Origin of the sequence: Floridaenema evergladense BLCC-F167, assembly GCF_041929205.2 — a bacterium.
GTDB classification, from domain to species: domain Bacteria; phylum Cyanobacteriota; class Cyanobacteriia; order Cyanobacteriales; family Aerosakkonemataceae; genus Floridanema; species Floridanema evergladense.
In genome coordinates this window covers 566029-1027401 of record NZ_CM171625.1, presented here as the reverse complement: position 1 = coordinate 1027401, position 461373 = coordinate 566029, and the positions used below count along the sequence as shown (strand labels likewise).

Here is a 461373-nt window from a genome sequence, read left to right as displayed (position 1 = left end):
GGCAAAACCGATCGCAGCGATCGCTTTTACCCACTGTACAGGTAACAACTGTGCTGCACCTTCGCCAGCAATTACGCCTAAAAAACTGGTGAGTAACAAGGCTCCAGCTGTACCTAAAAACACCGCACGGGGAAACTTAGTACTTCCACTCAGAGCGATCGCAGCCAGTTGGCTTTTGTCTCCTAACTCTGACAAAAACACCGTAATAAAACTTAGTCCTAAAAGATGCCAGTCAATCATCGCAATTTTGGATTTTAGATTTTAAATTTTTAAAATTGGGAGTTAGGAATTGAGATTGGGAGTATATCCCCAGTCCCCAGTCCCCAGTCCCCAGTCCCCAGTCCCCATTTCAAGAATGAAAAATTTCCCAAACTAACTGCACGGTAATTAACAGCATACTTACGCCAGCAGCTTTATTTAAAATTTGCGGGGATACCTTAGTTGCTAACCACCTACCGAGTAAAACTCCCAATAAACTTGTTGCTATTAGCGCTGAAGATGCGCCAGCAAAGACTAGCCAAGGAGATTGAGATTCCGCACTCATCAGCAAGGTAGCTACTTGAGTTTTGTCTCCCATTTCTGACAAGAAAATAGTCAAAAAGGTAGAGCAAAACACTGCTAATGCTCCTTTGCTTAAATTCTTGCTTGACTGTGGCGTTGGTGCCAGTTTCAGGGAATCAGTGGTTTCTAGCGTTGACTCCATGAGAGTTAACTGTGTATCCTTAGTCAGATTCAGTGACTCAGGAGCAGACAAGGTTGGCGGTGCAGAAGAGAGTTTCACAGGCAATAGTAAAGTGCTAGGTAGTTTTCATATTTCTCTCATTTTATCCCCAAGAGTGCATTTTCAAGTTATTTTTATTACTTATTGTTCGGAAGTTTTGCCACTCATGCGATCGAACACCATCCGCGACAGCATGGGAAATAGCTGCCAGTCCTTAGAGTAAGCTTCATCCGCACCCAAAATCGCCAGAATATAAATTGGGCCATCTTCCTCCCGACTTCTGACAAAAGCTACCTCATGACGACCTGTTTCCGTCCAACCTGCTTTAGAAGCAAAATCCACTTCAGCGGGCAATCCTTGCCCCAAAAGTCCGCGAATTGGATTAAAACCACCGAATCTGGCAGTATTTTCCCGCCAAGAAGACAATCGTAAATCTCTCGCCAAGAACTGTATCATTTTGGCACTTGCTTCTGGAGAAACAGCTTTTCCCGTGACAATTTCATACATTAATCTAGCAGCGTGTTCGCTAGAAATTTGATTTTTCAATTCTTTAGGATCGTTCCACATTTGCAAATCTCTACCCTCTGGTATTTTATGGCGCAAATAAGCGATCGGGTAAGTTTTTTGATAGATGGCAATCCCTTCGTATCCAGCTTTGCTGAAAAATTCACTAATTTTGCGGCGCTTATTCGCCCATTTATCATACTTTTCACCCCGCAAAAAGTAACCAGATTCTGTATTAGTTACAGCATCAACTAATCGACTAGCAGCATCATTAGAAGATTGTTGAATCATCCGATTTAAATCGGCACTATAAACAGGTTCATTGGGCAAAATCCCTCGGTGCATTTCGTCAAAAACACTGACCATCCAAAACATTTTGACGACACTTGCGGGATAGAGTAGTGTGTTTTGTTGAAATCCAGATATTTCTCCGGTTTTCACATTAATCAATGCGATCGATAGCGGTTGGGTGGGTAATTTTCTGGATTGAATTAATTGCACCATTTCATCAACAATTCCTTGTAATTGTTGACTTGGTTTTAAGTTATGAGGAGTTGTGACGTTATAAACTAATTCAGTTTCTTCTAAATTAGAATTGATTGGTGTTGGTAGTGCGATCGCATTAGTTCTCGGAGGAATATCCGGTGGCAGCAAAGGCGTACTAGGTAGCTGCTGTAGCAGCACTGTACTTTGTTCGTTCGTGACGGTTTGATGCCGATTAAATGATTGCACAACCGAAGAAATAGCGGAGATAATTATCCACACAACTGTCGCTGCTGCTAATACCAACCCCACTATTCGTAGCTGATAATTTTTCTTCGCTCTTTGGCGATATCTGCGATTTCTAAGATAACTTGTATTTGCTAAATCTCGATAATTAGAAGAATGCCTTCTTTTTCTGGGTGTGGCTCTTTCTAACCGCAAACGGGAAAAATCATCAGCTTTCATGGGAGACTGAGATTTATTTCCTTGCTTATCCCAACTAACTTGTTGTTGAGGTTTGCTGTTCTCCGGCTTGAGTCCAGTAATTGCAGGTTTTGGGCTAAATAAAAGCGCTTTTTGTGGAAGGTTGCCATTTTCCTGCCTAAGCCGTTGAATGTGTTCGCTCACAAGGTTGAGTTTATCTTCGAGATCGGCTAGCTGTTGATAAGGGCTTTGCGATCTTTCTTGCACGAGCTACTCCTCTAAAACACCTAAGTTTACCTCATCGAAAGGATACATCAAATCAGTAGAAAATCATAACCTAAAATGCAACTTTTTGATTAAAACCTTGCATTTCCGGGCTATCACTGCCGTAAATGTCTGCTATATGCTCTTGACAACATTCAATGGCAAAATCGTTAAGTTCTGCTGCTGCTACACCAAACATATCCTGAAATGTTTCTGGCTCGACGCGGCAAAATCGCGGACGATTTGAGTAGATGCGACATTCGCGGGTAGTGCGATCGAAATTCATACACCATCCCTCTTCCCCCACCATGCCAAGATACTGCTCTAGCTCCTCTGGGGTAAGATACTCTTCTAAGTCGGGACGCTCCGAAGGCTCTAGATAACAGCAAGCACCACATCCTTTGACGCAATACCAAGTCGCCATAATTTTCTACATATTCCTTTATGTCAATGCTTTTAGAGTCTAGCAACTATGCCAGCAAATGCGAGAAAGGAAAAAGACGCAGTTTGTCAAGTGACACTTGACAGTCAGTGCGGAACTATGTAAAGTGTTACTTGACAGAAGACAGGCGAAACGATGAAAAACCGACTGAAAGAACTTCGACAACTGCACCAATGGTCGCAATCTGACCTAGCAAGAGAATTAAGAGTAAGTCGTCAAGCAATCAATGGATTTGAGTCGGGGAAATTTGACCCTAGCTTAGACATGGCATTCAAAGTTGCCAACCTGTTTAATGTCGCAATCGAAGACGTTTTCATTTACGAGGCAAAGAATTCTATGCAAATACTTGTGGAGCGGGTCAAAAATTTCTTTGGCTTTGATTTTGGTTTCGAGCGGTTCGCAGAAAAGGCAATCGATGCCATCAAGTTTGCTCAAAATGAGGCAGTACGATCGCAGGAGTCACAAGTTGAGCCAAAACACCTGTTAGCTGGATTATTAGCCGATGCAACGACTACTTCGGCTCAATTGCTACGGGCTAACGGCGCAACACTGGAAATTGGCACCAACGAACATTCTTTTGCATCTGGCGACAATCTGAAGTTCAGTCCACAAAGTAAGTTTGTTCTAGAGCTTGCCTTGCAAGTAGTTCGAGTTCAGGGCAAAAAGTCGATCGGGACAGAACATCTTTTGTGGGGTTTAGTCCGACTGGCTGACACAAACAACATGAATGTGACCGACCTATTTGAGTGTTACAAAATTAATCTCGAAGCACTGAATCATCAACTCGCGGAAATAGTCTGATCGAGTCCAAAAACAGCCAAAAGTACCAGCTTCATGTTTGTTTATAGTTTCTTATAGTTTTGTTAAGTAGCTTAAAAGAAGTGAACTTTAGCCAGGTAATATAAGAGACGGATTTTAATGTAGCGATTCAAGCCTATCTGGGTTAGTTCGGGAGGAGAAATGGGATCGGTTATTGACTCTGTTACCACTGTTGTTACCAGTATTAACTGGGAAGTGATTGCCCAGCTGACTTTGGTAGCTTTAATTATGCTTGCTGGACCAGCCGTGATTGTAGTACTAGCTTCTCGCAACGGCAACTTGTAAAAGCTTCTGCGAGTTCAGTCCTTAACAATTTACAAGGGGGGAGTTAATCCCCCTTTAATTTTTTGGGCTACAAACCAGGTTCGTTGTGAGGACTTCAGTCCTTTTATTTTAGAAATGTACGACTAAAGTCGCTACAACGAACAATCATGATAATTTATTTAAATTTTTCTAAGGCTATTTGTGCAATTTCCACTAAAGTAGAGAAAGGTGGTTGGAAAATATTTACTTCTACTGCTTCTTCGCGAGTTTTACCTAACAAACCAGTGGTTTTTCCTAAAGGAACGGCTAAAACTTTGCCTTCTGCATTTCTAATTCTTAATTCGGTTAAAGAATCATTGGGATATAATCCGCAAGTGTAACGCTTTTGATTGTGGTAAAACTCTGCTTTTAAGGAAACATTTTTGGCGGTGAAGGTTTGCCAAGATAATGATTTTGCTTGTCTGACACCTAATAATTCTAATTCTACAGTTTTATTGCCGTTAAAATTGTTTTCTCTGAGTCGATAGGCGATATCAACTCTGTTTGGTAGGGGGAAATAGTCGCGCCAACGCCATGCGATCGCTTTAACTTTCTCCGGTGAGCTAAACTGAGAAATAGTTAACTTCAAATGACCTTTCCCAACTATTTGTTGTTCCACAATTCGTACATCAGACATCCAAAAAACTGGCGCTGAATTCTCAATCCCACAAGGTTGTAAAGCCTGGATTTGTTGGTATAATTCTAAATTAATATCGGTAATTTCTGCTTTGGCATCAATTTTTAATAACGGTTTGAGATGTTCTGGTTGGAGTAATTTATGAGCGAATTTACTCAGTCTGCGCCGAAACTCTGCTAAGTTTTCCGCAGGTAAGGAAAAGCCACCTGCTGCTTTATGTCCGCCAAATTTTCCCAGTAAATCTTCACAAAATAACAAGGCTTCAAAAACATCAAATTCGGGAATTCCCCTAGCTGAACCGCGAATGCGTTCTTCATCTTCTTCTTCATAAGTACCAATAAAAACCGGAACTCCGTAGCGTTCCACTAAACGAGAAGCGACGATTCCAATTACGCCATGATGCCAGTTTGGTTGGACAATAACTAAAACTCGTTCTTGCTGTAGATCGATTTGACTTTGTTCGCACCAGGCGATCGCTTCTTGCTCAATCTCTTCACAAAGTTGCTGACGTTTTTGATTTAATTGTTCGCACTGCATAGCTCTTTCTAAAGCTACACCCATATTATCAGTAGTTAACAGTTCAATAACGATTTGTGGATCGGAAATTCTGCCAATTGCATTAATTCTTGGCCCAAGTCGAAAGCCGATATCATCTGGATTTAGAGAATTTTGAGTTGAAGAGTTTGAATTACGGCAACCTTCTACTCCAGACATTTGAATTAATGCTTGTACTCCGGCTAATTGAGAGTAAGGTAAAAGTTTTAAACCGCGTTTTACCCAACGACGATTGACTCCGGTTAAAGGTGCTAAATCGGCAATTGTTCCTAATGTGAATAACTCTAACATTGGTTTGACTAAACCTTTAGCAAGCCCAAGTCTTTGAGCTAAACAAACTGCTACAATATAAGCAACTCCTACGCCAGCAATTCCTCGATAAGGCGACGTTTCTCTAATTAATTTTGGATTAAGAATGGCATTAGCTGGTGGTAATTTGGGTGGGATATCGTGGTGATCGGTAACGATGATTTGTAAACCTAATTCTCTGGCTCTTTGAATTGGTTCAAATGCGGCAATTCCGTTATCTACTGTTAAAATTAATTGTACGCCTTCTCTATGAAATTCTTCAATAATTCGGCAATTTATGCCATATCCTTCAGTCATGCGACTGGGGATGGCATAATCGACATCAGCACCTAAAGTACGGAGCGATCGCAACAACAAAGCAGTACTAGTCATGCCATCAGCATCGTAATCTCCACAAATGGCAATTTTGCCTTGGGAAGCGATCGCATTTTCTAACAATTCTAAACTAATTCCCAATTCAGGAAATTCATCGATAGGCTCAGGCAAAAATTGCGTTTCTGGCTCTAAAAATTCTCTGACTTGGGTTGGTGTTTCCATTCCTCGATTAATTAGTACTTGCGCTAATAAAGGAGAAACATGGAACTTTTCGGCTATTTCTTTAACTTGTTGAGGTCTTTCTGGGTAAAATTCCCAACGTTGCAAAGGTAATCGATACATTAGGTGTTTAAAAAACCAATACTTGACCCGGACTTTCTGTGTCGTAAATTGCGCGATCGTCTTCTTTTGCAAAATTACCAGGTTGTAAGTCTAAAAGCACTGTTTGAGAATTCGGTTTGTTGACTTTTCCTAATAATGCTTGCTCTCCTGTGGGACTCCAATATAAAACTGAAAGACCATACTCTTTATTCCGCAGTTTAAAGCGAAGTTTCCGCATTTCTTTCGGTTGCATAGTAATTTGGTCGGTATAAGATGGAATTTCCATATTAATCGGATTTGGCGTTTGATTCCTTACCTGTAAGGTAATAAAATCATCTTGTTTTAGCGTTTTCCCAGTCTTGACAAATTTTGGCTCTGCTATAGTTTCCGTTGTGATGATAATACCAGCTAAAACTAAGCAAGCTGTCCCTAAAATTCTCAGTAAGTTCTTATACATAAGTTTATCTACTTGGGTGCTTTTGTTTTTGGCAAAAGATGATTCTGCAAGCGGAAACATTATCTCATCAAAAAAGGGAATATGGAAGAGGGAACAGGGAAAAGTTTTGCCAAATTCTCGCCTTTTTCTAAAAAATAATTACTCGACCATCATCGCGGATGTAAAGTGCGCGATCGCCCGGAAGTCCACCTGGCGTTATCTCCACTCGTAGCGTATTGGCATTAGGTTTAGAAAGTCTCGCTCTTAATAAATACGGCACAGCATTCCAAGATAATGAAGAAAGATTTGGTTCGGTTGCTGCTTGTCTGGAAAAATTGACTTGTTCTCCCGGACGTAAAAAAATTACAGGAGTTCTTGGTACATTTTGTAACTCAACGATAAAACCTGTACGATTAACTACTTCATAATTAATCCATTGTCCGGGTGTAAAACCAATTGGTGGAGGTGGACAACTACGACCTGCACAAGTTCCTCCTAATGTTACGGTAGAAGGCAGAAGATAAAAGGTCAGAAAGGCAATAATTTTAGTAATTAAGAATTTGGGTTTCATCTTTCACTCTAACTCTATCAACATTTCCACTGTACTAGGACGGAAACCACATTCTGAGAATAACTTTCTCGCAGTTTCATTAATTGCCGCAGTATCGAGGCGAATTTGTACTACTCCCATCTTTTGAAATTGCTCAATAGTTTGCGTTACTAACTGTCGCGCCACACCACTACGACGATATTCTAGTTCTACCCAAAGATCCTGAATAAAGGCATATTCTTTGAGTCGATAAATGGGTATTTCACGCTCAATTGTTGCTACTAAAAATCCGGCTAATAGCGCTTTGGTTTCGTCTTCTGCTACTAAAAAGACTGCGCGATCGCTCTTTACCACTTTACTCAACCACCATTCATAACGTTGCGCTGGATTAGGCAAAAATCCGTACTTCGCTCCATCCCAAGTTTCATGCAAAGCACAAATTTTCCCCACCATTGGCAAAACCGCTGGAATATCCGATTGTTTTGCAGGGCGAATCAGCATGGAAAGCCCATGATTTACTTCCTCAGTCAGTGTAGCTGATTCCTGCACTAACTATCGGTGTTTTTGCCAACGCTCTGATTTACTGCGCTTATATACCTAATCAATCTTTTTTAGTCAAGATATAGTTGACAATTTGTAACAAACTGTTATATTAGTTTACATAAGGAAACAAACGAGAGGGACTATAGATCATGACTATCCTGATTGCTTTATTTATCGTTGGTTGGTTAGCTGCATCTGTAATTGGAACTCAAGCTTATTTTCGTGGCGAACAGTCTAAACCAATTCACGATCGCAACTGGCGTTCTGAGTCTTTTGAAAAGTTAGCTGAGTCGATTACTGGTACTCAAATTGATTACAACGAGCGCGTTCCCGCTTACAGAATGGATGCTTTTGCCAGCAACAATTTACCTGGTTAATAAGTAAGTTGTTGCGCTTCAGCGCTCTTATTTGCACTACCGGAGGTGGAACCTCCCAGATCCTCGTTCTCAGGTTCAACCTGGGAACGAAGAATGGAGGCTCTGCCTCTTGCTGCAAGAGTCTGCATTCTCTGAGTGTTGGCAAAAAAGAAAGAGCTAAATAAAATAATCAAATAAACAACCCGTCCAGACAATAGGCAGATTTTTTTTCCAGCCTAAATACTACTTGTAGCTGCCGAAACTACTTCCTTTGAAAGAGTATATGGTAATTTCAGTTTTCTAGACTGAGTTTAGTAAAGAATAAATTTTTTAATGGGAAAAAGATCATGGAAAACCAACAAGAGAAGCAGATAGAACAACCTGTAAGTGTAGACTGGCATTCTAAAGAAGAACCCAGAGCAAAGGAAAAGAATTTAACAGCTAATCCGGGCGATCGCATCGCTGACGAACCTCAATCTATAGAAGAAAAAGCGAAACAAGTTGCTGTTGATTCGCCTGATATTACTGGGGATCATATTACAGTTCCGACTTACTTTATTGTCGAAGACTCCGATGGTAACAAAGAAGCACTCCACCACGTAAAAGATGCAGAAGAAATCTCGGATGTAATTAGACAAGCGAGAGTTGACGAAAACGGAAATCGTGTTTGGTGGTAACAGTTTTCGAGTCCTCACTATTTAAATAAGTGAGGACTTTTCATAGTTGACTTAATGAATTTAATGAAATTTGGAAAAGTCCGATTCCGAAGGATTAATCCTAAAATCTTAATAATTAATCCTGAACATCATGTAAATCCTTAAATCCTGATTGTGTTTTTTATTCCAGACGACGCAGCAATACTAGCGATCGCCCAACCACAGGCACAGCTTGGTTGCTAGTGTAAATTTTTTCTTCCCGAATAAAGCGTGGTTCCTTAGTATCAATTACCAACGACCAATCACACTTATCTAGCCCAAAAACAGTAGGTAAATTAAACTCAATTGTTTCATGGTGAGCATTAAAAAACATTAGGAAACTATCATCACTAATTCGCTCACCTTTAGGACTAGGACAGGCAAGTTGATCGCCATCTAGAAAAACTGCGATCGCCTTAGCGTAACCAATATTCCACTGTTCATCTGTCATCTCAGTGCCATCAGGATTGAACCAAACAATATCACTAACTCCCTTACCGTGAATCGGACGACCTTGGAACCATTTGCGCCGCCGAAATACCGGATGTTGACGACGGAAATAAATTAATTCACGGGTAAAATTGACCAAATCTTCATTGTCTTGATTTAAATTCCAATCAAACCAAGAAAGCTCATTATCTTGGCAATAAGTATTATTATTTCCCTTCTGCGTCCGTCCCATTTCATCCCCACCTAGTAGCATTGGGATACCTTGAGACAGCATCAAAGTTGCTAAGAAATTTCGCCTGAGTCGTTCCCGCAAATCCAAAATTTCTGGGTCATCTGTTTCGCCTTCAACACCACAATTCCAAGAACGATTGTGTTCGTCGCCATCACAATTGTTTTCCCCGTTTGCTTCGTTATGTTTCTTTTCGTAACTAACTAAATCATTCAGAGTAAAACCATCGTGAGCAGTGACAAAGTTAATACTAGCATTTGGTCGTCTTCCATTCAACGAATATAGATCTGGACTGCCAGTAAAACAGTAAGCAAATTCCCCTAAAGTTTCATCCGCACCACGCCAAAAATCTCGCACAGTATCCCGATATCTGCCATTCCATTCAGACCAAAGAACAGGGAATTGACCTACTTGATAACCACCTTCTCCTAAATCCCAAGGTTCAGCAATTAACTTCACATCTGCTAACACCGGATCTTGGTGAATAATATCGAAGAAAGCTGATAAACTATTAACTTCAAATAACTCCCTTGCCAAAGCCGCTGCTAAGTCAAATCGGAAGCCATCAACGTGCATTTCTGTCACCCAATAACGTAGGCTATCCATGATTAACTTTAAGACTTGCGGATGACCAACATAAAGAGAATTTCCGCAGCCTGTAAAGTCCATGTACAAGCGTTTATCATCGTCTATCAACCGATAGTAAACAGTATTATCAATGCCTCGCAAAGACAAGCTTGGGCCTAAATGATTTCCCTCTCCAGTATGGTTATAAACCACATCCAAAATAACTTCTATTCCTGCCCGATGTAGCGCTTTCACCATTTGCTTAAATTCGGTTACTTGCTGTCCCAAAGTACCACTAGCACTGTAGCCAGAAAAGGGAGCAAAGTAATTAATTGAATCGTAGCCCCAATAGTTAGTTAACCCTTTATCTGTGAGATATCCTGGTAGGGCTATAAAGTGGTGTACGGGCATTAGTTCTAGGGCTGTAATTCCCAATTTTTGCAAATGTTCAATTGCTGCTGGATGGGCAATTCCGGCATAAGTACCGCGCAGTTCTTCAGGAATATTTGGATGTAATTTGGTAAAGCCTTTGACGTGAGTTTCGTAGATAATAGTTTCGTGCCAAGGTGTTCTTAATAATTCATCTCCTTCCCAATCAAAAGATTGCTCGATTACTACAGATTTTGGCACTAAATGAGCATCATCTAACTCAGAAAAAACTAAATCTTTTTCTGCCTCTTCCGTTTTCCAAGAATAACCAAATATTTCCGCACCATTACCCCGAAGTAAGCCATCAATTGCTTTGGCATAAGGGTCAATTAACAATTTATTAGCATTGAAGCGATGACCTTCTTGCGGTTTCCAGGGACCATGTACGCGAAATCCGTAACGTTGTCCGGGGCTAATTCCTGGTAGATAACCATGCCAAATAAAGTTATTAACTTCTGTTAGTTTGATGCGTGTTTCTTTGTCGTTGCGATCGAACAAACAAAGCTCAACAGCTGTGGCATTTTCACTAAACAACGCAAAGTTTGTTCCTTTGCCATCCCAATATGAGCCTAAAGGATAAACATTTCCAGGCCAAAGTGCTACGTACATAGATTTATCCTAAATCAATGCTAATGGTTTTTCTGAACTTTTTTGACAAAATAGTTTTGTAGCTTTTTGTAGCTAGTTGAAAAACACAGTTTTACTTACAATTTGCTGATTTTGCTGTTGAGTGCATGACTTTTGATAAACGATCTGCTGATTAGTTTTGTCTATTGCTTACACAATGTAAAGAAATATATCGGTTCCTACCATCTGTCACAAGAGGTAAATTTTTGTAAAGTTACTTTTTTCAAATTAGAAATAGTTACCTGGAAAAGTCAGAATCATGCTTTCCAGGTAAGCTATATTGAGTTGGTTAAATCATGGGATAGACACTAGTGAACTTAATCTTTTTTAGGTCTAAAAAAAATCTCCCTAAAGATAGGTTCTTTAGGGAAATAGGTTTGTGATTACTAATACAGTTTGAGCATTTGACTTTGGGAAAATTTCTACTTTGTTCTAAACAAAAGCATTTTATGTTACAGAATTTTCTGGGAGATCGGTTTTTAATTTAAAAAACAGGATTCCCAAAGGTGGTAAGTGAAGATTTAGTGAGAAAGCGCGATCGTGACAAGGATTTTCTTCAGCTGTAACACCGCCAAAATTCCCCACACCGCTACCACCATAATCCCCCGAATCGCTGTTGAGTAACTCTTGCCAAAAACCATTATTCGGCACGCCTAAACGGTAATTGTAGCGAGGTACAGGAGTAAAGTTTGCCACTACTAAAATAGTTTCATCGGTTGATTTTGATTTACGAATTAAACTCATTACGCTTTGTTGCGAATCATTGCAATCAATCCACTCAAAACCTTCCCAAGAAAAATCTAATTCATGCAAAGCTTTTTCTTGGCGATAAATGTGATTTAAATCTGTTACCCATCTTTGCAAACCTGCGTGCATTGGGTAATCTAAAAGATGCCAATCTAAACTTCTGTCATGACTCCATTCTTGCCACTGTCCAAACTCTCCGCCCATGAACAAAAGTTTTTTGGCAGCTTGGGCGTACATATAGCCAAATAACACCCGTAAATTAGCAAATTTCCGCCAATAATCTCCCGGCATTTTGCCAATTAAAGAACCTTTGCCATGCACAACTTCGTCGTGAGAAAGTGGTAAAACAAAGTTCTCATTAAAAGCATAAAGCATTCGGAAAGTTAGCAGGTTATGATGATGTTTTCTAGCAATGGGATCGAGGGACATATACTTTAAAGTATCGTGCATCCAACCCATGTCCCACTTTAAACCAAAACCTAAACCACCATCATAAATTGGTCGAGAAACTTTTGCCCAAGCTGTTGATTCTTCGGCAATAGTTTGGACATCGGGAAAGTGTTGATAAACTGCTTGGTTGAAACGTTTTAAAAAGTCGATCGCTTCGAGATTATCTCTCCCACCATATTTATTAGCAACCCATTCTCCTTTTTTGCGGGAATAATCCAAATAAAGCATCGATGCAACTGCATCTACTCGCAATCCATCAATATGACATTTATCCAACCAAAAGAAGGCACTACTAATTAAAAAACTGCTGATTTCATTCCGCCCATAATTAAAAATGCTACTCTTCCAATCTGGGTGAAAACCTTGTCGAGGATCGGCGTGTTCGTAAAGATGAGTACCATCAAAATAATTCAATCCATGTTGATCTGTAGGGAAATGAGAAGGCACCCAATCTAATATTACGCCAATACCTTCTTGATGCAAACGATCTACCAAATACATGAAATCTTGGGGAGTTCCATAGCGACTAGTCGGGGCAAAATATCCAGTAGTTTGATATCCCCAAGAAGCATAAAAAGGATGTTCTGTTATTGGCATTAATTCCACATGAGTAAAGCCCAAACGCTTCACATATTCCGCCAATTTAGTAGCAATTTCCCGGTAAGTTAAAAAGCGATTTCCCTCTTCCGGTATCCGCATCCACGAACCTAAATGTACTTCGTAAATGGAAATTGGCGCATCAAAAGAATTAGCTTTGGCGCGGTTTTCCATCCATTCGCGATCGTGCCAAGGATACTCAGTATCCCAAACAATTGATGCAGTTCTTGGCGGAACTTCTTGATGGGAATTAAAGGGATCGGCTTTATCTACTGCATAGCCATTGTAACGGTGAATAATGCGATATTTGTAGAGGCTACCTTTGGTCATTCCCGGAATAAAACCTTCCCAAATTCCTGATTGTTCTCTTAGGGTGAGAGGAAAACCTTCGTTACTCCAATCATTGAAATCACCTTTAACAAATACCTGTCCGGCATTAGGTGCCCAAACTGCAAAATAAGTGCCTTCTACACCATTAACAACTAGTGGATGAGAACCCAGTTTTTCATATAAATGATAGTGAGTTCCTTCATTGAACAAATAAATATCATGGTCAGTAATTAAACTGACACGATCGGAGGTAGTTTCCAGTTGATTGTGGTTAAGTGTTAGTTGAATCATGGTTAATTAGTAGTAAATTAGGTTCGTTGTAGCGACTTTAGTCGTACATTCCTAAATAAAACGACTAAAGTCGCTACAACAACCCAGCTTTAAACTCATCACTAAAATTGCAGCAATCTTTGTAAAGAAATTCCTACCCAATTTGGTCGATTTTTCAGTTCATAACCTAAGTCGTAGATCAATTTTTCCAACAAGTAAGCATCTAAAAGTACTTGTAATTCGGCTTTAGTTTTTGGTAAGAAAGAATCCTGACTAGCAATTTTCAAATAACTATTTAAGAAAGTTGCACTCACCCAGCGATACCAAAATTCAGCCCATTGTTGCATTAAAGGAAGATTTTCGGAACTAATTGTGCCATTTTCCACTTCATTATGAAGGGCTTGAATTGCAGCGTAATTGAAAGATTGTAACATTCCGGCTACGTCTCGCAAAGACGATCGCTTCATCCGCCTTTCACTTAAACTCCGCCCAGGTTCTCCTTCAAAATCAATGATAATAAAGTCTTTTCCTGTGTAAAGCAATTGCCCTAAATGATAATCTCCGTGATAGCGTGTTCTCTTAGCAGTGATTTTTTGATTGAGAACTAATTGATAGCGTCCAAAAAATTCTTCTTGGCGGTTTAAAACACCTTGGGCTAATTTTTGTGTCTCAGGTAGTAAGGTTTTTAGCTGCTTTTTCAACTCCAGTAAAACCTGTCCTGTGAGGTTACGCGCATACTGGTAAATTGAACGTTGGTAGAAAGAAGAAAAAGGTTCGGGTGCAAAATTTGGATCTTCGGCATTAGCGGCTAAAGCAATGTGTAAGTCGGCGGTAACTTCACCGATTAAACTAGCGCTTGCTAGATAAGAACCGATCGTTTGTTGTGCTAATTCTGGTAAATCTTCTGGTTGTAAATCTAACGGCGAACCTGATGGTACAGTAAGCAATGAAGCTTCAGATTGTTGAACTATAATTCGCTCAAAATAATCGCGTAAACTATCAAGAGTATAATCCCAAGTATTCCTCGCATCAGGAATAAAGTCTTGCAATAATCCCACAGTTTGAATACCTTTGCCATTACGGTATTCTAATGCACCTGCAATGCGGGCAAAGTGTTGCAACTGTTTTTGTTCGCTAAGGAAACGTCGCACTTCTAAATCTGGGTTAATACCTTCTTCAATTTGATGGTAAATCTTCAACATTAAGCGACTTTGAAGAACCGATCCGCTTTTTGTTGGATCGCTATAAAGAGCACAAGTGTTTTTCTGTTCTCCCTTCATTAAAACAGGGTTTAAAGGGGGTATTTCTGAGGGGAAAATATCAGTTTTACTGGCGATTAATTCTCCTGCCATTCCTTTATAGGAACGACTATTGGCGATCGCATCTAACATCGTATTCAGGAAGTTACTATCTGCGATCGCATCAAACAAAATCCCCGCTTCCTCTTTCCCATCTTCTTGCAAGAGGGCTACTATATTTTGGGGCATTTCTGCTTCGATGGCGATCGCTTTTTCCCCTTCTGTGTAAGCTAAAGGCAACAGATAAGTATCTGGTTCCCCTTGAATATAATCGACTTTTAACCAAATAATCTGCGCTGCCAAATCTTTGTAAATTACCGGAATAGCTTCCATAATTTGTGTAGACTGAATCGTGCGATCCTTCCCATTAAACCAGCGACAATTATACAAATAATCAGAGAGAATTAACTCCAAAGTATTTTTTAAACTGCGTTGAGAAAAAATGTTTTGCCACTTGCCAGTAACTGCCAAAGTTGTTAAATTTGTCTGCCGTTTTGGTAAAGGAATTAAACTTGGTTGTAACTTCAAGCTAAACCAGTAAAAAGCGTAAGGGGCAATACTTAGAAAATAACCTGAATCGGTAATTTGAGGGAATTGAGTCCGACCAAAAATTTCTATTGGCACCATTCCTTCAAATGGCGATAAATCCAATTCTACAGTTTGCACAAACCGAGATAAATTCGCCACTATTAAAATATGTTCTTCATCATAAGTGCGGGTAAAAGCCAACACTTTGCGATTTTCAGGATGCAGTAATTCAAAAGTCCCTTTTCCTAATGCTTGCAGATGTTTACGAGTAGCAATTAGGCGTTTCATTGCGTACCACAAAGAATTCGGATTTGCCCTTTGTGCTTCTACGTTTACTGTGGCATAGTGATATTCGGAATCAACATTTACTGGTAAATAAAGTTTTTGGGAACTAGCCCGACTAAACCCGGCGTTTCTGTCAGCGTTCCATTGCATAGGCGTGCGAACACCGTTGCGATCGCCAACATAAACATTATCTCCCATGCCAATTTCATCACCGTAATAAAGCACAGGAGTTCCCGGCAAAGATAGCAACAAACTATTCATTAATTCGATCTGACGACGGTCATTTCCTAATAGCGGCGCTAACCTTCTCCGAATCCCTAAATTAACCCTCATATCTGGGTCTTGGGCATAAACGCGATACATATAATCTCGGTCTTCATCTGTTACCATTTCCAAGGTTAATTCGTCATGATTGCGAAGGAATAACGCCCATTGACAATTATTTGGAATAGTCGGAGTTTGTTGTAAAATATCCGAAATTGGAAAGCTATCTTCCATCTTTAATGCCATAAATAAACGCGGCATTAATGGGAAATGGAAATTCATGTGGCACTCATCGCCATATCCATAATATTGTGCCGCATCTTCAGGCCATTGATTAGCTTCCGCAAGCAACATTCGGTTAGGAAATTTTTCGTCTACATGGCGGCGCAATCTTTTTAAGAATTCATGGGTTTCGGGGAGGTTTTCGCAATTCGTTCCTTCCCGTTCGTAGAGGTAAGGAACCGCATCCATCCGCAGTCCATCAACGCCCATCGCTAACCAGAAATCTAATACTTCAAACACTGCTTTTTGCACTGCTGGATTATCATAATTCAAGTCTGGTTGATGGGAGTAAAACCGATGCCAATAGTAAGCTTGGGCAACTGAATCCCAAGTCCAATTAGAAGTTTCAAAGTCTTGGAAAATAATCCTGGCTTCTCTATATTTGTCTGTGGTGTCACTCCAGACGTAAAAATCTCTTTCTTTACTACCTTTGGGCGATCTACGGGATCTTTGAAACCAAGGATGTCGATCGGAAGTATGATTAATAATTAACTCGATAATTACCCGAATGCCTCTTTGATGGGCAGCTGCTAAAAACTCTTGAAAATCTGCTAGATTACCATAGATAGGATTGACATCTGTATAATCAGCAATGTCGTAACCATCATCCCTCAATGGTGAAGGAAAAAATGGCAAGATCCATAATGCTGTAACTCCTAAATCTTGCAGGTAATCTAGTTTTTCTGTCAACCCCCGAAAGTCGCCAATCCCATCACCGTTGCTATCGGCAAAGGCACGCACTGGTACTTCATAGATGATGGCGTTTTTGAACCAAAGGGGGTCGTTATTTAACATTGAGTTTTGCATTTTCAGGTTTCTACCTTAACGGTTTCGCAAATAATCTACTTTCTATTATTGTTAACATCTTTGGTTAACTATTTTAAATAAATTGGTAGAGATAAACATCTGACTAGAGTTAGAATCTACTAACTTTTAAGCCAGATCCCCGACTTCTTCAAGAAGTCGGGGATCTAGATTCAAGAACAAGCATCAACCTTTAGGTATAAATTAAACCTAAACCTATTAACATTTGAATTCCTAATTTTAGCTAAATTTAATTATTGCGAGATAGGGAAGGATTCACTTGGTTTTTACCTACCACAGGCTGAAATAATGGTTCTTGGGCAAGTTTTTCCATACCCACTGACTTTAACAACTCTTGCCAATCTCTGATGACAGTTGGATCGTTGGGATTGCTTCGTCGCAGTTCGGCTAAATTACTTAAAGCATCGTACCAAATCCCAGCGTTTGCATAGACGATCGCGCGATCGATTACTGTTTTTGCTGCCTTTAACTCTTGCTGCACGTTAGCATTGGGAGTGACGCGCCGAATCACTCCTGATACTACTTTATTTCCAGACAAATCGCCCATTTTTACATCCTCTGGATTACAGATTAAAGTCACTGACCAGGAATAATTTTTATTCAATTCTAAAGCTGATAAATTGCTAGTATTAGGAAGAATAAAACTAATAATTCCTGCCCCTCGATTAACCATAAATTTAGTTTTGTAAATCTCCTTTCCCTCCGCTGTTTTTAGTACAAATTCTATCTCTGGTTTACTTTCTGGCAATAGGGGAGGCAGATAAACTGAGAATGTGGGATATTCAGTTGTAGTAGCGCCAAAACCATTAACTGGCACTAAAGCTATGACTTTATCATTGGCACTGTTTTGAATACAAGGGCCTCTTGTACCTCCACCTTCTCGTCTACCAGGACTACCAATATTAGCACCTGGTTCGTAAGCACCCCAATTTGTTGGTAAACTTTGATTGTTTGGTCTTGATGATTGTGCCTCAACTCGGAAGGGGATGGGAGAAGCGATCGCCAAAGCCAAAAATAATAAAATCCAAGGATTAGGAAACTGTAAAATCCGAATCATAGCTAAAATAACAGTACCCTTAAAGTACTGAACAAGGGTTTACTAGTAATAGACGAGAGAATCTAAGTTAGAGTTTCTAGTTGTTAGCAGCAACTTACTCCCAAGACCCTCTCTCGTCTTCACCCAAATGAAACACCAATTTGGAAATTTAAGCTACTGGATAGATTTATTTTTAATATCGACTCTTTAAAATAATGCTACGGGTTAACCTCCGCATTAGAATATCCTCTAGTTGGAGTGTGAATTATCTTTAGCAAAATTAAAGAGAAACGATATCACTTCCTTTTGGTGTTCCCTCTGAGCAGTTCAAAAGCCACGAATTTGGATAAAATCTTATCTGGCTTTGTTCTCCTCACAGACCATTTAGCTTATATTGTTAAGGTAGCTAGTAGTCAATAGCTTATTGTAACAAATTTAACTGTTGACCATGAGCAAGCCATTCTCAAACTTGGACAAGGATGCCATCTTTACCAGTTTAAGAATTTAACAAAGGGGCGCGTACTAACCAACTTTTACCGAATCTGGCTATGGTTTCTTCAACACAAGACTTTATGTTTAGAACAATTAGACCTTTTGCCGCTTATGCAATTCAAGATATTAGCTGTTTAGGCGATCGCTTAATTGCCTTAGATAATACAACTGGATATTTATTACAAATTAATTCAAAAAATGACGATAGTACTATTTTAAATCCCCATCAAACAGAGGAATTTTTAGATGCTACTGGGTTAGCTGTTTGGGAAGAAAAGTTATGGTTTACCAAAGACGAAGATGTGTATTTTTGTAGTTTGACAGACTTTATACCTCAGCTTTTTGTAAGTTTACCTTACACTGCCAATGGGATAACAGTTTGGGGATCGACTATTTATGTTAGTTGCCAAAAATCAGGTTACATTTATATCTATGATGCTGATAAAGCCAGCTTAATTACAAGATTTTATACACCGGGAATTGGTCGAGAACATTTGACAATTAGGGGTGAAGAAATTTGGGTTGCTGATGATGAAGAACAAACAGTATTTTGCTTGGAACGGGCAACAGGAGAAATTAAGTTTAGCTTATTAACTCCTTTTGAAAATCCCACCGGATTAGTTTTTTATCATGACCCGGAAACTGACAAAGAGGTGCTTTATGTGGCTTATGCTTATAAAGAAGCTTATGTGAGAGATGACCCAAACTCTGACCCACCACAAGAATTGGATTATCGCGATCGCACTTTCATTCATCCCCTCTATTTCCAGTATTATCCTGAAGGAAATTACGCCTTATCTAACGGTTATTTAATGGAAGTCAGCTATGTAGAAGAACTTTCTCAACTAGAAGATGTAAATTTAGAAAACTTAGAATGGCGAATCGCTTTGCCCTCAGAAACATTGCGCCAAAAAATTCGGGAAATTTACTCGATCGGTCGTCCTTTTACTGAAGAAATTATTAACGGACAAAGGGTAGCAGTGTTTAAATTTGACAAACTTGCCCCCCAAGAAAAACACATTTTTGGTTGGAAAGCCCTGCTAGAAGTTTACAGCATTAAATATCGCTTGACTCCCAGAGATGTAGAAGATTTGCCGGAATTAGCACCAGAATTTCAAGAGAAATATTTGGTAGATAATGACGATTTGGCAATGGGTACAGAAATTATCCTTAATGCTGCCCAAGAAGCGATCGGAACAGAAACAAATCTATTGCGAAAAATCTATAAAATTCGCAACTTTGTTTATGATAAACTTTCTTATGGCATCAAACCCCACATCGATCCCCCAGATGTGGCTTTAGAAAGAGGAGTCGGTTCTTGCGGCGAATATTTAGGCATTTTATTAGCCCTTTCTCGCCTAAACGGAATCGCCTGTCGCACAGTCGGGCGTTACAAATGTCCGAAAAATCCCGAATATCAAAATGTACCTTTGTCCCCCGATTTTAACCATGTTTGGATGGAATTTTACGTCCCTGGTTTTGGTTGGTTGCCAATGGAATCTAACCCCGATGACATAGCAGAAGGAGGGCCATATCCCACGAGATTTTTTATGGGCTTATCTTGGTATCATGTAGAAATTGGCAAAGGCATTTCTTTTGAAAATATCAGTTCTAATAGTGTACTTTTGAATAAAGAATCTGTTTCGATCGGAGATTTAGCCCTAAACCACATCCGGTTTACAATTCTCTCAGAACTACCACCTTCTTAGGGGAATGGGGAGATGGGGGGATGGGGAGATGAGGAGATGGGGAGATGGGGGGATGGGGAGATGGGGAGATGGGGAGATGGGGGGATGGGGGGATGGGAGAATTTCCTTAATTTACATCAACAACTCTCCCCACCTCCCTACCTCCCCACCTCCCTACCTCCTCACCCCCCCACCTCTTCTTCCCAGTCTCCAGTCCCAACTCAAAACTCAAAACTCAAAACTCAAAATTCTTAGAAATGGAAGTTATCCCAGCGATTGATTTATTAGATGGTAAATGTGTCCGACTGTATCAAGGAGATTATTCGCAGTCGCAAGTTTTTGATGAAAATCCGGTTGCTGTTGCCAAACAGTGGGTAAAACAAGGGGCGACTCGATTACATTTAGTAGATTTAGATGGGGCAAAAACTGGAAAATCAGTTAATTTAAAAAGTATTGAAGCGATCGTCAAAGCAGTAACAATCGATGTAGAAGTGGGTGGGGGATTGCGCGATCGCACCAGCGTTGCCACATTATTAAATATGGGAGTTCGCTGGGCAATTTTGGGAACCGTTGCTGTAGAAAAACCAGAATTAGTTCAACAACTTTGTCAAGAATTCCCCGGTAAAATTATCGTCGGAATTGATGCCCGAAATGGTAAAGTTGCCACCAAAGGTTGGTTAGAAACATCCGAAGTTTCCGCCCAAGATTTAGCCCAACAAATGGCAAAAATGGGTGCAGCAGAAATTATTTATACTGACATTCATCGCGATGGCACTCTCGAAGGGCCAAATATAGAAGCATTGCGAGAATTAGCAAGTAATCTTTCCATTCCCGTAATTGCTTCTGGTGGCGTAAGTTCTTTAACTGACCTTTTCAGTTTACTTGCTTTGGAATTTTTGGGTGTGCGAGGTGCGATCGTCGGACGCGCTTTGTATACTGGAGATGTTTCCCTCAAAGAAGCAATTCAAGCAGTAGGTTCTGGACGTTACCAAGATGTACCCCCAGATTTAGGAAATTCTACTTTTGCTTAAGTGGGAGAAGTTTTCTCCATCAAACTAATCTAGTTAACAAACTTCTCTAAATGAAATTTATCACGTAATTATTGCGATCGGCTTTAAAATCAATGTAGTAACTTTTGAATAATTTGTGTTATAATAACAAATCTGAGGACGCATAGCTCAGTTGGTTAGAGCACTACGTTGACATCGTAGGGGTCACTGGTTCGAGTCCAGTTGTGTCCATTCCCCCAATCCCTTTCCGGTAAAGCTTTTTGTCATTTAAAGTCTGTTTTTACCGCTCCGGCAAACTTATGCCTGAAAACCGGAGCGGCAAAACCATGCCTGAAAAATATGAAGAGAAATTATTGATGTGGATGAGTAACCAACTCATCCATATTGAAAAATCACAACCTGCTTAGAGTAGATTGAATTTCTTGCTTATAGAGTAGCCGAACCTTCTGATAACGAAAATAGCCAGGGTTGCTAATCAGTTCACAGACGCGGGACTCGGTTGGGTATTCTCCTAATTGGCGGAGTGAGGCGATCGCCTCTTTAATTTCTTGACAACACTGCTTAATAGCAGCTAAGTGACACATACGTATATAACTGCGGCGTTTAGTGACAATTTGGTGGCATAATTCAGGAAAATGCTTTGAAAGAACTCGTCTATTAACTTTCAACTGTTTGGCTATCTCTGTAATTGTTGGTAATGTCTCTTCTGCTTGAGACAAAATGATGCTCAGGGTATTCTCAAGATGATTCAAATCCAGTGTTCTCGCAGATGAGCGCCTGTTCTTAGGATATTGCATCTCAAGTTTCAGATTTCGATCGTATATACTTGATAGATTTAAATCTTGTGCCAAAAACTGTAATAGAGAAATTCTAAGGTTATAACAAATTTGCACTAAAGCAGATAAAGGGGGACGGTTTTTACCTGAATACCAACCCCAAAAAGTATTTTTAGGAATTTTGTGCATTGCAGCAAAAGCAGCTATATTGTCTTCCGTAACTTGATGCACTGCATTAATAAAAGATTTTTGTATATGCTCTTGAGTAAGTACAGAAGATAACTGCTCTGTATTAGCAATCAATTCTCCCAAAGTTTCGGCTATCCATCTCTCCTGAGTAACTACTGAAGTATTAGAAGATCTTCCTAACCACTGAGAACATTGTGAACAATAGCCTAAACTAGATTTCCAGTTTAACCAAAGTAATAGGCGATGACAATAAGGACAATTTTGCACAAGAGGATGTTGATGTATTAAACAAACCTTGACATCATTGAGTGACCATAGCAGGGGGTCATAAATAACTTGTTGATTTTGCTTCCACTGTTGGTAGCATATTGGACACCAAGCTTTATAACGACGTAGTAAGCCCTTTGTAACTAAAATATTTGTGAAGGGTATTAATGTTAAAAATTCTAACTTATTAGACAAGGTTAATTGATTAAGAACCTCAACAAAATCTGTAGCAATCGTTCCATATCCATTTAGAGCATGAGAGCAGTTAAAAAATGGTTCTAATCTTCTACTGGTAGAATTTTTAATAAAAGTTCGCTGTAAAAGGGGATTAATTATTCTCGATAGTAATGTGCTGACAAAAACTCCATGAGAATGAGCTAATCGTGTGACATAGCTGGTTAGACTCTCAACCATCTGAGTTCCTACACCAATCGGCTCTAAATGATGCAAACAACTTCGGGGAGGCATAAGAAACTTTTCTGGACTCCATAGATCATCATTCGCGTAGGGTTTTATTTGCATTACATTAATATCCATAGCCATTCATTTTTACTTAAACAAGCTTAAATTTTATTGAAATTTAGGCGTACATAGTTCTAAACTAGAAAACTATATTCTATGATATGATAATTAAATTGTTAGTAATTAGCAAGAAATTTAATGACCATTTTTAAATTTCATCTATGACAGATACATTTATTAACAGTGAAGAATATTTGGATTTAACATTTAGGCTAAGAGGCGCACCGATTCCTTTTGATAATGGTTATCCTATCTATTCGGCTTTGTCCCGTATTTGTCCTCCCCTTCATGAACTAGACTCTATTGGAATTCATCCTATTGCCGGAATACCAACCAGCAACAATTTCCTTGAACTCACTGCTCAATCTCGTTTAAAAATTCGGATTCATCATCAACAAATTCCTTTAATCTACCCTTACCTAACGGGTCAAACTTTTCAACTAGGTCAACATTCTTATCAACTAGATATTCCCGATTACAAACCGTTAACTTCCTCAGAAAGCCTCTATTCCCGCTTAGTGGTAATTACAGGATATCAAGACCCTACTACATTTATTGAAGCTATTCAACGTCAGCTAGATAACTTAGGAGTCCGAGGAAAAATTGAACTTCTTACGCGACGAGATGGAACACCTCAACGACGACAATTGACCATCAATAAACAAGGGGAAAAGTTTAAAGTAAGAGGATTTGGCGTAAAAATTAGTGAACTCAATCCAGAAGATTCCTTAACTTTACAAGAACAGGGAATTGGCGGGAAACGAAAGATGATGTGTGGAATATTTGTTCCGGCGACTCGTAGCAAAGAAGAGGAGGAAAGCTCATGATAGTTGCTACTCAACCCAAAATTTCCCTATCTCTCCATGCTTCGGATACGACAATAATGCACCGCGCAGGAATGGCGGGACTCTACATGACCTTAAAGCGATTAGAAGCGCAATATCCCTCATCTTGTCAACGTGGAGGATATTTATCATGGTCGTTGAGTGCTGATACCATTGAATTATTTTGGGAGGGAAGTGATTTTGCTGCTCTATCGTGGTTATTTAAGGAATCTTTTCAACTCGATGATACAGGTTTAATTCATTTAGCAGGATTAGATAATAATGCAACAGATTTAAGCCAGAAAATTCATATTCATGAGGGAATGTGTGCTGTTTTTCTGCGACATAATCAGTTTTATCAAGCAGGGAAGCAAGTAAAGACTGAACTAACGGTTGAAGGAAGAAACGTGGAGTATCAATACAAACCCCTAACATGGTACGCACATCAAACTTTTGCAGATAAGTTATGTGAAATCGATACTCAACAACTGAAACAGGATTATGTTCAAATTACCAGTTGGTTGTATTTAGGGGGAATTGTACGCCATGCCAGAACGCCAAATATTACAAAGCTGGAAGAGAAACCTGAATATGCCTTAGCGTTATTATTTCTACCAGTTGTTTGTCAATATTTCTTACTTCATCTTCCATCAGAAGACTTAAAGGAAAGAAAACCCCATCGCTACCTGGTGGTGATTCCAGAAATCAAGGATTTTGAAGATGCTTCTCAAAGGAGATGGCGATTACAGCAATTAGAAACTAAACGGCTTCATGTTAGTAACATTGGTGAGGCTGGATTACTTTATTACAGCTTAGACGATATTCAACCTGAAGACGACTACTATCAAGCTTGTCAAGTTTGGTTATATGAAAAAATGAATCAAGCTTCTCGTCAACGGACTTTGATGAGTATAGAAGACATTGAAATTAATCAGAATACTCTAATCACCTATCAACGGGTTCAACAAAGCTTTCATCCCAATTATCAGAAGATTCAACCTAAGAAAATTTTTGTTACAGTAAATCCAATTCGATCGCTAATTGCTGATAATTTAGTGAAAGGACTTCCTTGGTGGTCTGACTTTTGGGAAAAATTGGTTATAAAGGATTCAAAAGGATATTTATTTAACCAGCTATTTTACAATCCAGAAGGAGTGATAATAATGGCAGAAAATAGTAAAGAAGACGAGCAATATCTTACTTTTGTTAAGGTATTTCAGCAAGCTATGAAGAGCAACTTTGCTAAAATGTACGCCAATACAATGGAAGGGAAAGACCCACCGATTAAGAATAAAGTTGAACGATTAAGGGCAGAACTAAACTGTTGTTACGATCGATTATCGTTTCAGCAGTATTTATCTGACTTTTTAGTAAGAGGGGGAGTAAATAAGCATTTTAATAAACATCAAGAAGAAATTTTACTGCTAATTAGGAAGTCACCTTGGGAAGAATTAAGGATTTGGTCGCTTTTAGCGATCGCCAGTTACAAACCCACAGGAAAGCCTACTGATAAGGATAATAATTCATCCGCAAAAACTCAAGAATTAGAAGAAGTTGATGATGATTCAGAATAATAATAATGACAATAAAATCCCCGATTATTATCTTTACGGAACGGTCGTCACTCGTTATGGTTTAGCCTCCTTAAATCATGGCATCAGACAAGGGAATAAGACTATTCTACAAAAAGGCTATTGGTATGACAAAATTCATTCTTTCGTAAGTTCAAGTTCCCTTCGTTGGGCGTTACGTTTTTACCTTCAAAAGCAAGGTTATTCAGTTAATCGGGTTTGGGATGAGGATGAACATATTAATCGGTTAACCGATGAGGATTTTAACCCGGAGGAATTTTATGATGATGATATTTTCGGGTTTGCTTTATTGGAATCTACTGAAACAGAAGGGGAGACTTCAACGACAAAAACGAGAAAGAAAAAAACAAAACTCACCAATCCTAATCAGCGAATGGGTGCATTAGGGATGAATATGGCAGTTTCGTTAACGCCTTATGATGGTGCATTAAAGTTAGGGGCAAAGAGTGGGAGAGTGAAGGATAGTACATCACTTCATTTTACGGAATATCATGCGACTCGCTATCAATATTACTTTGGAATTAATGCGACTCACCTCAAAGATTTTTCTCGAATTTTACCTCTGATAGATGGGATTATGAATATTCCCAAGGTTGGGGGAAGTAGTAATATATTTGATTATCCTTTTTGTCCTGATAGTTTCGTTTTTCAATGGACAAGTCATTTTGCTTCTTATATCTCCTATTAGACATCTCCAAAAAACAAAGTAAAAAAAAGAGGGATGGTATAATAATGTTTTTAGACAAAGAACTATGAGTGGATTATCAGAGTATATCAACAAACATCCCCAGGAAACCAAAAGATTGATTGGCATCGAATATGAGCAACTTAGTCAGCTAATTAGTCAAGCTGAAAGATTACATCAGGAAAAACTAGCTGTTCAAGAAGCCGAAAAAACAAGAATAATCAAAAAAGGCGGGGGCAGAAAACCTTCCCTACCAGTAGCAGAGCAAATATTGTTAACCTTAGTTTACCTACATCATTTACCAACATTTGGGTGCAGGAGATACTGCAAGAATGGGAATTAGTAGTAGATAGCTGGGAACAAGTCAGAGAAAGACCTCAAGAGTATGAAGAGCAGAAAAAGTATTACTCAGGAAAGAAGAAAAGCCATACCCGAAAAAATCAGATAATTGTACCAGGAAAAAAGTCGGAAATTGTAGATGTAATAGTGGGAAAACCAGGGCCAGATAGTGATATAAACCTCTTTAGACAGAGACAGTCACAATTCGCCGAAAATCAAAAGTTTAAAGGCGACAAAGGTTACGTAGGCGAAAAACAAATAAAAACTCCACATAAAAGAAAGAAGAAACAAGAATTAACCCCAGAACAAAAACAAGAAAATAAAAAATTATCCAGCCAACGTATTGTCGTAGAACACGCAATTAGATTAATCAAAATCTTCCGAATTGCACAGGAAAGATTTCGGTTGAGGCCGTCACATTATGAACAAGTAATTTTGACAGTGTGTGGCTTAGTTCGTTTACGACTTGGCACAATAATACTACCAATAAAATCAGCGATTAGCAGCGGATGAATAGTAGTGCAACTATCTTTATCTTTGAGGTCTAAACTAACTCAAACTAACTCAAAGCCTGATAAATTCAAATTAAGCGGCAGCAATTTCTTCATGGCTTGGGAACTGCCAAATCCTTCCTGGCTAATGCTTTCGTAATTTTTGGAGATGTCTAATGGGCATCGGTTTGTAGAATTCGATCGCATTGAAGGTACTATATCCGATTTCAAACCGCTTTCCGAATTTCCCGATCGAGAAACGATTCGTACTCGTTATGAAAAATGGATTGGGTTTAAGCTAGATGATCCGGTAGCTCAACCCCTGTTAACTCCTTATACGGGTGGGGATTCTGCGGTTCGTTATTACCAAGATGCGGCAATTCGGGCGGTTTTAAAGAAAATTGCCAGATCTGAGAAGGAAGGGACTCCTAAACGCGCTTTACTGTCTCTGGCGACGGGTTCGGGTAAGACTCGGATTGCAGTTCATTTGATGAAACGGATTCAGGATTCGGGACAGCGAGTGAAGGCGCTGTTTGTATGCGATCGCGTGGAATTGCGCGAACAAGCTTCCAGAGCATTTAGCAATATTTTTGGATCGAATGCGGCGGTAGTAACTTCTAAAAACCCCCAAAAGAATGCTCAAGTTTTGATTGCAACTTACCAAACTTTAGGCGTTGAAAAAGAAGAAGACGATGGCAGCTTTTTAATTAATAACTATCCTGAAAATTATTTTAGTCATATTATTATTGATGAATGCCACCGTTCAGCTTGGGGTAGATGGTCTATTATTCTGAGGCGAAATCCTCAAGCGGTACAAATTGGTTTGACGGCAACCCCCAGAATTATTGAAGTAGCTGAACAAACTGAAGAAGCAATAGAAGATGAGCGGATCACTGCTAATAATATTCAGCATTTCGGTGAACCTGTTTATGAATACGATATGCTCCAAGGGGTTGAAGATGGCTACTTAGCTGCTTGTGAGATTAGAGAAGGTAGAGTCCAGCTAGATTTTGATGAACTTTCTGTAGAAGATATTTTGATGTATAACCCCAAAGATCTTGATACAGGTTTGCCGATCGCTGAAGCAGAAGTTCGCCAGATATTCCAAAGAGGTAAAATAAAAAGTCGGATATTTTTACCCAATTTTGAACAGCGAAGGTGTGAAGATTTGTTTAATTACTTGTTGGAAACGGGGGGTGCGGAACAAAAAACGATTATTTTCTGTATGAGCGATCGCCATGCGGATTTAATCACTAAAAATATGAATAACCTCTATGTTGAATGGTGCAAGCAGAATAATCGAAATCGGGTTGAGGATTATGCTTTTAAATGCACTGATAAGGGAGGCGGACAAGAGTTAATCCCAAATTTTCGGGGGAGTTCTCGCAGTCATTTTATAGCCACGACAGTTGATTTATTGACAACTGGGGTTGATGTACCAGTAGTGCGAAATATTGTGTTTTTCAATTACATTAACTCACCAATTACTTTTTACCAAATGGTCGGGAGAGGGACGCGATTGGCTGAAGGAAAATTAATGTTTCGGGTCTACGATTACACCGACGCTACTAGGCTATTTGGGGAAGAGTTTCTGACTAAGTTGAGGACTCCGAGTAGGAGTTCTGGGCTCTCCCGTACTTGTGGTGGAAAACCCTGGTTTTGGGGACTGGGGACTGGGGACTAGGGACTGGAAAACCTTGTGGAGTAAGCACTTTGTTAATTAATTAGGTTTACTTATCACCATGAGTACGGGAGAGCCGGTGGTGCTCAACCTAATGTTAACGCAACTCTATTAAGTGCTATTTTATTGCCAATTCCGCCACTTGAGGAGCAAAAGCGGATTGCGGTTATTTTGAATGAGAAGATGGAAGCGATCGAGCGATCGCGCCAAGCCACCCTAGCCCAATTAGAAGCAATTAACAAACTCCCATCAGCCTTTCTACGCCAAGCCTTTAACGGAGAACTTTAAACCTAAAACAGCCATGACTGACAACATACTTCAACAATTAAAGCAGCAAGCCGATACCCTAACGCTAGAAGAAAAACTAGAATTAATTGCCTATCTAGCTGAAAAAGCTAGGCAAGCAAAACCTACTAACAAACCTCGACAAAAATGGAGCGAAATTCGCGGTTTAGCTGCTGCATCTGCATTAGGTGAAGATCCTCAAACCTGGGTTTCTCGAACTAGACAGGAAGCCGACGAACACCGAGAAAGGCAATTAAAACAAAATGAAATTAACCGATAGCTTGCAGGGAGTTATCCGCCTATTTTTAGACACAGCACCCGTTATTTATTACATTGAAAACCATCCTCAATACTTTTCAGTCGTTGAACTGATTTTTGATCGCATAGATAATGGCTTGTTAATAGCGGTTACTTCACCCGTTACCTTAAGTGAATGTTTAGTCATACCTTACCGCTTGGGACAACCCCAAATTCAGCAGTTATTTATTAACCAGCTTGTCCACGGAAACAATACACAATTCAGACCCATTGACTCGGACATTGCCCAACAAGCAGCCGAATTGCGATCGCGGTATAATTTAGCCTTACTTGATGCCTATCAAGTGGCTATTGCAATTGAGACTAAAAGCGAAGCATTTTTAACCAATGATATCGCCTTGAAGCGGGTCACTGAATTGCGCGTCTTAGTTGTAGATGAATTAGAACTATAAAATTATCCCTAATGGCTCGAACTCGTAAAAATAATACAGCAAACGGTAATGGTAACGGCAACGGTCGCAAATACACCAGCCAACAAAGCCTTAACAGCTACATCAAAAGCATCTGCGACATCATGCGCCGTTCCAACTGTGCTGGGGCGCTGCAATATGTTCCCGAATTAACTTGGATTCTATTTTTGCGAATTCTCGACGAACGAGAACAACAAGAAGCAGAATACGCCGAAGCTGTGGGAATTGATTTTTCCCCCTCTCTCCAATCTCCCTACCGTTGGCGCGACTGGGCAGCACCTTTTGATGATTCCCTCTTTGCCCTAGATAGCGAACAACACTTTCAAGGTTGGAAACGTTTGCAACTTTGTGAACACACTAAGGAAGCAACTGAACTGCAAGAACTGAAAGAAAAGGGATTTATCTCAGACCTATCCCAACCCTTCAAAACTTGGGTAGATTTCTTTCTCATTCCCCATCTCAAACAACTCAAAGACCAAGAAAACGCCACCCCCAAGCAAAAAATTATCAGCGAAGTGATTTCCGGTGTGGAACGAGTCCGCATCGACACTCAAAAAAACCTGCTGGACATTCTAGATAAAGTCCATGAAATTAGCAGCGAAAACGTAGACGATACCCACATTTTCCCCCTCTCCCAAGTCTACGAAGGGCTGTTACTGCAAATGGGAGAAAAGGGCAACGACGGCGGACAGTTTTTCACCCCTCGTATTGTTGTCCGCTTTATGGTGCAAGTCATCGACCCGCAAATTGGCGAAACTGTTTATGATGCGGGACTCGGTACAGGCGGTTTCCCGGCACAGTCTTACGAACACATGGCGGGAAAAGATAACTGCAAAATCACCGACCCCCAACAGTTAAACATTCTTAAGCATCAAACCTTCTACGGACGGGAAAAAGATAACCTAATTTATTCCATTGCCCTAGCTAACTTAGTTTTACACGGCATTGACGAACCCCATATCTGGCACGGTAACACCCTCACAGGCGGCGAAGCTTACGGCGGTTTGTTCGCAGACGCACCGGATCAATATGATGTCATCTTAATGAACCCGCCTTTTGGCGGAAAAGAAGGCAAGGAAGCCCAAACAGGTTTCGACTATAAAACCAGTGCTACCCAAGTGCTATTTCTTCAGCATCTTCTCAAAAGCCTCAAACCTCATGGACGCTGTGGCATCGTGCTAGATGAAGGAATTTTATTCTGTACCAACAAAGAAGCTTTCGTGGCAACCAAGCGCAAATTGCTGCAAGAATGTAACCTTTGGTGCATCGTCAGTTTACCTGCTGGAACCTTTGTCGCCGCAGGAGGAGGCGTAAAAGCCAATATCCTCTTTTTCGAGAAAGACAAGACAGACGAAACCAAAGACAGCACAGAAAAAATCTGGTACTACGATTTATCCGATATTAAAGTCGGCAAGCGCACCCCTTTGACTGAGGCAGACTTTGAAGACTTCTTCCGCCTGCTACCCACAAGAGGAGATAGCCCTAAAAGCTGGACTGTAGACATCGCCGCACGCAAAGCCGAAGCCGCAGTAAAAGCCGCACCGTTAGAGGAACAAGCGGAAACCCTGAACCAACAAGCAACCGAGTTGCGCGATCGCCTCGCCGCCTTGAAAAAAGCCAAAAAACAAGACACCGAAGAATACAGCGAAATTGAACAAGCTGTCAAAGAGATAGAAAAAGAGGCCAGAGAGTTTAAAAATCAAGCTCAAGCTATTAAAGATGCTGTCTACGATCTCAAAGCAGTAAACCCGAATGCTAAAGCAGAAGAGGACAATCGCACCCCAGATGAACTGCTGGACTTCATCGAAGCCAAAGGCAGCGAAGTTGCCGAAATTTTAGCGAACTTGAGGAAGAAGGGTAGATAAAGCTACAACTGAAACCAAGTCATAGAGACAAACTATTCTGCATTTATTGAGTAAATCAGAGGTGCAATTTTTATTAATTAAGGGACAAGAAGCGATCGCCTCACTTGTCCTTTTTCCCCTGACTCAGTTAAATTTTTCCTTCATCTTCAGCCTTTTTAATCGCTCGTTTGAGAATTAACACCGCCATTTGAGACAAGGAACGCTCCTCTGCATCTGCTAACTTTTGCAGCGCGTCCTTGTCATCTTCTTCCATATAAAGGGTCACAGTCACTTTTGCCATGTCATCAATCATAAGTTCTATTGTGTGTTTTCCATGATAGAACATAAAAAAAAATAAAAAGACATAAAAACTATTTGGTTTTATGTTATTCTATGTGCTATTAACGTCAGAAGCCAGCGCTCACTTTTGCAGGGCTGACGCTGGCTCTGGCTCCCTAAATAAGGAGACAATAACCATGTTAAAACCTATGAGCGACAAAGCTGATAGGCTCTGTACCTATCAGCAAGCTCTGGATGATTTTGCCATTCCCGAACTTCTAGAAAAACTCAGCAATTACTCTGACCCAGACTTTGATGCCACCAAGGAGCATTTAGAGGAAGCAGAAGTTGAAGCTCTAGCTGCTCTCCTGATTAGTTATCTAACCACGAACTTATCTGGCAAGTCGATCGCAGGTTATCTCAACATTTTAAGAAGCGGTAGTCAGGAAGTTTTCTCAGACTTACCTGCTATTGAATTTAAATATCTACACCAACCCATTACACTGCCAGAAAACTTCCCTCAGCAGGCAAAAACACCCCTTTACTGGATTGGCGATCGCATACGTTGGAAAATCATTAACAATAAAGAACAAACCGATTTTGGAATAGTCATTGGCAAGTTTTACGCCTACGCTCGACATCGAGCCTCTTGGGAGTGGAAATACCTGATTTGGCTAGACCCCAACTCACCCAGTTCTTGTGTTACTGACACCGCCTGGGAATTTGACCTAGAACCCTTTGGGGAGGGAACAGTATGACTTTTCCTCCCTCCCGTCCTCGTCCTCTAAGCGACAGAGAACGGCAGTTAATTCATCTGTATGTTAACTAGGAATGCGCTTTCGTTCTGGCGTTAAAGCGAAAATAGCGCAAGTTTTAGAATCAAAAGGATTGCTGTATTATCCTAACTCTTTAGCCAGATTAGGAAGTTACAAAAGAAGCTGTGAGACAGATTTTTTAGTTTGTGTTCCTACTAATTTAGGATTTCGCTGGGCAATTTTAGAAGTTGATGGCTATTGGCATTTACCGGAGAAACGGGCTAAGGAACATGAAAGAGAGAGAATGTTTGAACATTTAGGAGTGAGGGTTTACAGGTTTGATGCCAAATTGTGCGATCGCAATCCAGAGGCGATAGTTAATGAGTTTATTGAGTTAATCAGTAAGTAATTGATGTTTTAGGAAATTACAAGTAAAAAAAGAGTAAACATTCACCTTTTATGATTAGCGTTAGTCGATTTGGTGCGATCGCTTTTTCCAGATCAAACTCTATAAGGGAATGCGATCGCACCTTGGAAAAATTTTCAGGTTAATCCCCTTCCTTCTTGTCATTGGTTGGAGGCGTTGCGTATCGGTACAAACTATACTTACTTTGGTGTTTCATTGAAATCATTTTTCGTAAAAATTGCATTATTCCTGTTGTTTCAGAAATTCTTGTAATTCATCGCGCAAATTCCGAATAGACTGATTGCGAGGAACAATTGCCAAAGAGCGATTAAACGCCTCTATCGCCGCTTTCCAACTTTCTATTGCTTCATCTTTTTGGGATAATTCTGCTTGTAAGTTACCGAAGTTTTTCAGTGCCTTCCCTTTATTGTTGAGAATTTGGATATAATTTGGTGCGAGATTTAAAGCCAAATCATAAGCAGCGATCGCATCAGTGTAAGATAGTTTTGCCGCATCAGTTTCACTCAGTTGAGTTTGTAATTCCCCCAGACATCGTAGCGCATTCCCTTTATTGTTGAAAGCATAGATATAATTTGGTGCGAGATTTAAAGCCAAATCATAAGCAGCGATCGCATCAGTGTAAGATAGTTTTGCCGCATCAGTTTCACTCAGTTTAGTTTGTAAATCCCCCAGACTTTGTAGCGCAAGCCCTTTATTGTTGAGAACTTCGATATAATTTGGTGCGAGATTTAAAGCCAAATCATAAGCAGCGATCGCATCAGTGTAAGATAGTTTTGCCGCATCAGTTTCACTCAGTTGAGTTTGTAAATCCCCCAGACTTTGTAGCGCATTCCCTTTATTGTTGAAAGCATAGATATCATTTGGTGCGAGATTTAAAGCCAAATCATAAGCAGCGATCGCATCAGTGTAAGATAGTTTTGCCGCATCAGTTTCACTCAGTTGAGTTTGTAAATCCCCCAGACTTTGTAGCGCATTCCCTTTATTGTTGAAAGCATTTATATAATTTGGTGCGAGATTTAAAGCCAAATCATAAGCAGCGATCGCATCAGTGTAAGATAGTTTTGCCGCATCAGTTTCACTCAGTTGAGTTTGTAAATCCCCCAGACTTTGTAGCGCATTCCCTTTATTGTTGAAAGCATTTATATAATTTGGTGCGAGATTTAAAGCCAAATCATAAGCAGCGATCGCATCAGTGTAAGATAGTTTTGCCGCATCAGTTTCACTCAGTTTAGTTTGTAATTCCCCCAGACTTTTTAGCGCATTCCCTTTATTGTTGAAAGCATTTATATAATTTGGTGCGAGATTTAAAGCCAAATCAAAAGCAGCGATCGCATCAGTGTAAGATAGTTTTGCCGCATCAGTTTCACTCAGTTGAGTTTGTAATTCCCCCAGACTTTGTAGCGCAAGCCCTTTATTGTTGAAAGCATAGATATCATTTGGTGCGAGATTTAAAGCCAAATCAAAAGCAGCGATCGCATCAGTGTAAGATAGTTTTGCCGCATCAGTTTCACTCAGTTGAGTTTGTAAATCCCCCAGACTTTTTAGCGCATTCCCTTTATTGTTGAAAGCATAGATATAATTTGGTGCGAGATTTAAAGCCAAATCATAAGCAGCGATCGCATCAGTGTAAGATAGTTTTGCCGCATCAGTTTCACTCAGTTGAGTTTGTAATTCCCCCAGACATCGTAGCGCATTCCCTTTATTGTTGAAAGCATAGATATCATTTGGTGCGAGATTTAAAGCCAAATCAAAAGCAGCGATCGCATCAGTGTAAGATAGTTTTGCCGCATCAGTTTCACTCAGTTGAGTTTGTAAATCCCCCAGACTTTTTAGCGCATTCCCTTTATTGTTGAAAGCATAGATATAATTTGGTGCGAGATTTAAAGCCAAATCATAAGCAGCGATCGCATCAGTGTAAGATAGTTTTGCCGCATCAGTTTCACTCAGTTGAGTTTGTAATTCCCCCAGACATCGTAGCGCATTCCCTTTATTGTTGAAAGCATAGATATCATTTGGTGCGAGATTTAAAGCCAAATCAAAAGCAGCGATCGCATCAGTGTAAGATAGTTTTGCCGCATCAGTTTCACTCAGTTGAGTTTGTAAATCCCCCAGACTTTGTAGCGCATTCCCTTTATTGTTGAAAGCATAGATATCATTTGGTGCGAGATTTAAAGCCAAATCATAAGCAGCGATCGCATCAGTGTAAGATAGTTTTGCCGCATCAGTTTCACTCAGTTGAGTTTGTAATTCCCCCAGTCTTTGTAGCGCATTCCCTTTATTGTTGAGAACTTCGATATAATTTGGTGCGAGATTTAAAGCCAAATCATAAGCAGCGATCGCATCAGTGTAAGATAGTTTTGCCGCATCAGTTTCACTCAGTTTAGTTTGTAAATCCCCCAGACTTTGTAGCGCAAGCCCTTTATTGTTGAAAGCATAGATATAATTTGGTGCGAGATTTAAAGCCAAATCATAAGCAGCGATCGCATCAGTGTAAGATAGTTTTGCCGCATCAGTTTCACTCAGTTTAGTTTGTAAATCCCCCAGACTTTGTAGCGCAATCCCTTTATTGTTGAGAGTTGCTGTATCATCAGGAGTCAGACTTAATTCCCGATTATAAGCTGCAATTGCCTCCAAATATTCCTGTTTCGCCTCTGCGTGTTGCGCCAACCGTGTAAAATAATCTCCTTCAGATTGGGAAATTCTGCCTAACTGAAAATCACTTTTAATGCAAAAATCACTCCTGACTGACAAAAAACTGCGACATAACTGATAGTCACTTCGTTCAAAAGCAGCATTAAATTCCCTTTCCCATTCATCCACACCCCTTTCCCAATCCAAGCGGTTAGCATGATAAACTGCCTCTGGCAAATTTCCTACTTCTCGGTAGTGCGTTTCTAAAACTTCATGCGCCTTGCAAGTTGTCGAATTTTCCCTTTCATAATCCAAACGTCGCAGCAAATCATGGATGCGAAACCAATTTTCACCCCGTTCTTTATCTTGCCAAACAAAAGAAAAACGTTTGAGAATCCGAAAGTTAGCAGCAGTCGCCTGAAAGTGACACTCCTCCCCCAATTTAAAATACAATTCATCATTAAAAGCACGACAAGCACTCAAACAGTGAACCGCCTCTCGCACTTCTTCATCAACATAACGCAACAAGCGATCAATTAATTCCCTAGTTTTGTCTTCCAATTTAGGAATCACCGCAAAATCTGCCGCCTGTAAAGTAATTCCCCGCTTCCTTTCAACTAACACCACATCCGCACACAAACCTAAATAAAACGGATGCACTTGTAAATCTTTTTCCTCCGGGTTAATGCTGGCATATTTAATTAAAGCTGCCACCAAATCAGGTTGAATAATCTCTGTTTTTCGCAGATAATCTTCAGCATCTCCAGCAGAAAGATGCCAAAGCAATTGAATATCTAAAAATTGTTGCGGAATCGGAAACTTAGCAGCTTCCGTCCATTGTAATTGTTCTTTCGGGTGATCTCTTCCCGCAACTACCACCACAATTCCCAATTCTAGCGGCAACCTCCGCAACAAACGGCGAAACCATTCATCTTGATAGAAATACCGTTCTCCCTGTTCCCTGCGTCTTTCCTGCCAAAACCTTTCATGAGTATCAAAAAACAGCACCAATCTAGGGGGTTTATCTCTTTCCGACATCGCCGCTGTTAAATCTTCCCCTAACAATTTCGGCAATTCAAAAATTAACTCAGTATCAACATCTTTAGAACGAATTTCCTCTAATCTTTCTCCTGATAATTGCCGTTGTTGCCAATACAGCGCAATTTTTTGATCTATATCTTTAACAAAAAAGTCTAAACCTGCCTTAGCAAAAGTACCAATAGGATTTTGTGTTACCAAATCAATTACTGGTGCAATCAATCCCGCAACTTCATTTAAGGGAAAAAGTCGCTTAATTTCTTCTGCCGATTTCCCATTCTTATGTAAATACCAAACGCAAGCAAAGTCAAACAAAGGAAACTTAAACTTATATTGTGGCGCAGCTTCCGAGATATTTCGCCGCAACATTAACAACCCATAAAAGGGATCTTGCGGTTGATTTTCCCCCCTTGCAGGCAATCCAAAATCATGCCAAACTGCGGGAATAGCAGTGCAGTTTTCTCTGACTTTGGCATTTTTAATAAATTCCGCGACTACGCGATGATTTGAGTTAACTTTGAGTTGTTCCCAAGTTTTTGGGATAAATCGCTTGCTACAAAAAGTCTGTAAAAATTTCAACAATAATGATTTACCATTCCCGCCATCACCATAAAAATACAAAATACTTTGGCGTGGCGGGTCGTCGTTTAAATAACTAGCAAATAATCGTGTAAACTCATACCTATCGGTGAAAAGTTGCAGTTGGCGGTTTTCCGTCAAACCCTCACTGCCTAAATCTTCATCATCAATACTCATGCTAAGATAACCTAACCAAAGAGCGACTTTTTTTACACTACTTTAAGTATATTCTGTTAACGATCGATAATGCTGTGGCTGCGATCGCTTTCTCTTGGTAGAGACGCACCTCTCAATGCAAGTTTGGGCAGGTATTAGAAGACAGTTCATGTCCAATATTTACAATAAACCGAAAGCGATCGCTAGTAAACAGTTGCCTAAGTCCTATTGCTTACTCTACGCGATTCTTTTATAACGTTAATTTCAGACCTAAGTTCTCGAATAGTGTGTTCCCCAATTCCTGAAAATTTAACAAGAATAACTGGGATATACTAATCTTCGCTTTCTCACAAACAGGAATAATCAATTTCACTAAATGTAATGGTTGATTTTGATTTCGTATTGATGCTATCTTCAGAGATTCTAAGATTTCCCATAGCTCTCCCAAGAAGTTCAAATCTTGCCCCATAGCTTGTTCAAACACTGACGAAATTAATTGTAACTTCCGGGTTAGCTCGATCGGGATGGGTGCATATTTTAATTGGGGAACAAGTGCAATTAATTCACTAATTCCTTGAATATTAACTCTATATTTTTCTATTTCTTCTTCTCCTATCATTCCTTGTCCTAACCACCGATAACAACGAGAACAAAATCCCGGAGGTGAAATCCTAGCCATTACAGGTAAACTGGAACCACAATGAGGACATACTTCTACTAATCGCTGCTTATGAATTAAACAAACTTCTACATCCTTAAATGACCATAATAATGGTTCATATATCGTCTTCTTCTTCTGCTTCCACTCTTCCCAACAACAAGGACACCAAGCGCGATAATTCCGAAATAATCCTTGATCATGAATCATTCCTTTCCAACTTAAAAGAGTCAAAAAACGTAAATTCTGACGCATGGTTAACTCTTCTAAGACGGTGACTAACTTTCCCGTCATTTCCCGCATTCCATTAATAGCTGGTTTGGCATCGCTATTTCCCAATAGGTGACTGAGATTTTTAGACAATAGCTCAGATTTATCCTCATCTTTAAGAATAAGTGGGGCAATTTCTCCCATCACGAGCTTTTGGGAGGTTAAACAATGCGCCTGCGCCAAACGATTTACATAACTACTAAGACTTTCTGTGTAGGGACTTCCCACCGCAATAGGTTCCAGACAAAATAACCGACTCCGTTGTGGAATTTCTAGGGGTTTTGGACTCCAAAGCTCTGAGTAAATACTCATCCTTCTTGATTGATTCCTACTAAGTCTCTACCTACCTTACGCTCTCCAACTCTTCCACCTTTCTTCGTTGATGAACTGTCAGTAGATTCTGTTTTCTTAAGGTTTCCGTCATTATATAAACTGGCTAAAAGTCTTTCTCCTGCTTCTAACTCTTCTTTTATCTTTTTTCGTCTTCCTGCGGATAACTCCCTCGCCTTAAAATCTTTCATTCTCACCGTTTTTGCTCGATCATCTAACGCATTTTTGAGGGCGCGATACCACCAACTTTTGAGAATTCCCACACATCCTATCGAGTATTCCATAAAGTATTCCCAATGTTCTTCTAACTCTGGGGTATTTTCCACTGGGAAATACTGTTGTAACGTTTTAATAACCTTAATAAATTCTTGTTGGTCTTCTACTTTATTTAGATAATAGGGAGGTAAATAATAGTCTTCACTTCTTCTTCCTACTTGACCATTTACTTGTTGACATTTTAAAAGCTCATAGGTTCCAAATAAAATATGAACAGTTTGAGTTTTATTAGCGATCGATTTAAGCCAGTTCATTTGAACATTAATTTGTCTTCCCCCTGCCACATCAAATAAATGCTGTGCTTCATCGAGGGTATAAGCTTTTAACTGACGATGTAAGAAAACTTTTTGCATTGTCCGACGCAAAGCCTTAGCATTCTTTCCTTCATGATCTCCTTTTAAATTATCTTCGTTATCATTTTCTAAATCAATCCCATAATTTTCCTTATAATCAATCAAAACTTCCTTCAAAGACTCCAACACCTGAATATAGTAATCAGAATAGTTAAACTTCCCTCCTTCAGCGCTATCTACCTCGATTCCCCCTACAACTAAACTCCCAGGATTGGAAATAATTTTATCCTGAAAATGTTTAAGTAATCGTTTTTCAAATTCTGCTTTCAACCGAGATTTTCCTACACCTGTTACCCCAAACACCAAATATACTAAAGCATCATCCGGTTCTACTGCATTTTTGAGTAGCTGTTCTAAAATCAACCTGATATTGCGATGAGGAACAATCACATCTTTAAAAGATTTAAGTTTATTATCCGTCGATTCTTGAAGAATTTCTAGAGGAACCAGACGATTATTAGCCATTACCATAATTCCTCATCAGCAAAAGGTTGAATGTTGTCAAGGTTAATTTCTCTAGACAGGCTTGGCTGTAAAACAGCTTCTTCCCTATCCAAAATAGTCTCTTCAATCTCTTTAGTTTTGGGTGCGGAAGGCTGCTTAATATCTACTGAATTTAAAACAGCGCTACTAAGAGTTCCTTCGATTAAATTATAAACTAATTTAGCCGATTGATCTCGACGAATTTGTAGCATTATTTCTTCATGTTCTTCTGCATTATTCAGCAAGTCAACAATCTCTTTAGCTCCCACATATTGACTTTGATTATATCTTTGTTGTTTTGTACGGCAAACAGTTGTTGCTATCTCTACCGCCTTTTCTGAATAGCCTTGAAATTTCATGTAATAATTAGATAAACACTTCACCCAATGATTATTAACATAAGCATAAGCAACCCCATAATCAAGGGGGTCATAGCGGACGGGAACCGATTGATTTTCAACACTGTAAAATTCATCCGACCAATAATCTTGATAGTTAATCCTGATTCCCTTACCCGGAATAACTTTAGCCGTTCCCTTATTGTTTGTCGGCAAAGTTAATATCTTAAATTGCTCATCATACTTGATATATTGATGAGGGCGATGTCCCGTTTTAGCTAATCCCAATTCAAAGGCTTGTTGAGGAGAGATTCCTTCTAAAGCCGGATGTTCGGCGCGATCGTAAACTCCATAAGCATAGCCAAAAGCCAAATAATCGTATAATTCTTCTAAATCCCAAACGGCTAAATTTTTTGGATTATTTTCTTTCTTAACGAGCCGGACGTGCTTCATAATTTGGGTATTACCCCTTAAATTATTAATAAATTCCGTATTCTGTGACCCAAACCAACGTTCAATAATCGAACTAAATTTCGGAACATCTTTGGGACGATGTTTTTTACTAGCTTCAAATCGAGCTAATAAAGTTTCAAAATAAGTAGATAGAAACTCTTTTCCGTTATCTACAACAATCCATTCAGGGAATCGCCCAAACCGTTGCACGCAGATGCGGATAGCCATCATACAAGACCGATAACTTGGATGATCGAAAGTTAGATATAAGGCTAAAATCCGGCGACTATAGGCATCAATCATGCCTGTTACCCAAGGTCTGCCCAAGTTCTTCTTACTGTAGGGACATACACATTGAACATCAAGCTGAGTATGGTCAATATGAACAATTTCAAGAGGGCGATCTCCATGACGGGGGGTAGTGGGTTTAATTAACCAAGGCCCCAAAAGACTATTAGCGGCGCGAGATCCCATCCTTCTTTTAGTTTGTTGATAAGAGTTTCGTTTCTTTAGCCTTTCATAGTAAAAGGTATGGCTAGGAATTGGAGAGGTGAGTCCTGATTCCTCCCATTTATCTCTTAGTATTAGATAAGTTTGCCAAGCATTCTTTTGTTTAAAGGTTTCATAGTGTTCTTCTATTACCTTATCAATGAATTCTAAATCTTCATCAGAATAGCGAGGAGTTGGATTACCTTTATATTGGGGAATTAGACCTACCAAACCAACTCCATGTTCTTGTTTCGCTTTGCGATATTTGGCTTTCCACTGGCGCAAGGTTCGTTCTGGTACATCACAGTTTAGAGAATCATAAGACTCTCCATCTAAAAGTGGTTTAATCGCTTGATATCGTTGATTAGCAATTTCTAAAGCTTTAGGACTGGCTTCTCTAAAGTATTGTTGCCATCCCTCTTCATATAAGGTTGTCTGTTCTGTTGTTTGAAGATGACTAATTTCCCCTAACTCAACTAATTGTTGAAATTCCGCATGAGTCCAACGAATAATTCCTTGTTCTCCTTTGAGAATAATTTTACTTTCTCCAATATGGTCAATAGTCAGGCTTTTTCCATCTAAAAGAAATGATGAACCCACTTTGAGATCGACTATTTGCACACTGCTAGATACAGGTTCACCATAGTCATGGGTAGCAGTAATGTATGCTTCGGCAGTGGCTTGGTCACGGAATAGGTGTACTCTATCTTGTTCGACTAAGGCGACTGTACTTAAATCGACATAAACTTGTTCAAGCGCAATTAAGGTATTAATATCGTCAATGGTGGCATTTTCCGCTTTTTTAAGCAGATTTGTCAGGTTAATACCCGGATTACTAATAATAATCTCTTTAAGATGGAATTCTATCTGTTCGTCAAGGATGTATTTTTGTTCTAAATATCCTTGTTTGTATGGTTGTAAATACTTCTGATTGCGATATTTGACCCAATCAATTTCACTATCTGAGCGAAGGCTGTAATAATATCCTAAGTTTTCAATATATTCTTGGACAATGACATCTACCCATTTTCCTTCCAAATTTTGGTAACGATAAGCCTGTTCCTTGCTGAGTGTGTCAAGTTTTTTCTCTGTTTTCCATTCCTCAAACCCACAGCGATTCTTTCTCATTACAAAGAAATCAGGGTAATGAGCAATAGTGGTGGCTTGTTTCCCTTGAGGTGAGCATTTGATAGTGAATTTAATCGGTTGATCCCAGTATTCTAAAACTGAGTCATCATTTTCATAAAATTGAACGATCGCAGGTAATTCAACGGTGTGGGATTCAAATTGAATTGTTCTGCCCATTTTTTTACTAGCGTAAGGGCCATGAACATTTCTTGAACTCCCTTTGACCTTACGGACGGGAGGAGATGTGCGAATTTGGTTAACCCAATCTCTTTGTTGTTGTGAGAGTTGCAGGCGATCGCACCATGCTTGAAATTCAGCATCGGAGAGCATGGCTATCCTCCCTAAAATTGTTCCTACTTTACCGATAAAAGCATCATAACAAGTCTCTACTATTTCGGCAAACTCAAACTTGAAAATTGCTATTTCGGCAAAATCAGTCTTTAAAAACCTGTCTTGCCAGTATACTTGTAAAACGGGGTTATGAGGGTTTCAGAGAGTAATGCGGCAAAACCAAACTTTAAATCTCGGCAAAACCAAACTTTAAAGCACAATCACCACCATCAGATCCACAATCACCTTGAAGCCTTACGCAGTAAGCTATTAATTCCTCTTACCCTTCAAAAATGAGCGAACGTACAGTTAATAAGCCCCCTCCTCGTAGGCGGGGAGGGGGTTGGAGGGTGGGGTAAATTAAACTAATGCAGCGGCTTTTAATTGGAAGATTTTTTCGATCGCATCTTCCACAACTTTATCCGGTGTCGAAGCACCAGAGGTAATTCCCACGACAATTTTGCCAGCAGGTAGCCAATTTTCTACTACTTCTAAATCGCTGTGTAAAATTTTATGTTCAATGCGATTTCCAGGGCCAATTCTCTCAGCGCAATCGATATGATAAGAGGGGATTTTTCTATCAATCGCTATCTCTTGTAAGTGCGTAGTGTTGGAAGAATTATACCCGCCAATTACTACCATTAAATCCAATTTTTCATCTACTAATTTGAACATGGCATCTTGCCGTTCTTGAGTAGCATCGCAGATTGTATTAAAACTTTGGAAATGGTCATTTAACTGATCTGGGCCATACTTTTTCATCATCGTATGTTCAAACAATTTCCCAATTTGCTCAGTTTCACTTTTGAGCATGGTAGTTTGGTTAGCAATACCGATAAATTCTAAATCTTGATCGGGATCGAAACCCTCAGAATAAGCACGGTTGAATTTAGCTAAAAACTCTTCGCGATCGCCACCATTCAAGATATAATTTGCTACATATTCGGCTTGTGCCATATTCAACACAATCAAATATTTATCAGCAAAAGAACTCGTTGCGATCGTCTCTTCGTGATTATATTTGCCGTGAATAATTGAGGTATAACTCTTTTTCTTGTGCTTTTCAACAGTGTTCCAAACCTTCGACACCCAAGGACAGGTAGTATCAACAATTGTGCATTTCTTTTCAGAAAGCAATTCCATTTCTTGCACGCTGGCACCGAAGGCAGGTAAAATTACCACATCACCCTCACCAACTCCAGAAAAATCCTTTTTACCCTGTTCTACAGGAGTAAATTCAACCTTCATTTCCCGCAATCTTTGATTTACCGAAGGATTGTGGATAATTTCATTAGTAATCCAAATTCGTTCTGTGGGGAAATGCTGACGAGTTTCATAAGCCATTGCTACCGCACGTTCCACACCCCAGCAAAAGCCAAACGCCTCTGCTAGTCTGATGGTGACATCTCCCTTTTCCAGAATGTAGTTATTTTCGCGGATTTGCTGAATTAGGCTGCTTTGATACTCGGATTTCAGAACTCCAGCGACTTCCTCTTGATGACCGAATCCTTTACGATGATAATTTTCTGATTGTTGCAGCGAACGTTTAAAAGCTTTTGTATCCATCTTTATCCCTTGTCTGAAAAGTCTATGTGCAGATGTTTTCATCTTAGAAGTATATGGCTCCAATTTTAAAAACCGCACTCCAAACAGAAATGCGGTTTTTAAAAACTACCGAGTTAATAAACGAAAAAGTTGTTTAACTCCCCGCGCTGCCGTGTGGCTAATGACCAAAGAACCGTAACCTTTACGGGCTTCCATCGGCGTGGGTTTTTTCTCCTCTTCCATCAGCAGTGGAAGTTGTTTTTCCACAAGTGCAAAAACTTCATCCGAAAGTGTCGATCGCAAAGTGTTGATCGCCTTTTTCACAGCTGAATTACGCTGACTCGCTACCCAGTCGTTATAGTCATACTTTGCCATTCGAGCGTCGTAAAACTCACACAACTGCTTAAATTCTGCTGACATTACTTTAGGTCTGCGGGCTTGGGCACTGATTTTAGTCAGAACCCACAAGTAAAGAGCCTTGCGTGAAAGTTTAGAGCCGAAAGCTTTTCGCTGTTCCTTATCACCAGAGTCGGACTGTTCGCCACCATACCCAAGCCGTTGTTTAAAAGCAGCCAGTGATTTTGTGTAATTGAAACTGCCAGTAATTCTATTGAACCGGGCAAATTTTTCTACTGGGTACACTTGGGCCAGGATAATCGCCCTGGTTCTGAGTCCGAACTCTAACTTATTGAAGGCGGCGGTATATTTTGCGAACTCTGGATTAGCAAGTAGCTCAGATAATTCTGCTTCCAGCGTCGCTTCCCATAAATGCAATTCGCATTGTTGATTCGCTAAACGCCGGGTGAAAGTAGAAATCTCAATCTCATACTGCGGCGCGATCGAAGCTGAGTACATCTGTTCGTATCTAGCTGTTCTTTCTGCTGGAAGTTCTGCCAACCATGCAGCAAAAGGCGAAAATCCCTGCACTCCCGGACGGATGGAATGACCAGCAGCTTCCGGGAACTCAACCGCAAGCTGCTGGCGCAATCTATTCACTATTGGGTTTTGGATGCGTGCCAAGCTGCCTAATTGTAGGTAAAGCTGTCGTATCCGAGAAATAGCCTCCACATCTAGAGTAAGGTAATGTGCCTCATCTTGGTAAGTGAGTAAGTAATAGTAAATTGCTACTGCATCAGCAGCATCGTTTTTATTTGGCAATCTATTGGATCTGCGAAAATTGGCTACTTCAATGTGACCAACCCACCGAATTGGGATGCCTTCAGTCTCACAAATTTTCGCCCACACAGCAGAGTAATTTGTACCCGTTGGTTCCATTGCCAAACTAATAATTTTGTAAGTCTGAGCTAAGTGACGAAGTACTACCGCACCCTCAGTATTGGCATACAAACGTAACAGTTCGTACCTGCGTTTAGCTTCTCCAAATTCTTCTAGTAAATCCTTGACATCTTCCCAGTAACTTTTAAGTTTCCCTGGTGCATTGGTAGCAGAGTCTACCCAAATGCAAATGTTATCTTTACTAACATCAGCCCCAATGAAAACATCAGCACCAGGGGTCAAAAATTTGCGCCACAAAGTTAAGAGATTTTGTATTTTATTTTCTAGGTTCATAAGTTGGGATTTGGTAGAATATAGGCAGATTTAGAGACACGAATCCCCAAGCGGTTAGCAATTCATCTTTAATCTCAACTGCCTTAGTTAGTGCTGTCAATTAGCCGATTGACAGCAGATAACTACCCAGTAAAATGGGAACGAGTAGACGAGAAAACATGAAGCTTAAAAAAGCCTTTTCACTCTGAATCCCTCGTTCCCTTGCGGTGTGGGCTAGACCCCGCGACACCCCTTTAAGGGGTGTTTCGACTGTGCTAGGTCACAGTCTCATCAGGCGGGTTAATATTCGTTATCGTCGTCGTCTTCTTCTTCCTCTTCTTCCTCTTCCTCCTCTGGTTCTTCGCCAATCAAAGTAAAATTTGGTTCTTGGGGGAAAGATGCCTCTATTTGGTCGATGCGAACTTGAGAAAGTCCGACCGATTTAAACATGGCGATTAATTCTTGCCAAGATTTTGTCGCATCCTGCCAACGTTTTTTAGCCGATTTAATTCGGTCATTTATCCACGATATGCGACGTTCAGCTGTCAATTTTTGCTCAAAAATATCGTCAAGATCGGTTCTTCCTCTGTGGACTGCCTTAACCATTTGCTTGAGGATTTCTAGAGATTTTAAAGGATCTTCCCAGTCCTCAAGTTCAGCTTCAAAGTAAGGTTTCATATTCTCGTAATTCCCTGTGCTAATTGTTTCGCCGTAACCAATACGAACTATTTTCATTTTTTGCTGTACTCCTGCAATGTTTGAATGATTTTCTTTGATTCAGCCGGGGTAAAACCCTGAATTCGACCGTCGGCCCAAAGGATAGAAACTCGATCGCCATTTTGGACGATACTTTGGGCATGAGCTAGGTTCAGCCAAGTGCTGCCAATATTGCAAAACACGGCTTTTTCCTTTATGATGATTTCCATTGGTAAATACAAAAAAAGAACATTTGTTATGCGATCAAACTTTGCGAGAAAGTTCGATCGCATTTTCAATTAAAGAAGTGCCTCTGCGATATCAGCAGTAAACATCTTAGAAAGCATATCAGCAACGATTTCAGGATGAGAATTTTCGATCGTTATGCGTGCTTTCTCAAACAAGCGCCGCTTCCAATCTTCTGCCCTTTGAGCATCGCCTTCAGCTAAAATCTCAATAGCTTCCCCCAAAGCCAAACAGCAAGGTGCTAAATAAGCAGTTGCTAACTCCTTATCACCAACTAACTGTAAAGCAGGAAAAACATCCTTTTGGTAAAACTCAGACTTCATTCGCAGCAAAGCCGCTTGAAATAAAGGCATCATCCGTCCGTCTGTGATGCGAATCAGCAATATGCCTTTTTCGCCACACTCAGCTAAGTTTTTGCGAATGTCCGTCACAACATCCTGAAACTTACTAATAGAATCCGTCACTTTGTTATTACCTCCAAATGTATGTAAACCCCCATAAAAGGGTGAATCCAAAAACACCAAAGAGTGCATTTTTCCATTGCGAACTTATCGATCTGAACGCCAAGCAGAATAGTCCGCCAACTCAAACCACCAGAAAAGTGAGAAATCTTCATCCTTTTCTCCTTGGTTCAAACAGCATGATTCTGATAGCAATCAGCGGAAAGGGATAAATCCAAATGATTGCTCCCCTGCCAATGACTACAGGTTTTAGACAAACCCCAATCATTAGGTTTCGCCAACTGAACTGAACGCTAATATGTCCTTGCATTAGTCGATCGCATTACCTCCGTTTATAAAGTTTGGTAAACCATCCCGCTGGCTTTCTCCTTTAATTAAAAAAGGCTCTCGATCGCGATCGGGCCGATCGCACCGAGTAACGGGGACACTCGCAGTCAGAAAACGCGGGTAACAGATAGACAGCTGTTGACCGTCACAGAACAGGTTGGTTCTGGGGTTATCTGTTATTGCATTACAATACATTTTTACCTTACATTGCATTACAATCAGTGTCAAGACTAATTGCATGACAAAATGGAGTAACGATTGTATGACAATAAGCGAACATGGCAAAGACAAAACACGCAGTACATGGGGAAAAGAAGTCCAAACAGTTGACAGTGAGGATAACGCCCACAGCTTACGAAGTTATTCAACAGACGAAAGAAGTGATGGGAACGACCAGCGATGCGGAAGCCCTGGAGCAAATATTGAGAGGACAAGCGCCACCTCTATCTCCATCACAGTTAATGGGAAACTTGCCCGCCAACTGAGAAAAACTTTAATGTCTCAGTTGGCAGAACATGAAGAGAGAAAGCAGAAAATAAAGGATCGCCTTGTTACTTATGACCAAAAAATAGAAGACCTACGAAACGATCTAGAAAATATTGAGCAAATAATTCAGGAATTAGAAGAAGCAGAAGAAGAATCAACGATTGAGGGTGCATAAAACTTAAGCCAGCGGCGCGTTCGCTGGCTTAACCACATCTAGCGTCTAACACAGCTTCCCTGCACACTAAATATGGATGAACTATTCGACACCAGTATCTACGTAAAAGTCAAACATCCAGATGATATTGATATATATCCAGAACTTATCGATTCACCCGTAAGCTCAGAAAGCGTTCACCCGTTGTATAGCAGTGATACAACGGGTGAACTGTCACAAGCGCAAAACCAAAGTACGGGTGAACTGTACCAATGGACAGAAACCTACGAACGCGGCAACCATACCTACGTCAGGTATTGTTACTCACTCAACAGAGTCACCGGGTCAAAAAAAACTGTACATATTCCTGGAGGAAATGCCCACACCCAGCGGACGCGGGAACGCTGGGTAATGGTCGAATCTCTGATCCAACGAGGCAAAAGTCCAGAAGAAATTACCAAAATTATACGAGCTTGGAAATAACTAATGCTCAACTCTAGACACAGTGTTGGGCAGAGGCCACCCCCGCTGCAAACCTCTAGAGCAATGAAAATCCTGGCAAGTTTGTGGGCGCTGTTCATATATAGTACACAACCTCTTATCACGGTCTAAGCAGGTACAAAAACCATCGCATTCCCGCTTCATTTCGTAGCGTCCATGTACATCGTTCAATATGGTTTTACCCAAAAGTTCTGTCAACTCTTCCATGTGAACCACCGTACCCTTAAGACTACAGCACTGAGCCTTACACCAAGGAAGAGCATCAAGACAGTCGCAGTCAAAAACCAAGTAAGTCGCGTCCGCCCCCGATTCCGTCCTAATTTCACCGGATGGAACCGTAACTAGAACAGTTTTTCTGGGGACTACAGGAGCAGATTCAATATCCTTTTGCGTACCAATTTTTGTGTTAACTTCTATCGATTCAATCAAACTTGGGTCAATCATAATTCTTCGTATTCCCAAACATTCAAGCTAACAGATTGTGTCCAAGATTTAGTATAAATCTTCAGTCCATAAACCGATGTTTTTGTAGGATAAATTAATAAGTTATTTCCCACATTTAAAGGAAAGAAATTAGCTATAGCATTTCTACCATTAACAGAAAAGTTTTGCCAACAGCCACCAACAATCCAGCGAGTAGTCGCCATTGGAGCCGAACTACATTCAACTAAAATAACCCGGCTTGATAGCGAAAAAGCCTCACCATAAACATCAGTAATGATAAGGCTTCCCGCAAAATTCCAACTGCCAGTAGTTAAATCAATCACGCCGCTTCTAAGTCCTCATCCTCTTCTGGCGTTTCCACTGGTGGAGTAGGAGCAGAAGCGATGGGATTAGCATAAGTAAAAGTAAATTTTTCCAAAGATAATTCACTTTCATTTTCCCGCAATCTGTCCATATACAAATTACTCATCAATCTGTAAGCAGCCGGAATTTCGCGCTTATTAAAATAGTAAGGAGAAAATTGAGCCGGATGCTCAAAAGCATTACCTGTCCAAACATTGATTAATGCCCCACTCTTCTTTTCACACAAAACATAAACTTCAAAATCCACAATTAAACCTCCCAAATAATTGAATCAGATTGCCAAAACATTAAGGAGTTGTAGTAGTAGTAGGACTATCCCACATATAACTCATCCCATCATCAGAAATAAACCCATTAATTTTAGTCTTCAAGTTAGCAAAAGCATACTTGTAAAACTCTGTAACCGACAGCGAGGAGGGGACAGGAAGATCAACAGTTTTTACTGTCACTCCCCCTACTTCAGTCGGGGTTTTAAGAACCAAAGTAAAACTTTTCGTGCCCTTAGCACCACGCTTGAAGTATTTCACCCCATTTTTTCCCGTTTTACCTTCAGGCAACTCTGATAAAGGATCAAGCCCCAAAGCCTTAGCTGTCCCTTGCTTGACTCTAATGATTACCTCGTTAGGACTACCACTCGTATCTTTCTGGCCTCCTTTGCCACCATCGTTGATGGTCATTTTACAAAGCACCCGTTTCCCGTTCGGTCTGTTGGGCATAAACTTCCCCCCTGAATACCTCTAAAGCTCATCATATAAGAGATTTTGGCAAAGATTACCACAACGAAACCTTAAGGTTTCGTTGTAGTTAATTAGAGATTATCGCTTGTGGGAAGGTTCCAGTTTTATCAACCAAAATAGGATCTTTTGCCAATCCACAAATAGAGATGTTGGCAAATCGAAACCGCACCGTACCTGTAGGTCGCCATCTCCTACCCTTTCTTGGTTTACCTAGAATTGTCTTTGTCCCTGGCGAATTGTCTGAGCTTAATCTAGGTTTATCTTTAACATTTAAAAATTTATCTTCTATCGTATGCCCTTGAATACTTAGAACATCTTGGATAACGTTAAGTCCTTCTGACTCAGAAATAGCATTAATAGATAATCGGTATCCTTTTGAAGGGTCTGTATATGTAGTTTTGATTTTACCTTTATTAAAATCATAAGTCCAAAATTTAGTCCTAATTTTATTAGCTAAAAGTGAAAGATCTCCATTCGAGATTGTCTCAGAAGTTTCGTTCATTAACCTAAATGAAATCTCTTGCCTAATTGGTGGTAAATCATTAGGAACAGCCGCTAAATCTTGGGAAAAATATAAGCGAACCATTGGGCGGTAAGACACCTCAAATTCTTCTTGGAACTGATCGACAGGCATTCCATAAATTGGAGCTTGCAGTGAACGAGCATTTCCTACTGAAAATTCAAAGAACATCATTCGCACTGCTGTAATGATTGCCGAATCTTTATCTTTGAGTAAACAAGCTTGTTTTAGGCTACCTCTAGGTGAAGAAATATCATCATCCTGATCAACATCAGCAAAAAATTCCCGCACTCGCTCATTGTGCAAGCGCCTAACTTGGTTTTGTAAATGTTCCCATTCCGAGAAGTTTTGCGGTAAAGGCATAACATTTTTATCGAAATAAAAATATCAGCTTGATTCTATCAATAAAACCTATTAAAAGTCCGAAGCTGATATTCCCGGATACTCGATCTATTCTGCTGGTTTAGCATCATCCCTAGTAGAATCAGCCCCTTGCGATGCAGTTTTGCTTTCGGTTTCTTGGCCTGAAAGAGTTTGCGCTCCATCTCTAATCGCGTTCTTAAATTCCTGGCGACTTTCATCCAAATCCCTTTTAGTTTCTTGGATGTCCAGTACACCTGATGCCATCGTTTGAAAAAACACAGCGGTATTAACAACGCCACTCTCCTCAATTCTCTCTAGCTTATCCAAAAATGCCGATCGTCTACTAACATTCTCTGCCATCCAGTTGCCATTTTCATCTAACACCCCAGCTTTAATGAGGGCATTATTAACTTTAGCTATCCTCTCAGCAGCCATTTCTGCTAAATCGCCATGACAATCTCGCAGATCTTTCATGTTCATTAACATGGTATTGCCAGTGCGAATTATGTTATTAAAAGCTGCCCATTTAGCTTTAGCTTGTTCCCAAGTTTCCACCCCAAAAGCTGCTTTACCTACCTCATCCAATTTTTTAACTATCAACTCTTTAGAATCAAAGCCTTGCCATTCTTCTGTCTCAAAGAACCCTCCGACTAGGGGAATATCATCAAGGATTCTAGGGATAGAATCAATGACAAAAAATATTGAATCAAAGAAAGTTTCGCTAATATCGGCACTGATCATCATTGCATTATGAATATTCAAGAAAACATCAGTGATGTTTAAAATTTGCATAATTCTTGTCATCACTTTGGCTCTACGTGCTTGATTAAAAGCGTGTGCAGTTCGCTTTTTAATTTCAGCCAACAGATTAAACTGTTCCTTGATAGCTTCTTGAGTTCCAGGTAAGCAGAAAACAGTCTTCATTCCCGTTGAATCAACGGTCAGGAGATCTCCGGTAGGCAACTTTGTAATACTTGTTTGATTAACTGGTATAGTTGCTCGCATAGACCGCAAGTACCAGATCATCTCTTCTGCACGGCATCGATCGCACGGCATATCGTCTTCATCTAACTCTGTATCATTATCATAATCTATGCTTGTGTTTGTATTAGTCCAAGGATTTGGGGAATTGAGAGGATTTGCCGGAATTGTTTCTACCGTTACTGTGACCCTTGACCAACCCTTGTTGATAGTTTCACCTATCCTTAATTGTCCGTTTTGGATGTATTGGTATGTGGAATATCCAAAACTTGAGCTTTCATTACCAATCCCAAAATTTTCATAAGGAATTTGATAAACGGGAAAACCAAATTGAGTAATCCTAGTCCAGTTAACATACTGAAGGCTACTCGCAATTATGTAGTAATAGCTGTATTGATTAAATGAGTAAGCATCTGTACTGTCACTAATAGATGCTGAAGCAACAGATTTATAGATACCTCTAAAATTCTCTACATAAACTTCAAAAACTCTTTCTGAAGTAGAAAAGCCATGAGGGAAACTTCCTCTGATAGAATCTGAGTAAAAATTACCTACTTCCCTCGTTACTTTTATTTTTATATCCCCAGTGAATACAAAACCAGCATCAATCTGAATACCGCCTGAAGGTTGCTCGGGAAATCTTTCAGTATTATTCCCCGTTGGCGGTGGTGTAGTTGTTTGAGCTTGCGGTTGTGATTGCGATTGAGGTGTCCTCCTGTCTTGCCTCGATCCTCGGTTGGGTTGAGAAGGTGGATTGAAAAAATTTGGTAATGGGGGAAAACTCAAGTTTGGAAATCTTGGATTAGGTAGCCTGAAAGTACCTCTAAAATCAGGAAATCTAGGTAGTCGTAGATCCACATTTGGAACTCGATTTGGCAATCGAGGGGCACGAGGAAAACGCACAATATTATTTAATCCCGGCAGTCGAGTAGGTCTTGATCCACCTCCGCCGTATCCACCGCCGCCACGACCGCCACCATAAGAGCCGCGACCACTACTATCGGGCAATCGAAAGCCTCCGCCGTATCCACCGCCGCCACGACCGCCACCACCAAAACCACCACGACCGCCACCACCAAAACCACCAAAACCACCGCCGCCACCACGACCGCCACCGCCATAAGGATTCCGTCCCAAAATCTGCCCGTCTGGAGTAAAAACACGACCCATAATAACTGCCTAACTTAAATATTTAATAGCTAATTCATCAATGGTTGGCTCTTTAATTTCTTCTCCCATTATCCATAATGAAATAGTATCATTATTACCTAATAAGCCACTGTTATTGGCTTCAATTCTTACTTTAATTTTTGTTCCAAAAGCTATACCTAGTTTCCCTTGAGTTGTTAAATACTGCATCATTGATTCTGTGTAATTTGGCGACTGACGGTAACACAAAATAGAAGTAGCCGTAATAGTAATACTGCCTACTTCGTAATAGATACTAAAAATTTTAGAAGGTGAATCACTAGTGCGCTCGTTGAAATCTCTGTCTAACTCTTCCTTTGTCCACAAAGCACCGCCTTCCGGTTTAGGTACATAAGGAAGTTCATCAATTGATTTTAAGTCGAATGTTACAAAAAAATCATAGATAATTGCATCGCATTGATAACCATCAATCATTGCAGGCGTATAAATGTCAACGTATTGGTTGTTGTTAGCGCTAGTAATTATTTTAGGGATATTGATGATTTTTTGTGGCATGATTGGATAAAATAATAATTGCTTTCTTTAATTCTAAAACAAGTGTTAAAAGAAGATATTACCACAGTTCAAAAACTAACTCTGCTAAAAGTGCTGAAAAATGTAGAAGTCGATCTAACACCTGTTCAAGTTCAGTTAGCTACAATTGCAGAACAAATAGATTTAATTCCCACAACCGACTTAAGCTCGGTTATGACTAGATTAACAACGATTGAATCTAAAATAGACAACCTCCCCTCAATAACAGGAGGTGTGACATCTGGAGGTGCAACAGTTTTTGCACCTAAAGTGATTAATTTACAGTTGAACGAGGCTTACAGCCAATCAGCTTACAATATCAATTTTGCTTACTTTTATGGTGTAGAGTGCGATCGCTCTTGTCGGGTCAGAGCTTACACCAGTATCGAAAATCTTTTGCAAGATGCTAATAGAACGACTGATGTTCGACCTTTAAATAATCAATGTGTATTTGACATATTAATTAACAAAAATGATGGACTCAGTAGAGCAAACTTTTACCTAAATCCAGTAGCCATATTTACTGGAGAAGTGCTATATTTGCGCTTAGAAAACTTATCTGATGAAACCTTGAATTTTTCGCTTAAATATATGGGGTAGTATGCCAGTAGCTTTTACACAAGAAATTATTCCTCAGCAGTGGAATGCTGCCTTATTAAGAAGTAGCATCACAAATAAAATGATTGCTTTAGGCTACCTTAATGAGAGTACTTCGGAAAATGATATGTATTTCTCTTTCGATCTCCCTACTGCTGCTCCAAAGGATAAAGGATATTTGCGAATAAATGTTAGTCAACCATCTGGTACGAGTATTAAGATTCAGCAATGGTTTTCTGATGCTTACACTACTAACAATCTTGTTAACAGCGTTAGCTCATTTAGTGATACCACTGGAAATTCTGTGAGTATTGGATATGGGTCTAATGAAAACTTCCCTATTAAATTTTGCACTTTTAAGAGTCCAGAAATAGCTTTATTAGCTGTAATACGAAGTGACAATAATGCTTCTAATTTTAATCTTGGCTTTGTATTTCCATCAGTTCGTCCTAGCTGGTGGGATAATAATTCACTTTATGGGTTTTGTGGAGCAGGAAACGATTACTCTATTTTAAAAAGCTGCATAGCCAATCAAATTAATAACAATTCTATAGATATATCCTATTTTCTTCAATCCGCTCCAAACGTTATTAACCCAGGCGGTACTAGGGACTTAATAAGAAGAATAATACTTAGTAGCTGCACTGGGGGAATAATTGTAGGTGCTACTACTACCGATATTGGAATAATAGGTGCTAGTGGGATTCCCCCCTTAACTCAAATCCAAGATTCTAACCAAGTTTGGGTTAATCTAAAAACTAATAATAGTATGGCAATAAGGATTGTGTAGGTAATGAATTACTTCGATAATGGTGAATTTTTGTCATCTGCTTTGATGCTTTCTCTAAGCAGTCTGCCATCCAATCAAATTATTGGATGGCAGATAATTGAAGAATCTCTAGCTTGGCCTAGACCTGTAATGAGCAATGCAATCATGAATCTAGCGACTACTTCTTTTATTCAAATTCACCCTTGAGAAACTACAGAAGGTTTAATTTGAGGCTTGATAAAAAAACAACAGATTTATTACTTATGTTGGAAAAAACACACAAAAAAACCAGAACTCAAATAATTATCGAAGCTATAATTTTGTATGCTAAAAGTACAGACATACAAGAAAATACAGACGGCTTGTAATTCTCTCTACTATTAAGAGTAATTATAAAGTTTTAAATAAAATCAAAAAATAAAGCGGTATTTAAAAAAAATATGGGTAAAGTATAGTAGAAATGTGATATAAAGCCATGAATGAAGTTAAAGAAATACCTCCAAGTTCTTACATTCCTACATACCCTCATTTAAAAGAAATGCCTAGTAGTCCAGCGCAAGGTTTATGGATTATCTCAATGGCTATATTCCCCCTTGTTTTGTGGGGGTTAAAATCTTTCGTGGATGCCAAGATTGAGTATATGCGAGAAATGAATCAAGCAAAACTTGAAGAGTACAAACGGGAACTAGAGCAACGAGACGAGCTTGTTAAGCACGTTCAAGATCAGAACGCTGTTTTACTGAATGAAATAGTTATTATGCGTAGAACGATGGACTTTAGCGGCGAATTGGAGGTTAAACCGTATGTCAAAAAATGAGGAACATCAATTAGTCTTTTCTATGAAGTTGCATGACACTAGTCAATTAGTTTATGGAAATTTAGCACTAATTTATCCTAGTGGCGAAACAATTAACTATCTCTGTACTTCCGGGTGTACGGGTTTTCAAGATAAAGACGATCAATGGGTACGAGCTAGAGGCCCAATTCCCCAAAGAGAAGATTACTTTGTACCGACAAAACCCTATTACTTACCTACCAAAGGAATTGAGGGCAACTTTTACCACATCCAACCAGACCCAGTGAAAAATGCAGCCGGAATAATTAGAGGAGAATTTGGCATCCACTTTGATGCTAACGTTCCCGGCAGCGCAGGGTGTATTGTCTTTAAAAATAGATCTGGCTGGAGAGCTTTTGAGGAACGTATGATAGCAATTCACAAGTTGGGAATAAAAACTATTTCTTTAAAAGTCGAGTACAACTAATCTGCTAAGTTTTCAGACTTAGGGGAGAAATAGGGTAAAAGCATGAAATCAACCGAAATAATTCAGTTGTTTGCCAAAAATTACTCGGTCTGGTTAAAGCAGTCACAGGGCGATCGCCTTTATTACCAAAAGACTTTAACCGCAAATCAAACTAAATGGTTTTTAGATACTTACAACCGGGAACGGAACTTATCGGTATATCAGACTGATGTTAGCGGTGAGATAGAAATTAACTCTAAACCTTGTTACTATCACCTGATTCGCTTCCGAGATGGGATGAGTATATTTCGAGTCGAACCCCTAGAAAATCAAGACTTTGCGCCAATTGCAGAATAAATATCGTCTAGAGAAAAATATTCAGATTGATTTCTGGCTACATGAGGATAACGCCCAAACTGCCAAGATTTTCGCAATAACCAGAGGCATATTCGCAATAGTCAGAACAATTGGGGATAAACTTCTGTAAAATGTACCGTCTTTGTAGGTGTTTAGCGCTCATATCGGAATAAGTATCTTTCCCGAAGTTTAAAATTTCAAGTTTGCGATCGCATTTTTGACCTGCTCTGGTGAAACCTCCAAATATTTCTGAAGTTCGTTCAGAGAGCGATGTCCAGACACTTCTTGTATTACTCTCAATGGTACCCCAGAAGAGCTCAAAGCGGTTAAAGCAGTCCTTCTAAAACTGTGGGTGCTAACACCCTCTAAACCAGCTTTTTGGCAAGCTTGCCTTAATATCCAGTCTGCTGAGTCCGGGTCTATATGTTTCCAAAAGTGCGACCGACTTTGAAACACCCAAAGCTTCCCAGGAACGTGCTTAATTAACAATTCCCTTAATTGTGGGTGAGTGTCGATCGTTCTAGTGGCAATCTTCCCCTTGGTAGCAGCGCGACGAATTTGGATTTGCGATCGCACTTCCCGATCGACTTCGCTGTACACATCGGCAGTCTGAAGGCTGCAAGCTTCGCTGATTCTACACCCCAGGTAAAGACAACATCCAAAAAGGGCACGATTCCGGTCGCTACCCAAACACTCAAACAATTGATTGATTTGTTCCCGGTTCAGGACTGATGCTTTACCGTGTCGATCGATCTTTGGCATAGATTCAATTTACCTATTTAGTTTCGTGGGGATTCTGCTTAGTAGAAATATCTGCTATTTTCCACACTCGCCCTTGACAGTGAACTTCATCATTGATGATCCGAACACCAAAAATTTGACGTTCTAACTCTCTCGATTCTTTTCGTTCTTCATCAGTCATGTAGTCATCGCCTTTTAAACCACTTGGACAACCCTTGGGATCTCCCCCAGCATCCAAATAACGCTGTTTTGCTATGGCAGTCAATTCTAGCAATCTTGCGTACTGCTTTTTCTCTTGTTCCGTCGGTTCTCTCATACTTATAATATCCACTCAGGAGGGACAATATCACCGTTTGGTAAGATGATAGCAATTGGTAAAACAGGACTGAGAGTGTGAATTCGCCAACGTCCTGTTTCTTCATCACAAAGTCTCCATTCAAGCAATTCAAGGGTTTCCAAAGCATTAATTATTAAATACTGTGCTTCGGTTGGTTCCATAAGTTTTTAGTTCTTAATTTTGACTCTAGTTATCGTACCAAAACGAGCCATATTTTTTTCCAAAGCTTTGAGTAGAAGGAGCATGACTACAGTTTTTTAGCCTAATTTTGTAGCAAAACTATTAGTTAATTACGATATGCTTACAGCAGGCTACGCCAAAGCACCCTACCCCAAAATATGTGCGATCGCTTTTATACAATTTCACTTCATCGAAACTTCTTTAAATTCACGCAGACGTTTTTCATACTTTTGTGCGAACGCCTCTCCCATCTCACAAAGTTCTCTAGCTTTCTGTTCAGTAACTTTCGCCAGTTCCAGCATTTCTCCCAGTTCTGCTAGTTGCTTTTCATTTAATTCCGGTTGTGTCATAGCCAGTTTTCCAAACAAGTTTGAGCCTATTAGCATATTACTGAGAAGCTAACTCCAATTCTTCAGCATAAAAATCACCAATCTCCACTGGAAATTTTAAACTCTTTCCCTCGCGCATCTGTGAAACCAGCTTATAGATTTCCACTCCCAAATTCTGATTAAATCTAAACAGATACAAAAAATATTCATCTCCTCTAATACCTTGAATCTGGCGATCGGCAATCGTAGCAGTTTCAACATTTAAAATAAATTCATGTTGCTCCGTACCAATTAACACTACAACATTGAAACCCAGATTTCTTGATGTAGATTCGATAGAAATAACTTGTGTTTTCATTGTTCTATCCAGTAAACAGCTTGTCCATTCCAGTATTCTAAAAAATCATCTTTTCTCATCCTGTATTTTGTCCCATCCCAAGGATCGCGAATGAGAACAGTCTCATTGTAAATACCATCCACTACTACCATGTGTCCTATTCTAGCTCCTGCTCCCCAAAGTACAGCAATCCAAGACCCCGTAGCGTTTAAAGCATCGAAAGATGAAGTACTAACAAAGTTACCTAACCATTTTCCCCGATTATCTGGATTAAGTTGGTTAAGTGCATCTGCCAACAATTCAGGCCAAGTAGGTGATGTTGCTAGTTTTTCAATATCAGCTTGACTAATATTATTAATCCCTCGACTTTTCAAGATCATTTCACCGCAGGCAGAACCGCAAGAGTGAATACTTTGTTGTTGTACAATGGCAGGGTCAGTAACTTCATCAATAACTCGCCAATTACCACCCGCACCAGAAAGTTTAAGGTGCATTTTGTTTAACTTATAACTACAAAATTCACTTTATTGATGTACTCACTCCGGTTTCCTCCCGAATGCCGATCGAGAAAAATCAAAACTTCATCATCAAGATCGATCGTTACTTGTTTAGTCATTTTTATTCTAGCCGATCACTTCTGGAAAGATTTTATCTTAAACTTTGGCTATTAAACTTTGGCTATTAGCGATATGCTTACAGCAGGCTACGCCAAAGCACCCTACCCCAAAATATGTGCGATCGCTTCCTGAACATCACAACTTATCTATTTAACTTCCGATTTCACATCCTTTTTTATCTAAGTAGCGTTGTCGCACTATCTGACAAAGTTCGATCATTCTTTGATATTGTTGATTTGACAATTGGGTTACATGACTTTACTTTAAACTATTTATTCCTTTAATTGCCATATAACTCAACAACCAATTAGCAGCTGTTGCTCTCCTAGCTTGTTCAGGACTAAATTCCCCGACTTTATAACCTTTAAAGCCCAATTTTTCCTTTAATAATTGTTTGTTTTCTTGGGGAATAGAACGAGTTAATTTAACTGTTGGGGGACGACAACCAATAAAATCTGGAGGTTCGGGATATTCGTTTTTCCACTCATCAGCAACGGCGGAGTTATCCCATTTTCCGGTTGCTTCGTCGTAGCGATATCCTAAGTAATACCAAAGTAGTTGGTTAACTGTTTGGGTGTCAATTTCTTCGTTGATAATTGACCAAATCGTTTCTGTGTTTAATGGTGGGAGGTTGGACATTTTTTTAGAACGCAGATAAATGCAGATGAACGCAGATGAACGCAGATGTTTATGAGAGTTTTTGGCTTCGGTTTCTATCTTAGTTTTTTTTACCACAGATGCACACAGATGATTTTTTTAGATAGCTTGTTTAGACGAATTCGCCTTTGGCTATCATAATGGATTTTCCGCCGACAAATACTTCAATTCCTGTGTTGCTTCTTTGGGATTTTAGCAGTAGTAAAGAGGGTCTACCAATTTCATAACCTTGCTCAACTCTTACGTCAACTGGTTTTTCACCAAAATAATTATACTCTACTAAATACCCAGCTAAACAACCGTTAGCGCTACCTGTTGCGGGGTCTTCTGGTACACCCATATAATCAGCGAACATTCGCACGCTCAAATCATTTTCCGGCTTATTTGTTTCAGGACAAAAGACTAAAATTGCTTTAGCGTTTGTCTTACTCACTAAATCGAAATACTTATCTTGATTCACCTTAATTCGTTTCAAAGCTGCGTGATTTTTCAAAGGTACAATAATAAAAGGTACACCTGTAGAAACTTCTTCAATGGGATACCGAGAATCAATTTCCTCAACTTCCAACTTTAACACAGGTGCAAGTTGATTTGGCGAAAAACCCTGACCAAAAGTAGGAGTTCTCTGCTGCATCCACAACCATTCCACCCCATCATTCTGATAATTCAAAGTCACCGGAATTTGTCCCACCTTTAAATTTAAAACTACCTTTTCCACCGAACTTTTAATGATTTCCTGCTGTAAAATAAACGCAGTTCCCAAAGTCGGATGACCAGCAAAAGGTAACTCCTGTCCCGGCGTAAAAATTCTGACATTGTAACCACCATTTATCGCCTCATTAGAAGTAATAAAAGTCGTTTCCGAAAAATTCATTTCCTTAGCAATCTGCTGCATTTCCTCATCAGAAAGATGCGCCACTCCATCACCAGCAAAAACAGCCAACTGATTACCAGCGTACCTTTCCTCAGCAAACACATCAACAATATAAAACTGTAACATCACACCCCCTTTCTTCCTCTTCTCTTTGCGTCCTTCGCGTCTTACGTGCTACGCACACGCTACGCGAACGCGGTTCAAAAAAAACCTACCTTAAACAGCGAATAGCTTCCAATAAACCCCGCGCCTTATTCAAAGTTTCCTCATATTCCTTTTCCGGGACAGAATCAGCAACTAAACCTGCGCCAGCTTGCACAGAAACCGAATGCTTACCATTTCCCTCACTACGAACAACCATAGTTCTGATTGCGATCGCACTATTCAATTGTCCCTCAAAATCATAATAACCATAAACCCCAGAATAAGGCCCCCGACGACAACCTTCCAACTCAAAAATAATTTCCATTGCGCGAATTTTCGGCGCACCACTAACAGTTCCCGCTGGAAAACAAGCCTTCAACAAATCCCAAGCCGTCTTATTATTCCCCAACTTTCCAATCACATTACTAACGATGTGCATCACATGAGAATAACGCTCAATTACCATCAACTCATCAACAGTAACCGTACCACTTGCACAAACCCTACCTAAATCATTCCTGCCCAAATCAACCAACATAACGTGCTCGGCGACTTCCTTGGGATCTTGCAACAACTCTTCACCCAAAGCCACATCTTCCGCAACAGTTTTACCCCGTTTTCTTGTCCCTGCAATAGGTCTTAAAGTCGCCACCAACTCACCTTCTGCGTCAAGTTCTGCCTTCACCATAACTTCAGGACTCGACCCAATAATTTGCCAATCACCAAAGTTAAAATAAGCCATATAAGGCGAAGGATTAATTAACCTTAAAGACCGATAAAGTGCAAAAGGATCGCCAGAATATTCTGCCGTTAATCGCTGGGAAAGTACTACTTGAAAAATATCCCCAGCTTTAATGTAATCTTTTGCTTTTTGCACATTTGCACAAAAATCTGCTTGGGAAATATTGCTAGTATAAGTAATTTCTCCCTCGCCAGTTCCGGGAGGTTTCCAAGCAATTAAAGTACTTTGCTGGGATAAGGGAGATTGTAATTTATTCACTAGCTGGGAAACGCGATCGCAAGCCTGTTGATAAGCCTTTTCTAAATTTACATCAGGATCTCTTAAATCGGCGTATGCGATCGCCCAAATCTTCCGTTTCACCTGATCGAAAATCAACAGATTATCCACCTGCATAAACAACCCATCAGGTAAATCTTTTTCCAAAGCAGGATAAACCGGAACGCGAGGTTCAATCCACTTAATTAACTCATATCCCCAAAAACCAAACAACCCACCAATTCCCGGAGGTAACTGCGGTAATTTTACCGGACGAACTTGTTTTAAACAATAAGTTAAAGCTTGAAAAGGATCGCCTTCAAAAACTACACTCGTTCCATCTCGATAAGTTTGCGTAGTTTTTTCTCCCCTTGCCTCCAAAATCCACAAAGGATCGCAACCTAACAAACTATAGCGCCCAATATTTTCGCCACCTTCCACAGATTCCAACAAAAAACTATAATTTTGTCCCGCACAAACACGATACCAAGCAGAAACCGGAGTATCTAAATCAGCCACCCATTCTTGATAAACTGGGACAAAATTACCTTGTTTAGCTAATTCGGAAAACTGTTGAAAATCTGGAAATATCATAACTTTTACCTTTGGGATGGCAACCCATCTCGACAACCTGAAGTCTTAAATTTTTGTACCATTGGTGGTATATCTGGTCTATTCATTCTAGCCCTATTCATAAATTCACTCATAGTTAGAGGAATTCTGGGATTCATATAAGGAGGTGTGACAAAGATATCCGGTTGATTATTTCTGACACTAGCTACTCCTAAATAATTTCCCTGTTTAATAATTACTTCTTTTCGATTAGTGCGAATTTCTCCATCAATTACATTGCCAAAAAATAATTCATTTTCCCCCAAACCTTCATAAATTATACAAACACGACCTTTACTATTTCCCGGATAAACTAACAAACTTTCCTCATATCCTGACCAATATCCCAAAAAAGGCGCGACAATGCGATCGACTTTTGCCCAAGCTGAAACAAAAGAATTGTAGCGTTGTTTATCAGCTGAAATGCGAGAATCTTTAAATTCATTCTCATTTTCTCTGGTGCGAATTTGTCCCCGCAACTTTTCTCGCAACCTCATCAATTCTGCATTTGTAGGATATCTTTCCGAATATGATTGAGCAAAAACTTGCCAAGAACATACATTTAACGCAATTATACTCAATCCCAAACTAATTATTAATTTGCCATTCATTAACTTTTTTATTAACCACAAATGACCAATGACAAATAACACTAATAACTCAAGCCTCGGAAAGAATGTCCCCTCCAAGACTTGAGTAATTTAAGGGTAATGGACTATTGCCAATTTATTTGGACATTCCCTACAGATAATTTCTGCAAGATTCTTAGTTATTGAGGTTTTTTCACCCCATTCCCAAGCATTTTACCAGATTAAAAACCTGGAGGTTTCCGTTTGTCCTGCGGCACCTTTTCCTAAAACAGTTTTGCTTAACTAGGCGTTGTAAGTAGCTACACCGCTAAATTTCAGTTTTGCAGGTTCGGGATTTTGACCGATACTGCGGTCTTTCTTCCCATTGTATGGACGACCTGGGTTCACTTTTTCAGGGAACACGCCATCCGCAGGATGCAAGTATTCGATTTCGCCGTTGGGGAAAACGCGGTAAATCTTGTAATTGTTGATTTTAAATTTAGCGCGGAGTTGCTGACCGCCCAAAGCGATACATTGTTCCTTGCGGGCTAAGTATAGCAAGTTGTCGCCTTGAAGCATTACAGCAGCGCCACCAGTGGGCATTTCAAATACTTGTTCCTTGGGGCTAGTCCAAGTAATAGCGTACTTTTCTTCGGTTTCTGCTTTGCTCAGTAAGCCGCCTGTGCTGCCACCGAACAGAGGTGCTTGTCCTTTAAGCTCTTCTGTCATAGGTTCCTTTCTGAACGTTTTAGGGAATCCTATCACTCTGTTAGCGCTAGTATTACTACTCTGATAAGAACTGTAACAGTTCTTTAGGGTTTGGTCGGGGATTGGGGATTGGGGACTGGGGATTGGGGACTGGGGATTGGGGACTTGGGGATTGGGGACTGGGGATTGGGGATTGGGGACTTGGGGAAATTATTTAACTCAAAACCTGGATCAGGATTTATGGATTTACATTCTGGATCAGGATTAAGGAACAGGATGAATCAAAAAATCTAGTAAATCTGTAAATCCTGGTCAAAAACTTTCCCTCTTCCCCAGTCCCCAATCCCCAATCCCCAGTCCCCAGTCCCTCAGTTTGATTCTGCGATCGGCACTGTAAAATGAAACTGAGTGCCTCGATCCTTACCAGCGGACTCTGCCCAAATTTGACCGCCCCAAGCAGTGACTATTTGGCGACAAATTGCTAGTCCTAAACCTGTACCGCCTGTGGTGCGCCGCAATGCGCCTTCTTCTTGGTAAAATCGATCGAACACTCTCTCCAATCTATTCGGTTCAATCCCTCTTCCCGTATCCGCTACTGTCACTTCCAACATTTGATTACCGTTGGTTTTAGCTTGAATCGTCACTTCTCCTTGGGGAGAGGTAAATTTACAGGCATTATCAAGCAGCTTATTCAGCACCTCCACTAACCATTCCCCATCTGCTTGCACTAAGGGCAATTCAGCCGATACTTTGGTGGTAATTTGCGGTAATTCTTCCTTGGTACTTCGCACTCTCGTACTGCTGAGGGCTAAGTCTACGCATTCTTGAACTTGTAAGGCTTCGGGATGCCATTCTACCCGACCGCTTTCTAGTTGGGAAAGGGTGAGAAAGTCTTGAATTAATTTCCGCATTCTTTCTGCATCAGACAATGCTGAACTCAACATTATCTGTTGCAAATCGGGGGGCATATCTGGTTCACTGGCTAAACTTTCCAGGCAAACTTGAATTGTGGATAATGGAGTTCGCAGTTCATGTCCGGTAATGGCAATCAGGTTGCTGCGCGTGCGTTCTAATGCTTCTAGTTGTTCGTTGAGGTCTTCTAGGTTAGTGTATGCTTCGGCTTGAATTAAGGCAACTCCGAGTTGAGATGCGATCGCTTCTGTTAACTCCAACGCCTCTTCTTCCCACTCATGAGGTACCACCCCACAATGGTGTAACTCCAACATCCCCAGCAATCTACCTTTATCCAACACTGGCACTAACAACCAAGAAATAATTCCAAACCGTTGCACCAAATTTTGCAATACTAGCGAATTTTGTACTCGCACATCTATCTGAGTGTTTGCCACATAAACTCGTTCCTGCTTCGTTACCACTTCCTGAAACAAAGGATTATCTTGTAACGGCCAATTTTCCCTTGCTAACGAAGAAACTCCATGACTCAAAAATTCATGGTGATTTGTGGCACATTTGTCTGTCTGTTTACAGCGATAAATCAAGCATCGACAAACCTGCATTGCTTGTCCTAACTCTTCGGCAGCTTTTGAAAGAATTTCATGAGTGTTGAGTGATTGCCGAATTGCTGCTGTAATTGAATTGACTAAGCGTTCTTTCCGTTCCTGTTCGCTAATTGATTTATAAGCTTTTAATAATTTATATTGACCTGCTTGCAAATAGGTAACTAAACGTTGTACGAAGGGATCGGGATTGGGAATTGGACATTCCGCTGCTTCATTAATTTTGGGTTTTGCTTCTTTTACTTGTAAAAACTGTTTTTGTGCCTGCTTAATTTTACTCTTTAACTGCGGTCGGTAAGCTAAAATCCGCTTTAGTAATAATTCGGCAGCTTTTTTAGCTACTTGGCGATCGAACGTCCAAATCCCCTCAAATCGGCGAGAAGTATCTATATCTAATAAATTTTCCTCTGATTCCGACAATGTTGCCACAGAGCATTCCTGACAGACAAGACAGCTGGCATACTGCTGTCCAATCACTACCAAATGCCATTCCTGCGATAAGCTATCCTCTGGGTCGAAAGCTACCATCTCGTAGCGATCGTAACCGCTAGAAAAGCTAGTTTCTGGTGCCGCTAGTACGTAGATTTGCTCGCTTTTTTGGGCGATTCTCTGATATCGGTGCGCTTCCTGACGGTAAAAGCGTTCTTGCTGAAAACTCGCAATTACTAAAGGTGCGTCTGAACTCGCCAAAACTTGGTCTTCCATTGCGTGCGAAAGCGCCGTTAAGGAAGACTTAAAGTACATTTGAGGCCGCAAATCGGGCAGTCCTTGCAGCAAATCTCCCAGCACAGAATCGTTGATTATCATGGATTTCTTCGATCGAATCCCGGCAAAGTCCATGTCACAAGCAGCAAAGTCAGCTCCTTCCGAATCGCTCAAATCATCTTCACCTAACAGATCCATTCAGATTTTAGCCTAAAACAAATCTTGGTTCGCCCAATTTTCTCGATCGCTAACTGACTTCATTTCTATTTTGAGCCAGAAGCGCTTCTCTGTGAAGTTGACAAACCGGAATCAAACTTGTTATCTTATATGTAGTCGTAATGACTACGATTTGGAACGATACAAACCATCTGGTAGAGGGCAAAAAGCGGCACAAGTAGTTAAGTGAAGTTAAATATTGTTGCTTTTAGTAAAGAGCATCTTGACAAACAAGGAAGAATAGTATGGTGAAAATAGTTGGCATTGGTGGTAGTTTGCGAGAAGACTCCTACAGTCAGTTAGCGCTAGAATTAGCCGCCCAAAGAATTGAAGCTTTAGGTGCAAAAGTAGAAATTCTCGACTTACGGGAAATGGAATTACCATTTTGTAATGGAGAGGATAACTATCCAGATTATCCCGATGTGGAAAAGTTGCGAAATGCAGTGCAACAAGCGGACGGTTTAATATTAGCAACACCGGAATATCATGGCAGTGTTAGCGGTGTGATGAAAAACGCTTTAGATTTGATGAGTTTCGATCAACTCAGTGACAAAGTTACTGGTTTAATTAGTGTTTTGGGTGGTCAATCAAATAGTAATGCGTTGAATGATTTAAGGGTGATAATGCGTTGGGTTCACGCTTGGGTGATTCCCGAACAAATTGCGATCGGACAAGCATGGAAAGCTTTTAATCAAGACGGCAAAATAGTTGATGAAAAACTCTCCAAACGCTTCGATGAATTTGCCCAAAGCTTAGTAGAAAACACCCAAAAACTACGAAAAGCCGCTTAAATGTAGGGTGCGTTACGCTGCGCTAACGCACCCTACGAATTTTAATGATGATGATGATGATGATCGTGGTGGTGATGATGATGAGTAGCGGAATGCAAATTCACCGCTAAAGCTTGTTCGGATAACAAAGCTTCAATTTGGGGATTTGCCCATTCTGCTGCCATTTTCAAGAATTCTGAATGGTCGTTGACACAAGCCATTTGAACAAAGTTAACATCTGAATTTTGACTTTGTAAACCATGAATAATATGATCTACATCTAGTAGAGTTTCGTGGTTTTCAGTAGCAAAACCAATGGGCATAAAGACGATCGCCTTAGCACCCAAATCAATTAAGTTTTGCGCTGCTACAGTAGCATTCGGTTGCGTCCATTCAATCAACGGCGTGTCATGATTCAACCAACCCACAGAAATCAAAGGATAACGGTTAATTAATTTTTCCCGCACTAACTCATAAAGCGCTTCACTTTCCATAATTCCCGAAGTGAAACCTTTTGCTTTGTGAGGACAACCGTGATTCATTAACACGATGCCAATTTGAGAAGGCAAGTAAGAATTTGCTAATTCTTGAGCAGTCTTTTCTTCTACTAATTGAGCCATCAAATTAATGTAAGCTGGCTCATTGTAGAAAGAGGGAATGTAACGCTGTCCTTTTACCCAATGTTCGTCGCCATCTGCTAATGCCAGAGCTTTGTTAACTTGCTCAACAGCAATGCCGCTGGTAAAGATAGAATCAACAACTAACAAAGGATAAATTAGGATTTTATCAAAACCTTCCTCTTTAATTTGCGCGATTACTTGTTCTGGTAAAAAGGGAGCGCAAAAGTTAAAAGCTTTAAAAACTTTGATTTTGTCGCCCCATTTTTCTTGTAAATTCTTTTCAATTCCGGCTCTTTGTTGTTCAAAAATCGCGTTGTGCGGGGAAATAAAATGGTCGTGTTGATGTCCCCACTCATGGCGATCGAACATTGCCAAAATCTTCGCTAATGGCGGATAAATCCAGGTTGGTACCGGAGCAAACTTAGCAGTAAGTAAATTTAACGCTTGTTCGTTGTAGTTAGCAAAGTCTTCGTAACTTTCAACTTCACCATAACCCATCAGTAATACAGCAACCCGATCGTTGGCATTTGACTGTAGAGGTGATTGTTGCAGTTTTTCCGGGGTAGCAACCATGTTAGATTCCTCTAGAAAATGATGTAAAAGCAAAGTGGGATTCCAGGTTCTAACCTTGCGCTACAGTTAGCGATCGAAGGCAGAAGGCAGAAGTCAGCAGAAAAGAAGGCTAAAATAAAGTTTTTTCTCTTGTTTTTAACTATATATTTCTACCAACCTGCATTTTCCCTGAAGAACGCCACTCATCCCTCTAGGTTAACATCCCCTCCCCCAGGATAGGATGTTGACATCTAAATAATTCCTTAAGGCAGAAAAGGGACAAGGTGACAGAAGAGTTCTCAAGAGTCTCCCTTGCTTAACTAGCGACAACTACGCGATCGCGCCCCTCCGCCTTAGCTTTATATAAAGCTGAGTCAGCTGCTTGAATTACCCTCTCGCCTGTTATGCCATGCAGGGGGAAAATTGCTACTCCTAAAGATAAAGTAATTCTTCCTAATTGTTGATGACGACTATGCAAATTTAAGTGCTTAATTCCTTTTGTATTTCTAGTTGGCTTTTGGTAAATATAAAGAATAATGCTTGCTTAATGATGAGCTTAATTATTTGTCCGGGAATTCACGAACCAAAATTAACAGAGAGCTTCCTAGCAGGATTACAATTAAACAATAGCCAAAACCCGCCTGATATTTTGATTTTTCCAACACAAGATTACCCAGCCTATTCATCAGGGCATATTTTGCAGTTTTTGCGCCAAAATCATCCTTTATCTTCACCAATCTTAGTTATTAGCTTCAGTGCTGGGGTTGTGGGAGCAATAGCAGCGGTTTGGGGATGGCAACTTCTAGGAGGTAAAGTCACAGCTTTTATTGCCTTAGACGGTTGGGGTGTCCCTTTAGCAGGTAACTTTCCCATTCATCGCATCAGCCATGATTATTTTACTCATTGGAGTTCAGCTTTATTGGGAAGTGGGGAAGATAATTTCTATGCTGCACCTTCAGTAGAACATTTGGAACTTTGGCGACAACCCCAAACCGTTTCCGGTTGGTGGATACATTCGCAAAACCACACCGAACAGAAAACCCCAACCACAGCCGCCCAATTTTTAACTATGTTGTTAGACAGATACAAAACGTAAAAGTTTTAGATAAAATTAAGCTTAAGCTAACGAGCAGGAAATTCTATGTAAAAAGTCTAGACAACTGAAAAATTTTTGTGGCAGCATGATGGTTATTTGCTATTAGCTCAAGCCATGTTTTGGTCAATTGCCTTTCTAGTAAGCACTTTCAGCTTTTTCTAATGCGGCAATCCTGTTTAATTCCTGGCGATCGATTCAAGAAATATTAAAAAGATGGGTATGTTTAGTTTTAACCAAAAAAATCCATATAAAAATTGTAAGTAGGAACACAAATCAAGAGAGCTAATCCTAAAGTATTATTAAATACAAATTTGCTCGGCAAATTTAGATGTTGTTTATGGAGAGGTATGTGAATCGTGTCTACTCAAACCTTGACTGCTAAAGAATCTAGTGGTGGGGAGGATAACTCCTCATCTCATGCCATCCGTGCTACAGGTGCGTATGCTTTACTCGATAGTCTCAAACGTCATGGCGTAAAGCATATTTTTGGTTATCCAGGTGGGGCAATTCTGCCGATTTATGATGAAGTATATCGTTTTGAAGCAGCAGGCTACATCAAGCATTTCCTAGTTAGACATGAACAGGGTGCGGCTCATGCTGCCGATGGTTATGCGCGGGCAACTGGTCAGGTGGGTGTTTGCTTCGGTACTTCTGGGCCGGGAGCGACTAATCTAGTAACTGGGATTGCTACGGCTTACATGGACTCAATTCCGATCGTAGTCATTACCGGACAAGTACCACGCGCCGCAATTGGTACTGACGCTTTCCAAGAAATTGATATTTATGGAATTACTCTACCAATTGTTAAACATTCTTATGTAGTCCGCGACCCAAGAGACATGGCGAGAATAGTGGCAGAAGGATTCCACATCGCCAGTACAGGTCGTCCGGGGCCAGTTTTAATTGATGTGCCTAAAGATGTAGGATTAGAAGAATTTGATTATGTACCAGTAGAACCGGGTTCGGTGAAATTGCACGGTTATCGACCAACATTTAAAGGTAATCCCCGGCAAATTAGCCAAGCAATTAGTTTAATTCGGGAAGCACATCGACCGTTATTATATGTGGGTGGAGGTGCGATCGCAGCCAGCGCTCATTCCGAAATCAAAGAATTAGCCGAATGCTTCCAAATCCCAGTGACTACCACTTTAATGGGTAAAGGTGCTTTTGATGAAAATCACCCCTTGGGATTAGGAATGTTGGGAATGCACGGCACCGCTTACGCTAACTTCGCCGTTACAGAATGCGACTTGTTAATCGCTGTGGGTGCCCGTTTTGATGACCGAGTAACAGGTAAATTAGATGAATTTGCCCCCCGTGCTAAAGTAATTCACATTGACATTGACCCAGCAGAAGTAGGCAAGTGTCGCGCCCCTGAAGTACCCATTGTTGGTGACGTGCGCCAAGTTTTGATGGAGTTGTTGCGCCGTTGTCAGGAAACAAACGTTTGTGGAGATGCTGTTCAAACTAAGGAATGGTTGGAACGGATCGATCGCTGGCGAAATGATTATCCTTTAGTAGTACCTCAGTATCCTGACGTGCTATCTCCCCAAGAAGTGATTGTGGAATTGACAAAACAAGCACCTTATGCCTATTACACCACAGATGTTGGTCAACACCAAATGTGGGCAGCACAATTCTTGAAAAATGGCCCCCGGCAATGGATTTCCAGCGCTGGTTTAGGCACAATGGGTTTTGGAATGCCTGCGGCTATGGGTGCTAAGGTGGCGCTACCAAATGAAGAAGTAATTTGTATTGCCGGAGATGCCAGCATCCAAATGAATATTCAGGAGTTGGGAACTCTCGCCCAGTATGGCATTGATGTTAAAACCGTGATTATTAATAACGGTTGGCAAGGAATGGTGCGCCAGTGGCAAGAAACTTTCTATGATGGGCATTATTCGGCATCGAATATGGAATCGGGAATGCCTGATATCGTGAAGTTGGCGGAAGCTTACGGACTCAAGGGTGTGGTAGTTCGCACTAGGGAAGAGTTGAAAGATGCGATCGCCCAAATGTTAGCGCACAAAGGTTCTGTGTTGCTAGATGTTCATGTGAAGCGCGATGAAAACTGCTACCCAATGGTAGCTCCTGGTAAGAGCAATGCACAGATGATCGGTTTGCCAGAACTTCCGAAAACAGATCAAGCAGCTGAGTTAATTTACTGTCATCATTGCGGTGCGAAGAATGTTTCTACTAACCATTTCTGCCCAGAATGCGGCACGAAATTGTAGGTTGATTTGCACTAATTAATGTTAGTCTAGGGGCGTGAACATTCACGCCTCTTTTTATCAGGAGAGTGGTTCTCATTTCAAGCAATTTTTGTTAGCAAGTGTATTTTTTCTATTGAGAGTTAGCGATGGGACAAGAGCATAATCACCAACATCATCATCATGGACACGCTCACGGTTTAACTAATTACAGTCGAGCTTTTACAATTGGTCTAATTCTTAATCTAAGTTTCGTATTTATTGAAGCTTTTTATGGTTTCTTAGCTCATTCAGTAGCTTTACTTGCCGATGCTGGTCATAATTTAAGTGATGTATTAGGTTTAGTGTTAGCTTGGATTGCGACTATTCTTTCTCAGCGTAAGCCATCACGCCGTTATACTTATGGTTGGCGACGTTCTTCGATATTAGCTGCTTTATTAAATGCCATCTTTCTACTAATAGCTGTAGGTGCAATTTCTTGGGAAGCAATTGGGCGTTTTATTCATCCTGTATCTGTAGCTGGAGGAATAATTATTGCAGTTGCAGCTGTGGGAATTGTAATTAATACGGTAACGGCTTTAATGTTTTTATCTGGGCGAAAGTCGGATTTAAATATTCGGGCGGCTTTTCTGCACATGGCAGCTGATGCGCTGGTATCAGTGGGTGTGGTGTTAGCGGGAATTATCATTACTGTTACTGGCTGGCTATGGTTAGATCCGACAATGAGTTTAATAATTAGTGTGGTAATTATTGCCGGAACTTGGCAATTGTTGAAGGATTCTTTTAATTTAGCGATCGATGCTGTACCCGCAGGAATTGAACCATTAGCTGTGTTAACTTATTTGCGAGAACGTCCCGGAGTTAGTCAAGTTCATGATTTACACATTTGGGCAATGAGTACAACAGAAACGGCACTTACTGCTCATTTGGTAATGCCTGCTGGACATCCCGGCGATGCTTTTTTAGCTCAAACTTGTCATGAAATTCACGATCATTTTGGCATTGAACATACAACATTACAAATAGAAACTGGCGATCCAAATCATCCTTGTTTATTGGAACCAGATCATGTAATTTAAAAAGATTCTGGCAGTTAAAACCGCGACTTAATTAGCTCTAAAAACCTATTCATCAATTCAAGATTAGCCGCACCAATCAAAGTGGTAGCAGTATAATCAAAAGCTTCGCCTGTCAATTGTTGAAATACTGCTCCCGCTTCTTTTGCTATCAAATACCCTGGCATAATATCCCAAATATCGTAGGAATAAACCAAGTAAATATCGGTTTTTCCAGAGGCGAGAGAAGCTAAATCATAACAAGCTGCACCCCACATTTTTAGCCGATTTATGTGATTGACGATCGCACAAACTCCCCCCAATCTAACTCGGTTTTTCTCAGCGCGATCGCTTCCCTTACTAAAATCTCCCATCGATGCGATCGCCTGACTCAAATTCTCACAAGAACTAACATAAATTCTACTACCATTCAAATAACTTCCTTGATTCACCGCAGCAGAATACATCTCCTCAAGTTCCGGTAAATAAATCGCCGCTACCACAGGTTCTTTATTAATTAACAATGCCATTTGAATCCCATAAATCGGAATCTTTCTCGCATAATTACTAGTACCATCCAAAGGATCGATTACCCAAGTCCTCTCATCAGTAATATCTGCTATATGTGATTCTTCCGAAATAATCCGATCGTTGGGAAATTTCCTCAATAACTCATCAATTAAAAATTTCTCAATTGCATAATCTGTAGAAGTTACGCGATCGAATTCACCTTTTTGATAGACAATGACTGGGGATTCTCGTACTTGTATACATAAGCGAGAAGCTTCTTTAATAATATGGGTAGCAAATTCTAATTCTGCTGTAAAATTATTCATCTAATAACCAATCACAAATTACAACTTATACCCAATCTTTCGCAAAAATTCCTTCCTTGCTTTTACATCATCTGCACTTTCCACACCTTTGGGTGAAAAGCCATCGACAACCCCTAAAATTCCCCGTCCTTGTTCGGTTTCAGCAACGATTACTTGCACAGGATTTGCTGTAGCACAATAAATCGTGCAAACTTCCTGACACTGTTTAATTGCATTTAAAAAATTAATTGGAAAAGCTTCTTTTAAAAGAATTACAAAACTGTGTCCAGCAGCAATATCCTGTGCATTTTTGGTAGCAGTTTCTTCCAAGGTTTTCTCGTTTCCTGCTACTCTAATTAAGCATGGGCCAGAGGCTTCACAAAAAGCAATACCAAATTTCACCTGTGGCGAAGTTCCCACCATTATTTCATACAAATCTTCTACGGTTTTAATAAAATGACTTTGACCAATAATGATGTTACTTCCTTCAGGAATTTCCACTGGAATTGCTTTAAGTTCCATTGTAATTTATTTCACCTCACTAACCAAATTTTACTTTTTTATGCTTAGTTTTTTTCAGGTTACTAATCTTCCGACCAATCTTCTCGACCTAGTAAATCAATGATGCGATCGCGCAATAAATAACCGTTAAATTCTAACTCTTTTTCCACATAAACCCATTCCCTTGGCGGGATAAATTGACAAAGCGTATAAATTGGCTGATTTCGGCTGACTATTCCCTTTTTGACTAATTCTCGCGCTTCTTGTTGAATCACATCTATCTCATAACGAATGGTAGTAATCATTAGTTTGCTCCTGGTTTACTCAACAATAATGAGTAAAAACACTCAAAAGTTTGACTCACAATTTAATTTAGCAAATTAAAGTCAACAACTTATGAATAGGTAACGAGTCTTAGCATAATTATTTAGTTTTGTATCAAATTTCAATCAAAATTAATTTCTTATTGTTCAAACTAATGGTAAAGTGAACCAAAAGGTCGTTCCGATTCCTAATTCACTTTCGACTCCAATAGCGCCGCCATGTGCTTGAATAATGTGCTGGCAAAGATAGAGTCCTAAACCTAAACCTACGGATTGGCGTTTTTGATTTCCTTGAAAGTAAAGATCGAAGATATTTTCACATTGTTCTTTGCTAATACCTACACCATTGTCTGCAACAGTACAACGTAACCATTCATTTTCAACTTGAGCATCTAAAGTTAAACGAAATCCTGGTGGGTTATGTTTTAAGGCATTGCCAATTAAGTTCTGATAAACTCTTACTAAGTGGAGAGAGTCAGCTTTAATTAAAGGTAAGTTGGGAGAAATGCGATCGCACAACACCACTTCTTCTTTGTCTAACATTGGCTGTAAATCTATTAATGCTGATTGTACCAATGACTTTAATTCTAAAGGTTGATAATTTAACTTCAATCCCCAAACTTCTGCTGCATGAGTTTCAATTAAAGAATTAATTAATCCCAATTGTCGATCGTTACTTTCTTGCATTCTTTCTAAAATTTTACGAGGTAATTGAATTGTTTCTCCAACTTGATTTGTTAAATTATTCAACACCATTTTAGTACCAATTACTGGATTTCTTAAATCGTGGGAAACTGCATGGAGAAACACATTTAATTGTTGCCGTAACTGAGTTTCCAAAGCTTTTAATTGAGCATTTGCTTCTTCTGTTGACAAGCGATGACGAATCTCTTCTTGCAATTGGGAATTTTGCTGTTGTAATTGTTTTTGCAATTTTCTAATATTTAAATGAGTATTAACTCTGGCTAAAACCTCTTCTACCTGAAAAGGTTTAGTAATATAATCAACCCCACCAGCCTGAAAAGCTTTTACCTTATCAAAAACATCATCCAAAGCACTAATAAAAATTACCGGAATTTCACGAGTTTTATTTGCCGCTTTTAAGCGACGACAAACTTCATAACCATTCATATCCGGCATATTAATATCAAGCAAAATTAAATCCGGTATTACTACCTCTACCGCTTGTAAGGCTCTTTCTCCATTAATCACTTTTCTCGTTTTATATCCATTTTCAGTTAACATCAAAGATAACAGACGCAAGTTATCAGGAGTATCATCAACTAATAAAAGATCCGCACAGACAGCTTGACAAGTATTCATTGGCAAAGATTAGTACTATTTTAAAAACTAGTTAGTGGTTAGCTGTAGGTTAAAAAAAACAATTAACCACTAACTAGTTTATCCTTAAAAATTATAGCTGGTGCGAACTACTCCGACATATTGGGTATCATTTGGATTAAAAATTACCCAGAAGCCAGAAGTAACAGTTATGTAGAAAAAATATTGATGGATTTTCTATCTTAAGGAAGATCTGCTTTAGTAATATCACTAATTGTATCTAGGCGATATTTATCAATTAAAATTGATAAAGCATTAGCTAAATTATTGTGTTCTTGAGGAATTTGTTTAATTAACTCATTAGCAAAAGCATCATCACCGCTAACAGATGCTTGGTGTAATTGGGAAATCCATGCAGATGGCATGACTTGTAAGACTTCGGAAGTTAGTTGAATATTTGCGTGATTACTATTAGTTAATGGGGAATTTGTTGCTTTTTCATCTTCATAGATATAACGCAATCCTAAGTGCTTTGCCATCGCTTCCCAAATTGTTGCGTCTCGAAAAGGTTTCCTGACAAAATCATTGCATCCTGCTGCTAAAACTAAAGAACGATCTTCTTCTAAAGCGCTAGCAGTCACGGCAATAATAATGGTATCTTGTCCTTCTGGTTGACTTTTGATTTTTTTAGTAGCTTCGTAGCCATCCATTACAGGCATTCGCATATCCATCCAAATTAAATTAGGTTGCCATTTTTCCCATTGATTAACAGCTTCTAAACCGTTTTCTGCTTCTTTGATTTCAAATCCTAAAGGTGCTAACAGTTGATGCAAAAGTAATCGATTATCTTCGACTTCATCAACTATTAAAATACGATATTTTGGTTGATTTGGCGCTAATTTAATTACTTTTTGAATGGCTTTTTTGTTAGAAATATCAGCAAGTTCACCTACGTTTACTTGAATATCAAATTTAAAATTGCTGCCTTCATTTAGCTTACTTTTGACAATAATATCTCCTCCCATTAACTGGACAAACTTGCGGCTAATAGCTAATCCTAAACCTGTACCTTGTTGGCATCTTCTTCCGGTTTCTGTTTGCACAAATGGATCGAATAATTTTTCTATTTCATTGTCTGCGATTCCGGCACCCGTATCTTCGATTTCAAAAGTTATTAAAGATGAGGATTTATCTAATTTTTTATTACTTGTTTGTAAAGTAACTCTGCCTTCTTGAGTGAATTTAATCGCATTTCCTAGCAAATTTAATATGACTTGACGTAGTTTATTTTCGTCGGTTTTTATATATTGAGGAACTTCAGGCGATCGCACGCACACCAACCGCAATCCTTTAGCTTTAGCTTTTAGTTGTAGCATCTCTTCTAAAGTATCAAGTAAATCATATAAGTCAAACCAATTTTCATTTAGCGTAATTTTCCCTGCTTCTATTTTCGACATATCTAAAACATCATTAATCAAGGATAATAAATGTTCGCCGCTGCGACTAATGATGTCTAACTCTTTAGTTCCACAGGCAAAAGCGGGATTTTTTGCCATCAACTGTGTAAAACCTAAAATCGCATTTAATGGCGTTCTTAGTTCGTGACTCATGTTAGCAAGAAACTGGCTTTTGGCTTGATTTGCGGCTTCTGCGGCTTCTTTTGCTTGCTGAAGTTGCATTTCTGATTTTCGTAAAGCTTCTTCTGTTTCTTTGCGAAGGGTTATATCTTTAACTGTACCTTCATAGTAAAGTAAATTGCCTAATTTGTCTCTGACAGCACGGGCATTTTCCGAAATCCAAATAATGCTGCCATCTTGCCGATAGATTTGGGCTTCAAACTCTAATAATATGCCTTGTTTTTCTAATTTTTCAATAAATCTTTCCCGACTTGTCAAATTAACATAAAGCTGTTTAGCATTAAGATTTTCCATCAAGGATTCAGGAGAATCATAACCATAAATTTGTGCTAAAGCTGGATTGGCACTAATAAAAACTCCGTCGATTGTGGTTTGGAAAATTCCTTCGGTGGCATGATCGAAAATACTGTGGTATTTTCTTTCTGATTCTTGCAGTGCGTCTTCGGCGCGTTTGCGATCGCTAATATCCCGAATCACAAAAATCGACCTCTGCCAATCGCCAATATTAATTAATTCGATCGAAATTAATGCCGTAAAAATTTCCCCGGATTTCCGCCGAAATAACACTTCTCGATCTCGAACTGACTCTCCATTGAGAACTTTTTCAATTAATTGAAACCGTTGTTCGGGATTTACCCAAATATTTAATTCTAATGTGGTTTTACAAAGAGCTTCTTGCCTAGTATAACCAATAATTTTCGGGAAAGCATCATTAACTTCAATCATTAATCCATTGCTAGGATTAGTAATCACAATTGCATCAGGACAAGCTAAGAAAGCCTTAGAAAATTTCTCTTCCGAAAGTCGCAATTCTGCTTCTATTCTTTTGCGATCTTCAATTTCTGATTGCAGCATCGCATTAGTTTCTTTAGTTTTGGCGATCGCTTCGCGTAACTTAGTAGGATCGCGCATTAAAATAAACACTTGAATCCCACTAACTATCGCCAAAACTAACCCAATTGTAGTAATTAAAATGTTGTTTGGTGCGATCGTATCCCATCCCTTTTTGGGAATTGCCACCAATTGCCAATAACCATTAGGCAAATTAACTCTTACTATCACCGGATTTTGCTGAAAAATCGCCTCATCTCCGAAAAATACTTGCCCTTTTTCCCCCAATCCATCTTTCCCCCGCAAAGCATATTTTAAATTAGCTTTTTCGTCTAAAAGACCTGCTTTTTTATACAAATCTTCTGGCTTAATGACAATATCCACAAATCCCCAAAACTTCCCACTAGCAGATTTACCTTTAGCTGGAGTTATAAAAACAGGCGTATAACTAATTAATCCCATACCCCCTTCTATTAATTTTACAGGGCCAGTAACCATCGTTTTTTTAGTATCAATAATTCGCTGCATCGGTTGCCAACGTCCGGGAATTTTCTTTAAATCAATACCAACTAAAGATTGATTTATTTCCGGTGGGTAGCCAAAAGCAATTATACTACCTTTAATTGCACTAATAGAATAAACTTTTTCTTGTTCTAAAACTACCCTAGCAATCTGATTAAATTCACTCGCAGTCACATCAGGATTAACTGAAATATAAGCAGATAAACCACTTTTTGTCGCTAGTTGAGTATTCAAAGCATTTTCTAACTTTGCCCTCACAGCATCGAGTTTATTTAACACTTCACTGCGTTGATTTTGGCGGTATTGCTTTTGTTCAGTTTTTGCCAAAAACCAGACTCCGGTTAATATTAATATTGCCGTAGAAAAGGCTGTTAGGTAAGGGAAAACTTTGGCTTTCATTGGGGATTGGGGATTGGGGATTGGGGATTGGGGATTGGGATTGGGGATTGGGGACAAGGAGACAAGGAGACAAGAGGACAAGTTAAATCTCCATTTTTCGTTCCCAGGTTCAACCTGGGAACGAGGATTTGGGAGGTTCTACCTCCCCTGCCGCAAGATCTGAGACAATTTCAATAAGTGATTTAAAGGCGTAAAAGTTTAAACTCGTCCCCATAACTCGAAACTACTATAGTTTCCATCCTAAACGAGTTGGTTGTTGATAAACTCGCTTCAAAGTATTAATGTCTCTTGGGGAAATTGGTGGGGAATTGCGAACCTGAGAAAAATATAACGCATCGGTTTCTACAGGACTGTGACCCCAAATACCCAAAGCATGACCGAGTTCGTGGCGCATGGTTGGTAAAATGTAATCGCTTACTTTATTGGGATTTACTTGAATGGTAAATCTTTGAGATAAAACTGTTTCGCCTTTGCCAGTTTGACGGCGATAAAATTCGTAACGAGTCTCAGCAGTGCTGGCGCGAGGTAACTCAAATCTACCTGTGTTACGATCGAAACTCGGTTTCCAAGTTGGCGCAGAACGCCAAATTAAAATATCGGCAATATGAGAATCTTCAACTACTTCTAAAGGTAAATAAACATTCCATTCTTTAACAGCTTCTAATGCTGCATTTACCCATTTTTTCGCTTTTTCAGCATTAAAAGAAACTTCTTCCGCGTTTTTTTCCGGTTCTATAAACACTTTAATCGGAAATTCCGACCAAACCAAATAACCTGCTGGCGTTGGCTTAATTTCTGTGAAATAATCGCCACTATTGCTGTTATCTTGCCATTGCGCCAGAGAGGGCGGTAAAGGATGCGGTTGCAAAGGGGGTAATTTCTCGATCGTTTCCCCCCAAACCGTAAAGGCAAACAAGAGGATGCAGATCCAAACTGCTATCACTATAGCCGAGAGTTTTCGCATCCTATTTGCCTTTTTAACCGATCGGGGGACGAGGGGCTAACCAATTGGCGCTTAAAACGATCGTTAAACCCATAAAAACGATCGTCAACGCCCAAGTCACTCGGTTGAGAGTAGTTTCGGCGCTTTTGGTGCTGCTAAATAATTGCGCTTGTCCACCAATAGCCCCAATTCCATCGCCTTTGGGACTATGCAGCAACACTAATACAATCAAAGCTAGGGCAGAAAAAGCCCAAATTCCTTCTAAAACATTAATAACAGTCATTGGTAATTGATGATCGGTAATGGGTGATTAGCGAGGAGCGAATCTTAAATAGTAGATTTTAAAATTGTCGATCGAATCTTCGATCGCCAACTTCAAATCACAAATTTAAAATCGCCCATTACCCAATTATAGGGAAACACGGACAGGGGTGCGATTAGCTTTCATTTGATATTCTGCGGGAAGGATCATCGAACGACCTGTCATTTCCGGGGGTTGAGGAATCTTTAGAATTTCCAGAATTGTGGGTGCAATATCCGATAACCGACCATCTTCGCGCAAGGCGACTTCTGTTCCATGTCCGGGAATTTTTAAACCTTCTCCTTCAACGAGGATAAAGGGAACTGAGTTGGTAGTGTGAGCAGTCCAAGGGTCTCCTTTTTCATCCCACATCAATTCGGCATTACCGTGATCGGCGATAATTATTGCGGTTCCGCCAGCTTTGTTAATGCTTTCCAATAGTTTTCCGAGTTCTCGATCTACCGTTTCGATCGCTTGAATCGCTGCTTCCATTTTTCCGGTATGTCCTACCATATCTGGATTAGCATAGTTAATTACGATCAAAGAGTAGATGCGTTTTTCCACTGCTTCGGTTGCTACTTTCGTCACCGCTTCCGCTGACATTTCCGGGGCGCGATCGTAAGTTGCTACCATTGGACTTTGTACCAATTCCCGGTCTTCACCCGTATATGGTTCTTCTAAACCACCATTAAAGAAGTAAGTAACGTGAGCATATTTTTCCGTTTCCGCCGTGCGAAACTGCTTTAAACCACGCTCAGAAATTACTTCCCCCAATAACTTGGTCAAATTTTGCGGTTCAAACGCCACCGACACAGGAAATTCTGAATCATACTGTGTAAAAGTGACATAACTCAAAGGCTTAATTTGTTCTCTGGGAAAACCATCAAAGTTTGGACTAACAAAAGCGCTGGTAATTTCCCTAGCTCTGTCAGGACGGAAGTTAAAGAAAATAATTCCATCTCCAGATTCTACTGCTCCCGGAGCAACGCGAGTGGGGAGGATAAATTCATCGGTAAGGTCTGCGGCGTAGGAATTGAGCACGACTTCTACAGCACTTCGCCCATCACCCGCACCATCTTGCGTCATAATATCGTAGGCTTTTTGCACTCGATCCCAACGCTTGTCCCGATCCATTGCGTAGTAACGACCGCTGATAGTTACAATGCGTCCTACACCGATGCGATCGATATAATTTTGAATTGTTTGAATTACTTGTACACCATCTTTCGGGTTAGTATCCCGACCATCAGTAATCGCATGAACGCAAACTTCAGATACACCTTGCGCTTTGGCAAGGTCTAGCAGTCCTAGTAAATGGCTGATGTGAGAATGTACCCCGCCATCGGAACATAAGCCCATTAAATGCAGCTTACCTCCGCGACTTTGTACCTCCTGACAAATTTTTACCAAAGCCGGATTTTTCAGCAAAGAACCATCTTCTACCGCATCAGAAATCCGAACTAACTCTTGCGGTACTACCCGCCCAGCCCCGATGTTCAGATGCCCCACTTCCGAATTACCCATTTGACCTTCTGGTAGTCCCACTGCTTTCCCAGAAGCACTGATGAGGGTGTGGGGATAAGCTGCCCACAGGCTATCCATTACGGGTGTCTTTGCCGCAGCAATAGCATTGCCATCTGTTTCTTCACGAAATCCCCAGCCATCTAGAATTATTAGTACCACTGGAGAGACGGGGACTTGAGCCATGATTTTATCACTCTTAGTTCAGATATTCATCCGAAATGATATCACTTTGTTATCTTTAAGAACTCAGTAATAATTACTATTTGTCAAGGCTTGCACACATAACTTTAGAAGGTAGAAGGAAAGCCAGCTTTTTGTTCAATTAAAGGCAGAAGGCTTTTTGTTCAATTTTCTACTTTATTTATGGGTTTGGATTTTTTGGCTGAGTATTTTACGAACTACTCTCTATATGTTTTACTTTAGTGACAAATAACGAACTATTAAGATAACAAAAATTAATGTTTTTCCATCATATTTAAATTGCTTAACCTATCAATTAAAAAACATTTCTTTGTTTTGCTCCTCTGCCCTTAGAGTCATTTAATCTGGAGATTTCTGGACGCTGAGCCAACTTTTGGCGATCGCCATATAAGTTTTTGCTGAGTGTTCCGAAACTTGACAGTTTGCACTTAACCAAGTTAACCATTCGGACTCAGGTAATAAATTTTGGGCTTGCAACAACCATTCTCCAGCATTTCTGGCGTACAACATGGCTGCGGCTGGTGTAGCGAGCGATCGCTGATATTCCCGATTAATTAAATTCGCTAATTCTAACAATTCTTCAGGATAAGACTCCTGAGCTTGTGGCTGTTCAATAACTACTGTTTCTATCGGGATTTCGGGAATTATTTCTGCTGCGATCGGAGTGGCGATCGTTTCAGTAATTGGTGTAATAAATACTGCTTCTTTCTCCGCAACTTCCGCTGTTTTAGCAGGTAACAATACTTCGGGATAAACGGCAATAATTTGTTGCTTATTTTCCTGAAATTGCGGATTCTCCATATCAATTATCCGACCATTCCAGATGGGGCGATCGGCAATATGAATTTCGACTAAATCCTCACCTTTTTCATACCAATGTAACACCGGAGACATAATAAATTTTAAACTATCATCTCGAATAATCCCGCCTTCTACTAATCCATCCATGACAAATTTAGCAGCCGCAGAAATATTATCAGGATCGCGGCGAAAATTTTTGATTTTCCAGATAAACTCAACCCAAACACGGTCAGGAAACGGCTTTCGACCAAAACATTCTACAGCAATTCTATTTGTCCATGCCCGTTTTTCTTTAGCACTGGCATAAATATTGCTTCTGGCAGTCCCAATAATTTCATTTAATGTCGGGGGAAGAGGGAAAACAAATTTTGACAACATGAAATTTTTACCGTCTTGTCAAGTCAGAGGATATGGTATCTTTTATTGAAGATCTCAACTATAGTTCATATCTTAGGGTAACAAAGTGAAGGTTTTAACTACCGAGCAAGGAGAAAAACTCAGAGAAATAGGAACATATCTCCGCCGATTAAGAAAAGAGCAGTCAATTTCTTTAGAAGAAGTAGCTGCTAATACTTACATTCGCGTTAGTCTCTTAAAGGCGTTAGAAGAAGCACAAGAGGAGAGTTTACCGGAAGCAGTTTATATTCAAGGTTTTATCCGGCGATACGCAGATTTTCTGGACTTAGATGGTAACGCTTTAGCCATGACTTTTCCCATAGAATTACCACCCATAGACTTAAGCGAGCAACTATTAGATTCGGAAGTAATCGGCGGGAAAAAGTATGATGTAAATAATGATAGTGAATCTTTTAAGGAAGAGTCAGCTTCATTACTAAAACAATTCTCCTTGCCCTCCCTACCCGAACAATTTTCTCTTTCTAATATTCCCTACTTGCCTTACATTTTGGCAGGAACAGTAGTGTTTCTAGGAAGTATTTTTTACTTAGTAACTCGTCCGCACACATCACCATCTGTTGTCCAAAATCAACGATCGTCAACTGTCGAACCGAAAAAAGTAAAAAACACTGCAACACCAACCACACCTAAAAGTAATCCTGATTCGCCTACCAGTTCTACACCATCTCCGACTCCAGTGCAACCAGTGACAGCAACACCGAACACTACACCCGCTACAACTTTCCAAGTAGCTGCACAATTTCAAGATGATTGCTGGGTACGAGTAACTGTTGATGGCAAAGTGGAATTTGAGGGAACTTTAACTAAGGGAACGCAAAAATCTTGGAATGCTAAAGAAAAAATTGTGTTTCGTGCAGGTAATGCAGGTGTTGTCTTAGTCTCTCTGAATAACCAGGAAGCAAAACCTCTCGGAGAAGTAGGCAAAGTAGCGGAAGTTACTTTAACTCCTCAACAGTAATAAAAAATCCTTTTAGTTGAGCAGATAGATATGAGTGTATTTCGTGTAGGAATTGCTGGCCCTGTGGGGTCAGGAAAAACTGCTTTAGTTGATGCTTTGTGTAAAAATTTACGAGAAAATTTCAGCATTGCTGTAGTGACAAATGATATTTATACTCAGGAAGATGCTCAGTTTTTAGTACGTTCTCAAGCTTTGTCTAGCGATCGCATTTTAGGCGTAGAAACAGGCGGCTGTCCACATACCGCTATCCGTGAAGATGCTTCGATTAATCTGGTGGCGATCGAACAACTCGAACAAAAATTTACTAACCTTGATTTAATATTTGTCGAAAGTGGTGGTGATAACTTAGCCTCAACATTTAGTCCCGAATTAGTAGACTTAACAATTTACGTAATTGATGTCGCCGCAGGTGATAAAATTCCCCGCAAAGGTGGTCCCGGAATCACTAAATCTGACTTAATGGTAATTAACAAAATTGACCTCGCCCCAATGGTAGGCGCAGACTTAAGCATAATGGAACGAGATGCTAAAAAAATGCGCGGCGATAAACCTTTTGTTTTCACCAATTTAAAAACCCAAGAAGGACTATCTAAAATAATTGAATTTATTCGCCTGCACATGGGTTAGTGTTGTCCAGAATCAGAAACTTTAGTTTGCTCAGATCTTAGACCAAGAGGCAGAGCCTCCTTTTTTTCGTTCCCAGGTTCAACCTGGGAACAAGGATCTGGGAGGTTCTACCTCCTTATTTCCCTTTGATGGATTAATCCCCAAAAAACACGCTGTCAATCCTGACACTCACTATCGTTTACTAAGTCAAAGTAACTTTAGCTGAATTAGGCATACCCTGTCCCAAATACGAAAGTTACAATTTGCGAGAAATTAGCCTTGATGATATTAAGTTACCTCAAGAGTTTCCCTATTTAATTAAAACATCTCACGGTCTCTCATGTGAAGGGACTTATATTATTAAAAACTCTGGTGATTTACAATATTCTTTGTTGGAATTGAGAAAATATTTAGATATTAATTTATTAGATACAATTATTTTTTCAGAATTCGTTAAAGATGAAGTTGAAAATTACTGCGTACAATTTTATGTTAACAAAGCAGGAGAAGTTTCTTTAATTGGCGTGACTGGACAGTTAGTTACTTCTATGGTGAACTACACGCGATCGATACTAATTTTCGTGTTAATGGTTCAACTCCTTTATGTTTACAACGTCATACCTTATTAAATTTAGGAAAACAAGTAGCAAAGTATTCCAGTGATTACCGCATGGATGGTACATTGGATTCAATTTTAGAAACTCTAAAATCGGAATTAGAACGTAAAGACTTTTTAATTTTATCAGCTTTACAAAAGGTGAAATACGGCAAAATTTACACTGAAATTTATGGAATTGTAGCTGGAGAAACTATTGAAGATATGCAAACTATTGAACAGAAATTACAGAGTAAAGGGTTATTCTTAACTTGAGTTCGGGTAATTACAGATCCCCGACTTCTTCAAGAAGCTGGGGATCTGCGAATTTACGGGAATCTATTTATGTACTCACTAGATCAACCCCTGTATTCAATACTTACTATGGTGTTGATGATGACGATTTTCTGGGTCGTCCACCTTTTTTTCCATTTTCTCTAGAGGCAGATGCTTTAACAATAGAAGTCTTTTTGCCACCTTTTCTTCCTAGTTCAGCCATCCAAGCTTTTGTCCCAAAAATTCCTGATATAAGCCCAGGAATACTAAAATCAGCGTCTAAATCTTCCCAGTGGATGCTATCACCATGACCGGATAATTGAACGTTCTTCAATTGTTCAGGAGAAGCTTCTGTTAACCCCTGAATTAACTTGGGACTTAACCCAACATAGTCACCATTGGTTAATGTAATGATGATTTTATCTTCAGATTGGTCGTATCTAACTGATTTTGCACGAGGTTCAGTTAATGATGCTTGAATCCAAACATCATTAGCTTTTGCAATTTGAGCATCTATTTTTTCATCCGTCAGATCTTCCATCGTCCATTTCTTTTTCTCCATGTATATCTCTCCATTTCTCTAGTAACAAATCTTTGTTATTAACGATCAACAATAACGCTTCTTTTATGAATTTTTTGTCAAAGCTTGGATTAACTTTTATAATCTCTGGAGCGTTTTCATCATCCCCTAAGTTTATTTTTACGTTTTCCTGATCCCAACTCTTTTTTCTTCCTATAAATACATGAACATGAGATGGTTCATGATCGTCGAAATATATATAGACATAGAGATTGCGTTTTTGATCGCTCAAGACTAATGGCATATTTGATTCCTCTTTTAATTAAGAGTTGTGTGTGTATAAAAAACATTTGTTTCTCCAAAAGAAAGTACGAGTTTTGCTGTATGCTATATCTGTTCTAACCTAACGCTTTGGTTTTGTGTGCTGTTTAGAAAAGAACTCTTACAAAACTTAACATCGTGTCCTATTTGCGGGTATCTCGGCTTAGGTTCCATACCTTGCACTCTACTGTAAACTAGATACTCTGCCAACCTGACGAGTTTATAAAGCAGGTTTAAATAATTTAAACACTGCGTACTAAAATTACAGTACAATTACAACCACGAGCGATCGCTTCCGGTATATTACCCTTAATTGCTTGTTGTAATAATCCATCACGACTCGCCCCCAAAATAATAGCATCGCATTGATCTTTACAAGCAATATCAATCACAGCATCCGGTACAGAAGCAGCACATACAGGGATAGTAATTACCGGATGATTAATGCGATGAGACAGGAATTTAGCAGCTTTTTCTAAACCTTTAGTATCTGGTAAAGATTGAGATTTAGAAAATACCTGAGTTATTCTTACTTCGCAATCATTAGATAGTTTACATAAAGCTGGTAAAAGCTGAATTGCTTCTTGAGCATTGGGTCCACCTGCTGTAGGTAATAACCAACGATTAAATGTTAGTTGATCTTTGGTCAATTCAATTTTACGGTTAAATGATAAAAACCCATTAACAGATGTGGAATGACCTAATTTAACTACTACTACTTCACAAGATGCTTGGCGAATTACCGTATCAACTACATGACCAAAAATCCGACCTCTGGTTGGTTTATCAGCATTCCAACCCATAACAATTAAATCTATATGTTCGGCTTTTATTGTTTCTAAAATTGCTTGGGCTGCATCATGGGCTACGCGAATTTGGGTATGGATAGGAATGCCCCATTTTTTCGCTGTTACTTCCGCTTGACGCAACAAACGACGACTTTTTGTAGTTCTGATTTCTGCTTCTGAAGGTGCGGTATGACGGGGAGCAATAATAACTTGTAAACAGTCTAATTCATAATCTCGATCGCGAGCAATTGCCGCTGCTATTTGTAATAATGATTGTGCAGTTTGGGGATTAGCTAAAGGTATCAGTAAACGCCCTTTTCCTGTACTTGGCGATCGCGTTTGATAAACTATATAAGATGGTTCAGGTTGTGGTCCTGTTTGCAATCCTACTAAATGATCTGCTTCCGCCCGAATAATATCTGCCCTGGTAATAATTCCTACTAATCTGCGCCCTTCAACCACTGGTAAACGACTTAATTCATAACGATTTAGCAGGAAAAGTACATCTGTTAGAGAAGTTTTTGGCTCTACAGAAATCGGTTGCGGAGTCATAATTTTATCTAAAGTAGTATTAAAATCTAGCAACCGCTGACCAATTTTTGCTAAATCACTTTGGGTAATAATGCCCACTAATTTACCATGATCGATAACTGGAAACCCGCGATGATGAGATTTAGAAAATGCCTGAACTACTTCATCCAAAGTCATTTTACTAGTGAGAGTTTCTACTCGCCTTTGCATGACATCTGTGGCGGAAAGTTGTTCTAAAAGTCCCTGTTTTGGTGTTTCCTTATATTTATCTAAATCAATTCCATTCCATTCTAAAATGCGATCGTACAGCGATCGCGGCATCAATACCTCTGCTACCCAAAAAGCAGTGCAAGCAGCAATCATCAAAGGCAACACCAAATTGAAATCCGTCGTCATTTCAAATACAATCACAATTGCCGTGATTGGTACTTTAGAAACCGCACTAAAAAACGCCCCCATTCCGGCTAAGGCGTAGGTTGTTGGTGTACCGAATCCGAAAAAATAGTTACTTCCTAACCCGATTAAATAACCTAAAGTAGAACCCAGAATTAGCGATGGTGCAAATAATCCTCCCGGAACTCCCGAACTAAAGGCGATCGCAGTTAAAATAAACTGAGCGATAAATGCTTGAGCAGCGATCGACCAATTAGCATCACCAGTTAATATAAATTCCCGCAATCCCGTGTTATCGCGGAAGTGAATTGGTAACATGGCAATTACTAATCCAGAAAGTAACCCTGCCATGCCAATTCGCCAAGGTAAACTTAACTTTAATTTATAACGCCAAAACTTCAAAAATAAAAATATCCCTTGACAAAATATAGCCGAAAATATCCCCGCTAAAGCACCTAAAAATAAAAAACTGGGAATCTCTGGAAAAGAAAAAGTAGTTTTACTTTTGACTAATTCTGTTGTTAATTCTAAACTTCCACCCCCCAAAAGTCGCGACACCACACCACCAATAAAAGAAGCCAGTATTGCCGTTCCCAAAGTAAAACCTGAAACATCATGCAAGAGTTCTTCCACAACGAATAAAACCCCCGCTAAGGGTGCATTGAAAGCAGCAGCTAAACCAGCACCAGCACCACAAGCAATTAATTGTTTTCGATGTTCGGGAGATGTGGGCACCCATTTACTCATTTGGGCGGCTAAAGCTGCACCTACTTGCACTGTTGGCCCCTGTCGCCCTACAGTCATCCCAGAACCTAAAGCGAGAATATTGCCCATTAGCTTGACAAAAGCTACACGCCATGATAAAGACATAGGAAATCCGGCGAGGGCAGCTTTAACTTGAGGAATCCCGGAACCAGAGGCTTCCGGGGCGAATCTTTCGACTAAAAAGCCAGCTAAAAATCCAAAACAAAAACCAATGGTAGGCAAAGCAATCAAAGGAGATAAGTAATATGAGATGCTGACTCGCCATCCCCCAAGCCATCCTGAGCTAACTTTGAGTAGGACTGATGCTAAGGCAGCAACTAATCCGATTAAGGAGGCTTCGATGATTGCTAAACGTCTTGTTGGTCGTAATAAGTAGCGCATCGAAAATAAATTTTTGAGTTTTGAATGAAGAATTTCTAAGCTGGTTCGTTGTAAGGACTTTAGTCCTGGGGTTCGTTGTGAGGACTTTAGTTCTTACTTTTAAAGCAGAGTAGGACTGAAGTCGATCGCACAAACCCAAAATTCAAAACGCAAAACTTATTCTGCTTTACCTGTAACCGATAATCCTTCGACAATTATGGAAGGAGTATAGCAGTAACCATTCCATTCGGCATCGCCACCTAACGCGATGACTTGTTTTAGTGCCGTGTAGACGTTACCTGCGACCATTGTATCTTTGACGCGACCAATTACTTTACCTTGTTTTACCCGATAACCGAGTTCGACGTTGATGGAAAATTCGCCGGAGATGCCAGCGCTACCGCCTAACATTTGGTCTACGATTAAGCCATCTTCCATCATTTCAGTGAGTTCGAGCATTGTCCCAGTTCCGGGTTTAATCAGGAGGTTAAATAAACTGGGGGTGGGGTAGCTACCTAAACCTGGACGAAACCCATTGCCAGTGGTGTCAGAACCGAGATGGCGACCTGTGGTTCGATCGGTGTAAAACAGTTGCAGGATACCATCTTTGATGAAAGTTAAGGGTTGAGTGATTGTGCCTTCGTCATCAAAGGGACAGCTAAAAGGGCCGATATCTGGTTGTTGGTAAAGGGTGATACTGTGGTGGGTGACGGCTTCGCAGAGACGATCGCTCCAAGGAGATGCTGCTTCCAAAACTCGTTTACCATTTAAAGCAGCAGAAATTGTCCCCCAAAGCATATCAGCAGCTTTAGCGGTAAATAGTACAGGTACTCGACCTATCGGTGGTGAGACATTTTCTTGTGCCCATTCCAAGCGTTCGATGATTTGTTGGGCTAACGATTCCGGGGTGAGAATGTTACGCTGAGTTTGACCATCCGAGACAGTTAAAAAATCATCGCCTCTGATCAATTCAGCTGCTAAATAACAACTAAGAGTGGTATCGGTGTGGGAACAGTCTAGTCCTTTAGAGTTGATTAAGCGGGTGCTTTCGACTTCGCATTCCCATTCGCTACTTACGAGTACTTCGGGATAGCTTTCGCGGATGTGGGCGATCGCTTCTTTCCCCCATCTAACTAACTGTTCTACTTCAACTGCGCTACCTTCATCTGGGTAAGTTTGCTTTGCACCGCTGACTAATTCTACTGCTTCTGGGTGATTGAGCACAGACAGCGCGATCGCTCTTTCTACTAAAGCCGCTGGTTCCACTGCGCCGTAAGCTACTGCTAAACCGGGACGACCATTTTTCCACAGTCGCAGTGCTGTCCCTTCAGATTGAGCTATTTCCAACTGTTTGAGACGGTTAGCCTCAAAAAATACTGGTCTAGAGAGCGATCGCGACTGATAAACTTCAGCTGCTTCTACTCCAGCTTTTACTGCTAGTTCCAGCAATTGTTCTGCTAGTTCTTCTGACTGCCAAGTTTCCCAACCCATACAAGCAAATTTTTCTTTTTTAGAATTTAGATTTTAAATTGAAATTAAAACCTAAATTCTAAATTACTTTAAATTGGACTCATATCTTGCAATAACCAGAAACCTGCAAAGGATTCTGCTTGGGGATCAGACTGAACTGCTAAAAAATGCACGCCGTTGGCTTTTTGTTTTGCTGCTTCAAAGCCTTGGGCTTCTGCGATCGTAGCAGCATCCTTGATATTAGCAAGAATCCAGCTATCATTTACCCCAGTTTCTAACAACAGATTTGCCAGGGGAAGTGCTTCAAATTTCAGACTAGTCAGTTCTAAACCAGATATCCAAGCAGCTAAAGGTAAAGCCCTAGATGAAAAAAAGATCATCCCCGGAATACTGGTATCAGGATTTACGCCAAAATTTTTTAAAGGAAAAGCTTCCTGAAATCCGATTTCCCATTCCGGCATTTCTGCAAAAGCCGCTGCTTCTAAACTTACAAATGCCCATTTTTCTGCTAACAAAGCATCGGGCAAAGTTTGCGGTGTAGGATTTGGCATTAACACCGAAGAATTAGCACCCACAGGTGTATATCCGGGATGACTTGGGTAAACTTCTTCCATCCGTTTTGCTAACCATTGATTCAGGTTAAAAGTCCGACGACTAGGCGCACAGGGAATCCCCAAATCTTTGCCAGCTTTAGTAATCATATTGTTCATTTGGGTGCGAAAGAAGCGAATTTTTTGGGGAGTTTGCCCAGATTTTGCCATTGCTTCTTTAATTGCATTTCCCAACGTAACCGAATTCACTTCTTGATTGGAACAATATTGTGAATAGCGAAATTTTTCCTCTCCTGAATCGTTGATATTTAAAGAACTTTCACAAATCAAAACTTCCCAAATTTTTTTCTTGTTTTCATCCAGAATTGGACGAGAATAAAAATCTAATTCCCAGATAGTTGTCATTTTTTATTAATTCAAGTATGTTGTTGCGCTTTAGCGCTCTTATTATAACTGGGATAAGAGTGCTAAAGCGCAACAACGTACATTATGGTACTTCGATCGGAATCAAAGCATTCTCCGGCAGATAACTGCAATAACGTTCATTATCTGATAAAACGATCGTCAATCGCAAAGGATAATCCGGTTCAATTTGCAAATCTGCCCAAGGTACTGCTATTTCTATACATTGCTTAAATGCCACTTGCGCCCGACTAAAGCGAGGATGCCATTGGAGATTTTCTCCTGCTTCTTGAAATTGCGTACTCATGGTGAGCAAATTCACACCTAAATGGTGATGAAACAGGTAATTTAATGGCGCTTCATCGGGTAAATCTCGCAAAGGAATGGGGCTGTTGTACATTTGGCGATCGGGATAATACCACAACAAATTCAATTCCGGCGGACAACCTTTTCCAGGTAAAATTCCCGTTTGAAAATCTAACCGCAGGTAGAAATTTAAGTGATCTACACCATACCAAAGTCTTTGTACAGCGCTGCTACGGTGCATCGTTCCCCGCGCCCCACCAATTTCGATTCTTCCTGCTTTATCCCAATCTTGTTCGTCACCAACACCATCAATAGTTGGGTGAATAAAACTTTCTGGACGATGATCTCCTCTCGCTTCGTGAATCTCTAAAGGTTTGAGCAAATTATCAGGAACTCGCGCATTTAAAGCTTGATAAATTGCACACAAATGTTCCCTAAACAACTGGTCAAAAATTGCATCTTGGTTAGAAGAATGTCCTTCCCCAAACCACCAAAACCAATCCGAACCTTCAGCAGCATACAAAGCTTCCCAAGCTTGGGGATTAGTTTCTGGTGTTGCTTCGGGATGAGATGCTAAAAACTCTCTGGCATCAGTTAATAAATCCCAAGCCTTATTTTTTATTGGATCTCCTACCCAAGTAGTTAAATTACCATCAACCCAAGAACCTGTATGTAATTTATCAGCAGAAAGTGTGGCGGTAGCAGGGAATTTTTCTAAATATTCAGATACAGTAACTAATTCAATTTCTCGACGATCGCTGAGAGTTTCATACAATGATTCTAAGAAGGGTTTACCATCTAAATGATAATGTTCCCAGCAGTTTTCCCCATCAAGAGCAATTGTTACCAACCAAGGATTTTCTAAAGTTGTAGAATCATCTGGTTGACGATGTTTTAAAATGCGTGCGATCGCTTCTAAATGCCCTACCAAATCAGCTGCCGCTTTCTTCGCTTCCATCGCCCCGTAAGTAAAACCAATTAAATCCGACAAACGGTGATCGCGGAAAACAATTGACAAATCTCCCGCAGGAGTTTCTAATCGATAAGGTTGATAAAGTAACTCCGGTTCGCTAACATTTCCCGATCCATCTCTGTGGAAGAAATGATCGATCGTCCAACCTAAAACCGCCTCATCCGAACAAATCCACTTAAACCCTTGTTTAGCAATATAAGGCAAAATTTGCGGACTAACTGCCTGTTCTGAAGGCCACAAACCGCGAGGTTCGCAACCAAAACATTCCTCATAAATCTCCCAAGCTTTTTCCAAATGTCGAGGAATATCTTCCTCCCATTGAAAGCGATTTTTTGGTAAATTCATGTTAGGAACCGCAACTCTACCCACATCACTATCCGCCAACAAAGGCAAAATTGGGTGAGTATAAGGCGAAGTAATAACTTCTAATTGTCCAGTTTCCTGCATCTTCCGATGTTGCGGAACGATGCGACTCATAATTTCTTGTTGTTTAGCATAAATCTTTTGGCGATCGGCTAAACTAAAATTCCGACCCTTTTCCAACCAATAAGAAATTTCTGGATCTTCCCAAAACAAAGGGTCAAACCAAGCTAAATTATGCCAAGCTAACAAATCGCTGTAATCTTGCCCTTGCCAATTTTCCTTGCACCACGCCCGTCCATTTTCCTGACGCTGGGTGTAAAGTTCGCTATAACGAGGATTAGGGTCGATTAAAGTGTGGTGATTGGCATCAAAGAAATGCTCAATAATAAATAATCGCTGTTGTTCCGTCAAACTTTCTACTGGCGACAAAGCTACAGCTAGGTAAGGATCGAAAGCTACTCCCGCAATATAATCTTCTAATTGCAGAATCAAAGAAGGAACCAAATTAACCGTTTGGCGCAGCTTCGGATAACGTTCCAACAACAACACTAAATCCAAATAATCCTTAGTACCATGCAAACGAACCCAAGGTAAACGGTACTCAGAAGCTAAAGAAACCGAAGCAGAAAAAGCAGAATCTCCTGTTTCCAGAAACTCTCCCTTAACCCTACTCTTGTACAAAGGTTGATGTTGATGCCAGATGAAGGCAACATATAAAGGATGGGGCATAAACTTTAGTCAGGCTTCAAGGATTATCAAAATAAAAAGGCAATCATTGATGTAAAGATTTTAATGATTGCCTTTTCCTTCTAGAATTGCCAGAGTATGATTATCAAATTTCCTTTAGAGAACTTGTTCGACTTCTGCAATTTCAGGGATCATTTCCCGCAATTTCCGTTCTATTCCCATTTTCAGAGTCATAGTTGAACTAGGGCAAGAACCACAAGCACCTTGTAGCCGCAATTTTACAATAGGGCCATCCAATTCAACTACTTCTACGTTACCGCCATCAGCCATTAGGTAAGGGCGTAATTCATCTAAAACGGTTTCAACGTTATCTAATGTTAGTTCCATTGTTTCCATTGGTTAAGACCTCGTTTGCTAGAGCAGTTTAGTAAGTGCTTTTGTGGATATTTCGATCCTAGATCTTTTCTTGATAAAAACCTTAACAAACTTTTCGGGGACTGGGGACTGGGGACTCGGTGAAGTTTTGAGTTTTGAGTTCTGAGTTTTGAGTTAAAGAGAAAGTTTTGACTTAAATAATTTCCCCTTGTCCCCTTGTCCCCTTGTCTCCTTATCTCCCAGTCCCCAGTCCCCAGTCCCTTTAAACCACAGCTGCTTCCAATAGCTTAACGTTGGAATATGTAAACTCGGTACTTGTCTTCTGTCCTTGTTCGTTGGAACGTACTACCTGATGAGTCATGATGTAGTAATTACCAATTTTTTCGTAGTCGTCCTCAAATTCCAACTCATTAGTCACTTCGCCTGTTTGAGGATTGCGGAAAATGGCATCATAGCGAGAGGCAATGTAACCTTCCCCTGTATTCATACTTTCATGGGTGTCAATAGTAAAGGCAACTCTACCCATAACGCGACTAACTTGGCAAATTTCTGTACCCCGAATCTTATAATTAGAACCCATCGCGTCGCCTTTGACCAAAATTTCCATTGCGCCTGTCGAGTCAGTTTCGCCTAAGCTAAACTCATTTTTCCCATGCGCCTGTTCAAAGTTGCCACGTTTGCGGTGAGTAATTACGTCCCGCATCTGAGTGTAGATGCTTTCTTTTACTTGTTCGTCTTCTATACCGCTAACTTCTACACTCATGTCAGGGTTAACGCGCACTTTCCCCGTAAAAACTTCATCTCCCTGCTTCAGTTCAATATCAGCAATAAAGCCTGGAAATTTAGTGTCCCAAGTGTAACGGTTTTCGTAAGCACTACGAAATAGCTCCTTAGCACTCTTTTGCTCAGTCACGGAACTGCTCCTTGAGAAGATCTTTACTCTTTCTTAGTTTAAAGGGTATTGGGGACTAGGTACTGGGGATTGGGTACTGGGGATTGGGTACTGGGGATTGGGTACTGGGGATTGGGTACTGGGTGAAGTTTTGAATTAATAACTTAAAACTCATAACTCAAAACTCATAACTCGCCCCAGTCCCCAGTCCCCAGTCCCTACTGATTAGAAGTAAGTACAGGGTCTTGATACAATGGCACGGTGAAGGTGACGGTTGAGCCAAGTCCTTCGCCCATGCTGTAAAATTCTACTTCTCCCTTCATTGCTTCAACCAGTTTTTGGGAGATGTAAAGTCCTAGTCCTGTTCCGCCGTATTGTCTGTTATGTCCGCCGTTGACTTGGCTGAAGGATTGGAATAGTCTACCTTGCTTTTCTAAGGATACGCCAATTCCTGTGTCTACGACTCGGACGATCGCCATTGCTGGAACTTCTTGGTTGTTGACGGGTTTTTTGCGCTGCACTTCGGCGCTAATCATTACTCCGCCTTCATGGGTAAATTTAATCGCATTCCCTACCAAATTCAACATTACTTGCAATAATCTTTGGTAGTTACCATTGAGGATGATTTTGTCTCTGGTGGCTGGTTTTTGAATGCGGAAACTGAGGTTTTTCTCTTGTGCCTGGGTTTTGGTAAAGTCTTCAACATTGCTAAATAACTCTTCCAAATCTACTGGCCCTAACTCTAATTCCATTTTGCCAGCTTCAATTTTGGCAATGTCTAAAATGTCGTTAATAACGCTGAGTAGGTGCAAAGCTGAACGATTGGCTTCTTGGATAAACTCCATTTGTTCTTCTGGGTCATCAGCCATGCCGTCTATAACTAGTTTGAGGAAGCCTATCATCCCGTTTAGGGGTGTCCGCAGTTCGTGGGATGTGTTGGCTAAAAATTCGCTTTTTAGGCGGGAGGCTTCTTCGGCTTGTTGTCGGGCTTGTTCTAGTTCATGGTATAGGGTAGCATGAGCGATCGCACTCCCCACCAAATCCGCTAACTCCCGCATTAGTTCTATTTCATCAATCGTCCACTGACGATTTTCTTTATAGTCGTATAGGACGATCAACCCGTTCGGTTTATCTTGGTAGAAAGTCGCTACTGCTAACTTAGATTCTGGCTGTTCTTGAGTGTTAAACCCTTGTTCTGTTACTGGTTCTAAAGATTCTATTGCCTTTGACAGGTCGGCTAATTCAGAAATTTTCAGTTTTTGTCCTAGAAAGGAACTGATTGATTCCGATCGATATTCGGCTTTTACAGAAGCTTCCATATTATCGCTTTTATAGGCGCAAATTACACAGCGACTTACATCTAATCCTTTGCCTAAATCATCTACTGTTCTTTGCCAAATAGTATCTAAATCTAAGGTGCGGCGAATGTGGCGAGAGATTTTTCTAATTAGTTTTTTGTAGTGTTGCCCCCAGTGTAATGCTGAGGCTTTGGCTGTGGTAGGTATTTTCTGTGAAGCATTGGCACTCTCTTCTGGCACTTGCCTCCCCATCACTAATACTTTACTGACTGAGCCATCCGCTACTAATATGGGGCTGATGATTAAGTCAAACTTAAATTTTTCTTCTTGGTACTGAAATTCACAACAGAAACGTTCCGGTAACTGATTTTCCAGAATTTGTTGAATTCTCTCTAGGTAAGACGTAGCTGCTACTGGGCCAAATTTTTCATTCAGGCAGCTATTGACGATCGCTTCTGGATCTAATTTATATCGCTCTGCTTGTTGCCAATAAAAGGAAAAGTATTGACCTGCGGCATCTTGAACGTATACTAACTCCGATCCTAATCCTTGTAAACCGCTCGCATGGCTTGTCCAAGCGGGATTTGATTTACCGTAAGACCCTTGCCAATTTTCTACATTAATAGGCACGCTCATTGGAGTCGGTTGTAATTTCTCTAACTTTAAAATTCAGGAAATGTCGCCAATAGCACCCTGTTCGATCGCTTTTCACGTCCGCGTAGTGCGTATCGCTGTTAGCGAATTAGTCCTGGTAATCTTACCATTACTAATTCGAGTTTATATCTTTCACTCCAGAAAGCCAAATTTTTCCCTTTGGATACATGGTACATTAATCATTCCATTCACCACGAGGAGGTACTGGTGTTCTAGTAATGCTACGAGTCAATTCGTCATCTCTTTGGTTAACTCCTCCTTTCAACCATTGCCGAATTGCTGCTTCAATCACTTTGCTGGGATCGTTGGTTAAATGCTCCAACTGACTCAACAATTCTGAATCTAGGTGAATGGATATTTCCACCTTTTCATCTGAACGCCGGGAATCAAGAACTGGTTCTTTCATTTGCAACTGTATATACTGAACTATAGTACAAGCCTTAAACAGGCTATCATCAGTTTAGACTGACTCGCCACTATATCAAAGCGGTCAGTTTACACTACGTCATGCAGTAGCTAAGAATATTTTCTAACAATCTTACTGCTTAGAATATATTTGTTTGAGTTAATCTCAGCCTGAATCTCTATTATAGCGAGTTAGCAATTGCGGAGATAGCTATTTCTGTCACTTTGTTCTAGTTCAACATTAAAATATCTTAAGCAAGATATCGATTTTTTGATTAAAGTTCTGCGCCCCATCTTTGAGCGAAGTTTATGACTGACGTACCCGTTTCTCGAATTCGCAATTTTTGTATTATTGCCCACATTGACCACGGTAAGTCAACCTTGGCTGACCGTCTGTTACAGGCTACCGGAACCGTAGCTGCGCGAGATATGAAGGAACAGTTCCTCGATAATATGGAACTAGAAAGAGAACGGGGGATTACGATTAAGCTGCAAGCTGCCCGGATGAATTATAAAGCAAAGGACGGGCAAGATTACGTTCTCAATTTAATTGATACTCCCGGTCACGTAGATTTTTCTTATGAGGTGTCGCGGAGTCTCGCCGCTTGTGAAGGAGCTCTACTGGTGGTGGATGCTTCTCAAGGTGTAGAAGCGCAAACTTTGGCTAATGTTTATTTGGCGATCGAAAGTAACTTAGAAATTATTCCGGTTTTGAATAAAATTGATTTGCCGGGAGCGGAACCGGAACGGGTAAAAAAAGAAATTGAAGAGGTGATAGGTTTAGATTGTAGCGGTGCGATTTTAGCTTCGGCAAAAGAAGGGATTGGAATTGAGGAAATTTTGGAGTCGATCGTCCATTTAGTACCCCCGCCTCAAGATACTGTAGAAGAACGTTTACGAGCGTTAATTTTTGATAGTTATTATGACAGTTATCGGGGAGTAATTGTTTATTTCCGGGTGATGGATGGCAGGTTGAAAAATGGCGATCGCATCCGTTTAATGGCAAGTGGCAAAGAATATGAAGTTGACGAATTAGGCGTACTTTCTCCTAACCAAATTCGCGTTGACGATCTTCATGCAGGGGAAGTAGGTTATTTAGCCGCTGCTATTAAAGCTGTAGAAGATGCCCGTGTCGGTGACACAATTACTTTAGCAAATGCGGCAGCAAAGGAACCTTTACCCGGTTATACTCAAGCTAAACCAATGGTATTTTGTGGAATGTTTCCCACCGATGCCGATCAATTTCCTGATTTGCGGGAAGCTTTGGAAAAGCTGAAGTTAAATGATGCTGCTTTGTCTTACGAACCGGAAACTTCTAGCGCAATGGGATTTGGTTTTCGTTGCGGTTTCTTGGGTTTATTACACATGGAAATTGTCCAAGAAAGGCTGGAAAGAGAATACAATCTGGATTTGATTATTACGGCTCCTTCGGTGGTTTATAAAGTGACAACTAACAAAGGAGAAGAGTTATTAATCGATAATCCTAGCACTTTGCCAGACCCGCAATATCGGGAGAAAATTGAGGAACCTTACGTGCAAGTAGATATGATTACGCCGGAAGAGTATGTCGGAACTTTAATGGAATTAGGTCAAAGCCGACGCGGTGTTTTCAAAGATATGAAATACTTGACTTTAGGACGGACAACTTTAAGTTATGAATTGCCTTTGGCGGAGGTGGTGACTGATTTTTTCGATCAGATGAAATCTCGATCGCGCGGCTATGCCAGCATGGAATATCATTTGATTGGTTATCGCGTCAATCCTTTAGTAAGATTAGATATCTTGATTAATGGCGATCCAGTAGATTCTTTAGCAATGATCGTTCACCGAGATAAAGCTTATTATGTTGGTCGAACTTTGGTAGAAAAGTTAAAAGAATTAATTCCTCGTCACCAGTTTAAAATTCCTTTGCAAGCAGCAATTGGTAGTAAAGTAATTGCCAGCGAACATATTCCCGCACTGCGAAAAGATGTGTTGGCTAAATGTTATGGTGGTGATATCTCCCGGAAGAAAAAATTGCTTCAAAAGCAAGCTAAGGGTAAAAAACGCATGAAGGCTATTGGTACAGTAGATGTGCCCCAAGAAGCTTTTATGGCAGTGCTACGCTTGGATAAAGAATAGGTGGGAATTAAGCCAAAAAATGAAAGCAGATCTTATTAAGCTATCTGTTTTCATTTCTAACTTTGTCATCATTTCTAGAAAAAAATCTGATGTTATCAAGAAGTGTGAAGAAGTTGTTAGTGAATCCTATTGTTGGATAAAGATTTAATGAATTGAATAAGTAAAGGTAACTTTTCGTTAAATAATCTGCTAATCTTTCTACTGAAGCAGTTAATTTTGATTGAACAAAGACAGCAGTTACACTAGGAATCCATAAATATGAAGCGATTTTCAGATCTACTACTATCTTTCAATTTAAAGATAATTTATAGACTGAGCGGTATTTCTGGAGTTATAGTTGTAGCAGCGGTCTTAACTGCTTAAAATAACCTATCGCTTACTGAGAAGCTATGAGAATTTTGGTCACAGGTGGAGCAGGATTTATTGGTTCCCATCTTATCGATCGCTTAATGGCACAAGGTCATGAAGTATTGTGCTTAGATAATTTTTATACCGGACATAAACGTAACTTGCTGAAGTGGTTAGATCATCCGTATTTTGAACTGATTCGCCACGATGTTACTGAACCGATTCGTTTAGAAGTAGATCAAATTTATCACTTAGCTTGTCCGGCTTCGCCAGTACATTATCAGTTCAATCCCATCAAGACAGTAAAAACAAATGTGATGGGAACAATTAATATGCTAGGTTTAGCCAAACGGGTGAAAGCAAGATTTCTTTTAGCTTCTACCTCAGAAGTATACGGCGATCCAGAAGTACATCCTCAAGTAGAAGAATACAGAGGAAATGTGAATCCGATCGGAATTCGTTCCTGTTACGACGAAGGTAAGCGAATTGCCGAAACATTAGCTTTTGACTATCACCGGGAAAACGATGTAGACATTCGGGTAGCACGGATTTTCAACACTTACGGCCCCAGAATGCTAGAAAATGATGGTCGGGTAGTGAGTAACTTTATAGTTCAGGCTTTGCGAGGAATTCCTTTAACAGTTTACGGTACTGGTTCGCAAACCCGGAGTTTCTGCTACGCCTCTGACTTAGTAGAGGGACTGATGCGACTAATGAATGGAGACTATATCGGTCCTGTAAACTTGGGAAATCCAGATGAATATACTATTTTAGAACTGGCACAAAAAATTCAGCAGATGGTTAACCCGGATGCAGATATTAAGTACGAACCTCTGCCACAGGACGATCCTAGACAAAGAAAACCGGATATTACTAAAGCTAAAAGTTGGTTAGGATGGCAACCTACTATACCGCTGCAAGAAGGTTTGAAGTTAACCATAGAAGACTTTCGCGATCGCATCTACAATTCTCCAGCCTCAGTAGTAAGTAAATAAATTTTGGCGACGATAGCGATCGGATTTGGTGGTCTGGGTACTATAAATAAGCCCTAATGTTAACGATTCCCACCAGATATCGAAATAGCTTAATCGCCATCAAAAAATCTAGAGGTTGGCTGAATAATTTGACAGAAGGCTGATAATTTAATCTGTAAAACTTGTTAGAGGATTACGTAATATGCGGGTTTGTGTAATTGGTACCGGATACGTCGGTTTAGTGACAGGCGTTTGTTTGGCACATATCGGACATGATGTAATCTGCATCGATAACAATGAAGAAAAAGTTAAGTTAATGAAGTCGGGACAGTCGCCAATTTTTGAACCGGGACTGTCTGAATTAATGCAAGCTGCGGCTAAAGATGGAAGATTAGAATTTTCTTCCGACTTAGCTGCTGGTGTTAATCATGGTGAAATTTTATTTATTGCAGTTGGTACTCCGCCTCTACCTACGGGTGAAAGTGACACTCGTTATGTAGAAGCAGTAGCTAGAGGAATTGGCGCTAATCTTAATGATGGCTACAAAGTAATTGTGAATAAATCTACCGTACCGATCGGTTCCGGTGACTGGGTGCGGATGATTGTCATGGATGGGATTAAAGAACGGCAAAAAGTACTCGTAGGTGCTGGTGGCGTTGTCAGCGATGAAGAAGTAGAAAAGATTGCAGCAGAATTTGATGTTGTAAGTAACCCAGAATTTTTGCGGGAAGGTTCGGCGGTTTATGATACATTTAATCCCGATCGGATTGTCTTAGGCAGCAATAGCGAAAAAGCATTATCGATGATGGAAGCGCTATATACTCCGATTACACAGCGGAAGTATGCCGAAGATCCATCTTTACCACCAGTACCAGTGGTGAAAACGGATATCAACTCAGCAGAGATGATTAAGTATGCGGCGAACGCTTTCTTAGCAACTAAAATCAGCTTTATTAACGAAGTAGCAAATATTTGCGATCGCGTTGGTGCTGATGTTACCCAAGTTGCCAGAGGTATTGGTTTAGATTCTCGCATTGGCAGCAAATTCCTCCAAGCGGGAATTGGTTGGGGTGGTTCTTGCTTCCCGAAAGATGTTTCCGCTTTAATTCACACTGCTGATGATTATGGTTATGAAGCACATTTGTTAAAAGCTGCTGTAAGTGTTAACCAACGTCAGCGTTTAATTGCTGTAGAAAAATTACAGCAAGAATTAAAAATTCTCAAAGGTAAAACTGTTGGTTTGTTAGGTTTAACTTTCAAACCTGATACTGATGATATGCGCGATGCACCTGCATTGAATATCATCGAACAATTAAACCGCTTGGGAACAAAAGTTAAAGCTTACGATCCTTTGGTTTCTCAAACAGGTTTGCGTCACGGTTTAACTGGTGTAATTGTGGAAACCGATCCCGAACGGTTAGCTGATGGTTGTGATGCTTTAGTTTTGGTGACTGATTGGGCACAATTCCTGACTTTAGATTACGCTAAAATGGCTAAATTGATGCACTCTCCAATCCTTATTGATGGACGGAATTTCCTCGATCGTAAAGCAATAGAAGCTGGTGGTTTCCGTTATGTAGGTGTTGGCAGATAATATTTTGTTACTCAACTAAAAATTCTTCTCAAATCCGAACTGTAAACTAATATCGCAGTTCGGATTTTTTATTAACTGCTTGTAGTAGCGACTTTAGCTTTTATTAGAATACGTTATTATTAGCAATCCTCCTAATAATGTGGCTTACAACGAACTTTTGGTTTCTACAGGAATTACATCATGAAAACGAGTATAGTCAACTAATCTTGTGCCATCAGGCATGGTAACTAAAATATCAACAAAATGCTGATTCCAGAAAATTTCTTCAGCTAAATATGAGTGGCGAGTGTGAATTGTTTGGGCTACTGTTTCATCCATTCCGGTGAGAATAACGATGATTTCCATGTTGGAATGATGCAGAGATTCTTCGGTTTCGCCATACAAAGGACTAGTTTCATCAATGACGTGCATTCCTGTCCAAGTTAGGACGAAAAGAGGTGATTTTTTACGGACTAATTTTAAGTCATAAAATCGCCGCATTATAGAACCTTCGATACTCACTTCGTCGCGCACTAAACTAACGTGCATTTCGGCTTCAAAAATTTGGTTGTGTCGTTCATTTGCAGCGCGAAACATTAGGGTTAATTTACCATTGTAGTTGGTAACTATTGCTACTTTACTGAACAAAACTTTAGCAGTAGGACGCGAAAAGCGGGCGAACATTAACCCGGTTCCCATTGCTAAACCCATTAAACCAACTAATGCTTCGATCGCCACTACCAAATTCGCATAGTCAGTTTTGGGAAACATCGCCCCATAACCAATAGAAGCCATTGTTTGCACGCTGAAGAAAAAAGCATCAGCAAAAGAACCCGGACGAGCATTTTCGATACAATCTCCTCCGGCTAAATATGCTAAAGCAAATAAAGCATTAGCGATCGTATACGTGATGATAATTACAATGACAAATTTACTCCAAGAAAGAGTCAGTAACCAATGGTAAGTATCGCGCCAATGGGAGTGGGATGAACCTTTACGCAGGATTTTCATACTGCGATCGCGATTCACAACATGAGGTAATTTATGAGGACGGTGAATTTTAGTCATCAGTGTGGCTGATAGTTAAAAATTATTCTACTATTTGTCTAAGTTTTCGTTCATAATTTTATGTCTGTACTATTTCAGTTATTGCTGATCGGTTTAGCCGCAGGTGTGGCTGGTGGGATGTTTGGCATTGGTGGTGGTGCAATCATGGTACCTGCAATGGTGTTATTAATGGGGATGGATCAGAAATTTGCTACTGGTACATCTATTGCAGCACAAATTTTACCGATCGGGATTTTAGGTGCGATCGTCTATTACCGCAACGGCAACTTAAATATTAAACACGCAATATTAATTGCTGCTGGATTAGTAATTGGTAATTTTTTTGGGGCAATATTTGCCAATCAACCATTTATCAGTAGTGCCTTCATGAAAAAACTTTACGGCATCTTTTTGTTACTAATAGGTTTTCGGTATTTGTTTTATCGGTAAATCTTCGTATGTTGTTGCGCTTCAGCGCTACTGGTAAGAGCGCTAAAGCGCAACAACGTACCTATAATTTAGATGCGATCGTGACTACAGGCAGAATTCCCGATGAAATTCCTACCAATTTACAAGAGCAACTCCTTCTAGAAGATGCCAGTATCCCAAAACAGCACCTAAAGACTTTTAGAAAGTATCATTATGAAAATTCGTTGTATCGCCAATACGGGAGATTATCTTCCTGAAAATTACCTCTCTCCTCAACAAGGGTACACAAAACAATTGAAGTTTCCTTTAACAATTGGTAAAGAATATATCGTTTATGCTTTCTCTGTTAAAGAAGGACAAATTTGGTATTACATCTGCGAAGATAATTATATGTATTATCCCATGCGGAGTCCTGCACCATTATTTGAAGTTGTTGATAATAGAATGTCTGCCAATTGGAGGTTGCAACTTTCTGCCAACGGTTTGTTAGAAGTGGCATTTGAACAGTGGTTTTCCGACCCTTATTTTTACGATAAACTAACCGATCGAGAAGAAAGAGAAATTCTAATTTTCGAGAAAGTCAAAGAATTGATGGATACAGAAGCTTTATCCCCTGCACCAGTACCAAACGTTATTGAATCTGCTGTTTTGACAGCGAATATTTCAAGTTAAAACTGGAATTTATAAACCCATACTAAATCCCATAAATAGTACTCCTATTTAAGAGCTATAGATAATAAAGACAATGCTAAACTAATATTAATTAATTTAATTGGACTTAAGTAAGATTTCTGGAGCAAAAAAGCCATGAACGCTCCTACACATAACAGCCACATTACTCTCCCGCCTTTAGAAAATGGAGATTTGCTTTCTCGCGCAGAATTCGAGCGGCGTTATACAGCTATGCCTCACCTCAAAAAAGCCGAACTGATTGAAGGAATTGTTTACATAGCATCGCCTTTACGGTTTGAACCCCACGCCGAACCTCATGCTAATTTAATCGGCTGGCTCTGGAATTACAAAATAGCAACGCCAGGGCTACGTTTGGGTGATAATCCAACTGTAAGGCTCGATACCGATAACGAACCCCAACCTGATGCCGTGCTGCTTATTGATGCCTCTTATGGGGGTCAAAGTCGTTTTGATGAGGAAGGCTATATTGAAGGCGCACCAGAATTTGTTGCCGAAATTACTGCCAGTACCGCTTCAATTGACCTTCGGGATAAAAAACGAGTCTATCGTCGCAATGGAGTGAAAGAATATCTCGTGTGGCAAGTGATGGAGAAGCGCTTCGATTGGTTTTCTTTGCAGAATGGAGAATACATTTCTGTTACACCTGATGTTGCAGGAATTATCCGCAGCCAAGTTTTTCCGGGACTGTGGTTGGCAGTTTCAGCACTTTTGGGAGGAGATATGCTTCAAGTAATTGCTACTTTGCAAAATGGCTTGGCTAGTAACGAATATCAACAGTTTTTACAGCAGTTACTTGATAACCAATGACAAATAAACAAAATTTATGCAGCTAGAAGACTACTTTAATTTTTTAGCCCCCGATGACATTCGTTTAAAAGGTACGCGAGTCGGCATCGAAACTATTTTATATGAATATATCTACCGCGCCCGTACCCCAGAAGAAATCGCTCAAATCTACCCCACTGTGACTTTAGAACAAGTTTATGCCACAATTCTCTATTACCATCACGAAAAAGAAAAAGTCAGTCAATACATCTCTGAATGGCTAGAGTGGAGTCATCAAATGCGAGAAGAACAACGGAAAAATCCTCACCCTGGAGTTAAGAGATTGATGGAAATCAAAGCTGCCCAAAAAGCCCAAGAATAAAGATGGCAATTCAATATCTCATTGATGAAAATGTTAACCCTCTTTATCCTCAACAACTCCGTCGCCGTGAACCCGAAATAGTGATTCAAGTCGTAGGAGAACCCGCCACATCCCCAAAAGGCACTTTAGATCCAGAAATATTAATTTGGTGCGAAACATATAAATTTATTCTTGTCACTAACAACCGCCGTTCCATGCCCGTTCACCTCGCAGATCATCTCGCCGAAAATCGTCATATTCCAGGTATTTTCATCCTGAATCCAGATATAGGTATTGGCGAAACTATAGAAGAATTAATTACTATTACTAAATACTCCTTTGAAGACGAATATCAAGATCGAATTACCTTTCTGCCCATTCCTTAATCCCTCTTAATCCTTCATCAACTAAACAAAAAACCCGCCTTTTTAGACGGGTAATAAAGCTGCTAAATTGTAGCAAGCTTAATTTGTTTTACAACTTTTTACACAATTAAGAAGTCTGTAGAAGACAGGCTGGTTAGACCAGGTTGTAAGAAGAGGAACTGAACCGCTCTATCGTTGCCGCCACTAGTAGCTGCAGCATCTGCATTGTACCAGAGAGAACCATCAGCAGTGTTATATACCAATATGCCCGATGATTGATCGGCAATAACTGATACGTTACTGGTGACATTGATTACTGCTACACCAGGTACCTGATCTGTGGCTAACGTTTGGAATAAAGCTTCACCAGCAGGTAAACCAAATCCAGTAAAACGAGTACCTTTACCATCCAGGACAATCCTATCTGTTCCTGGTAGGAAATCTGTGATTGTATCGATGCCACCAAGCTTACCATTAAGCTCACTAGCATTTGCAGCATTAGCGATCGAACTTATACCATCAGCATTACTAAAAAATGCAGAAGTAACAAAAGTACCACCAACAAAAATGAAGAAGTCAGCGCCATCACCGCCAGTCAAGCTATCAGAACCTGTCCAACCTTGGAGAGAGTCATTACCTGCTCCACCAATTAGGGTATCATCACCATTTCCACCCAGGAAGCTGTCATTACCTTTTCCACCGATCATAGAGTCTCTGCCGTCTGCACCGGAAACAGTACTGCCGCCTCCGCCAGCAACAATTGTATCGTCGCCGCTTTTTGCATTAATTAAGTCAGCACCAGTGGTAGTATCCAGTCCTGGTATCGAATCAGCTCCACCAATAAGAACTTCTGCCTGATCGGTACCTACAAGGTTGTCAGCACCAGCACCACCAACAAGGGTGTCAAAAATATTACCGGGGCCAGTACTTGCTACTAAGGAGTCATTACCTTTATCACCATATAGCAAGGCTCCACCGTTTTTTCCTAACAGGGTATCGTTACCTTGACCACCGTAGAGGGTTGCACCTGTACCTGAAGTTACAGTATCAGCGAAACGGAGAACATCATCTCCCTGGTTCCCGTACATCAGTTTGACACCACCAAAGGCAACGAGGCTATCATTGCCACCACCACCATAAGCGGTATCGTTACCAAAAGCCCAGATGGTGTCATTACCTACGGTAAGTGAGTCGAAGTCAGTTCTATCTCCATACAACTTGGAACCGCCAGTACCAGCACCCATAATGACATCATCACCACCATCACCAGCTAAGGTAGCATTCGGGGCACCACTACTGATTGCCATTAGCGTGTCATTATCTTTACCACCAAAAGCTGCACTGCTTGGGGCAACTATTAGTGTGTCGCTGCCCAGTCCCCCGTAAAGGGTATCAGCAAAAACAGAGAATAAAGAATCGTTGTATGTTACGCCTGATACGCTCGGGTTTCCTCCATCTCCAAATAAGACGCTGCTACTTACGCTTCTCAATGTATCGTTGCCTTGTCCCCCGAAGAGGGTAACTCCCGTACCAGCACCTGTTAGAACATCATTACCTTGGTTGCCATTAGCTATAGAGTTATTGCTAACGGTCAGGACATCGTTCCCCTCATTACCAAATACGAAAGTTCCATTTGGGGCTGTAATAGTATCATTTCCCGTCAGACCATATACTGTATCATCGGGGGCTATAGCCGGAGGGGGGGCTTGATCGTTTCCAGATGTTAATGTAATTAATGCCATCTAAACTTCACTCCTCATTCCAAAAAACTGTACCAAGCATTTATTAGAGATAATACTCAGATTTGCTGCATTTTGGGTTAATTCATTTGTACACCCTAATACGTTCCCTGGTTGTATCTCCTTTGCCTTCAGTAGTATAACTTGCACAATAATTTTCTCCAATTACCTAAACAGTGAATTTGTTAATGGTTTCTTAACGGTCTTTACTACCATTTGACCATCTCACCATTTATATAGTTCCCCAGCTTGAAGGTAAATATTACACTTCCTGCCAAGAAATTGAATGTTCCTAACGATATTTCTGTAAATTACCAGAATTTGGGCTTCTGGAGGTAATCCTGTTGTATGCTTTAATGCAGTATAAGGCTTCTACACAAGTAGATTGGTAGTTGATAGTTTAGTAGTCAGTGGAGGAAGAGTAAAGTAATTTACTTTCCTTCTGGTGCTAAACTTTACATTCTACATTAGTAGTTGTTGGCATAGTTTGGGGTGGTAAGGAACCATTTGCCACATCTTTGATTAGTTGGATATGACCTGGTAGCAACATTTCCAAGGAATATCGTTCTAAGGCTGTTTCCCTGGCTTTTTGGCGCAGTTGGGCCATGCGTGTGGGATGATCCAATACCTCACTAATTCTATCAGCTATTTGCTTTGGAGCAAAGAAATCTACTAACAATCCATTTTCTCCATCGCTGATTACTTCCTGGACTGGTGGGGTATCGGAACCTATGACTAAACAGCCAGCGGACATGGATTCTATCATTGACCAAGAGAGGACAAAGGGACGAGTTAAGTAGACGTGAACTTGAGAGGCTTGTATTACTTTTAGGTATAGTCCATAAGGTAATGAACCGACAAAATGCACTCTGGATAAGTCGAGAGGCACTTTTTTGAGCATATAGTTTTTATAGGTTTCGCCATCGGGTAATGCTTTACCGTAACAAACTCGGTCTGAACCGACTATTACTACGTGAGTGTTGGGACGATGTTCTTGTAGGTAGGCGATCGATTCGATAAACTCAGGAAACCCACGATAAGGTTCCATTCCCCTGGCTACATAAGTCACTATCTCATCAACTTCTGACAAATCCACATTAGGCAACACTAATTTTGCCCCAGGATTCGGCTTAAAGTATTCCGTATCTACACCATCATGTAAGACGCTAATTTTACTCTGGAATTCTTTGGGAAATTGCGACCTTTGCCAATAGGTTGGCGAGATTCCCCAATCACAACTATATAAATCTACTAAAATCGGCGTATTCTTAATCCGAATCCGCGCCATATCATCTACACTCAAAGGGTCTGCTGGGTCAAAATCTGCATCTGACCCAATAGCATGATAAAACCACTCAAAATAACACTTTAATTTAGCATTGGGAAAGGCATCTTTAATAAATAAAGTTGGCCCCCAGCCGGAATGACCGTAAACTATATCAGGGACAAATCCCTCTGCTTTGAGTTGTTCGGCTATCCGAAATACTGCTTGTCCATGTAAAACTCCATTTTCTAAGAATCTCACATAATGATGGGTTTCGGGACGGGCTTCCCGACTCGGCTTAAATAATACTTTCCGAACTCCGGGGATTTGCCATTCTGGATTTTCAAATTTTGTCCCAAACAGCACTTGATTGTTAGGATCTTTAGCTAAAGCTGTCGCTACATGGCGAAATTGGGCAGGAAAGTTAGGATGTAGGAAAAGTATTTTCATAGGTAAGTCACGACTAACTAATCAATTTTAATATCCAGTCGGTCACTCCTTGGCTCTATATTTCGTAGAACAGGCATCTTGCCTGTTTCGGGGCAGGCAAGATGCCCGCCCTACATTACCAATCAAACTTTCCTCCCAAAAACTCTTCTAGTTGTTGATTATATGGCTGAAAATAAGCTTGCAGTTGTTGGCGAATTTCTTGGGTAACTGCTGGGTATTCCCCGGAGTTGTATTTGTCGTATTTAGTAAGTTGATAACTGGGTAATTGCAAAAATTCTAGGACTTGATTTAGTGTTGTATTTGGTTGATTATATAACTTTTCACTGGGTAAAACCAGAAACTGTTCTTTAGGGAAAAATTGCATCCAATGTTTTAGTTGTTCTACATAAATTCCTCTGGACAAATAGGTGTAGTGTTGATGATTGTAGCTGTAATAAGTTTCGTCAGCTACCATTTTGGCAGTTTCTCCTTTTAGTCTAGCGGATTCTTGGGCGATCGCATCCTCTAACCCCAACTTTTCAAACCCCAACCGCACTTCATGATAATAATGAGAAATTGCCCTTTCTACCGGATTTCTCAACAGCGCAATCAACTTTACTTGAGGAAACAATTCATAAACTCGCTGCGCTACTAAGGGATGAAAAATATAATATGGACTAGCTTCCCCAGTTATTAATCCTTGAGAAAGTGGTTTAAACTGTTGTCGATACCAATCCAAACCTTTAGCAAAATTCAAATCAAAAAAATGTACCTCTTTTTGACTACCAGGTACAATTTGCGGATGTTCAATTAAGTACTGATAGAGAGAAGTTGTGCCGCATTTTTGTGCGCCAATAATAATAAAATTAGGTTGACCGCTAACAGAAATTTCAGAAACATTCATTAATTTTTGTACCACTGCTACTTTTTACTTAATCTAAATTTACTTCATAAATCCTTCTGGATCTTACCTCGTAACTTATTCTATTGCTGCACTTAAAATCGTTTCCTTACTTAACAACAAATGTTTGTTTAATTGTGTTGGTAAGTCAAACTTTCTGTTAACTGTCGCATAGGCATTACTTGCCAAACGCGCCGCAACTTCCGGTTCCGATAAACATTGATAAATCGCATCAGCTAAAGCTTTGGGATTACCCGCTTCCACCAAGTAACCCTCCACCCCATTATCAATCATTTCGGAAATACCAAATACATTGGTACTGACAATTTTTAACTCAAACGCCATTGCTTCTAAAATCACTCTGGGAAATGACTCTTCAAAACTAGAACAAACAAAGATATCACTCAAGCAGAAAAAGTCATAAACTTCTCTAGTTTCATGAAAAATTCTAACGTTACTTAACCCCAATTTTTTAATTTGGTGTTCGATATACCGCAGGTAACTAACTACATTTCCGCCAACTATTAAAAAAGATAATTTAGGCATATTTTCTGGAGGGTATTTAGCTTCTAATTCCTTAATTGCTTCAATAAAAATATGTTGTCCTTTGCGTTCGCAAATTGTGCCAACAACAGTTAAAACAACGTCATTTTCGCCTATTCCGTATTTTGCCCTTAATGCCGATTTATCGTGAGTTTGTCGGAAATCATTAATCTCTTTTACGGAAATAGCACCATGAATTTTACGGAAATTATCCCGCGAATTTAAAGGTTGAAAAATCCGGCGCGTAGTTTCTGCTTGAAACACTACTCGACTAGCATTTAAAAAGCAATCTCTTAACAATTTTGGCATTGATTCTTCGCAAGCTTCCCCGAAAAAGTTTTTAATACTTTTATCCAGTGGTGTGCTTTCATGAATATGCCAAATACTAGGAATATTGAACAATCTCGCTAATTCCACACCCCAGAAACAAACGAGGGTATTACAAACAATTAAATCAAAGGAACTAATATCGATCGTTTCGCCCATTTTTTTTAAGCGATTGCGGAAATTTTCTATTTTCTCTTCAGGTAGCGGGAGTTGTTTATTGACTATTTTGACGGGAATATTTAACTCTTCATAAGCATCGCGCAAAACTCCATCTTCGGTAGAAATTACCTGGACTTGATATCCACCTGCTGTTGCGAAGTGACGCGCATAAGTGTAAACGATTAATGGCGCACCTTCTAAGTTTAAGTTATGGGAAACTACTAAAACTTTTAATTTATCTACCCTTTCGGAATGACAATAATGATAGGGATTAATTGCCATCCACATTGATTCCAAGTCGATGCTTTCATTGAAGTAAGGGTCTTTGAATTGCTCGTACCTTTTAATAAAGTTATAGTGTTCTTTATAGTTGTACTCTTTACCTCTAGAAGCACTGGTTAAATGAATTAAAGTTGCTTGGGGTGTGTAGACAATTCTTTGACCTAATTCCCTAACTCGTAAACAGTAATCTACGTCGTTATATTGTACGGAAAACTTTTCTTCATCAAAGCCATTTAACTCTCGATAAAGTGCGGTTGAAGTGAGTAAACAAGCGCCTGTAACTGCACAGACATTTCGCGCTGCATGAGGTAAACAAATATAACCGACTTCCTCTTTTGGTAATTGATGAAATTGATGGTCTGCGAGTCCTTCATGAGGGCCAATTACTACTCCAGCGTGTTGTATAGTTTGGTCAGGATAAAGTAGTTTTCCTCCGACTACTCCCACACCTAGCAGTGACATCCAGCCTACCATATCTTCTAACCAACCAGGTGCGATCGCTTCAATATCATTATTCAAATGTAACATCAAAGGCGTTTCTACATATTTCGCGCCCAAATTCATTAACCGCGCATAATTAAAAGGTTGATTCTCCGTTCTTCCTGAACTCACTACCCGACAATCAAAGACTCGATTTTGTTTTAATTTCTGGAAATAAGCGTGAGTTTTTGCTTCCTGAGAAGCATCATCCACAATAATTAGTTTGACATACCGTTTATCTACGGTTTTTTCCAAGCTAGAAATACATCTTTCCAGCAATTCAACTCTGTCTCTCGTAGGAATAATAATAGTTACTGGATTTTCGGCTAAGTGAGAGTTATCCCACTTTAATTGATATAAACATAATCCGTGTTTTTGTGCGATCGTAGGCAAGAAAGGTTCAGCTTTAATTCCCCGACGTTGCAAAGCTTCCCTAATTCCCTTTTCGGCACTCTCAAACACATAACGCTTTTGCGTACCATGAGAAGCAGTACTCTCGCCATGACACCGCCAATGATAACAAACCTTGGCAATGTGACGAATTTTTTCCTCACTTGTTTGTTCCGCCACTCTTAAATATAAATCTAAATCCTGCGCCCCTGCAAAACCAATTCGCATTCCCCCAACTTTTTCAACCAAACTCCTCCGAATTACCGTAAAATGTTGGGTGTAATTGTGCGTCAGCATCATTTCTGGACTCCAATCACCCTTCATCTGCGGGTCATAATGTCTTCCAGTCTCATCTATTTTATCTTCATCAGTATAAATCCAATCTACCTCTGGATTTTTGACTATACATTCTGCTACTTGTAACAAAGCATCTGCTGACAATAAATCATCATGATCCAACAAACCAATATACTCACCAGTTGCCAATTCCAACGCCGAGTTTGTTGCTGCGGAAATATGCCCATTTTCCTTTCTAAAAACTACCTTAATTCTGGCATCAGCAGCAGCAGCTTTTTGCAGCATTTCTTTCACATGAGGTGCAGTAGAAGCATCATCAGCCAAGCAAAGTTCCCAGTTCGGATAAAATTGGGAAGTCACCGATTGAATCATTTCTGCTAAGAATTGTTCCGGTGTATTGTAGAGAGGAACAATCACGCTAATTTTTGGCCCAATATCTTTAATTTTAGCCCCATCAGCCGCCATTATTGTCGCCAGTTTTGGCGTAATCCGATTAATTTCTACCCATCTTTGATAAGGGTCTTGCTCTTGCCAAGGATGAATTACATTATAATTTTCAATAGCAATTGTTGGATTAGATTTTAGTTGTTTGTAATAACGGCGCAATTTTCGCACCCATTGCACTGGAGATGGCGATAATCGCCCATGTTTATATGCTGCTATAGCTTTCTTGATTGCCCCATAAATAAAAGTATAAGCATTAATCGATTTAACTTCCATTGCTGGTGTAGGTTCCAGCGTCACTCGACGAGAAAAGCAGCAAATTTTTTCCCCAGTTTCCAGCAATACCCAGATTTTAATGACAATATTTCCAGAGAAGTTTTTACCTAAAAATATATTCCATCTAAACCCCGATAAACCTGAGTTTGGTACATCAGGAAAAACTTGGGCGACATCTGGGCGAGGAAGTCCGTAAGTAATTGGTTCTTCCTCGACATCATCAATAGATAATAGTAAAGATTGAATGGATTCACTACGACTACAAAGCCAACCAACTACAGCTAAAGTTCCGCTAACATTAACCTCTTTAATTGTAGGTGCATCCAAACAACCCAATAATCTACCGCTAGGAGTTACTTCAATAAAAGGTGATTCTTGTACACCAATATTCGTCTGTTTTCCCTGTTGCAGGGTAGACTTGGTACTTTGGAGAATTTTTTCAACTACACCGCCAATTTTGTTCATGTTTACTCAATTTTTTTGGTGAAATTATTCCTTACTTCAGCCCTTGCAATATTTTTTTTATTTTTCCGAGTATACCGTTTTTAGGTTGACTAATAATTGTTCGCGCCTCTTGCAATTCTGCTTGAGTGTTGTGAAGTTCTGCTTGAGTGTTGTGAAGTTCTGCTTGAGTTTTTTGCCATTCCCCCTGCATTTGTTGTAACTGTAACTGCACTTTTTCCCATTCAGCGTAAATCAACTTTGTTTGGGCTTGAGATTCTTCCCAAGCGGCGTGAATTGTTTTTGTTTGTTCTTGCGCTTGTTCCCAAGCGACGTGAATTGTTTTTGTTTGTTCTTGCGCTTGTTCCCAAGCGACGTGAATTGTTTTTGTTTGTTCTTGCGCTTGTTCCCAAGCGGCGTGAATTGTTTTTGTTTGTTCTTGCGCTTGTTGCCATGTTAATTGAGTTTGTTGTAACTGTGAATGGGATTTTTCCCATTCAGCATGAATTTTTTTTATTTCTAGTTGTGTTTGTTCCCATTGACTCTGAACTTGTGCTGTTTGAGATTGAGAATGTCGCCATTCTGTATTAGTTTGTCTCAGTTGTTCTTGTGCTGCTTCCCAAGCGGCTTGAATGCGCTGCACTTGCGCCTGTGATTCTTTCCCTGCGGCTTGTGTCTTTTCCCATTCGGCTTGAATTTTTTGCACCTGAGATTCGGCTTTTTCCCATTCGGTATGAGTTAAACGCAGTTCTTTTTGTGCGGCTTCCCAAGCTGTTTGAATTTGGTGCAATTCTTGATGAGAAGTTTCTCCGAAAACTTGCACTTTTTTCATTTCTGCTTCTGCGGCTTCCCAAGCTGTTTGAATTTTCTGCACTTGGGCTTCTGCTGCTTGCCAATTTGCTTGAATTTGTTCTAATTGTTGTCGCGCTTCTTCCCAAGCAGCTTGAGCTTTTTGTAAGCGAAATTCCATGTCTTCGCTACGCAGTCTTTCTCTTAACAAATCTGCGTCTTTTTGGGCCAAAATGTTGGCGAAGTTACTCTTATAAATATCCAAGTGTTTCGTAGATATGTAACGCACTAATTTTTCGTGATTTTCAGGAATTCGACAAAAACTAACCATTGAGTCCTCTCTGACTCGATAATCAAACATGACTTCAGGAATATGATAGAACTTCCAGCCTTGGGTTGCTGCGCCTAACCATAAGTCCCAGTCTTCATAACCTAATTTATCGGGTATTTTATCATCATAACCACCACAATCTAGCCAAACTTGTTTCCGTAAGACGGCACAGGCATCTATATAGTTACCCATTGCCAGTCTATTTATATCAAAATCTGGCACGATCACAATATTTTTTCTTTGATCAAATAGTTGCACGTCTCCGTAAACTACTCCCACTTCGGGAAATCGATCGAGAATTTCGATGCTTTTGGTAATATATTCTGGTCTAATTTTGTTATCGCTGTCTAAAGGTAAGATGTAGCGTCCTCTAGCTTTGCTGATTCCTTTATTTCTCGCTCTAGCTAATCCTTGGTTACTTTGGTCGATCACCCAATAACCATTATCTTTTAAATATTGTAAGACTTTTTTGGTTAATGGCTCGGTTGAACCATCATTGACAATAATGATTTCGTAAACTGCGTCTTGGCAAGTTTCCACGCTGGAAATTGCTTCTAAGATAAACTCTCCTTGGTTATAGCAAGGAATCACCACTGAAACAGGAATTTCTGAGTTTTCTTCATTTGTCCATTCTGTTTCTGCTAGTACTTCTGTTGATGTGGTTGTTACTTGCACGTTCTTCACTTCTGTCAATCCTGCTAATTCCAAAGAAAAATTATCGGGTAAATCTGCTGCTGCTTCTAACTGAGTTAAAAGACTGAGACATTCTGGATATTTATTATAGATATGTTTGACTACTGAACTCTGCCAAGGTAAGTTGGTAAATATCCGCCAGTCGTAAATTTGTTTAAATTTGGCTTCCCAGTCGCTATCGGGAATTTGCAAATTCAACTTAGTTTTTAAGAGTTTGACTAATCGTTCTGGTTGTTCAATAATGGCGCTAACATTGACTAAAATGCTTTGGTCTGAATGTTCCTGGTAAAATTTTAATAAGTGCCGATTGTAAAATGCCCAAACTTGCAGTGCATAGTCAGGGCGTTCGTTAAAAACTAAGGAGTTGGGGCGCACAATTGAGTTTAAGACATCCCAGGGGTAGCGGTAAACAAAGAGGTATTTTACTTCTGGTAATAATTGATGCCAAAAGTCTAACATTAGGGTGGTGCGGGGGTCTTTCCAACCCCAAATTTCATAATGTTCTTGCCGACTTTTGATTAATTCTTTGGCTGGTTCTGTGTATTTGGAAAACTTGCTATAATCAATAAATTCGCTGGTTGTCCATCCCCAGTCATGCCAACCAATTTCTGTATTACGGCAGGAATTTTTGAGTACTTCTCTTTGAAATTCTAAAAAGTCTAAGTCTTCAAAATAGCCTTTGGGATTTAAATAGTCGGATGAAAAGAATCTCTCTCCTAAGTTTACTCCGATCGCTTGAATAAATGAAGCTACCAATGAAGTGCCTGAGCGGTGCATTCCTGTTACTATCAGCGTCAGAGACATGACTAATTTCCTACTTTTGTTTGCATTAAGTCAACTTTTTCCGGCCATTTTTGCGGATGCAGCGCCTTTTCTACTGCGGTGGTTTTTAGGGTAACTTGTTTGCCTTTAATTGCTATAAATGTATTGCGATCGGTTTCTTGGTTTAATCTTTTTCTTTCATAATTAATTACTGGGGGATTGTGACATTCATAAACTGAGGTAAACCCAACTGTTGCCAACAAGTTATAAAAAGAATAGCGGGTAAACCAAAAACTTGTCGGATTATCTAATGATGCCCATAAGGATTTTTCTTTTTCTTCCGGTGTTGCTTCAACACTGTGTTCCACATAGCTGCTACCCCAATATTTCCGATCTTTATAAAGATAGCACTTTTCGGCGTTCGTGCTTACGTGGGTGTCTGCGATCGTCAAATTCTCGCAAACCTCTGCTACACTCTCCATAAAATAAAAAGCATCGGGCAAATCCAAATGGTAAAAAATGCCCAAACACAATACTACATCAAAACTGCCATACTTGACTTTACTAAGATTTCTCACATCATCTTGGACAAACTGAAGATTATCTAAACCTAAGATATGTTTAGCAAAATTTGCCTTAGCAAGATTCGCTTTTCTTCCTTCTATTCCAATTACTTGTGCCCCTTGTAAAGCTAGTTCTACAGCATATAAACCTTCCAAACAAGCTAAATCTAAAACTCGCAACTTTTCCCAAGGTTTATTCACAGTGTCAGCTATTACTTGTAAGACTCGTCTTACCTTATTTTCTGAACCATTACCTTGGTCAGAAATTGTATAAATTCCCTTGCCAAGGTGAATGTTATGATTAGTCCATTCACCATATTCAGCAATTATTTCCTGTTGTTTGAGTTTAATAATTTCCGGTTCCATTATCCTCAACCTAAACCACAAATCACAAATGTTCTCCCAAGGTAATTTCCAGTTCTTCCCGATGTTTTTCAGTTAAATCAGAGTTAATCGTTAAACTCGGTTTAATCATTAAGTCAACAATGCCAGTACTGTAAGAATTAACTTCTGGTTGTACTCTAAACATTGCCGCATCAATGTGTCTTGACAAAAATGTAAAATGCCCGTCAACTAAACCTGTAATACCCGCATTTAAGAAGTAAACTCCTGGGGTTAATAAACATTTGAAATGGAACTTGATTATAACTATTGTTTCCGGTTCAACTTGATAAATCTCTTGGGAAGCAGCGGTAAAAGAAGCACCTCCCAATTCTAAACCGCTGACAGTTTTAATTAACATTCCAAACCGCACTTGTTCCGCAGCTTTGACAAAGGCAACTGAGTAGGTGTAAATGTATTCTTTTCTGCCTACCAAGTTGTTAACTACGGTACCATCGAGCATGGTAATGTGTGGATTAATTATTTTCGCTCCTCGTGGTACATAAGAGATAGTATTTGATGGCACTAATTCTGGATCGAAAAATTCCCGAATTTCCGTTTCTACAACATTTTCAGGTGTAGTTTCACAGGTAACGTCAACAATGGTTTTGTTTTCTATAATGGCAATATTCTGTTTAAATGAATCGTAGCTAACCGTGTTTTGTAATTCCCGAATTTCTTCTCTCAATGTAGTAATTTTTTCTTCAGGAGCATACATTAATTTGTGATATTTATCGAGGACAAATTTCGGATGATGGAAGAGTAGTTTTTCGCCTCTATCCATCAAAATTGCGGCATCACAAATGTCAATCACGGCACTTGCTGAGTGAGAAACAAAGAGAATTGTGCCGCCTCTAGCGCGAATTGATTGAATTCTTGAATAGCACTTGCGTTGAAAAGCTTCGTCACCTACAGATAGGGCTTCATCTACGATTAAAATATCCGGTTCGACGCTAGTAGCAACAGCGAAAGCTAACCGAACAAACATCCCGCTAGAATAGGTTTTTACTGGATGGTCGATAAAATCTCCGATATCAGCAAAAGCAGCTATTTCGTCAAATTTTTCGGCAATTTGTTGGTGACTTAATCCCATTAATTGACCGTTAAAAAATACGTTTTGTCTGCCAGTAAATTCTGGGTTAAAACCACTGCCTAATTCTAACAGGGCGGCGACTCTACCTCTAATATGAACTTCGCCGCTAGTGGGGGTGAGTGTACCGACAATAATTTGTAATAATGTACTTTTACCAGAACCGTTGCGCCCGACAATTCCTAAAGTTTGTCCTTGAGGAATGTCTAAACTTAAATTTCGCAGTGCCCAAAATTCTTGACATTGGGTTTTCCCTGGTAATAATAACTCTTTTAGACGATCGACTGGACGAGCATAACGCTTGAAGCATTTAGAGACGTTTTGGAGAGAAATTACGATTTCAGTCATGGAATTGCCGCTATTATTAAAAACTAATTTTCAGTGGACAAGCGAGATTTTTGGTGACGGTTTCGCTTTCAGTTTAGAGAACATCAGCGAAAGCTGAACGCAAGCGTCGATAAACAGATAAACCGCCATAAAATACAATTAAAGAGAACAGAGAAACCATTCCCCATTCTCCTAAATGCTTGATTGTGCCGCTTAAAATTAACTCTCGATAAACTTCTGCGATCGTTGTCATTGGATTTAGCCAAAATACCCATTGTCGGAACCTTTCAGGAATCACAGTAATCGGATAAACGATGGGAGTCAAATAAAACCACAAATTAGTTAAAACTACCAAAGTTTGCGGTATATCTCGCAGAAAAACTGTTAATCCTGCCACCAAATAACTTAAACCCGCAGTCAAAAGTAACTGGGGAATCCAAATTAGTGGTAACAGCCAAAGGGTAAGATGAATTGTCTTTGTTGTGAGTGCCACTAAAACGATTAAAGACATCATTCCAAGCGTACTTTCCACAAAGGCAGAAAAAACTGGCACCAATGGCAACAAAGCCAAAGGAAATACTACCTTTTTAACTAAATTAGGTTGATTAATTACCGAATTAGCTGCGGGTAATAACCCGCCCACAAACGCATTCCAAGGAATTAATCCCGCAAAGATCCAGATTCCAAAAGAAAGGTTGTTTTCTGGTAGTCCATGTAAGGGCAACTTAACTTTTAAAACTATTGAAAAAACGTAAGTGTAGATCAGTAATTGTGACAACTGGTTGAGTAAAGGCCACAAATTGCCTAAAATAGACCCTTTGTGTCGCGCCTCCAAGTCTCGTATCACCAGCGCCCTGAGTAGATCCAACTTAGCCCGCCATAAAGCATTAATCGGTAGCTTATTGCTTAACCTTTCTGCTTGTTGGGCAATTCCTCTCATTGACCTCAGCAATGCCCGTTTCCTCACTCACAATTAATACACCACACTCCGCGAAAACCTGATTAGTTGCTTGGGATTTTAACTGTGTTTAGATTCAGTTTCCAGCCGCTAAATCGGTTTTTCCTACTAAAGTTAGACAGTATACCAGTGTTCCGATCGTCTAGAAAGTGGCTAAAAGAAGTATTTAAAGAACTATTTAACATCACTACTCTGCCATTGTTCGCAGGCGATCGACTGAATCACATAACGTATTAGGGTAAGATTTTATTCAAATTTTGGCAATTGATTGGGGACTGGGGATTGGGGACTGGGGATTGGGGATTGGGGACTAGGAAAGGCAGAAGGCAGAAGATAAAAATTCTCCTTGTCCCCATCTCCCCATCTCCCCATCTCCCCATCTCCCCATCTCCCCATCTCCCCATCTCCCCATCTCCCCATCTCCCCATCTCCCCTTGTCCGAGAAGCAGACTACCTTTAGACTGTGTAATGGTTGATAGATTGGAGTTGGAATGGAAATCGGTCAAAAAGTGCGGGTACGCCGTCTGAGGGATAGATCCCCTGCAAGTGTGATTGGTTGTTTGGGTAAGATCGGGACAATCAAAGCGTACAAAATGGTAGATGGCAGCGGAGTCGGTGTAGTTGTCCAATTTGATGAGGACAAGTTTACCACTTGGTTCTTTGAGGATGAATTAGAACCCGTAAACGCATAAGGAAGACAAATGTCGTTAATTTTGACTTTTTTGGGCAAAGATGGTACTGGTCGCACTAAAGTTGCGATCGCAGCAGCAAAAAAACTAGCCCTTCAGGGGAAAAAAGTTCTCCTGGCAACACAGGACACTAGTCCAGCTTTTGGGCTGCTGTTGGGTGTTACCCTAAGTCCAGACCCACAGGAACTGAGTCCCAATTTATATGGGGTTCAGTTTCAGACTTCCTTGCTGCTAGAACGCAGTTGGGAAGAAGTAAAAATTCTGGAAGCGCAATATCTGCGAATGCCGCTAATCAAGGAAGTCTACGGTCAAGAATTGGGAGTCCTACCGGGAATGGATAGTGCTTTGGCTCTCAATGCGATCCGGGAGTATGATAAAAGCGGCAAGTATGATGCGATCGTCTATGATGGCATCGGCGATCAAAACACCCTGCGAATGTTCGGAATGCCAGAAGTTCTCAGCTGGTATTTGCGACGCTTCCAAAATATTTTTAGCAATTCCGATTTGGGAAGAACGCTTTTACCCTTTCTGCAACCAATTGCTAGTGCAGTCCTAAATATTAACCTCACCCCTGATAAGTTGTCTCAAACTAACAAAGCTACTAATCTTTTGGAGGAAGGCAGAAAAGCAATAGCTGACCCAAACAGAGTAGCAGCTTATTTAGTAACTACAGGCGACCCAAGCAGCATTGCTACAGCAAAGTATCTTTGGGGTAGTGCTCAACAGGTGGGTTTAACTGTAGGTGGAGTAATTCTCAATCAAGCGATTTTGCCGGATTGGGTAGCAGGAGAACTTGGCGAAGACTTAGGACAAGTTTACGAAAAGTTCGATCGCGATGCCATCACCAATACTGTTACTTCAGAATTTGCTCCCTTACAAATTAGTAGTATTCCTCACCTTGTAGGCGAAGACTGGCAAGCTTTAATAAATGCCATGCCTGATTTCTCCCAAATGGCAACGGTTCCCAGACCAATGGAAGTTGACTTAGCAACAAGGCAAGTAAAACTATTCTTGCCCAGTTTTGACAAAAAACAAGTTAAACTCACCCAAAATGGCCCGGAAGTCACCCTAGAAGCCGGAGATCAACGCCACAATATTGAATTACCTCCCCAACTGAGCGGACAATCAGTTAAAGGAGCGAAATTTCAAAACAATTATTTAATTCTTTCCTTCTAACTAGAAAATCTAGTAGCAGCAATGTCTGACCTCACACAACCCGAACTTACTCCAGAAAAAACCGAACCAATCCCAGACGTTCAACCTAATACTGAGGCGGAACTCGCGCCGAGTCGCGGTGCGAAAACTCGGCAAATGCTGGGAATGAAGGGTGCAGCATCTGGGGAAACTAATATTTGGAAAATTCGCCTGCAACTGATGAAGCCGATTACTTGGATTCCCCTAATTTGGGGAGTTGTGTGTGGTGCGGCTTCTTCGGGTAATTATACTTGGACGTTAGAAAATGTCCTAATTGCGGCTGCTTGTATGTTAATGTCTGGGCCGTTATTAGCAGGATATACCCAAACCATAAATGATTTTTACGATCGCGAAATCGACGCAATCAACGAACCCTATCGCCCCATTCCTTCCGGCGCAATTTCTATTCCTCAAGTCATCACTCAAGTTTGGGTGTTGTTATTAGGAGGAATTGGAGTTGCTTATTTGTTGGATTTGTGGGCGGGTCACACTTTTCCGACGATTACGGTTTTAGCGATCGGTGGTTCTTTCCTATCTTACATTTATTCTGCCCCACCATTAAAGCTAAAGAAAAATGGCTGGTTAGGGAATTATGCCCTTGGTGCCAGTTACATTGCTTTGCCTTGGTGGGCAGGTCACGCATTATTTGGCAACCTCAATTCCACAATAATTGTATTAACACTGTTCTACAGTTTAGCAGGTTTAGGAATTGCAGTTGTTAATGATTTCAAAAGTGTGGAAGGTGACAGACAACTGGGTTTACAATCCCTACCAGTAATGTTTGGCATCACCACCGCTGCTTGGATTTGCGTGTTAATGATTGACATTTTCCAAATCGGAATTGCTGGCTATCTCGTTTATATTCATCAGAATTTGTCTGCCACAATTTTAATGTTGTTAGTCATCCCGCAAATCACTTTCCAAGATATGTATTTCCTGCGCGACCCCTTGAAAAATGACGTAAAATATCAAGCAAGCGCCCAACCTTTCCTAGTTTTAGGAATGTTGGTAGCTGGTTTAGCTTTAGGTCATGCAGGCGTGTAAAAAACAGTTCGTTGTAAGGGCTTTAGCCCGGTTTTGTGGCAGGGGAAAGACTAAAGTCTTTACAACGGACACAGACTATCTTCCTAATGTTTGATGTTTGATTTATAGCTAAATAGATAAAATGTGAGATAGTACACATTCGTCATTCATCAGCGGTAAGTAGCTGTGTTTAAACTGCTTTATCCCCTAGTTCATGCCATTCAACCTTATTTAGTACCGATCTGCTTTGTCTTAGCATGGTCATTAGTAATTATGATTGCTTGGAGTTTGTGGTCAGCTTTTAGTGATAGCGTCTCTAGAGCCAAAAAAATGCACGAAATCCCCTGTACAAATTGTCAATTTTTCACTGCTGACTATCGCCTGAAATGTACAGTACATCCTTCCATTGCTAACACTGAAGATGCGATAAATTGTAGCGACTATCAAGCGAGAAAGTAGATTTATGTTAGTCAGAAAATTAAGTGAGTGTGAGGAATTTATTGCTGGAGATAATACAATTTTACGCGAATTGTTGCATCCAGATAAACAACCTTTGGAATTACGTTATAGTTTAGCACACGCCACTTTGCCAGTAGGAAAAACTTCCACATCACACTCTTTAACAACTTCCGAAGTTTACTACATTATTAGTGGTAAAGGTGAAATGCACATTAATGAAGAAACTCAAATAGTAGAACCGGGAGATGCAGTTTATATTCCTCCCAATGCTAAACAGTTTATTCATAATTGTGGCGATGAACCATTAATTTTTGTTTGCATGGTAGATCCTGCATGGCGTAAAGAAGATGAAACAATTTATCAGTAAACAAGGGAACAGGTAAAGGTTTAAAAAATATTCTAGCAAATAATAAGACTCTGCGGTTGAAACCGCGTCTACACAAACCAAGTCCGCCTACGCGGACTAAATCATAGGTAAATCGGTTATTAACATTATGAAACCAAACAAACTAGCCTTATTTTGCGCCTGTTTCTTAGGAATTAACTTATTTTGTATCCCCATAGCAAACGCCCAAAAAATATCTAGTCCGGTATCCCAACAAAATTACACAACGCCAGAATTTCTGCAAAATCTAACAAAAGCAAACGTAATTTATTTAGGAGAAACGCATACTAGCGAAGCAGATCACAAAGCGCAGTTAGAGATTATTCAACAAATTTATGGGAAAAAGCCAAAAATTGCGATCGCAATGGAAATGTTTCAGCGTCCTTATCAGGGGGCGATCGATCGATACCTAGCTGGAAAAATCACCGAACAAGAACTATTAACTCAAACAGAATATCAACAACGCTGGGGTTTTCCTTGGGAATATTACGCCCCCATTCTGCGTTTTGCTAAAGAAAATCGCCTCCCAGTTTTAGCTTTAAATACTCCTAGTGAAGTCACCCGAAAAGTTGCACGTCAAGGATTAGAAAGTCTTACCCCAGAAGAGAAAAAATACATTCCTCCTATTGCTGAAATTCGCACTGATAACACCGAATATCGCCAAATGTTATTAGATGTTTTCAATCAACATCAAAAAGGTGGACATGGTTCTAGTGCGAGTTTTGAAAGATTCTTTTCCGCACAAGTTTTGTGGGATGAAACAATGGCGGAAAACATTGCTGAATTTGTCAAAGCTAACCCAAATCATACGGTAATTGTATTAGCCGGACAAGGACATTTAGTGTATGGTTATGGTATTCCGAGTCGCGTTGCTAGACGTTTAGGTAATAGTTTAGTCCAAAAAACTATCTTACTAAATTTTGACGCTGAATTACCTTTAAAAAAGAATCAACCCATTGCTGATTTCCTGTGGTCAAATTAATGGTACGTTGTTGCGCTTCAGCGCTTTTCCCACTTTAGTGGGAACAACGAACTATTCTTCGGTATCATTAAAGTTGACTTGTTCGTAAATGTCGTTGAGGTTAATTTGTAAGTTTATTGAGCTTAATTGTACAGTTGCATTTTCTGATTCATACTCACTTAATAACCATTTTTCATCAGGAGTTTTACTATATTGCATCGCATAATATCTGGTTTGGTCAATTAATATATATTCTTTAAATTCAGGAATCGATCGATAATAAAGAAACTTATCTCCTTGGTCGTAATTTTTCGTACTTTTAGATAAAACCTCAACAATTAATGAGGGATTTGTTACAGTAGTTGTATTCGTTCCGGTGTAAATAGGTTCACCTTCAATTACCATTACATCAGGGTAAGTATATTGACGATAACGAGGTATCCACAAACGTACATCAACGAAATAAATATTGTAATTTTGCCCTCTTAAAGCATACTTCAAGAAAGCATAAAAACTCCCGACAATTTTATTATGATTAGTAGTTCCACCTGTCATTGGTACAATTTCCCCATCTCGATATTCATTTTTATATTCTGCTGTTGCTTCTAGTTCTAAATATTCTTCGGGGGTGTAGGAACGTTTGAGAGTTTGGACTTGCATAATTTATCACCTATTAAGAACGGCGAAAGGCGATCGAAATACCGAGTATAAAACCTAGTGCGATCGCTACTGCTAATTTTTCCCAAGGTAGGACAAATAAAGCGACAATTCCCACCAAGGAACCAAAGGATAAACCCCAAAACAGTAGCCTCATTTTATGGAAAGAAAACTGCAATTTTTCTTCGACAGCTTGGAGAGTAATATCAATACTATCCAAATCTTGAATGATTTTTTGAATATCTTTACCTGTTTCTTTTTCTAATCTAGCAATAGCTTCTCGATCGGCTTTTACCGGAGAGATTGACAATCTAAGTAAAGCTTCTTTTAAGGGATATTCTAACTTGGTTTTTAACTTATTATCCATAACTATTTACCTGCAATAAATTAGCGACAAGAAACCAAGAATTTCTACTATCAAACTTTCCTAGTCCCCAATCCCTAGTTCCTAGTCCCTAATCACCTCTTCCCTAAAAATTCTACCAAAGGTTTAAAGGTTGAGATTAATTCTGGGCGACTAACTACTAGGGTGGGATAAGATCGATCGCCATAATCTTCACCTGCTTGTAAAGGAAAAGGTACTTCCTCTCCTAAATTAACAAAAACTCCTCCAGCTGCTTGCACGATCGACCAAACTGCTGCTAAATCCCACACTTTTGGGGTACTTTCTACACCGCCTAAAGCTGCACCATTAGCAACAGAAAGAAAATCATAAGTTGTCACACCTAACATTCTAATTTTACAAGGAATTGGGCTTTGTAAAATTGCTGTACTCCGGGCGCAAATATTAAAAAAGTGATTGTTACTTGGATTATCTTTACTAGTGTGAATTGGGATGTTATTTAAAAATGCGCCATTAGCTCGATCGCTTTGAGAATTACCGTACCAATAACCGTGAAAGGATTGGTTAATATTAGGGAAATGCACGTAACCAAAAATCGGCATTCCTTGATAAACTAAACCTAAAGAAATTCCCCAAATTGGAATTCCTCTAGTAAAATTAGTTGTGCCATCAATGGGATCGATTACCCAACACCATTCCGCACCAGAAAAGACGTGAGATCCTTCTTCTGTTAAAACATCGTGACTGGGAAAATGGTCATAAATTGCATTTTGAATTTCCCGATCGGCCCATTTATCAGCTTGCGTTACCAAACTACCATCAGCTTTAAAATCTGGTTCTAGTTGCCCATAATCTGTTAACAACTTAATACCAATTCTGGTGGTTGTTGTTTGAGCAAAATTATATATTTCCGTCCAAAATTCAGTCATTGCATTTTAGATGTTTGAATTTTTTCAACAGATAAAACTAGGTGATTAGATTTAGTTTAGGTTGGCGATCGGTAATCGCTATTGATGATTAACTAATTACCAATCACCAAATATTTTAAGGCAATTTTGGCGCAAAAGATAGATTTAGTCTAGGTCATTTTGCATGAGAGTTGCGATCGCTTCCTTAGCACTAGTGCGAAACTCTTGGACATTGACTCGATTTAACAACCAAATTGCCAGTAACATTCCCACTGCTTGCAAAGCAAACACCGATCCATAAGCTAACACTGGTGCTTTAAATAAAGTCCGACCCATATCCAAAATTACGCCACCAGTTATGGTTGCTGTTCCCCTTGCCATTGCTTGAGACAAACCCCAAGCACCCACAAAAGTTCCAGCTGTTTCTGCTGCGGTTAAGTCTAACATTAAACTGAGCGCTCCAGTAGTAGCAATTCCAGCAGACAAACCAAACAAAACTAATGTACCTTGAAAAACCTTGGCATTACCTGTAAATCCAGAGGCAATGATTAAAATAAAGCAAATTGCCACTAATAAACAACCAAGTTTAGTAGTTTTTTGCTTACCGATGCGTGGCACAATAAAGAAACCTGTTGCACCCAAACTCATTAACATTCCAATTCCCCAAAAAGTATTTAACAAAGAAGTTTGCGGAATTGATAAACCGAATACTTCTCCACCGTAAGGTTCTAAAACAGCTTCTTGCATAAACAAGCTAATTGTCATTACCAACAAGAAGGTGAAAAACAAACCTGTTTGCCGACTTGCTGTTAAGATTTTCAGGGCTTTTCCTAAAGTAATGCTATCTTCCCTAGCGATCGAATTTGTCCGATAAGTATAGCGAGAATACTTTTTCTCTACTCCAAGAGTTGCAATTATTGCCAAAACTAAAACGATCGCAGGGACAACAATAAAAAACCAGCTAATTGACGATCGCACAACATCCAAAGAAGCATTATTTTCTAATCTTCTAAGTAAAATTTTGCTGGTAATCCCACCTACAGCAATGCCCACAGTCATCATCGACCAGACAATCCCGATTAACTTTCCGCGATCGTCTTCATCAGAAACATCTACCAAAAGAGCGAAAAAAGGAGTAGAACTAATACTAGTTGCAATCCCATACAAAGCAAAAACTAAACCAGCTAAAGCAGTCCAACCAATAGTTTGAGTTGTCCATAACCACTCTTTATTCAGTTGTACTAAATCACCTAATTGCCAAACAACCTGCACTGCTAAAGATAATATCAGCGTAAATAAAGCAGCACCAATCCAAACATAACCTGTCCGATGAAAACCAAAAATAGTTTTGTTATCAGACATTTGACCAAACCAAACTCTTGTGGGTGACATAAACTGAGAAATTGCTAATATCCCCGACGTAATTGTTGCCGGAATTACTAACTCATCAATCATGACTCGATTGAGAACTCCCAGCGTTAAAACTGCCAAAATACCCAATCCCATTTGAAATAATGCCAACCGAAACATTGTCAGCAAATTAAGCTTGGGAAGAGGTTGGTTGAATTCTTTTAGTTGTGAGTTAGATAAATCACCTGTTGCCATTTTTCTAAAAGTCTAATTTTATAAGCCTACTAATCTTTAAGATAATCTCTGTTTGGGCGCTAGGAGAGTTTTGAGTTCTGAGTAGGGGCAATTCATGAATTGCCCCGGAGTGAGTTTCCTTGCCCCCCTGCTGGCTTTTCTGACGATACACTAAAAGAGTATGAAGAAGTGTAAAGAAAAGGTAAACAGCCGTGCAAACCATCAATTTAGGTCAAAATGGCCCCACCGTCACACCCTTATGTGTAGGAACTTGGGCATGGGGTGATAAACTGTTTTGGAGTTACGGCAAAGATTACGGTTCCGAACAGTTACGGGAAGCTTTCCATGCTTCAGTAGATGCGGGGGTAAACTTTTTCGATACTGCGGAAGTTTACGGCATGGGAATTTCCGAAGAATTGCTGGGAGAATTCATCAAAGAAACGGATAAACCCGTGCAAATAGCCACAAAATTTGGCCCTTTTCCTTGGCGATTTACGGGAGGTGCAGTTTCCGACGCGCTAACAGCTAGTTTAAGACGTTTGAAGTTAGAATCAGTAGAACTTTATCAAGTTCACTGGCCTTTTACCTTTTTTCTGAGTCAACAAACTTTAATGCAAGCTTTAGCTGAAGAATACAGAAGAGGGAGAATCAAAGCAATAGGAGTCAGCAATTATTCGGCAGAAGAAATGCGCCAAGCTTATCAATATTTAGCTGATTTTGGTGTACCTTTGGCGGTAAATCAAGTGCGCTACTCGTTACTTTCTCGCAAAGTAGAAAGCAAAGGAATTATTTCCACAGCCAAAGAATTAGGTGTAACGATTTTGGCATACAGTCCTTTGGCGCAAGGGTTGTTAACTGGGAAGTATGTGCCTGAGAATAATAACCAACCAACTGGGGCGAGAAAAACTGATTCTCGTTTTAGTAAAAGTGGCTTAGAAAAGATCGCTCCTTTAATTAGTTTAATGCGGGAAATTGGGAACAAGTACGATCGCACACCCGCCCAAGTCGCCCTAAATTGGTTAATCGCCCAAGGAAACGTAATTCCCATTCCCGGCGCAAAAACCGCCGAACAAGCAAAACAAAATGCAGGCGCTTTAAATTGGCAAATGACTCAAGAAGAAGTCGCCGCATTAGAACAAGCAAGCCGCCCTTGGTTAGAATAAAAAATTAATAGACCTCTGGCAAAAGCAGACAATCTCCATATCATCTGTGGACATCTGTGGTAAAAAATCCGAGATTTCTAACTTTTGCCAGAATGTTGTTAGGCAAAGGCAATTTTTCAAATGAGTTTAACGGACTTATTCTGAGTTTTAATTATATTTATTGTCTTGAATGCGAAGGCAAGTAAAGAAGAGGCTTGGTTAAGTGATAAATTTTCTGAAATACAGAATATCGGCAAAGAGTGAAAAAGTTGATTCCTTGGTTGTAAGCTGTTAATCATTTAAATAGGGTAAAATGGAAAAGTCAACCGAGCAAAATGAGTCAGGAAATGCCAGCAAAGAATCATCTGAGCTTAGAACAAGTAGAGAAGCTACAAAAAGCCCTAAAAGAAGAAGAAAATGGAAACATTAGAGAAAGAATTCTGATGTTACTGTTGCTAAATGATGGAAAAACTCAAGCTAAAATAGCGGAATTTCTGGGCTGTTCAATAAATAAAGTATCTTATTGGTGCGTACATGGAGATCCAGATAATCTAGAAAGCCTAGTCGATGAAAGGATGAAGGGTAATCATCAAAAAGCTACAGATAAATATAGAGAAATATTATTAGAGACAGTAGATAAAGAACCCAAAGAATTAGGATACGAATTTGGCAGATGGACGGCACAAAGGTTAGCAACATATTTAGCAGAAACGACAGGAATAAAATTAAGTGGGTCGCAAGTTAGGAGAATATTAGAGCAAAAAAAGTTCGTTTACCTCTGGGCGAAGTACAGCTTAGAGGGAAAGCGAGAGCCGGAAAAAAGAAAAGAATTTAAAAAGAAGATAACCGAATATTTAAAAATAGAAAAAGAGAATCCAGAACGTTTACAAGTATGGTTTTGGGACGAAAGCGGTTTTAGTTTAAGCGTGATAAAAAGAAAGAATTGGTGTAAAAAAGGTAGCCGAAAAGAGGTGAGAGGAGATCGAAGAAAGGGTCGGATTAATGTAATGGGAGGGCTGAGGTATTCCGACAAGAAAAGGTTTGTGGAATTTCTGGATAAAAGCAATTCAGAAAGTTTTTATCAAGTGCTAAAACTGTTTTATCAAGAATTGATTGGTGAATGGGTAGCTGCTGGCAATGAAGCCGATGAATTTGCTGAAAAAGGAGCCAAAATAGTGATAATTCTCGACAATGCTAGTTTTCATAAAAAGGCAGAATATCTCCAGAAAGTTGCCGCTGAAATGCCCAATATTCATTTAGAGTTTCTCCCGAAATATAGCCCGGATTATAACTTAATTGAATTAGTTTGGCATTCAACAAAAGAATTTATTGCTAATCGACTATTTAAATCAATCGAAGAATTAGAATATTTATTACATCAACTTTTAAATGAAGGACAGTTAATTATTAAATGGGAGCGAAAACTTAAAAATAAAGGTAATGCTCTTATCCCTGTTTAAATGCTTAACAGCTTACCAGTAGTTGAAATTCTGCCATCTGCGGCGATTAATGGGGCGAATGGCGCGTTTGCTAGTGTAACGAATACGATTTATTTAGCGAAAGAATTTGTTGAGCAAAATGCAGGTAATCCAGGTGCGATTACGAGTGTGTTGCTGGAAGAAACGGGGCATTATATAGACTCGAAGGTAAATGTTGCTGATGCTGCTGGGGATGAAGGAGATATTTTTGCGCGAGTTGTACAAGGTAAGGCGATAAGTGCAAGCGAACTTTTAGAGTTAAAAGGTGAGGATGATACGGCGATTGTCACTATCTGTGGTAAAGACATTTCTATTGAAAAGTCTCAGATTGCAATGGCTTCTTTAGGTGGCAAACTCTACCAGTCTCACCGGGGGATGGACAACAAAATCTATACTCGTTCTTATGATGGAAGGCAGTGGAGTTCTTGGAATACCAACTATGATGGAGAAACACCGAGTGCGCCAGCCTTAGCAGGTTTGAACGGCAGACTTTATCAATCCCACCGAGGCTTCAACAATAAAATCTATACCCGTTCTTCCACAGATGGAGTTAATTGGAGTCAATGGTATGAGAGCAGTGGCTGGCAGACACCAAACACCCCGGCATTAGAAGCCGATCCTTGGACTGGAAAACTTTATCAGTCTATCCGAGGCTTCGACAATAAAATCTATACCCGTTCTTCCACAGATGGAGTCAAGTGGAGTCCTTGGAATAGTAACTTGGATGGGGAAACACCGAGTACACCAGCCTTAGCAGCTTTCAATGGTAAGATTTATCAGTCTCATCGAGGCTTTGACAATAAAATCTATACCCGTTCTTCCACAGATGGTGTTAACTGGAGTCGTTGGTTTGAGAGCAGTGGCTGGCAGACATCCAGCGCTCCAGCACTAGAAGCTTTGGATGGTCAACTCTATCAGTCCATCCGAGGCTTGAACAATAAAATCTATACTCGTTCTTCCACAGATGGAATTAAATGGAGCGCTTGGAATAGTAACTTGGATGGGGAGACTCCTACTGCTCCATCACTAGCGGGCTGGAATAGAACACTTTACCAGTCTGCCCAAGGTCTGGATAATAAAATTTATACCCGTTCTGCTACTTCCTTGGATGGAGCCAATTATTGGACTGGGTGGCAGCAAACAGGTGGCGAAACTCCTACAGAACTAAATGATCTAACGGTAACGCGAATAAGCTCTGCTGGTAAAACGTTTGACGTTAGTTTGAATATGTTTGATGGTAATGGTAAAAATGAAAGCAAAGGACTTGATTCTAGGAAAGATACCATCGTAGTCATTCATGGCTGGAATGGTAACGATGATCCTAATAATACGATTGGTAATCTCGCCGCTAAAACTGCGGCAAGCAATTTCTATCCTAATGCTCAGGTTATAACATTAAACTGGAGCGGAGGCGCATCTGACAGCACTCCACAGTCGGCATCAGGTCGAATTTCAGCAGTAGCACGTTGGGGAGTAGATCGTCTTCGGGAACTTGGTATTGATCGTAACAAAACTATCCTTTTCGGTCATAGCCTTGGTTCTTATGTTGCAGCCAAAATGGGTGAGTTTTTTGGAGGTGTTAAGGAAATCGTTGCTCTTGACCCGGCTGCTGGATTTACAAATTTGGATGTGGATGGCGATCAATCGGGCATCCAAGGAGTCCCTAATTTACGTAATGTTGCCAGTAGTTCTATTGCATTTGTTGCATCAGACAAAGAGGGAGGGGCAGCAGGAGACAATGATTTTGCTAGAACAGCCAATACTTCTCTCATCGTTTCTTTCTCTAACTATCCCTTCTTGAATCTAAATCCTTTCCAACGAGACAGTGATTATCATAGTGCTGTAGCAAAAGTTTTTGCTAATCAGATTACACGCAACCTCCGTTTCCCTTCTTTTAATCGTAATGGTTGGTATAGCAACTTTGGAGGAAAGCGGGATTGGTTTGTACCCAATTTTGATTTCTCGCATGAAGGAGTGATTGACGCTGACCTTTCAGATCGCAATAATCCTAAGATTTCTCGCTTGCGGTATGTGTCTGATGATTGGGGTACTCAATCATCAACTTGGACATAAAGTGCAAGCCATAGTATCAATAGATCACCTTTTCTATTTATTTACTCAAAATGCGATCGCTTTTTGTACGGGTTTGAAAATGCGATCGCTTTTGCAATTGAGTAGGAGTGAATTAAACTCTATAATATAATTCTTAATTTACACTTCAATTTTCCCAGGAGAGCAGATATTGAATGCTCCCATTCAATGGAATTCTAAGGGATCTGGCACAGACCTAATTCGCTCCACACAGATTAATGGACGGACTCTTAAAATTAAAAGCGGACATGGTTATAACCGTCCTCATATAACTGGTGATGTCAGCAACATCGGTACAATGGACGAGATTGACTATGCGATCGCATTGGACATTCAGCTAACTCTCACTTCTGGGATCAATTTCCCGACCATAACTGCTAACCCACCTTATATTGAGAGAGATATCATTGTTAATGGGCAAAGCATCACCTACAGGGCGCTGGAACTGCCGTCGGGTGCGATCGAAGTTACTACTTATTTCCCTACCCCGTGAAATAACGATGAGCGAAACTCTCTATGATTTGGCAAAACAAATTAAAGCTTTAATGGAAGCCGATTGGCAAAATAACTCGGCTGAACTATCATCGCAAATGGCTGAAATGAAAGTTCGTTTCCTTCAGGAAATTATTCAACTTAATCAGCCTGATATGCTCCAAAAAATTATCGAATTAGATACCGATTTAGAAATGCCATTTGATATAATTAAAGCCACATATCAACAGTTACTAAAACTAGGTTATCGGGATACTAACACTCTGCGTAACTATGCACATTACTTATTGCTTCATGGGCCTGATTGGGATGCAGAAGCAAATAATATTCTAGCAAAATTGTCATCCGAAAAAGCAACGATTAATCAGGTTTAATTTGGAAAAGGTGTAATTGAATTTTATAAATAGGGTCTACATTTTCATCCAATAGATACTTCAGACTCATTTGCTTTTTTCATTGCCTCTCTTTCTGCTTTTAATTTCCGCAATCGCACTACAGCTGGAGGAGGATTTAATTCTTGAGCTTTACGCTGTTGTTCTCCCCACTCTAACCAGTTAGCTAAATATTGACTAATTGCGTCTTTATTATGCAGATAATAAAGGATTGTGGCATAAACTTGCTCTAGTGTTAGTGAAGGATAACTTTGAGCAATTTCTTCGGGGGTTCGAGAGCGATGAATGAAATCATAAAGAACAGTTTCAATTCCTACTCTTGTGCCTTTGAGTCTAATATCATCGGGACGTTGAAAGTCGAAATAGTCTTCTAATTGCATTAGTTAATTCTCCGATTATCATGGCTGATTTGAAAGTATTTTATCTTTTTTAAAGTGCGATCGCATTTCCCTTTTACTCAGAATGCGATCGCCTGCAAAACAAATTTCCTACTTCAATTAGAAGACTGTTGTTGTGCCGCTTGCCTCACTTCTTCCTCAGATAAATCTAACGCTTCAGCAATCTGATTTACAGCTAATCCTGCTGCCAATAATTTTGGCACAGTTTTTAACTTACCTCGGATTTCTCCTTCTTCCAAAGCTTCCTGATAAACTCGTGTTTGACGGATATCACCTAAACCTAACATGGCTTGTATTTCCTCCCGACTTTTTTGGGTAAACTTGTAAATAATTATCGTTTCAATCAACTGGAGTAGTTCCCGCTGTTGAACTTCATCGCTGAGTTCCTCCCTAGCTTTTTCGATCAAATGTCTAGCAAAGCTAGCAGCAGTCTCTTCTGGTTCTATTACTAATTTTACTGTTTCGATACCAATTGATTGCTCGGTTGTACCCAGTTCATCTAGATAAATGCGTCTAACTCGCGTGGGAGTGAGTAATTCTCGATAGCGGAATATATTGCTAGATTCTGTGTTCCTGGTAGGATAAATTACCACGCCTCGCCAATCATTTGTTAGTTCGGTTTTGTCCAAATAAAGGAAGATTTCGGCAAAAAATCGCGAGTAAAAGGTTTTGTCTGATTGAAACTGCACTTCAGCAAAATAAATGGGTGTTTCGGGAGCATTTTCTAAGGGGAGAAACACGCCATCAATGCGAAAGGAAAGTTGTTTAACTTCCACTGATGAGAATTGATAAGCATTAGCTGATTCTGGTGATTGATCTAGCAATTCAAAGAAGATGCTGGGGAATGATTGGAATAAGCGATAAAAGATTGTGTCAGTTTTCAAGGTTAGGAATATTTTGGTTTTTTATTATTTTTTATTTTACTACGTTTTTGATTAAAAAGCGATCGCCTAACTCTTTCATTAGTGCGATCGCTCTGATTTCACAACAGTTAATTCTAAGTTTTTTGAGATGTGCCAACAGGTTGCACTTCCAAGACTCCGCGAAACATATTCATGCCACAAGTAAAGGTATATTGACCCGGTTTTTTCGGGGTGAATTCGATCGGAGTAACATGATTTAAGTCTAAATCTTTGGCAATTTGAAAATCGGGAATTAAGACTTTTTCCAAACAGCTACTTGGGTCACGACGGAAGAAATTTAATCGGACTGGTTGACCTGCTTGCACTACTACTCGACTCGGTTCATAACCTCCATCAACAGTAATAGTCATTTCTTGAATTCCTTGATTTGCTTCAGCTTTTTTGGTTTTAGTTTTACTGAACATAAACCACCATAATTCCAGTCCAATTAAACCTAAACCACCTAAAGTAACGCCTATTTTTAAACCTAAAGGTTGCTCGATTTGGCGAAATTGCACGTTTTTTTCTGTTTCCGAAGCTGGCATTTCCATTGACATTTGGTTTGCTACTACGCCGGAACTAATACCTAGCAAAAATCCTAATCCAACCAAATTGCCAAAAATCATTTTCTTGCTCAACATTGGCGACTTTCCTTACATTGTTTTGGGTTGAAAATTACGCAAACGCAAAGCATTTGTGACTACAGAAACGGAACTAAATGCCATTGCACCTCCAGCTATAATTGGATTGAGTAACCAACCAAAGAAGGGGAATAAAATTCCAGCAGCGATCGGGATTCCCGCAACATTATAAATGAAGGCGAAAAAGAGATTTTGGCGGATATTTTGCATGGTGGCGCGAGATAGTTGAATCGCGGTGACAATGCCTTGTAAATCTCCAGAAATTAAGGTGATATCGGAAGCTGCGATCGCTACATCTGTTCCAGTTCCAATGGCAATTCCTACGTCTGCTTGTGCCAAAGCTGGTGCATCATTAATCCCATCTCCTACCATCGCCACAATTTTGCCTTCGGATTGAATTTCTTGGACTTTAGCTGCTTTTTGATCGGGGCGAACTTCGGCAAAAACTCGGTTAATTCCGACTTCACGGGCGATCGCTTCCGCAGTTTGGCGGTTATCTCCGGTTAACATTACTACTTCTAAACCTAACCGTTTTAATGCTTTAATTGCCGCAGGTGAAGAAGGTTTTATTGCGTCAGCAATTCCCATTAATCCTTCAATTTCTCCATCTACAGCAATCCAAATTGCTGTTTTTCCTGCTGATTCCCATTCTGTTTTGAATTGCTGCAAAATTGTGGTGTCAATTCCTAATTCTGACATCCAGCGAGAAGTGCCAATTTGCACTAATCTGTCAGAAACAATTCCTTGTACGCCGCTACCTGCGATCGCTTCAAACTGCTCTACATCTCCTAAACTTACTTGCTGAGTTTCCGCATATCTTACCACTGCTTCCGCTAAAGGATGCTCAGAATTTCGTTCTACAGAAGCAGCTAATTTAATTAGTTTTAGCTCGTTTTTGTTGGCAGTACCATTTACAGTGATAAAGTCTGTAACTGTTGGTTTTCCTTGGGTGACTGTGCCAGTTTTATCTAACACAATGGTTTTAATTTTATGTGCCAGTTCTAAACTTTTTGCACCTTTAATTAAAATGCCATTTTCTGCACCTTTTCCAGTTCCTACCATTACAGATGTTGGAGTAGCTAAACCTAATGCACAGGGACAAGCAATAATTAAAACTCCCACTGTGGTAATTAATGCTAGAGTTACATTTCCCATGAAATTAAACCAGATGATGAAAGTGGCGATCGCGATCGCAATTACCACAGGTACAAACCATCCAGTTACTCGATCGGCTAATCTTTGAATCGGCGCTTTAGAACCTTGTGCTTGTTGAACTAACTGCACAATTTGAGCTAAAACTGTATCTTTTCCAACTCTAATTGCTCGGAATTTAAAGCTCCCGGTTTTATTAATCGTTGCACCAATTACTTCATCTCCGGGTTGCTTTTTCACGGGAATACTTTCACCCGTTACCATTGATTCATCAATGGTAGAACTACCTTCAATTACTTCTCCATCAACCGGAATTTTTTCACCAGGACGTACTAAAATTACATCGTCGATTTGTACTTCTTGAATTGGAATATCTACTTCTTTTCCGTTGCGAATTACTCTGGCAGTTTTTGCCTGTAAACCAATCAGTTGTCTAATCGCTTCTGAAGTTTGTCCTCTGGCACGATTTTCAAAGAATCGCCCTAACAGAATTAAGGTAATCACAACCGCAGCAGTTTCATAATAAACTTCTGGCATCAATCCTTGGTTGATGAAAAAATTAGGAAACAATGTGGCAAATAATGAATAGAAAAATGCTGCACTAGTGCCGAGTGCAATTAGTGTATCCATTGTTGCCGCATGACGTTTAAAAGCTTTCCAACCATTGATATAAAAACTGTAACCGCACCAAAATTGTACAGGCGTTGTTAACAGTAATTGGAACCAAGGATTGTGCAACCATGCCGGAATGAAAGGTAAATTAAGCCCTGTCATCATTGGTAAGGAACCAACAATTAAGATAATGCTAATGATGCCACCAAAGACAACTTTTAAAATTAATTCGCGAGATTCAGCTTGACGAGCAGCTTTTTCAGTGTCATCTTCTCCAGTAATCATTTGTTGTTCTTGGAGAGAGTAGGCAGAATATCCCGCTTCTTCTACTGCGTTTTGAATTGACTCTACATTGGTCTTTTGTGCATCATAAATAACGTTAGCTTGCTCTGCTCCAAAGTTAACGTTAGCTTCTTTAACTCCGGGAACAGAACGAATTGCATCTTCAATGTTTTTCGCACAGGAGGCACAACTCATGCCTCGCAATTTGAGGGTGGCGTTGTCCATAATTCAATAGAGATGTTCTTAATCAACTAAATCTATTTTGAATCCTCTAGTTAACTGGAGAGTCAAGAGGTAAATTCAATTTCTTTGAGTATTTTGTTAAAAATAAGTATCATAATATATAAAAATCCTAATTAACAGCAAGGTGAATAATGGAAGAAAAAGTTAAAGTCAGTTGTAAAATTCCCCAAGAATGGGAAGCAAAAATAGAACTTTTGGCGAAAGAAAGGAAGACGCAGCCAAGTAAAATTATTTATGAAGCTTTGGCGCAATACTTGGGGGAAAATGCTAACACTGATGACAGTCGCCTCAATGCGTTGGAAGTAGAGGTAACAATGTTAAAAAGGCAAATAGCAGAACTAACTATTTTAGTAAGAAATCGGCAACCAAACTCTTTAACAAAGTTGCCGGAAGTTCCAGCAAATGTAGAAGATGATCATGATTTTATAGAAGATGAACCTGATGAAATTCTTTATGATTTCTTACCACCGGAAGAAAGATAAATTGTTATAGGTACGTTGTTGCGCTTCAGCGCTATATAAGAGCGCTGAAGCGCAACAACGTACCTTTTTGAATTTTGCATTAGTGCATTTTTGTAGCTACATCGATGCCGTCACTAACTAAACAACCATCTTCCATGTAAAGGATACGATCGGCAATATCTAAAATCCGATTATCATGGGTAACTAATAGAATTGTTATCGCTTCTTCTTTGGCTAATTTATACATTAATTCCACTACATCGCGCCCGGATTTTTTATCAAGGGCGGCTGTTGGTTCGTCGGCTAAAACTATTTTCGGGTGACTTACTAAGGCTCTGGCGATCGCTACTCTTTGCTTTTGTCCCCCTGATAAATTTTCAGGATAATAGTTAATTCTTTCTCCTAAACCAACTTTTTCTAATATAGCGCTTACAATTGCATCCATGTCTTGTTTTAACATTTCATCATGCAATTCTAAAGACATTCGCACGTTTTCTTTTGCTGTTAAAAACTTCATTAAATTATGTGCTTGGAAAATATACCCAATTTGGCGACGAACTTTGGTTAACTTTTGTTTACTCGCGCCACACATCTCTTGACCTAAAATTTTCAAACTTCCTTCTTCCGCAGAACGTAACCCGCCTAAAAGAGTTAATAGTGTGGTTTTTCCTGAGCCTGATGGCCCAGTTAAAAGCACAATTTCTCCTGCTTTAATTTGTAAGTTGATATTGAATAATACTTGTTTTCGTAGCGAACCTTTACCAAAATAATGGTTAAGATTGCTCACGGAAATTACTGGTGCATTAGTAATTTCTTGTATTGATTGATTGTCAAAGATTAAGTTTTGCATGGTTGAGGTTTAGCTAATTTTTCAGATTTAAAATACATCAGCAGGGTCGGCAGAACGGAGTTTTCGCATGGCGATCGCACCCGAACCAACACACATGACAACTGTCATCAAAAAAACAGTGGTAGCTCGATTTATTGTCATCTCAATTGGTAAAAGTGTGGCAGCATAAGCAAGTTGATATAGCCCGAAAGAAAGAGCAAACCCAGGTAAAAAACCCAAAACTCCCAAAATCAAAGATTCTTGAATTAACACAATTAGCAAATATTTATCTGTGTATCCCATTGCTTTTAAAGTGGCGTATTCTGGTAAGTGATCGGATACATCTGAGTAAAGAATTTGGTAAACAATGACGATTCCCACAATAAATCCTACGCCTACACCTAAACCAAAAATAAACCCAATTCCTGTACCATTCGCCCAGTAAGCTTGTTCAATTTGGGCAAATTCTTCGGGGGTAAGTACGGAAACATCTTTGGGTAAACCTGCTTTTAATTGGGCTTGTACTTGTGCTAAATTTGCATCTGGTTTTAGATGAATTAATCCAACTTCTATGTCGTCTGGTTTGCGATCGGGAAATAATGTCAAAAAAGTAGAATCACTAGCAATTACATTTCCATCAGCTGCAAAAGATGCGCCATTGATAAATAAGTTAGATACTTGAATTCCTTTCCCATTTAATTCGGTGGTAAAAGTACCTGTTTTATCAAAAGTTTCTACTACTCCGTATTCAGGGCGACCTGCGCGATCGAACAGCACATTATTTAATTGCTTCAAACTATCAAGATTTTGCTGCACTTCGGGAAACTTAAATGCTGGAGATGCAGGATCGATTCCCCAAACTAAAATTGCCCGTTCTAAGCGAGTGTCAGGATTGCGCCATTGTCCGGTAGAAATGTAAACGTAACTGACAGATTTTACACCGTCATAAGCTAAGGTTTGATATAGTCTTTCTCTGGAAAAACTCTTCACAGAAAAGAGCGTTTGAAATTGAGGATTAATTAATACTAAATCAGCCTGAAGATTGCGATGAGGCTTGATTGCGGCGTTAAATAATGCTCCTTCAAATCCCATTTGAATAAATATCAGCATATCGGCAAAGCCAATACCTGCAACTGCAACAGTTAAACGGACTTTTTCTTTCATTAACTGTCGCCATGCTAGGGGAGTTTTGCGAAATAGTTTGAGAAACATAGATTTTTGGGGATTGGGGACTGGGGATTGGGGACTGGGGACTAGGGACTAGTGATTGAGAATTAAGTTGATAGTTTCAGTTTTTTGTTGTTGTTTTCTTTCTCGCATTAAGAGGAATAATGGTAAGGCTAAGGAGACTCCAACTAGTAGATTGCTAATTATGTAAACCCACAGGTTTTTCATTTCTAGTCTTCTACCTTCAACAAATACGAATAGCCAGAGAATTAAAGAAGTAACTATTAAATCCATTGCAAAAAAGCTGGAAATTCGATTGCTAAATAGTTGCTCGAAAAATAGTTGAAAGTCAAATCCATGCTCCATTAAAAAGGGGATGAATTGGCTGTAAGGAAGGATTGTACCTAGAATACAAAAAGTGAGAAATGTTACTTGCAGCATTTGTTTTTAACTCCCAATAGTTTTATATTGGTCATCCGTTATAAAAAAAGCTAACAGTAATTTACTGTTCAATTGCTGTTTGAACTTGCAAGTTAGTAAACCCTGCAACTCTCTGACTATGCTCAGGAGTTAGGCGAATTTTTACTTCTACTACTCGGCGGTCTAAGTTTTCTCCGGGTTGATTGCTAAAAACATTTTGGCGCTCAACTTGTAAACCAATTATTTCTACAATTCCAGTTAATTCACCGGGAAAAACTTGACTGGTTATTGTTGCTTTTTGCCCGATTTTTACTTTGCCAATATCGGTTTGATACACTTCTGCGATCGCCATCATTCGATCGGTTTGTGCTAATTCCACAATTCCTGAACTGGATATTTTCTCTCCGGGTCGAGTATGAATTTTCAGAATTACGCTGTCAATTGGAGCGCGAATATAAACCAAATTTAAATCAGTTTGGGCTCGTTTAACTGCGGCGATCGCATTATCAACTTCGCTTTGTGCTGCTTGCACATCAACTGGACGAACTTCCGCAATTTGTGTCAACGTAGCTTGCGCTTCGCCAATTTGTTTATTACCAGTAGCGTTAATCCGTTCCAAAATTACTTTAGCTTCCCGCAATTGCTTACTATTGGTAGTGTTAATTCTCTCTAAATTCGCCCTAGCTTCGTTCAATTGTTGGCGAGTAGTTTCTACACTTAAACGCTTGCTATCAAACAAAGAATTAGAAATAGCACCTTGGGAAAATAACTGTTGATAACGGCGCAATTCTGCTTCAGCGTTATTGAGTTCTGCTTCTAATTTTCTAATAGTAGCTGTTTGGGCTAATTTTTCTCCTTCCCATTGCGCTTCTATGCGTGCGATCGCTTGTGATTGCGCCGCTTTATCTCCTTCCAACTGTGCTTGTAAACGCTCTACAGTCGCTTTTTGCGCTTGAATTTGTCCACTTTTCGCACCAGCTTTTACTTGTGCTAATTTCGATCGAGCAACTTTTACTTGTTCTTGCGCCTGTTCTAAAGCACTTTGTAAACTTGCTCTCGAATCCAAAATTGCAATTATTTGTCCTGCTTGAACCCGATCGCCTTCTTTAACTAATAATTCGCCAATGCGATCGCCATCCAACGACAAAGGAGCAGACAATTTAATTATTTCCGCTTCTGGTTCTAATCTTCCTAAAGCTGTTACCTTCTTCACAACTGGTGCGGTTACTACAGTGGGAACAGGAGCTTTTTGGCTAATAAAACCAGACTGAGAAAGCGCATAATAAATAACTCCCCCAGTGGTTGCAGTAGCAGCAACTATTAATCCAATTAACCACTGATTTGTAGGTTTGGATGGCAAGTTTATATTCATGATTTTTCCTCATTTTGTAAGTTTTTCTTTTCTAAGTACATGGCGATCATCTGTCCTAAAATTTCAAACTGCTCGCTAATCGAAACTTCTTCATTTTCCCAAATTTTTTGAAGTAATAAACCATCAATATGCGCCATTATAAATGCAGCTAACGCTCGATCTTCAAATCCTAAAAATTCACAAACAGCTTGCAAAGTACGTTCAATAGTTAATTTAAATACGGGATTACCTTTGATTTCTTGAGCATCACTACTTTGACAAAAATCAATCATAATGAATGTTTGTTTAATAAAGTAATCTTCATTTTTTTGGATAAATCTTCCGCAAGCTTCAATGCGCTCTTGCAAGGTTTTAGTTCCTTCTAATTCAGCAGCCGCCTTCAATAAATCCTGTCTATTAATTTCTTCTACTAACTGCTCATATATAGCTTTTTTGCTGGGAAAATAATGATATAAAGTACCAGTTGAAACTCCTAATCCATCGGCTATTTGCCGCATCGTAATCGAGCCATAGCCCTTTTCTGCAAATAAGTCAAAGCACTTATTTAACAGTTCTCTACGATATTGTTCGTGGTCAACAATTTTCGGCATAAGTTGCAAGAAGTAAATAAATTTCACTTGTTAGTTATATAGTATTAATCTACATACCTAACTAACAAGATTGCAGAAACCTCGATTTATATCGAACATCCGTTATTATATAGCTTAACAAAACTAAACGCAATACCCTTTAACATAGTTTTTCCTTTAAGTCTGCTATAGACGATCGCCAGGGAAACGCAGGGATGCGGGAAACCCCAGCGGAATTAGCGAAACATTAGAATTGATATTAAACTGATGCTGTACTTTGGTTATCTATGTTATGAACAACCGTCCTCAAATTGGCAGTATCAGCCCGTTAATTCCCGCAGGCGATGACTTAGAAAAAGCTATTGAATTTTATGAAAAAAAACTAGGATTTAGCACCATTCATCGAGAAGGCAATCCCATCAGAATGGCAATAGTTAAACGTGACAATGCAGAGATTTTTTTAGTCAAAAGCGATTATCATGATTTAGCTAAAGAAATATCCTTACGCTTGCAAGTAACAGGCATCGATCGACTTTATCAAGAGTTGCTTTCTCAAGACAGCGAGATAATTCATCCCAACGGTAAACTAGAAACTAAACCTTGGGGGCCAAAAGAATTTAGCGTCATAGATTTAGTAGGAGTTTGTTTAACTTTTTACGAATTTCCTTAGTAAAAACCGATCGTCCTATTTCCAGTCGGTTTGAAGGTGGTACTGCTACGGTTAATTCCCGACTGCAAGCACTCCGAAAATTATATTAAATTTGCAACTACTGCCAGCGAGAACCTGATTTCTTCAAGAAATCGGGGTTTTGTGTAATTTAACTTACAGTATAAAGTGACTTTCTATACTATGTACTCAAGTAAGTTTTCTAATTAAATCAGATTAAAAGGTGTTTATATAGAGTAATAAAAGATTAACATTTTGACAAAAAATTCAGTTTGTATTGATGGTAATATTGAAAATGAAAGTGGGAAAAATAAACCTAGAGATAGGAAGAGACGCTATGTTTAATTTAGAAGATAACTGGATTGTTGTTCAAGGCGATCGCCGCTACCGCGATACACTTTTAAATTGTCTGAAAGCTTTGAATGCTGCACTCAACCCCCAAATTCTTGAAATCTGCTTAACTACAGGATTTTTTAGCAGTTCTCAATATCGTATTTATCACGAATTTTGGATGGAAGATTAAGTTAAATATTAGTTAACTTTCATTTAATGTAGAGTTGCTATAAATTGACGATCGGATAACCTCTCTTTAGTTAGAGGTAGGAAAAGCTGGAGTTTTCTATGATGAATGCGAGTGTACCAGCTGTGTGCTAACAAATATCGCTATTCACCAAAAAGCAAAATATGACTACCGAAAACAACGAATCTTCCAGCCAATCGCCTACTGAAAGTAACCCAGAAATCAATCAAACTTCGCAATTCGATCAACCAGAATCTGGTTATAGAACAGAGGAAGAGGAAGAACTTAGACAAAGTTCTCCTCTTAACCCAAGAGTAGCAGAAAAGTCAGAGGAAGCAATGGAAGAAGCTTAAAGAAAACTAATTATCGACTAATTTCTTGATGCACAACCTTCCATTACCTGATTACCTAAAATCAAAATAGCTTCGTAAGGATAGGCTTTATCTGACATTCCATCACTACAGGATTTAACTTTTTTTATAATCAATGTTCCGTTTGGTTGTCCGTTGAGTCGGTATACTCGGACAAAATCAACAGAACGAGCTTGTGCTGCTATTGGTGCAACATAAGGGTAAATTCGTTTGCTTGCGTCTGGTGATGAATAAACTATGCCATTGCGATTAATAGTTATATTCCAAAAAGGTTCTGTACCGATGGCGGTGAAGGTTTCTACTTTAGCCGGAGTTTGAGAAATTAATAAATTTTCTCTTGATATATTGTTATTAACATAATTGCGATTTCCTTGACGATCGGCTAACGCCGCATCACTTCCCAAGCAACTAACAGATAATGCTAATATAGCGCTATAAAAGCATAAAGATTTCATAATCACCTACTCCAAAGTTACAACAATTACGATCGCCAACTTCAACCCATACCCACAGATTCCTGTTTGGGATCGATCGAAAATCTAAAATCGAATGACGTACTTGTTTTGCAATAGTGCCTAGAGTTAAACTATGGGTTTTAATTCTCACCCATTCTCCGCCCTTTTGCTCAAGTATTAAGTATGAATCCAAACTTAAAACTGCTAATTTCTGAGTCAGAGATTGCTGACATTGTGAAACGACTGGCGCAAGAAATAGATCGAGACTATGTAAATCGTTCTCCTGTTGTCGTTGCTGTACTTAAAGGTTCATTCATTTTTTTAGCAGATTTAATTCGCCAAATCCAAACCCCTATTAAAAATGTGGAATTATTTCGCTTATCAACCTACGTTAATGGTACAACCAGTTCGGGACAAGTAAAAATGCTCATGGGATTATCAAACGGAAGTATTAGCAAACAGGATGTAATTTTAGTCGAAGATATAGTTGATACAGGGCTTTCTACCTCAATAGCATTGCAACTGCTAAAGGCGCAATATCCAGCTTCCTTGAAATTGTGTGCATTACTTGACAAACCAGCAAGACGGAGAATTTCTGTTAAGATTGATTACTTGGGAAGGACGATCGGCGATCGGTTTATTGTCGGGTATGGTACAGACATCAACGAACAATACCGCCAACTTCCAGCCATTTACGTATTAGAAGAATAGCTCAACTATAGGAATAAAATATTAACCCAAAATTTCTGCATAATAAGTTACAGTTAAGTAGCAAATCTTTCGAGGAAATATTTCATTATTTAAATTTGTATCAAACTGATTAACAAATTGGTTTACAGCTGGGGATTTACAAGTAAAATTTGCTTACTTAGCTAAAACTTTCCTTAAGATATGGCACCAGAGAGCCAGCCTCGTTAGAAAATCCATCATAGCTATCGTTAACAGCTTTCCACTTTCAGCATGAAACAACAGAACCTTAGTAGTAAATTCCTATCCATCTTTAATATCATTGCAGCCGATGTGTTTGCTAACCTTGCCGATATTGCTCAAAGAGTCTATCCCAACAGATAAACTGAACAAATCAGGAAAGTGGCAAGGCGACAATTAAGTGTTACCTATTTCTACAAAACACTTATTGGATAAAGCTTTTAGAAAATTTTTGATTTGTTCCTTATTCGTTGAATAAGCAAGATTCTCACCATGATTTGACCAGGATTTAAGGATTATAAGATGAGCAGGATTGACTTACATTAAGTATGACATCTGCCAAGTCTTTAGTTATTAGTCAAATTCTGGTCGTTACAGACAACGCACTTTATATACTATTTGATGATGAACAGTAACACAGTACCTCAAACACAAGGCTTATACGATCCGCAATTGGAACATGATGCTTGCGGTGTGGGATTCATTGTCCATCAGAAGGGCAAAAAATCCCATGAAATTGTTGAACAAGGATTAACAATTCTCTTAAACTTAGATCACCGGGGCGCTTGCGGTTGTGAAGCAAATACCGGAGACGGCGCAGGTATTTTGCTGCAAATACCGCACAAGTTTTTCCAGAAAGTTGCAGCAGCAGAAGGATTTTCCTTGCCAGAACCGGGACAATATGGAGTAGGGATGATATATTGTTCTCCAGATCCTGCGGTTCGGCAAAAAGGTCAAGAATATTTTGCAGGAGTAGTTGCGGAAGAAGGACAGAAAGTGTTAGGTTGGCGTGACGTACCCACAGATAACTCTTCATTGGGTAACACAGCAAAGTCTAGCGAACCCTTCATGCGCCAGGTTTTTATTCAACGTTCTGCTAATCTTGTTGATGATTGGGCGTTTGAGAGAAAATTGTATGTGATTCGCAAGCGCACGCACATGGCGATTCGTGCATCTCACATCGATCCGATGTGGTATCCTAGTAGTTTATCTTCGCGGACGATCGTCTACAAAGGAATGTTGATGCCTGTGCAAGTAGGACAATATTACCCCGATTTGCACGATCCCGATCTCGAAAGTGCATTGGCGTTAGTTCACTCGCGCTTTAGTACCAACACTTTCCCCAGTTGGGAACGCGCACACCCCTACCGCTACATCGCCCACAACGGCGAAATCAACACATTGCGGGGTAACATTAACTGGATGCACGCTAGACAATCTTTGTTTGAGTCGGAATTGTTTGGCGATGACATTAAGAAGATCAAGCCAGTTATTAATATAGATGGAAGTGACTCGCTGATTTTCGATAACGCCTTGGAATTAATGGTTTTGGCGGGACGTTCCTTACCTCATGCGGTAATGATGATGATACCAGAACCTTGGACGGCGCATGAATCAATGAGTCCAGAGAAAAAGGCGTTTTACAAGTATCATTCTTGTTTGATGGAACCTTGGGATGGTCCGGCTTCGATCGCCTTCACTGATGGTACGATGATGGGAGCAGTTCTCGATCGCAACGGTTTACGCCCTTCTCGTTACTACGTCACCAAAGATGACTTAGTAATTATGGCATCAGAAGCCGGAGTATTACCCATTGAACCAGAAAGGGTAGCTTTGAAAGGACGGTTAGAACCGGGAAGAATGTTCCTCGTCAATATGGAAGAAGGAAGAATCATCGCCGACGAGGAAATCAAAAATAAAATTGTCAGCGAACATCCTTACGCCGAATGGATTAAGGATAACATGGTAGAACTGGCGAAACTAGAAACTCCCAATGTAGGACAGGCATCCTGCCTGTCATCCCCAGTCCCCAACCTAACACAACGTCAAACCGCATTTGGTTACACCTTTGAAGAGTTGCGGTTGCTGTTAACTCCGATGGCGAGAGATGGAGTGGAAGCAGTTGGCGCGATGGGTGCGGATACACCTTTGGCGGTATTGAGCGATCGACCAAAAATACTCTACGATTACTTTAAGCAATTATTTGCTCAAGTGACAAATCCGCCGATCGATTCTATCAGAGAAGAGATTATCACATCGGCAGAAACTACGATCGGTGCAGAAAGAAATTTACTCAACCCAGTTCCAGAAAGCTGTCATTTAATTGAGTTGAAAAGCCCAATTTTGAGTGATGAAGATTTGGTGAAACTCAAATATATTAATGAAGGCGGATTTAAATCCATTACCTTGCCAATTTTGTTCGATCCCAAAGCGGGAGTCAAGGGATTGGAAAGTGCGATGGAAGAGATTTTCCAGAAGGCGGATGCGGCGATCGCAGATGGAGTGAGTATAATTATTTTGAGCGATCGAGATATCGACAAAGATAATGCACCCATTCCCGCACTTTTAGCAGTTTCCGGTTTACATCACCACTTGATTCGAGAAGGTACGCGCACCAGAGTTGGATTAGTTTTAGAATCAGGTGAACCGAGAGAAGTGCATCATTATGCAACTTTGATTGGTTACGGTTGCGGCGCGATTAATCCATATCTGGCATTTGAGACGATCGCAGATATGATTAACGAAGGACTAATCCTCAACGTTGATTATAAAACCGCTTGTAAGAATTACATCAAAGCAGCAACCAAAGGTGTAATCAAAGTCGCTTCCAAGATTGGGATTTCTACCATTCAAAGTTATCGCGGTGCCCAAATTTTTGAAGCCATTGGATTGAACAAAGCAGTCATCGACAAATATTTTACTTGGACAGCATCGCGGATTGAAGGCGCAGATTTAGAAGTTATTGCTCAAGAAGCAATTTTACGACATTCTCATGCCTTTCCCGATCGCGAAGTCAACGGACACACCCTCGACGTTGGTGGCGAATATCAATGGCGCAAAGAAGGCGAAGCGCACTTATTTAGTCCCGAAACAATTCACACCTTACAAAAAGCAGTTCGTACCGGAAACTACGAAACCTTCAAACAATACGCCAAACTAGTAAACGAACAAGGGAAAAAACATTTCACCTTGCGCGGATTGTTAGAATTCAAACCACGTAAACCAATCCCCATTGACGAAGTTGAACCGATAGAAGAAATCATGAAACGCTTTAAAACAGGCGCAATGAGTTACGGTTCAATTTCCAAAGAAGCCCATGAAAGTCTTGCTATTGCCATGAATCGCATTGGAGGCAAGTCTAACACAGGAGAAGGCGGAGAAGATCCCGATCGTTACACTTGGACAAACGAACAAGGCGACTCCAAAAATAGTGCTATCAAACAAGTAGCTTCAGGACGTTTTGGCGTAACGAGTTTGTACCTTTCCCAAGCGCGGGAATTACAAATTAAAATGGCGCAAGGGGCGAAACCTGGAGAAGGCGGACAATTACCCGGACGAAAAGTGTATCCTTGGATTGCGAAAGTGCGTCACTCAACCCCCGGAGTAGGTTTAATTTCCCCACCGCCTCACCATGACATTTACTCAATTGAAGATTTAGCCGAACTGATTCACGATTTAAAGAATGCGAATCGGGAAGCGAGAGTTAGTGTAAAATTAGTTTCGGAAGTTGGAGTTGGTACGATCGCAGCAGGAGTAGCCAAAGCCCACGCCGACGTTGTGTTAATCTCCGGTTATGACGGAGGAACAGGCGCATCACCGCAAACCTCCATCAAACACGCAGGTTTACCTTGGGAACTCGGACTCGCCGAAACTCACCAAACCCTAGTTTTAAACAACTTACGCAGTCGCATCGCCGTAGAAACCGATGGACAAATGAAAACCGGAAGGGATGTAGTAGTTGCAGCATTACTAGGTGCAGAAGAATTTGGTTTTGCAACCGCACCTCTGGTTACACTCGGTTGCATCATGATGCGTGTTTGTCACCTTAACACCTGCCCCGCTGGAATTGCAACTCAAAACCCACAGTTACGCCAAGCCTTCACAGGCGACCCCGAACATACGGTAAACTTTATGAAGTTCATCGCCACAGAAGTTCGGGAACTAATGGCGCAACTAGGTTTCCGCAGCATCAACGAAATGGTAGGACGAACCGACATTTTAGAACCGAAAAAAGCCGTTGAACATTGGAAAGCCAAAAACATCGACCTTTCTAAGATTTTATATCAACCGGAAGTCGGCCCGGAAGTCGGTCGTTATTGCCAGATTCCCCAAGATCACGGTTTAGACAAATCTCTCGATATTACAGTATTGTTGGATTTGTGTCGTGGTGCGATCGAAAAAGGCGAAAAAGTTAAAGCCACCCTACCCATCAAAAACATCAACCGAGTCGTCGGAACAATCTTAGGAAACGAAATCACCAAACGCCACTGGGAAGGACTTCCAGAAGACACAGTACACCTACATTTCCAAGGAAGTGCAGGACAAAGCTTCGGCGCATTCGTACCCAAAGGCGTAACCTTAGAACTAGAAGGCGACGCAAACGACTACTTAGGAAAAGGCTTAAGCGGTGGAAAAATCATCGTTTATCCCTCCAAACTTTCCACCTTCGTCCCCGAAGAAAACATCATCATTGGAAACGTCGCCTTCTACGGCGCAACAAAAGGCGAAGCATACATCAACGGTATAGCTGGCGAACGCTTCTGCGTCCGCAACTCCGGCGTAAACACCGTCGTCGAAGCAGTCGGAGATCACGGTTGCGAATACATGACAGGCGGAAAAGTCGTAGTCTTAGGAAAAACCGGACGCAACTTCGCCGCCGGAATGAGTGGAGGAGTAGCCTACATCCTCGACGAAACAGGCGACTTCGCCACCCGCTGTAACACCCAAATGGCGGACATCGAACCCCTCGACTTAGAGGATATCGAAACCATCCACCAAATGATCCAAAAACACCGCGAGTACACCGGAAGCAAAAAAGCCGCCAAAGTACTTGACAATTGGGAAGAAATGGTATCCAAATTCGTCAAAGTCATGCCCCGCGACTACAAACGAGTCCTCGAATGCTTAAAACGCGCATTTGAATCCGGCTTAAGCGGAGACGAAGCATTAGCCGCAGCCTTTGAAGAAAACGCCCGCGACGTTTCTCGGATAGGCGGAAGCTAAAACCTTTTTTGGTAGTAGGTAATAGGTAATAGGAAAACCAACTACCTATTACCCACTACCAAATCTCTTTCTTCTTCTTCCTTCGTGTCCTTCGTGTCTTCGTGGTTCAAAAAAAATCTTATTTTCACCATAATAAACTCCTCTTTCTTCTCTCTGCGTCCTCTGCGTCTCTGCGGTTTCAAAAAAAGATCTTTTTTAACCACGAAGACACGAAGGACACGAAGAAAGAGAAGAAGAATTTTATGGGTGCAACCGCCTGTATAATTGTTACTTGCATAATATCGCGTTTCTAAACTTGTTTATTAGTAAAAATTTGATTTATTTAAGAGGTGAAAAGTTGCCTAGAAATAGTAGACAAAAAAAACAACCAGAAGATCCTTTGGCAAAATGGCTAGCTTTGGATTGGGATCGACCTGAGCGATCGTACAATCCAGACGTGCGAGACTTTTTAGCAGCATTACTGAACTATCCAAAAGAGCGAGTAGTCACAGAAGATTCAAGTGGTGGTGGCTATCCAGATATTAAACTCCTAACTCCCGAAAAAATTTCTTGGGTAGTCGGAGATTTGAAAAAAGATGATACTGAACTAACGACTAAAAAAGGCCGAACAAAACTCTGGAACCAAAAACGTAAATATGTTGAAGGTTTAACTCGATATGTTTTATTTTTAACGGCTCATTATCTTTGGATTGTTTTGCCAAATGGCGAACCAGTTGCAGGTTTTGAAAACCCGTTGGACTTATCCACAACAACTTTTGAGCAATTAAAAGAAACACTTCAATTTATTTCCTCAGAACAAGCAGAACATAGTAATCTGTGGACTACTTTTATTGAAGGAAAGTTGCCATACATTTATTTAAAACTTAATGATGCTGATACCTTAGAAAGACTACGGGAAGACTTACAAATTAGTTTTGCTGAATTAAGTGAAGCAGGAGAACAAGCAATTTCTCAATTGCAGGAACAATACAAAGAATTCAAACAGGACGAAAATCACATACAACGTAATCTCATTGCTGCGGTAGATAGCCAACGTCGCTCCTTAATGCGATTACGAAATAAGTTTAGTTTTCATCGCTATCTATTTGATGATATTTTACCTCAGTTTGAAGACCAATATGGTCGAGAAGTTAGCGCCAAAAATAGCAACCAAGCTAATGATAGAATTCGTGAAGCATTTGTTGCTGATTCGGTAGCAGTATTGATTGCTCGTGTATTATTTCTGAGACTTATTGAGGATTTGGAATTAACCAAAAAACGACGACTTTCCAATGGAGGGCCAAAAGATTGGGCGGCTTTTGTAGATCAGTTAACTGGAGATGCTCGTGCGTTGGTGCGGCTGGTAGCTGAAGATGTGGGAAAATTATATAAAGAACCTTTTGAACGTAATGTTTTTGATTGGCTTTATCAGGCAAATGGCATTTTAGATAGAGCATTGCAACGAGTGATTTTACGGTTTAATGCTTATGATTTTTCAGGATTATCTGAAGAAATTTTAGGTGATATTTACCAAGCTTTTTTACCTACAGCAAAACGGAAGCGATTAGGAGAATTTTATACTCCTCCGTCAATTGTAAATTGGTTATTAGAGCAAACTATCTTTAGTCATGGTGATGGTAAATTGCTCGATCCTTCTTGTGGCAGCGGTTCTTTTTTAGTGCGTTATGTTCATCGTTGTTTAGAAGATGCTAAAACTAGAGGGCTGTCTCCAGATGATGTTTTGCCAGAACTACAAACTAATGTTTGGGGCTTTGATTTAAACCCTTTTGCTGCTTTCATTAGTCATTTCCAATTGATGTGGGCATTGCTTAGATTTAAACCTGTAACTGAACCTCCACAAATTCATGTTTATAACTTAAATAGTTTGCTCAAAGATGCCGATCTTATCCCTATTTTGGGAGAAGGTTTTCTTCCTCCAGGTTCTAAAGAACGGGATGAAGGACAGTGGAAATATATTCTTGGCAACCCGCCTTACATCCGGGGTGAACGGATAAAATATAACGAAGAAATGCGGGGTTTATGGCAGCAAGTTTGGGGACAAAATTCTGATACGGGTTTAGTTTTTCTTTATCGCGCTTTAACTGAGTCTCTGGAATCTGGCGGTTTTCTGGGAATGGTGGTAAGTGGGGGTTATGCCAATTCTGAAGCAGCTGCAAAGGTTTGGAAATTACTTTATCCTAATCAAGAAGCTGCTTTAAGAAAATTAGTTTGGTTGGAATTTACAGATCAACCTATTTGGGAGGTATCGCGTATTCCTTTGATTTTAGTAATTGAGAAAAAACCAGCCCAAGATGATGATCAAATAGAGCTATATGTTCCTTCAAAATGGCCTAGCAACGAAGCACCTGTTAAAGTTAAGTACAAAGATTTTTTTGATTACAAAGTTAATCCAAGAGTTACTGAAGAGGCAAATCGTAACACGCGGGAAGGACTCTATGGCGAATATTTATTAACGCTATTACATCCCGAAGATGTGCCAATTTTGCGAAAGTTATATCCTAATGGCAATGGTGGTAATTTTGTTGAATTGAAGGAAGCTGTTTCTCAACAATTAAGTCGGAATAATCGCCCGTTTTCTTGGACTTATGGAATTCAAAGGGGAGGAGCCGAAGTAACTTCAGAAGCAACAGGAGATAAGCCTATTCAAGTGATTGCTGGACGCAGTTTAGCAGTAGGATGGCATGGTGAAGTAGCAGGATGGGTTGATCTGGAAGTAGTTAAAAATAGACCAAATGGAAAGTTGAGTTTATGGGCTGATCGAGAACATCAAAACTTCTTAGCAGTGGCTAAGTTTACACAAGCTCCTACTGCTGCTGTTATTGGATTTAGCTCAGAAGAAAATTTTGCCGGATTAGATACTTTAATTGTTTCATTACCCAAAAATGATGGAACTCCGGCAGAAGCTATAGCAGCTTATCTAAATAGCAAGTTAGCACGATTCTATTGGGCAACTAAACTAAGAAGTGGAGTTATTCAAGGATACTATGCAACTTTTTATCCTCGTACTCTTGAAGCAATGCCTTGGGTGAGAAATCTAGATTCTCAAATTGAGCAACAATTAGTAGATAGTTATAATAATTTAGCTCAATTAGCAGCGATCGCCAAAAATAACCCTGATGAATGGTTATTGTCTGAGGTGGAAACTCGAATTGAAACGAGTCGGTATAAATTAAGCGATCGCTCTTTAAATATTAATTTCACGTACTGGAGTACTGAAGATGTACAAGTTGAGGAATTAAGTTTAGATGGAAACTCGCTGCGAGCAGGTTTATTTTACATTCAACTAGTAGATGCTAATCTGGCAGAACTGGTATATAAACTACTCACTCTCAATAGTGACGAAAATACTTCTATTTCTAGAAGCACAATTCAAAAATTATTAGTTCCCCAAAACTATGCTGATTTAATGGCAGAGTATAAACAACGCCTAGCTAGTTTTCAACAGGTAGAATCAGACTTTTTTGCAGTTCTCGATCGGATCGATCGAACAGTCTATGAAATGTTTAGTATTACCAATGAAGAAAAACAGCATATTGAAACTCGCCTTGCCAGTTTCCCCTTGAATAAACTTCAACCTAGATATCCCTGGCAAACAGTCAGACCCAGACCAATTAGAGCTTACACTGAAGATCGGTTTTTATGAAAATCAAGAAGAAGTAGAAATGAAGAGTAATACTTGGCAAGAAACATTTGTTGAACAAAAAGTTAATTATACTCTGGAAATGGAGGGAAAATTCTTTATTATTGAGAACGTACCAGCACGAGTTTGTGTGGAAACTGGGGAACAGTTATTTTCTCCTGAAACAGTACAACGTATTCAGCAAATGATTAGAGGAAAAGAAAAACCATCACGAATTATTGAAACACCAGTATACGAGTTTATGGCAGGTTAATAACTTATGGATTACCAGAAAATTATTACAATTGAACCGGGAAAACGCAGTGGCAAACCTTGTATTCGGGGAATGCGAATTACTGTGTATGATATTTTGGAATATCTTGCTGGTGGGATGACTGAAGAGGAGATTTTAGAAGACTTTTCTGAACTTACATCTGAGGATATCAAAGCCTGTCTTGCTTTTGCAGCAGACACACGCCCTAAATTTGGGAGTGCAAAAGGCTTAATTGAAATGTCAAGAAGCGATCGGATACAAGGAAGGAAACACACTGTTTATTCATGGAGAGGAATATGAATTATGAAAAATGTTGTAATTTCTGAAGATTCTGCTGAAATTCGTGCCTTATTAGAACAAGCCCGTGATGAGGATATAATTGTGCAACTCACTGATGGCAGTAAATTTATTTTAAGTGCGGTTAATGATTTTGAAGTTGAGGTAGTAAAAACACGCCAAAACAAAAAGTTAATGGCACTATTGGATGAACGCGGTCAGCAAACACAAACAATTTCACTTGCTGAAGTCAAGCGAAAATTGAATCTCAGCGACTGAATAATAATAAAGTTTTGTAATTTTTGAGGTAACAAACAATGGGAAAGCCAACAGGATTTATCGAATTTCTTCGGGAAGTGGCATCGGAAGTTGAACCGATCGATCGCATTCGCAATTGGGACGAGTTTCACTTGCCAATGGCAGAGGAAAAACTCCGCACCCAAGGCGCAAGATGTATGGACTGCGGTGTGCCTTTTTGCCACACGGGAACTGTGATTAGTGGGATGGCAAGCGGTTGTCCAATTAATAATTTGATTCCAGAATGGAACGATCTAGTTTATCGCGGACTTTGGCGAGAAGCACTCGATCGCCTGCACAAAACTAACAACTTTCCTGAATTTACCGGAAGAGTTTGTCCTGCACCCTGCGAAGGCGCTTGTGTTTTGGGCATTAGCAACCCACCAGTTACGATTAAAAATATTGAATATTCGATCGCCGAAAAAGGCTGGGATGAAGGCTGGATCGTCGCAGACCCACCTACTAAGCGGACTGGGAAAAAAGTTGCGATCGTGGGATCTGGCCCAGCCGGACTTAGTGCAGCTGCCCAACTTAACAAGGCTGGACATTGGGTGACTGTGTTTGAAAGGGCCGATCGTCCAGGCGGACTGCTCATGTACGGAATTCCTAACATGAAATTGGACAAAGAGCAAGTTGTCCTCCGTCGTCTGAAAATCTTGGAAGATGAAGGTGTGAAGTTTGTCTGCAACACCGAAGTTGGCAAAGATATTACTTCCGAGCAATTGCTGAAAGAATTCGACTCGGTAATACTTTGCACAGGTGCGACTAAACCTAGAGATTTGCCGATCGAAGGACGCGAATTAAAAGGCATTCACTTCGCAATGGAATTCCTTTCTGCCAACACCAAGGCAATTTTAGACAAGAGTCAAAATGGCAATTTCATCTCTGCTGAAGGTAAAGATGTGGTAATTATCGGTGGTGGTGACACCGGAACGGACTGCGTAGGAACTTCCATTCGTCACGGCTGCAACAGCCTTGTGCAATTGGAAATTTTACCTAAGCCACCCTCAGAACGCGCAGCTGACAACCCTTGGCCCGAATGGCCGAAAGTTTACAAAATGGACTACGGTCAAGAGGAAGCAGCGGCGAAATTTGGTGACGATCCCCGTGTTTATACTACTACGGCGACCAAGTTTGAAGGCGATGAAAACGGCAATGTCAAAGCCGTTCATAATGTACAGGTGCAATGGGAGAAAAATGAACAAGGTCGCTTTATTCCTAAAAATATTCCTGGTACAGAAAAAGTGATTCCCGCCCAACTCGTTCTGTTAGCAATGGGTTTTCTGGGTCCCGAACAGCCTTTGCTGGATGCCCTTGGTTTGGAACGGGACGCACGCAGCAATGTCAAAGCTGACTACGGTAAATATACCACCAGTATTCCTGGTGTTTTTGCTGCTGGTGATTGTCGTCGCGGTCAAAGCCTTGTAGTTTGGGCTTTTAACGAAGGTCGAGGTGTCGCCCGTGAGTGCGACCTTTACTTAATGGGAAGTACCGACTTACCGTAGTTTGATGCCAAAGGAGGCAGAGCCTCCCGGATCTCGTTCCCAGGTTCAACCTGGGAACGAGAAACAGAGGCTCTGCCTGTTGGTAAAAGATCTGTATAACTTCCTTTACCCTTTCTTTCTTCTGCTTTCTGCCTTCAAATTAAGCTGTTCTTAATGCTTGATCGACATCTTCTAATGCGCCTAATTTGTCACCGATCGCAAATCGAGCTAATCCCCGATTAATGTAAGCTGAATTTAAGCTGGGATCGAGTTTTAAAGCTTGGTTAAAATCGGCGATCGCTTGGCGAGAATCACCCAATCTATAGTAGACAAATCCCCGGTTATTATAAGTTTTAGCATCATTGGGGTTAAGTTCTAAAGCTTGGTTAAAATCTTTAATTGCTCCTTGCTTATCTCCTAAATCTGCACGAACTAAGCCTCGGCTAACATAAGCTTCGGCTAATTGGGAATTTTGTTTTATAGCTTGATTAAAATCTTCTAGGGCTTTTTGAATGTTTCCTTGCACCCGAAAAGCTAATCCGCGATTATTGTAAGCTTCTGCATAATCAGGTTTGTAAGTAATTGCTTGGTTAAAGTCAGCAATTGCTTTAGCGAAATCTTTTTGGTAATAATGTGCTAAACCCCGATTATAGTAAGCATTTGCTTTTTGGGGATTGATTTTGATGGCTTGAGTGTAGTTTTCAATTGCTGCTTGGTATTCTCCTTTCAAAGTGCAAATATTCCCGCGATTATTGTAAGCTTCTGCATTAGTAATGTTAATATTTAAAGATTGATTATAATCAGCGATCGCTCCCGATTTATCGCCATTTTCATGCTGCACTAAAGCTCGATTATAGTAGATTGTTGCTAAATCAGGAGCTAATTCTAAAGCTTTTCGGAAATCTGCCATTGCTCCTGCTCGATCGCCTAATTGCAGACGTACATTGCCTCGATTATTATAAGCTTCTACAAAGGTAGTATCGATTTGTATTGCTTGATCAAAATCGACGATCGCACCGGAAAAATCACCCAAATAACAAAGTGCCATTCCTCGATTATTATAAGCCTGTACTTCTAACGGATCTATACTTAAAGCTTGGTTATAATCTGCTATGGCAGCAGCAATTTCCCCTAAGTATACCTGTGATAATCCTCGACTAATATAAGCTATTGATAGCTGAGGATTTAAATTGATTGCTCTGTTAAAATCTGCGATCGCTTCTTCTAGAGCTTCTAAATCAAAATAAACTAATCCTCTGCTTAAGTAGCCATTAGCAAAAAGTGGGTTGAGTTGCAAAGCATAATTAAAATCAATTAATGCTGTTTTATACTCTCCCAAATAATAGTAAGCCTGCCCTCGATTATAATAGGCTGCATAGTTGGATTCAAGTTTAATAGCTTGATCGAACTTGTCGATCGCTGCTGCGTAATCCCCTTTTTTCACGTTAGCGAGTCCTTGATTTAATATGTTTTGCAAACTCATGGCCTGACGATGGTATTTACTGAATTTTTGGGTAAAAGGTTAGGTAATTTGCTAAAATTACCTGGGAAATTACATTCCTAAAGTTAGCAATCTGAAGCTATTAAATCAGAGTAAATTTCTCAAAAGTTCCATTTACCCATTAAGTTCACTGCTAGAGATTTGTCGATTAATTTGTCAAATCTCAGCTTTACTCAATTCGCCTCATCAGTGTTAACTTACTATTGTTTATACAGCGATTACTCCCAAAAATTGCGGTTGACAGGATGTACTTTACTTAATCTTTAAAACTTACTTCAGCAGATTTACGGTAACTTCACACTGGTACTATAACAAGTACTTAGACGAATATTAAAAAATTCAGGAGCTTCAGACTTCTCAACTCCTGAACTGTTATTGTTATCACATTTTTGGAAATTACCTAAGTAGTTTCCGAGGCAGTATCAGCAATAAAACTATAGATTTTTTGAGTTTCTAAATGGTCGCAGATCGAGGAAGGTAACTGAGTCAGAGGGAAGCTTTGACGGTTGAGATTTACCTGCAAACTAGTCAGGGGATCGTTACCAGAAGAAACCAGAAAATCTAGACTTTGTAAGTCAGACCAAGAAGCTATACTATCAAGAATTTTGGCGATCGCTTCCAGGTAAGGATGACTTGGTTGTTGATACCAATCAGGTGCTGCTAATTTAGGTTGATCGAAACCCAAGTGAAACGTGAGGTAAGGTTGACCAAAAAGGGCGATCGATACAGGTCTAGCTTCTTCCTGCAAAAGTAAGTCATGAACGCCGACCATCAAACGCAATTTCTCCAACCGTTCATAACGTTCTTCAATAGAAGACTCACCTCGCCATTGAACAGCTACAGTCACCAAATAGGTTTGCAGCAACAAATGACCTAACTTTTCCGCTTTTGTAGCCAGATAGGTAGAATTATAAGAATTGGCTTCAATTAATAATGGCACTCTTTCCACCACTTCTAATCCATACCCCTTCAATCCAGCAATTTTGCGCGGATTATTAGTAATTAAGCGAATTTTTTGCACGCCCAAATCGTTGAGAATTTGCGCCCCAACTCCGTAATTTCGCAAGTCAGCAGGGAAACCTAATCTTTCGTTTGCTTCTACAGTGTCTAAGCCCAAATCTTGCAAAGAATAGGCTTTTAACTTGTTAATTAAACCAATTCCTCTACCTTCTTGGCGCAAATAAACTACCACGCCACTACCAGCATTTTCAATCATTTTTAAAGCTGCTTGTAGCTGCATTCGACAATCACAACGCAGCGAACCCAAAGCATCGCCAGTTAAACATTCCGAGTGCATTCGCACCATTACTGATTGTTCCGCAAATTGATTAGGATTGCCTTTCACAATCGCAACGTGCTCGGAATTATCTAAACTATTGCGGTAAGCGTAGATTTCAAAATTGCCAAATTCTGTGGGTAGTTTTGCGATCGTTTCCCGACAAATAAACCGATCGTGCCGCAATCGATAACTGATTAAATCGGCGATCGAAATAATCTTCAAATTGTGTTTTTTTGAGTATTCAATCAACTCCGGCAATCTCGCCATTGAACCATCAGGGTTTTGAATTTCGCAAATTACCCCCGCTGGATAAAGTCCACCCAATCTAGCCAAATCTACCGCTGCTTCCGTATGACCAGCCCGTTTAAGTACACCACCAACTCTCGCCCGAATCGGGAAAATATGACCGGGACGACGTAAATCCTTCGGTTGAGTAGCTGGATTAATCGCTACTTGAATGGTGCGGGCGCGATCGTCAGCGGAAATCCCAGTAGTAACACCTAAATGACTGCCAGCATCAATACTCACAGTAAAAGCAGTTTGGTTGCTGTCAGTATTTTGGCTAACCATCAACGGCAAATTCAGTTCATCCAGACGTTCCCCGGTCATTGACAGACAAATTAGCCCTCTGGCATTTACTGCCATAAAATTAATTAAGTCCGGCGTGGCAAACTGCGCCGCACAAATTAAATCGCCTTCATTTTCCCGATTTTCATCATCTACTACCACTACCGCTCTGCCTGCTTTAATCTCTGCTAAAGCGGTGTCAATAGAGTCAAAATTAAAAGGTTGGATAGGAGTTTCTTCCACTAATATCGTAAAATTTCGTAAAGTTTTTCCTCTTTAATTTTACCCCGTTCCTCTGTTTAAAATATCAGGCAGTTGGACAGGCAGGAGATTGGGGATTGGGGACTGGGGATTGGGGATTGGGGACTGGGGATTGGGGACGTTCGGCTGAGCGCTCACGTCGAAGCCTGGGGACTGGGGACGAGGGGACAAGGGGACAAGGGGGAGACGATAAATTCTAAATCAGCAAAATCTAAAATCTAAAATCGATTGGTTCTACCAAACAGAGGTTTTAGTACTACAATGCAGCAAAAGTTGTACCTGATTTAAACTAAAAACGCACAAAGGTCAAGGATCATGGGTAATATGGGGCGCGTGCCCGTTGGTATTATCGGCGCATCAGGTTATGGTGGTGTGCAATTAGTGAGACTCCTTAAGGAGCATCCAGGGGTAGAAATTGTTTACTTGGGCGGTGAAAGTAGCGCTGGGAAACCTTTTTCTGATTTATACCCACATTTGAGTCCGTTTGTGGATTTGAAGATTGAGGCGATCGATTTAGAAGAAATTGCCAACCGTTGTCAGGTAGTTTTTCTTTCCTTACCTAATGGGTTAGCTTATCAAATGGCACCAACCTTATTGGCGAAGGGATGTAAAGTCCTCGATCTTTCGGCAGATTACCGTTTTTTTGATGTTAATACTTATACATCCTGGTATGGTGGCGATCGCCAAGATCAAGAAATCGCCTCTACAAGTGTTTATGGCTTACCAGAACTGTATCGCGATCGCATCGCGCAAGCCCAACTAATCGGCTGTCCCGGTTGCTATCCCACAGCTAGTCTTTTGGCATTAGCACCCCTGCTCAAACAAGCATTAATTTTGCCGGAAACCGCCATTATTGACGCGAAATCTGGCACTTCCGGTGGTGGAAGACAAGCAAAAATTAATATGTTGTTAGCAGAAGCAGATAGTTCTTTAGGTGCTTACGGAGTCGCCCGTCACCGTCATACGCCGGAAATTGAACAAATTTGCAGCGATTTAGCCGGAAGTGAAGTCATGGTTCAATTTACGCCGCACTTAATTCCAATGGTGCGAGGTATTCTGGCTACAGTGTATGCCACCATGCGCGATCCGGGGCTACAACTGACTGATTTCATTACCATTTACAATGCCTTTTACCGCAATGCCCCTTGGGTGAAAGTTTTACCCAGTGGCACTTATCCCCAAACTAAATGGGCTTGTGGTACTAATCTTTGTTATATCGGTTTAGAAGTGGATTCGCGCACCGGACGGGTAATTGTCATGTCTGCGATCGATAATTTAATGAAAGGTCAAGCCGGACAAGCCGTTCAGTGCTTAAATCTCATGATGGGCTGGGAAGAAACCTTGGGCTTACCTCAATTATCTTTCTATCCCTAGAGGAGCAGGGGAGCAGGGGAGCAGGGGAGCAGGGGAGCAGGGGAGATAACTTAAAACTCAAAACTTCCCCAACTCTTCCTAACTCAGAACTCAAAACTCAAAACTCAAAACTTTCCCAGTCCCCAGTCCCCAGTCCCCAATCCCTATACTGGCCCAAAACCCACTGTGCCAGCGTAAACTGCTTGACTGCCTAACTCTTCTTCAATTCGCAATAATCGGTTATATTTAGCAACTCGTTCGCTGCGACAGAGGGAACCTGTTTTAATTTGTCCTGCCCTGGTTGCTACTGCTAAATCTGCGATCGTCGTATCTTCAGTTTCTCCCGATCGATGACTAATTATAGAGCGATAACTATGACGATTTGCTAAGTCGATCGTTTCCAAAGTTTCCGTTAAAGAACCAATTTGATTTAATTTAATCAAAATTGCATTGCCAGCTTTTGCCGCTATACCTTTTTTTAATCGATTGGAGTTAGTGACAAATAAATCATCGCCCACTAATTGCACTTTTGACCCTAATTTTTGCGTTAACAAAGTCCAATTAGGCCAATCTTCTTCCTGTAATCCATCCTCTATAGAAACGATCGGATATTGTGCCACCATTTTCGATAAATATTCAATTAATTCCCCAGCAGAATGGGCAGCACCATCATAAATATACTTACCATCTTTGTAAAATTCACTAGCGGCTACATCCAAGGCTAAAGCTACCTCTTTGCCTGGATAATAACCAGCTTTCTCAATAGCTGTAACCAATAATTCTAAAGCCTCTACATTTGACTTTAAATTAGGAGCAAAACCACCTTCGTCTCCTACTCCTGTTAGTAAACCTTTATCTTGTAAAACTTTACTTAAAGCTGCAAATACTTCTGCACCCCAGCGCAATGCTTCCCGAAATGAATCTGCACCAATGGGGACAATCATAAACTCTTGAAAGTCAATGTTATTAGCAGCATGAACGCCACCATTAATTACGTTCATTAACGGCACTGGTAATAAATTAGCTAAAGGGCCACCTAAGTAACGATATAAAGGTAATGTTAATGCCGCTGCACTAGCTTTTGCTACGGCGAGAGAGACTGCTAAAATTGCATTGGCTCCCAAGTTAGATTTATTTGCTGAACTATCTAATTCGATCATGGTGCGATCGATAAATTCTTGATTAACTGCATCTAAACCAATTAATTTAGGGGCAATTTTTCCAATGACATTTTCTACTGCGGTGAGAACTCCTTTCCCACCGTAACGACTTTTATCCCCATCCCGCAGTTCATGAGCTTCAAAAGTACCAGTAGAAGCACCACTAGGAACTTGCGCTAATCCCATAATCCCATTAGCTAAGTAAACTTCCGCTTCAATTGTCGGTTTTCCCCGTGAATCTAAAATTTCTCGTGCTTGGATAAAATCAATAGCAGTATCGAGCGTGTTGGTCATAATTTTTTACCTCAAGTAACAGCAAAGGAAAATCGCTCACAATCAGATAGCAGCGCTACACAAGACGCAACTCTACAGTAAGCCCAAATTGAAGCAAAATCGCTTGCTCGTTTAGCATACTTTGAATCAGGTTGCTCAAAGAAAAATTTTTCGGCGATCGCTCGAAAGCAGAAAATTTTAGTAGGGGAAAGAAAACAGAGAACATATTTGTCCCAATAATGTTTGGCAGCCAATTCTCCCATTCCCACTACCAACTACCCACTACCCACTACCAACATTTATAAAATGGAAAGCAATTGTGGCATTTGGAGTTAATCATGCGGCTACTACACACGATGTTGCGCGTTGGCAATTTGGAAGAATCGCTAAAATTCTACACTGAGATTCTGGGTATGAAGTTGTTACGGCAGAAAGATTACCCAGATGGTAAGTTTACGTTGGCTTTTGTCGGTTATGGTGACGAGTCAGATCATACGGTTTTGGAATTAACTTATAACTGGGGCGTTGAGCAGTACAATCTGGGTGATGCTTATGGTCATATTGCGATCGGAGTTGATGACATTTACGCCACCTGTAACCAAATTAAAGCTCAAGGTGGCAAAGTAGTCCGGGAACCTGGCCCGATGAAACATGGTTCCACAGTCATCGCTTTTGTACAAGACCCCGATGGTTACAAAGTAGAACTAATTCAATTAGGCACACAAGGAACTGCCTCCGAAAAACAAGAAGATCAACCCGAAATGGTTGCTCAGTAGGGTACTCTCGGAGCAAGGGAGAATGTAAAACTAAAAACTCTCCAACTCTTCCTAACTCAAAACTCAAAACTCAAAACTTTCCCCAAACGTGCTATCCTGATATCAGACCTGGACCTATGCGATTACAACGCTCAAACCTTGTCAGGACCGGAAGGTAGCAGCAATACGGGATGCTTGTGATAGGCGTAGACTCCGGGTCGCCCTTTTTTGGAAAAGATTCAATAGTTATGGCTGGTTTAGGAGATCTGGTTAAGAAAGCGTTTTACCTGGGAGTTGGGGTAGCTACTTATGCCGCTCAGTCAGCAAGTGAAAAATTAGCAGAATTAAGAGAACAATCTCAAAAGTTGGCAGATGAAATGGTCGCCAAGGGCGAAATTACCACCGAAGAAGCTAAACGTTTGGTAGATGAAATGGTAAATCGCGCTCAACAGCAACCAATTAATCCCAGTAACAATACTAGTAGTAATAATCGATCGGAACCACGCCCTATAGAGATTTCTTCAGATGAAGATTTACCTGTCAAGGCAGAAGGGCAAAATGTAGATAATTTGCGACAACAAGTTATGCAGCTACAAGAAGAGTTGCGTCGTCTCAAACAAGAATAAATCGGCTACTAGCTATTTGCAAAGGACAAGTTAACAGAAATTTATTCCCGGTTCCCTGTTAGCCGTTCTCTTCCTTACCAAAGCGTTAGACTTTAGAGCGATCGCCAACAATTTAAAATAATTGTGTATGATTGAGTTTAAATTATCAAGTTTCTCTGCTTGCTACAAACATAAATTTTGCGGGTAAGCTCAACATTAAGAATTATGGAAGATTGGCAAAAAAATTGGTTTGCTATGTTAGAAACAATGGTTGATGAAGTAGAAAAGTTCCTTGATGAAGTTCTTGGGGAAGTTTCGCAAGCTGTCTCAGAAGCGTCCGACGTTTTTGTAGAGGCTTTTGACGCTTTTACTAAAAATCCAGAAGAATTTGTTAATCAATTACAAGGTAATATTAATCTTGAGTTTGAGCAGTTTTTCACGGATATATTTGAGCCTGGTTTTTTAGATTTCGACGAGATTCATTTTGAAAGTGATTGGCCGATAACTGATTGGGTAGAACCTTCGGCAGATTTACATCCAGCTTGTATTGGTTGCCGTCATTTTCATGGTCAAATGTATGGTGGTAATCTTTTAGTTTGTGGAATGCACCCTTACGGTTGTGAAGGGGAAACTTGCCCTGATTGGGAAGAGGATTTAAGAGGTTTTTAAGCAGTTAATTGATTTATGACAATTCAATCTTTTAATCAGCCTAATTCTGAGTTAGAGCTAACTTCAGAAATTAAGTATGGCGAACGTCTGATTGCGGAAGGAGAGTTAATTATTTTCCCTAATCCTCGGATCGGCAGACGTTACGATATTAATATTACTTTGCCTGAGTTTACTTGTAAATGTCCGTTTTCTGGCTACCCTGATTTTGCCACAATCTATCTGACTTATGTACCTAATGAAAAAGTTGTGGAGTTGAAATCTCTGAAGCTTTATATTAATAGTTTTCGCGATCGCTATATCTCCCACGAAGAATCGATTAATCAAATTTTAGATGATTTTGTCGCTGCTTGCGATCCTTTAGAGGTCACAGTTAAAGGAGATTTTGCACCCAGAGGAAATGTGCATACAGTGATAGAGGTGCGCCACCAGCGTCATTCTTAGGGCAATAGGCAAAGGGAAATAAATAGTAGCTCCATAGCCGCTGATTTGTGAGGTGAAAAAGTTTTTTCACCTCACTTTTTTTGGTAAATTTTGTATTTTTTTTAACAAATTGGGTTAGGCAATAATTTTTTTGCTAATAAATACTTTGATTTCTAAAAAGTAGAATGTTTTTACTTAATTGAGATTATACTGAATTGCTATATGTTTAAATTTTGAAATAAGTTGTAGGCACAACTGAGTGAATGCAGCAATGAATAATGTAGAGATTTTGGCACAGGTTAAGCGGGATTGGCAAAAAACGCGACCTGATATCGATCCTGGGTCAATGGTAACTGTTTTAGCCATTCGCCGCACTGCCTTGGAAGAGGAAAAATTTCTGGAAAAACTGTTCTCCAAATACGATTTGAATGCTGCTACTTTTGGATTACTCGCTACCCTGCGGTGTTCTGCACCCCCGGAGGGTATGACTTTAACTCAAATTGCCCAATTTGTGTTAGTAACTCCGGCTTCTATTACTAATCGAGTCGATCGCCTAGAAGAGAGAGGTTTAGTAAAACGCCAAGCTGTAGCAGGAGATCGAAGACGTTGGTTAGTACAATTAACACCAACAGGAGAAGAATTAATTGATGAAATTATTCCTAAATACTTAGAAAATGAACGTCAGTTACTTTCAGTGTTAAATGATAAAGAACAGCAGCAATTATATTTTTTATTACTGAAGTTGTTATCAAGTTTCACAGATTTTGATGGTGATTAAACAAAAGTTTCGGTTGCACTGATTTCAGGAGAAGATGTTTTTAATTCCTGCAAAACCTCAATAATTTCTCGTTCAAAAGCAACTTGAGCACGATTAGTTCTGCCGCCAATATATAGTTTACCTTCTTTTTCTAAAGCCCAAATTTGGGAGTGAGAAATATAACTCATAATCACGCCTAACATCAGCAACCCAAAGCCAGTATAAACTATGGGAATACCGGGATCGGCTTTAATTTGTAATCCAGTACTACCGAGAACTTCTAAAATTTTGAGTTTTACACCGTTGACTTCCGTAGTCATTCCGGTACGGGCGGTTGATATGAGTTTGCCGTTAGTATCATAAATTAATAAAGTTCCCTGCAAATCTTTAGTAACTAAGGAAACGCCTTCACTTAGATCGGGTTTGGTGGGAATCCAAGTTCCCCAAATTCTGCCTTTACCATTGGTGTCTAATTGCGCCATTGGTAACTGAAAGATGGGGCTGTTATTGAATTGAAATTTGACTGCGGAAATTCCCCAATCTGTTTGATATAAAGTCACGCCTTGATGACGTAGAGGTTTGTTGACGTAAATGGTTTGGCGATCGACTTCTTTACCTTGTTTATCTACAACCGATAAATCAGAATAAAATTGGTCAATATTGCCTTCTGGTGTGTAATCAATCCAAAAACGGTTAACTTTGACTGCCCAATTTTTAGGAACTTGTGCTGCTGCTAAAGGCCCAGCATCTACTATATTTTTTATTTGAAAAGTTTGTCCGCTGGGAATCATTTCTTGGGCAACAAATCCGGTGATGCCACCCCAAATCGACCCGGCTAAAATTATCAGCATACTAGCATGAACTACGATCGGGCCAATGCGTCCGGCTATACCTTTTCGCGCATATAAAGAATTGCCTTCTTGAAAGATTAAGTAACTGCGCTTTTGTAATTCTGGCAAGAGAGAACTCAAGGAACTCCTGTCTAACTCTGCACTCAAAGCTAGTTTTTCAAATTGCCGAGGTTGGTCATAAAATTTCCAATTTCTAGCTGCTTTTAATGCGGGAAACTGGCGAGTAAAAGTACAAGCGGTGAGACTAGAACCAAATAAAATTAATAATGATAAAAACCACCAAGTTCGGTATACATGATCCAAGCCGATAATCACAATAACTTTCCAAGTGAGAAAGCCAAATAAAGCGGGATGTTCGGGATAGTTAGCTTGATAAAATGGAATAGATTGACCTTGTTCGATTACTGTACCGCTGATGCTGAAAAGTGCGATCGCCAACAGTAGCAAAATTGCCAAACGCAAATCTGCTAACAAAGGCAGTAACTCACTCCGCCAAAACTTTTGCACTTGATTAAATGGATTTTGTGAATTTGTAACAGTCATGCAATTTTATATTTTAGATTTACCAAAAACAGCCCTATCATTATGTGAAATCAACCTCTCTAAACTCCGTTCTCCGCGTTCTCTGCGCCTGTAGCGGTTCAAAAAAAAGAAATTTCACCGATCGTAGAACTGCCAAATCAAATTATCGCACAATTGATTTACCAAATTACCCCAGGAATACGCGACAGCAGAGAAAACACCCCAAAACCTACTAACAACGACCCGCTAATTGGATTAATCCAACTTGACCAACGACGCAATTCTAACAACTTTTTAATTGAGGCGGTAAAAGTTCCCGCTAAAATCAAAGGTGCCACATATCCAGCAGTATAGGAAAGTAACAAAATTCCCCCTAAAATTAAATCTTTTGTTGATGCCACCCAAGCCAACAATGTAGCTAAAACTGGAGTACTGCAAGGAGAAGCAACTAAACCAAAAGTTAACCCTAATAAATAAGAACGTACCCCATTAGGCAGATCTTTAGAAATCAAATCTATGCCACTAAAAGAAGGAAAGCGTAAAGGTAAAGCTTCTAATAAATTCAAACCCATAATAATCGCAATGATGCTGACAATAATTGGTAAACCAACCCCAACTTTACCGTATACTTGACCGACAAAAGCAGCAACAATTCCCAAAGCTGCTAACGTAGTAGCTAATCCTAGAGAAAACCAAGTAGATTGTGCAGCAGCTTGCCAGCGACTTTTCGCTTCATAACCACCAATGTAACCAATAGTTATCGGTAACATTGAAAGCATACAAGGTGTTAAACTGGTGAGTAATCCAGCAGCAAAAATAATTGCCACACTTACCCAACTTAGCTGTAAAAGTTGAGTTTGTACTAAGCGATCGGCATATTGTCCCAGTTGATAAAGATATGTCTGTAGTGTTTCCCACATAAAGCTAACAGAAAGGTAAATATTTAACTCGATCGTATTGTAACTTACAGAAGGTTTTTTTACTTTAGTCCTTCGTGCCTTCTTGGTTCAAAAAAATATACCTCTTAGAGCCCAAACAGAATTAATATATTTTTAGCCAATAATTTAGCAAAAATAGTTTCAACCCAGAATTACCATGACACCAGTTTATTCTACTAATTCCCCCAACTTCAAAACTTCTCCCACGCAGTTTTACACTTGGAACAATTACCGTTGTGCATACGAAGTTCATACCCCAATTGATGCCGAGAACAATCACAAAATTGCGCTGTTATTAATTCATCCCATTGGTGTGGGACTATCTCGGCATTTTTGGCAGCGATTTTATGAGTTATGGTATCAAACAGGGAGACAAAATTTAATTTATAATCCCGATTTATTAGGATGTGGGGAAAGTGATATGCCTCATGTAGCTTATACTCCTAATGATTGGGCGGAACAGTTGCAACACTTTTTACAAAATGTTGTGAAAAGACCTGTAATTTTAGTAGTGCAAGGTGCTTTGTTTCCAGTGGCGATCGAACTCGTCCAAAACCTCAATATATCCGATTTAGTCAAAGGAATTATATTATCTGGCCCTCCAGCTTGGCCCGTAATTACCAAACAAGCTAAAAAATGGCAGCAGAAATTAACTTGGAACTTGCTAGACTCTCCTTTAGGTAATGCTTTTTATCGCTATGCCAGAAGTGAAAAATTCTTACGTTCCTTCTCTACTCGTCAGTTATTTGCGGAAGAAAAACAGGTAGATACCGAATGGTTAAATATGCTAAATTTGGGTGCGGAAAATATAGCGAGTCGTTATGCAGTCTTTGCATTTTTAGCAAGATTTTGGCAGCAAGGATACGAACCAGCAATTACTAAAATTAACCAACCAACTCTCGTAGTTTTAGGAGAAAAAGCCTCCAGCATTAGTAAATCTGGTACTCAAGAAACCCCAGAACAACGCAGTCAAGCTTACTTACAACATCTACCAAAAGGCGAATCTATTTTTATTTCCGGTCGAAATGTTTTACCTTACGAATCAACAGCAGAATTTGTCAAAGTAGTAGCTAATTTTACTGATAAAATAGAATCAACATATTAAGAAATTTAAGAAATCATCCCCATTACCCATCATGCAAACTACTACTCAAACTCCGATCGCAGCTTTAATTCCTGGTAGCTTGCGCCGAGTTCATCACATTGCTTTAAACGTCCGAAATATGCAAGCATCTCGCCATTTTTACGGCAATATTTTGGGACTTTACGAACTCACAGGTGATGAAGTTCCTGAAACTTTAGTTGACTTAGTTGCTGCGGGAAAAGTTGCTAATTTTGTTACTCCAGACGGTACAGTTCTAGACTTATTTTGGGAACCAGAACTTAATCCACCAAACCCCGACCCCACACAACAATTTACTCGCGCCAATCATTTAGCATTCGACATCGACCCTAACTTATTTGATACCGCAGTTGAAGTCCTCAAACAACATCAAATTCACATCGATCATGGCCCAGTGACTCGTCCCACAGGCAGAGGAATTTACTTTTACGATCCTGACGGTTTTCTCATCGAAATTCGTTGCGATCGCATTAATTAAGAACTGGGTAATTTTGGGTGTTTATTGCTTAGATCTGGGATTCGATCGATTCAAGCTGACTATTTTCCCTCTTCCCCCTTTACCTTTGGAATCCTCCGCACCTTTGCCATTTTGAGAACGACGACGTTCTGCCAAAGAAACAACTTCAGCTTCATTACTTTCTCTAGCCACCCGAATTAATAAACCAGCAGCTAATAAACTGGCAATCATCGAATTACCACCATAACTAAACAAAGGAAAAGGTAAACCCGTTGTTGGTAAAGCCCCCGTTGCCACACCAATATTCATTAAAGACTGTCCTACCATTAAAATCATTGCACCGATCGCCACCAATCGATGTACAACCTTTTGGGCTCTTTGGGCTACAAATAACGCTAAAGTTCCATAAACAAACAAAAATCCAAACAACACCAAACAACCAACAAAACCAAACTCTTCCGCAAAAACAGCAAAAATAAAATCAGTATATTGAATCGGTAAATAAAATAACTTTTGTTGCGACAAACCAAACCCAGTTCCCCAGATTCCCCCAGAACCAACAGCCAACAAACTTTGTACCAGCTGATAACCACTGCCGAAAGGATCGATCCAAGGATTTAAAAACATCATAATCCGTCGTTGCTGATATTCCCGCAGACTAATACTCAGGAAAGCTAACAAAAATCCCCCTAAAGCTGTCGCCCCCAACTGCAAATAAGGCAAACCCGCAGCCAAAGCGATCAGCCAAATAGTAATCCCACAAAATGCCGTCGTACTTAAATTAGGTTGTAACAAAATCCCTAAAAGTACAAAAGCAAAAATGAACAGCCATGTCAGGCGAACTCTTAAATTTAGCTGTTCCCATTTCCCAAAAACTCTAGCACTTTGTAAAACTAAAAAAGGCTTAATCAACTCCGATGGTTGAATCGGAATCCCACCGATTACCAACCAGCGAGTAGCCCCATTAATAGTGGTTCCCACCCCTGGAATAACTGTCACGAAGATTAGGAACAAAAGCAATAGTACAGCCCAATCAGCGATCGCTACAATATAACGCAAAGGTGAATGGACAACCAAATTAAACACCACCAAACCCACCAAAACCCAAAGGATTTGTCGCTTAAAATAGTACAGCCCATCTCCATAAGCCGCATCAGCGATCGAATAAGAAGCCGAAAATAAAATCACTAACCCGATAAATAACCACAGGAAAGTTAACCAGCGCAGCAACCGAGCCGTAACTGCCCATTCTTCTACAGTATTATCTAAAAAAGGAATTAATAAGCCTAACTTCACTTGACTAACATTAAAACTTTGCCGTCTTTCATCTTATGACTAAAAGCCAAGAGATGAAAGACGGCATTAATTAAAATCGCTATTACCCGATCGGCATAGCTAACTTTAAGCGAAAATTTGGCAAACTTAGGGAAAAAATTACAGCAAACCTGTATTTGTACCCTGTTTGCCAGTTGCCAATTCAACTTTGACGATTTTGCCACCCATTTTCATAATTCTTTGTTGTTCGCGAAACCAGTTATCGTAGGGAACCAATTTAGTGAAATAGGTGTTTTGTAATTCTCTTTGAGTACGAATTCTCGTTTGGCTAGGAACACAAGCAGTGATCTTAAACATCCGCATGATTTCTTATTCTCCAAATGTTAGGAAACAAACCTTTGGGTCTTGATAAACCAAGGTCTGGGAGTCAAGAATAAATACTAACCGCCAAAACTCATCATTTGATTGAGACAAGTCTTTAACGCCCTAGCATTGACTCCTGACTTCCCAGACCATGCTTGCATAGAAGACAGAGCTATTTAACCTTTGTCTTCAATGGCAAAAGAGCGATCGATTAGCTCAAGCCAGAGCTGATGTAGTCGAAGTAAACACCCATTTCTTTACCAGCGTCAGCACCAACCAAGCTAGCAGTTACTTCCTTCATTGCTTGGATAGCTTGCACGGTAGCACCGACGGGTACACCCAAAGAGTTGTAGGTTTCCTTCAAGCCATTCAGAACGCGCTCATCCAAAATGGAGGGGTCGCCAGCCAACATTGCATAGGTAGCATAGCGGAGGTAGTAGTCCAAGTCGCGGATGCAAGCAGCATAGCGACGGGTGGTGTACATATTGCCACCAGGACGAGTGATATCAGAGTACAACAGAGACTTAGCTACTGCTTCTTTAACAATGGCAGCTGCATTAGCGCTGATAGTGGTAGCAGCACGTACCCGCAATTCGCCAGTGCTGAAATAGCTTTTCAGCTTTTCCAAAGAGCTAGTATCTAAATACTTACCTTGAACGTCAGAGGAGTTAATAACAGATGTAATTGCGTCTTGCATTTGTTTGCTTCCTTCAAGTCACCTAACAAGAGAAATCCTAAATCTGAAAAATGCTCGCCAGCAGAAACTTTGTCCTACTGCATAGCACCAATTACGTAATCGAAGTAGGAGCCAGCTTCAGCAGCATCTTCAGAAGATAGCAGAGAAGAAGCAACATTCTTCATAGCACGAACACCTTCAGCCACCGCAGGAATTGGGGTACCCAAAGAGTTGTACATTTCCCGAACACCAACAATACCGATTTCTTCGATCGGAGTTACATCACCAGCTACGATTCCGTAGGTAACTAAACGCAGGTAGTAGTCTAAGTCGCGTAAGCAAGTAGCAGTCATTTCTTCCCCGTAAGCATTACCACCAGGAGAAACAACATCAGGACGCTTTTGGAACAGTTGGTCGCCAGCTTGCTTAACAATGCGCTCGCGAGATTCACTCAGAGTTTGAGCAATGCGGAGACGACGTTCGCCGTTTGTTACAAAGCTCTTGATCCGATCCAATTCACCAGGGCTGAGATAGCGGGCCTCAGCATCAGCATTCACGATGGATTTCGTGACGATACTCATTAACGGAATCCTCCAAAAAAAATATCTAACCAGAATGTTGGAACTGGCTTTGGCAACCGAGTAGCTGAGTGACTTCCGAAGCAACCTAAAACTCGACAGCTTAGTTAAGTCTATTCTGAGGAGCAGGTTTAGTAAACTTCAATCTTTTCTCAGGTAAAGCAAAGTATACCTGATTTCAGACTCAGCAACCTTCCGCAAATATTTTGCGACATTGCGTTCACATTCTGATGCCTCTTGTAATAGTTTTTAATAATTTTCCTCATGATTGCCAATTCCAACTTGATTTTCTTAAAATTGGTCACTTGTCAATAGTTATTAACAAAAGTTACTTAAATTAATGACAAAAAACCAACAAGAAACGCCCTATCCCCAAAAAGGAGATAAGGCTATTTCCATCAATAAATAAAGTTAAGAGAGCAGGGGAGACAAGGAGCAAGGAGAATTTTTTACCTTCTGCCCCTGGAACTCCTCGAACCCCTCTGCCTTCTTTCTAGACTCGACCACCCAAATAAGAAGGTGACAGACTCGACCAAGGGGTTTTCACCAAGTCTGTAGCTGCTTTCACGCTGCCCAAGTAGTTACCCGCAGGCAACGATGGGAAGCGATTGTAAGGCACCACATCCTCGCCAAAATATTGAGCATATTCCATGCTCTCAACCATCGCCTCAACTGCCGCTTTTAAGCCCGAAGAAGCCAAAATTTGGTTGTATTGACGAATTTCTGCTCCAGTTGCTGGAGCACGTCCCAACAAATGCCGGAACAAGAACTCAATCACCTTAGTGTTCGGGTAAGGAGTATAGAATCTGCGACGGTAAATTTCCGAACCCGCCAAAGAACGGACAAACTCTCTTACAGAAATTTCCCCATTCCGCAATTTACTTTCTAGGTCTGTACGACGGAACTCAGCAGGCACTTGACCGCTGAACACATCCATCACTTGACAGTAAATCGCGTTCAGCAAGCTTGCCGTCTCTACCTGATTCATGCCTGGATTCATACGGTAAATCCGCGCTGGCTTGCGGCGGGTAGTACCCACGCCCACTTCTACCGATTGTCCAGCACCATTACTGAAGGAACGACCTAATTCAATAAACAAAGGTTTGGATTTATCCATTTCCCTTGCTTGACGTTCCAAATCACCCATCGCCTTACTCATCAAAGGCATCTTGGTGTTATCCATTCTCCCCTTCACAGGAGTAAAGCTAGGTACAACCAAATCTTTATTCTGTTTAGTCAGTTGGTTATACAACCTTTGAGAATTCGGGAAATTCGCCGCAGGTAAAGTCAAATAGCGATTGTAAGGAACCGTATCCTCACCAAACGCCTCGGCATATTCCGCACTGTTAGTCATCGCATTAATAAATGCCTTAATCCCACCAGTCGCCAGAATTTGATTGTACTTGCGAATTTCTGCTTGGTCTAAAGGTGCGCGACCCAAGAAATGCTTAGTTCCCAGTTCAATTACCTTAGTATTCGGATAGGGTGCGTAGAACTCCTTAATGTAAAGCGGCGATTCACCCAAAGCCGTAATAAACTCCTTGAGGTTAATCTCGCCATTACTCAGCTTAGTTTCCCAAACCGTGAACTGATTCTTCACAATGTATGGTTCGATATCGCGCTCAAAGACTTGCCGATAAGCTGCTCGAATCAACGTTTGCACAGCTTGCTTATCTTCATTACCTGTGAGCTTGAAGACCTTAGTTTGCTCCCGTTTCTTAGAAACACCTTGGTTAATGCGGAAATCTACGCTAGGCTCAGTTCGCATTTCGGAAACTGCACCTAGTTCGATAAACCTTGGTGTTTCCAAGGTGTCAACTCTGGCTCCAGTTTCACCGATACTACCAACTCGTAAAGACCGTAGAGCTAAACCTGCTGGCGTGATGTAGCGTTCATAAGGAACAGTATCTTCGCCAAAAGCTTCGTTGTACTCGTCTGAGTCAATCAAGGCATCGATTAAGCCGTATAAACCTTTCTTAGAGCAAATATCGAAGTACAAGTTATTCTCTTGACGACCGTAAGTTGGTCTACCCAATAAGCGGCGATGGATATACTCAACGGCTTTACAAACGTACAACGGAGTCCAATAGAGCTTGCGGAACAAGTCGGATTTAGCTAAAGCCCGAATAAATTCCCGAACTGTAATTTCTCCGTTTTCTAGCTTGATTTCTTGCACTTTCAGGCGTTGCCCTTCGTAGACATCGCGCCCGAATACTTGCAGGTAACAAGCTCGAATTACTGCTTGGGTGGAACTTTCGGAGAATTTAACGCTAACACCTTGGCTCTTGTTACCCCGCTTGCCACCTAAACCAGTGAAGCTGGGGAGTTGGTCAAGTTTAAATACTTTTGGCCCTAAAGATCCAGGTGCTTTACCCCTTGCCGCTGGGTTGCTCAATTGGTTTTCAATTCCGGCTCCTCGACGAATTAAAATCCGTCTGGTATCTTTACCGAAGGGTGCGGGACTGGCGCTGGGGTTTCTGGTTTCTTTGGGGAAGATTGCGCCGAATTGAATTTCTAATGGGTCGTTGCCCGAACCGTAGGGATGTTGGTCTGGTAAGGGGCGGTTGTAGGCGGCGAAGGTGGTGAGGAATTGTGGGATTTTGCGGAAGGGGGCGCTGTAGTTGAATAGGTCTTGTTGTGGTCCCCAGTTCCGACATTCTTGGGCTTCTTGTCCTAATCCCCGCAGGTAAGGAACGGTTTCTTCGCCGAAGTAGTCGGAGTATTCAGGTGAGTCTACTAGTGCGTCGATTAATCCGGGTAAGCCTTTAACGGATACGATCGCAAAATATTTTTGCACTTCTTCCCGTGAAGATGGCCCTCTACCTAAAAAGTGCCGGAAAGCTAATTCTAATGCCCGACTGTTGATATATGGCTGATAAAAATTTTGCCGATATAAAGGTGATTTACCCAAACGGCGAATAAATTCCTTCATGGAAATATCGCCATTTTTAACCTTTGATTCTAAATCGGAAATCCCTAAAGAGTAAGCACGGGTAATATCCCGTTCAAACACCTGTCTGTATGCGGCTTTTACTACTTCTTGCTTCTCGGATGCAGATAGTCCCGGCTTCATCACGAATTTGGGGCGAGCGCCTGAAGAAAGAAAGTAAATTTGTGGCAGTTGTAACCCTTGCTGGTCTCCAGAAGGACGTTGCCGCAATTTGTCGGAAGGTGTGGGAGCTTTAAACTCGGAAATTAGGACATCAAAATACTGACCCACTGTAGTTGTGCCTACTTCGTCTTGCCGGAAATAACCTAAAGCGGCTGCTTTCATTTCCTGCAAGGCTACTAGAGTCGCTTCTCCAGAGCAGGCGTTTTCAATGATTTCCCGCAATCCTCTGGTATTTACGACGATAATGTTGGGGTCTCCAGCTACGATCGCATAAGTCAGATAACGCAAGAACCAAGACAAATCCCGCAAGGATTTGGTCATGTTTCCGGGGCCATATCTGGCTACGTTGATCGGGCGAAATCCGGCTGGGGAAGGCCCACCACTAGTAGCAGAAAATAGCGACCTGATTCCTTCAAAGAAACCGCCACTACTTTCTATGTATGTCGCGGTTCCCAATTTCATCGCTTCTCTGGTATCCAAGGCGGTACCAGCCATTGTCATTACGGCTGCCTCTTGTGGTTTTTCCAAGAATGCCATTGGCGAGCCACCCACGAAAATCCGGTTAGCTGCCCTAGATACAATGATTTCCGAATTCTTGGTTAAGATTTGGGCAATTTCTAACCGCTTACTGCCAGAGCTGAAGTAGCTGGCTAGCTCGTTCAGTTCGCCACGCTCTAAAAAGCGGTCTTGTTGTTCCGCTTGGGATATTGTTGCTACTGGCAGGGTTTGGTAAAGCTGCGGACGTGCAACTGAGCTTCCACCACTTGCTTTAACACTCATTGGATCTCAAAAGCTCCCTATAGTTTCTACCCTTTGTTGAATTAGGGGTTGGGGGTTGGGGAAAGAGGAAGGTGGTTGGGGGTTGGGGGATAGGGAAAAATACTCTTCCCTATCTCCTATCCCCTGACCCCTATCACCTAAATTCTCCCTAACACCTACACCCTGACCCCTAACACCTTCCTTTGTGTTAAACCCGACTGGTTACGCCTGATTGGGGTCAAAGTTTCATGATTAGAATGCTTTGTCCCTACTCCTAAACAATCTCTAATTCTTTGCCGCCTCGAACCAGGCGGCTTGTGAACCAGGCTATCAAGATTGTTTGCAGTTAATCAACCCAGTCTTTAGATTAGAATGTTTCGTGCTTGTCACACTCATTTATTAAGAAGTGTGTACAAATATATTCGGCTGTTGCCCAAATATCATAACTTTATCTTCGTTCATTTTCTGAGAGAAAAGATAAGTTTTGTTACAGTTGGTCATTTGCCTAAATGTCATTTGTGTTATTTGTCATTTGTCCTTTGTCATTTATCCTTTGTTAAATTCTTACCAACGACTAATGACGAATGACCTCTTGACTTCTTGACTTCTTGACTTAATGACTAATGACCAATGACTAACCAAGAAATTAGCTCTGCTGTTCAGCGTCTCTACGATACTTATCCTTTTCCACCAGAACCGCTGCTGGATGCTCCGCCTCCGGGATACAATTGGCGCTGGAATTGGTTAGCAGCTTATAACTTTTGTACGGGAAGGAAACCACCAAAGCAAGATATTCGGATTCTCGATGCTGGATGTGGTACTGGTGTGGGTACTGAGTACTTGGTTCATTTGAATCCGCAAGCTGAGGTAACGGCGATCGATCTCAGTGCAGGTGCCCTAGCTGTAGCAAAAGAACGCTGTCAACGTTCGGGTGCTAACCGCGTTCAATTCCATCACCTCAGTTTATACGATGCGGAAAAACTGGATGGTGAATTTGAGCTAATTAACTGTGTGGGAGTTTTACATCATTTGCCAGACCCAAAACGGGGAATTCAATCTTTAGCTGCTAAATTAGCTCCAGGTGGATTATTTCATATTTTTGTCTACGGGGAATTGGGACGCTGGGAAATTCAATTAATGCAAAAAGCGATCGCTCTCCTCCAAGGTAACAAAGTCGGCGATTACCATGATGGTGTCCAAATAGGTCGGCAAATCTTTAATTCACTACCAACAGATAACCGAATTGTCAAACGAGAGAAAGAACGTTGGTCAATGGAAAATCAGCAGGATGAATGTTTCGCTGATATGTATGTTCATCCCCAAGAAATTGATTACAACATCGAATCTTTATTTGAATTAATCGATGCTTCCGGTTTGGAATTTGTTGGTTTTTCTAATCAAAAAAGTTGGGAATTAGAAAGATTATTAAGTAAAAGTTCTGAGTTAATGGCGAGGGCAAAAAGTTTAAGCGATCGCCAACGTTATCGTTTAACTGAATTATTAGACCCCGAAACTTTCACCCATTACGAATTTTTCTTAGCACGTCCACCATTCACCAAATTAGATTGGTCTGACGATCGCACTTTACTAGCAGCAATTCCCGAACGTAACCCTTGTATGGATGGATGGCCCAGTAAATGTTTGTTTAACTATGATTATCAAATAGTTAATCTTACGGAAGCCGAATTTCAGTTTTTGCAAGCTTGTGATGAAAATACTGAGAAACAGCAAACTTTATCCGAGATTTTACTAGGTATGGATTTCAGCTTGGAGAAAGTGCGATCGCTCCTACAACAGCAACTAATTTTATTAACTCCATAAGGGTCTAAGGGAAGAAAGTTTTGAGTTAATGAACTCTCTCCCCTTGTTCCTCCTGCCTCCCTACCTGTCTATGACATAAGTCACAAAATAGTTAAGGAATTATCACTGTTTTCTGAGGAAGTTGTTATCAAACTAGAAGAACAACAATAAGGTTATTATTTTTCAAATTTACTTAAGAAAGGGCAAATAGGTGCAAAACATGAAATCATACTACAACTGGCATTGCATTACTTTAGAAGCTCTCTGCGGAAAAATTATGGTCGCTGGTCAGATTACCATTAGCGATCGCTATCAAATTAGGTCTGCCTTATTAAATGATACTTTGAGCGAACCAGAGCAGATTCTAATTAACAGATTGCTTTATGGTATCCGACATGGATTACTGAGAATTGCTGACTAGAATTTCCGCCCTGCACTTGCGATACGTGCTACGCACACGCTACGCGATCGATATCACACTCAAATCAGAGTGTTATCACATTTATCATTAATATAAAATCACTTTTCTACAAGTTTAAAGTCACTTGTAAGAGTTTTTCCTGTCACTTATAAAGCTTTCACACATCACTTAATTCCTGGAACAAAAGATTCATAGTAATAATACCGAGTTCCAGGTCTCAAAATGTCACGGCAATCTCTTTTACCACAACTAACAGTTAACTCCAAGCAAGTTTTGACTCAACTAAATAGCGGGCAAGTGCTAAAAATAGATAGTCGCTGTCGAGGTGGCATCATACTTTGTAAGCGGCATCATGCAGAATTTGCTGGATATGGAGCCGCTGTTGGCGGTAGTTGTGACATAGACTGTAATCGGGTAATTCCTGTAGGTGATGTGAGCTTAATTTATCCTGAATCTTACCAAGAGCGACAAAAAGCTTTTACCACAAGACAGCGATGGTTCCAGTTTACTCAAAAAGCAATGGAAAGTTCTGTTCCCCTAAAAAGGGCATACATGATTTTAATAATGCTTGAAAAGTATTTCGGAACTGAATCTACTAACTCAATACCAGACGATATCATCTCTCAACTAATTGGAGTTTTACCGAAAACAGTTAGTATGGCACGTCAATATAAAGCTAATCACTCACAATCTGAACCATTAAACTTCCCTAGTCTTCAAACTGTAACTATCAGTTAATTTTGGCATACTAAACTAAATTCAACCAACCGACTAAAAACGCCAGCATCGCTACTAAGTTTAGCAACATCATCATTCCCGCAGGCATAAATTTCCGAGTACGAGCAAACCTAGTAATAAAAACTACTAGCAAGACTGCTGCCATTAAAGTTGCTATTCCTAGTCCTACTGTTGGTGTTTTTATTGCTAAGAACCAAGAAAATAATAAAATTAAGCCACTAATCAGCCCTGAGACAAGAGACTTGGCACTTTTGGCTTTCATGTAACCAAAGACACCTCCCAATCCCACAATTAAAGCATATCCAAAGATAGCCCAGATTAATATTTGTTCCATATTTTTTATTTTTGATTTAATCTAAAAAACATACCACAGTCTAGGGTAGTTTTTTATGAATTTACATGATTTGGGAATGTTGTTGTTACTTCTAACTCCAGGACTCTTGCTTTCAATCCTGATTATGGCCTCTTTCGCCGCAGGTGGGTGAGGTAGGGGCAGGGGAGTTCCAGGGGCAGAGACGATGGAAGTTCAAAATTTTGAATTTTCTACTTAACTTAAAACTTTTTCCTCTTGCTCCTGAATTTTGTTACAAGTCTAATAAAACTTTGTTTAATTAGATTTAAAATGGTAAATATAAGCGATATAAGCAGTTGTCTGACAGAGATTTTCCATCAAATTTTTGTCACTTGTTCAGTGTAACTATGTAATGTATTATTATTAACAAAAATTGCAATATACCTTAAAAAGGATTACAACACCTAAAAAACAGATTAAAACAGAAATAGAGAGATATTTGAGACAAGTTTTGGAGAAGTAGATGAACACGAGCGATCGAGAAAATTTTCTTTACCCGCGTAGCCGTTATTACGGTTCAGTAAATCCTGAAAATTTGGTTTTTAATGCTAACTTGCAAGAGTTTACCCAAAGGATTAATTTCATCTGTGCTTTAGAAACTAGTGGAAAGCTTCCTCCTGAAGAAGCTTATCAACAAATCAAGGGATTGTGGAAACAACTGAAACGTTCTAAAAGAGAACTTGGTATTGGTCAACATCCTTTCCAAAATGGTGATGATAACGACGAAGGAAATCGATCGTCACAAGATAACTGACTGGTATATTTTATGAATGACTTCAGATTGTACGGGAACGCCTCTGTTGCACTCCCTGGTTGCCGAAAAACAAAGCAAAAATATTTTTTTGGTCGCGTTGGGATGTTTGAGCTCAACGCGACTTTTATTTTAGTCTAGAATTCGCTTATTAGATGCAAGGATATTTTTGAAGACATGACGAATCAATATCCCATACCCGTTGTGGTTAATGGTGCAGCTGGCAAAATGGGTCGTGAGGTGATTAAAGCGGTAGCTGGTGCAAGTGATATGACCCTATTGGGTGCGATAGACCATAATCCAGAGATGTTAGACAAAGATGCTGGTGAGATAGCTGGATGTGGCACCTTAGAAGTGCCAATTACTAATCAGTTTGAGCCAATGTTGGCAATGGCAGCGCAAGAGAGACAGTTGGGGGTAATGGTAGATTTTACCCATCCTAGTGCAGTGTACGATTCGGTGCGGTCTGCGATCGCTTACGGCGTGCGCCCAGTCGTCGGAACTACCGGAATGAGTGCCGAACAAATCCAAGATTTAGCAGAATTTGCCGAGAAAGCGAGTACTGGCTGTTTAATTATTCCCAATTTTTCCATCGGCATGGTGCTACTGCAACAAGCTGCTATTCAAGCATCAAAATATTTCGATCATGTAGAAATCATCGAACTACACCATAATCAAAAAGCAGACGCTCCTAGCGGTACCGCAATTCAAACTGCTAAACTCTTAGCAGAACTGGGCAAAAATTACAATCCACCTGTAGTTAAAGAAGAGGAAAAATTAGCAGGAGCTAGAGGCAGTTTAGCAGAAGAAGGAATTCGGATTCATAGCGTGCGCTTACCCGGATTAATTGCTCACCAAGAAGTAATTTTTGGCGCACCTGGGCAAATTTACACTTTAAGACATGATACAAGCGATCGAGCCTGTTATATGCCCGGAGTTTTACTAGCAATTCGCCAAGTCACCCAGCTAAAATCGCTAGTATATGGATTAGAGAAAATTTTGTAATTCCTTAGTAGCAGATAAAAATCTGCGTGCAAGATTCAGAATCAAAAGCAAACAGCTCTCCAACACTTGTGGTGAAAAACCCTGGTTTTAGGGACTGGGGACTGGGGACTAGGGACTGGGAAACCTTGTATAGTAAGCACTTTGCTAATTAATTAAGTTTACTTATCACCATGAGTGCTGGAGAGCCAAGCAAACTTTTGCATTCTGAATTTTCCCTAATTAACCATTGTCTATTACTTAACACCTATTAATTATGCTCATTCCCATCACTCGCCAAAAATTTGAACAACTAATCCCTATCCTAGCCACAGGAAGTCAATACAAATATTATTGGGGTAAGCCATTTGATTTTATATTACGGCTACTAATTTCTATAGTCATCGGGATGTTAATCTGGTGGATTGAAGTTAGTTTTTTAGGGCTAGAATATGGTGCTTTCATGCTACTGCTTGGTATCTTTACCTCTTCCTATTTTTTATGGGGGCCAATTTTTCGGGCTACTTTACGCAATTACGAATGTCGCAAATACAAATACAGCGGCTTTTGGAAAGGTGAAGTCTGGGATTTATACGTCACTGAAGAAGTTGTAGGCAAAGAACAAAACGTTAACAAACAAGGCGAATTAGTAATTGTTGAAAACCGCGAAAGAAGATTAAATATAGAAGTTGGAGATGAAACAGGTTTTTCTACTAGCTTACAAGTTCCTCTCAAACGTATTCATAAATCGCTAAGGCGCGGACAAGATGCCCAAATGTTAGTAATGTCTAATAAACCAGATTTAGCCATCATTAACAAAGTGACAGATATTTATATTCCTGACCTCGACTTATGGGTGAGTGACTATCCTTATCTCCAAAGAAAAGAGTTTACTGAACTGAGTTACCAGTTGGAAAAATCCGAAAAAAGGGAAAGTCAAAAGAGAAGAAGACCTGTTGAGCGAGAAACAGAACGGGAAGAAATGCGACCCACAAAGCCACGCAAAAAACCTAAAAGAGTCAATGATTGGTAGATTAACCAAAAAATTCTCTTAAAAAAGTTCGTTGTGACGACTTCAGTCGTTCTTCCCATCAATAAAAGGACTAAAGTCCTCACAACAAACAAGTAATTATTTAGCCACGACTCCGAGAAATCAACAAAAGTTGAATTAATTGTAAAACTGAATAAAAAGCAGTTGCTACATAAGTCCAAGCTGCTGCTTGTAAAACTCTTTTAGCTCCTGTATTCTCTTCTCCTTGGAGAATTCCCAATTGATTAATTAGTTTAAGCGCACGACTAGAAGCATCGAATTCTACAGGTAACGTGACAATATGAAAAGCAATTACACCCAGAAATAGGACAATTCCAATATTGATGAATACTGTAGAAATTGCTCCCATTGAACTTAGGAAAAGCCCAATAATTACTAGAAATGGGCCGATTTGAGAACCTAAATTAGCAACTGGAACTAAAGAGGCTCGTAAATTCATAAATTTATAGCCATTTTTGTCTTGTAGCACATGACCGCACTCATGGGCAGCTACTGCCGCAGCTGCTACAGAATCAGAACTATAAATTCCTTGAGAAAGACGAACTGCTTTGGCGCTGGGGTCATAATGGTCTGTGAGTTCTCCGGCTACTGGTTCCACCGAAACATCATGAATTCCCATTTTCGATAAAATAGCCTGAGCCACTTGTGCGCCAGTCATGCCCATGCTAGAACGAACTTGAGAGTAGCGGTGATAAGTGCCTCTAATTTGACTCTGTGCCCAGAACATTAATAAAGCTCCTGGGATCAGAATTAAATAAGATAAGTAATAAGACATGAGTTTATCTCTCCTGGGGAGGTAGACAGTCAAAAATGAGCATTTGAGTACTAATTTATCTCAACTTGACTAAATGCCGACTGCTCCCTCTTGCCCGTAGGCTTGCCAAGCTAATTCTACTAATCCGTTGACTATTGCTGCTGCTACTACGGCGCTTCCTTTGCGTCCTTCGGTGCGAATGTGGGCAATGAGCGAATCCTGTAATCTATCTTTAGCAACATCTACATCAACAAAACCTGCGGGTGTGCCAATGACTAAAGCTGGTCGAATTTCCTCTTTTTCAATTAACTCTACTAGGGAAGAAAGCGCTGTTTGAGCGTGACCAACTACAAAAATTCCTTCTGGGTAGCGTTTGGCGAGGGTTTCTATTCCCCAAGCTACGCGAGTTCTTTCTTTTTGGGGGCGCGTTAATGCGTCCATGCTACAGTAAACCGGGTTGGCAAAGGTGTTTTGGATGATTGGTGTGATGCCAACTTGTACCATTGGTACGTCTACGACTATGGTAGTGCGGGCGGCTAAAGCTGCTGCGCCTGCTTGCAAAGCTCTTTCGGAAAAGCGAATCAGCGATTTATATTCAAAGTCAGCGGTGGCATAGATTACCCGTCGAACTATTTCGTATTCTGATGGGGAAAAGATGTGTTCGCCGATTTCGCGATCGATAATTGCTAAACTTTGGGCATCTGTAATATGCCATTCCATGAGAAACCGCCCCCAACCTCATATTGATTAAAGCATAATCTAAGTTCGTTGTAAGGACTTTAGTCCTTTAGTTGTAGGAGTAACGACTGGAGTCGCTACAACAAACTTGTTAGTTTACAGCATAAAGGTAGGACGCAAAGAATACAAAATTAACTTTTGCATTTTTTGCGTCCTTAAAAGGGGACTGGGGAATAGGGATTAGGAATTGGGGAAGTTTAGATTTATTATTTTAATCTTCAGTCCCCAGTCCCTAGTCCCTCAAATGTTTAACGACTGCTGGAAGCTTCTGGAGGAGAACCCAGCGCAGGTGTGAGGTAAGCAACTAAAGCTCCAATGACGAATCCTGCCACATTTCGCAGTAGGGGCAACCATTCGGCAGTACGGCTGACTACTGGGCCGATTCCGAAGGCAATAAACAAAATTCCCCACAATGGCGAGAAAATTAATGCCCATTGCCATGCCACCATTTGTCCTGGTTTCCGGGGATGAGCCGCAAATCCTAAGACTGCTCCGCCTACAATTGAGGTAACTAAGGTGAGAATCCACTGTTCTCTGGGTAAACCGGGAACTACGTTGCAACCGCCTTGTATTAGGCAGGTTTTGACTGATTCTAAGGATTGAATGATTGATTGTGCTTCGCCTTGGTCGCGGACGAAGTAGAGGTTGCCGAAGCGAGTTTGCAGTTCAATCCAAAAGGTGCGGGGTAGGAGTTGATAAACGGCATCTCCAACGTTGAAGTTAAGGATATTCCCGCCTCTGGAGTCTGCGATTACCAGAACGCTTTTTTCGTCTAATCCCCAAAAGTCTTTTACTGCTCTACCTGGGGTACGATCGTACTGTGTTAATACTCTAAGTTTCCAGCCTGTGTCGGCTTCAAATTTTTCTATATCTTTTCTCAGTGCTTCCTTCTGAATATCGGTGAAGGTTTTGGCGAGGTCAATTATCGGGGTTTGAGTGGCAGGTAGTAACTCTGGATTGTCGTATGCTTGCGCTACGGCAGGTGCTACTGCCCAAATTGATAAGGCGAGGAAAAAGGCTGCTAAGGATGTCAGAATTCTTTTGACGAAAGGTTTTTGCTGCATTGGCTGTTCTACCAGAATCTCAGGCTTGGACATTTACCAAGAAGTTTTATTAATTAAAGGATAATAGAAAGCTAATATTTCTTTACACTTCTTTACTTTACTCTAATAGTACGCCATTTTACCAGCATTGTCTTAAGAAAGGCAGAAGGCAGAAGGCAGAGGCGCAGAGGACAAATAAATTGTCCCCTTGTCCCCTTGTCCCCAGTCCCTTTACTCTACTCTTTGTCTACTTCTGAGTTTTCTTTGGTGTAAGATTGCGATCGCTCATGAGGAAAATCTAAAGGGATTCTTTGTCCAGGTGGCAGACGGTCTACAGAACGGTGTCCGCTGGGAGGAATATTATTATTAGAACGGTTAAAAGTTTTCCAGGCGGTTTTTATTCCTGTGAGGAAACTACGAGTAGTAACTTGAACTTTTCTCGCTTGAGTTTTAGCACCATCAATAGTTTTATCAACATTTTTTACTACTTGACCTGCACTTTTTACGCCATCGGTAACATCATCTGTTAATTCACTAATCTCCATTCCTGTAAGGCGAATAGATTCTAAAGTGGGTGGTAGTTCTCTATTTAAAGTATCAGCTAATTTTTCTATACTGCGGGCTGCACGGGCAATTTCTTGAACAGCTGGTAAAAGTGCTACTAGAACCGCAGTGAGACTAACGGCAACTAGCACAATAGAAAGTCCTAGCCAAAATAACGGGTCAATCACAAATTTTTTAGTTTAAATAATTATTAGGCTTTTGGTTCAATTCCTGTTAATTTAGAGTCGGTTTTGATTACTGTACTTTCGGAGGTATGGGATTTAAGGATACCTCTGCAAGAGAGTCTTCAACTAATGGTCGATCGGAGGAAGTGGATGTTTCTTGCCGTTGTATATTTTCCTGTTCTTTGGCAGTAGCTTCAACTCCAGCAGCGATCGCTTCTTTGAGTCGCGTTAAGGTGCTATCCCAGTTACGCAATGCTGTTTCAGAAAGGCGATCGGCTTGCAGCTGTACGCTACTAGAAAGGTCTTCTGCTAATTCTGGGAGTGCTTCGGCAGATTTTTTTAGCAACTGGCGAGTTTCTTTCCCAGTGCGGGGCGCTAAGAGCAAGCCTGTAATAGTCCCTAGCGCTGCTCCCAGTAGCATACCACCAATAAAAGCTCCCGAAGATCCCGATCGATTCTCAGACATTTTTTCGCTACCAATCCTTTAACTCAATTTTAGGCAGGTTTTCCTGATTGGTATGATATGCGATCGCATCGCCTGTGCGTTAGCAAGTACCAAGATTATTTCTGAAGAAAGATGTGGCAGCTTTGAGCAAAACTAAGCAAATCAGTATTTCGACAGGGATTTCTTCAGCTTTTTTAATTGTTTATTTTTTCTCTGACGTTTTTGCCAAACTTGTTGGGTAAAGTTGAGTATTCCTAAGACTTGCCCTAGTTTTTCCAGTTGAATTTCTAGCTTTTGGTATTGTTCTCGCAGCGTATTAGCGCCTTTTTGTCCCACACTTATGGTTTTTGGTGCGCTGTGTAACACATTATAAGTGTTGCGATCGGCAGCTAAGATAGCTCTGGTTGCACCTGCGATCGTTCTGCGAATTTTCCAAATTCGCCAAGCTAAGTAAAAGTTAAATAGCGCAATGAGTATGTTGATTGCGATCACAATTACGATCATTATTTTAAGTTTCCCCCAACAAACTCATCTGATTTAATTAATGGCTGTTGGCTTTAATGATAGCGGGTAAAGGTGCGATCGTTACAAAACGCTCAACTTTTTACCAATCACATCAATTCTTAAATCAAGTTTTGGCTAAACTATCCCACTTTTCCACTGTTGGTTTATATAACCATTGCTCTAATCTAGTATCTTCAACATAACCTCTCAATTCAGGATCGGGCCAAATATGGAGCCGATCTTTACATCCCACTTCTTGAGCAGCAGTTTCAATATCATCCCATTGTCTTTTAAAACATTCTGCCCATGATTTTTTCGTCATAACAGTACTGGCAAAATCTAACCCTGCTGCTACCATCCTTTTTCCATTACTTCCACGAGCATTAATTGGTTCCCAAAATATTACCTCTGGATTGATAGCAATAATTTTTTCTAAATGTCTTTTAAAATCATGTAAAGTCATTGTGGGAGGCGTAGGAGCCATTGCTACATACAAACGACAACCAGCTTTATAACCTTTTAGTAAAGCTTCATAACGTCTAGAAGGTGGAGGTGCTTGTGGTTCAATTTTACGACTTAGTTCATCATCTAAGTATGGTAAACTCATGCCAAGCGTCACATTTGAACGAATAAGAATATCTAAATCATCAGTCCATAACAAACCGCGAGTTAAAATTCTCACTCTTTTCTTATATTTGGATAAAATCTCAACCGAAGAACGAGTAATGCTTGCAGTTTCTTTGTTTTGGTAAGGATCTGTTCCTGAACAAAGCATAACCACACCTTGACCTGATGGTGTTATTAGCCAAGTTTTTTTCCGACTTAGTTTTTTTTCCAGTAATTCAGGTACATTTTCACGAACTAAGAGATACTTTCCCCAATCCATTTGAGGATTACTTACTCCTTTTTCGCTTAATTGCGTTTGTCTTGTCCGAATTGCCGGAGTTGATGGCACATAGCAAAACGTACACCCATGCAAGCAACCTGATGCTATATTTATTACATAGTCACATAACCCTTTCTTGTTAAGGGCGCTTTCCTGAAGAGGATTGACTATTTTTTCTGTTTCTTTGATTACTGCCATGATATACACTTACCTTTTGCTTGTAATTAAAAATGGATTTGTAATTTTTTATTCTCATATTTAATTAATACCTTAATAAATAATTATTAACTCACATTACATATTACCATAAATAAGTTTGTTCATAATGTAATTAACTTAGATTATCACTCAAAATTTGACAATAATGTAAAAGCAATGAATATACAAACATTTGGTGGAGATTGGACAGAAAATAAGCTAGTTAAATTGCGTAAATACCTGGTAGCTTATGCAACTATTATGAAAGATTACAATTTCAAATATGCTTATATAGATGCTTTTGCCGGGACTGGATATAGAACAGGAAAAGAAAGTGAAGAAACAGACATATTGATATTCCCTGAACTGATAAATCAAGAATCGAATAAGTTATTTGATGGTTCAGCACGTATTGCGTTGCAAGTAGAGCCAAAATTTGACCAGTATATTTTTATTGAGAAGGATGAAAATAAAGTTTATGAATTAAATAAACTTAAAACAGAATTTACTAATATGGCAGATAGGGTAACTATAATCAATTCGGATGCCAACATTTATATAAAAGATATCTGCTCAAAAAATTGGAAAAGTCATCGATCTGTACTGTTCTTAGATCCTTTTGGAATGCAAGTTCCTTGGGCAACCATAGAGTGTATTGCTAAGACAGAAGCTATTGATTTATGGTATTTATTCCCTGTAGGAGTAGCTATTAATAGACTACTGAAAAAGGATGGTAATATAGATGAAGTAATTAGAAAAAGACTTGATGAGACTTTTGGTACTACAGATTGGTACGATCGATTTTACCAAATTACCAATCAAATAGACTTATTTGGTACATACTCCATAACTGAAAAAACAGCAGATTATAAATTAATTTGTGAATACTTCATTGAGCGTTTAGAGACAGTGTTTGCAGGGGTCGCCAAAAATCCTCTTTTATTATGTAATTCACGTAATACCCCTTTGTACTTACTTTGCTTTGCCGCAGCGAATAAAAAAGGAGCGAAAACAGCAATTAAAATTGCACAAGACATATTGAAAAAATGAATTTTTGTCAATGTATTTGCTATTAAACTCTAAATTTTCTCTTAATTCAAGTTTTTTGTGGTTTAATCAAATAGCGATCGCTCTCTCCCCCCTCTTCAGGGAAAAAGTGCGATCGCTAATTCTAACTACAGTTTCAACTGTCGAATCTACACATCTTGTTCGCTAAATTCGCGAGTTAAGTGATCGAAAGGCTGGTCTAGAAACGAAGTATTCTGAATTCCAGATTCTTCTACTAGCCCCTTAACAATATCCTTCATAATTTGGATACCGCGCACTGTTGGCCCGATTGGTACACCGAGAGAATTATAAGTCTCCCGCAAACCTTGCAACACGCGCTCATCCAATACATAAGTATCCCCTGCAACCAGCGCATAGCTAGCATAACGGAGATAGTAATCCATATCCCGCAAACAAGCCGCATAACGACGAGTTGTATAAGCATTTCCACCAGGACGAATTAATTCCGGCAACTCATCAAATAATTGCGAACCAGCCTGTTTAACAATCTCAGCTGCATTACTATTAATTACACCAGCAGCAGCTACTCTAGCCGTACCCGTTTCAAAATAAGTTTTCAGAGAATCAACAGCATTCCGGTCTAAATAACGACCAGCAACATCGTAATTTCTAATTAAAGTTGTAACTGCGTCCCGCATGAAATTGCTCTCCCAGTGAATGTTACTATCGGGGTTTTACTATTGCTGAAATATTGTTGTATCTAATCCGTATTAGAACATCGGACAGACACACCTGCTCCTAGATTAAAACTCAACTTAACAAAGTTTAATCAAGAAACACAAAGCTTTACCTGTGGCGTAGATAGCCGATTGTAGTTTACAACAAAACGATGCCCCAAAAGTTGCCTTTTACGGCTTTTGTCTGGGAGAAAAACACTAAACCAAAACTTTTTGTTTTGGGCGATTTTTTAGGTGGCAAGAAGGATATTCTGGCTGAAAAGTGATAGCTGATTTAAACCACTCTGTCAACGGTTCAGATAACAAAATTAACTCTTCAGGATAGCGAGGTTGAGGATCGCCCACCAACCAAATTGGCGGTACCATCATCGGGTCATACTCTGCAATTACATCTACTACGCCGGGACGCTGTTTTAACTCTACCCGCAATCCCGGACGATATTGCTGTGCTTCCTGTGTTGTTAAATCTGCCTGTAATGTAAAAGCCATTCTTATCGCAATAATAAACTGTAGTTATTGTTACGATTTTACATAAGGAAAGTTGGGTTGCCAAAGTAATCTGTCAAAGTCGCTACATTTTTTAACTTTTTCTTTAGGCGATCGCCTAACAAGACAAGGATATTCTGTAAACCTGAATACAAAAGATCCTGAAACCTATCTCTAGGATGATGCAGGTATACTATTAAGTCGGCAAAATCGGCTATTTAATTTGAAACAAATCTGTCTGGACATCCCAGAATAACAATGATGGGGAGATCCAGGCAGTAGTCTTAGGTGTCAGATCAAAAAAGACAGACGCACCCAGTAAAATTCTCACAAATCTAGGTTTTCTGCCCCTTGACCTGAACCTTCACCACAGCTGATTATCTATATCCAGACTTTACGAGATCAAAAGTTACGGAGTAATTCATGTTCCAGACCCCGCAAGAGTTCTTAAATTACGTTAAAGAAAAGAACATCCAAATCATTGACCTCAAGTTCATCGATATGCCAGGGATTTGGCAGCACTTATCGGTGTACCACAACCAAATCGATGAAAGCAGCTTCAGCAGCGGTGTACCATTCGATGGTTCCAGTATCAGGGGATGGAAAGCCATCAACGAGTCAGACATGGCAATGGTGCTAGACCCCACCACAGCCTGGATTGACCCTTTTATGAAAGAACCCACCCTCAGCGTTATCTGTAGCATTATCGAACCTCGTACAGGTGAACCTTATAGCCGCGACCCCCGTACCATTGCCCAAAAAGCAGTTGATTACCTAATCTCTACAGGTCTTGGTGACACAGCTTTCTTTGGTCCAGAAGCGGAATTCTTTATTTTCGATGATGTTCGCTTCGATCAAAACGAACACGAAGGCTACTATTACGTAGACTCTGTGGAAGGTCGTTGGAATTCAGGGAAAAACGAAGGGCCAAACTTGGGTTACAAACCTCGGTACAAGGAAGGTTATTTCCCAGTTTCCCCCACCGATACTTCCCAAGATATGCGGACAGAAATGCTGCTAACTATGGCAGAGTGCGGTGTACCCATTGAAAAGCATCACCACGAAGTTGCTTCCGGTGGTCAGTGCGAACTAGGTTTCCGCTTCAATAAGTTAGTCAAGGCAGCAGACGACTTGATGACTTACAAGTATGTAATTAAGAACGTCGCTAAGAAATACGGCAAAACCGTTACCTTTATGCCCAAGCCAGTGTTTAATGACAATGGTTCTGGGATGCACACCCACCAGTCAATCTGGAAAGACGGTCAACCCTTGTTTGCTGGGGACAAATATGCTGATTTAAGTCAAATGGCGCTGCACTATATCGGCGGTATCCTCAAGCACGCACCTGCGTTGTTGGCTTTAACTAACCCCACCACCAACTCTTACAAGCGCTTGGTGCCTGGTTTTGAAGCACCTGTAAACTTGGCTTACTCTCAAGGTAATCGTTCTGCTTCGATTCGGATTCCTTTGTCTGGTACTAATCCCAAGGCGAAGCGGTTAGAATTCCGTTGTCCTGATGCTACTTGTAACCCATACTTGGCTTTTGCCGCAATGCTTTGTGCGGGTATTGATGGGATTAAGAACCAAATCGATCCAGGTGAACCTTTGGATGTGGATATTTACGAACTGAGTCCTGAAGAGTTGAGTAAGGTTCCTTCTACTCCTGGTTCTTTGGAAGGTGCCCTAGAAGCTTTGGAAAAAGACCATGCTTTCTTGACTGAAACTGGTGTGTTTACCGAAGACTTTATCCAGACTTGGATTTCTTACAAGATTGATAAGGAAGTTAACCCAATGCGGTTACGTCCTCATCCTTACGAGTATGCTCTGTACTACGACTGCTAAAAAGTGTTTGTTGCTTAATTAACATTTAGCCACCTCAATGGGTGGCTTTTTTTGTAGCAGTAGGCTCAAAGTATGATATTGATTTTAATTTCTGACTATAAAACTCTCTGGCAGAAAACCTGCGTTAGAATCTAATCTAATATTTGTTTACAAAACGCAATAATTATGACTGTCGCTTACCCAAGAAAATTACAAAACTCTATTGGCGCAAGGGAAATCATGAGACAGGTGGTGCGCGATCGCGAAATCCATATCATCACCCTCAACCGCTACCGTTACAGCGAACAACGCAGCTGTAAAGACTTGACAGAAATTATTGAGGTACTAAATGGAAAACAACCACAATTAATTCGGGATCTTTCTCATCATATTTCGGACGAGGCGCGTCATGCGATGTGGTTGACTGATTTGTTGGTAGATATGGGAGAAAATGTGGGTACACCACCGGGAAATACCTATATCGATGAATTCAATCGTCTGATCGATCGAGAATACTTTGATTCGGACAGTAAGTTGGAAGATGCCATTATTTCGGTGATAGCTGCAATTAATGTTACCGAAAAACGGGGTTGTGAATATTTTTCTGCTCACATTCACGCATTAAAAGAAGCACCACAAACTGAGGAAAATATTAAGATTCGCGAAACAATTGAGCGCATTTTTCCCGAAGAAGCAGGGCACGTTCGTTGGGGAAATCGTTGGTTAGCAGAAATTGCGAAAAAAAGCCCGGAACATAAGCAAAAGGTTGAACAAGCTAAGCGCAAATATGCTGCGATCGAACAAGCAGCTTATGAATCTGGCATGGATATTACCTTGGGTGCAGAACTGCGTCGCTTAGATAACTTAATGGAAATAGCCAATACTATGCCTTTGTGGCAACGTCCTCAATATTTGATGGAACGCATTCCTGAAACCCTTTTAGCACCTCAGTTGCAGATGACTCGAATTGAAGTTGCTCAACGAGCTTGGAAGCGCGATCCTCAAGCATTTATGGAAAAATTTGTGCCAATGTTCCTCACTGGGTTAAATAAAGCTTTTGATAAACAGAAAAAAGCGAATGTTTAAAGTAAGCGAAAACTTGTAAATTAACAACCCGGTTGTTGCAGCAAGTAAACTTAAGTTTTTTACTTACTGTAAAAGCCGGGTTGCTGATTGTAAATATTGGCATAATTAAACATAAGTTTCTGGTTACTCCGAAGTTTTTTCGGAAGAATTATGAGATTGCAAATGTAACAAATAACCACTCAACGCAACGATCAAAATTGATATTGCTAGAATCAGCATATCGGTTGAATTTTGAATGTTGATTGTGATAGCTTTCTTGAAAAAACTCACCACCAAAGCAATCACAATCACTTGCAAAAGTTTAGCTTTCAGTTGTTCCAGTGTTGTGATCTTCAAAATCCGAATGTTTTCATATCGATCGCGAATGTCTATGGGTAAGTATGAGTTTCCGATTCTGAATGTCTCTATTTGTGAAGATTTTGAGGCATAATAAACTAAAGGTTTAATGGCAGATCATGAAAAGCAAAGTTGCGGAAAAATTGTTTACGTTTTATTAATTGCTGATTTTCTTCAGGACAATTTTAAGGCAGAAATCAAACGTTTAGGTTTACCTTGGGTGTGTTTTAGAGAGGCGGGAATCAGAACGGGATGGCGAAAGTCGAGATTATCCGATCTTTATATTGTACCTGTTGAGCAGGTGCGGGAATTTTTGGATCGATCGGCTGTTACTGAAATACCACCATTGTTGGCAGTTGAAGTTGTGAGTCCTGATTCTATCAGTCGAAATTATCGTTTTAAGCGTTCTGAATATGCAGTGTTATTATACTCAGATATTGCACCAAGAGGCAGAGCCTCCATTTTTTGGATCTTGTACCAAGAGGCAGAGCCTCCATTTTTCGTTCCCAGGTTGAACCTGGGAACGAGGATCTGGGAGGTTCTACCTCCTCTGGGTTTAATTAAAGAGGCGATCGCATTCCATCTAGAAAGTTTACAAAAAGATGGTTTTCCGACTCCCGAACCTGTTTCTATTTGTGAATATGTGAAAGCATAAATATAGCTTAGGAGAGGTTAAATATTATGTTCGATCGCATTACTTTCGACCCACACATGATGGGAGGACGCGCTTGCATTCGTGGCATGAGAATCACTGTTTCTCTAGTACTAAGTTTAATAGCTAATGGCATGAATACAGAGGAAATTCTTCAGGAGTATCCAGATTTAGAAGCTGACGATATTAGCGCTTGTTTGAAGTATGCTGCATTCTTAGCTGATGAAGAAAGTCGTCCATATCTCCTTCATCAAGAACAAGTAAAAATTACACAGGTTTAGCCTTTATTAGTTTATTTTCATCGCCGACCAGGGACTCGAACCCTGCTTGCAACCATCCACACCCTCAAAAGTTGATTTCGTCAAGTGGGCAAAGTTTGCCCCTGATGAATGTCAGGACTTGCAACCATCCACACCCTCAAAAGTTGATTTCGTCTAAATGCTTTCAGGTATGTTCAATTCCCTTATAGCTTGCAACCATCCACACCCTCAAAAGTTGATTTCGTCTTTCTTAATCTTTCTTCCTCAGACGCGCCTGGTTTTCTTGCAACCATCCACACCCTCAAAAGTTGATTTCGTCAAAATTATTATTAATCCTTGGGATGAAGCGGCGTTCTTGCAACCATCCACACCCTCAAAAGTTGATTTCGTCAGTTTGATCCCATAGGATAGGCTGGAAATACGTTTCAGGTATCGGATTCGTGAATCCATTTTCCTTTTTTCGGGAATTAGATTTTTTCTTAGGTGCAGGATCATCAAAAAACGCCTCTAATCCAGGCAGTACAGGATTTTCATCAATTGCGAGAATCTCTTTTGACTGCGTGTTACTTTCAAAGCTTTTCGGAGTAAGAGTTTGAGGTTGTTTTTGATCGCTACTAGATTTTGATACCCTCCGTTTCGCGCATTCTTTCTTCTTTTGTCGAGGTGGTTTGCCCCCTTTCGGGGTTGGTTGGGCTGGATAATATTCAGCAGTCAATTCTGCTGATTCAACAACCGAAACTGCTGTGGTGGCAGCTTCCTGTCTCACAGAACTACTCCTCAAGGTTTCGTTCTCTCCAGTTGGCCCGTCTCCAACTGATACAGGCTTAACTTCCCGTCTCCAAGTACGGTAGCTTCTCTCGAAGTCTAATAAGCCACGATCAAAGATGTTTTTTGCGGCATTAACATCAGCGTGGTCGATGTGTCCACATTTGACACACTTAAAATCTTTTTGTGTTTTACGGTTCTCTGTGTCGATATGACCGCATTCATTACAATTTTTTGAAGTGTTCTTTGGGTCAACTTTTACAAACTCTCTAACAGTATAACCAAAATAGTCATTAATAGCCTTAACTTTAGTTTCTAAAAACTGATTACGCCTACCTGGGCTATTTCTTAGTATAGCTTTGTTGAGGCCAGACTTACGTTTTCTCCCATTTTTTGCGTATTCTTTACCGTCTAACTTTGTTTTAGTAGCTGCGGTCATATTTACCAGCTTCAAACTTTCAACAGCAATGCCATCATACTCTCTTAACAACTTAGTCGTGATTTTGTGGTCAGCAGCTATAGAACGTCTACGATCTTTTTCATACAACCTAGCGATTCTTAATTGCAATTTTTCCCAATTTTTAGAACCTAACTTCTTTTTTGCAACTTGTCGTTGGAAACGTGCAATTTTTCTCTCAATTTTAATTTTATATTTTCTTGCTTCAGCTAACCTGCCTGCGTCATCAGCATAAAGACAACCAACACCTACATCAATACCGATCGCCTTAAGATCACCATCTTGACGATTCAAGCTAATTTTTTTAGGCTTAGAGTTAATCTTCTCAGTTAGCTTTATATAATACCCAGACGCTTCCTTACATATTCGATAGCTAACAGCAAAAGCATCACCCCACCTATTAAGCAACTGAGTAGATTTACCCTTAATTTTCACCCATCCAATAAAAGGTAGACGAATTCTATTACGAGTAGAATCTACCTTCAAAGTTGACCCTATTACAGGCATTTTACGAGGTATATATACTGAAGGTAATTCTTCTTTTTTTACCCCGGCTGCTTTTGCTTCTTTTCTCAACTGTTTAGATTCTTTTTCTTTGGCTTTTTCTTCATCAGGTATTCTTTCTGTTTTACCAGCATTGTTATGTATAATAGTCGCCATCATTTCGGAACGAGTATATTTTTTGAACCGGGGTTTACCTCGCTTTCCGTCCTTATACTGCTTCCAGGCATTAGCTAAATTTTGGCATTGACCTGCAATAAATTTACTGTCTAAGTCGGCAATACCGACTTTAACTCCATCTGGTATCGTTGAATAATTAACAAGTTTTTTTTTCCCAAAATAATCAATCAAATCTTTATCAGAAAAACCTTTAATTGGTGGTTCCCCTTTCCAATGTGGTTTATTTTCTGGAATACCGGGAGTATGGAGATAGAAACTAATACCTTTTTTACTTTCTCGCTTTTCAATAAATTGACCTAACGTTAATTTCTTTAATCCAGAATAAATAGCACTGTTATTAAATTGCTCAACAGTCAAATACTTTGCTTCTTCTTTGATTTCTGGATAATCATTTAAACTTATTTTTTTAACTAATGTACATGGACTACATAGCCCAAAAACATCTAATTTTTTTAGTTCTTTCTTTCCTTTTTTGGTAACATGAAAACATTCTATTTGATTAAATTTCCAATCTAATTTAAAAACTGGGCAAGATTGAGGATTGATAAACCCCCATTCATTTAAAGTAGACTGAGGTAATGGAATGCTCTGAGTATTTTTTAATTCAGTAGGATAGTAATTTATTTCCTGACACCGTAACCAATATTCACGCCATTCTAGTAACGCTAATCCGTTGTTCCATATCCAAGTTAAAGTTTTCAACCAATCGTCTATTTTTGATTGCTGAGATTTATTCAAATCTAACTTGAACTCAACTGTTTTCATGGAAATAACCACTTTCTGATACTTGTAAAGTCGTAATTTATCCAACTATGCAAAAAATTAGTTCGCTAAAGAATCATGGGAAAAACATATTTAATTAGAGTAAATAGCTCTCATAAGGTTATGTTGATTTTCTGGAATTTATTAAGTGACTCCCTAAATGTAGCGCCTGCTTAAAAAATTTGGTTGAGAGTTTCCCGTACTAGCAGAGTTCGGTTTACTGCATTGTTACATAACTTTTTAGAATTTTTTAACAACTCATCAATAAAACGATCGCCACCCCTTCCCCCACTCCATACCCCAAAAACAAATACAACCCCCACACCTATCTTGAGGGACGATCAAAAATCTATAAAGATGGGCGACGAGGGACTCGAACCCGCAACCACCAGATTAAGAGTCTGCTGCTCTACCATTGAGCTAGTCGCCCGTAAGATTTATTATAATAGCAAATTTAGTTGAATTTTGGAAGTAGTAGTCAAAGTTTTTTTACAAAAATTTAGGTTTTGGCTAATTAAACAATTTTCAACTATCTTGATTATTGCTTAACTTGCTGCGGAAAACATCTTTTGTTTTTGCCGATCGCTCTCCGGTAAAAAATCATTCTCTCGTAAAATTTCATACAGATTCACATCAGTTTCTAACAAGCAAGCATGACCGCTATCTGGTAAGATTGTCATCTTCGCATTGGGAAAATGCTCTAATAAATATTCTACTTCGGAAACAGATGGTAACAGGCGATCGCTCCCACTACCAATTAATAACACAGGTTGAGTAATTCGGCGCAATTGACTAGGATGAATTTGGAAATCTCGGAGTAAGGAAAGTCGCCAAATCGAAGTTTTTTGGGGGACAATTTGTACTGCTTGGACTAAAGCTTGGCGATCGCTCGGTGCTATCCTACCCATAGCAGCTAAAACAGGTAAACCAATCAACGATCCTAATTGATAAAAAGAATTTGGTACCCATTGAGTTAAAGGAATTGCTGCGTACATCCAAGGACGACGACTAATCGAAGAAGCGGGATTAACTAAAATTATTTTGTCAAACAACCAAGGCGCTTTTACAGCAACCTTCATTGCCAAACAACCACCGAAAGATTCTCCGCATAAATAAACAGATTTACGGTTAGTTTTTTTCAATTCAGCTTCAATTAAATTAATTACTTTTTCTGTCAGTTCATCCCATCCAGTTAAATCATCAGGAGGAATCGCTAAACAACGAATGTCAAAACCTCGTTCTAAACCAGCAGTTTGACAACGTAATAGCTGTCCTGTACCATCCATTCCTGGCAGAAATATGAATAAAGGAAAATCTGGCCTAATTTGTGTGGGAGTTAAAAAACAGGGACTACTTTTAATTTGTGGCATTTTTAAATCGATATAACTATTTTCAATTAAGTTTACCCAAAGTACAGCACAAAACTGACAACTTAATTACAGCCTTGACGCAATAATTCGCTAATTTCAGTTTGGCAGTAATCTATCAGTTCGGTAACGATCGCTTTCATCTGTTTTCCTTTGAATTCTTCTCTGACAGCAGAGGTAATCCAATAAGGACGACCGATTAAAACATTAACTCGTTGATAAACTACCAAAGGATGCCAACCGGAATTATTAAATAATGGTTCCGAAGGATCGAACCAGCTTAACAATTTTAATGGTACGGATGAACTTACACTCTCTTCCACAGAAGCGATCGCAACAGGTAAAACAGATAACCTTTCCACCGGAACTCTTAACGCCAATTGAGCAAAACCTTTGTGAAATTCACCCATCTTTTCCGGTTTGGTAAACTCTACCATTGGTTGCGCTCCTTCTGGAAACAAACCCACCACTTGCTGTGTCTCAAACAAACGGATTGCTTGTTGGAAAAACTTCTTTTGCGGTTTTCCCGTCTCCTCCAAAGGAAAACAGCCTAACTTATCCACTAAATCGCGCATCACTGGCACTTGTCCCATATAATGATGACAAGCAAACCGGATGGGACGACCGATCGCTGACATCAGCAACGGCGCATCCATAAAACTGCGATGATTGCTTACCACTAACATCGGTCCTGATGGAGGGATACGTTCCTGATGATGGAGAAACAGCTTGGTTTTGCTGACAGTTAAGAGTAGCTGTGAAACTAACAGTGGTTCTGAATACATAACTTGCTCAAATTCACTACAACCTGATTGTCGGGGATTAATCAATAAATAATTTTTAGATATTTTGACTAACATTTTTAACTAAGTGTAACTTTACCCCTTAATAATTGTTAACTTTATTTCAGCTAATTTGACAATTGTCTTCCGACAGAGACGCGATCGGTACAGCTGAGGTATTGGAAAAACATTAAACTAGTAATTTTTTATACTATTGTTACAATATCAGTTTAGATTATAATAAATGTAAAAAATACCCATAAAACCTCTATTCAAAACCCTCATGTATGATGAAAAACAGTTTATGAGGGTTTATAGCAATTTTTTCCATGAATTATACCGATAATAAAAAAACCTTTGTACTCACAACCCCCCTGTATTACGTAAACGATGTCCCTCACATAGGTAGCGCTTATACGACGATCGCAGCCGACGTAGTAGCCAGATACCAAAGAATGCGGGGAAAATCAGTGTTACTAATCACAGGAAACGACGAACACGGACAAAAAATTCAACGCGCTGCTGAAGCAAGAGGATTATCACCCCAGGTACACTGCGATGAAATAGTAGCTGGGTTCGAGAAACTTTGGCAAAAGCTAAATATCCAGTACGATCGCTTTAGTCGGACAACAGCAGAACGACATCATGCGATCGTCAAAGAATTTTTTTACCGAGTTTGGGATGCAGGCGACATTTACCTGGATCAACAAAAAGGCTGGTATTGTGTAGCTTGTGAAGAATTTAAAGAAGAACGGGAACTCCTCGAAGGAAGGCGTTGTTCCCTTCACCCCAACAAAGAAGTTGAGTGGCGCGACGAAGAAAACTACTTTTTCCGGCTTTCTAAGTACCAAACTCAACTAGAAAAACTTTATCAGGAACGACCAGATTTTATTCAACCGGAAACTCGCCGTAACGAAGTCCTCAGCTTTGTTAGTCAAGGTTTGCAAGACTTTTCGATTTCGCGGATTAATCTAGATTGGGGTTTTCCTATTCCCACTGACCCCAAACATACCATCTACGTCTGGTTTGATGCTCTATTAGGCTATGTTACCGCCCTTTTAGAACCGGATGAAGAACCGACTTTAGAGAATGCTTTAGCTAAATGGTGGCCGATCGACCTACATTTAATTGGTAAAGACATTCTGAGATTTCATGCAGTTTATTGGCCTGCAATGTTAATGTCAGCCAATGTAACTTTACCAGGAAAAATTTTTGGACATGGCTTTTTAACTAAAGATGGGCAGAAAATTAGTAAAACTCTCGGTAATACCGTCGATCCGATCGATTTGGTCGATCGCTATGGAGCCGACGCAGTTCGCTACTATTTTATGAAAGAAATAGAATTCGGCAAAGATGGCGACTTTAACGAAGCCAATCGGTTTATTCCCATCCTCAACGCCGACCTAGCCAACGACTTAGGTAACTTGCTCAATCGTACTTTGAATATGGCATATAAATACTGCGGTGGCGAAGTTCCCAACGTCAATGGCGCAGACATTTCCCCAGAAAACCCTTTAAAAACAATTGGTTTGACATTAGGCGCACAAGTTGCTCAAGCTTATGAAAATTTAGCTTTCAGCAGCGCTTGTGAAGCCATTCTCAGCTTGATTCGCACTGGTAACAAGTATATCGACGAACAAGCACCTTGGACATTGTATAAACAAGGAAATCAGACCGCAGTTGAACAAGTGCTGTATTCTGTTTTAGAATCTGTGCGATTGGCAGCTTATTTATTGTCGCCAATTATCCCCGGTATCAGCAATGACATTTATCAACAATTAGGTTTTGGTATAGATTTTAATGACAAAACTCAAATATCTAATACAGCAGATTTTACAACCCATGCTAGTTGGGGGAGCTTACCTGCGGAACAAAAATTAAGCAAACCTCATCCAATATTTCAAAAGTTGGAATTTGCGGAAACTAGTTCTTGATAAGATTCCCCAGCCATTCCCGGCTACATAAATCAGGAAGATTTAGGAGTACATTGATTGATTGGATTAATAAAAAATGAGGCATTATAATCATGTTAAATAATTTGGAAAAAGACTCTCTGTTCACGCCAGAACAAGTTCTGGAAAATCGGGGTCGAGTAGCTATCTTTATTGATGGTTCAAATTTGTTTTATGCAGCCTTGCAATTGGGGATTGAAATAGACTATACCAAGTTATTGTGTAGGTTGACGGCTGGTTCTCGGTTGTTGCGATCGTTCTTTTATACAGGAGTCGATCGCACCAATGAAAAACAGCAAGGTTTTTTATTGTGGATGCGGCGCAATGGTTATCGCGTCATTGCTAAAGATTTAGTGCAGTTACCAGATGGTTCTAAAAAAGCCAATTTAGATGTAGAAATTGCCGTTGATATGATGGCTTTAGTAGGCTCTTATGATACAGCAGTTTTAGTTAGTGGCGATGGCGATTTAGCTTATGCGGTAGATGCAGTTAGTTATCGGGGTGTACGAGTTGAAGTTGTAAGTTTGCGTTCCATGACTAGCGATAGTTTAATCAACGTTGCCGATCGCTATATCGACCTAGAAAACATCAAAGAAGACATTCAAAAAACTCAGCGTCAAGGAGGATACATTTATCGCCCATTGTCAGGAATTGGATTGTTAGATGATGAAAAAGACGACGATTAAACAACAAATAAAAACAACAATTTAAAATAAACTTAGATTAGATCCCCGACTTCTTGAAGAAGTCGGGGATCTGTTGAGGAGGTGTCTAGCTATGAGGAAAATTACCCTGAATAAATTAGTCTTTTTTAAACTGATTTTGATTTGGCTATTGTTTGGCACGATCGCCTGCGAGAATGAAGGGAGAACTGCCAGAAAGTTAGCCCAAGATAGTAGACTAGCTCAAGAAAGAGCATTAGCTAAAGAAGCAGATAGTAGCCTGACATTGAACGATGTCATTCTGGATAAATTTGATGATTCGGGGCGCATTTTATGGAAAATAAAAGCTAAAAAAGCTATTTATAGTAATAATAAAAAAGATGCAAAAATGGAAACTCCTAGCGGAGATTTATTTCAAGATGGGAAATTAGTATATCAAGTTAGCGGTCAAACCGGAGAAATTAAAGAAGATGGTAAACAAATTTTTCTCAAGGGTCAAATTGTTGCCGTAGATATGCAAAATGGGGTAATTTTGCGGGGTAATGAATTAGAATGGCGACCGGATGAAGATATTTTAATTGTACGGAATCAATTAACTGGAAGTCATAAACAAGCACAAGCATCGGCGCAAGAAGCAAGGGCTTTTAGTCGGGCGAAAAAGATAGAATTTATTGGTCAAGTGGTAGCAAAAGCGATCGACCCTCCCTTAATCATGAAAACTGAAAGGTTACTTTGGCAAGTTTCCGAACAGAAAATGTCTAGCGATCGCTTTATTCAAATCGATCGTTATAATGGACAAAATATTACCGATCGGGCGACAGGAAATCAAGGAGAAGTAGACTTAAAAAATAAAATTGCCAAACTGGGAAAAAATGGACAAATTACCTTTTCCGAACCTCCCATGCAAATCGCTAGTAACGCCATTGTGTGGAATTTAAATACCAAAATAGTTTCCTCAAATCAACCAGTAACCATTTACCAACGAGAACAACAAATTACCTTAAACGCCAGTCAAGGTAGAGTTGAATTAACTCCACAAATTGCTTACTTAATCGGAGGTGTTCAAGGTACAGGGCAAAAACCACCTTCTAACCTGCGAACTGATGATATGACTTGGTATTTAGAATCTCAGCAATTTGTAGCCAATGGCAATGTTTTTTATCAGCAAACTGACCCGCCATTAACTTTAAATGGCCCCAAAGCTTTTGGCAACCTCAAAGAGCAAAAAATCGCTATTACGGGAAATGGTAGTAATTCTCCAGTCATCACTCAAATTGTCCCTCGTGGGAAGAAGCCAGAGGATTAATCGTAGGGTTAATTCATGAATTGCCCCTACGATTAGTCCTCTTCTTTTCTTTCTGCCTTGATGCCTTTTAAGATTATCTGATTACGATCGCTCGCCCCGATCCGTTTTACGTAGTCAATGCTGGCGGGAGTGGGAAGGACTACGAAAGGGGGAGTTACAGCAGTTCCCCATTTTTGAATCAAACTTTGTAGTAACAGGTCTTGTTTGGTACGAAAACCCAGGACATTGTTACCACGATTGATGATCGCAAACCAAACCAAACCTCGATCGCGTGTGGGCATCACTCCGGCTAAAGCACTGACATCTCGTAGAGTCCCAGTTTTAATCGCAGTTGCTTGGGGAATGTGACGACGGGACATAGTACCATTGCGATCGCGACCAGAAACCGGGAAAAAATCACCGATGGTTAACCCTAAAGGTTGCAATTTTTGCTGTAAAGCCATTAACATTCCACAAACTGCCCTAGCAGAAATCCGATTTTCCACACCTAAACCCGAACCATTAATTAATTGAATTTCTTGCAAAGGTACACCCGCAGCATTTGCCGCTAGTCTCCGTACTACCTGCGCCCCGCCCAAAGATTCTGCCAGACTTTCTGCCATATCATTATTGCTGAAAATATTCATCTCTTTGAGCAATTGAGTCAGAGTTAAAGAACGATGACGCAAGAGTAAATATAGTTTAGTTTGTTGCGGGCCAATTTCGGGCTTTTCCACCTTCACGCCACCCAAAATTTGCAATTGAGGTTTGCGAGTACCTTTAGGCATTTGAGAATATCTAAAGATCAGAGGTCTAGACCAAGTGCGAGAATTAAACGATCGCACAAGCATTTGGCCCGATCGCAAAGCATCATGGTTGCCATTCATCTCAAACCTACCCCGAATCACCAAATTTCCCGTTACTTTTTGGATTCCCAGGCGATGCAAAGAATTAGCCAATGCAATACCATCTTGCCAAACAAACAACGGATCGCCGTCGCCAGTAACCACTAAATCCCCTTGTAGTACCCCCTTTTTTGTTAGCCCTGTGGTACCGATTAGCGTCTCAAATTGGTGGGAGTGTTTCCAGGTAGAGAGGGCAGCCAAAGAGGTAGCAATTTTGGTTAGAGAAGCTGCTGGTAAAGGGATTGAACCTTGTTTATTGGCTAATACGACTGGTCCCGACTGTAGCCAAATTGCTTGTTGTGCGATCGGATTTTGTTTCCCCAACTCTTTTAAATATTGCTCAACTATACTTGCTGTCTGCGGTTCCGGCGCAGCTGAGAGCACAAATCCCGCATTTCCAGGCCAAACCATCTCTTGCTTAGAATTCAACTTAGAACGGTGAATCCCTGCCATATCCAACCACACCGACATCAAACCAGAACTAAACAACTCCAGCACTTTGAAACGCTCCTCAACCCGAACTTGAGATTTAAGGTTCTCAACTTTACATTGAGCAACTTAGATTTTGCCTTAAATTAGTAAATTTGCAAAGATAAAGAAATCAGAAACAGTTATCCCCCAATCCCCTTGTCCCCTTGTCCCCTTGTCCCCAATCACAAGTCCCCTTCCAAAACTTCTTCCGTAAAGGTTGATTTTTCGAGGGAAGCCATCTGGTAAAATTTTTGATGTTTCTACTACATTGATCAATGGGATCAGCTAGGGCACGAATTGCAATAGACGCGATGGGTGGGGATCATGCCCCCGCCGAAATCGTCGCTGGCGCACTTAGAGCAAGAGAAGAATTAGACGTAGAAGTTCTACTGGTAGGCGATTCTTCTCAAATTGAAGCGGCTCTAGGTCAACAAGCACACTCATTTCCGATCGAAATTGTGCCTTCCGAAGGTACGATCGAAATGCACGAAGAACCACTGAGCGGTTTAAAACGCAAGCCGAAAGCTTCCATCAACGTCGCTATGGATTTGGTGAAGCAAAAACGGGCTGATGCAGTGGTTTCGGCTGGGCATTCGGGCGCAGCAATGGCAGCAGCTTTGTTGCGTCTGGGAAGGTTGAAAGGAATCGATCGACCAGCGATTGGCGCGGTTTTACCGACAATCCTGGCAGATAAGTCAGTGTTACTTCTGGATGTGGGGGCAAATGTCGATTGTCGTCCCAAATTCTTAGAACAGTTCGCTGTCATGGGATCGATTTACAGTCAGTATGTTCTAGGTGTGACAGAACCAAAAGTCGGTTTACTCAATATCGGGGAAGAACCTGGTAAAGGTAACGATTTGGCAATTCGCACTCACCAAATGCTCGAACAGAATGACCGAATTTCTTTTGTAGGTAATGCGGAAGGTCGAGACTTGCTTTCCGGTAACTTTGATGTGGTAGTTTGTGATGGCTTCGTCGGTAATGTCTTGCTCAAATTTGCTGAGGCGGTGGGCGAAGTAATGTTACAAATCCTCAAAGAAGAATTGCCTCAAGGTTTGCATGGTTTATTGGGTACTGCTTTGCTCAAACCTAACTTAAACCGGATTAAGCAGCGGGTAGATCATGCCGAACATGGCGGTGGGTTGCTTTTGGGTGTGGCTGGAATTTGTATTATTAGTCATGGAGCGTCACAGGCTCCTTCGATTTTTAATGCAATTCGGTTGGCTAAAGAAGCGATCGATCACCAAGTACTAGAAAGAATTACATCCAACTATCACCAACCTGCTGCACCAGCGGCTGAGGTCGAGTAATAATGTTGCAGCAATTAGGACAAGGTGTTGCCATCACCGGAAGTGGTGCCGCAATACCAACGGTTTCTTTAACTAATCACGATCTCAGTCAGATCGTCGAAACTTCTGATGAATGGATTGTCACGCGCACGGGAATCCGGGAACGGCGCATTGCAGTACCCGGACAATCTCTGTGTGAGTTGGCAAGCATTGCGGGGGAAAAGGCGATCGCAATGGCTGGGATCGCTCCTGAAGACATCGATTTGATTATCCTGGCGACTTCTACGGCAGACGACCTATTTGGCAGTGCGAGTCAAATTCAAGCGAAAATCGGCGCAACTAAAGCTGTAGCGTTCGATCTCACCGCTGCTTGTTCGGGTTTTGTGTTCGCTCTGGTGACAGGTGCCCAATTCATCCGTAACGGCGTTTATCGTAACGTACTGTTAATCGGGGGAGATATCCTCTCTCGTTGGGTAGATTGGTCCGATCGCCGCACCTGTATATTATTTGGTGATGGTGCTGGAGCGGTGGTAATGCAAGCAACTGATTCGGTTTTATATGATTCAAATTCGTTGCTCGATACCGCTAACGCAACGTTGCGCGATACTGCTAACGCAACGCTGCGCGATCGCTTTTTAGGTTTTGAAATTCGCAGTGATGGTAGCCAAAATCATTATCTCAACCTAAGTTACAAAAGTGAAGCGAAAGAATTAGTTGAGGGAGTTGCGATTAATCAAGGCACTTTTCAACCAATTACCATGAACGGACAAGAAGTTTATCGCTTCGCCGTCAAACGAGTTCCAGAAGTGATTGAAAAAGCCCTATTTCGTGCCAATTTAACAGTTGACCAAATAGATTGGTTAATATTACATCAAGCTAATCAAAGAATTCTTGATGCTGTAGCGCAACGGTTGAATATTCCCCCAGAAAAAGTGATTAGTAACCTCGCTAATTATGGCAATACTTCTGCTGCTTCGATTCCTATTGCTTTGGATGAAGTAGTGAGAGTAGGTAAGATTAAGCCAGGTGATACGATCGCGATCGCAGGTTTTGGTGCTGGTTTAACTTATGGTGCTGCAATTTTTCAATGGGGTAAATAAGCTAAAAAAAGCTAATTAACCCAGGAGAATTACTATGATCTTCACTGTGCGGGATTTAGAAAAATTTCGATCGCAACTCTCCCCAGAATATGAGGATTACCAACTAGAGTTGCAAGACGGAAACATCGTCATTATAGGGCCATCAGATATAGTTTCCAGTGAAATTGGAGTACGATTAACCGCCTTTTTATTTACTTGGATTACACCGAGAAAACTAGGGCGATTATTTGACTCCAGTGGCGGTTTTATTCTGCCAAATACTGACCTCAGAGCGCCAGATGTTTCCTTCGTTTCGCGAGAAAGACTCAGGCAAACTGTAAGAGCTTTTGGCGAATTAGTGCCTGATTTAGTAGTAGAAATTAAATCCCGTACAGACAGAATCAAAAAACTCCAAGACAAAATTCAAATGTTTTTGGAATTAGGAGCCAGAGTAGGAATATTAATCGACCCTGATGAACAAACAGTAACAATTTATCATTCTGGGAGCGAAGCAACAGTTTTAAATAATCAGCAAACCCTGACTATCCCAGAATTATTCCCTAGCTGGGAACTGCCTGTAACTGAACTTTGGCCTCCCATATTCGATTAAAATATTTTATGCTTTTTTTGGCTCATTTGTTGCTAAATTATTCACCAATAACCAGTAACCAATAACAAACAATGACAAAAACTGCATGGGTGTTTCCCGGACAAGGTTCACAAAAAATTGGTATGGGAGGAGATTTAGTAGAGTTCCCTAATGCCGAAAATAAATTTTCACAAGCAGAAAAAATTTTAGGGTGGTCAGTTTTAGAAATTTGCCAAAATCCAGAAGATAAAGTTTCTCATACCTTATACACTCAGCCTTGCTTATACGTAATAGAAAGTATTCTGGCTGAATTAATTCAAGAAAAAGGGCATCAACCAAACCTAGTGGCAGGGCATAGTTTAGGAGAATATGTTGCCCTTCACGTCGCTGGGGTTTTTGATTTTGAAACAGGTTTGAAACTAGTAAAAAAACGGGCTGAATTAATGGATAGTGCTGCTGGAGGAATGATGGCAGCATTAATGGGATTTGACGAAAAACAGTTAGCAGAAATAATCAAAAATACTCCAGATTTAGTATTGGCAAATGATAACAGTTCCGGTCAAGTGGTAATTTCTGGAACCCCGGAAGCAGTAGAAACTGCATTATCTCAAGTCAAAGCAAAAAAGGCTGTTAAATTAAATGTTTCCGGCGCTTTTCACTCACCATTAATGGCACCAGCTGCAACAGAGTTTCAAGAATTTTTAGATGCTGTTTCCTTTAACGATGCCGAAGTCCCGGTAATCTCAAATGTAGACCCGACACCAACAACAGAAGCAACTGTTTTAAAACAACGTCTTTCCGAACAAATGACAGGTTCAGTGCGTTGGCGAGAAATTTGTCTAACTTTACCGGAAGCAGGTGTAGAGAAAGTAGTAGAAATTGGCCCCGGAAAAGTTCTCACAGGTTTAATTAAACGCACCTGTCCTAATTTAAAATTAGAAAATATTACTAGCGCCGCCGATTTACCGACCCAATAAACGCTAAAATTTCCCCCTGCTACCCCGCCTCCTACTATGCCTAGAAACCGAGAGCCTTTTGTTAGTTTGATGCTTTACCATGCCTTTAAATGGTCAGTGGTAAGCCCGATGTTACACCTCTATTTTCGGGGGCGAATTTATGGCGCGGAACAGGTGCCAAAAGAAGGGCCATTGTTAGTAGTAAGTAATCATGCGAGTAATTTTGACCCGCCTATAGTTTCCTGTTCTGTGCGCCGTCCGGTAGCTTTTATGGCGAAAGAAGAGTTGTTTAGCGTGCCAGTTTTAGGTCAAGCGATTCGATTGTACGGTGCTTATCCGGTGAATCGTTTATCTGCCGATCGCAGCGCTATTCGTTCTGCACTACAATCTTTAGAGCAAGGATGGGCTACAGGCATATTTTTGCAGGGTACTCGCACACCTGATGGCAAGATTACCCAACCAAAATTAGGCGCAGCTTTAATTGCGGCGAAAGCAAAAGCACCCTTATTGCCTGTTAGTTTGTGGGGTACAGAAAAAATCGAGCAAAAAGGTTCAACCATTCCGCAAGTAGTACCCGTCACGGTACGAATAGGCGAAATCATCCAGCCTCCTAGTTCGAGCAATAAAGAGGAATTGGAAGCAGTAACGCAAAAATGCACTACCGCAATCAATGCGCTACACGATTTGGGACGATAGCTTGGGTTTTAGGGACTGGGCACAGGGGACAAGGGGACAAGGGGACAAGGGGACAAGAGGATAAGGGCGAGTTATGAGTTTTAAGTTGTTAATTCAAAACTTAAAACTTAAAACTCATAACTAACGAAGTGACAAGGGGAGAATTTATTTCTTCTCTGCGCCTCTGCGCCTCCGCACCTTAGCTGAGCATGGCAAAATTCTGTAGTCCGAAAGAGTTCTCTTTGAGAAATAGCAAGTTAGAATAAACCATAATTAGATTTACTAGTCATTAGTCAGCCGTTGTGGGTCACTGATTATTCAGACCAAAGTCTTTAGATTTTGACAAATGACAAAAGACTAATGAGTGGTAAATCAATCAAGTAATACTTTTAACAGATGCCAGATTTAAAAGCAGAATTAACCGCATCTTTGGATGAAGCAGAATGGCAGTGGTTATTGCCTCATGTTGGTCGTGATTCTTTGATCGTTGTTAATCCAGAATTAAGTATAGTGGATGTAGGAGTTGCGATCGCAAATGATAACGTTTCTTTAGTACAAAATTGGATTAATCAACAACTGATTTATAAACCCACTTTAAATCAGATGGAACAATGGCAAGCCAACCTCAATAAAAGATTTAATGCCCTAATAGTGCAGCCATTTGTATTAATCCAAGAATTAGCAGTAACCAACCAAACTTCTCCTTAATCCTAAAGAGTTTACTTACAAGAATCGAAGTCTTTAGCTTTTATTTAAAAACTAGTGGGTATTTAATTGACGAATTAGGAGAAATTGTAGAAAAACCTTAATAATTCTATCTTGCTCCCCTGCTCCCCTGCTCCTTATTTTTGGGCATCTAACTTCAAAAAATATGAGTGAATCACCTCCGCCTAATTTCTGGCAGCGACTTAATAATTTAGTTTTAGTTCGCTTTTTATTACTATTTGCTTCCGGCTGGGCTCTAGTACAATGTTTAGCATACTTTGAAACTATCATTGTTATTTTTAGTTTAGCAGCAGTCCTCGCCTTTCTCCTCAGCTTTCCCGTAAATTGGTTGCAACGGTTCTTACCTCATGGAATAGCCGTTACTTTAGTTTTCTTGTCGAGCTTATTAGTTTTTGGCTGGTTTACTGTTACAGTCGGATTAGCAATTGTTTCTCAAGGACAACAACTCCTTGATACTCTACCTGATTTTGTTAACTCCTTCACCCCATTAGTAGCACAACTAGAAAAGTATCTCCGTTATCGACACTTACAAGTTGATTTTAGTACGCTAGAAAAATCTCTGCGAGATCAATTACCTACCTTTATTAATGCTAGTTTTACTACTTCCCAGATAGTTTTAGATTACTTAGTAAAATTGATTTTAATAGAAGTTGTAGCTTTTTTCATGTTATTAGACGGCGCACAGCTTTGGTCATTTATTGTCCGCCTCATTCCTAAGCATTCAAGAAAAAGATTTACAGTTATAGTAAAGCGTAATTTCTTGGGTTTTTTCCGAGGACAATTGCTGTTAAGTTTATTCTTTATAGTAGCGGCTTTTATTGTATTTTTAATTCTGCAAGTACCGTTATCTTTAATCTTAGCTGTAATTGCGGGATTATTTCAATTAATTCCCGGAATTGGAGCGACATTAGGAATTGGTTTGGTCTGTTTAATTTTATTGCCTAAAAGTGTTAATTTAGCATTTAATGTACTCATAGCTTGCATAATACTTCAGCAAATCAAGGATAATTTATTAGCACCAAGAGTCATGCAAAATTCGCTAAATATTAACCCAGTAATTGGCTTTTTTGCCTTATTAGTTGGTTATCGAATAGCTGGATTACTGGGGATTTTTCTAGCAACTCCTATTGCTGGAGTATTCCTCAGTTGGTTTGGCATTGATAACAAAAAAATCATCAATTGGGATTAAATTAAGAATATCAATGAGAAAAATAGCGGCTGAAATTTTTCCCTGTATTACCAGTAATTACCCATAATATAGCTCTTGCTCCATCGCGAATTGCTTTTTCAATTGGTTCGGGAGATTGTTGAGAGGGAACTGCAACAGATTTAAAGACAATTCCGCGACTTCCTAAAACTACTTCACCGATAACTTGAGCGCGACGAATGTGATAATCAGAGGTAATTAAATAAACACTAGTAACACCTCTAGCCTTTAATTCATCTACTAAGGTTGTAAAATTTGTAACTGTATCTACTGCTTGATTATCGAAGTGAATTTTTTCGGAGTTAATTCCCGCTTTAATAAAAATTTCTCTAGCGTAATTATTATATTTTCCTGAACCGCCCGAAGAAATCCAAATCTCTAAATTCTCTAAATTTGGTTGTTGACTGACAAATTTTGCGGTGAATTTTTCCCTTTCTAAGGCAGAGGTTGAACCACCTAACATTAAAACTGCTTGGGGTGTTTCGCAACTTCTAATTTGTTTATAACTAAACCACAATAATAAAGGTGAAATTAAGGTCAGTATCTTTATGCTGCTACTAAATTTACGAGAAGATTTATCTCGCAATCTTTTTCTTCGCCTGCTGGGTTGAATCTTTAGAACCATGAATCGATCGAAATAATCCGTTAAATTTTCGCAATCACGCAGCAGATGATACCCCACTATAAGGTTTAGCTTCAACCCCAGATGCAATCTGCTGAAAAAATTATGATTCGAGATTGTCATATTACAGCACTGGGGATGAATTTGTGCGATCGCAAATCCAAAATAAATCCAAAATAAATCTAAAATCGATTAACGGGACTGATGGGATTTGAACCCATGACCTAGCGCTTCAGATTCGTGTGAGTTTCCCCACTCTCTGGACTATACCTTCACCATCAGCTAAAAGCTATTAGGTGGTGGCCGTCTCGTCTCTACACCTTCCTGACTTCAACCTCTTTTTTATAGTTTGTCGGAGAGAGTCAGGCTTGGCTCGGTATTGCCATGAAGTGTAAGAAGATTAAACAATTCGATAAGCTTCTTTTCAACTTTTTAGGTTTCACCGACTTTGACCACATTCACACATAGAGTTTCCTGCTATGGTGCCCGAATTTCAGGAGGCGCTCGCTCTATCCAGCTGAGCCACAGCCCCAAGCACAAAGTCATCATAGCAAATTAATCGGACTTACACAGTGAAACCTAAAACCTAGATCCCCCCTACCTTAGTAAGGGGGTTGGGGGATCTGAGTTTAATTCGATTTAGACAGCCAGGGTTGCTCCCAAGGACTACCGCCTACTTCTAATCCACAGAGGGAACTGGTAGCTTTCAGGATAGTTTGAGATTTTTCGCGCAATTCTAAGGTAAGATTTCCCAGCATGGTATCTCGACACACAAATTGCATTCCGTCACGAGTGGGAGCACGTAAAGGTGTTCCGGGTAAGTCAGTAGTTCCTAACAATTCCACTTCGTATTGGGAGTTTTTCGCCTGCATTTGCCATTTTCCCCAAGGTTGAATTTGCCAACTGACTTGGGAGTTCCAGGGAACGAATTCATAAAATTTACCTTGGTGGTGAATTCCGACTAAGGCGACTGACTCCATCCACCAAAGAACGCCACGTCTACCACCACCAGCTGTTAAGGCGAGGTCTGGTTGGTTGTCAAAGCAATTACAATTTAGCCAAAACCATTTTTGAGGAAATGCGCCACCCCAGTTTTTTTCGCCGTATGCTGGCGCGTTGGTAAATTCGTAGCGTTTGCCATTCCACTCTATCCAACCTGTGGCTAAACCATGAGCCATTAATATTTGCCATCCGGGTTCAAATATTTGCAGGAAGGAGAAGAAACCAGCGGTTGATTGTTGTGGTTGTCCGGGGTTTCCCCAGCCGTAAACGGGTTGGATCTCGTATTGCCAACGTGCTGTGTGACCTGTGCCGGGGTCGTGAAGGCTTCCTTGATGGAATTTTGCTGTTCCTTGGTATCCTTGCTGGATGTGGCTTGTAAACTCTTCTGGTGGGAGGTAGCGGGGTTTTAAGAGATCCCCCTCCCGTCCCCCTTGGCAAGGGGGAGGAAAGTTGGTTTGTCCCCAATGTCCTAATCCTAAGCTATCTCGCCATGCCCAAAATTTTTTCATGTCGGGGAAACTGCGGCAAATATACTCATCGTTTGGGCCGAGGATTTGGGCAGTGCCTCCACTGTGAAGTTTACCTCCGATCGGATCTTCGATCGAATACATGAAGGCGAATGTTTGGCGATGTTCGGGTAGGGTAACTCGATAGTACCAACCTTCAAAAAAACGCCTTTCGCTTCCGTCCCAATGATAGCCACTGTGGGGTGTTTGTAAAGTTTTGAGTTGATGGGGAAGTTTGAACATAAGCTTTAGCAGCTACATAGAACATAATTAAGGAATGGGAATTAGGAAGAAATTAATTAAGGGATGAATCTACTCAATCCTCAATCATTATTACTTAGTTTTCAATATGAGTTATTGTCTTAATCCTCAGTGCCAGCAGCTGCTCAATGGTGATGGCGCAAAGTTTTGCCTTTCCTGTGGTTCGAGGTTGCTTTTGGGCGATCGCTATCGTGCTATAAAACCTTTGAGTCAAGGTGGTTTTGGCAGAACTTTCTTGGCTGTAGATGAGTTTAAGCCTTCTCGACCTCCCTGTGTGATTAAACAGTTTTTTCCTCAATGTCAAAATGGGGAAACTGCTAAGAAAGCAGCGGAAATGTTTCGCAATGAAGCTATTAGCTTGGAACAGTTGGGTAATCATCCTCAAATAGCAGAATTGTTGGCATATTTTGACCAAGATAAGCAGCAATATTTGGTGGAAGAGTTTATTGAGGGAAAAAACCTCGATCGAGAATTGGCAGAAAATGGGGCTTTTAATGAAACGCAAATTCGGCAATTATTAAATGATTTGTTGTTGGTATTACGGTTTGTTCATGAGCGCCAGATAATTCACCGAGATATTAAGCCTGCTAATATTATCCGTCGCAGTAGCGATCGGCAATTAGTTTTGGTCGATTTTGGTGCGGCTAAATTAACTTCTGGATTGGCTTTAGAATTGACTGGAACGGTGATTGGTAGTGCGGGTTATACTGCGCCCGAACAGCTTTTGGGTAAGGCAGTTTTCACCAGCGATTTATATAGTTTAGGTGTTACTTGCATTCATTTGCTGACACAGCTTCATCCTATTAATTTATATGATACTAGAGAAGGGGTTTGGGTTTGGCGAAAATATCTTAAACATCCCATTAGTGATGAGTTAACTGCAATTTTAGATAAGTTATTGGAAGCTGCGACGGCAAAACGTTATCCCTGTGTTGAAGAAGTTTTAAACGATTTAAATTTACATTTGTTTGAAGCAAATACAACTATAGATCCAGTTGTTGTTTCGTCATTGATATCTCAGCCTTTAAGTCAAAAATGGAAATATATTGGCACTATCTTTGGGCATTCTAGTAGGGTGCTTTCTTTGGCTTTTAGTCCTGATGGTAAAACTCTGGCTAGTAGCAGCGAAAATGGTACAATTAAGCGATGGTCTTTTGATGCTGAAAAAATTCAAACTGGCTCAATATCGCTGCCTTCTCAAAGTTTTTATGGATGTGCAGGTGCGATTTATACGATCGCTTTCACCCCCGATGGAAAATTTCTGGTAAGTGGCGATCGCGAAGGTAGAATTGAGTATTTGCATTTGGAAACGGGAGAAATTAAAAATAGTTTTATCGGGCATTCAGCACCAATTAAATCCATCGCTATTAGCCATGATGGTTATTTTATTGCTAGTGCAGGTGAGGAAAAACATATTAAGGTTTGGCGACTTAATAATCAAGAATCAGTTTACAAATTTGAGGAAAAGGGTAAGATTAACGCGATCGCTTTCTGTCCAAATCGCCATATAATAGCCAGTGGTGGAGAAACTCAAAATATTAAATTATGGAGTTTAAGGACTGGAAAGTTAATTAAAAGTTTTGAATGGCCTTTTGGTTGGGTTTACGATCTTGCTTTCAGTCCAGATGGTAAGATTTTAGCCGTTGGTGGTTATGGTAGAACCATTCAGTTTTGGGATTGGGGATCTGAAGAATTAGTTAATAGTTTTATGAGTAATTTGTATTCAGTGCGATCGCTTTGTTTTAGCCCAGATGGACAAATGATTGCTAGTGGTGGAGAAGACACTACAATTAAGATTTGGTGCTGGCAAACTGAAAAATTAATTGCTTCTTTTCCCCATCATTTACAGTTAGTTTCATCTCTAGCTTTTAGTCCTGATGGTAAGTTTTTAGTTAGCGGTTCTCACGATAAGAGTATTAAGTTTTGGCAAGGGGTTTGAACCGCAAAGGACGCAAAGAACGCGAAGGAAGAAAGCGAAGGGGTAATTTGTTAGTTATCAATCATTTTTGGGGAATACTGAAAATGTCGCTCAACTTAAAGGAAAGTTAACCATGCAAGATTTGATTTTTGTCAAGACTTTTCAGGGTCATTCTTCTGCGGTGATGTCTGTTGCGTTTAGTCCAGATGGTCAAACTTTGGCTAGTGGAAGTCAGGACAAAACAGTGAAGATTTGGCATTTAGTTAATGGCGAATCTTATACTTTGACGGGACATGGAAAAAATGATTGGTTTGGTGGAGTTAATGCTGTTACTTTTAGTCCTAATGGGCAAATTTTAGCTAGTGGCAGTGATGATAAAACAATTAAAATATGGGATGTGAGTAAGAGAGAGGAAATTTTTACTCTTTCAGGGCATTCAGAAAAAGTTTGTGCTGTTGCTATTAGCCCAGATGAGCAATTTTTGATTAGCGGCAGTAATGACAAAACTATTAAAGTTTGGCGTATAGAAAATGGAAAGCTAATATTAACCCTAAATGGGCATTCTGACGCAGTTTTATCTGTAGCTTTTACTCCTGATAATCAAGGTTTAGTAAGTTCCGGTAGTGGGAATGATAAAACTATCAGGATTTGGTCTTTAGCAAACAAAAAAATGTTTACTCTTACAGGGCATTCTGATTGGTTTGGTGGGATAAATTCTGTTACTATTAGTCCAGATGGTAAAACCATTGCTAGTGGAAGTCAAGATAAGACTATCAAGATTTGGGGGCGAGAAAATGGTAAAGAAATTCGCACTCTTCAAGGTCATTCTGATTGGGTTTGTTCTGTAGCTATTAGTCCAAATGGTAAAATTTTGGCTAGTGGGAGTAAAGATAAAACTGTCAAATTCTGGGATTTAGAAACTGGGGAAATTATTCGTAGTGTCAATTATCAAGAGGCTGTTTATTCTGTAGCTTTTAGTCCTGATGGTAAGCAGTTAGCTAACGGGGGTGCAGATAAGAATATTACGATTTTGCCTGTTGATTTGTAAAAAGGTTATTTCATTGTAAAGTGGCTTGCGTACCTGGTTAAATTATAATAGTAGCGGAAACACTACTATTATAATTTAACGTTGATATTAAAATATTCACTAATCTTTATTTCTTGAAAACATGGCAAAATTAACTCCTGAAATTAGCCAAAATATTGCATTGTTAAAACAACAGTTATTAGATATTGTTGATGAAGCTACAGCAGCTGAATTAACATTATTTGAGCGATTTGGCGAAACATCGGAGACTATGACTCCCCTCAATGATCTCAGGGATATAGCTGAACAAGCATCAACTCGCTTTTCACAGTTTGCTAATATTCAGCTACGGATAGCCCAATCTCAACCAATTGCCGCTGGGGATTTGCTAGAGTTTTTAAATGAGAAAATAACTAACGCCCAAGTTCGCATTCCAGCATTAGAGCGGAGCGTTCAAGAAATGAAACAAGATTGGAGTTTACTATGACTAACTTTACCATGCCCGATCCAGAAAAGGTTAAACAAACTAGTGCCAAAGCTCGTCGTGCTATTCAAGAAATGGAAATAGTTGGTTTAGAACTACAAACAGCTATTGATATGTTAGAACAGCAAAGTCGGCAACAGCGTTTGGAAAGGTTGAAGTCAACGCTGAAAAACAGTAATTGAGAAATTTTTGGGGGTTGAGTACGATCGCACCGTTACATCCAACAAACTCAAGGGAATACTAAGTATAGACTGAGTTAATCTACCTCCCATCATGAGTTATTGCCTTAACCCCAACTGTCAAAAACCCCAAAACCCCGACAATACAAAGTTTTGCCAAAGTTGTGGCACAAGAATTTTACTCAACGAACGTTATCGATCGATTAAACTAATAGGACAAGGCGGTTTTGGCAGAACTTTTTTAGCAGTCGATGAACACAAACCTTCAAAACCTAGATGTGTAATCAAACAGTTTTTTCCCCAAGCACAAGGAACGAACAATTCCCAAAAAGCAGCAGAATTATTTGAACAAGAAGCAGTAAGATTAGATGAATTAGGAAAACATCCCCAAATTCCCGAATTACTAGCCCATTTTTCCCAGGATAACCGTCAATATTTAATTCAAGAATTCATCGATGGGCAAAATTTAGCCCAAACATTAGCAGCAGAAGGAACTTTTAAAGAAAGTCAAATTCGTGAGTTACTTAATAGTTTGCTTCCTGTTCTAGAATTTATCCATTCTCACAATGTAATTCACCGAGATATTAAACCAGAAAACATCATTCGTCGCCCTGATGGGCAATTAGTATTAGTAGATTTTGGTGCGGCAAAATTTGCCACAGGAACAGCTTTGCTAAAAACTGGAACTGTTATCGGTACGCCTGAATATATCGCACCCGAACAAGCAAGAGGAAAGACAGTTTTTGCCAGTGATTTATATAGTTTAGGTGTAACTTGTATTTACTTAATGACTCAAGTTTCTCCTTTCGATTTGTTTGATATTAATGAAAATGCTTGGGTATGGCGACAGTATTTAGTGAATAATTCTGTAAGTCAAGAATTAAGTAATATTTTAGATAAATTGATTAAAAATGCTGTTAATCAGCGTTATCAATCTGTAACAGATATCATCAAAGATTTGCAGCAACAGCAACCGCAAATAAATACTTTACCAATTGCATCTGTAAAACCTAATATTCAACATTCATTCTCGCCTAAAATGTGGCGATGTGTCCATACTATCACCGGACATAGTGCTTCCGTTTTGTCGATCGCTTTTAGTCCCAACGATCAATTTATTGCTAGTGGAAGTTGGGATAAAACTGTTAAATTATGGCAATTAGTTACCAATCAAAACGGAGAAATAGAATCTTCAATGCTAAATACTCTCAATAGACATTCAGATTGGGTGAGAAGTGTTGCTATTAGTCCAAACAATCAAATTATCGCCAGTGGAAGCGAAGATAAAACTATTAAATTATGGCAAATTAGTAACGGTGAATTATTGCAAAACATTCGGGGACATTCTGATTATATTCGCTGCGTAGCTTTTAGCCATGATGGTACAACTATTGCTAGTGGAAGTGATGATAAAACTGTCAAGAGATGGGATATAAATACTGGTCAATGTATTGGTAATTTAAGGGGACATTCTAACGCCGTTACTTGTTTAAGTTTTAGTTTTGACGGGAACATTCTTGCTAGTGGTAGTTGGGATAATACTATCAAACTTTGGCATTTAGAAACGGGGAATTTGATTAGCACTATAAAAGGGCATTCTAACGGAGTTTCTAGCATCGCTTTTAGTCGTGATAGCAACATCCTTGTTACTGGGAGTTGGGATTGTACTATCAAAATTTGGCAACTCAGTAATCAGGAATTAATCAACACTTTATTTGGACATTCTGCTTATGTTTCTTCGGTTGCTATTAGTCCTGATGGACAAACTATTGCTAGTGGGAGTATTGACAATACTATTAAACTTTGGAATTTCAGCAATGGCGAATTAATTTGTACTCTCAAAGGACATTTAGCAGCAGTTAATTGTGTGGCTTTTAGTCCTGATGGTAAATTTATTGTTAGTGGTAGCGAGGATACTACTATTAAAATTTGGCAGTTTGATTAAGGAGATAAAAAAATTAGGATAAATTCCCGGAAGACATTTATAATTAACAGTGTGAACCCACTAATAGCCTATGAAAAGTAAATTAATCAATCTGACTTACGAAATAGAAGTTCAGCCAGGAGACAAAATAACTCTACCAGACTCTTTAACAGAAAGTCTTAGCCCCGGACGATGGTTAATTACAATTCAGCCAATTACAAAAGATGAAACACCAGTCATTGTCCGCAGTAATAATGCTTTTTTAAACGGTTACGCACCAGAAGACGAAGGGCTTTATGATGATTATCCATTGCCATAAAAAATCAGGGTGGGAATCACCCACCCATGATTAATTATTCAGCAGAACCTACAGCAGTACCTGCAACTTTAGCGGGTTCTTGTGCTTGCAAAGGTTCTGGGGTTGAAGTTTGTACCGATTCTTCAGCAATCTTAGTCCATTCTGTGTGGAAAACGCCTTCTTTATCGACTCTTTCGTAGGTGTGTGCGCCGAAATAGTCGCGTTGTGCTTGGGTGAGGTTTTGGGGTAGACGATCGCGCCGATAGCTGTCAAAATAATCCAAAGAAGCACTAAACGCCGGAACTGGAATTCCTAACAACGCCGCTTGTGACAATACTTCCCGCCACGCACCTTGACGATCCAAAATTGTCTGTTTAAACTCAGGAGCTAACAGCAAATTCGGTAACTCTGGATTTTCCTTGAAAGCTGACTTAATCTTATTTAAAAATCCCGCCCGAATAATACAACCACCTTTCCAAATCCGCGAAATTTCACTCAAATTCAATTCGTAAGAAAAAGCCTTCGATGCCGAACTCAAAAGCGCCATACCTTGAGCATAAGAGCAGATTTTTGAGCAGTAAAGCGCATCCCTAATTTGCGTGACAAAAGTGCTAACATCGCCCGTAAATTTAGCAGTTGGGCCAGTCAAAACTTGCGAAGCAGCAACTCTTTCTGTCTTGTAAGAAGACATAATCCGGGCATTTACCGCCGCTGTAATTGTCGGAATACAAACACCCAATTCTAAAGCACTTTGTACAGTCCAACGACCAGTGCCTTTTTGTCCCGCCGCATCCAAAATCATTTCCACCAAAGGTTGTTTCGTGTCTGGGTCAATGTATTTGAAAATATCAGCAGTAATCTCAATCAAATAAGAATTGAGTTCGTCAGTAGTATTCCATTCCGTAAATACTTCATGCAGCTGCTTATCATTCAAACCTGCCGCATTTTTGAGTAGGTCATAAGCTTCAGCAATTAGCTGCATATCACCATACTCAATACCATTGTGAACCATTTTGACATAGTGACCAGCACCACCGGGGCCAATGTAAGTCACACAAGGGCCATCATCAACCTGTGCCGCAATTTTGCTAAAAATTGGCTCAAGATATTGATAGGAACTAGTAGTTCCACCAGGCATTAAACTTGGGCCATTTAATGCCCCTTCTTCACCACCGCTAACACCCATACCAATGAAGCGGAAACCTTGTGGTTCTAACTCACGGGTGCGACGATCGGTATCTTCGTACAAAGAGTTACCACCGTCAATGATGATATCCCCTTCTTCCAAGAAAGGTTTCAATTCTTCAATTACTGCATCCACAGGCGCACCAGCTTTCACCATAATCAAGATTCTGCGGGGACGTTCTAAAGACGCAACAAAGTCTTTAATGGTGTAAGTTGCTACGGCATTTTTGCCTTGGGCGCGTGTCTGCATGAACTCTTCAGTTTTCTTAGCGGTGCGGTTGTACACAGAAATGGGAAAACCATTACGTTCTACGTTCAATGCTAGGTTTTCACCCATCACTGCTAAACCGATTACACCAAAACTCTGTAGTGCCATAGGATTTTTTACTTAATACTGCTGTTCTTGCGAAAGTTGTCTCCTTCAGGTTAGCGGTAACTTTCTGTGTTGTCCTGGAAGAAGAAATTAAGACTGCGATCGAAAAGGTAAAATTAGCGGGTATAAGCCGTTTAACTAGATGGGAGTTTTATGCTCGCATACATCTTGGCATTAGTAGTTGGTACAGGCAGCCTTGCTATTTACCTTGCCGCATTTTTCTTACCAGAAATCCACCGCAAGAGCGATTTTTATTGGAGTGGAGTCGGGTTGTTTTACGCCTTAGTTTTGTGGGTTTGTGCTGGCAGAATTACAGGTGGCGTTCTGTTAGGACAAGTTGCCAGCGTTGCCCTATTAGGTTGGTTTGGTTGGCAAACCCTGACATTACGCAGAGAATTAACTCCTAAATGGCAACAAACCGATTTACCCAACACCGAAGAAGCAACCGAAAAAGTTTTATCTGAGGCAAAACACCTCACCGAAAACCTCAAATCTCAAGCTTCCAAGGTATCCTTACCGGAAACTATTTCTCAACTACCCCAAAAACTTACAGGTTTATTTTCTGGCGGAAAACTGAAAACCCCAAAACCGCCCAAAGTTAAACCAACCGTTACTCCTGCCGCAGCAAGTTCCCCAGAAACAGTAACAACCTCTCCCACAGCTGAGGTGACAATCACCGAAATTACCCCAGACAACCTACAATCGGAGACTACAGAAGAATCTTCGTCAACTAGAGAACCGGAACTAGTTCACCCCAATCCTCCAGATCCTAAACTGGTAGAAGAAGCTGTGAAAGATGCAAAAGAGAAAAATCTACCTAGTTCGCCTCCAGAAAGTCCCTTTGACAAAATTGAAAAGGGATAATTCGGGAATGGGAACTGGTGTCTGAGAACAACTCTGACCAATGACATAATGACATAAGACCAATGACCAATGACCACAGAAACTAAAAGCTACAAAGACACCGTTAATCTGCCCAAAACTGACTTCGATATGCGTGCGAACGCTATCAAGCGGGAACCAGAAATCCAACAGTTTTGGGCAGAAAATCAAATTTACGAAAGATTGTCCCAAAACAATCCGGGCGATATATTTGTATTGCACGATGGGCCACCTTATGCCAATGGTTCGCTGCACATTGGTCATGCCCTAAATAAGATTCTCAAGGATATTATTAATCGTTACCAGTTACTTAAAGGGCGCAAGGTGCGCTACGTTCCTGGTTGGGATTGTCATGGTTTGCCCATTGAGTTAAAAGTTTTGCAGCAAATGAAACCAGAGGAACGGAAAAATCTCACGCCTCTGGAACTTCGCCACAAAGCAAAGGAGTTTGCTTTAAATACTGTGGACGAACAACGTCGCAGTTTCATGCGTTACGGCGTTTGGGGAGATTGGGAACATCCTTATCTGACTCTCAAACCGGAATACGAAGCGGCGCAAATCGGCGTTTTCGGACAAATGGTGTTGAAGGGTTACATCTATCGAGGTTTAAAACCTGTTCACTGGAGTCCGAGTTCTAAAACTGCTTTGGCAGAGGCGGAGTTGGAATATCCTGAAGATGAAAAGGGCAACCCGACTCACGTTTCGCGCAGTATTTACGCTGCTTTCCCTGTGGTCAGCGTAGCAGATGATTTGCAGGAAGCGCTAGAGCCTTATTTGCCAGAGTTGGGTGTTGCGGTTTGGACGACTACGCCTTGGACTATTCCGGCGAATATGGCTGTTGCGGTGAATCCTGATTTGCTTTACGCTGTGGTAGAGGTTGACCAAAAGGGCGAAAAACTTGGGCTTTTTAGGTATTTAATCGTCGCTAATGATTTGGTGGAACGGTTAGCTAATACTTTTGGTGTCAAGTTGACGGTTCGCGCTGTTGGCGTGGGTCGTTCTTTTGAAAATTGTACTTACAAGCATCCACTTTACGATCGCACAAGTCCCATTGTCATCGGTGGCGATTACATTACTACTGATTCTGGTACGGGTTTAGTTCATACTGCACCCGGACATGGGGATGAGGATTTTCAAGTCGGAAAGCGTTACAATTTACCTGCGTTTTCCCCCGTCGATGCTGATGGAAATTTCACCGAAGAAGCGGGACAATTTGCAGGTTTAGATGTTCTGGATAAAGGTAACGCCGCTGTTGTGGAAGCGTTGGCAAAGGAAAATGTGTTGTTGAAAGAAGAACCTTATCGACACAAATATCCTTATGATTGGCGAACGAAAAAACCGACGATTTATCGGGCGACTGAACAATGGTTTGCTTCGGTTTCTGGTTTCCGGGAACAAGCTTTAGAGGCAATTTCCGAGGTTAAATGGATTCCCGCCCAAGGGGAAAATCGGATTACACCAATGGTAGCAGAACGATCGGATTGGTGTATCTCTCGTCAGCGTAATTGGGGCGTACCAATTCCCGTTTTTTATGATGAAAAAACCGGAGAACCTCTGTTAACTGAAGAGACGATTTCTCACGTTCAAAGCATTGTCGCCGAAAAAGGTTCTGATGCTTGGTGGGAACTTTCTGTTGAGGAACTTTTGCCGGAAAAATTACTCAACAATGGCAAGAAGTACCGCAAGGGAACTGACACGATGGATGTGTGGTTTGATTCTGGTTCTTCTTGGGCAGCTGTGGCAGAACAACGCCCGGAATTACATTATCCCGCAGAGATTTATTTGGAAGGTTCGGATCAACATCGCGGTTGGTTTCAATCTAGTTTATTAACTAGTGTGGCAACTAATGGAATTGCGCCCTATAAAACGGTTTTAACTCATGGTTTTGTTTTGGATGAACAGAACCGGAAAATGAGTAAGTCTTTGGGGAATGTTGTCGATCCAATTATTGTGATTGAAGGGGGAAAAAATCAGAAAGAAGAACCGCCTTATGGTGCTGATGTTTTGCGGTTGTGGGTGTCGTCGGTAGATTATTCTACTGATGTGCCTTTGGGGAAAAATCTGCTCAAACAAATGGCTGATATCCGCAGTAAAATCCGCAATACGGCGCGGTTTTTGTTGGGAAATTTGCATGATTTTGACCCTGAAAAAGATGCGGTTCCTTATGAAGAATTGCCGGAATTAGACCGTTATATGTTGCATCGGATGACGGAGGTTTTCTCAGAGGTGGAAGCTGCTTTTGAGAGTTTCCAATTTTTCCGATTCTTCCAAACGGTGCAAAATTTTTGTGTGGTAGATTTGTCTAATTTCTATTTAGATGTGGCGAAAGATCGGTTGTATATCAGTGCGCCTGATGCTTATCGTCGTCGTAGCTGTCAAACGGTTTTAGCGATCGCACTAGAAAACTTAGCAAGAGCGATCGCACCAGTATTATGCCACACAGCCGAAGATATTTGGCAATTCATCCCTTACTCAACTCCTTACAAATCCGTGTTTGAAGCAGGTTGGGTAAAAATAGATGAAAGGTGGAAAAATCCCCAATTAGCTAACAAATGGCAACAATTAAGACAGCTGCGCCAAGAAGTTAATAAAGTCATGGATCAGGCGCGGAGTGAAAAAACTATTGGTTCTTCTTTGGAAGCGAAAGTTTTGCTTTATGTTGCTGATGAAAAACTGCGCGAACAATTGGCGGAATTAACCCCGGAAATTGTCGAATACATACCAGAAGCACCAGCAGAACCAACTCTAATTGATGCCAAAGCATACACGCCACCTGGGTCAATTGTTGCGACTAAATACCCAGTTCTGCAAGAATTGAATGTGAATTTCGGAGAGTTTGTCCGCAATTACAATCAACCTTTAATTACTATTGGTTTAATTCTGGCAGCAACTATCACTCTTTATGTAATAGGGGGAACTTTAGGGGTAATTAACCGAGTTCCGGTACTAGAACCATTTTTCAAAACGGTGGGAATTTTGTACTTTCTGTGGTATGCACGCAGCTATTTACTATTCGCTAAAGACCGCGAAAAATGGGTAGAAAAAGTTAGCACTTTCAAAGAAGAAATTTTGGGTAAAACTGGGGAAATTACCGAACAAAAACTGCTTCCTGAAGCTACTGAACCGGAAGCAATTACTTTGTTAGAAGTTGAGACTGTTCCCCAAGATTTAGGAATTCTTAGAGGTGTGGATGAACTGCGTTATCTGTTCATTTCTTCCCAAGTGGAATTGTTAGATTCACCTGATGCTTTAACCGATTTGCAATATAAATTGCAGACAGAAAATCTAGGTGTTGGAATAGTTAAAGCTGATGGGGAAAAGTGCGATCGTTGTTGGAATTATTCCGTCAATGTAGGCAAATCTCTTTCAGATCCCCTACTTTGTGAACGTTGCATTCCTGCATTACAAGGGAAGTTTTAGTGGTAGGGAACTGGGGTAGAGGCAATTCATGAATTGCCTCTACTCCAGTCCCTTATTCACCAAAATCAATCTTTGCTGGATTCTGTTTTGTATTAGTAGCGACTGTAATTTTTTGGAGAAATTCTTGAGTTAATTGAGTAAAAGCTTTACCTCCAGGTGATTGGGGATTGCACAAAACTACAGGCATAAAAGTATCTACTGCTTTAGAAACATTTACATCAAGAGGAATGCGAGTTTTAAACAATTTAGTAGCACTGTAATCTTCATTAACTCTTCTCATTACTTGATTGTAGTATCTACCAGCTAATAAATTAGCTGACATAGTGAAGACAATTCCTAACATTTGAATTCTGATATTAGCTTCATTTCTGTGAACTTCTCTTTGTTGAGCAATGCGTCTTTCTAGTAGCTGAATACCAATCACGGATAATGGTTCGGGTTTAGCTGGTAAAATGTAAAAATCGCTGGCGAGTAAACCGCTACGAGTCAAAAGGTTATAACCTGGGGCGCAGTCGAGAATGATGAAATCATAGTCTTTAAGTACAGGTTTGATAATGGTTGCTACTAATTCTCTTTCAAAATCAATCCAAATTTGTTCAAAGTTACTGCTACCTGTACGAACTGCTTTCTCATACAGCATTTCCGATACTAAAAATTCATCATATAAATCCAAATCACCTGGTAATAAATCTAACCCTTTTAACGAGCAAACATAAGGATTAATTACCTCTCCGATCGGTATTGTCAATTTAAGATCCGGTTTAATTGCCTTATTTACTAAATGCCTTAATGTTCGTTTATCCCGTCGCCGCTTAGAAAAGTCTTGAGGAGACATTAAACTCAAAGTGGCACTAATTTGATTATCCAAATCTACCACCAAAACTTTTTTGCCGAAATCTTTTACTAAGGAAGCAGCTAAATTTACGGTGAGGGTTGTTTTACCTACGCCGCCTTTCATATTTGCTGTTGCAATTATTAATCCCATTCGTTCAGTCCTCTCAATAATTTCGCCCTGTTTTCAACCTTGTTTAGACTCTTGGATAACACATCGATCGCCACGCTTGAATAAATTTAATATGTTTGTCGTGCAAAAGGGCGTTAACTGCTGAAACTTCCCCCTGGTAGACAAGTCAACGGATGATTTTCCCATGAATCCTAGCTTTTAGGCAACTGGATTATTTTAGCTAATAGGCTCTGTAATCTTGGCAAATTTCCCGCTTTTGGTAAAGCAAATTTTCTTTCTCTAGTTGCTTTTCAGGTAGCAGCAGGCGCAGGAGTGCGGGATAAACAGAGATCCCCGACCTCTTGAAGAAGCCAGGAATCTCGCTTAGAGTGAAATCAGTAGTTTCCCCGTATCGATGGATTGTAGCTCGATCGACAATAGAAAGCAGAGTCAGCTTATCTTTGAGAAATACTGCGCCAGAGAGGAGAAATATTTTGAGTTTTCATCCTCAACTTTGCCGTAATGAAAGCGAAGTTGAAAGTAAGCTTATCGTCAATTATTTGTTACCCAAGTTAGGTTATACACCTGACACCTGGCATCAAGAAGTTTCTTTCGGCAGAATTCGTCTAGATTTTTTAGCTTTTGCCATCCAAAAAATTCCTTTTGTCTTGGATGGTGACTCGCCATCAGGTGTGGTGATGGAAGCGAAACATCCAGGGCAAAAATTGGATAAGCATATTCCCAGACTCAAGCGATACTTAATCAGTTTGAATCTCAGATATGGACTACTGACAAATGCTAAAGAAATTAGAATTTATGAAAGATTCAACGATGATATCCAGTTGATTTTTCAGTGTTCTGGCGAAAAACTTGATAGTCACATAGATGAGATTAAATCTCTAATTGGCAGAGGTAGTCTGAAAGAAAAACCTACGGAAGTTCCTTCTGTGGTAATTAAATCTCAAAATGAACCGATAAAGAAGACTGTTCAAATTGCTAAACCTAATCTTGAAACTAAGAGGAAAAGTACAATGAAGACGATCGCAGTTTACCACAATAAAGGCGGAGTCGGTAAAACAACTGTTGCAGTAAATTTAGCAGCAGCATTGAGTAAGAAAGGAAAAAAAGTGCTTTTAATTGATATAGACTCTCAAGCAAATAGCACTTTTGCTACTGGTTTGATTAAGTTCCAGTTTGAGGAAGACGATAATTTAAGAGATTGCAATATATATCATTTGTTAGAATCCTCAGATTTCTACTTTGTTAAAGATGTAGCAAAGAAATCTAATTATTTTAATACCCCTGAAATTGATGTTATTCCTTCTCATATTAATTTAATAGAAGGGCAGTTTAAATTAAATCGAATGGCTGCAACTAGCATAAATCGGCTAGTTACTAAGTTGAAAAAAACAGATAATGACTATGATATTGTGATTATTGACACTCCACCATCTAGAGATTTGTATGCTCAAGTTGCTCTGACTGCTGCTGATTATCTGATCATACCTTCAGATTTAAAACCATTTGCCAATCAAGGCTTGTCAAGTGTGAAAAACTTTATTAAGGAAATTAATGAAGGTAGAGAAGCTATAGGAAAACCTAGCATAAATGTAATGGGTGTTCTTCCTTCTAAAATTGCAACCAATCAAAAATTTTTACAGTACACTTTTCCTAAACAGAGAAATGCCATACCAGAAAAATATAATTTACCTCTTATGGAAACAGTAATTTATGAAAGAACCGTTTTATCAGAATGTACTAATAAAACTATAACTGTGGGAGAATTACAAATTCCAGATCCTAAATCGATCATGGATTATGCCGAGGTTAAATCTTATTATCAACCTGCTCAGGCTGCTGCTAGCGAATTTGAGCTTTTAGCAATAGAAGTTTTAGAAAAAATGGAGGAATAGACAATGATTTCACTTTCACTTGTAGATGTTAAAAATATTACGTCATCCGTTCCTCGTTCGACTTTTAATGAATCTGACTTAGAACAGTTCGCCCAAATTATTTTAGATTCTGGGGAACTGATAAAACCATTGATTTTAAAAGTAATAGGTTCAGAAAGTTATAGCATAATTGATGGGCATTTAGAATACTATGCCGCTGTAAGAGCTAGAGAAAAAGATACTCGTAAAGGTGAAATGGTTAATGCCTTTGTAGTTTCTGGTGAAAGTGAAGACATTGTTAAAAAACAAGTAGAATTAATCAGAAGCTTAGAGTCAGGTGATAAATTTGAAAAACACAAAGATTACCCAAGTGATTTGGAGCTACGCATTACTAATATTGAATTGCGGATTGAAAAGCAAATCAATGAATTTAGAGAAGAACAAGCAGAACAAAGGCGAAGGTTAGAAGACAAGTTAAAGCATATTGAGTCCCAAACTAGCGAAAAAAATGATCCATTGCTATTACTTAATACGCTTAGTCAAGAACAACTAGCAATCAAACTGCAACGTTCGCGGATTTCTAGTGCAGAAAAAATTGCCAAAGCAATAGAAAATGCTCGGCAGAAGAAGCAAAATCAGCAGTTTGAAGATTACAGGGATGTAGTACAGTCCGTTAAAGGTCTGGGTGAAAAAACAATTTTTACTATTATTGACGAGTGGGGGCGAAATTAGTTGACTTAATAATCTGACAATACAGTTAAGTTTTAGCTAGGTGCAAGTGCTGTTGTGACAAACTAAAGCTATGAAGCTTTATTAATTACCATGAACATCCTCATGCTTTCCTCAACTTTCCCTTACCCACCAACTCGTGGGGGAACCGAAATTAGAACTTTTAATTTACTTAAATATCTGCAACAACGTCATCAAATCACCTTAGTTACTCAACGTCATTCAGGAGTCACTGACACCGAAGTAGAAGAACTGCGTCAGTGGGTGAAAGAATTAGTGATTTTTCCCCTACCAGTAGAACCTACTCAACTAAGTGGAATTAAAGGTTTAGTTGGGAAAGTTTCTCGCTTTTCTGAGTCTTTAATTAAGGCAACGCCACCAAATGTTTTATATCGTTATTCTCCCGAAATTCAAGCTTGGGTAGATGATTTTGTGCGATCGCGAAAATGTGATGTCATCACCTGCGAACATAGCGTTAATGAAATTTATGTGCGTCCTGAATTTAAAAACTCTGTAAAAACAATTGTCAATATTCACAGTTCGGTTTATGGTTGGATACGCGATCATTTAGATATGGGTGCTTCACCGAATGCGCTGCGCGATCGCCTTTACCTCAACCTACTTTTAGAACGCTATGAGAAACGCTACTCCAGCAAATTTAACTACTTAGTTGTCACCACCGAAGACGACAAACAACAATTTCTTAAATACCGCGCTGATGCCAAAATTCCTGTAATTCCCAACGGTGTAGACTTGGAATTATTCCCTTATCGAAATAGCGATCGCACCGGATATAAACTAGCATTTGTCGGCGCAATGGACGCTTCTCATAACATCGATGCAGTGCGATTTTTTGCTTTAGAAGTGTTACTAGAACTGCAAAAAAATTACCCAGAAACTACTTTTAGTATTGTTGGCGCACGTCCTACCCCTGAAGTTTTAGCACTCGCAGAAATTAAAGGAGTTATTGTTACTGGAAAAGTGCCATCAATGGTAGAATATCTCCACGAAAGTACTGTTTGTGTAGTACCTTTGCGTGCAGGTTATGGAATTAAAAATAAAACCTTAGAAGCAATGGCAGCGGGAACTCCGGTAGTTGGTAGCGATCGGGGATTAGAAGGATTAGCCGTTGACACTCCCAATGTACCACTCAGAGCATTAAGAGCTAACACCATCCCAGAATATATTAACGCCATCAGTCGCTTATTTGAAAACCCAGAATTGCGGCAAGAATTATCCAAAAATGGGCGACATTTGGTAGAAACAGAATACACCTGGGAACGTGCAGGACAACTTTACGAACAAGTAATTACCGATTAAGCCAATTACGAATTTTCACTTTTAGATAAGTATAAAATGGCAACTGGTAACTTTCTGCTAACAGCCAAAGAACCAAAATTAAATGGGATAAAAAAGTCAAAAACAGCCAGATTAAAGGAAAAATAGATTGATTACTTCCTTCTTCTGGCGGAAAAATATAAGTAGAAACTCCCACAATTAATGTTGGAAAAATTACCAAAGCCATTCCCAACAACCAAACCACAAAAGATAATTCCGAATCTTTCTGATGCGCTAACTTCCAATTTCGACCAGTCCACCGCCAAGCCATCGGCGGTGTACTATCTGCCATAATCAATGTTTGTTCTTCAATGTTAGCCGTAAAAATATGGCGACAAAAGTCACAAGCAAAAGCCTCTGTGAGAGTCAACACCGAAATATGACCATAGCGACAGACAGGACAACTATAAACATCATGATAGTTAAGTTTTCTGCTCTCCAGGGTTAGTTTGCTCGAATGCTTTGGTATATTCATTATCCGACTGAGGATTTTCAAACTTTTATAAGTGTTATTTGCGTAGTTTAGCGATTGATTAGGCAATGTCGCTACAGGATAAACACTATTTTACAAATATTGCCAAAAAGCTCAGCTGTTATATCAGCTGAGCTTCCATTGGGTCTGTTGTAACGACTTTAGTCGTTTCTTCCCAATTTTGTAGATAGTAACGACTGAAGTTGTTACAACGAACTAATTATTTAGCGTGATGATTCGGAAATGACTCATAGCATTTTTCCGGGTCATACAAGTGACATTCGTCGGTAATCTGTTTCATTAATGACCAAGAAAAAGTGTATTCTCGGACATACTCTCCCCAATTTTCCTTTAAACTGCGATGTGCTAACCGCAAATTGTAGGCAGGAATAGCAGTACAAATGTGGTGGGGAATGTGAACGTTGATATCGTGGCAGAGAAATTCTACCCAGCCGGGATAGTCACAATGAACGCTTCCTGCTAACTGCGCCATTGCTTCGTTCCATTCTGCTTCGTGTTTAAAAGGAATGTCGGGATAGGTGTGGTGTACCAAAGTGAAGGTACTCATCCAGAAATGGTAAAACAACCAAGGCATTAACCAAAACTTGACAAAACCCCAAATTCCAGTGGTAGCGATTAAGGTGGGAAATGCGATCGCAGCAAACCCCAAAACCAACAATACCGAAAATCTGACTTGCGAACGTTCTTTACCTTCAAATCGGTTCCAATTAAAGTGTAAAACCGCCCAATGCCCGATCGATCCTACCCACCAAAAACGACCTCGTACTAATTGATAAACCCATTGTCCCAGCAAGCTGAAACTATCATAAAACTCTGGTTTTAAAGGTTGCCAAGCATTATCCTCATCCATCTTATTTGTATGCGCGTGGTGGTGATTGTGATGAATCCGCCAACTATGAAAAGGATAGATTAAAGGCAGCATCATCAGATGACCCAGCAAATTGTTCACCCATCGACGGTTAGCAAATGAACGATGACCACAATCATGACCGATAACAAAAAAACCAGTCAGCGCCGTACCCGTAAAAATCCAGGCGAATGGTAACAAAAACCAAGGAGAAAAAGCAATGCTGGCATAACCTAAACCAACCAGCAACACATTAATTACCACCGAAGTCCAAGCTTTCCGGCGATTTTTTCGGAAAACCTCTTTTGGTAGAGTCCGCAAAATATCTCTGATGTCAATATTTGCCGAAACTTCCAGAGTAGATTCCAAATCTTGGGATTTTACAAATGATAGTGTCATGAATTAACCAACTTAAACTTCCTGCGGTAAAAATCTGTAGCAAAATATACACAAAAAATTAGCCTACTAAAGAGGGATTGTTAATAGGCAATCTTGAGGAATATTGTGCTTTTTGGCTAAATTTCAGTAATAGTCAGGCTGGGGAACAATACTGGGTTTTTGTGAAAAAACAGATGTGTTCGTAGCAAAACTTTTCTTTTTATACCATAATGTGATGTTGCTGACTACCCATGAGAAATTGAACCTCAGCCAAAATCAAAGCCAGGGTACTCATCTATGTCCCAGGATTGATAGTGTTAATCTCTTCTACCTCAATCCTGACGGTTGATTCCTGGATCTTCTGTCAACCGCTGTTGTTTAATGTTTTGTAGCTGCTGCAATAAACTCTCGACTTCCGCTTGCAGATTTAACAGCTTAAGTTGCTGATCTGCCTGGTATACCGACTTCATCTTTTCCATCAGACGGACTTGATTAGATAGTGCTATGGACATATTGCTCGCTTCTTGAACGGCGATCGCAGGACGTTGGATAGTTGATGCAGATAAACCAGTAGACATTTTTTTTGCTTAGTTATATTTGCTTACTCACACCATTCGGTCATTCTACCCTGTAACGTTAAGCAAAGTTAAGTTGTTATAAAATAATTTTTTCTAAAATCGAACACAGGGAAAACCAGTGGTACTCCAGGGGTTCCAGGGACAGAAAGTAAAAAATTCCCCTTGTCCCCTTGTCCCCTTGTCCCCTCGTCCCCTCCTCCCCTGTACTTCCACAAAAGCGCTAAGAAACGATAATGTTGGTCTAGTACCGCAACAGGAGTAAAGGAAACTTCTATGACTACCTTTCAGCCGAATGCAGAAACGGTTGCTACTCAAAATTTATCTGGCAGCGAACTAACTAATGAGTTGGTTGAAGGAACAGTTAATTACCAAGATGTGATCGAAACTGTAATTTCTAGTTTGGCTCAAGATGATACTGCAATGGTTAACAAAACTGAGGCAGGTCATCTGTGGAAGTTCAAGTACGGTAGTGTTGAGGTATTTGTACAACTTACCGGATCTACAGATGATGATACCTTCACAGTTTGGTCTTCAGTGCTAAAACTACCTGCTAAAGATGAATTAGGATTAATGCGGAAACTTTTGCAAATGAACTGGACGGAAACTTTTGAATCTCGCTTTGCGATTATCGAAGATCAAATAGTGGTGATTACAACTCGTACTGTGGCGGAACTTTCTCCAGGGGAAATCTCTCGAGCTATAACTATTGTTGCCACAATTGCTGATAATAATGATGAAGCTTTACAAGAGCAGTTTTGTTAGTAGTTATGGCTCTCCCGTACTTGTGGTGGAAAACCCTGATTTTAGGGACTGGGGACTGGGGACTGGGAAGCCTTGAGGAGTAAGCATTTCATTAACTAATCAGCTTTACTTATCACCATGAGTACGGGAGAGCCTAACTAATCATAAATGACAAATGACCAATTCCGTTTAATTCCGCTGCTGGAGGCTTCAGGTAAGGTGCAAATGGCTATTGATGAGTGGCTATTAGAACAGCATCGACTGGGTTTACATCCTCCAGCTTTACGTTTTTATACTTGGTCGCCAGGTGCAATTTCTTTAGGATATCATCAGCGACGTTGGCCTGATTTTTGGGAAAATTTATATTGGCAAAATACTAAGTTAGATTTGGTGCGTCGTCCTACGGGAGGCAGGGCGGTTTTACATCAAGGTGATTTAACTTATGCAATAATTACGTCGGGAATTAGTGGGAGTCGGATGCAAGTTTACCAAAAGTTATGTGAGTTTTTAATTGTGGGTTGGCGATCGCTCGGCGTAAACGTACACTATGGTATAGCTGGGCGTGGTTATATCCACAATCCTAATTGTTTTGCTACCGCTACAGGTGCAGATTTATTATTAGATAATGGCTCTAAATTCGTAGGTAGCGCTCAACTTTATCGAGATGGTGCTATTTTGCAACATGGTTCTATGCTCTTGCAACCCGATCGATCTCTCTTCTCTTTAGTGTTTTCTGAAACTGCATCACCAACAATTAATTTATCTATTCAATTAGAAAAAAGCTTAATTCCAAAAGTAATAGAAGCATTAATTTCAGCCGCAGAAACTTGTTTTAATACTCAATTAGTATTGCACCCTTTAACTGATTTGGAATGGCAACAAATTCAGTCTCAATTAGATGGAAGTTATCTTGCTTGTAACTAAGAATTAGAATTAAGATTGTTGGCTGGCAAATTTCCCTTTACTTCAATTTCAGCCTGTTCTTCTTCTGTTAGGGCTACATATTTTTGACATTCCACAGTAGCACCTCTGTAAGTCAGGTGAAAAGTTTGGGGAACTACCACTTCTTCTGGATGATGATTTTTCCAAACTTGCCCTCGATATTTCCCTTCTAATTCAGTATCAGTAACTTCGATATTACTTGGATTAGAAGTGTTATCGTAGTTACTTCCCCGATAAGTTAAGGATGGTTTGTTTTCGATTTCTACCTCTGTTATTGTTTGATTTGGTTGTCGCAATGTCATTGTTGAAAGTGCGGCAATGATTAACAGTAACAGTTGAATTTGCCAAGGTGCTAAGACCAAACTTAAAAGTAATCCTATGATAATGACTACACCACACAAATAGGCTATGTCATCGGATGACTTTTTGAAAAAATACGTAGCCACAAAGACGATCGTCAATGGGATCATGAAAGAGAAGTTCACAGCTTTTACCTCTCGAATAATTCAATTCAAGCGTATCAGTAAGTTTTTAATTTTACTTTCCTATTTTGCTTATTATAACTCTCTATAATTCAAAATTTAGCCCGTATTATTAAGCTTTCTTGACAATCCTTCATTCTTAGTTGGATTTGTCAATATTCAGCAATTTTAATGAAAATCCCACTAAATTTTAAATTTATAAATTTTCAATTTAAAGCTTGGGACTAAGGGTGAAAAATCATCATTCCCAGTCCCCAGTCCCCAATCACTAATTCCCTTATTGGCTATTCTCTATTAATTGAGATTCTGCTGCTTGTTGAGCAAGTGCAGCAATTTGTAATCCTGGAGGATAGCTACCTTCTTCTTTAATTCGCTTAATTTGTGCTTCAGGAATTCGCACATTTAACTTTTGAGCTAAAGCTCTAACTATATCACCTCGATCGATCAAACCAGCGACAGCACCCGCAGGAGAAAGTACAGTAATTCTAGTTAAATTATCAGTTTCTAAACGGTTAATTACATCTATCAAAAGGGTTTTTTCTTCTACATGATTGATTTCTAACAAAGGTTTAACGATGCTATGAACTGTTTGAGTTTCCCATTGACTCCTTTCGATCGATCGCAACTCATCAACCGATATTAAACCCCGATATCGACCATCAGAAGCAGCAAAATAAACTTCTGGTTGATTAGTATTTAGCAAATAATCATCCGCAAATCTGCGTAAAGTTATATCTGCATCAATGACACGAAATTCTCTAGTCATCGCATCAGCAGCAATTAACTGTAATAAAGTTTGCTGTACGCTGGTAACTTGGTCGTAAGCGTTAGCATTTCGCAAAATAAACCAACCAAGTAGAGAAATCCATAATAAACCAGGCACCCATAAACTAAAGATTACCCCAAAAATTATCCCTGCCCAACCGATGAATTTTCCAGTTTTAGCTGCCCAGTGAATAGCTTTAAACCGATCGCCAGTCACCTTCCATACAGCAGCTTTTAAAATTTGACCTCCATCTAAAGGTAAACCAGGAATTAAATTAAACAAAGCCAAAACTAAATTAATTTCTGCCAACCGCTTGACTAACACAACCATCGGACTCAAAGTAGAAAATGGCAGAGCGATCGAAGATAAAATTATAAACAAAATGAAACTAACTATTGGGCCAGCGATCGCCACTTGAAAAGACAAACCTGGGGTTTTTGATTCCCGATCGATCGCGGCAATTCCACCAAACAAAAATAAAGTAATCGAACTAACTTTAATGCCTTGCGATCGGGCAACCAAACTATGACCCAACTCATGCAATAATACCGAAATAAACAGCAACAATGCCATGAAAAACCCAATTAACCAAGCAGTTCCCGAAGACCAACTTGGATAATCTTGTTGTAAATTGATCCCATTGACGAAACTGAAAAAACCCAAAATAATCAGCCACGATGGGTCGATGTACAATGGAATACCGAAGATAGACCCAATTCGCCAGCCTGACTGCATAAAAAACTTCCTTTAGCTTTCTTTACTTATAAATTTAAAATACTATTTAATTTTATAGCGCTCCCCTACTGAAAGTCAGAAAGATTTCCAACTAGATGCTTAGATTCCCGACTTCTTCAAGAAGTCGGGAATCTGAGAAAATCAGTCTCGATTTACAGGACTCCAGAGTTAGTTAGCCCTAAAATTACGCCAGCACCCAAAATATGACCAAAACAGGTACCTGCGATCAATTGTGGCAAACCAAAGCCAGGAACAGGCGAGGCTGGTTTACTGCCCCGGTCTTGGGTAGCATAGCGAACAATTACCAATGCCAGAATATTGCAAAGAATCATCACTACTCCTACCTGTAAAGACCAATTTTCGGAGCGGACGTTGAGGGTTTGAGCGGCTAATAAAATTGAGTTAATCAAAATTCTTTCTCCTGTTTCGAGAAATTTGGTTTAATAGATGGATTTTGACACTACCTGCGACTTTAGTCTAGGGATGAAAGCATTTTTTTCTGATAATATCGATCGCCAGATTAAAGCACGCCTGCATTACCCAAGCCTAAAATTACTCCAGCCCCCAAGATATGACCGAAACTCATGGTCGCTAAGAGTTCAGCCAAAGTAAAATTACGGAATAGTGCGGGTTTATCAACCGGAAGATCGGGGCTTTGTCCCGGATTTTGAATGGCAAAGCGACCGATGGCAATGGCGAGTAGGTTACAGACAATCATCACTGCGCCTACAGCTGGACTCCAACTGGCTGTGGTGGGAGCAGTGTATTCAACCCCTAGTAAAACTGAGTGAATCAAGATGCGTCTCCATTACAGAAGTTCATCAAGAATTATAAAAAGTTCGTATCCAAAAAACGCTTTTTGTTTTAAGAGTTAACATAATCGCCAAATTTTGATACAAATCTAGATAATTTTGAAGGTGAAAGAAAATATGCGGGTCAAGATTTGCGGGATTACTAAACCAGAACAAGGAAATGCGATCGCTCAACTGGGCGCAACAGCTTTAGGATTTATTTGTGTCCCCTCCTCTCCCCGCTATGTTAGTAGGGAAAAAATTTCTGCTCTCACCCAAGGACTTTCCCAAGCAGTCGATCGGATTGGTGTATTTGCTAATACCACTGTGACAGAAATTTGTCAAACTGTAATTACCACAGGATTAAGCGGAGTTCAGTTACACGGTAACGAATCGCCCGATTTTTGCCAACAGTTGCGTCACTCCTTACCAAAAATAGAAATTATCAAAGCTTTACGAGTGCGAACCACCCAATGTTTAACTAACTCAGAAATTTATGCCGATTCTGTAGATATGCTCTTGTTAGATGCTTATCATCCTCATCAATTGGGTGGCACTGGTAAAACTTTAGATTGGAATACGCTACAAAACTATAAACCTTGTTTGCCTTGGTTACTCGCAGGCGGATTAACACCAGATAATGTTAGCGATGCTTTAAGTTTATTACAACCTGATGGGATTGATTTATCTAGCGGCGTGGAGCGATCGCCAGGAGACAAAGACTTAGATAAAGTTGCCCGACTATTTACTAACTTGTTAGCAAAGAACAGCTTTTAATAAACTGAAATTTTGCATCTAGAACCAGAGGCAGAGCCTCTGTCTTTCGTTCCCAGGTTGAACCTGGGAACGAGATTGTAGGTCTGGAAGGTTTATTAGATAAAAGCAGGTTGATGACGAATTAAATTGAGAAATTCTTCACGAGTTTTTTGTTCTTCTTGGAATACTCCTACCATTGCACTAGTAACAGTCCAAGAGCCAGGTTTTTGGACACCTCGCATCACCATACACATATGGGTAGCTTCCATAACTACAGCTACGCCTTTTGGTTCTAAAATAGTTTGCACTGCTTCCGCAACTTGGCGAGTTAAACGTTCTTGAACTTGTAATCGACGGGAATACATTTCCACAATTCTAGCTAATTTGCTAAGTCCGACGACTTTTTGATTAGGGATATAAGCAACGTGCGCTCTACCCATGAAAGGTAGCATATGGTGTTCGCAAAGGCTAAAGAAATTGATATCTCTGACGAGTACCATTTCGTTGTGACCTTCATCAAAAATGGCATCATTGACTAATTCTTCGAGAGATTGATTGTAACCGCTGGTAAGGTAACGCATTGCTTCTGCAACTCGCTTAGGAGTTTTCAGCAATCCTTCCCGTTCGGGATCTTCTCCTACGCCTAAAAGAATTGTCCTGACAGCATCCATCATTGCTTGGTTGCTTTCTTCGGAAGGAGAGTGTAACTTTGCTTCTCGACCGTTTAAGGTGTTGCGATCGGGTCGAGTCGAGACATTCACAGTGCCATTGGTGTTGACAGCAAGGGATTGAGATCCGTTAGAACCGTTGGAAGAAGCGATAGTCATAATTAGCCTTACGTTTAGAGAATTGAGTGAAAACGGGAGTAAGTCGCTAGTGGAATAAGGCAGCAGGCAGAAGGTATCAGGCTTTGATGTTTAGCCTTTCTACCTGTCTTCAACTCCTCAATCATTTCTGCTGCGCTGCATTAGAATGTGCCAGCACTGGGCATTAGGGTTAACTCTTCGATCGCGGCTTGTTCTGGTAATAGTGCGGCGACTAGAATTGTCTGAGCTACGGTTTCTGGGTTGAGCATGGCTGAGCGATCGAAATCAGCATCAACTGTGTCCCAAATCGGGGTATTCACTGCACCTGGACAGATCGCACTGGTTCTAATCCCGTAAGTGCGTTCTTCAGCTGCTAAAGTTTTGGAGAGTGCCATCAAGCCAAATTTGCTCACGCAGTATGGGCCCCAACCAGGAAAAACTTGTTGACCTGCTATTGAGATAACGTTGATAATTGTTCCTCTGTGACGATCGCGCATTTGTGGCAATACACCCTGGATGCACTGAAATACGCTTGTCAGGTTCAGGTCAATTACCTTTTGCCAGTCAGAAAGGGGGGTATCCACTAGGTTTTTGGTGTATCCCATCCCAGCATTATTTACCAAGATGTCGATCGGGCCAAAGTCTGCCGCGATCGCTTGCATTTTTGCTTTTACGTGGTCAATCTCAGCTAAGTCGATCGGATAAGCTTTCGCTTTTACTCCAGCTTTCGCTGCTTCTTGAACCACCGCCTCTAATTTTTCTTGGGAGCGGCTTAATAAGCCTACATGAATTCCAGCTTGAGCAAAGGCTAAAGCTGTTGCTTTACCAATGCCACTACTGGCTCCTGTAATTAGTGCGCGTCTTTCGCTGGAAGCACTCATTGAGTTGAAACATCTCGAAATTTGCTTTAACACCCATCGCTTTCGGTCAACTGCCAAGGGGCAAGTTGAGTTTCCCAAAAGTCTCGATGGTTCGCTCATCTTACTTAGCCAACCTGAGAGTTAGCTGAGTATGAGAGCTTTTGTAAACAAATGTTACGGTTCGATTATATCATTTGACGCAAACTTGAACGGAGGAAAAAATTTTCAGCTGACTATTCGATGAATACGCCAATGCGACGGAACTTTTGATAACGTAAATCCCGACGTTCGCTATTGGTCAGTTGAGAGAGTTCTTTTAGGTGGTGTAATATTGCCTGTTTAAGTGTAGCTGCTGTTTTCAGGGGGTCGGAATGAGCGCCACCGCTCGGTTCTGCTAACAAATCGTCTAAAATTCCTAAATTTTTCAAATCTGCGGCAGTAATTTTCAGGGCTTCAGCGGCTTGGGGAGCTTTGGTAGCATCTTTCCAGAGGATAGAAGCACAGGCTTCTGGGCTGGCAACGGTATAAACTGAGTGTTCAAACATTAGGAGTCGATCGCCCACGCCGATTCCTAAAGCACCACCCGAACCACCTTCACCGATCACAGTACAAATAATTGGCACATCTAAACGAAACATCTCTCTTAAATTGTAAGCGATCGCTTCTCCTTGACCTAATTGTTCCGCTTCCACACCTGCCCAAGCACCGGGAGTATCAATAAAAGTAATAATTGGCATACTGAAGCGATCGGCGTGTTCCATCAATCGCATTGCTTTGCGATAACCTCCCGGAGAAGCCATTCCGAAACGCCGTTGAACGTTATCTTTAGTATCGCGACCTTTTTGATGACCCAACATCACCACCGGACGACCTGCGATACTACCCACACCACCAACTAAAGCGGGGTCATCGCTACCGCTGCGATCGCCATGTAACTCCATCCACTCATCACTAATCGCTTGAATATAATCCAAAGTACTAGGGCGACGAGGATGACGTGCCAATTGTAACTTTTGGGCAGGAGACAAATTACTAAAAATTTCTTGACGCAGTTCTAAAGCCCGTGATTCCAACTGACGGATCTGCTCGCTGACATCAACTCCATTTTCTGTAGCCAGTTCGCGGATCTGTTCGATGCGATTTTCTAATTCAGCCAGGGGCTTTTCAAAATCTAACAGGTAAGGTTTGCGCTCAGAAGTTACCACGTTGCTCAACTATTATTAACTCTTTACAGATCCTACCAAAACAGCTAACTATTTTAATAAAAAGTTGAGAATCTGCTCTTTAACAGCGTATAAATAAACCAGTGAAATAAAGCTCGATCGCCAAAAAGCGATCGCTATTTACCCATCTTTACACAAACCTTAAATTATGATGCCCAGCAAGTTTTTTCTGGGAATTTTCCCTGTTTCCAATGCTGACGGATTTTGATTGCTGCTCTCAGAAATACAGCTTGTGAGTTATTAGTAGGAACTGGCTCCATTTCTTTAATTTCGCCATTACTTTTATCTAACCACAATCTGCCAAATAGTTTTTCGTCAGGGCTAAAACAATAGACGACGCTGGTATCGTCTTCCTTTTCTTTGCAAAGAAACACATAAAAAGCCATGTCAATTTTTTAATGCTCTTTCTACTCTTTTAGTAACAATTTTTCAAAGTAGCTCCCTCGATTCTAATGTAAGGTCTGAGTTCTACTTGTATCTTTGTTTTAACTTCTTGATTTTTCGCTGCTACTTCAAAAGCAAACCTTCCCTTCTCTCGATCGATAATTTCAATATCTTCAACCATTTCAAAGGTAAAGTTAAAAATAGAAACATCGGCAAGTTTTAGATTAATTTGAACTGACTCTTGAATTACATCCATGCCAAAGCGTAGTTTAATACCTGAAGCGTCGGTTACTTCATAACACCAGTATCCATCAGCGGGATTAGCAATTACTGGTTCAGCATAAAACAATTCCAACATTGCCAGTTCATCAAACTTTTGGCGGAGTTTCATAAGCGCAGACCCAGGCAAGCAATTAATAATATGAGCATAACGCTTATGAAGCCAAGGTGTAGTCATCTGCCGTAAATTTCTGCACTGACAAATCTACGAGTTCCATCTGGCATGATTTCCCAAGAACTTTTCACTTGTTCAACAACGTTGTCGGGAGTTTGAACCACTTGCTGAAGATGCTGTGTGACTAACTCTCGATTTTCTGGAGTATCCCAAAAACCCAAACGCTGAATATTACTCTCAAGCCAGAACAAGAGCAGTTTATCCAATCGCAAATTGAACGAGGAATTTTTGCTAATGCAGAAGAAGCGATCGCAGCAGCATTAAACTTATTAGAAGAGCAAAGCACAAGTTACGAGCAGTGGCTAAAGGAAACTCGCGAAAAAGTAGAAATTGGACTGGAAGAACTAGAACGAGGTGAAAAATTCCCTCTTGAAGTGGCGTTTGAAAGATTAGATCAAAAACTTACTAAATTACGTGAGGAGCAACAGTGAGCCAAAATTTTATTTCTCCAGCAGCACTACGCGATCTAGATGACATTTTTGGTTAAAAAATCAGTGAAGATTGTGCTACATACAAATAAACTTCGCTCAAAAAGGTTGGATTTTGGGTAAATTGAAAATTAGTCAAGTGCGATCGCTTATTCTCAGCTATGCTAAATAAAGTAATCTTTATTTCTTATATGAGAATGAACAATGAGATTCATCAACCCCAAAACCGACTTTGCCTTTAAGAAAATCTTCGGTTCTGAACAAAGCAAAGATATTTTAATCAGCTTTTTAAATGCTCTGCTTTATGATGGCAATTCCACCATTGAAGATTTAGAAATACTCAACCCTTATCTAGCACCGAAAATTAGAGGCGTTAAAGATACTTACTTGGATGTCAAAGCCAAAATTACAGGCGACAAAACTGTAATTATCGAAATGCAAGTATTGAATGTTGAAGGTTTTGAAAAGCGCATTTTATACAACGCTGCCAAAGCTTATTCAATTCAACTGGATGTTGGAGAAAATTATCACCTTTTAAATCCTGTAATTGCTTTAACAATTACTGATTTTGAAATGTTTACAAATTGGGATAAAGTAATTTCTCGCTTCGCCCTCAAAGAGCAAGATTACTTGGTTGATTATTCAATTTATGATATTGAGTTAGTGTTTGTAGAATTGCCCAAGTTTAACAAAGAATTGGCTCAGTTAGAAACCCTTACCGATAAATGGATTTATTTTCTCAAAACCGCTAGGAGCTTGGAAACTGTACCAGAGGAAATAGGGGAAATTCCCGAAATTCAAAAAGCTTTTGCAATTGCTAATCGCTGTAATTTAACTCGTGAAGAATTAGAAGATTTAAGCCACCGAGAAATTTACATTCAAGATCAACGTAATGCTATTACAAAAGCTGTCAAACAAGGACGTGAAGAAGGACGTGAAGAAGGACGTGAAGAAGGACGTGAAGAAGGACTTAAAGAAGGACGTAAAGAAGGGATGAAAGAAAAAGCGCTAGAAATTGCCAAGCGATTAATTGATGTGGGATTAGACGACCAAACTATCAGTCAAACAACAGGATTAAACTTGGAGGAAGTGCGAAATTTAAGGGTTAATTAAATACTCTAACAACACTCAAACAATTCAAAAGCGGCGACTCCCTAAAGAAGCCACCGCTTTACTATCAAAAACCCAAAACTTTAGTAACGTTCTTCCTCTTCATACTCTGGCGCTTTCTTCTTCTCAGGAATATTTATCTTGGGGGCTTTGTAAGGTTTAGGCGCTTCATCATCCGCCCAAACGTCTTCCTCTTCCTCATCGTAATTCCGGTTATCATAACGTGGCGGTTCCGGTTCCGGGTAAGCTTTTTGTGCGTAATTGCGTTGCGGTGGTTCGCTCCAATTTGCGTCTTCTAACTCTTCTTCGTAAACTGGTTCTGCTTGCGCCATTTTGCGTAAAGGTTGCGGACGCTCTGCTTCCCAGTTATCATCATCCCATTCTTGTTCTACAACAGGTTTGTTGATGCGAACTGGTTGGGGGTTAGCAGCACGCAAAGGTTCACCTTTGGGTAATTGTTTGTCGGCTTTAATAGCTACAGGCGCAGCAAATTCGTCTTCTTCCCGTTCCCAAGGCGCTCTACCAATACCTAAGCGTTCCATTACCCCAACAGTTAATTGTACCAGTCTTTCTTCGGAACCTTCAAATACGATTAACCGATTTGGGCCACTGCTGACAATTTCTTCAATGGGTAACTCATAAGTACTAATTGTCTCAAAACCCGCAACCCGATCGGGAATTTGTGGTAAACCTACCGAAGCAATGATTAAAGAAGTCAGTTTACCGTCTTCAATATCAAACTTAAAACCTCTTACCCTACCTAAAGGTTCGCCTGTTTCTGTAATTACTTCGCAGTTGACTAGATTACTATATGCTTCTACATCTACATCATCTTCTAAGACGCTATCATCATCTACCAAAATAACGTCGCCTATTTGACGGATGCGTTCTAAAAGCATATTTCTGGGTACACCGCCGATCCCAAGAATATTATCTCGTAAACTGAGCGCGACTATCTCTCGGCGATCGATATCTACCCAAAGTTGACTTACTACACCCAGGCGTTTACCCGTGTCGCGGGTAATTACCTGTGTACCCAATATTTCTGAGCGAAGGCGGATCTGATCAGATGTCATTAACTTATCCCGAATCCTGGTTAAAAATCCTTTTATAATACCAATCTTAATGAAACAAAGTTTAGTTAGGTTTGGTCGCAGTTTGCAACTTAATTCCCAAAACTTGGGTGTATGCTCCTCTTGCTTGAGTCACTCCAATTACTCTTTCTGCTGCTTTGATCATAGGGCCTTTATGACTAACAACGATAAACTGTGCGCGATCGGCCTGTTGTCTAATCATTCTAGCTAATCGTTCGACGTTTGCTCCATCTAAGAACATATCTACTTCATCAAATGAGTAAAAAGGTGATGGGCGATAGCGTTGTAAGGCGAAAATAAAGCTCAATGCGGTTAAAGATTTTTCTCCTCCTGACATGGAAGCTAGTCTTTGTACTGGTTTTCCTTTAGGATGAGCCACTAGGTTAAGTCCGCCAGCAAATGGATCTTCTGGGTTATCTAATGTTAAGCTTCCATCACCTTCAGAAAGTTCGGCAAAGATTACTTGAAAGTTTTTATTTACTGCGTCGAATGCTTCTTTAAAAGCGCGAAATCTCAAGGTTGTAAAGTTTTCAATTCGCAGTAACAGTTCTGTTCGTTCTGCTTCTAAAGTTGTTAGTTTTTCTGTTAGTTCATCTAGGCGTGCTTGGGTGCGATCGTACTCTTCCAACGCTAACATATTCACGGGTTCCATTGCTTGCAACCGCTTTTGCAAACTCCGCATTTCTTTCTGCAATTCTTCTAAATTCGTATTCTCTGGTACGGTTGGCAAAGGTTCGGGTAATTCCCTTTCTTGAGCTTGTCTTTGCGTTTCTACATTTGCTAATTCTTCCCGACGTAAAGCTTGAGTTTCTTGCAGTTTTTGCAGTTCCCATTCGGTTTGTTGGTGGGATTTTTGTAATTGACGCAATTTATTTTCCCTTGCATCTCTTGTCTTTTTCTCTTCTCCTAATTTCGCTTCTGCTTGAATCATCGCCGCTTGAGTTTCGGCAATTTTCGCATTAATTTCCAAGTCTTGATTAGTCACAGTAGTTAACTGTTCTTGTTGCTGATTTCTTTGGGTTTCGTATTCTGCTATTCGACGCTGAGATTCACCAATTCTTTCTTGTAAAAGTTGACTTTGATTCTCTAAATCTTTCAATCTTTGTTCGGCATTTCGCAGATTTTGTTCTCGTTGATTTAGTTCTGCTTCTTGAACTTTGATCGTTGCTTGCATTTGTTGCCATTCGCTGTGAATTTGCGACTGTTCTAACTCAGCTAAACTTTGTCTTAATTGGGCTAAGTTAGCTTCATTCGCTGGCAATTCAGTTTCTAGAACTTGCAAGCGAGATTTGGCGCTAGATAATTCTAAGGTATTTTTGGCAATTTGGGAACTCAGTTGCGATCGCTGTTCGTTCAACCCATTAATTTCTCTCTTCAACTGTTCAAAATGTAACTCCTGTTCCCGGCGTTCCTGTCTCGCTTCACTTAACTGCTGAGTCAGTTGTTTAATATCTTGAGTTAGTTTCCCAATACTCTGTTCGCATCTCTCCAAAACTAACTCGATATCATGCAATCTATTCTTCAAACTCACTACTTCTACCGATTCAGTAGAATGACCTGTGCCAAAGTGTAACCCAGAATTATGACTAACACTTCCACCAGTCATCGCCCCGCTAGATTCTAACAAATCCCCATCCAAAGTTACCATGCGATATTGACCGATATATTGCCTTGCATCACTCAGGGTTTTAAATACGATCGTACTCCCAAAAACGTAAGCAAAAATATCCCGATATCGCGGTTCACATTCTATCAGATTAATCGCATAATCAATGAATCCGTTAGCATATCTTAACGCCACAATCGGCGTAACTTTTTGTGCATGGATTTTGTTCAAAGGTAAGAAGGTCACTCTTCCCGCTTTTTTCTGTTTCAATAATTCAATTCCCGCCGCCGCAATTCCGTCATCTTCAACTACTAAATGTCCCAAACGCCCACCAGCAGCAGTTTCCAAAGCTAATTGATATTCAGGAAAAGCCCTTCCTAATTGAGCAACTAAACCGCAAATTCCCGGCATTCCCGACTGTAAAATTAACTTAGTGGCGTAAGTTCCTTGAGCTTCTTGTTGTGCTTGTTGTTGCGCTTCTAATTTATCGAGTTGACGTTGCTTTTCTCGCTGTTCTTGAGACAGGCGTTTTTGCGTGTCTTGTTGCAATTTCAACTCTTGTTCTGAGTAAGACAATCTTTCCGCTAACTGTTGCACTCTTAACCCAGATTCTTGTAATTGATTTTCAAAATCCACCTCACGAGATTGTTTACTTTCCAACTGCGGTGCTAGAGATTCTAAAATTTGAGTTTGTTCTTCAACTTGGCGTTCTAAATTAGTAAAACGTTCCCTTAATTGCGCTTGTTCTGTACGTTGAGGATCGATGATTGCTAAGAGATTTTCAACTTGACGATTTAGAGAAGTTTGTTGTTGTACCCAAGCTTCTGAAGAAGATGCGATCGCACTAGCACTCTCCCGACTCTGATTAACCGCCAATTGTGCAACATCCCGCAACGCTACCAATCCCACCAACTCATTTCTCACAACCTCCTGTTCTTCAGAAATTCGCCCTAAACTTTGCTGATGTTGTTCAATTTCCTGCCGAGTTTCCCTTAATCGTTTTTCCGTTTCATTAAAACTCGTAGTTAATTCCGTTTGCCGTAATTGTAACTGACGTTTTTCAGCTTCTTGAGTTGCTAAAACCGATTGTAATGATAAAAGTTCCTCTTCACCCAAAGCTTTAACTTTGGCATTCAACTCTTCTAATTCAGCGCTGACTTCCCCAATTTGTTGATTGAGACTTTCCAATTGTTCAGTTAATTGGGTAGAATTGCGATCGCCTAATGCAATTTGCTCTCGTAACTGCCATTCTTGACTTCGCAGAGTTTGCCAAACTAAGACAACCTCCCACTTTTCCTTTTCCTGTAATTCTGCCCGGAGTTTCTGATACTTTTCCGCCTTAATTCTATCTTGGGAAAGGCGATCGCGCTGCGATATTAACTCCCTTTCCACAATCCGACAACTATCTTCTTTTTCCTTAACCGAATCTAAAGTCTCCTTCGCCTGAGAAATCTTCCGGTCAAAAGCAGCAACACCCGCCAACTCATCAATAATTTCCCGACGTTCCTTAGCATTCATCGAAATAATGCTAGTCACATCCCCCTGCAACACCACATTGTAACCTTCCGGGTAAACCCGCAAACGGTTCAACTGCTCGTGCAACTGGGTCAGCGTACAAGACTCCCCATTAATAAAGTAAGTCGAAGTATAACTCCCCTGCTTCGTCACCCGCAACTTCCGCGTCACACTCCACTCTTTCGGGGACTGGGGAGAAGAAGTGGGGGGGTGGGGAGGTAGGGAGGTAGGGGGAGTATTTTCCTCCATCTCCCCATCTCCCCATCTCCCCATCTCCCCATCTCCCCCAATCTCCTCCTGTGCGGTAAAAAACCCAGGTTCATCCGACAAATCAAAAGTCACCGTAACGCTAGCTTCAGCAGTTCCACGACCATTTTGGTGATTGTGGTTAATCAAATCAGGTAAACGTTCCGCACGCATCCCCTTAGAACTAGCAAGACCAAGACAAAACAGTAGTGCATCCAAAATATTCGACTTTCCCGAACCATTTGGCCCAGAAATAACCGTAAACCCCGGCAGCAGAGGTACTTGGGAAGTGCCGCCGAAGGACTTGAAATGGGATAATTCCAGGCGCTTGATGTGAACCATAAACGCTGGGCGAACCAAGCATGAAAATACAACTGTATCCGCCAGTGTAGCGATTCTCAACAGGTTAGCATAGTTACCTTTATGAAAGCCAATCTTCCTGGTAAAAAAAATTCTGCCGAACTTTCCTGATTAAGTTTCAGTTCCCCTGCTTATTAAACTAATAAGTACTTAGTCTTGTTTGTAAAAAACAAAACTTTTTTAGGTAAATACGAATTTTTAGATTTTTCCTGGGAATCATAAATCTGACCAGGAGTAAGCAATCTATCAACCAATCAATGTTTTGAAGCGAAATGAATCCCAAACACATGGGTATCAATAGTTATTTCTTTGTCCACTTTTCTACTTTTACTGCTTAAGGAAAATTTACCATGACAGTCAATATTTACTCAAACCTTCCCGGAGATGGTTTTGAATCTGAAGAAATCAAGCTTTACAATCTAATCAACGAATATCGCGCCCAAAATGGACTAGCACCAATTACCGCTTCCAAAGCGCTAAGTACCGTTGCTAACCGTCATGTCCAAGATTTAGCAGAAAATATTGGTACTTTAACGCACTCTTGGAGTGATGCTCCTTACGACCCCAACAACCCCAGTACTTATTCTGCGATGTGGACAGCACCCCAACGCTTAAACACGGGTTACTCTGGTTATGGTTACGAAAACGCTTTTGGCGGTTCTGGGAATTATATTGCGACGGCGACAGATGCGCTACAAGCTTGGAAAAACAGTCCCGCACATAATGCGGTTATTCTCAACCAAGAAATCTGGCAAAATTTGCAATGGAATGCTTTAGGCGTTGGTCTTTATAAAGGATACGCAGTTATCTGGTTTGGCGAGCAACCAGATTCTACAGGAACTCCTGAGTTAATTACTCCAATTTTAGGCACTGAAGGTAATGATACGCTGTTTGGAACTATTGGGAATGATACTATTCAGGGTTTAGGAGGCAATGACCAGATTTATGGTAGTGAGGGTAATGATATTTTGTTCGGCAATATGGGGAATGACACCCTGAACGGTAATTTAGGCAATGACACCATCTATGGTGGTCAGGATGGCGATATTATTTGGGGTGGCAAGGGTGAAGATGTCTTATATGGCAATCTAGGTAATGATGTTTTATACGGCAACATCGGTCAAGACACTCTCTATGGTGGGAAAGAGGATGATATTCTTTATGGTGGTCAAGACAACGATGTTTTATTCGGTGATTTAGGTAATGATACTCTGTTTGGTGATTTAGGTAATGATATTCTAACTGGTGGCGAAGGTAGCGATCGATTTGGTTTGCAGTTAGATAAAGGTACAGATGTAATTACCGATTTTACCGATGGTGTTGATTTTCTGGGATTAACTGCTGGTTTGAGTTTTGCTAACCTCTCAGTTACTCAGGGTACTGGAAGTGATGCAGCAAATACTTTGATTTTCAGTAATGGGCAATTGTTAGGGGTGTTGCAAGGAGTTCAAGCTAATACGATTACTCAAGTTGATTTCCAGGTTTTTTAAGGCAGAAGGGAAGAAAGTTTTGAGTTCTTAGCTTCGTTTTTTGAGTTAGCTTGGGGAGTTTTGAGTTGTCTCCTCTGCTCCCCTACCCTTCTGCCCAGAAAGTCAGCGACGAGAACGAGAACGTTTATCTCGGTCTTGCCTTCTGCGATCGCGCCAATCTGCTAACGTTAAGTAGATAACGCCACCTGTAACCGTAACTAGCAGCACTAAGGCTGTTACGGCGAGAACATTGTAAATAGGTATTGTTGTTTCCACTGTTTTAGAAACCGTTACGCGCCCAAACTACCATCGAAATCGAATAGGTAAAAAGAACTAACAGAGCAACCCAACCTAAAGAAAGAATATCCATAAGCCTTGTTTAAAACCAAAAGATCGAAAACGACTCCAAGCTTTATCATACTTCCTAGTGGTGGGATCTGAACTTTGGACGACTTAAACGCAGAACGGATAGAATCTCTTAAGGCTGGTATTTTCGGTGCTTTGTCGCTGTCGCTGGCATTCAGCGTCATGATGCTATTGCATTTGTTTTTGGCAAGGCAGTTTCCAGCTGTTGCTCTTTGGCAAACTCCTACGGCAATTAATCTATTGTTTAGTGGGGGAGTAGCTTTTTTAAGTGGTTTCCTCTTCGGTATCACTTACCGTTACATTATTCGCCAAGACGAAAATTCTCATCTCCAAGAAGGTGCTGTATTATCTTTTGGGCTAGTACGAGGTTTAGCCCAGGTAGATGTGGGGTTAAAGTTAGAAAATACCCTTTGGTCTTTAGGTATTCTCTGTGTTGAAAGTCTCTTACTCTTCACTTTCGCCCGCTTTGCCCTCGATTTAGCAATTTATCGTCAGTGGGTTAAACCTGCAAGGTAGGAGGGATGGGGGGGATGGGGGGATGGGGAGAGAGTTGAAAACTCAAAATATTCCCAGTCTCCAGTCCCTAGTCCCTAGAACGCCGATTCAGTATTGTAGTCGGGGATGAGAAACCGAGTTTCTTTCCCTAGCGCAGTCGATATTTTGTTACCCCAAGCCAAAGAAACCCGGTTTCTGCCGCCCAGTCAGAGTGTTCGCCAAATAAGCAAAGTCTACCAGGAATAAATAAATTTAGCCAATCAGATATTTGAAATAAAGGAACTGGAAGCTGATTTTTCTAATTTACTCTGAGTGCTATCATTGTCCAGTAATTCACCCTAATTTGGCTAATACTATTACTCTTTTTGTCCCGATCGGTTCCTCAGCTTATTTTCCAATTATGTGATGGTGCATTATACAGATTGCCGTTAAGCCCTAGAGAAACTCAGATTGTTTGGAATGGCTGTTTAGTCAAGTAAACATTCACCAAATAGCGTTCTAATCCTCAAGATGCAGTGTGGTTTTGGGAGCAAGTCAATCAAGGTATGTGAATTGATGCCAGCTAGTGTACATTGTTACGCTTACACTCCTGGGTCTGATTTTGGCGCAGAGAGTTTACTGGCACAATGCGATCGGAAATTTCTCTGAGTAATGGGACACTGAGTATAAAACTGAGTTGTATTGTGTCATTAAAGCATGATTTATCAAGGCATGATTTTATTTTTCCTGTATCCTTTAATTTACGGGCATTTTCTGCCCTTGCAGATCGCCCTGTTTACTAAATGTCAGCAATTACAGCTGCGTAAGTTTTCGGCATTGGTTTAAACTCCATACATATTTAGAGGAGTGAACAGAATGGATTTACGTAGAGATGCTTTGGAGATTCTTAAAGAAACCAGCCGGACTTTCTACATCCCTATTAGTCGTCTACCGCTAGAACTACAAGCAGCTGTGGCTTCTGCTTATCTCTGTATGCGTGCCATTGATGAGATTGAAGACCATCCAGAATTGGAAAATTCTGTTAAGGCAAAATTATTACGCAGTATTAGCGTGAGTTTACAAGGGGCAGCTGATGGGGTGATTCCTGATGATTTTTCTTTGGAGTTCCACTCTCAGGATGTTTTGTTACCAGAAGTGTCTTTGCGGGTGAAAGAATGGGCTTTACTGGCACCAGAAAGCGTTGCGCCTCGTGTTTGGGATGCGACTGCGGCTATGGCCGATCGCATGGCTTACTGGGCGGAAAGAAACTGGGAAATTCACTCGGAGACAGACCTCGACCGCTATACTTTTAGCGTGGCTGGTGCTGTGGGTTTACTGCTTTCGGATTTGTGGGCTTGGTACGATGGAACGCAGACTAATCGGAGTCATGCGATCGGTTTTGGACGCGGTTTACAAGCAGTCAACATTCTTCGCAACTATAAGGAAGATTTGTTACGTGGGGTAAGTTATTTCCCTGATGGCTGGACTGCTGAGGATATGCAAAACTATGCGCGTCATAATCTCAAGCTGGCTGATGCTTATACTCGGTCTTTACCTAAAGGCCCAGCTTTGGACTTTTGCCAAATTCCCCTAGCTTTAGCTTATGGCACTCTAGATGTGCTGGCTCATGGCGAAAGTAAACTGAGTCGGAGTGCAGTTATGGCTCTGATCGAGCAAGTGACTGGCTCGAAAAAGTAATAGTCAGGGACTGGGGACGGGGGGACAAGGGCGAGTTATGAGTTTTGAGTTATGAGTTTTAAGTTATTAATTCAAAACTTAAAACTTAAAACTCATAACTAACGAAGGGACAAGGGGACAATTTATTTCTTCTCTGCTCCTCTGCTCCCTGCTTCCCTTTACCACAGCTAAAAGGTGAAAAAAGCGATAAGCTAAAGCCATTCGAGCTTTAATGAGCTAAAACTCTAAATAGCATCATCGTTTGTGAGGAGAAATTTTTAGATGACTGCAAAGGTAAAATCCTTTGATTCACCTGTACCAGAGATGACTAGTGGGAGAAAACGTTATGTTCCTCGAAATCATCGGCGGATTCTTTGTGCTTTTCCCAAGTATGCTCCTTCTTTTGGTACTTTTTATCATGCTTATCCCCTTTCCGGTCGTCGGGTGAAGGCGATGATGCCTCCCCAAGGTCTTTTGATTGTGGCTGCTTATTTGCCTCAAGAGTGGGAAATTCGATTTATTGATGAGAATGTTAGACCTATTAAAAAGTCTGATTTCCAATGGGCGGATGTGGTAATTGTTAGTGGAATGCACATTCAGCGTCAAGAAATTAATTATATAAATGAACGGGCGCATCAAGCTGGGAAAATTACGGTTGTGGGTGGGCCTTCGGTTTCTGGTTGTCCAGAATATTACCCGGATTTTGATATTTTAAATATTGGGGAATTGGGTGATGGGACCGATCGCTTAATTGAGTATTTAGATCGACATAATGAACGTCCAAAAAGTCAAATTCGCTTTGAGTCTAAGGAACGTTTACCTTTAAGTGAGTTTCCTATCCCGGCTTATGATTTGATAGATTTACGTAATTATTTTATGGGGGATATTCAGTTTTCTAGCGGTTGTCCTTATCGCTGCGAATTCTGCGATATTCCTGAGCTTTATGGGCGCGATCCTCGGATTAAACCACCGGAACAAGTTTTGGCAGAATTAGATGCGATGTTAATGGTGGGTAGTCCGGGGGGAATTTATTTTGTAGATGATAATTTTGTGGGCGATCGCAAAGCGTTAATGCAGTTATTACCTGCTTTAATTGACTGGCAAAAACGCAATGGTTATCCGGTACAATTTGCTTGTGAAGCAACTTTGAATTTAGCTCAAAGTCCGAAAATTTTAGAAATGATGCGGCAGGCTTATTTTACGACGGTTTTTTGTGGAATTGAAACGCCCGATCCGAAGGCTTTGCACTCAATTTCTAAGGTGCAAAATTTGAGTATGCCGATTTTAGATGCGATAAAGATTTTGAATAGTTATGGCTTGGAGGTAGTATCGGGAATTATTCTGGGATTGGATACGGATACTCCTGAGACGGGCGATCGAATTTTAGAATTTATCCGACTTTCTAATATTCCGGTTTTAACAATCAATTTACTTTACGCTTTGCCCAAAACTCCTTTGTGGCGTAGGTTAGAGGCGGAAGGTAGATTGGTTTTTGATGAAAAACGAGAATCGAATGTAGATTTTTTAATGCCTTACGAACAAGTGGTGGAAATGTGGCGGCGCTGCATTACTAAAGCTTACGAACCTGAGTTTTTATATCAAAGGTTTGCTTACAATATGGAACATACTTATCCCAATCGAATTAAAGTACCAAATAGTCCGCAGCGTGCTTCCCGGGCAAATCTCAAAAAAGGTTTATTTGCGTTGGGAAATATCCTAGTCCGCGTCGGGATATTTGGTAATTATCGCCAGACTTTTTGGCAGTTTGCCAAACCAGCTTTAAAGGCTAAAAAAATTGAAAGTGTAATTCATGTGGGGTTAATTGCCCATCATTTAATTACCTTTGCTCAAGAGTGCGATCGAGGTCAAGAGTCTGCTTCTTTCTATTCTCAAAAAATCCGCAAAGCGGAAATGTTACCAATCAAAGTAGGTTCTCGATAAACTAGCGGGAAATAACCCCAAGGATGAGGAACAAATGAGAAAGATTACGTCTGGTATTAGAGCAGACATTCGCTGGGTAATTCTTACGGGAATGCAGTTTTTCTTTAGCAAATTGAAGCGGTTTATTCGCTGGCTAATTGTTGGAGCAATTCTGTTTTTTTTAATTGGGGTACTGCGAGAACATTGGCAGCAAGTAGCAGCAATTCGGATTGATAAAACAGGTTGGTTATTTTTAACTATTTCTCTAATGGTGACAATGTTAGCTCAAACTTGGGCGGGTTGGGTTTGGAGTTGGATGTTGCAGGATTTCAAACAACCAAGAAATAGTTTATGGATAATTAATGTTTACTTAAAGACTAATATTGCCAAGTATTTACCTGGGAATGTCTGGCATTATTATGGCAGGGTGAAAAAGCTTAGAGATTCTGGAGTACCTACTTCTACGGCAACTTTGAGCGTGTTGATCGAACCAATTTTACAAGCGGCAGCGGCGGTTTTAATGATTATTGTTGGGCGGCAAATCAGCGGCTCAATTTTAGATCAAACAAGTATTTGGAGTTGGCAATTTTTAGGCGCGATCGCAGTTTTAATGTTATTACATCCTTGGGTTCTCAATCCAATTTTGCAAATGTTGGGTAAGTTTGAAAAGCAACCGAAAGGTGCTGAGAATTTCGATCCTTTAAGTTGGAAAATTGATAACTACCCGGTAAAACCTTTGGTAGGATCTCTGGGATTTTTGAGTTTACGGGGGATAGGTTTTTGTTTGATTTTATTGGCTTTTACTAATTATAATTTGAGCCAATTACCCATGCTTTTGAGTGCTTTTAGCATTGCTTGGGTGACATCTTTAATTGTTCCGGGTGCTCCGGGGGGAATAGGGGTGTTTGAAGCAACTGCGATCGCACTTTTAGCACAACCTTTTTCTACTGCTGTAGTTTTTAGTACAGCGGCACTTTACCGTTTAATCAGTATTGTTGCCGAAACTTTAGCTGTTGGTATGGTTTGGTTAGAGGAAAAGCGGGAGAAGTACAAAAAAGCAAATACTTAAACCATCGATCGGCAATACATATTATTACTAGTTCAATCCGATTATTGCTAATCATTAAACTAGTCTAAAGAATCTATAACAATTCTTGATTCTAGTCTGTAATGTATTAGTGTTAGTATTGAGGCGGGTGACTAATTAATCATTTCTTTACCTATTGATAAAGAAGATTAAAGCTGGTTCCCTGTTACTTAGTACTGAATTTCGGTGTGAGCTAAGTAAAAATTTTGACAAAATTTTCATCAACTACGGTTGTCTACCTTAAGGCAGATGAACTAATAAAGTTAATAGTTACAAATAGTTCAAGTGCAACCTAAATCAAAGCAGATTGATTGTAAAATCTGAACTAGAAATTTTTTCAGATTTGTGATAACGTCTGTTAGTTGAATTAGCCAAACTCTGTAGAACTCAAATAGATTAAACATCATGAACCAAGTGTGGTCTAAAACAAAACGTTACTTGCAATGGGTAATGTTAGGAGGAGTGCTATTCTTTTTCGCTAAAGCATTCAGCCGTCACTGGCAAGAAATAGCAGCAATTAGAATAGATGGTTCAGGAATGCTATTTTTGGGACTAGGTGTTACTTTGAGCTTAATAGCTTTTGCCTGGTCTGGGATAGTCTGGCATTGGACGCTAGGAGAGTTTAAGCAAAAACTAAAACCCTTTTGGTTAGTCAAACTTTACCTAAAAACTCATATTGCTAAATATTTGCCGGGGCACGTTTGGCACTATTGCGGGAGAATTTGGGGCGTTAAGCAAGTGGGCGTGCCCGGAGAAATTGCTACTATTAGCGTGATTATCGAACCTTTCTTGATGATAGCTGCGGCTTTAACTACTGCGATCGTCAGTTGTCTGATAGCACGAGAAGGAACTAAAGATTTTCAACATTTAAATAATTGGGGTCTACAAGTTCTTTCATTACTGGGCGTAATGTTAATTGTACATCCCAAATTTTTAAACCCAGCATTGGCAATCTTGGGTAAATTCAAGGGAAACAAAAAAGATTGTCCCGGTGTAGATTTGAAACATTGCCGGATTGAAAGATATCCCGTAAAACTGTTAATTGCTGAATTAATTTTTGTGGCTCTTAGAACTAGCGGCTTTATCTTCACTTTCGCAGCTTTACACCCAGTTGCACCACATCAAATAATGATTTTGGTGAGTGGTTTTAGTCTAGCTTGGTTAGCAGCTTTAGTGTTACCCGGAGCACCCGGAGGTGTGGGAGTATTTGAAGCAGCAGCGATGATGATTTTAAGTAAATCATTTTCGCCTGGAGTAGTTTTAAGTGTAGTGGCTGTATTTCGGGTAGTCACTATTTTGGCAGAAGCAATAGGCGCAGGTTTAGCTTATTTAAGTGAACGTCGCACTAGAGAAGCTTGTCAATTAGCTTTGGTAGAAGAACGAGTTGTAGATAGGGAACTGATTGGTATTAAGTAGACAGAATTAAAGACAGGTGAAAGGAAAAAATTGGTCAAATAAATCAAGTTTGTTGTGAGGACTTCAGCCCTTCTATTTAGGTAAAGAACGACTAAAGTCGCTACAACGAACTAATGACTAAATTCCGAACACGCTGGTAATGGCACGTCCTACGTTGTTAGGCTGCATTGCGTCAACTGCTGCTGTGGGTTCATAGCCGCAATGTACCATGCAATCTTCACATTTGGGATTTCCGCTTTTGTGTCCGTATTTACTCCAATCTGTGTTATCTAGGAGTTCTTGGAAGGTGGCGTAATGACCTTCGTTTAACAAGTAACAGGGTTTTTGCCAACCTAAAACGCTGTAACTCGGACTTCCCCAAGGGGTGCATTCGTAGTCTTTTTCCCCGGTGAGAAAGTCTAAAAATAGGGGGTTGTGGTTAAAGTTCCATTTCTTTTTCCCGGCTTTGTAGGGGGCTAATATTTCCCGGAATAAGGCTTTTGTTTGTTCCCGTTTCAAGAAGTGTTCTTGATCTGGTGCCCATTCGTAACTGTAACCGGGAGAAATCATCATTCCGTCGATATTTAGGGTTTCGAGGAAGTCGAAAAACTGCTGCATTTCTTGAGGGTTTGCACCTTCAAAAACTGTGCTATTTGTGGTGACTCGGAAACCTTTGGCTTTGGCGGCGTGAATGGCTTTTACTGCGGTGTCAAATACGCCTTTGCGATCGACACATTTATCGTGTAATTCCCTTAACCCATCTAAGTGAACGCTGAAAGTTAGGTAAGGGGAAGGTTCAAACTTATCTAAACTTTTCTCCAGTAAAATGCCGTTTGTACAAAGGTAAACGAATTTTTTCCGTTCTACTAAACCTTTAACTATTTGGTCAATTTGTGGATGTAAAAGTGGTTCTCCGCCCGGAATAGAAATTACTGGTGCGCCGCATTCTTCTGCTGCTTTAAAGCATTGTTCTGGAGTGAGATTTTGCTTGAGAATGTCGGTTGGGTGCTGAATTTTCCCGCATCCAGGACAAGCTAAGTTGCAGCGAAACAGGGGTTCTAACATTAAAATTAGCGGGTATTGTTTGCGCCCTTTCAATCGCTGACTGACAATATATTTGCCAACTTCAAAAGCTTGTAATAAGTTAATTGCCATTTGGTGTTTCTCTCCTCGTCACCGTGCGGAATTATACTTTAAATCTAACGCAAAATTTTTACTAAACCAATCTACGGCATTTTTTAATGCTGTGGGAATTGGTGTTTGGGGTAAACCTAATTCGCGGACAGCTTTAGCAGCATCATAATACATTTTTTGAGTGGACATTCGCACGCCATCTAAGGGAACAAAAGGAGGTTTACCTAATGGTGCTAACACACATTCATCAATCCAAGCTACTGTTAAAGGTAAGAAGGGGGGAATGGTGGTTTGTGGTGCGGGTATTCCGGTAATTGTTGAGAGTTCATCTAAGAATTGTTTGAGGGTGAGGTTTTGGTTTCCCAGAATATAGCGATCGCCCTTCCTCCCTTTTTTTAATGCTAACAAATGTCCTTGGGCGACATCTCGCACGTCGATAAAGTTTAACCCAGTATCTAAGTAAAAAGGCATTTGTTGTCGCAGGAACTTTAAAATTATATCACCTGTGGGAGTTGGTTTTATATCCCAAGGGCCGATCGGACAAGTAGGGTTAACAATTACCACGTCTTGTCCTAATTTTACCGCTTTTTGTGCTTCTTGTTCTGCCCAAAATTTCGATTTTTTGTATTCGCCAATTAGCTTTTCTACCGGACTTTGGTAGGTTTCGTCAGCGACTCCGCCTTCTTTTACGCCAATGGCGGCGACGGAACTGGTGTAAACTGTGCGATCGATTTTCGCTTTTCTAGCAGCAGCTAAAATGTTCTTAGTTCCTAACACATTTTGCTGATAAAGGGCTTCTTTATCTGATTGCCAAAGAGAGTAAAGGGCGGCGACATGAAATAATACCTCGCAACCAATCATTTTATCAGCAAGGTCAGGGTCGTTGAGGTCGCCTTTGACAATTTCGATATCTAAGTTTTGCAGGTTATCTAATTTGCTAATCGGACGAACTAAAGCTTTTACTTTGTAGCCTTCTTGCAAAAGTAACCTAACTAAATTCGCACCGATAAAACCCGTTCCGCCTGTGACAAATGCTGTTTTAGTCATGGGTTATTTTAATTTAAACCGCGATCGAAAATCATCTAATAAAGTGTAGACTACGGGAACTACTATCAAGCTTAGTATTGTTGATGATACTAAACCACCTGCGATCGCAATTGCCATTGGCGCACGTAATTCTGCACCTGCACCTTTACTTATAGCCAAGGGTAACATACCCAAAATTGTTGATACTGTTGTCATCATAATTGGGCGGAAACGGACTGGTCCTGCGGTTAAAATTGCCTCATTTCTCTCCATCTTGGCGTTTCGCAATTGGTTGATGTAATCTACCAGCAAAATAGCGTTTTTGTTGCTAATTCCTAATAGAAACACAAAACCGATTAAAGAAATCATTCCGAAATCGCTGTTAGTTAAAAATAGTGCTAGTACAGCACCGACTAATGCTAAAGGCAAAGATAAGCCAACAACAAAAGGATCGCTCCAACTTTTAAACAGCACTAACAACAATATTAAAATACAAAGTGCCGACAAAATTAAAGTTGTGCCAAAACTGGTAAATATTTCATTGCTGCGTGCTGAATCTCCACCTAAACTTAAAGTAACACCCGGAGGAACAATTGGTTTAGCAATAGCGAGGATTTGGTCTGTAGCTTCGCCAATCGTAATTCCTTGACCTAAATTAGCGCTAATATGAACTACTCGTCGTCGATCGGTTCTTTCTATTTGGAAAATCGCACCTTGTTCGTCAGTAGCACCAATTAAAGATACATCTTCTAGACCGGGAATTTTGCTAATTTCGGCTTGAATTTCCCTTGCTGCTTTACTACTAAGGGCTAAATCTTGTCCGATTAAACCAATTTGTAGGGGTTTTTGTCCGCCTGTGTCGATAAATTGAATATCTTCAATGCTGGTAGAAACTCCTGGTAATTGTGGTAATTGTTCGCGAATTTTATCTTGAAATTGGGCGGTAGTAAGTTGGCGTTCTGGCTTTAATTTAACGTAAAGATTGCCGCGATTTGGTTGTTGGGGACGAATCCCGACAATAGTGTAAACTGTTTCTACTTCTGGGGCTTTTAATACTACTGCTTCGAGTTGTTTAGCGACATCTAAAGACTCTTGTAAAGGATCGCTTTCTTCTCCGGGAACTTGTAGCCAAGAAGGAAGTAAGGAAGAAACGGATAATGGTGCTGTGTAACTAATATTAAATTCGCCGCGATCAAGTTTGGGAATAAAACCTTTAGGAATAAATGGAATTAACGCCACGCCTCCAATTAAACTTAAAGTCGCTATTCCAACAACAATCCGACGATGAGTTAAAGACCATTTTAAAACCTGACGATAACCAGCGGCGAACCTTAACCAAATTTTTTGTCCGCGACGCATTCCTTTGTTAGTTGGACATTTAATCCAATAAATTGCTAACACAGGTGATAATGTGCGGGCGACTAGCCAGGAAGCAAGCATAGCAGCGGAGACGGTAATACCAAAAGGCTGGAAAAATTGACCGATTACGCCTTGCATGAAAGCGATCGGCAAAAACACGGCGACAGCTGTTAAAGTACTTGCGGTTACTGTGATGCCTATTTCTCTGGTAGCGTTTAAAGCAGCGTTGCGGGGAGATTCGCCGTTTTCAATGTGACGAGTAATATTTTCCACATCGACGATCGCATCATCGATAATACTACCAATAACTAAGGCTAAAGCTAACAGCGTAATTGTTTCCAAATTGAAGCCAAAAAATGCCATAACGATGAAAGTTCCCAATAAAGAAATTGGGATCGCTAAGGCGGAAATGAAAGTGGCTCGCCAATTCCACAAAAAGGGGTAAATTACAATTACGGATAAAATAATTGCTTCAAATAAAGCATCGATCGTAGCTTGAGTGGCAGCTTTTATATAGTCTGCTTGGGTGGTAGCTAAGATAATTTTGATATCGGGTAACTGCGATCGCAATTCTTCCACTTGCTTTTCTACAGCCGAGGTTACTTCTAAGGCGTTAGCGTCACCTTTTTTCACCACTTGAAAAGCTAGTGCATCGTTTCCATTAAACCTAACTGCGGAAGTTGGTTTATTTGTGTCTCCCGTCATTCCGCCTAATAAGTTAACTCTCTCCACTCCTGATAATTTAGAAATAGTTGGAACAATCTGTTTTTGAGCTATTTCTGTCAACTGGGTGGGATTTTTTAGGGAACTATCAATGGCGTAGCTGACAACAGCAGATTCATTTAAGTTAATCGGAATAACATTCAGCTTTGTACCCGATGGAAAATTTAAAGGTTGGAGTGCAGCTTTTACTTGATTTTCCGCATCATCCAAATTTGTTCCCACCTGAAAAGCTAAATTAACTAATGATTGTTTGGGATAGGAAGAAGAGTTAGTGTTTTTCCGCCTGGGAATATCTTCCACAGACTGTTCGATCGGAATAGTAAGTTTAGCTTCCACTTCCGTCGCTTGGGGGAAAGATGAGGAAGCACTGATGACTACTACCGGAAAAGTTATGTTAGGGAAAAGGGCGAATTTTAGGGAACTAAAAGCCAAAATCCCGGCTACCACAACAGCGATCCAAAAACCAATCGTGAAACGGGGATGAGCGATCGCTACCCTGGAAATGTTAAACTTTTCTCTTCCTGACACCTTGGGAGTTGGCTTTTGCATAGGGAAAATATAGCCCACACTGAGAGTAAGCTTACTAGCAATCCTTTTTTTCCCATGCTAACTACGTGACACTTGATAATCTGTAATAATCGCCATGTAGTTAACAACTCTACCTAAAGACGTAGGTTAGAGAGACAATCAGTGGAGTGTAACGGATGAAAATCGGTTCAGAGGCGCATAAGCAACTATTTTGCCAATCGTTCATGGATAGCCATTTAAAGTATGAACCAGAAAAGTTACCTTGGCCCCAATTGGATGAGGAAGCTTTACAACGCTTGCGGGGGATTCCCTTTTGGGAGGAAGCGCTGTCTACGGAACGGAATGCTGGGACAATGGTGAAAGCTTTTGCAGATACGATCGAAGATCCAAAAATACGAGAAGCGATCGCCTTACAAGGAATGGAAGAAGCCCGCCATGCCAAACTAATTGAATACATGGTAAACCATTATCAAATTGAAACTCCCATGCGTCCAGCCAAAGCTGTACCCGAAAATATTGAAACGGAATTTATCAAATTTGGTTATGGTGAATGTTTTGATTCCTACTTTGCTTTTGGCTTGTTTGGTATTGCCAGAAATTCCGGCTTTGTCCCCGATGAATTTTTCGCCATTTTCGATCCCGTAATTCACGAAGAAGCCCGTCACATTGTCTTTTTTGTGAATTGGATTGCTTACAAGCAAATTAAAGAAGGTAAAGGTGCAAAAATCCTTCGAGGTGTTAATTCTTTGTGGCAATATAGCAACGCATTAAAGCGAAGATTGAGCAGTTTTAAAGGTACTAAAAAAGGCAGCGGCAAAGGTTTTACTGCTAGTGGCGCTAAGTCCGTAACCAGTGGTTTAACTTTTGAAAAGTTCCTCGCTACTTGCATTCAAGAATATGATAAACGAATGAGTGTTTTTGAACCGGAATTATTGCGCCCTGAGTTTCTTTTATCTGCTACTAAAACTGCTTACGGAACTCTGAAACTTTTGCCATCTTAGGGACTGGGGACGTTCGGCTGAGCGCTCACGTCGAAGCCTGGGGACTGGGAAAGATTTTAATTAGTAGGGTGCGAAGCGTGATTAACGTAACGCACCATCCCACTGACTAATCACAAATGACAAATGACCAATGACCAATTAATCATCTTAGTTCCCAAAGGGGCAGAATATAATGCTGTTTGTCGAGGTGTAAAAACTTCCCCATCTGCGCCTTTGGTTTTCTCAATTCCTGTGGGTGTGAAAGCTTTAACTAAATATTTGAAAAATGATTTTTCCCTGTTGCCATCTAAAGTTTTAATTATGGGTTTGTGTGGTAGTCTTTCGCCTAAATATCGGGTGGGAGATGTGGTGTTGTATGAAAGTTGTTTTTACAGAGGAGAGGTGTGGGAGTGCGATCGCATTTTCACCACCAAAATTCACCACCACCTCAAAACCAAAGTTGCTTTAGTCAAAGGTTTAACCAGCGATTCAGTTGTTTTTTGGGCTTCCGAAAAGCGCCGTTTGATGGAAAATTTTCCAGCAGAAGTAGTTGATATGGAAGGTTTTGTTGCTTAAATATTTTGAGTCAAAAAGGAATTTCTGTGGCAATGTTAAGAGTAGTGAGTGATGATTCAACACAATATTCCTAACCTTAACTCAGCAATTGATGATAAGGGAAATTTACAAACTTTGCCTTTAGCTTGGGAAATGATTACCCAACCAATCGCTGCATTTAATTTAGTTAAAGGTTCGCTGCAAGGGCTAAAATTATTACAGCAGGTAGCAAGTGAATTAAACAAATGCCATCTCCTTTCCCTGGAATGAATCCCTATTTGGAACTTCCGGCTTTGTGGTCTGAATTTCACAACCGTTTGATTGTGGCGCTTTCAGATGTACTAACGCCGCAACTGCGACCAAAATATTATGCAGCAATAGAAACTCGGACATATTTAGATGATGGAGAGTCGGATTTACTAGTTGGGATTCCCGATGCAATTGTGTTATCAGTAAAAGGAAATTCTACTCCTTCCGAAACCGCTATTGTTGTTACGAAAAATCACCCAAAGCAAATACAATTACCAATGCCAACAGAGGTAAAAGAACGATATTTAGAAATACGGGAAGTTGGAACTCATGCAGTTATAACGGTGATTGAAGTATTGTCGCCTAAAAATAAGCGTCAGGGAGAAGGGCGATCGATCTATCAAAAAAAACGCCTCCGAATTTTAGGTAGCAGTTCTCATTTTATTGAAATTGATTTGTTGCGGGATAACTCACCAATGCCGATGATTGGTGTTGAAGAATCTAGCGATTATCGAATTATTGTCAGTCGTGCAAATACTCGTCCGATGGCAGATCTTTATAGTTTTAAATTACCAGAATCTATCCCCAATTTTGCTTTGCCATTGAAGTTAGAAGATGCAGAATTAGAGGTTAATTTACAATCGATTTTGCTTGATGTTTACGATCGCGGTAGCTACGATTTCCGCATTGATTATAATCAACCTGTACCACCACCTAAATTATCCGAAGCCGATCGAATCTGGGTCGATCGATTATTAACCCAAGTTGCTAGTTATTAATTATTTCGGAGTTCCCCCCTTAAGTAAGGGGGGTTAGGGGGGATCTTTATCTTGATTACTAGGTTTTGATCCCCCCAACCCCCCTTAAGTAAGGGGGGCTAATAAAGAGCAAGACTATAACTAGCAACTTGAGTTATTAGCTATAATACGGTAGCAAAACCGCGACTTTAGTCGCAGGGAAATTATCATGGTACCAACAATTACAGCCAAAGAAATCACATTACGTTACCTCATCGATAATTTCGGCATTCAATTAGTCACTAACGATGAATTCTTTCGAGAATGGCAAGATGAATTACCAGAAATTAGCGAGTTAGAAAGACAACTTTTAGACAAAGTAAAAGCGGGATATTTCAATCTTCTCACTTACCCACCCTTGCTAGAAGATGGAATTAGAATGGCAATATTAGACCCGATTCTTTTCATCGGAGATTTCTATTTATCCCCTTTCAATGTTACTTCTGAAAAATCTGTAGAATTAGCAGTTGAAGATGAGGGAGTTATCATCACCGGAAGAATTGATACTTTAATCTTGAAAAACCAATTTTGGGTGATGGTAATTGAGTCAAAAAGGGCTTCTTTTTCCATCGAAGCCGGACTCGCCCAAATCCTAAGTTATATGCTGGCAAATCCTCATCCTGATAAACCTTGTTTTGGCTTAATTACCAATGGTGGAAGTTTCATTTTTATCAAGTTAATGAAAGAAGAAATTCCTCGATATGCCACTTCCGATATATTTGAAATTCGCAATCGAGGCAATCAACTGTATGACGTTTTTAAAATATTTAAACGCCTAAGTCAATTGATTAACTGTTAACAGTCGGGTAAACTCTCCCTTTCCAAGCGCCACCTTTTCCGCGCCAATGTCGCCAAGCAGAATCTATGGTCATTAAGTTGTAAAGTAAGGTAATTATTGGTAAACAAAAAGCATAAATTGGCGAACAATTGTATAATTTAATGGTGGGAAAGTAAGCTATTGCCATCAGCAACCAAGTTATTAAGCCAGTTAGTGCGATCGCTAAATTACCCATTAACAACCCACCAATTAAAGCTAATGGTGGAACCAAATAAACTAAAGTCATCCCCAACACAGTTCCTAATAACAAAAACGGTGAATAATTCAATTGAGTATATGCCGTTCTTGCTACCATATCCCAAATACTTTCTAAACTTGGATAAGGGCGCAAACTCCGAGTAGATTGAGTTAAACCTAACCAAATTTTACCAGGATTTTTCACGGCTGCGGCTAAAGCACAATCATCAATTAATGCTTGTCTAACTCTTTCCATCCCACCAATTTTAGTTAAAGTTTCCCGCTTAATTAAAATACAGCCTCCCGCAGCAGCAGCAATAGATTTATTAGGGTTATTCACCAAAGGAAAAGGGTAAAGTTTTTGAAAGAAAAACACAAAAGCCGGAATTAATAGCTTTTCCCAAAAACTCTCGCAACGCAGCAAAACCATTAAAGAAACTAAATCTAAATTATCTTCTTTTGCTTTAGTGACTAATTCGTAAATATTTGTTGAATGATGTTGAATATCTGCATCAGTTAAGAGAAAATAATCAGGTAATGGGCTGAGTCTTTCGGCGTAATTAATACCTTGTTCCATTGCCCAAAGTTTACCACTCCAACCTACAGGTAAAGCTGCACCAGAAATAATATGCAATTGTTGGGTTTTATTTAAATCTTTAGCAAGTTCTTGGGCAATTATAGCCGTATCATCTGTGCTATTGTCATCAACTAAGACAATGGTGAAAGAACCGGGATAAGATTGTTGAAAAAGCGATCGCAAACTGAAAGGAATCATTTCCGCCTCGTTGCGTGCGGGTATGACTGCACAAATTGAGGGATAATTATCGAAATTAGATGTTAAATTCGACAACCTGCGATCGCAAAGCCAAAACTGACCCCGAAAGCAAAGTAAACCAATCCAAATAGCTAAAGATAGAAAACTCAGTACTAACCCAATTTCATTGATAGTCATTTTGCTAATTTAATCACGCTAATGCCAAACTATAACAGATCCCCGACTTCTTGAAGAAGTCGGGGATCTAGAAATTGGGGATGTAGAAATTAATAAGCGCGACGGCTGAATTGATGCCAAAGCCAAATCGCAATAATAGCACCTAAAACTGCCACAAAAACGCCAGGGAGACTCAGAGAAGTAGCCGTAAGTTGCAGCGTTCCTGTTTGCAATAAAGTTGCTAAAGTTCCACCAACGAAAGCACCAATAATACCCAAAACAAGTGTAGCGAGAATGCCACCGCCTTGATATCCGGGATAAATAGCTTTAGCGATCGCACCAGCCAACAAACCTAAAATTACCCAAGCCAAAATATTCATGATTCATGTTCCTTTTTAACTGTTTTGTTTCTATGTTTTTAGATTAGCAAACGCCCGATTATTCACCATCACCCTAACGATATAATCTAGTAGATAGAACTGATAAAGCTTCCCCAAGAAAAGCTGCAAAAAATTAATTTAATTGTGAATACTATTGCCATTGGTGGACTAATTCTGTTATAAAACGCAACAATCCTTTATGCTGAATTTAGGCAGAAGTGAACTAGAGTGAACGGTAAATTATGCAAACTCAAGACAAAACAACAGTGTCCCGCAATAGTTTAGAAGCAGCGATTAAAGCTTCTCAAGACTACCTACTTTCTATTCAATATTCCGACGGCTACTGGTGGGCGGAATTACAATCTAATGTCACGATTACCTCAGAAGCAGTACTACTCCACAAAATTTGGGGAACGGATAGCAGCAGACAATTACACAAAGTCGAAACTTACTTACGAAAAGAACAGCGATCGCACGGTGGCTGGGAATTATTTTACGGCGATGGTGGCGAACTTAGTACCACAATTGAAGCTTACATGGCATTGAAATTACTCGGAGTCACCGAAAATGACCCCGCTATGATTAAAGCGCGAGAATTCATTTTAGCCAGAGGTGGTATTAGTAAAGCCCGGATTTTTACTAAACTTCACTTAGCATTAATTGGCTGCTACGACTGGCGAGGTATTCCTTCCATCCCACCTTGGATAATGTTTTTACCTGAGTATTTCCCTGTCAATATTTACGAAATGTCCAGTTGGGCGAGGGGTAGCACAGTACCTTTGTTAATTGTGTTCGATCGCCAACCAGTTTTTATCACCAATCCCGCCATTAATTTAGATGAACTTTATGCCGAAGGAGTAACAAACGTCAAATTTGAATTACCCAAAAACAACGATTGGAGTGACATATTTGTTTATCTTGATCATGCTTTCAAATTAGCCGAACAATTCAACTTAGTTCCTTTCCGAGAAGAAGGAATTAAAGCCGCCGAAAAATGGGTATTAGAACGCCAAGAAGATAGCGGAGATTGGGCCGGAATCATTCCCGCTATGCTAAATTCCCTCTTAGCATTAAGAACTTTAGGTTACGATGCAGCCGACCCAATTGTAACCCGAGGATTGCAAGCATTAGATAACTTTTCCATTGAAACTGAAGACACTTATCGAGTCCAAGCTTGCATTTCTCCCGTGTGGGATACTGCATTAGTTATGCGAAGTTTAGTAGACTCAGGAATCGAACCAAATCACCCCGCATTAGTTCGCGCCGGAGAATGGTTAATTCAAAAACAAATCCTCGATTATGGTGATTGGGCTATTAAAAATAAAAAAGGGAAACCTGGCGCTTGGGCTTTTGAATTTGTCAATAATTTCTATCCAGACGTTGACGACTCAGCAGTAGTAGTCATGGCATTAAACAGCGTCAAACTACCCAATGAAAAATTGAAACAAGCAACAATAACTCGCGCCGTAGATTGGATTGCTTCCATGCAATGTCAAGATGGAGGATGGGCAGCTTTTGACTTAAATAATAATGCCGATTGGTTAAACGCAATTCCCTACGGCGACTTAAAAGCGATGATTGACCCCAATACCGCAGATGTCACCGCTAGAGTTTTAGAAATGTTAGGAAATTGCCAAATTTCCCTCGACGATTACAACATGAATCGCGCCTTAGAATATCTCAAAAAAGAACAAGAAATCGAAGGTTGTTGGTATGGTCGTTGGGGAGTAAATTACATTTATGGTACTAGCGGCGTATTAGCAGCATTATCTTTAATTGCGCCAAAAACCCATCGAAATCAAATTGAAAAAGGCGCAGCTTGGCTAGTCAGTTGTCAAAATGCCGATGGGGGATGGGGCGAAACTTGCTTTAGTTACAACGACTCCAGCTTAAAAGGCAAAGGAGATAGTACCGCGTCTCAAACAGCTTGGGCTTTAATCGGATTAATTGCAGCAGGCGAGGCGACGGGGAAATTTGAAAAAGAGGCGATCGATAGGGGAGTAAACTATCTTTTGGCAACTCAAAAATCCGATGGCACTTGGGACGAGGATTATTTCACGGGTACTGGTTTTCCTTGCCACTTCTATATTAAATACCACCTCTATCAACAACACTTTCCACTCACAGCCTTGGGTCGTTATCGGGCGTTAAGCCTTTAAAATACTATCAGCAGAGGGGCTTAAGGAGTTAGCGATTTTAGGGTTATGAATCGTTTCCTTGGCTTCTCTGCTGTATTTGAGCTTGAACATACTTAAATTGTGATTCCTATGCTGTTTCTAACCAATCAAAAATTTGGTCTAACTGTGGCAATGTGACAAGTCCATACTGCCAAAGAATCATGTGTAGGAAATCAGGAGTTCCTTCATTGTGCCGTAGGGCAAACTCAATGGAGGAAGATGGAATCGCTAACTCGTCTGTTAAGAATTTAATCATTTTTGCTTGCATAATAGCTCACCTCGCCTTGGGTGGCTAAGTTACTCCCACAACCCAAGATATAAATAATATGCTTCAGAGAAAGTCGGGTTAGAGTGATTGAACTCAAATTTGGTTGTGATATCGATCGCACTAATTTAATGATGAATTATACTTCTAGTCAAATAAATCTAAAGGTAAATGACCGTAAGTACCGCTGATATCTTCTCGCGCCGAAGACTGGCATGAAACAAGCACTCCACGATAATTTCCGGTGTAAGAATCTAAATAATAGCTCTGCTTATTCGTGTTAAATTTTATGTAAACAGACCCAGTAATTTGGGTAAATTCCTGAGTTTCTAAAAGAACATTGTAACCCAATCCACTTAAGTATGCTTGTAAAGCCATAAAACCTTGTTCTGTCGTCTGGGCACAAATGCCAAAGTTCAAGTAATCTGCTAAATCAACAATTAGCTTCAATGCTTGACGCAGCAACGCTTTCTCTGATTCTGATTCTACGACCTTGATATCTGTACAACTGTATTCTTTTAAGATTTTTTGCGATCGTTCTACGGTTAAGTCTGTTGGGTTTTGTTCATTCATAGATTTAAAAGAAGGCAGTAAGGCTATTTAAGCAATTAGAACGCAGATGAATGCAGATGGGTTAAGGTAGCCAAAAGTTTGGTAGGAAAGTTTTAGCTAAATCTCGCGTCCACTGATTCACAGTTCTTGCTACTTGAATGTGTGGTTCATCTGGTTCAACTGGGAGAATTTCGGCTTTATTTCCTAATTTAAATTGTTCAATTACTAAATTCGCTGCTTCCAAACCAGTGACGTAAGCTTTTTCCTGCGACCAAGAACCGTGACGGTTAACAATCCAATCACCACTCATAAACACATTAGCAAAACTCGTCTTTGCTGGCAACATATATTGATAGCTACCGGGGAAGAAATGGGTAACAGCTTTCGGTAAACGAATCACGCTGCTATCAATTACTTTTGCTTCTCGAAAAGCTGGAATACAAGTGGCTAAATATCGCTGCACAATGGGAACAATTTCTTCGTTACTTAAGGGTAAAAACTGGTTGGCATGATAAAAATCTGCTTCAATAACTGTTCCGGGTTCGTCGTGATATTCGTCATGAATAGCATTTAAATCGAAAAACGTCCAACCTGTAGTATTGTCAAATCCAAAGCAAGCGTTAGAAGGTAAGGGAATGTCAATTTTGCTGTCAAACCAAAGTCGAGTTGCTAAGACATCCACTGCTGATAGATTGTTAATATTGCGGAATTCTTGACACTTTTGTAAAGTCGGACTTCCGCTGAGAATTTTCTGCATTCCGGTAATTCCAACGGCAAAAATTACCGCATCTGCATCGAATATTTCTTCGCCGCAAACAACTGCTGTCGCCCTATTGTTACTATCAACTATTAAATCGCTAACTCGGCGTTGAGTTAAGACTTTTCCGCCAATTTTTTCGATTTGTTCTACCCAAGGACGAAAGATTTTTTCTCCCACTGTTCCCCGACACCAAACTACATCAAAGTTGGGTTGATGCGCCAATATGAAATAGTACAACATTCCTAATGCAGCAGCAGCGGAACATTGTTCTCCTGGGGCGAATAATCCTACTAATAACATTGGTTCAAAAGAATCTTTATATAGTCTGGCGGAAACGCCAAATTGTTTAAAAAGTTCTCTTGAGGTTACTGTGTCGTAGCGTCGCCAAGCTGCATCGGAATTATCAAAGTCTATTAAGGTATAAAGTAAAGGTAAGGCGGAAAGTCGATCGATTAATGGTAGGCGTTTAAACTTAGTATAAATAAATGTTCCTAAAGGTGTAGGAAGTAATGGTTCTTGCTGAAAAATGGGAGATTCTACTTCTAATCCTGCGGGGGAATATTGAGAAGAACGAGTCCAATTTGTAAAGGGATTTATTTCTAGTTCGTTAATAAGAGAAAAGATGTTTTTATAAGGATACCAAAAGCCGTGAATTCCTGCTTCTACGGAACGTCCTCCCGGAGTTTTCCAACCAGCAACTAAACCACCGGGATAAGCGCCAGCTTCTAATAATGTTACGTCATATCCTTGTTTTGCCAGGTGATAAGTTGCACCTAATCCTGCCCAACCTGCACCAATAACTACTACTTTTTTATTGTGGGTTTCTGTTACCATTATTTAACCTTGAGCGCGATCGCAAATCTCCATTTCTCCTGGTAAGTTAAGGTGGGAAAATCCCACCCTACTATTCTAGCCTTTCAATGTATCAAATGCGGCTCTAATAGTTTCAATTCGGTTCCGATTCACTCCCAAATCAGATTGTCCTAACCTAGAAGCAGAACGAACATGAATTAATTTTGCTGCTTCATCCAAATAAAATTCTACATCGTCCACAAATCCCATGATTTTAGTTTTAAATTCGGCGTAGATGTAGTTAGGAGATTCGGAAATAATTTTAGTTCTTTCTTGGGATTCAATCACCTTTTTTAAATCCGTCATTGCTTCAGCCGCAGAGCTATTATAAGTTAATGGCTCAATTTTGTGCAGCGTATCTGTGCTTTGGCTGCTAACACAATTAGGCGAACTAGGACAAGGTGCTAACATACCATCTTTGACACCAAGGTTAGTAGGTCTTTTCCCTGCAAACATGGTCATTCCTCCGGGAGAAACTATATTGATTCCAAGCAAAAGAATAGTCGCAATTAACAGAGATAACAAGCTAATAATTAAACGCTTCAGGGGCGATCGTTTTTCTACTTGGCTTTCCACCATAAACTACAATAACCTGGATGTAACTTTTAAATTATCCCACATTCCCCACCAAAAAACCATAGAAAAATTTCAATGAACTAGATAAACATCTGCGTTCATCTGCGTTTATCTGCGGTTTAAATTTTCTTATTCCTACTTCTCAACCCACAAATTTAACTTATTTATAGTCACTTCCCCACGCCGATAAATTTCCTTAGCAAAATCAGTCCACATCCCTTGCCCCCAATAGCGAAAACAACTAGTTTGCAACAACAAATTATACATTAAAGCTTCCCGATAATCAGCTTCTTGAGTTACTTTTTCCGGTAAAAAATCAACTTTTTGATGAAACAAAGCACTCAATTGATTCATCGGAGACAAAACATTTTCGTACCCTTTCACCCAGCTAATATGATTTGTCCAAGAAGCGCCATCCACATGAAAATTATGATGAGTTTCTTTTAACTCTTGAATCGCCTTACTTACAGCTTCGGGAGTACAATTTTCCAGCGCAATCTTTTGCCAAATCAAATGCTGATTAATTGGTTGACAGGTGGGATAACTATCAGGATGACAACCCGCTGCTTCAATTAATTCTAAATATTCCGTACCATTCATCGCCACAATTCCCGATTTTCCCCCGCCATTATTCTTAATTTCATAACAAGCGCGAAAGAAAGCACTAGGAAATTCATTCATCATTACTCCGCCATTTTCACCATCACCAATTTGACTAACTATTGGCGGAATTTCTACACCTCCTAATATCTGTCGAGAAAGGGTTTTTGCTTCATAATAAGGCTGCATTTGTCCGACTAATTTAGTGTCGGAACCTTGAGTTTTAATTAAAGCAGTGATGCTAATCTCTTCCCCTTGGGAATTTCGGGCAATTAAACGATGGGGTAAATGGCGATTTTCTAAAGATTTACCATCAAGAGTTTCGACGGAATGTTCTTGTACTAATAACCATCGATAGCCGCATTCTTTTAAAGCTTTGACAAATTCAAACAAGGTATCGGGATGGTTTGGTAAGTGCATTTCTGGCGGCGAAAAACCCTTGACTCTGGCTAAAGCTTCCCAACCAAATATTGCCGCAAAATGATGTTGCCAAGCTTGAATATGTAATTTAATATCGGGAATGGGAGTGGAAGGAACAACTGAATGACTCCACATTGTACCCAACCATTCTACATAAGGTTGGTAGTTAGGATCGATCGCAATTCGTTTAAGATTTTCTAAGATTTCTCCTCCCCATATTTGTCGTAATCCCCATAAAAGATTGCCAGAATAATCTAACATGACGCGAGGATTGCAGCCATTAGCAACTAATTCGGGAATGAAATCTGCCATGCGTTTATAACAATTGGCAAAGGTGGGTGCGTTGTGATTATCCCCTTCGTTGGGATGTTCAAACATATATTGTAAGTTGCTAATTAATTCCCCATTTTGTCCAGCCGGAATTGTGGGCTGATGCAGATGTAAGGCTATGGCAAATACAGCTTTTACTTGGGGTAAGTTAATATTGGTTTTGGGTAAGAAGACAGGTTGATTGTTTTGCGTCACTGAAAAAAGTTCACTTTCCCAACCGGAAATATTAGGAATTCCGTTAATGATGTCTGGTAGGTTTTGCATGAGTTAATCTGTTAGTAGGAGAGAAGGTTAAATTTAATAGCTGCTGCTAATTTTACATTGTGGGATGGTGCACCCTACAAGGACATCACACAAACAATTCTGGTACTCTACTTTTTAATTCGGCATTTAACCTGGGTAAATCTTCGCGCATCTTTAAATACCAATCCCGACGTTGACGGTAATGTTGCGAAAGTAGGCGGTTGTTTTTCACCCATTCATAAGCATTTTGGGCAATTTTTTGTCGCCATTCTGACTCAGAAATTAACTTTCTCAATTTCTCTTCAAACTCGGTTATTGAACGATAAATTAATCCAGTTTCTCCTTCGATAATTGAACCTTCATAAACTGTTGGACTTGCTAAAACTGCTACTCCATGTCCGGCACATTCAATAAATTTGAGGTCAGATTTCATGCTGTTAAATCTGGTGGGATTTAATGGTAAGATACCAATGTCACAAGTATGAAGAATTTCTTGATATCGTTCGTAAGCGCAGAAATTTTCAAATTCTTTGTGGGGTGTTTCTAAAGCGTTGAAGAACTTTTGATCGTAGATGACTTTTACGCGAATTCGATCGCCAAATTCCCCCAACACTCCATTAATTACAGGCATAATTTCTGCCCAATCTTCTTCCCGATTCAAAGCCCCAAAAAATAAAGTAACTGGCGTATCTGATTGATAGTTTCTCGCTGGCGGTAGATAAGCTAATTGATTCTGAAAAACTGCGACATTGGGATTTATTCCTCGCAAAAACTCCGCCAAAGGTTCGGTAGAAGTTTGTACGCAATGACAAACTTTGTAACTGAAAAATTGATTCTCTCCATGAGCAGGCCAACGTAGTGGATCGTCGTCAATTTCTGCGACAATTAAATAGCCTCGACGTAGCAGTTCTTGAAGTTTCGCTAGATCGTTTTCTTTCTTTAAAAATGCTCGTTGCCAAATAAATACTTTCTCTTCTTCCGGTTTAGCAACGCTTAAATTAGCTGTTTTAACTGTAGCTACTGTTCGCACTCCCGGAATTGTAGCACTTAATTGGTCTGGTTCTAGGACTCGGACACGATCGCACGCCAAAGGAGCCATTAAAATAGTTTGAATTAACAATGGTTTAGATGCGATCAGAGTTTTCGTTGCTCGAACTACATATTGTAAAGCTGCGGTTCTTTGAGCAAAGTCGCTTTCTGACAAACCTAAATTATTAATAACTGGAGCCATTATTTGCTGAAATTTTTGGAAACTTTCCCCTTGATTTCCTCTAGGTTGCACATCGTAAATTTGCAATCCCACATCAGCAAATAATTCCTTAATCGTATCTAAAGCGAAAAATCTTAAGTGAGTTTTATCCAACAAACCTTCTGCTTCATAAGCCCAATTTCCCCGCAATAATCTTAGGATCAAACTCCAATGCTGCACGTTAGGAATACAAGCTAAAACTTGACCATCTGCTTTCAACCATTTTAGATGATTTCTCAGCACTGCCCAAGGATCGACTAAATGTTCTAACACATCGCCATAAACTAAACAATCTGCTATATTTTCGCCAATTTCAGCGGCTATAGATAAGTTTTCTGCACTGCCGATCGCTACATAGTCTAACCTAGTTGCCGCAATTTTTGCCGCTGTTTCATTTAATTCAATGCCGATATATTTACAATGGGGATTAATTCTTTTATACTGCTCTCCTAAAGCTCCCGCCCCACAACCAACTTCTATAATTACTTTGGCATCAGCTGGCAAAAGTCTGAGTAAATCAGGGTTAGCTCGATTGTAATAATCAGGTATGGATGCCGAACTAACAATTTTTGGTTGAATTACTAAATTTGATGATTGAGAAATTTTAATTTCTTCACTTTCCGGGTTGCTGAGTTGCTGGTTTGTTGGTTCGCTGGGTTGCTCTTGAACAGAAATTCCTAAAAATCTCTGACTCCAAGTATTACCGTAATGCTCAACTTCTAAAAAGTTGGCGCTTTGCAAAGCAGGTTTATAAACCCGAAAAGTTCGCATAATTCCCAGAGTAGCAGCACTTTCTAAAGGGCCAATAAAACTAGTGTTGCGATCGAGAAAATGTGGTTGTTCTACCCAATAATTCATTTGTGCAACATTGAGAAAATAACAACCTGAATGGGGATTAGTAGCACGGCGAAAAATTACATTTTGTCCGAGAATTAACCCCTGCAATTCTGGTTGTTCTGCTAAATTTTGAAAATCAGCCGTGATCAGCGGTGACAAATTACCATCTATGTAGATTTTATTACTGTTACCTGGCGGAGCAAGTTCATAACGATTTGGTTGAAGTAAAGCTTCATCTCCAGCTTGTTTATTAAACCAATTAAGTTTGACAAATAACCAAGGGTCGTGCAAAATTAAGTCGTCTTCTAAAAAGCAAAAATAATCGTAGCTACCAAGACAATCTCGGAGTAATGCTTGGCATTCAAAACCGAGTAACATTGGTTCTGCGTTGGTACGGTAGTGTTTATATAGTTCGGGAGGTAGGGAAATTCGATCGAGGAGGTGCTGATTTTTAGTAGTACAAATAACAATATCTATGTTGTGTAGTTGGGACTGATTCGCTGGTTTTGCCACGCTGTTAGCAATATCAATGCTGGCCTGTGATTTGCCGAATAACTTATGTAAAGAATTGATGCAAGCAGTCAGTGCTTGTATCCGAGGTTGAGGGTCTTTACCGTGCGAACCGTACTGACTGCGCTCGCTACTTTGGAAAAAGTGGGAAATTGTAAACAGAATCCGCATGAAGTTTAGTCAGGTTTGTTTAAAGCAGAGATAATTGCTAATAAATTGTAAAGAATTTTCAGCAAGTTTTAGCAATTATCGAAAATAGAGATGTTCTCTGAAAACTTGAGGAATTACTTTTTCGCAGATGAGCCGATACGACTTTACCACAATTTTAGAATGGGATCGGATAGAAGGTTGGTTTAACTTACCGCAAGCTGTGACTTTGCAAACAATTGTTAAACAGTTACCTCCCAGAGCGAAGGTAGTCGAGTTAGGATCGTATAAAGGAAGAAGTAGCGTAGCGATCGCAGCCGTTTTACCTGCTGAAAGCATATTGTACTGCGTCGATCATTTTCAGGGTTCAGAAGAACACATCATATCTCATTTCGATGTCTCCAATTTACTTGCAGAATTTACGCAGAATATAGAAAAATTTGGAGTAAAAGATAAAATTTCTACCTTAGTTATGACTACGAGCGAGGCAGCCACTAAGTTTGATTCTGAATCAGTAGACTTAGTTTTTCTGGATGCTTCCCATGATTACGATTCTGTTAGAGCCGATTTGCTCAACTGGTATCCTAAAATCAAACCGGGTGGATTTCTACTTTGTGATGATTACGAAGTAGGATGGTCGGGAGTAATGCGGGCAATTAAAACAGTGGGTTTAGCGGGTACTGTAATAGCAGAATCGTTGTGGATGCACCAAAAGCCAAAACCATCCTGTTAAAACGGTAGTTTTAAGGGGTACTCTAATAGCAAAATCATTTAATGATACACCAAAAGTCAAAGTAAAACCTATAAATTGGAAGTGATGACAGTATTATTTCAAGCAGGAGAGGAAAAATTTCAACCGCAAGAGTTACTGGAAATGATGACTCGTTACCAGCTAATGCCGCAGTTTTTGCGGGGGTTGATTATCGACAAAGCGATCGCAGACATCCCATACACTGAGGAGGAGATGAACTCAGCAGTCGGTCAAATAGAAGCTCAGTATCAACTCCACACCCCAGAAATTAAAGCAGCTTGGCTACAAGCTCAAGGAATAACCGCCCAACAGTTACAAGAATTATCAGTGCGCCCCCTGCGATTGGAAAAATATAAACAAGCCAACTGGGGAAACAAGGTAGAAAATTATTTTCTTACCCGCAAGCCCTATCTCGACCAAGTAGTTTATTCCCTAATTCGGACTAAAGATTTGGGTTTGGCAAACGAAATTTATTTCCGCATTCAAGAAGGAGAACAAACTTTTGCCGAATTAGCCGAAAAATACTCCGAAGGCCCGGAAGCTAAAACTGGAGGTTTACTAGGGCCAGTTTCTATCAAGCAACCCCATCCTCTCATCGGTCAATTACTAGCCGTCAGCCAGCCCGGTCAACTTTGGCCGCCTAGAGCCTTGGCAGAATGGTTCGTAATTATTAGGCTAGAAAAAAATATTGCGGCTCAACTGGACGATGCCATGCGTCACCGCTTAGTAGACGAAATGTTTGAGAATTGGCTGGCGGAAAAAATTAAGGAAATGGGGCCGTTGCAAGTAGTAGAAAATGAGAATTAAACCGCAGAAATCGGAGAAAATCAAGAAATTTCTAGTCATAAAACCCCCGTTGCCTTAACTAGTGAGGCATGAGAGTAGAAAATAGCCCAAAAAAAGCCGATATGTGCTATTGCAATCAAAATCCCAAGTTTAAAATCTAAAATTCTTATGACCCAAGCAGTTTCTCGATCGCAAATTCAAACATTTCTTACCCAAACAGAACCGTTTAACCAACTGGCAGAAAGCGCACTGCAAAACCTATCCGCCCAATGCCAGTTATTGCGGTATCGGATTGGGCAACCAATTATTCAAAAAGAAATCCCACCCACCCAAGTAGCAATTGTTTACCTGGGACAAGTGCGGGTGTTAGGCTACGACCAACGCACCCAAAATCCTGTCAGCTTGTACATGGCAGGGCCAGGGAAAGTGTTAGGTTGGGCGGGAATAGTACGTGGAGAAGGATGCGAAACAGCGATCGCCTCAGACGAAGTGATCTGTATTACCATTCCCACAGAGGTATTTTTATCATTTATCGACCAAGAACCAGTCCTGCGCCAAACTTTCCGCGACCAACCAACCATTAGCGAAGTATTTGAACTCCTGAGTTTAGAATTACAACGTCGCGCCATAGCCACAATAAATCTGAAAGAACTTGCCGCAGAAGTTTTTCCCCAGGCTAAAGTAGTTAACCTGCCCAACGGTCAAGTAACATTACCAGAACTCGATCGCGAAATGTTATGGATGGTTAGTAGCGGGATGATCGGCGCATTCTCCAACGGTAGCCGTTTTCCGGTTCAAGATGTAGGTAGTTGGATACCCGTCAAAGGCAAACAAGGTGGTCGGTTATTGGGGATACCTTTATCCGCCTTACCAAAAGCAGCAAAAACAATACAAGTAATAGAAGCAGCCACAGAAACGCAGACAGAGACAGCGGAAAAAACTGTCCTATCACCAGTCACTAGTCCTCAGTCTCCCTACGAGGAAATCCCCTACGCGACGGAAACTCCCCCCTCAACTGAACCAGTCATTGTCTCAGAACGCCCCTTTCAATTTTTTAAAGGTAGTGGGCCGATCGAAGCACCCCTAGCTTGCTTTAGAATGCTGGCTAAATATCTAGGTGTAAATTTCCGCCGAGAACTCCTCTACAAAATTATTGACAACCAAAACAAAACCAAAGGCGGATTAACCCTCCTAACCTGTGGTGGCATAGCAGAAATGATGGGCATTAGCGCCCAATTAGTTCAAGTACAAGCCGCCGCAGTTCCCAGATTAAAAGCACCAGCATTGATTCAATGGGAAAATAGCTTTGCCATCCTCTCCAAAATCAGTGAAAAAGAACTAACCTTGGCAGTTCCCGAAGACGGAATTCGCCACCGCACACCCAAAGAATTCGCCGAAACTTGGGGCGCAGAAGGACAAGTATTATTACTGCAACCACGTCCCGAAGGACAAAGAGAAAAATTCAGCCTGCGCTGGTTTTTACCTGCAATTAAAAAGCATAAAAAAGTCCTGATAGAAGTATTTATCGCTTCTTTCTTAGTCCAACTGTTTGCTTTGGCAAATCCTTTAGCTACTCAGGTAATTATTGACCAAGTAATTAAAGACCGCAGCGATAGCATTCTGCATAGCGTCGGATTATTGCTGTTAGTCGTGGCAGTTTTTGAAGCCTTACTAACTTATATCAGGACGACTTTATTTGTTGATACTACCAACCGCATCGATATTAGTTTGGGTTCGGAAGTAATTGACCACATGTTGAAATTACCTCTGAACTACTTTGATAACCGTCGGGTAGGGGAACTAGCTGGACGGGTAAACGAGTTGGAAAATATTCGGCAATTCCTCACTGGGACAGCGTTAACAGTAGTGTTAGATGCGTTTTTCTCAGTGTTTTACATAGCCTTCATGTTGGTGTATAGCGTGCCGCTGACATTGGTAGCTTTATCAACAATTCCGCTATTTGCCATTTTGACTTTAGTAGTTGCTCCGATCGTACAACGCCAACTCCGCACCAAAGCCGAACGCCACGCCGACACCCAATCATACTTAGTCGAAGTATTATCAGGGATTCAAACAGTTAAAGCCCAAACCATTGAGCTAAAATCCCGCTGGAATTGGCAAGAAAGATACGCCCGTTACGTATCAGCAGGATTTAAAACCGTATTAACTTTTAGTACAGCCAGTTCACTGTCCGGCTTCTTCAATAAACTATCTGGTTTATTACTATTGTGGGTAGGGGCTTACATGGTAATTGCCAACCCACCACAACTAACCTTGGGGCAATTAATCGCTTTCCGCATCATTGCTGGTTATGTCACCAGTCCGTTATTACGCTTAGTGCAATTGTGGCAAAACTTCCAAGAAACAGCCTTGTCCATTGAACGACTCAGCGACATCTTGGATGCTCATCCCGAAGTAGATGATTCTAACAGTACCAACATTGCCATGCCACCAATTCAAGGTGCTGTAAGCTACGAAAATCTGTCGTTCCGGTTTAATCCTAATGGCCCATTGCAACTGGTGAATATTAATATAGATTTTGAACCAGGAACTTTTGTGGGCATTGTGGGTCAAAGTGGTTCCGGTAAGAGTACTTTGATGAAATTGCTGCAACGGCTTTATGAGCCAACTGCGGGGAGAATTCTGGTGGATGGCTACGATATTGCTAAGGTAGAGTTGTATTCTTTACGTCGGCAAATTGGGATGGTGTTACAGGATACCTTGTTGTTTAATGGCACGATCCGGGAAAACATTAGTTTAACTAACCCAGAAGCGACAGACGAAGAAGTTATCGAAGCAGCAAAAATTGCTGCTGCCCATGATTTTATTATGTCTTTGTCTAATGGGTATAACACGGTAGTCGGGGAACGGGGTTCCTCGCTGTCAGGAGGACAAAGACAAAGGTTAGCTATAGCCAGAACTGTACTGCAAAACCCCGGGTTACTAATTCTGGACGAAGCTACCAGCGCCCTCGACTATCACTCAGAACGCCTCGTCTGTGACAATTTAGAAAAGGCATTTCAAGACCGCACAGTGTTCTTTATTACTCACCGTTTGAGTACAGTCAAAGGCGCAGATGTAATACTGATGATGGATCAAGGTGCTGTTGTGGAACAGGGTACTCACAAAGAACTGATGGCGCTGAAGGGACGTTACTATTGCCTCTATCAGCAACAGGAATCCGAAATAGGGTAAGTTATTGGTCATTAGTCATTATTGATGGTTATTACCAAAAAGAAATGACTAATGACAAATAGTAATCAAATTATTCCCAATCTAAAATCTAAAATCCACTAGGAGATTAATAGCAAATGGCTACTAAAGAAACAAGCGAACATTATGGAAATGGCAATGGTCATGGCAATGGTCATGGCAATGGTCATGGCAATGGTCATGGCAATGGCAATGGCAATGGTCATGGAAAGCATCATGGTACTACTACTCAATTGAAAGAATTTGAGACAGTTTGGGAACCGAAAGAACAACCAATAATTAAAACTCCTTTACCTTTTCGCCCAGATGACCAACCTGTTATTTTAGAAAGACCTTCTTGGTGGTCGCACGCTTTTGTATGGATGATTATTGGTGTGACTGGTGCTGGTTTATTGTGGGCTGGTTTTGCACCTTTGGATCAAACTGTACCAGCAACGGGTAAGTTGGAAGCAGAGGGAGCGGCGAAAGAATTACGTGCGCCTAATGGTGGGGTAGTTAAAGAGATTAAAGTTAAAGATGGCGAGCGTGTTAAACAAGGTCAAGTGCTATTAGTACTGGATTCCTTAGCACCTCAAGCAGATTTAGATGCCCTGCACAAACAACGGGAAAAGTTGTTGCGGGAAAATCAGTTTTATAATGGACAGTTTGATGGGCAATTAGTTAGCTCAAATATCGCTAACGCTAGTCCCGAATTCCAAGAATTATTAAAGTCAAAAATAGCTTTAGTATCAGAAAATGAATACCTTACTGCATTAGCAAATGGTAAGAGTACGCCAACACAATCTAGCGGCGATGCGTTTTTAGCTAACCAACAAGGACTTTTAGCAGCTAGTCGTGCTGAATCTCAATCCCGTCAGGAAGCAGCTAGATTGCAAATTGAAAGTTTGCAAGCACAATTAGCTCAGGTGCGAACTCAATTGCAGGCGGCAAGTTCGCAAATTCCTATGTATAATGAGCAGGTCAGAACTTCAAAAAATCGGATACAAGCGGCGCAAAGTCAATTATTAGCTGCTAGAGAGCAGTTACCAATTGCTGAAAATCGGGTAAAAAATGCTAAGGATTTGTTAGCTTCAGATGAAGCATTGATGGAAAAAATTAGACCTGTTGTACAGTCGGGTGCTTTGTCGGATTTGCAAGGTAGACGGCAATTGCAACAGATATTAACTCGCAAAAATGAAGTAGTAGCTGGTGAAGCTGAACTTCTTTCCCGAAAAGAGCAAATTTCTAATATTTTAGGGGAAATTGCCGATCGCCAAAATGAACTTTCTTTGCGGGAAACTGAGTTGTTGAAAGTTAAGTCCGAAGCAGAACGTTTGCAAGAAGAGGAACAACGCTTAAATTCAGAAATTGATAAAGCGAAGAAACAATGGCAAAATGCGATCGCTTTTTCTGAAAAAGATGTGCGGACAAAAATTGCTGATAACCACAAACGCATCGCCGAAATTGATAGTCAGTTAGCAAGGTTGCGCTTGGAAAATCAGAAAAAGCTAGACGAAATTGAAGCCCAGATTGCTAAGGCAAGACAAGCCGTAGAATTCCAAGAAATTAAAGCACCTGTGGATGGTGTAGTATTCAATTTGAAACCCACAGGCCCCGGATATGTGGTGCGACAAATTGACACTGAACCCGTGCTGTCAATTGTGCCCGATGATAAATTAGTGGCAAAAGTTTACCTGAGTAACCGGGATATCGGACAGGTAGTTGATAGATTGGCTAAACAGAAGGATTTAACAGTAGAGGTTAATGTGGAGTCTTTCCCATCTACTGAGTTTGGTACTTTGCAAGGGAAATTAACTCCTACTTCTATTGGGTCGGATGTTTTACCACCTAGTCAAGAGCGTCCTTACTATTCATTCCCTGCCACAGTTAAGTTGACAAATCAAACATTAAATATTAATGGCAAGGAATTTCGAGTCCAGTCTGGGATGGCGGTGAATGCCAGCATTAAGGTGCGGAAACGGACTCTGTTGGCTATTTTCACCGAGTTGTTCCAAAAACAAGTTGATAATTTGGAAACGGTGCGTTAGGGACTCTCACGGGTGAGGACAGAGATTTTTGGTTGGTGATGCGATCGGAAAATCTCTCCTGTTTTCTACCCTTGGATAGATGACATTAATTATCGGAATATTAGTCGCATCTCTGATGCAAACGCAAAAAAGCCTTGTAGGATCAGCATTAATGTCCTGCAAGGCTTTTCTTTATATCAGCAGAAGCTTTAAGTTCTCTACCATTTTTTCCAAATACATCTTGTCTTTGGAGATAGAGAGAGGTAAACTGTTAAAAATTTGTAAATAATTTCCTCTCTCTTAAGATTGGTGACAATTATTAGCATCGGTAATCTTCCCAGCTTGGGATATCAAAAAGTATGAAAAAGGTTCAATCGGTGAAGGAGTAACTGATGAATAAGCGTCCCGAAATATGGTATTTAACTGGATTAATTTTGACAATCATTCCGGCTTTTTTAATAGCAATATTAATTTACCAAAATAGCGTGAACATACCATTTTGGGATGATTGGGAGATTGGCTTATTCTTAAATAAAGTTTATCCAGAGTTCAAATTAACTCTAGAATCATTAATTTCTCAGCATAATGAAAGTAGATATGCTTTCCCTAGATTCATTTTTATAGGATTGACTTATTTTAATAATTGGAACTGGGATATCAGGCATCAAATGTGGGTTAGTTTAGTCCTAGCCTGTATCGTTTCAATTAACATATTTAGATTAATTAAATGGACAATAGGTGAAAGTTTAATCAAGGTAATCTTTTTAGCAATTCTCTGTAATTTATTGATTTTTTCGCCAGTTCAATATGAGAATTGGTTATGGGGTCATCAATTAATTGTATTCTTTCCCATTGCTTGCGTGACAACTTGCTTAGTAGCAATTTATTCAGGAATAAACAGGAAAGTTAAATTAGTAATATGTCTGATTTTATGTACTATTAGTACTTATTCGTTTGCTAATGGAATGTTGAGTTGGATAATTGTTTTTCCAGCTTTAGCTATTTCCAAATCTTGGAAGTGGCAAGATATTTTTCAAGATAAATGGTTGTATATTCCTTGGATTGCCACATTTACAGCTAATATGGCAGTATACTTTTATAAATATGAAAAACCACCAGAAACACCAAGTATTACTTATGGAATATTACATCCAAATGAAGCACTACCGTATTTACTTTCTTTTTTAGGTGCTCCTTTAGGGTGGGGAACAATTAAATATAATTGGAAATTTTCTAGCTTGGTTAATAATAATATTTGGATAGGGACGATTTTAATAATTCTATTGTTGGGAGTTTTTAGTTATTTTATCAAGCAGCGAAAAGATCCAACAGTAATTTATAGAATGACTGGTTGGTTGACTATTAGTTTTTATGTGATAACTAGTGGATTAATTACTTCTTTAGGTAGGTCTGGTTTAGGATTAGAAAGTTCTGTTGCTTTGAGATACATGACTTTCTCTGTTTATCTTCCTTTGACTTTGGTGAATTTGATTGCGATCGTCTATGATGATGCTAAAACAAAAGGTTTTTTGATAAACAAAAGCAAAAGAGTTGCTCAAGCAGGAATTTTGCTATTATTAACAGGGTTTTTATACTTTTACATTATCACGGCGGAACTTACTATTCCAAGAATGTATACAATTAAACTCGATCGCTTACAAGCCAAAGCTTGTTACATATTTCTCAATATAGCACCTGAAGAAAAGTGCATTACAGAAAAAGTTTACCCCAGTTTTTCCGGGCTACAAAAGAGAGCTAAACTAATTGATTATTTGGGCATAATTGATGCAAAATTGCTGAACAATGATAAGATCCAAGATATTCAGGCAACAAATAGGGTGACTAATGAAGAATGGGGATATGGCTGGTTCGATCAAGTAAAAAAGGTAGATAAAAATAATTATTCAGCTGGAGGATGGGCAGTTTTACCGGAGAAAAAAGAACCAGCAGATGCCGTAATTCTAACTTATGAAAAAACTCCAGGTGAAGATATAATATTTGCTGTATTTGATAATAGAGTGGAAAGACCAGATGTAGTTAAAGCTATGAAGACGACAAATTACTTAATATCTGGCTGGCAAAAAACTTTTGCAGCTAATAGATTACCAAAAGGTGTGGTGAAAATAAAAGCTTGGGCATTTGACACAGAAAAAGTTAAAGCTTATAAAGTAGGTGGCGATCGTCTAGTGAAAAATTAACTATACTTGCAATCAAGAGGTCAGTTAACTTTAGTATTAATTTAACTATTTTGCATAAATCTTTTCTAAATTAAGCTCAAGGCTAACTTCTTAAATTCAGATATTTGGACGCTGTTGGTTTAATCGCTTCTTGAGGCAATAAGTTAGTATTAAAAAGTTTTTATGAAGATGGAAAGTTAGATATTGTCAATTTGATGATAAACCAAGTATACTTAATGGCTGAAAGGGAAAAATAATTCCCGACATATAAATTACCAAAAGCTTGCTAGAAACGAGCTTTGGCTTTTAATGGTGAAACAGGAAAAGCTTTTTCTCCAGATGGTAGTCACAAATTAGTAATGTATGGAAACTATAGCTACTGAAATCCCTGATGTATTGCTGATTAAACCCAAAGTTTTTGGAGATAGCCGGGGTTTTTTCTTTGAAAGTTACAACCAGAAGGCTTTTGTCGAAAAAACTGGCGCAGAAGTTAATTTCGTCCAAGATAATCACTCGCGTTCTAGTAAAAATGTGCTGCGAGGTTTGCATTACCAAATTGAACAAGCGCAAGGAAAATTAGTGCGGGTAGTGTCGGGCGAAATTTTTGATGTAGCGGTGGATGTTAGAAAAAGTTCGCCGACTTTCGGGCAATGGGTTGGTTATTTGTTAAGTGCGGAAAACAAGCAGCAGTTGTGGATTCCGGCTGGTTTTGCTCATGGGTTTCTGGTAGTTTCAGAAACAGCGGAAGTTTTATACAAAGCCACTGATTATTATGCACCACAGCATGAAAGGTCTATTTTATGGAACGATCCAGATTTAGCGATCGCATGGCCTCTAGATTCCGAACCAATTTTATCAGCAAAAGACCAAGCTGGCAAACCATTTAAAGACGCAGAAGTATACTCATGAAACGCATCTTAGTTACGGGAGTTAACGGACAATTAGGGCAAGAATTAAGCGGGATTCTGCCCACGATTGGCGAAGTTATCGGAGTCGGAAGGGCAGAATTAGATTTAACTCAACCAGAAGCGATTCGTCAGGTAATTAATGAAGTGAAACCTGATGTAGTAGTGAATTCTGCCGCCTACACTGCTGTTGATAAAGCGGAAAGCGAACCAGAATTAGCAAATGCGATAAATGCGATCGCACCTGGTATCATAGCCGAAGAATGTGAAAAGCTAGCAATTCCCTTAATTCACGTTTCCACTGATTACGTTTTTGATGGTAGTAAAGGTTCGCCTTATCAGGATACAGACCCTACCGATCCCTTGAATGTTTATGGTAAAACTAAACTCGCAGGGGAAATCGCCATTCAAAACAGTTGTCAAAATTATCTGATTTTGCGAACTGCTTGGGTTTATGGCGTAGGTGGGAAAGGCAACTTTGTCAAAACTATGCTGAGATTGGGGAAAGATAGACCAGAAATTCGAGTAGTTGCAGATCAAATTGGCAGTCCAACTTATACCTTAGATTTAGCCAATGCAATCACTCAATTAATTACCTTATATCAACCCGAAATTGCCGGAATTTATAGCTACACAAATAGTGGCATTGCTAGTTGGTATGACTTTGCAGTTGCCATATTTGAAGAAGCCAAAATATTAGGATGGGATTTGCAAATTCAGCGAGTAATTCCGATTACTACACCTGAATATCCCACTCCCGCCCGTCGCCCTGCATATTCGGTGCTTGCTGGTGAGAAAATAGCAAAAGTATTGGGAACTTTTGCCCCGCATTGGCGGCAGGGTTTGAGAAAGATGTTAACTGAACTATACGCTCAATAAATTATGAAAGCACTAATTCTATCCGGTGGTAAAGGAACAAGACTTAGACCTCTAACTTACACAGGTGCAAAACAACTTGTTCCTGTAGCAAATAAACCAATTCTTTGGTATGGAATTGAAGGAATTGTAGCAGCGGGAATTACAGATATTGGGATTGTTATTAGTCCTGAAACTGGGGAAGAGGTAAAAGCAAAAACGGGAAATGGCGATCGTTTCGGTGCTAAGATTACTTATATTTTACAAGACAAACCTGCTGGATTAGCTCATGCGGTAAAAGTTGCCCAGCCATTTTTAGAAGATTCACCCTTTATTATGTATTTGGGTGACAACTTAATTCAAAGTGACTTGCATCTGTTTCTCGATCGGTTTAAAAGTCAGCAAACAGATGCTTTAATTTTATTGCGGCAAGTTGTCAATCCCACCGCTTTTGGGGTGGCGCAAGTTGATGAAAATGGGCGAGTTTTGCATTTAGTAGAAAAGCCGAAAGTTCCGCCCTCTAATTTAGCATTGGTGGGAATTTACTTTTTTGCTAACACAATTCATGATGCGATCGCAAATATTCAACCCTCGGCGCGTGGCGAATTAGAAATTACCGATGCCATTCAATACTTAATTACCCAACAAAAACAAGTTGAAGCTTGTCAACTAGAAGGTTGGTGGTTAGATACCGGGAAAAAAGACGATTTACTCGAAGCAAACCGGATTATTCTGGATACAACTTGCCTGAGTGCATCTATTTTGGGTGAAGTAGATGAGAAAAGTCAAGTAACTGGTAGAGTGCAAATTGGTGCAGGTACAAAATTAGTTAATTGTACCGTTCGGGGGCCTGTTGTAATCGGTGAAAATTGTTATTTAGAACATTGTTTTGTTGGCCCTTACAGCAGCATTGGCAACAATGTAAAACTAATCGATGTAGAAATCGACCATAGTGTAATTTTACAGGGGGCAAAAGTAGTAGAAATTCATCAGCGAATTGTTGATAGTGTAATTGGACAGCGAGTGCAATTAGTTGCTGCACCACAACGTCCAAAAGCCTTAAGATTTATGATTGGTGATGACAGTCAAATTGAGTTAACGTGATTTATCTTTTGGCAATTAACTATTATTCCAGCCAGTTAATTGCCAAGTTAATTAACTCAATTTCTCCTAACCAAATTGTTGACTATCAAATTATTATTGTCAACAATTCACCAGATCAACAATCTATTTATGATTTAAAAACTGACAAAGTTGTGATTCTGGAATCAGGAGAAAATCTGGGTTTTGGGAGAGCGTGTAATTTAGGATTAAACTGGATTTATCAGCAAAATCAAAAAGCGATCGTTTGGCTGATAAATCCAGATGCTTATTTATTACCCGAAGCATTAGAAAAAGTTCCAGCACTTTTCCAAAACCATCCCGAAATCTCTATTTTGGGTACAATTATTTACACTACAACTGGCGAAATATGGTTCGCTGGCGGTGAATTTATCCCCCAAAATGGCGCAATTATTCCTAAAACTCAGATATTGCACTCCTGGAGGTGGAACCTCCCAAATCCTCGTTCCCAGGTTCAACCTGAGAACGAAGAATGGAGGCTCTGCCTCTTGCTGCAAGATCTCACTAAAACAATTGACAATCAAAATTCAAATATTCCGTATTTAAAAACCGATTGGGTTAGCGGTTGTAGCTTATTAATTAATCTCAAAAATTTTCCTATTTGTCCGCAATTCGATCCAGAATATTTTTTATATTACGAAGACTTTGATTTTTGCCAACGCTATGCTAAACAAGGACATTTAATTTCCATTACCAATCAGATTGGTGTAGTTCATCAACCCTCAGCGATTACCGGAAAAAATGCGTTTTTAAAATTCAAGCATAGTACTTACAGCTACTTGTTAACTCTCGAAAGATACACAAATAAAATTGTCCTACTATTAAGATTCGTTCGTTTGCTTTTAAATGCGATATACTTACTTCCATTCAACCGAAAAGTCGCTTTGGGAAAATTTGCGGGAATATCGCTTTATTTAAGGAGAGTATTTTAACTTGGCAAACGAACTACTAATAAACTTAGCATTTTTAATGAGTAAACCAACGGGGATTAGTACCTACGCCTTTAATCTTTTTCCCCATTTAAAACCCTTCAATCCGACTTTGTTATCTAGCCGAAATATTCCAGATTTTAACTGTTATCCAGTACCGTCGAACTTAACACCAGAACAAGGAACCAAAGGTAACTTTTCCCGCATTTTTTGGACGCAATTGCAACTGCCGAAAATTTATCAAAAACTGCAAGCTAAACTGTTATTTTCGCCTTTACCAGAAGCACCAATTTATGCTGGTTGTCGATATGTTTTGACAGTTCATGATTTAATTCCCTTGCGTTTTCCCAAGCGATTTTCGCCTTTAACTAATTACGATCGCTATCTGTTACCTTTGGTATTAAAACAAGCAGAACATATTATTTGTGATTCCGTTTCAACTGCTAACGATGTAATGAAATTTTACCGCATTCCAGAACGGAAAGTAACACCTGTTTTGTTGGCATATAATGAAACGCACTTTCGATTTTTGGATTTGCCAAAGCGCAATTACTTTTTATATATTGGTAGACATGACCCTTATAAAAATATTGGTAGATTAATTACAGCTTTTGCTAACTTACCTAATAAAAATGACTATGAATTGTGGATAGCTGGTTCTGTTGATTCACGCTTTACTCCCACATTGAAAGCAGCAGTAACCGAGTTAGGAATCAGTAATCAAGTCAAGTTTTTAGAATACGTTCCTTATAGTGAGTTACCGACAATAATTAATCAAGCAATAGCCTTAGTTTTTCCTAGTCTTTGGGAAGGTTTTGGACTTCCGGTATTAGAAGCAATGGCTTGTGGAACTCCGGTAATTACTTCCAATATTTCCTCTTTACCCGAAGCAGCCGGGGATGCGGCGATTTTAGTTAATCCTTATAATATGGGAGAAATTACCGAAGCAATGCAAAGTTTGGCGAATGATGAAAGTTTGCGGATGCGTTTGCGGGAAGCTGGTTTTTTGAGATGCAAGTTATTTAGTTGGGAGAAAACGGGAGAAGCTACGGCGGCGGTGTTGCGAAAATTTCTTTAAAATTCCTGAGTGAGCAAATAAAGTAGAGTAAACTTGATGATAAATACTATTAAAAATGTACATGACTAGCCAATCTAATATTGAAATTACCATTTCCCTGGTAGATGCCAGTTTAAGTGACGAGGAGTTACAAGAGAAAGTAGAGAATTTGCTCCCAGAGCTTCGACAAGTGGATGGAGTCGAAAATGCTGATTTAGTGCCAGTTGAACAAGCACCACCAGACTCAAAAGCTTTAGGTGGCTACGTTTTAGGAACGCTGAAAACTTTAGTCGATGTGTCAAAGGTTAAGCCTTTGTTTGACTTTCTCGCTGGGATGGTGCGTTCTAAAACTATTGAAACAACGTTCAAAAAACCAGATGGTACAGAACTTACTATCAAAGTCAGTAACCGAGAAGATTTTGAATTTGCCTATCAAAAAGCCGAGAAATTCCTTAAAAGCTAGACTGCATGGCTAAGATAGCGTTGCTGATTGGGGTTAGTGAATATGAACCGGGATTAAACCCTTTGCCTGCGGCTGTTAAAGATGTGGAGGCGATGGGGCGAGTTTTGGCAGATGCGGAAAAGGGTGATTTTACAATTCAGGTGTTACAAAATCCCCAACGTCAACAGATGGAAGAGGCTATTTACCGACTGTTTGCCAATCGCCAAAAAGATGACTTACTGCTATTTTACTTTTCTGGGCATGGGGTGAAGGATGAAAGCGGCAACCTGTTTCTTGCCACCCGTACTACTCGCAAAGATAATGGTAGCTTGGTGGAGCCAACGGCAGTGGCAGCGAGTTTTCTGCACAAAAGCATGAACCAGAGTAAGTCTGAGAGACAGGTGATTATTCTCGATTGTTGCTTTAGTGGGGCAATTGCTAAAGGGTTAACCGTGAAAGATGATGGCGCGGTGAATTTACAGGAACAGCTGGGCGGTAAGGGACGGGCAATTCTCACTTCTTCTAGTTCTACTCAATATTCGTTTGAGCAAGAAGGTTCAGAACTTTCGATTTACACTCGCTATTTAGTAGAGGGAATTGACAATGGTGCGGCTGACTTGGATGGCGATGGTTGGATTTCTGCTGATGAGTTACATGAGTATGCTAACAGCAAGGTGACAGAAGCGGCTCCAGCCATGACTCCCGAATTTTATCCAATGAAGGAGGGGTACAAAATTCTGCTGGCGAAGTCGCCCAAGGATGACCCAAAGCTAAAGTATCGTAAACAATTAGAAGAAATTGCTCATGAGGATGAGGGAGAAATTTCTATTGTTAACCGCTTCTATTTAGATGAGTTGCGAACTACTCTTGATATATCGGCTGAGGAAGCTTTTGTGATTCAGTTAGAGGTTTTAGACCCTTATCAGAAGCGCAAGGAAAAGTTGCAACGTTATGAAGAAGCTTTATCTGAGTTAGTACAGAATCAATATCCAATTAATGAGAAAGAACGAAAAAAATTAGAACGTTTACAGCTACTCTTGCAACTTAGAGAAGAGGATATAGCATCAATAGAGGAACGAGTGCTGGCTCCGAAAAAAGCAGAATATGAGCGAAAACGCCAAGAAGCTGAAAAGCAACAGCAAAAGGTAGAAAAACCTCAGCAGGAACCAGAAAAACCTAAGCTACAACAGACAGCTAACTTTTCCGCAACTCTTAAATCAGAGGAGAAAGTTCAAAAACAGACCTTTGAATTTGAGACTGCGACTATCGCAATAATGAGAAATCCTAGATGGTTTGGATTAGGTGAAAAAGTTACCCATGAAATCAAACGTAGTCGTAAACAAGCAGAATTTTTTACTGAACACTTGGGGAATGGGGTAATTCTGGAAATGGTTGCGATTCCTGGTGGCACATTCGTGATGGGGTCGCCAACTGATGAGTCAGAACGTAGGGATAGGGAAAGCCCACAGCATTCAGTGACTATAAAACCCTTTTTTATGGGTAAGTTTCAGGTTACGCAAGCTCAATGGCAAACAGTCGCAGGTTTTCCCGAAGTTGAAATTGATCTCGATCCTGACCCATCGAAATTCAAAGGTGCAAATCGTCCAGTAGAGCAAGTCTCCTGGTATGAGGTGGTGGAGTTTTGCGATCGACTGTCCCAGAAAACGGGGCGAAATTATCGGTTGCCGAGTGAGGCAGAGTGGGAATATGCCTGCCGTGCGGGAACTACAACGCCTTTTCATTTTGGTGAAACGATTACAACCGATTTAGCCAATTACAATGGCGACTATGTATACGCTTCTGGCTCTAAGGGAATTTATCGACAGCAAACTACAGAAGTCGGCAGTTTTCCCGCTAATGCTTTTGGGCTTTACGATATGCACGGCAATGTTTGGGAATGGTGTGCCGACCATTGGCAGGAAAATTATCGAAAAAATTATCGAAAAGCACCCAATGATGGTAGTGCGTGGTTATCTAGGGACGAAGGAGCGAGAAGACTGCTGCGCGGTGGTTCGTGGAACAACATTCCTGTACTCTGCCGTTCCGCCTGTCGCAGCATCAACGTTGCGGGCTACGTTCTCGACGTTATTGGTTTTCGGATTGTATGTAGTGCGGAGTGGACTTAGTAGCCCTTTATACTTTTACCCTTTTGCCCTTTTCCCTCTTTTCTTTTCCCTGCGCGAAGCGCTTTAAAAATTTTTTTGAATATAAAACCTTTTAGGCACAAGTTGAAGATCCCCCTAAATCCCCCTTACAAAGGGGGACTTTGAATCTAAGGCGACTTTATACACACAAGTTTATGATCCCCCTAAATCCCCCTTAATAAGGGGGACTTTGAAGCTGATTTGAATCTTGAATCCGGTTCCCCCCTTGTTAAGGGGGGTTAGGGGGGATCTAATCTCTAGCAAAAATCAGAGAATTTGAATCTGGTTCCCCCCTTATTAAGGGGGGTTAGGGGGGATCAAACCCTCAATTTCCAAACACACCGCCTCAAAATTATTCAACACCTGATCGTTGGTAAATCTCACCACTTTCAACCCATATCCTTGTAATATTTGTGTTCTTTCTCGGTCATATTCCTGACCTTCTTTAGTAAAATGACTTTCTCCATCAACTTCAATTACTAACTTCAATGCAGCGCAGTAAAAATCAACTATGAAATTATCAATTGGTCGCTGACGCAAAACTCGAAATTTAAAGGTTCTGAGGTAGTTTTGCCAAAGCTTTTTTTCTGCGGGTGTTGAGTTTTTACGAAGTTCTTTTGCTCTTGCTATTAGTTGAGGGTTGTAGGGTAGGTGAAATTCGGTGGTATTGAGGTTTTGGTGATTTGATGATGGCATTTGATCCCCCCTAACCCCCCTTAATAAGGGGGGGACAGGTATTAGTTTGATTCAGGTTTTGGTGATTTGATGATGGCATTTGATCCCCCCTAACCCCCCTTAACAAGGGGGGGACAGGAATTTTTATTTACAAGTTATTGTACCCCTAACGGACGCACGGCAATATTAACAGAAAAGGGTGAACCTATAGAAGAAAATATCCAGATAACAAAAGAAGCTATTCGGCAGCGAGTGGAGGGAGAAAATTTGTTGCCTTAGAACCTGGAGGATGGGCGGGTTATTGAAGTTATTAGGTGGGAAATTTGTCTGGGAAAGTCGATCGCACTTCCCCACAAGAAAAGCTAGGCTGTGCGATCGCAAAAAACACAATTATAATGATTCATCTGGCGAAAAATTTCAATCAATTATTACAAACTTCAGAACGAAGTATCAAAGAGACTGGTGGGATCAATAGTGATGATTTTTGGAAAATTGTCGAACAGTCAGAGTAAGTTTGATATTATTAAGCATAGCTACTCTGATAAAGTGAACTGCCAAACATATTTAATATGCAAAAACAGACCTTTGATTTTGAGACGGCAACTATTTGTGTTGTCAAAAAAGGTGAAGAAATTACTTACGAAATCAAACGCAGTTGTCAACAAGCTGAATTTTTTGCTGAAGACTTGGGGAATGGGGTAATTCTGGAAATGGTTGCGATTCCTGGTGGCACATTTCTGATGGGTTCGCCAACTGATGAACCAGAATCATTAAATGATGAAAAGCCACAGCATTCGGTGACGATCGAACCTTTTTTTATGGGTAAGTTTCCGGTGACGCAAGCTCAATGGCAAATAGTCGCAGGTTTTCCCAAAGTCAAAGTCGATCTCAAGCCTGACCCGTCTGAATTCAAAGGTGCAAATCGTCCGGTAGAGCAAGTCACCTGGTATCAAGCGATCGAGTTTTGCGATCGACTGTCCCAGAAAACGGGGCGAAATTATCGGTTGCCGAGTGAGGCAGAGTGGGAATATGCCTGCCGTGCGGGAACTACAACGCCTTTTCATTTTGGCGAAACAATTACAACCGATTTAGCCAATTACGACGGCAACCATGTCTATGCTTCAGGTTCTCAGGGAACTTATCAAGATCAAACTATAGAAGTTGGCAGTTTTCCCGCTAATGCTTTTGGGCTTTACGATATGCACGGCAATGTTTGGGAATGGTGTGCTGACCATTGGCATGAAAATTATGAAGGCGCACCGTTAGATGGGAGTGTATGGTTAGTTAGCGCTGAAAGCTTATTTAGGCGGCTGCGCGGTGGTTCGTGGGTCAACAATCCTGGAAACTGTCGATCGGCTTGTCGCAACCACTTCCTTCCGGTCTACGATAACGACATCAATATCGGTTTTCGGATAGTCTGTGGTGCGGAGTGGACTTAGAGGATATTTATTCTTTTACCCTTTTCCCTCTTTTCTTTTCCCTGCACAAAGCGCTTAAAAAATTTTTTGTTTTCCATGTTCGACTGAAAGTGGGGATTCTTTCTGAAAATTAAACCAAGTTGGATAACTTAATCAAAGGTAAATTTGAACTGTTGTCTAACTCATCAATATTAACTGTTAAAAAACATTTATTTAGTACCAGTAATTTCCTGATTTTTTCTATCATAACTTCAAAATATATCTATGGGCTAATTGCAGTATCTATCTATAGGTCAGAGACGAAGCTAGGAGATAAAACGTAAACTTAAGTAAAGATTATTCTTATATATACGGAATCGGATACTGAGTTTATGAATTAATAATTAAAAATAAAAGTACTCACTTAATAAATAGTAAATAGCATCTGAAGAAGAATATTTAAAAGACGAGATGGTACAGAAATTGCCATCTAAGTCAACACTCGTCAATATTTTAACTTCACCTGTGAGAAAGCGAAATAATTTATTAGGGATTCAGCAACATGGATAACAGAAAAATAGCATCAATGATTCATATTAGCGAATACCAATATGGACAATTCAAGCAACAACAACATATAGAAAAATCGCCGACAACTAACTTTTCCTCAACCCCTGAATCAGAAGTGAAAGTTGAAAAACAGACCTTTGAATTTGAAACCGTAACTATCATCAACAAGAGAAATTTTCGATTATTGGGATTAGGTGAAGAAATCTCTCAGCAGATCGATCGCACTCGTCAACAAGCCCAATTTTTTACTGAAGAATTGGAGAATGAGGAAATTCTGGAAATGGTTGCCATTCCTGATGGCACATTCCTCATGGGTTCACCAAATCATGAACCGAAATCATTAGAGACTGAAAAGCCACAGCATTCAGTGAGAATCAAACCCTTTTTCATGGGTAAGTTTCCGATTACACAAGCGCAATGGCGCACAGTTGCAGGTTTTCCCAAAGTTAAAATTGACCTCAATCCTGACCCGTCTAAATTTAAAGGTGCAAATCTTCCGGTAGAGTTGGTTTCTTGGTATGAAGCGGTGGAGTTTTGCGAAAGACTGTCCCAGAAAACTGGGCGAAATTATCGGTTGCCTAGTGAGGCAGAGTGGGAATATGCCTGTCGTGCGGGAACTACAACACCTTTTCATTTTGGCGACACCATCAGCCCTGATTTAGCAAATTATAATGGCAACCAAACCTACGCTTCTAGTCGCAAGGGAGTTTATCGAGAGCAGACTACAGAAGTTGGTAGTTTTCCCCCCAATGCTTTTGGAGTTTACGATATGCACGGCAATGTGTGGGAATGGTGTGCCGACCATTGGCAGGAAAACTATGGAAAAGCACCCAATGATGGTAGTGCGTGGTTATCTAGGGACGAAGGAGCGAGAAGACTGCTGCGCGGTGGTTCGTGGCTCAATGCTCCCGATCGCTGTCGATCGGCTTATCGTTTCCTCAACCAGCCTAGTGTGCGTAATGGTTCGATCGGTTTTCGAGTTGTCTGTGCTGCGGCATGGGACTTATAGCCCTTTAGACTAGAGTTTTAAACCGAAATTTCATCGGTTTTGTTGTTGTAAAGATTGGTTTTTTCGATACCATTCGGAGAAGTTTTCACCTCGGAATTGGAAGCGGAAGATTACTTTGCGATCGCTAGGGTCATCTACTTTTTGTTTTGCTTCCATTTCGCCGCGTCCTGCTGCCATAACTTTTGTTCTCAACTCCCATTTTGTGGGAAAATTAAGCTCATTGGAAAAGATGAATTTAGAAACAGCAAGCGCTCTCAATAAGCTGAGCTCTAAGTTAGTATCATAATCTCCTTTTGAGCTAGTATGTCCTTCAATAACCACTCTGGCAATCTCTTTTTTGAAATCTTTGTTGGCAAAAATTACGCGACTGTAAACTGGAATAAATCGTCTAAGAAATATCTTCCCTGCGGGTTTTAATTCTGCACTATTCTCATCAAAAAGAATTTTATCTTGAATAGTTACATCGCCCGTTTCCGGGTTAACATTGACATTAATGTTATTACCTTTCATCTGTTCAACAACCGTACCAACTATAACCCGGCGCGGTTCTTCTCGGTCTTTTAGCTGGACAAGAACTGTAACGAATAAGAGGGCAAAAATCATCAGTAGTCCAGACATCAAATCGCCAATTGATAGCAAGACACTCGACTCTTCTTCGTCTAGCTCTGGTTCCTGTTTTAAGTTATTTAAATTAAACATAATTAATGTTCGCTGTTGTGATTTTTGTGATTGTTCTGGGCAGCTACTAAATAGGTATTTTGTAGTATAGTATGAATATTTGCTAGAGTAGCATTCAGATTTTCTCTAGCTTCATTCATCTGTTGAGAAGCTACATTTCCAACTTGACCTAAATTGTTAGTTTGTCGATCGAAAATTTCCAGGGAACGATTGTGAAATTCTTGCATTAACTCTCGTTCTATTTGAGCCTGAGTTTGGAGAGATTGTTCTAATTCTTCACGAATACCTATGAAAGTACTAACAGTTTGTTTGGCAATCTTAGCTAGGGCATCTCGCTGTACGCGCATTGTTTCAGAAGTGCGATCGCCTAATTGTTGAAGGTTGTTATTCTGTTCGGCAAATATCTCATGAATGTTGTTTTGAAATTGCTGAATTAATTCCTGCTGAATTTCCGCGTGTGCGTTGAGAGATTTTTCTAATTCTTCACGGATCTCTCTGAAAGTAGTAACTGTTTTTTCTGTGTTAGATTCATAAGAAGATTGTTGTTTTTGCATGGCTGCAATACTTTTATCAACTGACCTTTTAAGTTCTGCCGATACTTGTTGCATGACGTTTTTAGTATCAGTCCGAGAATTCCAGAGAATTGCTTCCAAATTGGTAGCAAATTGCTGAAGTTTGCTCAGAGTTTCTGTTTGAAAATTCTCAATAGTAGCGATCGATTCTGATAAACTAATAGTAATACTCCCTAATTCATTTTTCAGATCCAAAACAGCTTCGGAAGCTTGTTTAGTAAGCTCGGCGCTATTACTTAGTTCGCTAATAATTGGTTTAATTAACTTTTCGCGCTGTTCTTCGATTAAATTTCTCAATATTTCTTGACCTTGATCTGCCTTAATTTCTCGCAATGCTGACAGTTCGACTCGAATTTCTTGAAATACAGGTTTGATGACATTTCCTACTTCTTGTCCGATCGCTTTCGGGCTTAATTCTCGCTGAAGTTCTATCAATTCAGCAAATTTCGTTCCAATTATTTCCGCAGCATTAGCGAGTGCTTGAGAAGCTTTCAAGTTAGCTTCGGGATTTATTTTCTCAAGCAGCCGCATTGGTGTTTCCAATATAGTAATTTTGTTTAAATCTTTTTGCAGATTATCTCGATACTTTCTTCGTTCCCGTTCGCAAAAAGCTAAAAATAATGTGAAAATACTAGAGGCTCCCAATCCCATTAATGAGGTAGAAAAAGCTGTTTTCATTCCTTCGAGTAGTTGAACGCTTGACTTGAGTAAGTCACTGCTATTTTGTCCGATATCTCTTAAAGAAATGTCGCTTAATCCTACTTGAATGCCATAAAAAGTTCCTAAAACTCCGATCGCAATAAGTATGCTTTGAATGAAACGCAAAGAACTGCGAGGAACTGGCTGTTCGAGAATTTCTGGATACTTCAAAAGCAAGAATCGCCCAGACTGTAACTGTGCTTGAAAAATCCCGTTTTGTTCAATTCCGACTAGATGTTCGCTCAACCAATTAAATATTTCTTTCCGCCTTTGTTCAGGAATATTTCTAGAATCTAAGTTGACTGTTTTTCTCCCGATTTCTATCACGCCCTCTAAACTCTTAGATAAGTAGGCGATCGCTTCCACTGCAATCCTGCTTTTTGATTTCTGATATCTTTGATATAACTTGGTAGAACGCCACTCTATCCAGACAGCGAACAGCAATAGTCCTAAAGTTGCCCAATGAAATACGCTGTTTTGCCAAATTACCCCAAAAAAGTAGTTCAAATCATAGATAACTACTTTTAGTACTTTTTCCAGTTGATTCACTATTATTCTCCTTAATTTTACTACTCTTTTCTGTGTCTCATTATAAATAAGTTTATTATAGATACTTGACAAGAGAAAGTTAGAATAAATTACTTTCTCTTAGCCTAAGACTTCATCGACAGTAATAACAATCTCAGGAAAAGCGAGTATCGATAAACTTTGTCCCCGAATAAATCTTTGAATATTTTGATAACCATTTAGTGAAGGTTCTCGATAAACTTCAATACATTGCTCATTAAGATCCACTAACCAAACTTCAATAATACCGTTTTCTGCATAAAGAGGAATTTTGATTTGGCGATCGCTTTCCACCGTTGTATCTGCCACTTCCACTAATAATAAAATATCCTGTGGTTTTGGATGTCCCGACTCATAAAAATCAGCTTTTCTTCGCAATAATGATATATCTGGCTGAGGTTCGGAGTTATCATTCAATTCTACTGGATTTTGTACTCCTACTGTTACCAATTGTGTCAAACGTAAAATAAATAACTCATTTAAACGATTGACATGGGATGAATGTCTTCTATTAATTGGTGTCATTTCAACAATTTCTCCTCTAATTAATTCTACGCGATCGTCTTCTGTCAAAATCCCAGCTTCAACCATTTGATGATACTGCTCTACTGTAAATTTCCGTCTCAATAATTGTATAGACATTGCTACCTCCAGCAGTTGATATTAACTTTATCCCAACACTTCATTTACGGTAATAACAATCTCAGGAAAAGCGAGTATCGATAAACTTTGTCCCCGAATAAATCTTTGAATATTTTGATAACCATTTGGTGAAGGTTCTCGATAAACTTCAATACATTGCTCGTTAAGATCCACTAACCAAACTTCAATAATACCGTTTTCTGCATAAAGAGGAATTTTGATTTGGCGATCGCTTTCCACCGTCGTATCTGCCACTTCTATTAATAATAGAATATCCTGTGGTCGGGGATGCCCTGACTCATAAAAATCGGAACGAAGTTGCAGCAATGTTATATCTGGTTGAGGTTCAGAAGTATCATTTAGTTCTATGGGATTTTGGGGCCAAATAATTGCTCTTTGTCCCAAACGAATTATCAATAATTGAACAAAACGAGCAACATAAGCAGCGTGTCTTCTACCAATTGGTGTCATTTCAACAATTTCTCCTCGAATCAATTCTACGCGATCGTCCTCTGTCAAAATCCCAACTTCAATCATTTGATGATACTGCTCTACTGTAAATTTTCGCCTCAGTAATTGTACAGACATTACTACCTCCAAATATTTCAGTTATTTCAGATTTTGCAGCAGCGGAGATAGAATCTCCCAAACCTCGTTCCCAGGTTGAACCTGGGAACGATAAATAGAGGCTCCGCCTCGTGGTGTAAGATATCAGTTATGCAATTTATTCTAGAACTTCTAACACTGCTTTGGGTGAAAGTTTATCTTTAAACCAAATAATTTTTGCTGGGGTATTGCTGATTTTAACTCCCGCTTTTTCTAAGTTCAACCTTTCGGAAACTGCCAAGATCAAATTGTCACATTGAGCTTTTCTAGCTTGAGCAAATTTCTTTTGTAAATATTCTGGTCGCCAGTAACCAACTATTTCTAATAAGTAACTTCTGCCATCAGGATGAACCAAGCGAAAATCAGGAATCATCACACTTCCGGGAATAGGAATTAAGTCAACTTCTCGTTCTAAAACCCAATCAGTTTTTAAAGAATCCCAACGATTAGCAAAACCAGCTTCTAACATACTATCGTAAGGTTTTCCGGGTGGATAATGAGTGACTAAACCGCAATCAGAATTGAGTGTAAATCTACCTGTTTTTTCTTTGCCACTGTAGATATCTCTGGTTTGTAAAGTGGAACTGAGACTCCATTTTGTAACGTGCAAAAGTGCGGGGATGAGTTTTGCGATCGCCAATCCATATCTCGTGCTAGCTTTAAATAAACTAGCTGGTCCATCAATAGTAATAGTAAAACCATGATCGGCATCACCTTCAATATAAGCCATTAATTGAAACAATTTTAGATAGCGAAACAGCAATTTATACTGACCGGGAACATTACGATGAGCATTAATTGTAATCTGACTAGCACGATAAAAAACTCCCTGAACTTGCGAAATATTATAACGATGTATGATATCTTCTGGTGCAGGAGAATCAAACTGAGTTAAAATGCGATTCTCCTGCAAATCTGCATATAAACCAGTGCGAATTTGTTGAGAAGAAACCTCTTTATTTAACTCTTGAGTTAGTTGTTCTGCCAAATTATTCAATACTCTTTGAGATGCTAAAGGATTAGGAATTGATTGTGCAGCTAAAGTAAAAACTCGCTGACGTAATTCCTGCGGTTCCAGAGGACTAACAATCTCAAAAGTAGAAAAATTACTCTTTAACAAATGAGCAAAACCCCGCTTTAAACGATAATCTGGACTATCACCTTCCAACTCCAAAAGTTGCTTATCTAACTCACCTTGAGTTTTACCAACATTCTCTGCAAAACAACTAATTGAATCCGTCGCAATTTCCAAATTTTGATCGTCAATCTTCAGGCGTTTCGGGACGATTGACTCCCCATTTTGGCGATGAATCAGCAACTCGCTTGGTAACATTTTTCTTCTTAGATTTTCGACTTTCCTTAGAATAACTTATCTCTGATTTTCCCTGCTTCTTAACCGAATCATCAACCCCTAATTCCCCCGATTCAGCAACCTTATAAACAGGTTCAGAAGGCAAAAGTTCCAACTGAACAAACTTACTCTCTTCTTCTCTTTCTTTGCGTCCTTCGCGTCTTCGTGGTTCAAATTCCTCTCCTTTTCTCCGTTGAGAAACCCTTTCCTCACTAGTATCTTCCGTCACCACCTCATACAAAATTGCCCGCTTATTATTATCACCTCCTTTCCGCAAAATTCGCCCCAATCTTTGAATATATTCCCTTGGTGAAGCAGTACCAGAAAGGATAATTGCAATACTAGCTGCTGGCACATCAACACCTTCATTTAAAACGTGAGAAGCTACCAAACTTTTATAAATTCCCTGCTTAAAACGAGTCAAAATTTCGTGTCTTTCCTTAATCGGAGTTTGATAAGTAATTGCCGGAATTAAAAACTCTTGAGAAATGCGATAAACTGTAGCATTGTCGGTAGTAAATATCAAAATACGTTCGGGGAAATGTTCGGCTAACAAATCAGCCAAAACGCGAATTTTTCCCTCAGTTCCCACAGCGATTTCCCTCGCTTCTCTATGAGCTAACATAGCACGTCTTCCGGCAGGCGATCGCGCACTCACCATCACAAATCTTTGCCAACCTTCGAGACTGGACAACTGAATTTTTTCCGCCTTCAAAAAGTCATTACGAATTTTAATTAATTCATTATATCTTTCTCTTTCCTGCTGAGATAACTTAACTTTAATCGGGATAATTTGATGATCTGCTAAAGCTTTTCCGGCTAATTCTTCAGGAGTTTTCCGATAAACCTCTGTGCCAATTAAAGTATCTAATTCCTTATGTTTGCCGTCAGTTCTTTCGGGAGTTGCGGAAAGTCCTAAGCGATAAGGTGCGATCGCAAATTCTGCAATTACCCGATAAAATTCCGTAGGTAAATGATGGCATTCATCAAAAATTAACAAAGCATAGCGATTTCCTAAACTTTCGGCATTAATTGCTGCACTATCATAAGTAGCAACAAGAATCGGTGTTTTATCCCTCGATCCACCTCCCAATAAACCAACTTCTGCATCAGGAAAAGCCGCCACTAAATGTGCATACCATTGGTGCATTAAATCCAAAGTTGGCACTAAAATTAACGTGCTACGAGGCGTTGCTTGCATTGCCAATTGTGCCAAATAAGTTTTTCCCGCAGCAGTTGGAAGCACAACAACTCCTTGTCTTCCTGCTAATTTCCACGCCTCCAAAGCTTCACTTTGATGAGGGTAAGGTTCCATTTCTAAACTCGGAACTAATTGCAGAGGTACAAATTCTTTTGCCTCATCAATAAAATTAATTCCTTCTGCTTGCAAAGCTTCTACCAAAGGACGGTAATGAATAGCCAAAATGCGAAATTTTTCTACTCTGTCATCCCAAGTAGCAAATTCCACCCAGCTTTTGCCTCTTGGTGGTGGATGCAGAATTAACGTGCCGCGATCGAAAGTTAAAGTAGGAGTACGAGGCATTATTATCTAAAACATTGATTCCCCTCGTTAATTTTAGATGTTAAGTGGCAATTTGTAACCAAAAGTCATCTTACCTTAACTCTCATTTCCCACCAGTGGCAGAACAGTAATAACTTGCGAAAAACGATTAAAATCAGCCACATTGTTAGTTAAAATTTGATTAATTCCATAAACTAACATTGTTGCAACGATATTTGCATCATGTACCTGTCTATCACCAATGGGAATTTGTTCCATTAATCTTAATAACCTTTCTGTCACCTGTTGATTGTCTTCTGCTATTCGGAATTGGGTTTGGAAAAATCTCACCCTTGCGATTACAATTGCCAAAGGTTGAGGATTGACAAATGCTTGTGGACGGGTAAGAGTTCTCAGATATTCTCGTAAGACTTGGCGGCTAATCCATAAATCAAATCCAGCATCATAATAGTTTTGAATTGTTTGTAGGGCTACTTCATGAAAAGGAGATTCTTGGACATTTGCGTACACTAAGATATTAGTGTCGATAAATACAGCATTAGCTACTCCATTAGTCATACATATCCTCACGTCTTAAAGAAAGATTAGCAGGCCAAGGGCCATAATTGTCTACGGGAAAATTTAAAGGCGATCGCTCTTTCTTTGTTTCCAGCTTCTCTGTTTTAATATTTTCATCAATCACCAATACTACTTGATGTTCTCCTGGGGTAATATCTGGTGGTAATTGCAGCGTAACTTTGCCATCAGCTGTTACTGTAGCAATAGTAGTAATAGTTTTCACGATCGCTTCTCCTAACTGTACATTTCAAATATACTAAAATTATTCCTTAAATTAAGGATTACTCATGATACAAGATAACGAAATTGCTGTTGAGTTTCATAATGTCGCTTATTTACTTAACGATCGCCCTTTAGTATCTAACCTTAATTTCACAGTACAAAGAGGCGAAATTTTGGTATTACTAGGGCGCAGCGGTTGTGGAAAAACTACAACTATGAAATTAATTAATCGGTTGCTGACTCCTAGTAGTGGAGAAGTACGAGTTGAGGGAATTTCTACTACTGAATGGAACCCGATTAAATTGCGGCGAAGTATTGGTTACGTGATTCAAGAAACTGGTTTATTTCCCCATTTTACAATTGCTCAAAATGTGGGACTAGTTCCTAGTTTGGAGGGATGGAAAAGCGATCGCATTTCCCAACGAGTCACTCAACTTTTACAACTAGTCGGACTCGACCCCAAACAATTTGCCCACAGATACCCTAACGAATTATCAGGTGGTCAACGTCAGCGAGTTGGTGTCGCCCGTGCCCTCGCCGCTGACCCACCATTATTATTAATGGATGAACCATTCGGCGCACTCGATCCAATCACTAGAATTGAAATTCAAAAAGAGTTTCGGCAACTACAAAAACAGTTAGGTAAAACAGTCGTTTTTGTTACTCATGACATTCAAGAAGCTTTTCTATTAGCAACGAGAATTGGCTTAATGGAATCAGGGAAAATGTTATTGATTGATACGGCTTCGGAATTTATTAAATCCGAACAAAAGGAAGTGCAAGAGTTTTTACAATGCTTACCTTTTTTCAATCAATCTAAATCTGAGAATAACGATTAACACCGGAACTAAGACAGAGTATCAAAGTATTAACTACCCTCTACCTGTTCCCGCTACTGAAAATTGATGATAAATTTAAGCTGGGAGCGATCGCCATCATCTATCATCTACTATCATCTAGGGTCAAAACACAATAGCGATATGAAAAAGCGGGACTTTATACTACTTTGCGTACTGGGCTTTAGTTTAGCAATGTTAATTGCCAGCTGTAGCGTCAAACCAGACAACTTAATTGCCATTGGCTCAAAAAACTTTACCGAACAGTTAGTTTTAGGAGAAATACTTGCTCAACATATCGAAGCTAATACTAACTTGAAAGTTCAACGAAAACTTAATCTTGGTGACACCTTTGCTTGTCATCAAGCTTTAATTAATGGTAAAATCGACGCTTATGTAGAGTATACTGGTGCAGCTTTTTCCGCCATTTTGCAAAACGAACCGATTAGCAATCCCCAAGAAGTTTACCAGTTAACTCAACAAAAGTATGAGCAAAACTTTAACTTAGAATTAATGCCTCCCTTGGGATTTAATAACCCATTCGCTATTATGATTCGTGGCGAAGATGCCAGAGGATTGCAAGTACAAACTATCTCCCAAGTTGCTCAAAAAACACCACTTTGGCGAGCGGGTTTCGCTGACGAATTTCTCGAACGGAAAGACGGGTTTCCCGGATTAGCTAAAACTTATAATCTACAGTTTGCCGAACCACCAAAAGTCATGGATTCCCAACTAATATATTCTGCTTTAAAAAACCGAAAGGTAGATTTAGTTGCTGGTCATTCTACAGATGGGCAAATTGGACGCTTCGATTTAGCTATTTTACAGGACGATCGCCTTTTCTTCCCTCCCTACCAAGCCGTACCAATAATCCGACAGCAAACTTTAGCAAAACATCCCGAATTAAGAGAAGTACTTCAACAACTAAGTGGAAAAATTTCCGAACCAGAAATCAAACGCTTAAACTTTCAAGTTGAAGGGGAAAAACGCGAACTCAAACAAGTTGTGCAACAATTTCTCCAATCTAAAGGGTTAATTACATAAGTAACAAGGCAAAAGAAAAAACCTCCTTTTTAATTACTTTTGCCTTCCCCTAAATCCTGAAATCTTAGAAGGTTTCAGATTTAGGCAACTTCTGCATCGGGATTTACAAATCTAACTTGCTGTGCTTCAGCAGTGGGTACTAACATCCAACCTGCTCCGAGTAATTTCTGATATGTCGCCCACCCTTTAGAACCCCCTGGTTCTCGGTAGTCAGGAACAGAAAATTGAGGAAACGCTGTATAAGGTCGCCAGTTTTCATGAGAAGCTTTCCGTAAATGTAAAATTTTATTGCCACCTGTACCAACTCCAGGCAACCAACACATCTGTCCAGCCATAACGATCTCCTTTTCTTTCAATTGTGGGAGGTGAAGCTGTAAGCAGGCTGTGTGAGGATGTGCTCCTTAGCTTCTGGTTCCAGCTAACCTACCTTATCTTGTGTAATTTGTCAACCATCGTGGCATAATTTCCTTTGTACAACATCACCCTTAATGAGTAAGTTTACTCTTCTGACTAGATCCGCCCAAAGAAATAATTAAGTCTCGGACTAAATCAGTATGTTAAAGGTTGAGGACTAGCGATTAAGCTGCGAATTACACTTGTGCGGCTATTGTACTCAGTATCAGTTAGTACAGGTGTAGTATTGGCGACAGAAATTTCTTCTTGAAGATCGATCCAAGATTTGCAACCACCATATTCGGCGCGGTAAGGTATTTCTTGGGGTTGGCTGAGTTTGTAAGTGCGTAAAAGTAAAATGTAAATTGGCTGACGTGGTTTCCATTTTAAGCGATCGCTCACAAATTGCTCATTCCAAATATGAAACGGCAACAGCGCTTTAATACTAGGTTCAAAACTTACCATAAAAATATCAGTAATTTTCGCCCAAGCGCCAATCCGAATAGTTTCTGGATGCCAACCTGACGGTACTGGTGTTACTAAATCTGCATATTCCGGCTTTAACAAATCAGGTTGTTGATGTTCAAAAGTCGGGTAAAGTAACACTTCATTATGAGCAACTTTAAAATGATTTCCTTCTTCTCGAATGCCACCTTTCCGAAGCAATAAAATAGTTCTTCCCGCTTCTAAAGCATCAACAGTAACCGCCCATTCTTTCAACGCATGATTAGTTGTGGTTAATTCCATTGAGATTTTTCACCATTGCAGCTAAGGCTATTCTAGCGGCTATAAATAATTTTCCACGCCGCATAAATTACGCCTCCCACAATCACAAAACCTAGCATCATGGAAACAAAAGATACCACCGTAGTTAGTACCCAAATTCCTGCCAATGCTACCGCAGAAAAGGCGATCGCTTTACCCACTTGCCGCATTTTCGCTAATCTTCCTGGTGATTTTTTATCCGACGTTTCGGCAGTTACGGGTTTAGTTTGATACTGGCGATCGAGTTCCGTTTCAATTTCTCTGAGTCGCCGTTCTATGTTATCTTCCGGGGAATTGTTTTTATAATTCATCTAAAATATCATCCTAATCTTTGCTTGCAGACCAATAACCTTAACTAAGCTAACCTGATTCAGTCAATAGACAGTCACTTTCATCCTTGTCAAGGTATAACATTTCACTGTTGAGACGGCAAGAACATTAAGTAATAAAATTAGTCATAATTAAACAAAAATGGAGATAATCATGGAAAAAAGAAAGTTAGGGTCATCTGATATTGAAATTACACCCATTATCATGGGAACTTGGCAAGCTGGTAAAGCTATGTGGGTAGGAATTGAAGACGCGGAAACCGTTAAAGCAATTCGATCGGCTTTTGAAGCGGGAATTACTACAATTGATACTGCCGAAGTCTACGGTAAAGGACACTCGGAACAGATAGTAGCACAAGCTTTGTCAGATGTGCGCGATCGAGTAGTTTATGCCACAAAAGTTTTTGCCAATCATCTCAAGTACGATCAAGTGATAGAGGCGTGCGATCGATCTTTGCAAAACCTCAAAACTGATTATATCGACCTTTACCAAATTCATTGGCCTTCTGGTTCTTTTAAAAGCGAATTTGTTCCCATTGAAGAAACAATGAGGGCATTAAATGACTTGAAACAACAAGGAAAAATTCGTGCCATTGGTGTTTCCAATTTCTCTCGCGCCCAAATAGAAGAAGCTGCCCAATATGGCAGAATTGATAGTTTACAACCTCCCTATTCTTTGTTTTGGCGCAAAGTAGAAAAAGATGCCATGCCCTACTGCGTTGAAAATAACATTTCCATTCTGGCTTATTCACCTTTAGCCCAAGGTTTATTAACCGGAAAATTCGAGTTAGGGCATGAATTTCCCGAAGGAGATAACCGCAGAGATAACAAACTTTTTAAAGGTGAAAATTTCGTCAGGGCGCAAGCAGCTATAGATAAATTGCGCCCCATTGCCGATCGCTACAACGTATCTTTAGCCAATTTAGCAATCGCTTGGTTAATTGCCCAACCCCAAACAAATGCCATTACCGGAGCACGTCACGCCAAACAAATAGAAGAAAATGCGATCGCCGCAGAAGTAAAACTTTCCCCCGAAGACTTAGCTGAAATTGATGCGATCGGACGCACAGTTACCGATCCTTTGGAAAATGAAAATTTAATGTGGGAATGGGGTGGGTAGGTACTGGGGACTGGGGACTGGGGACTGGGGACTGGGGACTGGGGACTGGGGACTGGGGACTGGGGAAGTTTTGAGTTTTGAGTTTTGAGTTAGGGAATGGAGGTAGAACCTCCTTCACCTCGTTCCCAGGTTCAACCTGGGAACGAGAATTTCCCCACCTCCCCACCTCCCCATCTCCCCACCTCCCCACCTCCCCACCTCCCCATCTCCCCACCTCCCCACCTCCCCATCTCCCCATCTCCCCATCTCCCCATCTCCCCATCTCCCCATCTCCCCACCTCCCCATCTCCCCACCTCCCCACCTCCCCATCTCCCCATCTCCCCATCTCCCCACCTCCCCCTAGTCCCCGATCGCCAAATCTGTAATCATCGGCAAATGATCCGAACCTACATCTCTACCAGTTCGCGATCTAATTACCTGAATATTTTCACTCACGAAACAATGATCTATAGGAATTGACAATAAAGGCAGAAAATTCGGCCATGTAGGTTGTACGCCAAAACCAAACCGCCCATTTTTTAATTTAGTTTCTTCAATAAATCGCTTATAAAATGGCGACCACATCGTAATATTAAAATCACCCATTACTATTACTGAATTATTAACTTTTACTAAATAATCAGCCATTGCTTGTAACTGGGAATTTCTGTGAATAAAACCTATTTTTTGTAAAGGATAATTGGGATGAGTTCCCATAACTATTACCTCTTTACCCCGATATTTAATCGTTGCCACTATAGTTTTTCTCGGCCCTTGGAATTGCTCAAGTGATACCTTTTCTAAGGGAAATTTACTAAAAAGAGCAGTACCAAAATTATAAGAATCTTGGGAAATTACCGAATAAGGTAGTAAATCTTTTAAAGCTGCTAATTCCTTTGCCCAAACTTCACTAACTTCTACAAAAACGGCAATATCTGGTTTTTCTTCTCTCACTAGCGAGATGACTTTAGAGTATTTTTTGTTATTATACAAAACATTAGATTGAAAAACTTTTAATTGTCCGACTGTGGTTTCTGCTGCGATCGCACTTTGAGGCAAATACCAAGGGACAATTTCTACTAAATTCAGTAAAATGCAACCAACACTAATCACCAATCCAATTTTGTTTCGCGTCAACAGAAAAAAGAAAAAAGCACAAAACCCGATTACCAAATATTGCAATTTAAAATGAGCAGTCAAGTCTAAAATATAGTTAAACTTGCCTAAATATCCAGTAATACTGAGCAAGATAATCAGAATAGTTACCAGCATAAAACTACTGGAAATCAAATCCTTAAACTTGTAATTAGCAATCATAAGAAATCAATGTTAACTTCTGCTTCAACTAGCTCAACTCCGAAGACTTCCGCAAAGGCGATCGCCACTTTTTGCCGCACTTCTTCTAAACTAATATCAGGAATAAATTGCGCTAAACTACCCACAGGTTTATCCACAATTCCACAAGGAACAATCCTAGTAAAACCAGTCAAATCAGGACAAACATTTAAAGCAAAACCGTGCATTGTAATCCAGCGACTTACTTTAACACCGATCGCCCCCACTTTACACCCTTCCAGCCAAACTCCTGTATAACCCGAAAGTCTTTCTCCCGGCAAATTATAACTCCCCAACACCCGAATTAATACCTCCTCCAATTGACGCAAATACCAATGTAAATCTTGGCGATAATATCGCAAATTCAAAATCGGATAACCAACCAACTGACCTGGACAATGATATGTTACCTCACCGCCACGCTCAATGCGATACACCTGACGATCGCTGTTGTCAAGGTCAAATTTAACAAACTCTCTTTTTGCCCCCGTACCCAAAGTGTAAACAGGGGGATGCTCTAACAAAATTAACAAATCTTCTAACTCTGGCTGTTGCCGACGTTCTGCAACTAGCGATCGCTGCCATTCCCAAGCAACCTTGTAATCTACTAATCCCTGGTTAAATAAGCGACAAAAACGCCGTTTTTCTTTGATATCCAAGCCAAACATTTCATTATTACTCGAAATCATTACCAAAATCAAGACTAAATTGAGCAAAAATCTCAAAAAAGTCTGACAATTAAATCAAGAAATGTCAACAGATGCAAAAGATTTTAAACTTAGGGCAGATTAGGATGTACGCCAGAATACAAAGTGCTACTGTTTTATGTAGAAGGACTTTTGAAATAGGAGGAAGCCTATTTGAAGTAGAAATGCCCATTTACAAGAGAGCGGCTAAGTTGATAGGTTAAAAACCCAAAGTTTGAGTCTCAAAGTGGGCAAGGTAGAACAGCGTCTTGTAGCAGAGAATTTAGGCGTTTGAGATACCAGAAACAGATTTTTAGGCGAGTAAACCCGAAAAAATTCGGCAATATATCCAGCTGATTTCTAATTAACAGACATCAGCATTTTCGCACCTAAAAACAGATAAAAATTTTCCGTCGGGAAAGTAGGACTCTGACCAACTTTCCCTCTAACCAAAGATAGATGCAGGCGAAAGAAAAGCCTGTACAGCATAAAGAAATAAGCGGGAGAATGTGATATGAAGCTTGTTATTCACGGCAAAAATATTGAGATCACAGATGCAATTCGTGAGTACGTACATCAAAAATTGGAAAAAGCAACAAGTCATTATCTAAACGTAACAAATGAGATTGACATACATCTTTCAGTAGCCCGCAATCCTCGAATTGAGAAAAACCAGATTGCTGAAGTTACAGTTTATGCCAACGGTACAATAATTCGTGCCGAAGAAGGTAGTGCAAGCCTATATGCAAGCATTGATTTAGTCGCTAATAAAATTGCCCGCAACCTGAAAAAATACAAAGAAAAACGCCTAGATAAGAAAACCCAAACAAAAACAGTTGAAGTTGTAGAACAACAGCCAGTAACGACAGATTTAATTGGCGATCGCAGTCCCGAACTACCAGGCGAAGTAGTGCGTACCAAATACTTTGCCATGCCACCAATGACGATCGAAGAAGCATTAGAACAATTGCAACTAGTAGATCACGACTTTTATATGTTCTGTAACGCCGAAACAGGCGAAATCAACGTCATCTACGAACGCAATCACGGAGGCTACGGCGTAATCCAACCCCGTCGCAACAACGGTCATACTGGACATAAAAACGGCAAAACCGCCCATAGCACACCTGTTGCTGAAAAGACACAAGCCAAGTAGTTGAGGAGACAAGGGGACAAGGGGACAAGGGGACAAGGTGACAAGGTGAGTTTTAAGTTTTGAGTTTTGAGTTAAACTTCCCCATCTCCCCATCTCCCCACCCCCCCATCTCCCCACCCCCCCATCTCCCCACCCCCCCATCTCCCCACCTCCCCACCTCCCCACCTCTTCCTTAAGCGCGACGCTTCATAGGAAAAACGGGCTTTGCTAACACCTGTTGATAAAGTTCTTCCAACTGAGCGATGTTGCGACTGAGAGTGTATCTTTCCACGATTCTGGCTCTGGCATTTCGACCTAAACTAGAGGTGAAATCCTTGTGGTCGCGCAATAGGGGTAACAAAATTTGTAACTCTGTTTTGACTCGCTGCGGGTTAATAATTACGCCAGCGCCCCCTTCTAAAACTTCGCCATCTGCACCGACATCTGTGGCAATACAAGCTACACCACAAGCCATCGCTTCCAACAAAGATAAGGAAAGACCTTCAGCTAAGGAAGGGAGAATGAATACATCAGAGCCTCGCAGGATGTCGATTCGGCGCTGTTCATCAGCGACAAATCCCAACCAAATGATGCCATATTCAGAATCATAAAACGGTTCTAAAGATGTCCTTAAAGGCCCATCGCCCACAATCAGTAATTTGCAATCAGGCCCCATATTCGCCTTTTGCCAAGCTCTAAGTAAAGCTTCGACATTTTTTTCGGGAGCTATTCGGCCTTGATAAACAAAAATACATTTAGCATTAAATTGAGATTTCAGATGAGAAGTTCCGGGACAGTACTTTGTCTCATCAACTCCATTGGGGATTACAGCTACCTGTGTAGGGGAAACACCCATGCGAGAGAGTAATTCCCGTTGAACTTCAGAAAAAACAATTACGCGATCGTAGTTTGCTAAAAAAGGTGAGTATAGTTGATAAGCCAGATATTGAGTTCCCGACTTAATTTTGGCTCCTTTCCGGGCATAAGGAGTATGGAAAGTTGCCACCAGGGGCAAATTTAGCTCCTGACAGATTTCGGGAAGTATGAAGTCTAAGGGAGACAGAGTAAGAGAGGCGTGTACTAAGTCTGGTCGTAAATCCCGTAGCGATTCAATCAATTTCTTTCTTGATTGTAATGTAGGGATAGTATAAACCTGGGACTTGTATAAAAAGGGCAGGGAAACTTCTTGATATTGAGGCCATTTGTCTGAGTCGGATTCTTCTTCTGCAAAGTGCAGGAAACTAATCTTATGTTTGCTCATTAAAGCATTAGTAATTTCCCGACTGTAGGTGACATTGCCGCAAAAGGGTGTTTTTTTTCCCAGCCAAGCGATGTGAAGCTGACTCATTCAGGTTTTGCCAACTGCTAATTGCCACTAGCTAACTACGACATTGAGCTTATCAAAAGTCAAGAGTTGTTTCGGAATGACCGATAAATTCTGACTGATGAATTTTGGTAGTTGGTAGTTGGTAGTTGGTAGTTGGTAGTTGGAAAAACCCATTACCGATTACCCTTTACCGATTACCCAATGACGCTTTTAGCAATCTTGGTTTGATTTTGTTTGTGTGTGAGAGCTAGTGTTGCAACTATACCAGGTAAATAGCCCTCCTGCGATCGCAGCGGCAGCTAAAGTTAGAAAAACTGCTTTTAAACCAAAGAAGGTTTCTGCCACACCAGCTAAAGCCAAAGGTAAACTCATGGCAATATTGATGGCGTTGTTCTGCAATCCAAATACTTTACCACGCATTTCTGGGGGAGTTTCCCTTTGAATCGTGGTTTGCATTGGTACAGCCACCAAAGCGCCAAAGGTTCCCATAATCATCACTAGTAATAACACCAACCACAAATGATGGGGAAGTAAAGCCAAACCAGTTAAAGCTGCTGCAACTCCTACCGAACCCAATAAACTTAAAACTATATGGGATAATCTTTGACCGAAATGCCCTAAAAGTGTAGAACCTAATCCAATCCCTACTCCACCAGCCGACATTAAAAAGCCGAACTGTGAAGGTTTTAAGCCAGGAATTAATTCTGCAAGACGCACGGCTAAAACCGAGAGGGCGGCAAATACAGAAAATAAGATAATTAATTGTAAAAGGGCGCTGCGAACTCGCTTTTCTTGGCTGAGGTAACGCCATCCTTCCTTTAAATCTGCCAGAACATGGGGTGCTTCGTGGTCTTGAGGGTTGTCTTTTTCGTGGGTTTTTAACCAGATTAGCAGCAGACCTGCTACGCAATAAGACCCACCAACCAACAATTCTTTCCCAATATTTCCCTCGCCACCCAAGTTTAACCATATAGTATCTGCTAGTGCTAAGAGTGGTTCCCCTACAGCAAAACCAATTACCACCAGCGCCATCATTGTTGTAGTGTAAAGCGAATTCGCTGATAGTAAGTGACGACGTTCCACAATCATGGGAATGGCAGCTTGTTCTGCGGGGGCGAAAAACTGAGTTAGTGTAGAAACTAGGAAAGTCACCAATAACAAGATACAAAAACCTGCTGGCAAACTAGCTATAGACATCCAATCTTGAGCTAACCAAAGTAAGGGAGGTAAAGCCAGCACTAAGGCTCCGCGAAACAGATTTGTCGATACTAATACTGTACGCTTCGACCAGCGATCGACAAACACACCCGCCAAAGAACTAAACAACACAGCGGGAATCGTAAAAGCCATCATAATTGCTGATACCCAAGCACTAATTGTCTGACCCCCAACTTGAAATTGAGTATCAATCAGCGCAATCATCAGCACCAAATAAACCTTATCCGCCAGCTGCGAAAAAACTTGACCACTCCAAAGTGCCAGGAAATTACGATTTTTCAGAACTGGAATAAAACCAGTAGATGATTCTTCCTCTTCCTCTAGTTCCGTAGTTTTTGGTGCAACTTGAGCCTTAGTCACCGCCAAAGCATTACCCGGAGAAGCTGACGGAATCAAGCCATTATTTCCCGGAGCCACAACTTGCTGACTAGAATTTAAGGATTTACCAGAGGTAGGAAGTAGAGTTTCCGACGCTAAGAAGTCCTTTAAGTCTCCCTTTTTTTGCATCTGTGTCTCTTCTTTCCCATTCTGGGATTTCCCATTTCCATTAGACTGTTCCAGCTTGCCCGATTGTGGTTTAGCGTGGGACGAAGGAGCATGAGTTGGCATTATCAATGTTTCTCTATCAGAATCAAACCATTCCATGACTTATCAAGAGGAAGTGGACAGGGAGTTTAAATAAGTATCCATTAAAATGGCCGATCGAATCAGCCGTCCAAAATGATATTGACTATACTGGCGTAAAACTTTTTCTATAGATAGCCAGTTAGATTGTTGAAAAAAACCGTCACCTACATTTTCGGCAACTGGCGATAACGCAGGATTTGCTAACTGCTGAAATAAAGACAAATCGCTGGCTGAAAGTTGAGCATCTATTTTCGGAATCTCCTTTTCTTCAGTAAAAGTTGTAGGAACATAAACACCTTTAAATTTGGAATTTTGAATTTGGTATTTTGAATTTCTGGAGCCTTCTGCCCTAGCCTTCGCTAAAGCCAGTAAATTGACTATACCTCCAGCCGCGTTACTAAAACCGACTCGCCATTCGGAAGTTTGCCAGTCTGGTGTCAGAGGTTGCCCAGTTAAGCAACAAAGACGTACTTGGGGGGCGATTCCAGCCAGAGCTAAAGTATGAAATACCGCATGGGCAAGATAAGCTAAGACCATTAAAGACCGATTTACGGTATTTTTAGGTATTTGCTCAATACGTCTCAGGTGTTCTGTCAATAAACAAAACAGTTCTTCTTGGGGTTGTTCGCTCAAGGCGTGACAGAGTACTAATTCTGCTAAGTATTGACTAGCTGAGAGTTTCAGCAAATGATCGCCTAGCTTAGGATAGCTTTCTATAGTTTCTGCTTGAGTTATTTTATCTAGCGATCGCCCCGATGCGATCAATAATTCATTTACCACAAATAACTCACTCCTACCACCTAGCTTTGAGTGATGCTTCCGCGCCCCAGGTGCTACCGCCTGAATTAAACCAAACTCCCTTGTCAAAATCGTTAACAAGCGGTCTGTCTCACCCAAAGGCATACTTTTAAGATTTATACCAGTTGCTTTATACGTTCTACTCATTAAATCTAGGGATTGGGGACTGGGGACTGGGGACAAGGAAGTAGGGGGAATTTGAAGAGGTGGGGGGGTGGTGAGATAGGGGGATGGGGGGAGTTGAAGAGGTGGGGGGTGGGGAGGTAGGGGGATGGGGGGAATTTCTAGCTCCAGATTTCTCCCCATCTCCCCATCTCCCCATCTCCCCATCTCCCCATCTCCCCATCCCCCCATCTCCCTATTCTTTTTCCTCTTCTTCCAGATTATCGCGTTGCCGGAGCAAATCGATACCGCGAGAAGTTCCCAAGCGAGTTGCTCCTGCCATAATTAGGTCAACTGCTTGTTCTAAAGTACGAATGCCCCCTGATGCTTTAATGCCTACGTTGCCTTTAGTGATTTCTTTAAGCAGTTTCACGTCGGCAACTGTGGCACCAGCGTACCATCCTGTACTTGTTTTTAAGTATGCTGCCCCGGCATCCATACATACCTCTGCCGATAGTCGTTTTTCGGCATCTGTCAATAGTGCGGTTTCCAAAATCACCTTGACTACTTGACCTGTTTCTTCACAAATTTCGGCAATTTCTCGGTGTACTGCCTCTGTTTTACCACTTTTTAGCCAGCCAAGATTAATTACCACATCTAATTCGGTAGCTCCATTTTCTACGGCTTCTTGTGCTTCGTAGAGTTTGACTGCGGATGTGGTAGCACCTGAAGGAAAACCAATCACTGTACAAACTCTGGGCGCTTTGTTTTGGAGCAGTTCCGCTGCTAGTCGCACATGAGTAGGATAAACGCAAACTGCGGCAAAGTGATATTTTTCTACTTCTTCACACCACTGCCGTACTTGCTCTGGGGTGGCAGTGGGATTTAGCAACGCATGGTCAATAAATGGCGCAATGTCAATTTCTGGCTGAACTCTCGCCATCTCTGTTTTTCCCCTGACTATCCTTCGGTTTACTTCTATCACAAAATTGGGACAAGGGGACTAGGGCGAGTTATGAGTTTTGAGTTATGAGTTTTAAGTTATTAATTCAAAACTTAAAACTTAAAACTCATCACTAACGAAGGGACAAGGAGAGAATTTATTTCTCCTCTGCTCTTCTGCTTCCCTGCTTCTCCGCCTTCTTATGCTGAGGCGGGTTGGAGTTTTTGGTAATCTCGCTTTCTTGGTTCTACAATGCGGGGGCTAACTTGGTATTTTTCCGCTGCTTGGGTCATGGTTAATTCTAGTAATTTTTCAGATCCTAATTGTTGTTTTTCTGTAGGTTTAATTGGGTCTATTCGTAAAGCTTTAATTATTTCAGATGCGATCGCTTTTGCCAACAAAGGTGGTACGGAATTTCCTACTTGTCTAAAACCATGCCATTTAGTTGAATGAAACCGGAACCAATCAGGGTAAGAATGCAATCTGGCTGCTTCTCTAACTGTAATACACCTGGGACTAAATGGGTGAATTGGTCGGGGTGATGTAAAAGCACCTTGATTACTCGCTGTTCCCGCTCTTAATGTGTTACAAATCCCTTCGGGATGCAATTTGTAAAAACGGCTAACTGGTTCAATTTTGCCGGGATTTGTCTTTTCAAATCTCTGCATTGCTTCGTCGGAATGTTTGGTACGCAAACTGGCGGTAATGATTGTTGAATCAAATTCTCTTGGGTAGCTGTAATCATTTTCTTCTACTATCAAACTGCGGAGTTTAGCGGCATAATTGCTGGGGATACCGTATTTAGTAATTACCCAATCTCTTGTTAATAACTCTGGGTGATTTTGCACTTCTGGTAAATCTCCGATCGCTTCCCAAACTGTAGGAACTAAAGGTAAGGTTGAAGTGGTAATTTGTTTTGTTTTTCCGGCTCGTTTGGAGTTGGTTGCGGTGATTGGTTCGGGATATTTTGGTAAGGGTAAATCTTGCCGACAACCTAATAAAAATACTCGCGATCGCGCTTGTGGTACTCCATAATGAGCCGCATTAAGAACTTGGTAATTTTCGATTAATTGATAACCATTTCCTTGCAATTGTTCAATAATTTCTCCGAGCAATTCCTGATGTTTTCCTATAGTTAATCCTCGGACATTTTCTAAAACAAAATATTTAGGTTTTAATTCTAAAACTAATCTGACAAACTGCTTGAGTAAAGCATTGCGCGGATCTCCTAAATCTCGTTTTCCAATTAAAGAAAATCCTTGGCAAGGAGAACCACCAAATACTATGTCAATTTCGCGATCGCCAATTTGCGAAAGCTGCCTAATTTCTGCGCCAGTTATATTGTTAATATCCCGGCATAAAGTAGTCCAAAAAGGAAAGTTATACTCGTGTGTGGCGCAATGAATTGGATCTATTTCTACAGCAGCTAATACGTCGAATCCTGCTTGTTCAAAACCAAGCGTCATCCCACCAGCACCTGCAAATAAGTCTACACCAATAGGCCGTTTTTTGCTGTTCATGCCATATTCTGCTCAATTTTTCCTGCCTAAGAATAAGCTGCAAATTAACTTATTCTTTGTATAGCTAACCCAGTATTCGGAATAATACAACAAAATCTTTGGCTGTGGCTGAATTTTTGCCGTCAAGTTACAAGAGGTATACTTTAATGCGTGTTTTGTAATCTATCTAGGCAGATTTTGTTACTTGAGGTTGAGTAAATGATTAATATTAATCCCCATCAATACTCTTAGTTAATTCTGACACAAACAGGCGGCTATGCGGCGACTCGGAGAGATTTTTTGGCGATCGCTTAAGTCCGCTATATTTTCTGATTTGGTTGAAATGGTGTATACTTGCCACCTAAAGCTTCGACGATCGCTTTAGTATTAGCAACCATCATTTTTATGTAAGTGTCTCCATCGCTACCAGCTGCGCCAATTGAATCAGAATAAAGTTGCTTTGGTGCTAATTTAACTCCGGCTTCTTGGGCTACAGTTTTAATTAAAGTTGGATTAATTGTGGTTTCGGCAAAAATCGCTGGTACGCCCGATTTTTTCAAAGCATCGACTAATTTTTTGACTGTTTGGGCACTGGGTTGTTCTTCCGTACTAATGCCGATTAATGTGCCGAAAATATCCAGTCCATACCCACGACCATAATATTGAAAAGCATCGTGACTGGTAACTAATTTACGTTTATCTGCGGGAATTGTGCTAATTTGTTGGCTAATCCAAGCGTCTAACTGTTGCAATTCTTGGGTCAATTTTTGGGCATTTTTAGTAAATACTTGTTTGTCTTCTGGTGATAATGCAATCAAAGCGTCACGAATTGCACTCACCATTTGAATGACATTTTTTACATTACCCCAAACGTGAGGATCGGGGACTACTTCCCCTTGACCTTTGTCTAATTGTAAAGGTTTGACTACCTCTCCTGCTGCCAATTTTCGCGCCTGAATACCGGAAGCATTCATTAACTTTATTAATCCCGGTTCTAAGTTATAGCCGTTGTAAACTATTAATTTGGCTTTTTCTAACGCCAAGCTGTCAGCGGGTACTGGTTCGTAAACGTGAGGATCAGCACCTGGTTGCAAAATTCCCTTTAACTGAATTTCGTCTCCTCCTACTTCTGCTGTCAAGTCGGCGAGGATGGTACTAGTGGCGACGACGTTGGGTTTTCCGTTTGTTTGCTGGGGACGGTTAGCGGTTTGGGGGTTACAACTAAGTAAGCCGAAAACTAGGAGGGAAAGGGTTAAAGCTTTAACGGTAAACTTAGCTTGCGTCCTGTTAGAGTTGTGAATAATTAGTTTCATTTATCCTTGCTATTCATTCCTTTTATAGATGTTTTCATAATTGTCTCATTTTTATACTATGCTCAGAGAAGTACGATCGAATCGAGATGATGAAAACTATTAGCTTACCCACAGATGAACATTGGACGCAGCAAGTTTGCCAGATTAGGGATATTCCCAGGATTACGGTCGATCGCTTGGGGGTCAAGTATCGCACGGTAGAGGCGTTGCGCGACGTTAGTTTTACGTTGAATTGTGGTAGAGTGACGGGAATTATTGGCCCAAATGGTGCGGGAAAAAGTACCTTACTAAAAGGGATGTTAGGGTTAATTCCAGTTAGTAATGGTACAACAATTTATCAAAATCAACCTTTGATGGATCAGTTAGCGAAAGTTGCGTATGTACCGCAGCGATCGCAAATTGACTGGACTTATCCTGTTACAGTTTGGGATGTGGTAATGATGGGTAGAGTCAGAAAAACGGGATGGTTTCGCCGCTTTTCTAATGTGAGTCGTAAAATTAGCGAAACAGCGTTAGAAAGAGTGGGAATGAGTGATTTTTGCGATCGACCGATCGGACAACTTTCCGGGGGTCAACAACAAAGGGTATTCTTAGCTAGGGCGTTAGCGCAAGAAGCGGAAATTTTCTGTTTTGATGAACCCTTTGCTGGCATAGATCAAAAAACAGAAACGGTAATATTTGAAATTTTCCGCGAACTAGCTAACGAAGGCAAATTTGTCTTAGTTGTGAATCACGATTTAGGCGAGTCGATCGCTAATTTTGATGATTTAATTTTATTAAATCGAGAATTAATTGCCGCAGGTTCTAGAGAAAAAGTATTTACCCAAGAAAACCTTTATCACGCCTACGGTGGACAAGTGATTTTCTTCCAAGGAAAAGCAGCTTAAATAAGTTTTGAGTTTTGAGTTTTGAGTTTTGAGTTAAAGAGAATTACACAACTACTGCAAAATAACTCCTGTTTTTCCGATCCAAAAAACCTGTGTTTTCTCTGCGTTCTCTGCGCCTCTGTGGTTTCATCACTTAATTAGAGATAAAACCCAGTATATTCCTTCTGCCCTCTGCCTTTCTTCTAAATTATGCTGGAATCCTTAATTGAACCATTACAATATAGTTTCATGCAACGATCGCTAATTATTGCCATATTAGTTGGCTTAATTTGTGCGGTTGTGGGCAGTTATTTAATGGTACAAAGACTAGCTTTGCTAGGAGATGCCATTAGTCATTCAGTGTTACCCGGATTAGCGATCGCCTTCATTTTAGGTGCTAATATTTTCATTGGTGCTTTTATGGCGGGAGTGATTAGTACGATGGCGATCGCATTTATAAAAACTCGATCGCCCATCAAAGAAGATGCCGCAATGGGAATAGTATTCTCCGCCTTTTTTGCCTTGGGAATTACCTTAATTACCATCATCCAAAAAAGCAACAAAATTGACCTCAATCACTTCCTATTTGGCAATATTTTAGGAGTCACATTTGACGAAGTTTGGGACACCGCAATTATTGCTGCAATCATCTTATTTGTGGTAGGATTACTTTACAAAGAACTACTTTTTTATACCTTCGATCCACTAGGCGCACAAGCAGCAGGTTTACCAGTTAATATCCTCAACTTTGGTTTAATGTTACTCATCGCCTTAACCATAGTTGCCAGCATGAAAGCAGTGGGAGTAATACTAGTTTTAGCATTATTAATTACTCCCGGAGCAACAGCATATTTACTAGTAAAACGCCTTCACCAAATGATGATTTTGGGTGCAGGAATTGGAATTGTTTCGAGTATTTCGGGAATGTATCTCAGCTATTTTTACAATTTACCTTCCGGCCCTGCCATAGTCTTAGTCGCATCAGTATTTTTTATCTTAGCACTACTTTTTAGCCCCAATTACGGCATCTTCACACAGAAAAATTTCAATTTGGGACAATCATCACTATGGCGAGAATTAAAGCAACTATTTCGTTAACATACTTCTAAAATCCTATGACTGTTCGCGCTTTTTTTCGATCGACAAAAGTCAAAACTGCTACCTCACCTTACGACACAATTCATCTTAAAGTATTCTATCCCGCCCAGATGTCCGGGAGTGAATTAGAAAAAACTCAAGGTATCATTCCAGCAGATGTAGAAAAAGCACCTTTCCCTGTAGTAATTTTCTTTGGGGGAGTCAACTGTGGGCTAGAAAATTACCAATGGTTAGCCGTTAAACTAGCAGAAAAAGGAATAGTAGTAGTCACCTTTGCTTGGGTAGCAGAAAACTTTCCCGGAATTATCGCCTTAACTCCGGGAGTTGATACCCAAATGTTAAAACCTGACACTTACGGAACTGCGCCCACTGCCTCCGCTTTACCCGCCTTATTAGCTGAATTAGAAAGCTTACAAAAAGAAGGTTTACTAGCAGGAATGCTAAACTTACAACAGGTAATTTTAGGCGGACATTCCGCTGGTGGAAGAGTTGCTTTAGAAAGTGCTAACCCGGAATTTTTCCCCCAAGTTGCTGCCGCTTTTGGCTATGCTGTGCATAGTGCTGCCCCAATAATGTTAGGTTTTCCAGCAGATACTTTTTTACCCCTACCTTCGACATTACCAATGTTGTTAATAGGTGGCACTTGTGATGGTGTCATTACTAACAGCAGACACATTTATGGTATAAAAGAAGATAGTCCTACTAGGTCAATGATGCGAACTTTTCGGGAGGCAATTACCGCAAATCGAAATGATACCTATTTAATCATAATTGAAGGAGCAAATCATTATTCAATTGTTCATCCCCAAGACCCAACTACTGACAGAGCATTTTTAGATTTTCCCAATACCCAACCGCAAGAAAATATCCGTTCTTTAATTGAAGAATCAATTTCTCTGTTTATTGATGCTCATGTTCGCCAACAACCAGAAGCATTACCAGCACTTGATAAAATGAAAAATGAATTGCACCCTTTAATTGCCACTTTTGAGCGCAAATGAACCAGTGTGAATAACAATAAACTTCACGAATACTTTTCTCGTAACTCAGAAAAAACTTGAGATGATGGTTCTCCAATAGCTGTTTTGCGATTAATATCTTCCAATCGTTGGGTTAATTCTATATCCCAAGCAGTTTCTAGATTATCATCTATACCCTCATCAAGAGAATGAATTAAAAAGTAGGCAATTTCAGCCCGCTCTTTTGCAGAAAGCTGAGAAAGTTCGAGTTTAAGTTTTTCCGCAGTTTCACTCATGCTTTAGAGTCTCCCCAACAATTCTAATTACAGACTCAACTATCCGATCTTAAATGGTTTACGGGTATATTGCGATCGCATCCAAAAACCCACATAACCCGCCGTAGTCTCAACCTCTGGTGGAGTATCCTAGTAACTAAGGGTTTAGGAGAAGAAAAATGTTAGCGAGTTACATTGACAAAGCAATGGAATCTGCTACCTACGAGATTATTGAAGAAGATAAGACCTATTGGGGTGAAATTCCAGAACTACAGGGAGTTTGGGCAAATCAGCCAACTCTAGAAAGCTGTCGTCAGGAATTGCGAGAAGCTTTGAGCGATTGGCTTGCCCTTCGTCTTAGATTGGGATTAACCATTCCTGTTATTGCAGAAATTAACCTGAATCTCCTCACTGAACCTCTGACTACCGCTTAAAGATGCCCAAACTAACCCCCATCTCTTGGTTTGGTCTAGTTCAACGACTACGCGAACTCGGTTTTGAGGGACCATTTTCTGGTGGGAAACATCCTCAAATGCGTCGTAATGAACTAACGGTAATTATTCCCAATCCTCATCAAGGCGACATTAATGTAGGACTTTTGCAACGCATTTTACGTCAAGCGGGAATTACACGCGAAGAATGGTTTGGAGAATAGAGACAAACAGTAGTTTCTTTCACTGTCAACATTCAGTTGAATAAAAGGTTAAAGGTGAAAATTCACCTTTAACCTTTTCCTCATTTACCTAACTTTTGTTAGAAGTTTAGTTACAAATCCAGAATCATTTTTACCATTGGTTCGCCTAAAATACGTTCTGCCCGGAAACCTAATTTCTGACTGATACGTTGCATTGCCATATTATCAGTGAGAATGTCGGCTGTAACTCGACTTAAGTTTTCATCACGGGCTATTTGTAATAGTCGCCGCAGAAATTCTGTACCTAAACCTTTATGTTGATATTTGTCAGCAATTAACAGTTTACCGGAAATTTTGTGAGATGTAACAAGACTCAACCATTGGGGGAATATTGCAGGTGTTTCTTCTAGCAAGTCGAATTGATTAATCAACATTTGTACTGCTTGTTCTGTTTTTTCTACTGTCCATCCTAGTCCATTAACAGTTATGGGACGAGTGGCTACAACCCACAATTCCGTGATAACTTGAGCGGTAATAAAGCACTGACCACCTTCTACCAAGATTTGTGAAATAGCATTGCTTATCAGGTTATATTCGGTGGAGTCACTATCAGTAAATCTGAGAATAATATTAGTATCTAGCAAATAGTTGGTCATCTGCCTCGATCGTCATAAATGTTTTCTCGGCGTAGAGCTTCATGAGATAGATTAACATTACTTTTAGGAAATTGAGCAACCCATTTACGAAATTGCTCGGCTTTTTCGATTGACGTTACATTTTTTTGATTGTTTGCCTCTTTTTGTCTACTAGAGAGCTTTTCTTGAAAGAGTTTTTGGTCTTCAGGCGAGAGGTTTAACACCATTTCTACGAGAGAATTAACTAGCTGTACATTCATAGTTTTTTCTGATATTTTTGAGCTTGTACTCTATTATATCGAGTTTTAGATTAAACAAAAAACGCGAAGAATTATCTAAAAAATTCTCCGCGTTTGTGCATTCCTGATGATATAATTCTTTTACAAATCAAGAATCATTTTTACCATTGGTTCACCTAAAATACGTTCTGCCCGGAAACCTAATTTCTGACTGATACGTTGCATTGCCATATTATCAGTGAGAATGTCAGCAGTAACTCGGCTTAAGTTTTCATCACGGGCTATTTGTAATAGTCGGCGCAGAAATTCTGTACCTAAACCTTTATGTTGATATTTGTCAGCAATTAACATGGAAAATTCGGCTTCATCTGTACCATGTAATTTGCTTAATCTGCCGATACCAATAATCTGGGTTTGTCCAGTTTCGGGGTTATTGTATTCTGCTACTAATGCCATTTGCCGATCGTAATCGATAAAACACATCCGCGACAATCTTTCATGAGTCGTTCGCTGACTAAGTTTTACTAAATGTGCGTAACGCAGATAAACTGACTCTTCCGAAACCATTTTATGAAAATCAACCACCAAAGGTTCATCTTCGGGACGAATGGGACGGATAGTAACTTCTGTGCCATCTTTCATCGTCCAAGGTGCAACATATTGGGTGGGATAGGGACGAATAGCTGGTTTTGGCAGTTTATCTTCGCTAATCTCTCTTTCTTCGTGCAGAACTACGCGAGCGTCAAGGGCAATTAACCTGTCTGGTGAAGCAAGTAGCGGGTTAATGTCGATTTCCTTAATCCAAGGTTGTTCGACTACTAACAAGCTGAATTGTACTAATAACTGTTCCAATCTGGCTAAGTCAACTGGTGGACGACCGCGAACTCCTTTCAGGGCGGTGTAGATTTTGGTTTGTTCCATCATCCGCCTTGCCAAGGTAGAATTCAAAGGCGGTAATGCCAAAGCGCGGTCTTTGAATACTTCTACTAGTTGTCCACCTGTACCGAACAGTAGCACAGGGCCAAATTGTGGGTCTACACTACTACCAATGATAATTTCGTAACCTTCGAGGTTGAGCATTGGTTGAACAGTTACGCCTAAGAAGTGTTCTGCACCGACTTTTTCGGCTACTGCTGACTGAATCCCATGATAGGAACGTTTGACTGTTTCGGCATCTTTTAGTAGTAATCTGACTCCACCTACGTCTGTTTTGTGGGTAATGGTTTCGGAATAGAGTTTAAGAACTACTGGATAACCAATTTTTTCGGCAAGACTAACTGCTTCTTCTTCAGTGGTGGCTATTTCTGTGGGAACTGTGGGAATGTTATAACTGGCGAGTAGTTGTTTAGATTCGTATTCGGTGAGGATGGTTCTACCAGTTTGTTTGACTGAGTGTATGATTGATTTTGCGCTTGTACGATCGCACGCTTTTTCCCCACAATTGTCTGGTAATATCGGAGTCTCATATAAACCCCGCAAATTATAACTGTACTGCCACATCAAGTTAAATACATGAGCCGCTGTGTCGGGATAGGGAAAAGTGTAAACGCTGGCGCGGTTGAGAATAGCTTCTCCGGCTGCGACTTCTTCGCCACCCATCCAACTAGCTAAAATTGGTTTGCGCTTAACAGGGTTTGTTTTCAGTTGTTCTACCACATCCTCAGCTGTTTTTGTCGGGTCGGACATGGCTTGCGGTGTCAAAATAATTAATATCCCGTCGCTGTTCGGGTCTTTTAGTGCTATTTCTAGGGATTTGCTGTACCGTTCGGGGTCTGCATCTCCTAAAATATCGATCGGATTGTGAGTACTAGCTGATGCTGGCAATATTGGTTTGAGTTTCTCAACGGTTTCGGAAGAAAGTTCTGCCAGTTCTCCTCCACCTGTAATTAAAGCATCAGTGGCTAATACTCCCGGCCCTCCGGCATTGGTAAGAATAGTTAAGCGTTTACCTTTGGGACGTGGTTGTTTGGCTAAAACTTCCGCCATATTGAACAAGTCGTCAATGGTGTTGACTCGCAATACTCCACTGCGACGGAATGCGGCATTTAATACTTCATCGCTACCTGTAAGGGAACCTGTGTGAGAGGCTGCGGCTTTGGCTGCGGCTTCTGTTTGTCCGACTTTAATCACTATAATTGGTTTACTTAAGGCAACTTCTCTGGCTGCGGAAAGGAACGATCGCGCATCTCCGATCGACTCCATGTATATTACAATGCTCTCTGTGTGGGGGTCATCACCCAAATAATAAATTAAGTCACCCCAATCTACATCTAACATTGAACCAATGGAAACGAAGGCACTAAAACCGACGTTTTCTTGGAAACTCCAATCTAAAATTCCGGTGCAAAGTGCGCCACTTTGACTGATAAAACCTACATTTCCCGGCAAAGCCATTTTACTGGCAAAGGTGGCATTTAATCCTGAAACTGGATTCATTACACCCAGGCAGTTTGGCCCGATAATTCGCATTCTGCCGCGACGGGCTTGTTCGATTACTTGCCGTTCTAATTCTAATCCCTGTGCGCCAATTTCTTTAAATCCGGCAGAAATGACGATCGCACCCTTAACTCCCGCATCCACAGATTCGCTAATTACTCCTGGTACAGTGGCAGCAGGTGTAACTATTACCGCTAAATCTACTTTTTCGGGAACTTCTCCGATGCTGGGATAAGCTTTAATTCCTAATACGCTGGGACGTTTTGGGTTAACCGGAAAAACTGTACCGCCAAAAGGACTACTAATTAAATTCCAAAGTATTGTCCGTCCGACACTACCTAATTTTTCCGTTGCGCCAATTACGGCAACATTTTTTGGCGCAAAAATAGCATCTAATGGTTGATGTTCATATCTCAACACATCATGTGCTGGGTCGTTAGTTGGTTTTATATAAGTTTGCATTGAGCGTTCCTCTTTATCAACTCATTTTTTTGAGTCGCCGCCTCTTCTCCAATTTAACTATTTTGTTTTCCCACTGTCGGTTGGATAGAATACTTTACTAATAAGTTAACAAATCAAATAAAAACGCTACATTTTAGTAGCGTTAAGTTGGTAAATTATACAATTTTCTAACAGAATTTATTGAATTTTTGGGGAATTTCTTTAGGTTTGCTGATTAGCTAGTTTGAGGTTTGGCGACGAATTTTCATAATCGCCAGCAAATTTTACAATTGCTAAATTGCAACCTTTCCATTCACCTCTTACTGAGACTCCCAACTTTTCACAATATCCACCACGTCTTCCAGTTAATTTGTAGTAATGACAACACCGACAATTTGAGGCTGTACTGTTTGACGCTTTCATTTCTGGGATTCCTAATCTATTTGTTTGTGAAACTCAATTCATTGTTCTTCAGTAAATTATGCAAGAGCTTTTTGAGAATTAGGGATAATAAGTTGGGTTTGTATGCAAAATATTGCATTTTTTTATAAAACTTTACGCCATCAAATCATAAATGTATTAATATTGACAATTTCCCTAAAAATAGCTTGGACAATATTCATTTCTCTTACTGCAAAACTATAGCCAGTGTCAGTATTACAGGATACTTTTTGGGAGATAATGATCGTAGGGATTTGGTAGTAGGTAGTGGGATTCCTACTAGCTACTAAGAGCCTGAATCAATTTGAGTTATTAGCAGCGATCGCAAAGGTGTAAACTATGTTATACAGCAGCTTTACGTTGGCGAAGAGCATATCGCAGTTGGCTCAGAAAAAGCCAAGGCTGAGGGGGCGGTTTTTGAAGTTGGAGGGGAAGACGGTGGCGATCGATCTGATGGATTATGCTTTACCTCCTGTAGATTGGATTTTAGGCTTTTTAGTTTGGATGGTGCCAGAGAGGTAATTTAATAGTTGGCTTCTCGTAGATAAAGCGATCGGTAAACTTGATTAAATCCTACTGCGTTACTAAGTTATGAAAATTTTCCAAAGCTATCAAAACTTTCTGACTGAGCAACTATCTAAAACCTCGAAATTTGATGGACGCTTTCTATTACTGGTAATTTTAATCCTGTATTTTCTGCCAATATTATTTACCTCAAAATTTTTCACTTATTACCCTGATTCATGGAGTGATTCCTATTTAATATATCCCTTAGTTTCCAAGATGCTGCCTCCCTTTGCCGATATGCGAGTGATTACTGCTGGCGCTGAATGTATTCGATTAGGCTATGACGTTCTCATTAAAAATCCTTGCGATCCTTGGCACCGTCCAATGAACTATCCACAAATTTGGGCAATTCTTGCAAATTGGGGACTTAATCAAAGTCATACAGTTGCTCTGGGAATCCTTTGTGGATTGCTATTTTTTGCCTTAACCTTTGTTACGATCAAACGCTTAAACTATGTTGAGTCCTTGCTTTATGCACTGGTTTTGTGTTCTCCTTCAGTAATGTTAACTGTAGAACGAGGTAATAACGATCTGATTATATTTATAATCTTAGCTTTATCTTTATTAGCTATAAAAGGCAGGAATTTAATTCAGCGTTCTTTGGGCTACATTCTCATACTATTTGCGGCAATTTTAAAGCTGTATCCAATATTTGCTCTAATCAGCTGCCTCAAAGAAAAAAGGCGTAATTTTTTCTTGATTTTTCTAGCTCTGGTAATTTCTTTTGGTATTTATGTAATTGGAAATCTTGAAAGCCTCTATCTGGTTAGTAAAGCAACTCCTAGAAGCACATTTCTTGCTTATGGAATTAAAGTTTTGTTTAATGTTTTTTTACTAGAACTAAGTAACTTTTCTATTATTGTGTTTAAACAAGGTTTTATAAAATTTTTTCAAATAGTTATGCTAATAATATTTAACATAACTATTTTTATAGTGATACTTAAAGCCTATGATTTAGCCAAAAATGAAGAAGAATTTCATCAGCAAGAAAGTGAATGGGAAACCAATCAAATAGATGTTTTTCGCATAGGAGCGAGTATATATCTTGGCAGTTATTTAATAGGTAATAATTGGGACTATCGGTTGATATTTTTATTATTTACTATACCACAAATATTAGCTTGGATAAAAAGTAGAAATTGCTTTGCAAAAATATCTGGTTTGGCGTTAGTAGGAATTATTTTAACCACTTGGATAAGTTATGATACCTACCGATTTTTTTATTTAGATGAAATCATTAATTGGCTATTGTTTCTTTTTTATGTTTATACTTTGATTTTAACTTTACCAAAGTGGTTGAAAAGTTATATGTATTTGCAACCAAGAGATTTGGAAGCCAGTAGTTAGTAAGGCAGAAGGGATAATTGCTCAGACTGAATAAACGGGATTCGATTGTAGTGCGTGACTTCACAATGTTTCTGGATCGAGTTCTTGAGTTTATTGCCGCGATCGCACTTTCTTCCGAGATAGTCACTAATGTCTTGGGAACTAGCTTATAGGTGGGTACAAAGGCACAATTAGCCGTTTTCTCGATCGCATTCTCCTTTGATCCCCAACCGCTTCCCGCTTGATCCCCTATATTTCACAGGTGAAAACCAGGGGGTTGTCAAAAATCTGTATAGCAGTATACCATAGATACAGAACTAGACAGCGATCCCAAAGAAATTACAAGAAAAATTACAAATGTTGCCAATTTGACCCTTGTCTGGGTTGCCGATCGCTACACTAGGGCTATAAGGAGGAGCGATTTGCGATCGTCATTTCCAAACAAGTTGTTAACAAAATCAGTAAGTATGAGTGTGTTTCCTAATAGTTTAGGAAGCATTCATTGGGAGTTTTTTGTGCTTAAAATTTGAGTGATTTCATCACTGGCAAAAATTCTATATGACTAGCAAGAGGAACTATTTATGGTGAAAGCAATTCAGGAAAGACTTTATCAATTCGCTAAGGAACAAGCTTTAATTCTTTGGTTTGATGAAGTGGGAATTAATGATATTGGTTTAGTTGGGGGAAAAAATGCTTCTTTAGGGGAAATGATTCGGGAATTAACTGCAAAAGGAATCAATGTTCCCAGAGGTTTTGCCACTACCGCTTATGGTTATCGTCATTTTATCCAAGCCGCAGGAGTTGGAGAGAAACTGCAAGAACTTTTTGCCGAATTGGATGTGGAAAATGTGAATAGTTTGCGGGAAACAGGGAAAAAAGCCCGGACTTTGGTGTTAAATACTCCTTTCCCAACTGATTTAAGAAATGCGATTACTAAAGCTTATCAGGAAATGTGCGATCGCTACGGAGAAAACACCGAAGTAGCAGTGCGTTCTTCCGCTACCGCAGAAGATTTACCCGATGCAAGTTTTGCGGGACAACAGGAAACTTACCTGAATGTACAAGGTTTGGCTAGTGTATTGCAAGCTTGTCATAAATGCTTTGCTTCTTTGTTTACCGATCGGGCAATTTCCTATCGTCATCAAAGAGGCTTCGATCATTTTAGCATTGCCCTTTCAGTCGGCATTCAAAAAATGGTACGTTCCGACCTAGCTTCTTCGGGAGTTATGTTTACCATTGACACAGAAACAGGCTTTAAAAATGCTACCTTAATTACAGCAGCTTATGGACTAGGAGAAAATGTCGTCCAAGGTGCCGTTAACCCTGACGAATACTTAGTTTTTAAACCCACATTAAAAGATGGATATCGCCCAATTTTAGATAAAAGATTGGGAAGTAAAGAATACAGATTAGTCTGCGATGACGGTGGCTGCAAGGAAATGAAAAATGAGCGAGTTCCCGATGCAGAACAGAGGCAATTTGCTTTAGATGATGACGAGATTTTACAACTAGCAAAATGGGCTTGTGTAATTGAAGACCACTACAGCAACGTGCGCGAAACTTACACCCCAATGGATATTGAATGGGCGAAAGATGGCATTACCAAAGAATTATTTATCGTTCAAGCTAGACCGGAAACCGTACAATCTCAAAAAGCCGCAAATCTGATTCGCAGTTATGAGTTAAAAGCACACAGCAATGTATTAGTAACTGGACGGAGTGTTGGCGAAGCAATTGGGCAAGGTAAAGCCCGAATCATGCTAGATGTGCAGAAAATTGATTTGTTCCAACCAGGAGAAGTTTTAGTTACAGATAAAACTGACCCCGACTGGGAACCAATCATGAAAAAAGCCAGCGCTATTATTACCAATAAAGGTGGTCGTACCTGTCACGCCGCAATTATTGCGCGAGAAATGGGCATTCCTGCAATAGTGGGTTGTGGCGATGCTACGGAAGTTTTAAAAACAGGTCAAGAAATTACAGTTTCCTGTGCGGAAGGGGAAGAAGGAAGAGTTTACGAAGGTTTATTACCTTTTGAAATCAAGGAAGTTGCTTTAGAAAATTTGCCCCAAACTCGGACTAAAATTATGATGAATGTGGGCAACCCGGAAGAAGCTTTTCGTCTTTCATCTTTGCCTAATGATGGTGTTGGTTTAGCCCGGTTAGAATTCATCATTGCCAATCATATTAAAGCCCATCCTTTGGCTTTAATTAATTACGACAAAATCGAGGATGATGAAATTAAAGTTCCCTTGGCAAAACTCACAGCCCTTTACGAAAATAAACCCGATTACTTTGTGGATAAATTAGCCCAAGGTGTAGCGAGAATTGCTGCTGCTTTCTATCCCAAACCTGTAGTTGTGCGGATGAGTGATTTTAAGAGTAACGAATACGCCAATCTTTTGGGCGGTCAATTGTTTGAACCGGATGAAGAAAACCCGATGTTAAGTTGGCGAGGTGCTTCTCGTTATTGTGACCCGAAATATCAGGAAGCTTTTGCTTTGGAATGTCGGGCGATGAAACGAGTCCGGGATGAAATGGGTTTGAGGAATGTCATTTTGATGATTCCTTTCTGTCGCACACCTGCTGAAGGTGGCAAAGTGTTAGCTGAAATGGCAAAATATGGTTTAGAAAGAGGTGTGAATGGTCTGCAAGTTTATGTGATGTGCGAGTTGCCTAGTAATGTGATTTTGGCTGATAAATTTAGCGAAGTTTTTGATGGTTTTTCTATTGGTTCTAATGATTTGACCCAATTAACTTTAGGCTTAGACCGAGATTCCGGTTTAGTTGCTCATCTGTTTGATGAAAGGGATGAAGCGGTGCGAAGAATGGTAGAATTAGCGATCGCTTCTGCAAAGAAACATCACCGCAAAATCGGTATTTGTGGTCAAGCACCTAGCGATTATCCTGAGTTTGCTCAATTCTTGGTTGAGTTGGGAATTGATTCTATGAGTTTGAATCCTGATTCACTTTTGAAAACGCTGTTAATGGTAGCAGAAGTAGAGAAAATGCAGGAATAAAACCAGTTTAAAAGTTTGTTTGAGGACTAGAAATTATGTGGTGAAATTACTAACAGTAATCTCACCATTTTCTTATTTTGATTACTTTCATGATATTGATTAAGGTGATGCTTTTTCATAGCCAATCTGGGGAGCAGAATAAATAGAGATAAACACGGCATCTTCACTATTTTCATTCACAGCCCCATGAATCTGATTTTTTTCTGCTATGGCAATTTCACCAGCATTCAAGGTTTGACTTTGACTATTACCTAAATAGTAGGTTAAAGTACCCCGAAGCATCACCCAGGTATCTTGTCCATCGGGGTGAGAATGAGCTTGTACAATTTGTCCAGGTTTGACTCCCCAAATAGCGATGCTGGAATTTTCAGTTTGAATAATTTCGGTTACTGTAGCAGCTTCTTCGGAGAAATGTACATGAGTTTCAAAGGCAAAAATTCTTGAATCGATCATTGTAATTACTGTTTTATTTGAGGACAAGTTTTGTTAATAAAATCACATTTATAAATGTATGGTTCTTGCCAATGAAGGGGAATTTCTAGTAAGTCCCTAGCACCAGTCATTCCTTGACCGATAAAGAGTAGTAGAGCTAAAGAGTTAAGAATAATATGAGCTTTACGCCAGCGATTTTGTCGGTCTTGATAGATATCTTGGACGATCGCTACTGAAAAAACCATCAGTAATGCAGCAGTAATACCATAATAAAAATGCGATACAAACCATTCACTATCTCGACGGAATATTTCTGGCTGACAGCCTAAAATAATCAATCCCATGCCTGTGAGACTGGCAAAAATACCCCGATGTCGTTTTGTTTTTGCTCTAAAAAGTAAGACAAAAGAAGCAATGGTTAATAGGAAAATGGCAATTATAAAAAAGACGCGAAAGGGTTCTTTAGTCAGGCTGTTGTTCTCGATCATTTTTGAGAAGATGGGATAAGCCATTCCTAACAAAGTAATCCCTACCACTGCGCCACTTAACCAATTACCGATCGCTACGTGCTCCGAACCCACTACTGGAGGAATTTTACTTTTTTGCCCCTCGGCTATTTGCAGACGACGTTGACGAGTCAGCAGCGCACGATTTGACACAATTCCGATTAAGGGAAAGACGACTATAATGGCGATCGCTGGATGTAATAAAGCTAAGAAATCTTGAAGTTCCATCTTCAAATATCCATTAATTCTCTAATTTGTAAGTTTACGAGATTTTCTCAGTTAAGTTGAGTAATTTTAGCTACTAAATCAAGCGGAGACAAGATAACAAATTAGTTTTCTATGTGAGAGCGTCTGGTGTAAATATCATCATCTATTTTAATTTTTTTGAGAAGTAGGCAAAATAGAATAAGCTATATGCCAGTTTGGAATAGGTGTAGTATGGATCGAATTGCCTGTATGCAGAGCTTTGTTAGGGCGATCGAAATGAATAGTTTTTCAGCGGTAGCACGGGAACAAAAGACAACCCAACCGACGATTAGTAAGCAAATTGCAGCTTTAGAAAAATATTTAGGAGTGCAGTTACTCACTCGTTCTACTACCAATTTGAAGTTGACTGAGGAGGGTAAAAAATATTATCAGTACTGTCAGCAAATCTTGGAAACTGTCGCTGAAGCAGAAGCCAGTTTAACAGGGAAAGAACGAGCAACAGGAATTTTACGTTTAGGTTGCCCTGTACTCTTTGGGCAAATGCAGATTATTCCCCGTTTAAAAGCTTTTATGACTCGCTATCCTGATATCAAAATCGATCTGATGATGGCAGATCATTTTGTGGACATTGTAGAGGATGGTTTAGACCTCTTGATCCGCATTGGTAATCGTCTGGATAGTTCGCTAATTAGCCATCATATTGGCACAACTCGCCGCATCGCAGTCGCAACAAAAAGCTATTTTGAGCAAGCAGGAGAACCGCAACACCCAGATGATTTAGTGCATCATAATTGTCTGGTTTATACTCGTCTGACAACGGAAAATGAGTGGCATTTTCAAGGCAAGAATGGCATTATTAAGGTGCGGGTTGGAGGCAGTTTTCAAACTAATAGTTCAGTTGCTATTCGAGCAGCTGTTTTGTCAGGTTTGGGGATGGCGATCGCACCAGTTTGGATGTTTGGTGATCAGATTTACCGAGGCGAGATCAAAGTTGTGTTACCAGATTATCAGCCAACTCCCTTGCCAATTCATGCGGTTTATCGTCGAAGTCGTTTCTACCCAGCAAAAATCACCTGTTTTAGAGACTTTTTAGCAGCAGAATTTCAACTCGATCCTTGGGTTTCGGACTACGGAGTTTGAGTAACAAACAGGCAGAAAGTGGCTTTTGGGGATTGGCGATCGGCCCAACTCAATCAATCCACAATATATCCTTTTTGTCAATCTGTGAATCGTAAACTTTTGCAAGTTTACCCAGTCGTGAAGATTAACTTTTTTAAAGCTGAAGACTCATTCTGTAATGAAATAACCCCCATTTGCTTAGAATATGAGCTTAAGTTCTTCTGTAGATTTTCAAACAAACAAAGAGGAATATTTAAGTATGACCGACCCTAGAGATGCAGAGTACGTCAAAGCCTATAATGGCGATCCTTTCGTAGGTCACTTGTCCACCCCTATCAGTGATTCCGCTTTTACCAAAACTTTCATCGGTAATTTGCCAGCCTACCGCAAAGGCTTATCTCCAATCCTCCGAGGTCTAGAGATTGGCATGGCTCACGGCTACTTCCTAATTGGCCCTTGGATTAAACTTGGACCATTACGCGATTATGGCGAAGCTGCTAACTTAGGCGGATTAATTTCTGGCTTGGCATTGATTCTCATCGCTACCGCCTGTATGTCTGTTTACGGACTGGCTTCTTTCCAAGAAAATACCTCTTCTATACCCAGCACAAATCCACAAGCTCCTGAAGCACTAAAAACTGCTGAAGGTTGGAGTCAATTGACTGCTGGTTTCTTCGTTGGTGCAATGGGTGGCGCTTTCGTTGCCTTTTTCCTCTTGGAAAACTTCAAAATTGTAGACGATATTTTCCGGGGTATAGTCCATCACTAAACCTCTGTCTTTGGCAAACTGACGGAGATTTTTTAATCTCTAGTCAGTAACATGGTCAGATAATCAATTTGGCAAACATCACTTAAACCTTTTTTGGAGATTCTGAAATGACTGGTTCATACGCAGCTTCTTTCTTACCTTGGATTCTCATTCCCGTAGTTACCTGGCTCCTACCTGCCGTGGTAATGGGTTTGTTGTTTATCTATATTGAGAGCGAAGCTTAATTCTAGCTCTCTCTAAAGGCAGACTCGAAATATTACTTTCAATGTCTCAAAAATCCCTTGCCAAACGGTAAGGGATTTTTTACCCTTTAGGTAGTCGTTACTTGTGACCTATGGTTATTGATATTTCATTTATTGATATTTCTACCTTTGTCAAATCTTTTGTGGCTGTATTTGTCTTAGCTGATGCTTTGGGAAATGCACCTGTTTTTTTGATTTTAACGAAAGGAATGGAACCGGAGCAAAAAAATAAAGTGTTTAATAAAGCAGCTTTGTTTGCTACAGGGGTGCTACTTTTGTTTGCTCTGGTTGGACAAACCGTTCTCAATTATTTACATATTAGTATGGGTTCTTTGCAAGTAGCTGGAGGTCTGTTATTGCTGTTAATTGCTTTGCAAATGTTAGAAGGAAAAATGAATGAACCTATTGTGGAGCCAGAAAGAGATGTGGCTATTACTCCTTTGGCTTTCCCTTTGTTGGCGGGACCTGGTACACTTTCAACAGTCATGGTGTTAATGTCGGAATCTCCTGAAGCAGGTTTAAGTGTTACTTTGGGAATAATTTCTGCGATGTTTATCTCTTGGTTAATTGTCAGGCAATCTACTCGCGTTGACCATTTATTAGGTGCGGAAGGGGCGATAATTATTACTCAAATTTTAGGCTTTTTGTTGGCTGCTTTGGCAATAGAAATTGGTAGTGCTGGAATTCGATCGCTCTTTTTAATTTCTAGCCCTTAAACTGAGTAAAACCAAAAAATTTAGCTCTCAGATACCTGATTAATTGACTCAGCTAAACGTTTAGCCTTTTCCCGACGATAAACATTTATGGGACTGTTGCGAATCTCAACCTCTACCATTGCTATGAGTTCTTCTATTTCTAAAGCTACAGCCTCAAGCTGGTGATTGCTTTCTCGTAGCATTGCAACAGTTTTTTTAACTTTCTCTGGATCGGGAAGTTTTGGTTGTTCAGTCATAGTGTGTTCCAATCCCTTTTACTAACACTGTAGCAGTTGCATCAGTTTCACCGTACTGTTAAAAAATAGCTATTTCTGCTGCTTTGGCTTCATCAATTCCTTCCAAAAGCCTTCTTTGTAAATTTAACACCGTCGTTATGATGTCGTCTGGCAACCTGACCATACAGATTACTTTACTCCAGTTTTTGAGTTATTTTATAAGCTACTCAATGCTGGCGAAAACGAAGACAAAAAATTAATTAATTCAGCAATCAGAGGATGCTGCCGTAAAATATGCAGTTGTTCTTGATTGAGGCTATTCAGAATATTTTCAATAGCTTGAGTATATGAATCAGTAGTTAAGGATTTTAAAAATTGTTTGGGGTTACTTTTGGCAAATTGCCATTCTATATCGGATAACTGTCGATCAATAATTGTTTCTATTAAAGCTTGGTCTTGCAGTAGAATTACTTCTAATTCTGGAACAGCTAAGAAAACTGAGAAGGGAATTCCAGGGGAAGATTGATAAAGTAATTGATTCAGTAAAGCTGACTGTTCTTTAACAGCGGATTCATCTTCTGTATCAGCATTTCTTATCAAAGCTACGGGTAATAATTTAATTGCCAGAATAGTGCTAGCGATAGATAGAGCGCTATATTTACCCGCACCTGCTATAAACTTAGTCTGATTTGCTAAATTTTCCGGGAGTATTTTTTGCAAAATTTCGCGATCGAGTTCACCTTCTGTTATTACATAAACCCTTGTCATAATAATCCTTCCACTGTAATGTTATAGTCTGGTAAACCCCGCTCGATACAGAAGCGATATTTTTTCACCAACGCCATACTTATACACTGATTTTGGATGGCGTAAGCTATTTCATCTCCTCCCCATAAAAGAATAGTTTGAGGGGAAATAAACCGGGCTAAGTTGGTGGCAGATTCAGTAAATCCACAGCGACTAAAAATGCTACCAATAACCGTGACAGGTCTTCTTTGCAACTGATTTCGCAGTTTGGCAATTGGTTCAATATTTGCTCTTTCAGCTGTATCTTTACATTCTACAAGGCAGGCAAGTCCGCTATTGTAAATCACACCGTCAATTTGTTCTAGCTCCTCTCCATCTATTCTGACGCTATAAGGCCAGGTTACATCATAGCCTTCTAGTTGAAAAGTGCGTAAAATTAAATATTCCAGAGCTTTTCCGGGTTGCCATCCGGGAGTGTTTCCTGATTCAATTTGACTCCACAAATCAACGAGTTCTTTCCAATTATAGGTTTTTATTCTTGCTTCATATTCTGTACCAGTAGTCATAAAAATTTTTAGCCTTTCTCAGAACTTTATTGAATCAAAAATCCCCCACCCAAAGGCAGGGGATTTATTAATTACCTAACTACGAAGCTATTTCAGTTAATCACATCAACCGAACTTACCAGCAGTAGAGGCAATCAAGAAGGCTGCGTAGGTGAGGATGTAGCCAACGGTGAAGTGAGCTAAACCAACCAAACGACCTTGAACGATCGACATAGCAACTGGCTTGTCTTTCCAACGCACCAAGTTAGCTAGAGGAGTACGTTCGTGAGCCCATACTAAGGTTTCGATCAACTCTTGCCAGTAACCGCGCCAGCTAATCAGGAACATGAAGCCAGTAGCCCAAACTAGGTGTCCGAAGAGGAACATCCAAGACCAGACTGCTAGGTTGTTCATGCCGTAGGGGTTGTACCCGTTGATCAACTGAGCAGAGTATAACCAGAGGTAATCACGCAACCAGCCCATGAGGTATGTAGAAGACTCATTGAACTGAGCAACGTTGCCTTGCCATACACCGAGATGCTTCCAGTGCCAGTAGAAAGTTACCCAACCAATGGTGTTTAGCATCCAGAACATAGCGAGGTAGAAAGCGTCCCAAGCAGAGATGTCGCAAGTACCACCACGACCGGGGCCATCGCAAGGGAAGGCATAGCCGAAGTCTTTCTTGTCGGGCATCAGCTTAGATCCGCGTGCATCCAACGCACCTTTAACCAAGATTAAGGTGGTGGTGTGCAAGCCGAGTGCGATCGCATGGTGTACCAAGAAATCGCCAGGGCCAATAGTTAAGAACAGAGAGTTAGTTCCTGTGTTGATTGCATCCAACCAGCCAGGTAGCCAAACGTTACCGTGATTGGGCCAAGCGGTAGAAGCAATACTATCTGGGTTGGACAACAGAGTGTCCATGCCATAAATCACTTTACCGTGAGCCGCTTGAATGAACTGAGCGAATACAGGCTCAATCAAGATTTGCTTCTCAGGAGTACCGAAAGCAACCACTACGTCGTTATGTACGTACAAACCAAGGGTGTGGAAGCCCAGGAACAGAGAAACCCAACTCAGGTGAGAGATAATAGCTTCTTTGTGTTGCAACACGCGATCCAATACGTTGCCTTTGTTTTGTTCAGGGTCATAGTCCCGCACCCAGAAGATAGCTCCGTGAGCGAAAGCACCAACCATGAGGAAACCAGCAATATATTGGTGGTGAGTGTACAGCGCTGCTTGTGTTGTGTAGTCCTGCGCCATGAAAGCGTAGGGAGGCAGCGAGTACATATGTTGAGCGACCAGAGAGGTAATCACACCTAACGCTGCTAATGCCAAAGCGAGTTGGAAGTGCAGCGAGTTGTTGATGGTGTCATACAGACCTTGGTGAGGCAGGTTAAATTGACCTTCGCTCTTGCCACCGAACAAACCAGCTTTGGAGTTCAGCATTTCTTTGATGCTGTGACCAATGCCGAAGTTTGTGCGGTACATATGACCAGCAATGATGAAAATCACTGCGATCGCGAGGTGGTGATGCGCCATATCCGTCAGCCACAAGGACTGAGTTTGGGGATGGAAGCCACCTAAGAAGGTCAAAATAGCTGTACCTGAACCTTGGGCTGTACCGAATAGGTGCTGTGCCGTATCAGGATTTGCTGCGTAAACTCCCCAGTTTCCGGTGAAGAAAGGTAGCAAACCAGCTGGGTGAGGCATGGTGCTCAGGAAGTTATCCCAACCTACGTGCTGTCCGCGAGATTCGGGGATGGCAACGTGGATTAAGTGACCAGCCCAAGCCAAAGAACTTACACCAAACAAACCAGCCAAGTGGTGATTCAGGCGGGGTTCAGCGCTCTTGAACCAAGACAAGCTGGGGCGGAACTTAGGCTGTAAGTGTAACCAACCTGCGAACAGGAAGATTGCTGACAGAACTAAGAGGAACAATGCGCCTTGGTACAGGTCATTGTTTGACCGCATCCCGATCGTGTACCACCAGTGATATAAACCGGAGTAGGTGATATTCACTGGGTAGTTAGCACCAGCTTGAGTGAAAGCTTCAACTGCTGGTTTACCGAATTGAGGGTCCCAAATCGCGTGAGCAATGGGACGGATATTTAATGGATCTTTTATCCACTGTTCAAAATTGCCTTGCCACGCAACGTGGAACAGGTTACCGGAGGTCCACAAGAAAATGATCGCGATGTGACCGAAGTGGGAGGCAAAAATCTTTTGATAAAGATTTTCCTCTGTCATGCCATCATGGCTTTCAAAGTCGTGGGCTGTAGCAATCCCGTACCAAATCCGACGAGTAGTCGGGTCTTGAGCAAGGTCTTGGCTAAATTTGGGGAATTTTGTTGCCATAAGCCTTGATGAATGCTGGATCTTGCTTAAATCATCAACGACGTACTGAGCTTCTGGGTTCTGAATTCGGAAATTTTGAGTTGAGGGCAAAACTTTGGTAACTCAAAACCCAGAAGCCGTTTCCGTGCTCTTATCCTAAAGACAGCGATCGAGCGAGGAAGAATGCCCAGGTAGTGACAATTCCTCCCAAGAGGTAGTGAGCCACCCCTACTGCGCGTCCCTGAATAATACTCAGAGCGCGAGGCTGAATCGAAGGAGCCACTTTTAGTTTATTGTGTGCCCAAACGATCGATTCGATCAACTCTTGCCAGTAACCACGACCACTGAATAAGAACATTAGGCTGAATGCCCAAACAAAGTGAGCGCCTAAGAACAGTAAGCCGTAAGCTGACAGAGCCGAGCCGTAGGAGTTAATCACTTGTGAAGCTTGCGCCCACAAGAAATCGCGCAACCAACCGTTGATTGTAATCGCGCTTTGAGCAAAGTTTCCACCTGTGATGTGAGCAACTGTGCCGTCTGGGTCTACAGTACCCCAAACATCGGATTGCATTTTCCAGCTGAAGTGGAAGATTACCACCGAGATACAGTTGTACATCCAGAACAGTCCTAAGAATACGTGGTCCCAACCAGATACTTGGCAGGTGCCGCCACGACCTGGACCGTCGCAGGGGAAACGGAAGCCTAAGTTGGCTTTGTCTGGAATCAGACGAGAGTTACGGGCGAATAGTACGCCTTTGAGCAGGATCAGCACGGTGACGTGGATGGTAAACGCATGGATATGGTGTACCAAGAAGTCTGCCGTACCTAGAGCGATCGGCATCATTGCCACTTTGCCACCTACGGCAACCACATCGCCACCGAAGGCATAGCTGGCAGGTTGTAAAGCGTTAGGAGCAGTACCGCCTGGAGCCAATGTGTGGATGTTTTGTACCCACTGAGCGAATACTGGCTGTAATTGAATGCCAGTATCGGAGAAGGTGTCTTGAGGACGACCAAAAGCACGCATGGTGTCGTTGTGAACGTACAACCCGAAGCTATGGAAGCCCAGGAACAAGCACACCCAGTTGAGGTGAGAAATAATTGCGTCCCGATGACGGATTACGCGATCGAGTACGTTGTTCTGATTCACGGCTGGGTCGTAGTCCCGTACCATGAAAATCGCGCCGTGTGCCGCACCACCAACGATACAGAAGCCGCCAATCCACATATGATGGGTGAAGATTGACAACTGCGTAGCATAGTCCGTTGCCAAGTATGGATAGGGTGGCATCGAGTACATATGCTGCGCCACGATGATCGACAATGAACCCAGCATGGCTAAGTTAATTGCCAATTGCGCGTGCCAAGAAGTAGTGAGAACTTCATACAGACCTTTATGACCTTCGCCACCGATGATCATTGGGTCTCTATGAGCTTCTAGGATTTCCTTCATGCTGTGACCGATGCCCCAGTTTGTCCGGTACATATGTCCAGCAATGATGAACAGAACTGCGATCGCTAAGTGGTGATGAGCAGTGTCAGACAACCACAAGCCGCCTGTTACGGGGTTCAGACCACCTTTAAATGTTAGGAAGTCTGAATAAACTCCCCAGTTCAAAGTAAAGAATGGCGCTAAACCTTGGGCAAAGCTAGGATACAACTCTGTCATCAAATCCTTGTTCAGGATAAACTCATGAGGCAGGGGAATATCTTTTGGAGCTACCCCAGCATCTAAGAGTTTGTTGATTGGCAGAGAAACGTGGATTTGGTGTCCAGCCCAACCCAAAGAGCCGCAACCCAGCAATACTGAGAGGTGGTGGTTCATCATCGACTCCGCATTCTGGAACCATTCCAGTTTGGGAGCGCGTTTGTGATAGTGGAACCAGCCAGCAAACAGCATCAAAGCTGCCATTACTAGCCCACCAATCGCGGTGCAGTATAGCTGGAAGCTATTGGTAAAACCAGCTGCCCGCCAGATGTAGAAGAATCCAGAGGTGATCTGAATCCCGTGGAAACCACCGCCTACATCGGCATTTAAAATTTCCTGACCTACGATCGGCCAAACCACCTGAGCACTGGGTTTAATCCCAGTAGGGTTAGCCAACCAAGCTTCATAGTTGGAGAATTTAGCGCCATGAAAATACATGCCGCTTAACCAGACAAAAATAACTGCCAAGTGACCGAAGTGAGCACTGAAGATCTTCCGAGATACATCTTCTAGGTCACTGGTATGGCTATCAAAGTCATGAACCGTACCGTGCAGGTTCCAAATCCAGGTAGTGGTTTTGGGCCCTTTGGCAAGAGTGCGATCGAAATGTCCAGGCTGAGCCCACTTCTCAAACGAAGTAGGTACCGGATCGTTATCAACTACTACCCTTACCTTTGCCTCTCGCTCTGGAGGACTTATCGTCATGAAGACTCTCCTCTCTCTTTAACTAAGGCACGAGGTTTACCCCGTTGGAACTTATTTTGAGGTGTTTCTTAGGTGTCGTGCTACCCTTCCTCACCCTTTCGAGTTTTGTTAGGGCTTCTCGCTTCTTTGTCCCGTTGAAACGTCGGACTCCACGAGCTTTAACCACGAATTGCACTTCCGCAGTTTTTCACCCCCAGACTAAGCTCTTTCTCATTTTTGGGAAATTACTTAGCTTTCGGTTTTCCAGGGTACCCCAACTTTAAGAAAATTTCACCAAATCAGTGCTTCTAGCTTGTGGCTGGCCTGTGTTTGGCAAGGGGTAGTTCCTTTTGATGAATTATAGGACTAGCTTCCCGTTCTTTCTGAAACCAGTTAACAATAATTCAAATATCCCAGAGCATAGACACCTACTAGCTTTTACCCTATAACTCTTGGTCAAAAAGTCAAGGGGTGTTGCGATTTAGTTTACAAAACTCAAAAATTAGCAAAGTTTAACAATCAAGTTAATTAGTGATTAACACTTAAACCTGAAGGGACTGAGCCATTTTCGGCTATAGTCTCAAATGAATAGCTTACTGAGAAGTCTATTATGGGTTGTTTAGGAGTATTAAAAGGTGTATATGCAAAATTGGCGACAGAGAAAGGCTAAACAGCTATTAAGTTTCTTATTGTCAGCATTGGTAATTCTTAGTTTAGTAAGTTGTGCCAATGGAACCCCAACCAAACAAAGTGAGATAGATAAACCTGAGTCTGGGTTAAGCATAGAAAAAAACATTGTAGAAGTATCGCCTCCCCAAACTATTCAAGAGTTGCGTCAAGGATTAGAAAGTTACCAACCGCAAGTGAGCATACTTAGTCCCCAATCAGGGGAAATTTTACAAGACAATAACGTTACAGTAAAATTTCAGGTTCAGGGTTTACCCATATTCAAAAATTCCGACTTAGCATTAGGGCCACACTTGGAGGTTTTTTTAGACAATCAACCTTATCAAGCAGTTTATGACCCCAATCAACCCTTAGTTTTTTCCGACTTAGCCGCAGGTACTCACACTATCAGAGTTTTCGCTTCACGTCCTTGGCATGAAAGTTTTAAAAACGAGGGTGCTTATACCCAAACTACCTTCCATATTTTTACCAAAACTGAGGAAAATAACCCAAATCCTGACCAACCCCTGCTAACATATATCAGTCCTCAAGGTAGCTACGGTGCGGAACCGATCATGGTGGACTTTTACCTGACCAATGTGCCTTTACATTCGGTAGCGCAAAAAGATGCCGATGATGAAATAGCTGATTGGAAAATTCGCTGTACGGTTAACGGTAAAAGCTTCCTGATTGATAAATGGCAACCAATTTATCTTGAAGGGTTTAAATCGGGGAAAAATTGGGTGAAATTGGAGTTGCTAGACGAACAGGGCAAGCCTTTAGAAAATGTGTATAACAGTACAGTGCGGGTGGTGAGTTATGAGCCGAATGGTACAGATAGTCTAGCGAAATTGGTACGAGGTGAACTTTCTGTTGCCGATGCTCGTGGGATAGTCGATCGCAATTACACCCCACCTAAACCACCAGAACCAGAAGTTACACCAATTCCAGAAACCAAACCAGAAATTCCGCTAGAAGAAACACCCGTAACGGAAGAAGTTTTACCGGAAGTTTTACCGGAAGTTACAGAAATACCAATACCTGAACCGGAAGTTACACCAATTCCAGAAACAAAAGCAGAACTAGAACTACCGATACCGGAAGTTACAGAAACACCAATACCTGAACTGGAAGTTACACCAATTCCAGAAACAAAAGCGGAACTAGAACTACCGATACCGGAAGTTCCAGAAACACCAATACCTGAACCGGAAGTTACACCAATTCCAGAAACGAAAGCGGAACTAGAACCCCTACCTGTACCCGAAGTTACGGAAACCCCAACAGCTGAACCGCTAATTCAGGAAGTATCAGCACCATCAGGAGAAACCTTGGTGGAAACCAAGGTTATAGATACGCCTATTGAGGAACAGGAAATTCCAGCAGAGATAACAGAGACACAACCCAATACCAAACCAAACAAGTGGAATTTTAGAAAGTTGTTGCAACGCTTCGAGTTACCTGGGGGTGATAAGGAGGCGAAATCTCCATCGAGGTTGCCAGTTATTCCTTTAGAAGCGCCTATAGTAGAATTAAAGTTACCAGCACCAGCTTCCGAAGAAAGTCCAGCAACAACAGCAGAAACAAAGGCGGAAGATACAAGTTCTGCGGTTAATACCGAAGAAACAGCAGTAAAAAGTGTTTCTGTGGAATAAATAGTTACCAAAGCGACATTTTTGAGCTACAAACATGGGGAGACAGGAGTCAGAAGACCGAATAAATTTCTGACTCCTGTTTCTGTTTTTTCCGATTAGCTTAATTTTCGGATTGTAGTGATAGGCTTAAGTAATGGAGTAACATGGATGCGATCGCCCCTAAAGAAGGAGAATCTATGGCACCTCGCGTTAGAGCGCCAGAATTACCCCAAAACTTTACTTGGTTAAATACCGATCGGCCCTTATCCTTAAAAGAATTAAAGGGGCGAATAGTAATTTTAGATTTTTGGACATATTGCTGCATTAACTGTCTGCACGTCATCCCCGAATTAAAATACTTAGAGCAAAAATATAAAGATATCCTTACCGTTATCGGCGTTCACTCCGCCAAATTTGACAACGAACAAGAAGTAGAAAACATTCGTCAAGCCATACTTCGTTACGACATCGAACATCCGGTAATAGTAGATCGAAACTTTGAAATTTGGCAACAATATGCTGTGCGTGCTTGGCCTACTTTAGTCATAATCGATCCAGACAGTTATTGTGTAAGTACCGCATCTGGAGAAGGACATCGTGACACATTAGACGAATTAATTTCCCAAATGATTCAAGCAAATCAAGAAAAGGGAAGCCTCAACTTTCAAGAATTCTCACTAAACTTAGAAAAACAAAAACACCCATTAACCACACCATTAGCTTTTCCCGGAAAAGTACTAGCTGACGGCGAAGAAAATCGACTATTTATTGCTGATACAGGACATCATCGGATAGTTATTAGCACATTAGAAGGCGAAGTATTACACATAATTGGTAATGGAAAATCTGGCTTAACTGACGGTAATTTTACCGAAGCACAATTTTTTGCCCCTCAAGGAATGGCATTAGATGAAGAACAACAACTCCTCTACATTGCAGACACAGAAAATCATACTTTACGCCAAGTAGACCTAAAAAATCAACAAGTAAAAACTATTGCCGGAACTGGGGAAAAAGGTCATTATATAAATTCTCATACTGGTCAAGCATTAGAAACAGCCCTTAATTCCCCTTGGGATTTGGAAAAAGTCGGCAATAACTTATATATTGCTATGGCAGGACTACACCAAATCTGGGAATTGGAATTAGAAACAGGTGTAATTCGCACTTATGCTGGTACAGGTGGAGAAGGTTGTGTAGACGGTTCTCTCAGTAACGCAGCTTTTGCTCAACCTAGTGGCATGACTAGCGATCGCAGAGAATTATACATCGCCGATAGCGAGATCAGTTCAATTCGCGCCGTTGGTTTAGCTGATTTAGAAGAAGTCCGCACAGTTTGTGGTAGCGGAGAATTATTCGGATTTGGTGATATAGATGGTATCGGTTCCGAAGTCAGATTGCAACATTGTTTAGGAGTAAGATATATCCCAGATTATCTTTGGATAGCCGATACTTACAATCACAAAATTAAGCGCATAGACCCTCACACAGGTCACTGTCAAACCATGTTAGGAGATGGAGTTGCCGGACATCAAGACGGTCAAGGAAAAAACACCAGATTTTTTGAACCAAGTGGTTTAAGTGCAGTAAGTTTTCACCTATTTATTGCCGATACCAATAATCATGTAATTCGTCGAGTAGAACTAGATACATTTAAAGTAACTACAATAGAATTTCCCAACTTATGTGCCCCTGATGTCTGCATTCCCAAAACTACAATTTAGGTCTGTTGTAACGACTGAAGTCGTTACCTTACTTTAACAAATAGAAGACGGAAATCCTCACAACGAACCAAATTATTTAAGCATCAGGAGGCAACAACAACCGCAAAATTTTATTCATATCTTCTATTTCACCAACAATTCTTTTAATTGGTTTAGGCCAAACTTTGACTAAAGTTGGTGTAGCAGAAACTTGGTCTGCTTCTGCTTGTTCTGGATGCTTAAAAACATCAATTACTTTTAACGTATAAGGACAATTAAGAGATTCTTCTAACAACTTATACAAATTTTGCAGAATTCTTTCTGTAGCTACACTGTAATTTGACACAAACAAACGCAAAACATAACCTTGAGATTCTGGAGGTAAAAGACGAGAATCATCGTTTGTTGAATGAAAATAATTGATTAAACCATTCCTTTCAAACTTAACTACTAAATCATTTTCTTCCCAAAGTTGGGGAAATTGTTCGCGATAAGTAGCCAAAACAATAGAATCACAAAGTCCTTCTTGCCAAGGAGCAACTTGCCAAACTAAATTATCAATACCAAAGACAGCATTTAATAATGCTTGATGTCGCACTACTAAAGGGTAAGCTTCCGCAGAAATTCTTAATTCTTGAGTGCGCGGGTCTAACCATTTATCAATAGTAGCTGTGTAACAAGGAACTAAAAAATGTGGAGGTTCTGATAGTCCTAGCATTTCTTGTAACCCGGCGCATAAATCTAAATGCCATCGACCTTGTTTATTCGGATCAATGCAATAAATGAGATCTCCACCGGGAGTAAACAATGCAATACCTTTAAAAAGTTCTGGCAACTGAGGATGATTTTGATTCAAGGCAACTATTCAACAAGGACAGAAGGAGAAAGACGAAAGGCAAAAGAATAGATGATCGATCGCTCCTTTTGCCTTTTTAATTTTAGTGCTAAACACGACCTCGGAGGAACTGAGCCATTTCGTTAGGTGTTGGTGATTTTTCCAAAGCTTCTTCTTCAGTAATTCGACCTTCTTGATACAAAGCTAAGAGTGCTTGGTTCATAGTTTGCATCCCATCGAATTTGGACTTCAGCATGATCCCAGTAATTTCTTCATACTTACCTTGGATAACGTACTCTTTAATCGCGTCGGTATTGATTAGGATATCGTGATAGCCAGCACGTTTGCCATCTGTGGTTTTACACAATCCCTGAGCAACAATAGCGACTAAAGATTCAGCCAAAGCAACTTTCATTGATTGTTGTTCTTCAGCAGTGTAAAGGTTAAGTATCCGTTCGATGGTTTTCACCGCACTGTTTGTGTGCAACGTTCCCATAACTAAGTGACCTGTTTGTGCTGCTTTGAGGGCGGTGTTAACTGTTTCTTTATCCCGCATTTCACCAACGATAATCAAATCCGGGTCTTCCCGCAAAGCTGCTTTTAAGGCGTTGTCGAATTTCTTGGTGTGAATTCCTACTTCCCGGTGTTTAATCAAGCTTTTAGCGCTGGTGTGTACGAATTCGATCGGGTCTTCAATACTGATAATATGCCTTGCCATATTTTTGTTCATGTAATCTACCATTGCCGCCATTGTGGTAGATTTACCAGAACCTGTAGGCCCTGTTACTAAGATAAAGCCTTTGTGGTAGTGGCAAATATCTTTGAAAACAGGGGGCAAGTTTAACTGTTCCATTGACAGAATTTTGTTCGGAATCAACCGCATGACCATTGCTGGCCCTCTCATTGAACCGAAAACGTTAATCCGGGCGCGGGAAAACTCGTATTGAGTAACTCCGTCGAAGTCTAGGTTTTCTTCAAATTTGCGAATGTTTTCGTCGCTAAGTACTTCTTGTAGCCAACTCATAAATGTGGCTTCGTCGGTGACGGGCCAATCTGTGCCGATAATGTCGCCACGTTTGCGAAAGCGTGGAGATTCGCCTACGCCAACGTGAATGTCAGAAATTCCGTCATCAAAGGCTTTTTTTACGATTTCCAGTAAAGTGGGTTGTCCTGCGGCTAACTGAGAGGTTTCTACTGGTCGAACAGCAGCTGGTGCTGTCATTGATGGCGGGGGGTTTTGCGGCACTCTGGGTGGTGCAGAGGGGGGAATGGTTTGTGTTGGTGCTGATGATAGTTGTTGAGTTGCTTGTGTTGCCCCGGCACCCTGCATCCGCGCCACTGTCTGTGTTGCCCCTGCGTTTGGAGTGCGAGGAGGTACTCCGGGTGGTCTGGCGCTGGGTGGCAAAGGCATGGTTTCATCTGCATTCCGCTGTGCTGCTCCAGGCGTTGCTTGTCCGGGTGGAACTCTCCTGGCAGCAGGGGGGACTCCTCCGGGAGGAAGGGGGCGAGAACCGGGTGGAGGAGGCGTTTGTGGGCGGTTTGAATCTGTCATAAGTCTCTTGGATTTACAAGAATAGGAAACTTTAGCTTTGGGATAGAGGCTGTCGCCTCTATCTCTTCTATATGAAGTTTTCCCAAAAATTCCTCTTGAACAACATTAAATTTTAAATTTTCGGTGAAGCGGAGCTAACCTCTAACCCCTTCTTCTTCCCAGTCCTTAGTCCCTAGTCCCTAAAACGGATCTATGAATTATGAGAGCAATTGGCGTAAATTATAAGAAATGTTAAGCAAGTTATTTTGTAATGATTCTTTGGATAGTGGGGACATTAGGGTTATGGCAGGGTCTATCTGTAGAGAGATGGCACTGAGAAGCGGTGCTTTTAAATTTAATGGTTTATGGTAGGTTGCTGGAAAATTTTCTGATGGTTTTGCAGGAACATAAATGTCTATTGGTGAATGTAAAGTTTGTTGAACGATCGCTCATCTTAACTAAAACTTTAATCTATACTTAGAACCACCTGGTAAGACAAACTGGGATTGCACAGTACAAGATTTCAGCCAAGTTTAATAATTTGAGATTACTCAAGGAGAGATGGGTATGGTTTTAGCAAAAAGCCTCAACTCAACCAAGTCTTATTCATTTGGTGCAATTAAAAGCTTTTTAATTTGGACGTTTACGCTATCGGTTTGCTTGTTGGTGGTAGGGTTCCCGATTGTAATGTTGATGGTGGTTGTGGGGTCTGTGTTGTCGATCGCATTGCAGTCAATCATGCCAGTTAGTGCGGTATTGTTAGTTGCTGGCAGTTTAATAGGTTTGAATGTACTCTCAATTATTGCTGGTGCAGCAATGCTGTCTTATAAAGGAGTAAATCCTCAAGAAGTTTCTTGGTTAAATTGGTTGCGGGGAGATGAAAATCCAAGTCATAGTTCTATCTATGCTGCTTGTCCTTTAACTTGTGATGTTGATTCTTCCAATTAAGGACCCTAGTTAGCCGTTTTTGATGACGGTTCTAAGGCCCGGTAGCAGCCGGGTTTTTTGATTGAGAAAGGTAGAAGGCAAAGAAGGTAGAAGATTGAAGGCGCAAAGAAATTAATAATCTTAAGAGTGAGTTTGGCAGTTGTTATAAGATATTACGATCGGGTAGTTGACTCGATGTAATTAGTGTGGCAGAAATAGCTATTCAGTTAAAAATAATTGAGGCTGTTGGAAAAGTTTCTGCCTTCTGCCTTGTCTTACTAGCTTGGGATTTTTATGGCTGAATCTCTCTACAAAGTCTGTATTATTCTGGGAACGCGACCAGAAGCGATTAAATTGGCTCCGGTGATTCAACAGTTTAAGCGATCGCTTGCTTTTGAGACTCAAGTGGTCTTAACTGGTCAACATCGAGAGATGGTGGAACAAGTGATGCGCTTGTTTAAAATTGATGCCGATCGCGATTTGGCGATCATGCAACCTCAGCAGACGCTGACGGATATTACTTGTCGCAGTTTGTCAGGTTTGCAAAGTTTATTTACAGAAGTGCAACCTGATTTGGCGATCGTTCAAGGAGATACAACTACTGCGTTTGCAGCTGCATTAGCCGCATTTTACCAAAAGATTCCCGTTGGTCATGTAGAAGCGGGATTGCGAACGGATGACTTATTTAATCCCTATCCAGAAGAAGCGAATCGGCGCTTAATTTCCCAAATTACGCAATTACATTTTGCGCCGACTGCTTTAGCTGTGGAAAATTTGCAGCGATCGGCAGTTGTAGGAAAAATTTACCAAACTGGGAATACAGTAATTGATGCGTTATTAACTGTAGCCAAGCAAAATCCGAGTTGTAATATTCCGAATTTGAATTGGCAGAAATATCGCACTTTATTAGCAACAGTTCATCGCCGGGAAAATTGGGGGGAACCGTTACAAAATATTGCTAAAGGTTTCTTGTTAATTTTAGAAAAGTTTCCTGATACAGCTTTATTATTACCTTTACATCGTAACCCCACTGTTCGAGAACCGTTAAAGGAAATTTTGGGAAATCATCCGCGAGTTTTTCTGACAGAACCTTTGGATTATACAGAATTGGTAGCAGCGATTCATGGCTGTTATTTGTTATTAACTGATTCTGGTGGACTTCAGGAAGAAGCACCGAGTTTGGGGAAACCAGTTTTAGTTTTGCGAGAGACTACAGAACGTCCAGAGGCGATCGCAGCTGGTACAGCTAAATTAGTTGGTACTAATCCCGATCGTATTCTTTCCACTGCCAGTGAATTATTGTGTAATCGAGAATCTTACCAAGCAATGGCAACAGCTGTTAACCCTTTTGGTGATGGTCATGCTGCCGAACGGATTTTACAAATAGTGGAAAACTATTGTCAAACTAATGCAAAATTCAAATCGCCATCAGTCTAAAATTAACTTAATCAAGAATATGGGGATTCTTGCCACAGAATAGCGATCGCCGATCGGATTGCCGAACCAATGGGAGAGAGACGAATTGCTGGTGCAGCACTTTTTTCCCATTGGTTAAGATGTTTAGGAAATGATTGGTCTTGTTTAGCCCGACGGAGGATTGCTTGACCAATAATTTTATTGTAAATTTCTTCGGTAGAAAGCCCTTTTACATTGAGAAAATTTATTAATCTTTGGATACTTTCGACTAGTTTTTCTGGTGGTTGAGTCATAATAATTACTTCGATTTGCTGGACTACTTCGCGGTATAAGTTGAGGTCTTCTTCATCTACTGGTTCTGGTGGAGGCGATGTTGTTGCTATAGGATGCTCAACTTTGGCTTCAATTATATTTAGTAAGCCCAGAATTTTCTGGCGTTTTGCTTGCAGTCGATCGATCATGTTAGAGTAAATTTCTGCTAAACGCGATCGCAAATTTTTACTATTGACAGGACGATTAGAGTTAATCTTTAATACATAAGCACCTGCGACTGACTCAAAAGATTTAATTGTCAGCTTTAGATTATGAAAATCTTGTTCGAGTTTAGCTATTGAAAAAATTAAAGCTTCCCAATTCGGTGGTTCTTTAAAGTTTAATTTGATATGAATACTATCTTCTCGATATTGTTGGGCTAACTCTCCAGGTTTTAAATTGCGCCCGTTGGGATAACGATTGGTAGGGCTTTTGGTAGCGTAATTAAACTGAGTAAAAACATAATCGCAATCAATTTGGGAAAGATCCACATCTTCTAATTGCCAATTGTAAATACAACAACCTGTCATTTGCGATCGATCTAAATTTACCCGAATTAAACTACTTTCTAAAAACAAAGCCTCCGTTAAATCAGTTTCACTCAGAGTTGTATCGCGCAAATAAGCACCGCTGAGATCGGCTCTTTTTAAGTTAGAACCGCGAAAATTTGCTTCACTTAAATCAGCCCGTAACATTAACACATCTTCCAAAGTAGCCCTTAATAAATAAGCTTTTCTAAAACTAGTTTTTAACAAATAGGAACCAGCTAAATTAGCTCGACTTAGATCCGCACTATTCAAACAAGCATCACTTAAATCTGCACCAGTCATAATTACCCGATGTAAATCTGCTTCGCTCAAATCTGCACCCCGCAAACAAACCCCATTTAAGTTAGCTTCAGTTAAATTACTTCCGATTAAAGTTGCATCTCTTAAGTCAGCTAATTCTAAATTTGCTTCGCGCAAATTAGCTCTATTTAAATTAGCATTAATTAACTGTGCTTTTCGCAAATTTACTTCCATTAATTCGGCTTGTATTAATTGCGCTTGAGTTAATTTCGCTTGTTCCAAATTACTTTGGTCTAGTTTCGCACCTTGGAGATTTGCGCTAGTGAGGTCTGCTTGTTCTAACACTGCCCAATTTAAATCAGAACTTTGTAAATTAGCAAAATGTAAATCTGCTTTAGTTAAGTTTACACCGCTTAAAATTGCTTGACAGAGATTAGCATTAGTAAAAGTAGCATGGCGGAGATCGGCTTGGCGAAGACAAGCATTAACTAATTGAGCGCGATTAAAAAATGACCAGCTGAGATTAGCACCCGTAAGATTAGCGCCTGTGAGGTTGATGTCTTGTAAGTTAATACCAGTAAGAATAGCTTTACTTAAATCGACACCAGTAAAATCGCGTTCTCCCTGTTTATAACGAGTAAGAAATTCTTGTGCTTCCATTGCTTCCCCTGAAAAAGAAAAGTTCTAGCCTTGTTGATTGAGTTTTCAGAGGTAAAATATCACTGAAATCCCAAAATGCAAAACCAAAGACTTTTCTGATACCTTAAGTTAACTTTAGTTTAGCTGGATTTTTTGATGTTACTGATGTAGGGCGTTATACCTAATTTTGTAGTAGAGTAAGTCAGAGAGTAAATTCTGATTCTGCGATCGCTAATGTCAAATGGTTATATCGCATAAAAAAATAATGCTACAGATTTCTCCCCACCTCCCCATTAGTTATTTGTAGCAAATATTTGGGTATTCGATATTACTAAGGTAGCCAAACAGGACGAACTCCGGTGATGGGTAGTTCTTCTGGGTTAGAAGTGGTTGAGGTTTCGGTGGTATTAATTGAAGAAATCGGTAATAACCATAATTTACTAGTAACAATTGCTGCATTGTCATCTGTTCTTACTGCATCAGACATTCCAGCTGCGGGTTGTGGTGTAATTAATGGTTGGTCAAATAATAAAGCAATTCCATCAGGGGATAAATTCATTCGCACTTGTCTTTGATTGGAAGAGAATTCTAATAGTTTTTTAGTTTCTCCAGTTTTAAGGTTAATGGCAACAACGTATGGTTGTTCTTGATATTGATCGCCAGGGACAAGTTGAGTGAGTAAACAATAGAGAATTTCGCCTGTAGGGTCGAATTCTGCATCGAGTATGGAACCATTAATGCGTTGTAATTCTTTTTCTGTACCTTGAGTATTAACGAGGAATAGCGATCGCGTAAAGTCCTGATTAAATTTTACTGTAGCGGCAGCTAAACCATTGCGAGAAAAGGCTAAAATTGAGCCATATTTGGGTAAAAAATCTAATGGTTGATCTTGAGAACCTGTTAAGGGAACGATCGCCAATCCTTCCCCTTGAGTCACAGCTAAAGCTTTGCTATCTGGAGTAATTAAAAAGTCGCCTCCGGGTTTTCCTGGTAAAGGTTTTGGTGCAGAATTAGGTTGTAAAGTCCAGATTCCAAACTCTCCAGGGTTGCGACGACTCACTAGCTGCATTACGATCGTTTCCCCGTCAGGAGATAAATCAAATTTCAAAATTTGATAATCTTTGTTGTCTAAAACTAACTTTAGTTTACCTGCTGTTTCTTGAGAAGCGGTTTGTGGATCTGGTGGATTAGTACGAATACCAGTTGTTACTTCATAAATTTTGGCTTGGAGAGCGCCTTGACGTTGAGAATTGCGATCGTTAGCCAGAAATAAGATCCGATCGCCTTGAGGATATAATTTAAAGTCCGATACTACTAAATCTGGCGGAGTTAGGGCAATTGGTTTAGGTTCATTAGCGCTGAGATTTACTAACATTAATTCTCCTGAATTTTGCCCTTCTACACCTATGTAAGCAAATCCGCGATCGCGAGTGCGAAATTTCGCAGAAAAAGGTTGAAGAATTGCGCCTGCTTTTCCCGAATTACTATATTTATCAGTTGCTTTTTCTAAACTTAGTTGATACTCCATCCCATAAGGAGCCGGAGAAATTAAAGTGTAAACTAACCTACGTCCTGCCCAGCTAAATTTCCCTGGTAATGGTGGATTAATTTTCAAATTTTCTTCTACGCTGGCGCGATCCATTGGACGAGTAAAGGTAATTACAAAACGATCGTGTTCTACACCAATTTGTTTATCTTGCCAGGTAAAACTTCGGACGTGAGGTACTGAGCGATCGCCCTGAAATAGGAGAATAGCAATAGCTATAGTCAGTACTCCGATGAGTGTGATGGCAATGCGATCGAGGGATTGAATAGATTTAAATTTGATCATTCTATCGATCATTGTTTAATAATCGTAAGGATTTTTCGGTTGAGGAATTGGAGTTATGGAGTTAGCGTTAATAACTAACTGACGTTTACCTGAAAGAGTTTCTGTAATCATCTCACCTTCTACATTTAACCAGGTATCGGGAGCAAAGCTGCTGCGAGATGAGGTAAGTTTAACTGGCAAACCTACGGGATAGGCATCTGCGGCACAGCAAGTAATAACAAATCGAGATAGTAACAGATAATTATCAGGTAGTTGTGCGGGATGAATGACAAATCCTTCTACTTTTACTTTTTGTCCAGTGTAAGCGTCTGGTTCTGGATAAACATTTAAGGTTCTTACCCAGTCAATCAAGGTACGTTGTTCGGGATGTTTAGCGATTTTAAATTCTCTAGGTTGAGCGCGAGTCATTAGCAAAGTGTCAGTAACGCCTCGTTGTAAAGCTATTTGGCTAGTAAATATCTTAGGCGAAATTAAGAAGCCTAAAATTGCTGCTGTTATTAGGATGATGCTGCTTACACCTGGGGGAAATAGGGTGATATGTTGCTCTGATTGTGGGGGAATATTTTTCCGATTTGGTCGATTTTTAAGATGTGGCTTGAGCATAATCCATGCTTTACTGCCACCGATCGCCAATAACCCAACACTTCCAAAAAGTACTAACCAAAAATAATCCGGGTGAATTAGTAAACCGAGTTGGTCTGTGAGCCAATATTTTAACAGTAAAATTCCCCAAGCGATAATGGCGATCGCATCTAGCCAGGGTACAAGAGATTGATTGATTTTCAGTTTTTTCTTAAGTGTAAAAGTCATCGGGGAACACTGATAGTTAAGGGAACGAGATTAGTTAGCGATCGAGAATCATGGTGGTTAAATTTAGTAGGGTTTTTAATAAATCATTTGATAAATTAAGGTGAACAAAAATGTGAGTTGCGCTGCTAAAGCAAAGATATAAATTATGGCTCTCGACTTAAAGATTGACAGCATTAAGCCAATACCTTTGAGGTCAATCATCGGGCCAAAAATTAAAAATGCTAAGAGGGAAGCGGGGGTAAATGCTGAGGCGAAGGAAAGAGCAAAAAATGAGTCTACTGTGGAGCAAATGGAAACAACTGCGGCTAATACCATCATGGCAATGATGGAGGTGATTGGCCCTTGTCCTAAGCTGAGAATTAGTTCGCGGGGAGCTGAGACTTGAATCACGGATGCGATCGCACTTCCCACAATCAAAACTGCCCCAAGTTCCCGCAATTCTAAGACGCTGTTATCTAAAAACAAACCTAACCGATATTTGAGCGATTTCAAAGATTTCGTCGTCCCAACAGCAGCGGTCATGGGGAAGGTAGCCGTATCCATGCGAATAGTTTGACCTGAACCGGAAATTAAGAAGGTTCCTGACTGTAATAAGGCTGAGACAGGTGCTTCTCGCTGAGACACATCCGACCAATAACCGCGAGGTTTTTTGGTTGGACTCGGCATGGAGTTGACAACCGATGTTTGTAGTAGAGGTCTTAAGTCTGCTTGAGCACTAAATACCCAGCCAATAATGGTGGCAATAGCTAGGGAAAGGACGACGCGCAAAACGACTATTTCTGGTTGGTCGCGGAAAGCTATCCAAGTTGCCCAAATTACAATCGGGTTAACTGTAGGTGCTGCTAACAAAAAGCCGATCGCTACTGGTGCCGATACTCCTTGGGTAATTAACCTTCTGGCTACGGGTACGTTACCACACTCGCATACTGGAAACAGGAAACCGATTAAACTGCCAACGAAAGCACCCAATAAAGGGTTACGAGGTAAAACACTTGTCAATTTACGTTCGTCAATAAATAGTAGCAGCAAACCTGAAAATAACACTCCTAGTAGCAGGAAGGGTAAGGCTTCTACTAGCAAGCTGAGAAATAGAGTGAAAGCATTGTGCAATTGATTCATTGGGTTCCTAGCGGAGGACGTTGTTTACCAGTGGAGATTGTCAAGATATTTTAACGAATCCAGCTGGTTCTCAAAACGGTATATCTGCTGACAGCGGCAATACATTGGGAAACAGAAATTTCTCCAGGAGGAGAAGGCTAATTACAGGGGTTTTCGGGCTGAAGATGAGCATAGCGGTTGTCTGGTTATGATTAGTTTAAGTGTAAATCTTCACTCGTAAGTGGGATTTATTTTTCTGCCTTAAGGTAGATAGTAATTTTATAGGTGACTTGAATCACAAAAATATATTGACGCTGGTCACTGGAAATTATTACCTTAGTTCGTGTAAGTATCTGAAAATTTTTACACCCAGAATAACTATGTCGCAATTAGCTCAACTGAATCGCAGGTCTTCCAGGCTGATTGAACTAAGTTTCGATCATTTAAAGCTATTTGAGCCTGTTATGGCTCAATATAAGGATTTGGGGCTAGAATTTCAAGGGGCGATCGCCTTAAAACCATCCAATCCAGAGTTTTTCACCCAATCTAGCAGCATAGTACTGATGCCCCAGGGAAATAAAATGCTCATAACTACCAATTTTAAAAATCCCGTTGCATTAGTTCGCGCCCAAGTCTGTGGTAGTGATTTAATTGTTTTAACTACTTATGATGCTCGCGGCAATCTGCTCGATCGGGTCAGTAAGCCAGCTGATGTTTCATTAGGTGTGTCATATACTACACAAACAAAAACTGGCTCTACGTGGTTAAAATCAAAACAAAGGGGTATTACTAAGGTTGAGTTACATTCTTGTACTCCGTTTACTTTGTCAAACTTTAGTTTTCTGGGGATAGCTTAACTGGGTTTTGGTTGATTCAATGGGTGCTTCTACTTTATTATTAATTCGTTTGATTAATGAATTATTTAAGGATCAATTTCTAAACAATTTTCCCTTTATTATTCTCAGAAATTATGACTAAGTAATTGAAAAATTAGTAAATTAACCTCTTTTACTAACCAATTAGTTTTTTATTATCTGAGATGCAACCTTTAAGCTTAGAATCAACTCTGCAAGATTTAACTCTGTACGATTTTACTATAGAAAGTGGAACTTTAAGTAAAACAGTAATTACAGGTTTTGAAAAGGATTATTTACTACCCGGAGTAGTAATTACAGAAAATGGTCAACTTTGGGGAATGATTTCTCGACGGGAATTTTTAGAAAGAATGAGTCGTCCCTATAGTTTAGAATTATTCTCCCGACGACCAATTAGTAGTTTATATAGTTTGTCTAGACAAGAACCTTTAGTTTTGCCCAGCGATACTTTAATTGTGACAGCAGCAAAGCGGTCTTTGTGGCGATCGCCAGAATTAGTTTATGAACCAGTTATAGTAGAGGTAAACCCAAAAGAATATAGATTGTTAGATGTCCATCAATTATTAGTAGCACAATCAGATATTCATGAATTAGCTAATTTACTAATTAGAGAACTTTACAACAAAATAGAAAAAGCCAATCAAGAATTACAGCGATTAGCCACTGTTGACGGTCTGACAAATTTGGCTAATCGCAGACAATTCGATCAATATTTATCCCAACAATGGCAACAAATGCGACGACATATAGATTGGTTGTCCTTGGTCATTGTCGATGTGGATTATTTTAAACTTTACAATGATAATTACGGACATTTAGCGGGCGATTTTTGTTTACAAGAAGTAGCTAAAGCCATTAAAAATAGTATCAACCGAAGTACTGATTTAGTAGCAAGATATGGCGGAGAAGAATTTGCTGTGATTTTACCTGCAACTTCTGCTGAAGGTGCGATTTTTTTAGCAGAAAAAATAATTAAAAATGTACGAACGCTAGAAATTGCCCATGAAAAATCCCCGATTTCGTCTTATGTAACAGTTAGTTTAGGCGTGGCGAGCATGATTCCTGATTTAGAAATGACTCCAGCTAATTTGATTACCTCAGCAGATGAAGCGTTGTATGCGGCTAAGGCTTCAGGACGCGATCGCTACATCCTACACTCTTCATTAAGAGAACAGCAAGTTCATCATTAATAAATTAATTTTTTCCCTTTATTCGTGATTAATCTATATCCGCAAAGAGATAATATATCTTTAATTTAATTTTAAGTTAAGAAAACTTTGTCTTTAATTTAACTCTTGTTTTAGATAAAAAAATCAACAATCAATTTTCTATTAACTGGATTAAGGTGCTAAATTGGATACAATAGGGTGTCAAATTTTGCGGAAAATTGCTTGATAGATTTCTTATGCTTACATTAAAACATTTAGCCGACGAAATACCAAATTTAATACCACCAGGAATGGAGAACTTATCTTTAGATTCTACCCTTCAAGAGCTATCGCTTTATGATTTGAGTATCGAAAGCAGTCAACCAGGGAAAGAAGTCGCAAAAGCTTTAGAGGCGAATTCTTTGCTACCAGGAGCTATTGTCTTAGAAGAAGGTCAACTTTTAGGGATGATTTCCCGACGCAAGTTTTTAGAAGCTATGAGCCGACCTTACGGGCTAGAATTATTTATGAAAAGACCAATCAAATCTTTATATTCATTAATCTCTACAGATACTTTAATTATTCCTTGTAATACATTAATTGTAGAGACAGCTAAACGGTGTTTGCAACGTTCCCCAGAGTTAGTTGACGAACCAATTGTAGTAGAAGTAGAGCCGCAAGTTTACCGAATATTAGATATTCATCAATTACTAGTTGCTCAATCATACATTCACGAATTAGCAACTAACGTGATTAATCAACAAACAAAATCCCAAATGTTGCAAACAGAAAAAATGGCAAGTTTAGGGCAGATGGTAGCGGGAGTAGCGCATGAAATTTTGAATCCGGTCAACTTTATTGCCGGAAACATAGAATATTTAGCCAACTACAGTCAAGATTTAATTAATTTACTTGCAGCTTATGAAGCAGAAGTCGATCCTGTACCTGAAAGAGTGAGCGAGTTACTAGAAGAGATAGAGCTTGACTTTTTGAAAGATGATATGCAGCAAGTTATTAATAGTATGAGATTAGGGGCAGAACGGTTAGTCAAAATTATTAATAGTTTGCGTAACTTTTCTCATATCGGAGAGGGACAACAAAAGGCTATAGATATACATGAATGCTTAGAGAGTACGTTGTTAATTTTACACAATCGTGTTAAGTACAAGATTGAGCTAGTGAAAAATTACGGCAAAGTACCTGCGGTGAATTGTTATTCTGGGCAGTTAAGTCAAGTATTTGTCAACATTATTGGTAATGCTATTGATGCCCTCGTGGAAAAAGTTGCTGTTGCGCCTAAAACATGGCAAGCACAAATTACTCTTACTACAGAAGTTGTGGAAGATGAAGAAAAATCATGGGCTGTTGTTCGCATTAGTGATAATGGGCCAGGTATTCCTTTGGAAATTCAGGGGCGAATTTTTGAAACTTTTTTTACTACCAAGCCAGTAGGTAAGGGAACTGGATTAGGCTTGGCGATCAGCCATCAAATTATTACGGAAAACCATCAGGGTAAGTTGAATGTGCGATCGCAAAGTAACAAGATGGAAGACTTTTCTAACACGATTAATACTGAATTCGAGATTATGCTGCCATTAGATTAAGAAGCAGGCGAGATCGAGCAAAATAAATTAAAACTCTATAATTTATTCGGTAGTTAAAATCAGTGAAGGTGGTAGGCTATTGGGTGAAAATATCATATAGTAAGCAAAGTAAAGGTTAGGGCATTCTTACACCAACCCATTGCTTGTATTGGCTTTTACCTTCTGCCTGCTGCTATAAGTGATTAGGTTATTTAACTTTCGTTAGAGATTGTGTCAAAAAAATTTATTTCGTCTCCTTATCTATCTGAAGCAGATAATCAGGATCTCTCGATTGACTCCACCTTGAGTACACTACCGCTGTACTCATTTGCAGCTGATGTAAATTGCTTTCCTGCGGAAGTTGTGGAAGTGTTGGAGAAACATAGCAAACTACCGGGAGTGATTTTATTAGATCGAGGTAAGTTTGTGGGCATGATTTCACGGTTGCGTCTGTTAGAATGTTTAGTTTTAACTGCTAAACAGGATTTATTGTTTAAAAAAACACTACAGTTTATTTATAATTACGCTCGCACTGATGTTTTAATTCTGCCTGAAACTATGCCAATTTTAGCAGCTGCACAAATGGCATTACGGCGATCGTCCGAACTCTTAGGAGAGCCGATCGTTGTTCAATCAGAAACGCAAGATTATAAGTTATTAGATATTCATGAGTTAAACATTGCTCACTGGCAAATTCGGGGAATTGAAACTCAAGTACGCTACGAAAGAACACAGGTGCAATTAATTCAAAGTGAAAAAATGGCTAATTTAGGGCGTTTGGTGGATGGAGTAGCGCACGAAATTTTAGATCCTGTAGGTTTTATTTGGGGAAATTTAAGTCATATTTCAACTTACACCGAAAGCTTATTACAATTAATTTCTGCCCATGAAGAATTTCTGCCAAAAGTGCCTGAAAAAATTTTGGAATTAAAAGATGAGATCGAATTTGATTTTTTAAAACAAGATTTGCCCAGAGCAATTAAAAGTGTTAAAGGCGGTGCAGAGCGATTAAAAAAATTAGTCAGTAGTTTACAGAACTTTTGCCATATTGATGAAGTTTATCCTAAACCTGCCGATCTACACGCTATGTTAGATAGTATCATTTTATTGTTTCAAAGCCGATTAAAAAGCGAAATTGGAATTTTTAAACAATATGGCAATTTACCGCCAATAACTTGTTTTGCCGGACAATTAAATCAAGTATTTATGAATATTCTGAGTGATGCTGTAGATAATTTATTGAATCAAGCAGCTTACCAAGAGTTTACAAAAGAATTGCGTGGTGACAGACAAAGATTTTTTCCGCATAAACCATGTATTGTAATTAAAACTACGGTTGATTCTCCTGAACCTGCATCTAATCCTGAATCTTTAGGGTCACGTTGGGTTTCCATTATAATTGCGGATAATGGCCCTAGTTTATCGCCTAGCGCACTCAAGCAAATTTTAGATTCTTTTTCTGTAGAGAAACGGGCGGAAAAAGAAACAAGCTTAGCGGTGAGTTACCAAATTATTACGGCTAAACATGGAGGAAAGTTGTTGGTTCGATCGGCAAATAGTAAAGATAATTTAAACTCAGAACTATTTTCTGATACGGGTAGAGAGTTTGAAATTCTTTTACCTTTAGTCTAAAGTTATCAATTTCAATATGTGTTGGATGTAGAATTAGTATGGAGAGAGAAAATTTTGTCAGTAGAAAGTCTAATTAACAACATACCTGGAGCTATTTATCGGCGATTGTATGATTGTGATTGGACGATGGAATTTATTAGTGATGCGATCGCAGATATTTCCGGTTATGCCGCACTGGATTTTATAGATAATCGAATTAGAAGTTTCGCTAGTATTATTCATCCCAATGATAAAAAAAATATAGAGCAAAGTATTAGTGAAAGTATTAATTATGGGAAATCCTATATTTTGGAATATCAAATTATTCATGCAGATGGTAATATTAAATGGGTTTATGAAAAAGGACAAGCAATTTTTTCTAATTTAGGAGAAGTTGAATATTTAGATGGGGCAATTTTTGATATTACCGATCGCAAAATAGCCGAATTAGCTTTGCGTGACAGCGAGTATCGTTATTACACGCTGACTAAATCCTCGCCAGTGGGTATATTTCGTATTGATAGACAAGGAAACTGTTTATATGTCAATGAAAGATGGTGTGAAATAGTAGGAATTAGCTTGGAAGAGGCATTAGATAAAGATTGGGTAGAAGCTATTTATTCTGATGACAGAGAGCGAGTTTTTCAAGAATTCGATCCTTCAAGAAATAGAAATAAAAAACTATTAGTAACTATCACCCAAAGAATTCATCAATCTTTAAATTTAGAAGAAATTTTAAATACAACAGTGAGAGAAGTTAGGAAATTACTTAATAGCGATCGAGTTTTAGTTTACCGCATTTGGCAAGACGGAACAGGTAGTGTAGTCACGGAAGCAGTAGTTTCTGATTGTGAAGCAATTTTATAAAAGTTAATTCTCTTCAGTAAAATCCCATGCTGATTGAAAAAATTCATACTCGCACAACATGGCATAATGATAGATTGGTTCGGCTGTTGCTTTAGTTTCGACGTAGCGATCGACTAACGCTTCCAATGCTGTGGTTAATGGGACAAATTCCGAGGAACTATAAGTGCGAATCCAGTCAGCATATTGATGTTCAGGAATACCATTTTTCGCTAATTCTTGCCCTAAAAAAGCATACAATCGCATACAAGGAGCCATCGCAACAGCTGTTAAACCTGCGGCATTATTCCAAGCAGTAGCTAATAGGAAATCTGTATAACGACGAGTAGCTAAAGAAGGAGAAACTTTTTGCAAATTCACTCCCCATTGTGTCGCATAATTCTGATGTAATTTTAGTTCTTCTAAAACCCCGGTTGCTAAGTTGTGAAAAATGAGGAAGCTTTCCCAATTAGGCGATCGCACTGCTGCTATACTATAAGCTCTGGCAAAAGCTTCTAAGAAAAAAGCATCCTGTCCAACATAATAAGCAAAGCGATTTTTTGGTAATGTACCTGTAGCAATTTCCTGCACAAATGGATGTGCTAAACAAGCTTGTGCTAATTCTTGATTCGCTTGCCACAATTCTTCAGAAATAGTCATATTTTTTTAATAAACCGCAAAGAACGCAAAGGAAAAGTAGAAGCTGTGATAATCATTTTAATAGTTTTAAACACGATCGCAATTTTACGCTTTAAAATTTTAATGTAAGTTTGGCTATAAACCAGGAGAATAAAGTGCCAAAATGGAAACTTGTAACAGAATTTACCTTTGATAGCGCTCATTATATCAAAGATTATAATGGCCCTTGCGGACGGCTGCACGGACACACTTATAAGGTGCGAATTGAAGCTACATCAACAAAACTTTATTCATCGGAATTTTGTCCTCATCCGGTGATGGTTGCTGATTTTCGGACATTACGTTGGGCGAAAAAAGATATTACTAAAGGTGGGTTAGATCATGGGATTTTGAATGAAGTAATGCCAGAAGATTACGCAACTACGGCAGAAATGATCGCTAAATTCATTTACGATCGAACTAAGGAAAAATTGCCAGAAAATGTGCAATTAAAAGTAGTTGTATCGGAAACTCCTAATTCTTGGGTGGAATACGAAGATGAGTAAATGCAGACTTGCCATTGATGACCATAGCCTGTAAATTTTTAAATGGGGGAGCGATCGCAAAACTAAGCAAATTTAGACATGACAAAATTACAAGCTTTAATTTTCGATGTAGATGGTACGTTAGCTGATACAGAACGAGATGGTCATCGAATTGCATTCAATCAAGCTTTTGCCGAACAAGGTTTCGATTGGCATTGGTCAGAATCTTTATATGGTGAATTATTAACTGTTGCAGGCGGAAAAGAAAGAATTCAATATTATTTAAAGCAACATCACCCAAATTTTCAGCCTCCATCCCAATGGTCAGAATTTTTAGCAAATTTGCATAAACTGAAAACAAAATATTACCAAGAATTGCTTAAAGCTGCGGCAATTCCTCTTCGACCTGGAGTAAAACGATTAATTAAAGAAGCAAAAGAACAAGGTTTACGTTTAGCTATTGCCACTACCAGTGCTTTACCAAATGCAACAGCTTTGTTGGAACAAACTCTTAATCCTGATTGGTTTGAAATTATTGCCGCTGGCGATATTGTTCCCGCAAAAAAACCCGCACCAGATATCTACAATTATGTATTGGAAAAAATGGGATTAACAGCTAATGAATGTCTAGTTTTTGAAGATTCAAATCATGGTTTACAAGCAGCATTTGGGGCAGATTTAAAAACCATTATTACAGTGAATGACTATACTAAAAATCAAGATTTTAGTCCCGCTTGTTTGGTAGTAAATCATTTAGGCGAATTAGATTTACCATGCGAATTTTTAGCAGGAAATATTCCAGATGTAACAGTTAAATATGTAGATTTAGCTTTATTACAACTTCTACATAATGTCAGTTAATTGAAGATAAAACAAAAAACTTTAACCAGGATTCATAGATTTAACAGATTTTTTAATTAATCCTGCTCATCATGTAAATCCATAAATCCTGATCCTGTTTTGAGTTATCTCTCCTACCCAGAAATTACACGATAAAGTTTAGCTTGCAAGTCCGTCCAACTAACTCCGGCTAAATTAGGAAGCACTACATGAGCATCTTTTACTCTTTCAGAAGGGCCAAGTCCTACTGCCCACATTCTAGCGGCTAAAGCTGCTTCAATACCTGCGGCTGCATCCTCGATAACTAGACAATTTTCCGGGGGAATTCCTATTAGTTTGGCGGCGTGTAAAAACAAGTCAGGTGCGGGTTTTGGGGTTTGGACACTGTAACCATCTGCGATCGCATCTACGCGATTAGCAATTCCCAATTTTTCCACAACTGGACGGGCATTTTTACTAGCTGAACCAATAGCTATTTTAATCCCCGCTTGCCTCAATTCATCTAATAAATTTAAGGCTCCTGGCAACAAATCAGCAGGTGAAATACTCTCAATTGATTGTACATAATAGCTGTTTTTTCGCTCCATCATTTCCAGTAATTTCTCTTCTGAAAATGGGCGATTTCCAGCAATTAATAACAGCGATTCTCTCCGTGATATACCTCTTAATGCTTCATTCGCTTCTCGATTAAAAGGTAATCCTTCTTCATCCGCTAATCTTTGCCAAGCTCGATAATGAAATTCTGCGGTATCAGTGAGAACTCCATCTAAATCAAAAATTACACCTTGAATATTAGGAGTTATATTCCTAGAAACTGAGGTAATATTAGGAGAAACTAAATCGAATTCATGCCAGTTTCCCTGCCAATGCAATTTGAATTTTAAGCGGTTCCAACCAGGGGGTAATTGTGGTTGTGCTACAGGGCCATTTTCTGCAAATTGAACCCCACCAAAACCCAAAACTACAGCTTGCCAAATACCTCCAGCACTAGCACCGTGAATGCCATCATTAGCATTACCTCGGACATCTTCTAAATCTACTAAAGCTGCCTGCATAAATCGATCGTAAGCTTCTTCATTTTTGCCTAAATCTGAAGCTAAAATTGCATGAATTGCTGGCCCTAAAGATGAACCGTAAGTTATATCTGTGCGAGGTGCGTAGTAATCCCAATTTCGCTGCAATGATTCTTGATTGTAAGGAATTTCTTTTGATTGACGCATCAAGTAAAGCAGCATTAAAACATCTGGTTGTTTGAGGACTTGTCGCTTATTTCCTCCTTCAATACCCAGAATTGCTTGCATTGATTTATTCCGAGGTTCATAATCCTCTAAGTTGATATCTTCTAATTTGAAAAATCCTTCAAATTGCTCGATCAATGCACTAGATTCGTCATAAAGAATCCAGAGATTTTTAGCGATATCTTGCCAGCGCGATCGTCTTTCCCCAGTCAGTTTTAGTTTACCTTTCAAATCAGCAAATTTTTCGGGAAAACTGCTACTTAACCAATCATAAACAATCAACGCTTTTTCTAAATGCCATTGCGCCATACGATTAGTAAAAACATTATTGCTGACGTGCTCGTGATACTCATCAGCACCGATTACTTCCCGAATTTCGTAGCGTTCTTCTTTGGTATTCCACTCAACTCGACTCATCCAAAAAATAGCAGTATCGAGAATAATTTCGGCTCCGTAATCTCGCATCCATTCATCATCTTTTGTCGCTTTCCAGTAATACCAAACTGCATAAGCAACATCAGCGCTAATGTGAATTTCCCTATCTCGACACCAAATTCTAATTTCTTCGCCATAAGGCTGATTAGGAAGTGCCCAACGAGGCGTTACTTCATCACCAGTATCAGCACTTTCCCAAGCATACATTGCTCCTTTATATCCATAATGTGCTGCTTTACGTCTGGCTCCATTTAAAGTGTAATAACGATAAGTTAATAAGTTACGTGCTATCTTTGGTTGGGTAAAAGTAAAGAAAGGCAAAATAAAGATTTCTGTGTCCCAAAAAACGTGACCCCGATATCCAAAACCGGAAAGAGTTTTCGCAGGAATACTCACTTTATCATCATAACGAGGCGCACTAATTAGCAGTTGGAATAAGTTGTAACGTATAGCTAATTGTGCTCTAGTATCTCCCTCAACTACAATATCACTTTGATGCCAAACTTCTTGCCATGCTGCTTCAGTTGCATTTAATAATGTAGTGTAATTAGGTAATTGAGTGAGTTTATTTTGTGCTGTTTCTACCGGGTTTTCTGTTTCTCGTGAAGTGAAAACTGTAATTAATTTTTCTACTATGACATTAGTTCCGGGACTAGCAATAAAAGTTGAACTAATTGTCGGATATCCTGGCGCATTTGTAACTTGTAATGCAGCATCAATTCCCAAAATTGCTATTTTAAATGCTATAGCTAATTCAATTCGAGAAGCACGAGTGCGAGCATTTAACCAAGCTCCACTATCAATTTTTCCTTGGTTAAGTAATTCCCAATGATTGTAACCTTGATTTTCTGGGTAGCCGTTAATGCTTGCTTGAATTTCTACTGTTAATTGTGAGTCTAAAGGTGTAATTTCAAAACGCAATGCCAGAACGTTTTGATCTGCTAAACTAGCGAATCGTTCCCAACAAAGGTCAACAGTTTTGTTATTAGGACTGCGCCAACGGACTCGACGAGATAGAATACCGCGACGTAAGTCTAATTGTCGCTGATAACTGAGGATTTGTCCTTGATCTAAACGAAAACGATCGCCATCTACAATGACTAAAAAAGGCAACCAATCAGGACAGTTAGCTAGTTCAGTATAGACGATCGGAACATCATCATAAACACCATGAATTAATGTTGATGGTGATGAACGTGGATAGCCTTCTTCAAAACTACCCCTAGTACCTAAATAACCATTGCCAATAGTAAAAACAGTCTCTCTTGAATGTAATTGTTCCGGCTCAAACTGGTTTTCGGTTAAAGTCCAGTCTGTGTAAATTAATGATTGATTTTGTCTGGCTCTATCCATCGGTGCTGGTGTTAGTTTATGTAACTATTAATTTGCAATTTGAGGAAAGAAATTTGGACTTGACACTCCAGAGAATGCTTAAATTATTCTGATTTTAAATATTGTTTGGAAAAACAACTTCATACTCTAGTAGCATTCCCTATCTAAAATCAGCAATAATTTACTAAAACAACCTTTTTTTTCAGAATTTCCTGGTAGTATTTTCAGAGATCACCGTTTCTGATGCTGCTCCAGGATAATTTCTGCTCTAGGTTTATAAATTAAAAAGAATAGTGCTTCTAAATAACGCTGTAGAGCTTCTTTGCTATCGCGGGAAATGTAGTTCCAAAATTGGGAGATTTTGGCGATCGACAACACTTTTGTAGTATGCAATTCCCAGTTAAACTCATTACGCACTCTTTGAATCGCTTTTTCAGATAATTGTTCCCAGTATTGAGAATTTTCTGTACAACGATCGAGAAAATTAACAATTTTTTCCGCCGTTCCCAACAAATCTGTAGGATTGATTAAGAATCCGCTTTCGCCATCTTGAATAATTTCTAGCGCACCGCCAAACTGGGTGGCAAAAGTTGGTAAACCAGAAATCATAGCTTCTAAAATCGTCATTCCGAAGGCTTCAAACCGAGCAAAATGAACAAAGATTCCTTGAGCATCTGCGATCGATCTATAAACCTCCCCTAACTCCGCATTTGGTAAGCGCATCCCTAACCAACGAATACAACCATAAAGTTGATATTGTTGAATAATTTCATGTAATCTTTCGATTTCCCTAGCTTCTTCCGGGTTATTAGCTTCATAACTATGCAATTTGCTAGTAACTAAGATTAAATTGCAACGTTCTTGCAACTCTTTACTCATCCCAAAACACTCAGCTAAACCCGCTAAATTCTTAATCGAATTAATCGGTGCTAAAGCAAAAATTGGTTGTTTATCTGCATTTTCTAAATGTCCCAAAACTTGCGAATCTTCACTGATAAAAAGTAATTCTTTAATCTTTTTTGTGATTTCATTTGAGCGATTCTCAGTCTGATTGTAGGGGAAAAAGAATTTTTCATCAACTCCGGGAACTACTACGTTAAACTTGGGACTAAATAAATTGACTCCATGCACCACATGATATAAATGTGGCATAGTAAAGCAATTATAAGACTCATACTGCCCTATAGTATCCGGCGTTCCCACAATTTCTTGAAAAGAAGAAGTAATGATAAAATCAGCAGCATTCATGCTAATTAAATCAGCTGTAAATTGTGCTGAAAAATGATACTCTTCTTCTAAGTCTTGCCAGTACAAATTACTGAATAAGTACTTGGGTTTTTCTAACGAATGAGCAATATTACATTGAGTAACTTTCAAACGACTCGCCAACAGGAAAGCCACTAAATTACCATCACTGTAATTACCGATTATTAAGTTAGGTTTTCCTCCCATTTCTTGCAATAATTCTTGCTCTGCATCCAAGGCAAAGGTTTCTAAATAAGGCCAAATTTCAAATTTTCTAATCCAGTTTTGCGTAACCTTTGAATTAAATTCTCGAAAAGGAACCCGCAATATCCAAGCATTTTCTGTGTCAGTAATTTTTTCTAAACGTAGATTGCATTTTGTCCCTTCGCAATTAGGAATTAACCTAGTTAAAATAGTTACTTGCGGTTTAATTCCTAAGCATTCCAAACCCGCCTGTTTAATCTCTTCTGTAAGTCGGTTTTCTAGGTTTCTCGCTTGGTTAAGTACATAAACAACTTGACCTGCGGTTTCTGGTCTTCCTAAGACTTCTTCTTGACCTACCCAACCGTGAACCGAAATTAATACTACTCGAAAAACTGAGGGAATTCGAGCAACAAATGCTTCTAAAATAGCTGGATCTGGGTTGTCAATCAACCGTTGAAAAAGGGCAAAAGTTTCACGTACACGAGATGCTGTATTTCCCCAACCTGGCTCAAAACCGAGTGCTTGTAATTCGCTATTAAATTTTTCATAAGGTTCATTAGCTGGTCTTTCGCTAATTAAATTTAAAGCTTGTTTTACTTGTGCTAATAATTCGGTTCCTGACTTAATTTGTTCGTTGATTAGTAAAGGGATATCGTCATATTGATGTCTTTGCAGAATTTCCCACAAAGATTCTAACCAATAATTAGGATTAGTGGTTATTTGACTATGTAAATGACGATGCCAAACTGCTAAACCTTGACCAATATTTCTGGCATCATTAACTACGGGTGAATTTTCATAAAAGGGAGCAAAGTCAAGTTCTAAAATGCGGGGTTGATAGCTGTTTACTAAGCGATCGCGCAAGTCCAACAAAACTTTTTGCTCTTCTTGTTCCCAATTACTTAAATCTGGAGAAATTCGCCAAACCTGTTGACTGGCAATTCTAGGACGAACTAAAAACCAAATATAGTTATCTTCTAAAATTATTTCATGAGTATAGTTAACTAACTGTCCCAAGGAAGAAGAATGGTAAAAATAATTTGGTTTTTCTGATTCCTGACAGTAATCAGCAAAGGTTTGTAAAATCTCATTTCTCAAGAAATAATTTTTTCCAGAAGCTTTCAAACTGTTAATTAATTGTTGTAAATCTGTTTTTTGCTCGCTGTTTAAAACAGCTTGAACAGTTTCATACATAGTACTTTCCTGTTAAAGCATTTAACTTTTTTAAATACACTTACAAATAATTTAAGGCTTAGTAACTAAGTTGCTCTCCTGCTAAAGATAGATAAAAGTGCAGATTAATTATTTTTTACATTTGCCGTCAATATTAGTTTACTATTGCAGAGTTTCTTTAAGCCTACTTGGTATTCCTAATTACCAGGATCTCTGTAATAAATTACGTAAAACCACGATTCAATGGCTCTCCCGTACTTGTGGTGGAAAACTCTGGTTTTAGGGACTGGGGACTGGGGACTAGGGACTGGGAAACCTTGTGGAGTAAGCACTTGGCTAATTAATTAGGTTTACTTATCACCATGATTACGGGAGAGCCGATTCAATTTGCTCTCATTAGTTATTAGTCTAAATTAAGCTATATTATTTATGGTTATAGTTAGGCTGTTCTCCTTATGTCAACTAATCTAATATCTTCTACTTCACCGGATTTTTTAGAGACTTTAACTAAAGCAGCCGTTGAGCAAAAACGCGATCGCCCTAAAGCATCTGAAGTCACTCAAGCTTTATTAGAAGCCGAAAAATTTACCAAACAACAACGAATAAATTACCCTCTAGAAACTTTAATCGGTTCTTGGCGACTGCATTTTGTTGTGTCACCGAAAAAGTCGCGTCAGCGATCGGGAATTAAAATGGGAAATGGGTTTTATTTACCGAAGTTTATCAAAGCTCAAATTTCTTTTTTCCCAGCCGAAGTGGATAATAATCTGAATCCAGATCGGCTAAAAATTGGCAATCAATTGTATGTTGGCACGATCTCTTTTAAGTTTAATGGACCAGCCAAATATTTAGGCAAGAAAAACCTTTTAGCTTTTGACTTTACCCAAATTCAAGTAGGGTTTTTGAGTTTTACCGTTTATAGCGGTAACTTTCGCGGTGGACAGAAAAAAAGCCAAGAATTTGAGCAAAAACATATTAGAGACCTACCATTTTTTGCTTTCTTTGCAATTAATGAAAAATACATTGCGGCAAGAGGTAGAGGTGGTGGTTTAGCAATTTGGGTGAAAGAAGCGTAAAGATTCAGACGAAACAAATTAAAAATGAAAGCAAAAAATTGGCTAAGTTGGATTCAGAAAACAGGGCTATATTTAATAATATGTTGCTTACTGTTTTTAAGCATTTTACCTCAAGCTTGGGCAGCAGATTTAGGAAATGGCGAAAAAGTTTTTCAAGCTAATTGTGTAGGCTGTCATGTAAATGGCAGTAACATAATTCGTCGGGGCAAAAACTTAAAGTTAAAAGCTTTGCAAAAAAATGGTTATGCTGATGTAGAAGCGATCGCTTCCATAGTCACAAATGGTAAAGCCAATATGTCAGCTTACAAAGACCGTTTAACTCCAGAGCAAATCGAAAACGTTGCAGCTTACGTACTCGAACAAGCTCAAAAAGGCTGGTAGAAATAAGCTCTCATGCAGAAGGTGAGAAGGGACGCAAGAACACAGAATACCTTTTCCCTTTCCTCCCTTCTACTTTATCCTAAGCTGCTTGCAGCGGATTTAAAAACCGACTACTAAATTTTATGACATCACCAAGGTCTACATCTTGATCTTTCTCTGCATTCAAAAATACATTTAATACCTGATTTCCGCCATCTTGAATTTCTGGTTTAATTGCTCCCATATTCAGCAAACTAGCTACACTTGCAACTATTGTGGGTAAAATTGTTTGGACTTGGTTTGCACTTAATCCAGTAATTTGAGTAATTGCTTGAATTATTTGCTGTTGGACTTGAGGCGAAATTAAAGATTGCAGTACTGTGGTATTACCATGAGCATTTATAGCTTGATTTATGAAATTTTCTAAATTGCCATTTGGTAGTGATTTTTGTTGTTGTAATACTGGGCGAATTAAACTGCCTACAGTTGACATTACATTTTGCATTTTAGCTGGATCAATTCCATAATTGGCTGACAACTGATTAACGGTATTCATAACTGACTCCAGCCGAGAAACACTACCTTGCTGGTTAGGATTGTTGATGGAGCAAAGAATATCAAAAAAGAGTCCCATGATTTTTTCAGTTCAAATAATTGAGTAAATTTTTGGGAGTTGCCTATCACTGATCTCAAAAGATTAGGTTAGGCAACTCAGAAAAAGTTTTATTTGGATTTACCTTTTAAAGGTATACGAACGTGGAAAGAGCGAATTAAACGCAACCACTGACCATCATTGGTATAGTAACCGACTTCTGCAATGTAATCCCGATCGCTCACTCTCACAATAACGTGCTTATCCTGTTGAGTTTCTTTGCAAAAGTACTCCTGCGTGTTGTGAGGTTGCTGATAGTCAATATCCAAATCTGTGGCATCATGAACCCGAAGCATAAATCTTTCTCCACCTTTTTGCTGAAGAGCTATTTTATAGTCTTCGGAAACTTCCCAGTAAGCGTAAGCATCACAAGCATTCAAAGGGACAAGAATAATTCGACATTCGCTTTTGCTTGCAGGTTGACCATTTGCGCGATTATTATCTTCAGAACTTTGTGAAGTTGTTGTCGCAGATGTTGCCACTCCCGCAACTGCGGCTATATCTCCATTAACTGCTGCACTGTTTGTGTTGGCATCTCCAGTTAAAGCGATCGCTGTTTCGCTGACATCTCCTACTACATTCGGAGTTAATGTAGTAACATTGCTCAGTTCATCGGAAATAACTGGAACTGCATCACCGATAAAACTGGATGGTATTTTTGCGGGTAGGATTGTGGTGTCGATCGATTGAATCGAAACTTCTTTTGGTGGGCTAACAATTTGCAGTGAAGCAGAACGAGCTAATTTTAGCCATTGTCCTTCATCTGTAATGTAACCTACCTCGGCTACAAAATCGCGATCGCATAGCGTGCCGTTAGGCACGCTATGCGGAATCGCTACCCGCAAATTTGTAGAATTGAGATCGCATTCATACTCCTGAAAACTATTCGCTGGTTGTCGATCGAAATCGATACCTGTAATGTCGTAGACTCGCAGCAGCAGTATTTTTCCCGCTTGTTGTATTTCTGCTTTTTGTGTTTCGGAAATTTCCCAGTCAGCTTCCGCTTCTTGTGGGTTAGTTTGAACTAGAATTAACCGACTTTCTGGAATCACAGGAGTTGGGGGAGTTTCTGGTGCCATCACTCCACCAGCTAACCCAATTCCCGCAGCAGCAGCGGCGACTCCTAATCCATCTATAGTTGCAGGAATTTGACTATCTGAGACTTCGCTAGTGATTCTTACTGGAGAAGAACGGGCAATTTTAAGCCATTGTCCATAATCGGTCATGTAACCAATTTCGGCAATGTAATCGCGATCGCTCAGTGGAATCGGAATTTGTAAATGTGTCTTTTGTTCCTCGCACTCATGTTGCCACTCACTATGGGCCGATTGCAAATCTAAGTCAATGTCTCCGGTAATGTCATAAAGGCAGAGTGTTAGTTTTTTCCCACCCAACTCTCTAAGTTCTGCCAATTTTTCCGGGGAAATTTCCCAGGAAGCTTCTGCTTCTTGTGGGCTAGTTTGAACTAGAATTAATCGACTTTCTTCAATGACAGGAGTTGCGGGAGTTTCTGATGCCATCACTCCATTAGCTAACCCAATTCCCGCAGCAGCAGCGGCGACTCCTAATCCATCTATAGTTGCAGGAATTTGACTATCTAAAACTTCGCTAGTGATTCTTACTGGAGAAGAACGGGCGATTTTGAGCCATTGTCCATAATCGGTCATGTAACCAATTTCGGCAATGTAATCGCGATCGCTCAGTGGAATCGGAATTTGTAAATGTGTCTTTTGTTCCTCGCACTCATGTTGCCACTCGCTATGGGCTGGCTGCAAATCTAAGTCGATGCCTCCGGTAATGTCATAAAGGCAGAGTGTTAGTTTTTTCCCACCCAACTCTCTAAGTTCTGCCAGTTTTTCCGGGGAAATTTCCCAGGAAGCTTCCGCTTCTTGTGGGCTAGTTTGAACTAAAATTAACCGACTTTCTGGAATGATAGGAGTTGCGGGAGTTTCTTGGGGAATCAATCCACCAGCTAATCCTACTCCCGCAGCAGCAGCGGCTATTGCTGCTTCAGGAATTTCCCAATCTGCTTCTGCTAATTGATCTGATGAAATTCTGAGATGATTAGAACGAACCACACTTAGCCAACCATTATCGCTGGTGAGATAACCGAGTTCGGCAATATAATCTCGATCGAGATGTGCGATCGGCAAATGTAAATCCTGCTGTTGTTCGCTACAGTTAAACTCCTCAACACTGTGCGGTTTTTGGTGATCCATGTCAATCCCAGTGACATCATAAAGACGCAGCTTCATTTTTTGCCCGCCTTTTTGCCGCATCTCTTCTTTTACTCGATCGGGAACTTCCCAATAAGCATAAGCCTCTCGATTATTCCGAGACGCGAGAACTAATCGGCTTCTAGGAATTGGTGCCGGAACGACTGGGGGAACAACAACTTCAGGGGCAGCACCACCTCGACCTTTGAACAACCACCAGAATAACCCACCCAACAGAGGCAGCAACAGCAACAACCAAAGCCAAGGTAAAATTTTATCCGTTGACTCGTCATCGGCAACTGCACCCGCACCCGCATTAGGTTCGGTTGCTGCTGGTGAAGACGCATCAGGCGCAACAGCGACAGGAGGCGCAACAGCAGTAGGAGTTTTGGTAGTTGGCGCTGCGGTTGTGCTACCATCAATGGCCCCTATTGCCCCAGAAATTCTACTAGCTTCAACTAACGGTTGGTTTTGTGAAGATGTGGCATTTCCCAAAAATGCCAGGATCGTTGGAGAGACGTTTGATTTTTTGTAAACGTAAAGCAGAGGTTGGGAGAAGGGATAACGAGGACTGTTCGGTAGAACATTGTGCATTGAGACGATTCGCACTCTGGGGTTGTTGACTACTTGATCGGAAATTGCATATCCAATCCCGTCTCTTCCCAGTTGCTTAATTACTGCTTCGGTGCTGTCTCGAGAAACTTTTTTGTGATTTGAGCTAGGTTTAAAGCTGTCTTTTTGGAAAATGGTGTAAGTGGTGAATGCTTGACGAGTATCGCTACTCTCTGGGCGATCGACTATGCGAATTTTCCCTGGCTTTCCACCAACTTGCGCCCAGTCGGAAATTTCACCCCGATAAATTTTGGCAAACTGTTGGGCTGTAATACTTTTCTGGAATCTGTTATTTCGTCCCACGATAATGGCGATTTTGTTGCGAGTTATAGGAACAGCAACTAACCCTTGGGCTTTTTCTTCTTTAGTCAGGGGGCGACCAATGGCAGCTAAGTCTATTTTTTCTTCTTCTAAAGCTTTAAGTGCGGCGTTAGTTCCTTGATATGAAAATTTAATATCTGTACCCGGATATTTACTTTTAAAATTTTTCTCCAAAGCTTCATTAATCTTGCTCATGCTTGTGGAACCAGCAACACGCAATGTTTTGCCGGGTGGAAGTTCCTTGGGAATTGGAAAAGAAGGATTATTCGATGATTGGGCTAGTAGGGTTTGGGTTGTGGAATTAGCTACAACTCTCATAGCGATCGCTAAGGAAATCAGAGTTGCGCTATTTGCCAAAGCTAACGTAATCGCTAAAGCCGCTAACGGTCTTTGTTTTTTACCAGACACTTTTCTAATCCTTTGTATACTAGAAAACTTTGACAGAGAACAACCGAAATCAATAGAGTATAACCTTTTAGTTAATATCTTTTGCTCGATAGGTTTTTGTCAACACTAATCTAGTTAATATTTATCACTAAATTGGTTGCTGTTTAATTTACTTCATGAGTAAATTCCCAATCTGTAAATCTTAAGTTGTTTATTGTAACTACTTATACATTATTTCGATTGTTAGAGAACAAACGCTGTAGTGAGGTAAACACCACTTTGAGCAGTATGGTTTTCCTACTGATTTTGCCTTTAGAAGCAGGCATGATGGAGTTAATTGAATTCGGAAGTGGGTTTAAGCCTGCATAGAAAAAATGAATGCACAATTTGAAAAATTTGAAGACCAAGCACCAACTGTAATCGTTGAACCAAACACAGTTGAAGAAGCGGAAACTACTACTGAAAATCAGGAAAAAGTGCGGGTAGAAGAAGTTAAATTTAACCGCGATACGGTTGTTGATTTCTACAAAAATGTAGTTAATAGAACTGAGAATCGTTATCTAGTAGTTAAAAACAAACAAGGGCGAGTTTTAACAGAAATTCCTCTGTTAGTTGGTGTTCCTGGCTTAGTTGTCGGTACGGTTGTATTTCCCTTCGCTGCGGCGATAGTGGCTGTAGCAGCAACAGTAGCTAATGTGACTGTGGCGATCGAACGTAAGCAATAATATTTCCCCTAGCTAATTATTGAAAATCTAACAGCGCTGTTCCGATTTGGTTGCCGGAAAGCGCTGTTTGTTTATGATAGAAGAAAGACAGAAGGGGAGGTAGAACCTCCCCATACTCGTTCCCAGGTTCAACCTGGGAACGAGAAACAGAGGCTCCGCCTCTAGCGATCGCCACAAGTACGAGAAAGCCATCTCAAAGTTAAATTTTCTAAGTAATGGATATTCAAGCTATTATTTACTTAAAACAAAACGATCCGATATTAGCTAAAGTAATTGAGCTAGTTGGTACTGACAGTTTAGAATTAGCTTACTATCAAGAAAATTTGGATTTACTCACTGCACTTTCTCAAGCAATTATCTTTCAACAGATTTCTACTAAAGTAGCTACAAAAATTTTTCAAAGATTTATCTTATTGTATCAACAAGCCGATCGCCAATTAACCGCCAAAGCTATTCTCGAAACGCCGGAAGATGTCCTTCGCAGTGTGGGACTTTCTCGCCAAAAAATTACTTATTTAAAAGATTTAGCTTTAAAAATTGAGCAAGGTTTACCAACTTTAGCAGAATTAACATTGATGGAAGATGCAGAGGTAATTGCCAGTTTGACCCAAGTTAAAGGGATCGGAAAATGGACAGCACAAATGTTTTTAATTTTCCATTTACATCGACCTGATGTATTACCAGTTAACGATCTTGGTATCCAAAGTGCGATCGCCAAACTCTACAACTTAAACACTTTACCAGATCCCAAAACCATCGAAAAATTAGCCCAAAAATGGCAACCTTATCGCAGCTTAGCTTGTCGCTACTTGTGGCGCAGTTTGGCAATTTAAGCGATTATTGCACTAGCCAGATTTAAAAAAAATCCCAATCCCCAATCCCCAGTCCCCCAACACTAGCCATTTTTCTAGGTAGCTAACTCGCCATTTATCCGATGTTGCTGAGGGTGATAATTCTGCATTCTAGAATTAAGCGACATTAAAGGAATGATATGGTAACTTCAACAACAGAGAGTGGAAATTTATTACAACAACTCTCCAACAATTTGGCGGATATTGTCGAACAATCAGGACGTTCTATAGTAGCGGTGAATGGGCGCAGGCGGATGTCTTCTGCGGGTGTGCATTGGCGATCGGGAATTGTGGTGACAGCCGATCATACTATTAACAGAGAAGAGGATCTTACTGTTACTTTGCCAGACGATCGCACCATTGCCGCTACTTTAATTGGACGCGATTCCAGCACTGATTTAGCATTACTGCGATTAGCAGAAACAGACATACCCACAGCAAATTTGCATGATAGCACAGAATTAAAAGTGGGGGAAATGGTGTTAGCGATCGCTCGTTTTCCAGAAAGCGGCATTAGCGCCAGTTTAGGAGTAATCAGCGCTTTAGGTGGCACTTGGCGCACTTGGCATGGAGGAAGAATTGACCAATTTATTCGCCCTTCAGTAATGTTTTATCCCGGTTTTTCTGGCGGCGCATTAGTTAACGCCCAAGGAAAAATTGTTGGCATTAACACTGCTGGCCCTCGACATTTAGTATTAACAATTCCTACTTCCACAGTCAACCGAGTAGTCGATCGAATATTAACCGGAAAACGCAACAAACCAGGCTATTTAGGTTTAGGAATGCAACAAATACAACTGCCTCAACCACTGCGAAAACAGTTAAATATTTCCAGTAGTGGCGGAGTAATTATTGTCAGCGTTGAACCAGATGCACCAGCAGATAAAGCAGGAATATTAATTGGTGATATTTTGATAGCGTTAGGTGACAAATCAATTAATGATGTCAGCGATGTTCACTCCATGCTTGACCCCGAAAGAGTCGGTAAACCGTTAAATGCTCAAATTATTCGCGGTGGTGCTTTAACTCAACTCACAATTATTGTCGGTGAAAGGGAATAATTAGGCACTGGATAGTGAGAGTTTTTACTTTTAGAATTGACAAGGAAAACAAAGATGATTTGGGCAAATTTAACTGCGGAATTAACAGCAGTAACGGAAGATTTGCGGCGTTCCAACGTGCAAATTCGAGGAGGCAGAAGAGGCGTTGGTTCTGGGGTAATTTGGAGTAGCGATGGAGTCATTATCACTAACGATCATGTTGTTAGCAGTCGCGGAAATGTAGAAGTAGAACTCGCTGATGGCAGAGTTTTTATGGCAACGATTACTGCTAAAAATCCCCAGCGAGATTTAGTAGCATTAAAAGTAGATGCTACAGACCTTCCGGCAGCAAAAATAGGAGATGCAGAAAACTTGCGAGTTGGGGAAATAGTATTAGCTGTTGGTAATCCTTTGGGAGTAAAGGGGGCAGTAACTACAGGAATTATTCACAGTGTTGGTTCAACTGAATTTAGTCGGCGCAATTGGATACAAGCAGATATCAAACTTGCACCGGGAAATTCTGGAGGGGCTTTAGCAAATGTGCAAGGTCAGGTAATAGGAATTAACACAATGATTGTGAATGGTCGAGGGTTTGCTGTACCTAGCAATGTGGTACAACAATTTGTGAGTAATTACCCCGATCGTCCTTTTTTGGGTGTAACTTTGCAACCTGTTTTAGTTACTATTAATTGTCGCCCTAGTTTTGGATTGTTAATTACTGAAATGGAGGCGGGAAGTCCGGCGGAAACTGCGAAATTGCAAGTTGGTGATGTATTAACTGGTGTTAGGGGAATTCCTTTTCATAAACCAAATGAGTTATTTCGTATTTTGGAAAATTCTCATGTTGGAGATGGACTAACTTTGAATTTCCAGCGTGATGGTAGGCGAATGGTAGCGGAAGTAGTGTTATGCAGCAGAGTTTCTTCGGCGGAGGCGGCGTGATTCGCGTTTTAGTGGTTGCCAACTCTGTAGTTATGCGGGCTGGACTAGAAGCGCTAATTACTGCTAATTCTAATTTGGTTGTGGTGGGCAGTGTTTCTAGTTCAGATTCTTGGGTGCAACAGGTGATGCAACTTCAGCCGGATGTGTTGTTATGGGAGTGGGAAGAGTCGGAAAATGATGGTGTTCCGACTCTGTTTTCTTTGGAACCGGAATTGGCTAATTTAGCGATCGTTTTATTAGTAAATAATTGGCAAATTATATCTTTGGTAGAAATTTTGCGGTTTGGGATACGTGGCGTTTTACCAATGGAAGCAACCGCTGAGGAAATTATTCAAGCAATTACGGCAACGGTAACTGGATTAACAGTTTTACATCCAGATATAGTAGATAATTTAGTATCGGTTTTACCTACAAATACTCGATCGACACCTACTAAGTTAAATCATGCTTTAACTAGTCGCGAGATTGAAGTTTTAACTATGCTGGCTGAAGGTTTGGGAAATAAAACTATTGCTCGTCGCCTGGGAATTTCAGAGCATACAGTGAAATTTCACATTACCTCGATCTTCAGTAAGCTTAATGCTTCTAGCCGCACTGAAGCAGTGATTTTAGGCGCTCGTCAGGGTTTGATTTTATTGTAAGTTATTATATTAATAAATATTCCCCTGTAGTACCAAAAGATAAGTTTTTGGTGGTACAGATTTGTCATTCTAGCATCCAATGTGAAGCTAAATTTTATTTACATATTTTTCATGAAAATTAAGTAGAGTATAATTTTAATAAGTTTTTTTTCAGTGTTCCTGATTATGATCAAGAGAAACTAAGGCAAATTTAAGATAAAATTAAATTTCATTTCTTTTTTATAAATATAAAGAGCAGTTAATCAAGTATGTTAATCAAATCGATCGATCGCTGGGTTAGCAAAGTTGGGGGAAAAGTTCCTTTAAGGACTGTGTTAATAGTTCCTTTTGTGTTGCAAATTTTAGGAACAGTGGGAGTAGTTGGATATCTTTCGTTTAGAAATGGTCAGCAAGCGGTCAACGATTTAGCTAATCAATTAATGAGTGAAATTGGCGATCGAGTTAAGCAAAATCTACAAGTTTATGTAGAAACTCCCCATTTAATTAATCAAAATAAGCTGGATATGATTAAAATGGGTTATTTAAATATGAGAGAAATGGAGGCTTGGGAAAAGTTTCTTTGGCATCAAGTGCAATTATATCCTTACATTAATTTTACTGCTGTTGCTAATGACAAAGGAGAGTATCGTTCTGGGGAAAGAATGTCTAATGGCGATCTGATGATGAATGTGGCTGGAACGGCGGTTAATAATAATTTTATTTCATATCATACTAATGACTTGGGCGATCGCACTTCTGTAGCTGCAATGAGTAAGGGAAATTTCGATCCCCGCACTTGGTTTTGGTATCAAAATGCAGTCAAAGTAGGGAAACCAACATGGAGTGATGTTTTTATTTCAATTTTAGAACCAACTTTACTAATTAGTGGTACTGAACCCGTTTATAATCCTCAAGGAAATCAATTACAAGGAGTAATACATACTGCTTTACGTTTAGATTTTATTGGAAAGTTTCTTAATAGTTTAAAAATTGGTAAAACTGGACAAGCATTTATCATCGAAAGAAATGGCACACTTTTAGCGACTTCTACAGAAGAAAAACCCTTTCGTATTAAACCAGACAAGGCTAGAGAATTAATTAAAGCCGAAGATAGTAGTAACTTATTAACTAAAGCTACAACTCAATATTTGTTCAAAAATTTTCAAAAATTAAATCAAATTAAATCACCTCAACAGGTAAAATTTCCAATCAATAGTAAGCAGCAATTTGTGAAACTTCTGCCATTTCAAGATGGTAAAGGTTTAGATTGGTTGATTGTGGTGGTAGTTCCAGAAGCAGATTTTATGGAACAAATTAATGCTAATAACCGCATAACCATGCTTTTATGTTTAGCAGCTTTAATATTAACTATAATTACTGGTATTTTAACTGCTCGTTGGGTGACTCAGCCAATTTTGCGGTTAAATACAGCGGCTAAAGATATTGCTAAAGGTGATTGGGAAAAAACTATAGAAGTAAAACGTTCTGATGAATTAGGAGAATTAGCTAAATCTTTTAATTCAATGGCTGAACAACTACAAGAATCATTTACAAGTTTAGAAAAACGAGTTGCAGAACGGACAGAGGAATTAGTTAAAGCTAAGGAAGCGGCTGAAGTTGCTAATCAAGCAAAGAGTACGTTTCTTGCTAATATGAGTCATGAGTTAAGAACGCCTTTGAATGCAATTTTAGGATTTTCTCAAATTATCGATCGCCAGAAAAGTTTGACCCCAGAACAAAAAGAAAACCTTGGTATTATTATGCGGAGTGGAGAACATTTATTAACTCTAATTAATAATGTTTTGGATTTATCTAAAATTGAAGCTGGACGAGTAACTTTAAACCAAAAAAGCTTCGATCTTTATCGTCTGCTTAACGATGTAGAAGAGATGTTTCAACTGCGAGCAGACAATAAAAAATTAAATTTACTGTTAGAAATATATTCAAATGTACCCCAGTATATTCATAGCGATGAAATCAAGTTACGCCAAATTTTAATTAACCTCTTGAGTAATGCAATTAAATTCACTCAAGAGGGTGGTGTATCAGTCAGAGTATCATTAGATAATCCTAATTGGCAAACTATTGAACCAAAAGAAACAACCAATGATGAAAAGCAAAAAGTCAAAATTTACTTTGAAGTTGAGGATACTGGATCTGGTATTGCACTGGAGGAATTAGAAAATTTATTTTCGGCTTTTGTCCAAACTAAAGCAGGAAAAGATTCCCAAGAAGGGACAGGGTTAGGCTTAGTTATTAGCCAACAATTTGTGCAATTAATGGGTGGCGAAATGAGCGTTAACTCGCTAGTTGGTAAGGGGACAATTTTTAAATTTTATATCCAGGCTCAAATTGCCGATCGTGCGGAAATTTCTACGCAAAAACCTACTCGCCAAGTCATTGGTTTAGAAGCAAATCAACCCAATTATCGCATTTTAATTGTTGATGATAAAGAGTTAAATCGGCAACTTTTAGTGAAATTATTAAAACCCTTGGGTTTTGCATTGCGGGAAGCTTGTAATGGGGAAGAAGCGATCGCAATTTGGGAAAAATGGCAACCGCATTTAATTTGGATGGATATGCGAATGCCAATTATGGATGGCTACACTGCTACCAAGCATATTAAAGCAACTACAAAAGGTCAATCCACCGCTATTATTGCTCTAACTGCTAGCGTTTTTGAAGAGGAAAGAACAATTGTTTTATCAGTAGGTTGCGATGATTTTTTGCGTAAACCATTTCGAGAGTCAGAAATTTTTGAACTCATGAATAAGCATATTGGAGTACGCTATATTTATGAGAATCAAAGCGATGATTCGCAGCCATTATCACAGGTGAATAACTCTGTATTGGCTGAAACTGATTTGCAAAACATACCCGCTCAATTACTAGCAAATTTAAAACAAGCAATAATCAATATTGATGTAGAATTGACTCAATCAATAATTACAGAAATTTCTCAGTATAATCCTGATGTAGCCAAATTAATGAAGAATTATATAGATAATTTCAATTATGAAAAAATCTTGCATTTAATAGCAGTAGGTTAAAGAGGAATAATAAGTAGCAATGAATAAGAATTCAAAAACAAATTATAAAGCTAACATTTTAGTTGTTGATGATACTCCAGATAATTTGCGCCTTTTAGTAGGAATGCTAACAGAAAATGGCTATAAAGTTCGTCCGGTTATGGATGGTGAACTAGCATTAACGGGTGCTAAAGCTATGCTACCAGACTTAATTTTACTGGATATTAATATGCCGACGATGAATGGCTATGAAGTGTGTAAAAAATTAAAAGAAAGTGAATTAACAAGAGAAGTTCCGGTAATTTTTCTTAGTGCTTTAGATGAAGCGTTAGATAAAGTAAAAGCTTTTCAAGTTGGCGGGATAGATTATGTTACTAAACCGTTTCAAGTAGAAGAAATTTTGGCGCGAGTGGAGACGCATTTAGCAATTCGTCAATTACAAAAGAATCTTACTACTAAAAATCAGGAGTTAGAACTAACTGTTCAACAGCTACAAAATACTCAAGAACAGTTAATTCAATCCGAAAAAATGGCAGCTTTGGGACAACTTGTGGCGGGAATAGCACATGAAATTAATACTCCTTTGGGTGCAATTCGTTCCTCAGTAGAAAATATTGCTGATTTTTTGAAAGAGAACTTGTTACAATTCCCCGATTTTTTTCACTCTTTATCGCCAGAACATCAGCAATATTTTCTAGATATATTACAAAGATCGAGCGAACAAACAACTAGTTTATCTAGTAAAGAAAAACGCCAGTTTAAAAAAGTTTTGATCCAAGAATTAGAAACAGAAGAGATTAGCAATGCTGATACTATTGCTGATACTTTAGTTGATTTGGGAATTTACGATCGCATTTCAGCCTTCATTCCTCTACTTAAAAGTGAAAATGGTTCGCTGATATTAGAAAAAGCTTACCAAGTTGCGAGTATTCAAAAAAGCACGGACACTATTAAAACAGCGACAGAAAAGGCGGCGAAAGTTGTATTTGCTTTAAAAAATTATGCTCGTTACGATCATTCTGGGGAAAAAGTGCGATCGCAAATTACCGAAGGTATAGAGACAGTTTTAACTCTCTACAATAACCAGCTAAAACATGGCATAGAGGTTACTAGAGATTATCAAGCAAATTTACCATCCTTGTTATGTTATCCCGACGAATTAAACCAAGTTTGGACAAATTTAATTCATAATGCAATTCAAGCAATGGACTACAAAGGTCATCTAAGTGTTAGCGTTACTCATCAAAGTGATAGCTTGGTAGTCAGTATAACAGACGATGGTAAAGGAATTCCTCCCGAAGTAATGCCAAGGATATTTGAACCATTTTTTACCACTAAACCTCCAGGAGAAGGTAGCGGTTTAGGATTGGATATTGTCAAAAAAATAATTCAAAAACATAATGGTAAAATTTGTGTAGAAAGTATCCCTGGAAAAACTACTTTTACTGTAGCTTTACCATTTGATTCCAACCATAAAACCAACTCTTAGTAAAAGGAGTAAAGAGCAATGTCCAAGCCAGCAATTTTGTGTGTTGATGATGAAGTAGTAGTATTAAACAGCTTAAAAATTCAGCTTAAAAAAGAATTTGGTGATGCCTACATTTATGAAGTAGCTGAAAGTGCTGACGAAGCCTTAGAAATTATCGAAGAAATGCAATTAGAAAAAACCGATATTTTAGTAATTGTTTCTGATTGGTTGATGCCTGGTATTAAAGGCGATGAATTCTTGATTCGGGTGCATGAGAAATATCCCAACATCATCAAAGTTATGCTGACTGGACAAGCTGATGAAACAGCAATTCAACGCGCCAAACAAAAAGCAGCATTACACAATTGTTTATACAAACCCTGGAATAGCCAAGAATTAATTGCCACAATTAGGTCTGGTTTAGCAAAGTTGTCACTACAAAACTATTTAGATAACTTTAAATCATAAGGAAAAAATCAAGTTTATAAATGAGGAAAAATATGAAAAAACCGATCGTCCTGTGTGTTGATGATGAAACTACAATTTTAGATAGTCTGAAAATAGAAATCAAAGCAATATTAGGCAATGATTATTTAATAGAAACTGCTGAATGTGGTGCTGATGCTTTAGATTTAATTGAAGAATTATTAGCAGATAATCATCAAATAGCTTTGGTTATTTGTGATTATGTTATGCCCGATCTGAAAGGGGATGAATTATTAAAGTTAATTCATCAAATTACTCCTAAAACTTTGAAGATAATGCTCACAGGTCAAGCAGATCTAGAAGCAGTAGGAAATGCGATTAAATATGCCAGATTGTATCGCTATATGTCTAAACCTTGGCAAATAGAAGACCTAAAATTAACTGTTAAAGAAGCGGTACATAGCTATTTTTTAGAACAACAGCTGGCAGAGCAAAATGCTCAACTCCAGCAGATGAATCAGAAATTAGAAAGTATTGTGGAAGAACGAACAATAGCATTGCGCCTTTCTGAGGAAAAGTTTGCTAAAGCTTTTCGTTCCTCTCCAAATCCAATTACTATTACTAGGCTGAGTGATGGTTGCCATATTGAAGTAAATGATGCTTTTTGCCAAATGATTGGTTACAGCAACAAAGAGATTATAGGGAGTACCGCGATCGACTTAAATTTATGGGTGAATTTATCCGATCGCGCTCGCTTATTTAAGTTGTTAACCGAAAACAGCAGAATTCACAACTTCGAGTTTGATTTTCGGAATAAGAATGGCGATATTAAAACTGCATTACTAGCAGCAGAAATCATCGAAATAAGTGAGGAAACTTGCGTAATTTCTGTTAGTCAAGATATTACCGATCGCAAACAAGCAGAATTAGCATTGCAACAAGCAAAAGAAGCAGCTGATAAAGCTAACCGTGCTAAAAGTGAATTTCTTTCTAATATGAGTCACGAACTGCGAACTCCACTTAACGCTATCTTAGGTTTCACACAACTATTAATACGCGATTTATCTTTAAAACCACAGCAACAAGAACAATTAGGAATTATTAACCGCAGTGGAGAACATTTACTGCAACTAATTAATAACATTTTACAAATGTCTAAAATTGAAGTCGGACGGGTAACAGTAGATAAAAATACTTTCGCTCTCTATTACTTGTTAAAAAGCTTAAATGAAATGTTGGAATTACAAGCTAAAAAGAAAAATTTACAATTAATCTTCGATCTCGATCCGAACTTGCCTCAATACATAGAAACGGATGAAAGTAAATTACGACAAGTATTAATTAACCTTTTGGGAAACGCCATTAAATTTACAACGGAAGGTGGCGTAACTTTGCGGGTAAAATTAGCAGATAAAACTGAAAGTAAGGCAATTGAAAATTCATTAAATTATTTGTTATTTGAAGTTGAAGATACAGGAGCCGGAATTTCTTCTCAAGAAATCGATAATTTATTTAAACCATTTATGCAAACTGAAACTGGTCGGCGATCGCAAGAAGGAACTGGTTTAGGTTTACCAATCAGCCGCCAATTTATTCAACTAATGGGAGGAGATATTACTGTCAGCAGCACTTTGGGTGAAGGTACTATTTTTAAATTTAATATTGCTATTAATATTGTCGATCGAATGGAATTAAAAACCACTCAAAAAAACCGCCGAGTAGTTGCTTTAGAACCAGGACAAAGTGAGTATCGTATCCTGGTAGTTGACGATCGCCTAGAAAGTCGTCTTTTATTAGTCAAACTATTAGCATCACTCGGTTTTGCCGTGCAGGAAGCAGAAAATGGTCAGCAAGCAGTAGAATTATGGTCAAGTTGGGAACCGCACTTAATTTGGATGGATATGAGAATGCCTGTAATGGATGGTTATGAAGCGACTAAATACATTAAAAGCCATTTAAAAGGTCAAGCAACTGTGATAATTGCTTTAACAGCCAGTGCTTTTGAAGAAGAACGTTCTGTTATTCTATCAGTAGGCTGCGATGATTTCGTCGCTAAACCATTTCGCGAACAGGTAATTTTAGAAAAAATGGCTCAATATTTAGGAGTACGTTATATTTATGAACAACAAATTTCATCATTAACTAATGAAAAACTAGCTTTTGGAGCAGAAACTGTAAGTGGAAGTTCGGATTCATCCAGTAATCTTGAGTCTATCTGTTTACAAGTAATGCCTTCAGAATGGATTGATGAACTATACCAGGCAGCTGATGCTGTAGATAATGAAAAAATTTTTCTATTATTGCAGCAAATGCCGCCAAAATATGCTCATATTAGTCGATCGATTGCTGAATTAGCTCATAATTTCCGTTGTGATAAAATTATCGATTTAATCGAGAACCAAGCAAATTAATTATTGAATTCAACAACAAATTGTAAATAATGGATAATAGCGTAGGTCATAAAGGAAATATTTTAATAGTTGACGATACGCCAGAAAACTTACAGGTTCTCTCGGCAACTTTAACCGATTCTGGCTATAAAGTCCGGGGAGTAATTAATGGTAAAATGGCATTGAGAGCAGCGCGATCGGCTCAACCAGACTTAATTTTACTTGATATTAGAATGCCTGATATAAATGGATATCAAGTATGCGAACAACTTAAAGCTGACTCTACAACTTTAGGAATTCCTGTTATTTTTATCAGTGCTTCTGATGAAGTGTTAGATAAAGTTAAAGCTTTTCAAGTTGGCGGCGTAGATTATGTAACCAAGCCATTTCACGTAGAAGAAGTTTTAGCAAGAGTTGAACATCAACTAACAATTAAAAGATTGCAAAAACAACTAATTGCTCAAAATCAGCAATTACAAGAAGAAATAGTGGAACGCAAAAAAGCAGAAGAAGCAGCAGCGGCTGCTTCTAAAGCTAAAACTGAATTTCTTGCCAATATGAGTCATGAGTTGCGTACTCCTTTAAATGCAATTTTGGGTTTTACTCAGGTGATGATGCGCGACTCTATGCTAAGTAGCGATCAGGCAGAAAATCTGAGAATTATTAATCGTAGTGGCGAACATTTATTAGCATTGATTAATGATGTTTTGGAATTATCTAAAATAGAATCAGGAGCAGTTTCACTGGATGAAAGCAGCTTTGATTTTTATCGGCTTTTAGATGGTTTGGAAGAAATGTTTCAAATTAAAGCTGAAAGAAAAAGATTAGAAATGAGGTTAATAGTACCACCGGAAGTCCCTCAATATATCAGAACTGATGAAAAGAAATTACGCAGCTGTTTGATTAATTTGCTCGGTAATGCTATTAAGTTTACCCAATATGGAAGTATTACTCTGCGGGTCAATGTCGCTAGTGAAAATAATTTTAGCTTACATAAGCAATCATGCAGGTTGGAGTTTGAAGTTGAAGATACTGGAGTGGGAATTGCACCAGAAGAAATAGATAGTTTATTTGATGCCTTTGTGCAAACTGAATCAGGAAAAAAAAGTGCAGAAGGAACTGGTTTAGGGTTAACAATTACTCGCAAATTTGTGCAATTGTTAGGAGGAAATATAAGTGTTAGTAGTGTTTTAAGCAAAGGAACAGTTTTCAAATTTGATATTAAAATTTCCTTAGCAAAGGCTATGGAAATCACGCCACAACCAAGGCAGAGAGTAATTGGATTGGAGTCTAAACAAATAACCCATAGAATTTTAGTAGTTGATGATAATAGAGAGAACCGTTTATTGTTATTTAAGTTACTTCAACCGATCGGTTTTGAAGTCCAAGAAGCGGAAAATGGTCAACAAGCAATTAGCCTGTGGGAAAGTTGGCAACCGCACTTAATTTGGATGGATACAAGAATGCCTTTAATGGATGGTTTGCAGGCTACTAAATGTATTAGAAATTTGGAAAAGCAAAGGAAAAAAAATCAGCTACAACAGGAAATGAGCGGTCGCAAATTTTCCCTGTCTAACACTTCATTTTCTGTACCTCATACAATAATTATTGCTTTGACTGCTAGTGCTTTTGAAGAAAAACAAGAAGAATTTTTGGCTATTGGTTGTGATGATTTTCTCCGCAAACCTTTTCAAGAAAAAGTAATTTTTGAAAAAATCGCTCATTACTTAGGAATTTTATATGTTTATGAAGATTTGCCACAAATAGATAACATTTTTTATAGAAAGCGTTATTCTATTAGCCAAAAACCAGATTCATTCTTTTTACCCTTGCTGGCTAAAGTACCTCAAAATTGGGTAATTCAGTTGCATCAAGCAGCTAGTGAACTAAATGAAGAGTTAATTTTTCAACTAATCGAGGAATTGCCAGCTGACTCTGCAACTCTTATTGATGCTTTGAGGGATTTGTTAAATGATTTTCGGCTTGACATAATAGTTCGTATAACAAAATCATTTTTAAAGTAGTTTATGTTGTTGTCAAAAAATAACTCCAAACAAAGAAAAAGTGAAAATGCCAAGATTAAAATCTTAGTAGTTGACGATCAACCTAGTAACTTAAGATTTTTGTCTGAAGTTCTCTGTCAAGAAGGATACAGCGTTAAAAGAGCTATTTCTGGAGAGTTAGCTTTAAATTATGCGATCGCCTTTCCCCCAGATATAATACTTTTAGATATCATGATGCCAGAAATGAATGGCTATGAAGTTTGTCAGAAACTTAAAGAAAATCCCCAAACTAAAGACATACCAGTAATTTTCTTAAGTGTATTAGACCAAGTTTCGGAAAAAGTCAAAGCTTTTCACGTTGGTGGCACCGATTATATTACTAAACCATTTCAAGTAGAAGAAGTATTAGTTCGCGTAGAAAATCAACTCACTATTAAGAACTTACAAGTACAACTCCAAAATCAGAATCAACAGCTACAAAAAACGAAATCACTTTTGGCAAGTATATTAAACAGTTCTTTAGATGGGATAACTGCCTTAGCTTCTGTTCGCAATTCTCAAGGAAAAATTGTAGATTTCAAATATGTTTTATTGAATAAAACTGCGGAAAAACTTAAGAAGTCAACAAGTGAAGAATTAGTTGGAGAATCATTATTAAAGAAATTTCCCGGTCATCAGGAAAGTGGCTTATTTGATGCTTATGTGAAAGTAGTAGAAACAGACGAAAGTCTCAATACAAAAATTTATTACTCCTATGAGAATATCCAATTATGGGTGCAAATAACCGCAGTTAAATTAGGTGATGGTTTAGCCATAACTTTTCGTGATATAACCTCAGAAAAACAAGCACAAGAAGCACTCAGAGAAAGCGAAGAACGTTTTCGCATCATCTTTGAGCAAGCTGCGGTAGGAATGAATCAGCTATCTGTCACTGGTCAATTTCTCCGAGTCAACAAACAGCTTTGTCAAATCAGTGGATATCCAGAACCAGAGTTATTACAACTCACTTGGCAAGACTGGACTCTGCCAGAAGATATAAATCGATGCTCAAATTATATTAATCAACTTTTAACAGGGAAAATTGACAACTATTCGGTAGAAAAGCGTTTAATTAGGAAAGATAGTCAACTTAAATGGGTAAATATTAGTACTTCATTAGTACGAGATTGGCAGGGAAATCCCCAGTATTTTATCGAGATAATTGAAGATATTTCCCGACGCAAACAAATTGAAGAAGAATTGCAGAATAGTCAACGTTGGTTGCAAGCAATAACAGATGCGAACCCCAATCTTTTGTATATTTATAAATTACCAGAACTGCAAAATATTTATATTAATGCTGAAGTAATGAAAATACTTGGTTATACACCAGAAGAATTACAGGAATTGCAAAGTACAGACTGGTTAAATCTGATTCACCAAGACGATCGCCAAATCCTGCAAAAAAAATTCACCAAATTAGAAACCATCAAAGATGGAGAAGCTATAGAATTTGAGTACCGAATTCACCATAAAAATGGAGAATGGCTTTGGCTATTTACTAGAGAGATTATCTTCAGTAGAACTCCCGATGGTAAGCCAGAACAAATTCTTGGTGCAGCAACTGATATTAGCGATCGCAAAAAAACCGAAGCCGCCTTAAAGCAAAGCGAAGCCAGATTTCAAAAATTAGCAGACAATTTACCAGGAGTTATTTATGAAGTCATTCAAAAGCCAGACGGTACTTTTAATTTAACTTATATTAGTTCATCTTGCCGAGAGATTTATGAATTAGAACCAGAGCAAATTCAAGAAGATTTAGAATTAGCTTTCAGTAAAATTCATCCCGACGATCGCAAAAGTTACGATGAAAACATCCAAATTTGTAGCCAAAGCCTAGAACCTTGCCGTTGGGAAGGGAGAATAACTACTCAATCAGGAATTAAATGGATACAAGCAGCTTCTAAACCAGAATATCACTCAAACGGAGAAGTTATTTGGCATGGTTTAATGTTTGACATTACCGATCGCAAACTCTCCGAAGCCAAACTCAAAGAATCACAAAAAAGACTATCATTTTTTGTCCAACAAACCCCAGTAGCCATCATAGAATGGAATACAAACTTTGAAATAGTCGCCTGGAATCCAGCCGCCGAAAAAATTTTTGGTTATCGAGCCGCAGAAGTTATAAATGTTAACGTTTTACAATTAATAGTGCCGCCAGAAGAACTGGAAAATATTACTCATATTCTACAGAATGTAATACAAGAAGGTAACGAAAAAATTAACATTAATCAAAATCTAACTAAAGATGGAAAGCGAATTATTTGTCAATGGTATAACACAGCCTTAGTAGACAATCATGGTCAGGCAATTGGTGGTGCAGCAATGGCAATTGATATTACAGAAAGTCAGAAAACAGAAGCCGCATTAAGAGAAAGCGCCGAACGTTCTAAAGCGATCGCCAAAGCAATTGAAAGAATCCGTCAAACATTAAACCTAGAAACAATATTTAAAGCCACTACTTCAGAATTACGGCAAGTTCTCAACTGCGATCGGGTCGCCATTTACCGCTTCAACCCTGACTGGAGTGGAGAATTTGTCGCTGAATCTGTAGCTAGTGGATGGGTTTCTCTGATCGCACCCTCTCAAGAAAACTCTAACTTAGCAACTGATTGTTTAAACTTAGAAAGATGCCTTGTCAAAAACTGGATTACCCCTGAAAACCCCATCAAAGACACATACTTACAAGAAACTGAAGGTGGCGCTTACACTCGTGGCGTAAGCTATCTAGCAGTAGCAGATATTCATAAAACAAATTTCGCTCGATGCTACATCAATCTCTTAGAACAATTTCAAGCGAAAGCTTATCTCACTGTCCCAATTTTTTGTGGCAATAAAATTTGGGGATTGTTAGCAAACTATCAAAATTCTAGTCCAAGACAATGGCAAGAAGCAGAAATTGACGTAGTAGTACAAATTGGCACCCAACTAGCAGTCGCCTTGCAACAAGCAGAATTATTAGAACAAACCCAAAGACAATCATTAGAATTAATGAAAGCTAAAGAATCTGCCGACGCAGCTAACAAAGCCAAAAGTCAATTTCTCGCTAAAATGAGCCACGAATTGCGTACTCCTCTCAACGCCATCCTGGGATTTAGTCAACTCATGGCTCGTTCTACAACACTCTCTTCAGAACAACAAGAATACATAGAAATTATTAATCGCAGCGGCGAACATTTGCTTGATTTAATCAACGATATTTTATCAATGGCAAAAATAGAAGCCGGACAAGTTACCTTAAACGAAGATCCTTTTAATCTCCATGAACTACTCAACTCTCTTGAAGAACTCCTGCAACTAAAAGCCAACTCTAAAGGATTGCAACTAATATTTGAAATTGCTCCTCAAGTACCAAAGAATATCCAAACAGATGAAAGTAAATTACGACAAGTTCTTCTCAACCTACTAGGTAACGCCATCAAATTTACCCAAACAGGCATTGTCAAATTACAAGTTATTTTAGAAGAAACAGAAATTTCCAACCATCAAGCTAAAATTGTCTTTATAGTAGAAGATACTGGCCCAGGAATTGCACCCAACGAAATTTTAGCTTTGTTTCAACCCTTTGTTCAAACCCAAACAGGTCGTCAGACAGGTCAAGGTACGGGGTTAGGTTTACCCATTAGTCAACAATTCATTAAATTAATGGGAGGAGATATCACCGTTCGCAGCCAACTCGGTCAAGGAACTACTTTCACATTCTACATTTTTGCTCGCTTAGTTTCTCATCCTCAGCAAAAAGTCCTCTCTCCAACCAAAAAAATCATTGGTCTAGAGCCTAATCAACCCACTTACCGTATTCTCATAGTTGAAGACCTGAAAGAAAATCGACAATTAGTTGTAAAATTACTTACACCATTCAAATTTGAAATCCGCGAGGCTGAAAACGGCCAAGAAGCAATTACCATTTGGGAAAATTGGCGACCCGATTTGATTTGGATGGATATGCAAATGCCAATCATGGACGGCTATGAAACTACTAAGTACATTAAATCCCACTCTCCAGGCAAAGATACTGTAATTATTGCTCTCACCGCAAGTGCCTTTCAAGAGCAACAATCAGAGATTTTGAAAGCAGGGTGTGACGACTTTCTACCCAAACCTTTTCGAGAAGAAATATTATTGGAAAAAATGGCTAAACATCTGGGATTACGCTATGTTTATCAAGAAAATACATCATTTACCACTGCTATTAATTCAGCAGAAACAAAAATCATTAACCCAAATGACTTACAGATGATGCCAAAAGAATGGCTCAAAAAATTACATGAAGCCGCACTCGCTATTAACGATCGAGAAGTAACCGAACTTATTGAACAAATACCTGCAAGTAACCTAGAGTTAAAGCAAACTCTAGTGGACTTAGTGGATAACTTTCGGATGGATATAATAATTGATATAACCAGGGAACGTCCTGATGAATAAATCAAAATCAACGCCATGTAAAGCAGATATTTTAGTTGTTGATGACAACCCGGACAACTTACGACTTTTGTCCAATATGCTGATGTCTCGAGGCTATCAAGTAAGAAAAGCAATCAACGGTCAGTTAGCTTTAAAAGGAGTGGAAGTAAGTCAACCAGACTTAATATTACTAGATATAAATATGCCGAAAATTAACGGTTATGAAGTATGTAAACAATTAAAATCTTTAGAAAATACTCGTCATATTCCAGTAATTTTCGTTAGCGCTTTAGATGAAACTTTAGATAAAGTAAAAGCATTTCAAATTGGAGGAGTAGACTATATTACTAAACCTTTTCAATTGGAAGAAGTATTGGCTCGTGTTGAAAATCAACTAACGATTCATCAATTACAAAAGCAACTTTATCAGCAAAATACTCAACTACAATTGGAAATTATCGAAAGGCAGAAAGTAGAAGAGGAAATTAAATTTTTATTTACTACTACTCAACTAATTAGTAAATCAGTAGATTTTAATGATGCTCTAAAAGTTACACTTAAGCAAGTTTGCCTTGCTATAAATTGGGATTTAGGAGAAGCTTGGATTCCTAATAATAAGAGTAGTAAACTAGAATACGGTACTGGTTGGTATACGAGTGAAAAAAGTTTGGAAAAGTTTATTGAAAAAAGTAAATCCCTAACAATTGCTTCTAAGTATGGATTACCTGGAAGAATTTGGACTTCTCAAAAATTTGAGTGGATAGAAGATATTTCGGCTGCAACTCAACTTGAATTTATTAGACAAAAAGATGCTTTAGAAGTGGGATTAAAAACAGCTTTTGGTATTCCTATTTTAATCAACGAACAACTTTTAACTGTACTCATTTTTTATAAAAAAGAATTAAGTAAACTGGAACCAAGATTTGTTGATTTAGTTCATACTGTAGCTACTCAATTGGCTTCCTTAATTCAGTTAAAAAAAACTGAAGAAGCTTTAATGAAGGCTAATCAAGAATTAGAGCGACTTGCCACTGTGGATAGCTTAACAGAAGTTGCCAATCGTCGTTTATTTGATGAATATTTAGAGCTAGAATGGTTACAGATGTTTCGGGAACAGTTACCTTTATCTTTAATTTTATGTGATGTAGATTTTTTCAAATTTTACAATGATACTTATGGACATTTGGTAGGAGATTTTTGTTTACAACAGGTAGCAACAACAATTAAGACTTGTATCAAACGTTCAACAGATTTAGTAGCCAGATATGGAGGAGAAGAATTTGCAGTAATTTTGCCTAATACTGATGCTAAAGGGGCACTAAAAGTAGCAGAATTTATTAGAGAGAAAGTGCAAGCTCTGAAAATTGCCCATGCTAAATCTAGTGTCAGCCCATTTGTTACCCTAAGTTTAGGAGCAACTACTGTTATTCCTAATCCAGAAATTAGTCCAGACATTTTAATTGCATTAACTGATAAAGCGCTGTATGCGGCTAAACAGCAAGGAAGAAATCGGACTGTTTTAGAGAATTTAGTTGCACCAACTTTAAAGAAGTTTTCCAGTCAGGGGCAGATTCAGGAGAATGAGGAAAAGTCATAGTCTAGTAATTTAAGAATAATCGATCGCGTTAAATGAATCAGCAACAAGAACTACAAATAAATCCAGAAACTACAGCTAATATCCTGATCGTTGATGATACCCCCGATAACTTACGACTGTTATCTACTATGTTGGCTGGGCAAGGATATTATGTGCGAAAAGCCATTAACGGACAAATGGCTTTAAAAGCAGCAGAAATGTCTCCCCCAGACTTAATATTGCTGGATGTGAATATGCCGTTGATGAACGGTTATGAAGTATGTCAAGCTTTAAAAGCTAACCCTATAACTAGCAAGATACCTGTAATTTTTATCAGTGCTTTGGATCAGGTAATAGATAAGATTAAAGCTTTTGAAGTTGGCGGAGTAGATTATATTACTAAACCCTTTCACATAGAAGAAGTTCTGGCAAGAATTAACAATCAATTAAATCAAAAGAAATTATCAGAACAATTAGAATCTAAAAATCAGCAGTTGCAAGCAGAAATTAGCGATCGCAGAAAAGCCGAAATCAAAATTCGCCTGTTATTAGCAGCGACTCAAGCCATTAGTCGCGCCGAAAAGTTTGACACTGCTATTGAAGTAATTCTACATTTAATTTGCAAAACGATCGGCTGGGATTTCGGTGAAGCTTGGATTCCAAATAGCGATCGACAACTCTTGGAATGTTCGCCTGCTTGGTATGCCAGCGAACCAGAGTTGGAAACATTTAGACAAGCAAGTTTACAATTTACATTTGCTTACAACATAGGATTACCTGGAAGAATTTGGCGATATCGACAGCCAGAATGGATTGAAAATCTCGCAACTGAATCACCAGAGAATTTTTATCGTCAAGAAATGGTTGTTGCTGTTGGATTAAATAGTTGTTTTAGTGTTCCCATTTTACTTGGTGATGAAGTCTTAGCAGTTTTAGTTTTCTTCAAAAAAGCCCGTGCTCAAGAAGAAGCAAATTTACTGGAACTCGTTAGTGCTGTTGCTACACAATTAGGTTCATTAATTCAACGCAAACGTGCCGAAGAAGCTTTAAGATTAGCTGAACAAAGATATCATAGCATTGTCGAAAACGCAGTAGATGGAATTTTTCAAAGCACACCTTCAGGACGTTATATTAGTGCTAATCCTGCTTTAGCAAAAATTTATGGTTATGATTCGCCAGAGGAATTAATTGCAGTTTTGAGTAATATTTCCCATCAGCTTTATGTCGATTCCGATCGCCGCCAAGAATTTGTGAAGAAAATGGAAGAAGAACACGCTGTTTATGGATTTGAATCTTTAATTCGGCGTAAAGATGGTAAAGTAATTTGGATTAGCGAAAATGCCCGTGCAGTGCGTGATTCTACAGGAAAATTGCTGTATTATGAAGGTACAGTTTCGGATATTACTGTGCGTAAAGTAGCGCAAGAAGCTCTGCGTTACCAAAAAGAACAAACAGAAGAATTATTACTCAATATCCTTCCGCAACCGATCGCCGAGAGATTACAAACAGAACAAGGTACGATCGCTGATAATTTTGAAAATGTTACAGTTTTATTTGCTGATTTAGTTGGTTTCACTGAATTGTCAGCTAACACATCTCCTAGAGAACTAGTAGAAAACTTGAATATAGTATTCTCTGAATTCGATCGCTTAGCTGAACATTATGGCTTAGAAAAGATTAAAACTATTGGTGATGCTTACATGGCTGTAGCTGGATTACCTACTTCTCGTCCCGATCATGCAGAAGCCGCAGCTGAAATGGCATTGGATATGCTAATAAAAATTGCTGAATTTAATAGCAAAGCTGGTACAACTTTTAATCTCCGAATTGGACTGAATACAGGTCCAGTTATAGCTGGTGTAATAGGAATTAAAAAATTTAGTTACGATTTATGGGGTGATACAGTTAACACGGCTAGTCGCATGGAATCTCAAGGCATTCCCGGTGCTATTCAAGTTAGCGATAGGACATACTTTTTGCTAAAAGGTAAGTATGAGTTAACTAAGCGGGGTACTATTTATATTAAAGGTAAGGGGGAAATGGTAACTTATTTGCTTGGAGGCAAACAGCAAAATTAGTGCCGAAAATCTGTAGGTTGCCAAATTTCAGCTAGGAATTTCCGTTCTACTAAATTTGCTGATTCTCTAGTTGTCTTTCTTGCCGAACCAATTTGCCAATTTGTCTGAGCAATATTTGAGGAACTTACTGGTATGAGAAAATGTATCGAGAAAGTAACTGTGGCTGCTAGTAAAAGTTTTTCTAACATTTCTAACTCCCCCCCAAGAGTGGTTAAATTACCGCTCTAATACTGATAGTATTACTATCAGCTTTTTATGGGTTTATTAGAGTGATTCAACTCTCTGAAAAACTGTGACTATTATTTAATAATTAAGTGATTGAAGTCACAGTTAGTTGAGCAGAAAGGGAACAGGGAATAAGAGACAGCTAGAAGAAATTTATTTGTTCCTTGTTCCCTCAGCAATATCATTTAGATCCCAATACTGCTCGGTTAAGCTTTTTTTGGCATAGAAGGGCGAAGCATTTAGACAGAAAAGTTAGGGTTTGAGGTGATAAATTGTCGCCCAAATGCTTCGCCCCTACCCAAAACCCGAGCAGTATTGACTTAGATCCAGCCAGCGCTAAGGGCTAAACCTGCTAAACCTTGCAGCAGATTAAACAAATTTTCGCCAATACTGGGGCCTCGCTTTTTGGGGTTGTTGAGTTGTTCGATTCCGGCAACTATCTGTTGCGCGGCTTTAGCTCCCTCTTGATTACCTTGAGCAGTGTAAAGTTGAGCTGCTTTTTTGCTATCAGCAAGCGCTCCTGCTCGATCGCCCTGATTAAATTGTACCATCCCCCGACCTAAGTAAGCATTCGCATAATCAGGTTTCATCACTAAAGCTTGGTTAAGCAATTCCAGCGCCCTTTGGTGATTATCTCTCTCAGCTTCTGCCATTCCCCAACGGTAAAAATCTTCGGCATTACCCGTATAATTTGGCAGTCCAACTGCACCCAGCAAATTAGCATTAACTAAATTCGTCCCAACTAAATTTGCCTGAGATAAAAAAGCACCTCTTAAATCAGCAGCAGTAAGATTAGCGCCGCTAAGGTTAGCACCGCTAAGGTTAGCACCATGCAGACTGGCACCCATCAAGTTAGCACCCCTGAGATCGGCACCCATCAGGTTAGCACGGCTGAGGTTGGCTCGACTCAGATCGGCACCAGTCAAATCGGCACCTACTAGATTAGCCATCACTAATCCAGCATCAGTTAAATCGCATTGCGAACATTTTTTGGTGGCAAGTAGCTGTCTGGTATGTTCGGGATTAGCTGCAAGTCCAGGACCGATCAGACTAAATGTGGTTAGTAAAGTGACGCTGGCTATGGGTGTGAATTTCATAAGCTTACCTGCGTTGTTATGAGAACTTTTTTACATAACAGAATTTTGCTCAATCAAGGCGTTTTACACAAGTCTTTTTCCCAACGGAGTTTGACTTTTTCCGGTGAAACGCTCTTTTATCTAGAGGTTTGGTTATGCTACACCTGAATATAAAAGAGATAAATTTATGTACAGGTTACTTACCGGAAGGTTAAAGCTAGAAAGATTAACAGTGCCGATCGCTAATTTACCTCCATCCTTACAGGGTACTAAAATCGTTCAACTTTCTGATTTTCATTATGATGGTTTCTGCTTGTCAGAAGCTTTGTTAGCTGAAGCGATCGCTACGAGCAATCAAATTCAACCCGATTTAATATTTCTCACAGGCGACTATGTTACCAGCGATCCGGCTGCAATTCATAAACTAATACTCCGACTTAAGCATTTAACAAGTCGCTATGGCATCTACGCTGTTTTAGGCAACCACGATATTTATTTTTCTCACTCAAAACCCACAATTATTCGAGCTTTAACTAGCATTGATATTCATGCTCTCTGGAATCAAATTGTTTATCCTTTTGGCTCGGAATTAGCCATAGTTGGATTTGCCGACCTCCGTTCTTATCAATTTAACCCAGGCGCAATCATGCCACTAATTGATTCTAAGATTCCACGCATTGTCTTAGCTCATAATCCTGATACTGCGGAGCAATTACAATCTTGGCGCGTCGATTTACAGTTATCTGGTCATACTCATGGTGGTCAAATTATTATCCCTAAACTTGGCCCACTCCCCGGACTATTGCCAGAAATTTATCGTTTCCTCCCTCAACCTTTGCGGCAACATTTGCCTTACGCTAGGAAAAAAAGCTACAAAGTGTTTCAACATTGGGAGTGGTCGCAAGGGTTACACCAAGTAGGAAAAAATTTGCTTTATGTAAATCGAGGATTAGGAACTTACTTGCCGGGAAGATTATTTTGTCGCCCGGAAATTACTGTAATTAAGTTAGTTGCTCGGCGTTGATTTTTTGCGATCGATTCTCTACAATTCCCCTAATCATCTGAGAATTGGGAATCTTTCTAATTGAATTTGTTTCGATAAGACCGAGTTTTGTGCTTCTTAAACCAATGTCGAGTACTTCTACCTGTCCATCTATATCCGAATCGGTAACGATTAACTTATCACCTTTACGATATAAATTATCAGCATAGATAATGACTGTACAACACCAGTCATAAATTACGTCTTTAATCAATAAACCGAAAGCAATTCCAGCACCGCCTAAAATTCCTACGATCGCAGTTGCAGAAACCCCTAGTATCACTTCACTACCTTTTAAAACTACTAAGAGAACTGCCGCAATTTGAAACAATTTTGGCAGGTATGGCACAATTAAATCGTCAAGTTCTGTTTCTGTGCGAACGGTTAATTTTCCAGCAACTTCTCCTAACAACGGAGCAAGTTCAAAAATTGTATAGCTCACAGTTGCAATAATAGCAAAACTGAGAAATTTGCTAATTGTTTGAGTTAAATTATCTCCTAATTCTTCTGTTAGCAACAATGGTACGACCCAACAAGTCAGAAAAAATATGAACCATCCTAAAGGCGGTTTAATTACAGCAATCAATCGATCGTCTAGTTTGCTATTTGTTAGTTTAGTTAGTTGTTCAATGCGAGCGACAATAATAGAAAAGAAAATCTGCTTAAATACCTGAGATGACAACAAAATCACCACTACAATTGCAATTTTGAATAATTCAACGCCACCCACTGTTTTGCTCTGATTTAGGATAATTTCTTGGAAATTTGACCAAAGATTCTCCATAAGTCTTCGCCTCTATTAACAAACTCTCCAATTATTTGAGTATCAATCTTAAAGCGAAAACTTTTATTGACTAACATTACTTATAATAATTTAATTATTAGCATCAAGTTGCTTAAACAACTGTAAACCCGCCTTGCTAGGAAAAATTACTGGTAGCTCAAGGCGGGTTTTTGAGATGACAAACAGTCGAATTAAATGAAACGACTGATAACGAACAGTTTTCAAAAAGAAAGAACTTTAACTCCAAAACACGGACTATACTCGCAACAGACCGGACTCTCGGCGTGCATCACCTCCATTCAAGACACTTATGCGATCGATTTGCGTTCCTAGAAAGAACAAGCAAGTTAGTAAAGCATTGAACGCAAATATAACTCTCAAAAGTGAAACTCATTCCGGTTATCTGCTGCACTAAGAATCGAGCAGGAAGGCACAGGCTCGAAACTAAACCAAGATGCGAAATTGAATGAAGATCTACTTGATTAGTGCCTTATTTAATAAAGTAGCACTTGTTTCTCAGTAATGAATGACAAGTTTACTAAACTTTAAAGAGCTTTATTGCTTGAAACACTCGCTAATGCTTTTTAATTAAGAGTGAATTCCACACTCTTTGTTCTAATTTATTTAATTACAAATGATAATGTAGAGACGTTATACATAACATCTCTACAAGGTTGTGGATTAAGAATGGAGAGGATTACTTTTATTGTCCAGCAGGACTGGTATTATCAGTACCAGAGGATGAAGTATTATCGCCAGATGTTGTAGTGTTAGTTTGATCTCCAGTATTGGAACTACTGTCACCGCTGATTCCCGAAGCAGGAGAACTTTGAACAGAAGGTGATTCTTGAGTTGAAGTTCCAGAGGATGAATTGCCAGATGATTGTTCAGTTGTATTAGGAGACTGCTGGCGAGAAGCAGGTGGAACAGTAATATTAACGTTTGGTGTTGGTTGTGGTGTGGATGCAGGTTGTTCAATATTAATATTTGGTGCAGGTGTAGTTGGTGTTTGTCCTTGAGGAACAGGAACTACTCGCACTTCAGGATTTCTTTCAATTACTCTTTCTCTTTGAATGATTGTTGGTTGTGGTTGAGGAGAAGCAGAAGGTACAACTACGGGTGCAGGTGTAACTACAGGTTCTTGATTTTGCCGATTCCATAGATAGTAAGCGATCGCCGGAATAGCAAGCAAAGAACTCATAACCAGTCCTAAGATCAAACCACGAGCGGCATTATTATTATCACGGTCTACTTGGCGACTTTCGTTATAGCGATGTTCAGCAACTCGACCATGAACGTAACCATCTCTGTACTCGTCTCTAATAGTGTCAGTGCTTCTTGGTACTTCCGTGTAATTACTTTCGTTAGAGTCGCGATTAATTTCACGATTGGATGATGTGCGCTTATTATCCTCGTTATACATTGTTTTAACCAGAACTCATCAAAATCTTTTTCATTTTGAGAATAGCTCTTGATTTAGCGAGTCTGGCTCTATCGCAAGTGAGGATCGTCTTTCTATCGAAAGATAGTCTTCTTTAGGATTGGAAACTAAGTACTAGGTATTAGGTAAGAGAAGGTAAATAAAGGAGAGTACAAAGCAGTATTGCGATCGCTCTCGTCCTGTTTTCCTTTGCATTCTTTGGAGTTCAAAAAAGAGCGATCGCAATTTTTTAATTAAGACATTGCTAAGTCTAGCGGTTTAGAATAGGGTCAGATTTTCAGAGGTATATAAAGTAAAGAAGTATGCAGTTAAGTTTTAAATATCTACAGTTTATTATTGAAGCACTTGATTATCGGATTGAAAATCCCGAGCTTCAAATAGCCAGCATTAATAAACTTCAAGTTTATGCTTCTGGGGGTAAGATTGTCAGCCCATATTTTGGTGCAGTTGCTAGTAGCTTGTCGATCGCAGCTTGATCCGGCGCAGGTGGATTAAATGGATCGGTTACAGGTCTGCCAACTTCAGCAAAAAACATTTCCAAACCAGCAGGTGTTACCCAACATAACATTCGCGATCGCGTCGTTCCAGTATTTTTTAAGCTGTGTTTTTGTCCCTTGGGAGAATGTAAGAATGTACCAGGTGTCGCCAAAATAATTTGGTCATCTAAGCGAAACTCAACTTCACCCTCAAGAATGTAAAACGCTTCATCTTCACGACTATGAATATGGGGAGGCGTACCGACCTCTGGATTACATACAATCTCAATCAGCGCATATTTTCCCTGAGTATTCTGCCCCAATGCCTTAAAGGTGACAGTATCACCGACAACTGTCACTACATCGCCTTCTTGAGGCATCATGACTATTCCTTGCTGGTTTAGAGTCATCTTATATCCTCCTTTCTGCTAAGTGTTCAGTATCCAACTATGTAGTCGGATATAATGATTTTGCTTACAAACTAAATTATAGTTCTCTAGTTTTGTTCAAAAAATAGATCGCATAAAAATCTTATTCATTAGCCTTTAGATAGATAGTTTGAAAATTACTATAGAATTTTTTTGATTTTTAGAGGTAGATGTGAAAAAGCGATCGCCATTTTTTATGAAGCTATAAAAACGAAAAGCCAAAGGCGGTACAATTGTAAAATTGCGTCCGTTGTACTTAGTCTATGAGAGAAATTTTATTCTACCGCACAGACTCGGATCGCTGCCCCGTTGAAGAATTTCTTGATTCTTTGTCTGGGAAACAAGCCCAAAAAGTTCTTTGGGTGCTACGCTTAATTCAAGAACTTGATTCTATTCCTAGTAGATATTTTAAGAAATTGGTCAACACTGATGATATTTGGGAGGTTAGGATTAATCAAGGAAATAATACTTTTCGGCTGTTGGGCTTCTTTGATAATGATAACTTAGTTATTTTAACCAACGGATTTGCTAAAAAAACACAAAAAGTTCCATCTCAAGAAATAGATTTAGCAGAACAGCGAAAACGAGATTATTTAAGCAGGAGACAGAATAATGAATGATGTAGAAAAATACATTAAAAACCGCAAAAAAATTGATCCTGAGTTTGCTGAAGGTTTTGAGTCGGGATATGCAAGTTTTAAAATTGGTGTGCTGCTGGCGCAAGCAAGGGAAGAAGCTGGAATAACAAAGAAAGAATTAGCACGGAAGTTAAATAAGCATCAATCCCTAATCTCTAGAATAGAGAATCATGCAGAAAATGTTGGCATTTCTACTCTAGAAAAATATGCCAATGCTTTAGGAAAAAAAATTACCATAGAAATTTCTTGATTTTTAGAGGTATATGTGAAAAAGCGATCGCAACATTCCACAGCAATTAAATAGTTGCTAAACTTGAATTATACGATCGGGGGATTTGTGCGATCTCTACTATCACTTCATCAACGGTAAAATTTATGAGTAGAACACCCTCTCCTGAAGAAGGTCGGGAAATCGTGAAATGGTTAAATCGAAATCGCCAACTCTTTAAAAAGTATGCTCATCAATATGTGGCATATAATACTAACGGAATTATTACTCATGGTGAAAATTTACGGGAAGTTATTGATAAAGCAGACGCTTCTGGAGAGATTTATTTAATTTATTTAGTTCCAGGTTTTACAGGCTCTATTGTAATTTTATAAATTTAATGAAACAAGATTGCTATTATATTTAAAAGGCGGATAAAAGGCGGTTAAAACCGCTACTACACAAACAAAGTCCGCCTACGCGGACTCTGAAACCTGCGTAGGCAGGTTTTGTCTCTATAGCTGGGACTTGAGTCCCAAAAGCGATTCACCAAAACAAATCACAAAAATCTATAATTTATAAGAGTTTGTCATTTATATTTAACTTTTTGCCTAACTGAACCATGACCACTACTCCCCGTCGCTATCACATTACCACCTTCGGCTGTCAAATGAATAAAGCCGACTCCGAACGCATGGCTGGTATCTTGGAAGATATGGGTTTTGAGTGGTCGGAAGATCCTAATGATGCTAATCTGATTCTCTACAATACCTGTACAATTCGGGATAATGCCGAACAAAAAGTTTATTCTTATCTGGGAAGACAGGCGAAACGCAAACAAGAACAACCGGATTTAACATTAATTGTTGCAGGTTGTGTGGCGCAACAAGAAGGTGAAGCTTTACTGCGGCGAGTGCCTGAATTAGACTTAGTAATGGGGCCGCAACACGCTAACCGTTTAGAAGATTTATTGGAACAGGTTTTTAATGGCAATCAAGTAATTGCAACGGAAGCTGTTCATATTATGGAAGATATCACTAAACCTCGGCGTGATAGTGCTGTTACTGCTTGGGTGAATGTGATTTATGGTTGCAATGAACGTTGTACTTATTGTGTTGTTCCCAATGTTCGAGGAGTAGAACAATCTCGTACTCCTGAAGCGATTCTTCGGGAAGTTGAAGAGTTAGCAAGTCAGGGTTATAAAGAGATAACTTTACTCGGTCAAAATATTGATGCTTACGGTAGAGATTTACCGGGAGTTACACCGGAAGGAAGACACAAACATACTCTGACAGATTTGCTGTATTTTATTCATGATGTCCCTGGTATTGAACGGATTCGTTTTGCGACTTCTCACCCTCGTTATTTCACGGAAAGATTGATTAAAGCTTGTGCGGAATTGCGGAAAGTTTGCGAACATTTCCACATTCCTTTTCAATCGGGAGATAATGAAATTCTCAAGGCAATGGCTAGGGGTTATACTCAGGAAAAATACCGCCGAATTATTGATACAATTCGCCGTTATATGCCAGATGCGGCGATTAGTGCGGATGCAATTGTCGGTTTTCCTGGGGAGACTGAAGCGCAGTTTGAAAATACTTTGAAGTTGGTTGAAGAGATTGGTTTTGATTTATTAAATACTGCTGCTTATTCTCCCCGTCCGGGTACGCCTGCTGCTGTTTGGGAGAATCAACTTTCGGAAGAGGTGAAAGCGGATAGATTACAACGTTTAAATCACTTGGTTTCTATTAAAGCATCTGAGCGATCGCAACGCTACCAAAACCGCATCGAAGAAGTCTTAGTCGAAGACCAAAATCCCAAAGATTCAACTCAAGTCATGGGAAGAACTCGCGGAAATCGTCTCACCTTTTTCCCCGGTAATATTAGCGAATTCAAAGGTCAAATAGTTAAAGTAAAAATTATCGAAGTTCGCGCCTTTAGTTTAACCGGAGAAAGCATTGTTCAATCTTCTCCCGTTGAATGCTTAACCGTCTAATAATTAACTAATTAACGCAAGTTGCTAGTGATTAATTCTTTCGGAGTTCCCCCCTTGAGTAAGGGGGGTTAGGGGGGATCTAACGCTGTGATTACTGGGTTTAGATCCCCCCAACCCCCCTTACTCAAGGGGGGCTAAGAAATAACTAGACTTGTAACTAGCAACTTGAATTAATTAGTGTGGTAGAGACGTTTCATGAAACGTCTCTATAGTTTTATCTGCGTTGATCTGCGATTTTCAATTCCCAAATGTAAAAATTTTAGTATAAAAGATAAAAATTACTGGCTGTAAGCATACTATTAACATGGAAGCCCAAGATTAAATATTAAGCATAATTGGGTAAAGAAAAGGTAAAGATGAAAATAAGATTTTTAGCCGCCTTGGTACTACTTAGCTGCATCTCTGTAACAATTCCTCACGCTGTTTTTTCTCAACCTAAAACAGGTGCAAACACTTTTTCCTCTGGTTTCTGGCAACCCCAAGCACAGGTTAACCCCAAACAACCAATTCAAATTACCCTTTTGAATCAATCAGGTTTTCCTGTTAATTATGGTTTCGGTCGTAATGCACCAGGAAATTTGCCTCCAAACAGTACTAGTAATTTTACGGCAGGAAGCATTAATGAAATTTCTGATATTGTTAATGTTAATATTTACTCTCCACAAATATTAGCGTTTGACTACAGCACTGACCCTCAACGAAATCAACTTTTTGTTCGCATTCGTTTAGCAACTAATCCCGCAGACGAAGACAAGTCAGTTTATATTGATGAAACTGGGAGAGTTTACTCTTTTTAAGGTTCGTTGTGACGACTTCAGTCGTTCACTCTTAACAGTGGGATGGTGCGTTACGTTATCACTAACGCACCCTACAATAAGTAATGTTATTAGATAGAAAGATTAATTATGCGATCGCTACATATTCTTCATTTAGTTGGTTCTGCTGAAAGTGATTTTTACTGTGATTTATCACGCCTTTATGCTCAAGATTGTCTCACAGCAACAGCAGATCCATGCTATGAATTTCTGATTGCATATATTACACCCGATCGCAATTGGCGATTTCCCGATTCTCTCAGTTTAGATGATATTGCGATCGCCAAACATAAGACTCTATTTGAGGCGATCGAATTTATCACAACGCAAAACATTGACCTGGTTTTACCACAAATGTTTTGTCTTCCGGGAATGACTTATTACCGAGGTTTATTCGACTTGCTGAAAATTCCTTATATCGGTAATACTTCTGATGTTATGGCGATCGGATCTCACAAAGCAAGAGCTAAAGCAATTGTCGCCGCAGCAGGGGTAAAAGTACCTCGCGGAGAAGTTCTTCGTAAAGGAGATGTTCCGACAATTCTACCTCCAGCAGTCGTTAAACCTGCAAGTTCTGACAACTCTTTAGGAGTAGTTTTAGTTAAAGATTTTACTGAATATGATACTGCCTTGAAAAAAGCATTTGAATATGATTCGGAAGTGATAGTTGAAGAATTCATCGAACTAGGTCGAGAAGTCAGATGTGGCATTATTGTTAAAGACGGAGAATTAGTGGGTTTACCTCTTGAAGAGTATTTAGTAGATCCTCAGAAAAAACCGATTCGCAACTATGCTGATAAAATCCAAAAAAATGACGATGGTAACTTATTTTTAACTGCTAAAGATAATATTACTGCTTGGATTGTAGACCCTAAAGATCCGCTTACCGCAAAGGTTCAAGAAGTAGCTAAAAAGTGTCATCAAGCTTTAGGTTGTCGTCATTACAGTTTATTTGATTTTCGCATCGATCCAAAGGGAGAACCTTGGTTTTTAGAAGCAGGTTTGTATTGTTCTTTTGCGACTAAAAGTGTGATTTCTTGTATGGCAAAAGCAGCAGGAATTTCTCTAAAAGAGTTATTAAAGATGGCGATAAATGAAATATAAAGTACGTAGTTGCGCTTCAGCGCTAAATAAGAGCGCTGAAGCGCAACTACGTACCTTTAGTCTCCACCGATTTCAACGAGTTTACCAATGTTGAAATCTATCCTGATCCAACCTTTAAATTTTTGTAGGTTTTTGAGTAATAATAAGGTGATTTGCCAGTGAGGTACCATTAAAAATGGTAGGGGATCGTTAAGTTGAAAGATGGCATCTTTACCACGCAAAATAATGTTTAATCTGGTTTTTAGTTGTTCGATCGATCGCACTCCAGTCAACCGCCAAATTTCATGGTACAACCAATAAGTTGGTTTACTATTCGCTAAAGGTTGCAAGGGATAATTGGAATCTGATTCATCATTCAAATAAGCATCTGCCAATTTTGGATGATTGTAAAACATAGTAATTGCTGAGTGAGTGCGGGGATTACATTCGATCGCATAAACCGTTCCATCTTCCGCTTCCATAAAATCAAACGAAATTTGTCCGGTTAATTTGAATTCCCGGAAAAAATGACTCACCCACTCAAAGATTCTCCGATTATCCACGTTTTCATAATTTACTTGAAAAGCGGAAGATTCACAGCAACAATGTACTCTTAAATCGCCATTTCTCACAGTGCTGTGTGTGCAATACTCTTTTCCTGGTATGAATTCTTGCATAATCCAAGGATTGTCTTTACTAATCGGTAAACTGCGAACATGATTCGCCATTTTTTCTCTAGATTCCATTGGGAATTTAGTCATGTCTAAACGATGCACGGAATCGTAAGCAATACTTTTTAAAATATACTTGCGCGTTTCTTGGGAAAAGTCGAAATTCAGCACTTCTTCGGGGTTTGTAATTAAAAAAGTTTTGGGAACAGGTAAATTTAGCGATCGCGCTTTTTCCGCAAAAGTAAACTTATCATCCAGCATTTTTGTGACTTCAGCATCGCAGTGAAAAACTTCACAACAACCTGATAAAATTGGTTTAGCTAAAGAGTCATAATAACTTTGAATCGGACTACAAACCGGAACATAAACATCGATGTTTTCTTGTTTAGCTATTTCCAATAAAGCTTGAGTATAACCTTCAGGATCTTTTGACGGTGCGGGAATAGTATAAAAGCGATCGACCGCGTTAGAAAAGCGATGTCCAACTAACCAATATTTATGAGTTTCAACTAATACCACCCGATGTCCAGCTGCGTGAAACGATCGCGCCAGTTGCAACGCCTTCGTCATCTTCCCACCAGTCAGCATAATATTTTTCGGATTCGGGTTTTTTACTCTTGGTTTTTGCCAAGGTTGACTAATCAAATTCCAAAATAATGCTGTTAATACAATCGTTAAATTAAAGGGAAATGCGATCGTCAAAAGCGCCAAAGTCCCCAAGTTTTGCAACACCGCAAAAATCCGCTCTTTCATATCAGATTAAGTTTGATTGTGTCAATATTTTCTCGTCTTTCTCGTTCCCAGGTTCAACCTGGGAACGAAGTCTGGGAGGTTCTACCTCCCTACTTCCTCTTTTCTCGTTTGTGTACCAAGAACAAGAGGCGGAGCCTCTATTTCTCGTTCCCAGGTTCAACCTGGGAACGAGGTCTGAGAGGTTCTACCTCCCTATTTCTTCTTCCCAGTTCCGAGTCCCTAAACTCGCCTAATCACGGTTAAACCGTCTCGCAAGGGCAACAAAACCTGTTCAACTCTGGAATCTGCGGCAACAATGTGGTTAAATTGTGCGATCGCCTCTCCATTAACACTACGTTTTTCCGCAGGTAAATAAGGTTCCCCTTGAAGCAACGTATTATCCACACAAATAAACCCATTTTCTGCCAATAATCCCTTGTCTAGCAGCATCTTGAAATAGTCTACATATTCCTTTTTATCGGCATCAATAAACACCAAATCAAAGGACTCTCTCGCTGCTGCTAATTTCTCCAAAGTTTGTAAAGCTGGGGCAATTTCTACAGAAATTTTACTGCCGTGAGGTGATTCTTGAAAGCAATTTTTGGCGAAATTAGCTACATATTCATCCACTTCACAAGCAACAACTCGCCCATTTTCTGGTAATGCTTCCGCCATTGCTAACGCCGAATATCCGGTAAACATTCCAATTTCTAAAATGTTTTTTGCGCCAGTCATATAGACAAACATTTTTAAAGTTTGTCCTTCAATATGTCCCGAAAGCATTTCCTGTTCTAACTGTCGCACAGTGGCGCGATCGCTAAAGCGTTTACTCCAAGGTTCTTCGCGAGTCTTTTTCGCCAACGCCGCTAACGCAGGAGATTCTTGGGTAGTCATTTCTTCCAAGTACGGATCGATACCAGCGGCTAGTTGATATACTTCTTGCAGTGCGTTGTTAATTTCAGCGGAAACTGTCGCTGTTTCAGCCATTTTGACAACTTTTTCTAGCTTTTCTACCAAAATGCCTAAAGGAGTGACAGGTCTTGCTCGATCGCCTTTAATTACACTATCACTCATCCGCGACTCCCGACTAATTCCGGTTCTTCGCTTTCCACATAAGCGTCAACACCTGCACCTGCGCGAGGATAAGTAGCGCAAATTCGCTTGTGATCTGCTACTGCTGCTGCTAGTTCTTCGCGAGTCAAATCATTAACAAAGAAGCAAGTACCGATCGGTTTTGGCATAGCGGCGCGTAGTTGACCATCCCTAGTCAAAATAATAGACTCAGTTGCACGCCATAACAAATCGATTTCTAACAAAGGATGATCCAATGCTAAACCTAAACGACTCATTAATTGGAGAATGCGATCGCGTTCCTCAGTCGTAATATAACCCCGATTTGCTGCAATTGTAGCCGATAAAGCCATATCAATATTAACAGCATGACCGTGATATAAAGGTATGCGAGGCGTTAATTCTAAAGTCGGACTCCAAGTATGTCCGTAAGCAATTACTCGGTCTAAATCTAACTCATGCAAGTTAGAAACTTCCAACTCTAGCATTCGTTTAATTGCCAGATGATTAATTTTTTGACCAATTTCTTGCAGTTCGGAATTATCGCCAAGATAGCCGAAATGACTGTGCAGCAATTTTTCGCCGTACTTCTCCAACAATTCAAAAACTTCTCCCTGAGAAACCACAGCGATTTTCACCAATTCTGCCATACCGTTGCGAACTTGAGCAGTTGGCAAAGTCTCCAAAAATGAGAAATCCAAAATCACTTTTTGGGAAGCATGATAAGCACCCAAACGATTTTTTAGTTTCTTATGATTGACTGCGACTTTGATCGCCACACTCGCATCAATTAACCCAATTAAAGTTGTGGGAATGCGAATATAATTACTGCTGCGACGATAAACAGCACAAGCTAAACCTGTGACATCAGTAATTAAACCACCGCCAATTACCAAAACTGGTTCTTTACGAAGTAAACCAAATTCGGCAAAAGCATCAACAATTTTCTCCAAAGTCCTGAGATTTTTATCTAGTTCAGGAATGGCGATCGAAAATACTGTTAAATCGATGTTGTGGTATTGGAAATAGGACTGAATTTTCTGTCCATACAATCGATTTACATTGGCATCTACTACTGCTAAGCAGCGTCCAAATTTCTGGTAAGTGTCTGCAATCTCAGAATTTTGCGGATTAAAAACTCCATTGACATAAACGAGACTGTACTCAATCTTTTCGTAACCTGCTACATGAAATGCAGTATCAGTTACTTCGAGTTTGGTTTCGACGATACTCATGACAGCTATTTTTCTCAAAAACTTTTTGCGATGCCAATTAACACAGCAGCTTGCTGCTGTACACTTTCTAACTTAGATTACTTTTACGTTATACCATTAAATTTTGTATTTAGTGAATGTGATAATCGTCACTGTATGTTTGTCTAAATAGCAGGTAAAATGTCTAGTTTATCCATCTTTAATCAATAATTAATCTTTGTTTAAACAATACTTAATCTGTATTTAATAATATTAATTATTGACAAAAAAAAGTTTTTATACTAGAGAATTTTTGCGTAAAGCAGAGTGTTGGTTTGAGCAAAGGGCTAAGTTTCTTAGTAGTGCGATCGGCTTTATTTGACTAAATCATTCAACCTCTATCTAAATATAGAGGCTAATAGAAAAGTTAGGTAGTATAATCAATTACTTTTTAATTGTTTGTCATCATGATTTATTCAAGTCCCAGATCCCCGACTTCTTCAAGAAGTCGGGGATCTAGATTCTTAAACTAACTGACTTACCCAAAAGTCGATGTCAACTTTGAGTTTTTCAGCTAAGCGGATTAAAGGACGCATTTGGGTTAATTCCCAACCGGGAGATCGATCGCCCTTTCCCCCATCCAAAACCGCACTTACCGGAACAAAGTTAGGCATAATTTGCTTAGACAAAGCGTTAGCAAATATTTCCTGTGCCCGATCTAAAGATAAGCCAAGATTCAGACGATAGCTAACATCAACCATGCGTTCTAAACGGTGAATTTCGGCTTCCATTGTGGTGGGATTAGCATCATGTAAAAGATGCCAAAGCAACCGCAAAATTAACCGTTCCATCATTTGCTTACCTTCGCGGACTTTCAGCTGACAGCGCATACTATTAGCTTCGATCGCAACTGCTTCTAACTCGCCAATTTCTGCTAATCCAGCTTGCGGATCGTCAAAAGCTAAATCGCTGAGTACTTGTTCTAGCGATCGCATTGTCAAAATTGCCCGATTACTTAAAGCAATTTCTGCTGCCACTTGTAACTCTTGCGGTACTTGTAACTCGTCGCGATGAAACGCCCGCAAAACTCCAAAGTTATCCCGATAAACTTGGGTGTAAAGTTGATCTAACCGCACCAAAGTTTCCTGGGTTAATAAACGCATAATTCGATGGCGTTCTTCAGCAAACAAATTCTGTAAACTAAAGTTTTGATCGCCAAACAATTTAACCATTGCCAAAATTACTTGGGCGGCACTTGCTTGTTGCAAAACATCAAATAATTGTTCTTTCATTTGCGTATAAGCGCGACGGGAAGTAAACCGCTTAATGCAACAGTGGAAATCCCAACCGCCTAAATGCAATACCGCAAAGGTTAAATCTGCACTTTCCCAAGTAATTTCAGAAACCAATTTCAATTGCCCTACTGCTAAAGTTAAGGAACCCATGCGTTGCAATTGATAATCAACTTGATTAGCGGTGTAACAATAAACCCGCTGTTCTGATTGGTAGGTGGTAAACAGGGAAGAAATGGCGTAATGTGCAGCTACTTGCTGGAAGTTGACTTGTGCGGAAACTACCAACTGACGGTAAACTTCGTCACCGTTGCGGAAAGTATCGATGTTGCTGGGGGCGAGGGCGAGGCGATCGACAAACTCTTTTTCTAAATGTACACCTGCCACTTCTCCCGCTAATTCTAAAGCACGGGAAGCATAGCGGAGAATTTGCACACCTTCGGGGCGGGAAATTTCTTCAAAAAACCAGCCGCAACTGGTGTACATTAACAACGCATGACGCTGCATTTCCAACAAACGCAAAGCATCAATTCTTTCTGCCGACTCAAGTTTATGAGATTGATGTCTGATCAAAAACTGTTCGACATTGGCAGCAGATCGATCGCGAATCACCTTAATATACTCATCCCTAGCTTGCCAAGGATCGAGGAAATACTTCCGCCCCACTTCCTCGTAAACTTCAATCAAGCGATCGCGCAACCAATCTAACGCATCGCGCAAAGGTCGCCGCCATTTTTGGTGCCATCCCCCACCACCACCGCAACCGCAGTCTTCTTGCCAGCGATCGACTCCGTGACTGCAACTCCAAGCGGTCACAGGTTTTAATTCTACTTCCCAAGCGGGGGGATTCAAGCTTAAATAATGGGCGAAGTTCGTTACTTGCCAACCCCGACTGGCAAACTCGCTGGTAAAAGCATAAGCCAAGCATTTTTCTGTGCCATGCTTGTGATGTCCAAAGGTTTCGCCATCGGTAGCAGCGGAAATTAACTGGGCGGGACGGCGATCGCCTTGGATTGCCATGCCGATTCGTCCTGCTAAGTTATGAGAACTATTCAAAACATCATTAAAGCCCATATCTCTGGAGATTGGGCCGTCATAGAAGAAAATATCGATAAATTTGTCAGTTCCGGGCAAGTAACAACGGTAAGGTCGGGTGGGATCGATTTGTCCGCCTCCCACTTCCAACCATTGTGATTTCGGTTCTTTTTCTGTGGGTAAAGGTCGGCAACGTTGGGCTTGGGAAGGGGCGAGAATTAAGAAGCGAATGCCCTCGGCAATTACCGCTTCTAATGTAGCGTAATCTACAGCAGTTTCCGCCAACCACATTCCTTCGGGATCGCGATGGAAGCGGGAACGGAAGTCTTCTTTGCCCCAGCGAATTTGGGTGTATTTGTCCCTAGCGTTTGCCAAAGGCATGATGATGTGGTTGTATACTTGGGCGATCGCATTTCCATGCCCGTTTAGTCGATCGCCACTTTTCCGATCGGCCTCTAAAATTCTCTGATAAACCTCTAAATCATATTTTTCTAACCATGACATGAGTGTAGGCCCAATATTAAAACTCATGTACTCATAGTTATTAACGATCCCCACTAGTTCGCCCTTGTCATTTAACACCCTAGCGAAGGCATTAGGACGGTAGCACTCGTGGTGAATTCGTTCATTCCAATCATGAAAAGGGTCTGCACTTGGTTGCCTTTCGATCGCATCCAAGTAAGGATTTTCCCTTGGTGGTTGATAGAAATGTCCGTGAACCGTGACAAAAACTCCGGTAATTTGTTGGGGATCGATCCCCAGGTCATTATCAGTTGTTAATGCCGTGATGTTCTCAGTTTCCCCGTGAAGGGAAGTTGGTAAATCTGCGAAAGCAGTCATAAGTACTAAGTCCAATTTTGTTAGGTTAAACAGCTTGCCAACCCGCCTGTTTATTGGGTTTTAACCTTCCAGGTCGATGATTTTTTGGCTATGGCTGGGGATCAAAGACTATATAGATATCCGTAGCGATCGACAACCTTACTAAAGCGATCTTTTAGTTGAGAAATAAAAGCCACATACCGAATTAGGTATTTTCTTTTATCCTTCTAGATTAAACCTTAAATTTTAGAATTGTTCCACATTAATTAACGAAATTTAACTAGTATTGAAAATTTAAATTAAGAATTGCCAAAATTATTAAATTAAATAAATAATTTTTTACTATTCCTGCTGAACTTTGCATCCAAAGAGGGTTTTTATTAGCCCCTCTAGTTTTCTAGTTCTCTAGCGATGTGCATAATACTGTAATGAACCAAAACACACAAAACTAAATGTTGAGTAAAGATAAAATTTTCCTAGCCCTTCTAATTTTCATTCCCATTTCCATTGCCGCACGCTTCCTCCACTGGGGAGAAATTGTCATATTCATCACCTCAGCTTTGGCAATTCTACCCTTAGCGGCTTGGATGGGAACGGCGACAGAAGAGATTGCCGTAGTTCTTGGCCCTTCCTTGGGGGGGTTGTTAAATGCCACTTTTGGCAATGCTACTGAATTAATTATCGGTTTGGTAGCGCTGAAAGCTGGATTTATCAGTGTGGTAAAAGCCAGCTTGACAGGTTCAATTATTGGTAACTTGCTATTAGTTATGGGACTTTCTATGTTATTGGGAGGTCTGCGTTACAAAGAGCAAGAATTTCAGCCCATAGTGGCGCGAGTTAATGCTTCGTCGATGAATTTAGCCGTAATTGCCATGTTATTACCCACAATGGTCAATTACACCTCGCAGGGGATTTCCGAAAGTACGATGCAAACGCTTTCTAGTGCAGTGGCGATCGTCCTCATCATAGTTTACGGCTTGACTTTGCTGTTTTCCATGCGTACCCACTCCTATCTCTACGACGCAGGTGTAGCAGATGTAGATCCCGGAGAGTTAGAAGCGTTCGCTGAAGCAAATCTTGCTGGTGAAAAATCAGGCGATAAAGTCAACTTACCTTTATGGATTAGCATACTGTTAGCTTGCACTTTAATGGTAGCAGTGGAATCAGAACTTTTAGTTGATTCTTTGGAAGTAGCAACCGAAAGTTTAGGATTAACAGCTTTGTTCACTGGTGTAATCATTGTTCCCATTGTTGGTAACGCTGCGGAACACGCAACCGCTGTTACTGTAGCGATGAAAAATAAAATGGATCTTTCCGTTTCTGTTGCCGTAGGTTCTAGTTTACAAATTGCTTTGTTTGTTGCCCCAGTATTAGTTTTAGCTGGTTTTGTATTTGGTCAACCAATGGATTTAGATTTTAATCCATTTGAATTAGTAGCTGTAGCTGTAGCTGTGTTAATTGCTAATTCGATTAGTTCCGATGGGCGATCGAATTGGTTAGAAGGAACTTTACTATTAGCAGCTTACACAGTTTTGGGAATAGCTTTCTACTTCCATCCCGTAATTGAAGGAATCGGTTAAAGGTCTATTGTAATACCAATTCTCTGGGAGCATCCCAAATGTGTAAATTGCCCCTCAGACTGGAAGTCTGGGGCTATACAAACCAAGTCCGCCTGCGCGGACTTTTAGCCTGCGGAGGCAGGCTTTGTCTGTGTAGCCGCGATTTCTAATCGCTTGTATTTTTGCAAAATTGGGATGCTCCCAATTCTCTGGAAAATTGCGCTTAATCATTAAACCGGGACTGTGAACGGGGAGGGGTTCCCTACAGCGCATCTTCATAGAGAATTGGTATAACGACTTTAGTTGTTTTCCTTTTTCCCTAATTCACATTTATTAGTGGTATTCAATCATTTAATTGCTGCAATAATCAGCTACCTTCCCTAGCTAAAATTCTAGATTAAAAGATGAAATTGTGACTCATTAATCCTACCAGCTTGATACAAAGTTTCCGCAATTTCGGAAATAGTTAAAACTGCATGACCTCGATAACCATTTTCTCTTAATTTATCTTTCACTCCTTTTTCATGGTCGATAAATACCACAATATCCTCCACCCTTAAACCAGACACTTGCAACTTTTCTGCACCTTGCATGACACTTTTGCCAGAAATCATAATATCATCGACTACCACAACTTTTTCCCCTGGTTGATAATACCCTTCAATTACTCTTTGAGTTCCATGCGCTTTCACTTCTTTTCGCGGATAAATCATGGGACGATGTAAGCGCAGAGATAACCCGGTTGCTGTGGGTAAAGAACCGTAGGGAATTCCTGCTATTCTATCAAATTCCAAAGTTTCCAAAATTTCTGCATAAGCGCTTAAAATTTGATGGAAAATTTGCGGTTTAGAAATGATGATTCGCAAATCAATATAATAGGGAAAAACTGCGCCAGAAGCTTGTACGTGATCGCCAAAAATGATGCAACCAATGTCATAAAGTTGCAGAATTAAATCTTGGTGGGGATGAGATGCAGAAGGTAAAACATCAGAAACCCAAAGATTACAAGCGGGACTTGTTTGCACAATGCGTTGACGTTCTTGATTTATTAAATCTCGCAATTCCTCTACAGATTTACGAGTATTTTCTCCACTTGTCTCTATAATTTCTGGTGGTACAGGGATTATTAACCCTTCTCCTTGGGTATCTAAACCAGCAGCTAAAATACTAGAAAAATCAAAATTTTCAGTAACGCCTTCTTGCAATAAAATTAATCGTTCGGGTGCAGTTTGGCGAATCTTAGTCAAAATTTCTAAATTGGCTACACCCACTTTTAATCCTAATTGTTCAGGAGTTCCCCATCTTTTTGCTTGTTGCACTAAATGTAAATAAAAAGGACGATCGCGATCGGGAAATTCTTGCAATGCTGCGGCACTGGCGTTAGCATGAGCGCATTGGATAAACACGGCTTTATCTGGATAAACCAAAAATGGTGCAACGTGATCTAGTCCCGCTAAAGGAGTCAAGGTGACAGCATCCACTTGCCATTGTTCAAATACCATCTTGGCAAAGACGGTGCTGGTGTGAATGTCGCTGTGTTTAGCGTCCAAAATTATGGGAATTTCTGGGGGAATTTTCTCCAAAGTGCGTTTTAGCAGTTCTAATCCCAGTGTTCCTAATGCGCGATAAAATCCCAATATCGGTTTGTAAGCACAGACTAAATCGGCAGTTTGTTCGATGATGTAGTTTAATCTTTCCCAAACTTGCTTTAACAAGCGGTCATGATCTTGACCATTTTGCCCAATTACTACTTCGTCCAAGTCTGGATCGAGGGCTACGTACAGTAAACTCTGGTTACGTTCGATCGCATACAGCAACTTATCGAAAAATTGCATTGGTTAACCTTTTTTATGACCTCTACTAAATATATTGCTCCATTTTTCAACTTTTTGCTTTTTTGTGTTAATCTTGCCACTGTAAGAGCGATCGTATTTGCTCCACTAAATCTGTCGCTTTGAAAGGTTTTGTAATTACACCAGCTACTTGTAATTCAGCGAATTGTTTTTGCTCGCTTGGTTGTACTTTAGCTGTTAATAAAATCACTGGAATTTTTTGAATACTAGGATTTTCTTTGATTTTTCCCAGTGTGGTAATTCCATCCATTCCTGGCATCATTACATCGAGTAAAATTGCGTCTGGTTGTTCTGTTTGAGCAATTTCTATACCTTCCATTCCAGAAGCAGCAATTAGGACATCCCAACCTGCAACTGCTTCTAGGGAAATTTGCACAATTTTGCGAATTCCCAAATCATCATCAATAATTAAAACTCGTTTAGTTGCCAAAACTATTTTCCTCCCCAATGGGCAATGTGAAATAAAATGTACTGCCTTCACCTAAAATACTTTCTACCCAAATTTTTCCTCCATGTTGCTGAACTATGCTGCGACAAATCGCTAAACCTAAACCTGTTCCGCCTTTTTCACGGGAATCTGAGGCATCTATTTGATGAAATCGCTCGAAGATTGTTTCTAGTTTATCACCAGGAATTCCTCTACCTTGGTCTTTAATGCTGAACTTAAGTTGATGATTTGGTATTATTTCTATTTTCAGCCAAACTGTACTACCGCTGGCAGAGAATTTAATTGCATTACTTAATAGGTTAATTAAAACTTGGAGTAGACGATCGCAATCAACAAAGGTTTGACAACTTTCTATTGTGGTACTTAATTTGATGCCACTTTGATTTGCCATTTCTTGCATTTGGTCGATCGCTTTTTTCACCACTTTTGCGGTATTGCACCAGCTTTTTTCTAGGCGGATTTTTCCCGATTCTAATCGCTCTAAGTCGAGAATATCATTTACTAGCCGTACTAAACGTTCGACTCCATCAGCAGCTATTTGAATGACGCTTTTTCCAGTTTCGGAAGTTGGATCGACGATGTTTTCTGAGAGTAAATTAAGGGCTGCTTGCATAGAAGTTAGAGGTGTACGGAGTTCGTGACTGACTATAGAGACAAATTCACCTTTCATCCGTTCCAGTTTATAGCGTTCGGTAATATCTTCGCCGATGCTAATCGAGCCGATCGCATTACCTTTTACATCATGCAATAAAGTGTTGCTCCAGGCAATCATTCGTTCTTCACCTGTAAGCGTCAAAATTGGATTAACAAAATAACTATGAGCATTCACACCTTGGATAATTTCTTGAAAGCTTTTACGAAGTTCTATTTTTCGCGTGCTTGGTACGAAGTTGTCGAACCAAGGTTTTCCCAAAACTTCTGCTTCGGTATATCCAGTAAGTTTCAGGTAAAATGGATTTACATATTCTACTAATTCTTGTTGATCTAATCCAATTACTATTAGTTGTACGTTATCTAAGAGCGATCGCCAACGACGATTTTTTTCTCTTAAGTCGGCTTCTGTTTGTTTGCGATTGTTGATATCATTGGAAATCACAATGGCAGCAGAAATTTCCCCATCTTGCCAAATTGGAGCGATGCGAGTTTCATACCAAGCTAAATTTCTTTGAGCATCTTTGTAACCTAAAACTTCAAAGGTAGTTGCTTCACCGGAAAGGAAAACTCGCTCAACTGCGGCTTTTTGAATTGACTGATATTCTGGGAGAACATAGTCATAGAAACTCTCACCAATAATAGTTTCCATAGAAAATTCTGGTAAGACGCGATTAATAAATAGAAATTTGCCTTCTCGATCGATCATGAGTACAAAACTGGGGGCATTTTCTACTAAACTGCGCCATTTAGCTTCGCTTTCTCGCAGGGCATTTTCTATGCGTTTGCGGTCGTGAATTTCCTGTAGTAATTCTTGATTAGCTTGGGATAATTCTGCTGTTCTTTGTGCTACTCTTTGTTCTAGTTCTGCTGTCAATTCAAACAGTTCTAATTCGATTTGTTTGCGATCGGTAATATCCAATGTTACGCCAATCATGCGGTAAGGTGTACCATCAGTTTGATAATAAGCTTGTCCTCTTGCCATTAACCAATGAACGCTACCATCTGACCAAGTACAGCGGTATTCTGCTTCATAGCGAGTATGTTTCTCTAAAGCTTGACGCATATATGCTTGCTGGATGCTGCGATCGTGCGGGTGAATCAATTTTTCAATTAGTTGATGATAGCTAATTTCGTCTTCTGGAGAAAGTCCAAGATTTACTTTGTATTGATCGGAAGCAATTAATTCATTTGTTAATAAATTTAATTCCCAAGAACCTGCTTTTGCTGCTTCTAGGGATAATTGCAACCGTTGTTGACTTTCTTGTAATTGTAATTTGGCTTGTTCGCGATCGCGGAGTGTAGCTTGCTGTTCGGTAATATCCAAAGCTGTACTAATTATCAACCTTCTTCCATCGAGAAGTTCTCCTAACAAAGCTGAAGAAAAATTCCAAATTCGAGTTCCTGATGTTTTAGTAATAATCATATATTCGCCTTGAGAAACTCGATTTTTTTGCTTATAAATTTGTTGAATATCTGCCTGAAATTGATGCCGATGTTTGCGTTCTATTTTATTAATCCAAGCCATCAAAGTCGAATTTTCTGCCAGAGAATAGCCAGTAATTTCTGTCCAAACTTCATTAATTAATAACACTTCACCGTCTTCGGCATGAAGCATAATTGGTATGGGAGCGTTTAAAATTGCATTGCGGAAATGCGCTTCACTTGCTTGTAATGCAACTTCTGCTTCTCGACGTTCTTTAAGTTCTGTTTGAAGTTGGGTAACTAGTGCTGCTTGCTGAATCCCAATCCCAACTTGAGTTGCTAATTGGGATAAAAAATCAATTTCTGTGGCTTTCCAATGTCTAGGGGCTGTACAATTATGAGATATTAATAAACCCCAAAGATTTTCTCCTGACAAAATGGGAACTACTAGATTTGCCCGAACTTGAAAGCCAGATAAAAATTCAATATGACAGTGATTAAGATCGGTAGTGGTGTAAATATCTTCGATCGCCCGAATTCGCCCTTGTTGATAAGGTTTTACCCAATTTTTTTGGAAACAATCATCTTTAATTTCCCATCCCAACATAGAAAAGGCAGGATCGACAACTGATTCAACAACAACTACTCCACTAAAATCAGGTTTAAAGCGATAAATAATTACGCGATCGCACCCGAAAATGCGTCTTACTTCGTTAACTGTAGCTGTTAAAATCTGATTCAAATCTAAAAATTGGCGAATATGTAAAGCTGTAGTCGAAACAAGTTGTTGCTGCTCTTGTTGCTTGGGTTGTTCTTGGATTAATTGAATTCTTTCTAAAACACTTTTAATAGTTTTGTGTAATTTTACAGCGGTAATGTGAGTTTTCTTTAAATAATCTTGTGCGCCACTTTTGAGCAAGTCTACTACAACGCGAGTGCGATCGCTAGAGGTAATGACAATTACGGGAAGCGGATTTTTTTTAATCAATTTACCCAATTGCAACAGAAATTCTTGTGCAGTCATATTGGGTAACAACTCGTCAACCAAAATTAAATCTGGCATCATCTGTTGACATTGTTCTAATGCTGCTTGTGGGCTGGTAAATTCTAAAATATTGTAGTTGTATTCTTTATCTTGAGTGAGATATTTTTGATAAAGGGTGCGATCGCTTTTTTGAGCTACAAGTAGCAGAATAGTACAAGAAAGTTTGGCATTGAGAACTTTGGGTAGATTTAGCGATCGATTAATCTGTTGAGTAAAACCTGCTAAAAGACGTTCTTGCTCGATTTGTTCTGCTAATTGTGCGCCTGTTTCTTTAACTTGGCGTTGCAGTTCTCGGTTGCAATTTTGTAAGAGTAAAATATTTTCGTTCTGAAGGCGATCGACTTCTTGGCGCAATATTTGAATCACAGAATATGCTTCCGCCGGATTCATCGCTTGTAAAATACTGCGCTGAGTTAAAATCCCCATTAAATTGCCTTTTTCATCACAAACTACTAACCGCCGAACTCGATGGCGATTCATCAATTGATATGCTTGTAATAAAGAATCTTCTGGAGAAATTGGCAACAGTGGCGTACTCATCACCATTGCTGCTTGAGTTTGATAAAAGTCTAATTCTAAAGTATGAAATCTGACAATATCCCGTTCTGTGATAATACCAAGAGGTAAAACTATTCCGGCTTTCTCTGTTTCAGCAATTACCACACAACTAATTTTTTCCTGCGCCATTAATCGCACTATTTGAAATAAGCTACAGTTCGGAGGCGCATAAATTACCTGTCGCATTAGCACTTCTTTTACTCGACGCAAGCGCAATAAATCGCTTGGTTGCAGTGCTTCCCGCAGACTTTTCATAGTAATTAATCCGAACAGTAACCCAGATTTATCTAATATTGGGAGATGGCGAATTTTTTGTTCTTGCATTAATTTAAATACGCTGACAGCATCTTGCAATTCTGCCAAAAAAATGGTAATTAATTGGCGAGTCATAGCTTCAGCAATGGTTAATTTATCTAGATAAATTCGTTCAGCAATTAACTTTACCAAATCCCGTTCTGTAAAAATCCCTACGAGTAATCCTTCCTCAACAACTAACACGCTACTAGAGTGTACTTGCTCCATTTGTTGAATCACAATTGGAATTACTGTATTAGGAGTGACAACAAGTGGGTGACGGTTAATTGCCTGATAAACTGCTCCTACTTCGGGAGATAGAGTTATTTTACAAAGTTCTGATATATCAGTTTCAGATATATTAGATATGCAGATTGGTGTATTCGCTTTCTCTTGCTTGAGGGCGGCGACTTCTGCGCGTAGTTGCTCCAATTCAGAAATTAGTTGATTTTTGGTTTTGTAGCGATCGCTCATCTTGAATTTTCAATTTAAAATTGCTTTAGCTTTCAGTGGCTATGATTTGATTTCCCCCTTGAATTTTAGCTTGATACAGTACTCGATCGGCAGCTCGATAAAGTGCTTGTAAATCTTCTCCATCTTCAATAAATTGAGCAATTCCAGCACTAAATGTTACTTGAAATTTACTGCCATTTCTGTCTTTAAATTTAACTTCTCTAAATTTATTTAACATTTCATCCAATCTTTTTACTCCATTTTGTTTAGAAATTCCGTACATTCCCACCACAAATTCATCTCCTCCCCAACGCCCTAATAAATCTTCCATACGGAAAGATTGATTGAGCAATTGACCAAAATATTTAAGAACGCGATCGCCCATTTCATGTCCGTACCGATCGTTTACTAACTTGAATTGATCTAAGTCTAATACTGCTAAACAAAAAGTTTGTTGCTGACGAACAGCTAGACGTAATAATCGGGTAATATCCAACATAGACTTGGTGCGATTACTCACTCCTGTTAGTAAGTCTAATTCACTCTGACGGCGCATTTTTCCCTGCTCCAATCTTTTTTTTACCCGCATTAGTAGTTCTACGGGTACAAACGGTTTATACAAAAAATCATCTGCTCCTGCTTCAAATCCCTGTAATACTGTTTCGGAATCAGTGTAAGCGGATAAAAACAGAATTGGCAAATTGTGCCATTGGGGATCGTTACGGATGATTTGGCAAAGGTCAAAACCATTTAATTCTGATGTGGCAAAAATTCCATTAACTATAGGAGAACCATGTAATTCTATATCAAGAATCAACAAGTCGGGAACAGTTTGTTCTAAAACTTGCCAAAATTGTTCTGCATTGTTCAGTAGTATTAAATGATAACCCTCAGATTCTAAAACTTTTCCTAACAGTTGAAGAATTTGGGGGTCATCATCAACAATTAATATTTTGGATACAGTTTGATGGGTATGTTGTAAAGTTTGACCGATCGCTGCTAGGACTTGGTAAGGAACGATCGGTTTTTGGAAAAAGCCCTTACTTCCTAACCTAGCAGCTTGGACGCGATCGCTCAATTTATCTTTAGGTGTAAGCACAAAAACCGAAATCTCTGGATATTCACTGTGCAGTTCTGCCATAAATTCTAACCCACTCTCGCTGATTTCTCCAAGGCTTAAATCCAACAAAACCGCATCTGGTTGTTGCTGCAAAATTAGCTTCTTAGCTTGCTGTAAATTAGTTGCTACTTCCGCCTGAATTCCACAAGCATCTGCTTCATTTACAAAGTCTTCTACTAATACCAAATCATCGGCAACTATCAACAATGTCGAGGAATTAGAGTCAAAATGAGCGAGTTTATTTTCCTGTTTTTCTGATTCTTCTTCTATTTTCCGATTCCCTGGCATTTTTAACCACAATTTTTCAATTAGTTGTTTTAGCTGCTCAGCTTCAACGGTTCCTAAAGCTGATTCTTGCTTCAGAATTTGCTGAATTTGGCGCGAAATTTGGGAAGCTTCTTCTAAGCCAAAACTACCTAAAGAGCCGATTAAGGTATGTGCTTCTCGTTCGGTTTGATGTTGTAGTTCCTTGGTAAAATCACCTGTATTTAATGTAGTTATTGCTTGCTCGATAAAAGTAAGGCGATCGACATAAGATTGCCGACATTCTAACCAAATTTCCCAAAGATCTGGAGCAGGAAGCGTCACAGAGGAAGTCACAGAAGTATCTAAAGATAAACAATCTTTCCGATTATCATTTTCTTGATTTGGTTGTCGTAATCGATATCCCAACTTATAAATTGTTTCAATTATATCTTGAACCCCAGCTTGTTTTAACTTCTGCCGCAGTCCTTTAATTTGTGCTCTGACAGCATTTTCCGTCGGCGTTTCATACTGTCCCCAAAGTTGTTCAATTAATCTGCCTTGACTAAATATTTGATCGGGATAACGCAAAAACAATTCTAACAATTGATATTCTTTCAAAGTGAGAGCGATCGGTTTTCCAGCAAATGTCACCTCACAATTTTTAGGATGCAGCTGCAAATCTCCCCAACTTAATATAGACGATCGCTGCACCTGACCTCTGCGCCCCAAAGCCCGAATTCTTGCCAATAATTCATCTATATTAATCGGTTTCACCAGATAATCATCTGCTCCCGCGTCTAAACCCATAACTTTATTTGTTACAGTATCTACTGCGGTCATTAATAACACCGGAGTTTCTTGATTAGGAAGATGAATCGCGTAATGTCCTCCCGTTCGTAACTGCTGACAAAAAGTAATCCCATCAAGTTTAGGCAACATCACATCCAGCAATATCAAATCATACTCAAACACTTCAGCTAACTCCCAACCCTGTTGACCATCAGTAGCCATATCAACTTGATACTGATGCCAGTTCAACGTTGCCTGTAGCAAGTTCGCCAAACTGCGATCGTCTTCCACTAAAAGAATCTTCACAAATTCATCTACTCCAATCTGTCTGCTTAATTCCGTAAATAAAAACTTGATTTGTTAGTTTTTTAGGAGATAATACGGTTTTTACGTAGATGTTGTAGCACCAGATAAAATTTTTTTTTGAAATAACTCAACACTATCAAAAATATGTAAGAAATTTATGTGGTTTTTGTGAAAATCAAGAATTACTAAGAACCGGGGCAGCAGTAATATTACCTGCTTCGGCATTTTTTTGCGCGATTTGACTAGGTAAAATTACAGCTATTTAAAATTTGTATAGCAATGTTACAAATTCACAGATATTTCACAAATTTTTTAGAGGCTAAGACCGTTATCAAATTTTTTTAATCGCCAGATTTATTGACGAAGCTCAATTCTGACTCATCAGTTGCTTCAATCTCTAAGGTGACAAACCACTATGAATAACTGCCCTTGCTGCTCTCATCAAATGCTCCGCCACATCCGGCACCATCAAATTTATTGGTTCTGTCGTCATTGCTGGCAAGAAATGCCCTTACTAGAACGAAAAGCTCCGAGTTTAATTCCATCTCTAGGCCAAGATTTGCTGATAGCTTCTTTAAAACCTTCTTTAATTAGTGCCTAAATTTCTGCAAATTTCAGAGTGCTTCTACCAAAAGAAAGAATTATGAGTCGAAAATTGTTCATTCGTGTTGCTGTTTTACCAAAGAATCCCGCATCCCGGCGCAAGATTACCCGAAATTGGGAAACCCGACTAAAGCGACAACCGAAAAACATTTGGTTAACGTTAGAGCGATCGTAAATTCTTCCCATCATAACTAGCAATTCCCGGAAATAAAACCAATTTCAACCAAAATAAATAGATTCCGAATTTGAGCTTGACGCTGACAGCTATCTCTGTTAAGTTCATAGAGAAAGCAATTATATTTCAGTCTCAAGTATTCTACTCGCAAAACAAAATGTTAACCAGATCTTATTACTTTTATTTTTGGTATCCAGCGGTTCACCGAGAGTGATCCAAGAACGCTTGGAACCAAATCGGTGAACCGCAGATCACAAAATCTGCGGTTTTTTGTTTATTTCAGGAAACGACAATGACTATCTCAATTTTCAGTTGGTATTACGGATTTTATTTTTGGCCCAGAAACAGTTCCGGGTAAATAAGTCCTGTCGCCAACCTGACAACTACCCCCGGAACTTGAAAAAAGGTTCCGGGTTTTTTATTAACCACACTTTTTCACAAAGGAGAAAAACCAATGTTCAATGCAACCCTAGCATCCCAAACCGAACTCAACCAACAAACCATCGTCAAACTAACAGAAGAAGTGCAAATAGGTGGCAAAGACTTAGTAATTATCGGTGGACCTTGTGCAGTCGAAAGTTTAGCGCAAATGGAACAAGTTGCCAATCATTTAGTTAACTCAGTGCAAGCATTACGTGGTGGAGTTTACAAACCTCGCACTTCCCCCTACTCTTTCCAAGGTTTAGGTGAGGAAGGACTAAAAATATTCGCTGAAATTCGAGAGCGTTATAAGTTACCAATTGTCACCGAAGTAATGTCAATTAGTCAAATAGAAACCGTCGCCGCTTCTGCTGATATGCTGCAAATTGGTAGCCGAAATATGCAAAACTTCGACTTATTAAAAGCATTAGGACAAGCAGGAAAACCAATCTTACTCAAACGAGGTTTAGCAGCAACTATTGAAGAGTTTATCAACGCTGCCGAATACATTTTAAGTCACGGAAACCCCGATGTTGTACTTTGTGAAAGAGGGATTCGCAGCTTCGATAATTATACGAGAAATGTCTTAGATTTAGGAGCAGTAGCCGCACTAAAACAAATAACTCACTTGCCCGTAATTGTAGACCCATCGCACGCCGTTGGAAAGCGGGAATTAGTGGCACCTTTGGCGAAAGCTGCGATCGCTTGTGGTGCAGACGGATTAATCATAGAATGTCATCCAGAACCCGAAAAATCCGTTTCCGATGCCCGTCAAGCACTTTCCTTAGAAGACATGGTACAACTAGTTAAAAGTATAAAGCCTGTAGCAGAAGCGATCGGCAAAAAAATCCCAACCTCAAAAAACCAACCACAACTTTTAGCAGCATAAAAATAGGATAGACATTGCCTATCCTATTTTTATTTTGTAGCTTTCAGAAACCCGGTTTCTTCAAGAAACCGGGTTTCTATAATATAATTTTTGTATTTAAAAAAGCCAATTTTTTGCTCCTAACCAAAAATCCCATCTGCGTTCATCCGCGTTCATCTGCATTCATCTGCGTTAAAAAAAGCCTAAGCTATTTTCAAACTAGCAATTTGTTCAGCAAACCAAGCAGCAGCACTACCATTTGTTCCCTCTTTCAAACGTACCAAAGTTTGCGTTAACAAAGAAATAGGCAACCCTTCTAACGCCAAAGACGAATCACATTCCTGATACTTACCATTTGCATCCAACTGAAACGTAAAAACCCTTAAACATTGAACATCAATCACCCAATATTCAGGAATTCCCATATCAGCATAAAGCCTTTTCTTCTCATCCAAATCAGTTGCCAAAGTCGTATCAGAAACCTCACCAATTAAATTAGGTACTCGCCACCGATTCAAATCAATTCGACGCGGTTCACCTTCTTGCCAACGAGGATAATCATCACCCAAATAAAGCACTAAATCTGGCGCACCTGCTTGTTTTGGCGCTTTTTCTAACAAGCAACCGCCTAGCAAGCTGTATATTTGTTCTGGTTTTGTGAAGAACCAGAAACCGAATATCAAAGTGAACAGTTCGTTGATAGTAGCGTGATTAATTCCTTCCCAACCCATATCAATTACTAAAATATAGTTTTCCTGAAAAAATAGCCGCATTCTGTTATTAGTTCGATCGTCCCGATAAACTAAATAATCTTCCCAGGTAGCGGGTTGCCAATGATGCAGAATTTTTGCAGTTATTTCGCTGACTGTGGTAATTGATGCAGTCATAGTACTATTGTTGAGATAATTTCAGTAAATTAATTATAGCTAAGTTTAAATATTAGTTCTTTGTGAGCGCTTCAGCGCTTTAGCGCTAAAGCGCAACAACATACACCAATTATGCTTTCAACTTCGCGAGTACATTCGCTACATTTGCGCCGAGTTTTTCCACTGATTCTTGTTGTTTTGGATCTACCAAACTGCCATCAGCATTAAAAGCTTCATAAGCTTTAGAAACAGCGATTTGATCGGGGAGGACAATTACTTTGATGTTACCTAAGATCGATCGCACAGTCACCAACCCTCGCAAACCGCCCAATCCTCCCGGAGAAGCACTCATAATTGCTGCTACCTTATCAACAAAAGCCGCCAAAGGTGGCGCATTTTCACCAGGACGCGAAGCCCAGTCGATCGCATTTTTCAAAACCGGAGTAATCGAACTATTATACTCAGGACAAGCAATTAAAAGCCCATCATGAGCTATCATTAACTCCTTGAATTTAAGCACAGTTTCCGGCGTTCCCTCCTCCTTTTCCAAATCTTCATCAAACAGCGGCATCGGAAAATCACGCAAATCTATATAAGTCACCTGGGCACCCGCTGAACGAGCACCATTAGCAGCAACTTGGACAAGTTTTTTGTTATAAGAATCCGTGCGAGTGCTGCCTGCAAATGCCAAAATTTTGGGCGTGTAAGCCATAAAAGCTGTTCCTTTGTGAGCGGTTTGTGAGTGAACAATTCTTTATTGCTCAGCGCAATTATACTATAATTAAATCATCGCTTTTGGCGAGAATTTTGAATAATTTGTTGCAACTGTTGTACCAACTTAGGATTCTGCTGTAACAACTGAATTAGTTGCTGATTTTGACTTCCCACCTGTTGTACAAGTTGCGGATTACTTTCAATTTGTTCAAGCAACTGCGGGTTTGATTCTAGCAATTGTTGCACCAACATTAGGACTAACTCTGGATTTTGGAGTAACAATTGTTGTGCTTGCTGAGCCAAAGCGGGATTTTGTTGAATCAGCTGTTGTACGTCTTGTAAATCAGTAGTTTGAGCAATTAAATCAGCATTAGCGAAATTTCCCAGACTCAGAAAACCCCAAAAACTTCCCGCTAAAACAGTAGTCAATCCTAACTTAGTAAGTAGCATCATTTTTGTTAATCCAGCGAAAATTAGTGGACTGATGTACGTTGTTGCGCTTTAGCGCTAAAGCGCAACAACGTACCTAATTTTAAGCTAGATCAAATAACAAAAATTCAGCAGAATTTGTTGCCTCAATAGCCACACGATTTTCTTCACTGATAGCCGCACCATCACCAGCTTTCAAAGCCAAATCATTAAGCATAATTTGCCCTTTAATTACTTGTACCCAACCCCGGCGTTCTGGTTCCAGAGTATGAACTACCTGTTCCCCTGGCTCAAGTAAACTAGCGTAGAGATCGACATTTTGGTGAATAGTAACTGAACCATTGCGACCATCACCAGAAGCAACTAAGCGCAGTTGACCACGCTTTTCTTCATCAGCAAACATTTTTTGTTCATAACCTGGCTTTATCCCTTTTTCATTCGGCAAAATCCAGATTTGTAAAAAATGCACAGGGTCAGTTTGAGAATGATTGTACTCGCTGTGAGCAATTCCAGTTCCCGCACTCATTCTTTGCACTTCACCCGGACGAATCACCGAACTAGTACCGATCGTATCTTTGTGTTCTAATGCACCTTCAACCACATAAGAAACAATTTCCATATCCTTGTGAGGATGTGTGCCAAAACCCATTCCAGGTGCAACTCGGTCTTGATTTATCACTCGTAAATCACGAAATCCCATAAAATTAGGGTCATAGTAAGAAGCGAAAGAAAATGAGTGATAACTATCAAGCCAGCCGTGATTTGCGTGTCCTCTTTCTTCTGCTGGACGGATGATAATCATAGTAATTTCCTGTTACTTACTGCGTTTTATTCCTATATCTACTTTAGAACTTATAAGGCTAAAATGAAAAGTATGCACTTTAAAGTAAGATAGTTCCCAAAAAGTTACTATGGAAAGCTTTGATACTTCAGAAAGATTGTCTTGTTCGGTAGAAATCACCTTAAAAGTGATAGGCGGACGTTGGAAAGTATTGATTTTACGAGAACTTTTTATTGGTATAAAAAGGTTTGGAGAACTACACCGAGCTTTGCATGGAATTACACAAAAAATGTTAACACAGCAGTTAAGAGAATTAGAACAAGATGGGATTATTAATCGTCATGTTTATTTGCAAGTTCCGCCGAAAGTTGAATATTCGCTGACAGAATTGGGGGAAACTTTAAAGCCAATTCTTGATGCAATGCACGAATGGGGGTTGAAGTATTTAGAGAAGAGATAGAAATGAAGGTATTAACTTTTAATTATTCATTGCTTGACTCTGGCAATCGTTGGCGTTCGGCAAGGCGATCGCTATTATTTAACTGAAACAAACTAACAGTTGTTCGTCCTTCCGGTGTTAAACCTACAATTGCGTTTTCTTCAATCCTAAAATGTTCGTTCCACCGTTGTGTACGCGGATTAAATAAAAAACTGAATGCTCCTGTTTGTGGATCGAAAGAACCAAGATCCGTACCCTTATAACGGTTACACCGCCAACAAGCAAATTCTAAATTATTGGCTTCAGTTGCACCACCATGCTTTTCTGCTATTACATGATCAACTTCGTGTGGAAAGAAAGCAACACCAGCAGGAAGTAAACAATACTCACACCTGTAATTTGCTCTTTCTTCTACAAGGCGGCGAAGTGCAGCAGGTATATAAGTCATGCTGAAGGCGAATTTTTTAGATATTTTAGGCTACCAGCTTTGAGCATAATCACTAAATGTTCGATTTGCTCGTACTCATCTAATTCCAGACGTTCTTGTGTAGTTAATTCACCCGCTTTACTGCGTTCTAAAAGAACACACAGACGTGATTGCATTTCCGGTGTGGGACTAAAAGCGGTAATTTGTTCAGGTGTGGGATTGCTGGCAAGAAAGTTGAGAATATAACGATAGATGTTAGCTGATAATGGTGGCTGTTGCAAACTAAGAGTAAGCAGTTCTGGTAGTCTATCTCCTAGTTGTGCTAATTGTTCAGAAAGTTCATCAGGTACTTGTATAATTATTTGAGCCACTGGATAACACCTTCCTTGGTGAGTTTCTTCTCTTAATTGTATCTACAGAACGAGATTCGTAACTCTAGTTAATTACAACAATAATTAGACCAAATTTTCGTTCAGCAGATTAAAACATAAATAGAATTAGAAAAATTTTCCCTTGTGAACTTAGAAGAGGTGTAAATAATGGGAATTGTAGTGCCACTGGAACTCCCGCCAAAATCACGAGTTTTGATTGCTGGTGCAGGGGGAGGATTTGATGTAATTTGTGGTCTGCCAATAGCGATCGCATTAGAAGCGGCAGGTCATCATGTAGAATTTGCTAACTATTCATTTACAGACCTAAGAAATGTTATTAATGGTCATTGGCACAATGAACGTTTACTAGAAATTACATCTGAGTCTTATCTAAAAGCTGGTGATTATTTTCCAGAAAGATTACTTGCTCTTTGGTACAAAGAGAAGCGTAAAACTGAGCGTTCTATTTATTGCTTTGCTCATGGTGGAGTACAACCAACTTTAGCAAGTTATTCTTATTTGGTGGAACAATTAAAAATTGATACTGTAATCTGTGTAGATGGTGGCATAGATGGTTTATTTCGTGGTGATGAATGTGACTTGGGTACGCCATCAATGGATTCGATTTCGATCGTGTCTGCTGCTTTGTGTAATGCCGATCGCAAATTTTACTGTATCACCGCATTTGGTATTGAGGGCGCAGAAGGTAATGTGTCGCATGGTTTGGCATTGCGTAGAATGGCAGAACTTGTAAAAGAAGGTGCTTTTTTTGGTGTTGGTTCAATAATTAAAGAAACACCCGTTGGTCAAGATTTTCTATCAGCGGTAAGTTACATTTACAACTATTTACCTTCACATCGTCGGAGTGTAATTGTAAGTAGCATAATTACAGCTATGCAAGGAGATTTTGGGCGTACTGTAGTACACCCGAAAACGGAAAATTCTCCTCCTTGGCTTTCTCCTCTGACACAATTATTGTGGTACTTTGATGCTGTAAAAGTCGCACAATTAAAGCTCTTTTATCAGGATATATTAGAATCAGTTGAAGTCGCGGAAGTTGCAGAAGCGATCGAAAAAGTGCGTAGTCGATACGGAGTGAAGGAGTTTGAGAGAATTCCGATTTGAAGAAGTTATATCGTTTGCCCAAATGATTGATACAAATAAATGTAGGGGCGGGTTTAGCCAAAAGCCTACAATACCCAGCCATAAGATTAAAATCAAAACCCGCCCTTTCCCAAGCATCTGTAGCAAACATTTAGGTAATCGATATTAGAAGGAATAATTAATACAATTGAAGGAAAGGAAATTTATGGAGGAGGTGCAGATGAATTTGGAAGAATTGCAAAACCAGATATTAGAATTACCGATTAGCGATCGCACTACTCAATAAAGTTCAAGACAATCTAAAGAAGCATTATTCATAAATTATTGAATTATCTCAACTCCAGACCGAAAAATTGTTTCAACACTACTTGTTGGTGCATTGCCACAGCGCAACCAGATCACTTATTTAGGTTGTAGATAGAGGTGAGATTCCGTAGATTGCAAGTAAATCTATATCTGATTCTATGAGACGACCCGGAAAAAAATTCGGGTTGTCTATTAGTTCCCAAGAGTAGGGAATTTCATTTGGGAAAGCATGAATTTCCAAGTCTGTTTCATTAACAGCTAAATCTACTGCATCTGAATAAGCCTCTTCTATTGCTTCTTCTAGGAAAGGTTTTAAGCTAAGATTTTCCTTAATTAGCTTTTGAATCTTTTTACGCTGTTCGCGAATTGTTTTGATCCAGCTTTTAGATCTGCGATCGACTTGATACTCCCACTTCAACAAGTGTCCGATTAAAATTCCTAGACGATTGATTAATTCGCGTTTTTCCTGTTTACCCAAAGAATCTATTTCCTCAATCAAATTTTCAATATCAAGATTATTTAGGTCACGCTGACGCAATAACTCTACTTGTTTCTGAGTCCAGGCATAAAAATCAGTTTCGTATAAGTTGACAAGTGGAAGGTTCATACTTTCTTCCTCAGATGGCTTTATACCCATTTAATTCTACTTTCGCTCGCTAACTAAGAGCGATGCCTTTTAGCCCTTGTGCCTACCCCTTGCGGCAACTACGCTGATAACATACGGTTCTCACCACTGCTATTCCTCAGCCCAGAGAGCTAACCTTTAATCAGTACACAAAAGTTCACACAGGATGAGGATTCATCCATATTTTTGAACGCTCGGCGAGGTAATGCCCACTATGTTTGAGTACTTTACAGACAAAGCAGTTAAAGCAGTAATGTTAGCTCAGGAAGAAGCACGTCGCCTGGGACACAACCTCGTGGGAACCGAGCAAATTCTCCTGGGGTTGATTGGAGAAGGAACAGGAGTAGCTGCTAGAGTCCTAAAAGAGAATGGCGTTACTCTAGAAGCAGCACGAAAAGAAGTAGAGAATATTCTTGGTCGGGGTACTCGTTTCGTCCCGAAAGAAATTCCCTTTACTCCAAAGGTTAAGCGAGTTTTTGAGCAAGCTTTTCAGGAAGCTCGTCAATTAGGACATAATTACATTGGCCCAGAACACTTACTGCTGGCAATTATTCAGGAAGAAACTGGAGTTGCAGTTAAAGTGTTGGAAATTTTGGGCGTTGATACTGCCAAACTTCGGACGCAGATAATTAAGCAGCTGGGAGAAGTAGCTACGGTTGCTTCTGGTGGTAGACAGCAAGGATTTTCTAGCGGTAGAACTAAGACTGCAACCTTGGATGAATTTGCAAGTAACCTGACGAAGTTAGCCGCAGAAGGTAAATTAGATCCTGTTGTGGGTCGCCAAAAGGAAATAGAACGGGCTATTCAAATTCTAGGTCGTCGGACTAAGAATAATCCAGTCTTGATTGGAGAACCAGGAGTTGGTAAAACTGCGATCGCAGAAGGTTTAGCACAACGCATCGCTAACGAAGATGTCCCTGACTTGTTGCAAGACAAACAGGTTTACAGTCTCAACATGGGTTCGTTAGTTGCAGGAACTCGTTTTCGCGGTGATTTTGAAGAACGAGTCAAAGCAATTCTTGATGAAGTTCGTCAAGCTGGAAATATCATTTTGGTAATTGACGAAGTTCACACTTTAGTAGGTGCGGGTGGTGTGGAAGGCGGTATGGATGCTGCTAACTTACTTAAACCTGCATTAGCAAGAGGTGAATTGCAGTGCATGGGAATGACAACTTTAGATGAATATCGCAAGCATATTGAAAGAGATGCTGCTTTAGAACGTCGTTTCCAACCAATTATGGTCGGTGAACCTTCTGTAGAAGAAACGATCGAGATTTTATATGGTTTGCGTTCTGCTTACGAACAACATCATAAGGTAAAAATCTCTGATGAAGCGTTGGTTTCTGCTGCTAAATTTTCCGATCGTTATATTTCCGATCGCTTCCTTCCCGACAAAGCAATTGACTTGATTGATGAAGCTGGTTCTCGCGTTAGATTCAGAAATTCTCAAGCTTCTGGAACTAAGGAATTGAAGCAAGAATTGCGTCAAGTTACCAAAGAGAAAGAAGAGGCTGTTAAAGAGCAAGATTTTGAGAAAGCTGGCGAATTGCGCGATCGCGAAATGGAGTTAGAAGCTCAACTAAAAGCGATCGCTGATAACAAAAATCAGCCAATTCATCCCGAAGCAATGCCGATCGTTGATGAAGAAGATATCGCCCAAATTGTCGCAGCTTGGACTGGTGTTCCGGTTAACAAATTGACAGAAACCGAATCAGAATTGCTGTTACATTTAGAAGATACTTTGCATGAACGGTTGATCGGTCAAAATGAAGCAGTGACGGCAGTTGCGAAATCGATTCGTCGCGCTAGAGTTGGGTTGAAAAATGCTAATCGCCCGATCGCCAGTTTCATTTTCTCAGGCCCTACCGGAGTTGGCAAGACCGAATTAGCCAAAGCATTAGCCGCCTATTTATTCGGTTCTGAAGAAGCGATGATTCGCGTCGATATGTCCGAATACATGGAAGCTCATACTGTTTCTAAATTAATTGGTTCGCCTCCAGGTTTCGTCGGTTACGATGAAGGCGGTCAATTAACCGAAGCAGTACGCCGCAGACCTTACTCAGTGGTGTTGTTTGATGAAATCGAAAAAGCTCACCCCGATGTCTTCAATACCTTGTTACAACTGTTAGATGATGGTCGTTTAACTGATGCCAAAGGTCGCACGGTAGACTTCAAGAATACCTTGTTAATTATGACTTCAAACATCGGTTCTAAGGTGATTGAAAAAGGTGGTGGTGGACTAGGTTTTGAGTTTGCCGAAAATCTAGGTGAAGCGAATTATAATCGAGTTCGCAATTTGGTGAATGATGAACTTAAGCAATATTTCCGTCCTGAATTTCTCAACCGAATTGATGAAATTATCGTCTTCCGTCAGTTAACTAAGGATGAAATTAAGCAAGTTGCTGGCATTATGTTGCGCGAGATTTCTTCTCGGTTAAGCGAACAGGGAATTACTTTGAATGTGACTGAGAGATTTAGCGATCGCTTAGTCCAAGAAGGTTACAATCCTGCTTATGGTGCCAGAGAATTAAGACGGGTAATTATGCGACTTTTAGAAGATAGTTTAGCAGAAGCAATGCTATCAGGTCGCGTGCAAGAAGGTGATACTGCTGTTATTGATATTGGCGAAGATGGCAAAGTAGTTGTCACCGCAGAGAAACAGCATGATTTAGTTCTGCAACCTGTTGGTTAAAGCTTTGCACTGTTAACTTTCCCCTGGTAATGATACTGGGGGATTTTTTGTAAAAATAATTATTCCATCTGTGTTCATCTGTGGACATCTGTGGTGAAAAATTCAGATTTTTTTTTGAACCGCAAAGACGCGAAGAGCGCGAAGAGAAGAGGAAGAGGGATATATAATAATTATTCAATTACCTTTGCTCAAAAAAGCGGCTGACGAAACATGAAAAAATTCAGCTAGTTGCTCAATATTACTTACAGTTAATTCTTGCTTACCGCTTAAAATTTCGGAAACGTTTGATTCGGTTTGGAAAATAGGAACTAAGTCTTTTTCTTGGAGGTTCAAATCTTCCATTAGAGCTTTTAGTAAAGCTACACCAAAAATATCGTCGATCGGATAATGAATTTCTTCGTATTCGGAAACTAATAAACCTAAAAGGTGTAGATAATCACGTTCATCATCTGTTAGTGTGCCGCGATCGATCAGTGAATCAATTACTTTTTGGGTAGCGTCTAATTCGTCTTCTGAAGTAATGGGACGGGGTGGAAAAGCAGCGATCAGAGAGAGAAATTCACTGGGATTAGGTGTACCAGGGGTCGTTTTTCCAGTTGTCTGTGTCATATTCTGCATGAGTAAGGACGTGGCGAATATAAATTTCTTTGTATTGGTAATCTACAAGAACAATCAGTCTATATTTATTGCCGCAAATATTAAAAACGGTGAAATTTGCAACTAAATCAGCAGAGGGAAAAGTTTGGCGCAACTCCACAAAATTTCCCCACTCTATTTTACTGGTAATTTTATACCAGCTTTCGAGGTTGGTTTTGGCATCTGGGTGCTTTTCCCAAAATTTTTTGAGCTTTTTTTTGCTGATAACGTGCATGAAAACCTTTTTACAGGAGGATTTTAGCTATTTGCGAGGTTGATGTCAAATACCTGACAAAGTTGCATCATGTTCAAACTCTTCTCCCCCACTTTCGCTCCCAATGTAAATCGAGTTCCTGTTGTATAGCATCCCATTCATCAGACTTAATTAAAGCCTCTATTAACTGATGCACAGTCTCTTTAAGTACCTCAGTAGCTAGTTTTACTCTTTCCTCTGGGGTTCCCAATAGTTCATACCATTGAGTTACCCTAACAGTGGTGATAGAACGATCCACAGGAAACGGTTTCTGTATCGGCTCCTCAACTTTACGATCGTATGAAATAATATTACCTTCCCAATCAGAAGCTTCTATCTGGCGATTGTACGAAATAATATTTCCTTCACCATCGCATCCAATTCCCAAAACACCTATGGTTTTTACAGGAAGCACGTTAGGAATCGGAAGTGGCCCATTCGAGGAGTAAATTAGCTGCATTGGTGCCTGTCGAACCACTTGTTGAAAATATTCCTGCTTAACAAGATCGTCAGGCTTACTGATAGGTTTGTTTGGAGAGTGGGTTTTAAGATCCCAATACTCAACACAACCATTTGCCAATTGAATTACAAAATCTGAGCGACCACCTAGCCCCCAGATTAGACGAAAGTGACGGTTGGGGATGTAATCTGGATTACCGTCCAACCACAGCCCTGATTCTCCTACTTCGTAGCCTATCAGATAACCGCGTTGGTTTAGAAAATCTATAGCCTTATTAGCATATTTCCGCACTAGTTCTAACTCATCCTTTCCTCTATTCCCTGCAAGCTGAAGCTGAGGGCCAAAACGAAAGTCTATATAAGAAGGTAATAGATAAGCCAATTCAACCCATTTACCAAAGTTATTAATAGATTTATTAGCCCACGGCTTTACCCGATGGAGCAGACTGCTTAAAAGGGAAGATGGATATGATCGAAGGAATGGCCTGTTACTTCGCATCGTGACTTTATTTAAAAAATCGGTTTTCTTATTGTTATCGACATAATACTTTTTCCCTGTAGAATCATGTTTGACAATATCTTTCAAAATGTATTCCCAGGTATCACTGGTAGCCCAAACCATCAAAACCTGCTTATTCATATTCCAGGAAAGCTCAAAGTTACCTTTCCTTCCCATACCTGTTCCAATCAGTAGAGGTGCGTTTTTTTGGCTTAGGGGTAGTTGCTCTATACTGTAAAGTTTTTGGCGAAATTGATTTTTTAAGGAAGTTCGCCAAAAACGATTTTGAGACAATGATGAGTCAGAGTGAACCATAAAATTTTTTAGATGTGGGTTTTTGTTTTGCTAACGATGTTGTGAAGGCTTCAATCCTAGTAAAAGATTCAAGCCCTTACAACGAAGTCTAATAAAAAGAACAGGGCAAAAAAAAGGCTCCTGCCTTGAGGCAGGAGCTTTGAACTGTTTAGGAGAGAGAAATTTAAACTTATCTAACTCCTTAGTCGATGTCGCCCATGAATAATACTGGCTCGGTTTCGCGATCGATACCTTTCTCAAAACCAGCAGCAGCAGCACGAGCCCGTCCTGCGTGCCACAAGTGACCAACTAAGAAGAAGAAAGCCAAAACAAAGTGAGAAGTCGCCAGCCAAGCGCGTGGGTTTACGTAGTTAAAGCCGTTGATTTCAGTGATCAGACCACCTACAGAGTTCAAAGAACCGTTAGGAGCATGAGTCATGTACTCAGCAGCACGACGTACTTGCCAAGGCTGAACGTCATTCTTGATCTTGTCTAAGTCAAGACCGTTAGGACCGCGTAAAGGTTCCAACCAAGGGCCACGGAAATCCCAGAAGCGCATGGTTTCACCACCGAAGATGATTTCACCTGTAGGAGAGCGCATCAGGTATTTACCAAGACCAGTGGGGCCTTGTGCAGAACCAACGTTAGCACCTAAGCGTTGGTCACGAACTAGGAAGGTGAACGCTTGAGCTTGGGAAGATTCAGCGTTAGTTGGGCCGAAGAATTCGCTGGGATAAACAGTATTGTTAAACCAAACGAAGCAAGCAGCAATGAAGCCCATCAAGGACAATGCGCCCAAGCTGTAGGAGAGATAAGCTTCTCCAGACCAGATGAAAGCGCGACGTGCCCAACCGAAAGGCTTGGTGAGAACGTGCCAAATGCCACCAGCGATACAGATCAAACCGATCCAAATGTGACCGCCAACAACGTCTTCCAAGTTATCAACGCTGACAATCCAGCCATCGCCACCGAAAGGAGATTTGGTTAAGTAACCAAAGATGACAGCAGGGTTGAGTGTGGGGTTAGTAATTACCCGCACATCACCACCACCAGGAGCCCAGGTGTCATACAAGCCACCGAAGAACACTGCCTTAGCCACTAATAGCAGGGCACCAATGCCGAGGACAATTAGGTGGAAGCCAAGGATGGTGGTCATCTTGTTCTTATCTTTCCAGTCATACCCGAAGAAAGAAGAGTATTCTTCGAGGGTGTCTGGCCCACGAACGGCGTGATAAATACCGCCCAGACCCAAAACAGCAGAGGAGATTAGGTGCAGAACACCAACTACGAAGTAGGGGTAAGTGTCGATAACTTCACCACCTGCGCCAACTCCCCAACCTTGGGTAGCGAGGTGAGGCAGCAGGATCAAGCCTTGTTCGTACATGGGCTTTTCTGGGTTAAAGTGAGCAACTTCAAATAAAGTCATTGCTCCAGCCCAGAACACAATCAGACCAGCGTGGGCAACGTGAGCGCCCAGCAGTTTACCGGAGAGGTTGATTAAACGGGCGTTACCAGCCCACCAAGCAAAACCTGACGATTCTTGGTCACGATTGCCCGCAACCAGCGAACTGTTAAATGATGATTCCACAGGGCAGTACCTAAATTAAAAGGTTCTAAGGATTTTAAGATTTAAAGGGGAAAGATTTAAGGTTGAAGGAAAAATCTGGTATGAATTTTTCATTCAATCCTTAATTTAACCAGCTCATTTTACAGAGCGTTACCACGAGGCAGAACTTCTTCAGGGAAGACAAAGTGCTCGTGAGGTTGGTCGGCTGGCGCTAACCAAGCACGCAGACCTTCGTTAAGCAGAATGTTCTTGGTGTAGAAGGTTTCAAACTCTGGGTCTTCTGCGGCACGTAACTCTTGGGATACGAAGTCATAAGCCCGTAAGTTCAGTGCTAACCCAACAATTCCCACAGAACTCATCCACAAGCCTGTGACTGGGACGAATAACATGAAGAAGTGTAACCAGCGTTTGTTGGAAAACGCAATCCCGAAGATTTGCGACCAGAAGCGGTTCGCTGTCACCATACTGTAGGTTTCTTCGGCTTGGGTGGGGTTGAAGGCCCGGAAGGTGTTGGAGCTATCTCCGTCTTCAAACAAGGTGTTTTCTACTGTGGCTCCGTGAATGGCGCAGAGTAAGGCTCCACCTAGTACTCCGGCTACTCCCATCATGTGGAAGGGGTTGAGTGTCCAGTTGTGGAATCCTTGTAAAAACAGGATGAAGCGGAAGATGGCTGCGACTCCGAAACTGGGTGCGAAGAACCAGCTGGATTGTCCCAAGGGGTACATCAGGAACACGCTGACGAATACGGAAATCGGTGCGGAGAAGGCGATCGCATTATAAGGCCGAATCCCTACCAACCGCGCGATTTCAAATTGCCGCAACATGAACCCGATTAATGCGAAGGCTCCATGTAGAGCCACGAATGGCCATAATCCACCCATTTGACACCAACGGGTGAAGTTCCATTGGGCTTCAGGACCCCAGAGGAACAGCAGGGAGTGTCCCATGCTGTCTGCTGGGCTGGATACGGCTACGGTTAAGAAGTTGCAGCCTTCCAAGTAGGATGAGGCTAATCCGTGTGTGTACCACGAGGTCACGAAGGTGGTTCCGGTGAGCCATCCGCCTAGTGCTAGGTATGCACAGGGGAACAGCAGTAGTCCAGACCAACCGATGAAGACGAACCGATCGCGTTTTAGCCAGTCATCGAGGACATCAAACCATCCTCTTTCTGCTGGGGCGCGTCCCACTGCTATGGTCATTTCAAACCCTCTTGCCTGATTAAAACTGGGAGGTTTTTTAAGTAAGTTAACATAACTATATATTAATTTGTTGCCGAAATTAGGAAAATTCATAAATTTTCGTTGCCAGATTGACTGGCGCAAAGGTGACGAAGAGTGCGAGACTAAAGGACTGGGTAGGAATAGGGTCAAGCCATGCCACAAGCAGGGAAAGCTCTTTGATCTTCCAAATTTTTTAATAATTAACCTGAGAATAGCTGAGTAGTTCTAAGATAAAATTTTTGCTCACAGTCATGACCACAGAAACAATTTCTTCAAGCGATCGCATTCTCCGCCAGCAAATTTTAGGTTCGCGTCGGATCAGCAATTATTTGTTGGCGACAGCAGTGACGATCGGCGGTGTAGGTTTTCTCCTAGCTGGGATTTCCAGTTATTTACACAAAAATCTGTTGTTCTTTAGCGATCCTTCTCAACTAATATTTGTCCCTCAAGGAATCGCAATGGGATTTTATGGAGTTGCTGGATCGCTCTTAGCAACCTATCTCTGGCTAATGATTATCTTAGATGTAGGCAGCGGATATAACGAATTTAATCGAGAAACTGGATTTGTAAAAATTTTCCGTTGGGGTTTTCCGGGAAAAAATCGGCAAATTGAGGTAAGCTGTCGGATTGAAGATGTACAAGCAATTCGAGTTGATATCAAAGAAGGTTTAAATCCTCGTCGCGCTCTTTATTTGCGAATTAAAGGACGTAGAGATGTACCCTTAACTAGAGTGGGACAACCTATGTCTTTGCCACAAGTAGAAAATCAAGGCGCTGAGTTAGCACGCTTTTTGGGAGTACCACTCGAAGGGTTATGATTGTATATCTTGAATCAAAATGTTAGTTGAGTATCTAACTAAGAAAATGCAAATAAAAATTTCGCGCTGGTTAGTCTCACTGATAATTGTTGGTGCATTATTTCTGGGAGGATGCACATCCCAAGAAGGTTCTTCCCAGACTTCCGAAAATTCATCAGCAACTACCCCTGTATTCACCACTCAAGTAAACAATCCTCAAATGACTAATTCGCTGCGCTTGGAAGGAAAAGCCACTGTTGTTATGGTGGTGAATGGTTCCCCAATTACGATCGAAGTTGATGGCACTAACGCCCCCGTTACTGCTGGTAATTTTGTCGATCTTGTTGATCGGGGTTTTTACAACGGGCTAATTTTTCACCGAGTAGTCAAAAATCCTGAACCTTTCGTTGCTCAAGGTGGAGATCCTCAAGGAACTGGAATGGGAGGATTTGTCGATCCTGAAACTAAAAGACCGCGCAATGTTCCTTTAGAAATTAAATTACAAGGTCAAGCGGCACCGAGCTATGGTAAAGCTTTAGGCAGACAAGCTGGATATTCCGATCCTAAAGTTGTGTTAAATCACAAGAAGGGAGCTATTGCTATGGCTCGATCGCAAGCTCCAGATTCAGCTTCTTCTCAGTTTTATTTCGCCCTCTCAGATATAGACTTCCTTGATGGCGACTATGCCGTGTTTGGTTATGTAACCAACGGAATGAATGTGGTAGAAGGAATTAAACAGGGCGATAAAATTGACTCTGCTAAGGTAACTCAAGGCGCAGAAAACTTGAAAAAATAGTTATTTGTCATTGGTCATTTGTCATTGGTTATTGGTCTAGCAGTTATCTTAAAAAAACCGAGTTTTTGCTTAACTTCTACTGACAAATGACAAATGACTCATGACAAATGACAAATAACTAATGAATGTAAAGATTTTTATCACTGGCATCGGTTTTTTCTCAGCTTTGGGTGATTTGGATTCCAGTTGGCAAAGTTTGTTAGCTGGTAAATCTGCGGTTCGGTTGCGTCAACCTTTTTCGGAACTAAAACCAAGACCTTTGGCGATGATTGGCGATCGACCAACCGAACTGCTAACTTTAACTCAACTAGTCGTAGAATCTGCCTTAAAAGATGCCAGACTAAACCCACCTTTACCTGATTGCGGCGTAGTAATCGGCTCAAGTCGCAGTCAACAAGCACGTTGGGAGCAGTTCGTACAGGAGATGGGGGGATGGGGGGATGGGGGGATGGGGGGAATCCCAAATTTATCTCAACAACTCCCCCCACCTCCTCCCCAGTCCCGTTGGCTTGAGAGTTTGCCAAATATGGCGGCGATTTGTGCAGCAAGGCAAATTGGGGCGACTGGGGCAGTTTTGGCACCAATGGCGGCTTGTGCTACGGGAATTTGGGCGTTAGCGCAAGGTTTTGAGTTAATTCAAACTGGGCAATGTCAGCGAGCGATCGCAGGTGCGATAGAAACACCAATTACACCCTTGACTTTGGCAGGTTTTCAGCAAATGGGCGCTTTAGCTCAAACGGGCGCTTATCCTTTCGATAAACAGCGGGAAGGTTTGGTTTTAGGAGAAGGTGCAGCGGTTTTTGTTTTGGAAACTGCCGAATTAGCGAAAGCGCGAGGGGCAAAAGTTTACGGTGAAGTTTTAGGTTTTGGCTTGACAGCAGATGCTTTTCATGCTAATTCACCAGAACTAGGTGGGAAAAGTGCGATTTATGCAGTGAAGCAATGTTTAGAACGGTGCAATCTTGCGCCAATTGATATTAATTATATTCATGCTCATGGAACTGGGACAGTTTTGAATGACCGAAATGAAGCGCAATTAATTAATTATTTATTTCCCCAAAATGTAGCAGTAAGTTCGACAAAAGGCGCAACTGGACATACATTAGGAGCATCGGGAGTTTTGGGAGTAGCTTTTAGTTTGTTGGGGTTGCGCGATCGTATTTTACCCCCTTGTGTAGGTTTAAGAGAATCAGAATTTGATTTGAATTTAGTTAGTGTAGCGCGATCGAGCGAAATTCAGAATTTGCTGTGTTTTAGTTTCGGATTTGGCGGACAAAATGCAGTGGTAGCATTAGGAAAAACATAATAAGTACGTTGTTGCGCTTTAGCGCTAAAGCGCAACAACGTACCTTGGCAAAATAAAAGAAACACCTCAACAGAGGTAAACCAATGGTTAAAATTCCTACCAAACAAGAGATTATTTATCCCGAAAGAGACGGAAACCCAATGTCAGATAATACAAAACAGTTCCGTTGGATTACCACAATTCAAGGTGGACTGGATGCACTTTTTCGGGACGATCCAAATGTTTTTGTAGCGGGAGATTTGCTTTGGTATCCCGTTGAAGGAGATAATAAAACTCGCTGTGCTCCTGATGCGATGGTTGTATTTGGTAGACCGAAAGGTGACAGAGGTTCTTATCTACAATGGCGAGAAGATAATATTGCGCCGCAAGTAGTTTTTGAGGTACTTTCGCCAGGGAATACTTTAACGGAAATGGCTAAGAAATTGGCATTTTATGACCGTTATGCTGTAGAAGAATATTATCTTTACGATCCTGATAAAGTAGATTTAAGTGGTTGGGTGCGTTCTTCTAGCAATGGGAGATTAGAGGTAATTGATTCGATCGCAAATTGGATCAGTCCAAGATTAGGAATTAGATTTGATTTAAGTGGTGAAGAATTGCAAATTTTTGCGCCTTCGGGACAACGATTTGCTACTTATGTGGAATTACAAATAGCAAGGGAAGAACAACAGCAACGAGCAGAAGAAGCAGAAGCTTTGTTGGAAACAGAAAGACAACGAGTCCAAGCATTAGAAGCGCGTTTGCGAGAGTTGGGTATTGAACCAATTGATTAAGGTACGTTGTTGCGCTTCAGCGCTAAAGCGCAACAACGTACCTATTTTTGTAGTGCTTGTTGAAATGTTTTGATAGCATCAACATGATTTACCATATTAATACAACGCTGCAACAAATCTAGATCGATTCCTTTGACTTCTTCACTATGAGAAACCTTTTCATAATAAAGTTTATTCCCTTCTTCCCGCAGGTGATAAACTTCTAAAACTCCATCTTCCCAGAACCAAACTTCTTTGATTTTTAGCCGCTTGTATGCTTCTAATTTGTTAATACCACCACTGGAAAAGACAACTTCGATCGCTAAATCAGGACGCACTCTACCAGGAGCAAGTTTATAAGATTCATCCGCTTCTCGCTTGACACCAGCTGTTTCACTTTCCAGCGTCATTGAGCCAGTTGGAGTAAAATCAAATCCTGCTATTAAAAGGTATTGTTCCAACAATGCGCCGATTCTTTGTTTAATGATTTCTTGTGCTTCTCCTGACCTTCTTCGGATCTCCAAAACTCCATTTAAAAAAGAAAATCTATAGCCTGGACGATCTAAAATTTGCTCAACTGCTTTGAACTCTCGCCAGGTGAGTTCTTCAAATAAAAGGGGGGATTCTTTTGGGGGTGTTGCGATCGTTCCAAGTGTCATTTGAGTGTCCTGTCTGTTTCCAGATGCAAAATTAAAATTAAACTCAAAACTATTTCATTATACTATTAATATTAGCCCCAATAATAAGGAGTTTTGTTATGAGTTATGCGGCAGATCGAGGAGTACATTGGACTACCGCAGACATAGACCTTTTACCAGAAAATGAGGGGACGCGCTATGAAGTTGTGGATGGGGATTTGTATATGACGAGAGCGCCTCATTGGAAACATCAACGTACTTGTTTTAATGTTTGTCAGGAAATTGAAATTTGGTCACGTTCTAGCGGTTTAGGACAAGCTACTATCAATGCAGGAGTATTATTTAGTGAATCAGACGATGTGATTCCTGATGTGGTTTGGGCGAGTAATGAAAGGTTGACTTTGCTATTAGATGAAGCTGGGCATTTGACTGGTGCGCCTGAGTTGGTGGTAGAGGTTTTGTCTGCTGGTACAACTAATGAACGACGGGATAAAGAGGCAAAGTTAAAACTTTACGCATCGCGGGGAGTTGAAGAGTATTGGATTGCTGATTGGCGATCGCAAAAAGTAGAGGTTTATCGAAGAGAAAAAGCCAGGTTGGTGTTAGTGGCGACGTTGATGAATGATGATGAAATTAGTTCGCCTTTATTGCCTGGTTTTAGTTGTATTGTGTCGAGGTTTTTTCTGTAGAGATTGGGGGTTTAACGCTGTTTCCAGCGTAGGAAGGCGAAAAATAAAACACCGAAGAGTAGACCTATACCCAAACTGCCGAAAAACACACCTGCTGGGTTTTTTGTAGGAGGTTGGGCGAGGATTATGGCTGAGGTAACTTGACTGGTGGCTAGTCCTATACCTGCGGCGGCTACGGTTTTGTTTAGGGTGCGATCGCTTGCAGTCTGACGAATGTTACTGGTACCTTCTAGAGTACGAATGAGATTTTCTAGTAAGGTTAATCCAGTGTTCAAGCTGGTATAGTCGGCTTCTACTTGTCGCAAATAGCGTTCTTTGGCAAAGTCACCAAATTCTATTAAAAAGCTTAAATCTTTTTGCGGGTTTTTATCTTTTTCTGTTAGTCGTTTTAGGCGTTCTTGATAATTTTCGATGTTAATGTTTAGGGTGCGGCTTTGGGCGTTTAATTTATCTAAATCTATGGCATACCGAGCCAGTGTATTGAAAGTATTATTTAGGGTTGTTTCTAATTGTTTTAAATCTGATTGTGTTGGCTGAATTTGTTGATTGGCGGGAACAATAACGCTGATGGAATTTTTCACAAAGAGATAATCGTTTTTTAGGGCAGTTTTGGGTTTGTGGCTTTGGGCGTATGACCAAATTATTTTATGGCGATAATGAAAGAGGCGAATTAAATCAAAATAAATGTCTGCCATTGTTTGGCGAATGGTATCAATTGGGATGTGATGAGGAAATAGCCAGATTTGCAAATGTTCGCTCTCATCTTTCAGGTTTTCCCAATTAGCAGGAAACCGCCATAGTTCAAAAACGGTTGCGCCTAAATAATTGCCTTTGCCCCAAAAGTCTCGATTCCAATCGGGGTGATTAAAGAGTTTATTATAACATTTTTGAGCGACAAATTCAAGCTTTTCTGGCTCTTTAATTTCTTGGTTTAGTTGTGTCCACATCAGCCAAGTTTGACCAATTTTTCCCCTGACGTTTTCTCCGCCGAGATGTTGCAAAATAGTCTGTTTTCTTTGGGTTAAAATGTCGATGTTTTGGGGCGTATTATTGAGGATTTCTTTGCCGTCAGCGTAAGCACCAGAACAATCAACTTGCAGGGCGTAAGTATCGCCTAACTGGAGAGGATAGTAATAACCATCGAGGGGAAGTTCAAAAATTTCTACTTGCTCTTTTTCTAGGAGTTGAACAAAACTGGCTTCGGCTTTTTCTGGCTTGGCGAGTTCTTCTAGAAATGTTTGATCTAGGGTTTTTCCCGAAATATTGTATTGGGGATTGTTATAGACTTTTTGCCAAAATTCCCGGCGATTTTGTTTTATTTCTTCCTCAGTTTGACCTAACCCTTCTCGGAGGTCGTAGAGAAAGAGGTCAAGGGTAGGATAAATTAATTTAATCGCTTCATTCATGGGTTAAAGGATGGGGATTGATGGCACCATATAGAGAATTTCTGGGATTTGTTTTGCTGCGGTTACTGGGTCGGGGGCATTCAAAACTTTCTCAGCAATTTCTATTAGTTTATCATCGCTTAAGTCAACAGAAATATTTTCAATTTCTAGGGCGCGATTTTCTGCTGCTTCATTTACTTTTGGTTTTGGGCCTTGTTTTTGTATTGCTGCTGGGTTGAGCAAGGCTTGGCGGTTTTTTTGGTAAGATTCATTGAAGGTGGAATCACTTTTGGCTAAGGTATCGAGTTGAGCGATTCTATCAGAAAGTGCCTCGCTTATTTGGTGTAATTCTGTGGTTTGTGCTTCTGGTAAAGGGGTGTTTTGTTGATACAAAGCAACCAGGAATGCTTTAAGGGTAATTTTAGCAGCAGGTTTCATATATTTTAGGCTTGACCCGTAATTGTAAAAGCTGACCAATGGTAAGGATGGGTAAAAGGTTGTTGGTCTACTTCCATTGTATTCGATCGGTTAAGGGCATCTTCTAAGAGTAAACGCAGGTTATCTGCATCGGTGGGGAGGGATTCTAAGGTTTGGGCATAAAAGCTTTGGATATCACCCCAAGTTGCCTGTCGCAACCATTTTTGGGCTTTTTTTAGGGCGACGGGTTCGGGTTCTCCTTGCCGCAATAGCTGGTAAAATTTCATCATCATCAAGGCACTGGCTTCTGATTCCACTGTCCACAGGGTACTGACGACGTAGGTAACTCTGCGACTGAGAAAACCGCTGACGAGTCCGATGTATTCGGTGGTGATGCTTTGGTTGCCTGTGATGGCGGTTTCGCAAGCTGCAAGGCAGACGAGTTGGAAGGGATGAAGGGGGATTTGGAAAATTTCTTCTAGGGTAAGTGTATCTTTGCCTCTGAGGGCTAAATAGGATTTTTTCGGTTGGAAAAAGTCATATTCTCCATGTCCGTTGAAGTGAAAGATTGTATAAGGTGAGGCTAGGGCGGTTTTGATGGCTTGGGCAGTAGCGGCGTTGTCACTGAGGCGGTGGGGATTTTCAAAGAGTTGGGATATTGCGGTTGATTGAATTTCGGCGTAGGGTAAGTCTTCAAAACCTTCGCTGTTGGGATGTTCTACGCTGAAAAGTTTGCTTTGTTTTTCTGGGTTTTTCCCCTGTGTCATTAACCCAATTTTGGCACTGGGTAAATAGGTAATGGTGAATTTATCGGCAAAGAGGGCGTGAAGGGGAAAGCGGTGTAAGTCGCGGTGGGGAATTAAGATTAAATGGGTGATTCCGGTTAGGGTGGTTTCAATTTCTGGGATGTGGAGAATTTCTCTTAGTTGCTGTAATTTTTTGGGTAAGTTATCGCGCCAGTTGGATGTTTGTTCTGTTTCGGATTTCTTATCTTTGCCATATTCGGTGTATTGTTGATTCCAATCTTTCACCCAATCTTCAAATTTTTCTAGGCGGTTGAGAAAGTCGGTTTCTGGGGTTTCTAAGGTTTTTGGGGTTTCTCCATGTTTAATAATAAATGTAGTTAAGGCTGCGGGGCTGAGATGCCAGTAAACTATCGCGGTTGTGGGCTGCAAAAGTTGTTGAATTTCGGCATATTTGGGAGATGCAATTTCATCGCTATAGGCATAGAGTAGCCAAGAGAGGCAGGCATTTTTTCCGTCTTCTGCGGTTTCTAATGCTTCGATGATTTGCCCTGATTGGATGGCGATATCAACGGTTAATTGTTGGAAGCTGGCAAATTTGAGGGCGAGTTGTTCTTTCTTCCCCTGGCTTTTCGATTCATCTATTAAACGTCGCAATAAATCTGTGCCATCTCGTTTTAATTGTTCTGCTTCAGGGGTTCGCTTTAAGCTTAACAATGCTTTGATTAAATCTTGCAAAACCTCTAAATGCAGTTCGGGAAAAGCATCTGAAGTTAAGGTTTCGAGTGCTTGATTATAACTGGTAACGGCTTCAGAGTTTTTTCTTTGGATATAATGAGCTTTGCCAATGGCATGATTTAATTCTCCCCAGCCTTGAGGGTGTGTTTCTTGGGGGCAATGTTTCAACCCTTCTTGATAACATAACAACTCCCCTTCGTAGCCACGCTGATTTAAGGTGGGATTTGGTATCACAGCGGGAGATCGGGGAAATTGGATCTGTAAAATGACAGCAGCTTGGGAATAATAGTGAGGTGAACTTTCCGCTGCAATACCTCGATTGATCCAGGCATCGTGTAAGTCAGGTTTAATCGCCAAAGCTTTGTCATAAGATGCGATCTCTTCTTCAATTCGTCCTAAGTTACCTAGCGCATATCCCCGGTTATACCAGGCTTCGTGTTTGTCAGGTTTAATCGCCAAAGCTTTGTCATAAGATGCGATCGCTTCTTCAATTCGTCCTAAGTTACCTAGCGCATATCCCCGGTTATACCAGGCTTCGTGTTTGTCAGGTTTAATCGCCAAAGCTTTGTCATAAGATGCGATCGCTTCTTCAATTCGTCCTAAGTAATATAGCGCCAATCCCCGGTTATTCCAGGCTTTGTGTAAGCCAGGTTGAATTGCCAAAGCTTTGTCATAAGATGCGATCGCTTCTTCTAATCGTTCTAATTTACCTAGCGCATTTCCCCGTTTATACCAAACTTCATGTTGGTCAGATTGAATCGCCAAACCTTTGTCATAAGATGCGACAGCATCCTGAAAATTTCCTTTCTTAAATTGCTGATTACCTTGCTCAAACCATACCTCTGCATCATCTGTTGTGACATCTGCCTCTATCACTTCACCCGAAGCAACATCATCTAATTGGGGTACTTGCGCCAGTAACCGCTTACCAATTTCCCCCGCTACTTTTCCCAATTCCTTACCGTAAACTACACCCAGCAACACCATTCGCCGCGCCAACTCCTGATGCTGTTCTGGTGTCGCCTGCAAATTTTCCGCAAAGCGATGTAACCAAGCAATTAATTCCGCTTCGTCAATGCGTTTTCCAATTAAAAAGTCAGAAGTATCCCCCCGACTCCACCCTTGATTCACCCCTTCCAGCAGTTCGCTAAATATCACTTCATACTCAAGATCCGTCCGCTGGGGTTTACTTCCGTTCGCTTCCACTGGGGGTAAAGAATTTTCCTCACTCCCCGTTGGCGGAGAGGTTGTTCTCCCAATCCCCAATAAGCGCTGAAAAAACCGTTGGATTCTCCGCCAAAATCGCCGCAGCATTGCTGGTATCCTTGCACTGCACTTTATTTGTGATTGTAGCGAAATTGGGGGCTGGGGATTGGGGATTGGGGATTGGGGACTGGGAATTATTTTTAGAGTCAATACTTTGCTAATTGGTTGGTTTATTTATTACTGTTAGTAGGGGAAAATTGATTTAAGGGAAATAAGTGAGATTGATTAATGTGGGGCGATTGTTAGTGGTTGGCGATCGAGGTTTTTGAGTTTGGGAATTTGTGGAGATGGCGAGCTTTTGTGATTTGCGATTTTTTGTGATTTGCGATCGACTGACATCTTGTACCTGCGCTGTTAGCCCGCCTGCGAATTGATTGGCGGGTGGATGTTGGGATTGGTGCAAGATCTGCGATCGAGGTTTCTAAATTTTGGGAGGTGTGGAGATGGCGATCGTAACTTTAATAACTTGGCTGGGATGGTGCGTTACGTTATCACGCTTCGCACCCTACAAATGATTATTGACTTGAATTTGTTTAGGACAAATTTCAAAAGCTAACTGAGAACCATAGAAACAAACGTCAAATTCCGAAAAGAAATTCAACCGCCCCAAAAGCAAAGGAACATCATTCGATTCTGCCCAAGCAAAAACCAAATTAACTGAAGAGAACTGCCCAACTTTAGCTGATACCAATATCCCCCGTGCCTCGACTGGAGCCAGATTACCTGCTAAAGGAATTGAAAGCGTTTGCTGTTCCCAAATTATTCCTAATTCTCGCCCAATTTCATAAGGCAAAACGTTGATACTAGCTCCTGTATCCAGCAATCCTAATACATCCAAAGAACGATTCTGATAAGTCAGGGTTAGTGGTAAATAAGGTGTGCTGTTAGGTACGCCAAACTCATCGTACTTTTCAACAAAAGGGAATCTCTGTGCATTAAGCATTTTCAGTTTCTTGATTCTCTTCCAACAGTTTCGCTAATTTATGAGCAGCTTCATGAGAACCATAAGGCGACCAAACTCTATATGCTGTTCCACTTTCCAGAGGCGTTACACCTTCCTCTTTAGCCAATTCTGCTACTAAAAATTGCATAATTCGCAACTTGTCAGCACGAGATAAACTTTGCAGCATTGGTAATAAATCACTCACAATCATAAAATAGTATTTGAAGTAATTTCAGTCAAATTATAACACCCACAATCCCGCCTGCGAATTGATTTACAGGCGGATATTTAAAGAGGAATCTAACGAATCGTTAATTTAAAAGTATATCGAGGATTACTCAATCTATAAGGTTGTGCAATTACTACTTTGTAATCACCCGTGATTGTCGCTTCAAAAAGGTTATCTTGTGGCTGATCGTAAGATTTACCATCAGGCGTGATAAAAGTAAATCCAGAAAGTCCTTGTTCTTCATTACTTCCATCAGCACGTTCACCTTTCCAAGTAATATCAGTAATTATTTGTTGACCTTTGTTAGCCCGAAAAATATAAGTATCTTGATTACCTAAAGTTACAGCGCCATTAATTACAGATGATGAAGCGCCGGGAGGAAACTGCACGCGACGGGTGATTCCTCTGCGTTGTTGGGCGTTAACTTTTTGTAAAGAACTTGCGCCGAACATGGCTAAACTGATTCCTAAGTAAAGAAGCGATCGCCTTTTCACAACTCTCTCCTAATTCTCCAAAACTCAATCTCCTTTGACTTGTTCGAGTTTAGCGTATTTGGTTGCGATCGCCCTGAGCAGCCAACCTGATAGTTAAACCCTAACAAATCAAAGTATACACTTTAGTTAAAACTATTATTTTGCGAAAATTTACTAAAGTTAAAGTTAACATACTTATAAATGATACTGATTTTTGCGTAGCCATCTTTTACTTTAGTAACAATTCCCCAAAAATGTAATAATTAATTTTATTAAGAGCCGCCAAAAATTCAGACTATTTAATACATCTGCCGTAGGATAGAATTATGCCATTAGTCTGTATTAAAAGTAGGTAACTCAATATGGAACTGGAAGTGCATCAATTTATTTCCTATTTTGAGCCAGAACAAGCAGCGCAGTTATGCCAAATGGCTATTTTGGAAAGCTACCCCGAACAAAAAGTCGTTTTTGAAGAAGACGAAGTTCCTGACTTTTTGTATTTGATTTTGGAAGGACAAGTGGAGTTTAGAAAAAAAACAGCTTATGATAAGTATCATTTGGTTGCTATAGCTAAACAAAACGATTTTTTCGGGGAATTTGGGGTTTTAGATGGACAACCGCGTAGCGCTCAAGCGATCGCATACACAGGCGCAGTTTTAGCCAAAATTCCCCGCGAAAAATTGATGGAAATGTTAGATAATACAAAAGGTTCTGTAATTCTCAAACTTTTAGGTTATATTGTCCGCCATCTCCGTGCTACCACTGCTCAATACATTAATCAGATGGTTTATCAGGAAAAAATGGCTTTAATTGGCGAAATGGTTAATACAATTATTCATGATTTTAGAAGTCCAGTAACAGGAATTCAACTAGCCAGCGCTATGTTAAAAGAAACTCATCCTGATGAGGATACAATTGAATGGTGCGACATCATTCAAGCGCAAGTTAAGCGAATGTTGGGAATGGCGGAAGAAGCGTTAGAATTTGCTAATGGTAATGCAGTTTTAAAGAAACAACCTGTCAAGCTAAGGATATTGTTAGAGCAGTTTGAAAAGCTGAATCGAATTTATTTCAAGGATACTCATGTGAATTTTAAATTTGATGTACCAGAAATTTTGCTAAATGTTGATGAAAACAAAATAATGCGAGTTTTGCAAAATTTAATTAGTAATGCTGTTGAAGCTTTTAACGGTAATGGTGGTTGTATAGAAGTAATTGCTAAGAATAAAGAAAGATTTTTGGAGATTGAAATATGCGATAATGGCCCTGGAATACCAGAAGCTATTAGAAAGAATTTATTCGATCCTTTTGTGACTCACGGAAAACGAGGGGGTACAGGATTGGGAACCGCGATCGCAAAATCAATTATTGAAGCGCACAATGGAGAAATCTGTTTTCAAAGTAGTTGCAAAGGTACTACTTTTTGTATTAATTTACCACTGGCATAATACTTAGGGTTAATGTATAATTAGAAAAGCTCATTTTCTTATTAAATTTATTACAACAGTTCAGTAATCAGTTTGTTTTTTTTATGACTTTAACTGAGCAAATTCTTAGCCAAATTCCCGGAAATGCTTTGGAAGGACTCCGACGAAGCGATCGCCTTTGGCAATCCTTAAAAGAGGATACTATACCAATACCTCAATTAGTCAAACAAAGCGACTTACCATTAGGAACATTAGACTGGGATGTAGTGATTTGCGGTGGTACTTTAGGCATTTTAATTGGCGCAGCTTTAGCAAATTTAGGTTGGCGAGTCGCTTTAGTTGAACGGGGAATTTTACGGGGAAGAGATCAAGAATGGAACATTTCCCGTAAAGAATTAGAGGTATTTTTAGAATTAAATTTGCTGACAGAAGAGGAATTAGAAAAGGCGATCGCAACTCAGTACAATCCTGCAAGAGTCGGTTTTTTAAGTGGTAAAGACATTTGGGTAACAGACATTCTCAACATCGGTATCGATCCAGTTTATCTCCTAGAAACTATCAAATTAAAGTTTCTAAGTGCTGGCGGTAAACTCTTAGAAAATTCACCGTTTCAAAGTGCAGTCATTCACCCAGATGGGATATTGGTAGAAGCAAATGAAACTTTAAAAACTCGATTATTGATTGATGCAATGGGCAATTTTTCTCCCATTGTACAACAAGCGAGACAAGGACAAAAACCGGATAGTGTTTGTTTAGTAGTAGGGACTTGCGCTAAAGGTTTTACTGAGAATAAAACTGGAGATTTAATCTATTCTTTCACACCTTTACAAAATCAATGTCAATATTTTTGGGAAGCTTTTCCCGCTAGAGATGGAAGAACAACTTATATGTTTACTTACTTGGATGCAGATCCCAAACGTCCAAGTTTAGAAGAATTCTTTGAGGAATACTTGCGGCTTTTACCAGAATATCAAAATGTGCAATTATCACAATTAAAATTTGTTAGAGCCTTATTTGGTTTTTTTCCCAGTTATCGCCAAAGTCCGGTTAAAATACCCTTCGATCGCATTTTACCAGTAGGAGACAGTAGCGGCGCACAATCTCCTTTAAGTTTTGGTGGATTTGGTGCAATGGTGCGTCATTTGCAGCGGTTAGCTAATGGGATTAATCAGGCGTTAGAGTGCGATCGTCTAACTCAAAATGACTTATTATTATTACAACCTTACCAACCAAATTTAGCTGTAACTTGGTTATTTCAACGCACCATGAGTGTAGGGATAAATCAAAAAATTGCCCCTGAACAAATTAACCAGTTACTATCAGCAGTATTTTCAGAAATGGAAAATTTAGGAGATTCAGTACTTAGGCCATTTTTGCAAGATGTAGTCCAGTTTCCCGCTTTAACAAAAGCTCTGTTAAAAACTCAGTTTTCCCACCCAGAATTAGTAATTAAAATCATTCCCCAAGTTGGCGTATTAGCATTAATTGATTGGTTGATACATTACTTCAATTTAGCAGCTTATTCAACTTTAAATCAATTAGGTGCAAGCATCCAACCTTGGGTAAAAGAATTACCACCAGTACCACAATATTACCTGCAACGCTGGATTGATGCCTGGAAATATGGTTCTGGTGGTGATTATTAGGCAGTTATGCTAGTAAAATTTATTTATCATCGGAATCAGAAAATAATGATTCCAAATCCCGATATCCACTCACCACCCGAACAATTTCTACCCCATCCTCAATTACCCGGTAAAGAACAATGTAACTATCCAAAGGAACACCCCTTAATGTTGGTTCAATTTCACCATAAGAACGCCCCATATTAGGAAACTTTACCAAATTTTGACATTTCTGCTCAAACCGATTTACAAACTGTTCGCCAGCTTCTATATTTCGACGCAAAAAATAATCAGAAATCTCATCTAAATCCTGACTAGCAGCTGGTGAAATAATGTAACGACTCATTCTTGATTCTCACCAGCTTTTTTGAATTTTTCCCGCAGTTTAGCAATAACCACCTCCCCATCAATCCCTTCGCCTCGATTAAGCTGCTTGATACCAACCGCTACTTTTTCTCTAGTTTCTTCCAACCATTTTTCATACTGTTTATCCCGTTCTTCCAGCAGCCGTAACGCCTCAACAATTACATCGTAGGCTGTTTCATATTTACCACTTTTTAGCTTGGCTTGAATCAACTGTTCCTCTTCCAGTTTTAACGAGATATTCATCTTCCGAAAACCTCCTAACCTTATTCAATCTATTGTACTGAATTCTCTGGTTAAAACTGGAAGATTTGGGAGGTTCTACCTCCCCTGCTGCGATCGGAGTATTAAGCAATTTTTAACCGAGAAACAGGCTGGTAATTCTCGGCTTTTACTGGCGCATTTTTAGGATATATCACTGTATATGTTTCCATCACAGTACCATCATCTAAACAATGGCTAACATAATGTCCTTTGATTTCTTTGTTGAAAAATTTACCTTTGGAATCAGAGTCTAGAAAACGTTGCCAAGTTTTCATTTCCACATCAGCATATTGATAAACTGAACCGCTATTAAACTCAATTTGCAAAATTTTTCTTTCTCGATCATATCCTGCTGCCGCTGCCATAGTCGATCGCACTGACACCATCGGAATTTCTGTTTCCTCGTTCGCTATTTCGGCAAGTTCCTTTAGTCCTTCGTAAGCATAGACAGGAGCAGGAATTTCCAAAAACTCCATCTGATTACCGCGATCGATCAACACTCCCAAATGCTCATCTTCATAGCCAACAGCTACCACATTTTTTAAGTCAATATTAGTTAGCTTCATTGCTACTTCTCCTGCCAATTTTAGAAAATATTTGATATTTAGTATCTATGTACTATAATTATAGCAAAAAAATTTTCTTGTTGGATGTAAAGACGTTCTATACAACATCTCTACTCACATCTTGCAGCAGAGAGGTAGAACCTCCCAATACTCGTTCCCAGGTTCAACCTGGGAACGAGAAGCAGAGGCTCTGCCTCATTCTCAGGTTGAACTAGTAGTCCGTCAGGATAGATTTGAGGGGTAACTCAAATTTACAAAACCTATTTTTCAAGACTGTTTTGAGGGGTTGCAACCCCTCAAAACAGTCTTGACAGACCACTAGTTACACCCGAATGTTGGTAACTATCGATTTCCTTTCGCAACTGTTCCGTCTTCTGCAACAAATCAACCTGAGAAATTGTTTGTTGTTCTTTAGTCGTCATCCACTTCAAATTAACTGATTGATTTTCCGCCTCTTCATCTCCCAAAATCAAACAACCAACAGCGCCACTTTTATCAGCACGAGCAAACTGTTTCTTAAACGCACTACCACTTAAATCGAGTTCCACACTAAATCCAAGTTGGCGCAACTTTTGTCCTAAAATTAATGCTTGAGCTTCCGCTTTTTCTCCTCTGGAAACCACATAAAAATCTAGAAATTGCCTTGGTTTTTCCTGCAACTTTTGTAACAGAATAATCAACCTTTCCAAACCGATCGCCCAACCGATCGCAGGCGTATCAGGCCCACCTAATTGAGCTACCAAACCATCATATCTGCCACCACCACAAACCGTCGCTTGAGCACCCAAATCATCAGAAATAATTTCAAAAGCCGTGTGCGTATAATAATCCAACCCCCGCACCAACCGAGGATTCAACTCATAAGAAATTCCCAAATCAGTTAACAACTGTAATACTCGATCGAAATGCCGTTTAGAATCACTGCTAAGATGATCTAAAATACTCGGAGCATTGAGAGAAATTTCCTTAGTCCGTTCATCCTTACTATCTAAAATTCGCAAAGGATTGCGAGTTAATCTATCTTGAGAATCAGCATCTAACTCATTTTTATAAGGAGTTAAATAATCAATCAAAGCTTGGCGATATTGTTGCCGATCTTCAGCATTTCCCAAAGAATTAACATCCAGACGGAGAGTTTTTAACCCCAAAGTTTGGAGGATGTTATTAGCGATCGCAATCACCTCCACATCCGCCCTTGGATCGGAACTTCCCAAAACCTCCACCCCAATTTGATGAAACTGCCTTTGCCTTCCAGCTTGCGGACGTTCATAACGAAACATCGGCCCAGTATACCAAAGACGCTGCACGCCACCTTGAGCAAACAAACCATTTTCGATAAAAGATCTCACTACTCCAGCAGTACCTTCCGGGCGCAAAGTGATCGATCGATCGCCCCGATCCAAAAAAGTGTACATCTCCTTGCCCACCACATCAGTAGCCTCACCAATGCCACGTTCAAAAAGACCAGTTTCCTCAAAAATCGGAGTGCGAATTTCTTGATAAGCCGCCTTACCCAAAATTTCCCTAGCCGTTGCTTCCACCTTCTGCCAGTAAACAACCTCTTCCGGCAAAATATCCCTCGTACCCCGTAAAGCTTGAATCGTACCCATAAATTAATAACTGCTGATTGTAATGTAATTGTAATAGTTCATTGCCAAAAAATTCAGGAGAAAAAAATACAAGAAAAGGTAAATCCCTTTCCCATTTTCCTCTCCTCTTTCTCCTTATTAAGAATTGCCGATAACTGCTTTGCCGTAACGTTGTTGATAGTACGCCAAAATTTGCTCTACCCGTTGATGCGAAGCCTGACTAGCAGTTTCCCCATACTCAATCCACAAACTTCCCACTTGACTCTGAAGATAACCAAAATCCTGAGACTGCTGGGGTGTTAGACCTGTTTCCACCCCAGAAACTTGCCGTAAATGAGCAGCAATTTCTCGATACACCGCTAAAGGCAGTCCCGGAAATTCAACTTCGTACTTAAATTGATTTTTCTCGCCTAATTCACTCATTGTTTACAGAAATTAAACATTTGTTTGGCGTTTAGCTGTTACAGGAGTAGGAAACACAGCTTGTCTTCCCGGCTGTGCTTGTGCTGGTGCAGCTGGTCTTTCTCCCACAGCTTTCGCCACCTCTACACCATTCTGCTCCAAAACTACCACTGGTTCTGAACCTTCATTAAACTCAATCCGTTTTACCAACACCTGACCATTTGCCAACCGCTGCCCTGCTCTAACATAACGGCTACTTGCCTCGTCAGGTGCTCTAACAATTGCTTGCGGTTCAGTACCAACAACCACCACTCCAGAAACTAGTACAGCTTTCGCCAAAGTCGGGTCTGGCGGAGGTGGTAAAGTAGGAATTTCGGGAGGTGCAGGCGGTGCCACAACTGCCGGATTTGGTGCAGTGGCTACAGTGCGGTTAGGTGTTTGATTACCTTGTGGCGCTCTCGCTACAGCACGAGGTTGTTGAGTCCGTTGTGGCACTCCAGCTACAGCACGAGGCTGTTGAGTCCGTTGTGGCGTTTGGGCTACTCTTGCTGCGGGTCTTTGAGTAGTTTGTCGAGTTCTAGCCACTGTGCGATTTGCTTGAGCCCTTTGCGGAGTTCTAGGACGGCTAGCAACGACCGTAGCTATACGTGGAGTGTATTCTCGTCCATTAGCTGCTGCTTGTACATAGTTCCGAGCGCGATTCCAGTTTGCTTGAAGCACATCTTCTAAAGAAATGTATCTATTGCCACCAGCTTCAAAAGTTCGCACTCCATACTGTCTTACCAACAAAGAACCCAACTCAGAAGATACTGGTAAAAACTCTTCCCTTGAAGTAATCAGGAAATTCCAAACTCTTCTGGCTGAATCATACTCCTGAAATGCGGATCTCAACTTTCTGAAAACCGGGTCATTATTTGCTTCTGGTTTTCTACCATATCGATCAAGCAAAACCTTCAGTTCTGTAACTTGCCTAACATAATCATCATATTTCATGTTTACCTCTAAACGAGAACCAACGGCAAAGAATTGGTCTATAAGCGCTTGGGCATCTCGATTTAGTCTGGGCGATTGGGTTGCTACTCTCTGACCTGTAGAACCTCTCGATACTACAGGAATTGTTCTTGGTGCTTGCGGTGCCGTTCTTCTAGTTGTTTGGCTAGCGGGGGCAGTAACAACTCTGGGAATACCAACTACTGGTGCTTGTGCTGGTGGTACTCCTCCCACTGTAGGAACATTCCTGGCTGTTGGTGCTTTAGTAGTGCCAGGAATACCAACTACTGGTGCTTGTGCTGGTGGTACTCCTCCCACTGTAGGAACATTCCTGGCTGTTGGTGCTGTGGTGGTACCAGGAATACTAACTACTGGTGCTTGTGCTAATGGCACTCCTGCCACTGTAGGAATAGATCTATTTTGTGCTTGAGTCTGAGTAGGAACTCTATTAGGATTTTGGTTTTCTGGTGAATTTAAATTCACAGGGGGCAGCCCAAAAGGATCTCTGTTAGCTTTAGCTATTTGTTGTTCTACTTGTGCTACCCGCTGCTTTGGGTCTGTTGGTTGTATTAATTGTGGTGGTGCATTAACAATTATATTTGGTGCTGGTTTGGTTGCAGTTGCTCCAGGTGTAGGTTTCGGTTTTTGTTTCGCATCAACCATTGGACTGGAAAATGGTTGAGTTGGCGTTTGCTGCGGTGTCGCTCCGGTAGTAGGTGTTGTAGCAGTGGGTGTTGCTCCGGTAGTAGGTGTTGTAGCAGCGGGTGTTGTTCCGGTAGTAGGTGTTGTAGCAGTGGGTGTTGTAGGTGAAGGAGAAGTGGCCGTTTGATTTTCACCGCCACCACATCCACCCATTAGAATAGCCAGTGTCCCAAATAAGGCAATCAATGATAATTGACGCATTGCCTGTCTCCCTAAAAGTTTTTAGCCTCCACTAGAATGTCTATTTTTGAGACTAGACATTTAGTGATGGCTCGATACTGTTATATATTAAACTGCAATTCTCAAAATATACGGGAGTAGTTACTTAAATTTGAGTTTTGATGTCTTCGTTGCAGTTAAATTTTTGTTTCGACTTCTTTGGAAAAAGGGTTATTTTCTATTTGCTTATATTTATATGCAGGAAATGAGCAGATACACCAAATTTATTAAAGTTATTTTATTGAAGGTTCCTGCTTACTAGATGAAATGAAGAAATTTTTCTGTTTAATTTTAATCGTTGCTTCCTGCCATTAACTCCTTGAGGAGATCCAATCCTTTTTTAACCCGCCGAGAGACAGTCACTACACTGATGTCTAAGCGTTGTGCTACTTCTTTTTGGGTTAGGTCATGGAAGAAAACAAATTCTAAAATTTCGCGGGTTCGTTCTTCTAATTTAACTAATGCTTGTTGTAAGCGGATTTGATCTTCTTGGGCTAACTGAAAACTGCGGTAATGAGGGTCTGGGACTAGTTCTGCTAAGGGTCTAGCTCCATCTTCGTCATCTCCCACTGGTACATCTAGACTTATGGGGGCGCGATTTTGACAGGCTAGTTTAATTTCTTGCCATTCTTCTGGAGGAATTTTTAAGGCGGCAGCAACTTCTGCATCTGTTGGTTGACGGTGCAGCTTGCTTAGAAGTTCTCTGCTAATTACTATTCCTTGTCTTTGTAGTGTTAACCAGCGCCGGGGAATGCGGACTGAGGGACCTCGGTCTCTGAGATAGTGTTGAATTTCGCCTCTGATGTAAGGGAGTGCGAAAGAGCTAAAGGCGTTGCCTTTGGAGATTTCAAATCGCTCTATGGCTCTGATTAGTCCTAAGCAGCCTACCTGAAGCAAGTCTTCATAACTTTCTGTACATTGATTGCTCCAGTAGTGTGCTTCCTTTCTTACTAAGCCAAAGTTGAGGTTTACCAACTGATTACGAGTAGTGGCTGAGCCAGTTTTCCGGTATTCTTGCAGTAATTGCAAGCTATCATTTTTTAAATCGTGAGACAGATTGGTAGGCATAGCGAAGTATTGGGGGTAGGTAGGCTGTACCAGGGTTATTTTCGATTCAGTTTTATCACTTTAGCAGTCTAGTGGTGTGTGATCTCCAACAACATAAACTATTGGGTAACGATCGCGTTTTGCTGATTTGCTTGTGTAAACTGGAAGTGGAACTGAATCTAACCAAAACTTTGTTAATTTATCACATTATTTGGTGGTGGGTGTTATCCAAGGAAGGATAACTACTTTGCCTGGTCGAAGTTATATCTTTAGATTATTCATTGGCTATAGCTCTAACAACCCAATATTTACGGAAGTTTTGATTTAATTGCAACAATCGATCGACTGCGAATTTTTATTTAAGTAAGTCTTTAAGTAAGGTTAGGCGATCGCATTACGTATTTCTAAGTAGAAGCGGAATAATTAACAGAAGAAATCACGGTTTTGGTTCCTACTGGCAATTTTACCCCGCTCCTACTAAATTCATTGATTATTTTCTGCTGTTTTAGTTTGACGATTTTAGCAGTGTTGAGCGATTTGGATATTATGCCTGGGATTCAACTCTGGCGTAAAATACGCCGCGAATTTTCACTTCTTTGGGTTCAGCAGCTCCCAAATCGGTATCCGAAGGCTGTTCGCTCTCAAATGTACCAGCAATTTCACCTGTATTGCTGTCTACTTTGGCTACGCGGAGGGAAATTTTTCCTTTGCCTGTTTCTGTACGCTTGATGTTAGCACGGGTTAGTTCTTCCCGATCGGCTTGGGAGGGAATGGCTACGGCGCTATCATATCCAGTAGCTTCACCACGAGCTTTGGGGTCTAGGAAGCCAGCAGACCGATAGGAAGGAACTTTGTATTCGCCTTCAAAGTCGGTGGAGGTGTTGATGCTTTCTGAACCTGGTTGGGTTGTCGCTACTAAGCTTTTAATGGTGAATAGGAAAGGAACTCTTTCGCCACCTGGCAATTGAACGGTAATGGCTTGGAAATCTAAGCCGTCTTCTTCGATGAAGGTCAAGCTACTGTCGGGGTTAATCTTCAGTTGGCCTTGTACTTGGTCAATGCTGGAGGTGTAACGAGT

Annotated in this window: 427 protein-coding genes, 2 tRNA genes, 1 other RNA gene, 4 pseudogenes and 1 CRISPR repeat array (2 of these 435 cut by a window edge); of the genes and pseudogenes, 202 read left to right on the top strand and 232 right to left on the bottom strand. The window is 40.0% G+C overall.

Annotated features, from left to right (window positions below; all coding sequences use genetic code 11):
* From ACE1CA_RS04795 to ACE1CA_RS04780, 4 genes are all read right to left on the bottom strand, one after another.
* Positions 1–237, bottom strand: the 5' portion of a protein-coding gene (locus ACE1CA_RS04795; RefSeq protein ID WP_413275597.1) for a TMEM165/GDT1 family protein. 57 nt of this gene lie to the left of the window's left edge; 237 of the gene's 294 nt are visible here — the first part of the coding sequence; it begins with the start codon at positions 235–237; the stop codon falls past the left edge of the window.
* Positions 238–349: 112 nt separating this feature from the next.
* The gene (locus ACE1CA_RS04790) at positions 350–781 is read right to left on the bottom strand and encodes a TMEM165/GDT1 family protein (RefSeq protein ID WP_413275593.1); all 432 of its coding nucleotides are present in this window, start codon (positions 779–781) and stop codon (positions 350–352) included.
* A gap of 81 nt (positions 782–862) precedes the next feature.
* Entirely contained in the window at positions 863–2398 is a 1536-nt protein-coding gene (locus ACE1CA_RS04785) for a serine hydrolase (RefSeq protein ID WP_413275592.1), read from the bottom strand.
* A 70-nt stretch (positions 2399–2468) separates the two neighbouring features.
* Positions 2469–2819 carry a YkgJ family cysteine cluster protein gene (locus ACE1CA_RS04780; RefSeq protein WP_413275591.1) on the bottom strand — a complete coding sequence of 117 codons (351 nt, stop codon included), beginning with the start codon at positions 2817–2819 and terminating at the stop codon, positions 2469–2471.
* Positions 2820–2972: 153 nt separating this feature from the next.
* Here ACE1CA_RS04780 and ACE1CA_RS04775 point away from each other — a divergent pair, with 153 nt between their 5' ends.
* Both ACE1CA_RS04775 and psb30 read left to right on the top strand, forming a co-directional pair.
* Positions 2973–3638: a helix-turn-helix transcriptional regulator gene (locus ACE1CA_RS04775; RefSeq protein ID WP_413275590.1), complete on the top strand. Its 666-nt coding sequence runs from the start codon at positions 2973–2975 to the stop codon at positions 3636–3638.
* A 159-nt stretch (positions 3639–3797) separates the two neighbouring features.
* Positions 3798–3941: a photosystem II reaction center protein Ycf12/Psb30 gene (gene psb30 / locus ACE1CA_RS04770; RefSeq protein ID WP_413275589.1), complete on the top strand. Its 144-nt coding sequence runs from the start codon at positions 3798–3800 to the stop codon at positions 3939–3941.
* Positions 3942–4095: 154 nt separating this feature from the next.
* Here the strand turns inward: psb30 and recJ are convergent, their stop codons facing one another.
* The 4 genes from recJ to ACE1CA_RS04750 form a co-directional block, all read right to left on the bottom strand.
* The gene (gene recJ, locus ACE1CA_RS04765) at positions 4096–6117 is read right to left on the bottom strand and encodes a single-stranded-DNA-specific exonuclease RecJ (protein WP_413275588.1); all 2022 of its coding nucleotides are present in this window, start codon (positions 6115–6117) and stop codon (positions 4096–4098) included.
* Positions 6118–6124: 7 nt separating this feature from the next.
* Positions 6125–6553: a hypothetical protein gene (locus ACE1CA_RS04760; protein WP_413275587.1), complete on the bottom strand. Its 429-nt coding sequence runs from the start codon at positions 6551–6553 to the stop codon at positions 6125–6127.
* Between the two features lie 127 nt (positions 6554–6680).
* A complete protein-coding gene (locus ACE1CA_RS04755; protein ID WP_413275586.1) occupies positions 6681–7103 on the bottom strand; it encodes a hypothetical protein in 423 nt (140 codons plus the stop codon).
* A 3-nt stretch (positions 7104–7106) separates the two neighbouring features.
* Positions 7107–7631, bottom strand: a complete 525-nt coding sequence (locus ACE1CA_RS04750) for a GNAT family N-acetyltransferase (protein ID WP_413275585.1) — start codon at positions 7629–7631, stop codon at positions 7107–7109.
* A gap of 143 nt (positions 7632–7774) precedes the next feature.
* On the opposite strand from ACE1CA_RS04750, the gene ACE1CA_RS04745 reads away from it, so the two are divergent.
* Both ACE1CA_RS04745 and ACE1CA_RS04740 read left to right on the top strand, forming a co-directional pair.
* Positions 7775–8002 carry a photosystem II protein, Psb35-related gene (locus ACE1CA_RS04745; RefSeq protein ID WP_413275584.1) on the top strand — a complete coding sequence of 76 codons (228 nt, stop codon included), beginning with the start codon at positions 7775–7777 and terminating at the stop codon, positions 8000–8002.
* A 326-nt stretch (positions 8003–8328) separates the two neighbouring features.
* Complete coding sequence (locus tag ACE1CA_RS04740) at positions 8329–8658, top strand: hypothetical protein (protein WP_413275583.1); 330 nt, start codon at positions 8329–8331, stop codon at positions 8656–8658.
* Positions 8659–8818: 160 nt separating this feature from the next.
* Here the strand turns inward: ACE1CA_RS04740 and glgX are convergent, their stop codons facing one another.
* The 4 genes from glgX to ACE1CA_RS04720 all read right to left on the bottom strand — a co-directional run bounded on the left by glgX (position 8819) and on the right by ACE1CA_RS04720 (position 17911).
* Positions 8819–10960: a glycogen debranching protein GlgX gene (gene glgX, locus ACE1CA_RS04735; protein ID WP_413275582.1), complete on the bottom strand. Its 2142-nt coding sequence runs from the start codon at positions 10958–10960 to the stop codon at positions 8819–8821.
* A 465-nt stretch (positions 10961–11425) separates the two neighbouring features.
* Positions 11426–13393 carry a 1,4-alpha-glucan branching protein GlgB gene (gene glgB, locus ACE1CA_RS04730; RefSeq protein ID WP_413275581.1) on the bottom strand — a complete coding sequence of 656 codons (1968 nt, stop codon included), beginning with the start codon at positions 13391–13393 and terminating at the stop codon, positions 11426–11428.
* Between the two features lie 101 nt (positions 13394–13494).
* Entirely contained in the window at positions 13495–16836 is a 3342-nt protein-coding gene (treS, locus tag ACE1CA_RS04725; protein ID WP_413275580.1) for a maltose alpha-D-glucosyltransferase, read from the bottom strand.
* Between the two features lie 247 nt (positions 16837–17083).
* Positions 17084–17911, bottom strand: a complete 828-nt coding sequence (locus ACE1CA_RS04720) for a DUF928 domain-containing protein (RefSeq protein ID WP_413275579.1) — start codon at positions 17909–17911, stop codon at positions 17084–17086.
* A gap of 527 nt (positions 17912–18438) precedes the next feature.
* On the opposite strand from ACE1CA_RS04720, the gene ACE1CA_RS04715 reads away from it, so the two are divergent.
* The 4 genes from ACE1CA_RS04715 (at position 18439) to ACE1CA_RS04700 (ending at position 21311) form a co-directional block, all read left to right on the top strand.
* The gene (locus ACE1CA_RS04715) at positions 18439–20091 is read left to right on the top strand and encodes a transglutaminase domain-containing protein (RefSeq protein WP_486517661.1); all 1653 of its coding nucleotides are present in this window, start codon (positions 18439–18441) and stop codon (positions 20089–20091) included.
* Between the two features lie 12 nt (positions 20092–20103).
* Positions 20104–20325, top strand: coding sequence for a hypothetical protein (locus tag ACE1CA_RS04710; protein WP_413275577.1), 222 nt, complete (start codon positions 20104–20106; stop codon positions 20323–20325).
* Between the two features lie 2 nt (positions 20326–20327).
* The gene (gene hisA / locus ACE1CA_RS04705; RefSeq protein WP_413275576.1) at positions 20328–21101 is read left to right on the top strand and encodes a 1-(5-phosphoribosyl)-5-[(5-phosphoribosylamino)methylideneamino]imidazole-4-carboxamide isomerase; all 774 of its coding nucleotides are present in this window, start codon (positions 20328–20330) and stop codon (positions 21099–21101) included.
* A 136-nt stretch (positions 21102–21237) separates the two neighbouring features.
* Positions 21238–21311 (top strand) — tRNA-Val (locus ACE1CA_RS04700).
* A 161-nt stretch (positions 21312–21472) separates the two neighbouring features.
* Here the strand turns inward: ACE1CA_RS04700 and ACE1CA_RS04695 are convergent.
* On the bottom strand, positions 21473–22849 hold the full coding sequence (locus ACE1CA_RS04695) for a TniQ family protein (RefSeq protein WP_486517660.1): 1377 nt from the start codon (positions 22847–22849) through the stop codon (positions 21473–21475).
* Positions 22850–22995: 146 nt separating this feature from the next.
* On the opposite strand from ACE1CA_RS04695, the gene cas6 reads away from it, so the two are divergent.
* The 10 genes from cas6 to ACE1CA_RS04645 all read left to right on the top strand — a co-directional run bounded on the left by cas6 (position 22996) and on the right by ACE1CA_RS04645 (position 31324).
* Positions 22996–23661 carry a type I-MYXAN CRISPR-associated protein Cas6/Cmx6 gene (cas6, locus tag ACE1CA_RS04690; protein ID WP_413275574.1) on the top strand — a complete coding sequence of 222 codons (666 nt, stop codon included), beginning with the start codon at positions 22996–22998 and terminating at the stop codon, positions 23659–23661.
* Positions 23658–25232 (top strand): type I-MYXAN CRISPR-associated Cas8a1/Cmx1, encoded by a 1575-nt coding sequence (gene cas8a1, locus ACE1CA_RS04685; RefSeq protein WP_413275573.1) that lies wholly within the window; start codon positions 23658–23660, stop codon positions 25230–25232. The genes cas6 and cas8a1 overlap by 4 nt, the downstream gene beginning before the upstream one ends.
* Complete coding sequence (locus ACE1CA_RS04680; protein WP_413275572.1) at positions 25216–25938, top strand: hypothetical protein; 723 nt, start codon at positions 25216–25218, stop codon at positions 25936–25938. The genes cas8a1 and ACE1CA_RS04680 overlap by 17 nt, the downstream gene beginning before the upstream one ends.
* Before the next feature lie 64 nt (positions 25939–26002).
* On the top strand, positions 26003–26278 hold the full coding sequence (locus tag ACE1CA_RS04675) for a helix-turn-helix domain-containing protein (RefSeq protein ID WP_486517659.1): 276 nt from the start codon (positions 26003–26005) through the stop codon (positions 26276–26278).
* The gene (locus ACE1CA_RS04670) at positions 26248–26787 is read left to right on the top strand and encodes an HARBI1 family protein (RefSeq protein ID WP_486517658.1); all 540 of its coding nucleotides are present in this window, start codon (positions 26248–26250) and stop codon (positions 26785–26787) included. The genes ACE1CA_RS04675 and ACE1CA_RS04670 overlap by 31 nt, the downstream gene beginning before the upstream one ends.
* A gap of 147 nt (positions 26788–26934) precedes the next feature.
* Positions 26935–28449, top strand: a complete 1515-nt coding sequence (locus ACE1CA_RS04665) for a DEAD/DEAH box helicase family protein (protein ID WP_413279143.1) — start codon at positions 26935–26937, stop codon at positions 28447–28449.
* Positions 28450–28572: 123 nt separating this feature from the next.
* Positions 28573–28734, top strand: a complete 162-nt coding sequence (locus tag ACE1CA_RS04660; protein ID WP_486517657.1) for a hypothetical protein — start codon at positions 28573–28575, stop codon at positions 28732–28734.
* A gap of 13 nt (positions 28735–28747) precedes the next feature.
* Positions 28748–29011: a hypothetical protein gene (locus ACE1CA_RS04655; protein WP_413279142.1), complete on the top strand. Its 264-nt coding sequence runs from the start codon at positions 28748–28750 to the stop codon at positions 29009–29011.
* On the top strand, positions 28995–29441 hold the full coding sequence (locus ACE1CA_RS04650; RefSeq protein ID WP_413279141.1) for a type II toxin-antitoxin system VapC family toxin: 447 nt from the start codon (positions 28995–28997) through the stop codon (positions 29439–29441). Before ACE1CA_RS04655 ends, ACE1CA_RS04650 begins: the two co-directional genes overlap by 17 nt.
* Before the next feature lie 11 nt (positions 29442–29452).
* Positions 29453–31324 (top strand): class I SAM-dependent DNA methyltransferase, encoded by a 1872-nt coding sequence (locus ACE1CA_RS04645; protein ID WP_413279140.1) that lies wholly within the window; start codon positions 29453–29455, stop codon positions 31322–31324.
* A gap of 127 nt (positions 31325–31451) precedes the next feature.
* Here ACE1CA_RS04645 and ACE1CA_RS04640 read toward each other — a convergent pair whose 3' ends face one another.
* On the bottom strand, positions 31452–31616 hold the full coding sequence (locus tag ACE1CA_RS04640; RefSeq protein WP_413279139.1) for a ribbon-helix-helix domain-containing protein: 165 nt from the start codon (positions 31614–31616) through the stop codon (positions 31452–31454).
* 163 nt (positions 31617–31779) lie between these two features.
* Here ACE1CA_RS04640 and ACE1CA_RS04635 point away from each other — a divergent pair, with 163 nt between their 5' ends.
* Positions 31780–32340 (top strand): hypothetical protein, encoded by a 561-nt coding sequence (locus ACE1CA_RS04635; RefSeq protein ID WP_486517656.1) that lies wholly within the window; start codon positions 31780–31782, stop codon positions 32338–32340.
* A 73-nt stretch (positions 32341–32413) separates the two neighbouring features.
* On the top strand, positions 32414–32746 hold the full coding sequence (locus tag ACE1CA_RS04630; RefSeq protein ID WP_486517655.1) for a DUF559 domain-containing protein: 333 nt from the start codon (positions 32414–32416) through the stop codon (positions 32744–32746).
* 240 nt (positions 32747–32986) lie between these two features.
* Here the strand turns inward: ACE1CA_RS04630 and ACE1CA_RS04625 are convergent, their stop codons facing one another.
* From ACE1CA_RS04625 to ACE1CA_RS04580, 10 genes are all read right to left on the bottom strand, one after another.
* A complete protein-coding gene (locus ACE1CA_RS04625; RefSeq protein ID WP_486517654.1) occupies positions 32987–37189 on the bottom strand; it encodes a tetratricopeptide repeat protein in 4203 nt (1400 codons plus the stop codon).
* A gap of 229 nt (positions 37190–37418) precedes the next feature.
* Positions 37419–38408 (bottom strand): TniQ family protein, encoded by a 990-nt coding sequence (locus tag ACE1CA_RS04620; protein WP_413275925.1) that lies wholly within the window; start codon positions 38406–38408, stop codon positions 37419–37421.
* Complete coding sequence (locus ACE1CA_RS04615) at positions 38405–39520, bottom strand: ATP-binding protein (protein WP_413275926.1); 1116 nt, start codon at positions 39518–39520, stop codon at positions 38405–38407. The genes ACE1CA_RS04620 and ACE1CA_RS04615 overlap by 4 nt, the downstream gene beginning before the upstream one ends.
* Positions 39520–42276: a TnsA endonuclease N-terminal domain-containing protein gene (locus ACE1CA_RS04610; protein ID WP_413275927.1), complete on the bottom strand. Its 2757-nt coding sequence runs from the start codon at positions 42274–42276 to the stop codon at positions 39520–39522. Before ACE1CA_RS04610 ends, ACE1CA_RS04615 begins: the two co-directional genes overlap by 1 nt.
* A gap of 360 nt (positions 42277–42636) precedes the next feature.
* On the bottom strand, positions 42637–43842 hold the full coding sequence (locus ACE1CA_RS04605) for a 4-hydroxy-3-methylbut-2-enyl diphosphate reductase (protein WP_413275928.1): 1206 nt from the start codon (positions 43840–43842) through the stop codon (positions 42637–42639).
* A 105-nt stretch (positions 43843–43947) separates the two neighbouring features.
* Positions 43948–45390 carry an IS110 family transposase gene (locus ACE1CA_RS04600; protein ID WP_413275929.1) on the bottom strand — a complete coding sequence of 481 codons (1443 nt, stop codon included), beginning with the start codon at positions 45388–45390 and terminating at the stop codon, positions 43948–43950.
* Positions 45391–45669: 279 nt separating this feature from the next.
* Positions 45670–46104: a hypothetical protein gene (locus ACE1CA_RS04595; protein ID WP_413275930.1), complete on the bottom strand. Its 435-nt coding sequence runs from the start codon at positions 46102–46104 to the stop codon at positions 45670–45672.
* Positions 46101–46295: a hypothetical protein gene (locus tag ACE1CA_RS04590; protein WP_413275931.1), complete on the bottom strand. Its 195-nt coding sequence runs from the start codon at positions 46293–46295 to the stop codon at positions 46101–46103. The genes ACE1CA_RS04595 and ACE1CA_RS04590 overlap by 4 nt, the downstream gene beginning before the upstream one ends.
* Before the next feature lie 69 nt (positions 46296–46364).
* Positions 46365–46775 (bottom strand): hypothetical protein, encoded by a 411-nt coding sequence (locus ACE1CA_RS04585; RefSeq protein ID WP_413275932.1) that lies wholly within the window; start codon positions 46773–46775, stop codon positions 46365–46367.
* 306 nt (positions 46776–47081) lie between these two features.
* Positions 47082–47294, bottom strand: coding sequence for a hypothetical protein (locus tag ACE1CA_RS04580; protein WP_413275933.1), 213 nt, complete (start codon positions 47292–47294; stop codon positions 47082–47084).
* A 67-nt stretch (positions 47295–47361) separates the two neighbouring features.
* Between ACE1CA_RS04580 and ACE1CA_RS04575 the strand changes: the two genes are divergently transcribed.
* Positions 47362–47760, top strand: a complete 399-nt coding sequence (locus ACE1CA_RS04575) for a restriction endonuclease subunit S domain-containing protein (protein WP_413275934.1) — start codon at positions 47362–47364, stop codon at positions 47758–47760.
* Between the two features lie 72 nt (positions 47761–47832).
* Positions 47833–48222: a hypothetical protein gene (locus tag ACE1CA_RS04570; protein WP_413275935.1), complete on the top strand. Its 390-nt coding sequence runs from the start codon at positions 47833–47835 to the stop codon at positions 48220–48222.
* On the opposite strand, the gene ACE1CA_RS04565 is transcribed toward ACE1CA_RS04570, so the two are convergent.
* The 7 genes from ACE1CA_RS04565 to ACE1CA_RS04535 form a co-directional block, all read right to left on the bottom strand.
* Entirely contained in the window at positions 48223–48684 is a 462-nt protein-coding gene (locus tag ACE1CA_RS04565) for a YkgJ family cysteine cluster protein (protein WP_413275936.1), read from the bottom strand.
* A complete protein-coding gene (locus ACE1CA_RS04560) occupies positions 48681–49007 on the bottom strand; it encodes a hypothetical protein (RefSeq protein ID WP_413275937.1) in 327 nt (108 codons plus the stop codon). Before ACE1CA_RS04560 ends, ACE1CA_RS04565 begins: the two co-directional genes overlap by 4 nt.
* The gene (locus ACE1CA_RS04555; RefSeq protein ID WP_413275938.1) at positions 49004–49294 is read right to left on the bottom strand and encodes a hypothetical protein; all 291 of its coding nucleotides are present in this window, start codon (positions 49292–49294) and stop codon (positions 49004–49006) included. Before ACE1CA_RS04555 ends, ACE1CA_RS04560 begins: the two co-directional genes overlap by 4 nt.
* 40 nt (positions 49295–49334) lie before the next feature.
* Positions 49335–49724 (bottom strand): hypothetical protein, encoded by a 390-nt coding sequence (locus ACE1CA_RS04550; protein ID WP_413275939.1) that lies wholly within the window; start codon positions 49722–49724, stop codon positions 49335–49337.
* A 127-nt stretch (positions 49725–49851) separates the two neighbouring features.
* Positions 49852–50667 (bottom strand): hypothetical protein, encoded by an 816-nt coding sequence (locus tag ACE1CA_RS04545; protein WP_413275940.1) that lies wholly within the window; start codon positions 50665–50667, stop codon positions 49852–49854.
* A gap of 87 nt (positions 50668–50754) precedes the next feature.
* Complete coding sequence (locus tag ACE1CA_RS04540; protein WP_413275941.1) at positions 50755–52818, bottom strand: hypothetical protein; 2064 nt, start codon at positions 52816–52818, stop codon at positions 50755–50757.
* Between the two features lie 9 nt (positions 52819–52827).
* Positions 52828–53352: a hypothetical protein gene (locus ACE1CA_RS04535; protein ID WP_413275942.1), complete on the bottom strand. Its 525-nt coding sequence runs from the start codon at positions 53350–53352 to the stop codon at positions 52828–52830.
* A 42-nt stretch (positions 53353–53394) separates the two neighbouring features.
* On the opposite strand from ACE1CA_RS04535, the gene ACE1CA_RS04530 reads away from it, so the two are divergent.
* From ACE1CA_RS04530 to ACE1CA_RS04505, 6 genes are all read left to right on the top strand, one after another.
* Positions 53395–53970 carry a hypothetical protein gene (locus ACE1CA_RS04530; RefSeq protein ID WP_486517653.1) on the top strand — a complete coding sequence of 192 codons (576 nt, stop codon included), beginning with the start codon at positions 53395–53397 and terminating at the stop codon, positions 53968–53970.
* A gap of 1 nt (position 53971) precedes the next feature.
* Positions 53972–54757, top strand: a complete 786-nt coding sequence (locus ACE1CA_RS04525) for a hypothetical protein (protein WP_413275944.1) — start codon at positions 53972–53974, stop codon at positions 54755–54757.
* A gap of 3 nt (positions 54758–54760) precedes the next feature.
* On the top strand, positions 54761–54943 hold the full coding sequence (locus ACE1CA_RS04520; protein ID WP_413275945.1) for a hypothetical protein: 183 nt from the start codon (positions 54761–54763) through the stop codon (positions 54941–54943).
* Between the two features lie 268 nt (positions 54944–55211).
* Positions 55212–55553, top strand: coding sequence for a hypothetical protein (locus tag ACE1CA_RS04515; protein ID WP_413275946.1), 342 nt, complete (start codon positions 55212–55214; stop codon positions 55551–55553).
* Positions 55540–55998: a hypothetical protein gene (locus ACE1CA_RS04510; protein WP_413275947.1), complete on the top strand. Its 459-nt coding sequence runs from the start codon at positions 55540–55542 to the stop codon at positions 55996–55998. The genes ACE1CA_RS04515 and ACE1CA_RS04510 overlap by 14 nt, the downstream gene beginning before the upstream one ends.
* 42 nt (positions 55999–56040) lie before the next feature.
* Positions 56041–56334, top strand: coding sequence for a hypothetical protein (locus tag ACE1CA_RS04505; RefSeq protein WP_413275948.1), 294 nt, complete (start codon positions 56041–56043; stop codon positions 56332–56334).
* Between the two features lie 189 nt (positions 56335–56523).
* Here ACE1CA_RS04505 and ACE1CA_RS04500 read toward each other — a convergent pair whose 3' ends face one another.
* The 12 genes from ACE1CA_RS04500 to ACE1CA_RS04445 all read right to left on the bottom strand — a co-directional run bounded on the left by ACE1CA_RS04500 (position 56524) and on the right by ACE1CA_RS04445 (position 65760).
* Positions 56524–57096, bottom strand: a complete 573-nt coding sequence (locus ACE1CA_RS04500; protein WP_413275949.1) for a tyrosine-type recombinase/integrase — start codon at positions 57094–57096, stop codon at positions 56524–56526.
* 13 nt (positions 57097–57109) lie between these two features.
* On the bottom strand, positions 57110–57391 hold the full coding sequence (locus tag ACE1CA_RS04495) for a hypothetical protein (RefSeq protein WP_413275950.1): 282 nt from the start codon (positions 57389–57391) through the stop codon (positions 57110–57112).
* Positions 57392–57393: 2 nt separating this feature from the next.
* On the bottom strand, positions 57394–57573 hold the full coding sequence (locus ACE1CA_RS04490; protein ID WP_413275951.1) for a hypothetical protein: 180 nt from the start codon (positions 57571–57573) through the stop codon (positions 57394–57396).
* A 201-nt stretch (positions 57574–57774) separates the two neighbouring features.
* Positions 57775–57942 (bottom strand): hypothetical protein, encoded by a 168-nt coding sequence (locus ACE1CA_RS04485; protein ID WP_413275952.1) that lies wholly within the window; start codon positions 57940–57942, stop codon positions 57775–57777.
* A 37-nt stretch (positions 57943–57979) separates the two neighbouring features.
* A complete protein-coding gene (locus ACE1CA_RS04480) occupies positions 57980–58279 on the bottom strand; it encodes a hypothetical protein (RefSeq protein WP_413275953.1) in 300 nt (99 codons plus the stop codon).
* Positions 58276–58752 carry a cysteine peptidase family C39 domain-containing protein gene (locus ACE1CA_RS04475; protein ID WP_413275954.1) on the bottom strand — a complete coding sequence of 159 codons (477 nt, stop codon included), beginning with the start codon at positions 58750–58752 and terminating at the stop codon, positions 58276–58278. The genes ACE1CA_RS04480 and ACE1CA_RS04475 overlap by 4 nt, the downstream gene beginning before the upstream one ends.
* A 381-nt stretch (positions 58753–59133) precedes the next feature.
* On the bottom strand, positions 59134–59514 hold the full coding sequence (locus tag ACE1CA_RS04470; RefSeq protein WP_413276014.1) for a DUF1823 family protein: 381 nt from the start codon (positions 59512–59514) through the stop codon (positions 59134–59136).
* 130 nt (positions 59515–59644) lie between these two features.
* Positions 59645–60532 carry a PhzF family phenazine biosynthesis protein gene (locus ACE1CA_RS04465; RefSeq protein ID WP_413275955.1) on the bottom strand — a complete coding sequence of 296 codons (888 nt, stop codon included), beginning with the start codon at positions 60530–60532 and terminating at the stop codon, positions 59645–59647.
* 85 nt (positions 60533–60617) lie between these two features.
* Entirely contained in the window at positions 60618–62141 is a 1524-nt protein-coding gene (gene trpE / locus ACE1CA_RS04460) for an anthranilate synthase component I (protein ID WP_413275956.1), read from the bottom strand.
* A gap of 5 nt (positions 62142–62146) precedes the next feature.
* Positions 62147–62770: a hypothetical protein gene (locus ACE1CA_RS04455; protein WP_413275957.1), complete on the bottom strand. Its 624-nt coding sequence runs from the start codon at positions 62768–62770 to the stop codon at positions 62147–62149.
* Positions 62771–63031: 261 nt separating this feature from the next.
* Positions 63032–63457 (bottom strand): photosystem I reaction center subunit II PsaD, encoded by a 426-nt coding sequence (psaD, locus tag ACE1CA_RS04450; protein WP_413275958.1) that lies wholly within the window; start codon positions 63455–63457, stop codon positions 63032–63034.
* A 347-nt stretch (positions 63458–63804) separates the two neighbouring features.
* A complete protein-coding gene (locus ACE1CA_RS04445; protein WP_413276015.1) occupies positions 63805–65760 on the bottom strand; it encodes a DICT sensory domain-containing protein in 1956 nt (651 codons plus the stop codon).
* 359 nt (positions 65761–66119) lie between these two features.
* On the opposite strand from ACE1CA_RS04445, the gene ACE1CA_RS04440 reads away from it, so the two are divergent.
* Positions 66120–66665, top strand: coding sequence for an NADPH-dependent FMN reductase (locus tag ACE1CA_RS04440; RefSeq protein ID WP_413275959.1), 546 nt, complete (start codon positions 66120–66122; stop codon positions 66663–66665).
* Between the two features lie 41 nt (positions 66666–66706).
* Here ACE1CA_RS04440 and ACE1CA_RS04435 read toward each other — a convergent pair whose 3' ends face one another.
* Positions 66707–67837 carry a ferrochelatase gene (locus tag ACE1CA_RS04435; protein WP_413275960.1) on the bottom strand — a complete coding sequence of 377 codons (1131 nt, stop codon included), beginning with the start codon at positions 67835–67837 and terminating at the stop codon, positions 66707–66709.
* A 295-nt stretch (positions 67838–68132) separates the two neighbouring features.
* On the bottom strand, positions 68133–68294 hold the full coding sequence (locus ACE1CA_RS04430) for a diguanylate cyclase (RefSeq protein ID WP_486517652.1): 162 nt from the start codon (positions 68292–68294) through the stop codon (positions 68133–68135).
* A gap of 72 nt (positions 68295–68366) precedes the next feature.
* Here ACE1CA_RS04430 and ACE1CA_RS04425 point away from each other — a divergent pair, with 72 nt between their 5' ends.
* From ACE1CA_RS04425 to ACE1CA_RS04415, 3 genes are all read left to right on the top strand, one after another.
* A complete protein-coding gene (locus ACE1CA_RS04425; protein WP_459563552.1) occupies positions 68367–68912 on the top strand; it encodes a hypothetical protein in 546 nt (181 codons plus the stop codon).
* A 422-nt stretch (positions 68913–69334) separates the two neighbouring features.
* On the top strand, positions 69335–71146 hold the full coding sequence (ilvB, locus tag ACE1CA_RS04420) for a biosynthetic-type acetolactate synthase large subunit (protein WP_486517962.1): 1812 nt from the start codon (positions 69335–69337) through the stop codon (positions 71144–71146).
* A 125-nt stretch (positions 71147–71271) separates the two neighbouring features.
* Entirely contained in the window at positions 71272–72201 is a 930-nt protein-coding gene (locus ACE1CA_RS04415) for a cation diffusion facilitator family transporter (RefSeq protein ID WP_413275962.1), read from the top strand.
* A 14-nt stretch (positions 72202–72215) separates the two neighbouring features.
* Here ACE1CA_RS04415 and ACE1CA_RS04410 read toward each other — a convergent pair whose 3' ends face one another.
* From ACE1CA_RS04410 to ACE1CA_RS04370, 9 genes are all read right to left on the bottom strand, one after another.
* Positions 72216–73013, bottom strand: coding sequence for an inositol monophosphatase family protein (locus tag ACE1CA_RS04410; RefSeq protein ID WP_413275963.1), 798 nt, complete (start codon positions 73011–73013; stop codon positions 72216–72218).
* Between the two features lie 18 nt (positions 73014–73031).
* The gene (locus ACE1CA_RS04405; protein ID WP_413275964.1) at positions 73032–73514 is read right to left on the bottom strand and encodes an adenosine-specific kinase; all 483 of its coding nucleotides are present in this window, start codon (positions 73512–73514) and stop codon (positions 73032–73034) included.
* Between the two features lie 62 nt (positions 73515–73576).
* The gene (locus ACE1CA_RS04400; protein ID WP_413275965.1) at positions 73577–73798 is read right to left on the bottom strand and encodes a DUF4327 family protein; all 222 of its coding nucleotides are present in this window, start codon (positions 73796–73798) and stop codon (positions 73577–73579) included.
* 165 nt (positions 73799–73963) lie between these two features.
* Positions 73964–75139, bottom strand: coding sequence for a hybrid sensor histidine kinase/response regulator (locus ACE1CA_RS04395; protein ID WP_413275966.1), 1176 nt, complete (start codon positions 75137–75139; stop codon positions 73964–73966).
* Positions 75140–75339: 200 nt separating this feature from the next.
* Positions 75340–78486 (bottom strand): PAS domain S-box protein, encoded by a 3147-nt coding sequence (locus tag ACE1CA_RS04390; RefSeq protein ID WP_486517651.1) that lies wholly within the window; start codon positions 78484–78486, stop codon positions 75340–75342.
* Positions 78487–78712: 226 nt separating this feature from the next.
* Positions 78713–79450 carry a peptidase gene (locus ACE1CA_RS04385; protein ID WP_413275968.1) on the bottom strand — a complete coding sequence of 246 codons (738 nt, stop codon included), beginning with the start codon at positions 79448–79450 and terminating at the stop codon, positions 78713–78715.
* Positions 79451–79463: 13 nt separating this feature from the next.
* Positions 79464–79712: a preprotein translocase subunit SecG gene (gene secG, locus ACE1CA_RS04380; RefSeq protein ID WP_413275969.1), complete on the bottom strand. Its 249-nt coding sequence runs from the start codon at positions 79710–79712 to the stop codon at positions 79464–79466.
* 126 nt (positions 79713–79838) lie between these two features.
* A complete protein-coding gene (gene gpmI, locus ACE1CA_RS04375) occupies positions 79839–81437 on the bottom strand; it encodes a 2,3-bisphosphoglycerate-independent phosphoglycerate mutase (RefSeq protein ID WP_413275970.1) in 1599 nt (532 codons plus the stop codon).
* Positions 81438–81794: 357 nt separating this feature from the next.
* Positions 81795–82634 carry a RusA family crossover junction endodeoxyribonuclease gene (locus tag ACE1CA_RS04370; protein ID WP_413275971.1) on the bottom strand — a complete coding sequence of 280 codons (840 nt, stop codon included), beginning with the start codon at positions 82632–82634 and terminating at the stop codon, positions 81795–81797.
* A gap of 85 nt (positions 82635–82719) precedes the next feature.
* Here ACE1CA_RS04370 and ACE1CA_RS04365 point away from each other — a divergent pair, with 85 nt between their 5' ends.
* The 3 genes and pseudogenes from ACE1CA_RS04365 to ACE1CA_RS04355 form a co-directional block, all read left to right on the top strand.
* A complete protein-coding gene (locus ACE1CA_RS04365) occupies positions 82720–83631 on the top strand; it encodes a helix-turn-helix domain-containing protein (protein ID WP_413275972.1) in 912 nt (303 codons plus the stop codon).
* A 30-nt stretch (positions 83632–83661) separates the two neighbouring features.
* On the top strand, positions 83662–84258 hold the full coding sequence (ureG, locus tag ACE1CA_RS04360; RefSeq protein ID WP_413275973.1) for an urease accessory protein UreG: 597 nt from the start codon (positions 83662–83664) through the stop codon (positions 84256–84258).
* 112 nt (positions 84259–84370) lie between these two features.
* Positions 84371–85108 (top strand): annotated as a pseudogene (locus ACE1CA_RS04355) (ATP-grasp domain-containing protein); the annotation flags it as partial.
* 106 nt (positions 85109–85214) lie between these two features.
* Here ACE1CA_RS04355 and ACE1CA_RS04350 read toward each other — a convergent pair.
* The 10 genes from ACE1CA_RS04350 to ACE1CA_RS04305 all read right to left on the bottom strand — a co-directional run bounded on the left by ACE1CA_RS04350 (position 85215) and on the right by ACE1CA_RS04305 (position 97163).
* Positions 85215–85649: a DUF2442 domain-containing protein gene (locus ACE1CA_RS04350; protein ID WP_459563553.1), complete on the bottom strand. Its 435-nt coding sequence runs from the start codon at positions 85647–85649 to the stop codon at positions 85215–85217.
* A complete protein-coding gene (locus tag ACE1CA_RS04345) occupies positions 85630–85932 on the bottom strand; it encodes a DUF4160 domain-containing protein (protein ID WP_413275977.1) in 303 nt (100 codons plus the stop codon). Before ACE1CA_RS04345 ends, ACE1CA_RS04350 begins: the two co-directional genes overlap by 20 nt.
* Before the next feature lie 259 nt (positions 85933–86191).
* Positions 86192–88807 carry a chloride channel protein gene (locus ACE1CA_RS04340; protein ID WP_413275978.1) on the bottom strand — a complete coding sequence of 872 codons (2616 nt, stop codon included), beginning with the start codon at positions 88805–88807 and terminating at the stop codon, positions 86192–86194.
* A 156-nt stretch (positions 88808–88963) separates the two neighbouring features.
* On the bottom strand, positions 88964–90277 hold the full coding sequence (locus ACE1CA_RS04335; RefSeq protein ID WP_413275979.1) for a TldD/PmbA family protein: 1314 nt from the start codon (positions 90275–90277) through the stop codon (positions 88964–88966).
* 68 nt (positions 90278–90345) lie between these two features.
* A complete protein-coding gene (locus ACE1CA_RS04330; protein ID WP_413275980.1) occupies positions 90346–91212 on the bottom strand; it encodes a Tab2/Atab2 family RNA-binding protein in 867 nt (288 codons plus the stop codon).
* An 82-nt stretch (positions 91213–91294) separates the two neighbouring features.
* Positions 91295–93580, bottom strand: a complete 2286-nt coding sequence (locus tag ACE1CA_RS04325) for a glycoside hydrolase family 57 protein (protein ID WP_413275981.1) — start codon at positions 93578–93580, stop codon at positions 91295–91297.
* A gap of 114 nt (positions 93581–93694) precedes the next feature.
* Entirely contained in the window at positions 93695–93925 is a 231-nt protein-coding gene (locus ACE1CA_RS04320) for a NifU family protein (RefSeq protein WP_413275982.1), read from the bottom strand.
* 250 nt (positions 93926–94175) lie between these two features.
* Positions 94176–94826, bottom strand: a complete 651-nt coding sequence (locus ACE1CA_RS04315) for a DUF3386 domain-containing protein (protein ID WP_413275983.1) — start codon at positions 94824–94826, stop codon at positions 94176–94178.
* Positions 94827–95023: 197 nt separating this feature from the next.
* Complete coding sequence (locus tag ACE1CA_RS04310; protein ID WP_413275984.1) at positions 95024–96739, bottom strand: GAF domain-containing sensor histidine kinase; 1716 nt, start codon at positions 96737–96739, stop codon at positions 95024–95026.
* A gap of 193 nt (positions 96740–96932) precedes the next feature.
* Positions 96933–97163, bottom strand: coding sequence for a hypothetical protein (locus tag ACE1CA_RS04305; RefSeq protein ID WP_413275985.1), 231 nt, complete (start codon positions 97161–97163; stop codon positions 96933–96935).
* 308 nt (positions 97164–97471) lie between these two features.
* On the opposite strand from ACE1CA_RS04305, the gene lepA reads away from it, so the two are divergent.
* The 3 genes from lepA to ACE1CA_RS04290 all read left to right on the top strand — a co-directional run bounded on the left by lepA (position 97472) and on the right by ACE1CA_RS04290 (position 102199).
* Positions 97472–99283 carry a translation elongation factor 4 gene (lepA, locus tag ACE1CA_RS04300; RefSeq protein WP_413275986.1) on the top strand — a complete coding sequence of 604 codons (1812 nt, stop codon included), beginning with the start codon at positions 97472–97474 and terminating at the stop codon, positions 99281–99283.
* A 389-nt stretch (positions 99284–99672) separates the two neighbouring features.
* Positions 99673–100626 (top strand): UDP-glucuronic acid decarboxylase family protein, encoded by a 954-nt coding sequence (locus tag ACE1CA_RS04295; RefSeq protein ID WP_413275987.1) that lies wholly within the window; start codon positions 99673–99675, stop codon positions 100624–100626.
* Positions 100627–100807: 181 nt separating this feature from the next.
* On the top strand, positions 100808–102199 hold the full coding sequence (locus tag ACE1CA_RS04290) for a UDP-glucose dehydrogenase family protein (RefSeq protein WP_413275988.1): 1392 nt from the start codon (positions 100808–100810) through the stop codon (positions 102197–102199).
* A 144-nt stretch (positions 102200–102343) separates the two neighbouring features.
* On the opposite strand, the gene ACE1CA_RS04285 is transcribed toward ACE1CA_RS04290, so the two are convergent.
* The gene (locus tag ACE1CA_RS04285) at positions 102344–103246 is read right to left on the bottom strand and encodes an ion channel (protein WP_413275989.1); all 903 of its coding nucleotides are present in this window, start codon (positions 103244–103246) and stop codon (positions 102344–102346) included.
* Between the two features lie 60 nt (positions 103247–103306).
* On the opposite strand from ACE1CA_RS04285, the gene ACE1CA_RS04280 reads away from it, so the two are divergent.
* The 6 genes from ACE1CA_RS04280 (at position 103307) to ACE1CA_RS04255 (ending at position 105859) form a co-directional block, all read left to right on the top strand.
* The gene (locus tag ACE1CA_RS04280) at positions 103307–103675 is read left to right on the top strand and encodes a TSUP family transporter (RefSeq protein ID WP_413275990.1); all 369 of its coding nucleotides are present in this window, start codon (positions 103307–103309) and stop codon (positions 103673–103675) included.
* Between the two features lie 8 nt (positions 103676–103683).
* A complete protein-coding gene (locus tag ACE1CA_RS04275; RefSeq protein WP_413275991.1) occupies positions 103684–103911 on the top strand; it encodes a hypothetical protein in 228 nt (75 codons plus the stop codon).
* On the top strand, positions 103868–104326 hold the full coding sequence (locus ACE1CA_RS04270; RefSeq protein ID WP_413275992.1) for a hypothetical protein: 459 nt from the start codon (positions 103868–103870) through the stop codon (positions 104324–104326). The genes ACE1CA_RS04275 and ACE1CA_RS04270 overlap by 44 nt, the downstream gene beginning before the upstream one ends.
* A gap of 135 nt (positions 104327–104461) precedes the next feature.
* Complete coding sequence (locus tag ACE1CA_RS04265; RefSeq protein WP_413275993.1) at positions 104462–105154, top strand: Uma2 family endonuclease; 693 nt, start codon at positions 104462–104464, stop codon at positions 105152–105154.
* 16 nt (positions 105155–105170) lie between these two features.
* A complete protein-coding gene (locus ACE1CA_RS04260) occupies positions 105171–105494 on the top strand; it encodes a DUF433 domain-containing protein (protein ID WP_413275994.1) in 324 nt (107 codons plus the stop codon).
* 2 nt (positions 105495–105496) lie between these two features.
* Positions 105497–105859 (top strand): hypothetical protein, encoded by a 363-nt coding sequence (locus tag ACE1CA_RS04255; RefSeq protein ID WP_413275995.1) that lies wholly within the window; start codon positions 105497–105499, stop codon positions 105857–105859.
* Between the two features lie 98 nt (positions 105860–105957).
* Here the strand turns inward: ACE1CA_RS04255 and ACE1CA_RS04250 are convergent, their stop codons facing one another.
* The 9 genes from ACE1CA_RS04250 to ACE1CA_RS04210 form a co-directional block, all read right to left on the bottom strand.
* The gene (locus ACE1CA_RS04250; protein ID WP_413275996.1) at positions 105958–107580 is read right to left on the bottom strand and encodes a calcium-binding protein; all 1623 of its coding nucleotides are present in this window, start codon (positions 107578–107580) and stop codon (positions 105958–105960) included.
* A gap of 445 nt (positions 107581–108025) precedes the next feature.
* The gene (locus ACE1CA_RS04245) at positions 108026–109291 is read right to left on the bottom strand and encodes a glycosyltransferase family 4 protein (protein ID WP_413275997.1); all 1266 of its coding nucleotides are present in this window, start codon (positions 109289–109291) and stop codon (positions 108026–108028) included.
* A 115-nt stretch (positions 109292–109406) separates the two neighbouring features.
* Positions 109407–110174 carry a sulfotransferase family protein gene (locus ACE1CA_RS04240; RefSeq protein WP_413275998.1) on the bottom strand — a complete coding sequence of 256 codons (768 nt, stop codon included), beginning with the start codon at positions 110172–110174 and terminating at the stop codon, positions 109407–109409.
* Between the two features lie 75 nt (positions 110175–110249).
* Positions 110250–113834 (bottom strand): glycosyltransferase, encoded by a 3585-nt coding sequence (locus tag ACE1CA_RS04235; protein WP_413275999.1) that lies wholly within the window; start codon positions 113832–113834, stop codon positions 110250–110252.
* Between the two features lie 31 nt (positions 113835–113865).
* Positions 113866–116427 carry a glycosyltransferase gene (locus ACE1CA_RS04230; RefSeq protein ID WP_486517650.1) on the bottom strand — a complete coding sequence of 854 codons (2562 nt, stop codon included), beginning with the start codon at positions 116425–116427 and terminating at the stop codon, positions 113866–113868.
* A gap of 2 nt (positions 116428–116429) precedes the next feature.
* The gene (locus ACE1CA_RS04225; RefSeq protein WP_413276001.1) at positions 116430–117314 is read right to left on the bottom strand and encodes a class I SAM-dependent methyltransferase; all 885 of its coding nucleotides are present in this window, start codon (positions 117312–117314) and stop codon (positions 116430–116432) included.
* 22 nt (positions 117315–117336) lie between these two features.
* Complete coding sequence (locus tag ACE1CA_RS04220; RefSeq protein WP_413276002.1) at positions 117337–118767, bottom strand: ABC transporter ATP-binding protein; 1431 nt, start codon at positions 118765–118767, stop codon at positions 117337–117339.
* A 73-nt stretch (positions 118768–118840) separates the two neighbouring features.
* A complete protein-coding gene (locus tag ACE1CA_RS04215; RefSeq protein WP_413276018.1) occupies positions 118841–119686 on the bottom strand; it encodes an ABC transporter permease in 846 nt (281 codons plus the stop codon).
* 264 nt (positions 119687–119950) lie between these two features.
* The gene (locus ACE1CA_RS04210; protein WP_486517649.1) at positions 119951–120124 is read right to left on the bottom strand and encodes a hypothetical protein; all 174 of its coding nucleotides are present in this window, start codon (positions 120122–120124) and stop codon (positions 119951–119953) included.
* A 71-nt stretch (positions 120125–120195) separates the two neighbouring features.
* On the opposite strand from ACE1CA_RS04210, the gene petP reads away from it, so the two are divergent.
* The 6 genes from petP (at position 120196) to ACE1CA_RS04180 (ending at position 124436) form a co-directional block, all read left to right on the top strand.
* Positions 120196–120396, top strand: coding sequence for a cytochrome b6f subunit PetP (gene petP / locus ACE1CA_RS04205; protein ID WP_413276003.1), 201 nt, complete (start codon positions 120196–120198; stop codon positions 120394–120396).
* Between the two features lie 9 nt (positions 120397–120405).
* Positions 120406–121569 carry a Get3/ArsA fold putative tail anchor-mediating ATPase NosAFP gene (locus ACE1CA_RS04200; protein ID WP_413276004.1) on the top strand — a complete coding sequence of 388 codons (1164 nt, stop codon included), beginning with the start codon at positions 120406–120408 and terminating at the stop codon, positions 121567–121569.
* Between the two features lie 135 nt (positions 121570–121704).
* Positions 121705–122631: a chlorophyll synthase ChlG gene (gene chlG / locus ACE1CA_RS04195; RefSeq protein WP_486517960.1), complete on the top strand. Its 927-nt coding sequence runs from the start codon at positions 121705–121707 to the stop codon at positions 122629–122631.
* 165 nt (positions 122632–122796) lie between these two features.
* Positions 122797–123069, top strand: coding sequence for a hypothetical protein (locus tag ACE1CA_RS04190; protein ID WP_413276006.1), 273 nt, complete (start codon positions 122797–122799; stop codon positions 123067–123069).
* Positions 123070–123073: 4 nt separating this feature from the next.
* The gene (locus ACE1CA_RS04185; protein ID WP_413276007.1) at positions 123074–123436 is read left to right on the top strand and encodes a cupin domain-containing protein; all 363 of its coding nucleotides are present in this window, start codon (positions 123074–123076) and stop codon (positions 123434–123436) included.
* 127 nt (positions 123437–123563) lie between these two features.
* Positions 123564–124436 carry a ChaN family lipoprotein gene (locus ACE1CA_RS04180; RefSeq protein ID WP_413276008.1) on the top strand — a complete coding sequence of 291 codons (873 nt, stop codon included), beginning with the start codon at positions 123564–123566 and terminating at the stop codon, positions 124434–124436.
* Between the two features lie 51 nt (positions 124437–124487).
* On the opposite strand, the gene ACE1CA_RS04175 is transcribed toward ACE1CA_RS04180, so the two are convergent.
* The 4 genes from ACE1CA_RS04175 to ACE1CA_RS04160 all read right to left on the bottom strand — a co-directional run bounded on the left by ACE1CA_RS04175 (position 124488) and on the right by ACE1CA_RS04160 (position 127928).
* On the bottom strand, positions 124488–125075 hold the full coding sequence (locus ACE1CA_RS04175; RefSeq protein WP_413276009.1) for a Uma2 family endonuclease: 588 nt from the start codon (positions 125073–125075) through the stop codon (positions 124488–124490).
* A gap of 13 nt (positions 125076–125088) precedes the next feature.
* The gene (locus ACE1CA_RS04170) at positions 125089–125439 is read right to left on the bottom strand and encodes a hypothetical protein (protein WP_413276010.1); all 351 of its coding nucleotides are present in this window, start codon (positions 125437–125439) and stop codon (positions 125089–125091) included.
* 92 nt (positions 125440–125531) lie between these two features.
* Positions 125532–126344 (bottom strand): inositol monophosphatase family protein, encoded by an 813-nt coding sequence (locus tag ACE1CA_RS04165; protein WP_413276011.1) that lies wholly within the window; start codon positions 126342–126344, stop codon positions 125532–125534.
* Positions 126345–126488: 144 nt separating this feature from the next.
* Positions 126489–127928 carry a BCD family MFS transporter gene (locus tag ACE1CA_RS04160; RefSeq protein ID WP_413276012.1) on the bottom strand — a complete coding sequence of 480 codons (1440 nt, stop codon included), beginning with the start codon at positions 127926–127928 and terminating at the stop codon, positions 126489–126491.
* 191 nt (positions 127929–128119) lie between these two features.
* Between ACE1CA_RS04160 and ACE1CA_RS04155 the strand changes: the two genes are divergently transcribed.
* The 5 genes from ACE1CA_RS04155 to ACE1CA_RS04135 all read left to right on the top strand — a co-directional run bounded on the left by ACE1CA_RS04155 (position 128120) and on the right by ACE1CA_RS04135 (position 133484).
* A complete protein-coding gene (locus tag ACE1CA_RS04155; protein ID WP_413276013.1) occupies positions 128120–129070 on the top strand; it encodes an aldo/keto reductase in 951 nt (316 codons plus the stop codon).
* A 326-nt stretch (positions 129071–129396) separates the two neighbouring features.
* The gene (locus ACE1CA_RS04150) at positions 129397–130509 is read left to right on the top strand and encodes an IS630 family transposase (RefSeq protein ID WP_486517950.1); all 1113 of its coding nucleotides are present in this window, start codon (positions 129397–129399) and stop codon (positions 130507–130509) included.
* A complete protein-coding gene (locus ACE1CA_RS04145) occupies positions 130510–132600 on the top strand; it encodes an alpha/beta fold hydrolase (RefSeq protein WP_486517648.1) in 2091 nt (696 codons plus the stop codon). It begins immediately after the preceding gene.
* Positions 132601–132769: 169 nt separating this feature from the next.
* Positions 132770–133111: a hypothetical protein gene (locus ACE1CA_RS04140; protein WP_413278343.1), complete on the top strand. Its 342-nt coding sequence runs from the start codon at positions 132770–132772 to the stop codon at positions 133109–133111.
* Positions 133112–133118: 7 nt separating this feature from the next.
* Positions 133119–133484: a hypothetical protein gene (locus ACE1CA_RS04135; protein WP_413278344.1), complete on the top strand. Its 366-nt coding sequence runs from the start codon at positions 133119–133121 to the stop codon at positions 133482–133484.
* Positions 133485–133528: 44 nt separating this feature from the next.
* On the opposite strand, the gene ACE1CA_RS04130 is transcribed toward ACE1CA_RS04135, so the two are convergent.
* From ACE1CA_RS04130 to ACE1CA_RS04115, 4 genes are all read right to left on the bottom strand, one after another.
* A complete protein-coding gene (locus ACE1CA_RS04130; protein ID WP_413278345.1) occupies positions 133529–133882 on the bottom strand; it encodes a DUF433 domain-containing protein in 354 nt (117 codons plus the stop codon).
* A 113-nt stretch (positions 133883–133995) separates the two neighbouring features.
* The gene (locus tag ACE1CA_RS04125) at positions 133996–134784 is read right to left on the bottom strand and encodes an Rpn family recombination-promoting nuclease/putative transposase (RefSeq protein WP_413278346.1); all 789 of its coding nucleotides are present in this window, start codon (positions 134782–134784) and stop codon (positions 133996–133998) included.
* 113 nt (positions 134785–134897) lie between these two features.
* A complete protein-coding gene (locus tag ACE1CA_RS04120; protein ID WP_413278347.1) occupies positions 134898–135443 on the bottom strand; it encodes a cupredoxin domain-containing protein in 546 nt (181 codons plus the stop codon).
* Positions 135444–135455: 12 nt separating this feature from the next.
* On the bottom strand, positions 135456–137714 hold the full coding sequence (locus ACE1CA_RS04115) for a heavy metal translocating P-type ATPase (RefSeq protein WP_413278348.1): 2259 nt from the start codon (positions 137712–137714) through the stop codon (positions 135456–135458).
* Positions 137715–137863: 149 nt separating this feature from the next.
* On the opposite strand from ACE1CA_RS04115, the gene ACE1CA_RS04110 reads away from it, so the two are divergent.
* Complete coding sequence (locus tag ACE1CA_RS04110; RefSeq protein WP_413278349.1) at positions 137864–138214, top strand: hypothetical protein; 351 nt, start codon at positions 137864–137866, stop codon at positions 138212–138214.
* 79 nt (positions 138215–138293) lie between these two features.
* Here ACE1CA_RS04110 and ACE1CA_RS04105 read toward each other — a convergent pair whose 3' ends face one another.
* The 5 genes from ACE1CA_RS04105 to ACE1CA_RS04085 form a co-directional block, all read right to left on the bottom strand.
* Positions 138294–139043 (bottom strand): DevA family ABC transporter ATP-binding protein, encoded by a 750-nt coding sequence (locus ACE1CA_RS04105; protein WP_413277032.1) that lies wholly within the window; start codon positions 139041–139043, stop codon positions 138294–138296.
* 27 nt (positions 139044–139070) lie between these two features.
* Positions 139071–140234: an ABC transporter permease DevC gene (devC, locus tag ACE1CA_RS04100; RefSeq protein WP_413277033.1), complete on the bottom strand. Its 1164-nt coding sequence runs from the start codon at positions 140232–140234 to the stop codon at positions 139071–139073.
* 48 nt (positions 140235–140282) lie between these two features.
* Entirely contained in the window at positions 140283–140630 is a 348-nt protein-coding gene (locus ACE1CA_RS04095) for a DUF2834 domain-containing protein (protein WP_413277034.1), read from the bottom strand.
* Between the two features lie 61 nt (positions 140631–140691).
* Entirely contained in the window at positions 140692–141981 is a 1290-nt protein-coding gene (locus tag ACE1CA_RS04090; RefSeq protein ID WP_413277035.1) for an ABC exporter membrane fusion protein, read from the bottom strand.
* Complete coding sequence (locus tag ACE1CA_RS04085) at positions 141978–142571, bottom strand: TetR/AcrR family transcriptional regulator (protein WP_413277036.1); 594 nt, start codon at positions 142569–142571, stop codon at positions 141978–141980. Before ACE1CA_RS04085 ends, ACE1CA_RS04090 begins: the two co-directional genes overlap by 4 nt.
* A gap of 271 nt (positions 142572–142842) precedes the next feature.
* On the opposite strand from ACE1CA_RS04085, the gene ACE1CA_RS04080 reads away from it, so the two are divergent.
* From ACE1CA_RS04080 to ACE1CA_RS04070, 3 genes are all read left to right on the top strand, one after another.
* Positions 142843–143220 carry a glyoxalase superfamily protein gene (locus tag ACE1CA_RS04080; RefSeq protein WP_413277037.1) on the top strand — a complete coding sequence of 126 codons (378 nt, stop codon included), beginning with the start codon at positions 142843–142845 and terminating at the stop codon, positions 143218–143220.
* Positions 143221–143554: 334 nt separating this feature from the next.
* On the top strand, positions 143555–143740 hold the full coding sequence (locus ACE1CA_RS04075) for a hypothetical protein (RefSeq protein WP_413277038.1): 186 nt from the start codon (positions 143555–143557) through the stop codon (positions 143738–143740).
* Positions 143741–143901: 161 nt separating this feature from the next.
* Positions 143902–144090 carry a hypothetical protein gene (locus ACE1CA_RS04070; RefSeq protein ID WP_413277039.1) on the top strand — a complete coding sequence of 63 codons (189 nt, stop codon included), beginning with the start codon at positions 143902–143904 and terminating at the stop codon, positions 144088–144090.
* Between the two features lie 17 nt (positions 144091–144107).
* On the opposite strand, the gene ACE1CA_RS04065 is transcribed toward ACE1CA_RS04070, so the two are convergent.
* Positions 144108–144563 (bottom strand): COG3650 family protein, encoded by a 456-nt coding sequence (locus ACE1CA_RS04065; protein ID WP_413277040.1) that lies wholly within the window; start codon positions 144561–144563, stop codon positions 144108–144110.
* Between the two features lie 183 nt (positions 144564–144746).
* On the opposite strand from ACE1CA_RS04065, the gene hpt reads away from it, so the two are divergent.
* From hpt to gltD, 7 genes and pseudogenes are all read left to right on the top strand, one after another.
* Positions 144747–145274 (top strand): hypoxanthine phosphoribosyltransferase, encoded by a 528-nt coding sequence (hpt, locus tag ACE1CA_RS04060; protein WP_413277041.1) that lies wholly within the window; start codon positions 144747–144749, stop codon positions 145272–145274.
* A 621-nt stretch (positions 145275–145895) separates the two neighbouring features.
* The gene (gene gltB / locus ACE1CA_RS04055) at positions 145896–150494 is read left to right on the top strand and encodes a glutamate synthase large subunit (RefSeq protein WP_413277180.1); all 4599 of its coding nucleotides are present in this window, start codon (positions 145896–145898) and stop codon (positions 150492–150494) included.
* 337 nt (positions 150495–150831) lie between these two features.
* The gene (locus ACE1CA_RS04050; protein ID WP_413277042.1) at positions 150832–154137 is read left to right on the top strand and encodes an N-6 DNA methylase; all 3306 of its coding nucleotides are present in this window, start codon (positions 150832–150834) and stop codon (positions 154135–154137) included.
* 19 nt (positions 154138–154156) lie between these two features.
* Entirely contained in the window at positions 154157–154387 is a 231-nt protein-coding gene (locus ACE1CA_RS04045) for a YgiT-type zinc finger protein (protein ID WP_413277043.1), read from the top strand.
* 6 nt (positions 154388–154393) lie between these two features.
* A pseudogene (locus ACE1CA_RS04040) lies at positions 154394–154597 on the top strand (DUF433 domain-containing protein); the annotation flags it as partial.
* Between the two features lie 93 nt (positions 154598–154690).
* Positions 154691–154942 (top strand): hypothetical protein, encoded by a 252-nt coding sequence (locus ACE1CA_RS04035; RefSeq protein WP_413277044.1) that lies wholly within the window; start codon positions 154691–154693, stop codon positions 154940–154942.
* Between the two features lie 38 nt (positions 154943–154980).
* On the top strand, positions 154981–156465 hold the full coding sequence (gene gltD / locus ACE1CA_RS04030; protein WP_413277045.1) for a glutamate synthase small subunit: 1485 nt from the start codon (positions 154981–154983) through the stop codon (positions 156463–156465).
* A 139-nt stretch (positions 156466–156604) separates the two neighbouring features.
* Here the strand turns inward: gltD and ACE1CA_RS04025 are convergent, their stop codons facing one another.
* Together ACE1CA_RS04025 and ribBA are read right to left on the bottom strand one after the other, a co-directional pair.
* Positions 156605–157927 (bottom strand): tetratricopeptide repeat protein, encoded by a 1323-nt coding sequence (locus ACE1CA_RS04025; protein ID WP_413277046.1) that lies wholly within the window; start codon positions 157925–157927, stop codon positions 156605–156607.
* 418 nt (positions 157928–158345) lie between these two features.
* On the bottom strand, positions 158346–160034 hold the full coding sequence (ribBA, locus tag ACE1CA_RS04020) for a bifunctional 3,4-dihydroxy-2-butanone-4-phosphate synthase/GTP cyclohydrolase II (RefSeq protein WP_413277047.1): 1689 nt from the start codon (positions 160032–160034) through the stop codon (positions 158346–158348).
* 333 nt (positions 160035–160367) lie between these two features.
* On the opposite strand from ribBA, the gene argC reads away from it, so the two are divergent.
* Entirely contained in the window at positions 160368–161426 is a 1059-nt protein-coding gene (gene argC, locus ACE1CA_RS04015) for an N-acetyl-gamma-glutamyl-phosphate reductase (protein ID WP_413277048.1), read from the top strand.
* A 143-nt stretch (positions 161427–161569) separates the two neighbouring features.
* On the opposite strand, the gene eno is transcribed toward argC, so the two are convergent.
* Complete coding sequence (eno, locus tag ACE1CA_RS04010; RefSeq protein ID WP_413277049.1) at positions 161570–162859, bottom strand: phosphopyruvate hydratase; 1290 nt, start codon at positions 162857–162859, stop codon at positions 161570–161572.
* Between the two features lie 317 nt (positions 162860–163176).
* Between eno and gloA the strand changes: the two genes are divergently transcribed.
* The 6 genes from gloA to ACE1CA_RS03980 all read left to right on the top strand — a co-directional run bounded on the left by gloA (position 163177) and on the right by ACE1CA_RS03980 (position 166065).
* Complete coding sequence (gene gloA, locus ACE1CA_RS04005; protein ID WP_413277050.1) at positions 163177–163614, top strand: lactoylglutathione lyase; 438 nt, start codon at positions 163177–163179, stop codon at positions 163612–163614.
* A gap of 105 nt (positions 163615–163719) precedes the next feature.
* Positions 163720–163816, top strand: an RNA gene (gene ffs, locus ACE1CA_RS04000) — signal recognition particle sRNA small type.
* A 25-nt stretch (positions 163817–163841) separates the two neighbouring features.
* The gene (locus ACE1CA_RS03995; RefSeq protein WP_413277051.1) at positions 163842–164219 is read left to right on the top strand and encodes a phasin family protein; all 378 of its coding nucleotides are present in this window, start codon (positions 163842–163844) and stop codon (positions 164217–164219) included.
* Between the two features lie 204 nt (positions 164220–164423).
* Positions 164424–164867, top strand: a complete 444-nt coding sequence (locus ACE1CA_RS03990; protein ID WP_413277052.1) for a hypothetical protein — start codon at positions 164424–164426, stop codon at positions 164865–164867.
* 15 nt (positions 164868–164882) lie between these two features.
* The gene (gene queF, locus ACE1CA_RS03985; protein WP_413277053.1) at positions 164883–165308 is read left to right on the top strand and encodes a preQ(1) synthase; all 426 of its coding nucleotides are present in this window, start codon (positions 164883–164885) and stop codon (positions 165306–165308) included.
* Positions 165309–165558: 250 nt separating this feature from the next.
* Positions 165559–166065 (top strand): MarR family winged helix-turn-helix transcriptional regulator, encoded by a 507-nt coding sequence (locus tag ACE1CA_RS03980; RefSeq protein WP_413277054.1) that lies wholly within the window; start codon positions 165559–165561, stop codon positions 166063–166065.
* On the opposite strand, the gene ACE1CA_RS03975 is transcribed toward ACE1CA_RS03980, so the two are convergent.
* Both ACE1CA_RS03975 and ACE1CA_RS03970 read right to left on the bottom strand, forming a co-directional pair.
* Positions 166062–167438 carry a cytochrome c biogenesis protein gene (locus tag ACE1CA_RS03975; RefSeq protein WP_413277055.1) on the bottom strand — a complete coding sequence of 459 codons (1377 nt, stop codon included), beginning with the start codon at positions 167436–167438 and terminating at the stop codon, positions 166062–166064. The two genes, ACE1CA_RS03980 and ACE1CA_RS03975, sit on opposite strands and share 4 nt — an antisense overlap.
* A gap of 158 nt (positions 167439–167596) precedes the next feature.
* A complete protein-coding gene (locus ACE1CA_RS03970; RefSeq protein ID WP_413277056.1) occupies positions 167597–168337 on the bottom strand; it encodes a cytochrome c biogenesis protein CcdA in 741 nt (246 codons plus the stop codon).
* Between the two features lie 175 nt (positions 168338–168512).
* Here ACE1CA_RS03970 and ACE1CA_RS03965 point away from each other — a divergent pair, with 175 nt between their 5' ends.
* A complete protein-coding gene (locus ACE1CA_RS03965) occupies positions 168513–169460 on the top strand; it encodes an alpha/beta fold hydrolase (protein WP_413277057.1) in 948 nt (315 codons plus the stop codon).
* Between the two features lie 31 nt (positions 169461–169491).
* Positions 169492–169956, top strand: a complete 465-nt coding sequence (locus ACE1CA_RS03960; RefSeq protein ID WP_413277058.1) for a VOC family protein — start codon at positions 169492–169494, stop codon at positions 169954–169956.
* 21 nt (positions 169957–169977) lie between these two features.
* On the opposite strand, the gene ACE1CA_RS03955 is transcribed toward ACE1CA_RS03960, so the two are convergent.
* The 5 genes from ACE1CA_RS03955 to ACE1CA_RS03935 all read right to left on the bottom strand — a co-directional run bounded on the left by ACE1CA_RS03955 (position 169978) and on the right by ACE1CA_RS03935 (position 176719).
* Positions 169978–171231: an FtsW/RodA/SpoVE family cell cycle protein gene (locus tag ACE1CA_RS03955; RefSeq protein ID WP_413277059.1), complete on the bottom strand. Its 1254-nt coding sequence runs from the start codon at positions 171229–171231 to the stop codon at positions 169978–169980.
* Between the two features lie 138 nt (positions 171232–171369).
* A complete protein-coding gene (locus tag ACE1CA_RS03950; RefSeq protein WP_193985649.1) occupies positions 171370–171573 on the bottom strand; it encodes a phycobilisome linker polypeptide in 204 nt (67 codons plus the stop codon).
* A gap of 211 nt (positions 171574–171784) precedes the next feature.
* Complete coding sequence (gene apcB / locus ACE1CA_RS03945; RefSeq protein ID WP_413277060.1) at positions 171785–172270, bottom strand: allophycocyanin subunit beta; 486 nt, start codon at positions 172268–172270, stop codon at positions 171785–171787.
* A 74-nt stretch (positions 172271–172344) separates the two neighbouring features.
* Positions 172345–172830 carry an allophycocyanin subunit alpha gene (gene apcA, locus ACE1CA_RS03940; RefSeq protein ID WP_413277061.1) on the bottom strand — a complete coding sequence of 162 codons (486 nt, stop codon included), beginning with the start codon at positions 172828–172830 and terminating at the stop codon, positions 172345–172347.
* Between the two features lie 490 nt (positions 172831–173320).
* Positions 173321–176719 (bottom strand): phycobilisome rod-core linker polypeptide, encoded by a 3399-nt coding sequence (locus tag ACE1CA_RS03935; RefSeq protein ID WP_459563586.1) that lies wholly within the window; start codon positions 176717–176719, stop codon positions 173321–173323.
* A 609-nt stretch (positions 176720–177328) separates the two neighbouring features.
* Here ACE1CA_RS03935 and ACE1CA_RS03930 point away from each other — a divergent pair.
* The 3 genes from ACE1CA_RS03930 to ACE1CA_RS03920 all read left to right on the top strand — a co-directional run bounded on the left by ACE1CA_RS03930 (position 177329) and on the right by ACE1CA_RS03920 (position 179657).
* Positions 177329–178519, top strand: a complete 1191-nt coding sequence (locus ACE1CA_RS03930) for a class I SAM-dependent methyltransferase (RefSeq protein ID WP_413277062.1) — start codon at positions 177329–177331, stop codon at positions 178517–178519.
* A gap of 199 nt (positions 178520–178718) precedes the next feature.
* Positions 178719–178919: a hypothetical protein gene (locus tag ACE1CA_RS03925; RefSeq protein ID WP_413277063.1), complete on the top strand. Its 201-nt coding sequence runs from the start codon at positions 178719–178721 to the stop codon at positions 178917–178919.
* Positions 178920–179141: 222 nt separating this feature from the next.
* Positions 179142–179657: a hypothetical protein gene (locus tag ACE1CA_RS03920; protein ID WP_413277064.1), complete on the top strand. Its 516-nt coding sequence runs from the start codon at positions 179142–179144 to the stop codon at positions 179655–179657.
* A 10-nt stretch (positions 179658–179667) separates the two neighbouring features.
* Here the strand turns inward: ACE1CA_RS03920 and ACE1CA_RS03915 are convergent, their stop codons facing one another.
* The gene (locus ACE1CA_RS03915) at positions 179668–179991 is read right to left on the bottom strand and encodes a TMEM14 family protein (protein WP_413277065.1); all 324 of its coding nucleotides are present in this window, start codon (positions 179989–179991) and stop codon (positions 179668–179670) included.
* Between the two features lie 481 nt (positions 179992–180472).
* On the opposite strand from ACE1CA_RS03915, the gene ACE1CA_RS03910 reads away from it, so the two are divergent.
* The 3 genes from ACE1CA_RS03910 to ACE1CA_RS03900 all read left to right on the top strand — a co-directional run bounded on the left by ACE1CA_RS03910 (position 180473) and on the right by ACE1CA_RS03900 (position 182774).
* Positions 180473–180763 (top strand): DUF7219 family protein, encoded by a 291-nt coding sequence (locus ACE1CA_RS03910; RefSeq protein ID WP_413277066.1) that lies wholly within the window; start codon positions 180473–180475, stop codon positions 180761–180763.
* Positions 180764–180937: 174 nt separating this feature from the next.
* A complete protein-coding gene (dapB, locus tag ACE1CA_RS03905; protein WP_413277067.1) occupies positions 180938–181765 on the top strand; it encodes a 4-hydroxy-tetrahydrodipicolinate reductase in 828 nt (275 codons plus the stop codon).
* A gap of 253 nt (positions 181766–182018) precedes the next feature.
* Positions 182019–182774, top strand: a complete 756-nt coding sequence (locus ACE1CA_RS03900) for a phosphate ABC transporter permease (protein ID WP_413277068.1) — start codon at positions 182019–182021, stop codon at positions 182772–182774.
* A 100-nt stretch (positions 182775–182874) separates the two neighbouring features.
* Here the strand turns inward: ACE1CA_RS03900 and ACE1CA_RS03895 are convergent, their stop codons facing one another.
* From ACE1CA_RS03895 to ACE1CA_RS03865, 7 genes are all read right to left on the bottom strand, one after another.
* Positions 182875–183567: a zinc metallopeptidase gene (locus ACE1CA_RS03895; RefSeq protein ID WP_413277069.1), complete on the bottom strand. Its 693-nt coding sequence runs from the start codon at positions 183565–183567 to the stop codon at positions 182875–182877.
* 69 nt (positions 183568–183636) lie between these two features.
* Positions 183637–184266 carry a precorrin-8X methylmutase gene (locus ACE1CA_RS03890; RefSeq protein WP_413277070.1) on the bottom strand — a complete coding sequence of 210 codons (630 nt, stop codon included), beginning with the start codon at positions 184264–184266 and terminating at the stop codon, positions 183637–183639.
* 266 nt (positions 184267–184532) lie between these two features.
* Entirely contained in the window at positions 184533–185348 is an 816-nt protein-coding gene (locus tag ACE1CA_RS03885; RefSeq protein ID WP_413277182.1) for a TPM domain-containing protein, read from the bottom strand.
* 215 nt (positions 185349–185563) lie between these two features.
* Positions 185564–186058: a DUF948 domain-containing protein gene (locus ACE1CA_RS03880; protein ID WP_413277071.1), complete on the bottom strand. Its 495-nt coding sequence runs from the start codon at positions 186056–186058 to the stop codon at positions 185564–185566.
* 67 nt (positions 186059–186125) lie between these two features.
* Positions 186126–186521, bottom strand: coding sequence for a YtxH domain-containing protein (locus ACE1CA_RS03875; protein WP_413277072.1), 396 nt, complete (start codon positions 186519–186521; stop codon positions 186126–186128).
* 141 nt (positions 186522–186662) lie between these two features.
* Positions 186663–187004 carry a hypothetical protein gene (locus ACE1CA_RS03870; RefSeq protein WP_413277073.1) on the bottom strand — a complete coding sequence of 114 codons (342 nt, stop codon included), beginning with the start codon at positions 187002–187004 and terminating at the stop codon, positions 186663–186665.
* A gap of 124 nt (positions 187005–187128) precedes the next feature.
* Positions 187129–188088, bottom strand: a complete 960-nt coding sequence (locus ACE1CA_RS03865; protein ID WP_413277074.1) for an SPL family radical SAM protein — start codon at positions 188086–188088, stop codon at positions 187129–187131.
* Between the two features lie 177 nt (positions 188089–188265).
* Here ACE1CA_RS03865 and ACE1CA_RS03860 point away from each other — a divergent pair, with 177 nt between their 5' ends.
* On the top strand, positions 188266–189138 hold the full coding sequence (locus ACE1CA_RS03860; protein WP_413277075.1) for a three-Cys-motif partner protein TcmP: 873 nt from the start codon (positions 188266–188268) through the stop codon (positions 189136–189138).
* 146 nt (positions 189139–189284) lie between these two features.
* Here ACE1CA_RS03860 and apcB (ACE1CA_RS03855) read toward each other — a convergent pair whose 3' ends face one another.
* Both apcB (ACE1CA_RS03855) and ACE1CA_RS03850 read right to left on the bottom strand, forming a co-directional pair.
* Complete coding sequence (apcB, locus tag ACE1CA_RS03855) at positions 189285–189794, bottom strand: allophycocyanin subunit beta (RefSeq protein ID WP_413277076.1); 510 nt, start codon at positions 189792–189794, stop codon at positions 189285–189287.
* 237 nt (positions 189795–190031) lie between these two features.
* The gene (locus ACE1CA_RS03850; protein ID WP_413277077.1) at positions 190032–190322 is read right to left on the bottom strand and encodes a hypothetical protein; all 291 of its coding nucleotides are present in this window, start codon (positions 190320–190322) and stop codon (positions 190032–190034) included.
* A 420-nt stretch (positions 190323–190742) separates the two neighbouring features.
* Between ACE1CA_RS03850 and glnA the strand changes: the two genes are divergently transcribed.
* Entirely contained in the window at positions 190743–192161 is a 1419-nt protein-coding gene (glnA, locus tag ACE1CA_RS03845) for a type I glutamate--ammonia ligase (RefSeq protein ID WP_413277078.1), read from the top strand.
* Between the two features lie 165 nt (positions 192162–192326).
* Positions 192327–193226: a ferritin-like domain-containing protein gene (locus ACE1CA_RS03840; RefSeq protein ID WP_413277079.1), complete on the top strand. Its 900-nt coding sequence runs from the start codon at positions 192327–192329 to the stop codon at positions 193224–193226.
* A 123-nt stretch (positions 193227–193349) separates the two neighbouring features.
* Here ACE1CA_RS03840 and ACE1CA_RS03835 read toward each other — a convergent pair whose 3' ends face one another.
* Positions 193350–193562, bottom strand: a complete 213-nt coding sequence (locus ACE1CA_RS03835; protein ID WP_486517647.1) for a hypothetical protein — start codon at positions 193560–193562, stop codon at positions 193350–193352.
* 109 nt (positions 193563–193671) lie between these two features.
* Between ACE1CA_RS03835 and ACE1CA_RS03830 the strand changes: the two genes are divergently transcribed.
* Together ACE1CA_RS03830 and ACE1CA_RS03825 are read left to right on the top strand one after the other, a co-directional pair.
* Entirely contained in the window at positions 193672–194217 is a 546-nt protein-coding gene (locus ACE1CA_RS03830; RefSeq protein ID WP_413277080.1) for a Uma2 family endonuclease, read from the top strand.
* 26 nt (positions 194218–194243) lie between these two features.
* On the top strand, positions 194244–194495 hold the full coding sequence (locus ACE1CA_RS03825; RefSeq protein WP_413277081.1) for a DUF433 domain-containing protein: 252 nt from the start codon (positions 194244–194246) through the stop codon (positions 194493–194495).
* 45 nt (positions 194496–194540) lie between these two features.
* A CRISPR array of direct repeats spans positions 194541–194865; the repeat unit is 37 nt; unit sequence CTTGCAACCATCCACACCCTCAAAAGTTGATTTCGTC.
* A gap of 549 nt (positions 194866–195414) precedes the next feature.
* Here the strand turns inward: ACE1CA_RS03825 and ACE1CA_RS03820 are convergent.
* The 4 genes and pseudogenes from ACE1CA_RS03820 to ACE1CA_RS03805 form a co-directional block, all read right to left on the bottom strand.
* Positions 195415–197142: pseudogene (locus ACE1CA_RS03820) on the bottom strand (transposase); the annotation flags it as partial.
* 355 nt (positions 197143–197497) lie between these two features.
* Positions 197498–197569, bottom strand: a tRNA-Lys gene (locus tag ACE1CA_RS03815).
* A gap of 115 nt (positions 197570–197684) precedes the next feature.
* Positions 197685–198509: an alpha/beta fold hydrolase gene (locus tag ACE1CA_RS03810; RefSeq protein ID WP_413277083.1), complete on the bottom strand. Its 825-nt coding sequence runs from the start codon at positions 198507–198509 to the stop codon at positions 197685–197687.
* Between the two features lie 62 nt (positions 198510–198571).
* The gene (locus ACE1CA_RS03805) at positions 198572–199291 is read right to left on the bottom strand and encodes a lysophospholipid acyltransferase family protein (RefSeq protein ID WP_413277084.1); all 720 of its coding nucleotides are present in this window, start codon (positions 199289–199291) and stop codon (positions 198572–198574) included.
* Positions 199292–199617: 326 nt separating this feature from the next.
* Here ACE1CA_RS03805 and metG point away from each other — a divergent pair, with 326 nt between their 5' ends.
* The 3 genes from metG to lptC all read left to right on the top strand — a co-directional run bounded on the left by metG (position 199618) and on the right by lptC (position 203208).
* Complete coding sequence (gene metG / locus ACE1CA_RS03800; protein ID WP_413277085.1) at positions 199618–201222, top strand: methionine--tRNA ligase; 1605 nt, start codon at positions 199618–199620, stop codon at positions 201220–201222.
* A gap of 92 nt (positions 201223–201314) precedes the next feature.
* The gene (locus ACE1CA_RS03795; protein WP_073595429.1) at positions 201315–201926 is read left to right on the top strand and encodes a LabA-like NYN domain-containing protein; all 612 of its coding nucleotides are present in this window, start codon (positions 201315–201317) and stop codon (positions 201924–201926) included.
* A 91-nt stretch (positions 201927–202017) separates the two neighbouring features.
* Positions 202018–203208 (top strand): LPS export ABC transporter periplasmic protein LptC, encoded by a 1191-nt coding sequence (gene lptC / locus ACE1CA_RS03790; protein ID WP_413277086.1) that lies wholly within the window; start codon positions 202018–202020, stop codon positions 203206–203208.
* Positions 203209–203240: 32 nt separating this feature from the next.
* Here the strand turns inward: lptC and ACE1CA_RS03785 are convergent, their stop codons facing one another.
* Positions 203241–204590: a D-alanyl-D-alanine carboxypeptidase gene (locus ACE1CA_RS03785; RefSeq protein WP_413277087.1), complete on the bottom strand. Its 1350-nt coding sequence runs from the start codon at positions 204588–204590 to the stop codon at positions 203241–203243.
* Positions 204591–204838: 248 nt separating this feature from the next.
* On the opposite strand from ACE1CA_RS03785, the gene plsX reads away from it, so the two are divergent.
* The 7 genes from plsX to ACE1CA_RS03750 all read left to right on the top strand — a co-directional run bounded on the left by plsX (position 204839) and on the right by ACE1CA_RS03750 (position 211066).
* On the top strand, positions 204839–205873 hold the full coding sequence (gene plsX, locus ACE1CA_RS03780; protein WP_413277088.1) for a phosphate acyltransferase PlsX: 1035 nt from the start codon (positions 204839–204841) through the stop codon (positions 205871–205873).
* Between the two features lie 5 nt (positions 205874–205878).
* On the top strand, positions 205879–206952 hold the full coding sequence (locus tag ACE1CA_RS03775; protein WP_459563589.1) for a beta-ketoacyl-ACP synthase 3: 1074 nt from the start codon (positions 205879–205881) through the stop codon (positions 206950–206952).
* A 34-nt stretch (positions 206953–206986) separates the two neighbouring features.
* Entirely contained in the window at positions 206987–207541 is a 555-nt protein-coding gene (locus tag ACE1CA_RS03770) for a Uma2 family endonuclease (protein WP_413277090.1), read from the top strand.
* Positions 207542–207612: 71 nt separating this feature from the next.
* Positions 207613–208497, top strand: a complete 885-nt coding sequence (fabD, locus tag ACE1CA_RS03765) for an ACP S-malonyltransferase (RefSeq protein WP_413277091.1) — start codon at positions 207613–207615, stop codon at positions 208495–208497.
* A 36-nt stretch (positions 208498–208533) separates the two neighbouring features.
* Positions 208534–209172: a lysophospholipid acyltransferase family protein gene (locus tag ACE1CA_RS03760; RefSeq protein ID WP_413277092.1), complete on the top strand. Its 639-nt coding sequence runs from the start codon at positions 208534–208536 to the stop codon at positions 209170–209172.
* 375 nt (positions 209173–209547) lie between these two features.
* Positions 209548–209859, top strand: a complete 312-nt coding sequence (locus tag ACE1CA_RS03755) for a DUF2288 domain-containing protein (RefSeq protein WP_413277093.1) — start codon at positions 209548–209550, stop codon at positions 209857–209859.
* A gap of 163 nt (positions 209860–210022) precedes the next feature.
* Positions 210023–211066: an AI-2E family transporter gene (locus ACE1CA_RS03750; RefSeq protein WP_413277094.1), complete on the top strand. Its 1044-nt coding sequence runs from the start codon at positions 210023–210025 to the stop codon at positions 211064–211066.
* Positions 211067–211076: 10 nt separating this feature from the next.
* On the opposite strand, the gene ACE1CA_RS03745 is transcribed toward ACE1CA_RS03750, so the two are convergent.
* Together ACE1CA_RS03745 and ACE1CA_RS03740 are read right to left on the bottom strand one after the other, a co-directional pair.
* Entirely contained in the window at positions 211077–211709 is a 633-nt protein-coding gene (locus ACE1CA_RS03745; RefSeq protein WP_459563587.1) for a YdcF family protein, read from the bottom strand.
* A gap of 626 nt (positions 211710–212335) precedes the next feature.
* Complete coding sequence (locus tag ACE1CA_RS03740) at positions 212336–213457, bottom strand: tocopherol cyclase family protein (protein ID WP_413277096.1); 1122 nt, start codon at positions 213455–213457, stop codon at positions 212336–212338.
* Positions 213458–213563: 106 nt separating this feature from the next.
* Between ACE1CA_RS03740 and ACE1CA_RS03735 the strand changes: the two genes are divergently transcribed.
* From ACE1CA_RS03735 to ACE1CA_RS03710, 6 genes are all read left to right on the top strand, one after another.
* The gene (locus ACE1CA_RS03735; RefSeq protein ID WP_413277097.1) at positions 213564–215414 is read left to right on the top strand and encodes a protein kinase domain-containing protein; all 1851 of its coding nucleotides are present in this window, start codon (positions 213564–213566) and stop codon (positions 215412–215414) included.
* Positions 215415–215526: 112 nt separating this feature from the next.
* Positions 215527–216441 (top strand): WD40 repeat domain-containing protein, encoded by a 915-nt coding sequence (locus ACE1CA_RS03730; protein ID WP_413277098.1) that lies wholly within the window; start codon positions 215527–215529, stop codon positions 216439–216441.
* A 121-nt stretch (positions 216442–216562) separates the two neighbouring features.
* The gene (locus ACE1CA_RS03725; protein ID WP_413277099.1) at positions 216563–216907 is read left to right on the top strand and encodes a hypothetical protein; all 345 of its coding nucleotides are present in this window, start codon (positions 216563–216565) and stop codon (positions 216905–216907) included.
* On the top strand, positions 216904–217086 hold the full coding sequence (locus tag ACE1CA_RS03720) for a hypothetical protein (RefSeq protein WP_413277100.1): 183 nt from the start codon (positions 216904–216906) through the stop codon (positions 217084–217086). The genes ACE1CA_RS03725 and ACE1CA_RS03720 overlap by 4 nt, the downstream gene beginning before the upstream one ends.
* Positions 217087–217177: 91 nt before the next feature.
* Complete coding sequence (locus ACE1CA_RS03715; RefSeq protein WP_486517646.1) at positions 217178–219028, top strand: protein kinase domain-containing protein; 1851 nt, start codon at positions 217178–217180, stop codon at positions 219026–219028.
* A gap of 70 nt (positions 219029–219098) precedes the next feature.
* Entirely contained in the window at positions 219099–219326 is a 228-nt protein-coding gene (locus tag ACE1CA_RS03710; protein WP_413277102.1) for a hypothetical protein, read from the top strand.
* A 34-nt stretch (positions 219327–219360) separates the two neighbouring features.
* Here the strand turns inward: ACE1CA_RS03710 and gndA are convergent, their stop codons facing one another.
* A complete protein-coding gene (gene gndA / locus ACE1CA_RS03705; RefSeq protein ID WP_413277103.1) occupies positions 219361–220866 on the bottom strand; it encodes an NADP-dependent phosphogluconate dehydrogenase in 1506 nt (501 codons plus the stop codon).
* Positions 220867–221016: 150 nt separating this feature from the next.
* Here gndA and ACE1CA_RS03700 point away from each other — a divergent pair, with 150 nt between their 5' ends.
* Both ACE1CA_RS03700 and ileS read left to right on the top strand, forming a co-directional pair.
* Positions 221017–221727, top strand: a complete 711-nt coding sequence (locus tag ACE1CA_RS03700) for a Ycf66 family protein (protein ID WP_413277104.1) — start codon at positions 221017–221019, stop codon at positions 221725–221727.
* Between the two features lie 69 nt (positions 221728–221796).
* The gene (ileS, locus tag ACE1CA_RS03695; RefSeq protein ID WP_413277105.1) at positions 221797–225165 is read left to right on the top strand and encodes an isoleucine--tRNA ligase; all 3369 of its coding nucleotides are present in this window, start codon (positions 221797–221799) and stop codon (positions 225163–225165) included.
* A gap of 52 nt (positions 225166–225217) precedes the next feature.
* On the opposite strand, the gene ACE1CA_RS03690 is transcribed toward ileS, so the two are convergent.
* Positions 225218–226150 (bottom strand): ParA family protein, encoded by a 933-nt coding sequence (locus ACE1CA_RS03690; protein WP_413277106.1) that lies wholly within the window; start codon positions 226148–226150, stop codon positions 225218–225220.
* Positions 226151–226602: 452 nt separating this feature from the next.
* On the opposite strand from ACE1CA_RS03690, the gene ACE1CA_RS03685 reads away from it, so the two are divergent.
* The 3 genes from ACE1CA_RS03685 to ACE1CA_RS03675 all read left to right on the top strand — a co-directional run bounded on the left by ACE1CA_RS03685 (position 226603) and on the right by ACE1CA_RS03675 (position 230049).
* On the top strand, positions 226603–228021 hold the full coding sequence (locus ACE1CA_RS03685; RefSeq protein ID WP_459563590.1) for a ParA family protein: 1419 nt from the start codon (positions 226603–226605) through the stop codon (positions 228019–228021).
* A gap of 3 nt (positions 228022–228024) precedes the next feature.
* Positions 228025–228732 carry a hypothetical protein gene (locus ACE1CA_RS03680; protein WP_413277108.1) on the top strand — a complete coding sequence of 236 codons (708 nt, stop codon included), beginning with the start codon at positions 228025–228027 and terminating at the stop codon, positions 228730–228732.
* Positions 228733–228822: 90 nt separating this feature from the next.
* Positions 228823–230049: a glycosyltransferase family 4 protein gene (locus ACE1CA_RS03675; RefSeq protein WP_413277109.1), complete on the top strand. Its 1227-nt coding sequence runs from the start codon at positions 228823–228825 to the stop codon at positions 230047–230049.
* Here the strand turns inward: ACE1CA_RS03675 and ACE1CA_RS03670 are convergent.
* The 3 genes from ACE1CA_RS03670 to ACE1CA_RS03660 all read right to left on the bottom strand — a co-directional run bounded on the left by ACE1CA_RS03670 (position 230039) and on the right by ACE1CA_RS03660 (position 232297).
* Entirely contained in the window at positions 230039–230542 is a 504-nt protein-coding gene (locus ACE1CA_RS03670; protein ID WP_413277110.1) for a DUF2396 family protein, read from the bottom strand. The genes ACE1CA_RS03675 and ACE1CA_RS03670 overlap by 11 nt on opposite strands.
* Before the next feature lie 217 nt (positions 230543–230759).
* Positions 230760–231806 (bottom strand): fatty acid desaturase, encoded by a 1047-nt coding sequence (locus tag ACE1CA_RS03665; protein ID WP_413277111.1) that lies wholly within the window; start codon positions 231804–231806, stop codon positions 230760–230762.
* A gap of 311 nt (positions 231807–232117) precedes the next feature.
* Positions 232118–232297 carry a hypothetical protein gene (locus tag ACE1CA_RS03660; RefSeq protein WP_459563591.1) on the bottom strand — a complete coding sequence of 60 codons (180 nt, stop codon included), beginning with the start codon at positions 232295–232297 and terminating at the stop codon, positions 232118–232120.
* Between the two features lie 339 nt (positions 232298–232636).
* Between ACE1CA_RS03660 and ACE1CA_RS03655 the strand changes: the two genes are divergently transcribed.
* Together ACE1CA_RS03655 and ACE1CA_RS03650 are read left to right on the top strand one after the other, a co-directional pair.
* Positions 232637–233125 carry a YbjN domain-containing protein gene (locus ACE1CA_RS03655; RefSeq protein WP_413277113.1) on the top strand — a complete coding sequence of 163 codons (489 nt, stop codon included), beginning with the start codon at positions 232637–232639 and terminating at the stop codon, positions 233123–233125.
* A gap of 147 nt (positions 233126–233272) precedes the next feature.
* A complete protein-coding gene (locus ACE1CA_RS03650) occupies positions 233273–234028 on the top strand; it encodes a lipoate--protein ligase family protein (RefSeq protein ID WP_413277114.1) in 756 nt (251 codons plus the stop codon).
* On the opposite strand, the gene ACE1CA_RS03645 is transcribed toward ACE1CA_RS03650, so the two are convergent.
* The 4 genes from ACE1CA_RS03645 to psaK (ACE1CA_RS03630) form a co-directional block, all read right to left on the bottom strand.
* The gene (locus ACE1CA_RS03645) at positions 234025–234531 is read right to left on the bottom strand and encodes a DUF4278 domain-containing protein (RefSeq protein WP_413277115.1); all 507 of its coding nucleotides are present in this window, start codon (positions 234529–234531) and stop codon (positions 234025–234027) included. The genes ACE1CA_RS03650 and ACE1CA_RS03645 overlap by 4 nt on opposite strands.
* A 274-nt stretch (positions 234532–234805) precedes the next feature.
* Positions 234806–236029 (bottom strand): site-2 protease family protein, encoded by a 1224-nt coding sequence (locus tag ACE1CA_RS03640; protein ID WP_413277116.1) that lies wholly within the window; start codon positions 236027–236029, stop codon positions 234806–234808.
* Positions 236030–236181: 152 nt separating this feature from the next.
* Complete coding sequence (gene psaK / locus ACE1CA_RS03635; protein WP_413277117.1) at positions 236182–236439, bottom strand: photosystem I reaction center subunit PsaK; 258 nt, start codon at positions 236437–236439, stop codon at positions 236182–236184.
* 110 nt (positions 236440–236549) lie between these two features.
* The gene (psaK, locus tag ACE1CA_RS03630) at positions 236550–236828 is read right to left on the bottom strand and encodes a photosystem I reaction center subunit PsaK (RefSeq protein ID WP_459563592.1); all 279 of its coding nucleotides are present in this window, start codon (positions 236826–236828) and stop codon (positions 236550–236552) included.
* A gap of 130 nt (positions 236829–236958) precedes the next feature.
* Between psaK (ACE1CA_RS03630) and ACE1CA_RS03625 the strand changes: the two genes are divergently transcribed.
* On the top strand, positions 236959–237597 hold the full coding sequence (locus tag ACE1CA_RS03625) for a phosphoribosylanthranilate isomerase (protein WP_413277119.1): 639 nt from the start codon (positions 236959–236961) through the stop codon (positions 237595–237597).
* A gap of 95 nt (positions 237598–237692) precedes the next feature.
* Here the strand turns inward: ACE1CA_RS03625 and folE are convergent, their stop codons facing one another.
* The 6 genes from folE to ACE1CA_RS03595 form a co-directional block, all read right to left on the bottom strand.
* The gene (gene folE / locus ACE1CA_RS03620; RefSeq protein WP_413277120.1) at positions 237693–238403 is read right to left on the bottom strand and encodes a GTP cyclohydrolase I FolE; all 711 of its coding nucleotides are present in this window, start codon (positions 238401–238403) and stop codon (positions 237693–237695) included.
* Positions 238404–238543: 140 nt separating this feature from the next.
* Positions 238544–239263, bottom strand: coding sequence for an SDR family oxidoreductase (locus tag ACE1CA_RS03615; RefSeq protein WP_413277184.1), 720 nt, complete (start codon positions 239261–239263; stop codon positions 238544–238546).
* 212 nt (positions 239264–239475) lie between these two features.
* Positions 239476–240447, bottom strand: coding sequence for an acetyl-CoA carboxylase carboxyl transferase subunit alpha (gene accA / locus ACE1CA_RS03610; RefSeq protein ID WP_413277121.1), 972 nt, complete (start codon positions 240445–240447; stop codon positions 239476–239478).
* Between the two features lie 164 nt (positions 240448–240611).
* A complete protein-coding gene (locus ACE1CA_RS03605; protein WP_413277122.1) occupies positions 240612–240851 on the bottom strand; it encodes a hypothetical protein in 240 nt (79 codons plus the stop codon).
* Between the two features lie 29 nt (positions 240852–240880).
* Positions 240881–241306, bottom strand: a complete 426-nt coding sequence (locus ACE1CA_RS03600) for a hypothetical protein (protein ID WP_413277123.1) — start codon at positions 241304–241306, stop codon at positions 240881–240883.
* Positions 241303–241509, bottom strand: coding sequence for a hypothetical protein (locus ACE1CA_RS03595; RefSeq protein ID WP_413277124.1), 207 nt, complete (start codon positions 241507–241509; stop codon positions 241303–241305). Before ACE1CA_RS03595 ends, ACE1CA_RS03600 begins: the two co-directional genes overlap by 4 nt.
* On the opposite strand from ACE1CA_RS03595, the gene ACE1CA_RS03590 reads away from it, so the two are divergent.
* Entirely contained in the window at positions 241438–241734 is a 297-nt protein-coding gene (locus ACE1CA_RS03590) for a ribbon-helix-helix domain-containing protein (protein WP_486517956.1), read from the top strand. The genes ACE1CA_RS03595 and ACE1CA_RS03590 overlap by 72 nt on opposite strands.
* Before the next feature lie 201 nt (positions 241735–241935).
* Positions 241936–242844, top strand: a complete 909-nt coding sequence (locus ACE1CA_RS03585; RefSeq protein ID WP_486517645.1) for an Rpn family recombination-promoting nuclease/putative transposase — start codon at positions 241936–241938, stop codon at positions 242842–242844.
* 80 nt (positions 242845–242924) lie between these two features.
* On the opposite strand, the gene ACE1CA_RS03580 is transcribed toward ACE1CA_RS03585, so the two are convergent.
* Both ACE1CA_RS03580 and smc read right to left on the bottom strand, forming a co-directional pair.
* The gene (locus tag ACE1CA_RS03580) at positions 242925–243917 is read right to left on the bottom strand and encodes a PRC-barrel domain-containing protein (RefSeq protein WP_413277126.1); all 993 of its coding nucleotides are present in this window, start codon (positions 243915–243917) and stop codon (positions 242925–242927) included.
* A 61-nt stretch (positions 243918–243978) separates the two neighbouring features.
* Positions 243979–247644, bottom strand: a complete 3666-nt coding sequence (gene smc, locus ACE1CA_RS03575; RefSeq protein ID WP_413277127.1) for a chromosome segregation protein SMC — start codon at positions 247642–247644, stop codon at positions 243979–243981.
* A gap of 368 nt (positions 247645–248012) precedes the next feature.
* Between smc and ACE1CA_RS03570 the strand changes: the two genes are divergently transcribed.
* Positions 248013–249152, top strand: a complete 1140-nt coding sequence (locus ACE1CA_RS03570; protein ID WP_413277128.1) for a CAP domain-containing protein — start codon at positions 248013–248015, stop codon at positions 249150–249152.
* A gap of 102 nt (positions 249153–249254) precedes the next feature.
* Here the strand turns inward: ACE1CA_RS03570 and ACE1CA_RS03565 are convergent, their stop codons facing one another.
* Together ACE1CA_RS03565 and petN are read right to left on the bottom strand one after the other, a co-directional pair.
* Positions 249255–249407, bottom strand: coding sequence for a hypothetical protein (locus ACE1CA_RS03565; protein ID WP_413277129.1), 153 nt, complete (start codon positions 249405–249407; stop codon positions 249255–249257).
* A 4-nt stretch (positions 249408–249411) separates the two neighbouring features.
* Positions 249412–249501, bottom strand: a complete 90-nt coding sequence (gene petN / locus ACE1CA_RS03560) for a cytochrome b6-f complex subunit PetN (RefSeq protein ID WP_073597243.1) — start codon at positions 249499–249501, stop codon at positions 249412–249414.
* A gap of 74 nt (positions 249502–249575) precedes the next feature.
* Between petN and ACE1CA_RS03555 the strand changes: the two genes are divergently transcribed.
* The 6 genes from ACE1CA_RS03555 to ACE1CA_RS03530 all read left to right on the top strand — a co-directional run bounded on the left by ACE1CA_RS03555 (position 249576) and on the right by ACE1CA_RS03530 (position 256071).
* Positions 249576–250013, top strand: coding sequence for a hypothetical protein (locus tag ACE1CA_RS03555; RefSeq protein ID WP_413277130.1), 438 nt, complete (start codon positions 249576–249578; stop codon positions 250011–250013).
* A gap of 268 nt (positions 250014–250281) precedes the next feature.
* Entirely contained in the window at positions 250282–250398 is a 117-nt protein-coding gene (locus tag ACE1CA_RS03550; protein ID WP_486517954.1) for a hypothetical protein, read from the top strand.
* A 449-nt stretch (positions 250399–250847) separates the two neighbouring features.
* The gene (locus ACE1CA_RS03545) at positions 250848–251669 is read left to right on the top strand and encodes a squalene/phytoene synthase family protein (RefSeq protein ID WP_413277131.1); all 822 of its coding nucleotides are present in this window, start codon (positions 250848–250850) and stop codon (positions 251667–251669) included.
* Positions 251670–251930: 261 nt separating this feature from the next.
* Positions 251931–253589: a B12-binding domain-containing radical SAM protein gene (locus tag ACE1CA_RS03540; RefSeq protein ID WP_413277132.1), complete on the top strand. Its 1659-nt coding sequence runs from the start codon at positions 251931–251933 to the stop codon at positions 253587–253589.
* Positions 253590–253623: 34 nt separating this feature from the next.
* A complete protein-coding gene (locus ACE1CA_RS03535; protein ID WP_413277133.1) occupies positions 253624–254637 on the top strand; it encodes a lysylphosphatidylglycerol synthase transmembrane domain-containing protein in 1014 nt (337 codons plus the stop codon).
* Positions 254638–255060: 423 nt separating this feature from the next.
* Entirely contained in the window at positions 255061–256071 is a 1011-nt protein-coding gene (locus tag ACE1CA_RS03530; protein WP_413277134.1) for a lysylphosphatidylglycerol synthase transmembrane domain-containing protein, read from the top strand.
* A 117-nt stretch (positions 256072–256188) separates the two neighbouring features.
* Here the strand turns inward: ACE1CA_RS03530 and hpnH are convergent, their stop codons facing one another.
* Genes hpnH through ACE1CA_RS03515 form a run of 3 tightly spaced genes read right to left on the bottom strand, consistent with a single transcriptional unit; the run spans position 256189 to position 260841 of the window.
* Positions 256189–257205, bottom strand: coding sequence for an adenosyl-hopene transferase HpnH (gene hpnH / locus ACE1CA_RS03525; RefSeq protein ID WP_413277135.1), 1017 nt, complete (start codon positions 257203–257205; stop codon positions 256189–256191).
* Between the two features lie 18 nt (positions 257206–257223).
* The gene (hpnA, locus tag ACE1CA_RS03520; RefSeq protein WP_413277136.1) at positions 257224–258231 is read right to left on the bottom strand and encodes a hopanoid-associated sugar epimerase; all 1008 of its coding nucleotides are present in this window, start codon (positions 258229–258231) and stop codon (positions 257224–257226) included.
* Between the two features lie 3 nt (positions 258232–258234).
* The gene (locus tag ACE1CA_RS03515; protein WP_413277137.1) at positions 258235–260841 is read right to left on the bottom strand and encodes an efflux RND transporter permease subunit; all 2607 of its coding nucleotides are present in this window, start codon (positions 260839–260841) and stop codon (positions 258235–258237) included.
* Positions 260842–260996: 155 nt separating this feature from the next.
* Between ACE1CA_RS03515 and ACE1CA_RS03510 the strand changes: the two genes are divergently transcribed.
* From ACE1CA_RS03510 to ACE1CA_RS03490, 5 genes are all read left to right on the top strand, one after another.
* Positions 260997–261821, top strand: a complete 825-nt coding sequence (locus ACE1CA_RS03510; RefSeq protein WP_413277138.1) for a ferritin-like domain-containing protein — start codon at positions 260997–260999, stop codon at positions 261819–261821.
* A 123-nt stretch (positions 261822–261944) separates the two neighbouring features.
* The gene (locus ACE1CA_RS03505) at positions 261945–262376 is read left to right on the top strand and encodes a hypothetical protein (RefSeq protein WP_486517644.1); all 432 of its coding nucleotides are present in this window, start codon (positions 261945–261947) and stop codon (positions 262374–262376) included.
* Between the two features lie 51 nt (positions 262377–262427).
* The gene (locus ACE1CA_RS03500) at positions 262428–262625 is read left to right on the top strand and encodes a hypothetical protein (RefSeq protein WP_486517643.1); all 198 of its coding nucleotides are present in this window, start codon (positions 262428–262430) and stop codon (positions 262623–262625) included.
* Positions 262601–263383 (top strand): DUF4058 family protein, encoded by a 783-nt coding sequence (locus tag ACE1CA_RS03495; protein ID WP_413277140.1) that lies wholly within the window; start codon positions 262601–262603, stop codon positions 263381–263383. Before ACE1CA_RS03500 ends, ACE1CA_RS03495 begins: the two co-directional genes overlap by 25 nt.
* A 187-nt stretch (positions 263384–263570) precedes the next feature.
* The gene (locus ACE1CA_RS03490; protein WP_413277141.1) at positions 263571–264200 is read left to right on the top strand and encodes a restriction endonuclease subunit R; all 630 of its coding nucleotides are present in this window, start codon (positions 263571–263573) and stop codon (positions 264198–264200) included.
* Here ACE1CA_RS03490 and ACE1CA_RS03485 read toward each other — a convergent pair.
* Together ACE1CA_RS03485 and ACE1CA_RS03480 are read right to left on the bottom strand one after the other, a co-directional pair.
* Positions 264190–265368 (bottom strand): glycosyltransferase, encoded by a 1179-nt coding sequence (locus ACE1CA_RS03485; RefSeq protein ID WP_413277142.1) that lies wholly within the window; start codon positions 265366–265368, stop codon positions 264190–264192. The two genes, ACE1CA_RS03490 and ACE1CA_RS03485, sit on opposite strands and share 11 nt — an antisense overlap.
* 89 nt (positions 265369–265457) lie before the next feature.
* On the bottom strand, positions 265458–265727 hold the full coding sequence (locus ACE1CA_RS03480; RefSeq protein WP_413277143.1) for a GlsB/YeaQ/YmgE family stress response membrane protein: 270 nt from the start codon (positions 265725–265727) through the stop codon (positions 265458–265460).
* A 242-nt stretch (positions 265728–265969) separates the two neighbouring features.
* On the opposite strand from ACE1CA_RS03480, the gene shc reads away from it, so the two are divergent.
* Entirely contained in the window at positions 265970–267886 is a 1917-nt protein-coding gene (shc, locus tag ACE1CA_RS03475; RefSeq protein ID WP_413277144.1) for a squalene--hopene cyclase, read from the top strand.
* Between the two features lie 106 nt (positions 267887–267992).
* On the opposite strand, the gene ACE1CA_RS03470 is transcribed toward shc, so the two are convergent.
* The 6 genes from ACE1CA_RS03470 to ACE1CA_RS03445 form a co-directional block, all read right to left on the bottom strand.
* Positions 267993–268172 (bottom strand): DUF2949 domain-containing protein, encoded by a 180-nt coding sequence (locus tag ACE1CA_RS03470; RefSeq protein ID WP_413277145.1) that lies wholly within the window; start codon positions 268170–268172, stop codon positions 267993–267995.
* A 144-nt stretch (positions 268173–268316) separates the two neighbouring features.
* Positions 268317–268742, bottom strand: coding sequence for a DUF1824 family protein (locus tag ACE1CA_RS03465; RefSeq protein ID WP_413277146.1), 426 nt, complete (start codon positions 268740–268742; stop codon positions 268317–268319).
* 61 nt (positions 268743–268803) lie between these two features.
* Entirely contained in the window at positions 268804–270315 is a 1512-nt protein-coding gene (locus tag ACE1CA_RS03460) for a hydroxysqualene dehydroxylase (RefSeq protein ID WP_413277147.1), read from the bottom strand.
* Positions 270316–270390: 75 nt separating this feature from the next.
* Positions 270391–270912: a DUF1499 domain-containing protein gene (locus ACE1CA_RS03455; RefSeq protein ID WP_413277148.1), complete on the bottom strand. Its 522-nt coding sequence runs from the start codon at positions 270910–270912 to the stop codon at positions 270391–270393.
* Between the two features lie 132 nt (positions 270913–271044).
* On the bottom strand, positions 271045–272523 hold the full coding sequence (locus ACE1CA_RS03450; RefSeq protein WP_413277149.1) for a glycosyl hydrolase family 57: 1479 nt from the start codon (positions 272521–272523) through the stop codon (positions 271045–271047).
* 85 nt (positions 272524–272608) lie between these two features.
* Positions 272609–275269, bottom strand: a complete 2661-nt coding sequence (locus ACE1CA_RS03445) for a methyltransferase domain-containing protein (protein ID WP_413277150.1) — start codon at positions 275267–275269, stop codon at positions 272609–272611.
* A gap of 127 nt (positions 275270–275396) precedes the next feature.
* Here ACE1CA_RS03445 and ACE1CA_RS03440 point away from each other — a divergent pair, with 127 nt between their 5' ends.
* From ACE1CA_RS03440 to ACE1CA_RS03385, 12 genes are all read left to right on the top strand, one after another.
* A complete protein-coding gene (locus ACE1CA_RS03440) occupies positions 275397–275978 on the top strand; it encodes a class I SAM-dependent methyltransferase (protein ID WP_413277151.1) in 582 nt (193 codons plus the stop codon).
* A gap of 84 nt (positions 275979–276062) precedes the next feature.
* Positions 276063–276803, top strand: coding sequence for a peptidylprolyl isomerase (locus ACE1CA_RS03435; protein ID WP_413277152.1), 741 nt, complete (start codon positions 276063–276065; stop codon positions 276801–276803).
* Positions 276804–276950: 147 nt separating this feature from the next.
* Positions 276951–279977 (top strand): peptidase domain-containing ABC transporter, encoded by a 3027-nt coding sequence (locus tag ACE1CA_RS03430; RefSeq protein WP_413277153.1) that lies wholly within the window; start codon positions 276951–276953, stop codon positions 279975–279977.
* A 116-nt stretch (positions 279978–280093) separates the two neighbouring features.
* Positions 280094–282022, top strand: a complete 1929-nt coding sequence (locus ACE1CA_RS03425; protein WP_486517642.1) for a beta-barrel domain-containing protein — start codon at positions 280094–280096, stop codon at positions 282020–282022.
* Between the two features lie 371 nt (positions 282023–282393).
* A complete protein-coding gene (locus ACE1CA_RS03420) occupies positions 282394–284199 on the top strand; it encodes a hypothetical protein (RefSeq protein WP_413277155.1) in 1806 nt (601 codons plus the stop codon).
* 342 nt (positions 284200–284541) lie between these two features.
* A complete protein-coding gene (rfbC, locus tag ACE1CA_RS03415) occupies positions 284542–285087 on the top strand; it encodes a dTDP-4-dehydrorhamnose 3,5-epimerase (RefSeq protein ID WP_413277156.1) in 546 nt (181 codons plus the stop codon).
* On the top strand, positions 285084–285962 hold the full coding sequence (rfbD, locus tag ACE1CA_RS03410; protein ID WP_413277157.1) for a dTDP-4-dehydrorhamnose reductase: 879 nt from the start codon (positions 285084–285086) through the stop codon (positions 285960–285962). Before rfbC ends, rfbD begins: the two co-directional genes overlap by 4 nt.
* A gap of 3 nt (positions 285963–285965) precedes the next feature.
* Entirely contained in the window at positions 285966–287042 is a 1077-nt protein-coding gene (locus tag ACE1CA_RS03405) for a glucose-1-phosphate thymidylyltransferase (protein ID WP_413277158.1), read from the top strand.
* Positions 287039–287992 (top strand): glycosyltransferase, encoded by a 954-nt coding sequence (locus ACE1CA_RS03400; protein WP_413277159.1) that lies wholly within the window; start codon positions 287039–287041, stop codon positions 287990–287992. The genes ACE1CA_RS03405 and ACE1CA_RS03400 overlap by 4 nt, the downstream gene beginning before the upstream one ends.
* Before the next feature lies 1 nt (position 287993).
* Positions 287994–289067, top strand: coding sequence for a glycosyltransferase family 4 protein (locus ACE1CA_RS03395; protein WP_413277160.1), 1074 nt, complete (start codon positions 287994–287996; stop codon positions 289065–289067).
* Between the two features lie 61 nt (positions 289068–289128).
* Complete coding sequence (locus ACE1CA_RS03390) at positions 289129–289509, top strand: hypothetical protein (RefSeq protein ID WP_413277161.1); 381 nt, start codon at positions 289129–289131, stop codon at positions 289507–289509.
* Between the two features lie 5 nt (positions 289510–289514).
* The gene (locus ACE1CA_RS03385) at positions 289515–291614 is read left to right on the top strand and encodes a caspase, EACC1-associated type (protein WP_486517641.1); all 2100 of its coding nucleotides are present in this window, start codon (positions 289515–289517) and stop codon (positions 291612–291614) included.
* Positions 291615–291929: 315 nt separating this feature from the next.
* Here the strand turns inward: ACE1CA_RS03385 and ACE1CA_RS03380 are convergent, their stop codons facing one another.
* The gene (locus ACE1CA_RS03380; protein ID WP_413277163.1) at positions 291930–292328 is read right to left on the bottom strand and encodes an endonuclease domain-containing protein; all 399 of its coding nucleotides are present in this window, start codon (positions 292326–292328) and stop codon (positions 291930–291932) included.
* Positions 292329–292621: 293 nt separating this feature from the next.
* On the opposite strand from ACE1CA_RS03380, the gene ACE1CA_RS03375 reads away from it, so the two are divergent.
* From ACE1CA_RS03375 to ACE1CA_RS03365, 3 genes and pseudogenes are all read left to right on the top strand, one after another.
* Entirely contained in the window at positions 292622–292819 is a 198-nt protein-coding gene (locus ACE1CA_RS03375) for a hypothetical protein (protein WP_413277164.1), read from the top strand.
* A 66-nt stretch (positions 292820–292885) separates the two neighbouring features.
* Positions 292886–293746 (top strand): annotated as a pseudogene (locus ACE1CA_RS03370) (formylglycine-generating enzyme family protein); the annotation flags it as partial.
* Positions 293747–294266: 520 nt separating this feature from the next.
* The gene (locus tag ACE1CA_RS03365; protein ID WP_486517640.1) at positions 294267–295283 is read left to right on the top strand and encodes a formylglycine-generating enzyme family protein; all 1017 of its coding nucleotides are present in this window, start codon (positions 294267–294269) and stop codon (positions 295281–295283) included.
* 30 nt (positions 295284–295313) lie between these two features.
* Here ACE1CA_RS03365 and ACE1CA_RS03360 read toward each other — a convergent pair whose 3' ends face one another.
* The 8 genes from ACE1CA_RS03360 to ACE1CA_RS03325 form a co-directional block, all read right to left on the bottom strand.
* A complete protein-coding gene (locus ACE1CA_RS03360) occupies positions 295314–295982 on the bottom strand; it encodes an OmpA/MotB family protein (protein WP_413277166.1) in 669 nt (222 codons plus the stop codon).
* A 2-nt stretch (positions 295983–295984) separates the two neighbouring features.
* Positions 295985–297781 (bottom strand): hypothetical protein, encoded by a 1797-nt coding sequence (locus ACE1CA_RS03355; RefSeq protein ID WP_413277167.1) that lies wholly within the window; start codon positions 297779–297781, stop codon positions 295985–295987.
* Positions 297782–297880: 99 nt separating this feature from the next.
* Positions 297881–298441 carry a Uma2 family endonuclease gene (locus ACE1CA_RS03350; RefSeq protein ID WP_413277168.1) on the bottom strand — a complete coding sequence of 187 codons (561 nt, stop codon included), beginning with the start codon at positions 298439–298441 and terminating at the stop codon, positions 297881–297883.
* A gap of 27 nt (positions 298442–298468) precedes the next feature.
* Positions 298469–299029 (bottom strand): Uma2 family endonuclease, encoded by a 561-nt coding sequence (locus ACE1CA_RS03345; RefSeq protein WP_486517639.1) that lies wholly within the window; start codon positions 299027–299029, stop codon positions 298469–298471.
* 136 nt (positions 299030–299165) lie between these two features.
* The gene (locus ACE1CA_RS03340; RefSeq protein WP_413277170.1) at positions 299166–300380 is read right to left on the bottom strand and encodes a DUF790 family protein; all 1215 of its coding nucleotides are present in this window, start codon (positions 300378–300380) and stop codon (positions 299166–299168) included.
* Complete coding sequence (locus tag ACE1CA_RS03335; RefSeq protein WP_413277171.1) at positions 300310–301941, bottom strand: DEAD/DEAH box helicase; 1632 nt, start codon at positions 301939–301941, stop codon at positions 300310–300312. Before ACE1CA_RS03335 ends, ACE1CA_RS03340 begins: the two co-directional genes overlap by 71 nt.
* A gap of 75 nt (positions 301942–302016) precedes the next feature.
* Complete coding sequence (locus ACE1CA_RS03330; protein ID WP_413277172.1) at positions 302017–302478, bottom strand: type II toxin-antitoxin system VapC family toxin; 462 nt, start codon at positions 302476–302478, stop codon at positions 302017–302019.
* Positions 302471–302701 carry a hypothetical protein gene (locus ACE1CA_RS03325; protein ID WP_413277173.1) on the bottom strand — a complete coding sequence of 77 codons (231 nt, stop codon included), beginning with the start codon at positions 302699–302701 and terminating at the stop codon, positions 302471–302473. Before ACE1CA_RS03325 ends, ACE1CA_RS03330 begins: the two co-directional genes overlap by 8 nt.
* A gap of 64 nt (positions 302702–302765) precedes the next feature.
* Here ACE1CA_RS03325 and ACE1CA_RS03320 point away from each other — a divergent pair, with 64 nt between their 5' ends.
* Positions 302766–303539, top strand: coding sequence for an ABC transporter ATP-binding protein (locus ACE1CA_RS03320; protein ID WP_413277174.1), 774 nt, complete (start codon positions 302766–302768; stop codon positions 303537–303539).
* Between the two features lie 66 nt (positions 303540–303605).
* Positions 303606–304580, top strand: a complete 975-nt coding sequence (locus tag ACE1CA_RS03315; protein WP_413277175.1) for a glycine betaine ABC transporter substrate-binding protein — start codon at positions 303606–303608, stop codon at positions 304578–304580.
* Positions 304581–304660: 80 nt separating this feature from the next.
* Here ACE1CA_RS03315 and ACE1CA_RS03310 read toward each other — a convergent pair whose 3' ends face one another.
* From ACE1CA_RS03310 to ACE1CA_RS03300, 3 genes are all read right to left on the bottom strand, one after another.
* Complete coding sequence (locus ACE1CA_RS03310; protein ID WP_413277176.1) at positions 304661–304915, bottom strand: hypothetical protein; 255 nt, start codon at positions 304913–304915, stop codon at positions 304661–304663.
* A 214-nt stretch (positions 304916–305129) separates the two neighbouring features.
* On the bottom strand, positions 305130–305720 hold the full coding sequence (locus ACE1CA_RS03305; protein WP_413277177.1) for a DUF1802 family protein: 591 nt from the start codon (positions 305718–305720) through the stop codon (positions 305130–305132).
* 32 nt (positions 305721–305752) lie between these two features.
* Complete coding sequence (locus tag ACE1CA_RS03300) at positions 305753–306049, bottom strand: hypothetical protein (RefSeq protein ID WP_413277178.1); 297 nt, start codon at positions 306047–306049, stop codon at positions 305753–305755.
* Positions 306050–306221: 172 nt separating this feature from the next.
* On the opposite strand from ACE1CA_RS03300, the gene ACE1CA_RS03295 reads away from it, so the two are divergent.
* Positions 306222–307187 (top strand): aldo/keto reductase, encoded by a 966-nt coding sequence (locus ACE1CA_RS03295; RefSeq protein ID WP_413277179.1) that lies wholly within the window; start codon positions 306222–306224, stop codon positions 307185–307187.
* Between the two features lie 131 nt (positions 307188–307318).
* Here the strand turns inward: ACE1CA_RS03295 and ACE1CA_RS03290 are convergent, their stop codons facing one another.
* The 3 genes from ACE1CA_RS03290 to lipB are packed head-to-tail and all read right to left on the bottom strand — an operon-like array spanning position 307319 to position 309191.
* On the bottom strand, positions 307319–307513 hold the full coding sequence (locus ACE1CA_RS03290; RefSeq protein ID WP_486517638.1) for a hypothetical protein: 195 nt from the start codon (positions 307511–307513) through the stop codon (positions 307319–307321).
* Between the two features lie 14 nt (positions 307514–307527).
* The gene (locus ACE1CA_RS03285; RefSeq protein WP_486517637.1) at positions 307528–308484 is read right to left on the bottom strand and encodes an endonuclease/exonuclease/phosphatase family protein; all 957 of its coding nucleotides are present in this window, start codon (positions 308482–308484) and stop codon (positions 307528–307530) included.
* Positions 308481–309191, bottom strand: coding sequence for a lipoyl(octanoyl) transferase LipB (lipB, locus tag ACE1CA_RS03280; RefSeq protein ID WP_413281228.1), 711 nt, complete (start codon positions 309189–309191; stop codon positions 308481–308483). The genes ACE1CA_RS03285 and lipB overlap by 4 nt, the downstream gene beginning before the upstream one ends.
* Before the next feature lie 511 nt (positions 309192–309702).
* Here lipB and hpf point away from each other — a divergent pair.
* Positions 309703–310344, top strand: coding sequence for a ribosome hibernation-promoting factor, HPF/YfiA family (gene hpf / locus ACE1CA_RS03275; RefSeq protein ID WP_413281229.1), 642 nt, complete (start codon positions 309703–309705; stop codon positions 310342–310344).
* Positions 310345–310516: 172 nt separating this feature from the next.
* On the opposite strand, the gene ACE1CA_RS03270 is transcribed toward hpf, so the two are convergent.
* The 6 genes from ACE1CA_RS03270 to ACE1CA_RS03245 all read right to left on the bottom strand — a co-directional run bounded on the left by ACE1CA_RS03270 (position 310517) and on the right by ACE1CA_RS03245 (position 318150).
* On the bottom strand, positions 310517–311671 hold the full coding sequence (locus ACE1CA_RS03270; RefSeq protein WP_413281230.1) for a glycosyltransferase family 4 protein: 1155 nt from the start codon (positions 311669–311671) through the stop codon (positions 310517–310519).
* Positions 311672–311860: 189 nt separating this feature from the next.
* Positions 311861–313375, bottom strand: coding sequence for an MFS transporter (locus ACE1CA_RS03265; protein WP_413281231.1), 1515 nt, complete (start codon positions 313373–313375; stop codon positions 311861–311863).
* A gap of 144 nt (positions 313376–313519) precedes the next feature.
* Entirely contained in the window at positions 313520–314440 is a 921-nt protein-coding gene (gene recO, locus ACE1CA_RS03260) for a DNA repair protein RecO (RefSeq protein ID WP_413281306.1), read from the bottom strand.
* Positions 314441–314651: 211 nt separating this feature from the next.
* On the bottom strand, positions 314652–315338 hold the full coding sequence (gene deoC / locus ACE1CA_RS03255) for a deoxyribose-phosphate aldolase (RefSeq protein WP_413281232.1): 687 nt from the start codon (positions 315336–315338) through the stop codon (positions 314652–314654).
* A 200-nt stretch (positions 315339–315538) separates the two neighbouring features.
* Positions 315539–316858, bottom strand: coding sequence for a DNA cytosine methyltransferase (locus ACE1CA_RS03250; RefSeq protein ID WP_413281233.1), 1320 nt, complete (start codon positions 316856–316858; stop codon positions 315539–315541).
* A gap of 299 nt (positions 316859–317157) precedes the next feature.
* The gene (locus ACE1CA_RS03245) at positions 317158–318150 is read right to left on the bottom strand and encodes a metal ABC transporter substrate-binding protein (protein ID WP_486517636.1); all 993 of its coding nucleotides are present in this window, start codon (positions 318148–318150) and stop codon (positions 317158–317160) included.
* An 89-nt stretch (positions 318151–318239) separates the two neighbouring features.
* Between ACE1CA_RS03245 and ACE1CA_RS03240 the strand changes: the two genes are divergently transcribed.
* The 3 genes from ACE1CA_RS03240 to ACE1CA_RS03230 all read left to right on the top strand — a co-directional run bounded on the left by ACE1CA_RS03240 (position 318240) and on the right by ACE1CA_RS03230 (position 321115).
* A complete protein-coding gene (locus ACE1CA_RS03240; protein WP_413281307.1) occupies positions 318240–319037 on the top strand; it encodes a metal ABC transporter ATP-binding protein in 798 nt (265 codons plus the stop codon).
* A 189-nt stretch (positions 319038–319226) separates the two neighbouring features.
* Positions 319227–320114: a metal ABC transporter permease gene (locus ACE1CA_RS03235; protein ID WP_413281235.1), complete on the top strand. Its 888-nt coding sequence runs from the start codon at positions 319227–319229 to the stop codon at positions 320112–320114.
* A 17-nt stretch (positions 320115–320131) separates the two neighbouring features.
* The gene (locus tag ACE1CA_RS03230; RefSeq protein WP_413281236.1) at positions 320132–321115 is read left to right on the top strand and encodes an alpha/beta hydrolase family protein; all 984 of its coding nucleotides are present in this window, start codon (positions 320132–320134) and stop codon (positions 321113–321115) included.
* Positions 321116–321138: 23 nt separating this feature from the next.
* Here ACE1CA_RS03230 and ACE1CA_RS03225 read toward each other — a convergent pair whose 3' ends face one another.
* Positions 321139–321369: an addiction module protein gene (locus ACE1CA_RS03225; RefSeq protein WP_413281237.1), complete on the bottom strand. Its 231-nt coding sequence runs from the start codon at positions 321367–321369 to the stop codon at positions 321139–321141.
* Between the two features lie 158 nt (positions 321370–321527).
* Between ACE1CA_RS03225 and ACE1CA_RS03220 the strand changes: the two genes are divergently transcribed.
* Positions 321528–321782: a type II toxin-antitoxin system HicB family antitoxin gene (locus ACE1CA_RS03220; RefSeq protein WP_413281238.1), complete on the top strand. Its 255-nt coding sequence runs from the start codon at positions 321528–321530 to the stop codon at positions 321780–321782.
* Between the two features lie 2 nt (positions 321783–321784).
* Entirely contained in the window at positions 321785–322003 is a 219-nt protein-coding gene (locus ACE1CA_RS03215) for a type II toxin-antitoxin system HicA family toxin (protein WP_413281239.1), read from the top strand.
* Between the two features lie 110 nt (positions 322004–322113).
* Here the strand turns inward: ACE1CA_RS03215 and ACE1CA_RS03210 are convergent, their stop codons facing one another.
* The 4 genes from ACE1CA_RS03210 to ACE1CA_RS03195 form a co-directional block, all read right to left on the bottom strand.
* Positions 322114–322638, bottom strand: coding sequence for a GNAT family N-acetyltransferase (locus ACE1CA_RS03210; protein WP_413281240.1), 525 nt, complete (start codon positions 322636–322638; stop codon positions 322114–322116).
* A complete protein-coding gene (locus tag ACE1CA_RS03205) occupies positions 322635–322877 on the bottom strand; it encodes a hypothetical protein (protein ID WP_413281241.1) in 243 nt (80 codons plus the stop codon). The genes ACE1CA_RS03210 and ACE1CA_RS03205 overlap by 4 nt, the downstream gene beginning before the upstream one ends.
* A gap of 120 nt (positions 322878–322997) precedes the next feature.
* On the bottom strand, positions 322998–325754 hold the full coding sequence (locus ACE1CA_RS03200; protein WP_413281242.1) for a bifunctional acetate--CoA ligase family protein/GNAT family N-acetyltransferase: 2757 nt from the start codon (positions 325752–325754) through the stop codon (positions 322998–323000).
* 201 nt (positions 325755–325955) lie between these two features.
* Positions 325956–326156 carry a hypothetical protein gene (locus ACE1CA_RS03195; protein WP_413281243.1) on the bottom strand — a complete coding sequence of 67 codons (201 nt, stop codon included), beginning with the start codon at positions 326154–326156 and terminating at the stop codon, positions 325956–325958.
* Positions 326157–326513: 357 nt separating this feature from the next.
* Here ACE1CA_RS03195 and ACE1CA_RS03190 point away from each other — a divergent pair, with 357 nt between their 5' ends.
* The 3 genes from ACE1CA_RS03190 to ppsA all read left to right on the top strand — a co-directional run bounded on the left by ACE1CA_RS03190 (position 326514) and on the right by ppsA (position 331087).
* A complete protein-coding gene (locus ACE1CA_RS03190) occupies positions 326514–326696 on the top strand; it encodes a hypothetical protein (protein WP_413281244.1) in 183 nt (60 codons plus the stop codon).
* A gap of 69 nt (positions 326697–326765) precedes the next feature.
* Complete coding sequence (locus tag ACE1CA_RS03185) at positions 326766–328088, top strand: hypothetical protein (RefSeq protein ID WP_413281245.1); 1323 nt, start codon at positions 326766–326768, stop codon at positions 328086–328088.
* Between the two features lie 560 nt (positions 328089–328648).
* Entirely contained in the window at positions 328649–331087 is a 2439-nt protein-coding gene (gene ppsA, locus ACE1CA_RS03180) for a phosphoenolpyruvate synthase (RefSeq protein WP_413281246.1), read from the top strand.
* A 99-nt stretch (positions 331088–331186) separates the two neighbouring features.
* Here ppsA and ACE1CA_RS03175 read toward each other — a convergent pair whose 3' ends face one another.
* Together ACE1CA_RS03175 and ACE1CA_RS03170 are read right to left on the bottom strand one after the other, a co-directional pair.
* The gene (locus ACE1CA_RS03175) at positions 331187–331540 is read right to left on the bottom strand and encodes a cupin domain-containing protein (protein ID WP_413281247.1); all 354 of its coding nucleotides are present in this window, start codon (positions 331538–331540) and stop codon (positions 331187–331189) included.
* A 5-nt stretch (positions 331541–331545) separates the two neighbouring features.
* A complete protein-coding gene (locus tag ACE1CA_RS03170; RefSeq protein ID WP_413281248.1) occupies positions 331546–332253 on the bottom strand; it encodes a DUF4079 domain-containing protein in 708 nt (235 codons plus the stop codon).
* Between the two features lie 210 nt (positions 332254–332463).
* Here ACE1CA_RS03170 and ACE1CA_RS03165 point away from each other — a divergent pair, with 210 nt between their 5' ends.
* From ACE1CA_RS03165 to ACE1CA_RS03150, 4 genes are all read left to right on the top strand, one after another.
* On the top strand, positions 332464–333372 hold the full coding sequence (locus ACE1CA_RS03165) for a LysR family transcriptional regulator (RefSeq protein ID WP_459563711.1): 909 nt from the start codon (positions 332464–332466) through the stop codon (positions 333370–333372).
* Between the two features lie 238 nt (positions 333373–333610).
* Positions 333611–334120 (top strand): photosystem I reaction center protein subunit XI, encoded by a 510-nt coding sequence (locus ACE1CA_RS03160; protein ID WP_413281250.1) that lies wholly within the window; start codon positions 333611–333613, stop codon positions 334118–334120.
* Positions 334121–334227: 107 nt separating this feature from the next.
* On the top strand, positions 334228–334344 hold the full coding sequence (locus ACE1CA_RS03155) for a photosystem I reaction center subunit VIII (RefSeq protein ID WP_413275011.1): 117 nt from the start codon (positions 334228–334230) through the stop codon (positions 334342–334344).
* Between the two features lie 131 nt (positions 334345–334475).
* Entirely contained in the window at positions 334476–335078 is a 603-nt protein-coding gene (locus ACE1CA_RS03150; protein ID WP_459563712.1) for a MarC family protein, read from the top strand.
* A gap of 20 nt (positions 335079–335098) precedes the next feature.
* Here ACE1CA_RS03150 and ACE1CA_RS03145 read toward each other — a convergent pair whose 3' ends face one another.
* The 5 genes from ACE1CA_RS03145 to psaA form a co-directional block, all read right to left on the bottom strand.
* Complete coding sequence (locus tag ACE1CA_RS03145) at positions 335099–335314, bottom strand: hypothetical protein (protein WP_413281252.1); 216 nt, start codon at positions 335312–335314, stop codon at positions 335099–335101.
* A gap of 195 nt (positions 335315–335509) precedes the next feature.
* A complete protein-coding gene (locus tag ACE1CA_RS03140; protein WP_413281253.1) occupies positions 335510–336061 on the bottom strand; it encodes a hypothetical protein in 552 nt (183 codons plus the stop codon).
* Positions 336058–336606 carry a restriction endonuclease gene (locus ACE1CA_RS03135; protein WP_413281254.1) on the bottom strand — a complete coding sequence of 183 codons (549 nt, stop codon included), beginning with the start codon at positions 336604–336606 and terminating at the stop codon, positions 336058–336060. Before ACE1CA_RS03135 ends, ACE1CA_RS03140 begins: the two co-directional genes overlap by 4 nt.
* A gap of 105 nt (positions 336607–336711) precedes the next feature.
* The gene (psaB, locus tag ACE1CA_RS03130) at positions 336712–338940 is read right to left on the bottom strand and encodes a photosystem I core protein PsaB (protein ID WP_413281308.1); all 2229 of its coding nucleotides are present in this window, start codon (positions 338938–338940) and stop codon (positions 336712–336714) included.
* 130 nt (positions 338941–339070) lie between these two features.
* Positions 339071–341332, bottom strand: coding sequence for a photosystem I core protein PsaA (gene psaA / locus ACE1CA_RS03125; RefSeq protein ID WP_413281255.1), 2262 nt, complete (start codon positions 341330–341332; stop codon positions 339071–339073).
* Between the two features lie 620 nt (positions 341333–341952).
* On the opposite strand from psaA, the gene ACE1CA_RS03120 reads away from it, so the two are divergent.
* On the top strand, positions 341953–343632 hold the full coding sequence (locus ACE1CA_RS03120) for a hypothetical protein (protein WP_459563713.1): 1680 nt from the start codon (positions 341953–341955) through the stop codon (positions 343630–343632).
* Positions 343633–343808: 176 nt separating this feature from the next.
* Positions 343809–345335 carry a thioredoxin-like domain-containing protein gene (locus tag ACE1CA_RS03115; RefSeq protein ID WP_413281257.1) on the top strand — a complete coding sequence of 509 codons (1527 nt, stop codon included), beginning with the start codon at positions 343809–343811 and terminating at the stop codon, positions 345333–345335.
* Positions 345336–345411: 76 nt separating this feature from the next.
* Here ACE1CA_RS03115 and ACE1CA_RS03110 read toward each other — a convergent pair whose 3' ends face one another.
* Both ACE1CA_RS03110 and ACE1CA_RS03105 read right to left on the bottom strand, forming a co-directional pair.
* Positions 345412–346170, bottom strand: a complete 759-nt coding sequence (locus tag ACE1CA_RS03110) for a circadian clock KaiB family protein (RefSeq protein WP_413281258.1) — start codon at positions 346168–346170, stop codon at positions 345412–345414.
* A gap of 88 nt (positions 346171–346258) precedes the next feature.
* Positions 346259–347701, bottom strand: a complete 1443-nt coding sequence (locus ACE1CA_RS03105; RefSeq protein WP_413281259.1) for a type IV pilus twitching motility protein PilT — start codon at positions 347699–347701, stop codon at positions 346259–346261.
* 546 nt (positions 347702–348247) lie between these two features.
* Between ACE1CA_RS03105 and ACE1CA_RS03100 the strand changes: the two genes are divergently transcribed.
* Positions 348248–348628, top strand: a complete 381-nt coding sequence (locus tag ACE1CA_RS03100) for a hypothetical protein (protein ID WP_413281260.1) — start codon at positions 348248–348250, stop codon at positions 348626–348628.
* A 273-nt stretch (positions 348629–348901) separates the two neighbouring features.
* On the top strand, positions 348902–350044 hold the full coding sequence (gene wecB / locus ACE1CA_RS03095) for a non-hydrolyzing UDP-N-acetylglucosamine 2-epimerase (RefSeq protein WP_413281261.1): 1143 nt from the start codon (positions 348902–348904) through the stop codon (positions 350042–350044).
* 11 nt (positions 350045–350055) lie between these two features.
* On the opposite strand, the gene ACE1CA_RS03090 is transcribed toward wecB, so the two are convergent.
* The 4 genes from ACE1CA_RS03090 to ACE1CA_RS03075 all read right to left on the bottom strand — a co-directional run bounded on the left by ACE1CA_RS03090 (position 350056) and on the right by ACE1CA_RS03075 (position 355522).
* Entirely contained in the window at positions 350056–351783 is a 1728-nt protein-coding gene (locus ACE1CA_RS03090; RefSeq protein WP_413281262.1) for a pentapeptide repeat-containing protein, read from the bottom strand.
* A 310-nt stretch (positions 351784–352093) separates the two neighbouring features.
* Complete coding sequence (locus ACE1CA_RS03085) at positions 352094–353605, bottom strand: hypothetical protein (RefSeq protein WP_486517635.1); 1512 nt, start codon at positions 353603–353605, stop codon at positions 352094–352096.
* Positions 353606–353608: 3 nt separating this feature from the next.
* Positions 353609–354403, bottom strand: coding sequence for a TIGR03943 family putative permease subunit (locus ACE1CA_RS03080; protein ID WP_413281264.1), 795 nt, complete (start codon positions 354401–354403; stop codon positions 353609–353611).
* Positions 354404–354478: 75 nt separating this feature from the next.
* Positions 354479–355522 carry a permease gene (locus ACE1CA_RS03075; RefSeq protein WP_413281265.1) on the bottom strand — a complete coding sequence of 348 codons (1044 nt, stop codon included), beginning with the start codon at positions 355520–355522 and terminating at the stop codon, positions 354479–354481.
* A 359-nt stretch (positions 355523–355881) separates the two neighbouring features.
* On the opposite strand from ACE1CA_RS03075, the gene ACE1CA_RS03070 reads away from it, so the two are divergent.
* The 5 genes from ACE1CA_RS03070 to ACE1CA_RS03050 all read left to right on the top strand — a co-directional run bounded on the left by ACE1CA_RS03070 (position 355882) and on the right by ACE1CA_RS03050 (position 361585).
* Positions 355882–356358, top strand: a complete 477-nt coding sequence (locus ACE1CA_RS03070; protein WP_413281266.1) for a hypothetical protein — start codon at positions 355882–355884, stop codon at positions 356356–356358.
* A 182-nt stretch (positions 356359–356540) separates the two neighbouring features.
* Positions 356541–357566 carry a diguanylate cyclase domain-containing protein gene (locus ACE1CA_RS03065; RefSeq protein ID WP_413281267.1) on the top strand — a complete coding sequence of 342 codons (1026 nt, stop codon included), beginning with the start codon at positions 356541–356543 and terminating at the stop codon, positions 357564–357566.
* 215 nt (positions 357567–357781) lie between these two features.
* On the top strand, positions 357782–359128 hold the full coding sequence (locus ACE1CA_RS03060) for an ATP-binding protein (protein WP_413281268.1): 1347 nt from the start codon (positions 357782–357784) through the stop codon (positions 359126–359128).
* A gap of 210 nt (positions 359129–359338) precedes the next feature.
* A complete protein-coding gene (locus ACE1CA_RS03055) occupies positions 359339–360739 on the top strand; it encodes a sensor histidine kinase (RefSeq protein WP_413281269.1) in 1401 nt (466 codons plus the stop codon).
* Between the two features lie 54 nt (positions 360740–360793).
* Entirely contained in the window at positions 360794–361585 is a 792-nt protein-coding gene (locus ACE1CA_RS03050; protein ID WP_413281270.1) for a PAS domain-containing protein, read from the top strand.
* 3 nt (positions 361586–361588) lie between these two features.
* On the opposite strand, the gene ACE1CA_RS03045 is transcribed toward ACE1CA_RS03050, so the two are convergent.
* A complete protein-coding gene (locus ACE1CA_RS03045; protein WP_413281271.1) occupies positions 361589–362221 on the bottom strand; it encodes a TenA family protein in 633 nt (210 codons plus the stop codon).
* Positions 362222–362355: 134 nt separating this feature from the next.
* Here ACE1CA_RS03045 and ACE1CA_RS03040 point away from each other — a divergent pair, with 134 nt between their 5' ends.
* Positions 362356–362745: a 6-pyruvoyl trahydropterin synthase family protein gene (locus ACE1CA_RS03040; RefSeq protein WP_413281272.1), complete on the top strand. Its 390-nt coding sequence runs from the start codon at positions 362356–362358 to the stop codon at positions 362743–362745.
* A 78-nt stretch (positions 362746–362823) separates the two neighbouring features.
* A complete protein-coding gene (locus ACE1CA_RS03035) occupies positions 362824–363585 on the top strand; it encodes an HAD family hydrolase (RefSeq protein ID WP_413281273.1) in 762 nt (253 codons plus the stop codon).
* 113 nt (positions 363586–363698) lie between these two features.
* On the opposite strand, the gene pgmB is transcribed toward ACE1CA_RS03035, so the two are convergent.
* Both pgmB and ACE1CA_RS03025 read right to left on the bottom strand, forming a co-directional pair.
* Entirely contained in the window at positions 363699–366590 is a 2892-nt protein-coding gene (gene pgmB / locus ACE1CA_RS03030; RefSeq protein WP_413281274.1) for a beta-phosphoglucomutase, read from the bottom strand.
* A gap of 210 nt (positions 366591–366800) precedes the next feature.
* Positions 366801–369212, bottom strand: coding sequence for a sucrose synthase (locus ACE1CA_RS03025; protein ID WP_413281275.1), 2412 nt, complete (start codon positions 369210–369212; stop codon positions 366801–366803).
* A 434-nt stretch (positions 369213–369646) separates the two neighbouring features.
* Here ACE1CA_RS03025 and ACE1CA_RS03020 point away from each other — a divergent pair, with 434 nt between their 5' ends.
* Both ACE1CA_RS03020 and petJ read left to right on the top strand, forming a co-directional pair.
* The gene (locus tag ACE1CA_RS03020; RefSeq protein WP_413281276.1) at positions 369647–370267 is read left to right on the top strand and encodes a hypothetical protein; all 621 of its coding nucleotides are present in this window, start codon (positions 369647–369649) and stop codon (positions 370265–370267) included.
* 24 nt (positions 370268–370291) lie between these two features.
* Complete coding sequence (gene petJ, locus ACE1CA_RS03015) at positions 370292–370648, top strand: cytochrome c6 PetJ (RefSeq protein WP_413281277.1); 357 nt, start codon at positions 370292–370294, stop codon at positions 370646–370648.
* A 79-nt stretch (positions 370649–370727) separates the two neighbouring features.
* Here the strand turns inward: petJ and ACE1CA_RS03010 are convergent, their stop codons facing one another.
* Together ACE1CA_RS03010 and ACE1CA_RS03005 are read right to left on the bottom strand one after the other, a co-directional pair.
* Positions 370728–371183 carry a hypothetical protein gene (locus tag ACE1CA_RS03010; protein WP_413281278.1) on the bottom strand — a complete coding sequence of 152 codons (456 nt, stop codon included), beginning with the start codon at positions 371181–371183 and terminating at the stop codon, positions 370728–370730.
* Between the two features lie 167 nt (positions 371184–371350).
* On the bottom strand, positions 371351–374836 hold the full coding sequence (locus ACE1CA_RS03005) for a DUF4912 domain-containing protein (RefSeq protein ID WP_413281279.1): 3486 nt from the start codon (positions 374834–374836) through the stop codon (positions 371351–371353).
* A 353-nt stretch (positions 374837–375189) separates the two neighbouring features.
* Between ACE1CA_RS03005 and ACE1CA_RS03000 the strand changes: the two genes are divergently transcribed.
* The 13 genes from ACE1CA_RS03000 to ACE1CA_RS02940 all read left to right on the top strand — a co-directional run bounded on the left by ACE1CA_RS03000 (position 375190) and on the right by ACE1CA_RS02940 (position 396409).
* The gene (locus ACE1CA_RS03000) at positions 375190–375540 is read left to right on the top strand and encodes a DUF4342 domain-containing protein (protein ID WP_413281280.1); all 351 of its coding nucleotides are present in this window, start codon (positions 375190–375192) and stop codon (positions 375538–375540) included.
* Positions 375541–375755: 215 nt separating this feature from the next.
* Entirely contained in the window at positions 375756–376373 is a 618-nt protein-coding gene (locus ACE1CA_RS02995) for a DNA-3-methyladenine glycosylase family protein (RefSeq protein ID WP_413281281.1), read from the top strand.
* A gap of 158 nt (positions 376374–376531) precedes the next feature.
* Positions 376532–377452: a S1C family serine protease gene (locus ACE1CA_RS02990; RefSeq protein WP_413281282.1), complete on the top strand. Its 921-nt coding sequence runs from the start codon at positions 376532–376534 to the stop codon at positions 377450–377452.
* Between the two features lie 54 nt (positions 377453–377506).
* Positions 377507–378373: a S1C family serine protease gene (locus ACE1CA_RS02985; RefSeq protein WP_413281283.1), complete on the top strand. Its 867-nt coding sequence runs from the start codon at positions 377507–377509 to the stop codon at positions 378371–378373.
* On the top strand, positions 378340–379014 hold the full coding sequence (locus ACE1CA_RS02980; protein ID WP_413281284.1) for a response regulator transcription factor: 675 nt from the start codon (positions 378340–378342) through the stop codon (positions 379012–379014). Before ACE1CA_RS02985 ends, ACE1CA_RS02980 begins: the two co-directional genes overlap by 34 nt.
* A 248-nt stretch (positions 379015–379262) precedes the next feature.
* A complete protein-coding gene (locus ACE1CA_RS02975) occupies positions 379263–382043 on the top strand; it encodes a hybrid sensor histidine kinase/response regulator (RefSeq protein ID WP_413281285.1) in 2781 nt (926 codons plus the stop codon).
* 19 nt (positions 382044–382062) lie between these two features.
* Positions 382063–383511: a hybrid sensor histidine kinase/response regulator gene (locus tag ACE1CA_RS02970; protein ID WP_413281286.1), complete on the top strand. Its 1449-nt coding sequence runs from the start codon at positions 382063–382065 to the stop codon at positions 383509–383511.
* A gap of 18 nt (positions 383512–383529) precedes the next feature.
* Positions 383530–383958 carry a response regulator gene (locus ACE1CA_RS02965; protein WP_413281287.1) on the top strand — a complete coding sequence of 143 codons (429 nt, stop codon included), beginning with the start codon at positions 383530–383532 and terminating at the stop codon, positions 383956–383958.
* 20 nt (positions 383959–383978) lie between these two features.
* A complete protein-coding gene (locus ACE1CA_RS02960) occupies positions 383979–386327 on the top strand; it encodes a response regulator (protein ID WP_486517634.1) in 2349 nt (782 codons plus the stop codon).
* A gap of 29 nt (positions 386328–386356) precedes the next feature.
* Positions 386357–388330 (top strand): response regulator, encoded by a 1974-nt coding sequence (locus ACE1CA_RS02955; protein ID WP_413281289.1) that lies wholly within the window; start codon positions 386357–386359, stop codon positions 388328–388330.
* A 3-nt stretch (positions 388331–388333) separates the two neighbouring features.
* A complete protein-coding gene (locus ACE1CA_RS02950; RefSeq protein WP_413281290.1) occupies positions 388334–392776 on the top strand; it encodes a PAS domain S-box protein in 4443 nt (1480 codons plus the stop codon).
* Positions 392769–394352 (top strand): diguanylate cyclase domain-containing protein, encoded by a 1584-nt coding sequence (locus ACE1CA_RS02945; protein WP_413281291.1) that lies wholly within the window; start codon positions 392769–392771, stop codon positions 394350–394352. Before ACE1CA_RS02950 ends, ACE1CA_RS02945 begins: the two co-directional genes overlap by 8 nt.
* 32 nt (positions 394353–394384) lie before the next feature.
* Entirely contained in the window at positions 394385–396409 is a 2025-nt protein-coding gene (locus tag ACE1CA_RS02940) for an adenylate/guanylate cyclase domain-containing protein (RefSeq protein ID WP_413281292.1), read from the top strand.
* Here the strand turns inward: ACE1CA_RS02940 and ACE1CA_RS02935 are convergent.
* Positions 396406–396597: a hypothetical protein gene (locus ACE1CA_RS02935; protein ID WP_413281293.1), complete on the bottom strand. Its 192-nt coding sequence runs from the start codon at positions 396595–396597 to the stop codon at positions 396406–396408. The two genes, ACE1CA_RS02940 and ACE1CA_RS02935, sit on opposite strands and share 4 nt — an antisense overlap.
* Before the next feature lie 357 nt (positions 396598–396954).
* The gene (locus ACE1CA_RS02930) at positions 396955–397731 is read right to left on the bottom strand and encodes a pentapeptide repeat-containing protein (RefSeq protein ID WP_413281294.1); all 777 of its coding nucleotides are present in this window, start codon (positions 397729–397731) and stop codon (positions 396955–396957) included.
* Between the two features lie 166 nt (positions 397732–397897).
* Here ACE1CA_RS02930 and ACE1CA_RS02925 point away from each other — a divergent pair, with 166 nt between their 5' ends.
* Positions 397898–398734, top strand: coding sequence for a metallophosphoesterase (locus tag ACE1CA_RS02925; RefSeq protein ID WP_413281295.1), 837 nt, complete (start codon positions 397898–397900; stop codon positions 398732–398734).
* Here the strand turns inward: ACE1CA_RS02925 and ACE1CA_RS02920 are convergent.
* The gene (locus ACE1CA_RS02920) at positions 398712–399536 is read right to left on the bottom strand and encodes a mechanosensitive ion channel domain-containing protein (RefSeq protein WP_413281296.1); all 825 of its coding nucleotides are present in this window, start codon (positions 399534–399536) and stop codon (positions 398712–398714) included. The two genes, ACE1CA_RS02925 and ACE1CA_RS02920, sit on opposite strands and share 23 nt — an antisense overlap.
* Positions 399537–399731: 195 nt before the next feature.
* Here ACE1CA_RS02920 and ACE1CA_RS02915 point away from each other — a divergent pair, with 195 nt between their 5' ends.
* Positions 399732–399869 carry a hypothetical protein gene (locus ACE1CA_RS02915; RefSeq protein ID WP_413281297.1) on the top strand — a complete coding sequence of 46 codons (138 nt, stop codon included), beginning with the start codon at positions 399732–399734 and terminating at the stop codon, positions 399867–399869.
* 370 nt (positions 399870–400239) lie between these two features.
* On the opposite strand, the gene ACE1CA_RS02910 is transcribed toward ACE1CA_RS02915, so the two are convergent.
* Positions 400240–400959, bottom strand: coding sequence for a hypothetical protein (locus ACE1CA_RS02910; RefSeq protein ID WP_413281298.1), 720 nt, complete (start codon positions 400957–400959; stop codon positions 400240–400242).
* A 421-nt stretch (positions 400960–401380) separates the two neighbouring features.
* On the bottom strand, positions 401381–401863 hold the full coding sequence (locus ACE1CA_RS02905) for a cupin domain-containing protein (protein WP_413281299.1): 483 nt from the start codon (positions 401861–401863) through the stop codon (positions 401381–401383).
* 281 nt (positions 401864–402144) lie between these two features.
* Here ACE1CA_RS02905 and ACE1CA_RS02900 point away from each other — a divergent pair, with 281 nt between their 5' ends.
* From ACE1CA_RS02900 to ACE1CA_RS02875, 6 genes are all read left to right on the top strand, one after another.
* Positions 402145–402501 carry a type II toxin-antitoxin system RelE/ParE family toxin gene (locus ACE1CA_RS02900; protein ID WP_413281300.1) on the top strand — a complete coding sequence of 119 codons (357 nt, stop codon included), beginning with the start codon at positions 402145–402147 and terminating at the stop codon, positions 402499–402501.
* Positions 402494–402769 carry a helix-turn-helix domain-containing protein gene (locus ACE1CA_RS02895; RefSeq protein ID WP_413281301.1) on the top strand — a complete coding sequence of 92 codons (276 nt, stop codon included), beginning with the start codon at positions 402494–402496 and terminating at the stop codon, positions 402767–402769. Before ACE1CA_RS02900 ends, ACE1CA_RS02895 begins: the two co-directional genes overlap by 8 nt.
* Positions 402770–402894: 125 nt before the next feature.
* Positions 402895–403122, top strand: coding sequence for a DUF5678 domain-containing protein (locus ACE1CA_RS02890; RefSeq protein WP_413281302.1), 228 nt, complete (start codon positions 402895–402897; stop codon positions 403120–403122).
* A gap of 227 nt (positions 403123–403349) precedes the next feature.
* Complete coding sequence (gene miaB / locus ACE1CA_RS02885; RefSeq protein ID WP_413281303.1) at positions 403350–404723, top strand: tRNA (N6-isopentenyl adenosine(37)-C2)-methylthiotransferase MiaB; 1374 nt, start codon at positions 403350–403352, stop codon at positions 404721–404723.
* A 356-nt stretch (positions 404724–405079) separates the two neighbouring features.
* Positions 405080–405520, top strand: a complete 441-nt coding sequence (locus tag ACE1CA_RS02880; RefSeq protein WP_413281304.1) for a hypothetical protein — start codon at positions 405080–405082, stop codon at positions 405518–405520.
* A 108-nt stretch (positions 405521–405628) separates the two neighbouring features.
* Positions 405629–406642: a D-alanine--D-alanine ligase family protein gene (locus ACE1CA_RS02875; protein WP_486517633.1), complete on the top strand. Its 1014-nt coding sequence runs from the start codon at positions 405629–405631 to the stop codon at positions 406640–406642.
* A gap of 56 nt (positions 406643–406698) precedes the next feature.
* Here the strand turns inward: ACE1CA_RS02875 and ACE1CA_RS02870 are convergent, their stop codons facing one another.
* From ACE1CA_RS02870 to ACE1CA_RS02855, 4 genes are all read right to left on the bottom strand, one after another.
* Positions 406699–408045, bottom strand: coding sequence for an ATP-grasp domain-containing protein (locus ACE1CA_RS02870; RefSeq protein ID WP_413277629.1), 1347 nt, complete (start codon positions 408043–408045; stop codon positions 406699–406701).
* Between the two features lie 219 nt (positions 408046–408264).
* A complete protein-coding gene (locus ACE1CA_RS02865; protein ID WP_413277628.1) occupies positions 408265–409098 on the bottom strand; it encodes an O-methyltransferase in 834 nt (277 codons plus the stop codon).
* Positions 409095–410330, bottom strand: a complete 1236-nt coding sequence (locus ACE1CA_RS02860) for a sedoheptulose 7-phosphate cyclase (RefSeq protein WP_413277627.1) — start codon at positions 410328–410330, stop codon at positions 409095–409097. Before ACE1CA_RS02860 ends, ACE1CA_RS02865 begins: the two co-directional genes overlap by 4 nt.
* Before the next feature lie 482 nt (positions 410331–410812).
* Positions 410813–413455, bottom strand: coding sequence for a DUF3536 domain-containing protein (locus ACE1CA_RS02855; protein ID WP_413277626.1), 2643 nt, complete (start codon positions 413453–413455; stop codon positions 410813–410815).
* A 431-nt stretch (positions 413456–413886) separates the two neighbouring features.
* On the opposite strand from ACE1CA_RS02855, the gene cax reads away from it, so the two are divergent.
* Entirely contained in the window at positions 413887–415014 is a 1128-nt protein-coding gene (cax, locus tag ACE1CA_RS02850; RefSeq protein WP_413277625.1) for a calcium/proton exchanger, read from the top strand.
* Between the two features lie 371 nt (positions 415015–415385).
* Here the strand turns inward: cax and ACE1CA_RS02845 are convergent, their stop codons facing one another.
* From ACE1CA_RS02845 to ACE1CA_RS02825, 5 genes are all read right to left on the bottom strand, one after another.
* Positions 415386–416828, bottom strand: a complete 1443-nt coding sequence (locus tag ACE1CA_RS02845; RefSeq protein ID WP_413275737.1) for a bifunctional orotidine-5'-phosphate decarboxylase/orotate phosphoribosyltransferase — start codon at positions 416826–416828, stop codon at positions 415386–415388.
* Between the two features lie 67 nt (positions 416829–416895).
* Positions 416896–417276, bottom strand: coding sequence for a response regulator (locus ACE1CA_RS02840; protein ID WP_413275738.1), 381 nt, complete (start codon positions 417274–417276; stop codon positions 416896–416898).
* Positions 417266–421741, bottom strand: a complete 4476-nt coding sequence (locus ACE1CA_RS02835; RefSeq protein ID WP_413275739.1) for a PAS domain S-box protein — start codon at positions 421739–421741, stop codon at positions 417266–417268. Before ACE1CA_RS02835 ends, ACE1CA_RS02840 begins: the two co-directional genes overlap by 11 nt.
* A gap of 25 nt (positions 421742–421766) precedes the next feature.
* Positions 421767–424181 carry a response regulator gene (locus tag ACE1CA_RS02830; RefSeq protein WP_413275740.1) on the bottom strand — a complete coding sequence of 805 codons (2415 nt, stop codon included), beginning with the start codon at positions 424179–424181 and terminating at the stop codon, positions 421767–421769.
* 597 nt (positions 424182–424778) lie between these two features.
* Entirely contained in the window at positions 424779–424973 is a 195-nt protein-coding gene (locus ACE1CA_RS02825; protein WP_413275741.1) for a hypothetical protein, read from the bottom strand.
* A gap of 440 nt (positions 424974–425413) precedes the next feature.
* Here ACE1CA_RS02825 and aroF point away from each other — a divergent pair, with 440 nt between their 5' ends.
* Positions 425414–426268, top strand: a complete 855-nt coding sequence (gene aroF / locus ACE1CA_RS02820) for a 3-deoxy-7-phosphoheptulonate synthase (protein WP_413275742.1) — start codon at positions 425414–425416, stop codon at positions 426266–426268.
* Positions 426269–426450: 182 nt separating this feature from the next.
* Here aroF and ACE1CA_RS02815 read toward each other — a convergent pair whose 3' ends face one another.
* The 4 genes from ACE1CA_RS02815 to ACE1CA_RS02800 form a co-directional block, all read right to left on the bottom strand.
* The gene (locus ACE1CA_RS02815) at positions 426451–427134 is read right to left on the bottom strand and encodes a Uma2 family endonuclease (RefSeq protein ID WP_413275743.1); all 684 of its coding nucleotides are present in this window, start codon (positions 427132–427134) and stop codon (positions 426451–426453) included.
* Between the two features lie 109 nt (positions 427135–427243).
* The gene (locus tag ACE1CA_RS02810; RefSeq protein WP_413275744.1) at positions 427244–427825 is read right to left on the bottom strand and encodes an NADPH-dependent FMN reductase; all 582 of its coding nucleotides are present in this window, start codon (positions 427823–427825) and stop codon (positions 427244–427246) included.
* 74 nt (positions 427826–427899) lie between these two features.
* A complete protein-coding gene (locus tag ACE1CA_RS02805) occupies positions 427900–428280 on the bottom strand; it encodes a hypothetical protein (protein WP_413275745.1) in 381 nt (126 codons plus the stop codon).
* A 79-nt stretch (positions 428281–428359) separates the two neighbouring features.
* Positions 428360–429058 (bottom strand): pirin family protein, encoded by a 699-nt coding sequence (locus tag ACE1CA_RS02800; protein ID WP_413275746.1) that lies wholly within the window; start codon positions 429056–429058, stop codon positions 428360–428362.
* 109 nt (positions 429059–429167) lie between these two features.
* Here ACE1CA_RS02800 and ACE1CA_RS02795 point away from each other — a divergent pair, with 109 nt between their 5' ends.
* The gene (locus ACE1CA_RS02795; protein WP_413275747.1) at positions 429168–429497 is read left to right on the top strand and encodes a winged helix-turn-helix transcriptional regulator; all 330 of its coding nucleotides are present in this window, start codon (positions 429168–429170) and stop codon (positions 429495–429497) included.
* Between the two features lie 22 nt (positions 429498–429519).
* Here the strand turns inward: ACE1CA_RS02795 and ACE1CA_RS02790 are convergent, their stop codons facing one another.
* Complete coding sequence (locus ACE1CA_RS02790; RefSeq protein ID WP_413275748.1) at positions 429520–429924, bottom strand: HNH endonuclease; 405 nt, start codon at positions 429922–429924, stop codon at positions 429520–429522.
* Complete coding sequence (locus ACE1CA_RS02785) at positions 429921–430274, bottom strand: hypothetical protein (RefSeq protein ID WP_413275749.1); 354 nt, start codon at positions 430272–430274, stop codon at positions 429921–429923. The genes ACE1CA_RS02790 and ACE1CA_RS02785 overlap by 4 nt, the downstream gene beginning before the upstream one ends.
* A 168-nt stretch (positions 430275–430442) precedes the next feature.
* On the opposite strand from ACE1CA_RS02785, the gene ACE1CA_RS02780 reads away from it, so the two are divergent.
* Positions 430443–431399: a DUF1152 domain-containing protein gene (locus ACE1CA_RS02780; protein WP_486517632.1), complete on the top strand. Its 957-nt coding sequence runs from the start codon at positions 430443–430445 to the stop codon at positions 431397–431399.
* Between the two features lie 385 nt (positions 431400–431784).
* Here the strand turns inward: ACE1CA_RS02780 and ACE1CA_RS02775 are convergent, their stop codons facing one another.
* Positions 431785–432291: a DUF29 domain-containing protein gene (locus ACE1CA_RS02775; protein WP_413275751.1), complete on the bottom strand. Its 507-nt coding sequence runs from the start codon at positions 432289–432291 to the stop codon at positions 431785–431787.
* 232 nt (positions 432292–432523) lie between these two features.
* Here ACE1CA_RS02775 and ACE1CA_RS02770 point away from each other — a divergent pair, with 232 nt between their 5' ends.
* Positions 432524–435001 carry an ATP-dependent Clp protease ATP-binding subunit gene (locus tag ACE1CA_RS02770; RefSeq protein WP_413275752.1) on the top strand — a complete coding sequence of 826 codons (2478 nt, stop codon included), beginning with the start codon at positions 432524–432526 and terminating at the stop codon, positions 434999–435001.
* Positions 435002–435175: 174 nt separating this feature from the next.
* On the opposite strand, the gene ACE1CA_RS02765 is transcribed toward ACE1CA_RS02770, so the two are convergent.
* The 5 genes from ACE1CA_RS02765 to psbD all read right to left on the bottom strand — a co-directional run bounded on the left by ACE1CA_RS02765 (position 435176) and on the right by psbD (position 439908).
* The gene (locus ACE1CA_RS02765) at positions 435176–435610 is read right to left on the bottom strand and encodes a helix-turn-helix domain-containing protein (protein WP_413275753.1); all 435 of its coding nucleotides are present in this window, start codon (positions 435608–435610) and stop codon (positions 435176–435178) included.
* A complete protein-coding gene (locus tag ACE1CA_RS02760; protein WP_413275754.1) occupies positions 435570–435872 on the bottom strand; it encodes a type II toxin-antitoxin system HigB family toxin in 303 nt (100 codons plus the stop codon). Before ACE1CA_RS02760 ends, ACE1CA_RS02765 begins: the two co-directional genes overlap by 41 nt.
* A 73-nt stretch (positions 435873–435945) precedes the next feature.
* Positions 435946–437163, bottom strand: coding sequence for a hypothetical protein (locus ACE1CA_RS02755; RefSeq protein WP_413275755.1), 1218 nt, complete (start codon positions 437161–437163; stop codon positions 435946–435948).
* 181 nt (positions 437164–437344) lie between these two features.
* Complete coding sequence (psbC, locus tag ACE1CA_RS02750) at positions 437345–438730, bottom strand: photosystem II reaction center protein CP43 (protein ID WP_413275756.1); 1386 nt, start codon at positions 438728–438730, stop codon at positions 437345–437347.
* Positions 438731–438849: 119 nt separating this feature from the next.
* Positions 438850–439908: a photosystem II D2 protein (photosystem q(a) protein) gene (psbD, locus tag ACE1CA_RS02745; RefSeq protein WP_486517608.1), complete on the bottom strand. Its 1059-nt coding sequence runs from the start codon at positions 439906–439908 to the stop codon at positions 438850–438852.
* 272 nt (positions 439909–440180) lie between these two features.
* Here psbD and ACE1CA_RS02740 point away from each other — a divergent pair, with 272 nt between their 5' ends.
* From ACE1CA_RS02740 to ACE1CA_RS02725, 4 genes are all read left to right on the top strand, one after another.
* Positions 440181–440747 (top strand): photosystem I assembly protein Ycf4, encoded by a 567-nt coding sequence (locus ACE1CA_RS02740; RefSeq protein WP_413275736.1) that lies wholly within the window; start codon positions 440181–440183, stop codon positions 440745–440747.
* Positions 440748–440793: 46 nt separating this feature from the next.
* Entirely contained in the window at positions 440794–441522 is a 729-nt protein-coding gene (locus tag ACE1CA_RS02735; RefSeq protein ID WP_413275735.1) for a peptidylprolyl isomerase, read from the top strand.
* Between the two features lie 121 nt (positions 441523–441643).
* The gene (locus ACE1CA_RS02730; protein WP_413275734.1) at positions 441644–442828 is read left to right on the top strand and encodes a beta-ketoacyl-ACP synthase; all 1185 of its coding nucleotides are present in this window, start codon (positions 441644–441646) and stop codon (positions 442826–442828) included.
* Positions 442829–442911: 83 nt separating this feature from the next.
* Entirely contained in the window at positions 442912–443601 is a 690-nt protein-coding gene (locus ACE1CA_RS02725) for a Uma2 family endonuclease (RefSeq protein ID WP_413280156.1), read from the top strand.
* 41 nt (positions 443602–443642) lie between these two features.
* On the opposite strand, the gene ACE1CA_RS02720 is transcribed toward ACE1CA_RS02725, so the two are convergent.
* On the bottom strand, positions 443643–444239 hold the full coding sequence (locus ACE1CA_RS02720) for a Uma2 family endonuclease (RefSeq protein ID WP_413280157.1): 597 nt from the start codon (positions 444237–444239) through the stop codon (positions 443643–443645).
* Between the two features lie 98 nt (positions 444240–444337).
* On the opposite strand from ACE1CA_RS02720, the gene ACE1CA_RS02715 reads away from it, so the two are divergent.
* Complete coding sequence (locus tag ACE1CA_RS02715; protein WP_413280158.1) at positions 444338–444907, top strand: Uma2 family endonuclease; 570 nt, start codon at positions 444338–444340, stop codon at positions 444905–444907.
* Positions 444908–444918: 11 nt separating this feature from the next.
* Here the strand turns inward: ACE1CA_RS02715 and ACE1CA_RS02710 are convergent, their stop codons facing one another.
* From ACE1CA_RS02710 to ACE1CA_RS02680, 7 genes are all read right to left on the bottom strand, one after another.
* The gene (locus ACE1CA_RS02710; RefSeq protein WP_413280159.1) at positions 444919–446313 is read right to left on the bottom strand and encodes a hypothetical protein; all 1395 of its coding nucleotides are present in this window, start codon (positions 446311–446313) and stop codon (positions 444919–444921) included.
* A gap of 3 nt (positions 446314–446316) precedes the next feature.
* On the bottom strand, positions 446317–446730 hold the full coding sequence (locus ACE1CA_RS02705) for a hypothetical protein (protein WP_413280160.1): 414 nt from the start codon (positions 446728–446730) through the stop codon (positions 446317–446319).
* A gap of 5 nt (positions 446731–446735) precedes the next feature.
* Positions 446736–449504, bottom strand: a complete 2769-nt coding sequence (locus ACE1CA_RS02700; protein WP_486517631.1) for a CHAT domain-containing protein — start codon at positions 449502–449504, stop codon at positions 446736–446738.
* A gap of 154 nt (positions 449505–449658) precedes the next feature.
* Positions 449659–449859 carry a hypothetical protein gene (locus ACE1CA_RS02695; protein WP_486517630.1) on the bottom strand — a complete coding sequence of 67 codons (201 nt, stop codon included), beginning with the start codon at positions 449857–449859 and terminating at the stop codon, positions 449659–449661.
* A 102-nt stretch (positions 449860–449961) separates the two neighbouring features.
* Complete coding sequence (locus ACE1CA_RS02690) at positions 449962–450399, bottom strand: aspartyl protease family protein (RefSeq protein WP_413280162.1); 438 nt, start codon at positions 450397–450399, stop codon at positions 449962–449964.
* Complete coding sequence (locus tag ACE1CA_RS02685) at positions 450392–450610, bottom strand: hypothetical protein (protein WP_413280163.1); 219 nt, start codon at positions 450608–450610, stop codon at positions 450392–450394. Before ACE1CA_RS02685 ends, ACE1CA_RS02690 begins: the two co-directional genes overlap by 8 nt.
* Positions 450611–450699: 89 nt before the next feature.
* Positions 450700–451122 carry a hypothetical protein gene (locus tag ACE1CA_RS02680; RefSeq protein ID WP_413280164.1) on the bottom strand — a complete coding sequence of 141 codons (423 nt, stop codon included), beginning with the start codon at positions 451120–451122 and terminating at the stop codon, positions 450700–450702.
* Between the two features lie 341 nt (positions 451123–451463).
* On the opposite strand from ACE1CA_RS02680, the gene ACE1CA_RS02675 reads away from it, so the two are divergent.
* Both ACE1CA_RS02675 and ACE1CA_RS02670 read left to right on the top strand, forming a co-directional pair.
* Positions 451464–452549 (top strand): ATP-binding protein, encoded by a 1086-nt coding sequence (locus ACE1CA_RS02675; protein WP_413280165.1) that lies wholly within the window; start codon positions 451464–451466, stop codon positions 452547–452549.
* Between the two features lie 83 nt (positions 452550–452632).
* Entirely contained in the window at positions 452633–454174 is a 1542-nt protein-coding gene (locus tag ACE1CA_RS02670) for an FAD-binding oxidoreductase (protein WP_413280166.1), read from the top strand.
* Positions 454175–454193: 19 nt separating this feature from the next.
* Here the strand turns inward: ACE1CA_RS02670 and ACE1CA_RS02665 are convergent, their stop codons facing one another.
* The 8 genes from ACE1CA_RS02665 to psbO form a co-directional block, all read right to left on the bottom strand.
* Positions 454194–454499: a type II toxin-antitoxin system RelE/ParE family toxin gene (locus ACE1CA_RS02665; protein WP_413280167.1), complete on the bottom strand. Its 306-nt coding sequence runs from the start codon at positions 454497–454499 to the stop codon at positions 454194–454196.
* Positions 454496–454762, bottom strand: a complete 267-nt coding sequence (locus ACE1CA_RS02660) for a ribbon-helix-helix domain-containing protein (RefSeq protein ID WP_413280168.1) — start codon at positions 454760–454762, stop codon at positions 454496–454498. Before ACE1CA_RS02660 ends, ACE1CA_RS02665 begins: the two co-directional genes overlap by 4 nt.
* 101 nt (positions 454763–454863) lie before the next feature.
* A complete protein-coding gene (locus tag ACE1CA_RS02655) occupies positions 454864–455346 on the bottom strand; it encodes a KTSC domain-containing protein (RefSeq protein ID WP_413280169.1) in 483 nt (160 codons plus the stop codon).
* Positions 455347–455642: 296 nt separating this feature from the next.
* Complete coding sequence (gene hisS / locus ACE1CA_RS02650; protein WP_413280170.1) at positions 455643–456956, bottom strand: histidine--tRNA ligase; 1314 nt, start codon at positions 456954–456956, stop codon at positions 455643–455645.
* 117 nt (positions 456957–457073) lie between these two features.
* The gene (locus ACE1CA_RS02645; RefSeq protein WP_413280171.1) at positions 457074–457358 is read right to left on the bottom strand and encodes a hypothetical protein; all 285 of its coding nucleotides are present in this window, start codon (positions 457356–457358) and stop codon (positions 457074–457076) included.
* 12 nt (positions 457359–457370) lie between these two features.
* Positions 457371–459230, bottom strand: coding sequence for a hypothetical protein (locus ACE1CA_RS02640; RefSeq protein WP_413280172.1), 1860 nt, complete (start codon positions 459228–459230; stop codon positions 457371–457373).
* A 309-nt stretch (positions 459231–459539) separates the two neighbouring features.
* Complete coding sequence (locus tag ACE1CA_RS02635) at positions 459540–460316, bottom strand: RNA polymerase sigma factor SigF (RefSeq protein WP_413280173.1); 777 nt, start codon at positions 460314–460316, stop codon at positions 459540–459542.
* 523 nt (positions 460317–460839) lie between these two features.
* A protein-coding gene (gene psbO / locus ACE1CA_RS02630; RefSeq protein WP_413280175.1) for a photosystem II manganese-stabilizing polypeptide crosses the window boundary here: on the bottom strand, positions 460840–461373 show its 3' portion. It continues 294 nt past the right edge of the window; the window shows 534 of its 828 coding nt (coding positions 295–828); its start codon lies beyond the right edge, outside the window; its stop codon occupies positions 460840–460842.

Bases quoted from the DNA above. Each gene is read 5' to 3' on its own strand.
- ACE1CA_RS02640 (WP_413280172.1), bottom strand. From the start codon at position 459,230: ATGCGTCAATTATCATTGATTGCCTTATTTGGGACACTGGCTATTCTA.
- ACE1CA_RS04650 (WP_413279141.1), top strand. From the start codon at position 28,995: ATGAAATTAACCGATAGCTTGCAGGGAGTTATCCGCCTATTTTTAGAC.
- queF (WP_413277053.1), top strand. From the start codon at position 164,883: ATGACAATTCAATCTTTTAATCAGCCTAATTCTGAGTTAGAGCTAACT.
- ACE1CA_RS04240 (WP_413275998.1), bottom strand. From the start codon at position 110,174: ATGAATGTTTCTGAAATTTCTGTTAGCGGTCAACCTAATTTTATTATT.
- hpnA (WP_413277136.1), bottom strand. From the start codon at position 258,231: ATGACTAAAACAGCATTTGTCACAGGCGGAACGGGTTTTATCGGTGCG.
- ACE1CA_RS04780 (WP_413275591.1), bottom strand. From the start codon at position 2,819: ATGGCGACTTGGTATTGCGTCAAAGGATGTGGTGCTTGCTGTTATCTA.
- ACE1CA_RS04120 (WP_413278347.1), bottom strand. From the start codon at position 135,443: ATGTTGAGCAAGAAAATGATTTTTGGCAATTTGGTTGGATTAGGATTT.
- ACE1CA_RS04295 (WP_413275987.1), top strand. From the start codon at position 99,673: ATGAGAATTTTGGTCACAGGTGGAGCAGGATTTATTGGTTCCCATCTT.
- ACE1CA_RS02985 (WP_413281283.1), top strand. From the start codon at position 377,507: ATGATTTGGGCAAATTTAACTGCGGAATTAACAGCAGTAACGGAAGAT.
- ACE1CA_RS02945 (WP_413281291.1), top strand. From the start codon at position 392,769: ATGAATAAATCAAAATCAACGCCATGTAAAGCAGATATTTTAGTTGTT.
- ACE1CA_RS03025 (WP_413281275.1), bottom strand. From the start codon at position 369,212: ATGTATGAAACTGTTCAAGCTGTTTTAAACAGCGAGCAAAAAACAGAT.
- ACE1CA_RS04775 (WP_413275590.1), top strand. From the start codon at position 2,973: ATGAAAAACCGACTGAAAGAACTTCGACAACTGCACCAATGGTCGCAA.
- ACE1CA_RS02780 (WP_486517632.1), top strand. From the start codon at position 430,443: ATGGGAATTGTAGTGCCACTGGAACTCCCGCCAAAATCACGAGTTTTG.
- ACE1CA_RS04415 (WP_413275962.1), top strand. From the start codon at position 71,272: ATGGGACAAGAGCATAATCACCAACATCATCATCATGGACACGCTCAC.
- ACE1CA_RS03960 (WP_413277058.1), top strand. From the start codon at position 169,492: ATGCAAACTACTACTCAAACTCCGATCGCAGCTTTAATTCCTGGTAGC.
- ACE1CA_RS02690 (WP_413280162.1), bottom strand. From the start codon at position 450,399: ATGCTTAATGCACAGAGATTCCCTTTTGTTGAAAAGTACGATGAGTTT.
- ACE1CA_RS03665 (WP_413277111.1), bottom strand. From the start codon at position 231,806: ATGACACTATCATTTGTAAAATCCCAAGATTTGGAATCTACTCTGGAA.
- ACE1CA_RS03470 (WP_413277145.1), bottom strand. From the start codon at position 268,172: ATGCAAGCAAAAATGATTAAATTCTTAACAGACGAGTTAGCGATTCCA.
- ACE1CA_RS04285 (WP_413275989.1), bottom strand. From the start codon at position 103,246: ATGACTAAAATTCACCGTCCTCATAAATTACCTCATGTTGTGAATCGC.
- ACE1CA_RS03340 (WP_413277170.1), bottom strand. From the start codon at position 300,380: ATGTTACCAAGCGAGTTGCTGATTCATCGCCAAAATGGGGAGTCAATC.
- ACE1CA_RS04105 (WP_413277032.1), bottom strand. From the start codon at position 139,043: ATGCAAAACTTAATCTTTGACAATCAATCAATACAAGAAATTACTAAT.
- psaD (WP_413275958.1), bottom strand. From the start codon at position 63,457: ATGACAGAAGAGCTTAAAGGACAAGCACCTCTGTTCGGTGGCAGCACA.
- argC (WP_413277048.1), top strand. From the start codon at position 160,368: ATGGGTAATATGGGGCGCGTGCCCGTTGGTATTATCGGCGCATCAGGT.
- ACE1CA_RS03080 (WP_413281264.1), bottom strand. From the start codon at position 354,403: ATGACTTTTACACTTAAGAAAAAACTGAAAATCAATCAATCTCTTGTA.
- ACE1CA_RS03975 (WP_413277055.1), bottom strand. From the start codon at position 167,438: ATGACTGTTACAAATTCACAAAATCCATTTAATCAAGTGCAAAAGTTT.
- ACE1CA_RS03690 (WP_413277106.1), bottom strand. From the start codon at position 226,150: ATGGGATTAATAATTGCAACAGCAAATATGAAAGGCGGCGTAGGTAAA.
- ACE1CA_RS03750 (WP_413277094.1), top strand. From the start codon at position 210,023: ATGAGTGAATCACCTCCGCCTAATTTCTGGCAGCGACTTAATAATTTA.
- ACE1CA_RS04590 (WP_413275931.1), bottom strand. From the start codon at position 46,295: ATGGAAATCATCATAAAGGAAAAAGCCGTGTTTTGCAATATTGGCAGC.
- ACE1CA_RS04025 (WP_413277046.1), bottom strand. From the start codon at position 157,927: ATGAGTTTGCAAAACATATTAAATCAAGGACTCGCTAACGTGAAAAAA.
- cax (WP_413277625.1), top strand. From the start codon at position 413,887: ATGTTGAGTAAAGATAAAATTTTCCTAGCCCTTCTAATTTTCATTCCC.
- ACE1CA_RS03210 (WP_413281240.1), bottom strand. From the start codon at position 322,638: ATGACCAACTATTTGCTAGATACTAATATTATTCTCAGATTTACTGAT.
- ACE1CA_RS03305 (WP_413277177.1), bottom strand. From the start codon at position 305,720: ATGGAATTAACCACAACTAATCATGCGTTGAAAGAATGGGCGGTTACT.
- ACE1CA_RS02965 (WP_413281287.1), top strand. From the start codon at position 383,530: ATGTCCAAGCCAGCAATTTTGTGTGTTGATGATGAAGTAGTAGTATTA.
- recJ (WP_413275588.1), bottom strand. From the start codon at position 6,117: ATGTATCGATTACCTTTGCAACGTTGGGAATTTTACCCAGAAAGACCT.
- ACE1CA_RS03090 (WP_413281262.1), bottom strand. From the start codon at position 351,783: ATGGAAGCACAAGAATTTCTTACTCGTTATAAACAGGGAGAACGCGAT.
- ACE1CA_RS02710 (WP_413280159.1), bottom strand. From the start codon at position 446,313: ATGAATGAAGCGATTAAATTAATTTATCCTACCCTTGACCTCTTTCTC.
- metG (WP_413277085.1), top strand. From the start codon at position 199,618: ATGAATTATACCGATAATAAAAAAACCTTTGTACTCACAACCCCCCTG.
- ACE1CA_RS03205 (WP_413281241.1), bottom strand. From the start codon at position 322,877: ATGAATGTACAGCTAGTTAATTCTCTCGTAGAAATGGTGTTAAACCTC.
- ACE1CA_RS04405 (WP_413275964.1), bottom strand. From the start codon at position 73,514: ATGGAACTTAAAGCAATTCCAGTGGAAATTCCTGAAGGAAGTAACATC.
- ACE1CA_RS04390 (WP_486517651.1), bottom strand. From the start codon at position 78,486: ATGAAAGCCAAAGTTTTCCCTTACCTAACAGCCTTTTCTACGGCAATA.
- ACE1CA_RS04245 (WP_413275997.1), bottom strand. From the start codon at position 109,291: ATGAAAATACTTTTCCTACATCCTAACTTTCCTGCCCAATTTCGCCAT.
- ACE1CA_RS04070 (WP_413277039.1), top strand. From the start codon at position 143,902: ATGACTACCGAAAACAACGAATCTTCCAGCCAATCGCCTACTGAAAGT.
- ACE1CA_RS04565 (WP_413275936.1), bottom strand. From the start codon at position 48,684: ATGATTGACCCAAGTTTGATTGAATCGATAGAAGTTAACACAAAAATT.
- ACE1CA_RS03445 (WP_413277150.1), bottom strand. From the start codon at position 275,269: ATGCGGATTCTGTTTACAATTTCCCACTTTTTCCAAAGTAGCGAGCGC.
- ACE1CA_RS02770 (WP_413275752.1), top strand. From the start codon at position 432,524: ATGTTTGAGTACTTTACAGACAAAGCAGTTAAAGCAGTAATGTTAGCT.
- gndA (WP_413277103.1), bottom strand. From the start codon at position 220,866: ATGGCACTACAGAGTTTTGGTGTAATCGGTTTAGCAGTGATGGGTGAA.
- ACE1CA_RS02790 (WP_413275748.1), bottom strand. From the start codon at position 429,924: ATGACTTATATACCTGCTGCACTTCGCCGCCTTGTAGAAGAAAGAGCA.
- ACE1CA_RS03710 (WP_413277102.1), top strand. From the start codon at position 219,099: ATGAAAAGTAAATTAATCAATCTGACTTACGAAATAGAAGTTCAGCCA.
- ACE1CA_RS03655 (WP_413277113.1), top strand. From the start codon at position 232,637: ATGACTACCTTTCAGCCGAATGCAGAAACGGTTGCTACTCAAAATTTA.
- ACE1CA_RS02835 (WP_413275739.1), bottom strand. From the start codon at position 421,741: ATGAGCGATCGCTACAAAACCAAAAATCAACTAATTTCTGAATTGGAG.
- ACE1CA_RS03000 (WP_413281280.1), top strand. From the start codon at position 375,190: ATGAATGCACAATTTGAAAAATTTGAAGACCAAGCACCAACTGTAATC.
- ACE1CA_RS03250 (WP_413281233.1), bottom strand. From the start codon at position 316,858: ATGAACAGCAAAAAACGGCCTATTGGTGTAGACTTATTTGCAGGTGCT.
- ACE1CA_RS04340 (WP_413275978.1), bottom strand. From the start codon at position 88,807: ATGCGCTACTTATTACGACCAACAAGACGTTTAGCAATCATCGAAGCC.
- ACE1CA_RS02940 (WP_413281292.1), top strand. From the start codon at position 394,385: ATGAATCAGCAACAAGAACTACAAATAAATCCAGAAACTACAGCTAAT.
- ACE1CA_RS04085 (WP_413277036.1), bottom strand. From the start codon at position 142,571: ATGCCGAAAATTGTTGACCACGAACAATATCGTAGAGAACTGTTAAAT.
- ACE1CA_RS03365 (WP_486517640.1), top strand. From the start codon at position 294,267: ATGGATAACAGAAAAATAGCATCAATGATTCATATTAGCGAATACCAA.
- ACE1CA_RS03910 (WP_413277066.1), top strand. From the start codon at position 180,473: ATGAACACGAGCGATCGAGAAAATTTTCTTTACCCGCGTAGCCGTTAT.
- ACE1CA_RS03770 (WP_413277090.1), top strand. From the start codon at position 206,987: ATGATCTTCACTGTGCGGGATTTAGAAAAATTTCGATCGCAACTCTCC.
- eno (WP_413277049.1), bottom strand. From the start codon at position 162,859: ATGACCAACACGCTCGATACTGCTATTGATTTTATCCAAGCACGAGAA.
- ACE1CA_RS03170 (WP_413281248.1), bottom strand. From the start codon at position 332,253: ATGGAACTTCAAGATTTCTTAGCTTTATTACATCCAGCGATCGCCATT.
- recO (WP_413281306.1), bottom strand. From the start codon at position 314,440: ATGAGTAGAACGTATAAAGCAACTGGTATAAATCTTAAAAGTATGCCT.
- ACE1CA_RS02910 (WP_413281298.1), bottom strand. From the start codon at position 400,959: ATGTATAACGAGGATAATAAGCGCACATCATCCAATCGTGAAATTAAT.
- ACE1CA_RS03825 (WP_413277081.1), top strand. From the start codon at position 194,244: ATGTTCGATCGCATTACTTTCGACCCACACATGATGGGAGGACGCGCT.
- ACE1CA_RS02810 (WP_413275744.1), bottom strand. From the start codon at position 427,825: ATGGCTTACACGCCCAAAATTTTGGCATTTGCAGGCAGCACTCGCACG.
- ACE1CA_RS03760 (WP_413277092.1), top strand. From the start codon at position 208,534: ATGCCTAGAAACCGAGAGCCTTTTGTTAGTTTGATGCTTTACCATGCC.
- ACE1CA_RS04675 (WP_486517659.1), top strand. From the start codon at position 26,003: ATGAGTGGATTATCAGAGTATATCAACAAACATCCCCAGGAAACCAAA.
- ACE1CA_RS04215 (WP_413276018.1), bottom strand. From the start codon at position 119,686: ATGAGAGGAATTGCCCAACAAGCAGAAAGGTTAAGCAATAAGCTACCG.
- psaB (WP_413281308.1), bottom strand. From the start codon at position 338,940: ATGGCAACAAAATTCCCCAAATTTAGCCAAGACCTTGCTCAAGACCCG.
- ACE1CA_RS04620 (WP_413275925.1), bottom strand. From the start codon at position 38,408: ATGAGTATTTACTCAGAGCTTTGGAGTCCAAAACCCCTAGAAATTCCA.
- ACE1CA_RS02760 (WP_413275754.1), bottom strand. From the start codon at position 435,872: ATGCACGTTATCAGCAAAAAAAAGCTCAAAAAATTTTGGGAAAAGCAC.
- ACE1CA_RS03230 (WP_413281236.1), top strand. From the start codon at position 320,132: ATGACTGTTCGCGCTTTTTTTCGATCGACAAAAGTCAAAACTGCTACC.
- ACE1CA_RS04545 (WP_413275940.1), bottom strand. From the start codon at position 50,667: ATGCCTTTACCGCAAAACTTCTCGGAATGGGAACATTTACAAAACCAA.
- ACE1CA_RS02905 (WP_413281299.1), bottom strand. From the start codon at position 401,863: ATGACTCTAAACCAGCAAGGAATAGTCATGATGCCTCAAGAAGGCGAT.
- ACE1CA_RS04400 (WP_413275965.1), bottom strand. From the start codon at position 73,798: ATGATTACTACCATTCGTTATGAGATAGATGTGATTCAACAAGAAGCG.
- ACE1CA_RS04335 (WP_413275979.1), bottom strand. From the start codon at position 90,277: ATGGGTTGGGAAACTTGGCAGTCAGAAGAACTAGCAGAACAATTGCTG.
- hpt (WP_413277041.1), top strand. From the start codon at position 144,747: ATGAATCCAAACTTAAAACTGCTAATTTCTGAGTCAGAGATTGCTGAC.
- psaA (WP_413281255.1), bottom strand. From the start codon at position 341,332: ATGACGATAAGTCCTCCAGAGCGAGAGGCAAAGGTAAGGGTAGTAGTT.
- lipB (WP_413281228.1), bottom strand. From the start codon at position 309,191: ATGATTTCGAGTAATAATGAAATGTTTGGCTTGGATATCAAAGAAAAA.
- devC (WP_413277033.1), bottom strand. From the start codon at position 140,234: ATGTTTCTCAAACTATTTCGCAAAACTCCCCTAGCATGGCGACAGTTA.
- ACE1CA_RS04520 (WP_413275945.1), top strand. From the start codon at position 54,761: ATGAATTACTTCGATAATGGTGAATTTTTGTCATCTGCTTTGATGCTT.
- ACE1CA_RS04580 (WP_413275933.1), bottom strand. From the start codon at position 47,294: ATGTATTGTAATGCAATAACAGATAACCCCAGAACCAACCTGTTCTGT.
- ACE1CA_RS03640 (WP_413277116.1), bottom strand. From the start codon at position 236,029: ATGCAGTCAGGCTGGCGAATTGGGTCTATCTTCGGTATTCCATTGTAC.
- ACE1CA_RS04145 (WP_486517648.1), top strand. From the start codon at position 130,510: ATGCTTAACAGCTTACCAGTAGTTGAAATTCTGCCATCTGCGGCGATT.
- ACE1CA_RS04165 (WP_413276011.1), bottom strand. From the start codon at position 126,344: ATGACTGAATTTTGGACGGAAATATATAATTTTGCTCAAACAACAACC.
- ACE1CA_RS02930 (WP_413281294.1), bottom strand. From the start codon at position 397,731: ATGAAATTCACACCCATAGCCAGCGTCACTTTACTAACCACATTTAGT.
- deoC (WP_413281232.1), bottom strand. From the start codon at position 315,338: ATGGCGAGAGTTCAGCCAGAAATTGACATTGCGCCATTTATTGACCAT.
- ACE1CA_RS04095 (WP_413277034.1), bottom strand. From the start codon at position 140,630: ATGCTGCAAGTAACATTTCTCACTTTTTGTATTCTAGGTACAATCCTT.
- shc (WP_413277144.1), top strand. From the start codon at position 265,970: ATGCAAACTCAAGACAAAACAACAGTGTCCCGCAATAGTTTAGAAGCA.
- ACE1CA_RS04255 (WP_413275995.1), top strand. From the start codon at position 105,497: ATGGCAATTCAATATCTCATTGATGAAAATGTTAACCCTCTTTATCCT.
- ACE1CA_RS04625 (WP_486517654.1), bottom strand. From the start codon at position 37,189: ATGAGTATTGATGATGAAGATTTAGGCAGTGAGGGTTTGACGGAAAAC.
- ACE1CA_RS03290 (WP_486517638.1), bottom strand. From the start codon at position 307,513: ATGGGGAGATGGGGAGATGGGGAGGTGGGGAGGTGGGGAGATGGGGAG.
- ACE1CA_RS03725 (WP_413277099.1), top strand. From the start codon at position 216,563: ATGGCAAAATTAACTCCTGAAATTAGCCAAAATATTGCATTGTTAAAA.
- ACE1CA_RS04710 (WP_413275577.1), top strand. From the start codon at position 20,104: ATGGGGGGATGGGGAGATGAGGAGATGGGGAGATGGGGGGATGGGGAG.
- ACE1CA_RS03045 (WP_413281271.1), bottom strand. From the start codon at position 362,221: ATGACTATTTCTGAAGAATTGTGGCAAGCGAATCAAGAATTAGCACAA.
- ACE1CA_RS04635 (WP_486517656.1), top strand. From the start codon at position 31,780: ATGTTAAAACCTATGAGCGACAAAGCTGATAGGCTCTGTACCTATCAG.
- ACE1CA_RS03380 (WP_413277163.1), bottom strand. From the start codon at position 292,328: ATGCCATCATCAAATCACCAAAACCTCAATACCACCGAATTTCACCTA.
- ACE1CA_RS02705 (WP_413280160.1), bottom strand. From the start codon at position 446,730: ATGAAACCTGCTGCTAAAATTACCCTTAAAGCATTCCTGGTTGCTTTG.
- ACE1CA_RS03300 (WP_413277178.1), bottom strand. From the start codon at position 306,049: ATGAATTATAAAAACAATTCCCCGGAAGATAACATAGAACGGCGACTC.
- aroF (WP_413275742.1), top strand. From the start codon at position 425,414: ATGTTCAATGCAACCCTAGCATCCCAAACCGAACTCAACCAACAAACC.
- ACE1CA_RS02655 (WP_413280169.1), bottom strand. From the start codon at position 455,346: ATGAAGCTAACTAATATTGACTTAAAAAATGTGGTAGCTGTTGGCTAT.
- ACE1CA_RS04135 (WP_413278344.1), top strand. From the start codon at position 133,119: ATGAGCGAAACTCTCTATGATTTGGCAAAACAAATTAAAGCTTTAATG.
- ACE1CA_RS03335 (WP_413277171.1), bottom strand. From the start codon at position 301,941: ATGCCTCGTACTCCTACTTTAACTTTCGATCGCGGCACGTTAATTCTG.
- ACE1CA_RS02645 (WP_413280171.1), bottom strand. From the start codon at position 457,358: ATGAGTGAATTAGGCGAGAAAAATCAATTTAAGTACGAAGTTGAATTT.
- ACE1CA_RS03840 (WP_413277079.1), top strand. From the start codon at position 192,327: ATGACTGTCGCTTACCCAAGAAAATTACAAAACTCTATTGGCGCAAGG.
- ACE1CA_RS03885 (WP_413277182.1), bottom strand. From the start codon at position 185,348: ATGCAGCAAAAACCTTTCGTCAAAAGAATTCTGACATCCTTAGCAGCC.
- ACE1CA_RS04075 (WP_413277038.1), top strand. From the start codon at position 143,555: ATGTTTAATTTAGAAGATAACTGGATTGTTGTTCAAGGCGATCGCCGC.
- apcB (WP_413277060.1), bottom strand. From the start codon at position 172,270: ATGCAAGACGCAATTACATCTGTTATTAACTCCTCTGACGTTCAAGGT.
- ACE1CA_RS04090 (WP_413277035.1), bottom strand. From the start codon at position 141,981: ATGAATATAAACTTGCCATCCAAACCTACAAATCAGTGGTTAATTGGA.
- ACE1CA_RS03430 (WP_413277153.1), top strand. From the start codon at position 276,951: ATGACCCAAGCAGTTTCTCGATCGCAAATTCAAACATTTCTTACCCAA.
- ACE1CA_RS04350 (WP_459563553.1), bottom strand. From the start codon at position 85,649: ATGGAAGATCTGACGGATGAAAAAATAGATGCTCAAATTGCAAAAGCT.
- ACE1CA_RS04645 (WP_413279140.1), top strand. From the start codon at position 29,453: ATGGCTCGAACTCGTAAAAATAATACAGCAAACGGTAATGGTAACGGC.
- ACE1CA_RS04550 (WP_413275939.1), bottom strand. From the start codon at position 49,724: ATGACCATCAACGATGGTGGCAAAGGAGGCCAGAAAGATACGAGTGGT.
- ACE1CA_RS02815 (WP_413275743.1), bottom strand. From the start codon at position 427,134: ATGACTGCATCAATTACCACAGTCAGCGAAATAACTGCAAAAATTCTG.
- hisA (WP_413275576.1), top strand. From the start codon at position 20,328: ATGGAAGTTATCCCAGCGATTGATTTATTAGATGGTAAATGTGTCCGA.
- ACE1CA_RS03350 (WP_413277168.1), bottom strand. From the start codon at position 298,441: ATGTCTATACAATTATTGAGACGGAAATTTACAGTAGAGCAGTATCAT.
- ACE1CA_RS03530 (WP_413277134.1), top strand. From the start codon at position 255,061: ATGAACCAAGTGTGGTCTAAAACAAAACGTTACTTGCAATGGGTAATG.
- ACE1CA_RS04760 (WP_413275587.1), bottom strand. From the start codon at position 6,553: ATGTATAAGAACTTACTGAGAATTTTAGGGACAGCTTGCTTAGTTTTA.
- ACE1CA_RS02735 (WP_413275735.1), top strand. From the start codon at position 440,794: ATGCAAATAAAAATTTCGCGCTGGTTAGTCTCACTGATAATTGTTGGT.
- ACE1CA_RS02975 (WP_413281285.1), top strand. From the start codon at position 379,263: ATGTTAATCAAATCGATCGATCGCTGGGTTAGCAAAGTTGGGGGAAAA.
- ACE1CA_RS04510 (WP_413275947.1), top strand. From the start codon at position 55,540: ATGTCAAAAAATGAGGAACATCAATTAGTCTTTTCTATGAAGTTGCAT.
- ACE1CA_RS04575 (WP_413275934.1), top strand. From the start codon at position 47,362: ATGACAATAAGCGAACATGGCAAAGACAAAACACGCAGTACATGGGGA.
- ACE1CA_RS03615 (WP_413277184.1), bottom strand. From the start codon at position 239,263: ATGAGTGCTTCCAGCGAAAGACGCGCACTAATTACAGGAGCCAGTAGT.
- ACE1CA_RS04740 (WP_413275583.1), top strand. From the start codon at position 8,329: ATGGAAAACCAACAAGAGAAGCAGATAGAACAACCTGTAAGTGTAGAC.
- ACE1CA_RS03035 (WP_413281273.1), top strand. From the start codon at position 362,824: ATGACAAAATTACAAGCTTTAATTTTCGATGTAGATGGTACGTTAGCT.
- ACE1CA_RS02675 (WP_413280165.1), top strand. From the start codon at position 451,464: ATGGAACTGGAAGTGCATCAATTTATTTCCTATTTTGAGCCAGAACAA.
- ACE1CA_RS03145 (WP_413281252.1), bottom strand. From the start codon at position 335,314: ATGACTGAACAACCAAAACTTCCCGATCCAGAGAAAGTTAAAAAAACT.
- ACE1CA_RS03190 (WP_413281244.1), top strand. From the start codon at position 326,514: ATGTTATACAGCAGCTTTACGTTGGCGAAGAGCATATCGCAGTTGGCT.
- ACE1CA_RS02855 (WP_413277626.1), bottom strand. From the start codon at position 413,455: ATGACTGCTTTCGCAGATTTACCAACTTCCCTTCACGGGGAAACTGAG.
- ACE1CA_RS03495 (WP_413277140.1), top strand. From the start codon at position 262,601: ATGCCATCTCCTTTCCCTGGAATGAATCCCTATTTGGAACTTCCGGCT.
- lepA (WP_413275986.1), top strand. From the start codon at position 97,472: ATGACTGACGTACCCGTTTCTCGAATTCGCAATTTTTGTATTATTGCC.
- ACE1CA_RS04395 (WP_413275966.1), bottom strand. From the start codon at position 75,139: ATGAATACTTGTCAAGCTGTCTGTGCGGATCTTTTATTAGTTGATGAT.
- ACE1CA_RS02755 (WP_413275755.1), bottom strand. From the start codon at position 437,163: ATGGTTCACTCTGACTCATCATTGTCTCAAAATCGTTTTTGGCGAACT.
- ACE1CA_RS03270 (WP_413281230.1), bottom strand. From the start codon at position 311,671: ATGAGTCAGCTTCACATCGCTTGGCTGGGAAAAAAAACACCCTTTTGC.
- dapB (WP_413277067.1), top strand. From the start codon at position 180,938: ATGACGAATCAATATCCCATACCCGTTGTGGTTAATGGTGCAGCTGGC.
- ACE1CA_RS03020 (WP_413281276.1), top strand. From the start codon at position 369,647: ATGTCAACTAATCTAATATCTTCTACTTCACCGGATTTTTTAGAGACT.
- ACE1CA_RS03745 (WP_459563587.1), bottom strand. From the start codon at position 211,709: ATGGTTCTAAAGATTCAACCCAGCAGGCGAAGAAAAAGATTGCGAGAT.
- ACE1CA_RS04270 (WP_413275992.1), top strand. From the start codon at position 103,868: ATGAAAATTCGTTGTATCGCCAATACGGGAGATTATCTTCCTGAAAAT.
- ACE1CA_RS04505 (WP_413275948.1), top strand. From the start codon at position 56,041: ATGAAATCAACCGAAATAATTCAGTTGTTTGCCAAAAATTACTCGGTC.
- wecB (WP_413281261.1), top strand. From the start codon at position 348,902: ATGGCTGAATCTCTCTACAAAGTCTGTATTATTCTGGGAACGCGACCA.
- ppsA (WP_413281246.1), top strand. From the start codon at position 328,649: ATGGTGAAAGCAATTCAGGAAAGACTTTATCAATTCGCTAAGGAACAA.
- ACE1CA_RS04455 (WP_413275957.1), bottom strand. From the start codon at position 62,770: ATGAATGGCAAATTAATAATTAGTTTGGGATTGAGTATAATTGCGTTA.
- ACE1CA_RS03455 (WP_413277148.1), bottom strand. From the start codon at position 270,912: ATGGTGGAAAGCCAAGTAGAAAAACGATCGCCCCTGAAGCGTTTAATT.
- ACE1CA_RS04220 (WP_413276002.1), bottom strand. From the start codon at position 118,767: ATGACTGAAATCGTAATTTCTCTCCAAAACGTCTCTAAATGCTTCAAG.
- ACE1CA_RS02685 (WP_413280163.1), bottom strand. From the start codon at position 450,610: ATGATTGTGAGTGATTTATTACCAATGCTGCAAAGTTTATCTCGTGCT.
- ACE1CA_RS03580 (WP_413277126.1), bottom strand. From the start codon at position 243,917: ATGACATCTGATCAGATCCGCCTTCGCTCAGAAATATTGGGTACACAG.
- ACE1CA_RS04465 (WP_413275955.1), bottom strand. From the start codon at position 60,532: ATGTTACAGTTTTATATTGTTGATGTGTTTGCTGAGGAAAGGTACGCT.
- ACE1CA_RS04755 (WP_413275586.1), bottom strand. From the start codon at position 7,103: ATGAAACCCAAATTCTTAATTACTAAAATTATTGCCTTTCTGACCTTT.
- ACE1CA_RS04665 (WP_413279143.1), top strand. From the start codon at position 26,935: ATGTCTAATGGGCATCGGTTTGTAGAATTCGATCGCATTGAAGGTACT.
- ACE1CA_RS03425 (WP_486517642.1), top strand. From the start codon at position 280,094: ATGGCTACTAAAGAAACAAGCGAACATTATGGAAATGGCAATGGTCAT.
- fabD (WP_413277091.1), top strand. From the start codon at position 207,613: ATGACAAAAACTGCATGGGTGTTTCCCGGACAAGGTTCACAAAAAATT.
- ACE1CA_RS04230 (WP_486517650.1), bottom strand. From the start codon at position 116,427: ATGTCTCTGACGCTGATAGTAACAGGAATGCACCGCTCAGGCACTTCA.
- ACE1CA_RS04235 (WP_413275999.1), bottom strand. From the start codon at position 113,834: ATGAACAAAATTGGCGGTGTAGTTGAAAAAATTCTCCAAAGTACCAAG.
- ACE1CA_RS02915 (WP_413281297.1), top strand. From the start codon at position 399,732: ATGAAACGACTGATAACGAACAGTTTTCAAAAAGAAAGAACTTTAACT.
- ACE1CA_RS02895 (WP_413281301.1), top strand. From the start codon at position 402,494: ATGAATGATGTAGAAAAATACATTAAAAACCGCAAAAAAATTGATCCT.
- ACE1CA_RS03715 (WP_486517646.1), top strand. From the start codon at position 217,178: ATGAGTTATTGCCTTAACCCCAACTGTCAAAAACCCCAAAACCCCGAC.
- ACE1CA_RS03420 (WP_413277155.1), top strand. From the start codon at position 282,394: ATGAATAAGCGTCCCGAAATATGGTATTTAACTGGATTAATTTTGACA.
- plsX (WP_413277088.1), top strand. From the start codon at position 204,839: ATGGGATCAGCTAGGGCACGAATTGCAATAGACGCGATGGGTGGGGAT.
- ACE1CA_RS03875 (WP_413277072.1), bottom strand. From the start codon at position 186,521: ATGTCTGAGAATCGATCGGGATCTTCGGGAGCTTTTATTGGTGGTATG.
- ACE1CA_RS03730 (WP_413277098.1), top strand. From the start codon at position 215,527: ATGCAAGATTTGATTTTTGTCAAGACTTTTCAGGGTCATTCTTCTGCG.
- ACE1CA_RS02730 (WP_413275734.1), top strand. From the start codon at position 441,644: ATGAATGTAAAGATTTTTATCACTGGCATCGGTTTTTTCTCAGCTTTG.
- ACE1CA_RS04275 (WP_413275991.1), top strand. From the start codon at position 103,684: ATGTTGTTGCGCTTCAGCGCTACTGGTAAGAGCGCTAAAGCGCAACAA.
- ACE1CA_RS04515 (WP_413275946.1), top strand. From the start codon at position 55,212: ATGAATGAAGTTAAAGAAATACCTCCAAGTTCTTACATTCCTACATAC.
- ACE1CA_RS02935 (WP_413281293.1), bottom strand. From the start codon at position 396,597: ATGTTAGAAAAACTTTTACTAGCAGCCACAGTTACTTTCTCGATACAT.
- ACE1CA_RS03735 (WP_413277097.1), top strand. From the start codon at position 213,564: ATGAGTTATTGTCTTAATCCTCAGTGCCAGCAGCTGCTCAATGGTGAT.
- ACE1CA_RS04310 (WP_413275984.1), bottom strand. From the start codon at position 96,739: ATGAGCGTGCCTATTAATGTAGAAAATTGGCAAGGGTCTTACGGTAAA.
- apcA (WP_413277061.1), bottom strand. From the start codon at position 172,830: ATGAGTATCGTCACGAAATCCATCGTGAATGCTGATGCTGAGGCCCGC.
- ACE1CA_RS04480 (WP_413275953.1), bottom strand. From the start codon at position 58,279: ATGAAAACACAAGTTATTTCTATCGAATCTACATCAAGAAATCTGGGT.
- ACE1CA_RS02740 (WP_413275736.1), top strand. From the start codon at position 440,181: ATGACCACAGAAACAATTTCTTCAAGCGATCGCATTCTCCGCCAGCAA.
- ureG (WP_413275973.1), top strand. From the start codon at position 83,662: ATGAGTGTATTTCGTGTAGGAATTGCTGGCCCTGTGGGGTCAGGAAAA.
- ACE1CA_RS04290 (WP_413275988.1), top strand. From the start codon at position 100,808: ATGCGGGTTTGTGTAATTGGTACCGGATACGTCGGTTTAGTGACAGGC.
- ACE1CA_RS03625 (WP_413277119.1), top strand. From the start codon at position 236,959: ATGCGGGTCAAGATTTGCGGGATTACTAAACCAGAACAAGGAAATGCG.
- ACE1CA_RS03805 (WP_413277084.1), bottom strand. From the start codon at position 199,291: ATGTATTCAGAACCACTGTTAGTTTCACAGCTACTCTTAACTGTCAGC.
- ACE1CA_RS03140 (WP_413281253.1), bottom strand. From the start codon at position 336,061: ATGACAAGGGTTTATGTAATAACAGAAGGTGAACTCGATCGCGAAATT.
- ACE1CA_RS03165 (WP_459563711.1), top strand. From the start codon at position 332,464: ATGGATCGAATTGCCTGTATGCAGAGCTTTGTTAGGGCGATCGAAATG.
- smc (WP_413277127.1), bottom strand. From the start codon at position 247,644: ATGGTTCACATCAAGCGCCTGGAATTATCCCATTTCAAGTCCTTCGGC.
- ACE1CA_RS03060 (WP_413281268.1), top strand. From the start codon at position 357,782: ATGCTTACATTAAAACATTTAGCCGACGAAATACCAAATTTAATACCA.
- ACE1CA_RS04470 (WP_413276014.1), bottom strand. From the start codon at position 59,514: ATGTCCAACCTCCCACCATTAAACACAGAAACGATTTGGTCAATTATC.
- ACE1CA_RS02900 (WP_413281300.1), top strand. From the start codon at position 402,145: ATGAGAGAAATTTTATTCTACCGCACAGACTCGGATCGCTGCCCCGTT.
- ACE1CA_RS03545 (WP_413277131.1), top strand. From the start codon at position 250,848: ATGGATTTACGTAGAGATGCTTTGGAGATTCTTAAAGAAACCAGCCGG.
- ACE1CA_RS03245 (WP_486517636.1), bottom strand. From the start codon at position 318,150: ATGAAACTAATTATTCACAACTCTAACAGGACGCAAGCTAAGTTTACC.
- chlG (WP_486517960.1), top strand. From the start codon at position 121,705: ATGCTGGGAATGAAGGGTGCAGCATCTGGGGAAACTAATATTTGGAAA.
- ACE1CA_RS03540 (WP_413277132.1), top strand. From the start codon at position 251,931: ATGACTGCAAAGGTAAAATCCTTTGATTCACCTGTACCAGAGATGACT.
- ACE1CA_RS03570 (WP_413277128.1), top strand. From the start codon at position 248,013: ATGACAGTCAATATTTACTCAAACCTTCCCGGAGATGGTTTTGAATCT.
- ACE1CA_RS04265 (WP_413275993.1), top strand. From the start codon at position 104,462: ATGAACGCTCCTACACATAACAGCCACATTACTCTCCCGCCTTTAGAA.
- ACE1CA_RS03010 (WP_413281278.1), bottom strand. From the start codon at position 371,183: ATGAATACCGTTAATCAGTTGTCAGCCAATTATGGAATTGATCCAGCT.
- ACE1CA_RS03810 (WP_413277083.1), bottom strand. From the start codon at position 198,509: ATGCCACAAATTAAAAGTAGTCCCTGTTTTTTAACTCCCACACAAATT.
- ACE1CA_RS04180 (WP_413276008.1), top strand. From the start codon at position 123,564: ATGAAACCAAACAAACTAGCCTTATTTTGCGCCTGTTTCTTAGGAATT.
- ACE1CA_RS03755 (WP_413277093.1), top strand. From the start codon at position 209,548: ATGCCAGATTTAAAAGCAGAATTAACCGCATCTTTGGATGAAGCAGAA.
- ACE1CA_RS02880 (WP_413281304.1), top strand. From the start codon at position 405,080: ATGAAAATAAGATTTTTAGCCGCCTTGGTACTACTTAGCTGCATCTCT.
- ACE1CA_RS03195 (WP_413281243.1), bottom strand. From the start codon at position 326,156: ATGAAAGCGTCAAACAGTACAGCCTCAAATTGTCGGTGTTGTCATTAC.
- ACE1CA_RS04130 (WP_413278345.1), bottom strand. From the start codon at position 133,882: ATGCAATTAGAAGACTATTTCGACTTTCAACGTCCCGATGATATTAGA.
- rfbC (WP_413277156.1), top strand. From the start codon at position 284,542: ATGGAAACTATAGCTACTGAAATCCCTGATGTATTGCTGATTAAACCC.
- gloA (WP_413277050.1), top strand. From the start codon at position 163,177: ATGCGGCTACTACACACGATGTTGCGCGTTGGCAATTTGGAAGAATCG.
- ACE1CA_RS03070 (WP_413281266.1), top strand. From the start codon at position 355,882: ATGTCGCAATTAGCTCAACTGAATCGCAGGTCTTCCAGGCTGATTGAA.
- ACE1CA_RS04045 (WP_413277043.1), top strand. From the start codon at position 154,157: ATGAAGAGTAATACTTGGCAAGAAACATTTGTTGAACAAAAAGTTAAT.
- ACE1CA_RS04440 (WP_413275959.1), top strand. From the start codon at position 66,120: ATGGTGAAAATAGTTGGCATTGGTGGTAGTTTGCGAGAAGACTCCTAC.
- ACE1CA_RS04715 (WP_486517661.1), top strand. From the start codon at position 18,439: ATGGTTTCTTCAACACAAGACTTTATGTTTAGAACAATTAGACCTTTT.
- ACE1CA_RS04225 (WP_413276001.1), bottom strand. From the start codon at position 117,314: ATGGAACCGGAAATTATTAAACTCAAACAACAGGAAATAATTGCTGAA.
- ACE1CA_RS03890 (WP_413277070.1), bottom strand. From the start codon at position 184,266: ATGGAATGGCATATTACAGATGCCCAAAGTTTAGCAATTATCGATCGC.
- hpnH (WP_413277135.1), bottom strand. From the start codon at position 257,205: ATGGCAATTAACTTATTACAAGCTTTTGAAGTTGGCAAATATATTGTC.
- ACE1CA_RS03930 (WP_413277062.1), top strand. From the start codon at position 177,329: ATGACTAACCAAGAAATTAGCTCTGCTGTTCAGCGTCTCTACGATACT.
- petN (WP_073597243.1), bottom strand. From the start codon at position 249,501: ATGGATATTCTTTCTTTAGGTTGGGTTGCTCTGTTAGTTCTTTTTACC.
- ACE1CA_RS03135 (WP_413281254.1), bottom strand. From the start codon at position 336,606: ATGACTACTGGTACAGAATATGAAGCAAGAATAAAAACCTATAATTGG.
- ACE1CA_RS04570 (WP_413275935.1), top strand. From the start codon at position 47,833: ATGGATGAACTATTCGACACCAGTATCTACGTAAAAGTCAAACATCCA.
- ACE1CA_RS03240 (WP_413281307.1), top strand. From the start codon at position 318,240: ATGAAAACTATTAGCTTACCCACAGATGAACATTGGACGCAGCAAGTT.
- ACE1CA_RS04320 (WP_413275982.1), bottom strand. From the start codon at position 93,925: ATGGAACTAACATTAGATAACGTTGAAACCGTTTTAGATGAATTACGC.
- rfbD (WP_413277157.1), top strand. From the start codon at position 285,084: ATGAAACGCATCTTAGTTACGGGAGTTAACGGACAATTAGGGCAAGAA.
- ACE1CA_RS03075 (WP_413281265.1), bottom strand. From the start codon at position 355,522: ATGAATCAATTGCACAATGCTTTCACTCTATTTCTCAGCTTGCTAGTA.
- ACE1CA_RS04325 (WP_413275981.1), bottom strand. From the start codon at position 93,580: ATGCCCCATCCTTTATATGTTGCCTTCATCTGGCATCAACATCAACCT.
- ACE1CA_RS02775 (WP_413275751.1), bottom strand. From the start codon at position 432,291: ATGAACCTTCCACTTGTCAACTTATACGAAACTGATTTTTATGCCTGG.
- ACE1CA_RS03650 (WP_413277114.1), top strand. From the start codon at position 233,273: ATGACAAATGACCAATTCCGTTTAATTCCGCTGCTGGAGGCTTCAGGT.
- ACE1CA_RS04445 (WP_413276015.1), bottom strand. From the start codon at position 65,760: ATGATAATCAACGATTCTGTGCTGGGAGATTTGCTGCAAGGACTGCCC.
- ACE1CA_RS04160 (WP_413276012.1), bottom strand. From the start codon at position 127,928: ATGGCAACAGGTGATTTATCTAACTCACAACTAAAAGAATTCAACCAA.
- lptC (WP_413277086.1), top strand. From the start codon at position 202,018: ATGAGGAAAATTACCCTGAATAAATTAGTCTTTTTTAAACTGATTTTG.
- ACE1CA_RS02970 (WP_413281286.1), top strand. From the start codon at position 382,063: ATGAATAAGAATTCAAAAACAAATTATAAAGCTAACATTTTAGTTGTT.
- ACE1CA_RS03660 (WP_459563591.1), bottom strand. From the start codon at position 232,297: ATGTCCATAGCACTATCTAATCAAGTCCGTCTGATGGAAAAGATGAAG.
- ACE1CA_RS03680 (WP_413277108.1), top strand. From the start codon at position 228,025: ATGATTTCACTTTCACTTGTAGATGTTAAAAATATTACGTCATCCGTT.
- ACE1CA_RS03450 (WP_413277149.1), bottom strand. From the start codon at position 272,523: ATGCAAAACCTACCAGACATCATTAACGGAATTCCTAATATTTCCGGT.
- ACE1CA_RS03585 (WP_486517645.1), top strand. From the start codon at position 241,936: ATGAGATTCATCAACCCCAAAACCGACTTTGCCTTTAAGAAAATCTTC.
- gltB (WP_413277180.1), top strand. From the start codon at position 145,896: ATGAACAGTAACACAGTACCTCAAACACAAGGCTTATACGATCCGCAA.
- ACE1CA_RS04425 (WP_459563552.1), top strand. From the start codon at position 68,367: ATGAGCTTAATTATTTGTCCGGGAATTCACGAACCAAAATTAACAGAG.
- petP (WP_413276003.1), top strand. From the start codon at position 120,196: ATGGAAATCGGTCAAAAAGTGCGGGTACGCCGTCTGAGGGATAGATCC.
- ACE1CA_RS04475 (WP_413275954.1), bottom strand. From the start codon at position 58,752: ATGCACCTTAAACTTTCTGGTGCGGGTGGTAATTGGCGAGTTATTGAT.
- ACE1CA_RS04210 (WP_486517649.1), bottom strand. From the start codon at position 120,124: ATGGGGAGATGGGGAGATGGGGAGATGGGGAGATGGGGAGATGGGGAG.
- ACE1CA_RS03185 (WP_413281245.1), top strand. From the start codon at position 326,766: ATGAAAATTTTCCAAAGCTATCAAAACTTTCTGACTGAGCAACTATCT.
- ACE1CA_RS04745 (WP_413275584.1), top strand. From the start codon at position 7,775: ATGACTATCCTGATTGCTTTATTTATCGTTGGTTGGTTAGCTGCATCT.
- ACE1CA_RS03285 (WP_486517637.1), bottom strand. From the start codon at position 308,484: ATGATTGCTAATTACAAGTTTAAGGATTTGATTTCCAGTAGTTTTATG.
- ACE1CA_RS03480 (WP_413277143.1), bottom strand. From the start codon at position 265,727: ATGAATATTTTGGCTTGGGTAATTTTAGGTTTGTTGGCTGGTGCGATC.
- glgX (WP_413275582.1), bottom strand. From the start codon at position 10,960: ATGTACGTAGCACTTTGGCCTGGAAATGTTTATCCTTTAGGCTCATAT.
- ACE1CA_RS04305 (WP_413275985.1), bottom strand. From the start codon at position 97,163: ATGAAAGAACCAGTTCTTGATTCCCGGCGTTCAGATGAAAAGGTGGAA.
- ACE1CA_RS02845 (WP_413275737.1), bottom strand. From the start codon at position 416,828: ATGCAATTTTTCGATAAGTTGCTGTATGCGATCGAACGTAACCAGAGT.
- trpE (WP_413275956.1), bottom strand. From the start codon at position 62,141: ATGATATTTCCAGATTTTCAACAGTTTTCCGAATTAGCTAAACAAGGT.
- ACE1CA_RS04080 (WP_413277037.1), top strand. From the start codon at position 142,843: ATGAACAACCGTCCTCAAATTGGCAGTATCAGCCCGTTAATTCCCGCA.
- ACE1CA_RS02980 (WP_413281284.1), top strand. From the start codon at position 378,340: ATGCAGCAGAGTTTCTTCGGCGGAGGCGGCGTGATTCGCGTTTTAGTG.
- ACE1CA_RS04330 (WP_413275980.1), bottom strand. From the start codon at position 91,212: ATGACAACTATCTGGGAATTAGATTTTTATTCTCGTCCAATTCTGGAT.
- ACE1CA_RS02955 (WP_413281289.1), top strand. From the start codon at position 386,357: ATGGATAATAGCGTAGGTCATAAAGGAAATATTTTAATAGTTGACGAT.
- ACE1CA_RS03830 (WP_413277080.1), top strand. From the start codon at position 193,672: ATGGCAGATCATGAAAAGCAAAGTTGCGGAAAAATTGTTTACGTTTTA.
- ACE1CA_RS04680 (WP_413275572.1), top strand. From the start codon at position 25,216: ATGATGATTCAGAATAATAATAATGACAATAAAATCCCCGATTATTAT.
- ACE1CA_RS03440 (WP_413277151.1), top strand. From the start codon at position 275,397: ATGAGCCGATACGACTTTACCACAATTTTAGAATGGGATCGGATAGAA.
- ACE1CA_RS04615 (WP_413275926.1), bottom strand. From the start codon at position 39,520: ATGGCTAATAATCGTCTGGTTCCTCTAGAAATTCTTCAAGAATCGACG.
- ACE1CA_RS03225 (WP_413281237.1), bottom strand. From the start codon at position 321,369: ATGAGTGAAACTGCGGAAAAACTTAAACTCGAACTTTCTCAGCTTTCT.
- ACE1CA_RS02990 (WP_413281282.1), top strand. From the start codon at position 376,532: ATGGTAACTTCAACAACAGAGAGTGGAAATTTATTACAACAACTCTCC.
- ACE1CA_RS04370 (WP_413275971.1), bottom strand. From the start codon at position 82,634: ATGTTGTCAAAATTTGTTTTCCCTCTTCCCCCGACATTAAATGAAATT.
- ACE1CA_RS02870 (WP_413277629.1), bottom strand. From the start codon at position 408,045: ATGAAAGAGCGGATTTTTGCGGTGTTGCAAAACTTGGGGACTTTGGCG.
- ACE1CA_RS04605 (WP_413275928.1), bottom strand. From the start codon at position 43,842: ATGGATACAAAAGCTTTTAAACGTTCGCTGCAACAATCAGAAAATTAT.
- hisS (WP_413280170.1), bottom strand. From the start codon at position 456,956: ATGGGTACGATTCAAGCTTTACGGGGTACGAGGGATATTTTGCCGGAA.
- ACE1CA_RS03330 (WP_413277172.1), bottom strand. From the start codon at position 302,478: ATGACTAATGGAGTAGCTAATGCTGTATTTATCGACACTAATATCTTA.
- apcB (WP_413277076.1), bottom strand. From the start codon at position 189,794: ATGCGGGACGCAGTTACAACTTTAATTAGAAATTACGATGTTGCTGGT.
- ACE1CA_RS03720 (WP_413277100.1), top strand. From the start codon at position 216,904: ATGACTAACTTTACCATGCCCGATCCAGAAAAGGTTAAACAAACTAGT.
- ACE1CA_RS03160 (WP_413281250.1), top strand. From the start codon at position 333,611: ATGACCGACCCTAGAGATGCAGAGTACGTCAAAGCCTATAATGGCGAT.
- ACE1CA_RS04410 (WP_413275963.1), bottom strand. From the start codon at position 73,013: ATGAATAATTTTACAGCAGAATTAGAATTTGCTACCCATATTATTAAA.
- ACE1CA_RS04490 (WP_413275951.1), bottom strand. From the start codon at position 57,573: ATGGAACCAACCGAAGCACAGTATTTAATAATTAATGCTTTGGAAACC.
- ACE1CA_RS04260 (WP_413275994.1), top strand. From the start codon at position 105,171: ATGCAGCTAGAAGACTACTTTAATTTTTTAGCCCCCGATGACATTCGT.
- ACE1CA_RS03385 (WP_486517641.1), top strand. From the start codon at position 289,515: ATGGCTAAGATAGCGTTGCTGATTGGGGTTAGTGAATATGAACCGGGA.
- ACE1CA_RS03850 (WP_413277077.1), bottom strand. From the start codon at position 190,322: ATGGCTTTTACATTACAGGCAGATTTAACAACACAGGAAGCACAGCAA.
- psb30 (WP_413275589.1), top strand. From the start codon at position 3,798: ATGGGATCGGTTATTGACTCTGTTACCACTGTTGTTACCAGTATTAAC.
- ACE1CA_RS03920 (WP_413277064.1), top strand. From the start codon at position 179,142: ATGTCACGGCAATCTCTTTTACCACAACTAACAGTTAACTCCAAGCAA.
- ACE1CA_RS03345 (WP_486517639.1), bottom strand. From the start codon at position 299,029: ATGTCTGTACAATTACTGAGGCGAAAATTTACAGTAGAGCAGTATCAT.
- gpmI (WP_413275970.1), bottom strand. From the start codon at position 81,437: ATGGCTCAAGTCCCCGTCTCTCCAGTGGTACTAATAATTCTAGATGGC.
- folE (WP_413277120.1), bottom strand. From the start codon at position 238,403: ATGACTATCGCTTCTTCCAACGGTTCTAACGGATCTCAATCCCTTGCT.
- ACE1CA_RS02635 (WP_413280173.1), bottom strand. From the start codon at position 460,316: ATGCCTACCAATCTGTCTCACGATTTAAAAAATGATAGCTTGCAATTA.
- ACE1CA_RS04065 (WP_413277040.1), bottom strand. From the start codon at position 144,563: ATGAAATCTTTATGCTTTTATAGCGCTATATTAGCATTATCTGTTAGT.
- ACE1CA_RS03200 (WP_413281242.1), bottom strand. From the start codon at position 325,754: ATGCAAACTTATATAAAACCAACTAACGACCCAGCACATGATGTGTTG.
- ACE1CA_RS03515 (WP_413277137.1), bottom strand. From the start codon at position 260,841: ATGCAAAAGCCAACTCCCAAGGTGTCAGGAAGAGAAAAGTTTAACATT.
- ACE1CA_RS03865 (WP_413277074.1), bottom strand. From the start codon at position 188,088: ATGGCAGTAATCAAAGAAACAGAAAAAATAGTCAATCCTCTTCAGGAA.
- ACE1CA_RS04525 (WP_413275944.1), top strand. From the start codon at position 53,972: ATGCCAGTAGCTTTTACACAAGAAATTATTCCTCAGCAGTGGAATGCT.
- ACE1CA_RS04640 (WP_413279139.1), bottom strand. From the start codon at position 31,616: ATGATTGATGACATGGCAAAAGTGACTGTGACCCTTTATATGGAAGAA.
- ACE1CA_RS03310 (WP_413277176.1), bottom strand. From the start codon at position 304,915: ATGGCTGGACAGATGTGTTGGTTGCCTGGAGTTGGTACAGGTGGCAAT.
- ACE1CA_RS02825 (WP_413275741.1), bottom strand. From the start codon at position 424,973: ATGATGGGAAGAATTTACGATCGCTCTAACGTTAACCAAATGTTTTTC.
- ACE1CA_RS03155 (WP_413275011.1), top strand. From the start codon at position 334,228: ATGACTGGTTCATACGCAGCTTCTTTCTTACCTTGGATTCTCATTCCC.
- ACE1CA_RS03235 (WP_413281235.1), top strand. From the start codon at position 319,227: ATGCTGGAATCCTTAATTGAACCATTACAATATAGTTTCATGCAACGA.
- ACE1CA_RS02660 (WP_413280168.1), bottom strand. From the start codon at position 454,762: ATGAATATCTCGTTAAAACTGGAAGAGGAACAGTTGATTCAAGCCAAG.
- ACE1CA_RS03360 (WP_413277166.1), bottom strand. From the start codon at position 295,982: ATGTTTAATTTAAATAACTTAAAACAGGAACCAGAGCTAGACGAAGAA.
- ACE1CA_RS03100 (WP_413281260.1), top strand. From the start codon at position 348,248: ATGGTTTTAGCAAAAAGCCTCAACTCAACCAAGTCTTATTCATTTGGT.
- ACE1CA_RS04695 (WP_486517660.1), bottom strand. From the start codon at position 22,849: ATGGATATTAATGTAATGCAAATAAAACCCTACGCGAATGATGATCTA.
- ACE1CA_RS03795 (WP_073595429.1), top strand. From the start codon at position 201,315: ATGTTAAATAATTTGGAAAAAGACTCTCTGTTCACGCCAGAACAAGTT.
- ACE1CA_RS04595 (WP_413275930.1), bottom strand. From the start codon at position 46,104: ATGAAAATAGTTCGTATTGGTTACGGCGAAACAATTAGCACAGGGAAT.
- ACE1CA_RS02925 (WP_413281295.1), top strand. From the start codon at position 397,898: ATGTACAGGTTACTTACCGGAAGGTTAAAGCTAGAAAGATTAACAGTG.
- ACE1CA_RS03990 (WP_413277052.1), top strand. From the start codon at position 164,424: ATGGAAGATTGGCAAAAAAATTGGTTTGCTATGTTAGAAACAATGGTT.
- ACE1CA_RS04500 (WP_413275949.1), bottom strand. From the start codon at position 57,096: ATGCCAAAGATCGATCGACACGGTAAAGCATCAGTCCTGAACCGGGAA.
- ACE1CA_RS03925 (WP_413277063.1), top strand. From the start codon at position 178,719: ATGAAATCATACTACAACTGGCATTGCATTACTTTAGAAGCTCTCTGC.
- ACE1CA_RS02800 (WP_413275746.1), bottom strand. From the start codon at position 429,058: ATGATTATCATCCGTCCAGCAGAAGAAAGAGGACACGCAAATCACGGC.
- glgB (WP_413275581.1), bottom strand. From the start codon at position 13,393: ATGATTCAACTAACACTTAACCACAATCAACTGGAAACTACCTCCGAT.
- ACE1CA_RS03085 (WP_486517635.1), bottom strand. From the start codon at position 353,605: ATGATCGATAGAATGATCAAATTTAAATCTATTCAATCCCTCGATCGC.
- ACE1CA_RS03115 (WP_413281257.1), top strand. From the start codon at position 343,809: ATGGCACCTCGCGTTAGAGCGCCAGAATTACCCCAAAACTTTACTTGG.
- ACE1CA_RS02890 (WP_413281302.1), top strand. From the start codon at position 402,895: ATGAGTAGAACACCCTCTCCTGAAGAAGGTCGGGAAATCGTGAAATGG.
- ACE1CA_RS03870 (WP_413277073.1), bottom strand. From the start codon at position 187,004: ATGATCGTAATTGTGATCGCAATCAACATACTCATTGCGCTATTTAAC.
- glnA (WP_413277078.1), top strand. From the start codon at position 190,743: ATGTTCCAGACCCCGCAAGAGTTCTTAAATTACGTTAAAGAAAAGAAC.
- ACE1CA_RS03120 (WP_459563713.1), top strand. From the start codon at position 341,953: ATGCAAAATTGGCGACAGAGAAAGGCTAAACAGCTATTAAGTTTCTTA.
- ACE1CA_RS02875 (WP_486517633.1), top strand. From the start codon at position 405,629: ATGCGATCGCTACATATTCTTCATTTAGTTGGTTCTGCTGAAAGTGAT.
- ACE1CA_RS04110 (WP_413278349.1), top strand. From the start codon at position 137,864: ATGGAAGAAAAAGTTAAAGTCAGTTGTAAAATTCCCCAAGAATGGGAA.
- ACE1CA_RS03500 (WP_486517643.1), top strand. From the start codon at position 262,428: ATGATTCAACACAATATTCCTAACCTTAACTCAGCAATTGATGATAAG.
- ACE1CA_RS04535 (WP_413275942.1), bottom strand. From the start codon at position 53,352: ATGCCACAAAAAATCATCAATATCCCTAAAATAATTACTAGCGCTAAC.
- ACE1CA_RS04485 (WP_413275952.1), bottom strand. From the start codon at position 57,942: ATGACACAACCGGAATTAAATGAAAAGCAACTAGCAGAACTGGGAGAA.
- ACE1CA_RS04175 (WP_413276009.1), bottom strand. From the start codon at position 125,075: ATGCAAGTCCAAACTCTCAAACGTTCCTACACCCCCGAAGAATATTTA.
- ACE1CA_RS03175 (WP_413281247.1), bottom strand. From the start codon at position 331,540: ATGATCGATTCAAGAATTTTTGCCTTTGAAACTCATGTACATTTCTCC.
- ACE1CA_RS03065 (WP_413281267.1), top strand. From the start codon at position 356,541: ATGCAACCTTTAAGCTTAGAATCAACTCTGCAAGATTTAACTCTGTAC.
- ACE1CA_RS03390 (WP_413277161.1), top strand. From the start codon at position 289,129: ATGACTAGCCAATCTAATATTGAAATTACCATTTCCCTGGTAGATGCC.
- ACE1CA_RS03980 (WP_413277054.1), top strand. From the start codon at position 165,559: ATGAATAATGTAGAGATTTTGGCACAGGTTAAGCGGGATTGGCAAAAA.
- ACE1CA_RS03405 (WP_413277158.1), top strand. From the start codon at position 285,966: ATGAAAGCACTAATTCTATCCGGTGGTAAAGGAACAAGACTTAGACCT.
- ACE1CA_RS03505 (WP_486517644.1), top strand. From the start codon at position 261,945: ATGACCAATGACCAATTAATCATCTTAGTTCCCAAAGGGGCAGAATAT.
- ACE1CA_RS03915 (WP_413277065.1), bottom strand. From the start codon at position 179,991: ATGGAACAAATATTAATCTGGGCTATCTTTGGATATGCTTTAATTGTG.
- ACE1CA_RS04150 (WP_486517950.1), top strand. From the start codon at position 129,397: ATGCCAGCAAAGAATCATCTGAGCTTAGAACAAGTAGAGAAGCTACAA.
- ACE1CA_RS02995 (WP_413281281.1), top strand. From the start codon at position 375,756: ATGGATATTCAAGCTATTATTTACTTAAAACAAAACGATCCGATATTA.
- ACE1CA_RS02805 (WP_413275745.1), bottom strand. From the start codon at position 428,280: ATGATGCTACTTACTAAGTTAGGATTGACTACTGTTTTAGCGGGAAGT.
- ACE1CA_RS03935 (WP_459563586.1), bottom strand. From the start codon at position 176,719: ATGAGTGTTAAAGCAAGTGGTGGAAGCTCAGTTGCACGTCCGCAGCTT.
- ACE1CA_RS04170 (WP_413276010.1), bottom strand. From the start codon at position 125,439: ATGGATAATAAGTTAAAAACCAAGTTAGAATATCCCTTAAAAGAAGCT.
- ACE1CA_RS03950 (WP_193985649.1), bottom strand. From the start codon at position 171,573: ATGCGGATGTTTAAGATCACTGCTTGTGTTCCTAGCCAAACGAGAATT.
- ACE1CA_RS04600 (WP_413275929.1), bottom strand. From the start codon at position 45,390: ATGAACCTAGAAAATAAAATACAAAATCTCTTAACTTTGTGGCGCAAA.
- ACE1CA_RS03605 (WP_413277122.1), bottom strand. From the start codon at position 240,851: ATGGCTTTTTATGTGTTTCTTTGCAAAGAAAAGGAAGACGATACCAGC.
- ACE1CA_RS03965 (WP_413277057.1), top strand. From the start codon at position 168,513: ATGACACCAGTTTATTCTACTAATTCCCCCAACTTCAAAACTTCTCCC.
- ACE1CA_RS03460 (WP_413277147.1), bottom strand. From the start codon at position 270,315: ATGGTAACAGAAACCCACAATAAAAAAGTAGTAGTTATTGGTGCAGGT.
- ACE1CA_RS03320 (WP_413277174.1), top strand. From the start codon at position 302,766: ATGATACAAGATAACGAAATTGCTGTTGAGTTTCATAATGTCGCTTAT.
- secG (WP_413275969.1), bottom strand. From the start codon at position 79,712: ATGACTGTTATTAATGTTTTAGAAGGAATTTGGGCTTTTTCTGCCCTA.
- ACE1CA_RS04035 (WP_413277044.1), top strand. From the start codon at position 154,691: ATGAAAAATGTTGTAATTTCTGAAGATTCTGCTGAAATTCGTGCCTTA.
- cas8a1 (WP_413275573.1), top strand. From the start codon at position 23,658: ATGATAGTTGCTACTCAACCCAAAATTTCCCTATCTCTCCATGCTTCG.
- ACE1CA_RS04540 (WP_413275941.1), bottom strand. From the start codon at position 52,818: ATGGGTCGTGTTTTTACTCCAGACGGGCAGATTTTGGGACGGAATCCT.
- ACE1CA_RS04610 (WP_413275927.1), bottom strand. From the start codon at position 42,276: ATGCTCTCCGATGCTGAATTTCAAGCATGGTGCGATCGCCTGCAACTC.
- pgmB (WP_413281274.1), bottom strand. From the start codon at position 366,590: ATGGATAGAGCCAGACAAAATCAATCATTAATTTACACAGACTGGACT.
- ACE1CA_RS04185 (WP_413276007.1), top strand. From the start codon at position 123,074: ATGTTAGTCAGAAAATTAAGTGAGTGTGAGGAATTTATTGCTGGAGAT.
- ACE1CA_RS02860 (WP_413277627.1), bottom strand. From the start codon at position 410,330: ATGAGTATCGTCGAAACCAAACTCGAAGTAACTGATACTGCATTTCAT.
- ACE1CA_RS03895 (WP_413277069.1), bottom strand. From the start codon at position 183,567: ATGTCTTATTACTTATCTTATTTAATTCTGATCCCAGGAGCTTTATTA.
- ACE1CA_RS03315 (WP_413277175.1), top strand. From the start codon at position 303,606: ATGATAAATTTAAGCTGGGAGCGATCGCCATCATCTATCATCTACTAT.
- ACE1CA_RS02700 (WP_486517631.1), bottom strand. From the start codon at position 449,504: ATGCTGCGGCGATTTTGGCGGAGAATCCAACGGTTTTTTCAGCGCTTA.
- ACE1CA_RS03995 (WP_413277051.1), top strand. From the start codon at position 163,842: ATGGCTGGTTTAGGAGATCTGGTTAAGAAAGCGTTTTACCTGGGAGTT.
- ACE1CA_RS03900 (WP_413277068.1), top strand. From the start codon at position 182,019: ATGCTCATTCCCATCACTCGCCAAAAATTTGAACAACTAATCCCTATC.
- ACE1CA_RS02950 (WP_413281290.1), top strand. From the start codon at position 388,334: ATGTTGTTGTCAAAAAATAACTCCAAACAAAGAAAAAGTGAAAATGCC.
- ACE1CA_RS03295 (WP_413277179.1), top strand. From the start codon at position 306,222: ATGGAAAAAAGAAAGTTAGGGTCATCTGATATTGAAATTACACCCATT.
- miaB (WP_413281303.1), top strand. From the start codon at position 403,350: ATGACCACTACTCCCCGTCGCTATCACATTACCACCTTCGGCTGTCAA.
- cas6 (WP_413275574.1), top strand. From the start codon at position 22,996: ATGACAGATACATTTATTAACAGTGAAGAATATTTGGATTTAACATTT.
- ACE1CA_RS03105 (WP_413281259.1), bottom strand. From the start codon at position 347,701: ATGACAGATTCAAACCGCCCACAAACGCCTCCTCCACCCGGTTCTCGC.
- ACE1CA_RS04200 (WP_413276004.1), top strand. From the start codon at position 120,406: ATGTCGTTAATTTTGACTTTTTTGGGCAAAGATGGTACTGGTCGCACT.
- ACE1CA_RS02920 (WP_413281296.1), bottom strand. From the start codon at position 399,536: ATGGAGAATCTTTGGTCAAATTTCCAAGAAATTATCCTAAATCAGAGC.
- ACE1CA_RS03700 (WP_413277104.1), top strand. From the start codon at position 221,017: ATGCTCGCATACATCTTGGCATTAGTAGTTGGTACAGGCAGCCTTGCT.
- ACE1CA_RS03265 (WP_413281231.1), bottom strand. From the start codon at position 313,375: ATGCAAAAAAAGGGAGACTTAAAGGACTTCTTAGCGTCGGAAACTCTA.
- ACE1CA_RS04385 (WP_413275968.1), bottom strand. From the start codon at position 79,450: ATGCGAAAACTCTCGGCTATAGTGATAGCAGTTTGGATCTGCATCCTC.
- ACE1CA_RS03465 (WP_413277146.1), bottom strand. From the start codon at position 268,742: ATGAATGAACAAAACCCAACAGACTTAACCGTAGAACGATCGCAAAAA.
- ACE1CA_RS03970 (WP_413277056.1), bottom strand. From the start codon at position 168,337: ATGTGGGAAACACTACAGACATATCTTTATCAACTGGGACAATATGCC.
- ACE1CA_RS03670 (WP_413277110.1), bottom strand. From the start codon at position 230,542: ATGAATATACCAAAGCATTCGAGCAAACTAACCCTGGAGAGCAGAAAA.
- ACE1CA_RS02960 (WP_486517634.1), top strand. From the start codon at position 383,979: ATGAGGAAAAATATGAAAAAACCGATCGTCCTGTGTGTTGATGATGAA.
- ACE1CA_RS03740 (WP_413277096.1), bottom strand. From the start codon at position 213,457: ATGTTCAAACTTCCCCATCAACTCAAAACTTTACAAACACCCCACAGT.
- ACE1CA_RS03535 (WP_413277133.1), top strand. From the start codon at position 253,624: ATGAGAAAGATTACGTCTGGTATTAGAGCAGACATTCGCTGGGTAATT.
- petJ (WP_413281277.1), top strand. From the start codon at position 370,292: ATGAAAGCAAAAAATTGGCTAAGTTGGATTCAGAAAACAGGGCTATAT.
- ACE1CA_RS03220 (WP_413281238.1), top strand. From the start codon at position 321,528: ATGTTAGCGAGTTACATTGACAAAGCAATGGAATCTGCTACCTACGAG.
- ACE1CA_RS04115 (WP_413278348.1), bottom strand. From the start codon at position 137,714: ATGGACAACGCCACCCTCAAATTGCGAGGCATGAGTTGTGCCTCCTGT.
- ACE1CA_RS02765 (WP_413275753.1), bottom strand. From the start codon at position 435,610: ATGACACAGACAACTGGAAAAACGACCCCTGGTACACCTAATCCCAGT.
- gltD (WP_413277045.1), top strand. From the start codon at position 154,981: ATGGGAAAGCCAACAGGATTTATCGAATTTCTTCGGGAAGTGGCATCG.
- ACE1CA_RS03485 (WP_413277142.1), bottom strand. From the start codon at position 265,368: ATGACTATCAATGAAATTGGGTTAGTACTGAGTTTTCTATCTTTAGCT.
- ACE1CA_RS04630 (WP_486517655.1), top strand. From the start codon at position 32,414: ATGCGCTTTCGTTCTGGCGTTAAAGCGAAAATAGCGCAAGTTTTAGAA.
- ACE1CA_RS02670 (WP_413280166.1), top strand. From the start codon at position 452,633: ATGACTTTAACTGAGCAAATTCTTAGCCAAATTCCCGGAAATGCTTTG.
- ACE1CA_RS02715 (WP_413280158.1), top strand. From the start codon at position 444,338: ATGAGTTATGCGGCAGATCGAGGAGTACATTGGACTACCGCAGACATA.
- ACE1CA_RS04435 (WP_413275960.1), bottom strand. From the start codon at position 67,837: ATGGTTGCTACCCCGGAAAAACTGCAACAATCACCTCTACAGTCAAAT.
- ACE1CA_RS03490 (WP_413277141.1), top strand. From the start codon at position 263,571: ATGGTACCAACAATTACAGCCAAAGAAATCACATTACGTTACCTCATC.
- ACE1CA_RS02665 (WP_413280167.1), bottom strand. From the start codon at position 454,499: ATGAGTCGTTACATTATTTCACCAGCTGCTAGTCAGGATTTAGATGAG.
- ACE1CA_RS03510 (WP_413277138.1), top strand. From the start codon at position 260,997: ATGAAAATCGGTTCAGAGGCGCATAAGCAACTATTTTGCCAATCGTTC.
- ACE1CA_RS04280 (WP_413275990.1), top strand. From the start codon at position 103,307: ATGTCTGTACTATTTCAGTTATTGCTGATCGGTTTAGCCGCAGGTGTG.
- ACE1CA_RS02725 (WP_413280156.1), top strand. From the start codon at position 442,912: ATGGTTAAAATTCCTACCAAACAAGAGATTATTTATCCCGAAAGAGAC.
- psbD (WP_486517608.1), bottom strand. From the start codon at position 439,908: ATGACCATAGCAGTGGGACGCGCCCCAGCAGAAAGAGGATGGTTTGAT.
- ACE1CA_RS04720 (WP_413275579.1), bottom strand. From the start codon at position 17,911: ATGATTCGGATTTTACAGTTTCCTAATCCTTGGATTTTATTATTTTTG.
- ACE1CA_RS02720 (WP_413280157.1), bottom strand. From the start codon at position 444,239: ATGACACTTGGAACGATCGCAACACCCCCAAAAGAATCCCCCCTTTTA.
- ACE1CA_RS04495 (WP_413275950.1), bottom strand. From the start codon at position 57,391: ATGAGAGAACCGACGGAACAAGAGAAAAAGCAGTACGCAAGATTGCTA.
- treS (WP_413275580.1), bottom strand. From the start codon at position 16,836: ATGCAAAACTCAATGTTAAATAACGACCCCCTTTGGTTCAAAAACGCC.
- ileS (WP_413277105.1), top strand. From the start codon at position 221,797: ATGACCACAGAAACTAAAAGCTACAAAGACACCGTTAATCTGCCCAAA.
- ACE1CA_RS03675 (WP_413277109.1), top strand. From the start codon at position 228,823: ATGAACATCCTCATGCTTTCCTCAACTTTCCCTTACCCACCAACTCGT.
- ACE1CA_RS03435 (WP_413277152.1), top strand. From the start codon at position 276,063: ATGACAGTATTATTTCAAGCAGGAGAGGAAAAATTTCAACCGCAAGAG.
- ACE1CA_RS03600 (WP_413277123.1), bottom strand. From the start codon at position 241,306: ATGACTACACCTTGGCTTCATAAGCGTTATGCTCATATTATTAATTGC.
- ACE1CA_RS03215 (WP_413281239.1), top strand. From the start codon at position 321,785: ATGCCCAAACTAACCCCCATCTCTTGGTTTGGTCTAGTTCAACGACTA.
- hpf (WP_413281229.1), top strand. From the start codon at position 309,703: ATGAAGCTTGTTATTCACGGCAAAAATATTGAGATCACAGATGCAATT.
- ACE1CA_RS04345 (WP_413275977.1), bottom strand. From the start codon at position 85,932: ATGCCATTAGTCTTGAGCGATCAAAAACGCAATCTCTATGTCTATATA.
- ACE1CA_RS02865 (WP_413277628.1), bottom strand. From the start codon at position 409,098: ATGAGTGATAGTGTAATTAAAGGCGATCGAGCAAGACCTGTCACTCCT.
- ACE1CA_RS04655 (WP_413279142.1), top strand. From the start codon at position 28,748: ATGACTGACAACATACTTCAACAATTAAAGCAGCAAGCCGATACCCTA.
- ACE1CA_RS03860 (WP_413277075.1), top strand. From the start codon at position 188,266: ATGAATATACAAACATTTGGTGGAGATTGGACAGAAAATAAGCTAGTT.
- ACE1CA_RS02795 (WP_413275747.1), top strand. From the start codon at position 429,168: ATGGAAAGCTTTGATACTTCAGAAAGATTGTCTTGTTCGGTAGAAATC.
- ACE1CA_RS04250 (WP_413275996.1), bottom strand. From the start codon at position 107,580: ATGGCATTAATTACATTAACATCTGGAAACGATCAAGCCCCCCCTCCG.